Here is a 442,559-nt window from a genome sequence, read left to right on the forward strand (position 1 = left end):
ACGCGGGATGCGGCGGTTTCGGCGCGCCAGCGGCTGAATTCGCTGATCGATATCGTCGGGCAGGTGCCAATCCCGCAGGTGCCGGGCAAGGCGAGCGTCAAGCTGCCGGCCATCGTCGCCGGCGATACGACGCTGCGTGACGTGCAGCTGGAGCTGGAGCCGGCCGGAACAGGCTGGATGATCGACAGCGCCACAGGCACGTTGCCGGGGCGCACGCAGGTGGAAGGCAAGGGCAAGCTCCAGCTTCAGGGCGAAGCCTCCTTCAACGGCCAGATCGTGGTGGCTTCGAGCCAGCCGACGGGACTTGCCTCCTGGCTTGCCGGCTCGGTCGATCCGGCCATCCGGCAATTACGGCAGGCGGGCTTTTCCGCCAATGTCAGCCTGACGCATGAATTGCAGCGTTTCGAAAATCTCGAGATCGCCATCGGACCGGCGACGCTGAAGGGTCGACTGGAGCGCCAGGCGATTTCCGGCCAGACGCCGACGCTGTCTGTGGCGTTGAATGGCGATACGCTCGATCTCGACGCGCTGCAGGCGCTAAGCGGGCTGATGACCGGTCAAGACGCCGGCGACAACGTGCTCGACCACAAGATCGCCGCCCAACTCAAGGCGGACAAGTTCACCGCCTTCGGCGTCAATGCCGAGAATGTTGAGACCACCTTCACGATTGCCGATGGGGAGCTTGCCGTCGACCGGCTGTCGATCAAGAATATCGCAGGCGCCGAGCTGACGGCGACGGGCAGGGCGGAAGGTTCGCTGCTCGATTACAAGGGCGCGGGTGAGATTACCTTCAAATCCGCCGATCCCGGCGGCTTCTTCACTATGCTGCGCGAGCATCTGCCGCATCACCCGGTACTCGACCGGTTGGTGCGCAATGCCGGCTGGTACGGCAATACCGCGCTTCGCGGGGCGCTGACGCTCGGCGGCGACGAGGGCGACGCGCTGACGGTGACGCTTGCCGGCGTCTCGAACGGCAGCCGCGTCAATCTCGATTACCGCATGTCCGACCTCTTGGCGCTGACCGGCAACGGCACGACGAGCCTGGAGGCGACCCTCGAAAACGCCGTGCCGTCCATCCTGTTCGGCCAGGCCGGGCTCGACCCGCTGCCGGTCGATGTCGGCGCCAACGGCCGCCTGACGCTGAAGGTGAAGGCATCGGGCAACGATCCCGCCGATGCGGCGCTGACCTTTGCGACCGACCGGACCTCGTTCACGGCCAACGGCAAGGTCGATGTCCGGCCGGAAACCTTCATGAACGGCCGGATCGCCCTTTCGCTCGACAGCGCCGATATCGACCCATATCTGATCATGAACGGCATCGCCCTGCCGCAGACTGGGACGGGGCTGCCGTTCGGCCTGCAGGTCAATGCCGCCGTCGACAGCGACAAGATCGTCTTTTCCGATCTCAAGGGTCATGCGGCCGACAACGAATTTTCAGGCGGGCTGAGCTTCGACCGGAAGGCTACGAAGACGACGGCGAGCGGCGGGCTGACGCTTTCGAAGGCCGATGCCGGCTGGCTCGGCGAGGCAGTGTTCGGCCAGATCGTCGATCCGGCCAACGGTCAGCTGACGACGGCGCCGCTGGGGCTGCCCATCTTCAAGGATCTCGACGTCAACGTGAAGCTGACGGCCAAGGAGTTCTGGCCCGGCCTGCCGGAAACTGCGGTGTCCGACTTTACCAGCAACGTCGCCTACAAGGGCGATGAGCTGCAGCTCAACGACATGGCCGGCAACTGGGACGGCGGAAAACTCTCCGGCAACCTGCTCTTCACCAATGCCAACGGCACCGGTTTCCTGCAGACGAAGCTTGCGCTTGCCGATTCCGATCTTTCCGGCATCGTCTGGCTGCGCGATGGCGCGCCGATCGCCAACGGCAAGTTCGGTTTGTCGCTGTCGATGGAGGCCTCGGGCAAGACGATCGGCGAGATCGCCAGCTCGCTCAATGGTTCGGGCGAATTGAGGCTCGGCGATACCAGCATACGCGGGCTGAACCTCGCCATCCTTCCGCCGCTGCTTGCCGCAACCGACACGATGCAGGAGCAGATCAATGCCGGGAAGGTGCATCCGATCGTCGAGACTTTGCTCAGCAACGGCGAGGCGAAGCTGCCGCCGCTCGGTATTCCCTTCAACATCACCGACGGCACGCTGAGGGTGCAGAATGTCACCGTCGCCAACGATCTCGCCCGCATTACCGCCGATGCGCAGATCGCGCTGCCGGAGGAACGGATCAGCGCGACGCTTGGTGTTGGCCTTAATCCCGGCACGGAAGCGCTTTCCGGCGCCGAGCCGGCGCTCAGGCTGAATTTTTCCGGCATGCTGCCATCGCCCGGCAAGACGATGGATGTGACCGATATCACCAGCTATCTGTCGCTGCGTGCCTTTGAGCGCGAGCGCCGGCGGGTTGAGCGGCTGCAGGCGATCGTGCTCGAAAAGCAGCGGCTGCGCCGCGAGGTGGCGCTCTACCGGTTCAACGACGCGGAGCGAGTCCGGGCAGCCGAGATCGAGCAACAACGTCGGGCGGAAGAAGAGCGGCTGCGCGCATTGGCGCAGGCGGCAGCGGTACAGAAGGCGGCTGCCGAGGCGGAGGCCGCGCGTGCGGCGGAAGCCAAAGCCAAGGCGGATGCGCAGGCAAGGGCTGCTGCCGAGGCGGAAGCGGCGCGCCGTAGCGGGCAGGCGCAGCCCGGTCCGCTCAATTTCGACCAGCTGCCGGGCGTTCAGGCGCAGTGACGGCGCATAGAATTTGATTCATGCAACGCGCCTCAGCTCTTTGTTTTCATTGATGTCGCCGTCACAAAGCGCCATGCGATCTTAAGCAATATGTATCAGGTCCGGCGGTCGCCGCCGGCCTTCGCCCAGGCGAGCACGTGGAGCCGCAGCGCCGAGGACAGGTTGCTGTCGGCAGGACGGTGGTCGTCGATCTCGGAGATCAGCGCGGCAAGCGGCATCGAGCGGCATGCGGCGATGGTCTTCAGCTCGGCCCAGAATTCATCCTCCAGCGAGAAACTGGTGCGATGGCCGTGCAATGTTGCCGAATGCTTGCGGATCATGAAGGCTGTTTCGCGTTTCGATCGGGTTCGAAGATCGATTCAAGGCGGCCGTGCAAGTGGTTGATTGCGGAATCCATTCCGGCTCTTCAAGCCGTTGGTGAAAGCGTCACGCGCCGTCGTCATCCGTTTCGATACGGCCGTCGCGATGGGCCTTGTCGGCCTTGTCGTTCAAGCTGCGGGTCAGCTGCTTTTCGACCTTGGTGCGGCCGAAGGAAATGCGGTTCTGCTCAGCCTGCTTTTCCTTTTCGGAGCGGGCCTGCTTCTTGCGGAACTGGCGCAGATTGATGATTTCGGCGCTCATGCGGTTGCCTGAATTCCCTATGAAAAAGGGAGGCTTGGCCTCCCTTCAAATCACTGCTTCTTGCGGAAGGAGTCGAGCGAGACGACGGAGCCCGGCTTCTTCTCTTCGCCGTCGGCAGGTTTCGCGCCCGCCGCGTCATCGGGCTTTGCAGCCGCATCGACAGGATAAGCGGTGATCTCGCCTGATGGCAGCTCCTCGCCATCGGCCAGCGGCACGTCGAATTCGAGTTCGAAATTGACAGAGGGGTCGTAGAAGCCGCGGATCGCATTGAACGGGATGACCAGCTTTTCCGGAACGTCTGAGAAGGAAAGGCCGATCTCGAAATGCGTCTCGGTGATCTTCAGGTCCCAGAACTGGTGCTGGATGACGATGGTCATCTGCTCGGGATATTTCGACTTCAGGTGCTGGGAGATGCGTACGCCGGCGGCACCCGTGAGGAAGGTGATGAAGAAGTGATGGTCGCCAGGCAGACGGCCGGTCGCGCCGACTTCCGCCAAAACCTTGCGGATGACGCCGCGAAGTGCATCCTGTGCCAGAATGTCGTAGCGGATATGATCCTGCCCCATGCTTTTCCTGTCTTTCGTCGGTTCGGAAGTCTTTTCACAAGGTTATATGCCACGTCCAGGCGCCTTGGGAAAGACCGGAGCCGAGTCACGTTTTGAAGCAGCATACATGATTTCGGCGGCAGGGAGAAGGTGAAGGCTTCTGTTGCCAGGTGCCTTCGGACCCCGCCTAGAGGTGCGAACCACTAGGACTTTGATTGAAGTGTCACACCGCGATTAAGCAGCGAGACGAGCTTCCGCATAGTTGTCGTTTGCAACTACAATTTTAGCCCGATAACGGCGGTACAATGCCGAGCAAAAAGACGATCTTTACACCCTTGTCGATCCTGTTTCGCCCCCATCAAAAGCCGGCCTTCGAGGCCGCCGGTTTTTGGTGGAGGCGCCGGGTACCGCCCCCGGGTCCAATAGGTTTATTACACCGCTCATTTATCGCCATAGCCGACCCGAAAGCCGGCAAGGGTGATATAGTGGTTTCCTCAGCCCAAGGAAAGGGCAAACGTCATAAAAGCGTTATGCGGCCCATCAGAAACATTGGGAAAATGCCCGGTGGCGATTGGTTTCCCGCCGCTGAGGGCTTAAATTGGGGCAAACGGAATCAGCGCGACATGAAGCAATATCTCGATCTCCTGAACCATGTGATGGACAAGGGCTCCGACCGGGGCGACCGCACCGGCACCGGCACGCGCTCGGTCTTCGGCTACCAGATGCGCTTCGACCTCGAAGAGGGCTTTCCTGTCCTCACCACAAAGAAACTGCATCTGCGCTCGATCATCCACGAGCTTCTCTGGTTCCTGAAGGGCGAGACGAATATCCGCTATCTCAAGGAGAATGGCGTTTCTATCTGGGACGAATGGGCCGACGAAAACGGTGATCTCGGGCCTGTCTACGGCGCCCAGTGGCGCTCCTGGCCGGCGCCGGATGGCGGCCATATCGACCAGATCGCCAATCTCGTCAAAGGCATCGTCAACAGCCCGAATTCACGCCGCCATATCGTCTCGGCCTGGAACCCGGCCGAAGTGGATGAAATGGCGCTGCCGCCCTGCCATTGCCTGTTCCAGTTCTATGTGGCCGATGGCAAGCTTTCCTGCCAGCTCTACCAGCGCTCGGCCGATATCTTCCTCGGCGTGCCGTTCAACATCGCTTCCTATGCGCTGCTGACGATGATGGTGGCCCAGGTGACCGGGCTGAAGCCCGGCGATTTCGTCCACACGCTCGGCGACGCCCATCTTTATCACAATCATTTCGACCAGGCGAAGCTGCAGCTGGCGCGCCGGCCGAAGCCGCTGCCCTTCATGCGCATCAATCCTGATGTGAAGGACATTTTCGGCTTCACCTTCGACGATTTCGAGCTGATCGGCTACGAGGCCGATGCCAGCATCAAGGCGCCGATCGCCGTCTGATACTTCATTCGCAGTTTTAATTTTAATTAGCCACATTCGACTTGAATGCGACCTCTCCGTAATATAACCAGACTGCATAAGCGAGTTGCAACCAAAGATTGCAGTCAATGAGAATCAAAAGAAAACGGGTAAAAATGCCGTCGGCAACATCAATAGTTGCTCGCAGTTATCCGGACAATATCATTGGCATTGAGAACCGATTGCCATGGCACCTGCGTACTGATCTTCAGATTTTCAAGAGAAGAACGTCTGGCCATGCCATTATTATGGGCCGAAAGACCTTTGAATCACTTGGAAGTCGGCCTCTGCCAAATCGAGCAAATATTGTACTGTCGCGATCTGAAGTCCTTTCTAACTCACCTGACGTTAGATGGGCGAGAGATGTTGAGACGGCTTTGTTATTCGCTGATGTAAGCTCAATAATAGCTGGCAAGCTTGAGTTTTTTGTTATTGGCGGAGAGCAGATATACAAGATATTTGAACGTTATATAAATCAGGTTTTTCTGACTGAAGTCTTCTGTGGTCCTATCAATGGGGATGCTAAATTTGAAACTGACTTCGAGAAGGATGCGGTTGGATCAAAGTCCGAATGGAAGCGTGGATTTGAGGACGAATACCCCAAGAGTGAACACGACCAATTTCCGTTTCGCATAACCCGTTACGAGAGGCGAAAGCCAGAACATAGATTCAAATCTAAAGAAGAGTTTATGGGGCGGGAGCCGGATTTCGATAAATACTTTGAGTTGTATGAGAAGAAAGTCGTCGCTTCCGACAGTGAAGGCGTGCAGTACGAGTTCTTCCCAGAGGATACGCGTTCCACTAGATCTTGAACGCCGACACGCCTGAAAATGAACTATTTTCCAATTAAATTGACCAAGTTTCCCACGTTGCGTTGAAAGCCGATGCGGCGATACCTATAACGGTCACCAACGCATCCGCCGGTCAGCCCCCACGGTTCCGGATGTGTGGAAGACTTAACGAACAACGAGGTTTTGATGCCCTGGAGCAATCAGAATGGCGGCGGCGGCCCTTGGGGCGGCGGCGGCGGTAATAATCAGGGACCATGGGGCCAGGGGCCGAACCGCCCGCGCGGTGGCGGCGGCAAGGGCGGACCGCCCGATCTGGAAGATATCATCCGGCGCGGCCAGGACCAGCTGCGCAACATCGTTCCCGGCGGTTTCAACGGCGGCGTGGCGGTGATCGTCGTGGCGATCCTCGCGGTGTTCTGGCTGATCCAGTGCATCTACGTGGTGCAGCCGGACGAACGCGGCGTCGAGCTGCGGTTCGGCAAGCCGAAGGAAGAGATCTCGATGCCCGGCCTGCATTTCCATTTCTGGCCGATGGAAACCGTCGAGACGGTCAAGGTGACCGTGCAACAGCTGAATATCGGGGCGACCTCGGCCTCGTCTTCGAACGGCCTGATGCTGTCCAGCGACAAGAGCGTCATCAACGTGCAGTTCGCCGTCTTCTACACGGTCAGTGATCCGAAGGCCTATCTCTTCAACGTCGAAAATCCGGCAGAGACCCTGCAGCAGGTTTCCGACAGCGCCATGCGCGAAATCGTCGGCCGGCGTCCGGCCCAGGACGCCTTCCGCAGCAATCGCCAGCCGATCGAAGTGGATGTGCTCAATATTCTGCAGGATACCATGAACCGCTATGGCGCCGGCGTGACCGTCACCGGCGTGACGATCCAGAACGTGGCGCCGCCGCGGGAAGTCGCCGATGCTTTCGAAGAGGTGCAGCGTGCCGGCCGTGACCGCGATAGCACGATCGAGGAGGCCAATCGCTACACCAACCAGAAGCTTGGCCAGGCGCGAGGCGATGCGGCCAGAATCCGTGAAGATGCCGCCGCCTACAAGGACCGCGTCGTGAAAGAGGCGGAAGGTGAAGCGCAGCGTTTCACTGCGATCAACGACGAATATTCGAAGGCGCCTGACGTAACCCGCAAGCGGTTGTACCTCGAAACGATGGAGCAGGTGCTGAAGAACTCGAAGAAGGTCATCATCGATGAGAAGCAGGGCGTGTTGCCCTATCTGCCGCTCAACGAGCTCGGCAAACCGGCGCAGCAGGGAGGTTGAGTCATGACATCGAACAGACTTCCCATCATTCTCCTCATCCTCGCCATCGTGCTGGTCGGGCTCTATTCGTCCATCTTCGTGGTGAATGCGCGCGAGCAGGCCATTGTCGTCCGTTTCGGCCAGATCCAGTCGGTCAAGACCGAGCCTGGCATTTACTTCAAGCTGCCGTTCGGCTTCATGGATGCCGACCGCGTTCAGTTGGTCGAAAAGCAGGCGCTGAGGCTCGATCTCGACAATATCCGGGTTCAGGTCCAGGACGGCCAGACCTTCGACGTCGATGCCTTCGTGATCTACAATATCTCGGATGTCCGTCGTTTCCGCGAGACGGTATCGGGTGATCGTGAGGCCGCGGAAGCGCGGCTGAGGGCGCAGCTCGATTCATCGCTTCGCCGCGTCTACGGTCTGCGTGACTACAATGCCGCACTCTCGGAAGAGCGTGTCGCGATGATGCTGGAAATTCGCGACGACCTGCGCACAGATGCCGAAAATCTCGGCCTGCATATAGACGACGTTCGCATCCGCCGTACCGACCTTTCGCCGGAGGTTGCGCCGAACACCTATAATGCCATGCGTTCGGAACGCCTTGCCGAGGCCGAGCGTATCCGTGCCGAAGGCAATGAGGAAGGCCAGCGGCGCCGGGCCGTCGCCGACCGCCAGGTTGTCGAGCTCACCGCAGGCGCCCAGCGCGATGCTGAAATCCTTCGGGGCCAGGGCGATGCCGAACGCAACCGCGTCTTCGCCGAAGTGTTCAGCAAGGATCAAGCCTTCTTCGAGTTCTATCGCTCGATGGCGGCCTATTCCTCGGCGCTTTCGTCGCAGGACACAACGCTGGTGCTGTCGCCGAATTCGGAATTTTTCCGCTTTTTCGACAATGCCGCCGGCACGATGCAGCCGTCACCGGCAAATCCGGCCGCACCGGCTGCAGCTGTTCCCGCAGCACCCGCCCAGCCGGCGAACTGACGGCAAGGGATGCCGATCGCATCCCGACAATCCTCGAAGGGCCGGCCCGAGTGCCGGCCCTTTTTTTGTGGGATGATTGAGATGATCCGGCATTTGCGAGGCCACGTCACATTGCACGGGGATTTCGCGAAAAGGTGATTTCACCCTCCATCATTCCGCCTTATGCTGGTGCTCAATGTGCGCATTTACCCCTTATGAGGAAGCTTGATGGCCCCCACGAAACGCTCGCCCTTCAGACGAACGCTCGCGCTTATGGCCAGCGCTGCAATTCTTGCGCATGCCGGCATGAACGGGATTGCCTATGCGCAAACCGCACCTGAGACGACCGCTCCCGGGGTTGCCACGCCCGCTCCGGCTGCTCCGGAGGCGGCTGCTCCGGAGGCGGCTGCTCCTACGCCCACGCCGCCCGCACCCGCCGCGCCACAGCAGATCGCCCCGATCCAGGCCGTCACGCCAAACAACGGCCCGGCTTCGGTCGCCGATCTCGCCGAGGGGCTGCTCGATGCCGTGGTCAATATCTCGACCTCGCAGAATGTGAAGGACGACGAGGGGGCCGGCCCGGCGCCGCGTGCGCCCGACGGCTCGCCGTTCCAGGAGTTTTTCAACGATTTCTTCAACAAGCAGCAGGGCAACAAGGGCGGCAACCACAATGTCAGCTCGCTCGGCTCCGGCTTCGTCATCGATCCGGCCGGTTATATCGTCACCAACAATCACGTGATCGAGGGCGCCGACGACATCGAGATCAATTTCGCCAATGGTTCGAAACTCAAGGCGAAGCTGATCGGCACGGATACGAAGACCGATCTTTCCGTGCTGAAGGTCGAGCCGAAGGCGCCGCTGAAATCCGTGAAATTCGGCGATTCCAGCACGATGCGCATCGGCGACTGGGTGATGGCCATCGGCAATCCGTTCGGCTTCGGCGGTTCGGTGACGGTAGGCATCATTTCCGGCCGCGGCCGCAATATCAATGCCGGCCCCTATGACAACTTCATCCAGACGGATGCGGCGATCAACAAGGGCAATTCCGGTGGACCGCTCTTCAACATGAAGGGTGAAGTGATCGGCATCAACACGGCGATCATCTCGCCGAGCGGCGGTTCGATCGGCATCGGCTTCTCGGTGCCGTCGGAGCTTGCGTCCGGCGTCGTCGACCAGTTGCGCGAATATGGCGAGACGCGGCGCGGCTGGCTCGGCGTGCGCATCCAGCCGGTGACCGACGATATCGCCGACAGCCTCGGGCTCGACAGCGCAAAGGGCGCGCTGGTCGCCGGCGTCATCAAGGGCGGACCCGTCGACGATGGCTCGATCAAGGCAGGCGACGTCATCTTGAAATTCGACGGCAAGACCGTCAGCGAAATGCGCGACCTGCCGCGCGTCGTGGCGGAAAGCACGGTCGGCAAGGAAGTCGACGTGGTGGTGCTGCGCGACGGCAAGGAGCAGACCGTCAAGGTGAAGCTTGGCCGGCTCGAAGACAGCGATCAGGCGGCCGCATCCGGCGATGCGGCGCCCGATGGCTCGCAGGACGACGGCGTGATCACGCCGGATCCCGGCGAAAACAATGACATGGACCAGCCTGACAGCGGCGATCAGGTCCAGCCCGAACCCGGCACGCCGGACCAGCATAAGGGTCAGGTGGCGCCGGATGCGGCAACGCCGAAGAACGTGCTCGGCCTGTCGCTGTCGCTTTTGAGCCCCGAGACGCGCAAGGCTTTCGGCATCGCCGAGAGCGTCGACGGCGTCGTCGTGACAGAGGTGACGCCCGGCTCCGCCTCGGCCGAAAAGGGGCTGAAGCCCGGCGATGTGATCGTCGAAGTGGCGCAGGAGTTCATGAAGTCGCCGGATGCGGTCGCCGCCAAGGTGCAGGCGCTGAAACAGGAAGGCCGCCGCAACGCCCAGCTTATGATCGCATCGGCGAATGGCGATCTCCGGTTCGTGGCGGTGCCGATGGAATAAGAAAGTTGCGGCGGTGGTGAATTACCGCCGTCGTCTCCAACTCTCGCCCATTCCTGTGACGAGCATAGGGATGAGGGTGTGCCACGTCGGTCTTCAAGCCGTCACGAAATCCGTCTTCCGGTAGCCCTGGATATAGAGCAGGGCTGTGAGATCACCGTGGTTGATGCGCATCTCAGCTTCCGCGGCGACGGCGGGCTTGGCGTGGAGGGCGACGCCGGCGCCGGCGAGGTGCAGCATGCCGAGGTCGTTGGCGCCGTCGCCGACGGCGATCGCTTCTTCCGGCGAAATGCCGAGGCGAGCCGAAATTTCGTTCAGCGCATCGACTTTCGCCTGCTTGCCGAGGATCGGTTCGGCGACGAAGCCGGAGAGTATGCCGCCGTCTTCGAGCAGCGTGTTGGCGCGGTTCTCATCAAAGCCGAGGGTGGCGGCGATGCGGCTGGTGAAGACCGTGAAGCCGCCGGAGACGAGGGCGGTGTAATGGCCTTTCGATTTCATGGTGGCGATCAGTTCCGGGCCACCAGGGGTAAGTGTGATGCGCTTGGCGATCACTTCGTCGACGACCGACAGCGGCAGGCCCTTGAGCAGGGCGACACGCTCACGCAGGGCAGGTTCGAAGGCGATCTCGCCATTCATGGCGCGGGCGGTGATGGTGGCAACCTTTTCCTTTAGGCCGACTTCGGCGGCGAGTTCGTCGATGCACTCCTGGCCGATCATCGTCGAATCCATGTCGGCAATCAGCAGCTTCTTGCGGCGGGTCTCCTGCTCCTGGATGACGAGGTCGATCGGTGCGCCTGATATGAGCGCAAGGATATTGGCCTCGGCCGCCTGCGCATCCGTGCCGTCGCGCAGCGCGATGTCGCAGGCGATGCCGTCGGCCAGCCAATAGAGGCCGGAAGCCTTCACCACCTCGGCCGCCTGTTCGGCGATTGCGGGTGTCAGCACGGGATTTGACGGATTGGCAACAAGCGTGGCAACGAGGGCCATGATGGAAAACCTTCTGAGCACAGTGAACGCGATCCTGATAACCGGGCCGACCGCCAGCGGCAAGTCCGCGCTCGCCGTCGAATTGGCCAAACGCCATGACGGTGTCGTTGTCAACGCCGACAGCATGCAGGTCTACGATACGCTGCGGGTGCTGACGGCGCGGCCGTCGGAGGGGGAGATGCAAGGCGTGCCACATCATCTCTACGGCCACGTGCCGGCGGGGGCGGCCTATTCCACAGGCGCCTGGCTGCGCGATGTCTCGGCGCTGCTGCCGATGCTCAAGGCCGAAGGACGGCTGCCGGTCTTCGTCGGCGGCACGGGGCTTTATTTCAAGGCGCTGACCGGCGGACTCTCGGATATGCCCGGGATACCGGAGACACTGCGGCAAAGCCTCAGGGCACGGCTGCTGGAGGAGGGGCCGGACGGGTTGTACGCGGAGCTCGCTGACGCCGATCCCGCCACGGCGGCAAGTCTCAACCGCCAGGACGGACAGCGCATCGTCCGGGCGCTGGAAGTGATGAAGGCGACGGGGCGGTCGATCGCCGATTTCCAGGGCCAGTCGGGACCGGTGGTGATCGACGCGGGTGAGGCCCGCAAGATCGTCGTGCTGCCGGACCGGGCGGTGCTGCATCAACGCATCAACGGCCGTTTCGAAAAAATGCTGCAGCAAGGCGCCGAAGACGAGGTGAGGGCGCTGCTTGCGCTCGACCTGCCGGCCGAGGCGCCCGTGATGAAGGCAATCGGCGTGTCGCAGATCGCGGCGATGCTGAGGGGCGAGATGACACGCGACGAGGTGCTGGAGAAGGGTGCTGCGGCGACGCGGCAATATGCCAAGCGGCAGATGACATGGTTCCGCAACCAGATGGACGACAGCTGGGAACGGCTGATCGCTTAAGTGTCAGACCTGACGCGGGCCTTCCGCTCCAGTCATCTGCAGGCTCAGCAGTTTGGCGAGTTCGCCGACCGCCGCCCGCAGCTGGTCCGGAAGAAATCCGCCGAAGCCCAGCATCAGGCCGGGGCGCGCCGGCTCCGCGGCATACATCGGGGAGATCGCCCGCACGGCGAGGCCGGCCGATAGGGCGCGTGCTGCAAGTTGCACGTCGTCGGCCTGCTCGGGCAGCCACAGAAGAATGTGCATGCCCTGGTCGCTCGGCTGAACCTGGCATCCCTCGGGCAAGGCCCGCTCGAGCGCTGCGAGCAGGACAGCGCGGCGGTCGGCATAGAGGCCGCGGATGCGCCGGATATGCGCCTCGAAATAGCCTTCCCGCATGTAAGCCGCCAGAACATGCTGTTCTGCGATCGGCGAATGCCGGTCGAGAATGGCGCGGGCGCCGGCAAAGGCTTCTACGAGCGGAGGAGGGGCGATGACGTAGCCGAGGCGCAGGGAGGGGAAGAGCACCTTGCTGAAGGTTCCGAGATAGATGACGCGTGACGGACGCAATCCTTGCATCGAGGGAAACGGGTGTCCGGCATAACGCAGCTCGCTGTCGTAATCGTCCTCGACGATCCAGGCGCGATTCTGGTCGGCCCAGGCGATCAAGGCATTGCGCCGCGCCATGCTGAGCGGCATGCCGATCGGATATTGGTGCGAAGGGGTGACGAATGCGGCGCGCGCCTGCGGACAGAGTTCGAGGCCGCGTTCCACGTTCATCCCCTGTGCATCGACGGGCAAGCGGTGGGTCCGTACGCCGAGATCGTCGAGCACTGCCGTCAACCCGGGATAGGCGGGGTCTTCGGCCCATACCGGATCGTCACGCGAGAGAAGCACCCGGCCTGCCATATAGAGGCCTTGCTGGGTGCCCGATGTAACGATGACCTGTTCCGGCTCGCAATGAACGGCCCGCGCGCGCCGGATGTGGTCGGCAATGGCAAGCCTGAGCTCGTGCAGACCCATCGGGTCGTGGTAACCCGAGGGTGCGGCCTGTCTCGACGCGCGCACGCGATTGCCAAGGCGGCGCCAGGTGTCGTCGGGCGCAATACCGGACGCCGGGACGGCGATGGCGAAGGGAACCGGTGGGTGCGGGGTGAGCGCACGGGCAACGGCGATCAGCCGGGCAGCCGGGGGAGGCAGATCGACAGCATCAGCGACCGGCGGTGCTGCCGGCGCCGGCATCGCGTCCAGGAGATGAGCGGCAACCCGGGTTCCTGCTCCGACCCGCGCTTCGAGATAGCCTTCGGCGACCAACTGATCGAACACCTCGACGACAGTGCCGCGCGCGATCTTCAGCGAAGCCGCAAGGCTGCGCGTCGAAGGAAGGCGTTCGCCTGGCCTCAGTTCGCCGCTGGCGATTGCGCTGCGCAGGCTCTGGGCAAGCTGGCGGCCGACATTGGCCGTTCGATCGATCGCGTTGAGCGACGGGATTTCGATGGTGCTGCGCCGTTTGGACATCGCAAAATGGTCTAGAGATTTTCTTCAAAAATGGTGCTTCATGGTGGACCAGTTTTCGAGGAAAAGGAAGCGGATTGGCTGCTCCCCGTATTCTTCGTTTCTGGGGGCCGTCCGTGGGCGCAAACTTCTGGAAACACGCAAATGCAGGATCTTCTCGTCGTCTATATCGCCTATGCAATTGCTGCCGGCAGTCCCGGACCAAGCAACATGGCCATCATGAATGTGGCGATGCGGCAGGGGCGTCGACCGGCGTTAGCCTTGGCCGCCGGGGTCATCACGATGTCGACATTCTGGGGGCTGATCGCGGTTACCGGCATTTCGACACTGCTGGTCCGTTATGCCCATGCCCTGCTGTTCCTCAAGGTCGCAGGCGGGCTGTACCTCCTCTGGCTCGCCTGGAAGGCGGCCCGCTCGGCAGCCGCCCCGGACAGGCCGGCAGGTGAGCTCGTCCGGCCTGACGCGCAACTCGGCATGCTCTATCGCCGCGGCGTTCTGATGCATCTCGGCAATCCGAAGGCGGTTCTGGCCTGGGTCGCGATCATGTCGCTCGGCCTTAAGCCCGGCGCTTCGCCAGAGATGGCCGTCACGGCGTTCGGCGGCTGCGTGCTTCTCGGGATCTCGATATTTGCCGGATATGCTGTGCTCTTCTCGACGGCGCCGATGGTGCGCGGCTATGCCCGCGCGCGGCGGTGGATCGAGGGAAGTCTCGCCGTCTTCTTCGCCGGCGCCGGATCGCGCCTGCTGTTTTCACATTGACCGTTTTTCAGGATCGCATCATGTCTGTCGCTTCTCCGTTTCATGGTCTTTCGGCCTTTCCGCCAACGCCCGCCGATCGGGATGGCAGGGTCGACACCGAAGCTCTTAGCCGCCTGCTGGAGCGCCTGTGCGATGCAGGCGTCGCCTCGATAGGTCTTCTCGGCAGCACCGGGATCTATGCCTTTCTTGCACCTGAGGAGCGGCGGCGAGCCGTCGAGGCTGCGGTCGAATGCGTTCACGGCCGTATTCCCCTCGTCGTCGGCGTTGGCGCTTTGAGGACAGACCAGGCCCAAAACCTTGCGAGGGATGCCGAGGCCGCTGGTGCAGATGCGCTTCTGCTGGCGCCTGTATCCTATACGCCGCTGACCCAGGAAGAAGCCTATGGGCATTTCCTTGCGGTCACGGAGGCGGCGAAGCTGCCGCTTTGCATCTACAACAATCCCGGCACGACCCACTTCACCTTCAGCCGCGAGCTTCTGCAACGCCTGTCCGACCTCGAGACGATCCAGGCGGTAAAGATGCCTCTGCCTGTTGACGGGCATCTCGCAGGCGAGCTGGCGGCATTGCGGGAGAAGACCGAGCTTGCGATCGGCTATAGCGGCGACTGGGGGGCGGCCGAAGCGCTGCTTTCAGGCGCCGATGCCTGGTACAGCGTCATCGGCGGCTTGCTTCCGCGCGTCGCCCTTGCGCTCAGCAAGGCCGCGATTGCGGGCGACAGTGGTGAGGCGCGCCGGCTCGATGCTCTCCTCCAGCCGCTCTGGAAAACGTTCAAGGAATTCGGAAGCCTTCGCGTGGTCTATACGCTGGTCGACATTCTCTCACTCGCTCGGGCAGAGCTCCCACGACCTCTGTTGCCGCTCGCATCGATGGACCGGCAACGGGTGCTCGACGCCGTCGGACCTCTAATGACGCTGGAGAGTGAGCTGAAGCGTCAATCCTTGTTGTAGAGGCTGCTCAGCGGTTTTTTCAGGATGCTTTCGCGCAGCGACGTGCCAGGCTCCCGGCGGGTGATCGCTGGCTGATCCGCCGACGGCGCCGGCCGGGGAAAGACCGGCTCCTCGCGGCGCATCTCGCGGCGGAGCGCGTCCAGCCGGGGATCGATCGCCGGCACTGCAGCCGGATCCAGCCGCGGCGTTTGCGGCAGCAGTTCGCGTCGGTAGGATTCGAGCGGCGCGGCCGAAGAGGTGGGTGGCGCGTAAGCCGTGGCGTCGAGATCCTCGTCGGCTGCATCAGCCTCGTCCAAGCTTGCCACGGATGCGGCGTAGTTCTGCTGGAAATTCGAAATGTCGGGTCCGACGGTCACCGCCCGCATACGGGTGACGATCTTGCGCAGGTCGACTGTATCCGGATCTTCCTCGCTTTGCTTGCTGTTGGCGCTGCTCGCCTTCGGCAGCAGGTTCTCCTCGACGCGGGAAAAGCGCATGCGCATCGGCACGCTGATCGCCTCGCCGAAAGCGATTGCCTCACCATTGCCGATCGAGGAGATGAAGCTCGTCGTCGAGATCGACGAATTCGGGATGGCCGAGCGGATGATTTCCTGGTCTCGGTCGTTGGCAAGGCGCATGGCAAAGAGCGTCGAACACTGCGACAGGATCGTCTGGTCGAGCTCGCCCGGCCGCTGGGTGATGATGCCGAGCGAGACGCCGTATTTGCGGCCCTCCTTGGCGATGCGGGCAATCGCCTGGCGCGTCGGCACGAAGCCGAGGCTCGGATCGGAGGGAATGTAGCGATGAGCTTCCTCGCAGACGACGAGCATGTGGATGGCGCCGTCGCTCCACAGCGCCACTTCGAAGGCCATGCGGCAGAGCACCGAGGCGACCGAATTGACGACCTCGGAGGGAATGCCGGCAAGCTGGAAGGTGCAGATCGGCCGATTCTCGCCGGGGATGCGGAAGATCTGCGCGATGGTTTCGGTGATCGTGTCGCTGATCGTGTTGTTGGAGAACATGAAATGATAGCGCGGATCGTTGATCGCGGCGATGAGGCGCATCTTCAGCGACCGCAGGAAGGGCTTTTCCGAGCGGCCTTCCAGGCGGCCGATGCGCTCGTCGATCAGCGCCAGCAGATCGGCCATGCGGTAGGGAACCGGCGTATCGGCGGTGATCGAGCTTTTTTCCGTGGTGCGGCGCACCAGCGAGTTGTCGCTGCCGCGGAAGGCGCGTTTGGCTTCCGGCAGGATATCGCGCAGCATGTCGAGTTCTTCGGGCACCGGCGGACGGCCGCGAAAAACGACCTCGGCGAATTCCTCCAGCCGCATCAGCCAGAAGGGCAGGTCGAGTGTATCGGTATCGATGGTGACTGCGTGCTTGGGGAAGGCGGCGGCAAATTCATTATGCGGATCGAGGATCAGTACACGCAGCTTCGGATCCGCCACGATCGCCTTGTGCAGGAGCAGCGAGACCGCGGTCGACTTGCCGACGCCGGTGGAGCCGACGACGGCGAAATGCTTGGAGAGCATCGAGGGGATGTGGATCGCCGCATCGATGCTTTCGTCCTGCGTCAGCTTGCCGATGACGGCGGTCGTACCCTCGCCGGCATCATAGATGCGCATCAGGTCGGCGGAACGGATGCGGTGGGCGATGGCGCCGAGATAGGGATAACGCGAGATTCCGGTCGAGAACTCCTCGGTGCCGTCCTCATCCACACGGACTTCGCCGAGCAGTTCGGTCTCGATCCGGAACGTGTTGTCTTCGCCTTCATCCCAGGCATGGCTGCCGGTGTTCATCTGATAGACGAGGGCGACGACACGGTTGCGGCCGACGCTGATCGAAATCAGCCGGCCCACGGACCAGAGTTCGGTAAGATCGGTGCCGCCCTGTTCGGCGACGGCGGCAATCGTCGCTCTGGAGCCGCTGCATGCAACGACGCGGCCGAGAAAGCGATTCCCCGGCGCATGGCCATCGCGGCGATCATGCTCGCCTGCCTTGCCAGACGTGCGCAAGTCGTTGTTGAGCAAAGGGCTACTCCATGCGGTAGCGTATAAGAATAAAGTCGATCCTTTAACAAATCCTTCATCCTATCGATTTTCGGGGATACGGGCGTCGGGCAGTTTTTTATTGCGGCATGCGTTGACGCTGCGAAATTTTCTGTCTATCACTTCCGACCATGAAAATCGCAACGGCTCTTATCGTGGTGGGAAAGCGCATGGGCAGGATGGTGTAACCATCCGGCGATAGCCACCCATGCGCTAGATGACAGGCTCCTCCGGGGCCTTTTTTTATGCCCGAAATCAGGGCTTCCGGCCACAAACGCAAATCCCAGCATAAACGGAACAGACAGATGAGCACGGACAATCAGGCGGCAGGCAATCGGATGACGGGAGCGGAGATCGTTCTCAAGGCGCTGAAGGACAATGGCGTCGAACATATCTTCGGCTATCCCGGCGGCGCGGTCCTGCCGATCTACGACGAGATCTTCCAGCAGGAGGAAGTCAAGCACATCCTCGTCCGCCACGAGCAGGGGGCAGGCCATGCGGCCGAAGGTTATGCCCGCTCGACCGGCAAGGTCGGCGTCATGCTGGTAACCTCGGGTCCGGGCGCCACCAATGCGGTCACGCCGCTTCAGGATGCGCTGATGGATTCGGTCCCGCTCGTCTGCCTGACCGGCCAGGTTCCGACCTCGCTGATCGGCTCCGACGCCTTCCAGGAATGCGATACGGTCGGCATCACCCGGCCCTGCACCAAGCACAACTGGCTGGTCAAGGACGTCAACGAACTCGCCGCCGTCATTCACGAGGCCTTCCGCATCGCCCAGTCCGGCCGTCCGGGCCCTGTCGTCGTCGATATTCCGAAGGACGTGCAGTTTGCGACCGGCACCTACACACCGCCGGCCGACTACACGATCCAGAAGAGCTACCAGCCGAAGACCCAGGGCGACCTCAACCAGATCCATGCGGCGATCGAGTTGATGGCGAATGCACGCCGTCCCGTCATCTATTCCGGCGGCGGCGTCGTCAATTCCGGTCCCGAGGCTTCCAAGCTGCTGCGCGAGCTGGTCGAGCTCACCGATTTCCCGATCACCTCGACGCTGATGGGCCTCGGCGCCTATCCCGCTTCCGGCAAGAACTGGCTGAAGATGCTCGGCATGCACGGCTCCTACGAAGCCAACATGGCGATGCACGATTGCGACGTCATGGTCTGCATCGGCGCGCGTTTTGACGACCGCATCACCGGCCGTCTCAATGCCTTTTCGCCGAATTCGAAGAAGATCCATATCGACATCGATCCGTCTTCGATCAACAAGAACGTCCGGGTCGATATCGGCATCCGCGGCGATGTCGGCCACGTCCTCGAAGACATGGTCCGCCTGTGGCGGGCGCTGCCGAAGAAGCCGGAAAAGGGCCGGCTCGACGACTGGTGGACCGATATCACCCGCTGGCGGGCGCGCAACTCCTTCGCCTATACGAAGAGCAACGACGTCATCATGCCGCAATATGCGCTGGAGCGGCTCTACGCCCACACCAAGGACCGCGACACCTACATCACCACCGAGGTCGGTCAGCATCAGATGTGGGCGGCGCAGTTCTTCGGCTTCGAACAGCCGAACCGCTGGATGACCTCGGGCGGCCTCGGCACGATGGGTTACGGCCTGCCGGCCGCACTCGGCGTGCAGATCGCCCATCCCGACAGCCTCGTCATTGACATTGCCGGCGATGCCTCGATCCAGATGTGCATCCAGGAAATGTCGGCGGCGATCCAGCACGATGCGCCGATCAAGATCTTTATCATGAACAACCAGTATATGGGCATGGTGCGCCAGTGGCAGCAGCTGCTGCACGGCAACCGCCTGTCGAACTCCTATACCGAGGCGATGCCCGACTTCGTCAAATTGGCGGAAGCCTATGGCGCCGTCGGCCTGCGCTGCGAAAAGCCGGATGAGCTCGACGACACCATTCTGGAAATGATCGAGGTCAGAAAGCCCGTCATCTTCGACTGCCGCGTCGCCAATCTCGCCAACTGCTTCCCGATGATCCCTTCAGGCAAGGCCCATAACGAGATGCTGCTGCCGGATGAAGCCACCGACGAGGCGGTCGCCAATGCGATCGACGCCAAGGGCCGCGCGCTCGTCTGACATTTTTAATTTGCGCATAATCCTTTCCGGAAATCGTTTCCGATTTTCGGGGTTATGCGGCAGGGAAGAGGAAACTCAGGACCATGAACGCACATCTACAGCCCACGGGCTCCGCCTATTTCATCTCGCCGGAAACGGCGGCCGTCGAAAGCCACACGCTTTCAGTTCTCGTCGACAACGAGCCGGGCGTTCTTGCCCGGGTCATCGGCCTGTTCTCCGGCCGCGGCTACAATATCGAGAGCCTGACGGTCTCCGAGACCGAGCATCAGGCGCATCTTTCCCGCATCACCATCGTCACACGCGGCACGCCGCACGTGCTGGAGCAGATCAAGGCGCAGCTGGAGCGGATCGTGCCGGTGCATCGCGTCGTTGACCTGACGGTGCGCGCCCGCGAACTCGGCCAGGACCGGCCGATCGAGCGCGAGGTGGCGTTGGTCAAGGTGATCGGCGAGGGCGACATGCGCGCCGAGACCCTGCGCCTTGCCGACGCCTTCCACGCCAAGGTAGTGGATGCGACGGTCGGTCACTTCATTCTTGAGATCACCGGCAAGTCGTCGAAGATCGACCAGTTTGTAGCGATCATGAAGCCGCTCGGCCTGATCGAGGTCTGCCGCACCGGCATTGCGGCGATGAACCGCGGTGTCCAGGGCATGTAGAGACTACAGCCCGGGCATGTAAATATTACAGCCCGGGCATGTAGGCCCGCTGCTGCAATAATGGCGAAAGCCGCTGGAGATCAGAGCATCTCTAGCGGCTTTTTCTTTGCCGGCGGCGGGAAGGCGGCGTCCAGCGCCTGCCAGTCCTCGTCGGTGATATCGAGCGAGACGCAGCCGCGGTTTTCGGCAGCGCGTTCGGCATTCGAGGTCTTCGGGATGACGATGACGCCGTCGCGTTCGAGCAGGAAGGCGAGCGCCAGCTGGGCGGGCGTTGCCTGATAGGCCTTGGCGATGCGGATCAGCTCGGGATGATGCAGGATATTTCCCTGCTCGATCGGCGAATAGGCCATGATGGGAATCTTGCGGCTCTGGCACCAGGGCAGCAGGTCGAATTCGATGCCGCGGCGGGAGAGATTATAGAGCACCTGGTTGGCGGCGACATTGGCGCCGTCGGGCACTCCAAGCAATTCCTGCATGTCGTCGGTGTCGAAGTTGGAGACGCCCCAGGCGCCGATCTTGCCGGATTTTTTCAGCATTTCGAAGGCGGCGACGGTTTCGACGAGCGGATAGTTGCCGCGCCAGTGCAAGAGATAGAGATCGATGCGGTCGGTGCCGAGCCGTTCGAGACTGCGCTCGCAGGCTTCGATCGTGCCTTTCAGGCTGGCGTTCCAGGGATAGACCTTGCTGACGACGAAGACCTCGTCGCGCCGTCCCCTGATTGCCTGGCCGACGATCTCCTCGGCGCCGCCGTCGCCGTACATTTCGGCGGTGTCGATCAGCGTCATGCCGAGATCGATGCCGGCCTTCAGGCTTTCGATCTCGGCCCTGGCGTGGCCGGCATCCTCGCCCATGGCCCAGCTTCCCTGGCCGAGCGCCGGCACCTCGGTGCCGTTCGGGAATGTGATCGATGGAATCGGGTCGTCTTGCATAATTTTCTGTCCCTTCGCCAAGAGATTGGGCCGGCTCGCCATCTTTCAAGTAATCCTGTCACCATGACAATGATGTCATGGCATCGGCAGTTTAGGGCAGTTATGCTGACCTAAATAAGCAGGCCGCAAAAAGCTGGCTCGGGAGGTCGGATGCCGCTGGATACGTTTCTCGCCCTCGTTCTCTTTGCCTTTACGACATCGATCACGCCGGGACCGAACAATATGATGCTCTTCGCATCGGGCGTGAATTTCGGCTTCCGCAGGACGATCCCGCATATGTTCGGCATCGGCGCCGGTTTTTTCTCGCTGCTCATCGGCGTCGGCCTCGGGCTCGGCGCGCTTCTGCATACGGTGCCGGCCGTCTATACGGCGCTGAAATTTGCGGGCGGCGCCTATCTCGTCTGGATCGCCTGGAAGATCGCCTCGTCGCGCTCGCTCAGCGAAGGCAGGAGCGGCGTCGAGCCGATGTCCTTCCTGTCGGCTGCCGCCTTCCAATGGGTCAATCCAAAAGCCTGGGTGATGGCGGTCACGGCGATGGCCACCTATACCAATCCGCAACTCTATTTCGTCAGCGTGCTGATCGTCGGTCTCGCTTTCGCGGCGGTCAATGTGCCGAGCGTTTCGACATGGGCAGGTTTCGGCTCGGCGCTCAGGGAATGGCTTTCCGATCCGGTGCGGCTGAAATGGTTCAATATCAGCATGGCGGTGCTGCTGGTGGCGAGCCTCTGGCCGATGTTAAAATAGAGCGATCGACGGCTTCGTCAGCATCAGCCAGAAAATGCCGAGGACGGCTGAGAAGGCTGGAAAGCCGAAAGCAAACCAGATGCGGTAAAGGCTGAAATAGGCTGGCGGCAGGGCTTTTCCCGATGCCGCGGCAGCGCGAGCGAGATTGCGCAGCCGGATCTGTATCCAGACGACCGGCAGCCAGAACAGGCCGGTGACGACATAGAGCAGCAGCGACAGCGCAATCCAGCCCTCCGACAGGTCCCAGCCGATCGATCGCGCCAGCAGAGTGCCGGTCACCGGCTGGAGGATGGCCGCGGTGGCGGTGAAGACCGTATCGGCGATGACGACGGTTGCTGAGACATGGGCGATCAGTGCGGGATCGCGCGTGCGATGCGCCATCACCATGAAGAAGGCGATACCGGCGCCGGTACCGAAGAGCACGGTCGCGCCAATGACATGGGCGAGCAGCAGCCATTCTTCAAACATCAGCGTTCATCCAGGATGGCAAGGGCTACCAGCGTCAACAGGATCGACGGCAGCACCTTGACGAGAACCCCGAGCGGATCGAGCCAGAGCGCGGGTTCGAGCAGGCTGGCGCCGGCGAGATAGGCGAGCGATACACCAAGCATGCCGAGAAGGGCGCGTTTCGCCAGGGGACGGACAAGGACGGCGGCACCGAGGACGATGTCGACGAGGCAGGTCGCCAGCGTCAGCGCCGTTGCGGCAGCGTGAGGCATGAATGGCAGGAAGTGAGCGAATGTCCTGTCGAGCGCCAGCAGCGGGAGCAGACCGGAAAGCAGCCAGAAGACGGACAGGCCCGATATGACAAGCGGCTTCAGGAGATAGAGCCGGGCAAACCAGAGATCCTGGACGCCGGAGGGATTGGCCGAGAGCGTCGCAGCCGCTGATGTCGCGACGAGGCCGCCGTCTACTTTCGAGCTCTGCACACCTTCCGACATGACGGTCATCGCTGTCGAACGCAGCGGCGAACGCCAACCGAGCAGGCCCGATAGATCGGCGAGCCATGTCGCCGGCCGGGCAAGCCAGGGGGCAAGGGCAAACAAGCGGGCGGGAGGGAGGCCGAGCCATTGCCGGTGCAGGCGGACGAGATCGGCGAGCGTCAGGGTCTCGGCCGCGGCAAGATCGACATCGCCGGAGATGTCGCCGGAAACCGCCCGCGACACGGCTTCCGCCACATCATCGACAGAGAGTGTTTCGACGAGGCTTTCGGCATGGACCAGGGGCAGCACCAATGGAAAGGCTGCGAGTGCGCGCAGCAGCGCCGAACCGCCATGGGCATTGCGGCCGAGAACCAGGGCAGGGCGCAGGATGAAATATGGCAGGCCGCTTGCCGCAAGCGCCTCGTCGGCCCGCCGTTTGGTGGTGAGGAAGGGAAGATCGCCGGCCGCTCCCGCCGTCCTTGCCGATATCTGCACGATCAGCGGGCGCGACGAGGCTTTTGCGGCAGAATAGAGCGCCAGCATCGCCTCTGCCTGGGTGGCCGACAGATCGTCCGAAAGGCCGTCCTGCAGGGCGCCGGCGCAATTGATGACGGCATGCTGGTCCTTGAGGATGTCGTCCCAATCCGCCGGTTTCGTCATGCGCGAGAGATCGGCGCGCCGCCAGTCGATCGCCGGCTGTTTCAGGCGGGCACGCGCGGGATTGCGGCCAAGCCCGGTCACGGCGTGGCCATCGGCAACGAGCCGGGCCGCGACCACGGAGCCTATGAAGCCGGTTGCGCCGAGAATCAGAATGTTCATGGCGGGAGATTAGCGGAAAAGCTGAGGGCGCATAGAAGGGCTTGGCGGACCTGCGGCATATGGTAAAAATAGGAGAAAGTTTCGGGAGGACAGTGTCTTGCACGACGATCATGACGCGCATAGCCATGACCACGATCATGCCCACGGACATGATCACGACAATCACTATTCCGACATGCAGGCACGTGTGAAGGCGCTGGAAACGCTGCTGACGGAGAAGGGGCTTATCGATCCGGCGGCGATCGATGCGATCGTCGAGACCTATGAGACGAAGGTGGGGCCGAGAAACGGCGCCCATGTCGTCGCCAAAGCCTGGAGCGATGCCGATTTCGCCGACTGGCTGAAGCGCGATGCGACGGCGGCGATCGCCAGTCTCGGCTACACTGGCCGGCAGGGCGAGCACATGCGTGCCGTCTTCAACACGACGGAGACTCATAACCTTGTCGTCTGCACGCTCTGCTCCTGTTATCCTTGGTCGGTGCTCGGCCTGCCGCCGGTCTGGTACAAGGCGCCGGCCTATCGCTCGCGCGCCGTCATCGATCCGCGCGGCGTGCTTGCGGAATTCGGGCTGACGCTGCCGGAGGACAAGAAGATCCGCGTCTGGGATTCGACGGCAGAGCTGCGTTACCTCGTCATTCCCGAGCGGCCGGAATGCACGGAAGGAATGGACGAACAGGCGCTTGCCGGTCTCGTCAGCCGCGATGCGATGATCGGCACCGCGGTTGCCGCCAGCCCGGAGAGCACACCATGAACGGACCGCACGATCTCGGCGGGCAGATGGGCTTCGGGCCGGTCGCGCCCGAAAAGAATGAGCCCTATTTTCATGCGGCATGGGAAAAGCGGGCGCTCGGCATCACCATCTCCTGCGGCGCTTTCGGCGCGTGGACGATCGATGAAAGCCGGCATGCACGCGAGAATATTCCGCCGGCCGATTACCTCGCCGCCAGCTACTACGAGATCTGGATCCGCGGCATCGACAAGCTGCTGGAGCGGCACGGCTTTGCGACGCGCGAGGAGTTGCTGTCCGGCCATGCATTGCAGGACGGCGCGGTGCCGAAGCGCGTGCTGAAAGCGGACATCGTGCCCGCCGTTTTGGCAAAGGGTGGGCCTTGCGATCGTCCTGTTAAGACCGCGCCGCTCTTTGTGGTCGGCGCGACGGTGAGGACGAAGAACTTCAACCCGCCGACGCATACGCGCCTACCGCGTTACGCGCGCGCCAGGACCGGTGTGGTCGAAGCTGTACAAGGTTCGTTCGTCTTCCCTGACGACAATGCGCATGGCAAGGGCGAAAACCCGCAATGGCTCTATACGGTCGTTTTCGACGGTGCGGAGATCTGGGGCGCGGATGCCGATCCCACGCTGACCGTGTCGATCGATGCCTGGGAGAGCTATCTTGAGCCGGCATGAGATATCGCCGTTGGCGCAATCGCCCAGCCTGCCGAGATCGCCGGAGGGAGAGCCGGTCTTTCCCGAGCCATGGGCGGCCGAAGCCTTTGCCATGACCGTGCACCTGCACGCAAAAGGCCTGTTCAGCTGGAGCCAATGGGCTGAAGCGCTGTCCGCGCAATTGCACAAGCCTGGCCGGGCCGAAGATGGCAGCGACTATTTCGACTGCTGGGTGGCAGCTCTCTCGGATCTGATCGTCGGCAACGGCATCGCCGATGCGAAAACGATCCTGGCACTGCAGCACAGCTGGCAGCGGGCGGCGGAAGCGACGCCGCATGGACGGCCGATCGAGCTCAGCAACGATCCCTCGCGCTGATCCTTACGACGGGAACTGCTTATAGCATTCCTCAGCCACCTTCCGTAGCGTCTCGCGGGAGATTTCGCCGGTGACGGCATAGCCGAGTTCGCCGTCGATCCAGTAAAAGGTCTCGACATTGCCCGACGAGGCGAAGCGGAAGCTCGTCGTGCGGTTGTCCGTGTTGCGGCCGACCAGGACAGTCAGGCGCTCGCCGGCTTGATTCTCGTACATGAACATGGCGCCCGGCCTGCCGTCGACCGGCAGCAGGCGACCGCCGACCAGCTTGAAGCCGAGCGGCTGCAGGTTCGGGATCTTGAGATTCTGGATTGCCAGGCGCTTGCCAAGCCAGGTGGCGAGATGGGTTTCCTCATTAGCGAAGACCTCGACGGGGTGACGAACCTCGGCGGCATAGACCGCGAAGGCGGTTTCAGCCTGTTTCGGCAGAGTTTCGGCGCCGGCAAGCTGCAACTCCGGCTTTTCCAGAAGCGCCGGGCCATAGTGGCCGCTGACGGCGCCGAGCGCGAAGACGACGAGGGCGGCCGCAGCGATCGCCAAGCGTTTCGAGTCTGATGGCGCGGCGCGCGGGGGGACGACCAGCAGGGGGTCGGTATCCTTCGCCTGCTCATAACCTGCAAACATCGAGCGGATCGCCCCATTTTGCGCCTGCCATGCGGCGACCATCGCCGCCTCGTCCGGATTGTCGGCCAGGAAGGCCTCGATGCGGGCACGTGTCGTTTCCGGCAACTGGCCGTCGGCATAGGCGTGGAGATCGGCTTCGGTGACGCTCGGATTGGTGTCGTTCATTTCGGTCTCCGAAGCGTAATGATGTTGTCGGCCTTCAGCCGCTCGGCAATGCGCCGGCGGGCGCGCGACAGGCGGGACATGACGGTGCCGATCGGGATGTCGAGCGCGGCGGCGACCTCGCTATAGGTATATCCCTCGATGACCACGAGCATCAGCACGGCGCGGTGTTCTTCCGAAAGGCTGTTCAGCGCATCGTCGAGCCGGGCGCGCTCCAGCGGATCGGTCGGTGGTTCGGAAGAGGCCATATCCTCAGCCGCGTCGAGTTCGATCAGGCCGTCGCGCGCCTTGCCGCGCCGGCCGTTGCGATAGAGATTGGTCATGATGGTCAGGACCCAGCCGCGCAGGTTGAGGCCGCGCCATTGGCCGCGGCGCGTGAGAACCTTCTCGACGCAATCCTGGAGCAGATCCTCGCCATCGGCATCCGAGCGCGTCAGGCTGCGCGAATAGCGTCTGAGCGAGGGCAGGAGGGCCAGGATCTGGCCCTCGAAGGTTTCGGGTGCGGGTATCTTCACGCCGGCTCTCTGGTGATTTGGGTCTGGGCGATCAGGGCCCCTACAATCAGGGCCCCTACAATCAGGGTTTGGCGAGATCCCAGTTGCCGCCGACGCCATCGCCGGTGATGTCGCCTGCCTTCGTGTCCTTGACCCAGAAATAGAGCGGCATGCCGTCCTTGGCCCATTGTTTCGTGCCATCCTTGCGATCGATGATCGAATATGCACCATCGGCCTTGGCGTCGCCAGCGGCCATCAGCGGCGGCCAGTTCTTGGCACAGTCGTCGTTGCAGTTGGAAACGCCCTTGACGTCCTTCTTGAAGGTGTAGAGCGTCATGCCGTTTTCGCCGGCGAGTACCTTGCCCTTGGCGGAATCGACGGTCTTGACGGGAGCGGCGGCGAAAGCAGCGGTCGCGGCAAGGGCGGCGGCCGCCACGACGGACAGAAATTTCACGGACTTCATGATGTCTCTCCTCAAATTGGGCACGCAATCTTGCGATGCCTGAGATGAGACACGGCACGAGGCAGTTTTATTCCAGGCGCAGGAAAAGTTTTCATGGCGGGCGAGGCGAGCCGAAACCCGCTTCGCCCGCGCAGATCGCATCGGAGCGCCTTGTCGGCTATTGCCTCGTGGCGGACGCCGCCGCCATATCGACCCATACCGCTTCGAATATATGGCCGTCGGGATCTTCGAAGGCGCGGTTATAGAGCCAGCCCATGTCTGTCGGGGCGCGCGGATCGGTCTTGCCGCCGGCGGTTGAGGCCGCCTCGACGATGGCGTCGACGTCTTCGCGACTGTCCATCGTCAGTGCGATCAGCATTTCGCTCGCCTTCTCCGCTTCGGCAACGGGTTTCGGCGTGAAACTCGCGAAGAAATCGCGCGTCAGCAAGTGGAAGATAATCGCCTCGGACCAGACCATATTCGAGGCCTGGTGATCGCTGAACTGTTCGTTCTTGCTGCATCCGATCGCTTCGTAGAAGCGGGTCGCAGCAGCAATGTCTTTTACCGGCAGGTTCACGAAGATCATCTTGGGCATTGCGGTTTCCTCCTCTTTGGGTGTTTTTCGGGGGGACAGTCTCGCCTCACACAAACTCCTGCACGATCGTGTCGCTGGCATGAATGCAGACGATTTCGAGCCGTCCCGTGCCGACATTTTCGAAGCGGTGGGGAATGTTGGCGGCCACGACGACGATATCACCGGGAAAGGCCCGGGTTTTGGCGTCACCAACGGTGAACTCGGCCTCGCCTTTCCGGACGGCCCATGTCTCGGAATAGGGATGGACATGCAGATCGGGGCCTTGGCCGGGCTCGTTGTCGACGAGGAAGAGCGATATCTCGCCGCCGTAATCGTGGCCTTCGAAGCGGACCGTCCTGCTCTGATCCGGCCGTGGTTCCTGGTGTCGAAGAATCCTGAACATCACGTGCCTCCTGCTCGTGTCGTCTGCGAACGCAAACTATCTTTGCGAGAAGATATATTTCTGAAAATTATCTTCCCGTCAAGATATCTTCCGTGAATCGAGTGAAAGGTGTATGTCTCGCCCGTGGTGATATGAGGCAGAGAATGATGGATGGAACTGAAGGGAACGGTGACCGCCCCGAGGATAAGGGCCGCCCGAGCGAGGACCATGTCGACCGGCTGCGCCGGCAATGGACGCTGGAACTGCCCGACCTCGACACGGAGCCGATGGCGATCCTGGGGCGGGCCTTTCGGCTGTCCAACCTGGTGCGCCCCAGCATCGAGGCGACCTTTGCCGATTTTGGCCTCGACCGCGGCGAATTCGACGTGATCGCAACGCTTCGCCGTTCCGGGCCGCCTTACCGGCTGACCCCAACGGACATGTATTCGGCGCTGATGATCTCGTCGGGAGGCCTGACCCACAGGCTAGACCGTCTGGAGAAAGCGGGCTTGATCTGCCGGGAGAAATCGCCACGGGACGGGCGCAGTGTGCTGGTGGCATTGACAGAAGCCGGCGCCGCACTCGCCGAAAAGGCCTTCCGCACCGATATGGCGAGCGAATCCTCGTTTCTGCAGGCTCTTGACGGACAGGAGCGCGAGGCGCTCGCGGCGCTGCTGCGCAAGCTGATTGCCGGGATTGAGAATGATCAGCCGAGGGGAGAGAGCGAGGCCGGCTGAGGTTCAAGGCTCAGGCGGCAACACGCTGCTTATGCAGGTCGTTTACATCATACCGGTTTTCGGATATGATATATCCTTAATTCCAATGGCCGAGCCAGCCATCACAAGAGTTGCCGAATGATCCTGAAAAGCCAGGTCGAGTGGGCGTTGCATTGCTGCGCCATTCTCGCGGGCCTGCCTGAGGGCAGGTACCTTTCCACCAAGGCGCTCGCCGAGCTTCATGGTCTGCCGAAAGAATATCTCTCCAAGGCGCTGCAGAGCCTTTCGCAGGCATCGCTGGTCAACACCACGCTCGGCCCGAGCGGCGGCTACCGGCTTGCGAGAGCCTCGTCCGAGATCAATTTCCTCGATATCGTCGAGGCGGTCGAGGGAAGTGCGCGCAGTTTCACCTGCACGAATATCCGGGAAAACAATCCATGCCGGGCGGAAGGTTATTGTGACAGCAAGCCTTGCGCGGTCGCCCGCATCATGTGGGAAGCCGACGAGGCCTGGCGCAATACGCTGAGGCGCGTCCGGCTCTCCGATCTCGTCAGCATCCTGTCCGAGGAGGTTCCGGCCGAACTCTGGCAGAGTACCTTCGCTTGGGTGCTGAAGCGCGCAGGCTGAGAGGAAAGGCTCTAAGCCCTGAAGATGGTCCTGATGGTTTTCAGAATGGCGCGCGCGCTGTGGGCCTGTTCCGGGGGCAGGGCGGCGCCGTCGCGAAAGCGCTCGGCGCGGCTGGCAAGGTCTTCGGCGATCTCTTCCGCCAGTGCGGGACGTTCGTTCAGCAGCGGTGCAAAGGCCCCCTGATCGATTTCATAGGCGATCACCGGGGTCAGAGCCTCCAGGGTGCAGACTTCCTGCATACCCGCAAGCAGTCCGGTCTCTCCGAAGAAATCACCTGGTGCCAGCCGCCCGCGCTCCTGATCTCCGTGGCGCGCCGCGATGATGCCCGCCCGCACCATCATCAGCGACGGCAGCATTTCGCCCTCCCGCACGATGACATCGCCCTTGCGGAATTCGCGCACGGCCGTGGTCTCGGCGAGTTTCTGCTTTTCATCACGCGTCAGCGTCGCAAAGATCGGAATGGCCTCGATCAATTCGAGCGGCGTCACGCGGGGCGGCCGTGCGCTCTCTTCGGTCGGCAGTTCGCCGGTCAGGACTGAGGCGGTGGCAGGAACGGCCAAAAGCAGGCCGGCCGATTTGCAATGGCGATAAACGAGATCGAGCACCTCGTTTCGCGCCGGCACACGCTGGCTGGGGCTCGTCACCCGAAACTGCAGCTCGACCTCCAGCGCCGTGGCATCCAGCCCCTTCAGCGCCACGACCGGCGGCGGCTCGCGGACGATCGAATTGCAGCTCGCCAGCGCCGTTGCCATCACGTGCCGGACCGAGGCCGGCATCCGCGTCGGGGCGATGCGGATGGTGAGGATCAAGAGATGGGTCTCGTCCGGGCGGCTTACATTCGTCAGGCCGAGCTTTGCCAGAAAACTGTTCGGCAGAACGACGATATTGTTTGCGCTGGTCAGGATATGCGTCGCGCGCCAGTTGCTTTCGACGACACGCCCCTCCGTGCCGTCGCTGAGGAGGATCCAGTCGCCGATGATGTAGGGCCGGCCGAGCGTCAGCGCGATGCCGGAGAAGACGTCGGCGAGGGTGTTCTGGAGCGCCAGGCCGAGAATGATGGCGACGACGCCCGAGGTCGCGACGAGCGTACCGATCGGCACGCCGAAGACGAAGGCCAGGACCGACAGGGCCATGCCGATATAGACGACGCCGATGACGAGATCCTGGAGCAGGCGGGCCTCTCGCGGGCTGCCCTCCAGCACCAGATACAGTCTGATGAAACCGATGACGGCCCATGCCAGATGGATCCACCAGAGCGATTTCGCGACGATGACGAGTAAGGCCTGTGGATCCTCGGACTCATATCCTTGAAACCGGTGAGGTTCGATACCGTTGCCGACGAGGATCAATGTCATCGCCGCAAAGAAGAGAATCTGCACCACCAGTCGCGTCGTCGGCCGATGGCTGGAGAGCAGATGCCAGACGACGATACCGGCGAAACCTATCGCAATGAGGGATATCAGAGGCTTGCCGAAGAGCACGTCGTAGATCATCTCTCTGTCTCCGGGATCGGGCGGGCCGCACATGATTCAGCATCTCGGCCGCCCGCGCAAGCATTGGGCTTGCACGGGCGGTATCGGCGGATGTCACTTCTTGAGCGGGTAGGTGAGTTCTTTCTGATTGGTGTCGACGACGAAAACGGCGAGCAGACGGGCGGGTTTGGTCTCGCTGTCGTTGGCGCTGACGCCGTGACGATCGCCCGGCATTTCGGAGAAACTCTCTCCGGCATGATAGACCTTGACCGGGCCGTCGTTGACCTGGCTGCGGATCGCTCCTTCGAGCACGGTGGCATAGATGAAGGCGGTGTCGGGATGAGTGTGGCCTTCGGAGAAGCCACCCGGACCGTATTCGACCAGCACGCCCTTGATGCTCTTGCCCGGCACGTTGGGTAGCTCGTGCTCATAGACGAGGGTGACCTTCGAGGCCTTGTTTGCGTCGTGCGCGCCGGCGCCGGTGGCTGCAAGGCAGGCGAGGGCGACGGCGAGGAATGATGTTCTGATCATCGGAATCTCCATGGGATCGTGGTGCGCAGGGCGCGCATGGCGCCCTGGCAAGATCACTTCGGCTGCGCGGTCTTTGCGAACCATTGCTCGAAGGTGATCGAGCCGAGCCGCGGGTTGTTGTCGGAAACGAGCGACTGGTCGTTGAGCCTGGCGCCGAAATATTTTGCTTCGACATCAGCCTCGACGGTGCGCGGATCCTTCATGGCCTTCAGATATCTGGCGACGAGCTCGCTCAGGCGCGCCCGTTCCGGACCTGATATCTCGATCGTCGCGTTGGCGGGCGGTGAGAGCGCCACATCCGCCATGACATCGGCGACGTCGTCCGATACGATCGGCTGCACATAGGCCGGCGACAGGCGAACCGTCTGGCCGACAGTGCCCGATTGGGCGATGCCGCCGAGGAATTCCATGAACTGCGTCGAATGCACGATGGTGTAGGGAATCCCTGACGCCTTGATCAGCTTTTCCTGGGCGAGCTTGCCGCGGAAATAGCCGCTTTCCTGCAGACGCTCGGTGCCGACGACGGACAGCGCGATATGGTGCTTCACGCCGGCCACCTTTTCGGCGGCGAGAAGTTTGCGGCCAGAGGTCTCGAAAAATTCGAGCACGGCCTTGTCTTCGAAGGATGGCGAATTGGCGAGATCGAGCACGACTTCGGCGCCTGCGAGCGCGTCGGCCAGTCCTTCTCCCGTGATCGTGTTGACGCCTGAGTTCGGCGATGCGGCTATCACGTCATGTCCCTGCTTGCGCAGGCGTTCGACAGTCTTCGAACCGATGAGGCCGGTTCCGCCGATGACAACGATTTTCATAACAGATCTCCGTTCACTGCCGAGATGCGGCAGCGTTAAAATTGAATCTTCTCAATAAATTGCGAAGCTTAGTTCAGTCCTGCCTTGTCGAGGCCGTAAGCCTTGTCGGCCGAGCCGGGCACGGTCTTGAAGCCGACATTGACCCGGTTCCAGGCATTGATGGCCATGACGACGAAGGTCAGGTCCGAGATTTCCTTCTCCGAAAGCTGGCCGCGAACCCGTTCGTAGATCTCCTCGGGAACGCCGCCTTCCGGCAGCTTGGTCAGGGCTTCGGTCCAGGCAAGGGCGGCGCGCTCGCGGGGAAGGAACAGGTTCGATTCCCGCCAGATGGCAACGTGGTGGATCCGTAATTCGCTCTCGCCATAGATCTTCGCCTGCTTCACATGCATGTCGAGGCAAAAGCCGCATCCATTGATCTGCGAAGCGCGGATCTCGATGAGAGCCTGCAGCTTTTCGTCGATCACGCTGTTCTTCAGCGCCATGCTGAATTCCATGAATTTCTTGAAAAGCTCGGGGGACTGCTGGGCGTAGTTCAATCGCTGGGTCATTTCGTTTCTCCTCTAATTAAGGATACAAAATATCCTTATGGATATAAAATATCCTTAATTGCTGGACTGTAAAGCCATTCTCGCTTAGTCTGGCTGCATAAAGCCTATGCGCAAAAGTATGAGGGGGCGGGGATGGATATCGTATCGGCATTGCGGACCTTTCTGCGCGTCGTGGAGACGGGCTCGTTCTCGGCGGCGGCGCATGATCTTGACGTGACGCAGCCGGCGGTCTCGCGGCAGGTCGCGGCCCTTGAGGGGCATTTCAACACCCGCCTGCTGCATCGCACGACGAGTGGCCTCTCGCTGACGGCGGAGGGTGAACGGATGCTGCCGATGGCGATGAGGATTCTCGAGGCGGTGGAGGAGCTCGGCGATGCCGCCGGACCGGACGGAGCCATGGCCTCCGGAAAGGTCAGGCTCAGCGTTCCAGCGCCACTCGGCCTCTCTCTCAGCGATCGGCTGGGCGATCTTCTTGCAGCCCATCCGAGACTCTCGGTGGAACTGATGTTCCGGGAACAAAGCTCCGACATGATCGAGGAGCGCCTCGACCTCGAGGTGCGTCTGGGCTCCGTCGCCGACAGCAGCCTCGTTTGCCGGCGGATCGGCTGGACGACGGCCTTCCTCGTCGCTTCACCCGCCTATCTCGCCCGCAAGGCGCCGCCGCGGACGCCGAAGGACATCAAGGACCATGAATGCCTGTGCTACAGCAGGGCCGGCGATGCCTGTTCATGGTCGTTTTCGAACGGCTCGGAAGACATATCCGTCAGGATCTCGCCGCGGCTGACCGCGTGCAGCGCCGTCGCTATTCACAGGGCGGCCCTTGCCGGCGCGGGCCTGGCGGTGCTCTCCCACATCATCGCCGTGCCGGATATCGCCGCGGGTCGGCTGATCCCCGTCATGAACGACTTTCAACCGACCCGGCTGCCCATTTATGTCGTCTATCCCTCCCGCAGAAACATACCGCTGCGCGTCAAAACCGTTCTGGACTTTCTGACCGATGCCATCGGGCAGGATCCGTCAATGTGTGCAAGCGGCGCTGTCTCGCGGTGGGAGGGATGACTGTCGGTAAGGCGGCTTATCGTGCACGGCAGAAACCGCAGCGGGTTTGGCGCCCGGGCGGATTTGGCGTCATCGGCCTTGCCGCGTCAGTTTCCACCTTGCCTAACACCCGCGAATCCTGCCAAGTCGTGCGATCATGCAATTTGCGCCGCAACAAGACGAAGCCCTCAAGGCTGTTTCGAAATGGCTGAACGAAGGGCGCTCGCCGCTCTTTCGCCTGTTCGGTTATGCCGGAACGGGGAAGACGACGCTTGCCAAGCATTTCGCCGAGAATGTCGATGGCGACGTACTCTTTGCCGCCTTCACCGGCAAGGCGGCGCAGGTACTGCGCTCGCGCGGCGCCTCCAACGCCCGGACGATCCATTCGCTGATCTACCGGCCGCGCGGCGAGGAGGCAGTGGAAGACGAGGAAACCGGCAAGACGTCGATTGCGCCGATGTTTTCGATCAACCGGCAAAGCCCGGTCGCCAAGGCTGCACTGATCATCGTTGATGAATGCTCGATGGTCGACGAGGCGCTCGGCAAGGATCTGATGAGCTTCGGCACACCGATCCTGGTGCTCGGCGATCCCGGCCAGCTGCCGCCGGTCAGCGGCGGCGGTTACTTCACCAATCAGGACCCGGATTACCTGCTCACCGACATTCACCGCCAGGCGCGTGACAATCCGATCATCAAGCTTGCCATGCAGGTGCGCGAAGGCAATGAGGTGATGTATGGCGATTACGGCACGGCCAAGGTGATCTCGAAGAACGAGGTGACGCAGGATCTGGTGATGAAGGCCGACCAAGTACTCGTCGGCACCAACCGGACGCGCCGCCGCTACAATCAGCGCCTGCGCGAGCTGAAAGGCTTCAATGCCGATTATCCGCAGACCGGCGACAAGCTTGTCTGCCTGCGGAACGATCCGGCCAAGGGCCTGCTCAACGGCTCGCTCTGGCAGGTGATGACCTCGTCGAAGGAAACGACGAAGCCCGGCATCAATCTGCTGGTCCGCCCCGAGGACGACGACATGGACCGCGGCGCTGCCAAGATCAAGCTGCTGAAGCAGGCCTTCGAAGATGTCGAGGGCGAGATCCCCTGGAACACCCGCAAGCGCTACGACGAGTTCGACTATGGCTATGCGCTCACCGTGCACAAGGCGCAGGGTTCGCAATGGAACGATGTCGTGCTGTTCGATGAGAGCTGGGCGTTTCGCGACACGCGGGAGCGCTGGCTCTATACCGCGATTACGCGCGCGGCGGAGACGCTGACGATCGTCCGTTGACGTTTGGCGGGCAGGAGACGGTGGCGGCCGTCGGGGGTATGTTCAAGCCTGCACAATGCCGAGCAGAACCGCCTTGGCGATGGCCTGAAAGCGGTTGTTGGCGCGGAATTTCAGGATGATCCCGGCCTCGAGATCCTTGGTCTCGTCATGTTTCAGGTCGAGCGCCCGGGCGATGCGCTGGGTGGAATAGCCTTCCGCCATCAGTTCGAGGCAACGCCGCTCCTGTGGACTCAGGCTGGCGCTGTCCTGATTGTCGTTCAACGGCGGCTCCTCGATGCTGCCGTCGTAATCCAGGAGGTCGCCGACCTGTTGGAGCTGGCGGTGCAGCGTCGACATCTCGGCGGTCAGCTCGCGCTTGCGTACCTGCAGGGCCTCGCGGAACATTGCCTCGGCCGATTCCTGCGAATCGGCGCTGCGAAGCTCGTCCATCAATTCCTGGATGACGGCGATCGCCATGCCCGTCTCACGGCAAACGGTGATGACGGCCATGCGCATCACGTCGTCCTGCCCGTAGACCCGCATCAGGCCGATGCGATTGGCCGAAATCAAGCCCTTCTCTTCGTAGAAATGCAGTGTCCTGTGTGTCACCCCGAATGCATTGGCCATATCGGCGATGGGCACGGGACCATCAGGTAGATCCGGCGGCAGCGCGGCTGAAGGCAGGAACCGATATTTCGATCGGGCCTCCGAAGCGATACCGGCGGTGGCAAACAGGCGTTTGGAACCGTCTGGCATGAACCCTCCTAGGGCATGTTGTTGCACCTCATGCGGATTTGCCAGTTGCTTCCCATGCGCGGCGAGTGGGGTTTCCTCTAAGCGTTCTTCTCAGTGGGAAAGAAGCAGTACGCGGCGTACTCTACGCGATACGATGTCCACGTTATGCGTGAACGATCTTTTTTATAAGTGCTAAAAATAATCTCTTTTAAATGGGATAGCAACTTTACCGGCATATTTTGCCGGGTTCTTGGGTGTGTCGCACAAAAACATGTGCTGCACTGCGGAATCTCGCGGTCCTCTTCAAGGGTGACGGGATTTACTATCTGCGGTACGCGTGCGGCAAATGCTCAGCGCAATTTCGGTGTCCATCAGCGATTGGCATCGCATCCATTTGTGAATCTCGTTGGCCATCACGGAGCACATGGCTTAAAAGCAGGGCCTCCCATTTTCAGGACCGATGGATTTCGCCATGCCCGCCAAGCTCTCCGTGAACCTCAACGCCATCGCCATGCTGCGCAACCGGCGCGATCTGCCGTGGCCAAGCGTCGAAGCGCTCGGGCGGATCGCACTCGCCTCCGGCGCCAGCGGCCTGACGGTGCATCCGCGCCCCGACCAGCGGCACATCCGCTTTTCCGACCTTCCCGTGATCCGCAACCTGATCGACGACGAATTTCCCAAGGCCGAATTCAATATCGAGGGCTATCCCACCGAGGAATTCTTCGAACTTTGCGCCGGGGCCGCCCCCGAGCAGGTGACGCTGGTGCCCGACGATCCCGCGCAGGCGACCTCCGATCACGGCTGGGATTTCCGCAAGCATCAGGCGTTTTTGACCGATGCCGTCGCGCGGCTGAAGAGAATGGGATGCCGGGTGTCGCTGTTTGCCGATGGCGACGGGGATGTGGAAGCGGTCGAGATCGCCAAGGCGGTCGGCGCCGACCGGATCGAACTCTACACCGGCCCCTATGGCGGCTGTTACGGCGCGCCGGAACGGGCGGCCCCGATCCTCGAAGCACTCGGACGGACGGCGGATGCGGCCCTTGCAATCGGCCTTGCCGTCAATGCCGGCCATGATCTGACAGTTGAAAACCTGCCAGCGCTGGTGAAACGCATTCCCGCGCTTGCTGAAGTCTCGATCGGCCACGGGCTGACCGCCGATGCGCTGGAATACGGCATGGCGGAAACGGTACGGCGCTTTTGCCGGGCCTGCGGGCAGGCAGTTTGATCGGGGCGTTGACTTCAACGCTTTGACTGGAAGCGGGTTATTACGCTTCTGACTGTGAGTCACACAGTGCGTTTTGAAGCAAGAGTCTCCCGCGCCCAAGGACCTGGGCGCGCTGGATTCCTGTGCCTGTCACAGGAATCCAGCCACGGAGCGCCCTGGCCGTACGTGACTCATCTGCCCTGATGAGGGATCCAGAATCGGAGTTCGCTCATCCCTGCGACTAGCGCAGGAACACAGCGAAAGGCTTCAATGGCCTCCGGCATTGCCTGACGCCGTCAGGGCCGCCTTGTGTTCCACGAAGAAATCCTTCAGCGGCTGTGGTTGTTTGCCGGTCAGCTTGGTGAAGTCTTCGGTGACGATCGCGAAGTTGCCGGCGCGGATGTTGGCGTCGGCCGAAACCAGCATGTCGGCGACGAAGCCGGGAAGACCCGCGCCGCGGATGCCCTGGCCGAGCTGTTCGTCATTGACGTCGACGACTTCGAGCGGCTTACCGGCGGCTTCGGAGACGATGGCGGCGATCTGCCGGTTGTTCAGCAATTGCGCGCCGGTTAGCGTATAGGTGGCGCTCTCGGCGGTGCCGGAGGCAAGGGCTGCGGCGATGGCCAGCGCGCAGTCGTCACGCGAGATGGTCGAGATCTTGCCGTCGCCGGTGGCGCTGTACCATTTGCCGCCCTGCAGGTTGTGCGGCATGCCGTGCAGGTAATTGTCGTGATACCAGGCGTCGCGGATGATCGTGTAAGCGATGCCGCTTGCCTTGATGGCGTTCTCGCTGCCGAGATGATCGGGCGCGAAGGAAACGAGCGAATTGTCCGGCGCCGGCATCGAGGTGTAGGCGATGTGCTTGACGCCGGCTTTGACGGCCGCTGCAACGGCGCCCTTGTGCTGGGCGAGACGCTTGCCGGGCGTGTCGAGCGCGTCGGTGCTGATGATCAGCAGGCGGTCGATGCCGGCAAAAGCCTCTTCCAGGCCTGCCACATCGTCGAAATCGGCCTTGCGGGTGAGAACGCCTTTCTTTTCCAGCTCAGCGAGCTTTTGCGGGCTGCGCGTTGCCGCGACGATGCTGCCGGGCGCGACCCTGTAGGTCTCGATGAGGTGATGGATGACACGCTGGCCGAGCTGCCCGGCAGCGCCGGTGACCAGGATGGTTTCGCTCATAGGTCGTTTCCTTCTATGTTTTGGTGGCGGTCTCAAAAAGAGAGTTACACTAGAATAGGAATTGACTTGGCGGTGTAAAGGAGGCAGTTTTTCGGCTCTACGTTACCAAAAAGGAACCAGCAGATGACCGGCGCGGTCCTCAGTCTGAAGAACAGAATGCCGGGGATGCGGCGCGAGATCGATCTCGCCAGTCTCGATTTTTCGAATTGCCCGGTCAGGGACATGATGCAGCAAATCGGCGGCAAATGGTCGACGCTGCTGCTCGAAGTGCTGGCGGCTCGGCCCTGTCGCTTCGGCGAGCTGCGGCGGATGCTCCCCGATATCTCGCAGCGCATGTTGACGCAGACACTACGTGACCTGCAGAGGGACGGGTATATCCATCGCGAAGTGTTCCCGACCAAGCCGCCGAGCGTCGAATATTCGATGACCGAACTCGGACGCTCGCTCTACCAGCCACTGTCGCAGCTGCTGAACTGGGCGGAGGCAAACCACGATGCCGTTCGCGCCGCCCGTTCGCATTTTGATTCCACCGACAAATAGGCTGGCTTCCTACCGGCCGCGCCCTTCCGTCAGGAACAGCAGGAAGGCCAGCGCCGGGAAGCAGAAGCCGATCCAGGCTGTCATCGTCCAGCCGCCGGTCGCATAGGCCCAGCCGCCGAGCGCCGAGCCGAGCGCGCCGCCGGCAAAGAAGGTCGCCATGAACAGGCCGTTGAGCCGGCTGCGGTGTTCCGGGTTCAGGGCATAAATGGCGCGCTGGCCGCAGACCAGATTGGTCGTCACGCCGAAATCGAGAAGGATCGCCGCGGCCGTCAAAAGCAGCAGAGCGGTGAGCGAACCGTCCGTGGCGAAATGGCTGATCAGGAAGGAAGCCATGCCGAGCAGCATGGCAATCGTCGAGGCGATCCTCGTCATGCCGCGGTCGGCAAGCCGGCCGGCGATCGGCGAGGCGATGGCGCCGGCAGCGCCTGCAAGAGCAAAGACAGCGATGCCGTTCTGTGTCAGGCCGAAAACCGGGCTTGCAAGCAGCAGCGGCGTCGTCGTCCAGAACAGGCTGAAGGCGCCGAACATACCGGCCTGGTAGAGTGCCCGGCGCTGCAGCACGCGCGAGGTCAGCGCCAGATGACCCATGGAGGCGAGCAACTCGCCATAGCGCAGCTTCGTCTTCGGCAGCCGAACCGGCAGGTTGAAGCGCAGCCCGACGGCAAGCACGATCATCAGCGCCGCGGTGAGGTAATAGACCACATGCCAGGAGGAAGCTTCGGCGACGAAGCTTGCAAAGGGGCGAGCCAGCATGATGCCGCAGAGCAGGCCGCTCATGACATTGCCGACGACCTGACCGCGCGTTGCATCCGGCGCCATGTTGGCGGCGAAGGGAACCAGGACCTGAACTGCCACCGATGAAAGACCGATGCAGAGCGAGGCGATGAGGAAGGCCGTCGGCGTCGACGACAGCGCCGCGCCGATCAGCGCAACGGCGGAGACGGCGATCAGCAGCAACACCAGACGGCGATTTTCGGTGAGGTCGCCGAGAGGCACGATCAGCAACAGGCCGAGCCCGTAGCCGATCTGCGTCAGCGTGACGATCAGGCCGGTGGCGGCAGGCGTGAAGCCAAGATCGGCGCTGATCGGGCCGGCAAGCGGCTGGCCGTAATAGAGATTGGCGGCCACCAGCCCGCAGGCGGCGGCGAAAAGGAAGGTTAGCCAGGGGGATAGCGCCCTGGGAATGGCCTTATCCGGCGTGGTGGCTGAAATGCTCATCGGGAACTCCGGTATTCAAAGATTGAAAGGAATGATTTCAAATGGTCTTGCCGCCGGCCACCCGCTTCCGGCTGTGCAACAGCTTGCCGCTCCTCCGAGAGAATGGCTTGCCTTTCTCCGGGGGATGTCAGGTCACCAACTTCATCGCGGCTTCGGCGACGGCCGCCATTTCTTCACCGCTGCGCTCCACCTTGCCGATGACGCGCATGCCTTTGGTGAGGCAGAGAAGCGCAAGCGCGGTCGCTGATATATCGAGGTCTGCAGAAATCGAGCCGTCGGACTGGCCGAGGCGGATCAGATCGGCCAGCAGTGTCTCGTCGGTCATGAAGGCGGCGGCGACACGTTCGGCCGCTTCGCTGTCGAAGAGAGCGAGATCGCCGGCGCTGCCGACCACCAGGCAGCCACGCCTGCCGGTTTCGCCGTGGGAGGAGGCCGCAAAGAAGGCGATCAGCGCATGCAGCTTATCCCGGCCGGTCTCTGCCTTGGCGAGTTCGGCATCGAGCATGCCACGGCGCACGGCGCGGTAGCGGTCGAACGTTGCAAGGAAGATGCCACGCTTATCGCCGAACGCCTTGTAGACACTGCCGGCGGCAAGACCCATGGCCTCGGTCAGTTCGCTGATCGAGGCGGCGTGATACCCGCGCTCGGAAAAGACGCGTAGGGCAGCGTCGAGCGCTGCCTCCACGTCGAATTCGCGCGGCCGGCCGCGGCCCCTGGTCTTTTCTTGATGTTCAATGGTCGCCGTATTCATGGCATCTAATTAGGAAATGTTCGTTTCCAAATCAAGCGAAACTTTTGCGACGCAGCAAATCACAGAGCCAGAACCCAGTTCTGGCCGTTCGCCTCGGGGCCGAACATGCGGTGTCTCTCCTCGGAGACAAGCAGGAAGCCGGCCTTGATATAGATGGCGCGGGCGGTCTCCAGCATGTCGTTGGTCCAGAGCGAGAGTTCGCGGTAGCCCTTCTGTCTGGAGAAGCGGATGCATTCGTCGACCAGCATCTTGCCGAGCCCGAGGCCGCGGGCTGATTTGTCGACATAGAGCAGACGGAGCTTGGCGATGCCGTCGCCGCCATTGGTGACGAGGGCCGAGCCGACATTGACGCCGCCGCGCTCGGCGATCCAGCAATATTCCTTGGCCGGATCGAAATTGGCGAGGAATTTCCCGGCAACTTCGGCGACCAGCGCTTCGAAGCGCAGGTCCCAGCCATACTCCTCGGCGTAGAAACGGCCCTGGCTCTGAACGATCCAGCCGATATCGCCGGCGCGATGGGCGCGGATGACGGCCGGTGCGGGTTTGGCCGTAGGGTCGAGGAGGGCGCGGATGGTGTGCATGGCCGAGACTGCCGCCTCCGGCTCGCCGGCCGCGAGATTGTCGAAACGGGCGGCGATCTGCGCATTGGCGCGCCGGCCGAGTTCTTCGAACTGCTCACGTCCCCGGTCGGTGACAATGATGACCTGGCTGCGCAGATCGGCCGGATCCGGACTGGTCTCGATCAGTCCCTCTGCGCGGAAACGCTTGAGGATACGGCTGAGATAGGCCGGGTCGAGATGCAGGTCGCGGACCAGCGCCACGGCGCTGACACCGTCATGCGAGCCGATCTCGAAGAGGATGCGGGCATCCGTCAGCGTGAATGCGGTGTCGAGATAGGCCTTGTTCAGGAGGCCGAGGAAGTTCGTATAGAAGCGGTTGAAATCGCGCGCGGTTTCGATGAGGGCGATATCGGACATGGCAAAGATCTCCAGATGGAAACCTTGTCAGACTGCTGACAAGTCGGCCCACTCATCTTTCGTTTATCCTCGGCACAAGGCCGAGGATAACGCCGAGGAGAGAACGAGCCTTGTCAACAACTCAAGAATCTCCAAATAGAGATCTTGTCCTGTATTTAATGGACTGAGTCAACTAATTTGGCAATCCGAGGCGAGACACTTTCAGGCCGCTTCCTCTTCCGCGATCTCGTCCGCGCCAAGCGCGAAATCGACTGCCGCTCGCGCATGAATCGCCGTGGTGTCGAAGCCGGGCAGCGGCAGATGGTCGGGATCGAGGATCAGGCAGATCTCGGTGCAGCCGAGGATGATGCTGTCGGCGCCGTTGTCGATGGCGCGTGATATGACCGCCATGAGCTTGTCGCGTGAGCTGTCGAGTACCTTGCCGGCGCAGAGTTCATTGAAAATGATGTCGTGCACGGTGGTGCGGTCGCCGGCATCGGGAACCATGATGTCGAGACCGAGGTTTTTCATGCGGTCGCTGTAGAAGCCGTGTTCCATCGTGTAGCGGGTCGCAAGCAGCAACGGGCGCTTCCGGCCGCCGGCATGCAGCGATTTCGCCGTCTCGTCGATGATGTGGATCAGCGGCACGGAGATCTTCTTGGCAACCTCGTCGGCAATCAGATGCATGGTGTTGGTGCAGATGAGGATGCAGCCGGCGCCAGCAATCTGCAGGCGCAAAGCCACGTCGGCAAGGCGACGGGCGGCCATATCCCAGGCGCCGGCCTTCTGAAGGGCGACGATCTCCTCGAAGTTCACCGAATGCAGGATGAGTTCGGCCGAGGCAAGGCCACCCTTGCGGTCTCGCACCATCTCGTTGACGAGACGGTAATAGACCGCCGAACTTTCGAAACTCATGCCGCCGATCAGGCCGATCGTTTCCATGTCTTCACGCTCTCCATGATTCTGAACTTTCGAAAATGATGCCGTAATCCCGGCGCGGTGTGTTTGCGTTATTTGTTTCCATGGTAGGATATGTGCTATAATTTTGCGCCATTTGATGAAATCGTGCAAATATTGGGCGGAGGATACATGCTTGATGATCGCGACAGGCGCATTCTCGACATGCTGCAAAAGGATGCAGGCATATCCGTGACCGATCTTGCGGAGCGCGTGGCGCTTTCGGTGTCGGCCTGTTCGCGGCGTATCCAGCGGCTGGAAGAAAGCGGCCATATCGCCCGGCGCATCTTCGTGCTCGACCGGGAGAAAATGGGCGTGCCGACGACGGTCTTCGCTCTCGTCAAGACGGCTCACCATTCCGACGAATGGACGGAAAGCTTTCGCCGGATCATCGGCGACATTCCCGAGATCGTCGAGGCGCACCGACTGACCGGCAATCACGATTACATTCTGAAGATCGTGCTGCCGCGCGTCGAGCATTACGACGTGATCTACAAGCAGATCGTGCGCAAGCTCGAACTCTTCGACGTCTCGGCGTCGATCTCGATGGAAGAATTGAAACATGGAATGGCAATACCGGTGGGCTACGCCCGGTGAAAAATCATTTGAAGGGGCATGACAGTATGAGCGATAGCGATATTCGTAGCTTTCTCATGCCGGGGGAAAAGCTTCTTTGGTCAGGGCGTCCCGGACAAGGATTTCTTTTGACATCGCGGGATTTCCTCCTCGTTCCGTTCTCGCTTTTGTGGGGCGGCTTTGCGATCTTCTGGGAAATTACTGCCATCAGCACGGAAACGCCGGTATTCACAAAATTATGGGGTATTCCGTTCGTACTCATGGGCCTTTACCTAATGGCCGGACGCTTTTTCGTCGATGCGGCTGCCCGGGCTCGGACGGAATATGTACTGACCAACAGACGTGTGATCATTCGCAGAAGCGGCTCTTTCGACATTTGTCCACCAACCAGCTCGAACTCCTGCCGTCGATCAGTCTTGAAGAGGGCAGCCGCGGCAAGGGTACGATCAAATTCTGCGTGCCGTCCAACAGGAGGATGAGCGGCTGGACGCCAAGTCTGGCCAACGAACCTCAGCTTCTGGGGATCGAGGATGCGCGACACGTTTACAGCCTCCTGGAAACAGCAAGGTCGGATTGCACCAGCAGCCGATAATTCGCAGTGCCATCGATAGGGATTAATGTGTCTCTATAAGGAACGTTTTTGGACATATTGCGTTCACCTTTGGTTCAGGAGGAGGGGAAGATATTTCCCTCACTTGGAGGAGCAGAGGAGAACAGTCATGAGAAAGCTGACCGTCGCCGCGTTGTGCTTGATCATAGGTGCCCCCGGCATCACGCCGGCTCAAGCGTTTCCGGCTATCAACCCACCCAGGATCGAAGCGCAGCAGCAGATAGAGCATGTGCAATGGCGTGGCCGAGGCGGCCACTGGGGTGGCGGCCATTACCGAGGCGGCTATTACAGAGGTTACCACCATAACCATGGAGCGGACTGGGGCTGGGCCTTGGGTGGCCTAGCCGTCGGCACCATCATTGGCGGCGCATTGGCACAGCCCTATTACGGCTCGTATTACGGTTCACCCTACGGCTATTACGGCTCGCCCTACCGCTATTACGGTTCGCCGTATCGCTATTATGGCCGGCCCTATCGGGCCTATGCGTCGTCTGGCTATTATGGACGGGGCGGCAACCACGAGAGTTGGTGCTATGCGCGTTATCGGTCGTACAGGGCGTTCGACAATACCTTCCAGCCCTATCATGGACCCCGTCGCCAGTGCGTCGGTCCCTATTGATTGCTGCGCCGTGAACTGTTCCGGGCCGACTACCCGTTCGAACGCTATGTCTGTGTCGCACCTCGACCGAGGCTCTGGGCAGTTATAATTCTGCCCGACGTCCGCTTCACAAGCGTCGCCGGGTTGGATTGCAGGAGTTGCCGATAATCTCGGCGCTAAAGCGCGCCGCGATCGGACTCGTTTGTCGCGCTTTGGTCTAGGCCTTTCAATTCCAGCATGTCGTTCTCGCAAAACCGCTGCACACTTTTGCGCGACATGCTCTTTCGACTGCGGGTGACGCAGGGGAGACATGCCGAAACGGCGGTTGCAACCTTTGCGGCGAGGGCCACATTGGCTTTCAGCGAAATGGCGCAGAAGGGGCAGGTCATGGGCGATCATCATGTCGTCGTTGTCGGCGGCGGTTTTGGCGGGTTGCAACTCGTCAACGGTTTGAAAGGCGCTGGCGTCAAGACCACGCTCGTTGACCGGCGCAACCATCATCTCTTCCAGCCGCTGCTCTATCAGGTGGCGACGACCATTCTCTCCACCTCGGAAATCGCCTGGCCAATCCGCCGGCTCTATGCCGACCGGCCTGACGTGACGGTTCTGCTCGGCGAGGTCACAGGCGTCGACAGCGGCACAAAGACTGTTTCCCTCCGTAACGGCATGACTCTTGGTTACGATACGCTGGTGCTGGCGACCGGGGCGACGCATGCCTATTTCGGCCATGATGAATGGGAGCCGGTGGCGCCGGGCCTGAAGACGTTGGAGGATGCGACGACGATCCGCCGGCGCGTGCTGCTTGCCTTCGAGAGGGCGGAGATGGAGGCCGATCCAACCGTGCGCGATGCGCTTCTGACCTTCACCATCGTCGGGGCCGGGCCGACCGGTGTCGAGCTGGCCGGCATCATTGCCGAACTCGCGCATTTCACGCTGCCCAAGGAATTCCGCAACATCGATACGCGCAAGACCCGCGTCGTGCTGGTCGAGGCTGGTCCGCGGGTGCTGCCAACCTTCGCCGAAGAGCTTTCGGCCTATGCCCAGAAGGCGCTGGAGAAACTCGGGGTCGAGATCCATCTCGGCAGGCCGGTGACCGAGTGCAATGCCGACGGCGTGAAGATCGGCGACACCTTCGTTGCCAGCCGGACGATCGTCTGGGCAGCCGGCGTCACCGCCTCGCCGGCGGCACGGTGGCTCGGCGTTGCGGCCGACCGGGCAGGGCGCGTCGTGGTCGAGAAGGATCTGAGCGCGCCGGGGCTACCGGACGTCTTCGTCGTCGGCGATACCGCATCGGTGATGCGCGAGGACGGGAAGCCGGTGCCGGGCATCGCGCCTGCCGCCAAGCAGCAGGGCGGCTACGTCGCCAAGGTGATCCGTGCCCGTCTGTCCGGCAAGCCGGCACCGGCGCCCTTCCGCTACTGGCACCAGGGCAGCCTCGCCACGATCGGCAAGAGTGCGGCCATCATCGATTTCGGCCGGATCAAGCTGAAGGGCTGGATCGCCTGGTGGATCTGGGGTCTTGCCCATATCTACTTCCTGATCGGCACCCGCTCGCGCTTCTCCGTCGCCTGGAGTTGGTTGTGGATCTATCTGAGTGGCCAGCACAGCGCCCGGCTGATCACCCAGAAAGAAACGATGCGAGAAGAGGAGTAGGCCTCCTTTGCCCGTGAAAGCTGTCCGGGAATGCGCCGTCTCTCCTGCCTCATTCTGAGGTGCACCCGGAGGGCCTCGAAGGATCGGGGACGGCCACCGGCGCTTCACCCAGCGACATCTGCATGCAGCATGCACCGCTTAGCCACCCGCCCTCGTAGTTCGAGACGGCCCTGCGTTTGTCGCTGCAATCGATCACTGGATCGATTGCTTCGCTCCTCACCCTCACCCTCACCATGAGGGCTGATTGTCGTGCCCTGCGGCACACATGTCGGAGCCTTTAGACAACGCGATACGCCCAAGCTTGACACATCTCCCCGCACACCCTTAGCATTCCATCCGCGTCTCCCAACCACCGGGAGGTGCGCATCCAGCCGTAGCAACGGGTAGAGGTTCCAATGCGCCGATTCACTTCTCACGAAAATCACATTCGAAATTCTGAGAAGTTGGTGGTTCATGCGCACTTTGAATCTGGGCATTCTCGCCCATGTAGATGCAGGCAAGACTAGCCTTACCGAAAGACTGCTTTTTGACGCCGGCGTCATCGACAAGCTCGGCAGCGTCGATACCGGCAATACACAGACGGACACTCTCGAACTCGAACGACTACGCGGCATCACGATCAGGGCGGCGGTGGTGTCGTTTGCGATCGGCGACAGGATCGTCAATCTCATCGACACGCCCGGCCACCCGGATTTCATCGCCGAGGTCGAGCGGGTGCTGGGATTGCTGGATGCCGCGGTCGTCGTCGTTTCGGCGGTCGAAGGCGTGCAGGCCCAGACACGGGTGTTGGTGCGAGCGCTGCGGCGGCTTGGCGTTCCCTTCATCTTCTTCGTCAACAAGGTCGATCGTCTTGGGGCCCGATATCAGGAGGTGGTGGAGGCCCTAGCCGCGCAGCTGGCGGTCCGCCCCATCGCCATGTCGTCGGTCATCGATGCCGGAGCCAAGCTTGCCCGGGTGGAGACGCTCGCGCCGGGAGACGAGCCGCTTTTCACGCCGCTCTGCGAGGCACTGGCAGAAAACGACGAGGCCCTGCTTGCCGATTATATCCTTGCTCCCGGTCGCCTGACCGAGGAAAGGCTTAGGCGCTGCCTGGCCGATCAGGTGGCGAGCGGCCTCGTCCATCCGGTCTTCGCGGGCGCAGCGATGACCGGTGTCGGCATGCCCGCCCTGGCATCGGCCATTGCGACGATCTTGCCCGGCCGGTGCTCCAATCCGGATGGCCCGGTCGCGGGCAAGATCTTCAAGATCGAACGCGGCTGGGGTGGGGAAAAGCTCGCCTATATCTACCTCGCCTCAGGCACGGTGCGGCTTCGGCAATATCTGGACCTGCCCAGAGGCCCGGAACGGGTGACTGCGATCCACCTGTTCGAGGCCGGCCGGATCGAAGGCGCCGAGAGACTTCGCGCAGGGCAGATTGCCCGCGTCGCCGGCCTTGCCGGCGCCCGGATCGGGGATGCGGTGGGCGGAGATCCCGCGGGCGGGCGGGCTCACTTTGCGCCGCCGACGCTCGAAACCCGGGTTCTTGCGCGGCGGCCTTCTGACAAGGCGGCGCTCTGGCTGGCGCTGAACCAGATGGCCGAACAGGATCCCTTGATCAATTTGCGCCGCAACGAGGAGACGGACGAAGTCTTCGTTTCACTTTACGGCGAGGTGCAGAAGGACGTTATCCAATCGACCCTGCTGACGGACTTCGGACTTGAGGCAAAGTTCGAGGAAAGCACCGTCATCCTGGTCGAGAGGCCGGTCGGGACCGGGGCCGGCCTGCAGATCCTCTTCAAGGAGCCCAATCCCTTCCTGGCGACCGTCGGCCTGCGCGTCGAACCGCGCCCTCCCGGGGCAGGCAACAGCTTTGCGCTCGAAGTGGATGTCGGCCAGATGCCCGTAGCCTTTTATCGAGCAGTCGAGGAGACTGTGTTCGAAACGCTGAAACAGGGCATTTTCGGCTGGCAGGTCATCGATTGCCAGGTGGCGATGACGGCGGCCCGGCACAGCTCGCCCGCAAGCACCGCCGCCGATTTCCGGCAGTTGACGCCATGGGTGCTGGCAACGGCCCTATCGGCCGCGCGGACCGTGCTCTGCGAGCCGGTCGACCGCTTTCATCTCGAAACGCCCGCGGAAAATTTGAACGGCGTGGTCACCCTGCTTGCAAAATCGGCAGCAACGACGACGGATTCGATCATTGCCGATGGCGTCGCCCGGCTCGAGGGTACCATGGCGTCTCAGATGGTCCGCGGTGTCCAGCAGCACTTGCCGGGCCTGACGAGCGGGGCGGGGACCATGGAAAGCTGCTTCGATCATTACGCCCCAATAGCTGGCCCGCCGCGCTCGCGCCCGCGATCAGGCCCTGATCCGTTCAACAGCGTCGAATATCTGCTGCGCCTGCATCGACATGCCGGAGGCATATCGTGACATCCCGAGTGTCGCATTTGATCGTGGTGGCAGACGGTGCGGCTGCGCCCAAGGGCGGAGATCTTGACAGCACCGCCACAGTTGAAATCGCCCGACATTGAAAAAGGCGGCCCCCGAAGGCGCCGCCTCTCGTTTTCTTATGCTGCCAGCGAGGCGATGTCGATGACGAAGCGGTAGCGGACGTCGCTCTTCAGGACGCGTTCATAGGCTTCGTTGACCTGCTGGATGTTGATCTTCTCGATCTCGGAGACGATGTTGTGCTTGCCGCAGAAGTCGAGCATTTCCTGGGTTTCCTTGATCGAGCCGATCATCGAGCCGGAAATACTCTTGCGGCCGGGGATGATCGAGAAGGCGTGCACGGGGATCGGATTCTCAGGCGCGCCGACCACCACGAAGGAACCATCCACCTTCAGAAGGCCGAGATAGGCATTCCAGTCGATTTCGGCGCTGACGGTGCAGATGACCAGGTCGAAAGTGCCGGCGAGCTTCTTGAAGGTTTCCGGGTCGTTGGTGGCATAATATTCCTTGGCGCCGAGCTTCAGCCCATCTTCCTTCTTGGAAAGGCTCTGGGAAAGAACGGTGATATCGGCGCCCATGGCCGCACCCAGCTTGACGCCCATATGGCCGAGGCCGCCCATGCCGACGATCGCGACCTTCTTGCCGGGGCCGGCATTCCAGTGGCGCAGCGGCGAATAAAGCGTGATGCCGGCGCAGAGCAGCGGCGCGGAGGCATCGAGCGGAAGGTTGTCCGGGATGGACATGACATAGCCTTCCTTGACGACGATCGAGTCGGAATAGCCACCCTGGGTGCGTGTCTTGCCGTCGGCTTCGAAATCATTGTAGGTGCCGCTGAGACCCGGCATATACTGTTCGCGATCGAGGTCGCGCTCGACGCAGCCGATACAGGAATCGACGAAGCAGCCGACGCCGACGCGGTCGCCGACCTTGAACTTGGTCACGGCGGAACCGACGGCCGAGACGATGCCGGCGATCTCATGGCCCGGCACGATCGGATAGACGGCGTTCTTCCATTCGTTGCGGACAGTGTGGATGTCCGAATGGCAGATGCCGGCAAACTTGATGTCGATCACGACGTCATCGGGGTTGGGGTTGCGGCGTTCGAAGGTGAAAGGGGTCAGCGGTTTAGAAGCGTCGGTTGCGGCGTAGCCTCTTGCAATAGGCATGGGAACCTTCCTTTTCGATTGTGGTGGGGGTTGAACGGGATGGCGGACTATTGCCCGGAACTGCGTGAGAGGGTTAGAGCGATCCTCTCAGCTTTTTGCACGATCCTGCAAAAGTGAGGCGCCGGCCTGTTTGCGAAATGGCGAAGGCACTCTAGATAAGGGCGGTATCACCGGCGTCAGCCAGTTGACAGAAAGAGTTGCCGCATGACTTTGCCCTTCAGCCCCTATCAGGAAATTGTCGACATCGCGATGCGCTTCGCGCCTGGCGACGGCGAGTTCTCAACTGATATCGGCAATCTTCACGTCAGCCGTCGGTCCAAGCCAAGCGATCCGCTTCACAGCAGCTACCGGCCCTGTTTTGCCTTTGTGCTGCAGGGGGCCAAGAGCCTGCGCCTCGGCACCGAACTTATCAGCTACGGGACAGGAGACTATCTGCTGACCTCGCTCGACCTGCCGGTCGCCTGGCAGGTCACCGAGGCAAGCCCTGAAGTGCCGCATCTCTGCCTGGGGCTGGCAATCGATTCCGAAAAGCTGCTTGAGCTTTTGAGCCGTATCGATATTCCGCGTCCGGCGGCCCATACCGACGGGCAGCGCGGGATGGCGGTGAACGTCGCTCCGCCGGAGCTCCTGGATGCCGCCGTCCGCCTGCTGCGCTTGCTCGATCGTCCAGGCGACATTCCTGCCATGGCGCCGCTGATCGAGCAGGAAATCCTCTACCGGGTGCTGACCGGGCCGGATGGCGCGCGGCTGATCAACATCGCCACAGCAGACAGCCACAGCAACAGGATCGCCCGCGCCGTCGCATGGCTGAAGGAGAATTTCGCGCGGCCGCTGCGCATCGAAGATCTTGCCGTCCGCGTCAGCATGAGCGTGTCGTCCTTCCATCATCACTTCAAATCGGTCACGGCGATGACGCCGGTGCAATATCAGAAGCAGCTTCGCCTGCACGAGGCGCGTCGCCTGATGCTGGTGGAGCGCCTCGATGCCGGTACGGCCGGCCACCGCGTGGGCTATCAAAGCCCGTCGCAGTTCAGCCGCGAATACAGTCGCCTCTACGGCGCTTCGCCGGCGCGCGATATCGATGGCGCGCGCGAGGTCATGGCGGCGGAGTAGTCTGTCGCGCATCCCGGGCATCCGATCATTAAAGGATGTTTGACATTTCGTGGCTAGTCTGGCGCCAACCATCCAGCAGGCCCGAAGTCCGTATGACGCAAGAACCATTTCTGTCCATCGTCGCGCCTTGTCATAACGAGGAAGAGGGCCTCCGCGAATTCTGCCGCCGAGCCGTCGCAGCTGCTCGGAGCGTTGCTGGGGATGCCTTCGAGCTCATTCTCGTCGATGACGGCTCGTCCGACCGCACCTGGGAGATCATTTCCGAATTGGCGGCTGATGTGCCGCAAGTGCTCGGCGTTCGTCTTCTTCGCAATCACGGCCACCAATTGGCATCGACGGCGGGTCTCTCCGCGTCGCGGGGCGAGCGTGTGCTACTGATCGACGCTGATCTTCAGGATCCGCCCGAACTGCTTTTGATGATGATGCCGATCATGGAGCGTGGCGCCGACGTCGTTTATGGTCAGCGCACGCGCCGCGAGGGTGAAACCTGGTTCAAGCTTGCCTCGGCTTCGCTTTTCTATCGTGCGCTGTCCAGGCTCGCCTCGGTGACCATTCCGCGCGATACCGGCGATTTCCGGCTGATGAGCCGGCGCGTCGTCGATATCCTGCTGGCGATGCCGGAGCGCGATCGCTTTATCCGTGGCATGGTCAGCTGGATCGGCGGCAGGCAGGTTGCTCTCCCTTACGAGCGTGACGCCCGTTTTGCCGGCGCGACGAAATATCCGCTGCGCAAGATGATCAATTTTGCGCTCGATGCGATCACCAGCTTTTCGACGACGCCGCTGCGTATAGCCACATGGCTTGGCATGATCAGCGCCTGCGTCGCGATCTCGTTGCTCGTCTACACCTTCGTTCGCTGGCTGGAAGGCGAAACGGTTACCGGCTGGTCGTCGATCATGGCCGCCGTCAGCGCCTTCAGCGCCATCCAGCTGATCTGTATCGGCATCATCGGCGAATATCTCGGCCGTCTCGTGCAGGAGAGCAAGAAGCGGCCGATGTTCATGATCGAGACGATCCTGCGCGGCGGCGAACACGCCGAGCTGCCGACTGCTTTTCCGGAGATGAACGCCAGCGATAAGCGCGCCGCACTCGATGTCGCCTTTACATCCGGGGAGTTTCCGCGAGCGCAAAAGAGCAGTCGGATCGGATAATGGACCAGATCGACACGCCTGCTGTGGTCGCAGGCGAGCCTCAGGGATTGGCCGCCAGACAGGATTCCACCATTGCGGTCGCCGCTTTCGTCGCGCTTGCCGCGGCGCTGGTGGTGCTGTTTCGTTTTCCGCCGGTTCTCGATTACCCCAATCACTACGCCCGGATATGGCTCCTTTCGGGCGGCATCGGCGAGCAGCCGTTTCCTGAGATTTATGCGGTCGATTGGAGCCGCACCTTCACCAATGTCGGGATCGACATTCTCGCCACCTGGCTGGGACCGCTTGTCGGCGCCGACAGGCTTGCGCGGACTTTGCTTTTCCTGGCGATCGTGCTGCCGCCGCTCGGCGCGATCGGCTTGCATCGCGCGCTTTTCGGCGGCCGGCACCACTGGCAGACCGCCATGCTGTCGCTCGGCTGGTGCGCCACCATGATCGGCGGCTTCATCAATTTCGAGATCGGCCTCGGCATGGCGCTCTTCTTCGCCTGCGTCGACCTCCGGCTGCAGGGCAAAAATCCCGCGCTGGTTTTTGCCTGGCGGCTCGCCGCTTCGCTGCTGCTGACGGTGATGCACATCTTCTCGCTCGGCTTCTATATGGCGATCGTCTGCGGCCTCGAATTTTCGTGGCGCATCGACATACTGCGATCGAAGGCGGGTCTCACGAGGCTCGTCGGCCGGTTGGCGTTGGCGATTGGCGCCTGCGTCTTGCCACCGCTCGCGCTCTACCTTCACACGGCATCTTTGCCCAACGCCGGTGGCAACGGCCTTGGGCTTGCATGGAACGACGGCGTCGTCCTGATCGTCCTCAATCTGCTCTCCGCCATCACGACCTATGTCCCGGTGGTGGATGTCTTACTGGTTCTGCCGCTGATCCTCATCTGCACACGTGCCGCACGAGCGGGCGACATCCGCATGCATGCGGGGCTTGCCGTCGCCGCTGGCGGTCTGCTGCTGCTCTCCTGTATTTCGCCTCGCCACATGCTCGGCACCGGATGGATCAGTTGGCGCTTTCCGATCATGACGGCGCTCGTCGCCATGGCGATGGTATGCCCCTTCGCCAATCTCCCGCGCCGGCAGGCGCTGTTGCTTTCGCTCGTCATCAATCTTGCGGTCTTCGGCCGTACCGGCTGGATCGGCTGGAACTGGTGGCTGGCGCAAAAGGATGTTGCCGCTGTCGAGAGCGTGCTGAAAATGGTGCCGGCCGGTGCAGCCGTGCTACCACTTGGGCATGAACCTGAGACAGTGAGCTACCTTGCCCACTCCAACCGGCATTTTTTCTGGGGACTGGATACTTTCCGGCATCTGCCGACGCTTGCCGTCCCCGTCTCGCATGCTTTCGTGCCGACGCTCTTCACCGCAAAAGGCAAGCAGCCACTTTCCGTTCTGTCGCCCTGGTCTGAGATCGCGGTTCCAGAGGGCAATCTGCTGTCGGTGGGTGTGCTTTCATGCCCGACAATGTTGCAGCAATATCGAGACTTCACGCCCTATCTGTCGGATTGGCGCAGTCGTTTCGATTTCGTCCTGGTCGCCAATGCCGATATTCTCGATCGCTATGTCGGCACCTTCATGCCGTCGGGCCTGACGGTCATCGAGGATGCCGGTTTCGCGAAGCTTTACGCGATCGATAAGACGATGCCGGCAGAGCCTTTGGCTATCCCGGCGGGTTGCGCCACGGCGTTATAAGCCGCGGCTCATCAGCCGGGGAATTTCAGCGCCTTGTCGGCACGGCATTTGGCGAGCTTGAGCTGGCGGAAGGAGAGGATTTTCGTGATGCGCTCCTTGCCATCCGTCTCCACACTCATGCAGGCGCAGGCATAGCCGTAATTGCCGTTGGTTCTGACATACTCATGTTCGGAGATGTCGGAGATCAGCTCCATGCCTTCCACCTCGCCGGCATCGTCGCCCTGGGTCATGATCGTCCAGGTGTTTTCCGCATCTTCCAGCCACCAGTTGGCGGGCGTCGGATTTTCAATCCAGCCGCAGCGCGTTTCTGCCGCCTGTGCGTTCGCGGCGATGGCGAGAGCTGCGGTGATGACCGCGGCAGCTATCCGGTATTTCATCGGCTTTTCCTCATCGCCAGATTTCAGTTGTTGATCGCGATGATCGCCCAATGGCTTTCCTCGCAGGCGTCGTCATCGCAGACCGCGCCCATCCAGAGGGCGCCACCCGCGAGCATGACGCCGTCGCTATTGACGAAGAGATCCCCGTATTGCTGGCGCCCGACGGCGCGGCGCGTTTCCGGCGTCACCAGATCGTCGAAATTGTCGATGAAATCCTCGGCGCTCTCGACGTCGTAAGTCTCGCCCCTGGCCTTGACCGTCAGCGGGTATTCGGCAAGCCCGGCAATGGTTTCGGCGTCGCCCGAGCGCATCGCCCGAACGAGCTGGCGCAGCGGCCGGTCGAAGCCTGCGGCGTCGCCGTGCAGTTCTTCGATGCGGTTATAGACGTCGCTGTCGGACTGCGCGAGAGCGCTTGAGTCGCCCAGGAAAATTGCTCCGAGCAGGAGAAGAGCTGCAGACAGGCGTGACATCGAAGCCTCCAGGCGCAAACGGGTACCGCGACAATATGCGATCACCAAGGATTCGCGCCTATCCAATTCTGGTGTTTGATCGCGGTTTCCCGTATTAAAAAAATGATCCGGGCTTCTTGACGATCTGATCGGTTTATCGCATAAACCTCGCGAACCGTACCGTACGGTACGTACATGGGAGCTACGACCTTGTCTGTCGATACCGCAGAGCCGAGCGAATTTTCGCCGCGCCAGAACGCTGTTCTGGAGCAGGCGTTGCGGTTGCTCGTCGATGGCGGCGAGAAGGCGCTGACGACCTCGGGTGTGGCGCGTGCCGCCAATTGCTCGAAGGAGAGCCTCTACAAGTGGTTCGGCGACCGCGACGGGCTGTTGTCGGCGATGATCGCCTATCAGGCGAGCAAGGTGCGCACCTTCGAGCGCAACGGCGAGCGACTGACGGCGGCAAGTCTGCACGACCATGTCGTCATTTTCGCGCGTGATCTGCTGGAGGTGCTCGCCGGCGACGTCTCGCTGGCGCTGAACCGGCTGGCGATCGGCCAGTCGAACCGCGACGGCTCGAAGCTCGGCAAGCTGCTGCTCGAGCGCGGCCGCCGCCAGATCGACCGGCGCGCGATGGCGTTGATCGATGCCGGAAAGAGGGCAGGGCTCCTGCGTTTTTCCGATGCCGACGAGGCTTATCACACGCTTTACGGCCTTGTTGTTTCCGATCTGCATGTGCGCATGCTGCTCGGCGAGCCGGGCCTCAAGGATACCGCGCGCCAGGCGGAGAGGGCGGTTATCGCCTTCCTCCGGCTCTACGGCACGGACAAGGTTCTGGTGGAGATGCCGGTTCTCGGTTGATTCCGCTTTAATGACAGTCAACAAGACAAGCAAAGGGAAGGAACTTCAAATGCGCGTCTATTACGATCGTGATGCCGATCTCAACCTCATCAAGGCCAAGAAGGTCGCCATCATCGGCTACGGTTCGCAGGGCCGTGCCCATGCGCTGAACCTCAAGGACAGCGGCGCCCAGAACGTCGTCATCGCGCTCAAGGCCGGTTCGCCGACCGTCAAGAAGGCTGAAGCCGACGGCTTCAAGGTCATGACGGTTGCCGAAGCCGCCGGCTGGGCCGACCTGATGATGATGGCAACGCCCGACGAACTGCAGGCCGACATCTACAAGTCGGAAATCGCTGCAAATATCCGCGACGGCGCGGCGATCGCCTTCGCCCACGGCCTCAACGTGCATTTCGGCCTGATCGAGCCGAAGGCCACGGTCGACGTCGTCATGATCGCGCCGAAGGGCCCGGGCCACACGGTTCGCGGCGAATACCAGAAGGGCGGCGGCGTTCCCTGCCTCGTTGCCGTTCACCAGAACGCTTCCGGCAATGCGCTTGAACTCGCTCTCTCCTACGCCTGCGGCGTCGGCGGCGGCCGCTCGGGCATCATCGAAACCAACTTCCGCGAAGAGTGCGAAACCGACCTCTTCGGCGAACAGGTCGTTCTCTGCGGCGGTCTGGTCGAACTCATCCGCGCCGGTTTCGAAACGCTTGTTGAAGCCGGCTACGCGCCTGAAATGGCCTATTTCGAATGCCTGCACGAAGTGAAGCTGATCGTCGACCTGATCTATGAAGGCGGCATCGCCAACATGAACTACTCGATCTCGAACACGGCCGAGTGGGGCGAATATGTCTCCGGTCCGCGCATCATCACCGCTGAGACCAAGGCCGAGATGAAGCGCGTCCTCAAGGACATCCAGACCGGCAAGTTCACTTCCGACTGGATGCAGGAATACCGCGCTGGCGGCTCGCGCTTCAAGGGCATCCGCCGCCTGAACGACAGCCACCAGATCGAGGAAGTCGGCGCCAAGCTGCGCGGCATGATGCCCTGGATCGGCAAGAACAAGCTGGTCGACAAGAGCGTGAACTAAGCGGTTTTCAGACTGTAGGAATCGAGGGCCGGGGCGAAAGCTCCGGCCTTTATCGTTGTGCGCTGACGGTCAGCCAGCGCGTCGGCTTGCCGTCATATCCGCCGCCGTCGTATTCGCTTAGGGCGATATTCCCCCAACCGCCTTTCGTCAGAAGCTCCGAGAGCCATTCGGCGGAGGGATAGTTGTAATAACGACCGAAGCCGTCATGGCCTTCTGCTTCCCCGGCCTTGAAGCTTGCGTGAAGGAGGCCGCCGGGCCTCAGGGCGCGGCGGATGCGGGCGAAGACGTCGGGCAGTTCGGATCGGGGGACATGAAGAAGGCTCGCATGCGCCCAGACGCCGTCGAAGGCGCTGTCGGCGTCGAGTTCCTGGAACAGCATGACCCTGACCGGCCTGCCGATCAGCGCTTCGGCCTGTGTTGCAAGCTCGGCAGAGCCATCCGTCGGCGTCACGTCGAAACCCTGCGACAGCATGTAGACGCTGTCCTGTCCGCCACCGCAGCCGAGTTCGAGGATTGCCGCACCCCGCGCAAGCCCGGCGAGGAAGGCATCGAGCTGCTGCTTCGGCAGGCTGCGCGCCCGGTTGGCGTAGGTCTCGGCGTTTTGCCTGTAGAAGTCAGAGGTATTGTCACGAGGCATGCGGATCGGCCGTTCGGGAGCGTCGGTTGGATTGAAGGTGCCTTTCGGGGAGCCGATCGGCGCCGATGATGTCGATGACGAGGATGCCGTCCGGTATTTCACGATAGAAGGCGACGTGGCGCATGTGAAGAAGGCGGCGAAGGCCGACGCCAAGCTCTTCGCATTCGTCTCCCATGGAGGGCGCGCGCGAAAGAAGCACGAAAATTCTGTCCCAGTCGAGAAGATAGGCATCCGCCTGTGCCTCGCCGAAGTGCAAGCTGGCATATTCGTCGATGCCCGACAGCACGGCATCTGCGGTTCGGGTCAGCCTATAGGTTGATGTCACGCAGCTTTGCCTTCGTTTCCAACAGGATATCGGCAATGCGCCGGTCGCTGATGCCGCTCTCTTCGGCCAACCTCAGAATCTCACGCAATTCTTCGTCATCGAGCTTGCGATGGTCCTGGTCCCTCAGGACGAGTTCCGCCAGATATGTGCTGGCATTGGCGTATCTGCCGCTTGCGACACGGCGTGCGACGTAATCCGCCAGATTATCCGGAAGAGAGATCGTCATTTTCGCCATTGAATTCGGTGCAGTCCGTCCATGCCGGTTGATGCCAGATTACCATTTCCCACGTTGTGATAGAAGCGTTGCGCTCCGCCGTCGAGCACTTGGGTCACATCCAGGTCAGTCTTTTTTATCGACATAGATGACGCGTTCGAGATCCTTGAAATGGGCGTCGCAGGTCAGGATGTCGGCATCATGGCGCTCCGCGGTCGCATAAATGATCGCATCGGCGGTGGCGAGTTTGTGGATCGTCGAGATTTCGGCAGCACGGCGGGCAAGCGTCGTGTCGAGAGAGACAACCATGCATGTCGCGGTATAAGCGATGAAGCTGTCGACGGCTTCCTCGTCCTTCTCGCGTGCCAGCCATTTGGAGAGCTCGAGCTGCACGATGGTTGGAACGATGCATTGATCGCGCACCGGGATATTGGCCTGCAACCGGGTTCCGGCGGCACTTTTCGTCAGCCATTCTATCCATGCGGAGCTGTCGACCACGCGCATCAGAAACGGTCGTTCCGGTCGCGGTAGTTTTCCTTGTCAGCGCCTTCGGCAATGCCGCGAAGATCGGCAAGCGTCGGGACCGGCATCAGCAGCACGCCTTTCCCTTTGGGGATGAACACGAATTCCTGCCCCGCCGACCAGTGCTGCTGTTCGCGCACTTCCTTGGGAATGGAGATCTGGAATTTTGTGGAGAGGGTTGCGGTTGTCATTCTTACCTTTCCTCCATCGATAGATGAATGGTAAGAATTCATCTGACATCCGTCAATGACGAAGTGTTTTCGGCGTTAGTGCTATTTTGGTCGCCAAAGGAGAAGTAGCGATGATTCTTCCCGCTGACTCGGCCACAAAAGACCGGGCGGCGCGCGGTTTCGAAAGAGATCCGCGGATTGCTTGGTGGCCGTCCGCTCGAAGAGCATCGTAGCGTATCGTGCAACTCGACACGAACTCCGGCGAGGGCGGAATAGGGTCGACAGCCCGGCGGCTTTGCGCGCGAGGCGGAGAGCGGCGCCCACCATGTCGGTGTTGACGCCGCCGTTTGCGTGGAACGTCGGGAATTCAGGCCGGGATAAGGCGGGTCCAGCCGCGCTCATCGTTCGTTACGCCCTTCTGCAGACTGACGAGCTGCTGGCGCAGTTCGCTGGTCAATTTGCCGGTCTGTCCGTCTCCGACCAGAAACTCGCCGCCGGCATGTCGAACCAGGCCAATGCCCGCCAGGACTGCGGCAGTGCCGCAAGCGAAGGCTTCGATGAGCTTGCCGCTGGCAGCGTCGTCTTGCCATTCCCCGAAGGAGTAGGGACGCTGCTCGACGCGCAAGCCTCTTTCTTCGGCGAGTACGATCACGGAGGCCCGGGTGATCCCCGGCAGGATCGTGCCGCCAAGGGGCGGGGTCACCACCGATCCGTCATTCATCACGAAGAAGACGTTCATGCCGCCGAGTTCTTCGACCCAACGATGCTCTGCTGCGTCGAGGAAGACGACCTGATCGCAATTCTTCTTCGCCGCCTCGGCTTGCGCCACGAGGCTGGCTGCGTAGTTTCCGCCGCATTTTGCAGCGCCGGTGCCGCCGGCAGCCGCACGGGTGTATTCGGTCTCGACCCACAGGGAGACGGCCTTCGCGCCGCCCTTGAAGTAGGCGCCGACCGGAGAGGCGATGATGCAGAAGACATATTCCTGAGCCGGACGAACACCGAGAAACGCCTCGTTGGCGAACATGAAGGGGCGAAGGTAGAGGCTGGCGTCGCCGGACGGAATCCAAGCCTTGTCAATGCGGACCAGTTCTTCGACGGCCTTCAGGAAGAGTTCTTCGGGCACAGGAGGCATCGCCATGCGGGCTGCAGACTGCGCGAAGCGGCGGGCATTCTCTTCAGGCCGAAAGAGCAGAATCCGGCCATCGTCTGCCTTGTAGGCTTTCATGCCCTCGAAGATTTCCTGAGCATAGTGCAGCACGGCGCTCGCAGGATCGAGCTCCAGGGGCCGCCTGGGCGTAACCTTCGCATCGTGCCAGCCCTTGTCGGCAGTCCATCGTGCCAGGACCATATGATCGGTGAAGACCTTGCCGAAGCCTGGCGTCTCCAGTGCCTGGATGCGATCGGCGTCGGAGACGGGAGACTGGTGGAGTTCGATTTTGATTTCAGAAGAGGCCGACGTCACGGTCATTGCTGGCACCTTGATAGTAATTTGAATAGTGGCGGCGACACTACTGCCGCCGAGCTGGTCTTGGAAAGGTCTGAATCAGCCGGTTTCGACTTTGATCAGAGGAATAATCGCTTGGAGTGGCTGACGTCGAGCAGCAAATTCGGGATCGAGCGTCTTCGATATCGGATGGCGTCTACGCTTGTCACCATGACAAGAAAATAGGTCAGTATTATTGACATAATTTCCCTGGCGTGGTTTGTCGGCGGTATAGAAAATATGAGGAAACCCCATGCTGAACTGGGACACCATGTTTGCGTCGCGCTCGTCGCGCATGCGCGCATCCGAGATCCGCGAGTTGCTGAAGCTTCTCGACCGGCCCGACATCATCTCCTTTGCCGGCGGCATCCCTGATCCGGCGCTGTTTCCGGATCGGGAATTCAAGCAGGCCTATGCCGATATCTTCGACGGCGCCGCCGTCAACTCGGCGCTGCAATATTCAGTGAGCGAAGGCTACAAGCCGCTGCGCGAATGGCTGGTCAAGCAGATGGCAGCTCTCGGCATCCCCTGCGAACTCGACAACGTCTTCATTGTATCAGGCTCGCAGCAGGGCCTGGATTATCTCGGCAAGCTCTTCCTGTCGCCTGGTGATACCGCGCTGGTGACATGGCCCACCTATCTCGGCGCGCTGCAGGCCTTCAACGCCTATGAACCGGCCTATGACCAGTTGACGCCGAACGGCAACCGGACGCCGGAATCCTATCGGGCGGCCGCAGCGGCTGCCGGCGGCAAGGTGAAGTTCGCCTATCTCTCCGCCGATTTCTCCAACCCGACCGGCGAGACCGTCGATCTCGATGGCCGCAAGAAGGTATTGGCATTGGCCGAAGACCTCGACATCGCCGTCATCGAGGATGCGGCCTACCAGTCGTTGCGTTACGACGGCGATCCGATCCCACCGATCCTGGCGCTCGAGATTGCCGAAAAGGGCCATATCAACGATACGCGCACCATCTATTGCGGCAGCTTCTCGAAGACGCTGGCGCCTGGCCTTCGCGTCGGCTTCATCGTCGCCAATGCGCCTGTCATCCGCAAGCTGGTGCTGATGAAGCAGGCGGCCGACCTGCATTCCTCGACGATCAACCAGATGGCGATATCAGATGTCGCCGAGCGCGGTTTCGACGCGCAGGTCGCCAAGATCAAGGCCGCCTACAGCAAGCGCCGTGACTGCATGCTGACGGCACTCGAGAAATATATGCCCAAAGGCACGAGCTGGACGAAGCCGGAGGGCGGCATGTTTATCTGGATCACGCTGCCGGAGGGGATGGATGGCGCCAAGCTCTTGGCGAAATCGCTGGAGACCGCCAAGGTCGCCTTCGTACCCGGCAAGGCATTCTTCGCCGATGGTTCCGGCGCCAACACCTTCCGCGTCAGCTTTTCCTGCGCCAACGAGCAGATGATCGAGGACGGCATCGGCCGCTTGGGCGCGCTGATCTCGGCCGAAATCGGCGGCTGATCCAGGCTGGCGAGGGCGTCGATCAGAAGATCGTCGTCCAGCCTTCGTTCGCCGTCTCGCTCTTGCCGTAGCCGACCCGGTCGGCCACGGCGCCGTCGGCGTTGCGCAGGATGATGTCGCCGCCCCTGTTGGCAAGCTGCGGGCCGCCGGCCGCGGCATCGAGTGCCACGGTGCGCAGCTCGCCTGCGCCAAGCGACCCCGACAGTGTCTGGGTCCTGCCGTTTTCGTCTTCCAGCTTCCAGCCGTCGAGCGATGCGGTCATGTCGGAGCGGTTGATGATCGTGACCGTTTCGGCCTCGGTGCCGCCTTCGCCGTTCACCGGGTTGATCAGCGCGGCGACGATGCGCAGCGACGAGGCGACGATCGGCTGCGGTCGGCGCGTGCCTTCGCCGCGGCCCTGCCCGCCACGGCTGTCGGAAACCGGATGGCCGGTCGCCGCATCGGTGTTCCAATTCTGCGACTGGAAGCAGAGAAAGATCGCCGCCCATTCGTCGGTATCGTTGAAATGGACGAGAAGGGCGCCGTCCTGGTTGGGGCCGTTGGTCGCCTTGAAGCTGCCGCCGTCGCCCTGGTTCATGTGAATGTCGTGGATGCCGTTGCCCGGCTCGAAACGGAAATATTGGTCCGGCTTGTTGTGCTCAGGACCCCAGGCCTCGCCGAAGGCGTAGAAATGCACGTCGGAATCGGCAATGCCTTCCTGGACGATCGGCTCGATGAAGTCGCGCAGGTCGTTCTTCGGGCCGGATAGCTGGAAGGGTGCGACATTCATATCCTCGCGTTCGATCAGCCCGCCGCGAACATAGTCTATCGCAAGCTCCGGACGGTCCTTGCGGATGTCGATCAGCCCCATCGGCAGCGCTTCGAGCGCCTCCGTCAGCGCTGAGTGCTTGAAATCGACGATATTGGCGTAGAGCAGATCGTGCGGCGTTTCCTTGGAGCGGACATTGAGCGCGATGCGATAACTGACGCCGTTTGCCTCGATGCGGATCTCGATATGAGGATCGTTGTCGTTGTCGAGGGCAAGTGCGCTCGCCGTGCCCTTCAGGACCTTGTAATTCTTCAGCATGGAAAACCTCGCGGGAGTGGCGGGGTCTGACGATAACACGGCGAAAGTGCATCTTTTGTGACGACTAAAGTACGGCGCGATCCTTCAGATTCGCCTGCCACGCTTTAGGTCTTTGATTTACCCATGTCGTGGTCGCAAAACCGCTGCACACTTTTGCGGACTTATGTAGCAATTGCCATAAAGGTCACGCAGTGCAATCAGAGCGGTTGTTAAGCAGATAAACGGCCAGAAATGACCGGCGCACGGATAGCTTGTTCGTGGGCAAGAGGTGCCAATCGCCGTAACGCAGTGATCGCTATTCGTCGGCCCTATTCGGTGCATCGCCGACCCCGAACTGATCGTCAGAGGCCGGCAAGATAGTGAGCCATGGCAGCGATGTCGTCGGCCGAAAAATTGCGCACCAAGGCCGTCATGCTGGGCATGTTCGGGCGCTTGTTATCGCGAAAGTCGGAGAGGGTTTTGATCAGGTAGTCCAGCTTCTGATTTGCGACGCGCGGAGTGTTGGCGTATCCGACGAAACCCTCCCGGTGGCACGAGGTGCACTTCTTCCCGGCGTCGAGCGCTCGGACGCGGGTAATGCTCGCTGCGTCGGCCGGCTCGCGGTAGGCGGGCCAGGGCAGTGCGGAGAAGTAGGCCGCAAGCGCCTTCATGTCGTCGTCGGAAAGATTCTTCGCGATCCGGCCCATGAGGTCGTCGGTGCGCTCTCCATTGCGATATTCCTGCAAAGCTATCAGCAAAGAGGACTCGTGCTGGCCGGCGATGATCGGCGTGTTCTTAACAGTCGGCATACCTTTCATACCGTGACACATCCCGCAAAGCTTGGCCCTGTGGGAGATTGCCGCCGGCGGTGGCGCAGCATTGTTCTGCGCTCTAGCCGGCAGCGGACCGAGGGCCACGAGAGCGGCGATGACGAACGGAGCGAGCGCGCTGCTGCAAGGCATGCGAGGCCTCCAGATCGGGGCTTAATTTAAGCTGAAGTGTGATGCTGAGCTTATCAGGAGATGCAACCATTGGCGAGCGGACCCCCGTCGCCTCCATGCGACTATGGCTGCGTTTTTATGAGTTCACGCCCTAGTTGACTTGGAGTTTTGTGGCGGCCGTGCAGTGCTTGATCCGCTGCCTATTGTTGCAGATGCGGGGCGAAAAGCTCGAGATCGGCCTCGCCAAGCCTGTCGCTGACCGTGTTCAGTTGGTGCCAGTAGGGATAGATCACCGGTGGCAGGCTGACCGCGTCGAGGCGCTTGCGCTCCTCGTCCGTCAGCTTCAGCTCGGCGGCGGCGATGTTGTCGCGGAACTGGGCTTCGGTGCGGCCGCCGATGATGACCGAGGTCACGGCTTTGCGGCCGATCAGCCAGGCGAGCGCCACCTGAGCCGCCGAAACGCCGCGTTCCTGGCCGATCGCGACCAGTGTCTCGACGATGTTCCATAGACGGTTTTCGTCACGGATCGGCGGCTCGGTCCAGCCGGCGAATTGGCGCGTGCCTTCAGGGGCTGCCTGGTTGCGGCGATGCTTGCCGGAGAGCAGGCCGCCGGCGAGCGGGCTCCAGACCAGCACGCCGAGGCCCTGGTCGATCGAGATCGGTAGCAGCTCATATTCGGCATCACGGGCTTCCAGCGTATAGTGGATCTGCTGGCTGACGAAACGCTGGTACCTGTGCTCGTTGGCAATGCCAAGCGCCTTCATGATGTGCCAGCCGGAATAGTTGGAGCAACCGACGTAACGCACCTTGCCCTGTTTGATCAGGGTATCGAGGGCTTCCATCGTCTCTTCGAGCGGCGTCTGGCCGTCCCATTCATGCACCTGGTAGAGGTCGATGACATCGGTCTTCAGGCGCTTGAGGCTCGCCTCGCATTCGCGGACCAGGTGGTAGCGCGACAGGCCTTGGTCGTTCGGGCCGTCGCCCATGCTGAAGCGGGCCTTGGTGGCGAGCAGCACACCCTGCGGCCGCTTGCCGGAAAGCACCTCGCCGATGATGTTTTCGCATTCGCCTGATGAATAGGCATTGGCGGTATCGATCAGGTTGATGCCGGCATCGATGCACATATCGATCATCTTGCGAGCCTCGGAAACGCCGAGGTCCCCGACGGTCTTCGCCCAGCCGACGCCGCCGAAGGTCATCGTGCCCATGGTCAAAGTCGAAATCTTCAGGCCGGAACGGCCGAGCAGACGATATTCCATAGAAATTCCTCCTTCATTGAAACGTGAGTGACGTAGCGCAAAGCCCGGCAATGGCAATCTCCGAGTGTTCACGCCTGGGTGAGATTGCTTGGCGCCAGGATACCAGATGATCGGATGTTTCACAGGGTTGAAGACGACGCCTGCGAGATTGCGCCACAGCTATCGCCCCGATTGTCGGCAAAGCCGGTGGAGGTCAAGGAAGGTTGTGAAGCCTGGGCCTGGCGGCTGCGGCGTGCTGTCACATCGCTGTCAACGACCCCTAATAAGGGAGGGGTATCGAAATCGAGGATCCTTCCCATGAAAACGATCGTTTCTGCCGCAGCACTTGTCGCCGCGAGCCTCTTTGCCATTCCGGCTTCGGCCGCAAACCTCGTTCTCTACACCAGCCAGCCGAACGAAGATGCGCAGGCAACGGTCGATGGGTTCATGGCCGCCAATCCTGATATCAAGGTCGACTGGGTGCGCGACGGCACGCCGAAGATCATGGCGAAGCTCCAGGCCGAGATCCAGGCCGGCAACCCGGTCGCTGACGTTCTGCTGATCGCCGATGTCGTGACGCTGGAGCGCCTCAAGGAAGACGGCAGGCTCCTGGCCTACAAGTCGCCGGAAGCCGCAGGGTACGATGCTGCCCTCTATGATGCCGACGGTTACTACTACTCCACCAAGCTGATCACGACAGGCATCATGTACAACACGTCGGCTTCGATGAAGCCTGCGAGCTGGAAGGATCTGACCAAGCCGGAAGCCAAGGGCCTCGTCACCATGCCGAGCCCGCTTGCTTCGGGTGCGGCACTCATCCACGCCCAGACGCTTGCCGCCGTTCCCGGCCTCGGCTGGGATTTCTACAAGTCGCTCGCGGAAAACGGCGCGATCGCGGCCGGCGGCAACGGCGCCGTGCTGAAGTCGGTCGCCTCGGGCGAGAAGGCCTATGGCGTGGTCGTTGACTATCTGCCGATCCGCGAGAAGGCCAAGGGCGCTCCGGTCGATTTCGTGTTCCCGAGCGAAGGCGTTTCTGTTGTCACCGAGCCGGTCGGCATCCTCGCCAGCACCAAGAACGCCGACGCCGCCAAGAAGTTCGTCGACTATGTGCTCTCCGAAAAGGGCCAGGAAGGCTTTCAGAAGCTCGGCTACATCCCGGCCCGCAACGGCATGAAGGTGCCGGAAGGCTTCCCGGCGCGCGACACCATCAAGGTCCTGCCTATCAAGGCGGCCGAAGCGTTGAAGAATACCGACCAGGACCTGAAGACCTTCTCGGGCATCTACGGTTCGAACTGATCCTTTCATGCACGGATATGTCAAAACAGGAAACAGCCAGCCCGCCTGGCTGTTTCCTTTTGTCGTCATCGTCGTCCTGATCCTCAGCGTGCTGCCGCTCGCTCGTCTTGGCATGGTCGGGATCTCGGCCTTCGCCGATGGTGGCGTGATGACTGTTTTGAGCGAGGCGTCGCTGTGGTCGGCAACCTATTACACGGTTGTCACCGCCATCCTCGGCACGATCATCTCGCTCGTCATCGGCTGCCTCTTCGCCTTTCTGCTGACGCTGACCGATATCCGCGCCAAGGGGCCACTCAGCTTCTTCTTCGTGCTGCCGATGATGATCCCGCCGCAAGTGACGGCATTGGCCTGGGTGCAGATGTCCGGCCCCTCCAGCCCGCTGTTGAAGGCGCTTTCCATTGCCCCGCCGCTCGGCTCGCCGCAGCCGCTCTATTCGGTGGGTGGTATCGCGCTGCTTTACGGCGTCCAGCATGCGCCGCTGGTCTATCTGGCGCTTCGGGCCGGGCTGATGACGCTGCCGCGCGACGGTGTCGAGGCCGCACGGCTTTCCGGCGCCTCCAGCTTGCGGGTGTTCCGCGACATCATCCTGCCCCTGTCGCTGCCCGGCATCATCGCCGGGGGGGCAATTTCCTTCGTCTCCTGCACCGGCAATTTCGGCATTCCCGCCATTCTCGGCATTCCGGCCTCGATCTTCACGCTGCCGACGCTCATCTTCACCAAGTTTTCCGCCTTCACCAGCCGGACCTTCGGCGATGTCGCCGTGCTCTCGGCGATCATCGCCATCATCTCGGTCGTCGGCCTGATGATCCAGGACCGGGCACTGCGTGGCCGCGACTACCGTGTCATCGGTCTATCCGGAGCGAGCGCCGCCTTCGAACTCGGTGCCTGGCGATTTGCCTTGGCGCCACTCGTCTGGGTGATCCTGTTCTTCATGCTGGCGGCGCCCTTCTTCGCGCTCCTTGCCGGCGCGCTGGTGCCGGCCTATGGCGTGCCGCTCACCTTCAAGACCATGTCGCTGCATGCTTTTGAGGAGATCCTGTTCCGGCAGGCGGTGACGCGCACGGCCTTTGTCAATTCGCTGTCGCTTGCCGGCGCCACCGCGCTTGGTCTCCTGGTGGTGACAATGCTTGCAGCCTATGCGCTGACGCGGCGCAAGGATGCGGCTTCCCGCATCGTTTCCGGCCTCATCGAAATACCCTATTCGCTGCCCGGCATCGTCATGGCTGTTTCCTTCATCCTGGTGTTCGCTGCACCCATCCCATTCCTGCGCGTCTCGCTCTACGGCACGATCTGGATCATCCTGATTGCCTATTTCTCCTCCTTCTTCGCCGTCAGCCTGAAACCGGTGGTCAGTGCCTTTCATCAGCTCGATCCGGCGCTCGAAGAGGCGGCACGGCTTTCCGGGGCCGGCTTCTTCCGCCGGCTTGCCGATATCATCATGCCGCTGATCGCGCCGGCCGCTGGCGCCTCCGTCATCCTCGTCTTCCTGATCGCCTGCAACGAGCTGACGATCTCCGCACTTCTCTGGTCGGCCGGCACGCAGACGCTCGGTGTCGCCATTTATAATCTCGATGACAGCGGCAGTTCCGACCTTGCTTCGGCGCTTTCGGTGCTCGTCGTCGTCATGGTCGTCATGCTGATGCTGCTGCTCGAGCTTCTGGCCAAACAGCTGCCGAAAGGAGTGGTCCCATGGGGAGGCTGATCCTCAATCAGCTCGGCAAGGATTTCGGCACCGGGCGGGCTGCCGTCAGCGGGTTTTCGCTCGATGTGCGTGAGGGCGGCTTCCTGGCGCTGCTCGGGCCTTCCGGCTGCGGCAAGACGACGGTGCTGCGCATGATCGCCGGTTTCGAGGCGCCGACCGACGGGTCGATCCATCTCGGCGAGCGGCTGCTTGCCGATGCCGCGCAATCGCTGCCGCCGGAAAAGCGAAACATGGCGATGGTCTTCCAGTCCTATGCGCTCTGGCCGCATATGAGCGTCGCCGACAATGTCGGTTATCCCCTCAAGGTGCGCGGCATTTCGGGTGAGGCCTATCGGACGAAGGTGCGCGATGCGCTCGGCATCGTGCGGCTTGCCGAATATGCCGAACGGCGGCCGGCCGATCTTTCCGGCGGCCAGCGCCAGCGCGTGGCGCTTGCCCGCTGCCTGGTCACATCGCCCGACGTCGTGCTGCTCGACGAGCCGCTCGCCAATCTCGACCGCCACCTGAAACAGGAGATGGAGGAAACCTTCCGCGATTTCCATCAACGCTCGGGCGCGACGATGATCTATGTCACCCACGACCAGAGCGAGGCGATGGCGCTCGCGACCGACGTTGCCGTCATGTCGGAAGGGCGACTGCTGCAGGTGGCGTCACCGGCCGAGATCTACGCCCGGCCGGAAGGCCGCGTCGTCGGCGGGCTGATCGGGCGAGGGGCGATCGTGACGCTGCCGCGGATTGCCGGAAATTGCAGGGCGTTTGACCGGCCTGTGCTGGAGCCGTTGTTTGCCGGTGCTGTCGCCGGGACCGCCAGCGGCGACCGGATGGATGTCCTCGTCCGGCCGGAGGATGTGATGGTCTCCGGCGAGAATACCGCCGCCGGCGAGGGGATCGCGGCGGCGGTCGAATCCGTTCTCTTCGAGGGCGAGCGCTACGCATTGAAGCTCACCCTCGCCGACGGGCAGGCGCTGCGGGCCTATTCCCGCTTTCCAGTCCGGACGGGTGACAGTCTCAGGTTATCGGTGCGCGCGGCATGGCGGCTTTGAGACGCCCGCGCCCTTTCGGGATCACTCGCTGCCGGAACATTGCCAGCGGATGACACGGCAGGTTCCGGTCTGACGTCCACAGTTGCCGATCGCCTGACGCTGGGCCTCACGGTTGTCGTAACCCCAGCCGGAGCCCCAGCCGCCGCGATGGCCGACGGCCACCGCGCTGCAGCCATTGCGGAACCAGATGGCGATCCGGCAGTCATCGGTGCTGCTGTCGCAATTGCGCCGGGCGACGGTTTCGGCGTCGCCGCGATTGTCATTGGCATTGGACCAACCCAGAGCGCCCGTTGATGGCGAATAGGCGATGGCACCGTAGCTGTCTGCAAGTGCCGGGCCGGTGCCGGCGAGGGCAGTCAAAACCGCAATCGATGCAGAAATCCGTTTCATGAAATGCTCCCGCCCCGGAACCGGTGAATGTCGTCCGGGACGAATTATTCGGAACCTGCGGGAGCATGTCAGCGGCCTAAGTCACTGGCAATCGCCTCCGGGGCCGCAAGAGGGGTGGTTGTCCGCATATTTCTTGGCCGGCCATCTTTTCCTGCGGCTTCTGCTGGTTAAGGTACTCCCCGCAACCGGATCCTTCCCATGTCGCTTCGCCTCGCCACCTTCAATGTCGAAAATCTCCTGACCCGTTTCGATTTCACCGGCTTCCGCAATCAGCTGCGCCAGGACCGCGTCATCAAGCTTTTCCAAGTGTCGAGCGAGGGCGTCTACCAGCAACTCGAGCAGTCTCGGGTGATCGCTGCGACCGACGATACGCGGCAGATGACGGCGCTCGCGATCGCCGATGCGGATGCCGACATCCTCTGCCTGCAGGAAATCGACAACATGGCGGCTCTTCAGGCCTTTGAATACGGCTATCTCTTCCGCATGGTCGGAAACGGCTACCGGCAGAAATATCTGGTCGAGGGCAATGACAGCCGCGGCATCGATGTCGCGGTGCTGATGCGCGAGGAAACGCGCGACGGCCAGAAGATCGAGCTCAGGGACATCCGCAGCCATGCAATGACGACCTATCGCGATCTCGATCTGTTCGACGAGGAACTGGGGCTCACCAACCGCATCGACGACAAGATCTTCAAGCGCGATTGCCTGGAGCTCGACCTTCTGATCGGCGGCCGGCCGTTTTCGCTCTATGTCGTGCATTTCAAGTCGATGGGCAATCCGCGCGACGGGCTGGACGGGCGGCAATCGACCATGCCGATCCGCCGTGCCGAGGCGCGCGCGGTGCGCCGCATCATCGAGGATCGTTTCGGTGCCGATCACGCGGGCACCAAGAGCTTCGCCATCTGCGGCGACATGAATGATTATCAGGAGCGCGTCGACGTCATCGGCCGGCGGGGCGCCGGCTATCGTTTCGAGCATCAGGACGAGGCCGAAAGCGCGCTCGACGTTTTCAGCCGCGACGGCTTTGCCGAAAACGTCGTACGCCGCCGCGCGGCGCTGGACCGCTGGACGCTCTATCATGCGCGCGGGCCGCAAGAGCAGTGGCTCTGCCAGCTCGACTATCTCTGGCTTTCACCAGCGCTCGCCGCCCATAATGCCGGTCGCCTGCCCGAAATCATCCGCAGCGGCCAGCCCTACCGCACCATCTTCCCGCCAGGGCAGGAGGTGGAGCGTTATCCGCGCACCGGCTGGGACAGGCCGAAGGCGTCCGATCATTGCCCCGTCGTCATGACACTGGATCTTCCCTGAAAGCGAACATGAAAACGAATTTGAACATGAATTTCACCAACGCCAATTTCTCCGATGATTTCGCCGGCTGGCCGCCGTCGGCGACGGTCTTCCCGATTGCCGGCGTGGATCTGCGCATCCTGCCCGGCCCCCATCCCCTCGTCGCCGCCGAAGAAGCGGCGATTCGAGAGAATTGGGCACGCGAGACCGCTGCCAACCCGGCGCTGTTCGACGGGCGCATGGTGTTCCAGCGACTGATATCGCTCAGCGAAGACGGGATTGTGGGCGAGGGCCATGTCATTCCCTTTTCCGCGTTCATGTGGTGGCGCCGGCAGCCGCAGCGTCAGGGCGGCATTCACGTCTTCGCCTATCCGGTGCTGGAAAGCTCCGACGGCGCGCTGGTGGCGATCCGCATGGGCGCCCATACCGCCAATCCCGGCCAGGTCTATTTCGCCGCCGGTTCGCTCGAACCGGAGGATATCGTCGACAACAGCTGCGACATCGAGGCAAACATGCGCCGCGAGGTCCACGAAGAGACCGGGCTCGATCTTGCCGATGCCGTCGCGGGGCAGGGACTGTTCGCCACCCATAACAAGCGCACGGTAACGCTGCTGCGGCTCTTCCGCTTCGAGATGACGGCGGACGAGATGATCGAGCAGATCGAGCGCCACATGCTGGTCGCCGACGACCAGGAGATCGCGGGCGCCGTGGCCATCCGCTCGGCTGATCCCTCGGCCTATCCCTATAACATCGCCATGCTGCCGGTGATCGACTGGTATTTCGGCAAGGCCGGCGCATAGGCGATCAGTTCGTCCGCGTCACGCCACACCAATCAGCCCTCATCCAGAGGTGCTCCGGAAGGGGCCTCGAAGGAAGAGGGCGGTGGTTCGTGCCTCCCATGAGATTCGAAGCCGATGCCTGGAACCGTATTGGGCGACGCTTCAGGATATTATTTGGGGATCCTGTTATAGAAGGACTGGGGATCGTAGACGCATTCGTAGTCGAGAAGGCAAAGCTTGCCGTTGGCATCCCTTACCCTGGCGGTGTCGTACTTGTCGCCCAGATTGCACCTGGCCGGCGGATAACGGAAGCTGCGGCCGCCAAAGCCCATGCGCACAAAAACAGCCTTGTCCTTCCTGATGATCTGCGCAAGCTCCTCGCAGCTGTGATCGCGGGCATTGACCTCCACCGCCTCGACGGCAAGGGCTGCGGACGGAAACAGCAATGCGACGGCTAGAACAGTGCTTTTCATGGAAACTCCTGCATGTGAGAAAGAGGCGGCTGGCGCAATCAGAGTGTTAGAGCGTCCTTTGTGCGTCCGAAAGGACGAACGGCGCTCTAGGGGAAATTATAGGGCGATGCCGGGTCGAAGACGCAGGCATAGTCGAGAATGCACTGTTTCCCCTTAGCATCGCGAAAACTGGTGGTGGTGCGTTTGTCGCCCATGCTGCATTGGGCGGGCGGATAGCGGAAGCTGCGGCCGCCAAAGCCGACGCGGACAAAGACCTTTTTATTCTGACGGATGATCTGCGCAAGCTCGCCGCAGCTGTGATCGCCCGCTTTGACCTCCGTTGCACCGGCGGCAAAGGCCGGCAAGGGCAGAGACAAGGCGACGGCCAAAATAACGCTTCTCATGCACCCCTCCCGTCTGTGAGAGGGAGATAGGGCGCGCGGATCGCGGCGGCCAGCCTTGAGGGCAAGACGAACCATGCCGCCGGCGTCCAGAACGGTTCCCGGCAGGCCGGAAAATCCGGCCTGAATTCAGAAACATCAATCTTTTCAAGAGATTTGGTGGGTGATGTAGGGCTCGAACCTACGACCCGCTGATTAAGAGTCAGCTGCTCTACCAACTGAGCTAATCACCCGTTCGCGCTTGGCTGCGCGGTGTGACGGGGCGTATAAACAGGATCGGCAGGCTTGTCCAGCGCATAGGCGAAATTTCTTTGGTTAATCGCGAAGATTTTTCGGCATGGCTGAAATGCAGCGCATAACCCCGAAAATCGGAAGCGATTTTCGGAAAGGATTATGCGCCGATTCAAAGTGATAGGGCGCGTCCTGGCGGACGCGCGGCGCTCCGGTGAAATCAGAGGTCGAGCGTGCCGCTGGCCAGCCGCACCGCCTGGCCGCCGATGCGCGCGTTGGAGATCGTCCCGCCGTCGACATCGATATGCAGGTGGATAAAGGATGGCCGGTCCATCTCGACGCCCTGCTCGATCATGATCGGATGATGTCCGTCCGTCAGCCGGTCGAAATGGTGGATCGCTCCGGAGAGCGCCGCCGCTGCCGCCCCGGTAGCCGGGTCTTCGACGATGCCCATGCCGCTTGCAAACATGCGCGCATGGAACTTCGCCACGTGGTTGACGCCGCCGCGACAATAGACATAGGCCGAGGCGAGCGCACCGTCGACGAAAGGCACGATCTTTTCCCAGAGCTGCGGATCGAATTCCACCCGCTGCGCGGCTCCGACATCGTGCACCGGAATGAGCAGGAAGGGGACACCGGCGCTCCAGACCGATGGGACATGATTTTCGAAGCCGATTTCGGTCACCTTCAGCGACAGCGCATCGGCAATGCCGAGCTTGTCGAGCGGCATGATGGCCGGCTGCGACTTACGCGGCAGGTCAAATTCGGCAAAGCTCGCTTCGCCCTCCCTCAGCCGCACCGCACAGCGCACTGGCCCGACATTTTCCTCGAGTACCGAGACGAGATCGCGGGTCGTCGCGCCATGAGCCCGCTCGGCCAGCGCCACCGCCGTGCCGACCGTCGGATGGCCGGCAAAGGGCAGCTCGCGCCCCGGCGTGAATATCCTCAGCCGCGCTGCATAGGCGGGGTTGCTCGAAGGCTGCACGAACACCGTCTCGGAGAGATTAAGCTCCCGGGTGATCGCCTGCATCGCCTCGTCGCTGAGATCGTCTCCGTCGAAGATCACCGCCAGCGGGTTGCCCGCAAGCTTTCGATCGGTGAACACGTCATAGACGCTGTAGCTTCGCGCCACATCAGCCTCCTTGAATCGTCATCGCGCCGCCAACCTGCCCGACCAAGCGGTCGAGTGCAAGGCGCTAGCGCATCGGCCCGAAAATCGGAATCGATTTTCGGAAAGCACGATGCGTAAATTCAAGGTGTTAGAGCGTCCATTGTGCGTTCGAAAGCACGCATGGCGCTTTAGGTCGGCCTGGAGCGCCGCGACAATCGCTTTCGATTTTCGGGTAGCGCTTTGGCAGGAGCAGGCATGACTGCCCCATTCGGCATCGATGACGAGGTCAAGAAAAAGGCCGGGCGAAACTCGCACCGACCTTCCTCGATCAGTCTCGATAACGGCTGCCAGTACATCCGTGGTCAGCCGTTAGAGACAGATATGATATCCCTTAAGTAGGGTTTGCTTAATAATCTTCAAGAGCCCACAGCGGTCAGGAAGCCGGCATCCGGCCGGCTTCCTTTGGCCGAGCAGCGGTTACTGCTGGGCAGGGGCAGCCGGCGGAGTGGCCGGTGCCGGTGCCGGTGCGGGCGTTGCGCTGTTGTCGGTCGGAGCGATCGGCTTGGCCGGCGCCGGCTCGGATTGGGTCGTGGAGGCTGTCGTATCCGGCGATGTGCCGGGGGTGCTCCACTGCGAATAGGCGAATGCAGCGACAGCGATCACGGCCAATGCAGCGACCCAGACAACCCACGTATTATTGTTGCGCGCGCTCGGCGTGGTGCGCAGATCCAAATTTGGGTTCAGGGGGCGGTTGGGGTCGTTGGCATTATTGGGGTCGTACGTCATGGTACTTTCTCCTCTTTCGGTGACAGAAGAATGCCGAAGTGGGCATTTTGTTCCGTTCTGGGCCGAAGCGCCTGTGTTGATTGAGTTTTCGTCCTCTTCATTCTTGTCCCGGAGGACGAGATGCCGGCCGATCGGGTGCCCTGCGGACAGCAGCCGCCGCGACCCAATGCCCTTGACATGGCGGGGGCACTTTTGCATGGTTTTCCCATGGGGTCGCGATCACCCCACGAGGCGTCATGCTGAAGAATCGCGTCCAACAGAACCGATCAACGGAGGGACGCGTCATGCCGTCATTTCTCGAAATTTCTCCCGACAAGCTCAGCCGCCTCATCGGAACTCCCGGTGCGCCTTGCATTATCGACGTTCGCACGAAGGAGGACTTCGGGCTCGATCCGCGCCTGGTGCCGGGCTCGATCCGGCGCGACCATACCGAGGTAGCGTCCTGGGCCGGCAGCGTCGATGCCGATTCCGTCGTCGTGGTCTGCCAGAAGGGCAGCAAGCTCAGCCATGGCGTTGCAGCCTACCTGCGCCATGCCGGTATCGATGCCGAGAGCCTCGAGGGCGGCTTCGAAGCCTGGATCGCAGGCGGACCGGCGGTCCCCTGGGAAAAGCTGCCGCGCCGCGACGCGGAGGGACGGACTGTCTGGGTAACGCGGGCGCGGCCGAAGATCGACCGCATCGCCTGCCCCTGGCTGATCCGGCGCTTCGTCGATCCGAGCGCTGTCTTCCTGTTCGTGCCGGCGCCGGAGGTTGTCGCAGTCGGAGAACGCTTTGGGGCGGCGCCCTTCGATATCGAAGATGTGTTCTGGAGCCACCGTGGCGAATTCTGCACTTTTGACGTCATGGTCGAGGAGTTCGGACTGGCGTCGGAACCGCTTCTGCGTCTGGCGCGGATCGTCAGGGCGGCGGATACCGCAAGGCCCGACCTCGCGCCCGAGGCGCCTGGCCTGCTTGCCGCATCACTCGGCCTCTCCAGGATGTATTCCGACGATCTGGAGCAGTTGGAAGCCGGGATGGTGCTCTACGACGCCTTCTTCCGCTGGTGCCGGGATGCGACCGAGGAAACCCACAACTGGCCAGCGCCGAAGAAGAGGGCATGAGATGGCCGAGATGACGGATGCTGCATCCGGCGGCAAAATGGCGGGGGAGGACGCGAATGGGGCGCATCATCACGGCGTCTCGTTTGGTGACGCCTTCAGGGTGTGGCTGCGCGTCGCCGCCTTGAGCTTCGGCGGTCCCGCCGGCCAGATCGCCGTCATGCACCGGATCATTGTCGACGAGAAGCGATGGATCGGCGAGCATCGTTTTCTGCATGCGCTGAATTATTGCATGCTGCTTCCCGGACCCGAGGCGCAGCAGCTCGCCGTCTATATCGGCTGGCTGATGCACCGGACAGCGGGTGGTCTCGTCGCCGGCTTGCTGTTCGTGCTGCCGGGGTTTCTATCGATCCTCTGTCTCAGCTATATCTATGCGGCTTACGGTAACGTCGCCATCGTCGCCGGTCTGTTTTTCGGGCTGAAGGCGGCGGTGCTCGCCGTCGTCGTGCAGGCGGTCATCCGCATCGGCAGCCGCGCGCTGAGGAATAACGTCATGGTCGCTATTGCGGCCGTGGCCTTTATCGCCATCTTCTTTCTCCATATGCCGTTCCCGCTGATCGTGCTCGCGGCCGGCATCGCCGGCTTTGTCGGCGGCAGGTTCGGGCTTGCGGCCTTCCGGACGGGCGGTGGCCACAAGGCCGGAAGCGGCCCGGTGCTGTCGGATGCCGAGTCGGCGCTCGGCGAGGGCATACCGGCGCATGCGCGCCCTAATCTTGCCTGGTCGCTGCGCATGTCGGCCGCGCTGCTCGCCCTCTGGCTCGCTCCGCTCGCCGTGCTCTACGCAACCTTCGGTGCCGACAGTGTCTTTACCCAAATCGGCCTGTTCTTCAGCAAGATGGCGGTCGTCACCTTCGGCGGCGCCTATGCCGTGTTGGCCTATGTCGCGCAGGAGGCCGTGCAGCATTTCGGCTGGCTGAAACCCGGCGAGATGCTGGATGGTCTCGGCATGGCCGAGACGACCCCGGGGCCGCTGATCATGGTCGTGCAGTTCGTCGGTTTCATGGGCGCCTACCGCGATCCAGGAGCACTGAACCCGATGCTTGCTGCCACGCTTGCGGCGATGCTGACGACGTGGGTCACCTTCGTGCCCTGTTTCCTCTGGATCTTCCTCGGCGCGCCCTTCATCGAGAAACTGCGCGGCAACATCGCGCTTGCCGGCGCGATGTCGGCCATAACGGCGGCGGTCGTCGGGGTCATTCTCAACCTCGCCATCTGGTTTGCCCTGCACACGCTGTTTGCCGAGGTCGCGACCGTCGGCCTTGGCGGCTTGCGGCTCGATATCCCCGTGCTGCAATCGGCTGTGCCGGCGGCTATGGCGCTGTCGGCCGCTGCTGCCGTCGCCATCTTCCGCTTCAAGGCTTCCGTGATCGCGACGCTGCTCGCCTGTGCTGTTGCAGGGATGATCTGGACGCTGGCGGTGAACTAGAGCCGTGCGTCCTTTCGGACGCACAAAGGACGCTCTAATACTTCAGACCTCCGCATCGTGCGGGACGATCCGCTAGACTAGGCTTCCGCCCCATCCGCGGGAATGCGCGTGGCGAGCATCTTGTCGATGCGCATGCCGTCCATGTCGAGCACTTCGAAGCGCCAGCCGTCGAAGAGAAAGGTTTCGCCGGCTTCGGGGATGTGCTGGAGCTGATGCAGCGCGAAGCCCGCAAGCGTATGGAAATCGGCATCCGGACGATCGCGCAGGCCCAGCCGTTCGAAGGCGTCGAAGGCCGGCATCATCGCATCGATCAAGAGCGAGCCGTCTTCCCTGACGACGATGTCGGGCTCTTCATCGGATCCCGGCAGGTCGCCGGCGATGGCTTCGAGCAGATCGGTCTGGGTGACGATGCCTTCGAGGCTGCCATATTCGTCGATGACGATGGCGAGGCGAACGGGCGAGGCCTTGAAACTGTCGAGCACGCGGACGACCGAGGTGCCCTCATGCAGCACCAGCGGCTGCTTGATCACCTCCATCGGCCGGACCTTGCCGCCGTCCAGAACCTGGTCGAGAAGGTCCTTTTTCAACACCATGCCGATCGGTTCGTCGATCGAGCCACGCGCGACCAGCAACTGCTCATGGCCGCATTCGCGGATGGTCTTCAGGATCTCGGCGTCGCTGTCGTCGGCGTCGAACCATTCGATATCGAGACGCGGGGTCATGATGTCGGAGATCGGTCTGTCGCCGATGTTGAACACCCGCTCGACCAGTTGCTGCTGCACCTGGTTGAGAAGGCCGGCCTCCTGGCTCTCGGCGACCAGCAGCTTGAGCTCCTGCGGCGAATGGAACGACGATTCGCCGGTTCCGGCGCGAAGACCCACACCGCGCAGCACGAGGTTGCCCATGCCGTTCAGGGCAAAAATCGCCGGCTTGAACAGCAAGAGGAAGAACCCGAGCGGACGCACCACAGCAAGCGAGGTGGCCTCGCTGCGCTGAAGCGCCAGGCTTTTCGGCGCGAGCTCGCCGAGCACGATGTGCAGCGCCGTGATGATGACGAAGGCAATGACGATGGCGACGGTATGCGCGCCTGTCGCCGCCCATTGCCCGGGCAGCCAGGACAGCAGAGGCTCGATCAGGTGCGCAAGCGCCGGCTCGCCGACCCAGCCAAGGGCGAGCGACGAAATGGTGATGCCGAGCTGAGTGGCTGCGAGGTTGGCATCGAGATTGTCGACGGCGCGCTGAAGTGCGGAGGCATTCATGCGGCCTGCCGCGGCAAGTTCCGTGACACGGCTGCGCCGCACCGACACCAGTGCGAATTCGGCGGCGACGAAGAAGCCATTGGCGGCCACGAGAAGCAACACGGCTAGTATCCCGACATAGTCGAAGAGCCCGCCCGCGGATTCGGACATGTTTCCCTACCTCTGAATTGATGCGAGTCCGAAACTACACGCTCGGACAGAGGTAGCAAGGCGCAGCCGCATTCTTGCTGCACGCGATGTGGATGTCGGGTTGCCGTCATCGGGTGACCGCTGCCGCGTCATCTCTTCGGTGCTTCGAAGAGTTCGATCGGGTTTCCGGCCGGGTCTTCGAGGAGGATTTGCTTGCCGCCCATGCCCTGCACGATCTCGTTGCGAAAACGCGCGCCGGCCTGGCGCAGCGTGGCGACTTCGGCTTCCAGATCCGCGACTTCGATCTGGATGCGATTCCATCCGCCGGGCTCGGGCTTTCGTCCGTCTGGCATCGCCTGAGACGCTCCGCCCGGTCCCGTCACGCCGCTGACGAGCAGACGAAAGCCGTCCCTGGTGAGGATGGCGAAGCTGGGCGCGGGATGAAGCGCGATCGAGAAGCCGAGATGTCTCGTGTAAAATTCCAACGCGACGTCGACGTCGTCGACGATATAGCGCACGCTGATGCCGGGCATGATTTCCTCCACTGTCTCTAGAGCGATCCCGCACGACAGTCCCGACGGCGCCAAGCGCTCGTTCGGAGGCAGGGACACGCTGCATTATTTGAATCTGCGCCCAATTCTTCCGAAAATCGAATCCGATCTTTTGGGGCTATGCAGCGATTGTGCCGTGTCGGGTAAAACGGCTCTTCGTCATAGTGTATAAGACTAACCTAAAATATTAGCCGAAACCCACAGCCATCGGATTCTATTACGAAAATTTAATTTATATTTCAGTTTCGGTTCATCTTTTCAGCCCTAGTTTGTTCCCGTGCCAACACGAGGAACCCGACATGAAAAAGATTTTTGCAGCTCTTCTTTCCGCCTCCTTTCTTCTGTCTCCGATGATTGTCTCCCAGGCCAGTGCTGACGATTATCGCCGTCCGCCTGTCGTGCAGAAGCGGGTGATCGTTGAGAAGAAGGTCATCCGGCCGCATTGGAAAAAGGGATACCGCGTCAATGCCAGCGAGCGTCGCCGGTTCTCCGATGTCAACGACTACCGCCGCTATCGGCTGGCGCCTCCGCCGCGCGGTTATCGCTGGGTCCGCGCTGACAACGACTACCTGCTGATCGGCGTCACCAGCGGCATCATCTCCAGCATCATTACCGTCCGTTGATCGCAGATGGATGAGGAAAGAGGGCGGATTTGGCTGCCCTCTTTCTGACTTTGAGGCGGGCAAGCGACACCGTCTCGATCAGCATCGTTGCTCTTTCTGGTCTCGCCACGAGGCTCCCGTGTTCTGATCGGCTCCGCCCGCTAACCCCACCCTCCGTCCTGCTCGGCCTTGAGCCGAGCATCCACACCGCATCCATCAGCAGTAGTGGTATGGATCCCAGGCTCAAGGCCTGGGATGACGGAGAGTGGGGTTGGCGTTCGCGCCAAACTCGACTTGGTCTACGGAGGATGGGGTGGCGTTCACGCCACATTCGCCGTCGGCTTGAAGGACACAGCGGCGGTCGTCACCGCTTTAGTCCTGCCGGCGCAAAGGCATCACGTGTTCGGCGATGAGGCCGAGCAATCCCCTGGTTTTGCGCGGCGTCTCGTCCGCAGCCTCATGCGTCAGCGGATGCAGCCCCTCGATCGGTGGCAAGGGATCGCATTCCTGGCAGATGCAGCGGTAGGATTTGATCGCCGTCGCTTTCACGCTGCCTGCCGGCTCCAACTGGCGAAGGGATCAGGCAGTTTGCGCCAGCGTTCCGGTGCAAACACCGTGGTGTCGACCAGACAGGCGTCGAGTTCCTTCCTGATCCAGGCTTCGTCCATCGGATCGGCGCCGATGAAAACGATTTCCTGGCGGCGGTCGCCCCAGACCGGGTCGAGATAGGGGCCGATGGCGCGCATGAAGCCTGGCTCTTCGGGCCATTGTTCGCGGGGTACGGCCGCCCACCACAGACCCATTTTGCCGGTACGAACGATCGCGCCCGCCTGGCTGATCTCGCCGACATGATGCGGCCGGGTCGCCAGCCAGAAGAAGCCCTTGGCGCGCACCACGCCCGGCCAGCTTCTGTCGAGGAAGGCTTGCAGCTTTGCCGGATGGAAGGGCCGTTTTTCGCGATAGACGAAGGAGCGGATGCCGTATTCCTCGGTCTCCGGCACGTGATCGCGGAAGCCGTGTAGCTCCTTGTACCAGAGTGGATGGGTCTCGGCCTTGTCGATGTCGAAGCGGCCGGTGCCGAGCATTTCGTTCAGCGCCACCCTGCCGAAATCCGCCTCGATCAGCTTGGCATCGGGGTTGAGGCCGGTGACGATCTTGCGGGCGGCGTCGCGCTTTTCCTCGCTGGCCGTGCCGACCTTGTTCAGCACCACGACATCGGCGAATTCGATCTGCTCGACCAGCAGGTCGACGATGGTCCTGTTGTCGCCGTCACCCGCCGTTTCGCCGCGGTCGGCGAGGAAATCGGCTGAGGCATAATCGGCAAGCAGGTTGGCGGCGTCGACGACGGTCACCATGGTGTCGAGCCTTGCGACGTCGGAAAGGCTTTGGCCGTTCTCATCTCGAAATTCGAAGGTGGTGGCGACGGGCAGGGGCTCGGCAATGCCGGTGGATTCAATCAGGAGGTAATCGAAGCGGCCCTGGTCGGCGAGCTGGCGCACCTCGTTCAACAGGTCGTCGCGCAGTGTGCAGCAGATGCAGCCGTTGGTCATTTCGACAAGCTGCTCCTCGGTGCGGGAGAGATTGGCGCCGCCGTCGCGCACCAGCGCCGCGTCGATATTCACCTCGCTCATGTCGTTGACGATGACGGCGACGCGCAAACCTTCGCGATTGGCGAGCACATGGTTGAGCAGCGTCGTCTTGCCGGCGCCGAGGAAGCCTGAAAGCACGGTGACGGGAAGTCTATTGTCCATGGGAACCTCATCGAATTATATATGTTATATCATTACATGGATTGCGCTGAAAAAAGGCGGAACGGGGGTGTCCGCCTTCTTCCGCTTCAGCTTTCTCCAAAACGTCGCGTGTCCGGCAGGACGCGCAGTGCGGCGCATGACAATCATGCGCCGGAGAGGCAGCCCTTCATGCTGTTGGCGATGCCGCGCATGAGGGTGAAGTAGAGATCGGGACCGGCCTTCAGCGTCGCCGCTTCGGGGTCGAGCACGCCTGATTTGGCGTGCGTGCCTTCGATGACCACATCGACGAGGCGCGGTTCGAACTGCGGCTCGGCAAAGACGCAGGTGGCGCCGAGTTGCCCGACCTTGCTGTGGATTTCCGAAACACGCTCGGCGCCGGGAATGGTTTCCGGGCTGACGGTGATCGAGCCGGCGACCCGGATGCCGTAGCGATGCTCGAAATACTGGTAGGCATCGTGGAAGACGATGAAGGGCTTGTCCTTGACGGGAGCGACAATGCCCTTGATCTCGGTATCCAACGCATCCAGCTTGTCGTCGAGAGCCTTGGCGTTGCCCTGATAGGTCAGCGCATTGGCGGGATCGGCGGCGACCAGCGTCGTGGTGATCATGGCGGCCATCGCCTTGGCATTCATCGGGTCGAGCCAGAGATGGGTGTCGAAGGCGCCGTGGTCGTGGTGATCGTCGGCAGCATGCGCGGCTTCGGCATCGTGATGTTCGTGACCGGAGGCAGTGTCGTGCTCGTCGCCGTCATCGTGCGCTTCAAAAGCGCCGCCCTCGCGGAAGGGGAGTTTGACGAGGCCGGGCGCTTCATCGAGTGCAGCGATGCTGGCATCCCGGCCGAGCGCCTGCAGTGGCTTTTCGAGAAAGGCCTCGAGGCCGGGACCGACCCAGAAAATCACCTTGGCGTCCTGCAAAGCGCGGGCATTCGACGGCTTCAGACTGTAGGTGTGCGGGGAGGCGGCGCCGTCGACGATCAGTTCCGGTTCGCCGACGCCCTGCATGATCGCCGAAACCAGCGAATGGATCGGCTTGATCGAGGTGACGACGACAGGCGCATCGGCGGCCCGCATCGTTCCGGCAAAGAGCAAGGCGGGGATTGCGACGCCCATGATTGCGAGAGCCGGTATTTTGAAGGCCAAGACTTTGAGAAATGGCCCCAGGGCACGTTGCATCAGTGTGCTTCCCTTGAATTACAATTGTTATGTTATTACATCAATTGCGTTATGCTATAACGTGTGCAATAGCAGGACGCAACAGCACTTTCGGAAAATTTGATGCTCTCTCCCGCAAAGACCCTCGGTAGTGTCAGGGCCGAACCGCTGGTTTCGCTTGAAAATGTCGGCGTTCTCCGCAATGGCCGCTGGCTGGTGCGCGGCGTCGATTTTTCCGTCTCGCGCGGCGAGATCGTTACCCTGATCGGGCCGAACGGCTCCGGCAAATCGACGAGCGCCAAAGCGGCAATCGGCGTGCTGAAGCCCGACGAGGGCAGGGTGGAGCGCAAGGCCGACCTCAAGGTCGGCTATGTCCCGCAGAAGCTGTCGATCGACTGGACCCTGCCGCTTTCGGTGCGTCGGCTGATGACGCTGACCGGCCCGCTGCCCGAGCGCGACATGCTCTCGGCGCTCGAATCCGCCGGCATCGCCCATATGCTCGATGCCGAAGTGCAGCATCTTTCCGGCGGCGAATTCCAGCGGGCGCTGATGGCACGCGCCATTGCCCGCAAGCCGGATCTGCTGGTGCTTGACGAGCCGGTGCAGGGGGTCGATTTCTCCGGCGAGATCGCCCTCTACGATCTCATCAAATCGATCCGCAACGCCAGCGGCTGCGGCATTCTGCTGATCTCGCACGATCTCCACGTCGTCATGGCCGAGACCGACACCGTCATCTGCCTCAATGGTCATGTGTGCTGCCGCGGCACGCCCGAATCCGTCAGCCGCAGCCCGGAATATGTGCGCCTGTTCGGCAGCCGGGCGGCGCAGACGCTGGCCGTCTACAGCCATCATCACGATCATACGCATCTGCCGGATGGGCGCGTGCAGCATGCGGACGGCACGGTCACCGATCATTGCCACGCCGATGACGGGCATCACGCGCATGACGGCAGCCATGCGCATACGCATGACCACAGTCATGAGCACGACCACGGGCATGCCGGGCATGACCATGGGCATGCCGGTGATGGCCACACGCATCCGCACGCCCATGAGCATGCGGCGGGAGATCGCCATGCTTGACGATTTCTTCGTGCGCGCCATCCTTGCCGGCGTCGGGCTGGCGCTGACGACGGGGCCGCTCGGCTGCTTCATCATCTGGCGGCGCATGGCCTATTTCGGCGATACGATCGCCCATTCGGCGCTGCTGGGCGTCGCATTGTCGCTGCTCTTCGAACTCAATCTGACACTGGCCGTGTTTGCCGTCGCCGCCCTCGTATCGGTGCTGCTGCTCTTCCTGCAGAAGCGCCAGGCGCTGTCGGCCGATGCGCTGCTCGGCATCCTCTCGCATGCGACCCTTGCGATCGGCCTCGTCATGGTCGCCTTCATGAGCTGGGTGCGGATCGATCTCATCGCTTTCCTGTTCGGCGATATCCTTGCCGTTTCCACGACCGACATCGCGCTGATCTGGGGCGGTGGGCTCTTCGTTCTCGTGGCAATGGCCTGGCTGTGGCGGCCGCTGCTGGCGGCGACCGTCAATGCCGAGCTCGCCGAGGCCGAGGGGCTGAAGCCGGAGCGGGCGCGGCTGTTCTTCATGCTGCTGATGGCCGTCGTCATCGCGATTGCCATGAAGATCGTCGGCATCATGCTGATCACCTCGCTGCTGATCATTCCGGCGGCTGCGGCGCGGCGCTTCTCGTCGACGCCTGAGGTCATGGCGGTGCTCGCCTCGCTGATCGGGGCCATCGCTGTCGTCGGCGGGCTGTTCGGTTCGCTCACCTACGACACGCCCTCCGGCCCCTCGATCGTGGTTGCGGCGCTGATCCTCTTCATGCTCAGCCTGCTTCCCCTCAGGCGCCATCGCGCGGTCATGCAAGGACAAGGCTCATGACGACACCGCAATTGACCAAGAACCAGTCGCTTGTTTTCGATGTGCTCGAAAAGGCCGATGGGCCGCTCAGCGCCTACACCATTCTCGACAAGCTGCGCGATCACGGTTTTCGCGCGCCGCTGCAGGTCTACCGGGCGCTGGAGAAGCTGCTCGAATATGGCGTCGTGCACCGGCTTGAAAGCATCAACTCCTTCGTCGCCTGCGCCCATCCCGGCGACGACTGCCACAGCCATGGCATCGTCGCCTTCGCGATCTGCGAAAGCTGCGGCCAGGTGATGGAGTTCCACGACCACGAAGTCGACCATCGGCTGATGGCCTGGGTGCGCGGCCAGAAGTTCAAGCCGGAAAAGACGACGATCGAGATCCGCGGATTGTGCGAGGCCTGTGCGGCCTGATTGGAGCGGGTAGCGGCCGTTTCCCGATGCGCCACGTCTGCTGAGAACGCCACCCACCTCATTCCTGCAACACAGGAGCAATCGCGTGACGAAAACCGACCTCTCCGACCGCTACCGCGATTACATTGCCTGCCTGAACAGCCAGGACTGGCAGAAGCTAGGGCAATTCGTCGACGACGGCGCGATCCATAACGGCCGGCGGCTTGGGCTGTCGGGTTACGTCGCCATGCTCGAGCGGGATTTCGATGAGATTCCCGATCTCCATTTCAATGTCCTGATGCTGATCGCCGACCCGCCTTACGTCGCTTGCCGGTTGGGCTTCGACTGCACGCCGAAGGGAAAATTCCTCGACCTCGAGGTCAACGGTAGGCGCGTTGCCTTCAGCGAGAACGTGATCTACGAATTTCGCCACGGAAAGATCGTCGAGGTCTGGTCGGTGATCGACAAGGTGGCAATCGAAGCTCAGCTTCGAGGCGAGAGGTGATTGCACGGTCTTGCGGTTTGCCGACCTTGGTGGGTTCTGACGGAACGGTGGCGGAGATGGGTTGATCGCGTCGACCATAAAATTCTTCTGCAGGTGGCAAATTGGCGAAACGAACCGGCCGTTTCCCGGGATGAAAACGGCGCGGTCTTCGGGCCAGTCAGAAAGAGATATCGAGCCCTGACCGAGAAACACCAGGGGACATTGACGTCGCCGCCAGCTCGAGCAAGGGCAAAATCGGTGGCAGGTTGCGGTAAATTCGACGAAGAATTGTGTGCCCGACGGGCAGCTCCGCGAGCGTTTGGTGTAAGAATCGGAAACACTTTGTGACTAAGTGTCTCCAAAAGCAGCGTTTTTCGACTTGCTGCGCGCGACGACATGACGGATATTGTTTAAACGTTGAGGAAGCCGTCATGATCAGAATGATTGAAAACCCTGCCGAGCTGGCGGGCGAAGATATCACCGGCAAATATATTCTCCGGAAGCTGAACTATCATTGGTTCGCTTACGGCAAGGCAGCTATCGTGACCGCTTGCAAGGGAACGATCCTGCATCTCGAACGGGAAGAGACGGTCTATTCCGAGCGCTGGGGTCGCCGCGCCTATACGGGCAGCGGCAAACGTTATCCCGGCGGCATCTGTCCCATTTCGGCGGTCGCTTGCGTCTGCGATACACCTGACGACGTCAATGCCGTCATCCAACTGGATGTCGAAGCGCAGGACGAATTCTATCAATTGATCGCCAAGGCCGAAGCCAGGGTTCAGGCTCTTGCCTCTTCCTCACGGAACAGCCAGTTTCTCGAAGCCGCCGAATAAGGCACTCTTCCGCGAAATCGGGCTGGGCCGTCATTTCGAGGCGTCGGGGATCGATGCGAGGTCTCCACTGGAGTGGCTACGGCAGCTATTGGCCCGGCTGCGATTAGTCGATGCCGGCAATACCCGACCAGACTCTATATAGCACTTCGGAATCCCGAAATTGGTTGCGGCATTGAAATCATTGGCTGTTTCTCTCCGTCCACACCTCACGAAACGCCGCGAATTTCGGAATCCCGAAGCGGCGTTTTTCTTGATTGGATTGCCAATGGCAACAACTCTGTGGCGCGTCACCCGATCTGCTTGAGATCGCGGGCGAAGCGTTGCCAGTTGGCGACGTAGTTTTCCGCCGAGCGGCGGATGGCTCCGATTGCCGCTTCGTCGAGCGTGCGCAGGACGCGGGCGGGTGCTCCGACGATCAGGGAGTTGTCTGGGAATTCCTTGCCTTCGGTGACCAGTGCATTGGCGCCGACGAGGCAGTTGTTGCCGATTTTCGCACCGTTGAGGATGGTGGCGCCCATGCCGACCAGCGCGTTGTCGCCGATGGTGCAGCCGTGGAGAATGGCGTGATGGCCGATGGTGCAGCCTTTGCCGATCGTCAGCGGGAAGCCCATGTCCGTATGGGCCATCACGCCCTCCTGGATGTTGCTGCCTCCGCCGACGGTGATCTTCTCGTTGTCGCCGCGCAGCACTGCGCCGAACCAGATGCCGACATTCTCGCCGAGCTCGATTCGGCCGATGATGTTGGCATCCGGTGCGATCCAATAGAGGCCGGCGGCGGGCAGTTTCGGCGTCGATCCGCCGAGCGCATAGACGGGCATGACTCTCTCCTCAGACGACCTCGACCGATAGGGTGGCGATACCGTCGATGCCGCAATAGATATGATCGCCCCTGGCGACTGCGCCGACGCCGGCGGGCGTGCCGGTCATGATGATATCGCCGGGCGCCAAGGTGAAAAGCTTCGACAATTCGGCGATGATCTCCGGCACCTTCCAGATCATCTGGTTGAGATCACCGTCCTGAACGCGTTTGCCGTTCTGTTCCAGCCAGATCTTTGCCTGCGTGGGGTGGCCGAGGCGACTGGCCGGAACGATCGACGAAACGGGGGCGGAATGTTCGAAAGCCTTGCCGACTTCCCAGGGACGGCCGAGCTTCTTTGCCTCGCCCTGCAGATCGCGGCGGGTGAAATCGATGCCGACGGCATAGCCGTAGATGCAGTCGAGCGCATCCGCGGCCTGAATGTTCGCGCCGCCGGATTTCAGCGCCAGCACACATTCGACCTCGTAATGCACGTCTGATGACAGCGACGGATAGGGAAAGGCGTGGCCCGCCGGCAGCAGGTTGTCGGCATTCTTCTGGAAGAAGAAGGGTGGCTCGCGGCTGGGATCATGGCCCATCTCGATCGCATGGTCGGCATAGTTGCGCCCGACGCAATAGACGCGGCGCACCGGAAAACGCTCGGCGCTGCCTTCCACCGGCAGCAGTACCGGTGCGGGACGCGGAATGACGGTGGCGGGATGGGGCATGGGCGGGCTCTTCCTGTTTTCGACTCTTGCGCCATCTTAGACGGAAAACGTCGCGCCGGGAAAGCATCCCTGGCGCCCGGATCGGGTGCATTGACGCCGTCACGGTCGCGGGTTAACCTTGGCCATGAGCAGGATTTTTGCAGTTTCGACCAAGTCTACGACCACCGCGCCGCGGTGGGTGGTGGACGCGTGAACTGAATTCCGTTCATCGCTGCTGAGACCAACCCGCCGGAAACGAGCGGGTTTTTTGTTCCCGCCCGTGTCCCGCATTCGAGGACGAGATCGTGGACGATATCCAGAAACATATTCTCGCGGAGCGGGCGCTGGCCGCTGCCCGCCGCTGTGTCGCCAGCCGCTTTGCCGGGGCTGCTTTCACCTATGTGGCGGGTTCCATCATGCGCGGCGAAGGGACTGCGTTTTCCGATATCGATCTGGTCGTCGTCTTCCCGTCGCTGGAAAGAGCCTGGCGGGAATCGTTCACTGAGGACGGCTTCCCGGTCGAGGCCTTCGTCCACGATGCGCAGACGCTAGCGCATTATCTTCATCGGGATGCTGACAGCGGCTATCCGATCATGGTCAACATGGTGATGACAGGCTGCATTTTGGGACCGGATATCGACAGCGCCCGCCTCATCCAGGCAAAGGCGGCGGATATTCTGGCGGCAGGGCCCAAGCCTCTTGCCGGGGCAGACTATGACATGCTGCGCTATCAGGTCACCGATCTGGCCGATGACCTGCGCGGCGCCCGCCCGCCCGAAGAGGTCGCCGCTATCGCCGCACTGCTCTACCAGAAGCTCGCCGATCTGATCCTGCTCGGGCGCGGCGCATGGAGCGGCCGCGGCAAGTGGGCGCCGCGTGTCCTGAAGACGCTCGATGCGCAACTGGCGGCCGAATTCGACGCGGCGTTCAGGCTGGCGGGGCAGGGCGACGGCGCCCGGTTGCTGGCCCTTGCCGACCGCGAGCTCGCCCTGCATGGCGGCCGCTATTTCGACGGGTACCGGCAGAACGCGCCGCTGGAAGCGCGCCGCCTGGAATAATTTGGTATCGGTCACGTTGCCGCATTTTGAAAATTGGATGAAAGATGTTTGAGAATGAGTTCAAAGGTGTCTTGCAGTCTGCCGTGAGGCGCACCGCCAGATTGCTTCTCAGACCTCCGGTGGAAGGGGATGCCGATTTCCTGATCCGGCTTTTTTCGCGACCGGAACTGGTCGCACACCGACCGGTGCCCCGGCCTGATACGCCGGAGGAAAGTGCTGCGCGGCTCGCGCGCGATATCGGGCATTGGAAAGATCACGGGTTCGGGCGTTGGGCTGTTGAGTCAGACGGCGCGCTGATAGGGTTCGGCGGCGTCACTGTTTCCACGGAATTCGATGGCCTCAACCTTTCATATCATCTGCAACCTGAAAGCTGGGGCCATGGCTATGCCACGGAATTGGTCAGGGAATCCCTGACATTTGCATTCGACGATCTGCAGGCCGATCGCGTGATCGGATTGGTTCGCACCGCCAACACCGCGTCAAGACGCATTCTCGAAAAATGTGGCTTCGCCTTCGAGTGCGAGGTGATGTTGCACGGCGCGCCGACCAACATGTACGCCTTCGGCAGTTTCCGGACTTAAGCGGCAAGCGCCGATCGCATCCGCACAAGCGTTCACGCTCGCGAGGTCATCCAGACACCCACCATTGTCACCGCCAATCCGACGAACATCGTTGCCGTCAGCGGCTCGGAAAACAGGGCCCAGGCCCATAACATGGTGACGGGTGGGCTGAGGTAGATTGCGGCGCTGACCTGCGCCACCGGGAAAAGTCGAAGACTGGTGTAATAGACCGAATAGGCGGTAAAGGTTGCGATCAGCACGAGCCATGTCATGCCGATGGCGAAATCGATGGTCATCGGCGGGATCATATTGCCCTGCATGAAGGCGCAGAACGAAAACAAGGCCGAGCCGGTCAGGGTCTGGATGCAAAGGCTCTGATGGACAGGCATGTGCTCGTCGCGCCGCCGTCTGTAGAGAACCGAGGCGAGGGCGAAAATCAGCATCGAGCCGGCCGTCAGCCCATAGGCCCAGAGCGGGGCCTGGCCGAAGCTCAGGCTTTCGAGCGAAACGAGCAGAACGCCCACCACGGCGATCGTCGTCCCCAGCCATTGCCGCAATGTCAGCCGTTCGCCCAGGAGCGGTTGCGACAGGCACGCAATCGCCAGCGGCAAGAGGTCGGAAATCAGTGCGACCAGTCCCGTCGGCACGCGCTGCTCGATGGCGAGAGCGAATCCACCGAGATAGAGGAAGACCGACATCACGCCGAACAGCATTTGCCCCAGCACACTGCGCAGATGCATCCTTGGCCCGATCGTCAGCGCGAAGGGCAGCAGTATCAGTCCCGACAGAAGGGTGCGCCAGAACAAGACCAGAATGACGCTTGCCCCCTCGCTGGCGTAGCGGATGCCGACGAAACCGGAACTCCAGCTGATCACCAGAAGTGCCGCCAGCACGGGCCAGAGGAGAGGATGTCGTCGCGGCTCGGGCCGGACGATTGATTGATCTGTCATGGCATACTCATTTCGATAACGCTCTGCTCTGAAATAGGTCAGGAAATGCGCCATCGCACATGACAAATATCGATCGCGACATGACAATGCGCTCGCTTTATCGATGTCGACTTGTCAGGCCGGGCCAGCTCCATGCATAGATTTTGCGACACAGTGAGCAGAGAGCGCCTCCATGACCGAACTCAACAGCCGACGATTGGAAATAGACGCGTTGCGGGTCCTGTGGTCCGTTCGCCGTCATGGTGGAGTCACTCGCGCCGCCGAGGCGCTCGGTCTGTCGCAATCGGCCGTCAGCCATAAGATCAAGCGGCTCGAGGTCAGCCTCGATTGCGATTTGCTCAGCCGCAAATCAGGCTCGGCCATGTTCACCGCCGCCGGAGAGGACTTGCTGGATTATGCCGAACGTATCCTTGGCCTTCATGACGAAGCGCTTCTCAGCCTGACGAAAACGCCGCTCGCCGGGCGCATCGCGCTGGGGCTGACCGAGGACACGACCTGCACGGACCTTGCCCGCATATTGGGCCGGTTTCGTCGTCTCCATCCTGATGTCGCGGTGCGCACCAAGGTCAGAATGAGTCTGGTTCTCAGGGGGATGCTGGAGCGGGGCGAGCTCGATGCTGCGATCGTGCAGATCTTTGCCCACGAGGTTCGCCCGACCGATATCGTCCTTTTCCGGGAGCAGCTCTACTGGGTGAAGCATGCGGACTTGCCTCTGCCGCCGAGTGGTCCCATTCCATTCCTGTCTTTTGACGACGAATGCTTCTATCGCCAATGGGCGCTTGATATCGGGCAGGACGGTGACTCGCTGCTCGAGACGGTGTTCGAATGCGCCAGCGCCGCCGGAATCGTCTCGGCAGTCACATCCGCGCTGGGCGTGGCGCTTCTGAATGGGCGCCATCTGCGCCCCGAGATGAGTATCATCACCAACCGCCTGCCCACACCTCCCGCCCTGGCCTATGTGGTGCGCCGAGCCCGAAAGGCGCGAAACCCGGCGCTCGATACGCTGGTCGCCGAAATCGAGAATGAGGTCAGCCGCTACGGCGGACTGACCCTGGCGAGCTGACGGGCCGGGACATGCCCAGCGCATCGGCCCGAAAATCGGAATCGATTTTCGGAAAGCACGATGCGAGGATTGAAAGTGCTAGAGCGTCCTTTCTGCGTCCGAAAGGGCACGCGGCGCGCTAGCCGAGAGCGCTTTGCGCGGCGCATATCCTGTCGATCAGGGCATCAAGTTCACCTTTTGGCGGACGGCTTTTGGCCAGGCGCTGCTTGAGGTGCATGATCGGCTCAGCCAGGATTTCATCCAGGCTCTCGGCACAGGTGAAGTCACCCGCCACGCGCTTGACCTTCGAATTGTCGAAGATGGCCGTCCAGGCCTTGTCGCCGACCAGCGGGCCTCTCCAATCCGGATTGTACCTGATCAGGGTGTCGGTCGGTACGTGGACGATCTTGGCCTCTACGCCCAGCAATCTTGCAATCGTCTTCTGGATATCGTCCCAGATGTGGGCGCGATCGGAGGTGATGTGGAAAATCTCGCCGAGCGCTGCTTTCTTGCCGAAAAGCCCGACGAAAGGCACTGCGAAATCGACGGAGCGGGTCAGTGTCCAAGGCGTGTGGCCATCGCCCGCCACGATGGTGGGTTCGCCGTCCAGCATGCGTCTCGCCATGACGTCGCTATCGCCCATCATGATCGGCAGGCCGGTGCGAACGGTGTGGCTGGGGCGGATGATCGTCCAGGCCAGATTGCTGGACTTCTTGAGCAATTCCTCACAGGCGATCTTGGCCTGGCTGTAGGGCCAGTAGGGATTGATCGCCGGCGTCTCTTCGGTGATCACGTAGTGACGCGGCGGCTTTTCATAGACCGATGCCGAAGAGATGAAAATATACTGACCGCAATTGCCCGCAAACAGCTCGATGTCGCGCGCCACCTGATCGGGCGTGAAGGCGATGAATTGGCAGACGACATCATAATTGGCCCTGGCGAGATCCGCATAGGCGGTCGACCCAAGTTCACCGACGATCGAGGTCACCCCCGCAGGCAATGGGTCGCTTCTCAAGCCGCGATTAAAGACGCTGACATGATGGCCCTCAGCAACGGCGCGGTCGACGCAGGGATAGGAAATCTGGCCGGTGCCGCCAATGAAAAGAACTTTCAAAGCCATGAGTGACCTCGGGGTCTATGGGCGGGATCTGGTGATCACCCTTCATAGCGCGAAAGAACGTGATCGTCTCCCGCAAATCTCGTGCACCGAAGATTGCGCCGCGAGCGGGGCCGCGTTGAGCCGAAAGCCGTCACTGATCGCCTGCCGTACAAGTGGCCATCATTCCCCACCATCGCCCACCATCGCATCCCGCACGATCGCGTAGTAGGCGGCAAGCTCGGGGATATCAGCGGCCAGCCTGTCGAAGGCGGGGTCGGCTGGCGCAAGTGTGCCGGCATATTTCGTCTCGATGAAAGCCTGGTGGGCGGCAAGCGCTTCAGCATCGGCTTTGTGCACGACGGTATAGACCGGTGAGGGCACGGTGCGGCCCTTGACGATGATGCGGTCGAGTTCGACGACGGTGTAGGTATCCGCGACCAGTCTGGCGGTTTCCTCGCCGAGCAACAGGGCGACGCCATAATTCTTCGAGGCGCCTTCGAGGCGGGAGGCGAGGTTGACGCTGTCGCCGAGGCAGGAGTAGTCGAAGCGGCGGGTCGAGCCCATATTGCCGACGATGCATTCGCCGGTGTTGATGCCGACGCCCATCTTCAGCACATGCGGCTTGTCGCCGCGTATCGCCGCCTCCCGCTCCAGCTGGCTGTTCAGCCTCGATATCGCCGCCTGCATGGCAAGCGAGGCGCGCACCGCATGGAGCGCGTGGTCGGGATCGTCGAGCGGTGCGTTCCAGAAGGCCATGATGCAATCGCCCATATATTTGTCGATCGTGCCGCCGTGATCCATCACCACGTCGGAGAGCGGCGTCAGCAGCCGGTTGATCAGGCCGGTCAGCTGCTCCGGATCGTCCTTCAGGGTCTCGGCAATGGTGGTGAACCCCCGCACATCGGAAAACAGCACCGAGAGCGTACGCCGCTCGCCGCCGAGCTTCAGCTGCGAGGGATCGTTCGACAGGCGTCGGACCAGATCGGGCGAGATATATTGGGCGAAGGCGCGAATGATCTGCCGCTTGTTGCGGCGCTCCTCGGCATAATCGAAGGCCGCCTGGCCGAAGGCGACCGAGACATAAGCGACGACTGGGCCGAGCGGCGAGACGAAGACATGGGCAAAGCGCATGCCGGCAAAACTCGCTACCGCGAAGGCGATGAGTGCGGCGGCGCTGGCGACGATCGTCAGCCATCCCGTCGAACGCCAGACGGTGGCGGCGGCCAGCAGCACCGAGATCAGAATGCAGGCGGCGACCAGCGGCAGACGAGCCTCCGTGATCGACAGGCCACGGCGGATATTGTCGTAGATCGTCGCCTGGATCTCGACGCCGGAGACGAGCTTGCCGGTATGAACGGTATAGGGCGAGGCAAAGGCATCGACGCCGCCCTTGTCGATCTCGGGCGCATTCTGCAGGCTGAGGCCGACGAGCACGACGCGGTCCTTGAAATAACCCGGCGGCAGCAGATTCTCGGGGTCGAGCGCCTGGTAGTAGGAGACCGTCGGATAGGAGCGGGCCGGGCCGAAGGACTGGATGAGCCGGCCGGAGGGCAGGGCTATGTTTGCTGCTCCCGCCGCCTTCATCAGCATGGCGGCAAAACCGTCCCCATAGCCTGGAATGCGCCGGAACGTGCCGTCGCCGCTGAGATCGATGGAGGCGATGCCGGTCACCGCACCCGCTTCGGTCAGCTGCGGCAGCGGCGTGGCGCGGATCAGCTGCGAGGCCTGCGGCGTTTCGATCAGCGTTTCATCGCCGGCGAGCACGACATCGGGGCCGACGGCCCCGGTGATTGCCGCATCATTGTCGGGGTTCGACGGTTCGGCCATGATGATGTCGAGGCCGATGACACGGGCGCCGGCCGCACGCAGCTGCCTGATGAGTTCGGCATGCAGGCTGCGCGGCCAGGGCCACTGCGCATTGATATCGGCAAGCGATGGCTCGTCGATGGCGACGATCACGGGTCCGCCTTGCGGCGGGCGCGGATCGTCGACGGTCGAGAGATAGTCGAAGCTTCTGAGCTCGAGCAGCGACCAGGCGGGCAGGCGCGACAAGAGCGAGATGGCGACCAGCGTCGCAAGCGCCAGCACCAGCAGCCTGAGATGACGGCTTTCGGCTTGCCGGCTGGCGGGTCCGACCTGCCGAGGCTTGTCCTGCGCCTGCATCAGAAGCGGACTTTGAGCGTGCCCTTGAAGGCGCGGCCCCAGCCGGGTACGCCGGGCGTCAGCTCGAAATCCTCGTCGAGCAGGTTATAGGCGGCCGCCTCCAGCGCGATGCGCTTGTCCAGGGGTTCCCAGATCAGGTGGGCGTCGAGGGTCCAATAGTCGTCGAGCTTGGTGCCGAGATCGTCGCCGTCGCGTTCGCCGATATAGTTGGCCGCCACCGTCGCCTTGACCTTGGCCTCATTGACCCAGGTCAGGGCGATCTGGCCGGAATTTTTCGGAATGAATGGAAGCGAGCCGCCGTAATTCGGCTCCAGCGGGTCCTTGTTCTCCGACTCCATGTAAGCATAGGTGGCGGACAGGCCGAAGCCATAGCCGAGGGCGACGTTGGCGGTGACGGCGGCGCGGTCGATGCTGCCGCGCGACAGCGGCAGGCTGTCGGCTGCCGGAAGCGAGATCAACGGAAAATCGATCGAGAAATCATGCAGTTCCTGGTGCTGGTATTCGACCGAGGTGAAGAAGCGGTCGGTCCACTCTGCATCCCATTGCAGCGCCACCGTATCGCTGTAACCTTCGATGCCGACCGAAAACTGGTTCGGCTGCAGGCCGAGGATGCCGACCGGGGCAAGGGTCGGAACGCCGGTGTCGACGCTCTGGCGCATGAAGGCGGCGCGCAGCCAATGGTTCTGGACGGGCGCCCAGGCAAGGCCGAAACGCGGCTCCAGCCGGCTGACATCGACGCCGTCACCCGACATGCGGGTGCCGAACAGCGCATATTCGCCCTTCAGATCGGGCGTGATCTCGTGCAGCACGTCGACATAGCCGCGGGCAATGTCGACGCGGTTGTCGGCCTCCGTGGGGCCGAGCGTCGTGCCGTCGAGGAAGCCCGGAACGATATCCTCGATGTGGAGGAAGCTGCTGTTGTGGGCATCGATCCAGCCGCCCTCGATGCCATAGCGGAAGGTCAGCGGTCCCGCGCCGATATCGTGGTTGAGAGCGGCGACATAGGTCTTCGAGCTCACGTCCTGGGTGGTCTGCCCGAAGGGGCGAATATCGGTGCCGGGACCGCCGAGGAACGGCACGGCCTCCCAATCGAATTCCATCTCAGCGGTGGTCTTCGTCCTGGTCCCCGAATAGAGCAGCGCTGTGTTCAGCACGTTTTCGTAGCCGAATGTATGGCTCCAGCCGATGCCGGCATTGGTCGTCGTGATGATGTCGCGCCGGTTGAGATAGAGCGGTAACTCATCAGGCACCCGCGGGATACCGAAAAAGGGAACGAGGATGGGATCGAACAGACCGTCGTTCAGAATGGTCGACAGCTGGGAATTGCTGCTCAATGTGTCGAGGTCGAAATCGCGTTTGGCGCCATTGAAGTAGGCGACGACGCGGTCATCCGGGGTGATCGTCGCTGTGAGATAACCGTTGCCGCTGAGGATCTTGTTGTCGGTGGAGAAGCCGCCGAAATCCGTATAGTCGCCGTCGCGGGCGATCTCCTCCCAGTTCAGGTTGCCGTAGAAGCTGAGCGGGATGGTTTCGTTGGAGAAGCCCTGGATTTCGGCCTCGCCGATGCGCCTGGTATGGCCGTCGACGCTGTTGATGCCGCCGCCGAGCGAACCTTCGATGAAAGGAGTGCGCAGAAGCGTGGCCGAGCGCGAACGGCCCGACAGCATATGCGGATCGAGCAGCAGGCCCTGGAAGAGCGAGGAGAAGCTCGACGTGTTGAGGCGGTACTGGCTGATATTGTCGTCGCCGAAATCAGTCGCATTGCTGAAGGGAAAGATGCTGCCCTTGATCGACTGGTCGGTATAGCCGCTGCCTTCGAAGGGACTGAAGACCGCATCGCCATAATAGCGGCCCCAAGCGTCCAGGCCCTGCAGGCGGAAGGCGTTGTTCAGGGTCGAGCCGGCGTCCTGGTTGGCGCCGAGCGCGCTGTAATCGCCGCCGCGCGCCCTGGAGCGGCGGAGAAACTCCTGGGCGTTGCGGATCGCGCCGTCGGCGTCGTAATCGTCGATATCGACGGCAGTGCGGAAGGAAGAGATGACGGGATCGTTCTTGTCGAGCCTGTCGGCATTGTCGACCGCTTGCTCGGAGGGGAGACGGTCGCCCTTTTCGTAGTGGGCGGCGGCAAGCATCAGCTGCGACTGCGAATGCGCCGGATTGGCGGTGCTGGCCGCCAGCAAGTCCGCCAGCGCCTTGTCGCGCTCGCCGGTCTGAAGGTAGTAGCGGCCGCGGGCGAGGAGAGCGATGTCGTAGGACGGATCGACGGCGAGCGCTGTGTCGATCTCGCGCTTGGCATCCTTCATCCTGGATTGGTCCAGGTACAGAATGGCAAGATTGCCGTGGGGAACCGGGTCCTGCGGATCGAGCGCGATCGCCTTCAGGAAGGCCGCCTCGGCCTCGCCATTGGCATCGCGGGCACTCTGCAGCAGGCCCATCGAGTTCAACGATCCCGATGCCCCGGGCGCAAGCTCGATGGCGCGGTTCAGATCGGCGAGGGCGCCGTCGATATCGCTTTCATAGCTCGCCTTGTAGGAGGCGCGCGCGGCAAGGGCGATCGGATGGTTGGGATCGAGCGAGAGGGCGCGGTTCACGGCCTCCTGCATCTGGGCGCGGTCATCGATCAGCTGCGCCAGTTGGGCGCGGATTGCGGGTAGGGTGGGATCGTCGGGAAAACGCTTCTCTGCTTGGCTGATCACATCGAGAGCGGCGCGCGGGTTTTCTAGAAAGCCGGCGGTGTAGGCCTTCATGATCGCGCCATAGGGACCGACGGCAGCCGACGGCGGTTTTTCGACATGGGCGGGATCGGCAAGCGAGCGGGCGAAGTAAGCGCCATACTGCGCCATGTTCCGGCGGTTGGCGTCGAGATGCGGCAGTGCCGTCGCAAACAGCCTTGCGGCTTCGTCGTAACGTTTTTCGGAGCCGGCGATGGTGGCATCGATCAGGTCGACGCGCGCCTTCTGGGTGGTCGTCAGCTTGCGGCCCCGAACCTGCTGAAGCGTCTCTGCGGCGACCTGCCGGCCGTCGAAGGCGCTCTGCACTTCGGCAAGCTCCAGCCAGTCCTCGGTTGTGCGACGCTCCGGCGGCAATGCCAGCAGCCGGCGGCGCTCGTCGGCCATGCGGCCTGCCGGCAGCGGCGAGGTCGGCATCAGGCCGAAGCCGTCTCGCAGGTTCAGGTAAAACAGCATCTGCTCGCGATCGTCGGGCGTGACGATAACGAGCTTGCGCGGCGCCTGACCGATGGTGGCGACGGCGCCTTCACCTTCGCTCACTTCGACGCTGCCCTGTGGGTTGCTGAGCGCGACGCGGCCTTCGAGCACGATCATCGAGGTCTTGTCGCCCTCGACCGTCATGGTCCAATCGGTGCCGCGGATGGCGGCTGCGGCCGCCGGCGTTTCCACCGTCAGGCCTTGGCCGCCGCGCTCGGCGCGCGCCCAGATCGTTCCTGATTGCAGCTCCAGCGTCGTGTCGCCGCTTGCGGCCATCTTCTTGACCTGTAGCGAGGAATTGCGGCCGAGGCGAACCTGGGTGTGATCGGAAAAGACGATGGCGAGCTGGCCGTTGGCATTGGTGCGCAGCACGTCGCCAGTCAGCAGATCCTGATGGATGTCGACGACGCGCCAGTTCGACACGTCGATGAAGCGGACCTCCTCGCCGGTCTTGCGGGCGATGACGGATCCGGCGACCGGTGTTGCACGTTGCACCGGGTCGGCCGCCGCCGGGGAAAAGCCCGGCACGACAAGCGCAAGCGCCACCCCGGCGCGACAGATGTTTTTCCAGCGACCCAGCATGACCCCAACCCCAAACCCCACTTCCCCTTTGTCCATGTAGAAAAGAAAAGTCAAGCGCGTTGCACACGTGTTCTTGAATTCGCTGTGAAGTGTAATATCAGGGAAACACTTTTGGGGTGGAGTATTCAGGTGAGCGAATTCGAGAGTGCAACTGAACTTATGCCAAGCGAACCGTCGACAGGTGACATTGGCGCCGGTTATTTCGACCACATCAAGAAAATCAATGATATATTCTATGATCAGATCAAGATCTCCGATCAGAAGGCTGCCTATATCTTTACTTTCATGCTGGCCTTCCTGGTGAGCTCTAGCGAGGTGAGGGCAGTCTTCAGCCCGGCCCGCTACGCGAACGGGGCGCCAGGGAGCATGTTGTTCTCGGGCCTGCTTGCTGCCGCTTCGGTCTTTTCCATCCTGTCAGCGATCCTCGTCGTGCTGCCGCGCCGTTTGGACAGCTCGACCTCGCTGTTCTGGGGCGCATGGCACAACCACCGCGATCTGTTCTTCGAGGCGGCACTGCGGCGAGACGAACGCTATCTTTTCGACCAATATCTCGAAAACGCCAACATCCTCTCGGCCATCGCCCGCAGCAAATACCGCTGCGTTACCTTCGCGTTCCGCGGGCTGATGGTGAGTGTGATCGCCTATGTGCTGCTGTTGGTGGCGGTGTGAGCGCATCAAGTCTGATGCGGACGCTTTGGCCGGGCATGCCGCAACATGCCCGGCTGCTTTCAGCCATCAACTTCGAGGACGAGCTCCAGTTCTATCGGCAGGCCGAGGGGCAGGCTGGCGACACCGAGCACGACGCGGCCTGAGAGCTTTTCCTCGCCGAAGACAGCAAGCAGCATTTCGGATGCTCCGTCGGCCACCTTCGGATGGTCGCGGAAATCACCTTCGGTCGCGATGTAGACGCCGAGCTTGACGACTCTGACGACCCTTTCCAGCGAGCCCAGATAGTCTCTGGCGGCCGCAAGCGCGCTCAGCGTTGCCGTTTCGGCCGCCTTCCTGCCGTCTTCGACCGTCAGGGCACCGCCGACGCGGCCGATATAGCGGGGCTCATGACCGACGACGGGAAGCATCCCGCTGAAGAAGACCAGATTGCCGGTCCTTGTCGCTTCGACATAGGCGCCGAAGGGTGTCGGCGGCGGGGGAAGGGTGATGCCGAGTTCCTGCAGCCGTCGTTCCGCGCCGGCTGCCTGCGCTTTCGCATGGTTTACCATTTGCCCAGATGTGCGCCGCCGTCGACGTGCAGCACCTCCCCGGTTACGCGCGGCGCTTCGGTCAGGAAGATGACAGCGTCGACGATCTCCTCGACGTTGGATATGCCTGTTATCGGCGACAGCGTCTTCAGGAAATCCTTCGGATTGTCCTTGTGCAGCGGCGTGTCCACCACGCCGGGAGCCACAATGTTGAAGCGAATTTTCTCGTTTGCATATTCCATCGCCAGGTTCTTGGAGATGGCGTTGATGCCGCCCTTGGTCATCATCGACACCGAGGCGGAGAAGCCGGCGATCGGATGATCGGTCAATGGCGTGGTGATGCTGACGACGCTGCCGCCGGTTTTCTGCGCGAGCATCTGCCTGACGACCAGTTGGGTCAGGTGGATGAAGCCTTCGAGATTGGTCGAGGACAATTTATTGAAGTCGGCCATGGTGAAATCGACGAACGGCTTGGCTAGGAAAATGCCGGCATTGTTGACGAGGCCGTCGATAGAGCCGAACCGGTCGATTGCGGTTCTTGCTACCCGCGCTGCGGTTTCGGCATCGCCGATGTCGCCGTCAACGAGCGCCAGCTTGTCGGAGGCTTGGAACGCCTCTGAGGCGCTGACCTGGCGCGAGGTGGCAACGACATTGTAACCGCGCAAGATGAAGGCGTTGACGAGCCCGGCTCCGATACCCTGGGAGGCGCCCGTGACGATGACTGTTTTTCCCGTAGTCATGCTGATCTCCATAAACTGGTTCGGGCAACGCGGGCCTTGGCTTTGCGAAGGCGGGGTCGCTCGAGATGGGGCTGCTGCGAATGCGCCTCCATCGGGTTGTGATTGTTTTCGCAGGGTGAATATGGCGAAAACTCCATTACTCGATTAGATGGAAATATCTGGATTCTCTTTTGCACATATGCAAAAATCCCGGCATGGCCGATCTGAACGACATCGCCGTTTTCGTGAAGGTGGCGCAGTATGGCAGCTTCAGCCGTGCGGCCCATTCACTTGGCATGCCGGTGTCGACCGTCAGCAGGAAGGTGACGTCGCTGGAGGAGCAACTCGGCGTGACGCTGCTGCAGCGGACGACCCGCAAGCTGAGCCTCACGGCGCAGGGCAGGGCCTATTTCGATCAGTGCAGTGAACCGCTTGCCCATCTCCTCGACGCCGAGGAGGTGCTGACCGAGACCCAGAAAAAGCCTGAAGGTCTGCTGAAGATCTCCGTGCCCGTCATTTTTGGACAGGAGGCCTTCTACGAATTCGTCTCGGCCTTCCTGAAGACATATCCGAAGATTCAGGTCGATCTCTTCGTCACCAACCTGTTCCTTGATCTGATCGCGGAGAACATTGATCTCGGCATCCGCTTCGGCGATCTCAAGGATTCGACCATCGTTGCGCAGCGGCTCGGGAAGAGCGTACGCTATCTGGTCGCCGCGCCGGACTACCTGAAGGGCAGGGTGCTTCCCTTAAAGCCCGAAGACCTGAAGGACCATCAGTGCGTTCTGCTGAACGGTCGCAACGGCGAAGCGGAATGGCATCTCGTCAGCGGGCGCAAATCGATCGACGTGCATGTATCGGGGCTGGTATCGAGCCGGGATTTCGATGCGGTGAGCGCCTTCACCTATCGCGGACACGGGATCGGGTTGTTGCCTTCGACCTATTGCGACGAGCAGATCAAAAGCGGCGAGCTTATCCGCCTGCTGCCGGACTGGTCGTCCGAAGAAATTTTCGTGCATGCCGTCTATCCCACGCGCCGCTTCCTGCCCTCCCGGTTGCAGGTCTTTCTCGAGGCGCTGAAAACATGGAAGAGCCCCTTGTGGCTTCCCTTGCATTGACGGCTTTCGATTCCATCACCGAAAATTGAAGCTGGGCGCACGGCCGGGCATCCTGCGTCGGCCAAGCTGTGTTAGAGTTCGCTGGCCTGGATGGTGCGGGGATTGGATTGCCAATGCTGACGACACTTGCGGTGCTTATGGGTCTTTCCGGCCTCGTCCCGGCCGCGCAGGCGGGGGGAAGCGAGGTCGACGTGACGCTGGTGCTCGCCGTCGACACCTCGCGGTCGATGGATTTCGAGGAGATCGGCATCCAGCGCGAGGGTTATGTCGAAGCGCTCAAGCACAAGGAATTCATCGACGCGGTGAAGGGCGGGCTGACCGGCCGCATCGCCATCAGCTATTTCGAATGGGCCGGTTATGTCGTCCAGGATTCGGTGATCGACTGGCAGGTGATCGAGACGGAAGAGGATGCGATCGCTTTTGCCGACAAGCTCGAAGCCCGGCCGATTGCCACGCAGCGGCGCACATCGATCTCCACCGCGATCGCCCAGGGCGCCAGCATGATCGTTTCCAGTCCCTTTCAGTCCAGACGACAGGTGATCGATGTCTCCGGCGACGGGCCGAACAATTCGGGCAATCCCGTCAGCCCCGCCCGCGACAAGGCGGTGGAAGCAGGCATGATCATCAACGGCCTGGCCATCATGCTGCGACCTTCCGATGCGCCCAACGGGCTCGACAAATATTATGCGGACTGCGTGATCGGCGGGCCCGGCGCCTTCGTGCTGCCGGTCCGCAAGATCGAGGATTTTGCCGTTGCCGTGCGCCGCAAGCTGGTGCTGGAGATCAGCGGCCTTTCCCCACCGGCGACGGTGCAGAAAACAGCCGGCGGCGAGACGGGTGCCGACTGCCTGATCGGTGAGAAGCAATGGCGGGACATGTTCGACCGCTGATGCCAGAACAGGATGATTTTAGGCCGGGTGGGCCTAAAATCATCCTGTTCTGAATTACATAGTTAGAGCATGATGTCGTCCGAAAACCGCGCCCACTTTTCGGCGTCATGCTCTACCGGATCAGGGCGCCGAAATTATCTCAGTCAGTATTCGGTAAGCGGCAGAGACGCGATCCTCGTTGGGATAGTTTTTGTTGGCCAGGATGACGATGCCAACCCGCTCTTTCGGGATGAAGGCTACATAGGCGCCGAAACCATTCGTCGAGCCGGTTTTGTTGATCCATTGATCGTCGCGCGGCTCCGCTGCAGGCGTCAGTTGCTTGACGGGAATGGTCTTCAGCATCGCGCTGGAATTGTTGTCCATCAACGTCGTCAGCGTGGTGGGATAGGAATACTGCTCCCAAATAAGGTCTTGGGTCATCGCGCCGACATCAAAGTATTCCCGATGCGTATTCGTGATCGCCCGCTGGAACGTCTCGTCCAGCTTGGCCAGGCCCATGTTCGCGTCGACGAACCGGATCATGTCGCTTGCTGTCGATTTGACACCATAGGCTTCCGATGAAAGAGATGCCGACGTCATCCGGGCGGGATCGCCGTTCCGCTTGTAGCCTTGGGCATAGTCCGCCATTCGCGATTTCGGCACATCGATGAACGTGCTTTTCAATCCAAGGGAGGGAAATAACTTGCCTTCCATCAAAGCGACGAAACTCTCATCCATGATTTTCGCCGATATATATCCGAGCATTCCTATGCTTGGATTGGCGTAAGTTCGATGGGTCCCAGCCTCGTATGAGGGGCGCCAGGCTCGAAAATAGTCGATCAGTTGTTTTTCGGTTTTGATGTCATCGGGAACCTGCAGCGGAAACCCACCAGCCGTATGCGTGGCCAAATTCATCAGCACGACTTCGCCGAAAGGCTTTCCCTTCATCGACGGAAGATATTTGCTGACCTGATCCGACAGCGAAAGTCGGCCGATCGCTTCCGCGTAGGATGTCAGGGTCACCGTAAATGTTTTGCTGATCGATCCCAGTTCGAACATCGTGGTCGCAGTGACCGGCCTGCCGGTGTCCTTCGAGACGACACCGTAATTGAAGATGTGGTTCTCGCCGTCGACGGTGATGGCAACGGCCATGCCGGGGATGCCGTATTTGTCCATGACCGGTTTGATCGCAGCGTCCGAGATGGCTTTGAGCTTCATCTCGTCGGCCGCAAAGCCACTTGTAGAAACGCATGTCGAGACCAATGCGGCCGATAGAATTCCTAGCCAGTCACACTTCATTTTTTCATCCTCTGGAAGCAGTTTTCTCAGCGCCAAAGGGCGCATGAGCATGGCATTTAACGGCACTGTTTTGTGGTGGCAAACGATGATATCTCTGAGGAAACACAAGAAAATCTAGGGCTAAAATGGTTTGGCAATTCCTTCCTTTGAATGGCTTGAGGGCCTTTGAAGCTTCGGCGAGACATCTCAGCTTCACCCGCGCCGCGATCGAGCTTTGTGTTACCCAGGCCGCTGTCAGCCAGCAGGTCAAAAGCCTGGAGAAGCGATTGGGCGTTGCCCTTTTCCAGCGCCTTCCAAGGGGCCTGAAAATCACCGCAGAAGGTGAAGCTCTTTTGCCGACGTTGACCACTTCCTTCGATCAAATGGCAATCACGCTGGACAGGATTGAAGCCGGTCAGGTTCGGGAATTGCTGTTTTTGGGCGTCGTCGGAACCTTTGCTGTCGGCTGGTTATTGCCAAGGCTTCCGGATTTTCAACAGCGTCATCCCTTCATCGACGTGCGCATTTCGACAAACAATAATCGCGTCGACATGGCCGCTGAAGGACTGGATCTCGCCATTCGCTTCGGCAGCGGCTCCTGGCACGGCACGGAAGCCTGGCGTCTGTTCGACGCTCCGCTCTCTCCACTATGCACCCCCAAATTGGCGGAGCGTTTAAGGTCGCCCGCAGACCTGCTCGAGGCGACGCTTTTGCGCAGTTACAGGGCCGACGAGTGGAGCACATGGTTCGCGGCAGCGGATGTTCCTCCTGCGGCGCAGGTCAACGCAGGCATCGTTTTCGACTCTTCCGTCGCCATGACGGAGGCGGCGCTGCAAGGACTGGGAATCGCTCTGGCGCCGCCGTCGATGTTTTCCAGGCACCTGTCGTCAGGGGCTCTAAACCAACCCTTTCCCACGACGATATCATTGGGGAGCTATTGGCTGACCCGACTTCAATCAAGGCCGCCAACGGCAGCCATGCTCGCATTTTCCGATTGGATAATGTCGCAGATGTCTTCCACATCTCAATGAGACCTTCTGGCGCGGAGTCGAGGGACCGGACCGCGAAGATCCATGTGCCCGCTCTCAGGGAACGGGCTTCCTAGGCGACGCAGATGCCCGGCACGGCGACCTTCTGGAAGAGGTGCGGGGAGGCAACGGCCGAGGACGGGTAGGAGGAGAGCTTTGCCCTGAACTCCGGATGCGAGAATGCCGCCCTGAAGTCGGCGGTCGATTCCCAGACGGCATAGTTGAGATAGGCAGGACTTTCGCCGATAGCCCGGTGAAGCTGGGTCGAGATGAAGCCCGGCTGGCGTTTCATGAAGGCCGCATCGGCCTGCCAGGCTTCAAGGAAGGCCTGCTCGTCGGCCTTGTCGAGCGTGAAGATATTGATGAGGACGATCGCGGAAGCATCGAGCGCGATTTGACGATCGATCGGGAAGGCGGGGTCCATCGGACGCATGAGTGACATGGTCGACTCCATCTGAATTGGTTACATGATGTCAATCTGGTGATAAGGACACATATTTCCTTTGACACCATAATGTCAATATAGGTACATGGTGACAAATGCGAGAACCTCAGCGAAGCCCGACCGGAACGGCCTTGACCGACCTCATTCTGGATCTCTTCCGGCTCAACAACCGGATGATCAACGCGGGCGACAAGCTCGTCGAGGGGCTCGGTCTGACGAGCGCCCGCTGGCATGTCCTCGGCACTGTGGCCACGGCAGGCCGGCCGCAGCCGGTCGCGTGGCTGGCGCGCGACATGGGGGCCAACCGCCAGAACGTCCAGCGCATCGTCAACGATCTGGACAAGGAAGGGCTTCTGGCGTTCCAGCCCAATCCGCATCACCGGCGGGCACAGCTCGTCGTGCTGACGGACAAGGGAAAACAGGCATATGAAACCGCCATGCACCTGCAGGCGCCGTGGGTCGACATGCTCTCGGAAGGGCTTCAGGTCGAGGATCTCAAAACCACGCATGCCGTCATGAAGGCGCTGCGCAGCAAACTGGAAGGAAATGGAGATGTTGAAGAGCAGGCCTGATCGCTATGGCGCAATAGCGGTGTCGATCCACTGGCTGAGCGCGGTTCTGATCCTGGCGTTGCTCGGCTCCGGCTTCCGGGCCGCCAACGCCGTGGACGCGGCGACCAAGGCTGGGCTGTTGCGCTTCCACATTCCGGTGGCGGTCATCGTCCTGCTTCTCACGGCTCTTCGCCTTGTCTGGTGGTGGCGTTTCGATCGCAAGCCTGCGCCGGTTAAGGCATCGCCTCGCTGGCAGGCGCGCCTCGCGCGCTTTGTCCACGTCGCCTTTTACGTCTTCATTCTCGGCATGGTCGCCAGCGGCATCGGGATGATGATCCTCAGCGGTGCCGCTCCCGCCGTCTTCGGGGCGCCCGGCGCCATGCTGCCTGATTTCACTGCCTATCCGCCGCGTGGCCCGCATGGGTTAGGCGCCTTGCTGCTTGTCGGCCTGCTGGTCTTCCATGCCGGCGCTGCGCTCTATCACCAACTCGTTCGCGGCGATCACCTGCTGCGGCGGATGTGGTATGGCGGCTGAGGTCGGCTGACGAGGCGGCGAGGGTGTCTGAACCGAGAGCCGCTACGAGGAAGGCAAAGACACGATAAAACGTCTCGGCGCGATGCGTGCCGAGACGTTTGTCAAACGATGTTGCCGTCTGCGATGACGCTGGAGCCCGTGCCTATAGCGGCAACTGCTTGCCGGCCTGTTCGCTGACCATGTATTCGGCGTACCAGTCCGGCCAGCCTTCGTCGTGCTTGCCGCCGTTTCGCTTCTCGTGTTCGCCGTGGGCGGTTGCCGCGCGGCGCAGTGCTGCCGCAAGCTCGGTGGAAGTCGTGAATTTCGTTTCGTCGGCGTCGATGCGTCCGGGCAGCCGCGTGGTGACTTCCTGGAACAGCCAGCCGTTGCCGTCCGGATCCTTGAACGAGGCGAAGGAGCGGTAGCTGCGATGTTCGGGATCGCGGCCTGCGATGCGCAGCCGCCCGAACAGATAGGGCTCGTCCTTGCCGGCATAGACGCCGGCAGCGTCATGAAACATGTCGCTGACCTCGACGCCGCGGGCGATCAGATCGCGACGGGCAGCCTCGATATCGGAGACGATCAGGTAGAGTCCCTGGGCGGAACCCGGGGCTGCGGCGGTGACGTTCTTGCCGAAGATGATCGCGCAGCCGGAGCCGGGCGGGGTAAACTGGATCACTCGGAAATCGGCATCATTGGCAAAGTCGGCGTCGAGCCGCCAACCCAAGCCGTCGTAAAAGCGTTTGGCGCGGTCGACGTCGGAAACGGGGATGACGACCACCTCGAGCTTGGTGTCGACAGGCTGTGATTTTGGGGTTTGCATGGGGGTTTCGCTGCGCAGTGCATTGCTCATCTTCAGCTCCATGGGGTTTGGGATGCGTTAAGAATGGCGATACATGTCAGCAGTCAGTGGACCACAGTGCGGTCGGGCCGTCGAATCAATTATTCTGTCGGATTTGGCCGGTATTGGCGGATTCCGCTGCGACGCAGGGCCTGTCGCTCCGATCCGCGGACGTGTCGTTCCCCACCCTTGGGCGTGTCGTTTCCGACCCGCGGGCGTGTCGTTTCCGACCCGCGGGCGTGTCGTTTCCGACCCGCGGGGTGGCAAGGATCAGTCGATCCGGTGAGGCGGCGGGTTTGTTCCCGCCGTCTTCGTCTCTTGTGTTGCGGCTCATCGAGCCGCGTGCGGGAAGATGGATCCTTCTACGCGGCGAGAGCGGCGCGGGTTTTGCCGATCGTCAGGGCCGCCTTTGCTGCCTCGCGCCCTTTTTCGATGAAGTGCGCACGGTAGATCTGCTTGTGGTGTTCGGTTTCCTGATACTGATGCGGCGTCAGCGAAACCGACAGCACCGGCACGCCGGTATCCATGCCGGCGCGCATCAGCCCATCGACGACGGCCTGCGCGACGAATTCGTGGCGGTAAATGCCGCCGTCGACGACGAAGGCGGCGGCAATGACGGCGCCATAGCGCCCGGTTGCGGCGAGATCGCGCGACAGCAGCGGCATCTCGAATGCGCCGGGAACATCGAACACATCGACCTGCTCGGGCGGAACGAGCTGATAGAAGCCATCAAGGGCGCGGTCGACGATGTCGGCGTGCCAGCTGGCTTTGACGAAGGCGTAGCGGGTGGGTGTCATGGTAATCTCCTTTGGCGAACAGACACATCACCCAAGGCGATCACGAACGTTCCCGACAGCCGCAAGGGCGGCAGGAACGCACGTTCTCTTTCATCCGGACTATGACCGTCGGCTCAGGCATCTCACCTGATCTGCTGACCCTTCCTTAAGAAGGCGCTCGCGGGCTCGCAATCGGAACTGCATACCGCCGGTAGGGACTTTCACCCCGCCCTGAGAACGGCGGCGACAATAGGGGGAAGGCGGCGGGCTGGCAATAGGTCGGAAGTGCTTTCGTGATCGATGAATCTGTCGATGCGGATCAAGGCTCGCAAAGTGGCGGTTTCGTTTCTCCGTCGATGGCGAACAGCCGATGCCTCTTGCTGAGGATGGGCTTGCCCCTACATGCTCGGGTGAGGACATCCACGTCGGAACAACATAACGGAACAGGATACGCCGTCTTCGCCCGAGGCGGGGCAGGCGACAGCCACCATGGGAGGGAGTGATGCCAGAATCTTTCGTCGTTCACCGCGAGGCGCATATCGCGGCGCCGCCGGCTGCGGTGTTTGCGCTGATGACCGATCCGGAGAAGATCCTGCGCTGGATGGGAACGGAAGCGCAGGTCGAGCCGCAACCCGGCGGGCTCTATCTCGTCAATGTCACCGGCGCCCGCTTTGCGCGCGGCTCGTTTCGCGAGGTGGTGCCGGTTCATCGCCTTGCCTACAGTTTCGGCTGGGACGGCAGCGAAGTGGTACCGCCGGGATCGAGCCTGGTCGAGATCGACCTGATCGAGCAGGGCGGCGGAACGCTGCTGCGGCTCACTCATAGCGGCCTGCCCAGCGCCGATCAATGCGCCGGCCATGCGGAAGGCTGGGCCCATTATCTCGGGCGGCTGACCGAGGTCGCCGCCGGGCGTGATCCGGGTCCCGATCCTTTTTACGGCAGGACATGAACGGTTTTGCGCCGGCAGCAGGGTGCCCGGAAGCGTTTGCCGCAGCGGGGAATACTGCCGGCCGGCGCTGCGATCGGCTGTCCGAAAGCGCTTCTTTTGCTCCCGAAAACATGAACGCGCAGTTCATCTCCAGTTCAATTTGGCGCTCCTAAAGTGATTGCGGCTGGATTGAAATGGAGTTCTCGATGAAGGCACTTTCTATCGCGGCTGCCTTGCTTGCCGGCAGCCTCTCGATCGGTACAGCTGAGGCGATGCCGATTGGAACAATCAATGTGCAGAGCAATGTGACGAAGGTCGACTATGCCTGCGGTCGCGGCTGGCACCTGACCCGCTGGGGCGAATGCCGGCGAAACTGGCGCCGCCCGCCGCCAGTCGCTTTCTACGGTGGTCCGCCCCGCTGGGGCTGGGAGCGGCGTCACCGGGATTGGGATGGCCCGCGCTGGCGCCATGAGAGGCGCTGGGATCGCGACCGTCGTTGGCGGGATGATGACTAAACGTCTCGCTTAAAGCGCGTCGCGTCAAACCGGAATCATGCGACGCGCTTTAAGTCTTTGATTTATGCATGTTGTTGTCCCAAAACCGCTGCGCACTTTTGGGCGACATGCATGAGATCGAGATGGACGAAGGCCGGAGCGATTTTCGCCCGGCCTTTTCTGATGAAACGGCTTCGCCGACGCTGACAGGCAGCGTTCTCTGCATTTGTCCGATATGGTCAAATACTGCTGACGAGCCAGTACTTGCCGTCGATCAGTTCTTCAAGCTCGACAGGATCCTTGACGCCGAATTCGAACCATTCGACGAGTTCCTTCGCCTTACGGCTGCTCTCCTCCGCCGTCAGCTCGACCTGATATCTTTCGCACCATCGCCGGAGGATCGACGTCAGCAGCGTCATGTCATCCCCATCCAGCGGATCTTTCGGCCAGAATATCGTGCCCATCGTACCCCTCAATCACACGATGACGAACGATCCTATAATGGAATCAAAGTCGCGCAAGTTTAAAGTGTTTATTTTTTGTTTTCCACCGCGCTGGACGGTTTTCGACAGGCGATGCGGACGCCTTTTACAGGCGTCGGACTGGGTCGCTGAAAAACGTCTCCGCGATCACCCCGGCGATATCCTTGCGGACGTCCACGTCGGCATGCGATGTTGAGCGATGGATCTGCCGTCTCCCCTTGCCTGGCTGGTTGACGAGGCCGGGGCCTCGCCTGGTCCCGAACGGTTTCTGGCCGAGCTCGGGCGACGGTTGCTGGCCGATGGCCTGCCGCTTTCCGGCGGGGCGCTGACGCTTTCGGTGCCGCATCCGATCATCGCGCGGCGCACCTGGCTGTGGCGGGCCGAGACCGGCGCCGTCATCGAGGCATTGGCCTTCGCCGCGGCCCCGCAAAGTGAGGCCGGGCGCGAGTGGCTCGCCGGGTTGGGGCCGGTATGGGAGGCAAGGATCGGGCCGCCGCGGGACAAACAGGCATCGGACAGCCCGCTACTCGGCTGGGCAGGGATTGCCGACGGGGCAGGGGGCGGTGCATTCGCTCCGGCCGAAGCCAGCCTGCTCTGCGAGGTCGCGCGTTTTGCCGCAGCGCCGCTCGCCGCTTTGGCGGCGCGGGAGGCGCGGGCCGCGCTGCTCGAAGCCTATCTCGGCCGGCGCAGTGCCGCCCGGGTGCAGGCCGGCGCGCTTGCCCGCGGCACCGGCGAGACCATCCGCGCGGCGCTTCTCTGCGCCGATCTGCGCGACTTCACCGCGCTCTCCGAGGTAACCGAACCTCACGTGATGATATCAGCGCTGGATGCCTGGTTCGACCGCGTCGCCGGCGCAGTGCATGCCTTCGGCGGCGAGGTGCTGAAGTTCATCGGCGACGGCGTGCTGGCGATCTTTCCGGTCACTGTTGCGTCGGGCGAAGGCGATGCAGCCCAAGGGGATCGCGAAGCCTGCGAGGCCGCCCTTCGCGCGGTCGCCGCCAGCCGAGCGGGCATGGCCCATCTCGACCAACTGCGGCTGGCGCAGGGGCTGGCGCCGCTGCCCTTCGGCGCGGCGCTGCATTTCGGCGAGATCCTGTGGGGCAATATCGGCGCGGCCGACCGGCTGGACTTCACCGCCATCGGCCCCGCCGTCAATCTGGTCAGCCGATTGGAAGGGCTGTGCAAGCCGCTCGGCCGAAGCGTGCTGATCTCGGGTGCCGTGGCAGCGAATACGACGACCGCGCTGATGCCGCTGGGAAAGCATACCTTGCGGGGCATTGCCGGCCCTTGTGCGGTGTTCACGCTGCCGACGGATTGAGCCACGCGCAAGACATCTTTGCAAAGAAAGCTTTGCAAAGATGTCTTTGCAATAGTAGGCTTCGCGCATGAAAAAACCGCGCCCACAGCCTGCTCAATCCGTCACCGCACCGCGCACCGTCAGTCGCGTCGTGCCGGATCCGACCGCCTTAAAGGCGCTGGCGCATCCGGTTCGGCTGCGGATGCTCGGCATGCTGCGGATCGACGGGCCTGCCACGGCGACACAGCTTGCAGCGCGGCTTGGGCTGAACAGCGGCGCGACCAGCTATCACCTGCGCCAGCTCGCCCAATACGGCTTCATCGAGGAGGCGCCGCATGCTTCGCGGCGCGACCGCTGGTGGCGCGCCAGCCACGAACTCACCTCGGTGCCGTCAAGCGAGGCCGAGGGCGAAGCGCTCGACCTCGACCTCGCCTTCAACCAGGCGGTACTCTCCCTGCAGGTCGGCCAGATGCAGCAGGCGCTGGAGGAGTATGCCGAACTGCCGGCGGAATGGCGCAAGGCGAGCGCTGCCAACGACGTCATCATCCCGATGACGGCAGAACAGGCCGAGGTCCTGACCAGGCAGCTGACCGACATCATCCTCGAAGCAATGCGGGCGGCTCCGCCTTTGGGCGAGGCGACCGCTCCGGGCATGGTGCCTTTCTCGATCATGCTGCACGCCTTTCCCTATCCGGGCCGGCTCCCGCATCGCGAGGAGGATGACGGGTCATGAGAAGGGGTGGGCCTTTCCTGGCGCTTGCCGCCGCCGAGACGCTTTCGCTGTCCGGCACACGGCTGTCGACCATCGCCATTCCCTGGCTGGTGCTGGTCGCTACGGGCAACCCGGTTCTAACGGGGCTGACGGCGATGATGGAAATGCTGCCCTATGTCGCTGCCAAGGCGCTCAGTGGGCCGCTGATCGACCGCGTCGGCGCGAAGCGCATCGCTGTCGTCTGCGACGCCGCCTCGGTGGCCGTGGTGATGCTGGTGCCGCTGCTCGACCGGCTCGGGCTGCTTGGTATGCCGGTACTGCTACCGATCGTTTTTGCCATGGGTGTGCTACGCGGTCCGTCCGATGCCGCCAAGCAGGCGATGGTGCCCGATATCGCCGAATTGGCGGCCGTACCGCTCGAGCGGGTGACCGGTGTCGTTGGCGCCATCGAGCGGCTGGCCTCGACAGTGGGTGCGGCCGGTGCCGGTGCGGTGATCAGCCTGATCGGCCCGGGCCAGGCGCTGGTCGTCAATGCCGTCACCTTCGCCGCCGCCGCGCTGATTGTGGGGGTAGGCATCCCCGGGCTGAAAAGCATGCCCAGGCTGCAATGCATGCCCGGGCTGCAATGCATGCCCGCGCCGCGCGGCGCGCCCGAGGCTCGGCCGGGCGGAATGTCCTCCTATCTCGGCGATCTCAGGGAAGGCTGGTGCTTTCTGCGCGGCGATGCGGTGCTCGTCAGCATCGTCATCATGGTGGCGACCACCAATCTGCTGGACCAGGCCTATGGGGCGGTGCTGCTGCCCGTCTGGACGCAGAGTTCGGGCCATGGCCCGGAATTGCTGGGGGCGATGTTTGCGGCCTTCACCGGCGCTTCGATCGCCGGCGCGGCGATTGCCGCTGCGATCGGCGAGCGGATGCCGCGCCTGATGATCTATACGGTGGCCTTCCTGCTGACCGGATTTCCGCGTTTTCTCGTTCTTGCGCTGGACGCGCCGCTCCCCATTATTTTTCTCACTTTGGCAATCGCTGGATTTGCCTCGGGCTTCCTCAATCCGATCCTGTCGGCGGTGATCTTCGAGCGCATCCCCAAGCCGCTGATCGGCCGCGTCACCGCAATGAACGCCGCCCTTTGCTTTGCCCTCATCCCGTTCGGCGGCCTCTTCGGCGGCGCCCTGATCAGCATGATCGGCCTTGCCGCAGCGCTCTCGCTCACCGGGTTCGCCTATCTCGCCGCAACCCTCTTTCCTCTGGCGCTGAAAAGTTTCCGCGGCTTCGACAAGCCTCTCACCGAGAGCTAGCGTCATGGTCGCGTACCTGGCCCCCAAGCTCCTCGACCATCAGATCGATGAAGCGGCGGACACGCGGTTCCAGCAGGCGTTTGTCGGGATAGAGCGTAACGATTTTTGCGTCGTCGGTTTCGAGGTCGGGCAGGATCTGCCGGAGGCGACCGGCGGTAAGATCGTCGGCGACGAGAAAATCGGGAAGCAGCGCGATGCCCAGCCCCGCGAGCGCGGCGTCGCGGATCGCCTCTCCGCTGTCGAGCCTCAGGCGACTGCGGCCCTGCGCCTTGACCCAGGAGCCGCCTTCGCCGCGAAAGCGCCAGCCCTGCCTTTGATGGCGGCTGGCGAAGATCAGGCAATCGTGGGCCGCGAGGTCGTCGATATTGCGCGGTTCCCCGCGCTCAGTCAGGTAGGATGGCGACGCGCAGAGCCGCGCCTTATAGGTGGCGATCACACGCGAGACCAGGCGGGTATCCGACGCCGTCGCGTCGATCCGGATCGCCAGATCGGAGCCTTCTTCGACGATGTCGGCCGGGCGATCGGTGAAGCTCACTTCGACCTGGATGTCGGGCCAGGCCCGAAGATATTTTTCAAGCAGGGGCAGCACGACGAGCCGCCCCAGGGCATCGGGAACGGTGAGCCTGAGAACGCCTTGCGGCGTGCCGCTCTGCCCCGCCACGCTCGCCTCCGCCTCGTCGACCGATGCGAGGATCTGCAGCCCGCGCTGGTAAAACATCCGGCCTTCATCGGTCAGGCCCAGCGTTCTCGTCGTACGGTTGAGCAGGCGCGCGCCAAGCCGGTCTTCCAGGCGGATGACGGCCTTTCCTGCCGCCGAACGGGAGAGGCCCATGGCCTGGCCGCCGGCGATAAAGCTTCCGGCATCGACGACTGCCATGAAGATCAGGATATCGTTCAGGTTCGTACGTGGCATCAGGGCACTCGAGCGGTTCGGCTACAGCATACCTCGGTCAGTCATGCGACAGATTCAAGGTTCGCAGCATCAACGTCCGACGCGGCAGTAAGGTCCGGGCGCTTCGCTTCTGTGTCGACGTCCGTTCGTCAATCAACCTGCCATAGCGGCCATCACACCGGATTGCCGGTCAACAACGGCCGCCGCGACCACGCTGACGGGCGTTTTTGGCCTCGCCTTTCCGCAGCAGCGCCGTCGCCTATACCGGATGATGCGCCGGCAGAGCCGGGGCTGTGCCCAATGAGGCCGTCGAACCGCGCTACAGCATGTCGCCGAGACTCCAATGGTTGTTCCATCGGACGTCGATCTCGTCGTCGACATTCTGATATCTTATGTCGGTGGAGAGGCGCAGCCGTCGGCTGCAGTCCTGGTTGGTGGTCGAGGCATGGATCATGTAGGGCGAGTGGAGCACCACATCACCGGCCTCATAATCGGCGGCGAGCCAGCGAGTATCGAAGCGCTCCGCCATATCAGGGAGATCCTTCGAGACCCAGCCGCCTTCGGCCATGTGGCGGTTATAGGCGCTGATCCGCTCTTCCGGAGAAAGATCGCCGCTTGCGGCCTGGAACTCGGCCTCCATCCTGACACCAACCGCGTGCGAGCGCTCGAGGTAGACCAGCCCCCCCATCTCGGCGGGGATATCGCCGATCGGAATCCAGGCCGTCACCAGGCGTCTGGTGCCGCCGCGGAGATAGACGAGATCATAGTGAGCCGGTGTGGCCGTTGGCGATCCCGGCTGAACGAAACGCATGATCTTGCGCTTGTGCAGATAAGAGATGCCCTGCAGGAAATCGTCCATGAAACGGGCAAGCGGCGGCTGCGCGCAGAAGCCTTCATAGGCGGCAGAGCGGACCAGCGACATCAAGCGCCGGTCCGCCAGGCTCCTGTCGAAGCCGGCGGCAGACGCGATGCCCAGCGAAAAATCGCTGCCGGGCTCGACCAGCCCGGTTTCGGCAAGGCGTTCGAAGACCCAGCGGCGAAAATCGAGAACATCGGTCCGCGGCAGAAGGCGTTTCAGCCAGACATAACCATCGTCCTGGTAGCGGCGGCGGATGGCGTCGACGCCGATGGCGGGATCGGTCGGCGCGAGCCAGCCCGTCCGCTCCGCAGGCAAGGTCTTGCCGTGGGCGGCAAGGGGAAATTCCGGCTTTCGGGCTTGCATCGTTTTGGCGGTAATTGACATTTCAGCCTTCCATCGCTTGAGTTGGCTCGCCATTCGTTAGCTGATCTGTTGGGACAACCGACATAGAGGAAAATCATAGCTGGACTTTTCGCTCACCATGAAAGACGTCGAGGCCATCTATCGGTCACCGCTCGGCGCGGCCGGCGGACTTGCGGTCACCGGCAGTGGCCGGCAGCATGCCCATCATGCGGTGAGGGATCGGAAACTGCCGAGTTTCGCCGTCGTGCTGGTGGAGCGCGGGCAGGGCTGGCTGGAAACCGCCGCCAGCGGCCGCTTGAGCTTGGCGGGACCGGCCCTCTTCTGGCTGTTTCCCAACCGCGCCCATTCCTATGGCCCCGATGAAGCAGGCTGGGACGAGCGCTGGGCGCTTTTCGAAGGGTCCTTCACGCGGGACTTCGTGCGGCTGAGGCTCATCGCCGAGCGGCACCCGGTCGTCGCCTTGCATCATCTCGATGACGTCGCGCGGCTCTTCGCCAAGCTTCATACCGATCTGCTTGACGATACCAACCTCGGACAGGCGTCGGCGGCAGTGATGCTGCATCGCATCGTCATCTCAGCCGCCAGACAGGCGGCAAGTGTCGCGGGCGATCGACGACAGGAAAGGCCCGACATGGCCGCAATCGTGGAAACGCTGCGGCAGCGAGCGATGCAGCCGTTGGATCTCGCTGCCTTCGCCGCCGAGCACGGCATCTCGCCGGCCACCCTGCGCCGGCGGTTCACGCTCGAGACGGGGCTGCCTCCCAAGGCATTTCAGCTTCGGGCGCGCATGGATCACGCCAAACAGCTACTGGCAACTACCGACGAGAAGATCGAAACGGTTGCTGCCATGATCGGCCTGGATGACCCGTTTTATTTTTCGCGTGTCTTTCACGAACGCGAGGGCTGCAGTCCTCGTGAATTCCGCACGAGATACAGGCGGGTTTGAACGTCAGCGCCAGCCGAGCGCCGGGGCAACATGGGTGAGGATCGCTTCGATGACATGGGTGTTGTAGGCGACGCCGAGCTGGTTGGGGACGGTCAGCAGCAGCGTGTCGGCTTCGGCGATTGCCTCGTCCTCGGCGAGCTGCTTGATCAGGGCGTCAGGCTCGGCAGCATAGCTGCGGCCGAAGATCGCCCGGGTCTTCTCGTCGATGAAGCCGATCTTGTCACCCTCGTCGTTGCCGTAGCCGAAATAGGCGCGGTCGCGGTCATCGACCAGCGCGAAGATGCTGCGGCTGACCGAGACGCGCGGCTGGCGTGTGTGGCCGGCTTCTTTCCAGGCCGCGCGATAGGCGCGGATCTGGTCGGCCTGCTGGACGTGGAACGGCTCTCCCGTTTCGTCGTCCTTCAGCGTCGAGCTCTGCAGGTTCATGCCGAGCTTGGCTGCCCAGACGGCAGTGGCGTTGGAACTCGCGCCCCACCAGATGCGTTCGCGCAGGCCCTCGGAATGCGGCTCGAGGCGCAGCTGGCCGGGCGGGTTCGGAAACATCGGCCGCGGATTCGGTTTGGCAAAACCTTCGCCGCGCAGCACTTCGAGGAAGACTTCGGCATGGTGCCGGGCCATGTCGGCCTCGCTCTGGCCTTCCGGCGGGGCATAGCCGAAATGGCGCCAGCCATCGATCACCTGCTCGGGCGAACCGCGGCTGATGCCGAGCTGCAGACGGCCGCCGGCAATGAGGTCGGCCGCACCGGCATCTTCGGCCATATAGAGCGGGTTCTCGTAGCGCATGTCGATGACGGCGGTGCCAATCTCGATCCGGTTGGTTCTGGCGCCGACGGCCGATAGCAGCGGGAAGGGCGCGGCCAGCTGGCGGGCGAAATGATGCACGCGAAAATACGCCCCGTCCGCCCCGAGCTCTTCGGCCGCTACGGCAAGATCGATCGACTGCAGCAGCGCGTCGCCTGCCGAGCGCGTCTGCGATTGGGGCGAGGGCGTCCAGTGCCCGAACGAGAGGAAACCGATCTTCTTCATGCCGCGCCTTTTCCGTTGCATCTCATGGTGGATGGGTCATGGCATAGTTTCGGGCCGGAAGACAATCGGAAGCGGGGGGATGTGGCGTATCACTTATCCGGCATTTGACGCGCTATCTTCCGCTATCTCTGGAGAGTGTCGCGTGCCCTTTCCTCCGTCATTCCTGTGGCGAGCACAGGAATGGGGGAGAGGAGATGCTCGTGTGCTAAAATTTCCATTGAATCTCCACAGGCTTTCACACCGCGCCGACATCCTCCAGCTGCGTGTGCACGGCGTTGAACACCTGCGATGGCACGCGCAGGCTGGCATCGTCTTGATAGAGCGCCCGCACTTCGCCGGCAAAGGTCGGGAATCGCCGGATTCGCGAGAGTTTTTCTGGAATCATTCAAATGAAATTAAGGAGATAGTGGTTTTATCAGTTGGTATTTGGGAGATTATATGTTTCGCGCTTTTTCGTTTTTTCTGGTGCTTTTCTTTTTTTCGATAGTGTCCGCGAATGCCGCTGAGGGTGACTGGCAAGTGGCCAAGGCCAGCCAGCAGGTGAATTTCACCGTCGACAAGCGGAACTGGGTAGCGGTTCGAGCGGGAGACATCATCCCCAACACCGCCTGGATCGCGACCGGGCCGAGGGGACGCGTTCAGCTGGTGCGCGGCGTCGAAAGCATTTCGTTTCAACCCAACACCGTCGCCGGCATCTTCACATCGGGCTTTGGCGAGAGGAAGACGGAGGTCGTCGAGCAGGCGGGTGTGCTCGATCTGGAGATCGAGAAACGCAGCAAGCCGCATACAACAGTCCAGACGCCTTTCCTGGCGGCCGTTGTGAAGGGGACGAATTTCCGCGTTTCCGTCTCGAAATCCGCGGCTGAGGTTACGGTCAACCGCGGCCTGGTGCAGGTGACATCGTTTGCGAGCGGTCAAAGGGCGAATGTCGGGCCGGGGCAGGGCGCATCCGTCGACGGTGTGAAAGGGATGACGGTTTCCGGCGACGTTTCGACGCCTGTGGTGACCGCGGTCTCCCCGTCGGTGGCGCGAGTGCCTGCCGTCGGCGCGACGACCCTCAACGGGCAGGCGGAGACAGAGAGTTCGAAGGCATCTGGCGCATCTTCATCCGTTTCCAATAGCGCCGGCTCTGGCGACCGAGATAGCGCTTCCCACTCCTTCGGCAATGAAGGCCGCAATGGCAATCGCTACGGCGCCGATAATGGCTCCAGCAATGGCAATGAGAATGCAGCCGGCAACGATGACGGCCAAGGAAACGCTGTCGGGAATGACAGCGACAACGGCGACAACAATGGAATCGGGAGCGGCAAGGATAAGGACAAGAAAGATAAGAAAGACAAAAGCGACAAAAAGGACAAGAACAAAGGCAAGGGAAACGATGACGACTGAAGTTTCCCCGTCGGCCGGTGTGAGAGGTTTCCATCGTTGATGAAGGGCGGTCGTGGCTTTCGGCTGTCGCGCTTGCGCCCAGTCAGGCTGTTATTCATCCTGATGATGATCGGCCTGCCGCTCTCGGGGCAAGTCCTGCCCTTTGTGAATTATCTCGACAATGCCCTGGTGAGCTGGCGCTTCAGCGCGGCACCACGGGCGGCGTCCGGAAATATTGTTTATGTCGCGATCGATAAGCGCAGCATCGATGCGGTCGGCACCTGGCCGTGGCCCCGCAGCCTCTATGCCGAGCTCATTGACAAGCTGATTGCGGTAGGCGCAGGCGACATCTTTATCGACGTCGATTTCAGCACGCCGTCGAACTCTGCCGAGGATGACCGGCTGGCCAAGGCTCTGACTGAAGCCGGAGGCGGCGTGATCCTGCCGGTCTTCAAGCAATATCTCGGCGCCGAGGCCGGATCGCAGACGGTGGTGACGCGGCCGATTCCGGATCTCGCCGACAATGCCTGGCTTTCCCTCGCCAATGTCGGCCTCGACGGCGACGGCACGGTCAGGCGGTTCGCACTTGGCGATACTCTCGACAATCAGCCGACGCAAAGCGTTGCCGCAGTGCTGGCGAAATTCGACAGGGCGGCAGGCTCCTATCCGATCGACTATTCGATCGCCCCGGCGAGCGTCCCGACATTCTCGCTGTCGGATGTTCTTGCCGGGAAGGTCGGCAGGCCCGATCTGGAAGGGCGTTCGGTGGTTGTCGGCGCCTATGCGACCGAGCTGAAGGATATCTTCCCCGTCCCGGTCTATGGCGCACTGCCCGGCGCAATGCTGCATATTCTCGCTTCCGAAACGATCCTGCAGAAGCGGCTGCTCGAGGACATCGACCAGATGCCGCTGGAGCTTCTCTTTGCCGCAGCCATTATTGCGCTCGCCCTTGGCATGCGCAGCCGGTCCGCAGCCCATGCCGTCGCGTTTGCTCTTGCCATTGCCGCCGCCGGTGAAGTGACGGCCTTCTTTCTCCAGAAGGATCACGCTCTCATCCTTCACACGGTGCGGCCGTGGATCATTCTTCTTGCCGGTCTCGTGCTGTTGTTGAACGAGAAGGTCGATTTCGGCCGGTTTCTGGTCGAGCTTGCCAAGGCCGAGCAGCGCAACACGCGCCGGCTGCTCGAGAGGATCGTGGCTGACAGCGCCGACGCCGTCATCGCCTTCGACGATCAGTTCCGCATTCTGAACGAAAGCGCCTCGGCTGCGGCGATGCTGGCTTTGGAGCCACAGGCGGACAGGCGCAGAACGCTTGATGCGATGATCCCGCCCCCTCTCGTTCATCGCATCATCAAGCTTGCTTCGGATTATATGGCGCAGCCGGGCACGATCCACGCCTGCAACGCGCGTTTTTCGCTTCAAACCGAGAGAGGGACAAAGCATCTCGAGGCAGCGATCACCATTTCGCCTGTCGAACGGCCTGGCGAATCCGGCATCGTCGCCGCGAAATCCTTCATCGGCAGCCTGATCGTCAGGGACATGACGGCCCGCCGGCGGTACGAAGACAAACTTCAGCGCCTGTCCGAATTCGACGAGTTGACCGGTCTGATGAACAGGCGCGAATTCCGCCGTCGCCTCGATCGGCTCGAGGGTGAATGCCATGTGATCGCGCTGGGGCTACACCGTTTCTCCGTCCTGAATACGGCGATGGGACGGGATGTCGGGGATGAGCTTTTGAGGGCCGTCGCCGTGCGGATGGAGGCGGAGGGTGCAATCAGCCTCGTCGGGCGGTTGGGGGGCGATGTCTTCACGGCCGTCATCCCGGCGTCCGAGGAGTGCGGTCAGGAGCGGTGCGCGCAGCTCATCCTTGATCTTTTCAGAGAGCCGTTCGCGCTTGGCGGTTCGATGATCCATGTCGCCGCCCGGCTCGGGATCTGCACCAGCGAGGCGCGCAACGGTGACGCCGACATTTGGATTCAGAATGCCGAGATTGCGCTCGACGACGCCAAGCGGGTGGCTGGCAGCGGATGGCGCGCTCATGATCCGGTGACCGCCCTGCGGCAGCATCAATCGCGATTGCTCGAGCGGCAGATGCGCGCTGCTCTCGATCGTCGCGAATTCTTCCTGTTGTATCAGCCGCAGGTGGACCTCAAGACGGGCAAACTGGTCGGTGCTGAGGCCCTTTTGCGGTGGAAGCATCCGGAGTTCGGGCTGGTTTCGCCGGCAGATTTCATTCCGGTCGCCGAAGCCAGCGGTTTCATCTGCGATCTCGGCTGCTGGGCGCTTGCCGAAGCATGCCGGGCGGCGACCGAATGGCCGGATCGACTCAATCTCGCCGTCAACGTATCGCCGATCCAGTTTTCCCGGCCGGAGCTGGTTGCAGAGGTCAAGGCTGCATTGGCGACAAGCGGCCTGGCGGCCTCGCGCCTGCATCTCGAAATTACCGAATCCGCCTTTGTCGACGGCAGCGAGCAGATCATGTCGGTCATCTCGGAGCTCAGAGCGCTCGGCATTGCCGTCGCGCTCGACGATTTCGGAACCGGCTATTCGTCGCTGAGCTATATGGCCGGCTTTCCCCTCGACAAGCTCAAGATCGACCAGTCCTTCGTCAGGAAGATCGCGGACGATCCCAAGATCCTGGCGATCGTCGCGACGGTCGGCTCGCTTGCCCACGGGCTGGGGCTCAAGGTCGTGGCAGAGGGGATAGAGACCGAGACGGAATGGCAGATGCTGGCGCAGATGGGCTGTGAGGAGGGCCAGGGCTACTTCTTCGGTAAGCCGCAATCGTCCGCCGCTCTGATGACGCTTTCGCGCCAGCCGGGCTGGACGCGTGCTGCATGACCGATCTCGCCGGCCGCTTTCTTCAAGCGGAAGCAGAAGGAATTGCGGTAAGCGGCTGAGAGGGAGTCGGATTTTCTGTCGGCATCGGTGGTGCGGACTTCACCTGGCTCTCGACAGGCGTTAAGAATGCGACATGCGCTACACATTCGCCATAGGCGATATCCATGGCTGCATCGATCCGCTGAACAGGATGATCGATCGGGTCGAAACCTATGCGCCTGAAGGGACAGTCGTCTTCCTTGGCGACTATATCGATCGCGGGTTTGACAGCAAAAACGTCCTCGACCGCATCATTGCCGGCACGGCCGACCCATGGCGATGGATATGCCTGAAAGGCAATCATGAGGACATGATGGTCGCTGCCTATGCCGACAGCGGCAGCCGAGCCGTATGGCTCGGCAATGGCGGGCTCGAGACCGAAATATCCTATGGCGGCAGAGTTCCGCCCCAGCATCTGCAATGGGCGGCTGATCGTCCGCTCATGCATGTCGACCGGCATCGCATCTTCGTCCATGCCGGCGTCGATCCGGCGTTTCCGCTGGAACGGCAGAGCGAGGACGATCTTCTGTGGTTGCGGTTCCCTCCCGGTGAATCCAGCGACTATTGGGGCAAGCACCTGGTCCACGGCCATACGCCGTCACTGTCCAACCCGGTGACGACAGGAAACCGCACCAACATCGACAGCGGCTGTGTCTTCGGCGGCAAGCTTTCCTGCGCGGTCTTCGACGACGAGGTTGCCGGCGGGCCGATCGACTTTATCGAGGTGAGGGCATGAACTTGGGCGCGTCGGTAAGGGTGTAAAGCTGGAGACGGCGGAATGGGAGCCGCGCGGAGCGAGGAAGCCTTTCGCTCCGCCGCGCTCCGTCAGCAGAAGTTTGACGAGGGCGCTACCCCATCTCTCTTTTCCCAGCGGCGAGAAGAGAGATGGGGTGCGGCAGAATCCTCACTTCCGGCCCTGCCGGCCGGCGAAGAGCCGCAGCCAGGGCGCTAGATGGAAACCGCCCATCAGCAGGTACATCGGCACCATTCCCCCGATCGGGAAGGCATCAGGCGTTGTCATACACATCATGTCGGTGCTGCCGGTTGCTGCCGTCAGCAGCGCCATGATCGCGAATGTTGGGGCGGCGGCGAATGCCAGCCAGTCGGCGGCGTGGGCGGCGAGCCGGCCGCCGGCGCTAGCCACACTGCTGCTCGGCTTATCAGTTGATCCGACTGCGGCGGCGGCCAGCGAGAGCCATTCGGCGTTGCCGTCGCCTCTCTCCGGGGTGGGGGTGGAAAGCAGCATCGCAGTCACTCCTTGCCGTAGCGGTCGTGATGGCGCCACCAGATGCCGGTTTCGTTGCGGCCCTTGGGCGCGCGGTCGAGCCATTGGTACATGCCCCAGAGCCCATCCAGCCCGCGGGCATAGCTGGAATAGCTGTGGTAGACCGTGCCATCGATGAGTTCGAAGGCGCTGACACCCGGCCGGTCGCGGGTGTAGGTCGCGACATCGGTGCCGGTCATGGCGGCAATCTGCGCGACCGGGCCCTCGCTGCCGGGCGACTGCCATTCTTGCACGGTCTTGCCGGCGAGCGGTTCGGGAGCGGGGAACTCGCGGCGGTAGTTGTATTCTATGCCGCCCTGGTGCTGCTGCTCGGCAGAGAACCAGACGCTGAAATCGCCGTTGAAATCGCTGCCGAAGGAGGAGGCCCAGGGAAAACTCCAGTCCATGCGTTGCTTGAAGGCCTGAAGTTTGGGCAGTCGCGCACGCGAAACCGCCCAGAAGGCGAGGTCGTGGTTTTCGAGGTGGACGAAGAAGCCGTTGAAACCGTCGGCGATCGAGGAGCAGGAGGGGCATCCCGCGCTATAATCGGGCCCGAACATGAAGTGATAGACGAGAAGCTGCGAGCGGCCGCCGAAGAGGTCCTTCAGTGAGACGTTGCCGTCGTCCGTATCGAAGCGGTATTCCTTATCGATTCTCACACGCGGCAATTGCTGGCGCTTGAGCGCCAGCGCGTCGCTTTGCCGGGTCAGCGCCTTTTCCTCTTCGAGCAGGTCGAGCCTTGCCGCCAGCCATTGCTGCCGTGTTGCGTTCAGCTCTGTCGTCATGGGTCTTCTCCTTTGCCTGTCTGTCGTCGTAGCATCCGGCGCGGATTGGTTGCCGGGTCCAGAGCAGATTACGGCCGGGCGGAAGGAGGCGGGAGTGACAAGTGTGACGGGATTTGAATGGACTCGCTGATCACAGCCGCGGCGCAGGCGCTGGCATCGGGCGATGCGCTCGGCGCACTGAAGCGGGTGGCGCTGCGTGACGACGCGCCGGCGCTGGCGTTGCGCGGCATCGCGATGGCGCAGCTCGGCGATCTCGTCCGCGCCAAGGCGCTGCTGAAGAGTGCTGCGCGCGCCTTCGGCCCGCGCGAGGCGGTGGCGCGGGCGCGTTGCGTGGTTGCCGAGGCCGAGATCGCGCTCGTCTCGCGTGATCTTCTCTGGCCGCCGAAGGCGCTGGAAGCGGCGCGCAAAGTGCTGGAAGCGCATGGCGACAGGGTCAATGCCGCGCATGCGGGCAATGTCGCCATTCGCAGGCTGGTGTTGATCGGGCGTCTCGACGAGGCCGAACGCGCGCTTGCAGCACTCGATCCGACGCCGCTGCCGCCGGCTCTGCGGACTGCCCACGAGCTGGTGGCCGCCGGCATCGCCGTCCGGCGCCTGCAGACGCAGGCGGCGCGTGCGGCGCTCGCCCGGGCAAGGGTTGCGGCGCGCGCGGCCGATATTCAGGCTTTGACGGCGGAGGTCGAAACTGCGGCCCTCGTGCTCGACACGCCAGCGGCGCGGCTGATGTCGCGCGGCCAGGAGCGCTTGCTGCTGCTCGGCGAGGTGGAAGCGCTGCTCGGTTCGGGCACGCTCGTCGTCGATGCCTGCCGCCATGTGGTGTGGAATGCGGGCGCCGCCGTCTCGCTGGCGACGCGGCCGGTGCTGTTTGCGCTTGCCCGTACGCTGGCCGAAGCCTGGCCGGGCGATGTGACACGGGGAGCGCTCATCGCGCGCGCCTTCCGCGGCAAACACGCCGATGAATCGCATCGCGCCAGGCTGCGGGTCGAGATTGGCCGGCTGCGGGCCGAACTGCGAGGACTGGCGGAGGTGTCAGCGACGAAGCGCGGCTTTGCGCTTTCGCCGCGTGGCGCCCGGGATATCGCGGTGCTGGCGCCGCTCGTCGAAGGTCAGCATGGGGCAGTGCTCGCATTCCTCTCCGATGGCGAGGCGTGGTCGAGCTCGGCCTTGGCGATCGCGCTCGCCGCCAGCCCCCGCACCGTGCAGCGGGCGCTGGATTCCCTTGCGGGCGAAGGCAAGGTGCAATCGCTGGGGCGCGGGCGGGCGCGGCGCTGGATGAGCCCGCCGCTGCCGGGTTTCCCGACGATCTTGTTACTCCCCGGACCGCTGCCCAGCGATTAGTGTGGGCTGACTGATTGTGATGCCCGAACCATAGGGATGGAAGAGATGAAGAAATCGGCTGCGAATATCCTGCGTGAATATGGACCTTTTCCCGGCGCTGAGCGCGTCAATGGCGTCACCTTCGACGGCGAGCACGTCTGGTTTGCCTCGGGCGACCGCCTGAACGCGCTCGATCCCGAAAGCGGCGAGGTGGTGCGCTCGATCGAGGTTGCATCCCATGCCGGGACGGCCTTCGACGGCGAGTTCCTCTATCAGATCGCCGAGGATGTCATTCACAAGATCGAGCCGAAGACTGGCCGTATCCTCGCCACCATCCCGGCGCCTGGCAATGGCGGCGATTCCGGCCTTGCCTGGGCCGAGGGCACGCTCTGGGTCGGCCAGCATCGCGGCCGCAGGATCCACCAGATCGATCCCGAGACCGGCAAGATCCTCCGCACCATCGAATCCAACCGCGTCGTGACAGGCGTCACCTGGGTCGACGGCCAGCTCTGGCACGGCACCTGGGAGGGCGACGACAGCGACGTCAGGCGCATCGACCCGGAAACGGGAGAGGTGCTGGAACGGCTCGACATGCCCGAAGGCACCGGCGTCTCCGGCCTCGAATCCGACGGTGCCGACCGCTTCTTCTGTGGCGGAGGCGGCAGTGGCAAGATCCGCGCGGTGCGCCGGCCGGCGTGAAGCCCGGAAGAATTTCGGTCGAGTGAGCGATTGATTTCGTCATGGGACGATCTACTTTCGCGGCAGTGTCGAAGCTTCGGGGGCGGTCGAGGGCTCGACGCAAGCGGCATGACCGCGGGGAGAGACTTTGAAATATCTGCGCACGACACTTGGGCCTAAGAGCAAATCCGAACTTGGGATGATCCTCCCGCACGAGCACGTCTTCGTCGACCTCAGGACGCCGGACCAGCCCGGTTATGCCGAAGCAGACATTGAAGACGTCGTTCGGCTGATGGCCCCCGAAATCGAACGGATCAAGAAACTCGGGGTGACGGCACTGGTCGAATGCTCGACGGGCGGCGTCGGACGCCGTGCGGATATCGATCTTGCCGTGTCGCTCGCGACGGATTTTCCGATTGTCGTTCCCACCGGCAATTACCGTGAACCCTGGATTCCCGAATGGGTCCGCCATGCTTCCGAGAAGGAACTGGAGGTATGGATGCTTCGCGAGCTGACAGAGCAGATCGACGAGACCGGGTTCCAGGCAGGCTGGATCAAGCTCAGTGCCGGCGATGACGGCATGACGGCGCTCGAGACAAAAATCCTGCGGGCGGCCGCGCGCGCCGCGGCGCAGACAGACGCCGTCATCGGCAGTCATACGATCAGGGGACGGGTCGTCATGGATCAACTCGATGTCATCGAGGCGGAGGGCTACAGGGCCGACAGATTCATCTCGATCCATACGCAGGAAGAAAAGGACTTCGCCTATAACGTCGCCGTGGCCGAGCGAGGCGCCTGGATCGAGTATGACCATGTCGGCCGGGCCGAAGATAACGAGGTGGCGGATCTGGTCATCAAGGCGCTGGAGGCCGGCTGCGGCGACCGCCTGTTGTTGAGCCATGACCGGGGCTGGTTCGATCCGGCACTGCCGATGGGCGGGACACCCAAGCCGTACACCCATCTTTCCACGGTCTTGCTGCCCGAGTTGAAACGGCGCGGCATAGACGACGGGACGCTGATGCGCCTGACTCACGACAATCCGTTCGAGGCTTTCGCCCGATAGGGGATGGCTGGGCTCATTGCGTGCAAGGGCATTTGTTCCAAGTTCAGGCCGAAATGATGATCAGCCGGACTCGCCCCGTTCAAAAATCGACGCGATACCAGGATCTATGAGAAGCCGCGCTCGTCGAACAAAAGCGCCATGCTGATCGCATCGATGAACCGGCCGTCGATGCGTGCCGCCCGTCGGACGATGCCTTCGCGGGCAAATCCGACCTTTTCGTAGAGAGCGATCGCACGGGCATTGTCCTCGTAAACATCGAGTTCAACCCTGGCAAAACCGCTTTTCTGTGCGGCGCTCAATGTCGTCTCGATAAGCCTTCGTCCCAGACCCTTGCCCCGATAGGCAGGAAGGATACCCATTCCCAGGTTTCCACGATGGGCATGCGACGGGAAAAAATGACGGCTGATGTCGCACCAACCGATGACTTGGGTTTGAGCGGTGGCAACGAATTGAGGATTGCCTTTTGCAATCATGCCGATCACGAACTCCCGCGTCTGCGGCAGAGGAGTCGCTTCCAGCATAGACAGGTATCTTTTCTCCCGCGCGACCAGGTCGAGTGCGTGATGAAAACTATCGATGTGGGCGGCAGCGATCGGTTCGATCCTGATATCCGACGTTTCCGGCGATGCGGGAGCATCCATACGCTTCTCCTTCGGAGATTGTGAAATGCCTATAGGAGACAAGTTGTGGACCTGCACGGGAGCGCATAATTCACGGTCCGTCAACCTTTGCGTGTCAATTTCTCGGTGGCAGTCGCCATCAAAAGGTTGCAGGTATTGAAGGTCAGACTCACATCCCACATTACGTTTGTCCTGGTAACGCTCACCTGTGCTGCGGCCGTGTTGCTGTGCGGTTTTGCGTGGCTCGCCGCAATCAAGGTCGATGATCTCTATTTGCGCCGACAGGCCGATTTCGTCCGACAGGGACTGGAAGAGCAGATCGCAGCACTTCCCCGTGAGCAGGAAAGCGTCACCAAATGGGACGATGCCTTCCTCTATGCCAAGCAGCGGAACCATGAATGGCTGCTCGACAATGTCGGGCGGTGGACGAGCCAGTATTTCGCGCACGACAGAACCTATATCTTCGACGATGCCAATCGCCTGATGTTTGCGTTCCGTGACGGCGCGGATGCGATGCCGCCGCGGCTCGATGACGACGACGGCAAAGAAATGACCGCTCTTGCCGGAGAGATGCGTGCCGCTCTCGTCGAGCGGGCTGCAGAGCCCGGCGCCGAACCGATTGGTCAACTGGCCACGGTTCGGACGATCATGATCGGCAAAAGGCCGGCGATAGCAAGCGCGCGTCCCATTCTGCCGAGTTCGACCAGGATGCAGATCGAGGCGGGCCAGGAGTTCATCGCCATCTCGGTCAAGTTCATCGATGGAAAAACTGCCGAAAGCATCGCCCATCATGCGCTGCTCGAAGGATTGCATTTCGCGTCTTCGAAAGGTGAGGACGAGCGGGCGCAAGTGCCTGTGTCATCGCATGACGGCGGCACGATCGGCTATTTCGTGTGGCCTCCCATCCGGCCCGGATACATGCTGCTTCAGCAGATCGCGCCGGCGGGGCTCGGTTGTCTGGCGCTGCTGATCACCGTCGTGTTCTGGCTGGGACGAGGTCTGCATCGCACCTCGCTGACCCTGCTGGACAGCCAGGCGCAACTCACCCATCACCGCAACCATCTGGAAGAGATGGTGGCCGATCGAACGGCCGAGATCGAAAGGCAGAGAGAGGAACTGGATCGCCTGCTGGTGCACGAACGCCAGGTGAATGCGCTCCAGCGCCAGTTCGTCGCCATGGCCTCGCACGAGTTTCGCACACCGCTCGCAATCATCGACGCCGCTGCCCAGCGGCTCTGCCGCTCGACGACCAACGTCAGTGGCGATTACGTTCACGAAAAAGCAGGCGTGATCCGCAGCGCGGTGGTGCGCATGGTCGATCTGATGGAGAGCATTCTCGCCAGCGGCCGGCTCGAAACCGGACAGATCACGCTGAAGCGCAGCGAAGGCGATCTGAAAGCCCTGCTCGTCACCTGCTGCGACAGGCAGCGCCATCTCAGCCGCTCGCATGTGTTTCATCTCGATCTCCAGCCGATACCCGATGTATTGACATTCGACCGCAGCGCCATGGAACAGGTCTTCACCAACCTGATTTCGAACGCCGTCAAATATTCGCCCAACGCGCCCGACATTCATGTCCGCGCCCGGGCTGACGAGAAGACGGTGGAGATCGCCATCTCCGACAGCGGCATCGGCATGGATGCGGAGGATCTGCCGAAGCTGTTCCAGCCCTATTACCGCGCCCGCAGCGCCACGGGCATTGCCGGAACCGGCATCGGCCTCAACGTCGTCAAGCAGGTCGTCGAACTGCATGGCGGCACCGTCGAGGTAAGCAGCGAGCTCGGCAAGGGCACAACATTCACCATTCTTCTGCCAATAGCGTTCCTATTGTCGGATCAACAAGTCGCAGCTTAAGGAAGAGCTCATGGTTACAGTCCTGTGCATAGAAGACGAAGTCGAGATCCGGAACCTCCTCGTCGAAGAGTTGAGCGAAGCCGGCTACAAGACGCTCGAGGCTTCGAACGGCGCCGAGGGGCTGGAAATGATCCTGTCGAAATGGCCCGACATCGTCATCAGCGACATTTCGATGCCTGTCATGGATGGGCACCAGCTACTGGCGGAAATTCAGATCAACCACCCCGAGCTCTCCAACATCCCCTTCATCCTGCTGACGGCGCTGACCGACCGGGAAAACACGCTTGCCGGCTTACGCGGCGGAGCGGCGGACTATCTGACGAAGCCGCTCGACTTCGATCTGCTGCTCGCCAAGCTCGAAGGCTGCGTGACGCGTCTTGCCAATGACAAGGCGGTTCACCGGTCGTTTTGATCGTTGCGGGCGGAGACCGAGACAGCCTCACTCAGAGGTGCTGCGCAGGAGGCTCCGCCCTGCGGGCTGCGCGCCTCAATGATGAGGGCGTTGGTGAATGCCACTCCGGAAGCGTTGGGGGTGCCGCCCTCATGAGAGGGCCTGGACGCAGTGAGAAGAAGGCGCTTGAGCCTGTGCCTCCGACCTCCATTGTCCTCGTCCTGCCAGTGCATCGCCCAACACCTCGAACACCCGCGCATCGAGTGTTTGAGACACGTTGAAGCGCATGAAATTGGTCGCCGATTGCGACAGGCTGAATGCGTTTCCGGGAGCCAAAACGATCCTCCTTTCCAGTGCAGCGCGCGCCACATCGGCCGCATCGATGCCCTCGGGCAGCTGGCACCAGAGGAACATCCCGGCCTGTGGCTCCAGCCACGGCGTTATCCCTAAGCCCTTCAGTCTGGCCGAGACCTCGCTCATCGCCCGAGAGAGCCGGTGTCTCAGCGTCTCCATGTGTTTGCGATAGCTGCCGTCGCTCAGGACGTTCAGCACCAGTTCCGCCGTCAGCCGGCCGCCGCCGAAGGAGGTGGCGATCTTGAGATCTGTCAGTCCGTCGATCCATTCCGGTTTTGCCACGACGAAACCGCAGCGGGCCGAGGCCGACAGGGTCTTCGAGAAGCTGCCGATGTGAATGACCCGCTCGAGCCCGTCGAAGGCGGCAAGGCGGGGCGCCGGCGAATATTCGAAATCGGCGAAGATATCGTCCTCGATGATGGTCAGATCGAACTGCTCGGCGAGTTTTAGAAGCCGGTGGGCCGTCACGGGGGAAAGCGTTGCGCCTGTGGGATTGTGGATGGCGGAGTTGGTGATGTAGAGCCGCGGCCGCTTTTCGGCGACGACTTGCGCGAACAGTTCGATATCGGGACCGGACGGGGTATAGGGGACGCCGACGATCTTTGCCCTATGGGCGCGCAGCAGCGCATGGAAGTTGAAATAGCAGGGATCGTCGACCAGCACCGTGTCGCCGGGTTCCAGCAGGAAACGGCAGAGCAGATCGATTGCCTGCGTGCCGGAATCTGCCAGCATGATTTGCTCAGGGGAGGCTTCGATCCCCCGTTCACCCATGCGCCGCGAAATCAGCTGGCGCAGTTGCGGCAAGCCGAGCGGCGAGCCGTAGTCGGCGAGGGCCGGCCCGTCGGCGCGGGCAAGCGTCCTCAGCCCGCGGCGCATCCCTTCCCCCGGCAGCCAGGAGGGTGGCAGCCAGCCGCAGCCGGGCTTCAGGTCTGTTTCATCAGCCTCCAGCGATTGCCGCGATATCCAGAACGGATCGACGGCGCGGTCGAGCTTCGGTCCGCTCTGCGCAAGCGCAAACGGGGCTGCCTGGTTGGCGACATAGAACCCCGAACCCGGTCTTGCCAGGATCGCGCCTTCGGCGACCAACCGCTCATAGGCGTCGACGACCGTCGATGTCGACAGCTTCAACGTCGCCGCCAGCCCCCGGACGGACGGCAGTCTTGCGCCCGGCGTCAGGCTGCGCCCGGCAATGCGTTGCCTGATCGTCGCGACGACCATCTCTACGCGTGTGCGTCCTTCATTCATCTGTATTGCTTTCTGCATCATTACAGTTTCACGAAATCGTATCAGACTGTTACTGTCATGACCATCGCCGTTGGCCGATAAGAGCTGGGAAAAGAAGGAGTGCAGCGCATCATGGACCGCATGGCATCGGGATGGATCAATGGTTTTATCGGGGTGGTGATCTTCAGCGGATCGCTGCCGGCGACGCGCGTGGCGGTGATGCAGTTCGATCCCGTCTTTCTCACCGTGGCGCGCGCGGCGATCGCCGGCATTCTCGCCCTCGGCCTGCTGATCGCTTTCAGAGAGAAACGGCCGAGCGGGCGCGATACCCTCTCCCTTGCTGTCGTCGCGCTCGGCGTCGTGGTCGGCTTTCCCTTGCTGACGGCGCTGGCGCTGCAGCACGTCACATCAGCTCATTCGATCGTTTTCGTCGGCCTGCTGCCGCTGGCGACGGCGATCTTCGGCGTGATCCGCGGCGGAGAACGCCCGAAGCCGGCATTCTGGCTGTTTTCCATCCTGGGCAGCGCGCTGGTGGCGGGCTTCGCGCTGGCGCAAGGGCTGACTGCGTCACCGATCGGTGACCTATTGATGCTGGCGGCGATCATCGTCTGCGGCCTCGGCTATGCCGAAGGCGGCAGGCTTTCGCGCACGCTCGGCGGCTGGCAGGTGATTTCCTGGGCGCTGGTGCTGTCGCTGCCGGTGATGGTCGCGGTCGCGCTTTTGCATCGGCCGGCAAGCTTTTCCGGCATTGAAACGCCGGCGCTGCTGGGTCTTGCCTATGTCTCGCTGTTTTCCATGCTGATCGGCTTCATCTTCTGGTATCGCGGCCTGTCGCAGGGCGGCATTGCCGCCGTCGGCCAGCTGCAGCTGCTCCAGCCGTTTTTCGGCCTGGCGCTTGCTGCCACCCTGCTGCACGAGCCCGTGACCTGGGCCATGCTCGCCGTCACGGTCGCCGTCATTCTGTGCGTGGCCGGCGCCCGCAGGTTTGCGCGGTAGCGGTTGCTCCGGTCACGGCAAGTGGTTGGAAGTGACGGTGCGGTGACCACCAGCCGACATGTCGACGGTCACAAAGCCGCCGCTCAATCGTCAGCAAATCGCCCCGTTGCCGCCGCACCGTGCCCTCTTAAAGGTTCCATCGTCGCGACCTCGCCAGCCCCAACGGCTGAGCGATCGACCGAGCCGGTTCTGCTGCCGCTCAAATCATGCACGTGAAAAGGAACGAATATGATCACTCGTTACACACCCGTCGCAACGATGACCGCTGCGGTCTTCAGCCTGCTTGCTTTCAGCCCGGCATTCGCTGTTGATATGGCCCAGGCGCAACAGCAGCCGCCGGCACAAGGCCAGGCGCCGATGCAGGGACAGACCGGTGGCAACGGCGCGGCCGCACCCGTCAGCGATAAGAAAATCGAGGCCTTTGCCGTTGCTTATCTGCAGGTCGACAAGGTCCGCCAGGAATATTCGGCCAAGATCGGCGCGACGAAGGACGAGGCTGCCAAGCAAAAGCTACAGGATGAAGCCAAGAAGCAGATGGTCGATACCGTCGAAGCCTCCAACGGCATCTCCGTCGAGGAATATTCCTCGATCCTGACCGCCGCGCAGAGCGACCCGGCCCTGGCCAAGAAGGTTCTGGAAAAGATCGGTACGCCGCCGCCGGCAGCGCCAGCGCAACAGCAGCAATAAGCTGCCCGCCCTAAGAAAGCAGTGCCCGCCGTTTGGCCGGGCGCTGCTTCAAGCCCTTGGTGTCTCGTGCCTTCAGAGCCGATCGAAAACCTCGGGCTGCAATTTCCGGATCTTCATCAGATGCTGCAGCGTGTACGATAGCGACAGAGCGTCGTCGAGCCCGTCATGCGCCTGCAAGGCAGGATGGTCGACGTTGTAGTAGTCGGCCAGCTTGTTGCTGGGCGTCTTTGCCAAATCCTCGATCGGCATGCCCGCTGCGATGAGAAGCTTGACGGCGTTGTCGAACCGGCGGGCCGGGATGGAAGGCTGGATGCCTGCGACATAGCAGCTGATGGCCACCATGTTCATCTCATCCTTACCCCAGGACCAGAACCGGGCGCCGCCCGAGAAGCTGTCGACACCGGAAAGCGCATCCTCCAGCGCCACGCCATGGGCGTCGATATCCTCTTCGGTGATGCCGGTCAGATGGGTGAAGTATGGATCGAGCGGATACCGCTTGCCGAAGCGGTCGACGGGCCGGACGTAGGACTTGTACGTGCCAAGGATCGGAAACTCGCCTTCGAGTCCGAGCTTGACGGCTCCGATCTGCGCAATGACAGGATCGGGATCGTGGGCCGCGCACCAAAATCTGCGCTGCGAGCCTTCGAGGCAAAGAAATTCACAGTCGAATATGATGGCGGTCTTCATGGCCGACGTTCCCCTCGTAGTTGGAGCTTCGGACTGAATACCCTCCGTCGTGGCCCGACAAGTTCTCGATAACAGGCATCAGCGATCCGTTCGTCCTATGCGTGTTTCGACAATTTCGCTCACCTGTTTTCGTCCACCGTGGCCGAGGTGGAGGTCGGTGCCATCCTGGCCTGGCTTCCCGTGATTGCCGCTGCCCGCCTGACGGAAGGCGTCGCAGACGAAAATGACGCGCTGCTGCGGCTGGCCGAGGCGAACGGGTATCATTGAAAGGCTTGGCATCCACAGTCTGTGCGGACCGTCGGTCCCCGTTCCTCTCGATAATGCCGGCTTTGCGCAAGAACATCCAAAATCCGCGCGTGTATCCAAAGGGCGTTGAATAATTGTGTTTTATCAAGGGAATTTACTCTTTGCAAACCATGCCGGCCGTCAATTCGCGGTTGTCCGATGGGCGGGGTCTGCACGACAAGCTGCTATGAATACGGGTTTCGGAGACGGATTCCCGCGCCACATCGGTTACCGAAGTTCTGTCTCTAAGAGGTGCCAATGTCGAACTATTCCCATGCCCCCACTGGTCATCAGGCTCATGGGCACCCGACACCCGGACAGGTCGATGCCGGGTCGCAAAACCGGAATATCGAACGTCGCCTCGAATTCATGGGGCTCGACCAGCAAGGGCGTGCCGGGATCCGTTCGCTGAAAGCGCTGATCGAGCGGGAATTGCCGCATGGTCTCGACAAATTCTATGCGCAGTTGCGCAACAGCCCCGAGGTCAAGCGCTTCTTTTCGTCGGATGAGCATATTGCCAGAGCCAAGGGCGCCCAGGTGGGGCATTGGGCGAATATATCCGATGGCAACTTCAATGAGGACTACGTCGCCAAGGTCCGTACCATCGGCACCGTTCACGCGCGTATCGGCTTGGAACCCAGATGGTATATCGGCGGCTACGCCATCCTTGTCGACCACCTGATCAAGAGCGCTGTCGAGGAGATGTTTCCAAAAGGCGGAATGTTTTCCAAGAAAACCATGAAGCCGGCGGACTTCGCAAAGGCGTTGGCAAGTCTGGTCAAGGCCGTGATGCTCGATATGGATCTGGCCATTTCGGTCTATATCGACGAAGCGGAAATCGCCAAGCAGAAGGCTCAGGCGGAAGCGATTGCGAGCGAGCAGAAGCTTGTGAGTGACTGTTTCGGCAAGGCGATGTCCGCCATCGTCGCCAAGGATGTCAGCTATCGCATCACCGATGACCTGCCCGCCGCCTATCACCAACTGCGTGACGATTTCAACCACGCGCTGGATCAATTGACGAGCACGATCAGCGAGATCGATTCCGCCGCGTCGCAGATCCATGCCGGATCGCAGGAGATTCGCTCCGCCGCCGACGCGCTTGCCAAGCGCACCGAGCAACAGGCCGCTTCCATCGAGGAGACTGCGGCTGCGCTCGAAGAGATCACCACGACCGTCAAGGATTCCAGCAGGCGCGCGGAAGAGGCGGGGCAGCTGGTTTCAAAGGCGCGCGCCGGTGCGGAAAAATCCGGCCAGATCGTCCAACGGGCGGTTACCGCGATGGGCGCGATTGACAGTTCATCGCGTGAGATTTCCAGCATCATCGGCGTGATCGACGAGATTGCTTTCCAGACGAACCTGCTGGCGCTGAACGCCGGCGTCGAGGCCGCGCGCGCCGGTGAGGCCGGCAAGGGATTTGCCGTCGTCGCCCAGGAAGTCCGCGAGCTGGCCCAGCGTTCGGCCAAGGCGGCAAAAGAGATCAAGGAATTGATCAATACCTCCGGCGAGCAGGTCAAGACAGGCGTTTCGCTGGTCGGGGAAACGGGAGAAGCGCTGGCTGTCATCGTCGATGAGGTCAAGGAGATCGACCATCATATCGGCTCGATCGTCGAGGCGGCGCGCGAACAGGCGACCGCGCTTGCCGAGATCAACATGGCCGTCAATGCCATGGATCAGGGCACGCAGCAAAATGCCGCCATGGTGGAGGAATCCACGGCCGCAAGCCATGCTCTTGTCCGGGAGATCGGACGGATCGCGGAACTGCTCAGCCAATTCCATATCGGCAAGAGGTCCGCATCTGCCGCTCCCCCAAGGCCGGCGCCGGCGAAGCCGACGGATGCGGGGTCTCCCGCGCGCGAACTCAAGGCCAGGGTCGCCAAGGCGTATCAGACACAGGGCAACGCGGCGCTGGCGAGCGGCCAGTGGGACGAGTTCTGAGATCGTCACCTAGCGGGCGCTCGGACCAAAGGTCCGAGCGTGAGCGCTTTACGTGCCGGCGGTTCAATGCTGATGTGGTCTCACTTCGCAGGCACGACGAGGGTCTCTCCCTTGCGCACGACGTAGGTCGCCAATTCCGACGCCTTGCCGCTGCCGATGTTCTTCGCCGAGTGAACGACGCCTGATGGAATGAACAAGGATTGGCCGGCTTTCAGGGTCACCGGCTCTGCGCCTTCGAGCTGGTATTCCAATGTTCCTTCGATGACGAATGCGATCTCTTCGCCGGGATGCGAGTGCTTGGGGGCGAGAACGCCGGGAGCAAAATCGACGCGGACCTGAATAGCCTCGTGGCCGGGCACGTCAATATCGTTCCTGATGAGATCAGTGCGCTGCAGCGGCTGTTCTGCCTGTGCTGCTGCTGCGCCGCCGAGAACAAGGGCGAGTGCGATAGCCTGGATCATTTTCATCGTTGCATCCTTCTGAATTGACCATTTTCGGCTCATCGGCCGCATCGGTATTTCAGTCGATGATTGAACCAGGGATGTGTCTGGAAACCCCCATTTTTGTAAGACAGTGTATCTGCAGGCCTACGCTCCTGCGAGGACGGGATTTTTCTTACGCGAAGCGGATCGCGGTTCTCGCGCGCGCCTTCGCCGCTACTTCCTCGCGGTCGCGAGGCGGTTGAGACGTCTCCAGTGAATCGAGCAGTTCGCGGGCGCAAGCAGCGATCGAACCGACCGCGCGTTCGAACGCAACCTCGTTGCGCTTCGACGGCTTGGTCGCTCCGCTCAGCTTGCGTACGAACTGCAGCGCGGCATCATGAATCTCCTCGTCCGTCGCTGGCGGATCGAAATTGAACAGTGGTTTTATATTTCGGCACATGGCTTGCTCACGGTCATTTCTCTTTGCCACCGAGGGAGCGTGGCGCGGTATAAAAACTAATCGCGCGAGCGCGAATTGCAACCGACCACGGGAACTTCCCACCCAGTGATCCCTTCGCGGTGCTCGCAAGCTGCCGAAACCACACGTCCGCCAGCAGCAATGAGCTCATCGCTCAAGCCGCCGACGAAGACCCCGGCGCTTTCAACCTAACCCCTCCCAGCGTCGCAATATCAGTCACCCCACCCGACGATTCAAAGTCGAAGATCTTCTGCGTCACCAGGGCGGCGGCACCCCTTGCCCAGGAATTGTCTTCCCAGTCGGGCAAAAGCGGTGGCGCGGTCCTGAAGGTTCGGGCGGCCAGCGCCTCGCGCAGCGGCACCAGGAAAGGATCGCCGAGGGAGACGGCTTCGCCGCCGGCGACGATGACTTCGGGATCGGTGATATTGACGAGATTGGCAAGGGCGGTGCCGATGCCGCGGCCGGAATCGGCGACGAGGGCGAGGGCGGTGGGGTCGCCTGATGTGAGCGCCTTGCAGAGTTCTGGCAGATCGAGCTCGTCTCGGCCAGTTGCTTCCCGCCAGCGCCTTAGCATCGAAGCTTCGGAGTGATAGGCCATCAGGCAGCCGCGCTTGCCGCATTCGCAGAGCCGGCCGTTCTCTTCGAAGAGGGTATGGCCGAACTTGCCGGCCGCTCCATTTGCGCCGCGATAGAGCTTGCCGTCGATGACGAGCGCGCAGCTGATGCCGACGCCGACGGCGAGGACAGCCATGTTGCGATGTTGGCGGCCGAGCCCGAAGAGTTGCTGGGCGATGGCATAGGCGTTGGTATCGTCTTCCAGCCAGACCGGGACATGCACGCGGTTTGCGACCAGCGAGGCGAGGGGGACGTTGTCCCAGCTGAAGCGGTGGCTGCGCACGCAGGCGGTCTGTTCGTGGTTGAAGACGCCCGGCATGGAGATGCCGATGCCGGCGAGCTTGGCGTTGGGACGGCCGGCGAGCTTCACCAGTTCCGGCACGGTACCCGCCAACAGGTCGGCGACCTTCTCGGGCTCATGGCCGTCGAGGTTTACCCGCATGGCGGCGATGGGGTTGGTGGCGAGGTCGGTCGCCACGCATTCCACCGAATCCACCATCAGCTTGAAGCCGACGGCAAGCGCGTGTTCGTAGTTGATATCCACGGGGATCGGTCGGCGGCCGGTGAGGCCGGGCACGGTCTTGCCTTCGACGACGATGCCTTCCTCCAGCAGGTCTGAAACAACGAAGGTCACGGCCGCCGGGCTCAAGCCGATGACGGTGGCGATGTCGGCGCGACTCCTCGGTCCCTCGCGCCTGAGGAGGTTGAGGATGAGGCGTCGGTTCATGGCTCTCGCCGTGGTCTGGTCGCCTTTGAGCTTCACTTTGCATTCCTTAATTTTGTAAATTAATTATTGCGGGCTGCCAAGATCTATGCATAAGTTCGGCCGCGGATCAACTCAGCCAGGCGGATTATCGCTGGAATCGGGGTGGATCGCAGCGTTGAAAGCCTGGTCGGTCGTTTCATGGAGGAGGCGGCGGTCGGGAGATGTCGATCGATCAACTGGGAGGAATTCAATGGCATTTTCGAAGCAATTTCCGTCAGCCACCCGCAGGAGCTTCCTGAAGGGTGCGGGCATCGTGTCTGCCGCTGCGGTCACCGGCAGTTTTCCAATTCCCGCGATCGCGCAGGCCCAAGAGGTCACGATGATCTCGGCCGAAAACAATGGGGCCGCGCTCGATGCGCTGAAGGCAATCGCCGCGGGCTTCAGCAAGGAAGCCGGCGTCAACGTCGTCATCAACAATATGGATCACGAGGCCCACAAAACGGCCATCCGCAACTATCTCGTCGCCGGCGCGCCTGATGTCTGCTCCTGGTTTTCGGGCAACCGCATGCGCGCCTTCGTCAAGCGCGGCCTGTTCGACGACATCTCCGATCTTTTCGAGAAAGAGAAGTACAAGGGCGTGCTCGGCGCGACGGCGGGGGCCGTTACCGAAGACGGCAAGCAGTACGGCCTTCCCACAGGCGGCACGCTCTGGGGCATGTTCTATCGGAAGGATGTGTTCGAGCAGCATGGGCTGACCGTGCCGAAGACCGCCGAGGAATTCATGGCCTATGGCGACAAGTGCAAGGCGGTGGGCATTACGCCGGTTGCGATCGGCACCAAGGAATTGTGGCCGGCTGCCGGCTGGTTCGATCAGATGAACCTGCGCATCAACGGCCTCGACAAGCACATGGCGCTGATGAATGGCGAGATGAGCTATCTCGATCCGTCGCTGACGGCCGTGTTCGACCAGTGGGAAGCGATGATATCAAAGGACTTCTTCACGGCCAACCACACGTCCTTCGGCTGGCAGGAGGCCGCGGCGCTGCTGGCGCAGAAGAAGGCCGGCATGATGAACTTGGGCGCCTTCCTGCGCTCGGCCTTCACCGCCGACGATCTGCCGCAGCTCTCCTATGCGACCTTCCCGGTGCTCGACGCCAAGGTCGGCCACTTCGAAGAGTTTTCGGTCAATTCGATCCATATTCCGGCGAAGGCCAAGAACAAGCAGGGCGCGCGCGAATTCCTCGCCTATTTCTACAAGCCTGAGAATCTGGCGGCCTATCTGGAGCCGGGCGGCAACGTGCCGCCGCGCCACGACCTGCCGCCCAGCAAGGACCCGCTGGTCAACATTGCCGTCGAGACGATGAAAACGGTAGAGGGCACGTCGCAATATTACGACCGCGACAGCGACCCCGACATGGCGCAGGCCGGCCTCGTCGGCTTCCAGGAATTCATGGCCAAACCCGAACGGCGCAAGGCGATCCTGACGCGCCTCGAGGGCACGCGTAAGCGGATTTACAAGATCTGACGTCGGCCGCTCGTCCTGGCGTTCATGGTTGCCCCTCACCCTCTCCCCGTTTTGACGGGGAGGGGGACGTGCCCTGCGAGACGTGTGCGGGCGGAGAGGTTGCGGCTTCGTCTCTTCGCCCCGCGAGCGTGGGTCCGAAGGACGGGTCGAGACCCGTGGCTCGACCCCGGTCGGTGGCGGCAGCCGGATGAGGGGCAGCCCGACCAGCGCAGCCCGATGAGGGGCAGTTCGCCGCTTGCTTTTGTCGTAAACGAGGCTCCTGAAATGCAGACATTATGGCGCCGCCAGCGTTGGTGGCTTACCCCGACCTTGCTCATCGCGCCGGCGATATTGCTGTTTTTCACCGTCATCCTGCTGTCGGCCGTCCGGAGCCTTTGGATCAGCCTGCACGACTGGGACGGCTTCGGCCCGATGGTGTGGATCGGCTTTGGCAATTACGTCGAGCTCTACGACGATCCGCAATTCTACGTGTCGCTGAAGAACAACCTGATCTGGCTTGTCATGTTCATGGCGGCACCGCCGCTCGGCCTCGCCATCGCGCTGCTGGTCAATCAGAAAATCCGCGGCATGCGCTTTCTGAAATCGCTGTTCTTCATCCCGCTGGTGCTCGCCTCGGTCACCGTCGGCGTCGTCTTCACCTGGGTCTATACGCCGGAATTCGGGCTGCTCGCGCTGATCTTCAAGGCCTTTGGAGCGACGGCGCCGGCGGTTCTCTCCGACGAGCATTTCGTCACCTTCGCCATCGTGATTGCAGCACTCTGGCCGCAGATCACCTTCTGCATGGTGCTTTATCTCGCAGGTCTCAACAATCTCAGCGAAGAGCTGATCGGGGCCGGCCGTGTCGACGGGGCGAGGGGCTGGAACATGCTGTGGCACATCGTGCTGCCGCAACTGACCCAGGTCACCTTCATCGCCATTGCCGTCACCGTCGTCGGCGCGCTCAGATCCTTCGACATGGTGTCGGTGATGACAAACGGTGGTCCGTTCGGCTCGTCGTCGGTTCTCGCCTACCAGATGTTCGAGCAGTCGATCTTCTCCTATCGTTTCGGCTACGGCGCCGCGATCGCCTCCGTGCTCTTCGTGATCATGGCCGCCTTCATCGCCTGGTACCTCAGCCGCATCATCCGCACCGAAGAAAGGGGAGGCTGATGTATCCTCGTCCTATTCCCGAAGCCGCCGTCTGGCAGCGACGCCTTTATGTGATCGCCGTCGTCATCGTGCTGCTGCTCTGGCTCTGCCCGCTGTTTGCGATCATCCTGACCTCCTTCCGCACGACCGAGGATGTCATGGGCGGCAATCTGTGGGGATGGCCGACCGGCATCGGCGTGATCGACAATTATACTGATGTCTTCACGCAGACGCCGATGGCCCGCTACTTCCTCAACAGCCTGATCATCACCGTTCCCTCGGTGATCGGCGTGCTGGCGCTCAGCACGCTCGCCGGCTACGTGCTGTCGCGGTACCGCTTTCCCGGCAACATGCTGATCTTTGCGCTGTTCGTCGGCGGCAATTTCCTGCCGCATCAGATCATGATGATCCCGGTGCGCGACCTGATGGTGCAGCTCGATCTGATCGACACGACCGCGGCGCTGATCATCTTCCACGTCGCCTTCCAGACAGGCTTTGCGACACTCTTCATGCGCAATTTCATCGCGGCACTTCCCGACGAACTGTTCCAGGCGGCCCGCGCCGAAGGCGCCTCTCCCTTCCAGACGCTCGTGCACGTGGCGATCCCGCTGGTGCGGCCGGCACTGGCAGCGCTTGCCATCCTGATCTTCACCTTCATCTGGAACGACTATTTCTGGGCCGTGGTGCTGACCGTCAGCGACAGCGTCAAGCCGGTCACGGCAGGCCTTGCCAATCTGCGTGGCGAATGGGTCTCGGCCTGGAACCTGATTTCGGCCGGCACGATCGTCGTCGCCGTGCCGCCGGTCATCATGTTCTTCCTGATGCAGCGGCACTTCATCGCCGGCCTGACCATGGGAGCGGTGAAGGGATGATCCAGCACCTCGATTTTCCAGTTTCAACAGCAGAGAGCCAGGACGCATGACCAGTCTCGAACTCCGTGAGATCAACAAGAATTACGGCGCTTATCATGCGTTGCGCGGCATCGATCTTTCCGTCGCGCAAGGCGAGTTCATCGTCATGGTCGGCCCCTCCGGCTGCGGCAAATCCACGCTTTTGAAATCGATCGCCGGCCTGGAGGCGATTTCCTCCGGCCAGATCCTGATCAACGGCCGCGACGTCACCAAGCAGGAACCGGGCGACCGCGGCATCGCCATGGTCTTCCAGTCCTACGCGCTCTATCCGCACATGACGGTAGCGGAGAACATGGGCTTCGGCCTGCGCATGGCCAAACGGCCGAAGGCCGAGATCGAGGCGGCGGTGGCACGCGCCGCCCAGATCCTGAGGATCACCGACCAGCTGGAGAAGCGGCCGAAGCAGCTTTCCGGCGGACAGCGGCAGCGCGTAGCGATCGGCCGGGCGATCACTCGCTCCCCCGACGTCTTCCTGTTCGACGAACCGCTGTCGAACCTCGATGCGGCGCTCAGAACCCAGATGCGTGTCGAGCTCAGCAGCCTGCATGCGGAACTCGGCGCCACCATGGTCTATGTCACCCACGACCAAGTGGAGGCCATGACCATGGCAAGCCGGATCGTCGTCTTGAACCAGGGGGTGATCGAGCAGGTCGGCTCGCCGCTGCAGCTCTACCGCAACCCCGACAACCTCTTTGTCGCGGGCTTCCTCGGCGCGCCCAGAATGAATTTCCTCGGTGTCACCGTCGACGAGGTGTCCGGCCGCAATATCACGGTTTCGGCGTCCGGCCTTGTGCCGGTGACGGTGGAACTGGCGGAGGCGACAGCGCTGGCGAAAGGCGCCAGCCTGACGCTGGGTGTGCGGCCGGAGAACATCTCGGTGGTCGCCGACGGCAGCCAAGGCGGGGCAATCAACGGTCAGGTCCGGCTCGTAGAGCATCTCGGCCGCGAGACCATTCTCTATATCGACGCCGGCAATCTCAGGACCGTCGCCTCGGAGAGCGGCACCGGCAACATCACGGTGCAGCTCAGCTATGTCGCACCTTTTGCCGCCGACCAGAACGTCGCGCTGAAGCTCGACGCCAGCGAACTCTATCTTTTCTCGCCCGACGGCGGACGCACGATCAGCGCCCGCAAAACCATCCTCGACAGATAATCACAGGAAACCCACCGTGTCCGACAAGACCCTCTCCGCATGGAACCCCGTCAAGACCGACCGCTTCCTCGTCGGTGCGCCGCACTATCCCGAGCATGTCGACGAAAGTTATTGGGAACGCGACGCCGAGCGCATGGCGAAAGCCGGCTTCAACGTGGTCAGAATGGCCGAATTCGCCTGGCACATTCTCGAGCCGAAGCTCGGCACATACAATTTCGATCTCTTCGACCGCGCCATATCAATGCTCGGGCGCTACGGCATCGACACGATCATGTGCACGCCGACGGCGACCCCTCCGCGCTGGCTGACGGCGGCACACCCTGAAATTCTAAGGGTCGACGGCAAGGGCCGGCCGATGAGCCATGGCTCGCGCCAGCACTGCGACACGGCAAGCCCGGTTTTCCGCGAACACAGCAAGCGCATCACCAGGGCGATGGCCGAGCACTATCGCGACAATCCCTTTGTTGTCGGCTGGCAGACCGATAACGAGCTGAACACCAGCATGCCGGAGAGCTTTTCCCAAGCGACGCTCACCGAATTCCAGGCCTTCCTTGCCGGCAAATATGGCGAGATTGCCAAGCTCAATACGGCCTGGGGCGGTGATTTCTGGGCGACGGCCTATGACAGTTTCGACCAGGTGGTGCTGCCGATCGAGTTCGGCCCGACCTTCCCGAGCCCTGGCCACCTGCAGGATTATCACCGCTTCCTCGCCTTCTCGACGGCGCGCTTCCAGCATGACCAGGTGGAGATCCTGCGTGCCGTCAAACCCTCCTGGTTCGTCTTCCACAATCTCGGCGGCTTGCGGGATATCGACTTTCGCGGCCAGTTCTCGACCGATCTCGATTTCGTCGGCTACGACATCTATCCGATGCTCTATGACGAGTTCCAGCGGCTCGGCAATCACGCCAAGGTTCAGGCGCTGCACCTCGATATCTGCCGAGGCTTCTCCGGCAATTACATCGTGCCCGAGCAGCAGTCGGGTTTCGGCAGCCAGCCGGGCTTCTGCACGCTGACGCCGGAGCCGGGCGAGCTTCGCCGCATGGCGCTCTCCTCGGTTGCCCATGGCGCCGATGGCCTAATGTTCTTCCGCTGGCGGCCCGCCCATTTCGGCGCCGAGATCTACTGGATGGGCATCATCGACCATGACGATATCGGCCGCCATCGCTATGAGGAGGCCAAGCGCTTCGCGACCGAGATGACCGCGCTGGCGCCCAAGATCCTCGGCACCTATGTGCGCATGGATGTCGGCATCGCCGGCTCCGATTTCGACAATCAGGAGGCCCACAAGACCTATCCGATCGGCCTGCCGAGCCCGCAGGACGATGCGATCCTGCTGCATCAGCACTGCTATGACAGGGGCATCGCCTGCGGCTTCATCCATCCCGAGGACGATCTTTCCAAGCTGAAGCTCTTCTATGTCCCCCACTGGGTGATGTGGAAGGACGAATGGACGGGCAAGCTCGAAGCCTTCGCTGAAGCAGGCGGCACTGTCGTCATCGGCGCGCGCACGGGCACCCGCAACGAGGACAATCACGTCATCCGCGAGACCGCGCCCGGGACCGCGCTTTCGAAGCTGACCGGCGTGCGCGTGGAAGATTTCGGCCGTCTCGCCGCCCCCGGCGCCAACGGGCTCTTCGACGTGATGGAACGCTCCGGCGGCCTCGTCATTCCGCCGAACAAGCCGGCCGAAAGCAACCGCCGCCAGCGCCGCTTCAAGATCGGCAACCGCGAAATGGCGGCCGGCCATTTCTACGAAAACCTCGCCATCGACCCCGACGTCGAGGTGATCGCCGCCTGGTCCAACCGCTATGCCGAGGGCCAGCCGATGGCGACCTCCCGCAAACTCGGCAAGGGGCAGGTCGTCTATCTCGGCACCTATCTCACGCCCGACCTGACCGAGGCGCTGACCGAACGCTTGTTCGCACCCGCCGGCATCGAACCGCTGGTCGGTGGGCTGCCCGAGGGCGTGGAGGTGACGATGCGGATGAATGACGAGCGGCGGCTGCTGTTTGTGCAGAATTATACGGATCAGGCTGTGACGGTCGGTGGCGTGCCGGCCGGGCGGGATTTGCTGGATGGGGAGAAGAGGGTGACGGGGGCGCTGGAGCTTGAGGGGTATGGGTGTGCGATTGTGGAGTTGGAGGGGTGAGGTTGCGGCATATTGAATGGCGGTGAGGGAAAGTGGACCGCGCGTGTTCAACAGGCGGTGTACCTGACCGCACCTGGGCACAAGTGCAGAATCTCGTTCGAAAGACCAGTTGCCTTGAAAACTAAGGCAACTGACCATCGATCGTGGTCAATCCGCAAAATTACAGGCTATCTATAAAGGCACGTTGGATAGCTACCCATTCGTCAGGATATGGTTCTTGATCTTGCTGATGCTCCGCCTGGTACTCACTTCAGCCCTGAAGTTTCCAGTGTTTCGTCATCACCTCAACCCAGGCGTGCGGGGTTTTGGCAGCTTTACCTCACGATCAATCAGTTGCCCCAGCCAATTTGGAACCGATCAAATCGAACCTCGCTCAACGGCTGGTTGGAGGGGCCCAGCCTTACTGAACGAAGAACGAGATGAAGCTCGGGGGAATAGTATTGTTCGAAAATAATCGGAGGCAATCCCGTCAGTTCCAGACGGCTGTTGGTGGCCCAAACTTTGTAGGAGCAAGATGCAATCGTTTCCTCTCCCAAGCCGTCGAACCTAATAAAAGTAGTGCCCGAAACGGATTTTTTGCCATTGATGAAAAGCGTAGTGTCGGATTGCCAGTTCTTCTTCTGTGGTAGATCGTCCAACGCAACCGCATTCGCGTATTTCAGCTCATGCGTCCCATTGGGACCAACTCTCTTTTCGACGAGCAGGGGGTGTAAATATACGGCCGACACCGGCTGCAGTGAACGGTTACGCTCCACCAGCTTTTGTTCGGTGAGACCTGGACCGTTCGGCTTGTAGAATACGGAAAGGAAAGGCACTTCTCTGGTTAGCAGTACGCCCTGTTTGGTCTGATTGGCGGTTAAGCAATTGCCAAAGGCTGGTGCCGCCAATATTATTCCAACCAGTAGCGACAAACTTCTTAGCAAGATCGACATCCCAGATTCCAACTCATCCAAGTCCGCTACCATGGTGCTTGGGTGAAATTGGGGAGATCGAAGTCGCCGGCCCGGACCTTGCCCACAACCTGACCGAACTTGGCCTGATCGACGAATATCATCTACCTGCACCCGGTCGTGGTGGGGCAGGGCAAGACCAATTTCGCGGGGCCTCGCCCTCCGCGCCAGTCGAAAATCCATTCACCATGCCAAGACACCCGCGATAAACCCTAATGCCACAACCCCACCTCCAACCCGCCCAAACACCCGTCTTTTCCGCCAGCTGCCCCCTCCACTTCAACCTTCCTTAAACGCCCGCCCCATAGCGTAACCCCTCAAATCGAGGGTCCTTTTCCATGTTCACCGTTCTGACGTGCGTCACCGAGCAGCATAATCTCACGCTGGTCGGTCTCGCGGGTTTGATCTGCTTTCTTGCCAGCCTTTGCGCGATGGTTCTGCTCGATCGGGCGATGTCTTCCGATGGCGCTGCCCGGTGGGTGTGGATCGGGACGGCGGGGGCGGCTGGGGGTTTCGGGATCTGGGCGACGCATTTCGTTGCGATGCTGGCCTATGATCCAGGTGTCGTCGTCGGCTATCATGCCGGCTTGACGCTGGTTTCACTGCTGGTCGCGATCGTCGCGACGACGGGCGCGATCGCGGCCAAGATCGCCTATACCAGGTGGACGGCGAATATTCTGGCGGGCGTGCTCTTCGGCGCCGGCATCGGGTCGATGCATTTTTCTGGAATGCTCGCCATCGAATTCCCGGGAGCGATCTCATGGGATAGCGGGTTCGTGACGGCCTCGTTCACCCTCGGCATCGTCTTTTCGGTCGCGGCCTTTCGGTTTGCGGTCAGGGACGAGCGGTCGCTTCTCGGCGGGCTCGCGCCGACGCTTTTGTTGACATCAGGTGTCGTCGCGCTGCATTTCACCGCGATGGCGGGTGTCACCGTCACGCCTGGCATTGTGGCGCTCGATCCCGCGACGCTGCTTTCGCCCGCGATCATGGTGGTGACGATCGCCGCCGTCACCTTTTCGCTGCTGGCGGCGGGTTTTGCGGCGGCCATTTTCGCCGTGCGCTCGGAGGCCAAGACCGCCAAGGCGGAGCGCAATTTCAAGCTGCTGGTGCAGGGCGTCACCGACTACGCCATCTATATGCTCGATCCCGACGGCAAGGTCAGCAACTGGAATGCCGGGGCCGAGCGCGCCAAGGGCTATCGCGCCGAGGAGATCGTCGGCAAGGATTTCTCGCTGTTCTATTCGGCGGAAGATCGCCGGAACGGCCTGCCGCAGCGGGCGCTCGCGACCGCCCGCACCGAGGGCAAGTTCGAGGCGCAGGGCTGGCGCTATCGCAAGGACGGCTCCTCCTTCTGGGCCTATGTCGTCATCGACCCGATCTACGACGAGACCGGAGCGCTGATCGGCTATGCGAAGATCACCAAGGACAACAGCAAGCAGAAGGCGGATGCCGACCGGATCGAGGAGGTCAGCCGCAATCTCGATGTCGCGCTCGAAAACATGGGGCAGGGCATCTGCATGTTCGCCGCGGATGAGCGCCTGGTGCTGTGCAACAAGCGCTATCTCGAAATCTTCAAATTTCCCGAAGGGTCGGTGCGTCCGGGAATGTACTACAGGGAGATCGTCGAGGTCGGCTATGCCGCCCACGCCGAGACCCCGGCGGAAGCGGCGGCGCGGGCCGAGGCCCATTACATCAGGAACATGGCGCTGATCCGGGGCGGGGCCGGCAGTGCGGTTCACAAATATCCAAGCGGCATCTCTATCCAGCAGAATGTCAACATCCTGCCAAACGGCGGCTGGGTCGTGACCTTCGAGGATATCAGCGATCGCGTGAAATCCGAGGAGCAGGTCGCCTTCCTGGCCAAGCACGACGCGCTGACGGGCCTGCCGAACCGGCTGGAGTTCGGCGAGTGCGTCTCCGAGGAAATGATGGTCGCCGACCGGATGAGGGGCAGGGTTGCGGTCATCGGTATCGATCTCGACAAGTTCAAGGAGGTCAACGACCAGCATGGGCACGGCACCGGCGACTTGGTGCTTGTCGAATTGACGCGCCGTCTCGGCGAGGCACGGCAGGAGGGCGAATTCATCGCCCGCTTCGGCGGCGACGAGTTCGCCGCGACCAAGCGCTTCGACGATCTGAGCGCGCTCCACGATTTCATCGGCCGCCTGGAAGGCGCGCTGACCGGAATGGTTTCGGTCGACGGCTTCGAGATCAAGACCGGCGCCAGCCTCGGCGTCGCCATCTATCCCGGCGATGCGGAGAGCGTGGACGGGCTTCTCGCCAATGCCGACCTAGCCATGTACCGGGCCAAGCAATCGCTGCTGCAGAAAGTCTGCTTCTACGAGGCTGCCATGGACGAGACCGCGCGCCGCCGTCGCGCGCTCGCCAACGATCTCTGGGCCTGCATCGACCGCAACGAGCTTCATCTGCATTATCAGGTGCAGAAATCGGTGCGGACGGGAGAGATCACCGGCTATGAAGTGCTGCTGCGCTGGCGCCATCACGAACGCGGCAACATCCCGCCCATGGATTTCATTGGCCTTGCCGAGGAATGCGGCGCGATCCTGCCGATCGGGGAATGGGTGTTGCGGGAAGCCTGCCGGGAGGCCGCAGGCTGGAACAGCGGCCACAAGATCGCCGTCAACCTCTCGCCGATCCAGCTCGGCCATGCCGACATGGCGGCCGTCATCGCCAGCATCCTCCTGGAGACCGGCCTCGATCCGCGACGCCTCGAAATCGAGATCACCGAAAGCTCTATCATCATCGACAAGGACAAGGCCCTGCGCACCATGCGGGAGATCAAGGCGCTCGGCGTCTCGATCGCGATCGACGATTTTGGCACCGGCTACTCGTCGCTGGAGACGCTGCGCGCCTTCCCCTTCGACAAGATCAAGCTCGACAAGAGCTTCATGGCCGAGGTCGAGAGCAACGCACAATCCAAGGCGATCGTCCGGGCCATCCTGGCGCTCGGCCGCAGCCTGGAGGTTCCGGTGCTCGCGGAAGGCGTGGAAACGCAGGCGCAGCTCGATACGCTTTTCGAAGAGCAATGCGACGAGGCGCAGGGTTACCTGCTCGGAAGGCCGCAGGCGATGCGCGAGGCGGTGGCTGAGAAGGCGGCTTGAGGCATCGCCACGGCGTAGTGTTTCATCAAAAAAAAGAGCATCTCCGTACTGAAACAAAACGGAAATGCTCTCTCGTAGTTTAGTGCAGAGCCATACTTGTCAGCTCCACACTGCTCGCACCTGTTTATAGGCTATTCCTCGGATGTCTCCGGCGCGGCGTTCTCCAGCGAGGCGCGGATTTGATCGATCTTCCCGTTCGCCTCGCCAACCCCGAGGATTGACTTGGCTTCGGCCAAAACCGCCGGGCTGACCTGGCCGGTTTTCGTTGCGGAAGCCAATGCGTCCTCCAGCGCCTCGTCCCCCAATAGAGGGTCATCGACGGCGGGCTCGATGCCATTGTCGAGTTCATACTGGGCATAAGCCATGGCATAGGCCGCGATGGCGGTCATGCGCGGGTCCGACGTATGCATCAGCGCCCTGTAATTTCGCTTCAGGGAGTTCAGGCCTGCCATCTGCGCCGACAGGTTCTTTTCTTTCGTGACGGTTTTGGTCCCATCAGCCTTCGTGGATTTGGACTTGCTTCCTGCTTCGGTGGATTTGCCTTTCACGCCTGAGGATTTAGAGCTGCCATGGGTTGAACCGCTACCCTGGTTGCCGTTGCCGTGACTGCCGCTATTTCCGTTGCCGCCGCCATGACCGCCCCCGTTGCCACCACCATTGCCCCCGCCGTTCCCACCGTCTTTTGCCAGCGCGGCAATGTCGATCCCGGCAATCGTAGCCGGGCTTGCTGCAAGAGCCAGCGAGAGCACGGCCAAGGACGCTAAGGTTGCTATCCGCATCATTTTCCTCCGAGTCAGATCATCAAGTGCGGTGCACCTGCACTGCATAGGGAGATGTGAGAGGTTAGACGCTGATTGCGTATCGCACATCGGCACGAGGTCCGACGTCGGTCGGGACTATGGTCCTAAACAAGTTGAAATATTTGATAAATCGACATCGTCAGCCAGGTTGGGCTGATGTGGCGACACGCCGTGAAAAGGGAGTAGGTGCTCGGCGTGGCTGAAGCAGCTGAACACCGGACGATCTTTTACCGGAACCTTGGAGCCGGCGATCCGCCGCCGGTCGATTTTTCGCAGTCGGCCGGAAGCTGAGACATCGCAGATTGTCAGAACCAAGGATTGCGTACGCAGCGTCCTTTGGATGGAGGGTCTTCAAACGTGTCCGCGCCGTCGAAATGATCGACAGGCAGATCCCGAACGAGAGGCGGCGGCGCAATCACCCCAGGCGTAAATCAATAAGCGGATGTAACTTCTTCAGGTTCGGCAGAGACTTAGCTTGCCAGGGATATTGATTGGTGCCTTTGATGACGAGCAGGAGATCGCCCATCTTTCTGGCTTCGATCGTCAGCTTGGCCAACAGATTTATGCCGGAGGAATTGAGGAACTCGAGACCCGTCAGGTTGAACGTCACCTGTTTGTGCCCCTCATGGAGCAGACCCGAAATCAATGAATAAATGGGCGCATAGGCGTCCGGTCCGGCCAGCCGGAATACGCCGTCGAAATATACCTGGTTTCTTTCCGCCCATACGCGGAAGTTTTCGTCGCTGATTTCCATTCTTCGCTCACAGATTGGAGGAGGGCGGCATCGCCACAGCTGCAGTCGTCGTCAGTATGATACGCTGGTCATTGTTCTCTTCGAACGCCCAAGCCATTTTTGCGTCGTAGTCGCTCAGCAGGGTGAGCAATCCCAAGCCCGAACCGCTCGTTGCCGATATGGCGTTGGTTTCGATTTGCTCAAGAAGAAGTTCCCCGGGATCTTTCGATTGGAGGCGATGCAGCAATTGCTGGAAGCGGGACGATGTCACGCCATCGATCGTGTTCTTCACCCTTATCAAAAAGGCTCCGTCGAATATGCCGGCTTCAATGAGGATCTCCCCAGGTTGTCGAAACTTGACGGCATTTTCAATCAGCTCATTGCTGAGATATCCGATGTCATGATGCGCCTGCGTGTAATCTTTCCTTGAACGTGAATAGGGCAGAGCCATGACTTCCGCTATGAAGTCCGCCGTCATTCCCGAGTGCTTCCATCCAAGCTGAAGAGGTCCATCGCTTAACGTGAGGCGAGTGGCCGAACCTAAGCTTATGCCCGCCAGAGATTCCTTGCCGTATACCGTTGGCGTCATTGTCTCACCTATGCCGCACTGCGAGAAGCGTGATGTCGTCGTAAATCTTCTGCGATCCGACAAAGCGCATCAATGCCGCTACAATTCCGGAAACGACTTTCTCAGCACTCTGATCCTTCAAGCGACGTGCTTCGCGGCAGAGACGTTCAATGCCAAAGAGTTCTCCCCCGTCGTTTGCTGCTTCTGTTACGCCGTCCGTATGCAAGAGTATGAGATCCCCCGTCGCGAACGCTATCTCACGGGTTTTGATGAACGCAGAAATATCGGCTTCCAGCCCGATCGGCATGCCCAGATCCATGGTGTCTATGCGCTCGACATCGCCGTTCGCCCGCACAATCACAACTTCCTCGTGTTGTCCTGATAGAATCATCTCTTTACCGTCGTAGTCAAGAAACGCCAGAGTGAGATGCTTGTCGATTTTGGTCCTGACGATATTTTTAAACAGGGCGCTGTTCAGGTCTGTGAGAAATTTGACGGCATCGGTGTTTCCGGCTTCCTGCAGGGCGCGGGCAACGGACTGAACCATCAGCATCAGCACGCCGCTTTCGAGCCCGTGTCCGGTGACGTCGCCGATGCCGATCTTCAACCGATTTCCGTTCTTCAATACGTCGTAATAATCGCCGCCGACTTCTTCGGCCGGCCTCATATAGGCGGCGATCTCGAGGGCTTGAAACTCCTCGAGCTCCTGATGCAGCGGAAGGACCATGAGCTGGATTCTCTCGGCGACGGCGAGCTCGGTTCCAAGACGTCGATTTTCTCGCTCGAGCTGTGCGTTCAGCGTCGAAATCTCTTCCTTTGCATCTTCGATTTGAGCAGTTCGCTCTTCGACGAGTTGCTCGAGATTTTCGGTGTGATAGCTGATTTGCTCAGCCATCCGATTGAATGCTTCGCCAGCCTCGCCGACCTCGTCTTTGCTCGATATGGCCACCCTGACCGAATAGTCTTTCGCCTGAATCCGCTTGGCGGCATCTGCAAGTGCACTGATCCCGCCCGTTATTCGTTTCGAAGCCGCAAATACCGCGATCGTCACAACCAGCAGCGACAGTAAGATCGCGAGAATTTGGTAGAGCACGATCCGGTTCGTAGCCTCTGAAATCTTGGCCTGGGCCGCATAGAGCGAGGCTTCGATTTCTCGTTCGGGCACAACGACTCCAAGAGACATCGCCTCTTGCCGCACCGGGCCGCTGACCCAGAGATTGGTCGCAGGGAGTCTTTTGACGATAACGATATAGGGGACCTCGTTACCGTCCTGCTGCAACATCAAATGTTGGATGCCCTGTTCGCGGTCAAGGGCCAGTTTTGCGATCGCAGGCTGGGCGCTTCCCTTCAGGGAGCGCTCCAGTCCGGTCACTCCGGCTCCGCTCGCATCGCTCGCAGAACGCAGACCGAGAGTTTTTTCGCCCGTGCTGTTGATCGCCACAACATTTCCGTCGGACATTGCGAGAAATCCAAAGCCGGACTGGGCCACTTTCACATTTTCAACAGTCTGCGCGAGCTGGTCGAGTGTGATGTCCGCACCGGCCGTCCCGGCGACATCCTTCCTGTCGGCGGTCCACAGTGGCTGAAAGAAAGAAACGATCAGTTTCCCGGTAATGGCGTCCGTATATGGCGCCGTCTGTGTTATATCGTCCGCGACCGGCCGCGTTTTCATGTCCTTGGCCCAGCCCTGCCAGGACTCGTAAAGTCCGGGAAAAAAGAAGTCCCAGAAATTGGCCTCGTTGTGTCCGGGATAAAGGCGGTCGAAGGTCTGAGCCTGGTCGGTGTAGGGCGCCGTCCTGAAGATTGGGCGTTCTTTCGAGCCGATGAAATACATCTGCAGCTTCGAAGCGCCGCGCTGCAGCAGGCTCGGCGCAACAAGGTCGAGAACCGCGCTGGTCTGGATATCGCTCTGGACGTCGGGCCTTGGCTGATGGTCTTGTCCGAGCAAGTAACCCCAGACGCTCACAACCGAGGCGGAGCCCGGAGCGTTCTGAGACCAGTTCGTCTTCTGATCGTAGGACAGGCTGACGCTGCCGGGAGATGTGCGAGCGATCGCCGCGCCGACGTCGGAATTGCGCGCGGGATCGTCGATCTGCGCCTGGAGCACCCCTGCCAAGGTGCCGACGTCGTTATGAACCTGCCGCAGGAGCAAACTTACCTGCGCCGCGGTCGAATCAGCATATGTGCGAATGTATTCCTGGCTTGCCGCTTCAAGACCTTGGCCGACTTCGAGGGTTGCGTCGCGCGACAGTCTCTGAACGTTCCAAAGCGCCAGTCCACCGCTGACCAGCAAGTCGAAGAGAACGGCTCCACCGACGACCAGGATGAACTTTGCCCGAAATGAGCCCAGTCTTGCCGGTCTTTTCGATGAGCGTGCGTCCATCACAGCGGCTTTCGCCCGGAGGCCGCCCAGATGGGCCACCCCGCATAACCCTTGGGGTGAAGAGCGGCAAAGACATGATCCTTGAATCCCTGCCGGAACCTGCGAATGAAATCTATTGAGTCGCCCCGCCGGACGGCCATCTCACCGGCGTAGACATTTTCCCAAGCTTCGATGACGTCTGCGAAGTCTTGGGGATCGCCGTCGAGGTTCGTCACCATAAAACAATCCACCTTGATGTTGTCGAAGCCTGCATCGGCAAGGAGATGGCGGCTTTTCGGCCCCATCTCGACATCCATGTCGAAGTGGCTGAACAGTTTGGCGACCTCCTCGTAAGTCCATTTTATCGTGTCAGCATGTGGCTCCCCAAGGCAATGAGAATTTTTTTCGTTGGTGATGTAGACGCGGCCGCCAGGCTTGCAGATGCGGTAAAGCTCCCGCAGGAGCATCTCGGGACGGTTGAAAATCTGCAGCGAATGACGGCAGGTCACAAAGTCGAATTGATTGTCTCGCAGCAACATTTGCGAGGCGTCGCCATAGGTGTACTCGATTCCCTGTAGATCGAAGTCGGTAGCGACCCTGCGCGCATATTCGAGGCTGCGCACCGAATGATCCAGCGCGACAAGGCGTGCCGGTTTGAATTCCCGTTGAACCAAGGCCGCGAAATCACCTATTCCACAACAGATATCGGCGATGGCAAGACCGTTACGCAGGCCGTGGCGCGGCAGCAGTTCGCGTTCATGTCGCCATGTCATTTTCGTCTGGGTGCGGAGGATGGGAATGAAAGTCTCATCCTCGACAAAGCTCTGGCCCGGATAGAATGCCGAATCGTAGACCTCGACCGACAAGTTTGGTTGTGACGCCGCAAGCGTTTGGAATAACGAGGTCGACCATGCCACCACGCTTGACGTGATGATGACGATCTTCCGTTCCGGCCTGGCCCGGCAGGTTGCCGCGAGGACATCCGACAGGGCAGAGAAGGCAGTCATGTTGATATGCGTCAGACGTTTGACGTTGAGGTAAACGACCCCGCCGTATTTTTCCAAACTTTGCTGCACCAGTTCGAGAGCATCGCCAATCTCAGCGGCACTTTCGGGCCGCATCTTGCCAGACAGCACCAGCTCCTGATTTGTCGGATCAAAATAAACCGTGAAAGGTCGCAGCAGCAGGTTCATCGGAAGTCCTCGGCCGAGGGGAAATCCGCAATGATTTGAATCCCTTGTCCGCCGTCTTTCTCAATTCGGATAGCGGCGCGGAATATTGTTGCCAAATCGCTGAGCAAAACCGTCCCATCGGATTTCATGACCAAGTATCCAGACTCGGTATCGGGGACAGGCAGATATTCGCCTGATCTCGCACTCGTTTGTTTGCGGCCAAATGCTTCCTCGCCGGGAAACGCAATTCTCAGCCGATTGAATGCTGCGCTCCGATAGAGACTGAAACGTATCCTTCCCAGCTCACCCGTTGAACGGAAAGCGAGTTCAATGAGCTCGTTGGCTGCGACGGAAAGAAAGTTCGAATATCGAGCGGGATCGTTGTGACCCTGGCCGAGAATGTCGGAGAGATATTCCGTGATCCTGTCGCAAAACTGCCATCGCGATTTGAACATGGCGGTATTCATTTCCAGCGATACCATCGGCGCAAATGCATGGTCATCGAAGCGAGATGCTTCCTTTTCCACTACACCCTCCATTCGTTTGTCCGGGGCGTCAGGTTGATTCCGAAAATCGATTGTTCACTATGATAGCGCGTGGCTCAGGGATGTTTCGGCTCTGGCGAGGAACTCGCCAATTGCCTCGATCGGAAGCGGCCTGCTGACCAAGTAGCCTTGAAGCCTGTCGCAGCCCACGCCGCGCAACCATTCCGCCTGACCTGGCGTCTCGACTCCTTCCGCTGTCACCTGCATGTCGAGGTCATGGGCGAGGTTCACGATGCAGCGGACGATTGCCTGGCTTTTCAGATCGCTTTCGAGATCGGTGATGAAGTATTTGTCGATTTTGATCGTGTCGAAAGGGAATGTCTTCAGATAGCTGAGCGAAGAATATTCGGTGCCGAAGTCATCAAGCGAGATTCGTATCCCCAGCACGTTGAGCGTATTCAGGGTGTCGATGTTGTTGACGGTCCGCTCGAGCAGCACGCTTTCGGTTATCTCAAGCTCCAGACGGTCGGGCGGCAAGCCGACCAGGTCGAGCGTCTGGGAGACCCGATCGGTGAGGCCACTGGTCAGGAATTCGGCCGCCGATAAATTGACGGCAACGATGTAGTTCTGCGGCCACTTCATCGCCTCGCGGCATGCCTGCTCTAAAACCCACGCTCCTATTTCCGGCATCATTCCATCGGCCTCGGCCATCGGAATAAATGCCGCCGGTGAAATTTTTCCAAGCAGGGGATGGTGCCATCTCAGCAATGCTTCGAAGCCGACAACGCAGCCGCCCTCTGAGATGGGTTGGTATTCGACAGAGAACTGCTGCTGGGCCAAGGCCATGCGAAGGCTGCGGCGCAGCAGTTCGCGTTGCTCCAGCGATTCAAGCATCGAGGGATCAAATGCTTTTGCCCGGCCGCGCCCGTCTTTCTTCGCGGCATAGAGCGCGAGATCGGACGCCTTCATCAGCTGCTCCGGACTTGCACCGTCCGACGGCGCGGTGGAAATGCCGATGCTGGTACCAACAAATACGGCAATGCCATCTATCGTGAAGGGCTTTTTGAATTCGGCAACCAGAACTTCTGCTAGCCACTGCCCCTTGGCCGGATGTCCCGAGCCCATGGAAATAACGGTGAATTCGTCACCCGCCAGTCGATAGGCTCTGTCATCGCTGGTCAGGCAGCCTTGAATACGCCTTGCCGCAAATTGAAGAACCTTGTCGCCGGCCGGATGCCCAAGCGTGTCGTTCACGGGCTTGAAATCGTCGAGGTCGAGCTGCATCAAAGACAGGGTCTCGTTCGCGCCTGCGGCCTCCTGCAGCAATACTGTGAGGTCCTCGCTGAACTGTCGTCGGTTCGGCAGTCCGGTCAGGGGATCATGGGTCGCCAGGTGCAGAAGGGTTGCACGCTCATCATCGAGACTTTCCTCGGAGCGCACCACGGCAAACAGATCTCCGATCCGATAGATCGTCAGTCCGCGCGATCCCGGCTCGCCAAGATCGCCCGATATTCGCAAAGGCTGTGCACTGTCACCCAGGGAACGTAACGCAAGCGTAATCGCCGACTGGTCCAGTTCCGGAAAATGCTCCCAAAAGGACGCTGCTGGTTTGACAGAAGCAGGCAGCTCATTGCCCAGCAAATTCTCGACGGGATTGAGATCGCGGTCAAAGAACAAAAGTCGGTCGATCGAACTCGAAGCCTCTGCCTCTGTTTTTCCGAGGGCCGAGTGGGCCGCACGAATTTTCCGCATGTCCGAGGCTCTCCCTTGCTGAATGTCCTAACCAGATATTGTAGCAGTTTGACTCCCACACAACTTGTGCACGCTAAGATTTACATTAGGCATTTCTGATTAACAATCCCCAACCGCAGCATTGAGATACACTTATGTCACGGATAAAAAGAAGCAATCGATCACCTGTCTTGCCCGCGCCTGCACTGGGATAGGCAGGACCACAGGAGGCCGTCAGGCGGTGATCCGATTTCGGAGCCTGCCTTCATCGAGCAATATTCTGACCGTCCGCGCTGCGTTTTGGCGCATCTCGACCGCGGCGTGATCGGAGTAAAAGGCATTGTGCGGGGTTATCACCAACCGTCCCGCGAGCCAGTCTTCACGTTTGCGCCAGGCCGAAAGCAGCGGATGGTCGCCCGGCGGTTCCTGCATCAGCGTGTCAATCGCGGCCGCTGCCAGGTGGCCGCTTCTGAGGGACGCTTCAAGCGCATCGAGATCGTCAATAAGTTCGCCGCGCGCCGTATTGACCAAAATGGCTCCGGGTTTCATCCGGGCAAGTCCGTTGGCGTCGAGCATGCCGCGTGTCTCCTCCGTGGCTGGACAGTGGAGCGTGAGGATATCCGAGCGCGCGAAAAGATCGCCCGCATTGTCGACACGCTCGTATCCCACCGCCTTTTCGTGACCAGGCGGTTGGCCGGGATCATAGCCGAGGATGCGAAAGCCGAAGGGCTTCAGGCGGTTGACGACCGCCGTTCCGATCCGTCCGACACCGACGACGCCCACAGTGGCCCGGTTTGAACGGGAAAGCGGCTTGAGGCTGTGGACTTGCCATCCGGACCGATAGCCACGGGCGCGGGCATCATGTTCCCAGAGCCGTCTTTGCAGGGACAGGATCATCGCGACCGCGTGGTCGGCAACTTCCTCGGTGCCATAATCCGGGTTGTTGGCGAAGGGGATGCCGGCGGCCGCCAAGGCCTCGATATCGATCTTCTCGTAACCGACACCGTAACGCACGACGCCCCGGCAGCGGGTCAAATGCGCGATGCTTCGCGGCCCGAGCCGTGCGCCCCAGACCATCAGGGCATCGAGCCGGGCGAGGCGATCGGCAGCGAAAAGCGTTTCATCCGTGGTGGCGAAGAAGTCGATCTCGACATCCTGGCCGAGCATCTCGGCCTCGAGGTCCGGAGAGCCGATCATGTGGTCGGTGATTCCGACCACATATTTTCTCTGTTCTGTCATTCGGAGGAAGAGCCGCCCTCAGTTGTTGATCCCTTGGTCATGCCAACCGTCCCACCTCTTCAATGCTCAGCGAACCCGGCTTGCCTCTATCGCGTGCGAGTTTTGCCGCCGCTCGTTGAAAGGCCGCGTTGAGGGGTGCGGCTACGCCGTGAAGACGTCCGAGCCGCACGATCTCACCGTTCAGGTAGTCAACTTCACTTGACGTGCCGCGCACGAAGCTCTGCCATGTCGATTGCTGGCCGCGTTCGATGCCGCTGTCTTCGGCGACGCGCCAGCCTGATATGTCGATCGCCCGTTCCGAAGGGGCCGCCAGATCGTATCCCGCCGCCTTCAGGACGGTGCGGGCTTCTTCTGCCAATTCGGCGGCGGCTTTTGCGCGCACCTCCGGTGTGCCGGCGAAAAGCTCGACTGCGTTAGTCGCATTGTGCTGCAGTTTGGCGGCCTTCCAGCGGCGGATGTCTGCACGCGCTTCGGCCAGATATCCCGCCTTCGTCAGGTCGGAGACAACAGCCGATGCGGTATCGTCCAATCCGTGCGGATAGCGTCCGAGCGTGACGATGCCGAGATTCGGTTCACCGCCGACGACGACCTCACCGGTCACGGTATAGCGCGCGGGAATGAGAATACTGGCCGCATAAACACGATGGAAGCGTCGCAGCGCGATATCCTCGGCCGCCAGCCCGTTTTGAAGCGTGACCAGCGGCAGATCGGATGCAAGACCTGCGCCATCCACATCGCGCCAAGCCCAGAAATCGGTTGCCGCCTCGACATCCTGCGCCTTGACCGTGAGGATCAGCATATCGTCCGGCTTCAGAACGGGCGGCGTTGCGGTGTCGACCGCATTGAGCTGAACCACCCGGGTTTCCCTCGGGCGGCGATAGGAAAGGCCATGGGCGGCGATATGAGCGATCTGAGCGCCGCGTCCCACCAGAACGTAAGGAATGTCGTGGGTTTCGAACTCGGCGGCAAGGCTTGCGCCGACCGCGCCGGCGCCGATGATGATGTAGCGTGTCATGTTCGTCCACTGCGAGTTGGCCGGAGGGCCGAAGGGGAAGGTCATGAGGTGAGGTCCGTCCCCGTCGCGTCAGGCTGTTTTAAGGACGGGGACGCCTGTCGAATAGCTCGATAGGGCGGTCTCATCCCGGTTCCACCGGTCGAAGGCGGCGCGCCCCAGAATGGAAATCGATACGTCTTCCTGCGGAGCATGGACGAGCACGGACTGGATGTCCCGGAAATGCCGTTCAAGCCCCAGGTCGGCGCTCAGGCCCGGATTGCCGATGCCGCGGACCGCGATCTGGACTGCCTCGCGCAACTGCCGGCCGGCAATGAGCCGGGCTCTTATGAATTTTTCCGCGTCAGTTTGGCCGGCTTCGAGTGCGCCAAAAATGATCTGGCGGGCGCCGGAGACAAGCAGGTCGATTTCGCCCGAAAGCGTCACGAAACGCTCCGTGCGGGCAATGGGATGGCCGAGATTGGTCGGCACCCGCTCATGCGCGAAGCGGATGAAGGCGGCCTGCGCGGCTTCCGCCACGCCGAGATAGAGCGCGGTCAGCGCCAGCGTGAGCGCCGCATGGGCGCGATTGTCCTGTTGGGCAACTGTGGCGTCGGTGAGATCAAGCACGTCCTCTGCCGGGATCTCGACGTCGGTATATTCGACGTCGTGCGAACCTGTGGCGCGCATGCCGAGGCTGCTCCAGTTTTCGATCACGCGAATGCCAGGCAGTCCATTCGGCACGACGAAGGTTCCAACCCGCGTTGGGGTTTCATCGGTATGCGCCCAGACGAGGAAATGCGTGAGACCATGCGCGCCGGTGACGAAGCGCTTGCGACCGGTGATCGACCAGCCGTTGGCCGTGCGGCGGGCGCGCGTTGCCGGCAGACCGCCGCGCGCCGGCGACCCCAGTTCCGGCTCGACGCGGGCGGCGTTGAGCAGCAGCGGACGCTGCTTTCCCTCCGCCAGCAGCCTGATGTAGAGATCCTCCGGCCAATGGTTTTTTCCGGCCTGGCCGAGATGGTTGAAAATTGTCATGGCGCTGATGAGCGCGACCGACGGATCGCCTCGCCCGAGGGCGGCTAGGATGTGAGCCGTGTCGGCAAGGTTGGCACCTCCTCCGCCGTAGCGGACGGCGACAGTGCTTTCCAGAAGGCCGCTTTCATGAACGGCACGAATGCCCGTCCATGGAAACTGACCGGTACGATCCGCTTCCGGAGCGGCCTCGGCTAGAACCCGCGCGGTTGCGTTCAGGACGCTTGTGTCATGGGGCATGTTGTTGAAGCCTTCTGATGGAAGCCTGAGCGATATCCTCCGACGCGATGAAGACAGCGTCGCCTGCTCGTTCTGGGATTGAATGCATGGTCCAACCGTACCGGACCGTGATCATCAGGCGGCCGTCTTCTTTTTGGCCTCTTCCCGCTCGCGGATGCCGTCACGCACCAGCGGCAGGATGTAGCGGCCATAATCGACGACATCGTTGTAATTGTCGTAGCCGCGGATCGAGATCAGGTCGGCACCAAGATCGATATAATCGAGGATGGAATCAGCGATGGTGCGTGGCGAACCCACCAGCGCGGTGGTGGCGCCGCTGGCATTGGTGGCGGTCACGGTCGGATACCACAGGGCGCGGTCCTGCACATGGCCGCGTGCCGCAATGTCCAGCAGCCGCTGAGAGCCAACATTGGCCGGACGCGGAGCCGAAAGCGGCGCACGGCTCAAACCTTTCTCGCGGTTCTCGTTCAGCCGGTCCAGAACCTTATGTGCCTTCGCCCAGGCCAATTCGTCGGTCTCGGCCACGATCGGCCGGAAGGTGACCCAGATGCGCGGGCGATCCGTGCGGCCAGCCTTGGCGGCTTCGTCGTAAATCCGGTCGATCTGCTGCTTGGTTTCGGCAAGCGGCTCACCCCATAGGCCGAAGATGTCGCACAGCGAACCGCCGATCCGGTAAGCCGCATCCGACGAGCCGCCGAGCGAGATGGGGATGAGGCCCCTGGTGGGACGCACGGCGCTGCGAAACTGCTTGAACTGGTAATATTTCCCATCGAAATCAAAGGGCTCGGTCGACGTCCAGGCCAGACGCAAGATGCGAATATATTCCTCCTGCCGCTCGTAACGCTCTTCCTTATTGAGGAAGTCGCCTTCACGCGCCTGCTCCTCGTCGCTGCCGCCGGCAATGAAGTGAACGACGACGCGCCCGCCGCTCAACTGATCGAGCGTCGCCAGCGATTTCGCCGCAACCGTCGGATAGACCGTGTTCGGACGTAGGGCGACGATGATGCTGAGTTTTTTCGTATGTGCGAGGATCGTCGCTCCAAGCGTGAACGGATCGAAGGAAGACGAGGAATAGGGGATCAGCGTGTAGTTGAAGCCGTAATCGTCGAGCGCCCGCGCGTATCGCTCCAGAAAACGCGCATCGACCGGCGCGTCGGGAATAGGGTTGAGGTCATTGGAGGCATTGGCAAAGCTTGCGCTGATGAATTCCGTGGCCATGTGAGCGTTTCTCCCGGGGTTGCCGAACATGCCCTCACGTTATGGCGTGACAAATCCCATAGGAAGACAGGTCTTTCTTTTTCTACTAAAACTGTAGAAAATATTCGCGCGTCGCAGCCTGGTGGGGAAGAGTTGGTCACCTTCTCCATTGAAAACCCTGATGGCTGCTCCAGCCGCAATGGCGACGCCCGCCGCTGGCATCAGTGTGGTTCAAATGGTAGGCGACCAGCCGAGGTTGGGGGCCACCGTGTCTGCCAGGTCCGTCAGCAGCCGCACGTTTTCGGCAAGGTCGAAGGCGGGGGGAAGGAAGAGCACAAGTTCATCGGCGGAGGCAAGGCCTGGGTCGTCAAGCACGGCCTCAAGCACCTGGTCGGGCCTGCCTTGGAAGACCGGGGAGATCTGGATGCCGGGCGGCTGACTGGCTGGCGCGGCCGGCGTCAGCGCCCCCTTGGGACGGGACGCGGCAATTCCCTGGGTGCGGCGCTCGAGGTCGTAGGCTGCGTATTTTTCCCGAAGCTCGGCCGTGGTGCCGACCAGGATCGAGGCGGCAACGGCGACTGGCGGCGGTTCGGTGTTCCACGTCTCGCGCCAGGTCGCACGGAAAGCCGCGATGCAGCGAGCCTGATACTCCCCGAAGGTTTCGCCCTCGTCATGGTCGTGCTGCACTGTGCCTGAGATGAGCCCGATTCCGAGCTTGGCAGCCTGCACCGCCGAATCCAGACTAGCCGAGCCCTGCCTGATCCGCGAGCGCAGGGTCGGGCTGTGCGGCGTCACCCGCAGTTCAGTACCCTCCGGGGCGCCTTGGCCTTGCCCGGCGACGGTGTGGAGAACCTCACCCGAGATCGCGGCGAGGAAGCGCGCCTGACGGCGTTTGGCTTCCGTCCGGGCATCGGTGTCTGCCGTACCGAAGACGGCGTCGAACGCCGCATTGGCGCCGGTGGAGACCGCCAGCTCCAAGCGGCCGCCGATCAGAAGGTCGGTCGTGCCGGCCGCCTCGGCGAGCAGGATGGGGTCCTGGTAGCGCATCGGGATAACAGCCGAGCCGAGCGTGATATGCCTGGTATGCTGGCCGGCCGCGGCGAAGAACGGAAGCGGTGACGACAGGTAGTGGTCGAAGTGCCGTTGGTAGGCCCAGCCCGACTGATAACCCAGCCGCTCGGCGGCCTTGAACAGCTCGATCCCGTCGCGTAGCCCCTGCGCCGGCCCGGCGTCGTCGTTGAAGGACACCCGGGTGTTGAAGCCGAGCCGCTGCTTCGGACGAAACGGTGCGGGCAGGGGGATGGCAGGCGCGGCGATGGTCATGCGATCTTTTCCTCGTTGACGAACCGCTGCGGTCTGGGGTGTGGCGCGCGGGCGATAGCAGCGGCGCCTGATGGGATCGATTCCAGCAGCGAGCGTGTGTACGGCTCCCTGGGGCGTTCGAAGATGTCGGTGACGGTCCCATGCTCGACGATGCGCCCACGCTGCATCACCGAGACGGTGTGGGCGAGCTGGCGCACCAGAGCCAGATCGTGGGAGACGAAAACATAGGTGAGGCCGAGCTTGGCTTGCAGCGAGAGCAGCACCCCGACGATATCGGCCTGGACGCTGACGTCGAGCGCGGAGGTGGGCTCATCGAGCACGATGACGTCAGGCTTGAGCACCAGCGACCGGGCGATGGCCACGCGCTGGCGCTGGCCACCTGACAAGGCTTCCGGCTTGCGGGAAAGCAGGTGTTCGCCGAGCCCGACATTGGCCAGCGCTTCGCGGACCTGCTCGGCCCGCTCCTCGCGGGTGCCGATCTTGAACCGGTCGAGCGGTTCGCGCACCAGCTGCTCGACTTTCCAGGTCGGGTCCAGTGAGGTGAACGGGTTCTGATAAACGAGCTGAAGGTGGCGCCATACCGCGCGCAGTGAGCCGTGCGAGCGACCGGTGAGTTGCTCGCCGGCGACGGCGATATTGCCGATGTCGGGTTGCTCGAGCCCAAGCAGCAGCCGGATTGCCGTCGTCTTGCCCGAACCGGATTCGCCGACCAGCGCGTGTGTGGTGCCAGCCGGGACGACAAACGACACGTCATTGACGGCCGTCAGAACCTTGCCGTCGACCGTGAAGGTCTTCGTGACGCCGCTGACTTCGATCTTCGGTGCCTTGTCGGCTTTGGTTCCGAGGAAACGGAAGCCGGGATCGCGCAGCGCACGGTAGCGATCGGGGTTGAGGGCCGGGACGTCGGCATGCAGTTTCCTGGCGTATGTCGAGGAGGGCGCGGAGAAGACGGAAGCGGTGCTGCCGGCTTCCTGGACGACGCCGTCCTTGAGTACCACCAGCGAGTCCGCCCGCTCGGCGGCGATCGCCAGGTCGTGGGTGATGAGAAGCAGGCTGATCTCAAGCTCGTGCTGCAACTTGGAAAGCAGGTCGAGGATACGCTTCTGGATCGTGACGTCGAGCGCCGACGTCGGCTCGTCCGCAACCAGCAGCGACGGCCGTGGTAGGACCGCAAGGCCGATCAGCACACGCTGCAGCATGCCGCCGGAGAGCTGGTGCGGGTAGGAGTCGTAGACCCGTTGGGGATTGTCGAGCCCGACCTGGGCGAAGGTCTCCAGGATGAGCGCCTTGCGGATTGCCTTATTGGGCTCGTCGACGAGTGCTGCCGCCTCCATCGCCTGGGCGCCGATCGTCCGCACCGGGTTGAGCGAGTTGCCGGGATCCTGCGGGACGAACCCGATCGCCCGTCCTCTGAGCGGCCGGAAACGGCGCTCCGGGAGTCCCAGTATCTCCTGGCCGTCGAACTCGACGCGGCCGGCAGCGCGTCCACCGCTGGGGAGCAGCCGCAACACCGCCCGGGCGATGGTCGACTTGCCCGAGCCCGACTCGCCGATGAGGGCGAGGCTCTTGCCACGGCCGAGTTGAAACCCGATGTTGCTGACGACTTCGTGCGGCCCGTAGGAAACCGACAACCCGTCAACCCGGAGCAGAGGGGCTGATCGCTGGAGCGGCAGCCCGGTGGCGTCGGTGTGGGCGAAAAGCTCAGTCAGTCTGTTTTGCGAAGCCATCGGCTGATCCTGTTCACGGAGAGGACGGTTGCGATCGTGACGAAGGCGGGGGCGTAAACCAGCCACGGCCATTTGAGGTAGTCCTTGCCGATCGAGATCAGCGGGCCCCAGTCGGAGGCCGGCGGGGGGTCGCCGTAGCCGAGGAAAGCGAGACTGGCGATCACCAGGATCGAGTCGCCGAACTGCAGCACGGCGAGCGGCAGCACCGATCGCGAGGCATTCGGCAGCACGTGACGCCACAGGATGTGCCAGCGCGACCCACCGAGCAGAAAGGAAGATTCGACGAATGTGGCCTGCCGGGTCTTGATCACCTCCGAGCGCATCACCCGGGCGAAGAGGGCGACCGCCGAAACGCCGGTTGCGATGGCGGCGTTGGTGGTGTCGAAGCCGATCGCGGTGACGACGATGACGGCCAGCAGGAATTTCGGAATGGCCAGCAGAACGTCGACCAGGCGGGCGAACAGGGTGTCCACCCAGCCGCCGAAGAAGCCGGCCAGGAGGCCGATGAGGCCGCCGGCGACAACGCCGATGACGACGGCGATCAGCGCGCTCGCCACGGAGGAGGCCGTGCCGTAGACGACGCGGGTGTAGAGATCGCGGCCGAGGTGATCGGTGCCGAACCAGTGCGCCGCGCTGGGGCCGAGCAGCTTTTGAGCAGGAACGCCGTTGACCGGGTCATAGATCGTGAACAGGCCAGGGGCGAGAGACCAGGCGATGGCAAGCGCGACGATAGCGAAGGACAGCGCGACGACCGGCGGTACGCGCAGCGCCGTCAGCCGGCTGATCGCCGTGACATACGAGGCAGAGGAGGCGGAGGCGAGGGTCATAGCGTCACCGCCTTGGAAATGCCGGCGGAGCCTTCGTCAGCCGTGGTTGGACGGCGCTCGGGAGCGCCAAGAAGCTTTACGCGCGGGTCGAGCAGTGGGTAGGTCAGATCGGCGATCAGGTTGACGATCACGAAGACCACCGCTGCCAGCGAGACGACCGCCTGCAGGACGGGCAGATCCTGCGTGCTCACCGACCGTTGCACCAGGCTGCCGAGACCGGTGCGCCCGAACACCGTCTCGGTGATCAGCGAGCCGCCGAGCAGTTCGCCGATGGTGAGCGCGATGACGGTGATAACCGGCAGCGACGACGGCTTGAGCAGGTGCTTGGCGAACAGGCGCATTTGCCCGAGGCCGCGGCCCCGTGCGACGGCGGCGTATTCCTGCCCGGACTCATGATCGAGATTGGCGATGAGCACTTCGGCGATTTGTGCCGAGATGGGGATGCCGAGCGCGATGGCCGCGAAAAGCGTCGCCCAGAAGCTGTCGGGCTCGATCACGCGAAAGACGCCGAGCTGGAAACCGAAGAGATGGATCAGCACCAGGCCGATCACGAAGTTCGGCACCGACAGGAACAAGGACGGGAAGCCCCGCAGCAGGCCCTGACCGAGCCGTTTTGGCAGAAACTGCGTGCCATAGGCGATCACTGCCGACAGCAGCAGCGCGACGACGAGACCTGCGGAAGCAAGGACCAAGGTCGACGGAAGCACCTCGGCGATCAGGGTCGAGACGGGCCGGTTGGTCCGCATCGACAGGCCGAGATCCCCGGTCACGAAGCCGGAAAAAGACGTCCACAGCTGGACCGGGATCGGCTTATCCAGGCCCTGGGCGGCGATGATCTCCTTGATCTCATCCGGTGTGAAGCCATTCTGAGGATTGTTCAGGACATTGGTGATCGGGTCGCCGGGCAGGATGCTGACGACGACGAAGGTGAAGACATAAGCCAGCAGGATCACGACGATCGCCTGCACGAGGCGTTTTGCGGCGTAGTTGAGGTAGGCTTTGCTCATGCCGTCACCTTCTTACGTTGCTCGGTTGAATTGCGGATTATTCGCTTTTCGTGGCCGTGTAGTAGCTGGCATAGGCGACGCCGTTGTAGACTTCGCCCTTGAGCTTCGGAGACTGCACGTAGATCCGCTGGACGATCTGTGTGCGCGGGATGAAGTAACCCTGATCGAGGATGTATTTCTGCAGTTCGTCGAGGAGCGGTTTGCGGCTTTCGATGGAACCGGCGCTGGCGATCTTGTCCCGGAGTTCGTTGAGCGTCTTGTCGCTCTCGTCGAGGGCGAACCAGTTCTCGCCGTTGTTGGCATTTGTCAGGATACTGGCGACGGTGCCGGCGTCGATGAAGCTGCGGGTCACCTCATAGGCCGGCACGGCCGGGCTGCCGTATTTGACCTTTTGGCCGTAGGTGACGACATCGTAGGAACGGATGGCGACTTTCCAGCCGATTTTGCCGAGCTGCTGGGCGATAAGCTCATCGACTGATTTCGAGGTTGCGAGGTAGGGGTTGGAATGCAGCGTCAGCACCAGCGGCTGGCCGTTCTTGGTGCGGATGCCGTCCGCGCCCTTTGTCCAACCCGCTTCGTCCAGGAGCTTCTCGGCCTTTTCGGGGTTGTAGACCAGCAGGGCGCTTTGGTCGGTCGCTCCCGGCACGTTGCTCTGGATGAAGGAGGTCGCCAGTTTCCAGTCGGGTGTATAGACGGTGTCGATGATCTCCTGGCGATTGATGCCGGCCTGGAGGGCCTGGCGTACTTTCACGTCATCGTATGGCGCAAGCTTGGTGTTGACAGCCCAGCCGTTCACGAAGCCGAGATAACGTGGTGTCGCGGTGGTGAAGCCCTCTGTCTTGAGAGATTCCAGCTCCTGCGGCGAGGCGTTGTAGGCGACGTCGGCCTGACCGGACTGAACCGCGGCCACGCGCAGCGACGGCTCGGACACCAGCTTGTAGGTGATCGTGTCGAGATAGGCCGGGCCGGTATGGCCGACCGCGGCGGGACCCCAATTGTAGTCCTTGCGCTTGACCAGCTTGACGAAGTCGCCTTCCTTCCAGGAATCGACCACATAGGGGCCGCTGCCGGCGGTCTTGCTGAGGTCGGCCTGCTGGGCGGCAGGCTGCGCGAGGGTCTTGGGGGAGATCAGGATCGAGCCGTGGTAGCCGAGGGTCGGGATGAAGCCGAGTGTCGGCGCCTTGAAGAAGACCTTCACGGTAGCCGCGTCCACTGCCTCGGCGTGGTCGTAAGTCTTCGGGAAGAGACCGATCGGGTTGATGCCCTCGCTCTTGCGGCCGGCGTACCAGATGTCGAGGTTGGCGACGACGGCCGACGCATCGAGCGGGGTGCCGTCGGAGAAGGTTACGCCGCTCTTCAGGTGCAGGGTGAACTCGGTGGCTTTGTCGTTCTGCTCCCAGCGCTCGGCGATCCAGGGGCTGACCTTGCCGTCGGCGTCGACGTAAAGGAGCTTATCGGTCACATGGCCCCAGATGTGGCCCTGGAAGCTGGAGATGGCGCTGTTGTTCGGGATCCAGGTATCGCCCAACGAGTCGATGAGGAAGGTGATGTCACCGCCGTTGTGTGGGCTATCGGCACTCAGAGCCGGATTGAACTCCGCCGTTACCACCAAGGCGGCGATTGCCAGTGCAGAGGTGGCGATCAGCAGACGACGCCGGGGAAGGGAGAACGGGGAAAAGCGTTCGATCATAATGCGGTCCTGTATTGTTTGCCAAGGAGATCACGACGCATAGCCTAAGCAGGGCAACAGGAGGGAGAAAGACCAGTTGTTCTTTTTCTACTAAATTTATGGATTATTTTGTTCGGTTTCTGCGTGTGTGTGGATCAGCTTTTCCGGGCTTGTCGCGATAAGTCTGCGAACTTCATTCCCTCGAAGATCCGCACCGGCGGCGGTTCGCCGGCGAACCGCTCCGCCTCCACCCTGGTAAGCTGTCCGGTCGAGCCCTGGGCCAATTGCGAGGTTCCGACGTCGCGGGTGAGGATATTCGGGTTGCCGTGGATGCACATGGACTTCTCGGCGGTCGGGTCGTTCGGTTCGAACCACGCACCCGTCGCAAGCTGCATCACGCCCTGTCGCACGTCCTCGCTTATCACCGCTGCCGCTAGGCAGCTGCCGCGGGCATTGAACAGCCTCAGAATGTCGCCATCCGAAATGCCGCGTTCGGCCGCGTCGGCCGGGTTGATGCGGACCGGTTCCCGGCCTTTGATCTTGGTGGAACGACTGAAATCGCCATAGTCCAACTGGCTGTGCAGCCGCTGATGCGGCTGATTGCAGACCAGATGGAGCGGGTAGCTGCTTGCATCGCCCTCTGCATCCATCTTGGGGGGATGCCATCGCGGATGGCCGCGGCAATCGTGGTAACCGAAGCTCTCGATCGTCTCGGAAAAGATCTCGATCTTTCCGGAAGGCGTCTGCAGCGGAGATCCGGACGGATCATCTCGGAAGGCGCGCGCCGGTCCGCCGTCGTCGGGCTTCAGCGGCAGGCGCATCTCTCCGCGCTCCCAGAACGTCTCGAAGGCGGGGGCCTCGTGTCCGGCGGTAGCAAGCGCCTTTTGCGTCGTCTCGAAAAGAAAGGCGAGCCATTCCTTGCTGGTGCGGTTTTCGGTGAACTCTTCGGCTCTGCCGAGGCGGCGGGCTATCTCGGAGAAGATGTCATAGTCGTCCCGCGCTTCGCCGACCGGCTCGATCAACTTTTTCATGGCGATCATCAGCGGGTCGCGGTCCGCCGCGCCGATATCGTCCCGCTCGAGCGTGGTGGTCGCCGGCAGCACGATGTCGGCGTGACGGGCCGACGACGTCCAGGCCGTCTCATGCACGATGATGGTCTCCGGCCTCCTGAACGCCGCCCGCAGCCTGTTGAGATCCTGATGGTGATGGAACGGGTTGCCGCCCGCCCAATAGACGAGGCGGATGTCGGGATAACGCATCGCCTGACCATTATAGTTGAACGCGCTGCCCGGATTGAGGAGCATGTCGGCGATGCGCGCGACGGGAATGAAATCCGGCACGGCGTTCTTGAATTGGCTGAGCGTGGGCAGTGGGACGGCAAGCTGGTGTTTGCCGATATTGCCCAATGCGCCAAGCGAATAGGAATAGCCGCCGCCATCCAGTCCGATCTGCCCGAGCATTGCGGCGAGCACGATGCCCATCCAGACCGGCTGCTCGCCATGCTCGGCACGCTGCAGGGAATGGCTGACGGTGATCAGCGTTCTGGCGCGCGCCATGGAAAGCGCCAGCTTCCTGATGGTGTCTTTGCCGATGCCGCAGATATGGGACGCCCATTCCGGGCTCTTGTCGACACCATCGGTCCGGCCAAGCAGGTAGTCCTCGAAGCGCTCGTAGCCGACCGTATAGCGGTCGAGAAATTCGCGGTCGTGCAATCCCTCGCTGGCAAGCACATGCGCGAGGCCGAGCATCAGCGCGATGTCGGTGCCGGGCAAGATGGGCAGCCATTCGGCGTTCACCTCAGCAGGAAAATCGTCTTTCAGCGGGCTGATGAGGACAAAACGCGCACCGCGCGCGTGCGCGCCATTCAGCGTCCGGGGCACGATATGCGCACTGATGCCGCCGCCATGCACATCCGTGTTCTTGATCGCCATTCCGCCGAAGGCGACGACCAGTTCGCTGCTTCGTTCGATGGCATCCCAGGTCACGCTCTTGCGGTCGAAATGGTCGTATGGCCCCAAGACATGCGGGATGATGACCATGGCCGCACCGGAGCTGTAGGTGTTGACGGATCTGATATATCCGCCCAGCACATTCAGAAAGCGGTGGATCTGGCTCTGCGCATGATGGAAGCGTCCGGCGCTCGACCAGCCATAGGATCCGCCGAACACGGCTCGCGGGCCGAAGTCTGCGTAGACGCGCCGAAGCTCCTTCGAAACGAGGTCCAGCGCCTGCGGCCAGCTGACTTCCACATAATCGTCCGCCCCGCGATTTTGCGCGTTGCCGGTGTTGCCATCCAGCCAGCCCCGCCGGACGGCCGGGCGCCTGATGCGCGCGGGGCTATGGGCGATCGCGGCGAGGTTGCCCAGCAAAGGCGATGGATGTGGGTCGGCCGGATGGGGCCGAATTTCGAGCTTTCCATCGTCGTAGCGGCCGGAAAAGGCGCCCCAATGGGAGCTATGGGTCTGAAACGAACGCATTTATAAAGCTCCGGGCAACAAGGGTTTATCAACGAGCTGCCGGCGTCTATCCGGGCAAGATTTTGCCCGGGTTCATGATGCCTGTCGGATCGATGGCATTCTTGATGACGGCCATCAGATCCACGGCATCGCCATATTCCCCGCGCAGATAGCCGATCTTGCCGGTGCCGACACCGTGTTCGCCGGTGGAGGTGCCGCCCACCGAGATTGCATGTTGCACCATCTCCTTGTTGATGGCTGCAACCTCACCGAGTTCCGCCTGATTTCCCGGGTCGACAGCGAAGACGACGTGATAGTTGCCGTCGCCGATATGGCCAAGAATGGCGGCGGGAACGCTGCAGCCGCGCAGAAGCTCACGTGTCTTCAGAATGCAGCCGCTGAGCTGTGAGACAGGCACGCAGACATCGGATGACCAGCCTTTGGCGTTCGGCCGCTGGGAGACGACCGCGTAGAACGCGTTATGCCGCGCCTTCCACAGCCGGTTGCGCTCTTCAGGTGCGTTTGCCCATTCGAAATCCTTCCCGCCATTCTCCTCGACGATCGCCTTGACCATGTCGACCTGTTCCTGAACCCCGGCCGGAAAGCCATGGAACTCGAAGGCGAGCGTGTCCTCGATCTTGAGCGACAGATTGGAATAGGCATTGACGGCCGCGATCAGGCCGCGGTCCATCAACTCCATGCGGGCAACCGGAATGCCGAGCTGCACGACCGCAATCGCCGCATTGACCGCCTGCTCGACGCTTTCGAACGAGCAAAGTGCTGCGGAAATCGTCTCCGGGATGCCGTAGAGCCTGAGTGTCACCTCGGTGATGATGCCGAGCGTACCTTCGGAACCGACGAACAGCCGCGTCAGGTCGTAGCCGGCTGACGATTTGCGCGCCCGGCCGCCGGTGCGGATGATCTGGCCGCTCGGCAGGACGACGGTCAGCGACAGGACGTTTTCACGCATGGTGCCGTAGCGCACCGCGTTCGTCCCCGATGCCCGCGTTGCGGCCATGCCGCCGATCGAAGCGTTGGCGCCGGGATCGATCGGGAAGAACAGGCCCATATCGCGCAAATGCGTGTTCAGTTGCTCGCGGCTCACACCGGCCTCGACGGTGCAATCGAGGTCTTCGGCGCTGACGCGGGTGATCTGCGACATGCGCGAAAGATCGATCGAGACGCCGCCGCGCACCGCCGTCAGATGGCCTTCGAGCGAGGTGCCCGCGCCAAACGCGATCACCGGCACGTCTTCCGCCGCGCAAAGCCGGACGATCTCGGCCACGTCCTCGGTGCTTTCCGCAAACACGACGGCATCCGGGATGGCGGGCGTGTGGTGGGATTCACCGCGGCCGTGCTGTTCACGCAAGGCCTGCGAGCTGGAGAAACGATCGCCGAAACGGATGCGAAGCGTTTGCGAAAGAGCGGGAGAAAGAACACATTTGCCGCCTCGACGCTCTTCAGGAATGACGCGGCTAGGGTTATCCGGATGCGCCGCCAGCCATTCGGTGGGGGTGATGGACATGGAGTGCTCCGGATGATGCTCTGGCGGGGGACGAACGGGCCGATGCTGTTGGCGCCGGCCTGCTCGATGATCCATCAGGCGGCGATCTTGTCGCCGTTGAGATGGCGCTCGAGGAATGGCAGGCTGTCCTGTCCCCAGTACAACTCGTCTTCGTATCGGAAGGTTGGAAGCCCGAAGACACCGGCAGCCTTGGCGGTCTCGGCGTTCGATTTCCAGATCGCCTGCACGACCTCGGCCTGAGCGCGCTGCTCCAGAACTGCACCGTCGAACCCTGCCTTATCCGCAATTGCGCGACGAACCTCGGCTCGGCCGATGTCCTCGCCACATGTCCAGAAGGCCTCCTGAAGCGCCTTTGTCAGTCTGAGCCAGTCTTGCCCCGCATCGATGGCGGCAATGACCATGAAACCGGCGGGGGTCGGGTCAGAAAGGGCGGCGCGGTTTTCGAAGTTCAGCGTTTTACCCCGCAGCGCGGCCCAACGTTTCAGGTCCTTGACCCAATAGGCGCGGCGCGCTTCCGGCCGGTTGCGGGAATAGATCGCGCCATTGTCCTCGATCAACGGGATCACATAGGGGCGGATCGATGCCCCATGCTCGGAGGCGAGCGCCGCAAATGGCTCGAGGCCGATAAAAGCCCAGGGAGAGCCAATGCCGAAGAAGTAATCGATGGTCTTTGTCATGTTCCGTTCTTCTCAAGAGATGTGGTCGAGTAGATTGCCGCGTCGAATACCGATAGCGCGCAGTCCCGGGCGACGAGAACGGCCTGGGGATCGCGTCCGACCGCCACCGTGGCAAGGGCGCCTTCATAGAGAAGGGAAAGGTGAGCAGCCGCCTGGTCGGGCTTGACATCGGCCCTCGACAGGATGGTGCGAAATATGTCCCTCACGACCTTCTTGTGCGTTCGCGCGACGGTGAGGACACGTTCTGAATCGCCGTGCTCGGCGACGGCAAGTGCAAAGGCGCAGCCCCGAAACTCCGGGCTGTCGGCCTTTTCGTACAAGCGCTCGAAAATCAGTTTGATCTGATCCCTCGGCATGCTTGCCGCATCCAAAACCTCCTGTAGCGAACGAATGACGCGGTCGTGGCGATCCTGGAGATAGGCTGCCACGAGGTGGTCCTTGGATGGGAAGTGTCGATAGAGGGTCGCCTTGGCAACGTTTGCTTCTTCGATGATTCGATCTATGCCGACGGCGCGAATACCTTCGCTATAAAAAAGCGCGCTGGCGGCGGTAAGGATCTGATCTGATATAGGCTCTTTCATTGGATCGCTTCGGGTTGGGAATGTATCATGGGATCAGCAAGCCCATATCATCAGGTCATTGCAAGGGTTCTGCCGAGGTTGGCTGCATTGTTTCGCGATCGGTGGTGTCGAGCGGACCAGAAACCGAGGGGGCGAAGGCTTGGCCATGCTGCGTCCGACCGGTAGGCTCCTAAGTGCAAGCCATTTTTGTTTTTCGTCTTCCTTTCAAGCGGGACTCCCCATCGACCGTCGACAGATGATTCCGCTGGATTTGCAATGTGGAAGCTAGAGGATTGAGGGATTATGAGAAAGACAGGTCGTTCTTTTTCTACTGAGTTTGTGGAAAATGTTTCGTCCACGGCTCTCGCAGACAGCTGACTTTTTCGTGGCGATAGGTGGTAACCTCATGTGTCCATCTATCTCTCAGGTCGGACAGTTTGGGCGTGGCCGCAGCTGCAATCTTGTCTGACCTCTGCTATGGGGAATAGGCTGACGGGATGATCAAACAGGTTCTCTTTGTCCAAGGCGCCGGCGAAGGCGTTCATGACCACTGGGACAACAAGCTTGTGGCGAGCCTCGAGCGCGAGCTCGGCGGAAATTATGTTGTCCGCTATCCCCGAATGCCCGGCGAAGACAATCCCAGCTTCTCTGCGTGGAAGGCTGCGCTGATCGGGGAATTCGCCTTGTTGGAAGATGGCGCAATGCTCGTCGGCCATTCGTTCGGCGGCACCATCTTGATGCATGCGCTTGCCGAGCAGCCGCTGACACCGAGGTTGGGCGGGCTATTTCTCATCGCCGCACCCTTCATCGGCGAAGGCGGATGGCCGAGCGATGACATCGGCGGTGCCGAGGATTTCTCGGGGTCCCTTCCGCCCGGCCTTCCCGTCCATCTCTATCATGGGATTGATGACGACGAGGTGCCGACGGCTCACGTCCATCTCTACGCGAAAGCGATTCCGCACGCCGTGGTGCGCACGCTCGAGGGCAGGGATCACCAGTTCAATGATGACATGAGCGAGGTCGCCCGGGACATCCGTTCGTTGGGTTAGGCTTCTGCTCAGACAATTCTAGCAAACACCACGCGGGAAAGCTTGTTTCCCAGCGCAGCCGCTCTATGTCCTCTCCCGTTTCAGCATGAGATCTGCAGGCAGTATTCACCGTAAAACCGGGCGCCGACGGCGTTGTCCGCCGGCCGGCTTTGAAGGAGCTGAGCAATGAAAATTCTCATGGTTCTCACATCGCATGATCAACTGGGAAACACCGGCAGGAAGACGGGCTTCTGGCTCGAGGAGCTCGCCGCCCCTTACTTTGTTTTCCGTGGCGCCGGAGCCGACATCACGCTCGCTTCGCCGAAGGGCGGCCAGCCTCCACTCGATCCGAAGAGCAACGAGCCGGCCTTCCAGACGGAAGACACGCGACGGTTCGAGCGAGACCAGGCGGCAACGGCTGCGCTCGCCAACACCTTGAGATTGTCCGACATCAACCAGGCGGACTATGACAGCGTGTTCTTCCCCGGCGGGCACGGTCCGCTTTGGGATCTGACGAACGACCGCAACGCTCTGTCGCTCATCGAGGATATGCTCGCGGCGGGAAAACCCGTGGCGCTCGTTTGCCACGCACCAGGTATCCTGACGAATGTGAAGACGCCGGATGGAAAGCCCATCGCCGAGGGCCGGACGGTCACGGGTTTCACCGATTCCGAAGAAGAGGCGATGCATCTGGTCGAGGTCGTTCCCTACCTGCTCGAGGATGTATTGAAGGAGCAGGGCGCAAAGTTTTCGAAGACGGCGGATTGGGGCGTGCATGTCGTCCAGGACGGCCTGCTGATCACCGGTCAAAACCCGGCTTCGTCAAAACAGGGCGCCCGGAGGCTTCTTGAGGCCTTGAGAAAGCAGGACGCGGCTTAAGGGCTTAAGCCCTGGGCACGACGGCTGCCCTGGAGGTCGAGATCTCCTCATTCGGCTTGTGCCGACGCCGGCCGCAGGTGCGTCTCGACGACGTCTGCAGCACGGCGGCGGCGAGCCAATGTTCAAACACGGATGAAAGGCGCCTGACATGACGGGGAAATATACGGGACAATGCGCTTGCGGCGCGGTGAGATTTGCCTTCGACACCGACCCGAACTTTGTCGCCAACTGCCATTGCCTGGACTGCAAGAGGGCAACGGGCGGCGAGGCCGCCACGTTCTTCGCCGTACCGCAGGATGATTTCAACGTGATCAGCGGTAGCCCGAAGGCGTTTCACTATGTCGCCAATTCAGGCAAAGGGCTCGACCGCAATTTTTGCCCGGATTGCGGCGCCAGATTGTTCAGCAGCAACCTGGAGAGCTTTCCTGGCCTCGTCTTCGTGACGCTCGGCAGTCTGGATCAGCCCGAGCTCATCAAGCCGGGAGTCGAAATGTTCACCAAGCGGCGGCTCGCCTGGGCAAGGCCGCTCGATCTTCCGCAGTTCGACGGCATGCCCGGCTGAGCCGCGACGCAAACCGCTGCACAGTTTTGCGCGATATGCTTTGAGCAATTTTTCTTGAAGAAAAGTTCCATCCGGTGTCGGATCGGTCAGCCCACGCCCGTCCTAGGTTCGTCCATTCCGTCCATTCAAAAAGGATCACGACCATGCCGAGTACCATACGCCTGCACCGCGTTCTGGCGACCAGCCCGGAGAAAGTCTACCGCGCATTCCTGGAGGCGGACGCGCTTGCCAAGTGGCTTCCGCCGAACGGCTTCCTCTGCACCGTGCATCATTCGGAGCCGGTTGTCGGCGGCACGTTCAGAATGTCTTTCCGTAACTTCACGACGGGCAACAGCCACGCCTTCGGCGGCGAATATCTGGAGCTCGTCCCAGGTGAACGCCTGCGTTACACCGACAGGTTCGACGACCCCAACCTGCCTGGCGAAATGGAAGTCACCGTGACACTGAAAAAGGTCTCGGTCGGCACCGAGGTGGACATCGTGCAGGCCGGCGTGCCTGACGTCATTCCGCCCGAGGCTTGTTATCTCGGCTGGCAGGAGTCGCTGCGAAACCTCGCCAGGGTCGTCGAGCCCGACATCCAGGAATAGTCCAAGATCGCACTGGCCGGGCGGCAACCGCCCGGCACCAGCCGACATCAATGACTGCCGATGCCGCGTTTCGCGAGCGCGTTGCGGGCGGCCGCAGCGCCCCAGTCGTCGGAAAGATCCTGCCCTTCGATCTCGGCTTCGGCGATCGGCGTTGCCCGGATCAGTGGCACGGAGCCGAAAGGCAGGCCGTCGATCCGCCCGGGGGCCTGGCTCAGCATGATCCGGCTCATCGGGCTATAATCCTCGGTCAGCCGGCAGAACAGGATGGCGCCGTGTTTCTCGACATCGCGGGCGACGCGATAGCCGTCTGCCACGAGGTCGCCGATGTTGATCAGCAGGTTTGCCCAGTTTTTGATCCCCTCCGCATTCAGGGTCGCGGGGCCGAATTCCATGAAGAGTTCGCATTCCACGCCGTTCTCCGGCTCGGATATGCCGGCCCAAGGGGTCGACAGCCCGTCGGTGGCAAGCGTCAGCCTTTCCGGCGCCTGGATCGCGAGGATGCGGCGATGCGGGCCGAACCATTTCGTCTGGGCGTGAATGTTGGCCGTTCCGCGCTCGGCCGCAAAGTTCTGAAGCACTGTACCGCGGCTCTGCCAGAAGACGCGCCGCGCAGCGGCTGCGGTTTCGTAGATCGGGTCGTCGGGGGCGCGCGGCACGATCGTCCGATCATAACTGGTTTGGAGCGTGATCTCTCCCCGCATGAAGGGAAACTTCGGCTTCTTCCAGCGTATTAGCACCTTGTTGAAGCGAGGCACCCCTGATGCACCGAGCTTTTCGACGACTTCGGAGATGATATCGAGCGGATGCCTGGAGGCCTCCGGGACATAGTTTCCTTCGGCATCGCGGTAACCGCCCGTCCGGGACGAGTGCCCCGCCTGCATCGTGGTGGCAGTCCATTCGCCACTGACCGCGCCCGCCGGCGCCTTGCCGAGAGCCGGCGCAAGTTCCCGGATCGCATCGTCAATCGAATAGGATGCCACGTCGCCCCTCAGCCTTCGCCCAAAGATTGTATCCCTCGCGGCCGCTCTGCCCGCGAGCAGAAGCTAGAGCGGAGGCGTCGCCGATCAATAGCGAGGTGGAGTGGCGCGAGCAGAGGAGGCGCCCAGGTCCCTGGGCGCAGGAGAAATTCTTTTACTAGGTGAGGTAGGGTCCGCGGCGCCTATTTGCTTCCGTCGTTCGGCCGCGCCTTGGCGCTGTCGTTGCTGGTCGACGAGGCGGTCTTTCCATCCGGTTGCTGCCCGAAATATGTGCCGCCGAGATGGCCGCCGGCGCTGGTGTTCTTTACCTGCCGTTCGGCGCGTTTCTGGAGTTCACGAACGTTGGTCTTGCTCATTTTCGGCTCCATGTTTGACGTAGACCTCTGGTCAACCAATGGCGGACAACACGGTTCCATATTTTTTGCGGAGGGCGGGGCCGGGTAGCGGGTTGGGCCTGCTCACCTCTGCTGCGCCAAGCTTGCTTTCGAACGACAGGGCGGCTCACCGGGGAAGAATTCCCGCGGGAACACTTCCTGATCTTTTCGGTTTCCCCTGTTCAACAAGGAGAAACGAAGATGGGCATGACGACACCGAAAGACGGCGCCCCCGGCACCACCGATCAGTCTCCCCGCTGGGAAGGGCCGAAGGGAAATAAACCTCGCGGCTATATGAAGGCCAAGGACGATCCGGATCGCGATCGCGACGCGCATGGCGAAAACAACCGCGATCCCGAGACGAAGACTCTCAGCGATGCGCTGAAGCAGAAGGGCCAATGACATGGCTGATCCCAAAAAAGACGCAGCCGGCCAGTTCGCCAGATCCCAGGCCGACCGGAAAAGCAGCGGTGTGGCCAGCGCCAAACCGACCGTGATCACCGGCTCGGAAGATGCCACGGTGAACAAGAACCCGCCCGGCAAGAAGAAGTCCGGGAAGGATTGGGATATCAACTACGATCCGGCCGCTAGGAACGAGAGCCGGTCGCACTAGCTCCGGCTGTCGCTGCTTCTCCTCACGAGCCAAGCCGCGAGGCATTTCCGTTTTCTCCAGTCAGGGAAATGCTCCAGTTTCATATGTGGACACTGTTCCTACCCACCGAAATAGGCCGGATGGTCGATATCGGCGAGGAGGCCGGGCTGCTTTGGCTCCCAGCTGAGCAGCGCGTGGGTATGCTCGCTCGATGTCGGGACGTCGAAGCCGGCGAACATGCCAAACCAGCCAAAATGCTCGGCCGCTTCTTCCCGTGAGAGCGAGACAGCGGGCACATCGAGCCGCCGGCCGATGACCTCGGCAATCTGCCTGAAGGGAACGCCCTCTTCTGCGACTGACAGGAACGGGCCACCGACAGCGCCGCGCTCCAGCGCCAGCCGATAGAGCCGGGCGGCATCGAGCCGGTGCACGGCGGGCCAGCGGTTCTGCCCTTCGCCGATATAGGCCGAGACTCCCGTCCGCCGGGCCAAATCGATCAGGATCGGCACGAAACCATGATCGCCATGGCCATGTACTGACGGCGGCAGCCGGACGGTGGCGGCCCGCACGCCACGCGCGACAAGCGATATCGCGGTGATTTCGGAGGCGCGAGGGTAGGTCTGCGACGTTGGCATGGGCGGGTCCTTCTCGGTGCCGGTGCGCCCCGGCGCATGGCCGAGGCCCGCCGTCACCAGCAGCGGCCGGCCGGAACCTTGGAGGGCTTCGCCCAGCGCCTCGATGGCGCGCCGGTCGGCGGCGCAGTTCTCGGCAAATTTCGAGAAATCATGATTGAAGGCCGTGTGGACGACGCCATCCACCTCTGTCGCGCCGCTCTTCAGGCTGTCCAGGTCGTCGAGCGTGCCGCGATGGACCTCGGCACCGGCGGCGGCCAGTTGATCCGCTCCCTTGTCCGAGCGGGTGAGGCCCAGCACCTGATGGCCAGCGGCGATCAGTTCATCGACGACGGCCGAGCCGACCCAGCCGGTGGCTCCAGTGACGAATACGCGCATGTGATATCTCCAGTTTTTGCCGGAGACACATATCGGCCCTGCCTGTATCATGGTAAAGTAGTGACATTATCATGGTATAAAGGCTAACAGGATGGGCGAATTCGTCACCTCGGACAATCGGCTCGGTGCCTATTTGAAGGGGCGCCGCGTCAGGCTCGATCCCGCTGCCTTCGGCTTTGCGGGGGAGCGGCGGCGCACGCCGGGTCTGCGGCGCGAGGAGGTCGCGAGCCGCGCCAATATCAGCCCGACCTGGTACACCTGGCTGGAGCAGGGGCGTGGCGGGGCGCCGTCTGCCGACGTGCTCGACCGGATCTCTCGCGCGCTGATGCTGACTGATGTCGAGCGCGAGCATCTCTTCCTCATCGGCCTCGGTCGACCGCCCGAGGTGCGTTACCACAGACAAGAGGGCGTGACGCCGAGGTTGCAGGGCGTGCTTGATGCGCTGGACCCGAGCCCGGCGCTGATCCGCAACGCCATCTGGGACGTGATTGCCTGGAACAGGGCGGCGACTGTGCTTCTAACCGATTACGGCGCGCTGCCGCGGGAAGAGCGCAACGTGCTGCGCTTCATCTTCCTCGATCCGCGCGTACGCGCCGCTCAATACGACTGGGAAAGTGTCGCCCGCTTCGTCGTCGCCGCTTTCCGCGTGGATGCGGCCCGCGCGGGTGCCGCGGCCGAGGTCGAGCCCCTCGTCGACGAACTCTGCCGCAAGAGCCCCGAATTCCTGGCGATGTGGCGCGACAACGACGTGCGCAGCCACGGCGAGGGCGCCAAGCATATCCGCCACCCCATCCTCGGCCCGCTCGCCTTCGAATATTCCGCCTTCCAGGTGGACGGGCGGCCGGATCTCAGCATGGTCGTGTACAACCCGGCGACGGCGGAGGATGCGGCGAAGATCAAGGGATTGGTGGGGTGAGGCTAGGGCAATTCCGTGACGCCTTTAGGCGCGGCATCTTCCGTCGTCCCTAGTGGTTTGGTGTGCAACCCATAAAGCGAAGCATTCATGGCAAAGCTGTGAAAATCTAAAATACTACCTTTGCTGGAAAATTCGTTGACCGTCCCAGTCTCTGCTGCTTTCTTTCCGATAGGCCAAGGCGAATGGGTCTTGAAGGAGATATCCATGACAGAGCTTGCAAAACCTGTGACGGTCGACGATGTCAGCAGCGCTTCCGAGAATGACGTGATCTCAGGCAATCTGCTGGAGAATGATCTGGCCGGGGGCTCCGGCAACATGTTTCTCAACTTCTTCGACGGCGAGAGAGTTCTTGCCAAGAGGGACGGGCAGGTCACCGATATCGAGGGTGAATACGGCACGTTCCACGTCAAGGCCGACGGCTCTTACACCTATACGCTGAACGAGACCGCCAAGGCGGGTTTCCTCCAGGGAATGACGCTGACGGAGACGATCGGCTACAAGATCTCCGACGGTGCCGGCAACACCGATGTCGGCCATTTCACGCTCGACATTCACGGGGTCACGAGCCCGCCGGTCGCGGTCGACGACGCCTTTTCCTTCCGCGAAGGAAGCGAGATGGCCGGCAACGTGCTCGCCAATGATCACGCGGGAGAGGCCGGCACGCTCTTTCTGCGCTCGGTCGAGGGCACCAGCATTCCTGCCGGTCAGGGGCAGGGGCAGACGACCGACGTGGCGGGTGAATTCGGTATCTTCCATTTCGCGGGCGATGGAAGCTTCACCTACGATCTCAATCCGGCCGTCAAGGCGGGCCTCGACGATGGCGAGCATGTCACGGAGAAACTCCAATATTACAAGGTCTCCGACGGCGCCGGTCACGCGGATGCCGGCGTGATCACCCTGACCGTCGACGGCGCGACGGACGGGAAGTCGTTGAACACCAATCATGTCGAGGTCCAGGCGGATGTGGTGCGCCCCTTCCTGGATCATTACGAACTCCAGGGAGTCGCGGTCGATCCGCTAACGGGCAAGTATTACGTCAGTTCCGGCCACGGTTTCCCGGATGATTCCATGGTGAGCGTTTACGACAACGCCTCGGCATTTGAAGCCGGCAACGCCGGCGGCGCCATCTCCCTCGGCGACTATGACAAGGGCGAATATGACATCGGCGGAACCTATTTTTCGGTCCGTGGAGGCGAGATCATCGGAAGAACCAACGAGGCGAGAGGCGAGGAGGACCCTCTCCCCGATCAGACCTATCTCGCAAAGTGGGATGCCGCCGACGGATCTCTCGATCTGAAGGGTGCTTCGATTCCCGGCCTTATCGGCAAGAATGGCGCGGGTACGTTCGACTGGGGTGGATTCACGGCCGTCAATACGATGCAGGATTCGACCGGCATTTACGTCGTCGGCCGCCTCAACGATACCACCTGGCAGGTCTCGAAGATCGACCCCGAAACGTTGAGCCCGATCGAATCCAAGACCTTCGCGGCGGGCGGGCTCGGATACGGCTTTGCCGTCGACGGCACGTTCTTCTTCGGCGATTCCTCCAGCAGCGAGCATATCGGCACGGCCTTCGACTTCGAAACCGGGGTCAAGACAACGGTTGACGTCAACATCGCCATACCGGGAGACGACTTGATCACCAACGTGGTCTATGACTCAGCGGCGGATAATCTCTACCTCACCAACACCGGGACCGACGAAATCGCCGTGATGCACAATATCTCGGAGGTTCTGTTCGCCTAGCGCATCGGCCCGAAAATCGGAATCGATTTTCGGAAAGCACAATGCGAGGATTGAAAGTGTTAGAGCGTCCTTTGTGCGTCCGGAAGGACGCACGGCGCTCTAATGGGGCCTTACCGCTCGAATGCCGACGCCGCCCCGCGCGTTCTCTTGACGGCGGGGCGTTTAACCGGCCGGAGCCTTCGTAAACACAAATCAATAGAATTGCAGCCACGCTACTGCAGCGTGCGCGTCTGGATCTGCTCGGCGGCGTGAGGCGCGGATGCGGGCAGAGGGCTGCCTTCGAGGCCGGTCGCTACCACTGAAACGCGGAACTTGCCGTCGAGGCTGCGGTCGGAAATCGCCCCGACGTATGCAGTCTTGCCGTTCCGGACAAGGCCGCTTTCCAGCAAGTACGAGGCGTCTCCGGCTGTCCTGGCAGCAAGAGCGGCGGGGCGTGCGGAACATGGATGGCGGCCGACGCCTTCAGCCGGCCGCGTGGACCGGTTTCGGCCGATGATTTGGAACCTTGATCCCGCAGTACTGTTTAACTGGAAGGCGCGGAAGCGCCGATAACGGGGATGCCGATTGCCGGCCAACCCGGTAATGACGATCGGCCTTTCGGTTCGCCTATGGAGGAATACAACATGCAAACGACCCGATCGAAAGAACTGGCGGACGAATACCTGCGGCTTGGCGGCAAACGGCTGGCCAAGATCGATGACAATATCGTTAAAATCCGCCACTGGGAGGATGACACGCCGGAGGCCGAGGCCTTCTGGCAGGAGCACATCGAGCCGCTGGATGACAAGCGCCGCGTAGAGGTCGAAACGCACCTTCCCACGATCAACGACAGGTGATCGCGAATCAACGATCGGTGATCGCAGCGATTTCCCCGGAGCGCATGACATTGAAGCGCGACAGCGCCGCGCGTCTGAAAAGACGTGGCAGGCTGTCGTGCTCGGATATGTCGCGCCGCTGCGCTTACTGCAGCGTGCGCGTCTGGATCTGCTCGGCGGCGTGAGGCGCGGATGCGGGCAGGGGGCTGCCTTCGAGGCCGGTCGCTACCACCGAAACGCGGAACTTGCCGTCGAGGCTGCGGTCGAAGATCGCCCCGACGACGATATCGGCGTCTTCCTGCACTTCGTCACGAATGCGGCTTGCCGCCTCGTCCACTTCGAACAGCGTCATATCCGAACCGCCGGAGATCGAGATCAGCACGCCCCTGGCGCCCCGCATCGAGATATCGTCGAGAAGCGGATTGGCAATTGCCGCTTCCGCCGCCTTCATCGCGCGGCTCTCACCGGAGGCTTCGCCGGTACCCATCATCGCACGGCCCATGCCTGACATGACCGACTTCACGTCGGCAAAATCGAGGTTGATCAGGCCTTCCTTGACGATCAGATCGGTAATGCAGCCAACGCCCGCATAGAGCACGCGGTCGGCCGTCATAAAGGCATCGGCGAAGGTCGTTTTCGCATCGGCGATGCGGAAGAGGTTCTGATTGGGAATGACGATGACCGTATCGGCCGCCTGGCGAAGCGCCTCGATGCCGATTTCCGCCATCCGCATGCGGCGGTTGCCTTCGAAGGTAAAGGGCTTGGTGACGACGCCGACCGTCAGGATGCCGGCGGCACGCGCAGCGCGGGCGATGACGGGTGCAGCACCCGTGCCGGTGCCGCCGCCCATGCCGGCGGTGACGAAGCACATGTGCGAGCCGGCCAGGTGATCCATGATCTCATCGAGCGACTCTTCGGCAGCCGCATGGCCGACCTCGGGCAGCGAACCGGCGCCGAGACCCTCCGTCACATTCGCGCCAAGCTGGATGCGGCGCGTCGCCTTGGAGGTGGCCAGCACCTGGGCATCCGTGTTTGCGGCGACGAATTCGACACCTGCCAGCTTTTCCGCGATCATATTGTTGATCGCATTGCCACCGCCGCCGCCGACGCCGATGACTGTAATATGCGGCCGTAGTCCAGAAATGCCGCTCTTGGCGTCCGACATCGCGCTCTCCTTTGATGTTTCGTTCATGCCCACCCTCGTTTGCGGACGGCGAATCGTGCCTCACGATACGCGAGCAACAAGGCAGAGGCGAGGCGAAAGACGTCTCGGATGGAGCGGAGATGGTCGGGAAAGGCCCCCGGCCGGTGCCTTTCAGGGAGGGAGCATCATGCCGAGAGCTGACAATTATGCTTCAAGGACAGGCCGTGAAGGTAGCTTGCGGCGATATTGTTGAAAAAATCGCCGCGTAGGGTTTTGTTTTACGCCTCTCGGAATGAAATTGCGCTGTGACTCCATTTCTGCATCGACGCAGAAGAAACCTACAGCCTCGATCCCACAGTCACCGGCAAACACAATACACACCGCAACCCCGCCGCCCCATTCGCATCCAGCATCAGCGAGCCGCCGTAAAGCCCCGCGAGTTCATTGACGATGCTGAGTCCGAACCCGTTGCCCGGGACATGTTCGTCCTCGCGCACACCCGGCAGCAGCACAGCGGCGAGGCGGTCCGGGGGGATGCCGGGGCCGTCGTCTTCGATGGTGATGCGGGCGGTCGGGCCGTCGCGGCGGGCGTGGACGATGACGCGCGAGGCGGCCCATTTGAAGGCGTTGTCGATCAGGTTTCCGAGCATTTCCTCGACATCGCTTTCGTCGCAGGCGACCCGAAGGCCCTCTGATATATCGGTGTCGAAGGCGATCTTGCGCTCGGCGTGGATCTGACCGATCGCCCGATGCAGATCGGCGACCGATGCCGCCACGTCGGTGCTGGCGACATTGTCCGAGGAGGCCATCACCCGGCGGGCGGCGGCGAGATGATGTTTGATCCTGTTGTCAATCCGGGCTGCGAGGCTGCGTAATGCGCCTTTGGGGTCGTTTTGCTCGTCGAGCGCCAGCAGCAGGCTCGCCACCGGAGTCTTGAGGCCGTGGGCGAGGTTGGCAAACTGCATGCGCGTTGCCGCAAGCCTCTCTTCGTTGGCCTCCAGCAGCGCATTGGTTTTCAGTGAGAGCGGCGCAAGTTCGACTGTCGCCTCATCGGGCAGGCGGCCGCGTTCTCCCCGGTTGATGGCATCGATATTGGCCGCCATGGATATCAGCGGGCGCAGGCCGAAGCGGATCTGCCAGAGCGTGCCGGCCATCAGCACGAGGCCGAGCAGCAGCATGCAGGGCACCAGCCAGAAGAGGGCGCGCAGTGCCGGGCCGACGAGGGCGATCATCGGCGCCGTCGCGGTGATCGTCAGCGTCATTCCGTCGATGCTGCGGATGGCCTGCCGAAGATAGAGCGGTCCTCTTCCGCGATCACCGCCCTTGCCTGATGTCGGCATGCCCATCAGCACATGGCGCAGATCCTGCCGGGGTGGCGGCGCGTCTATCGTGCCGTTCATCAGGGAGCGCGAGGTCAGGCGCTGCTGTCCGTCATCGATCTGCCAGTACCAGCCGGATGAGAGGCGATCAAAGGGGGGCGCATCGAGCGGTGCGGAGAGGGAGAGCCTTCCCCCAGCGTCACGCGTCACCGCGCCGGCGAGGGCGCTGATCTGAATGTCCAAACGCTGGTCGACCTGCTCGCGCACCACAGTCTTCAGCGCCAGCCAGAGTACGATGGCGGCGACGACAAGCGCTAGCGTCACGAAGATGCCGGAAAACATCAGCAGCCGGCCGGCGATCGATCTCGGCTTGACGGACGGGGCCTTCATGATGCCGCTGCTGCCGTCAGCATATAGCCGCGGCCGCGCACCGTTTCGATGCTGTTGGCCCCGAGCTTCTTGCGCAAGCGGGCGATGATGACCTCGATGGAATTGGAGTCGACTTCGGCATCGCCGTCATAGACGCGCTCGGTGAGTTCGCGCCGGTCGACGATCATCTCCTTGCGCAGCATCAAGCAGGAGAGCACCCGCCATTCCAGCGCCGTCAGCTTCAGCGGCAGGCCGTCGAGCTCGAAGGTGCCGAGCTGGGCATCGAAGACCAGCGCGCCGCAGACAAGGCGCGAGGCGGCGTGACCGGACGCCCGGCGCACCAGGGCGCGCAGACGCAGCACCAGTTCCTCCACCTTGAAAGGTTTGGCAAGGAAATCGTCTGCGCCGGCCTTGAAGCTCGAGACCTTGTCCGGCCAACCGTCGCGCGCCGTCAGCACCAGAACCGGCAGGTTGCGATCACCCTCGCGCCATCCCTTCAGCACGCTGACGCCATCGATCTTCGGCAGGCCGAGATCGAGGATTGCGACATCAAAGAGTTCGGTCAGTCCCGCATGGAGAGCGTCCTCGCCGTTGCGCGCAATATCGACGACGAAGTTTTCCGATCGGAGCACGGCGGCGATCCGGCCGCTCAGGTCTTCGTCATCTTCGACGAGCAGTACGCGCATGGGCAGGGCTTTCATAGGGCATCGCCGGGGACGGACCAAAACTATCGGGCCGAGCTTAACTCAATCTGAACGGAGAGGTTCAGGCAGGCGAGGGGGTGTGGCGGTTAGATTGCGGCCATTACTGAAGCAAGGAGCAGATATATGCCTGATGAAAACCAGGACAACGGACATCCCGAAGGTGCCGCCGCGCCGATGCCGCCAGGACACCGCCGGCGCCGGCTGGCGATCCCTGTCATATCAGCCGCAGTGGCGCTTGTTATCGGTGCTGCTGGTGGTGCCGGCGCCGTGAAGATGATGCGTCCCACGCCCGAAATGGCGCCGATGACGCCGGTGGCGATTTCGACCATGCCGGTATCGAGCCTCGTCACCATCAAGGGCAAGGTCGCCGAGATCTACGGCAACAAGTTCGTGCTGCAGGACGACAGCGGCAAGGCGCTTGTTGAGACCGGTCGGGCCGGCGAGGGTGGCGCACTCGTCACCCAGGATGAGGCCGTCACCGTCCAGGGCCGCTTCGACGACGGCTTTGTGCATGCGAGTTACCTCGTTCGCCAGGACGGACGAACCGAAGCGCTGCGTCCGCCGAAAGGTCCTCCGCACAGACGGTTTGCAGATTTCGATCACAGGCCGTGACGGGCGTGAACCAAAGCCGCGCTGCGGTGTTAACAGACACGCCTCATAACTCCGAAAGGAACGTTTCCATGCAACGACTTCTGCTATCAGGCCTTGCCCTTGCCGCACTGGCCGGCACCGCCTTCGCCCAGCAGCCGCCGGCTCCGCCATCCGCCGCGACTCCGCCCGCAGCGGCTGAACCCGGCTCGCCGCCTCCGCCGCCGTCTCCGTCCGCTCCTGATGACGATGAGCAGATGACGGACCGGCCGGACGCGAGGCCGGGAGATCGCCCGGATTTCCGCTGGCATGGTCGGAGAGGCGATATGGGCTTCCGTGGCTTCCGCGGTCATCGCCCGCCACCGCTACCGCCATCGAAGGCAGCGCATTTCCGGATCGAGGATGGAAACACCCGGATCGATCTGAAATGCGCCGAGGACGAACCGATGAAGGCCTGCGCGGATCTGCTGCTGCAGGTGATGGACCGCCTGCAGGGGCAGGACTGATCATCCGCACTTGAGGCGGATGCCGCACGATAATGCAACCGTCCGCGTTTTCTCGCGGGCGGTTTAGGTTTGACGCGAACGCCGCCCCGCTCTTCGTCATGTCAGGCCTTGTGCCGAGGATCTGCGGCGCCGGATGCAGATGCTCGGGACAAGCCCAAGCATGACGGAAGAGCGGTTGGCGCGTCCTCTCGCAGGTGGTTTTGTGACTTTCTCGGAGGTGATGGCTCGATGTGGCAGACCGCCACCCCCATCTCAACAGCCTGCTATTGCATGACGCTCACGTTCAACACCATCTCCTTGATCTCCCCGTCTCCAACAGGGAACCTAACAACGAACCTGTCACTGCCGATGTAGCCTGGCTTTGATGTATAATAACCAGCAACGCCTCCCACCTTGACCGTCCGGCATTTTGCCAGTTTTCCCTTTGCTTCGTGGGGAAATATCGGTTCATGGACAATCTGGAGACGCCCATGCTTGGGCTGCTCGATGATATGCGTAGGCGGGTAATCGGCGAGGCTGCAATCGCTGTGGATACGCCAGACTTGGCCCGCTCTCGTCCTTTCACCACTGCGTACCGTTAATGATGCGGACTCGCGTCTGAAGCTGTCGGAGGTTGTCGTGCAGCTCGAAAGCGAAATCACCGCCGCTGCCAATATCGAATATGCAAAGATGCTTTTCACTTATAAACCCTCAACTTTTGCTTGAATGAATATTGGATTTTTCTTGAGAGTCAATCAGAGTGCAAAGCTTTGATTTGGCAGTTGTTCTGCTTGTAGACATTGGCGAGGTGCAATCTTGAAAAGACGGGTCGTGGCGTGGGTCTTCTTACTCGCGGGCGGCGCTGGGGTGCTTCCGGCCGGCACCAGTGATGCCGGCGGCGTCCCATTTTCCGCCAGCGGAAATGTTCCGGACTACAGGGCGTCGATGACCGTTCGAGAGGCCTATCATGAGCCGAAGGAATATTGGCGTTCGGTCGTCCATCACGACGGCTGGACCCGGGTCGAGGAGGTCATAAGCAATAGGACACGCATTGCCTATGGAAGCGCCCGCGATAACGTTTTGTTGTGGGCAACAAAGACCGGTGACGAGGACTTTACGGGGATCTTCATCGACAAGACCACGCCGCGGGAAGCGAGGGACACCGGGGACGCGGACAATCAGGCTGGTGAAGCTTGCAAATGGTCGGAGATCACCCGCAAGGCCTCGCAAAGTAGCACGTCCGAACCGCTCTGGCTCAGTTGCCTGTCAGGTGACGGCATTGAAATTGGCACAAGGGTATTGCTCAGTAGCAAGGAGCTCAAGGAGCCTATGACCGAAACGCAATTGGTCAAGCTCGAGCGAACACCTGTTGCCGATTCCGAAGTCCTGCCCCCGAAGAGGCTTTTCGACCCCGGGTTCTGGCTGAAGCCGCTCAGGTACTATCCGGACAGACCCGCCGCGCTCGTCGATTTTGAAGCCAGATGGCGGGGATAGACTCAGACCTCAGAATATTCAGACATTATCCCTGGCAAGCTGAAGAGCGTCGCGGCAAGGACGGATCGGTGCGGTTCAAGGTTTGGAACGACCTCGAAAATCAGGGAATCAATGTCATTTACTCCAAGCGCGAATATAGTCTTCAAGCCTTCCGTTCACCGCTTGATCCCGCACGACCGTTCAATCAATTCGACGCTGAAACAGGCCATGCGGACATGAAACGTAGGGATAATCACCTTGGTGAATCCTGCGCCTGGTTCAACATGAAGCCCGACGCGGCAGACGCGATCAAAATGGAATGTTTGACGCCGGATGGCGTGCCCCTGAAAGTGGAACTGCATTTCGGTATGGGGGACGGTGAATTCTACACCGCCGTCGAGGTCAAACGCCGTCCCGTCGACATCAACGAAATGCTCCCGCCGCGCGAATTGATAGAGCCGTCGGCATGGGGATTTACGGTTGACGACTGAAGGCGCCACTCCCTGCATCCATCGGACGCCGGCGCACTGAGGGACAAGGATGTTCGTGCTGTCGCATCGAACTCGGTGTCGTCGGCTCACCGCGTGACGCGGGCTGTCGACGTTGCGGAGTAGCGGTCGCCGTGGATCTCGATGCCTGAGAACACCGCGTCGATCTCAGCCAGTTCTTCCGATGTGAAGGTGATGTCGGCGGCGGCGATATTTTCTTCCAGCCGGTGCAGCTTGGTGGTGCCGGGAATAGGGACGATCCAGGGTTTGCGGGCCATCAGCCAGGCAATGGCGACCTGGGCTGCGGTCACCTTCCTGCGGCCGGCAATTGCCTCGATTGCATCGACCACCGGCTGGTTTGCCTTGCGGTTTTCGGCCGAAAGGCGCGGATTGGTCTTGCGGTGGTCGTTGCCGCCTTCGAAACTGGTGTTCTCATCCATCTTGCCGGTGAGGAAGCCACGGCCGAGCGGGCTATAGGGCACGAAGCCGATTCCGAGTTCTTCGAGGACGGGCAGGATTTCCGCTTCGGGGTTGCGCCACCATAACGAATATTCGCTTTGCAACACGGAGACCGGCTGCACGGCATGGGCGCGGCGGATAGAGCCGGCATCGGCTTCGGATAGGCCGAAATGCAGCACTTTACCGGCGCCGATCAGATCCTTCACCGTGCCTGCCACCTCTTCGATCGGTACTGCAGGGTCGACCCGATGCTGGTAGAAGATATCGATGCGATCGGTGCGAAGCCGCTTGAGGGCTTCTTCTGCGACCACACGGATGCGTTCCGGCCGGCTATCCAGGCCGACTTCCGGCCGGCCATCCTTGAAGCCGAATTTCGTCGCGATCACCACCTCATCACGGATCGGCGCCAGCGCCTCGCCGACAAGATCCTCGTTGGTGAACGGCCCGTAGGCCTCTGCCGTGTCGAAGAAACTCACGCCCCGCTCGTGCGCCGCCCGCAAGAGCGCAATGGCATCGCCGCGCTCCACCGCCGGCCCGCGATGGTAGTTCAGCCCCATGCAGCCGAAACCGATCGCCGATACATCAGGGCCTCTTTGGCCGAGCCTACGTTTGATCATGCGGATGTCCTCCTCAGGTTCGGTCGTAAGCTAAGGGCAAAGGCTGGTATCGATTAGCCGGTGATATCGGCATGGGCTTATGAGTTGGGTTCATAAATGCATCTCCGTTGGATCAGAGACGATCCTCGGAGGACGGCGCTACGCCGGCAGTCCCGCCATCCTGAGAGCCTCGATATAGCGTGCACGATCGTCGGGCCGCCGGAACGGTGGGAGCACGTCGGCGAGGTTGGAAAGCCGGAGCGCGGGATCCATCAGGCACAGGCGAGCGACCGTTTCCTGGGCTTGGCCAATCCGCCCGGCCATGGCCTGGCCCGCCGCCATCACGCGCATGGCGCTCGGGTAGTTCGGCTGGTGGCGTAGCGATTTTCCTGCCCAGGCTGTAGCGTCGTCATAGCGGCCGGCGCAAAAATGCGCGAGCCCGGTGTTGAACTGCCAGGCAAACAGGCGTGGATCCAAAGGGCTCAAGCGCATGGCAAGGGCGGCGTGTTCGACGGCCATATCAGGCTCGCCCAGGCACGCCTTCACCCAGCTGCTGACGCCGAGTGCTGCGGCGAGGTTCGGGTTGAGAAAGACCGCGCGATCGATACAGGCCGCGCTGCCGTCGAGGTCCCCGCCGACATAACCGATGACATATCCACCGTAGGAGAGCGTAACTGCATCGTCCCAACCGAGTTCGACAGCTCTCCTCGCCAGTCGGGTGGCTTCGGCAGTTTCCTCTGCGGGATTGACCATCCAGCCGTTGCTCTTTCGTGTGGCGTAACACCGCGCCGCCCGGGCATGGGCTATGGCGAATTCCGGGTCGCGCTCGACCGCCTTCATGAACAGCCGCAAGGCTTCGTCGACGACCGATCTGCTGGTGATGGTCCGGTCGAAGGCCGCCAGGCCGCGGAGATAGTAGTCGTAGGCGTCGAGGCTCTCGGTTGGCTTGCGTTTGGCACGCTCGATCTCAGCCTCCTCCACTTTCGGCGTTATGGCGCCGACGATGCTCGAGGCGACCTGATCCTGAAGATCGAAGACATTCGCCAGGGTTCCATCAAAACGATCGGCCCAAAGGTGCGCACCGGTCGAGGTGTCGATGAGCTGGCCTGCGATGCGCAGGCGGTCACCCGTCCGGCGCACGCTTCCTTCGACCACGTACCGTACGTCCAACTCGCGCCCGACCTGCTTTATGTCGACCGCCTGACCTTTGTAGGTGAAGCTCGAATTCCGCGCGATGACGTAGAGGTGGCGGAATTGAGCAAGCGCGATGGTGATGTCCTCGACGATGCCGTCGGCGAAATATTCCTGCTCCGCGTCGCCGCTCAGATTCTGAAACGGCAATACGGCAACCGATGGCCGATCGTGATGTTTCGCCGGCGCTGAGATGGCCTGCGGCTGCGGTACGAGGTCGGGGCCAGGTGCGCTCCGCTGATATTCGGATCCCTGCCGCGATTGCAGCGAAGCAGCCAAGGAGGAGGTTTCTGCCTCGGGTTCTGCCTGAAGATGCTTCCTCAAAAATGCCCGGCAGGCTTCGAACTGGCGCAGGGCGGCGTTTTCGTGACCCCTGAGAGTGTGTATCCGTATCAGTGCCCGATGGGCGCCCTCGATGGTCGGGTCCGCAGCCAATAGCCTTTCGGCGAGCCTTTCGCAGGCCGATTCTTCCCCGGAACCCGGCTCGGAGAATGCGAGGCTCAGTCGCTCCACGAGCTGCAGCGCCTTCCGTTGATATGTGCTCCGGTAGGGTCGAAACCACTCATCCAGCCCGTCCGGAATGGCTTCGCCTGCCAACACCTCGCCGCGATAGAGATCGGCGGCGAAGGCGAGATCGGCCGTCCGGCCCGCCTCGAGTTTACGGTCGAAGATCGAAATGTCGGTCTCTTCAGGACCTGTTATCAGCGCGATGGTCTCTTGATCCCCATCGATGTAGATGGTGGCATCCCCGCCGGCTGGAAACGATCGCCTGATATCGACGAGCGCTTGCCGGAGACTATTGCGAGCTTGATCACTGCCTCGTCCCGGCCAAAAGGCTTCGGAAAGCGGTTCCCTGCGATGACCGCGGTGGCCGGCGAGCACCAGGGCAGCAAAGAGAAGCGACGTTTTGCGCGTGGTGAAGCGGACCTGCCGGTGCTCCCGGGACGTCACTTCGAGGCCACCCAGCAACCTGATGCGCACAGACCGTCTCCCAGATTTCGACCGCCACCGCAGATTAACATCTCGGCAGACAGATTTAACACCGATTTAGCGGCGGCTTGTCGAAGTTTTCCCGCCCGTTCACGCTCAGCCGAACGGCGCGAAAACACCGGCGTGGCAGGCTCCCACTTGCAAATCTGAAAAATGGGAGACGGAAAAATGGCTCACATGGAAACGCATGCCGGCATCAGCGCGCCGAAAGGACAGTTGTTCGGGGCCAAGCCGAACGCCGTAGCAATCATCGTCGCCGCCCTGAGGACGTGGCGGCTGAGCGTCGTAAGACGGAAGGCAATGGCGGACCTGACGCCGGATCAACTGAGGGACATCGGCTATCCCCGGGATAAACTCGGCCATCCCCAGATCAATCGCCCTGTGATCGAGATCAAGGCAGGGCTGATGACGAAGTTGATGTCGATGCGCTAGTCGGAAAATTCCGCTGCGCGGATGCGTCGGCTGCAGGTCGATGGCATAAGGATCCAAAACGCAAGCGCGGATTCGATTTGCAGAAGGCGATCATTGATTCTTCCCAGGATGTAATGCAGGCCGATTTTCAACATGCACAGCCCCGTCAATGATTGGCGGGGCTTTTGCTGTCCGGCGGGCAGGTGGCAGACGAGGTATGGGCGAGCCCGCGCCGTTGGGGCAAGGGCCGCTGATCTGGCATCCATCCTTCGCCAGCAGTCGTCTGTTTTTCCGCCGCGGCGATTTCGCCTATGATGGGATGATGGAACGATAGGGATGCACGGCATGATTGATCATATCACCATCGCAGTGAGTGACCTCGAGAAGAGCAAGCTGTTTTATGAACGTGCTCTCGCCCCCCTCGGCTATCGCCGTACCTTCGGGAAGGAGGGCGTGTTCTGGGCCTTCGATGTCGGCGGCAGTCTGTTCGAGATCCAGCACACCGACGACAAGCCGCCTCTGACGCGTGTGCACGTTGCCTTCCGGGTCCAAAGCAGGGCGGAGGTCGAGGCGTTTTATCGAGCCGCGCTTGAAGCCGGTGCGAGGGACAACGGCGCGCCCGGTCCGCGGCCGGAATATGAAGAGAACTATTATGCCTGCTTCGTTCTCGATCCCGACGGATACAATATCGAAGCGATGCTCAATCAGCCGGCGTCGCAAGGGTGAGGGGCAGGCTCCGCCCAAAGATTGCAATCGAGGGGAGGTGGGTATGTCAAGTTTCAGGAACGCCGTCGTCTCTTTACCCGGCAAGGAGCGCCTGGCGAGGACGCCCTTTGGCGCGAGGATCATCATTCATGCGACGGCCGCCGAGACCGGCGGCGCGTTCGGCATGTGGGAAACCTTCACACCGCCGGGTCATGGTCCGGCTCCCCACACGCATACGCGGGAGACGGAAGTCTTTCGGGTCATCCGGGGGCTCTATCGATTCCAATGCGGCGACGAAGCGTTCGACGCGCCTGTGGGAACCGTCGTCGTTCTGCCGCCACATGTCCCGCACAGCTGGCGAAACATAGGCGACGAACCCGGCCAGATGTTCGGCACGGTGACGCCAGGCGGCTGCGAGCAAATGTTCATCGATATCGAGGCTTGCAGTGCCGATACGCCTGAGAAAATCGCGGTGATCGAAGCGCGACTGGGGATCATCAACGACATTACGCTGGCGCTCGGATTGACAGGCCCGCAACCGCGCTGATCGATCATCTGGGTGTCGATCGAATCCAGTTCGGCCCTCGCCATCGCCCGCCACAACATGTCTCATTGGGGCGGCTCTTGGACTTGGGCGTCGGCCCTCTTGGGTCTCAGCTGACGGTTTCGATGACGGCGGCGAGATCGGCTGATGTGAATGGCTTGGTCAGCACCGGCCGGCCGGCAAAGGCGGGATCGATACCCGCTGGCCCATATCCGGTTGCGAAGGCGAAGGGGATACCGCGCTGCTGAAGGACCGCCGCCACCGGAAATGACTTATGGCCGGCGAGGTTTACATCGAGAACGACGAAATCGAGATTGCCATCGGCGGCAACCTCCAGCGCCGAGGGCAAACGCGCGGCGGTCGCCACGACCTCGTGACCGAGGTCCATCAGCATGTCCTCGATCATCATGGCGATGGTCATTTCATCTTCAACGACAAGTACACGCTTGGCCATGTCATTCGTTCCGGAGACGGTCTGCCGGAGCGTCGAGACGGAAGGAAAAACCCCGTTCGGCAAACGAAATCTCCACATTGCCTCCCGTCTCCGCGGCAAGGCCGCGCTGGATGAGGACCGTGCCGAACCCCTTCCGCTTCGGTTGTTCGACCGGCGGTCCGCCATGTTCGTCCCAGTCTATGCGGTAGCGTTGCGTTCCGTCGTCGATGATTTGAAGGGAGCATCTGACGCGGACGGCGCCGCCATCACTCGACCATGCGCCGTGGCGCACGGCATTTGTGCCGAGTTCATGAAAGGCCATGGTCAGCGCCAGCGCCGTCTTTGCGGAAACCCGGATATCGTCTCCGGTGAGCTCCCATCGCCCGCCATCCGGCCGATGCGGAACTGTCGCCTGGTCGAGCGTCTGTTTCAGGGACGCGCTGCTCCACAGTTCTCCCGTCAGCAGATCATTGGCACGGCCGAGCGACACCAGCCGCGCCGTGAAACTGTCCAGTGCACGCGGGATGTCGTCGGCATCCCGGAAGGTGCGGTACGCAAAAGCCTGCACCATCGCCAGATTGTTCTTAACGCGATGATTGAGCTCATGAACGACAAGTTCCAGCTGCTGCTGCTTGCGTCGCCGCTCGGTGATATCGGTCGCGGCCCCAAACCATTCGACGATGGCGCCTGCGTCGTTCAGGAGTGGAACAGCCCGTGACAACACCCACCCGGTGCTGCCGTCGGCCCGCCGGACGCGATGCTCGCATTCGAAAACACCCTTGCTTGATATCGCCTCGTCGATCACCGCCTGGATCGCCGGAATGTCCTCGGGAAACAAATAGGCCTCCTGCCAGGCGACAGTCGGATTGGCGGTGTCGGCAAGAACGTTGCGACCGTCGAGCTGCTGCATCTCCTTCCAGTCGGCGCTCATGCGATAGACGATATCGGTCGTGGCCGTAGTGAACGCCCTGAACCGCTCTTCGCTCTCGCGCAGCCGCCGCTGGGCAAGGACGCTTTTCGTCGTTTCGACGACGATCGCGATGACGCCCGCGGGTTTGCCACTTTCGTCGAGGACGGGCGAATAGTCGAGGTTCATCCAGGCAGGAGCCGGGCTGCCGTGGCGCAACAGCGTCAGTTCCTGGTTTTCGTAGGCGAGCGTTTTACCGGACAGCCCAACTTTCATGACATTGTCGTTGAAGTCGGCAATTTCGCTCCAGCCCTCGCGGACCTTGGAACCGAGAAGATCCGGATGGCGGCTGCCGGCGAAGACGGAATAGGCGTCGTTATAGATCATCACGCCGTCCTCGCCCCAGAGAAGAACGATCGGCACGGGTGAGAGCAGGAGCATGTTGGTGGCCGTCTTCAGACTTTGCGGCCAGAGATCGAGAGGACCGAGCGGCGTCTTGCTCCAGTCGCGGGTCTGGATCAGTCGGCCAATTTCCCCGCCACCGACAGGAAAGCGAGTTGTGAGTGGCTGAGGGGATTCGGAATCCAAGGCGCGCTCCCGATTTTGATGGTGCTTCTAATTAGCGCATCCTTTGATTTTTTCCACCCATGAGTGTTGCGGCTTCCTCATGCCAACCTTGTCCGAGCCGATCACACTCTAGGCCCGCGCCATCGCCCGCCACGTCGCCGGCGGGGTGGCGAAGGCGCGAGAGAAGGCGCGATTGAAGGCGGCTTCGGTGGCGTAGCCGGCGTCGTAGGCGATTGTTGCGATAGGCTGACCTGAGGTGGCGAGGGCGACACTTGCGAGGTAGAGCCGCCAGTCCCTGATATAGCGGATGGGCGAGGTCGAGAGCATCGCCTGGAAGCGGTCGGCGAGGGCGCTGCGCGACAGGCCGGAGGCTGAGGCGAGGTCCTCCAGCGACCAGTCGTGTCTGGGATCGTCGTGAATGAGGGAGAGACAGCGCGACAGCGCGGGGTCGGCAAGGGCTGCCAGCCAGCCGACCGAGCGCGGTTCGGCCATCATGATCTGATGGCGCAGGATCTCGATGAACACGATTTCAGTCAGCCGCGGCAGCATGGAAACTCCGCCGGCGCGCGGCCTGTCGACCTCCTCGATCATCTGGCGGATGGTGGCGCGCAACCAGTCGCCGTCATTGACGGCCCGTGTCCTGACATGGATCATTTTCGGCAGCGCCTGGCGCAGCGGCGCAAAGCTCAAGCCGTCCCATTGCAGATAGCCGCAGAGCAGCCGCACCCTTTGCGCCGCCTCGCCATAGCGCAGCACGGGAATCTCACGCCAGGGCTTCTGCGGCAGGTCGCGCGTCGGCAGCACCAGCATGCCGTCCCTTCCCGCGCCGAGCTGATGTCCGGTGCCGAAGGGGAAGACCAGCACGTCTCCGGCCTCCAGATCGGTCTCTTCCCCTTCCGTCTTCAGCCAGCAGCTGCCGGCCACGACGATGTGAAAAGGCATCGTGCCCGAAGCCTTGGCCGAGAGGTTTGCTAAGGCCGGCGCGGCATCCGTCTGCCAGTCGCCCGTCGGCATGAAGCAGAACTGCAGCGATCCCGACAGGCGGATCGTCGAAAGCAGCGCCGACAACACGTCGTCGCGCACGACACCCGCAACGCCTGGATTTTCGGACAAGGCTTCACGCATCCCGGCCAAATACGCGCCCCGCGCACCCTCCTATGGTGTTCTCGCTCACTCGTGGTGAGCGTTCATTTCAATTCACTGGGAGAATACTATGCAAACTCAAAGCGACAAACTGGTCGTGCTCATCACCAAGGGCATCGAATCCGAACTGTCCTCCGTCGCCTTCACCATTGCCAATGGCGGCATCACCGCCGGGCTGAAGGTCTCGGTGTTCCTCACCAGCACCGGGATCGATCTGGTGCGCAAGGGTGGCCAGCGCATGACACATGTGCCGCCGCTTGATCCGCTGTCGATGCTGATCGAGAATTTCCAGCAGCGCGGCGGCACGATCTGGGCCTGCCCGCCCTGCGTGACCTCGCGCGGTTACACGCAGGAGGACATGCTCGACGGTGTCGTCATCGTCGGCGCCAGCGCCATGCATGCCGAGATCAAGGAGGGCGCTGCGACGCTGTCGTTTTGACCGGAGGAGCCGGGCCGGGCGGAAGTATGAGGAGCCTCTCCCGCCGGTTTCGTCAGGCTTTGCGGGCCGGCGGCAAGCTCGGGGATGCGACAAGTGGTCTATTCTTGCGCTCGGCAATATACTTGTGAGATTGTGTCGATATACATGCGATAATGCCTGATGAGGGCAGCGCGGGGGCTTCGATGACATCCGTGAGGGTCAATGAGCTGATATCGGTGACGGGGCAGCCCGGCGCCGCGGACTTTGGTGCTTTCGCGGCAGACGGCTTTGCCGCCGTCATCAATGCCCGGCCGGATGGCGAGGAGCCGGGGCAACCCGGTAATGCAGCGGAGAAGGCTTCAGCCGCCGCCGCCGGGCTCGCCTACAGCTTCGTGCCGGTGAAGGGGGCCGAGATTACCGAGGCCGATATCCGCGCCTTTCAGGCGGCGATAGCTGAGGCGAAGGGGCCGGTCGTCGCCCATTGCAAGAGCGGCACACGGGCGCTGACGCTTTATGCGCTGGGCGAGGCGCTGGACGGGCGGATGAAGTCCGGGGATGTCGAGGCCTTTGGTCAAGGCCTCGGCTTCGATCTTGCCGGCGCGCGGCGCTGGCTGGAGAAGCGGGCAGGGCAGGTACCTCATGTGAAGGCCTTCTTCGAGCCCCGCACCTGCAGTGTGCAATATGTCGTTTCCGACCCGGCGACGAAACGCTGCGCCATCATTGACCCGGTGCTCGATTTCGACGAGATGTCGGGGGCGACGGGCACGGCCAATGCCGACGCCATCCTCGCCCATATCGAGAGCGAAGGGCTGACGGTCGAGTGGATCCTCGACACGCATCCGCATGCCGATCATTTCTCCGCTGCGTATTACCTCAAGGGAAAGACCGGTGCGCCGACGGCGATCGGCGCCCATGTCACCGACGTGCAGGCGCTCTGGAAGGAGATCTACAATTGGCCGGCGCTCGCGACCGACGGCTCGCAATGGGACCGGCTGTGTGCCGATGGCGAGACGTTCGAGATCGGCACGCTCAAGGCCCGCGTGATGTTTTCGCCCGGGCACACCCTCGCCTCGATCACCTATGTAATCGGCGACGCCGCCTTCGTGCACGATACGGTGTTCACGCCGGATTCCGGCACCGCCCGCACGGATTTCCCGGGCGGCAGCGCCAGCGCCCTCTGGCACACGATCCAGGCGATCCTGTCGCTGCCCGAGGAGACCCGGCTGTTTTCCGGTCACGACTATCAGCCGGGTGGCCGCCACCCGCGCTGGGAAAGCACGGTTGCCGCCCAGAAGCGCGCCAATCCGCATATATCGGGCATCGACGAGGCCGGCTTTGTGGCGCTGCGCCAGGCGCGCGACCGCACGCTGCCGAAGCCGAAGCTGATGCTGCACGCGCTGCAGGTCAACATCCGCGGCGGGCGGCTGCCCGAGCCGGAGGAGAACGGCCGGCGATATCTTAAGATCCCGCTGGATGCGTTGTGAGGGGCGGCCGGCGCCGGCAACAGCCGCATCGTTCAAAGCGCGTTTTCTATATCGGTCCTGGTAAAATCATGCCCCACGAATAGCAGCCGGCAGCCATGTTCCTTCGCTACTTCATAGGCAAAGCAGTCGCCGAAGTTCAGGCTTGCGGGGTGGGCGCCTTTGCCCCAGGTGCGGTAGGCTTCGGCGATGCGTCGGGCTGAGGCGGGGGTAACGGCGACAATTTCGAAGCCGAGACCGTCGATCAGCTGTTCCATCTCATCACCGACGTTGCGGCGGGCCGAGACGATCAAGGCTTCGGCGACCGTGCCGGCGGAGATCAGGAGATTTTCTTCGGCTTCGAGGACGCCAATCAGGGCATCGGCTTGCGGTTCGCCAAGCACGATCGCCATCAAGGCGGAGGTGTCGACGACGATCATTCGGGCAGGCCGTCATCGCCATAGAGGAAATCCTGGCTGCGTGCGGCCGGCGGCCCGTCGGCGGCCTTGGCATTGGCGGAGGCCCGCACCGCTTCCATGAGCATCCGGCGGGATTTCCGATCGGGCGCAGCCCTCACTGGAACCAGTTTCACGGCGGCATGACCGTGCCGGGTGAGGATGACCTCGTCCCCGGCTTCGGCACGTCGGACCAACTCGGTCAACTGCCCCTTGGCATCCGTGACAGACACTCGCATCGTTCGCGCTCCCAACCAGTACAACTCGGCTTCATCTGGAAAATTAGACCATTCACTGGACCGTATCAACGGATAATTTTCGGAGGTCACGGACAGCGCGGAGACTTGCCTATCGCGAGGAAGCGCTTTTCGCCGTGATATCCAAGACCGACCGCCACCGGTAGTTCGCGCACCGAACGGCGGCGTGGAGCGTGCGATATATTTATCCGCTGGTGGCGCGGCGCCTTCGCAATAACCATTGACGTCGTGCAGGCAGGCGACGTAACTGGGGGCGACGGTTCCCTGAAGATGACTCCAAGGGGATTAATAGGGAACACGGTGAGGACGACCCAGTAGGGACCGAGACCGTGGCTGCCCCCGCAACTGTAAGCGGATTGTCGATCATCCCAGGGTGAGCGCGTCAGCGTTCATCCCCAGGGGCCTTTGGCCCAGCCACTGCGCATAGCGCGGGAAGGCGGTTGAAACGGCGCATATCCGCAAGCCAGGAGACCTGCCGTCAATCACGATCCAATCAACCGGGCGGGGATGCCCGGACAAGGAACAGATATGATTGACCTGCTGAACCTTCGCCGAATTTTGGCATGCATCCGTCTCGATTGGGCCTCCTGCGGCTAGTCTACGCGCAAGCGTGATTTCTGCCCCGCGTTTTTCCCTTCATCGAGGTTTTCCATGCGCCAAATTCTCGCCACCATGACATTTGCCTTCGGGCTCGCAGGCCTTGCGGCACCAAGCCTTGCCGCGACTCAATATCCGCTGACCATCACCAATTGCGGCCAGCCGGTGACCTTCCAGAGGGCGCCGGCAAAGATCGTCTCGATCGGCCAGGGCATGACCGAAGTCCTCTTCTCGCTCGGCCTTGCCGACAAGATCACGGGTACGGCCGTCTGGGTCGGTCCCGTCCTGCCGCAATATGCCGAGGCCAACAGCAAGATCAAGCGGCTCGCCGACAACGATCCGAGCTTCGAATCCGTCGTCGGGCAGGAGCCTGATCTGGTGACGGCCGAATTCGAATGGCATGTCGGCGCGCAGGGCTCCATCGGCAAACGTGAACAGTTCGCCGACCTCGGGATCAATACCTATCTTGCGCCGGCCGATTGCGTCGCCAAGGTCAACACCGACGGCGGTGACGGCGTGCGCAGGGAGCTGTTCACGATGGACCTGATCTACCAGGAAATCGCCGAACTCTCCGAGATCTTCGACGTCAAGGAGCGCGGCGACGCATTGATCATGCAGCTGAAGAAGCGCGAGGCCGATGCCGTGGCGTCGATTTCAGGCGCATCGGGCAAGAACCTTCCGGTGGTCTTCTGGTTCTCCAGCAAAGAAGTCAACGGCGACGCCTTTATCGCCGGCAAGAACAGCGCACCGGCCTATATCCTGAAGACGATCGGTGCCAGGAACGTCGTGGCGACGGAAGAGGAATGGCCGCTGGTCGGCTGGGAAACCATCGCCCAGGCGAACCCGGCGGTGATCGTGCTGGCGACGATGGATCGCCGCCGTTATGCGGCCGACGATCCCAAGGTCAAGCTCGACTTTCTCGAGAACGACCCTGTGACCAGGGAACTCGATGCCGTCAGGAACAGGCACTTCGTGATGATGGATGCGCAATCGATGAATCCAACGATCCGTACAATCGACGGCGTCGAGACATTGGCGAAGGGCATCAAGTCCTTCGGCCTGGCACAGTGAAGACAGTATCGCTCAGGCGGCAGGGATGGTGGGCGCTCGCCGCGCTCACCATTGCCGCGCTTCTCCTTCTTGGACTGATGATCAGTCTCGCCGTTTCCATCGGCGAGATTGCCATCCCGCTTGCGACGACGGCTGAGGCGGTTTCGAACCGCCTGTTCGGAACCGATTTCGAGCTCAGCCGCATCCACCAGGGCATCGTCTGGGATTATCGGCTGAGCCGCGCCCTCGTCGCGGCCAGCGCCGGCGCGTCGCTCTCGCTCTGCGGCGCCATCCTGCAGGCGCTGCTGCGCAATCCGCTGGCCGAACCCTATGTGCTCGGCATCTCCGCCGGCGCCTCGACGGGAGCGGTCTGCGTGATGATTCTCGGCTTCGGCTACGGTATTCTCGGCCTGTCGAGCGGGGCCTTCATCGGCGCAGTCATGGCCTTTTTGCTGGTCGGCTTCCTGGCGACGGGTGCGGGGGGAACCGGCGAACGCATCATACTGTGTGGCGTCGCCGGTTCGCAGCTCTTCAACGCGCTCACCTCCTACATCGTGACGACATCGGCGAATGCCGAGCAGGCGCGCGGCATCCTGTTCTGGCTTCTGGGGTCGCTCAGCGGCGTACGCTGGCCGGATGTCTACCTTTCGGTGCCGATCGCGCTTGCCGGCTTCATCGTCTGCATGGCCCATGTGCGGGCGCTCGATGCCTTTGCGTTCGGCACGGACGCCGCCGCCTCGCTCGGCATTGCCGTGCGCCGCGTCCAGATCGTGCTGTTCGCCCTGACGGCGGCGATGACGGCAAGCGTCGTCAGCATGGTGGGCTCGATCGGTTTCGTCGGCCTCGTCATACCTCATGCCGCCCGCTTTCTCGTCGGGCCGGCCCATGGGCGCCTGCTGCCGGCGACGGCGCTCGGCGGCGCCATCTACATGGTCGGCGCCGATATCCTTTCGCGCATCATCATACCACAGCAGATCCTGCCGATCGGTGTCGTCACCGCGCTCTTCGGCGCGCCGGCCTTCGCCGTCATCCTCTATCGCGTACGAGGGAATGCATGAGCATCAGCGTCGACGAGGTGAGCTTTGCCGCCGGCGATACCGTCGTCGTCAACGGCGTCAGCCTGACGGTGAAAAAGGGCAAGGTGCTCGGGTTGCTCGGGCCGAACGGTTCCGGCAAGTCGAGCCTTCTCAGATTGATCTGCCGGCTGCGCAAGGTTCGCAGCGGTGTCATCAGGCTCGGCGAGGACGACATTGCCTCGCTGTCGCGCGCAGCCCTTGCGCGTCGCGTCGCCTTCGTCGAGCAGCAGTCGACGACCGATACGCAGTTGACAGTGCGCGATGTGGTACGGCTCGGCCGCACCCCGCATCGCGGGCTGCTGACGTCCTGGGGCGCCGAAGACGATGCTGCCGTCGACCAGGCGCTGTCGCGGACGGGCATGCGGGAGAGGGCAGGCCAGCTCTGGCAGACACTGTCGGGCGGCGAGCGCCAGCGCGTCCATATTGCGAGATCGCTGGCGCAGGCGCCGAGCGAACTGCTGCTCGACGAGCCGACCAACCATCTCGATATCCAGCACCAGCTCGACATTCTCTCGCTGATCTCGAAGCTCGGTATCACCTGTATCGTCGCGCTGCACGATCTCAACCTGGCGGCAATGTTCTGCGACAGCCTGGCGGTACTTCAAAAGGGCGAAGTCATCGCCTCGGGCGCGCCGGAGTATGTGCTGACGGAGGAGATGATCGGCCGGGTCTTCGGCGTTCGCGCCCATGTCCAGAAATCGGCCGTGCATGGCCGGCATCATATCCAATACGTCATGGATTGAGGAACGGCGGGGAATTTCGATCTCAAGGAGGGGTATGACCTCACTGGCCCTCTTCCGGGCCTGGCGCCGTGCGCTCGTCGCAAGACAGCCGGGACCGGCGCTGTCTTAGGCTTCAGGCGCCGAAAACCGCATTGCCTCCCGCAACAGCTTGATGACCTCTGAGACCGATGGCCCGCTGATGGGCGGCGGCTCTGTGCGTTCGCAGAATTCGCGCCAGACAAACAGCGTCAGTTCCGCGCCATCCGTGGCGGTTTCCCCCGGACCCTCTGCAAAACTCTCGAGCAGGCGATATCGAGCGTCCTTCCAGAACAACTCCTCCACCCAGTCATATATCGGGATCACATGGAAATGGATCGGATAACCGGGCGTGTGCCCGTATCGGCCGATATAGACGCGCTGGGCATTCAATTTCCGTTTCAGGGCGCTCTGAGCCCTTGCGAGCAAGGGGCCGAATTCGGCCAAAGCGTCTTCAGACAAATCCGACAGATCGTTGGTATCGGTCTTGGAACTGAGCATGAGGTAGCCGGGAAGGGCGGAGTTCATGCGGTGGTTCACAAGCCATCCGGCCGTCTCGACAACATGAAAATGCTGAGGAATGTCCAAGCGCTGCCTCTTTCCGCTTTCGCAAATGTCGCCATTCGCTCCAAAGGCCGCAGAATAGGCCGCTTTGCGGTGGCTGCAACGGCGATCCGGGAGATCGACCAGAGCCTGCTCTCGGTTTGACGGCGGTTGATATCTCTATGCCGAGGTGCGCAGTGAGTGAAATGCGTTAAGGACGGGTTGAGATAGCAGCCGGCACCGGCTATCTGGTGCCGACCGGCAAGCGCATCCTCCGCGAACGACAAGGCGTATAGCTCCCATGATCCCCGATTTCCTCGTCACCCATTCCGGTGGCTTCCATGCCGACGAACTGCTGTCGAGTGTCATTCTGACCCGGCTTTTCCCGAAGGCGCGTATCATCCGCAGCCGGGCACCGGAATGGATCACGCCGGGCAAGGATCGCATCATCTACGATGTCGGCGGCGCCTATGATCCTGCTGCCGGGATATTCGATCATCACCAGCGCGGCGCGCCGTTGCGCGAAGATGGCCAGCCTTTCAGTTCGTTCGGCCTGATCTGGAAGCATTACGGCCGCGATTATCTCGCAGCCTCCGGCCTTCCCGAAGCACATGTCGAGACGCTGCATGGCTCTTTCGACGCCAGTTTCGTGCTGCCGGTCGATCTGACGGACAATGGCGCGCTCAGCCCCTCCGGGCCGCTGGCCGGGTTGACGCTGCCGGCTCTGCTGGAAACGCTGAAACCGGTCTTCGACGATGCCGACCCCGCTGCCGACGACCGTGCCTTCCACGCGGCCCTTGCCATCGCCCGCAGTTTCGTCGAGGCCAGGATTGCGCAGAGTGCTGCGAAATTGCGGGCCGAGGCGGTCGTGCATCAGGCAATCGAGGCTACCGGGCAGGGGCGTGTTTTGGAATTGCCGAGGGGAATGCCCTTCCGGCCTGCTATCGTGAAAGCAGGCGCCGATCATCTGCTGTTCGTCGTCCACCCGCGCGAAAAGGACTGGTGCGTGACCGGCATCCGCCGCGCCGAGGATGGTTTCGAGCTCAGGGCCGATCTGCCGGCGGCCTGGGCCGGGCTCACCAATGGCGCATTGGAGGCGGCGTGCGGCATAGAGGGCGCGAGCTTCTGCCACAACGGCCGATTCATCGCCGCCGCCAGGACCCGAGAGGCGGCGCTTGCCATGGCCGAACTGGCGGTAGAGGAGGCGCTTTCGATCGGGCAATAGGTCACATAGCGGCAGCTCAGGCAGCTTATCCGCGCCGGGTTCACCTCGTATCAGATTACGTTCAGATGGCTCCAATTGTAGGGCCGATTGACTTGCTGCCGCGAAGGACTAAGCTTTAAGCCATACAACCACTACCCATACGCGAGAGATTGCTGAGGGTGCAAGTGGCTGGCAACCTTGAGGAGGATGAGGTTTGCCATGGACTATCGTGTTATTCTGCTGATTGCCACATCCGTGATTGCCCTTTCCCCCGGTCGCGCCGGGGCGCAGGAGGGCGATGCGACCGCGGGTGCCGCCGTTTTCAAGAAATGCGCAACCTGTCATGTCGCCGATTCCGATACGAACAAGGTCGGTCCGTCGCTGAACAAGTTGTTCGGCCGACAGGCCGGCACGCATCCTGATTTCGCCTATTCGGCCGGAATGAAGGCGGCCGGCGAAGGCGGTCTGGTCTGGGACGAGACAGTGCTGCGCGACTATCTGCATAATCCGAAAGCGAAGGTGAAGGGCACGAAGATGGCCTTCGTCGGCGTGAAGGACGATCAGGAGATCACCGATCTCATCGCCTATCTCAAGCAATATTCCAAATGATGGGCCATACTCCAAAATGACGGGTGGAAACGGCGCGGCAGGTGCCTAAATTGCCGTAATTGCCGATATTTTCTATCTGTGCGATAATAAAGACGGACTTTTTGCGGAATGCGGTTTCACGGGTCAACCTGCTCGAGGAGGAGCGGAAATGGCTGTCGTGCTGATCCTCGTCCTGATTGTCGTCGGCTCCGTGCTGTTCCATGTGCTGAGCCCGTGGTGGTGGACGCCGATCGCGTCCAACTGGACCTATATCGACAGCACCCTCGTCATCACCTTCTGGATCACCGGCATCGTCTTCGTGGCAGTGGTCTTGTTCATGGCCTATTGCGTCTTTCGCTTCCGGCATAAGCCGGGCAACAAGGCGCATTACGAGCCTGAAAACCGCAGGCTGGAGGTGATGCTCGCCTCGGGAACGGCGGTCGGCGTCGCCGCCATGCTGGCGCCCGGCCTCATCGTCTGGAACCAGTTCATCACGGTGCCCGCCGATGCCGCATCGGTGGAGGTCGTCAGCCAGCAGTGGCTGTGGAGCTTCCGCCTGCCGGGGGCGGACGGAAAGCTCGGCCGCGCCGAAACGCGCGACGTTACGCCCGAAAACCCGCTCGGCCTCGACAAGAACGATGCAAGCGGCCTCGATGACATCATCATCGAAGGCGGCGAACTGCATCTGCCGATCGGCAAGCCGGTGCACATGTTGCTGCGCTCGGTCGATGTGCTCCATGATTTCTACGTGCCTGAGTTTCGCGCCAAGATGGACATGATCCCCGGCATGGTCACCTACTTCTGGCTCACGCCGACGCGGACGGGGACCTTCGAGATCCTCTGCGCCGAACTCTGCGGCGTCGGTCATCCGCAAATGCGCGGCACCGTCGTCGTCGACAACGACGCGGACTATCAGACCTGGCTCGGGCAGCAGCAGACATTCACCCAGTTGACGGCGTCATCGGGAGAGCTGCCGCCGGCAAACTGAACCGTGCAGTGGTCGCAGACCGCAGGCCGGTTCGGTGAACCGGCGGGGGAAGGAAGAGAGATCATGGTCGAGATTCCATCCGGCAGCATCCCATCCGCCGAAGTCGAGGATGTGGAGCTTTATCATCCACACAGCTGGTGGACGAAATATGTGTTCAGCCAGGATGCCAAGATCATCGCCGTGCAATATTCGATTACCGCCATCGCGATCGGCCTGGTGGCGCTGGTACTCTCCTGGCTGATGCGGATTCAGCTCGCTTTCCCCGGCTATTTCACCTTCATCGATGCCGATCACTATTACCAGTTCATCACCATGCACGGGATGATCATGGTGATCTATCTCCTGACTGCGCTCTTCCTCGGCGGCTTCGGCAATTACCTCATTCCGCTGATGGTCGGCGCCCGCGACATGGTTTTCCCTTACGCCAACATGCTGAGCTACTGGATCTACCTGCTCGCGGTGCTGATCCTCGCCGCCGGCTTCTTCGCCCCCGGCGGCCCGACGGGGGCCGGCTGGACGCTTTATCCGCCGCAATCCGTTCTGTCAGGCACACCAGGCGGCAAGGACTGGGGCATCCTGCTGATGTTGACCTCGCTGATCGTCTTCATCATCGGCTTCACGATGGGCGGGCTGAACTATGTGGTAACCGTGCTGCAGGGTCGGGCGCGCGGGATGACGCTGATGCGGATGCCGCTCACCGTCTGGGGCATTTTCACCGCAACCGTGATGGCGCTGCTCGCTTTTCCCGCACTCTTCGTCGCCTGCGTCATGATGCTCTTCGACCGCGTGCTCGGCACCAGCTTCTTCATGCCCGCCATCGTCGAGATGGGCACGCAGCTCCAGCATGGCGGCGGCAGCCCGATCCTGTTCCAGCACCTCTTCTGGTTCTTCGGCCATCCCGAGGTCTATATCGTGGCGCTGCCGGCCTTCGGCATCGTCTCGGACCTGATCAGCACGCATGCGCGCAAGAATATCTTCGGCTACCGCATGATGGTCTGGGCGATCGTCATCATCGGGGCGTTGAGCTTCGTCGTCTGGGCGCACCACATGTATGTCAGCGGCATGCACCCGGCCTTCGGCTTCTTCTTCGCCACGACGACGCTGATCATCGCCATCCCGACGGCGATCAAGGTCTACAACTGGGTGCTGACGCTGTGGCGCGGCGATATCCACCTGACGCTGCCGATGCTCTTTGCGCTCGCCTTCATCGTCACCTTCGTCAATGGCGGCCTGACCGGCCTGTTCCTCGGCAATGTCGTCGTCGACGTGCCGCTGTCGGATACGATGTTCGTCGTGGCCCACTTCCACATGGTCATGGGAGTGGCGCCGATCCTCGTCATCTTCGGGGCGATCTACCACTGGTATCCGAAGGTGACGGGGCGCATGCTGAACGACCTGCTCGGCCATATCCACTTCTGGATCACCTTCCTCGGCACCTATGCGATCTTCTTTCCGATGCACTATCTCGGCCTGCTCGGCGTGCCGCGCCGCTATTTCGAGATGGGGGAGACGGCCTTCGTTCCGCCTTCGGCCCACACGCTGAACATCTTCATCACAGTCATGGCGCTGGTCGTGGGCGCCGGGCAGATGGTCTTCCTGTTCAATCTCGCCTGGAGCCTCTTCCGGGGCAGGGAGGCCGGCGGCAATCCCTGGCGGGCAACGACGCTGGAATGGCAGACGCCTGAGACGCCGCCGGCGCACGGCAACTGGGGCAAAGACCTGCCTGTGGTCTATCGCTGGGCCTATGATTACAGCGTGCCGGGGGCGGCCGAGGATTTCATTCCGCAGAATGTGCCGGCAACGGCTGGCGTCACCCGGGAGACGCCGGCATGAGCGTCGTGCTGATCTTTCTGGCCGCCATCGCCGCCATCATGATCTGGTGGCTCTCCGGGCAGCGGCTGACCTCGAAGCCCTGGCTGGAGACCGGCTCCGTGCAGATGCCGGTTCATGACGGCACCGACCGGCCGCCGGTGCCGGCGGTGAAGATCGGTCTCTTCGTCTTTCTCGGCGTCGTCGGCGCGCTCTTCAGCCTTGCCGTCAGCGCCTATTTCATGCGCGCGGCCTCGGCCGACTGGTGGGGGATGCCGGTTCCGCGCCTGCTCTGGGTGAACACCGCGGCGCTGGCCTTGAGCAGTGCGGCGCTGCAATGGGCTAAGCGCGAAGTGCGGCATGGCCGCATGGAAAGCCTGCGGCCTGCGCTCGTTACGGCACTTCTGCTTGCGGTCTTCTTCCTCGCCGGGCAGATCCAGGTATGGCGGGAGTTGGTCGCGGCAGGCTACGTGCTTGATGATAACCCCGCCAACAGCTTCTTCTACATGCTGACCGGGCTGCATGGCCTGCATATTCTCGGCGGGCTGGCGGTGCTGGCGCACACGACGGTCAAGGCCTTCGCAGCCGATATCGCGGCGGAGAGGCTGAGCCTCAGCGTCGATCTCTCAGCTATCTATTCGCATTTCATGCTTGCGGTCTGGCTGCTGCTCTTCGCGCTTTTTGCCGGCTGGGCCAGCGATTTCGTCGATCTCTGCCGCACGTTGATTAGCTAGGGGGTGCAGATGGCACAGACTATCGAGACACATGGTGGGGCTGACCTCAGGCCATCAGGCCTTCGCGGTGTCGCCGCCGATTTCAGCTCGGATCAGCGCGCCTTCAAGACCGCCTCCTGGGGCAAGGCGATGATGTGGATCTTTCTCTTGAGCGACACCTTCGTCTTCGGTTGTTTCCTGATCGCCTATATGACCGCCCGCATATCGACGCCCGTACCATGGCCCAATCCGAGCGAGGTCTTCGCGCTGCATATCGGCGGCCAGGATGTGCCGTTGATCCTGATCGCGATCATGACCTTCGTGCTGATCTCGAGCAGCGGCACCATGGCGATGGCGGTCAATTTCGGCTATCGCCGCGACCGCCGCACGACGGCGGTGCTGATGCTGCTGACAGCACTTCTCGGCGCATGCTTCGTCGGCATGCAGGCCTTCGAATGGACGAAGCTGATCACCGAGGGCGTGCGCCCCTGGGAAAACCCGTGGGGGGCGGCGCAGTTCGGCTCGACCTTCTTCATGATAACAGGCTTTCACGGCACCCATGTCACGATCGGCGTCATCTTCCTCCTCATCGTCGCCCGCAAGGTCTGGCGCGGCGATTTCGACGCGGAACGGCGTGGCTTCTTCACCAGCCGGAAAGGCCGCTACGAGGCCGTTGAGATCATGGGCCTCTACTGGCACTTCGTCGACCTGGTCTGGGTCTTCATCTTTGCATTCTTTTATCTGTGGTGAGGTCGTCATGAGCGAGACAACGGCGCATGCACAAGTCCAAACGGCGCATGCACAGGCACACAGCGGACAGCAGCACCCGATCGGGCTCTATTTCTTCGTCTGGGGCCTGCTCTTCGTGCTCAGCGCGGCGTCCTACATGGTCGATTATCTTGGCGTCCAGAGCTACCTCAGGTGGACCCTGATCCTGGTGTTCATGATGCTGAAGGCCGGATTGATCGTCGCCGTCTTCATGCACATGGCCTGGGAACGGCTGGCGCTGGTCTACGCCATCCTGCTGCCGCCGCTGCTGGTGCTGGTTTTTGTCGCGTTGATGGTTTCGGAAGCGGACTATACGATCTTCACGCGGCTGGCGTTTTTTGGGGCGGGGCCGTAGGGTCTGCTGGACAAGATCGTTAGATCAGAGGCGGAGTTCTGATATGACTCGGGAAGTCCGTCTTTTTGGCGCTATTGCGGTTCGACCCGCCGTCCTTGCTCTCATATCCCGGTACGAAACAGCCACAGCGCACAGAGTTGCGCTCAAGTGGGAGCTCAATCCTGTCGTCAAGAAGCAGATCGAAGCTGGCGAACCCTTCGACCTCGTCATCACCAATCCGAATCTGGTTCAGGAACTGACAGCCCTAGGGAAAGTCAGGGCGGGGAGTGAGGTCGCGTTCGGCCGGATCGCAATGGGGGTGGCTGCCAAGGTCGGCAGCCCGCCGCTCGACATAGGGTCCGTGGAAGCATTCAAACAAACGTTGAAGAGCGCCGGATCGATCGCCTACGCCAGTGACGGAACCAGCGGCGGCTATTTCTCCGGTCTGTTGGAGCGCCTGGGAATAGCCGATGAGGTGAAGCCCAAGCTGGCGACCATATCCGGAGGGCAGACGGCGGCGGCCGTCGGTCGTGGGGAAGCCGAGCTGGGCGTCGTTCCCGTGACGTCGATCCTCGCCGCCGCTCCCGAGGTCATGCTTGTCGGCCCGTTTCCGGCAGAACTCCAAAGTTATATCGACTTCGCCATCGGCATCAGCGCCGATGCAACGGACGCGGAAGCCACGAGGCAATTGTCGGAATTTCTGACGTCGACAGCCGTTGACGACCTCCTGGCGGCAAAGGGCGTTGAGCGCTGCTGAAAACTCCTTGATAAGCAGCGGTGAGGCGAACAGGCAATCTCCGTTGCCGTACATCCTCGTTTAACCGATCGAAGGTGGGTGGTTCCCTTTCTTCTCCCAGGACCGCAGCGCACGCCAGAGCACCGTATTGTCTGCATAACCCAGCACACGCGCCACCTCGGACATCGGCGCGGCATGTCGGTCGCCGAGATAATGGGCGGCGAGTGTCTGGCGGTGTTGGCGAACGAGATCGCGAAGCGACACGCCTTCCTCCGACAGCCGACGCTGCAGGCTTCGCGGCGACATCTTCAGTTCGGCGGCGAGGATTGCGACCGTGATCGGTTTGCGGCCAAGATAGATGCCGATCAGGGCCTGGACCTTTTCCTTGACGGCTTCGCCGGCCGCCGGCTCGTTGACCAGATCGCCGATGTGCCGCTCCAGGATTTCGATCAGGCTTTTGTCTTCCGAGCGGTGGACACGATCGGCATCCGCCTTGTTCATGACGATCCGGTTGCCGGATTGGCCGAACAGGATGGGCGCGCCATAGATGCGTTCCAGCACGCCGGCATCGCGTGGGGCGTGATGTTCGAGCTGGATTTCGATCGGTCGCCAGCCTCGGCGGAAGCACGAACGGACGAGCTGACAGGAGGCGGCAATCGTGAATTCGCTGTCCTGCCGGCGCGGCCACATGCTGGGGTCGACGATCCGGTAGCTCCAGACAAAATCACCATTCTCCTCGAATACGCCGGAACTGGTCGCGCCCTGCAACGCGTTCACATATTTCGACAGCCGTTCGAAAGCGCTGCGAATGTTCGGCGAGAGCGCGAAGAGCATGCCGATGGGGCCGAGATCGGCGGGCCTGAAACCGGTGCCCATGCGGGCTCCGAGTGCCGGTTCGCCTGTTATCGTCGCGGCATCCTCGAACAGCGCGACATAACGCGCCATGGGCAGGACAGCGTAGGGATCTTCCAGTTGCGAGCGCAGAATGCCGTGCGAAGCCAGAAGAAGGTCGGTTTTCCCGGATCTTTTATCGATTTGTTGCACCAGCGGGATCAAGACAGAGGCTCGAATTGAAGCAACTGCGGGCATCCGGCTGATCAAATGCGGTGCAACTGCCATTTTCAGCGTCTCCGGTGACCGTCGTGGCGCGAATTATCGATTCATTGGCATAAACTGCAATTTCGAGGCCAGATCGCCGCGCTTACCCTCTTGGCAACAAACAAGCAAAGAGGGGTTTCTCCATGACATTGGAAGCAAGCATGCCCGCACCATCATCGCCGGAGCGTTGCCTGGCCAAGGACTCGGTGGGGCTTGCCCATATCGTGTTCTTCGTCGTTGCCGCAGCCGCGCCGCTCACGGCCGTCGTCGGCGCTTCACCGGCCGCCTTTGCCTTTGGCAATGGCGCAGGCGTTCCCGGCGCTTTCGTGCTCGCCGGCCTGCTCTACCTGCTCTTCTCGGTCGGCTTCACCGCCATGAGCCGGCATGTGGGCGGGGCGGGGGCCTTCTACACCTATATCACCCATGGCATCGGCAAGCCGGCCGGCGTGGGTGGCGCCTTCATGGCGCTGGTCACCTATAGCGCGGTTCAGATCGCCATCTATGGCCTGTTCGGCTTCTTCGTGGCCAACGCCATGGCGCCGCTTGGGCTGGTTCTGCCGTGGTGGGCCTGGGCCTTCGCGGCACTCGTCGTCGTGCTGGTCTGCGGTCAGCGCAACATCGCCTTCTCAGGCGCGATCCTTGGCGTCTGCATGATTGCCGAAATCGCCATATTGCTGGTTCTCGATCTTGCCATCGTCTTTTCAGGCGGCGGACCGGAAGGCATCACCTTCTCCTCCTTCGCTCCATCGCAGGTCTTTACGCCAGGTCTTGGTGTGGCGCTGGTTTTCGTCATCGGTTCCTTCATCGGCTTCGAAGCCACGGCCATTTTCGGCGAGGAAGCCGAAAATCCGGAAAAGACCATCCCCCGCGCCACCTATGTTGCCGTGCTGCTCATCACCCTCTTCTATGCCTTCTCCACCTGGGCCATCGTGCAATTCTACGGTCCGGGCAATGTGCAGGCCTCTGCTGCTGCCGGCCTCGACAGCTTCTACTTCGCTGCCGCCAATTCCGTGCTCGGCGCATGGTCGAGCCAGGTGATGAACGTGCTGCTAATCACCAGCCTGTTTGCCTGCATCCTGTCCTTCCACAATACGCTCAACCGCTATTTCTTCGCCCTCGGCCGGGAAGGCCTGGCCGCCAAGGTGCTTGGCAAAGTTCACGCCAAGCATGGCTCACCCTATGCTGCGGGTCTGCTGCAAAGTCTGATCGCGGCCGTCGTCCTTGCCCTGTTCGTCATCTTCGGCGCCGATCCCTACACCGTCGTGTTCTCGTGGATGGCAGCGCTTGCAGGGATCGGTATCCTGCTGGTGCAGGTGCTGGTCTCCGTCGCGATCATCATGTTCTTCCGCAAGACGCCGAACAGCTACAGCGCCTGGACCACGATGATCGCTCCGGCGCTGGCGCTGCTCGGCCTGATGGGTTCGCTGGTGCTGGTCAGTTCCAATCTTTCCCTGCTTTCCGGCAGCGAAAGCCCGATCGTCAAGGCTTTCCCCTATGTCATGGTACTGGTGGGCATTCTCGGTGCGCTGTTTGCGATCCAAGTCAAGAAGTCCAAGCCCGCTCTCTACGCCTCACTCGGAAAGGTCTTCGAATGAGTGCCATTGCCGAACTTGCACCCGTCGATCGCTTTCTGGCTCTCGCGAGCGCGATCCTTACCGGCGCGACTTTGCTGGTTGCCGTTGAGGCGCATGTCTTCTGCTCGGTGTTTTGCATTCACGCAGAGGCAATGACGATCGAGACGCAGATCTGCTCCGGTCGATCCTGATCACCGCACAGCTTGCGACGCGCGATGGTGCGTCGTCTTTCCGGAAGCCAAGAGGCCCAAAATCAAAGAGGCCCAAATCAAAGAGGTATGTCCATGGACGCCGTTGTCGCAGTCACCCATCCGCTCGATCCCCTGAGCCTGGCCGAGATCGCTTCTGCCGTTGCCATCCTCAAGGATACGCAGAAACTCGCGGCCACCTTCCGCTTTCCGATAACCCGGCTGGAGGAGCCGACCAAGACGGATCTTGCCACTTATCGCTTGGGCAACAGTCTGCCGCGTCTCGCCTTCATTCTGGCCATGGATATCAGCAACGGCGAGACCTTCGAGGGCATCGTCGATCTGACCGCCGGCAAAGTGTCCTCCTATTCAAGACTGCCCCTTGACGAACTGCCCTATGGCCAGCCGCCGGTCATGTTGTGCGAATTCGAAACCGTTGAGGGCACCGTCAAATCCGATCCGCGTTGGATCGCTGCCGTCAAGAAGCGCGGCATTACCGACGAGGATATTCCGCTCATCCAGATCGATCCTTTTTCCTCGGGTTATTTTGGCCGCGAATTCGAGAAGGGAAAGCGCATCGTCCGCGCCGTGTCCTATTGGCGCGAGGATATCCGCGACAACGGCTATGCGCATCCGATCGAGGGTGTGGTGGCGGTGGTCGACCTGATCACCAACCGAGTGGTCGATCTCGTCGACGATGAAAAGATCATTCCGGTTCCACGGAAGAAGCGCAATTATGGCCGCGAAACCTTCCCGGAACTCCGACCCGATCTCAAGCCGCTGCATATCGTTCAGCCGCAAGGGCCGAGCTTTGCTGTCGACGGCTGGAAAGTCGAATGGCAGAACTGGAGTTTCCGTGTCGGTTTCACCCCGCGCGAAGGCCTCGTTCTGCATGAACTCGGCATCAGGGATCAGGGCAGGCTGCGGCCTGTCGTCTTTCGCGCCAGCGTCACCGAAATGGTCGTTCCCTATGCCGATCCGACTGCGAACCATTATTGGAAGAGCGCTTTCGATGCCGGCGAATATGGCCTCGGGCGCCTGGCCAATTGCCTCGAACTCGGCTGCGACTGCCTCGGCCATATTCACTATTTCGACGTGCCGGCGGCCGATGATTTCGGCCAACCTTTCATCATGAAGAACGCTATCTGCATGCATGAGGAGGATTACGGAATCCTCTGGAAGCATTACGAATTTCGCAACGGTATTTTCGAAGTGCGCCGCTCCCGCCGCCTCGTCATCTCCTTCTTCGCAACCGTCGGCAATTATGATTACGGCTTCTACTGGTATCTCTACCAGGACGGCACGATCCAGCTCGAAGCCAAGCTCACCGGCATCATCCAGACGGCGGCAGTCGCGACCGGCGAAACCTATCCGTGGGGCGGCATGGTCGATGACAATCTCGGCGGTCCGACCCACCAGCATTTCTTCAATGCGCGCCTGCATATGGATGTCGATGGCGGTGGTAACACTGTGACCGAGCATGAGTTCGTGCCGCGTCCCTGGGGTGAGGACAATCCCTATGGCAATGTCTTCGATACCAGGACTCGCGTGTTGAAGCGCGAACTCGATTCGCCTGCACTCGCCAATGGCGAGACCGGCCGCTACTGGAAAGTCTCCAACCCCAACATGCAGAACAGCGTCGGCAAAACGCCGGGCTACAAGATCATCGTCATGCCGTCACCGGTCATGCTTGCCCAGCCGGATTCGACCGTTGCCCAGCGCGGCGGCTTCGCCAAGAAACACATCTGGGTCACGGCCTTCGATGCCAGGGAGAAATATGCGAGCGGCGATTATCCGAACGTGCATGCCGGCGGCGACGGCCTGCCGGGTTATGTCAAGCAGAACCGCGAAATCGAGAATGCCGATATCGTGCTCTGGCATTGCTTCGGCCATACCCATGTCTGCAAGCCCGAGGATTTTCCGATCATGCCGGTGGAATATGCAGGCTTCACACTGAAACCGAACGGCTTTTTCGCATCCAACATCGCCATGGACCTGCCGCCTGGTGGAAACGAGGAGAGTGTCGACAATCGCCTGCAGCCTTCACCCGATGACAGCGGGCACGATTCCTGCTGCCACACCTAGAGTATGGCACTGGCCTGCGACTGACGTCTTCCCGACGAGGCGATGACCCGGTAGAGTTGCCGAATGTGCGCCCGATCATCCCATCCGGAGGCTTCGTATGGCTGAGGTCTTGTTATTCCACCACGCACAGGGGCTGACCCCGGGTGTGCATGCGTTCGCCGACGCTTTGAGGGCAGCCGGCCACATCGTGCATACGCCTGATCTGTTCGACGGGCGTACATTCCCCAGCATCGAAGAAGGCCTCGCCTATATCGGTGAAATCGGATTCGACGCTGTCAGGGAGCGTGGCGTCCGCCTCGCCGACGAACTGCCGGTCGAGCTCGTCTATGGCGGGTTCTCATTCGGTGTGCTGCCGGCGCAGAAGCTGGCGCAAACGCGGCCTGGGGCCTGTGGGGCGCTCCTCTTCTACTCCTGCCTGCCGATCAGCGGCGAGTGGGCCTTCGGACCATGGCCGGACGGCGTCGCGGTGCAGATCCACGGTATGGACAACGACCCGATTTTCGCAGGCGAGGGCGATATCGACGCCGCCCGCGAGATTGTGGAAAAGGTCGAGAAGGCGGAGCTTTTCCTCTACCCCGGCGATCAGCACTACTTCGCCGACAGCTCGCTTCCATCCTATGACGCGGATGCGACCGCGCTCCTCACCAGCCGAGTGCTCGCGTTCCTGGACTCCTTGGACGACACGTCTGGATGAGGCTGGAGGGCAGGGATGCGGCTGAGCGCAGCAGTTCGGCACAGCCATCGTCGCCACTTGCCATCGAAGCAAAATCTGCCTTATAAAAATTCCGTCGAAAGAGTGCTGGTCGGATGGTAGCCCGGCCGTCGCCCATCGGGCGGCAACTCCTCCTTTCAGGGTAACCGCGACACCGCAGCCGGCTTGCCGGTCTCGCAGGTGTGTCCGTCGGGAACTCTGAAACCTTTGTCGGCGCACCTTCATGTCAACATAGAAGGACGTTCGACTTGAAACTGACGGACAACACCATTCTCATCACCGGCGGCGCAAGCGGCATCGGGCTGGCGCTTGCCAAGCAACTTTCCGAACGGAAAAATCGCGTCATCATCTGCGGCAGGAGCAGGGAGGCGCTGGACAGGGCGCAGGCGGCCGTGCCTGCTCTGATAACGCGGGTCTGCGACGTCACCGATCTCGACAATCGTGACAGCCTGTCGGGCTGGCTGGAAAACAACCATCCCGACCTCAACATGCTGATCAACAATGCCGGGGTGCAGTACGTCAGGCATTTCGACGATGATCAGGCCGTGGCCGATCTCGACCAGGAGATAGCCATCAACCTTGCCGCGCCGATCCAACTGATCGGCGAGCTGCTGCCGATGCTGAAGCGGCAACCCAGCGCCGTCATCGTCAACGTCACCTCGGGACTGGCGTTTACGCCGAAGGCCGACATTCCCGTCTATTGTGCGACCAAGGCCGCCCTCCATTCCTTCACGCTGTCGCTTCGCCACCAGTTGAAGGCGACGGGCGTGCGGGTGGTCGAGATGATCCCGCCGATGGTCGACACGAACCTTGGCGGCGGCGTCCGCGCCGGGGGTGCCGAGCGGCAATACATGATGTCGCCGGAGGAATTCGCCACGGACGCACTTGCCCAGTTGGAGAATGACCAGGACGAACTGCTGGTCGGCACCGCCGTCCACACGCGCAAGCATGGCGAAGCGATGTTCGAGCGGTTGAACGGCGGCTGGTAGGCTGAATGTCGGGGCCGATCCTCTGGTCGGCCCCGCGCCGGCCATCAAAAATCCCAGCCTAAAACGCGTCCTAAAACACGATGGAGGTCGCGCCGAGTGAGGATCTCGGCAATGATGGCATCTATTCGTCACTCCGATCCCACCAGGCCATGCTGTTCATTCCGCTTCCCTTCGTCGTTGCTCTTCTGCTGCTGGTCCTTTTCGTTACCGTGCTCAAGCGCGACGAGGAGGCGGCGCCGAACCGGCCATTTCTGGCACTGATCCTCCTGAGCGTCTTGCTGTCCATCCTCTCCGGCTTGCGCTGGGGCTACGGAGTGAAGGCGGTGGGTATGATCGCGCCTGTCATCGCGGCGATGGTGCCGCCGCTTGCCTATGCCGGAGTATCCAGGCTGGTGCGGACGAGCCGCCGGTCGCTGTCGCAGCGGATTGCGCTGCATGCAGCGCCGGCCGTCGTCATCCTCTTATTGATCACCTTCCGGCGGGAGGCGATCGATATCGCGCTGGTGCTTGTTTTCATCGGGTATGCCTTGGCCATCCTGCTTCTGATGCGGCCGGGCGCGGATGCGCTTCGGCTTGCGCCCTTTGAGGGGGCGGTGCCGGCCTATCGGGCGATCATCTTCGCGGCGGTGGCGCTGTGCCTGTCGGCGGCAGTCGATATTTTCGTGTTTCTCGACTTCACTTGGGCACATGGCGAGCATGCGGTGACGCTAATCAGCGTCAGCAATCTCGCCGTCCTCGTCATCCTCGGCATTGCGGCGGCGGCGGCCAGCCGAAGCCGGGCGCCGGCCGAGACGGTAGAGATGGGGTTGAAGTCCGAAACGACCGAGGACAAGGAGACCATCGCCACGGTCGATGCGCTGATGGAAGCAAGAAAACTCTATCGCGACGCCAATCTCAATCTCGACCGGCTGGCTCGCAAGGCGGGCATTCCCGCGCGCCAGATCTCGGCGGCGATCAACCGGGCGATGGACAAGAACGTTTCGCAATATGTCAATGATTACAGGATCGGCGATGCCTGCCGGCTGCTTGCCGGCACCGAAAAATCGGTGACCGAGGTGATGTTCGAGGTGGGCTTCCAGACGAAATCCAACTTCAACCGCGAATTCCGCCGGGTTACGGATATGACACCGCTTGCCTGGCGGCAGAGGAAGGGTGGGGTGGGAGGCTCTCCGGCCTCGTCCTGAGATACGCCACGTACACAATCGCGATCGAGGACTGCCGGAAACGTGTTCGAGGTCGCGGTTTTGCAGCCGGCGACCATTCTGTCGGCATGAACACGACATCAGAACATGACCGAAACCTTGCCGCCAAGCTGAGATCGCTTTCGATCGAACCCGCGGCCTTCAAGACAGAGCCGCCGGAGCGTGAAGCCCGGCGGCGCGTGATGCCACTTGCTATGCTTGCGCTTGCCGCGACGGCATCGCTCGCGGTGGTTCTTTTCTCTCGGCCCGAGATGCTGCAGCGCATCGAAACGGTGCTTGCAGGCCTCGCGGTTCAGCGCGGGGCGACGACACCAATAGGCGGAACGCAAGGGCCTGCCGAGGGTGCCGCTGCCGAGCGGATGCGGGCTGTTGCTGACGCACCGGCGGTTCGGGCCTTGCCGGCCCGGGAGGTCACCGGCTCCGGCTATGTCGTGGCGCCCGATGCCGCGACCGTCTTTTCCAAATATGAAGGCCGGATCGTCGCCGTCGAGGTCGAGGCGGGTGACAGGGTCGCGGCGGGGCAGGTGCTGGTGCGGCTCGACGATGCAGGCGCCCGCTTTGCGCTTCGGGGGGCCGAGATCGCCCGGCAGGCGGCGGCACTGGCGCTTGATGCAAAGAATATCGATCTCGCGCAGGCGCGGTCTTCCCTGACGCGCATCGAGCGGCTGGCCGGGCGCGATGCCATGTCGGCGCAGACGCTGGAGGAGGCAAGGACGGCTTTCGACACTGCCGAGAATGCTGCCCTGCAGGCACGGCAGAATGTGGCCAAGGCGGATCTCGATATCGACAGGGCGCGCGAGCAGGTGGAGGCGCTGACCGTCCGGGCGCCGATATCGGGCACCGTCACGCGGCTTACCGCGCATGCCGGCGACACCGTGCTGTCGCGCGAGGGCGTGCGGGAGAATGAAAGCCTGCTTGTGATTACCGACACGGCAAACATGGCCATTGATGCCGATGTGGCGGAGACCAACATCGCGCAGATGCGGCCAGGCCTATCCGGTGAGGCGGTCCTCGACGGCTTTCCGGATCGGCCCTTTGCGGTCGTAGTGTCGAAGATCGAGCCCATGATTTCGCGGGAGAAGGGAACGGTGACGCTTCGCCTGTCGCTGTCTTCGTCGCCGCCGGGCATGCGCCCTGCGATGGCCGCGCGCATCCGCCTTGTGGTGGATGAGTCAACAGCTTCCGGTCCGCAGGCGGGCGGAGCTGCGACCGTTCGGCCGCAGGCCGCGGATATCACAGATCATCAGCAAGGAGCAGAGCGATGAACGATAAGCAAGAACCCTATATCGCGCTTCGCGGCGTCCAGAAGGCATTCAGGATCGGTGCGGAGACGATCCCGATCTTTTCCGGGCTCGACCTTTCCATTGCGCGCGGCGATTTCGTCGCCGTCATGGGACCATCGGGCTCGGGGAAATCGACGCTGCTCAACATGTTGGGCGGCCTCGACAGCCCTGATGCCGGGGAGATCAGGATCGGCCGCAGTCATCTCGAACAGATGGGTGAGGGCGCCAGAGCCGCATGGCGGGCGCATGGCATGGGCATCGTCTTCCAGTTCTACAATCTGCTGCCGATGCTGAATGCGAGCGAGAATATCGAGCTGCCGCTGCTTTTGAAGCCGCTCGGGCGAAAGGAGCGGCGCGCCCGCGTCGAGACCGTCATGGATCTCGTCGGGCTTGCGGGCCGGCAGCGGCAGTTTCCGTCGAGCATGTCCGGCGGGCAGCAGCAGCGCGTCGGCATTGCGCGCGCCATCGTCGGTGATCCCGACCTTCTGCTCTGCGATGAACCGACCGGCGATCTCGACCGGAAATCGGCCAACGATATCCTGGAGATGCTGGGCTTTCTCAATCGTGAGCTTCAGAAGACGATCATCATGGTCACGCATGATCCCGAGGCCGCCGCCTTTGCCCGGCGCACATTGCATCTCAACAAGGGCGAATTCGTCGAGCAGCAAGGGAGGGGCCAATGACTTTCTTCCAGCTCATGCGGCGCAATGCCTGGCGCAAGCGGCTGAGGGCGACACTGCTGATGTTCTCGGTCGGCGTCGCCTTCCTGATTTACGCCCTGACCGCCAGCTTCCTCGGCGGCAGCCAAGGGGCGGCGGGCGCCAGCGACAACCTGCTCGGCGTCTTCAACAAGTCGGGCCGTGGGTTGCCGCTGCCGCTCGCCTATCTCAACCGGATCGCTGCGGACGCTGATGTCGCCGCCGTTGCCTATACCGCGCGGATGCGTGGGTTCGTCGAGGTCGAGAAGAATATCGTGATGACCAGCGCGGTCGATCCGCGCGCGATCGCCGCTGCCAATGGCGATGAGCTTGGACTGACGCCTGATCTGATCGCAGCACTCGAAGAGGGCCGTGACCGGGTGCTCGTCGGCAAAGCGTTGGCGGAGGCTCAGGGTTGGTCGGTCGGCCAGCGCATCGGCGTCACCAGCCAGTTGATGAGGGCCGACGGCAGCCGCGACTGGCGCTTCGTGATATCAGGCATCTTCGAGGGAGCTAATGCCAGCACCGACACCTATTTCATGCTGGCCCGTTACGACACGATCAATGAGGCCCGGGCGCGAGACAAGGATACGGTCGACACCTTCGTGGTGCGCCCGCGCGAGGGAGTATCATCCGGCGTGCTGGCGGCGCGGATCGATGCGCTGTTTACCAATTCGGCGGCACAGACGCGGACGCAATCGGAAAAGCAGTTCCTCGAAGGCTTCCTGCGGCAGTTCGCCGATGTCGGCCTGATTGTCGGCCTCGTCGTCGGCGCGGCTTTCGTGACCATCCTGATGATCACGGTGAACACCATGCTCTTTGCCGTGAGGGAACGCAGCTTCGAGATCGGCGTGATGAAGGTGTTGGGCTTTTCCCAAGACCGGATCATGACGCTGGTGCTCGGCGAGACGCTGTTCATCTTTGCCGCCGGTGGGGCGGCCGGGCTCTTTCTTGCCAAGCTTGCGACACTGTTGATCGGGCCTGAATTCGGCCTCGTCTTCAGTCTGTCGGTGCTGTCGAAATCCCTCGCCATCATTGCGGGTCTCGGCCTCCTGACTGGGCTGCTGCCCGCCTGGAACGCCATGCGCCTGCCCATCGTCAATGCCATCAGATCGAGATAGTCCAATGTCATCAGTGCTCAAGCAGACCTTTCTCATGATCAGAATCAACCTCGGCAGCCTGCCGCGGCGGCTCTGGATCTCGCTGTCGATGGTGCTCTCGGTCGCTCTCGTGGTGGCGGTGCTCGCAGGATTTCTCGCCATGGCGCGGGGATTTGAAGCCGCGCTTGCCGGCGCCGGCTCGCCTGGCATCGCCGTCATTCTCGGCGGCGGGACCAACCAGGAGATCGGCTCTGACGTACCTGCCGAGGCGATCCGCAGCCTTGCCGCCATGACCGGTGATATCGGCGTGGTGCGGGATGGCGCGGGCGGGCTGGCGCTGTCGCGCGAGATCGTCGTTCCCGTCGATGTCGTCAGGCAAGGTGACGGCGCGGAGCAGACGCTGTCGCTGAGAGGCATGGACCCGCTGGGGCCCGGCTTGCGCGATCGTGCGGCGCTTTCGCAGGGGCGGCTGTTTTCCCAGGGCGCCCGCGAAATCGTCGTCGGCGCCCGTATCGCCGACGAATTCTCCGGCTTTGCGGTCGGCGACAGGGTGCGGCTCGGCCCGGTCGAATGGACTGTCGTGGGGCATTTCACCTCCGGCGGCAGCGCCTTCGAATCCGAGATCTGGGCGGATCTGGAGGCGGTGCAATCGGCTTTCGACCGGCAGGGGCAGGTGCAGAGCCTGCGCGTGCGCCTCGACGGGCGAGGCGATCCCGCTCTTCCGCTGACGACGTTGCGCGCGCGCCTTTCTGCGGTTCCCGGCGCCCCACTTACCTCAGTCTCCGAAGCCGATCTCTATGCCGGGCAGGCGGAGCGTACCGAGAGCCTCATTCGCCTGTTCGGCTGGCCGATTGCGCTATTAATGGCGGTCGGTGCCACGGCTGGGGCGCTGAACACGATGATGAGTTCGGTTTCCGACCGCACCGTCGAGATCGCCACGCTGCGCATGATCGGCTTCGCCCGCGTGCCGGCCTTCGCTGCGACCTGGGTCGAGGCGGTGCTGCTGTCGTCGGTGGGCGCGGTCGTCGGCATCCTCGCCTCGCGGCTCGCCTTCGACGGCTGGCGGGCAAGCACAATGGGCGCCAACAATACCAAGATGGCCTTCCAGCTCGACGTCACCAGCGACGTCGTCCTCACCGCGGGCCTGCTGGGACTTGCGATCGGGATTGTCGGCGGAGCCTTGCCGGCGCTGGCGGCGACGCGGCTGCCGTTGAGGGCGGCTTTGCAGGCGAGGGGGTGAGGAGCGAATACGCTGCGCGTAAGCGAAGCCACGAATCGCATGTTAAACAGCTTGAGCTAACATAAGTCCCGCGCAGCAGGTCCCCGATTTATTCGCCTCGAAGTCGTTGTTTTCCAGGCCGAAGTTGCAGCTTTCGGCCATCTATGCGGCGCCCAGGCCATTGCCTGTGGAATACGGCCCGTGAACCGGCCAGTTGCCCCATTGACAACATCTTATCGCCTTCTTGCCGTGGACGGTTGCCCCCCGCCGCGCTCGATCGGCCGATCCCGGTCGATCTTCGTGGCGACTTAGCGATCCGACGAACAGGGCAACATTGGCGATATGACAATCTACTATGTGAACTCAGCGACTGGCTCCGACCGCAACAACGGAACGGGCCAGAACTCGGCTTTTGCGACTTTGTCCAAAGTGGAATCCTTGAAACTGAAACCGGGCGACAGCGTGCTTCTTGCCAAGGGGAGCGTGTTCAACGAGCAGTTTGATATCAAATATTCCGGCACCGAAAGCGCGCCGATCAAGATCGGCAGTTACGGGACGGGGGCAGCGCCCGTCATCCACAGCGGCGGCGACGGCATTCACAGTCTCTATGCCTCGAACATCGTCATCGAGAACCTCAAAATATCGAATACCGGGACCGCCGGCATTTATGGCGGCAGTGTCACGAACTGGACGGTCCGCAATGTCGAGATCGCCAAGACAGGCATGTCGGAAAATGCCGGCGCCGTCACCTTCCGGAGCAGCACGAACGTCACGGTCGAAGACAGCAAGATAACGGCCGTCAAGGGCGACGGCTTCTGGATCGAAAAGGTCGCCGGCGTCAAGCTTCTCGACAACACCGTGACCAGCGCGAACGGCTCGACCGCCGATGCCGTGCAGGTGAACGACAGCAGCAATATTCTGATCAAGGGCAACCATCTTGATCAGACGAACGCCGATAGCCCCAAGGGCGTGATCGCGCTGGTGCGGGCCACCGATGCCGTGATCGAGGACAATGTTCTCACCGGCGGCGGCTTCGGCATCAGCGCGCCGGCCGGCAAGAATGTCGCCATTCGCGACAACGACATATCGGGATTTCACGGTTACAGTTGGTCCTTCGGCGTCGGCCTCGGCGATCAGGGCAATGCGCGGGATTATGATATTTCAGGCAACCACATTCATGACGGCGCATGGGGCGTTGCCATCAGCGACGCCAGCGGCACCAGCTATACCCGCACGAATATCAAGGTGCACGACAATGTCTTCGACGACCTCTCGCAGGCGGCGCTGAAGGTCGACAGGCCGGCTTCCGGCTCCTTCACCAACAATACGATCGAGACCGGCACCACGGCCACCGCCATATCGCCGTCCATCGTCGACGCGCACACCTTCACCGTCAGCAACAACCATACGGTCGCCAATGTCGAAACGGTGCTGGCGAGCCCGGTTGCCAAGACTGCCGCAGTCACGGAGGCGTCCGCGGATCCGGCGGTTGCCGCCGTCCATGACAATTTGAAGATCTTCAGCGATACGGGCGAGGCCCATCGCGGCAATCTTCTCGAAAACGACAGCTCTGACAACGACACCTTGGTTCTGCGCCGCTTCGGCGACGAAAGCGTCGGCAAACACGGCCTCACGCTGACCGGCGACTACGGCGTCATCCACGTGGACCGGGAAGGCAACTATGCCTACACGCTCGATGAAACGAAGCTTCCCGACCATGACGGCCATGTGAGCGAGTCCTTCAGCTACGGGATCAACGACGGAAACTCGCACCATACCGACGGCGATACGCTGACCGTCTACATCCATATGGATAACTTGCTGGGCTGAGGGTGCGAGGCTGCAATGACACAAGGAGAAATCCCGGAAAGTTTCCGGGATTTCATAAGCAGCCGTCAGCCCCCGTGCGGGGCGCGGACGCGTTTTTTCAAGCTCAACCGTAAGTTTTTGCCGGCTGTTCGTTGCCACGGGATCGGATTCAGGCAACGACGGAACGGGCACAACCTTCGCCGCAGCTGCAACCCGGTCGTGCATCGGCGGAGGCAGCGCCTTCCAGGATGCGGACCTCGTCCTTGCCCGCGGAACGTCGCGGTGTCTCATAATGAACCGCAGCTGCATTCAAATGCACCGGAAAGCCTGCAAAAGGGTGTTCACTGTCAGCGCCGGTGACCATTGGTCGCGAGCTGCGATACGGTTCATTCACCTTTCGGTCGTTGTTCTGTAGATTATTTTCTTATAAGTTGTAGTCTTTAATATACCGCCACCGCCAGGCGTTTCTCGGGACCAAGGCAGGCCGCCCACAGGGTCTGCCAACCGCCGTGAAGGCAATATGAAGGCCCTCTTGATGGCCTTTAACCCCGACCGCATCCGATCCACGCGTTGCAGCCGATGCAGACGGCTGCGCGGCAATTCGAGAACAAGGCGATATGGCAATCTATTATGTGAATCCAGCGATAGGCTCCAACGGCAACAATGGAACGAGCGTGGACACGCCGTTTGCATCGTTCTGGGCGGTGGAAAACTTGAAGCTGCAGCCGGGCGACAGCGTGCTGCTCGCCGCCGGAAGCGTGTTCAACGACCAACTCGACCTGAAATATTCCGGCACCGCTAGCGCCCCGATCACCATCGGCAGCTATGGGGTCGGCGACGCGCCGGTTATCCATAGCCCCGGCGACGGCATTCACAGCCTCTATGCGTCGAATATCGTCATCGAGAACCTCAAGATCTCCGAGACAGCAGGCGCGGCCATCTATGGCGGCTATGTTTCGAACTGGACCGTCCGCAATGTCGAGGTGGAAAATACCGGAAGCTCCACCAAGTCCGGCTCCGTCACGTTCAGGACCGGCTCGAACATCACCATCGAAAACAGCACGATCACCGGCGTGAACGGTGACGGCGTCTGGATCGAGAAGGTCAACGGCGTCAATTTTCTCAACAACACCGTCACCAACGCCCACGGCACCGCGGCAGATGCCGTACAGATGAACGACAGCAGCAATATCGTGATCAGCGGCAATTACCTCGACCAGACGGGCGCCGCGACGCCGAAGGGCGTCATTGCGCTCATCCGGCCGGTGAATGCCGTGGTCGAGGATAATACGCTGATTGGTGGCGGCTTCGGGATCAGCGCCCAAGCGGGCACGAATATCGCCATCCACGACAATGATATTTCAGGCTATGGCGGGTACAGCTGGTCCTATGCCATCGGTCTCGGGGACCAGGGCAATACGCGGGACTACGATATCTCAGGCAACTATATCCATGACGGCGTATGGGGCGTGGCGGTCAGCTCTGCCGGCACCACCAGTTACGTTCGCGAAGGTATCGAGATCTACGGCAATGTCTTCGACGACCTGTCGCAGGCGGCGCTGAAGGTCGACAGGCCTGCATCCGGCTCTTTTCATGACAATGTCATCGCCAGCGATGTCACGCCCTACAGCATATCCCCGGCCATCATCGCCGCGAACACCTTTCCGGTCAGCAACAACACGACGCTCGAAGAGGCCCAGCTTGCGATTCTTGATAGTCACGTTGCGGGAGATGCAACGCATGCGGACGCAACCCCGACGATCGTCGCAACCCATGACAGCCTGAAAATCTCGGCCGACGCGGACGCCCATCATGGCAATCTCCTCGAAAATGACAGCTCGGCCAATGGGATCCTGCTGCTTCGCCGCTTTGACGGCGAGTTGGTCAACAAGAACGGTCTGACGCTGACCGGCCAATACGGCACCATCCATGTCGACGATCATGGTGACTATAGCTACACGGTCGACGCGACGAAGCTTGCCGGGCTTAGCGGTGAGGTGAGCGAGACTTTTTACTATAAGATCTCCGACGGGGCCGCGCACCATTTCGACACGGATACGCTGAGCATCTCCATCCATGTGGATGACTTGCTGAGCTGAGAGGAATGTGGGCAGCAAACGGCGCCTTGCCCGGTCCGTGGCGCGGCGATGGAGGAGGAGAGCGCATGTCTCAGCGGTCGCTGAACAGGATCCTGGTGACGTCGATTTCGATTTCCGCGCAGATGATCTCGTATTCGGTGACGATTGCGGGATCGGCGGAGATTTCCCTGCGCATGCGGTCAAGGACGGCGCAGGCCTCGCCATAGGCGCCGCACAATTCATAAAGATGGGGGCGGCTCGCCGCGGCTGCTCTGATGGTTGCCCGCGTCGCGGGCAGCCTCATCATCAGCCTGGCCAGCCCTTGTTCGGCGGCTTGCCGGGGAATGTGTGCTATGCCTTCTTTCCTGACCATGCCATCACCCCTCGCTGCCTTCGTTTGCCTGTCCTGAGGGGTAGTACGCAGGAATGCTGCATCTGGTTTCATGCCGGATGCAGGATTAGTGCGCGCCGCTCCGATTCCTTCACGGAAAAATTGGTTATTGCATCGTGGTATCGGGGCGCAAGAATCCGACAGCCGGTCCTACCAGCGCAGAAGGCGACGACTGAAGAGGGCGCCGATTGCGCCTGTTAACAGGATGCCGAGCGAATACCAGAGGACGACGAAGGGCAGGCCGTTTTCGGTGCAGAACCAGGAATAGACCCAGGCGCCGGATGCGCCTGCTGCAATGCCGGCGACGAAGCCTGTCATCCCAAGCTTGCTTGGTGCGGCGCCGCGTAGCACCCATGTATTGGCGATCAGGATGGGCATGGCAAAGGCAAGGATCAGCAGCGGGCAATGCAGGGCGGAGGAGCCGAGCACCAGCACGGGATAGCTTGATGCCGGCGACAAAGCGAGCTGGATGACCGCCATGGCGGCCAGAGCCAGCACGATTGCAGCGCCAATGCCGAAAAAGCGGCCTTCCGAGCCATCCGGCCGGGAGAGGCGGTAAACGGCGGCGAAGGCGGCGATTGCGAGCAGGGCATTATAGCCGGATTTGATCCAGAAAACCGGCAGCGTCAGCGCCTGCGTCATGTCTGTGCGAAGGCCGGCGACAACAAGCATCAGCAGCAGCGAGACTGCCAAAGCAGGCAGGACGGCGAGCACGAAACGGCGTTCCAGCGCATGTCTCGGTACCGGCTTCAGATCTCTGACAAGGATGTCGATCACGTCCTCAGTTTCTCTCACGTCCCACCTCGCAATCTTGCCGCCAGCGCCTTGATGCCTCTGTGAACACCGACCTTGACCGCCGATTCCGACTGTCCGGTGCGGCTTGCCGTATCGGCCACCGACTGCCCTTCGAGCTTGACCTGACGGATCAGTTCCTGCTGGTGCTGCGGCAGGCCGTTCAACAGCCGCTCGACATCCATGCGCGCTGCAATCGCATCCTCCCTGAAGTCGCCTTCGATCTCCTCGTTAAGCTCCATTTCCGACTTGTAGCGACCGCCATGTTTTCGGTGATGGTCGATCAGCTTGTAGCGGGCAATCGAGAAGAACCACGCGGTAAACGGCCGCTCCCTGTCATAGGTCGCCCGGCGCGCATGCAGCGCCAGCAACGTCTCCTGCACGAGATCTTCCGTGTCGGACTTCGCCGCGGTGCCAATACGCCCGCCGTAGTAGCCGACGAGCAGGGGTCGCAACGTGCCGAGCAGACGCCGATAGGCAGCCTCGTCCCCGTCGAGGGACAGAAGCATCAGCATCTTCAGGGCTTGTTCCGAATGGGCGTTCGTCATGTCGTCTGCAATGTCATTCGCGTGGATGACGCTTTGGTTACAGGCGGATTCGAAAATCTCCTGACGGGCCAGCGCTATCACATAAGCGTGAGGCTGTAACTGCCTTCGCAAGAAGATCGAATTCAGCACTGTGAGCCGTCGGCGGGTGCCGCGGACACATCAATCGATCCGAGGAGACCCTCATGACCAAGATCCTTTCCACCCTTGCCGCCTGCACCTTCGTTATCGGCCTGTCGCTTGCCGGCGCCGCCAGCGCTCAAAGCAGCGATGCCATGAAGAAAGACAGCATGAAGACCGACGCGATGTCTAAGGACGCCATGTCGAAGGATACGATGTCGAAGGACGCGATGAAGCAGGACAACATGGCGACCGGCAGCACCAAGGCCGACTGCATGCACAATGCCGGCATGGAGAAGGACTCTATGAAGAAGGACACGATGATGAAGGCCTGCGACGCGATGAAGTAATAGTGGATCGCGGCCGCTGAAACTATTTTGCCCGCGGCCGCGTCTTTTCGAGAAGACCTTTCAAGTCGATCCGGAGGACCTACGATGGCTACGACCGATGCCGGCATGGCGAGCGGAGGAACGCTCTTCTACCGCCATGGCCTGCTGGTGCGCCTGTCGCACTGGGTAAACGTGCTGTGCATGACGGTGCTGCTGTTCAGCGGCCTGCAGATATTCAACGCCCACCCGGCGCTCTATTGGGGCCAGTATGGCGCTGATGACGATCCGTCCTTCATTTCCATGGAAGCGGAGCAGGAAGGCGATGCGTTGAAAGGGGTGACACGCCTGGGCGGATTGACCTTCGACACGACGGGCGTTCTCGGGGTTTCGAATGTCGACGGCGAGGCTTCTGTGCAAGGTTTTCCGAGCTGGCTGACCATGCCGAGCTACCGGGACCTGGCGACGGGCCGGCGCTGGCATTTCTTTTTTGCCTGGCTGTTCGTCATCAACGGCTTCATCTACCTCGCCTATGGCTTTATCAGCCGGCATTTCCGCCGCGATTTGTTGCCGGCGCCCCAGGAGCTGAAGCCTTCGCATCTCGGCCATGAGATCGTCAATCACGCCCGGCTGCGCTTTCCCAAGGGGCCTGAGGCACGCCACTACAACACGCTGCAGAAACTCGCCTATATCGCGGTGATCTTCGTGCTGCTGCCGCTGATGGTTGCAACCGGTCTAACCATGTCGCCGGGCTTCAATGCGGTCGCGCCCTGGCTGCTCGACCTGTTCGGTGGCCGGCAATCGGCGCGGACGCTGCATTTTCTGACTGCTTTCTCGCTTGTCGCCTTCGTCGCGGTGCATGTGGCGATGGTGCTGGTCTCGGGCGTGTTCAACAATCTGCGCTCGATGATCACCGGTTATTACGACATCGGCCAGGGAGGGAAATCATGAGCCGCATCATTACCAGACGCCGCTTCCTGATCGGCGCGACCATGACGGCGTCGGCGCTGGGGCTTGCCGGCTGCGATGCACTCGGCGAAAGCGATCGGACGAAATCGGTGCTCAAGATCGCCGAAGGCCTCAGCATGAAGACCCAGCGCTTCCTGCTTGGCGACGACGCGCTCGCCCGCGAGTTCACGGAAACCGATATCTCGCCGACCTTTCGCGCCAACGGCACGAGCATGCCCGACAATGCTCGCTATATCGAGTGGATGAACCAGCGGTTTTCAAGCTGGCGGCTCGAGGTCGGCGGGCTGGTCGACAAGCCGATGCAACTGTCGCTGGCGGAGTTGAAAGCCCTGCCGGCCCGTACACAGATCACCCGGCACGACTGCGTCGAGGGTTGGAGCGCCATCGGCAAATGGACCGGCGTGCCGCTCGGCGCGCTGCTACAGGCAGCCGGTCTGAAACCCGAAGCCCGCTACATTGTGTTCCACTGCGCCGACGAATACGAAAAGACGCTCGACGGCAGCGGCTGGTATTACGAAAGCATCGATCTCGTCGACGCGTTTCATCCCCAGACCATCCTCGCCCACACCATGAACGGCCGCGATCTCGAAGTCGCCCACGGCGCGCCGCTCCGGCTCCGGGTCGAGCGCCAGCTCGGCTACAAGCAGGCAAAATACCTGACCGGCATCGAAGCCGTCGCCGATCTCGGCCAGCTTTACGGCGGCAATGGCGGCTTTTGGGAAGATCGCGGTTATGAATGGTATGCGGGTATATAGGTGGCGGTCATAACGCCCGTCCCAGTTCTATCAGATTAAGAGCGAAAGCGTCTGCCTCGCGCCGCCAGTGCTCGAAATGGCAGCCGACGCGCACGACGGCGGCATTGACGTTGCCGCCATCCAGGGGGATCTCGGGTTCCAGCAAGGTCGTCATCCCCTCAAAAGATTCATTTGGACCCTGAGTTCAATATCTGCCGAACAATATCTGCATCACTGTTGGTGCTTTCGAAAAAGAACGGAGCGGAACACGGCGCCCGCAGGACAGACAGGGAAGCCGGATCCGGGTCCGGAAGAATAGTGGCGGTGGCACCTCGAAGTGGCGGTAGCGGTGAGCCTGAACTGCGCAAGGCTATAAGGTAGGAGGTAGGCGGCATAGTCTCGCTGAATGCAGTGTTATCCCAGGTGACGGTGAGGGTATGAGGCGCCGTGCCACGCAGAACTTCCTCGACCGCTATCTCCAAGCGCGCATAGTCAGTCATAAAACTGTTCGCCTTCCCGAGAAGCTCCCGGACTTTGCCACTACTGTGGGCAAGGAATTCCTGATGTCGTTTCCTCGCCTCGGGGTCGAGAACCAACGTGTATTTCGTCACGCGACCAACGACCACGACGTCTGCATATGAAACATCGTGAAGGTCCATGGGGGCAATATCGATACAGGCACTGGTCGGCCCGGCTGCCAGCATGGCTCCGAGATTGAAGAGCGCAACAAACCCAAAGCCTCGCATCCTCATCCTCCATCGCTCAACACGCTGGTCTGAACCGGGGAAGCACAGATATCCCGATTGACGCGAAGATTTTGTATCTTGTCTTAGTGAAGTTGCAATACAGGCCCTCGCGGATGGCAATCTACAGCTCCGGCCATGCATTTCCGGCGTTACCTGCGTTCAGGCAGAGAGGCCGATCGTGATGGTGGCGGAGAGCACGCCGCCATCGAGCTTCTCGAAATCGAATATGTGATCGGCGGCGTCCTCAGGGATGATGCCGTCGTCGTCATTGCGCGTATCGCGGGCCGGGCGTCCAATATAGTCCGGATGCTCGCCATAGATGATGTCGCTCAGCGCATCGTCGAAATAGATCTGGCTGACGAGAAGCTCCTTGCCGTCGACGAGGATTCGGCAATGAACATGGGGTGTGCGGCCCTGGTACCATCCGGGATAGGCCGTCAGGAAGCCTGCCTGCCCCTGTGCATCCGTCAGCTGGCGACCGCGAAAGGCGAGCCCGCTGATCGCCTCGGCATCGCCAAGTGTACACATCTTCGCAGCCTCGCGGCCGGAATAGATGCCGCGGTGATCCGTATGCCAGATTTCGATATCGGCATTCTCGACCGGCCGGCAATCGGCTGCATGGACGATCCGGACGGCCAACCGCAAGGGCAGTCCAGCCTTTCCTTCCGAGACGTCCTGACGGACGGGAATATTGTTGACGTGGCAGGGGCCAAGAGTCTGAGCGACGGTGACGACGCAATTCGGACGGCTGCGGAAGAGCGGGAAGGGCAGCTTTTCCAAGGCGACCGATTTGGTGCCGCCGCTCAGGAAATCCGTCCCCTTCCAGTCGAATGTCCTGGCGGCGACCGTGATATGCCGCCGGGGCCAGATCGCTACCGCCGCGACGGACGATGCAACGATCGCCGCACCTCCAAGCACAAGGGTCCGTCTCTTCATATATCGTCCTTTGCCTCAAGACTCAGGGTGTAAGGAGGATGCGCAGGAAATTCCAATTAAATCCCGGCAATGATCGACGGCAAGCGATCATCGACATCAAATGCCTGCCGTGCAGGGCAAACCTTGCCAATGTGGCCGTCAACTCCGGTGACGCCAGGGGTCACGTCTATGTCTCGATCGCGTGGTTGACCGGCTCGGGCTATGCCGACAAGCCTTATGGCAGTACCGACTCCAACCAGCTATGGCACAAGGCGGACATTATCGCCGGTCGCCTCTGGGGCGAAGCGGTTTTCCCGGTTCGGCGGCTTTACAGCGCGGTGCGTCTTTTCAGACGCGCGAGGTCGCTGTAACTCTTTGCGTCAGGCATCCGACATCCGTTGCTGAGCAGGGGCAGAGGCAGATGGAACCAACCCACTTATTCGAGCTCGTTATCGTGATGTTTCTCGCGATCATCGCGCTGCACTATGTCGCCCACAGGCTCGGGCTGCCGCCGTCCGTCGCGCTGTTGACCGGTGGCGCCTTGCTGGCCTTTGCGCCGGGACTGCCGGCGATATCAGTCGACCCCGGACTGGTTCTGGTCATCTTCCTGCCGCCGCTGTTGATGGACGGCGCCTGGTCGATCGCGCTCGCGCGGTTGCGGCGTCATGTGATCGGCATCGCTTCACTTGCCGTCGGTGCGGTGCTCTTCACCTGTGCCGTCGTCGCCGTTGTCGCCCATCTCCTCTTTCCCTCACTTCCCTGGGCTGCCTGCGCGGCACTCGGCGCGATCGTCGCGCCGCCGGACGCGGTTTCGGCGCGCGCCGTACTGGAGCGCGTCAGGCTGCCGCGGCGGCTTCAGATTCTGCTCGAAGGCGAGAGCTTGCTCAACGATGCGAGTGGCCTGGTTCTTTTCCGTTTTGCCGTTGCCGCCGCTGCAACCGGAGCCTTCAGCACGGGGGAGGTGATCGGCAATTTCTTCGTGCTGGCGCTCGGCGGCGCCATCGTCGGCATCGTTGTGGGAACGGCGTGGTTCAAACTCGTCCGGCGTCTCGGCGACGAATATCTCATCATTGCAGCCTCGGTGCTGCTCGGCTGGATTGCCTATCTGCTCGGAGAGCAGCTGCATGTTTCCGGCGTCATCGCCACCGTTACGGCGGGGCTGATCATGAGCTGGCACCAGCACACAGTGCTTTCAGCCGCAATGCGCATGCGCGGCACCTCGTTCTGGACGGTGATGATCTTCCTGATGGAAGCTGCGGTGTTCATCTTGATCGGGCTGTCGCTCAGGGATGTCGTCGAACGCGGCGGCGGTTTTACCACTGTGATCGCGACAATGGGACTGCCGATGCTGGCGATCCTCGTCACGCTCGTGATCGCGCGTTTTGCCTGGGTCTTCGCCTCCGATTTCGTTCTCAGGTTCTGTGCTGTCCTGGGGTTCACGCGCGCCCGACCGCTCGGCGCCGGTGGTGCGACGGTTCTGAGCTGGGCGGGCGTGCGCGGGGTGGTCACGCTTGCCCTGGCGCTGAGCCTGCCCGAAGGGTTCGCAGGTCGTGACTTCATCCTCGTCACATCGTTCGCCGTCATTCTCGGAACCGTGCTCATACAGGGCACGACATTGGGGCGAGTGATCGCCTGGGCGCGGCTGGTGGAGCCGGATTCGGAAAGAGCGCGCCTGACGATGAGCCAGGCCGAAGCCGCCATGGCCCAGGCGCAGTTCGGGACCGTCCAGAGCCTGGCATATGACGCCGAGGGGAAACTCATCCATCCGCAATTGCTGGAGCGCTACCAGCGCCGGGCGACGTCGATCGTCGACTATGCCGAGAGAACCGAGCATTACATACCGGTGCTGCATGCGCATTTCGACGTCATTCTCGAAGCGGTTGCAACGGGACGCCGGGAACTCATCCGCCTCCATCGCGCCGGCGAAATCGATGACGAGACGTTGCGGGAGCTGGAACGGGATCTCGATCTGGAGGAATTGAGCGCGATCTCGGCCAAGGCATGATTTCGCGCCTCATGCCGTGACGCTTGCGACGGGAGCCACTCTTGCCTCGCTTCCATCTCTCCGGTCCCAGTCGCGACTCCCCGGCCTTCGGCATCATGTTCTAAATGGCAATCTGCTCACCGAGTTCGACGACGCGGTTTGACGGCAGGTTGAAATAGTCGGAGGGGTCGATCGCCAAGCCCTCCAGCGCCATGAATATGCGCTCCTGCCAAGCGGGCAGCCCGGTGTTCGGCGTTCTGACGAGGTTCCTGCGGCCGAGATAGAAGGAGGTCTTCATGATTTCGAACTTGAAGCCGCCCTCGCGGCAGAGCGCCAGTGCCCGGGTAACGTCGGGGTCGTCCATGAAGCCGAAGGTGATATCGAGACGTACGAAGCGTGGCGAGAGCTGGCTGAGCTTGATGCGCCTGCTGTCGGGGACGTAAGGTTCGTCTTCGGTCCAGACGGTCAGGATAACGTTCTGTTCATGGAGCACGTGGTTGTGCTTGAGATTGTGGAGCAGAACATTCGGCGTGCGATCCGGGACGCTGGTCAGGAAGACGGCCGTTCCTGGAACGGTGACCGGCGAATGGTCCGACTTTCGCTCGATCGACCGGATGAAGGAATCGAGCGGGATCTCGTTGTTGGCCCGCAGTCGCTTCAGATAGGCCTGTCCTCGGGTCCATGTCCACATCAGGATCATGATCGCCAGCGCAAGGGCGACCGGAACCCAGCCGCCATCATGGATCTTCAGCAGGTTGGCCGCCAGGAACATGACTTCGATGAAGAAGAGCGGCAGCAGCAGGAGGGCGGCAACCACGAGGGAGTAGCCCCAGACGGCCCGAAGGAACTGGAAGACCAGCATGGTCGAGATGACCATGGTTCCGGTCACCGAGATGCCATAGGCCGTCGCCAGCGACTCGGAATCGCCGAAGGAAAAGATCAGCATCAAGACGCCGACCAGCAGGAGAAGATTGACGCTCGGCACGTAGATCTGGCCGGTGTTGGTCTCCGATGTGAACTTGATGCGCAGCCTCGGCAGGAAGCCGAGGTGAACCGCCGAGCGGGCCAGTGAAAATGCGCCCGTTATCACCGCTTGGCTGGCGATGATCGTTGCCATCGTTGCCAGCAGAACCACCGGCAGCAAGGCCCAATCGGGATACATCAGAAAGAACGGATTGGTGGCTGCGTGGGGATGGGCGAGAACCAGCGCGCCCTGGCCGAGATAGTTCAAGAGCAATGCCGGAAAGACGAGCACGAACCACGCCATCTGGATCGGGCGGCGCCCGAAATGCCCGAGATCAGCATAGAGCGCCTCGGCGCCCGTCACCGTCAGAAAGACGGCGCCAAGCACAATGAGGCCGACGGTGCCGGCATGGGCGAGGAACGACAGCGCGTTGATCGGATTGAGCGCTTCGAGAATCCTCCAGTCGTCGCCGATATGGATCAGGCCGCCCGCTGCCATGGCCAGAAACCACAAGACCGTGATCGGCCCGAAAAACATCGAGACGGCGGCCGTTCCCCGGGACTGGACGGCAAAGAGAACGATCATGATCGCAGCCGACGCGAGCGGGACGTATTCGGCAAAGGCCGGCGTGACCAGCTTCAGGCCTTCGAGCGCCGACATGACGGACAGGGCCGGCGTGATCATCGCATCGCCGATGAAGAGCGCCGCTCCGATCAGGCCTGCGAAGAAGAGCACCGGCACGTTTCGCCCCATCTTCTTCATCAGCAGGGCGAGAAGCGAAAGCGTGCCGCCTTCACCGTCATTGTCCGCCCTGAGAAGGAAGAGCACATATTTGAAGGTCACGATGACCGTCAGCGTCCAGATCATCAGCGAAATGAGACCGATGACCTCGGCCTCGTGTACGCCATCGGCGGCAAAAGGCCTCAGCGCCTCACGAAGGGCATAGAGCGGGCTGGTACCGATATCGCCATAGACGACGCCGATCGCGCCGACGACCAGTCCGGCAAAGCCCTTCCGGCCGGCACCTTCACCCGTATTGTCTATATGCGTCGACGCCATGGTTCCCCGCTTATGCCCCTTGCCTATGAACACAAACATATGCCGCATTGCAGAACGGCAAGTAAATTGATGCGTGTGCGAATTTTTTGTGAGGGGCGGCGGCGTGAGCGGGAGAGGGGTGGGGGCGCACGATCGGCTTGGACTTCGGCGGTCGCCTCTTGCGATTGCGCAGTCGCATGGTAATAAGGATCCATGACCTGCACCCTGAACCTTTCGAGCTTCTATTATACGCTGCTCCCATAGAGAGCGGCGGCGCAAGGTCATATTCCTGACACCCGAGACGCCGCATGGTCGGCGGCACGCGTGTCAACAGAAGGTCTCCGGCCTCATCGGCCCCAATGGAGACCCCCGTGACACGATCCTCTCAGCCCACCGGACCCAGATCCGACTTTCTCCGCACCCTGACCGAGCGCGGTTTCCTGCATCAATGTACCGACTTGGAAGCACTCGACCGCTGGCTTTGTTCGGGAGCCGGCACAGCCTATAACGGCTTCGATCTCACCGCCGACAGCCTGCATGTCGGGCATCTCATTCCGATCATGATGCTCCGCTGGTTCCAGAAGACTGGTAACAAACCCATCGCGTTGCTGGGTGGTGCGACAAGCCGTCTGGGCGATCCGAGCTTGCGCGACACCTCACGCCCCTTTCTCAGCGAAGAGCAGATCATGAAGAACCTGATCGGCATCCGCAGTGTTTTCGAGCGCTTCCTCGGTTTCGGGGATGGCCCGGCCGATGCGGTGATGGTCAACAATGCCGATTGGTTGGGCGGGCTCAACTACCTCGATTTCCTGCGCGATGTCGGACCGCATTTTTCAGTCAACCGGATGCTGACATCGGAGAGCGTGCGCCAACGGTTGGAGCGGGAGCAATCGCTGTCATTGCTGGAATTCAACTACATGGTCATGCAGGCCTACGACTTCCATGTGCTCGCAGAAAGCCGCGGCTGCCTGCTTCAGCTTGGTGGCTCCGATCAATGGGGCAACATCGTCAGCGGCGTTGAATTTGGGCGGCGGATCGGTGGACGCGCCTTGTTTGGATTGACCGCTCCGCTGCTGACGACATCGTCGGGCGCGAAGATGGGCAAAAGCCTTTCGGGGGCGGTCTGGCTGAACGCCGACCGGTTGTCGCCCTATGAATTCTGGCAATTCTGGAGAAACACCGGAGATGCCGATGTGGGGCGTTTTCTGAGGCTGTTCACCGAGTTGCCGTTAAGTGAAATTGCCCGCCTTGACGTGCTTCGGGATTCCGAGATCAACGAAGAGAAAAAGATACTTGCCGACGAGATCACCAGCCTGTGCCACGGGACGGATGCGGCAGCGCAAGCTTCCGAAACCTCCCGGCGTACCTTCGAAGAAGGTGAGGTGCCGGTCGGCCTCCCGATCGTCAGGTTCCCGGATAGCCTTCGCAGCACCTTTCCGCTCGCTGATGCGATGGTCATTGCCGGGCTCGCCAAGTCGAAAAGCGAAGCACGTCGATTGATCGCCGGCGGCGGTGTGCGGGTGAACGGCGGCAGCGTAAACGACGAGGCAATGCAGCTTGGTCACTCCGATGTCCAGGACGGCGTCATCCGGCTGTCCGTCGGCAAGAAGCGACACGTCCTCCTTCAATCGGCGGTGGCGCCGCCATGCTGACAGGGGCTGTCAGCATGGTGGTCGACAATGCTGAAGCCGCGGGTTTCCGAGCCAGTCGCCATTTCGTCGGAATGTCCAGCTATCCCACGGGGGATAGTTGGACTTCAATCCCGCCAATCGGAGCAGAGCCCCGAGATGAAGCCGCACCATCGTATTTTCTTCATTCAGTTTGCCGTGGCCCTTTCCGTGGGGGCGTTTCTTTCGCGGCTGCCCGACATTCAGCTCAAGTTTAGCCTGAGCGAAGGAGAGCTGGGCCTTTTGCTCGCCATCATGTCCCTCGGGGTTCTCTGCGGGTTGACGTTCTCGGCGAGGCTCATCGAGAGGCTTGGTGCGCGCACAACGGCCTTCGTCACCGTCTTCGGTGTGACGTTGTTTTATGCGCTGATCCCCTGGATGCCTTCAGTTTCCCTGGCGATGCCATTATTCTTTGTTGCCGGCATTTTCGCCGGCGCATTCGAGATCAACGCCAATATCGAAACCGATCGCCATGAGGCGCTGCTCGGCTACCGCATCATGAGCCGGGCTCACGGCATGTGGAGCCTCGGATTCTGCATCACCGCCCTTGTTGCCGCCGGTATGCGGCAGGCCGCCGTCTCCATCGAACTGCATAGCTTCATCGTCCTCGTGACGGTCTTGATTGCCGGGTCGATCGTTTTCTCCGGGATCGAGAATGCGCCCCGACGGCATGACGCTCACCCCGGCGATGTTCCGCTCGTCGCTTTTCCCACGATCGGGCTGCTTCCCCTTTGCCTCATAGGCGCCGCTCCGCTTCTCGCCGAGGGCGCGAGCGTCGATTGGTCGGCGATCTATATGCGCGACGTATTTGCGGTCGAACCATTTGTCGGCGGGCTCAGCGTGGCCATTTTCTCCTCATTCATCGCCATCGGACGGCTCGGCATGGACTCTGTGATCGACCGCTTCAATCCACGCCCCGTCGCAATAACCCTCCTCGGGATCGCGGCCATCGGCCTTGTCTTGGTTGCGACGGCGGCACAGCCTGTCGTCGCCCTCGCGGGCTTTGGCCTGACGGGGATCGGCTGCTCATCGGTCTATCCGCTTGCCATCTCGGCTGCGGCCCGGCGCACGGACCGACCCGCATCGGTCAGCGTTGCAGCGCTCGGGCAGACGACGTTTCTCGTGTTTTTCGCTGGGCCGCCATTGCTCGGTTTCGTTGCCGAACACTTCGGTATCCGCTTTTCGTACTGGGTGGTCGTCCCTGTGATCGCCGCTGCGCTCCTCGTCACCAAGGCGCTCATCGCTGCTCCTGCCCCGATCGCAGGGCAGCCCGAACCGGTACAACCACACGGTTGATACGCCGCGCCGCCGGTCCGTTATCCCAAGGTCGCGCATGTTCGCAATCGGCGGGGGCTGACCACCGATTTTCGCTGTTGAATAGGGCGGGCGCAATGTATTGCCGGTGACGTCTAAGTATTACTGATGGCCGTCTCAAATATAGCTCGTATAGGTGATGGTCCAAGGCCGTGCAGGATTGTCAACTCTTGGTGAATGGTCTTGCCGCTCAAGCACTTGCGGGCGCGGTCCACCTTCTCTGCATACACCTGGCCCGGACGGCCTATGTCAGCCTTTCGAGCCTGCAAAATAAGGGTTCTACGAGTTCTTCGATCGTTGCGTTCGGCCGCAACGAGAGGCTGGTCAGCGCCGATCCGTGCCTCTCTTCGGACAAATTCCCGCCGCCAAAATGCCAGTATTAGTTGTTTCTAATTCACGCCATAATTCGCATCTACGTTGCCGCGCCTGTTTTATTCTTCGCCACATTTTGGAATTTCAGCATAATACAAACAATGGTGGGTAACTATGAAGGTTATTCTCGTCATCGTCCTCACGGCGCTTGCCGTGCCCTGTGAGGCGGATATGCTCGGCACGGCGTCCAAGTACAAAAGCATGCATGAACGCTCCATCTCCTTCCTTAGCATCAATCCGCGCAGGGTATCGTGGTGCGGGGCGTTCCTGGCCTTTGTCGCCAAACGATCTTCAAGGGAGCCGCCGCCCAACCCCAACATGGCGGCGTCCTGGAAGAAGTTCGGCAAGCCGGTCGGCGTCCGCTCCGCCAGGCGTGGGGATGTCGTGGTGATCCGCACCGGCCGGCGCTTTCATGTCAGCCTGTTCGATCACATCGACCAGCGCCGGCAATATGTCTATCTCTTCGGCGGCAACCAATCCAACCGGGTGCAGCTGTCGCGCTATCGCGCCAGTTCGGTGGTTGCCGTGCGACGATAAAGCGGTTCCAAACCTCAATGGCGGCGGGAAAACAGGTCCTATGCCTTGCGTGCTCTGATATGCAGGAAGATCGGCGCGACGCGGGTGTCGGCGACGACGGGTAAGGCCTGCGCCACTACGGCTGAGGCCATCGGCTCGCCGAAGGCCTCGATCGTAAGCCCCGCTTCGACGATTCATCGACACCCAGGTCGACAGCGTGCGGTGAAAGCGCGGAACGGAAAACGGCGTCAGCGCCGCCCGTTCCGCTTGCGGTATCGAGGAAAAGATCCAACGGTCGATCCGGCCGTCGCTCTCGTCGAAATAGTCGGCGATCTCTACCGCGACGGGCTCGCCGGCCTCATTGCGGATATTACGGCGCGTCGGCGGCACGAAGCAGGGATGCAGGATCGAAAACTGCAGGAAGCCGCCGGGCTTCAGAATGCGGTGGATGCCCTTCAGCACCTCGCGCTGATCAGCCATGTCCATCATCGACATGAAGGCGGTGACGAAATCGAAGCTCGCTTCCCGGAAATCGATGCTCTGGCCGTCGCCGAGCACATAGTCGATGCCGAGCGGCGCGTCTGCCTCGCTCTCGCGGGCATAACGAATGAAGGTCGGGGCGATGTCGAGGCCGGTCACGCGGGCGCCGAGCCGGGCGACCGCGCGGGTATTGGAGCCTTCGCCGCAGCCGAGGTCGAGACCTCTCAGGCCGCCGACCGACGGCAGCATCTCCAGAAAGGTCGGCGTGTTCAGCGCATCGCGATACTTGTCGTAGCCCGCCCTGGAATAGATCGTCCAGGTCTCGGCATTGCTCTCCCAATGCGCGGCGACATCATTGGCTTTCATGGCTCTTCCTCCTTGCGCGATCGGAACGGGCGGGGAGCTATAAGCGCAGCCTGTGACAATGAGAAGACGAGCTGTCGCACCTCAACCTGGAAGAGAAGAAGTGTGCCATTAACTGACGCTCGGTAGCATCAGTGCGTCAGGGATTGGATCCTGTCGTAGCGGACCGTGTACTCGTCGGCCGTGCCCTCGTCATAGACCTTCGCCAACGTGGCCTGGAGGTCAGGCGAATAGAGCACGCTCAAGATGTCGACCTGCTCGTCGCCTCTCTTGGTCACTTGCTTGATCCTGAACACCTTGTATTTGCATTCGCCGAGACTGAAGCTCTCCTGTCCGGCGACGGTCAATTCCAGGCTCCAGCGCGTATCCGCCCGCTCGTCCGGGCCAAGCGGTAAGAAAGTGACGTTGGTTCGAGCGCCTTTCTTCAGCGGAGCTGATGCGGCTCAGATCGGAGAGCGGGTGCATCGCATATTGTTCGTTTTTGCTGAAGCGGGCCAGATCGAAGAGACCTGCAAAGGAAAACACCGTCTGCTGCTGTGAGCCGCCGAAATGATTGACAGTCTTGACGATCTGCCCTTCCGCCTTGTGGAATTCGCTCCGTGCGCCGGTATTTTCCAGCACAAAACCCTTGGCGGCGGTGTCAGCAGACGGACAATCGGCTGCATGAACCGAAACAGGCAGAAGGGCGGCAATGAATAATGAAGCAAGGCGATTCTTAAACATGGTTCTCGTTTCCGATAAGACTGGACCGATCTCGTTTGATCGCCTGGAAATACTGGAACCCGCGGGGCCTGTCATGAGCTTCATTCTTGCGACAGGAACTATTCCACATTTGCGTTAATGGCCGGGGCTTCTCGCGGAAAGTTTCATTTGGGATGCGCGGCCGGCGACAGCACCATTCTGTGCGCGGGCGAACCAGGGGAGCTGATGCATCATTCTCAGCTGACACTCTTGAAGGCGGCGATGATGCTTTCTGCGGCGAGTTGCGCCTGATCTGATGTCGTCTGGAAATTGGTGACGGAGAGACGCAGGATGTCGCGGCCGCGCCATTTGGCGCCGCCTGCGAAGATCATGCCGTCCGCCTTGATCTTTTCGATGGTCTTTCGCGTCAGCGCGTCGCCTTCTTCGGAGGGCAGGTCGGTACCGAAGCGGATGACGAGCTGGTTCAGGGCCACCTCGTTCAGAATGGCGATGCCGGGCTCGCGTGCGAGCCGATCGGCGATCAGCTGCGCCGAGGCGCAGCACTGGTCGATGAGGGCGGTTACACCCTCGCGGCCGAGATGTTTCAGCATCGCCCAAGTGGCAAAGCCGCGCGCCCTTCGCGAAAGCTCGGGCACGTAATGGGAAGGATCGCGCTCGCCTTCGCCAGCGAGCGGCAGATAGCTTGCGGCGATCGTCATGGCGCGGCGATGGGCGAGTTCGTCGCGGACGATCGCATAGCCGCAATCATAGGGCGTCTGCAGCCATTTGTGGCCGTCGGTCGCCCAGCTGTCGGCCGCTTCGATGCCGCGGCTGAGGTGGCTGGTTTTCACCGACGTCTGCGCCCAGAGGCCGAAGGCGCCGTCGACATGCACCCAGGCGCCTTTCGCCTTCAACAGCGGGATGATGGCGGCGAAATCGTCGAAGGCGCCAGTATTGATCTGCCCCGCCTGGAGAATGGCGATGAGGGGACCGGAGACGGTATCGAGTGTGCCGGTCAGCGCGACCGGGTCTATCCGGCCTACTGGATCGGTGCGCACGCGCAACACGCGATCGTGCCCGAGGCCGAGAAATTGCAGTGCGGAGAAGACCGTCGTATGGGCGTCGTCGCCGATCAGCACGGTGATCTCAGGCGCGCCGAACAGGCCGCTCGCATCGGCATCCCAGCCCGTCCGGCGCAGCACCTCGCCGCGGGCGGCGGCAAGGCAGGTGAAGTTCGCCACTGTCGCCCCGGTGACAAAGCCGACCGAGCTTTCGGCCGGCAGCTTCAGGAGATCGAGGAGCCATCTCGCCGCGATGGTCTCGACTGCGGCTGCGGCCGGCGCGGCGGCATGGTTTCCGGCGTTCTGGCCCCAGGCGCTGGTGAGGAAATCGGCCGCGACGCCGACCGGATGGGAGCCGCCGATGACCCAGCCGAAGAAGCGCGGGCCCGTGGTTGCGTGCAGCCCGGGTTCGGCGTCACTCGCCAACTGCCTGATGACATTGAGCATATCGCAACCGGCTGCCGGCAGCGGTTCGTCGAAGCAGGCAAGCGAGGCTGCGTAATCGTGGGCAGGCACATGGCGGGCGGGCCCTGCCTGCCGGAACCCCGCAGCAAGCCGGGCGGCTTCCTGAAACAGAGATGCAATTGCCGACATAAGTTCCCCCCGCCGCCGCCGATCCTGGAGGGACCGCCCCCGAAGGCAGGCTGCCGGCGCTATGCAATTTAGCCCATATCGCCAGCTCTGTCTTCGCCCGGGAGACCCGGGCTTGGGATCCAGAGTACTTTCTCCTCCTTGCCGAGGCTCAAGATAAATTGAGCATCCAGAGAGAGCTTCCTAAATATCTACAATACTTACTCTATTCCGTTCTGTCCATTTTTGAAATTTCATGGCTATGCTTGAAAATGATTGCCTTCGTCTCAAGTATCGTTCAATAATGCGGAAATATCGTTTGCACCATTGTCAAGTTGGTGCTGCCAACTAGCGAGGGATATGCACTGAAATATTTCCTTCTCTACGCGCTGACATGCACGTTGGTCGGGATAGTTCTTCTCGTCATCATCCATGAAGTTGTATCGTTCAAGATCGACAAGCCAACTGATGAACCAGCGGGCGAACCAACCGAACAATCGGCCGCCGGGCCAACCGGGGAACCGGTGAACGGGCCGACAACCGATCAATCCGCCGTCCAGCCAGCCGATCCGTTGATCGTCCGGTCGACGAGGCAGCCTGTCGACGGGCCAACCGATAAACCAGCGGTCGGCCCAACCGGCGAACCGGCCGCGCCCCCAACCGATCAAACAGTCGTCGACCCACCCCGTGAACCGGCCGTCCGGAAGGGCGGCCGGCTGAGGAGTCCGGCGCAGTGATCGGCGCTTGAGACGATCGCCATAGGCTGGGGCATGAAGCTTTCAACGCCGGTTGCATCGGCTGAGCCCATCTGTATTGACTGTACCTCTCATCTCGAAGGAGGTTCCGATGGATGGAAGCGGTACGGCGATCAGGCATATCAGGGCAGACGAGGTGGAGGCTTTCCGGCGCATCCGTCTGGAAGCGCTTCGCACCGAACCGTCCCTCTTTGCAAGCCGCTACGAAGACTGGGAGGTTCTTTCTCTCGAGGAGTGGCGCAATCGCCTGAACGAGCCGGTTTTCATCGCGTTTCAGGGCGATGAACCCGTCGGCATAACCGGCCTGCTTCGCCAGCGGTCGAGCAAGATGGCCCATCGCGCAACGATCATCATGGTCTATGTCAGAAGGAGCCTGCGCGGAACGGGCCTTGCCAGCAGGCTGCTCAGTGCGGTTGCCGATCACGCCCGCGATATCGGCATCCTGCAGCTGGAACTCTTCGTCAGCGCTGAGAACCCGGCGGCAATACGGTTCTACCAGCGGGAAGGCTTCTCCGAAATCGGCAGGATTCCCGGCGGGGTTCTGGAGGAGGGCAGGGAGATCGACGACGTCATGATGGCGCGCGCGCCGTCTGGTCGATTAAGTCTCCCGAGCATATCGGTTTGCTGACCTATTGACCTCAAGCGGGGTTGGGGTTGCAGGGTGCCGGCATGAACCGGAGGTTTGGGGATGGCGAAAGTCCTGAGAGACGAAGATCTGGTCGATGGCGCGTTGATGACGGTCGCGATCGATGCGCTCGAGACCGCTTTTCTCGCGAGAGCCGGCAATCGGCTGATCTCTCCGCCCCGGCATCATGTCTCGTTTGCCGATCGCGGCGATCTCGTCTTCACCGTCGGCGGCATCCTCGGCGACAAACCGCTCGCGGGCTTTCGGGCCTATGAAACATTCGAGGGGGTGGAGCATTCGCAGATCGTGGCGGTATGGTCGGCCGACGACGCCAGGCTCAAAGGTATCGTTCTCGGAGAGCGTCTCGGCAATCTCAGGACCGGTGCGATCGGAGGTCTCGCCATCCGTCACCTCAGCGCGCCGGATGCCAGGACCGTGGGGATACTCGGCAGCGGAGCGCAAGCGCGAACCCAGCTTGCCGCAGCCGCCGCGGTTCGAAAACTGGATCGCGCCCGCGTCTATAGCCGCGACGAGGAAAAGCGTACGGCTTTCGCAAGCGAGATGCAGCACGCCTTGGATATTGAGGTGGAGGTTGCCGGCAGCGCCATCGAAGCCGTCGATGATGCCGATATCGTCATCTGCGCGACAACGAGCCAAACGCCTGTCGTTCATGCTGGAGATTTGAAGCCCGGTGCGCACGTCAACACCGTCGGCCCGAAAACGTATCGGGGATACGAACTCGGCCTGGATATCGCCGATGCGGCAGCCGTGATCGCGACGGATTCTCCGGAGCAGACGCGCGCCTATGCGTCGCCGTTTTTCCTTGCCGGCTCGGGCAACGACAGTCGCATGGTCGACCTTGCCGATATCATTGCCGGGAAAGCGACGGGGCGGAGATCACCTGAGGATACGACGCTGTTTTGCTCAGTGGGACTGGCCGGAACCGAAGTGGTCGTCGCTTCGGCAATCCTCGATATGCTGTGAGCTTGTTTCCCTTATTCACGCCAGCCCCAGCGCATCCCTCATGCCGTATTCGCCGGGTGCGCGTCCCGCGATCCAGCGGGCGGCGGCAAGCGCGCCGCGGGCGAACATGCCGCGATCGAGAGCCGAATGCGAGAGCGTCACGACTTCCTCGGCGGCGGCAAACATCACGCTGTGTTCTCCGACGATCCCGCCGGCGCGCAACACGGCGAAACCGATCTCGCCGGGCGGCCGCTCGCCGGTGATGCCGTCACGGCCGCGCCGCTCGACGGATGCGAGAGAAACGCCGCGGCCCTCGGCGGCTGCTTCACCAAGCATCAGCGCCGTGCCGGAGGGCGCGTCGATCTTCCTGTTGTGATGGGCTTCGAGGATTTCGATATCCCACTCATGCGCAGGAAGGGCGCGGGCGGTTTGGGCGACCAGACCGATCAGCATGTTGACGCCGATGGAGAAATTGCCGGAGCGCAGGATCGGAATCGTGCGGGCGGCCTCGGCGATCCGTTCCAGTTCATCTGGCTCGAAACCTGTCGCCCCGATTACCAAGGCCGGTCCACCGGCCGAAGCACACAAGCCGGCAAGTTCGGCCGCAGCGCTTCCCGTCGTGAAATCCAGGATCACGTCGGCCGCTCCGATCGCGGCCGAACGATCGATCAGCCCGGCACCCATAGAGCCCTCACGGCCAATGCCGCCGACGAACGCAAAAGCCGGATCGGCCGCCAGCAGTGGCAGGATGGCACGACCCATGCGGCCCCTCGCGCCGGCGACGGCTATTTTGATTGGTGAGATCACGGTCTTTCCTTGGCTCTCGATATTCCGGCCGAACGGCTATTTACAGCCAGCATTCGCGCCGGAGAAGGGGACCCGCAACTACCGCACTTGCGCTCGCGGCGCAAAGCCGGATCTCTGGCAGGTCATGTGATGCTTACCAATTGCCTGGGTCGGCGGTGTGATCGATGCTGGCGAATTCATCGGCCTTTTCGCGGTCCAGCTTCACCTCCGTGGTGGCGTTCGTCTCGTCGGTGACCGCGTAGCGATCGGGGACCGGTCCCCTCGACAGTTCCTGATAGAGGAGCAGGGCGGCCTCCTCGGCGGTGTCAGCCTCGATCTCCCGCGTAATAGTGACAGTGAACTTGTGCATGGCTTCGAGCCTTCGATCGTCGTGCAGGCGTATGCGTAGATAGCCCAGTCTGACACGAGTTTTGTGTCGAAGACAGAAAAAGCGCATCGTTTAGAATTTGATTCATGCGACGGTCGCAGGTCTTTGTTTTTATGAATGTCGTGGTGCTAAGTATCGGCCGACGCGCTTACCAGACTGAACTCACCGTCGCAAAGACGATAAAACCCATCTTGGGGAACGGGCAATTCCAGCATTTCCCGCTTCGAAAGGCCGGAATATACGCCACGTACCAATCGGCCAAACAGCCCGTGAGAAATCGCAATTGTCGGTTCATATATGCCTGAGATCCAGTTCTTTGCTCGCGCACAGGCGGCATCGAAGCTCTCCCCGTCTGGAGATCTGAAATACCAATCAAAAGCGTCGGACCTGTCCAGCATTCCTGGAAACTCGTTGTCGATCTCGAACTTGGTCATGCCGTCCCAAGAACCGACGGTCACCTCCATGAGCCGCGATTCCGGACGAGCGGCCAGCGGCAATACCCGTTCGATGCGAGCCGCGGTCTCCTGCGTTCTGCCGAGAGGGCTGACGTGAAGCTGGAACGATCGCTCACTGCCTGCAATTTCCTTCTTCAAAAGCTTCGCCATTTGTTCGGCCTGTTCGATACCGCGCGCTGTAAGTGGTGAATCTTTTTGGCCCTGGAACCGACCCAAGGTGTTCCAAATGGTCTCGCCGTGGCGAAGCAGGTAAATCACTTGTGTTGTCCTAAAAGAATGCCAAAAGGCTGGTTCAGCGGCCAAGTGATGCGACAGATCAATAATGACCGCAACTGCTCCGATCCATATGTGCCACGTCTTCTGCTGTCGGCCGAAGCGGGTACTTCGACCATTTTAGCAGCGCTCGGCAGTTGCCCGCGGGAAATCGCTGCCGTGGGCTGGAGAAAGACGGCTTGCCTCTTATTTCAGTTGGAAATGCGAAACGAGGAGCGAGAGAGCACACAATGGCAAAGAACACGATCTGCGTATGGTACGACAAGGATGCTGAGGCTGCCGCCCGCTTCTATGCTGCGACTTTTCCCGACAGTACCGTGGACGCCGTTATTCGTGCACCGGGAGATTATCCCGAGGGTAAGCAGGGAGATGTGCTGGTTGTCGAGTTCACCGTTGCGGGGATTCCCTGCATCGGGTTGAACGGCGGTCCCGCGATCAAACACAACGAGGCCTTCTCCTTTCAGATCGCGACCGACGATCAGGAGGAAACCGATCGCTACTGGAACGCCATCGTCGGCAATGGCGGCCAGGAAAGTGCGTGCGGCTGGTGCAAAGACAAATGGGGGGTGTCCTGGCAGATCACGCCGCGCGTCCTCTCCGAAGCGCTCTCGGCAGGCGGTGGCCAGGCAAAGCGTGCTTTTGACGCGATGATGACCATGAGGAAGATCGACATCGCAGCGATCGAGGCGGCGCGGCGCGGCTGAGAAGCCTATCGCGGAACGATCTTTCGTCAGAGCGCTGCGTCTGGTGCGACCCGGCCGGGTAGCGATTTTCGCAATCGGCCGGTCGACACGAGACAGGCTGTCAGAACCAGAGGTCGCGCACGCAGCGCCCTTTGGAAGGAAGGTCTTCAAACGTATCAAGGCCGTCGAAATGATCGATCGGCAGGTCCTGAACGAGATCGGCCGGCGCAAGCCGCATGTTGACGGCCATGCGCCGGCGGCCATCCTTTCGAAGCCGCAGGCCGCGCCAGCTCAAGACACAGGCGCAGGATGGGCAGAATAATATTTCTAGAGACGGCTCGTCCCTGTCGGCGCGGGTGTAGGAGGCGGTCTCTCCAGTGAGAGCGATACGCTCTCCTTCGTAATCATAGGCCCACAACGTGCCGTAGCGCCGGCAGAGCGTACAGTTGCACGCGGTGATCGAGCCGGGATCACCTTCGAGTGTCCAGCTCGCCTTGCCGCAATGACATGAGCCCGTCAGCATGATCGCCGGTTCAATCCTGCTCCCTGTTTACGGACGACATCCTGCCGCAATTACGCGATGACCGCAATTGGCGCTTTCAGGCGCCACGTGCTCCTGAAACGGCTTTCACGACACCTTTTGTATCGGGCGTTTTCTGAAATTTCTAATTGAGATCGCGGCCGGAAGATGATTTTCTGCGACCCAGCGTAGCTGAGTCCACGCCTCCTCCCGATTTTTTGATCCGAGTGGCCCATGTCGATTTCAGATGCGATCTATCGTCCCTTCGAAACCTTGATCCGGCCGCTCGATATCCCCTACCGGCCGCTGCCCACGAAGGGACCTGTGGCGGTTCTTTTGCACTTCATCGCGATGTTTCGAGGCGTCATCATCGCTATGGCGGCGAGCTCGATGGCCATCGAAGCAATCAATCTTACGATCATCTGGGGGCTTTCGGTCATTGTCGACGGAGTGACGACGCAGGGTGTCGAACTCTTCGTCGACAGCAAGTTCGGGCTGCTGGCAGTCCTTGCCTTTCTGCTTTTTCCGGTGATGCCCGTTCTTTTCTATATCACCAATATTCTCAACTCGCACACGATCGGCATCAGCCTGCCCGTTGCAATTCAATGGCAGGGGCACAAGGCCGTCGAGCGGCAGGATCTCGCCTTCTTCCATGATCTTTTCGCCGGTCAGGTCGCATCAAGGCTCGGTCAGGTCGCCAATGCCGTTCAGCAACAGATCGTGATCGCGTTCCAGACGGCCCCCCGCTTTCTGCTTCAGATCATCGGGTCGGTGGTTCTTCTGCTCGCGCTCTCCTGGCAACTTGCGCTGCCGGTCGTCGTCTGGGTTGCCTTCAACGTGCTCTTCACGATCAAGGTCGTTCCGGACTTTACGGAGCGCGCCCGCCGCTCGGCAAAGCAGAACAGCCTCATCTCCGGTGCCCTGACGGACATCTACGGCAACATCCAGATGGTCAAGCAGTTCGCAGCAGAAGATAGCGAGGCGGGTGCGCTGAGAAAGACCATGTCCAAGGGGGTCGACACGCTTCACCACGAACAGCGCATCTACCGGACAACGGAACTCGTCGTCATCAGCCTCAACATGGTGCTCTGGCTCGTCATGCTCAGCATTGGTTTCTGGGGTCTGTTTGACCGGTTCCTGACCGTGGGCGATTTCGTTGCAACGGTGTACATCCTCCAGCGCCTTTCGGCCGGGTCTTTCACCTTCCTGCAAATGGGACAGCAGATCTTCCGCGCGCTTGGCACGATCAAGGATGCCATGCCGGTCATGACGACACCACCCACCATCACCGACCGGCCGGATGCGACCGAATTGACGGTCAGCCGTGGGGAGATCTGTTTCGAGCATATCCGTTTCGCCTACACCTCCGGCAAGCCTGTTATCGATGACCTGTCGCTGACGGTTCGTGCCGGCGAAAAGGTGGGGCTCGTCGGCCTCTCCGGGGCCGGCAAGACGACGCTGGTGAGCCTGCTCTTACGCTTCTACGACATCGCCGACGGCGCGACCCTGATCGACGGGCAGGACATCCGCACGGTCACGCAGGCAAGCCTTCGCCGCGCCATCGGCGTCATCGCGCAGGACGTCGCGCTGCTGCATCGTTCGGTCGGCGACAATATCCGTTACGGCCGGCCGGAGGCGACGACGGACGAGATCGAGAGGGTGGCGAAGATGGCCAGCGCCGATGCCTTCATAGCCGATCTTTCCGATGGCGAAGGCCGCAGGGGCTATGATGCCTTCGTCGGCGACCGCGGCATCAAACTTTCCGGCGGCCAGCGCCAGCGCGTGGCCATCGCCCGCGTTCTCCTGAAGGACGCGCCGATCCTGGTGCTCGACGAGGCGACTTCCGCCCTCGACAGCGAATCCGAAGCCGCCATCCAAGAAAGGCTGAATCTCGTCATGGAGGGAAAGACGGTGATCGCCATCGCCCATCGACTGTCGACCATTGCCAGGATGGACCGGATCGTCGTGCTCGATCACGGGCGCATCGTGGAGGAGGGCAGGCCGGATGAACTGGTCGAACGGGACGGCCTGTTTGCCCGCCTATGGAAACGCCAGACCGGCGGCTTCATTCCCGAAGAGATCGACGAACCCTTGGCGGCCTCGCCTGCTGCCTGACCGAGTGGCCGGCCCTCCCGCATGCCGGAATGAGGTCAGCGAGCCCAGAGCAGGCGGCCGCCGATCAGGATGAGGGCGGCGCCCATCACACGCTCGATGCCGGCCTTGAACCGCAGGAAGCTGGCGGAAACGCGCGGGTTCGAGAAGAAAAAGGCCAGGCCGCAATACCAGAGAGCCGAGAGCAGGAAGCAGGTCAGGGCGATGACGCAATAGAGCCAGACAGGCGCATGTGCCGGGATGACAAGCGCAAAGATGCTTCCGAAGAAAGCCACTGATTTCGGATTGGTCATGCTGACGACGTAAGCACGGCGCATGGCGGAGCGCCATGTGACCTCAGTCGGTCCGGTCGTCTTCAAGGGCTTGGCCGCGCCGCGGATCATCTTCAGGCCCAGCCAGATCAGATACAGCGCGCCGACCACCTGCAACGTCATATGCAGCCAATCGAAATGGGTCAGCAGAAAGCCGAGGCCAGCCATCGCCATGACGGCCCAGGTCAGGGATGCGATCGCAAGCCCGAGACCGGCAAAGAGGCCGGCCGCGCGCGATACCGTCATGCTGGTGTTGGTGACGATGATGAAATTCGGTCCGGGGCTGACGAGGGAGACGACATAGACGCTGATGAGCAATGCGAGTGAATCGATATATTCCATCCGGCCCTTCCAATTTTGAAGTTCGGGAGCCTATGCGAAGCAGGCGGTTTTTGAAAGGCGCGTCATCCTGGACATCGTGCAACAGGCATCGGACCGGCAGTGAACGATCGACTGACAGGATCCTCGGCCAGCCAGGTAGAAGCCGGCTTTTCCTTGCGTTACTCGACAAGCCCGAAGATAGGGCCGTAGCCGCCGTGCCAGGACCAGTCGTTGTAGCCCATGTCCGGATTGTAAAGTCCGACCCCTCGTCCGCCATCGAGAAACAAGGCGTCCGGGCATTTCAGATGGTCGCGGAAGAGCCGTGCGAAATCGTGGAAATTCACCCCGTCTTTGCTGATCGCGAAACGAACCGTGCCGCGCTCGCAGGCTCCGACACCGCTGCGGCGGGTTCGGTCCGTCGAGCCGACGATGAAGATCGGGTTCAGCTTGTCGGCGATAACAAGCATCGGGCCGGACTGGGTGGCGAACCGCACCTTGGGCCGACGCTTCAGAAATTCAGCGGTCGGGAGTATCCCGGCGCCTGCTTCACTCAGAAAGAACACGCCGTTCGGCTTCTTGTAGAAATTCGGCACCTGACCGGCGGAGCTTTCGGCTGGCGTCGTATTGGCGGAGTTCAATTCCCTGCTGTTCTCGACATAAAGTCCCATCGGCGAAAAATCGGCCCGATACATCCCGGCATTGACGGCGAAAACCAGGGTTCGCCCCTCGGCGCGAACAGCTTCGGCAAGGCTTGAAAAAGCGCGGTATGGCGCGCCATCGTCATTCTTCCAGAACAATCGCAGATCGGCTTTGCCCGGTTCCAGCGTGCAGACGACATATTTTGCTTCTTCGAAGGTTTGCTGCTCGCATGGTTGCGCATACGCCTGATGGAGGGATGTCATCGTTGCCGCCAGCGTCACGACCGCGGCGAGCACGCCATGTTTGAAGTAGGTCATCGGTGCTAACGTCCTCGAGCTGCTTACCATGTGCCTGAAAACGCCGTGCAGGCGAGCAGCACTCCCGTCAGGATATTCGCCAGGAACAAGCGATAATTCACGTCCGGGCGGGCAAGGTCGATCCGCCGGGTCTGCCAGCCAAGATGGACAGCGATCACCAGCATTCCGATCGCATAAGGCGGTGACATTTCCAACAGCCAGCCCCCGAGCGACCACGCGCCGGCCGCCAAGGCATAGAACAGGCCGATCAAGATCTTGCCATGCCGGCCGAACAGGATTGCCGTCGATTTCAGGCCGAGACGGGTGTCGTCCTTCAGATCGACATAGGCATAGACGGTATCATAGCCGATCTGCCAGGCGATGGCGCCGGCCCACATGAGCATGGCACCAACCGGGATGTGGCCCGCAGCCTCGGCCCATGCCATTAGCATCCCCCAATTGAACGCTGCGCCCAGGACGGCCTGCGGCCAGTGGGTGAAGCGCTTGCAGAGCGGATAGACGAAGACGAGCGGCAGTACACATATCGCAATGAGGCGTGTGTAGGGCGTCAGGAAGAACAGAAGCAAAGCCGCCAGTGCGAGTTCAACGGCCAGGAAGACAAAGGCCGGCAGCGTGGAAATCTCTCCGCTTGCCAAGGGCCGAAAGCGGGTCCGTTCCACATGGCCGTCAAACTTCCGGTCGGCGATGTCGTTGATTGTGGAACCGGCGCTTCTCATCAGAAGAGCGCCGAGGGAAAAGATCGCCAATTGCCTGAGGTCCGGGAGGCCGTTCGATGCCTGAATAAGGGCGGCCCAGCATGGGAAAAGCGTCAGCCATATCCCGACCGGGCGATCCAGCCGCGCCAACCGCGTATAGGGCCGCCATGTGGCCGGCAAACGGCGATCCACCCAGTCGTCACGGTGGATATCGCTGAGATCACGGCGTTCCAAAGTCATCATGATGTGATCCAAATTTCCCGTCGCAGTCATGGGGGTACACCGAGGTTTCATCGCCATCGGCGAAGTGCAGAATAGGAGTTTTTGCGGACACGGCAATCACCGTCTGCCGCGATGATTTTTCGCAAGACTGCCCGTAGTTGTTCTTGTTATGTTCGTGTATGCGCGATATGAAACCTGCATGATCCTGCAACAGGGAAGGGAAGGTGATGAGCGTTTATGCAACCCTCGGCGCAATCGATTTCGACAAATCGAACGCCTTTTACGATGCCGCTCTGGCAACGATCGGATGGAGCAAACATAAGGAATTTCCCGGATGGCGAGCCTATTCCGAAGGCGGGAAAGGCGAAGGTTTTATTCTGTGGGTCTGCAAGCCCTTCAATGGGGAGCAGGCAAGCGCCGGAAACGGCTCGATGGTTGGTTTCATGGCCCAGTCCCGCGCCGAAGTAGACGCTTTCTACGAAGCTGCGATGAGCAATGGGGGAACGGATGAGGGCACACCTGGTCTACGTCCGCATTACGGGCCGAACTGGTATTCCGCTTACATGCGTGACCCGGCTGGGAACAAGATTGCTGTCGTCTACGACGGCTGAGGTCATCCCGATTTCCGCTCTCCGATGTCTCGGAGAATGTTCATATTTCCCCTAACATGGGGATCGGTACCGCAGGCGTCCGACAGGCAAGAAGCGGCGTTGCGTGTGTTCTTCGAGGCGATCCTACGGATCGCCCCTCAGGATGAGGGAGTTGGAGAATGCCGCCCCGATCCCTACCAGGCGGTACGGGCGGTGCCGAGCGCGGTCGTATGAGAGGATGAGACGTGGGCGACGTTGGCTTTGAGCGACACGACGCAATTTCCCGGAACGCTTAGCTTGTGCAACATCAAGTGTTTCAGCAATGTCTCCGGGTCGCGCTTTTCGGTCAGCGGAAATGTCACAGTCATGCGAGTTCTCCAACGAATAAACTGAGCATCCACAAAAATTAATGTCTAAATTCTTTTGCGATGCAACAAGAAAATTTTAACGATAAAATTAAAATCGATTAATTTTCGAGCTGCTGTTTTTAGATCGTTTGAAATTTGGTTCCTCGCTTCTCCGTGGTTTTGACTGCTTCGGCCCGCCGCGGGGGAAGGTGCCGTCAATGTGGGCATTGAACTATCGGCCCATCAGGCTGACGTAAGATCGAGCGGTCATCTGCCGTTGCGGGCTGCCCAGCTCTTGAGCCGCAAGCCATTGAGCCTGATGAAGCCTTCGGCATTATGGTGATCGTAAGCGACGGCGCTTTCCTCGAAGGTGACGAGGTCGGAGGAATAGAGTGAGCAAGGGGAGGTGCGAGAGATAACCGAGGCGCTTCCCTTGTAAAGCCTTACCGCCACTTCGCCGCTGACGAAGGCCTGGCTCCGGTCGATCAGGGCCTGCAGCATTTCCCGCTCGGGCGCGAACCAGAAGCCGTTATAGATCAGCTCGGCGTAGCGGGGCATGATCTCATCCTTCAGATGCGCGGCGGCGCGATCGAGCGTGATCGATTCAATGCCGCGATGCGCCGAAAGCAGGATCGTGCCTCCCGGCGTCTCGTATATTCCTCTCGACTTCATGCCGATGAAGCGGTTTTCGACCAGATCGAGCCGCCCGACGCCATGCCGGCCGCCCAGTCCGTTGAGTTCGGTCAGCAATGCGGCCGGTGTCATCGCCGTGCCGTTCAGGGAAACCGGATCCCCTGCCTCGAAACCGATGGTGATGATCTCGGGGGCATCGGGAGCATCGACGGGGTCGACCGTGCGCTGATAGATATAATCGGGCGCGACTTGCGCCGGATCTTCGAGAATCTTGCCTTCGGTCGAGGTGTGCAGCAGATTGGCATCGGTCGAGAATGGCGCCTCGCCGCGTTTGTCGCTTGGCACCGGGATCTGATGATTCTCGGCATATTCGAGAAGCTGGGTGCGGGAGCGGATGTTCCATTGGCGCCAGGGAGCAATGACCTTAAGCGACGGATCGAGCGCATTGACGGCCAGTTCGAACCGGATCTGGTCGTTGCCCTTGCCTGTTGCACCGTGGGCAACGGCATCCGCGCCGACTTCCCGGGCTATGCCGACCAGATGCTTGGCGATCAGTGGCCGGGCGATGGAACTGCCGAGCAGATACTGCCCCTCATAGAGCGTGTTGGCCCGCAGCATCGGAAAGACGAAATCGCGGACGAACTCTTCACGCAGATCGAGGATGCGGATGTCCTTGACCCCCGACATCGCAGCCTTGGCTCGCGCCGGCTCGAGCTCCTCGCCCTGGCCGAGATCGGCCGTGAACGTCACGACCTCGCACTCATAGACCTCCTGCAACCATTTGAGAATGATCGATGTATCCAGCCCGCCCGAATAAGCGAGCACGATTTTCTCTATCTTTTTCACCATCAGTCCATCTCCGATTTAATGAGAAGAACGATAGGCCAGTTCGCACGCAATGAGCTTTCAAAGCTTCTTCAAAATTGCAAAAGTTTGGCATATTCTGCCATTCAGAGAATAGCTGGAGCTATGAAATGCCAGGAACGTTGGACCCGATCGATCGCCATATCCTGCGCGTGCTTCAGCGTGACGGGCGTATTTCGAACGTCGATCTGGCGAGGGAGGTCGGGCTGTCGCCTTCGCCGTGCCTGCGACGGGTGCGGCTGCTGGAAGAGGCCGGGATCATCGATCGCTACGTCGCCGTGCTGGACCCTGCCAAGATCGGGGCTGGGCTGACGGTTTTTGCCCGCGTGTGGTTCAAGACCCAGGACGCCGAGGTGACGCTCCGCTTCGGAGAAGCCGTGAGGCGCTTTCCCGAGGTGATGGAATGCTACCTGACCACAGGGGAATGCGATGCCGTGCTTCGGATCGTCACCGCCGATCTGCACAGCTACTGGCGTTTTCAGGCCGACCACCTGACTCGTATTCCGAGCGTGCTCAGCGTCAAGACCGACGTGCCGATGGAAACGCTGAAGCGGAGCTACGAACTGCCGTTGCGATAGGCGTCGTGGCTCGATCCTTATCCCGGGGCGTTCCGCTTCCTTGTCAGCCAGATGAGGCCTGTGACCAGGAGCAGGATCATTACGGCATGGGTGACGTAATCGAGCCTGGTTTGCGGGCCGACGCCGACGGCGATGGTGAAGGCGCCGACGAGAGTGCCGAGGAGGGCGAAGGACTGGGCCGAGATCGCAGCCGCGCGGCTCCACGGTCGGTCAAGGCTGAGCGCGGTCAGGCCGAGAAGGAGGACGGCTGATATCACTGCTTCGGCAATCATCGCCTGCCGGTGTTCATGGCCTTCGAGGACGAGCCCGGCGTGGGTGAGCGAGGCAACGGCATAAAGACAGGTTTCAACCAGGAAGAGGATCGCGATGGCTGGACGCATGGCATGGCTCCCTGGGGAATGTCGTCTGGGGCGGCTGCAGCGGCGATTGCCGGACTTCCTTTTATCATTGCATGGAGGGCAGACGGCGGACACCGCCGTCTGCGACTTTGTTTGCACTTATGCCTTCAGTGCCGCGGCATAATCTGCCGCGTAAGTCTTCAGCGAACGCGGCGCCTTGCCCGTCAGCGTCTCGACATCGCCGGTCACGGCGGCGGTCCAGCCCTGGCGAACCGGATAGAAGATCGAAGCGAGGAAGCTCGCATAGTCGGCCGGCACGCCAGCGCCGGTGAGAATGCCGACGAAGGCTTCGTCCGTGATGGCGTTGTAAGCAACGGGCTTGCCGATGACGTCGGAAAGGATGACGGCGGCCTCAGCGTAGGACAGGGCTTCCGGCCCAGTCAGGTTGAACGCCCTGTCGTCGAAGGCTGAGGAGGTGAGGGCGGCCACGGCGCTTGCCGCGATGTCGCGGGCGTCGATGAAGCTCGACTTGCCCTCGGCCGCCGGAAGCGCGATCTGGCCATGGTCGATGCCGGCCTTCCAGAAGGTATGAAAATTGTCGGCGAACCAGTTCGGACGCAGGATGACGTAGGGTGTTCCTGATTTCTCCAGGGCGATCTCGACTTGGCGATAGGGGATGGAGTCGTCGGCGTCGACGCCGAAAACGCTCTGGAACACGACCTTTACCTTGCGGCTGGCCGCCGCTTCGATGATGGGCAGCAGCAGACCCTTGGCATCGACATAGCCGGAAGGCAGAAGCACATGGGCGCGGTCGACGCCCTCGAAGGCCGGGCCATGGGTTTCCGGCTTGCCATGGTCGAAGACGACGCCCTCGGCGCCCGCCACGGGCTTGCCCGTGCGGGAAGCGGCCTTGACAGCCTCGCCCTTCGCCAGAAGCCCATCCACCACATGCTTGCCGACGGTACCCGTCGCGCCGAGAACGAGAATCTTGTTGCTCATGTCACTCTCCTTGGTATCTATTGGAAACTATCTTACTATTGGATAGATGCAGGTAAATACGGATTGGAAAAGAGAGCACTTTTTTGTCACCTGGTTTCCTCCGGGAAACCGCTTCGGGAAGGGAAAAGCAGATGACGGCGATGCAACAGGCCTACAACGTCTATGAGGACCGCTGCCCGACGCGGCTGGTGCTGGACCGGCTGGCGGACAAATGGGCGCTGCTCATTCTCGACCGGCTGGAAGGCGGGCCGGTGCGTTTCAACCACATCCGCCGCGATATCAAGGGTATATCGCAGAAGGTTCTGGCCCAGACGCTGCGGAAGCTGGAGCGCAACGGGCTGATCTCTCGCACCATCTTTCCGACCGTGCCGGTGACCGTCGAATATGCGCTGACGCCGCTGGGGCACACCCTGACGGATACCGTTTCCGCTCTTGCCCACTGGGCCGAGAAGAATATGGATGCCATTTTTGCGGCACAACGTACCTATGACGATACCCACCCCGTTTGATAGCCTGGCTGCCGCATAATTCAAAGGACGCTGTAGATGGAGTCCGCGATGGAAACGGTAAAGCTCGACCGTCGGTTTGGCCGCGAAGCGTTTGGGAATGATCCTGCCAATTATCACCGCGGGCGGCCGCCTTATCCGCAAGCGACATGGACGGCCTTGCGCGAGCGCGCCGGTCTCAAGGCCGGCATCGACATATTGGAGATCGGCGCCGGTTCAGGCTTGGCGACGAGGACGTTGCTCGGCCACCGGCCGCGCAGGCTCGTTGCCGTCGAGCCTGATGGCCGGTTTGCGGACTACCTTCGCGCCTCGATCGACGACTCTCGTCTTGATATCGTGACGGCTCCTTTGGAGGCCGCGGATCTCGAGCCTGCCTCCTTCGATCTCGTCGCCGCTGCGACGGCCTTCCATTGGCTTGACCCGATCAATTCGCTGAAAAAGATCCATGATCTGCTTCGGCCGGGCGGAGCCATCGCCCTGTGGTGGAATGTCTTTGGCGATGCCGGCCGGCCGGATGCCTTCCACGACGAAACCCTTCATCTCTTCGCGAATAGCCCGTCCAGCCCGTCGAGCGGCGATGCCGAACGGCTGCCTCACGGGCTGGACGCCGAGGCCCGTGTCGGGGAACTGGCCGCCACTGGCTTCACTGCCGACGCGCCGCAATTTCTCCTGTGGACGCTGACGCTTGATCCGCCAGCCGTTCGCAGGCTTTACGCGACTTTTTCCAACGTGACTGCACTGCCGCCGGTGGAGCGCGGCGCACTGCTCGATGCCCTGGAAGACATCGCCGCATCCAGGTTCGGCGGACACGTCGAACGCAATATGACGACGGCGATCTATACGGCGCGCCGGCATTCTTGACGGGTCGGCGAGAGGATCATTCGACCTGGATGTGAATATGGTCGTCGTGGCGGGCGGCGCGGCAGCCTTGAAAGCGGATATGGCTGTCGGTGAACCCAAGCGTGTTCTTGAGATGCGGCTCGATGAAGATCTTCTGCAGGCCGAAGCGCGCCACGCCTTCGCTGGTCAGCCAGGCGATCGCGTCCGATGTGCGCTGTTCCTCGATGCGATAGGCCGGAAACAGAGGCTGCAGCGCATTGAAGTCCCAACGGGTGGTGAGCCAGTCATGACGCCCTTCGCATGGCAGTTCGTCACCGGGATTCGGTTGCTCGAAGGCGAAATAGCCGATCGGCGAGCGGGTGACGCCATTCAGGAAGGCGCCGTCCGCATCCTTGTAATAATAGGCGAAGTCGAGTTTTTTCCCGTCGGAATGCGATAGATGCGGAAGCAGCGGAAAGCCATTCATGAAGGGAAAATTCGCATCCAGCGCGACGGTGACGGTGCCTGGGAATTGCTTGTCCATATGGACGGCAAGCGCCTTTGCCAGATCGCGCACGTCTGGGGTGACGTAGTTGCGGTTCAGCAGACAATAGATCGGAGAGCGGACCACGAGCCGGTCCGCGGCACTGGCGACACAGGAGAGGGGAACCCGTCCGAACATCGGCGCGGCAAGGTTCGCGGCGAATGTCGCGCCGGCATAACAAATCAGGAAAATCGCAACCTTCGCCGGAAATCGCCGTATGTCGAAGATGCGCGATGCGGCGAGAGCGATAAGATAGGCGATGCCGCCGATCTCAGTCAGCAACGTCAGGATGAGGGCGATCAGGAGATGAAGGGCAAAACGGAACACTGAGAGGCCTTGCGGAATGTTGCATTTCCATAGGTGAGGCGATGGTGTTGCGCAAGGTGGCCGTCAGCCGGCGACCGGCCGGAAAATCTGCTCTTTGAGTGCGCAGAATTGACATGATCAATTACCTGACCTAAGTCAGATAATATGGCTTTCGATCCTGTCTCTCGTGTCCGTCGCTTCAACCGTGCCGTCACCTCGGAAGTCGGCGCTCTCGATACCTCTTTCCTCGGACGTGGCCGCCCTTTGGGCGCAGCTCGCGTTCTCAATGCGATCGGCAAGGGCCAATCGGACGTTGCGATGATCCGCGATTATCTCGGTCTCGACTCGGGTCTGATGAGCCGACTGCTGCGCAGTCTGGAAGAGGAGGGGCTCATCGAGACGGTCGCGAACTCAGAGGATGCGCGCCGCCGTATTGTCCGGCTGACCGAAAGCGGCCGTTCCGAGTTTCGGGCTTATGAAGCGCTTTCCAACACGCAGGCTCAGTCTTTTCTGGCACGCCATCGCCGCCCGGAAGAGCTCCTGTGCGCCATGGATATCGTCGCTTCCTCGCTCAGGCGTGACCACATCATTCTCGAGGAGCAAGATCCTCGACACGAGGACGCCAGATATTGTCTGAGTGAATATTACGGCGAACTTGCACGCCGCTTCGAGAAGGGTTTCGATGTCTCGCTTTCTCGCGATCCCGACGCCAAGGATATGATCCGCCCGCACGGCGCGTTCCTGGTGGCCATCTCAGATGGCCTGCCGATCGGCTGTGTCGGATTGAAGGGCAGTGGCGGCGAAGTCGCGGAGATCAAAAGACTCTGGGTCGCCCCCTCCGCGCGTGGCCTCGGGCTGGCAAAACACCTGATGACGGCTGCCGAGACCATCGCCCGCGAGCTGTCCGTCAAGATCCTGCGTCTGGATACGAATAGTGCGCTGCCTGAGGCAACACAGCTTTATCGCGGAACCGGCTGGAACGAGATCGACCGTTTCAACGACGACCCGTACCCTGACACGTTCTTTGAAAAACGTCTTTAGCTAAGCAAATTCGATCGAGCTGTGCGCCCGCCTCGCGCTTCGAGACCCGTCGCAGCGTTGCTCCTTGCATCTCTCCGGGACGGGTTCGATGGATCGATAATCCTACCGGTGATCCAGCTGCTTCGACAGCTCGGTAAAAAGCCTGTTGCGGTCGCTGTTCATCTGGATGAGATCGACGGCGACGGTGATGGCGCGGTGTCCTTCGATGCTGTCGATGTCTAGTTTCCTCTCGCAGCACCATTGCCGAACAGCATCGGTGACAGTGATGATTTCATCATCGTTAAGGGAAATGAGTGACAGGAGCATTTCCGTGCCCTCCATGAAATGGCAAGAGCACGTATGATCTCTCAAGCGGTCTCGCCGATGTCCGATGGGCCGATGCCCTTTATTTTACGCTCATTCGGGAGCAATGCCACAGCTTTCTTAACACGGTTTGGTCTCGGACCTGGGAACGATTCAGGCAGGCGACCGTCAGAGCGGCGCCTGCCAGGATGGTTTCGGCTCGTTTATTTTGCCATCACGATATGGGTGGCGTGTTCGGTCGTCACATGCTCGACGACGCGGAAGCCCAGCGCCGGGAGGTCGATGCCGGTGAACATCGCTTCGCCCTTGCCGAGCACGACCGGCGAGATGGCGAAATGCAATTCGTCGATCAGGCCGGCCTGCAGATATTGGCGGACTGTGCTGACGCCGCCGCCGATTTTCACATCCTTGCCGCCAGCCGCGGCCTTCGCCTTGGCAAGCGCTTCCTCGATGCCGCCGGTGACGAAGTGAAACGTCGTCCCGCCTTCCATGACGATGGGTTCGCGGGGGTGATGTGTCAGGATAAAGGTCGGTGCGTGATAAGGCGGGTTCGGCCCCCACCAGCCTTTCCAGGCGTCATCCGGCCAATCGCCGCGGATGGGGCCGAACATGTTGCGCCCGAGAATGAAGGCGCCGAAATCGGCCATGCCGCGGGCGGCATAATTTTCATCGACGCCTTCAGAACCGCCGTCCTTTCCGATCATCGCGCGGAAGGTGCGGGTGCGGAAAAACCATTCAAACAGTTCCGTTCCCCGCTTGCCCAGCGGATCGCTCAGGCTCTGCTCCGGCCCGGCGCCGAAACCATCCACGGAAAGGGAAAACGCTGCGACACGCACTTTGGTCATGCTTTCCTCCATCTGATTGCTGTTTGAAACTGGTTGCTTTGTTGCATAAGTGATCCTATATTGCAACCAGTTTTTCGAAGGAGAGAATTGGTGGATATCGAACTGCGGTCGGGCTGCCCGATCAACCTGACGATGGAAGTGCTGGGCGATCGGTGGAGCCTCATCATCATCAGGGACATCATGTTTGGCAACCGCCGTCATTTCCGCGAGCTTCTGACCCATTCGGAGGAGGGGATCGCCTCCAACATACTGGCCGCCAGGTTGAAGCGTCTGCTCTCGCTAGGATTCATCAGCAAGCGGGACGATCCGAGCCACAGCCAGAAAGCAATCTACAGCCTGACGGAGCCGGCGATCCAGCTCGTGCCCGTCTTCGCGATGATCGGCGCCTGGGGACGCCGCCATCTGCCGGTGAGCGAGGAACTGAGCATCCGCGCGCAGCTTCTTGAAGAAGGCGGACCGCCGCTTTGGGACGCGTTCATGGAGGATCTCCGGCAGATCCATATCGTCGATCCGATCGGCGGCGCCAATGGCACCTGCACCTCACCGGTGCTGGCGAAGCTGACCGCGGCATTCCTCGAGGTCCGCGCGAGATCGTCGGCGCAGGCGTCCTGACGCCGGCTGGCCCGATCAGCCGCCGGCACCCTGATATTTGCCGGTGGCGTACCGCCAGTGAGCGATTGCCATCAAGACCCAGATCGGCCCGGCCACAAGCGACACCGGCTCGGCCCAGCCCCCGAGGATCGGGATGGGCTTGCCGAGCAGGGCGCCGACGGGAACGGAACTGGTGAGGGCCAGCGGGACTGCGGTTATGAGGATGAGCTGTATGCCGCCAGGAAAAATATTGAGCGGGTAGCGGGTCAACTCCCAAAAGCCGAAGAAGATCGAGAACAAATGGTTGGACCGCACCCAGATCAGCGCGGTGGCGCCGATCATGGTGATGAGCGCACCCGTCAGCAGCGTTGCGCTGACAAGCGCAGCAATGAAGAATGACGCGGACCAGACCGACCAAACGAAGTCGACCGACAGAACTGCCCAGGCCATCAGCGCCGCTGCGAGGATGATGTGACCGGCGTAGCCGATATTGAGGCCGGAAAAGACCAGATAGGCCCAAGGGCTGAAAGGTTTTACCAGCAGCGTGTCGTAAGTGCCGAGCCGCACCAGTTCTTCGAGCTCGCGCAACTGCACGAAGCTCATCGCAGCGCCGAGCGAATAGGCCAGCAGTTGGAAGCTGAACAACAGTGCAAGCTCCGGCCAGGTCCAGCCGCCGAGCGTGTCGAAGCGGGCAAGCAGGATTCCGATGGTGGCGAAGACGCTGCCATAGGAGAGTATCTGCGCAAGACGGTCGAGCCAGAAAGCGCCGCGATATTCCATCTTGGAGCGGACGTGCATCCGCACCAGCAGCGGCAGGACGCGCAGGTGATGCATCAGCATGATCAACCTCCCTGCACGGTGATACGGCTGGAGGCGCGGCGCCACAGCCAAAGGACGCCGGCGAGGAACAAGGCGGCCCAGCCGAGCCCCAGGCCGAGATGAAGCCAGATCTCGGGCGTGGAAAGCCTGCCGAGATAGACGGCATTGGGGTAATAGACGATCCAGGCAAAGGGCAGGTGGCGGGCAATCATGGCCAGAGGTTCGGGGAAGAACCAGAAGGGCACCAGCACGCCTGAGAACAGTTGCAGCAGGGCGCCCAGGATCCAGTCCAGCGAGAAGCTGGTCATCAGCCAGAAAGCGACGAGGCCGAAAAGCGCTGATATCAGGAACAGCAGCGCAAAGGACAGCGCCCAGAAGGCGATGAACATCACGGCATGGAACGGGCTTACGGGCGGCAGCATGCCGTAAAACAAGGCGGTGAAGGCGACGGTCGGGATGACCTGCGTTGCCAGGCGGTAGAGAAAGCTGCCGCATTCGTTGGCGAAGAGATAGAGAGGATAGGACAAGGGCTTGAGTAACCAGATCGCGACATCGCCTGTTTTGAGCGACCGGCCGATCTCGCCGATGATCCTTTCTGGGCGGGTTGCGCCCATCACGGCGCCGCCGAGCAGGGCATAGGTCACCATCTGCTGCAGGGAGACCCCCTCGACCACGATTGCGCCGACGCCGGCATAGGCCGCCTGCCAGATGGCGACACGAGCAAAGACCTGCACGAGTTTGCCGAAGATGTTGGCCCATACTTCGTTGCGGTAGGCGAGTTGCGAATGGAACGAACTGCGCGCAAAGGCGAAATAGGCGCTCATGATGCCCGGGCCTTGGCATTGCTACGCTGGTCGGCGTTGCGGCGCTGGTAGAAGGTGCGGATGACCTCTTCGATGTCGGGCTCGTGCAGCGCCACGTCCTTGAGACCGCGCCCGCTGCCGACCTCCGACAGGATTGCGACCAGCGAGATGTCTTCATGCTCGATGAGATAGTTCTTGCGCAAGCCCTCGTCGCTGACGAGGGCCGCGGTGCGCAACGGCAGCGGTCCAGGGTCGCTGGCAAATTCAAGCGTCAGCCGCCGGGCAGAGCCCAATGCCGCACGCAGGCTCCTCAACTCGCCGTCGAAGATGAGCCTGCTATGATCGACCATGATCAGCCGCGGGCAGATGGTTTCGATGTCCTGAAGGTCATGGGTGGTGAGAATGATGGTGACGCCGCGCTCGCGGTTGATCTCGGCGAGGAAGCGCCGCACCGCATCCTTGGCGACCACATCAAGCCCGATTGTGGGTTCGTCGAGAAAGAGGATCTTGGGATCATGCAGCAGCGACATCACGATCTCGGCGCGCATGCGCTGGCCGAGGCTGAGCTGGCGCACCGCGCGGTCGAGAAAGGGAGTGAGATCGAGCAATTCGCTGAATCGCCGGAGATTGTCCGCGTAGCGGGCGGCTGGGATATCATAGATGCGCTGGTGCAAGGTAAAACTGTCGACCAGCGGCAGATCCCACCACAGCTGGCTGCGCTGGCCAAAAACAACTCCGATCTCGCGCGCATTGTCCATCCGCTTGAGATGCGGCGTGCGTCCGAGCACCGAGAGCGTGCCGGCACTCGGCACCAGAATGCCGGTCATCATTTTGATCATCGTGGATTTGCCGGCACCATTGGGGCCGAGATAACCAACGGCCTCGCCTGCCGTGATGTCGAAACCAATGTCGGAAACGGCCAGAACTTCGGTATATTCGTTGGTCACCAACGTCTTCAGGGCGCCCAGCAGGCCCGGAAATCTCTTGTGCTGCCGGAAGCGTTTGCTGACGCCCCGTGCCTCGATCAAAGCCGTCATGTGTATTTCCTCGAGGGTAATTCCCGCCGATTCGGCAGCGGTACTCAGGCTAACGCGAGGCTTGGCTAGTTCAAGCAAAAGTCGCTTTTTTGGCGTTACTCAATCGATCCTAGCCTTTTGCGTTGACAGCCATGATCGATCGATTCCTGTTAGGGGCCATGAAGATTCTCGCCATATCCGGCAGCGCCCGGCGCAATTCCACCAATACATCAATGCTGCGGGCGGTGCGCGCCGTTGCGCCAGATGAGATCGAAATTGCGATCTTCGATGGCGTGGGAGGTTTGCCGGTATTTTCGCCCGATCTCGAGGGGGAATTTCTGCCGGTGGCGGTGCGGGATTTCATCGAGGCGATCGCTCAGAGCGACGGGGTGATCATTGCCAGCCCGGAATATGTGCGATCCATCCCCGGCGGGCTGAAGAATGCGATCGACTGGCTGGTATCGGGAGATGAGATCGTCCATAAGCCGATCGCGCTGCTGCACGCATCGCATCGCGGCGACGACATGCTGGCCGGTCTTCGCACGATCCTTGCGACCATCACCGACCGGTTCGCCGGCGATATTTTCCTCCGGCTTCCTCTGATGAAACTGGAGCCGGCCGATGTGCTCAGGACCGTCGAAACCGCGGAGAACCGTTCCAGGGTGCAAGCCTATCTTCAGGCGTTCTCGGCCTATTGCATGGCAGGCAGCGAGACCGCCTGAGGTTCGCTCGCTCGCACGCTCATCGCACCTCCATCAGGAGACCGCTCTCGAAGGCTGCCTTTTCGTGAAGCGTGTGCAGTATCACGAGGGGCGCTGCGAGCAGCGCGGCGAGGAGGAAGGCGGAAAGGAAGTGTCTCGTCAGGAGACGTAGGATAGGTCGGATCATCTTGATCTCCAGCTGCCGCGAATATTCTTTGTGCTGGACTTCAACAATTGCAGCAGCATGACCGGCTGCCTTGCAAGCTCCGCAATGCTGCCGCAACCCTTGTGGCGGAGAGAGGGGTGAGCGAGACAATGGACGAGCGATGCGGATACTGTTGATAGAAGACGAGAGGGAGCTGGCCGAGGCGCTGTCGGCGGCGCTCGGCAAACACGGGATCGTCACCGACCACACGATGCATCTGGCCGACGCGGTCGAGCTGACGCGGCAGAACCTCTACGATGCGATCCTGCTCGACCGGCGCCTGCCGGATGGCGAAGGGTTGCGCTTCATTCCGGAGTTGAGGCGGACGGGGAAGGAGACGCCGATCATCGTGCTGACGGCGCTGAACGAGCCGAAGGAACGGGTGGAAGGCCTCGATCTCGGTGCCGACGACTACCTCGGCAAGCCGTTTCTGGTCGAGGAGCTGATGGCGCGGCTGCGCGCCGTGCTGCGCCGGCCGCCGAACCTGTCCGATCTCAAGATCGCGGCTGGGCGCATGGTGATCGATCCGCTGCATCTGAGCGTCACGGTCGGCGATACGCCGCTCGATCTGCCCCGGCGAGAACTTCTGGTGCTGGCCGCACTCGCAAGGCGTAAGGAGAAGACCGTGCTCCGCTCGACGCTGGAGGCGGCGGTCTACAATTATGAAGAGGAAATTCAGTCGAACGCCCTCGATGCCCACATATCGCGGCTTCGCAAACGGCTTTCCGACGCAGGAGCCGAGGTTTCGATCCACAATATCCGCGGTGTCGGATATCTGATGAAGGAAGAATGATGGGAGGGGCGGGAAACACCAATCCGTCGCTCTGGTGGCGGCTCAGCTGGCAGCTCAGCCTCGTCTTCGTCGGCGTAGTGACGGCTGTGGTTATCGGGCTCTGCTTCTACGGCGCGACGATCCTTTCTCCGAACGTTGCGCTGGAGGACCATATCACCGCCGCGTTGGCCCCGGCCGTTGCGCTCGATGCCGAAGGGCGGCTTGAAATAAGAGATACACCGGAGTTGGACGCGCTCAAGCAGCAGTATGACGGGCTTTGGTATGTTGCGGCGACGACGAACGGTTCTTTCGTGTCCTACGGAACCATCCCTGCAGCCTACGGTGAGCTTGCGCACCTGACCTATCTGTTCGAAGGGGCTGATATCAGGGGGTCGGCCGGCACGGACGAGATCGCCTCGGTCGAAAGCGTGGGGACCGCGATCGGCGAGCTACGGGTGCTGTTTGGCGGCGTCGCCGACAAGGGCTGGCCCGTTCTTACCCTTATGGGCGCTGTTTATCCGATCTACGTGCCGTTATTCGCCGTCGCCTTGCCCGCGGTTTTTCTCGCCGTTCCCAGAATCGTCAGGCGCGGCCTGGCCAGTGTCAGCGAGGTTGCCCGCAAGGCGTCGGAGATCGAGCCTCGCCGCTACGATGCTCGCCTGCCTCTGGACGGCATCCCGAGGGAGGTCGCTCCGTTGGTGATCGCCTTCAACGAGGCGCTCGACCGACTGGAAAACGAGTTCCGCAAACGGCAACACTTCCTGATCGATGCGGCGCATGAACTGAGGACGCCGATCGCGATCATGCAGACCCGGATCGATGGAACGGCCGAGGGGCAGGACCGCAGGCGGTTGCTCGACGACGTCGCGCGTTTGGCCGAGACGGCGGAACAGTTACTCGATTTCGAGCGCAACGACCAGGCGACCGATCTCCATGAGATCGTCGATCTGGTCGAAATCAGCCGCGGCGTCGTGGCCGATCTTGCGCCGCTGGCGATCGGCGCTGGCTATCAGATATCGTTTCAGAGCGAGGTCGAGAGCCTGAAATGCAAAGGGAGTCCCTCGGCGCTGCCGCGGGCCGTCAGCAACCTCGTGCGCAACGCCATCGACCATGGCGGCGGGAGCGGCATGATCACCGTTTCGGTCTCGGCTGCCGGCCGTGGACGGATCAGCGTCGCCGACGAGGGGCCCGGCATCCCGGCCGAGCACCGCGAGCTGGTGTTCGAACCTTTCTACCGCGTCACCCCGAAGAGCAGGGGGGCAGGGCTCGGCCTCAGCCTCGTCAAGCAGATCTGCTTGAACCATGGCGGCGAGGTCAGCATCGAAAGCAGTTCCGCCGGCACCGAGGTGACGATCCAGCTCGGATAGACCGGCTCTTCCGGCAGCCCATGTTGCCGGAGACGATGTAATGTTGCGGCAATTCTTGGACGCCACTTTCCCCTGAGTTCATCGGTGACGGAGGCCAGGCAGCGTGCGCAGCAATCCATTCCTATTTTTCTTCCCGCAGGCCTCGAGAGGCTTGTCCCTCGCTCTGCCGATGGCGCTCGTCATGGCCGCGACCGGGTGCAGCTCGGTGCCACTGAAAGAGGCAGGCACGCTCTCCTCCTACGGCAATCTCGGCGCGCCGAAGGGCAAGCTGTCGAAATCGCGCGTCTATGTCGATGGAACGCGCCTTGCCCCGGCAAAGACGGTGAGCATCGTGCCGACGACCTTCGCCTTCAGCGCTGCGACCCGCGTCAAATCGGACGCCGACCGGACGATGGTGGCGAATGCGCTGGACCGGGCGCTCTGCATTTCGCTCAGCGACAAATATCAGCTGGTCTCTGCCGGCCAGCCGGCGGATCTGACGATCCGCTCCGTCGTCACCGACATCGTGCCGACCAACAAGGCGATGGCGGGTGTTTCGACGGTCGTGACCGTCGGCACCGGTTTCGTGCTGCCCGTCGGCGTGCCGCGGCTGCCGGCGGGCCTCGGCGGACTGGCGGTAGAGGCGGAAGCTGTCGACAGCGGTGGCGTGCAGCGGGCCGCGATCGTCTGGTCGCGCGGGGCAAACTCGCTGCAGAACAACCCTCGCGTTTCCGAGGTCGGCGACGCCTATAGCCTGGCTTCGAAATTCAGCGGCGAGTTTTCCCGGATGCTGATCAAAGGCAAGGAGCCGAAGGGATTGGATATCTCGCTGCCATCGGGGCAACGGATGAAATCCTGGCTCGGCGGCAAACCGAAATACGCCGCCTGCGACGCCTTCGGCCGGCCGCCCGGATTGATGGGGGCGGTCGCCGCCAAATACGGCGCGCCGCCGCAATGGACCGAGAAGAAGCCGAAACCGGCCGCGACCTACTGAGACAATGCGCGGCGGCGCCGACAGCCGCGCCGCGACCAGCACTCAGCCCGCCCCAGGCTGATGGGACGGACGGAGCATAGGCGGGCAAGGCTTGTGCTCCGTCCGTCTGGAAATCCGTTGCGCATTTCATGTCAGCTGGCGGTTCCGGGCTTCAGCCAGAAATATAGTTTGATCTGATCGGCCCTGTCGGAGGAATGGGGGCCGCGCGTGAACAATTCGCCGCCATTGCGCTCGATCACGCGCCGCGAGGCGTCATTGTCCTCGTTGCAGAGGATGGTGAGGCGGTCGAGGCCTTCCTTTGCTGCGACGGCCAGCAGAAGGGTGAGGGCGGTCGTCGCGTGGCCGTTGCGCTGTTTCCACGGCACGACGGAATATCCGACATGGCCCGATACGTCGGGTGGCAGTTCCTCGGTGCCGGCTTGAAAGCGCAGGCTGATGCTGCCGCAGAATTCGCCATCCCAGATCCAGAACAGACGGGTGATCAGCGGCCGCGGTCCGGATTCGGCGCGCCGGCTGCCATCAGCAATGAGATCGTCGAGAAAGCTTGATCTGTCGTGGCGCAGCCGCTGGAGCTCGCCGCGAACATAGGCTTCGTCGCCCGCGCGGCGCGGATGGGGAGACCAACCGGCGGCGAGCGCCGCTTCGAAGCCCGACAGGTTTTCCAGATCCGGCCGTAGCAGGACGACGGCGTGCTTCGCTGTATCTCCAGATGGCATGTCGCACCTAAAGCGCGTCGCGATCTTTCAGATTCGCTCCTGACGCTTTAGCCTTTTAATCCGACGCATGTCGTTGTCGCAAAACCACACTTTTGCGCGACATGCTTTAGGTTCCTATCGCCTAACCAATCAAGCTTGGCCGCGCAGGCAAGCACGACCGACCGGCAATTGGAAGCCGTACAACGGGATTTCGGCCATCAAAAAAGCCCCGCATCTTCATGCGAGGCTTGTTCTGATGGATAGACCGGACTAGCGGCACTGGCGGCGCGGGCCGTAATTCGGCTGGTAGGTATTGTCATAGGCGCGGTAGGACCGGTAGCGGCTATAGCAATACTCGGCATGCGAACTATAGCCGCTCGTGCGCGGCTGCGAAGCGATGATGCCGCCGAGGAGGGCGCCGGCTGCCAGGCCGCCGATGATGGCGCCGCTGTTGTCGTGGCGGCGATACCGCCGATCATAGCGGCGATCCCAGCGATCATCGCGGCGATTCCAGCCATAACGGTCATCACGGTCGTAGCGGCGGTCGCGGTAGCTGCGCCGGTCCCGGTCGCCATCGTTATCGCGGTCACGGTTGCGGTAGGATCTGCGGTTATCGCCGTCGCCCGAGCAGACGATGGAGTATGGGTTGCAGGCGACGGTCATGATCCGGGCATCGGTATTTTGAGGCGCCGGCTGCGCCGATTGCACCAAGCTCGGCACAAAAGCCGGGCCTGCCGAGGCCGGCATTCCGGAGAAAGCCGTCGCTATCGACAGAGCAATGATGCCGAATTTGTTCATTTCACTCACCTTGGGTCAATGGATGTATCGAGGGGATAACGCAGGGGAAGGGATTAAGTTTCATTTTGGCATGAGGAGGGATTATGTATGTGCGTATCTGCTAACCTATCGTGCTTTTCACATATATATAGAGTGTGGGCGATAGGGAGCAAGGCGATTTGCTGGCCGGCGTGAGGTGAGAGTGGAGAGGGCAGCGAGGGAGTCGGTGTTGGAGGACCGTTGCGCTGGACATTGCCATTAGACTGCGACGATTATCAGAACAGCCTAACGATGTCCCTGGCAAGCCGCGCAACGGGCTTTCGGCCATCAATAAAGCCCCGCATCTTCATTGCGAGGCTTGTTCTGATAGATGGACCGGACTAGCGGCACTGGCGGCGCGGGCCGTAATTCGGCTGGTAGGTGTTGTCATAGGCGCGGTAGGACCGGTAGCGGCTATAGCAATAGTCGGCATGCGAACTATAGCCACTCGTGCGCGGCTGCGAAGCGATGATGCCGCCGAGGAGGGCGCCGGCTGCCAGGCCGCCGATGATGGCGCCGGTATTGTCATATCGATTGTCATATCGGCGATACCGGCGATCGTAGCGGCGATCCCAGCCATAGCGGTCGTCGCGGTAGTAGCGCCCGTCGCGATAGTGGTGGCGGTTGCGATACCACTTGCGACCATTGTTGAACTGACCCGGGCAGTTCGTGAAGTTGTTACAGCCGATGGTCATGACGCGGGCGTCAGTGTTTTGAGGCGCTGACTGCACCGACTGCACCGGGCTCGGCACGAAAACCGGACCTGCTGAGGCCGGCGTTCCGGAGAAGGCCGTCGCTATCGACAGGGCAATGATGGCGAATCTGTTCATTTCACTCACCTTGGGTCAACGGATGTATCGAAGGGATAACGTGGGGGAAGGGATTAAGTTTCATTTGGGGATGGACGGGAGGACATGTGTGCGTCGGCGCTAACGCAGCAGGGCTGTTCGGCCAAGGCCCGACAGGCGGGTAGGTTCTGGAGCGGTTCAGCTTTCCATGGAACGCAGAACTGTTCTAACATCTTATTTTTGCACAATTCCTGACAACCGCTTCGCGCTTTGCCCGAGAAAACCGCTTCGCACTTTTCCTGGAATTGCTCTAAGCCGCCTTGTGGCGCTCCTGAGCAGCCGGAGGCCGAGCGCGCCCTCGATCCAGATTTTCATGCCGATTGAGAATGCCCGGATAGGATCCGACCTGAACAGCATCGCGCGCTGTCAGGCTCCCCTTCCGCCGGCCAGCAATCGAAGCTGGCTTTCGTCATGCACCCCTTGGCGATAGAGTTCGATGATGAGCGCGCCAAGACGGTCGGCTGCCTCGCCTGATCTGTCGATATTGAGCCCGCTACAGAGGGCTTCGTGGACACGCCTGCACACATCCAGATCTTCGGAGGCGAGCGGTTCGTCACGCGTGCTGAACAGCTTGTCTGACATCGCAATCTGCCCTTTTTGGATGCCGTGAATCGCTATCGAGTAAAAAAAAGATAATTTCGCGATCTTTGCTCCGCAAGATGGGCGAAGGTCCGAAATTCAAAACAATTCGGGGCGCACGCCGTAAGACGCAGGCGAGGGCGTCAGGGCATGGAGACGGACCGATCGGCGCGTCGGCTCAACGGATGGTGCGAGCGCGAGATCTACTCGGTTGCGGGTGCCTTGCCGCTTTGCTGCGACAGGCGCAGCTCTTTCAGCCGCTTGGTTTTCTCCCGGCGAGCCCGCTGCTCCGCCTCGATGGTTTCCTTGGCGGCTCGCTCGGTGTTTTCGAAACGATCCTGCCGGTAAGCCTTTGATGAGGGTTCGCGTTCTCTTTTCATGGCCGCTAAACGCAAATCGGCGAAAACGGTTTCATGGGAAAATGCGTAACTGGCCGTCAATCGATCGGCGTGGCCCGGCGTGAAAGCCATCATGGCAGCCGGGCGCCCTCATGGGCGCCCGGCACCATCAGAGATCAGCCTTTGATGAAGGCCAGGATGTCGGGATTGATGATGTCGGCATGGGTGGTGCACATGCCGTGCGGGAATTTCTCGTAGACCTTCAACGTGGCATTCTGCAGCAGCTTGGCCGAGAGCAGGGCGGAGTCGGCGATCGGCACGATCTGGTCGTCGTCGCCGTGCATGACGAAGGTCGGCACGGTGATGATCTTCAGGTCTTCGGTGAAGTCGGTTTCCGAAAAGGCCTTGATGCCGTCGTAATGCGCCTTGGCGCCGCCGATCATGCCCTGGCGCCACCAATTGTTGATGACCGGCTCCGACACTTTCGCACCCGGCCGGTTGAAGCTGTAGAACGGGCCGGCCGGCAGGTCGTGATAGAATTGCGAACGATTGGCGGCGAGCTGCCTGCGCAGATCGTCGAAGACCTCGATCGGCAAGCCGCCGGGATTGGCATCCGTTTTCACCATGATGGGCGGCACGGCGCCGATGATGACGAGCTTGGCGACGCGGCCCTGAGGCTGGCCATGGCGGGCGACATAATGGGTCGCTTCGCCGCCGCCGGTAGAGTGGCCGATATGGACGGCATTCCTGAGATCGAGATGTTCGACGACGGCTGCGGCATCGGCGGCGTAGTGATCCATGTCATGACCGTCGCCGACCTGGGTGGAGCGGCCGTGGCCTCGACGGTCATGGGCAACGACGCGATAGCCCTTCTCAAGGAAGAACAGCATCTGGGAATCCCAATCGTCGGAGCACAGCGGCCAGCCATGATGGAACATGATCGGCTGGGCGGCCTTCGGCCCCCAATCCTTGTAGAAGATCTCGACGCCGTCCTTGGTGGTGACTGTGCTCATCTTTGGCTCCGTTGGTTGGGTTGGATTGGATGAATGCGGGCAGAAATTTGCGCCGTTGCCGGCGGAATTGACAAGGCCATAGGCAAGACTACCCGGGACCAGGTTGGAATATGTTGATCTCGTCATCAAGCTGTTCTTTGTATTCAATTGACATAACAGAATTTTATATTGGAGGAGGCTTCTTCGCGCCGCGGCCTGCGCGTCCCAGGATGAGGACCTTGGAGGATGCCGTAGCCCCCGACGATGAGGGCACACCGGTCGCCCGACGATAAGGGCACACCGGTCGCACGACGGCACGTCCCCCGACGCCCGCATGGCTGCCCCGCGGGCTGGGGCTCACTTGAACGCGGATCGAGGCCCAACCATCTAATCCTCATACAACAGCACAATGGCGAACCGTCGCAACCGCGACCGCATCGCCGGCGGCGGGACGATCGTTACCGCCGCTTGAGGATCACATCATGGGTTATATGGACAAGAACATAGCGCCTCAGAATGACGGGGCGCTGATCGATGCCTATTCGCAATCGATCGCAGCAGCAGTCGACATCGTCGGGCCAGCCGTCAGCCGGATCGAGAGGGTGGGTGGCCGGCAGGGGCACGGGTCGGGCTTCGCCGTCTCGCCCGACGGCCTGATCATCACCAACAGTCATGTCGTTGACGATGCCAAGGTCGTTCGCATCACCACGCCCGATGGCTTCGTCACCGAGGGCCGGGTGCTCGGCCGCGATGTCGATACGGATATCGCCCTCATTCGTGCCAATACGAGTACCGGCGCCTGGGCGAAGCTCGGAGATTCCCAGCGCCTGCGCCGGGGCCACATCGCCATCGCGATCGGAAACCCGCTCGGCTTCGAATGGACGGTTACTGCCGGTATCGTCTCGGCGCTCGGGCGGTCGATGCGGGCAGCCAGCGGCCGGCTGATGGAAGACGTCATCCAGACCGATGCGGCCCTCAATCCCGGCAACTCCGGCGGGCCGCTGGTGTCTTCGGGCGGGGAGGTCATCGGCGTCAATACCGCGGTGATACAGGGCGCGCAGAGCATCGCCTTTGCCGTGGCATCGAATACGGCCAATTTCGTCGTTTCGGAGATTCTCCGCTACGGCCAGGTCAGGCGTGCCTTCATCGGCATTTCAGGTGACACGATCGTGCTGCCGCGCCGGGTGGCGCTTGCGGCGGGCACGGTGCAGACGACCTCGGTTCGCATCCGCCGCGTCGAGCCGGAGGGCCCGGCGGCAAAAGGCGGACTGCAGGAGGGCGATTATATCCTCGCCATCGACGGCAGCCCGGTCGGCGGTGTCGATGATATCGTCCGATTGATGGATGGCAGCAGGATCGGCAGGGAAACTTACATCCTGGTGTTTTCGGTGGCGGGACGGATCGAAAAGAAGATGCTGCTGCCGATCGCCCGATCGTGACACCACTTGGCGTCAGGCGCTGACCGCCTCGTGATCCGTCCCCGAAAAATCCACCGCCGCAAAGGCGGCCGCCAGCACCTCCGGCCCGGCGCCGCTTTTGGCCGCGTCGGTGGACAGGATCTGGCGGTAGCGCCTTGCGCCGGGCAGGCCGGTAAAGAGGCCGACCATGTGGCGGGCCACGTGCTGCAGCCGGCCGCCGCTGGCGATGTGGCGTTCGGCATAGGCCATCATCCGGCCGCAAAGCGCCTCCCAGTCCGGCTCGACCGCCGGCGCGCCGAAGAAGCGCTGGTCGATATCGGCAAGGATCGCGGCATTCTGATAGGCGGCGCGGCCGAGCATGACGCCGTCGACATGTTCAAGATGTGCGGCGGCTTCATCAAGCGTGCGGATGCCGCCATTGATGCCGATGAAGACATCGGGCCAGCGCTGTTTCATCCGGTAGACGATCTCATAATCGAGCGGCGGGATCTCGCGATTTTCCTTCGGGCTCAGGCCCTTCAGCCAGGCCTTGCGGGCATGGATCCAGATCGCGTCGGCGCCGGCATCAAGGACGCGGGTGATCAGCTCCGGCAGCGCCTGTTCCGGCTCCTGCTCGTCGACGCCGATCCGGCATTTCACCGTCACCGGCACGGTCGCAACCCTCTTCATCGCCGCGATGCATTCGGCCACCGTTTCCGGCGTCAGCATCAGGCAGGCGCCGAAGGTGCCGGACTGCACGCGGTCGGAGGGGCAGCCGACATTGAGGTTGATCTCGTCATAGCCATAGGGTTCGGCGATCTTCACCGCGTCGGCAAGCTTGACCGGGTCCGATCCGCCAAGCTGCAGCGCCAGCGGATGCTCGGCGGCGTCATGACCGAGCAGCCGGTCGCGCGGGCCGTGGATGATCGCATCGGCCACCACCATCTCGGTATAGAGCAGCGCTTCGCGACTGATCTGGCGGTGGAAATAACGGCAATGCCGATCCGTCCAGTCGATCATCGGGGCGACCGCAAAAATGGGCCTCTTCTGCGTCATCGACGTTCCATTGTTCGTTGTTCTCTGGGTGCCGCAATGCGGCATCGCACCGCCGCAGGGGCGGGATCATCCATAAGCGCGCATATAACACTTGCCGATGCGATCGACAAACGGCGGCCGCGCTGCAAACAAAAACGGCGCCCCCTGCGGAGCGCCGTTCATCCCGCGTGAGCGGAAGTCTGACTTACGAAGCCGAGATGTTGACAGCCTTCGGGCCCTTGCCCATGCGGTCCGGCTCGGTGTCGAAGGTAACCTGCTGGCCTTCGCGCAGCGACTGAATGCCAGAAGCCTGCAGCGCAGAGATATGGACGAAAACGTCCTTAGCGCCGCCGTCCGGCGTGATGAAACCAAAACCCTTGTCCTGGTTGAAGAATTTTACGGTGCCCTTGGTGGCCATTGGGATCGTCCTTTTCCCTTAGTCTGTGTAGTATCCGCGCCCCCGAGAGGAAGCGGACGGCTTTAGCTTTCGCCCCGATCGATTGGGACGAAGGGTCAGTCGGAGAAGTCACGTACGGGGAAAGAACGTCTACGTAGGCGGGTAGTCCCGCGCCGCCTTCCATAACGGAAGGGATTACCACATCAGTCCAGTCACCGGCATGCAAATGCCCGAGTAGGTGAATTGGTGCCAGCTTTTCGGGCAAAAAGCAAGCGGGATTATTGTGGCATGTCCCTTATCGTGACGGGAAATGCCGAAGATTCAGATACTTGACCGTGGGTTAACGGATCCTTGCACGGCTGTGCCATATCGGGATTCTGTGCCGAAACGGGATGAGCGGCGGATTCGATAGCCGGGCATGGATTTTGTCAGCAAATTGTTCTGGGCGGCTAGGCATGGCGGCGAACAGGATCTGGCGGATGCGAAGGTGATATGGTGGCCTGATGCTGGTGGCGGTGGAGCCGAATTTGGTGGAGCCGGCGGTCCCAACTCACCTTCACCATGAGGGCTCTCTTTGGCGCCTGCCGCCTTCCACTGCCGTTGGTGCCGTCGACCTCCCTCGTCTCCTTCATTCCTGTGCTCGTCACATGAATCCAGTGCGCCCACGTCCTTGGGCGCGGGCGAATGACTTCATCGCATGAGAGTCATTCACGGTGCCGAGGCACCGTGGCTGGATTCCTGTGACGAGCACAGGAATGAAGGAGAGGCTGGGATTGCCGGCGTGCGCCTCGTTGGCTTTATCCTGCCCGCCTACTGCGCCTCCCTCAGCAACGCACCGAGACTCCACGGATTATCCCCCTTCTGGTTGGCGATGTCGTCGACCTTCCAGCCGCCGTGTTCGCGTACCAGGGTGTAGAAAAGCGTCACCTCTTCGCCGTTTTCGAATTGCACCTCCACCTCGGCCTTATCATCCAGCAGGATCGGTTGGCCGATCCTGACGTCGCTGGCTGCGCCATCCTGACCTGATATGACGGGATCGAAGTCGACCGCGCCGACATCGCCTTCCGGCGTATTGTCGAGATCAGCCTGGAGGAGCTCGTTCAGATGGTCGGAGAAGAAGGCGGAATAGGGCGAGGGCGCTTCGGCGTCGCTCTTGTCGGTGTCATAGCTGTAAAGCGCCTTGAGCAGCGCCTTCGGCGTCTTGTAGGTCTGCGCTAACGCCGGCAAAGCTGCGAGCGCCGAGAAGGTGAGGGCGAGGATCAATGTGGGCAGACGCATGCGGCTCTCCTCGGATCGGCAGGAATTATAGCCGAATCGGACGCGAAGGGGAGCGGCAATTTGGACCGGGCGGCCAACCCGAACTCGCTCTTCTTCCCAGCGGGGAGAAGAGATTGGGCGGGGCGTCCTGTTCCGCCTGATCGACACTAAGGGGCTTGCTGGCCGCAAGCCCCTCTATTTTGAAAACCATCGGCGACGCATCGCTGCGTCGCCTGCAATCCAGTCGCAACTAAATCAACGCCTCATGCGACAAGATCGAAAACGACGACTCGAAGACGTCCTTCACGGCCACCGTGAAATCGTGGCTGGTGACGTTTCCAGCCGCGTCGTAGGCTTCGGCGGTAAAGGTCAGGCTGTGTGTGCTTTCGTAGTCGATCGCCGCTTTCGTCTGGATCTTGTTGCCAACGAGCTTCAAGACGCCGTCGGCATCATCCGTCAGCCGCCACTTCACCGTGCCGCCCTCCGGATCGACCGCCGAGAGAAGGCCGACCGAAGTGCCAATCGCGACGTTCTCGGAGATCGAGTTGCGCGAGAAGGAAAGCTTGATCGGCGCCTGGTTAACCGGGGCTTCGTTGACGTCGAGGACGTTGATCGTGATGTCCTTTTCGACCGTGACCTTGCCATCGGAGACGGCGACCTTGATCGTGTGGGACTTGGCCGTCTCGTAGTCCAGAGCCTTGGAGGTGACGATGCGGTTGCCGTTGATCCGGAAATGGTCGTTCGCCCCGTCAAGCAGCTTGTAGGTGAGGACGTCACCGTCGGCGTCCTTGGCGCTGAGCAGGCCGACCGTGGTCCAGATCGGGGTGTCCTCGGAGAGGGCGGCCTTGGAGAGCTGGATATTGGTCGGAGCGCTATTGCTGCCGTCAAGCGTGAATTTTTCCGTGGCGAAATCGTAGACGCCATCGGCAAAGCGCGCGAATTCGACGTCATGCAGCGTATCCGTCCCCTCCGCGGCGCTCGTCAGGATGTGATCGCCGTTGTTCAATGCGAAGGAATAATTGGCGAAATTACCTGAGAAGATCGCTGTATCGATGCCGTCGCCGCCATTGATAGTGTCGTTGCCGGCACCTCCGGTCAATTTGTCATTGCCGGCCTTGCCGTTGATGATGTCATTGCCGCCGCTGCCGTCGAAAATGTCGTTGCCGTTGGTGCCGGTAAACTCGTCGCTACCACCGCCGGTCTTGACGTCAACGCCGGAGACATAGCCGGTAATGAAAGCCCCGCGATCTCCGAGTTCATCGGAAAGATCGAGGTGGGCGCTGTCCGTCACTGCCAATGCGGGGTTGAAATCGTGGGAAGGATCGGTCGACCAGACGATCTTATCAAAGCTTTCGAACTGTGCGCTGGAACCGGCAACCCAATATCCCGCCGTTTCAAGGACTTCGATGTTCTTGATCGTCAGGCCTCTTAGCTCATAGGCTTGGAGAGTATCGATCCCGGCGCCGCCGTCGATCGTTCCGGAGCCCTGACCGTTCACGCTTATGGCATCGTCGCCGTCGCCTGCATTGATGTCGAAGATCTCAGGGTTACGGCCGCCGGCGTCACCATCGGAGATCGTATCGTTGCCCGCGCCGCCTCTGATGACGTCATTTCCGACGTTGTCTATAAGCTGGTCATTGCCGTCACCGCCATTCAGAATATCATTGCCATCTCTGCCTGCGAGCAAGTCATCGCCATCACCGCCGTTAAGCGTGTCATTGCCATCGCCGCCACGAAGCAGATCGTTTCCGGCGCCCCCATTCAGCGTGTCTGCGCCGTCGCCGCCATCGATGGTATCGTTGCCTGAGCCCGTCGTGATCGCATTGTCGCCGCTTGAGCCCGTCACATTTGCAGAGCCCGAGCCCAGTTCGTCGGCAAGGTTTACCGTCCCGGAATCCGAGATGACCAGGTTCACAGGGACGAGAGGATTGAAAGCTGAGTTGCGGATCACGTCGTAAGCTTCGAACTCAGCGCCGGTCTTGGTGATCGTGGCGCCGTTCGTCTCCAGGATATTCAGCGGAGTACCCGGCCCGGGGCTGTTGACGGCGAAAGTCTGTGTGCCGAAATCGTAGGTACCATCGGCAAATCGCGCGAATTCGACGTCTGTCAGCTTGTCCGTACCCTCAAGCGCGCTCGTCACGACACGGCTGCCATTATCGATCGCGAGGGAATAATTGGCAAAGTTGCCGGAGAAGACCGCCGTGTCGGTGCCGTCGCCGCCATTGATGATGTCGTTGCCGGTGCCGCCGGTCAATTTGTCATTGCCGGCATTGCCATCGATGGTGTCGTTGCCGCCGCTGCCGTCGAAAATGTCGTTGACGTCGGTGCCCCAAAACTCGTCGTCGCCGCTGCCGGTCTTGGCGTCAACGCCCTCATAGCCGGTAATGAAAGCCCCGCGGGCTCCCAATTCGTCGGAAAGGTCGAGATGGGCGCTGTCCGTCACCGTCAATGAGGGGCGAGAGTCGAATGGAAAGGTCGATCCCAGAATCTTATCAAAGCTTTCGAACTGGGCGCTCGAACCGCTAACCTGTGAGAACCCCGTTTCAAGGATTTCGACATTCTTGATCGTCAGGCCCTGTAGTGACGAGGCTTGCAGCGTGTCGATCCCGGTACCGCCATCGATTGTTCCTGAAATCTGTGACGCGAGTCTGTCTATGGTTATGGAATCGTCGCCAGCGCCGGCGTCAATGTCGATGAGCTCCGGCTGCGGGCCGCCAGGTCCCGGCAGAAAGACGGGAAAGCCACCATCAGTGATCCTATCGTTGCCGTCGCCGCCGATCAATTTGTCATTACCGGCATTACCAATGATCGTGTCGTTTCCCGCGCCGCCGTTCAGCGTGTCCGCGCCGTCACCACCCAATAGCGTGTCGTTGCCTGCGCCAGTCGTGATCGTGCTGCCGTTGCTCGAGCCAGTCACCTGCGCGGAGACCGAACCCAACTCGGCGGCCAGGTCGGCCACGCCGGAATCCGAGACAACCAGAGTGACAGGTGAGGAAGGATTTGCGGCGGAGTCCCGGATAACGTCGTAAGCTTCGAATGCGGCGCCTGTCTTGGTAATCGTTGCGCCGTTCGTGTCCAAAATATTCAAGGCCATATTGAAACTTTCCAAAAAGATGCGTTGCATTCTATGAAAATGAGACATCCTCAGTAGAACTGTTCTTGCAGCTTCAACGGACGACAACCCCCTGGGGATCTATGCCAATCCCCGATAAAGTTTTCAATGCAAAATTGTGTCTTTTCATTGCTTTTTTAATGAAAAACTAAGGATAAAATACTGAGAGAACGAATTTTAATTTGAGAACTCAAAGCCATACTTTGGTTTGCATAATAGTATTATGTTTCATTTTCAGCCGGGATGCGCTCGGGAAAATTGTGTTTTCAGCGGGTTCTTCGGTGGTGTCGCGCCGTGCGACGGTCCTCCTGACTATCGCAGGTTGGTGCTGGCTTTGACTTGTTCCGGTTTCCCACGCGGGAGGCCTCACGCGAGCTTGATCAGTCCTGCCTTCGTCGGCCTGAAACCGCAGGCGCGGTAGAAGCCGGTCAGGTGCGGTTCGAAATCGACATGCAGCCATTCGGCGCCGCGCTCGCGGGCGAGGCTCGTCGCTTGCCGAACCATGCACGTCGCGATGCCCTGCCTTTGCATGTCGGGATGGACCGATGTGTCGAGGATGAAGGCATGGATGCCGCCGTCCCAGGCGACGTTGACGAAGCCGACGAGCCTGTCGTCGCGGTAGGCGCCGATATGGGCGAGGCTGCGGGACAGGATGGGAGTGAAGTCGCGGCTTTCAGAGGTGCCCCAGACGGCTGACCAGAGGGCGTTCAGTTCGGCGGCGGAGGGGAACGGGTCGATGCGCAGTTCTGGCATTGGCGGTTCCCTTCATTCAGCGGGCATGTAGGGTCTTCCCGATCAAAGGCAGGGGCGGGCCTGACTCATTTTGTGACGGCGAAGAGCACCTGTGGTGGCCACGTACCTAATTTCGCTTTCAAGACACGTAGAATTCGTTGATCACCGTCCCGGTCGCCCCGTCTTCCCCTTTGTCCGCCCCTTGCGCTTCTGCTCGCCCGGGTCCTCATAACTCCCAACACCGGTCTTCCCGCGCACGACCGGCCGCACGTCATCGCGCTCCGGCTGGCCTTCCAGCAACGGCGAAAACCGCTTGGTGCCCTTGGCGGCTTCCGGCTTTTCCGGAACCTGGCCGATGACCGGCTTTTCCGTTCGGCCGACGGTCATTTCGTCGAGGTCGTTCTTGCGGAACAGGCTCTTCTTTGCGGGTTCGGCGATGTCCCGGCCCATCTCATCCAGATCCGGTTTCCGGAAGAGCGGGGTGGTCATGTCGGTGCCCGGGCCCATGTCGTCGAGGCTGGGCCTGGTGAAGTAGGAGGCGGTGGCTGCCTCATCCGCTCTGCCGGGCACCGACCCGGGTCGAGCCGCTTGTCTCGACCCGTCCTCCGGACCCCCCGCGGGGAGAAGGGATTCGCGGGTCGCTTTGGCGTTCCGTCTGACGCCTTCCATCGCCTTTGACTCCTCGCGTGCCATCGGATCGTCCATGACGGCCAGTTCGGCAGCCTTGAGGCGTTTGATTTCGTCGCGGAGGCGGGCGGCTTTTTCGAAGTCGAGGTCGGCGGCGGCGTCGCGCATGCTCTTTTCGAGCGCGTTGAGATGGGTCTGCAGGTTGTTGCCGACGAGGTTGCCGCCATCGGCGAAGCCTTTGCCCGAGACGCCCGAGATATCGGCGCGGACGTGGTCGCGTTCGTAGACGCTGTCGAGGATGTCGGAGATCCTGGCCTTGACCGATTCCGGCGTGATGCCGTGTTCGGCGTTATAGGCCATCTGCTTTTCGCGGCGGCGACCGGTTTCTTCCATCGCCCGCTTCATCGAACCGGTGACCTGGTCGGCATAGAGGATGACCTTTCCGTCGACGTTACGCGCCGCACGGCCAATGGTCTGGATCAGCGATGTCTCCGAGCGCAGGAAGCCTTCCTTGTCTGCGTCGAGAATGGCGACGAAGCCGCATTCGGGAATGTCGAGGCCTTCGCGCAACAGGTTGATGCCGACGAGCACGTCGAAGGCGCCGAGGCGGAGATCGCGGAGAATCTCGATACGCTCCAGTGTGTCGATGTCGGAGTGCATGTAGCGCACGCGCACGCCCTGCTCATGCAGATATTCGGTCAGGTCCTCGGCCATGCGCTTGGTCAGCACGGTGCAGAGCGTGCGGTAACCCTTGGCGGATGTTTCGCGGATCTCGCCGAGCACGTCGTCGACCTGGCTGCGGGCCGAGCGGACCTCGACCGGCGGGTCGATCAGGCCGGTCGGGCGGATCACCTGTTCGGCGAAGACGCCGCCCGACTGCTCCATCTCCCAACTGCCCGGCGTGGCAGAGACGGCGATGGTGTCGGGGCGCATGGCGTCCCATTCCTCAAAACGCAGCGGTCGGTTGTCCATGCAGGAGGGCAGGCGGAAGCCGTATTCGGCCAGCGTCGCCTTGCGCCTGAAGTCGCCCCGATACATGCCGCCGATCTGCGGCACGGTAACATGGCTTTCGTCGATGAAGACGAGGGCGTTGTCGGGAATGTATTCGAAGAGGGTGGGCGGCGGATCGCCGGGGTCGCGGCCGGTGAGATAACGTGAATAGTTCTCGATGCCCTGGCAGGAGCCTGTGGCTTCGAGCATTTCGATATCGTAGCGCGTGCGCTGCTCCAGGCGCTGGGCTTCCAGCAGGCGGCCGGCCTTTTCCAGTTCGGCCAGGCGAAGCCTCAGCTCTTCCTTGATCGACTTAATGGCGCCGTTCAGCGTCGGGCGCGGGGTGACATAGTGCGAATTGGCGTAGATCTTCACCGATTTCAGGTCGCCGACCTTCTGGCCGGTGAGCGGGTCGAACTCGGTGATGGCGTCGATCTCGTCGCCGAACATCGAAATGCGCCAGGCGGCATCTTCCAAGTGGGCGGGGAAGAGTTCGATCGTATCGCCGCGCACCCGGAAGGAGCCACGGGTGAAATCCATGTCGCGGCGCTTATATTGCTGGGCGACGAGGTCGGCCAATAGCTGACGCTGGTCGAGCCGGTCGCCGACCGACATCTGGAAGGTCATCGCCGTATAGGTCTCGACTGAGCCGATACCGTAGATGCAGGAGACCGAGGCGACGATGATGCAGTCGTCGCGTTCGAGCAGCGAGCGCGTCGCCGAGTGGCGCATGCGGTCGATCTGCTCGTTGATCGAGGATTCCTTCTCGATATAGGTGTCGGAGCGCGGCACATAGGCTTCCGGCTGGTAATAATCATAGTAGGAAACGAAATATTCCACCGCATTGTCGGGGAAGAAGTTCTTGAATTCGGAATAGAGCTGGGCGGCCAGCGTCTTGTTCGGCGCCAGGATGACGGCCGGGCGCTGCGTCGCCTCGATCACCTTGGCCATGGTGAAGGTCTTGCCGGAGCCGGTGACGCCGAGCAGCACCTGGCTGCGGTCGCCATTCTCCAGGCCTTCGACGAGATCGCGGATGGCCGTGGGCTGGTCGCCGGCCGGCTCGTAATCCGACTGCATGCGGATGGCGATGCCGCCTTCAGATTTGTCGGGCCGGGCAGGGCGGTGCGGCGTCCAGATCTTACCGTTCTTGTGCAGCGGATTGCCGCTCTCGATCAGCGCCGACAGCGCTTCGACCGTGGCGGTGACGCCACCCGGCGAGATGTTGCCGGCATCCTCCAACGAAATGTCGAGACCCGCCACAGGGTTCAGGCCGGCGGCGGCGCGCGTCTTCGGGTCGGTCGAACCGCCGATCGAGACGCCCCGGGCAGTCTTGCTCGCCGTCGCCTTCTTGTTGACGCTGACGGTCTCCGAATATTTGCGCGCCGCGTTTTCCACCGTCTTGCGATGCTTGCCCGCCTTGGAGGCGATGTCACGCTGTGACTCGACCCCCGATGCCTCGGCATCGGCTTCGAGCTGCTTCACCCAGTCGGCGACAGAGCCGGAAAGCGGGGCTCCCTCAAAGGACGATTGCGCGGCTTCCTCGAAGCCATTCGGGGCGGGGGATTTCTTCGGAGATTTGGCCATGGCCGGAATATGGAGAGAGTCAGCGCGAAAGGGAAGAGGGAAAGAGTACAAAAGGGAAACGAATGAATCGTTCAGATTCCGCCAACAGTGCGGTGGCTCAAGGGTGGAAGCGCGCGACGGGACTCCCTTACGCGAACCGCATCTCCGTTCTCGCACGTGCCTTCGCCGCTTCGTCGTCGCGATCGCGAGGCGGTTGAGACGTCTCGAGCGAATCGAGCAGCTCGCGGGCGCATGCCGCGATCGAAGGGACCGCGCGCTCGAAGGCGGCCTCGTTGCGTTTCGACGGTTTGGTCGTTCCGCTCACCTTGCGCACGAATTGCAGCGCGGCATCATGGATTTCTTCGTCCATCGCTGGCGGATCGAAATTGAACAGGGGTTTTATATTTCGGCACATGCCTTGCTCCCGGTCATTTTTTCTCCACGCATGAGCGGAGGGTCGCCAACATGAAAAATAGTCGCGTCAGCGCTGATTGCAACCGGCTCCAGCCAGCCCGTGGCGGAAAGCTGCGCACCGCAATGCCGCCTCCCGCACAGCGCGCGGCAATGTTACAGCTGGCAAGCCGCGGCATCACTTCGCCGCGAGCTTGCTCAGTTCGCCACGTGCTCCATGATACTCGATGAATGTGGCCGGGCAGGACGCCAAGGCCGTCTCGAACCTGCGGCGTGCCTCCTGCGTGGCTCCAGCAAAGAGATACCATTCGCCAACGTAGAAGGTGGCCTCGCAAATCTGGTTGCTGCCGGCCGCCTTCGCTGTCAACTCCTCCGGCTTCAGCTCGTGGAGGAAAAGACGATAGATGGGATAGGGCCACGCCGCTTGGTCGATCTCGCCGGCTGCAGCCCTGAGATCGGCGGGCGCATTTAGATCGCCGTCCCGGGTCTGAGCCATGAAATGCCAAAGACGATAATAGGGGGCGGTGCGTGGATCCTGGCTTGCCAAGGCGGTAAATCCCGTCGCGGCCTGCTCATACCTTCCCCCGAAATAGTTGGTCATCGGGTCGTTGACATAGAATTGGCGCATATTGGTAATGGGCCAAAGCGACCCGGTCGCGATGAGGACGAATGCAGCGCTGAAGGCGATCGCGGCCGCGCCGAAACGCGGCGTCGGCCGTTCCCGCGGCCAGAGGGCCAACAGCAGGAGCGAGAGCGCCGCGCCGGTCACCGCGCCGCCGAAATGGCCGGCATAGTCGATGGCCTGCCCATCCTTCGCCGCAGAGAGGAACGGCAGCAGCGAGGGAACCAGAATCTGGATGGCGCCCATCTGCAGGGAAGGTGCGATCGGCGTCGACCGGAAGCGAATGCTGCCGGCGATCACGGCCGCGAAAAGCCCGACGATGCCGCCGGAAGCGCCGACGCCAACCGCAGTGATGTCATTGATCCAAATTGACGCAATGGAGCCGCCAAGGGCGCTTGCGAAGAAGATTGCCGCAAACCATCGCCAGCCGATTAGCCGTTCGAACAGCATTCCCGCCATCCACAAGCAGAAGCAATTGGAGGTGAGATGGACGATGCCTCCGTGCATGAAGGGTGCGGTGAACAGCCGCCACCACTCGCCGCTCTCGACGATACTCGGGCGAAACGTGCCGCCGAGTACCAGCAATGTCCGAATACTGGGGGAGCCGGCCTTGGACGCTTCGACGCCGAAGGCAAGTTCGCCCGTATAGACGGCGACGAGAACGGTAAGAAGAGCGTAAGTGAAGACTGGATAACGGGCGCCATCGAAACCCGGCTCGGGCACTTCGTCTTCTTCCTCCTCGGCGATCGAACCGGCTTCCTGCAAGGCTTGCCATTGGGCTTCGAACGCTTCGGTCGCCACTCCCGCGAATTCGTTGAATATGGCGTTCGAACGGCCTCGCAACATATGCAGAGGGATGCCAACCTTGAGGCGCGAACCAACGAACCATTCCGGCAGCCTGGCTGCAAGCCCCCGTCTGATCAACGCCTTGGCGGCGGCGGGATCAAGGTGGAGGACTATGGAATCTGCGCCTTTGCTCTGGAATCTTTCGAAGCTCCGGATGTCTGACCAGCGTATAATCTGGTCGGGGAAATTCGGCAGCCGGACGCCGGCCGTCGATATCACCAATCCGGGCTTCCTGGAAAAGAGCTTTGGCACGAGCAGTAGCGCGAGGGGGCCAAAGAACACTGCGCCCAGCACCGAGAAGAACCAGACGGCATGAGGGTCCTTGTTCTTCGGCGGATGGAAGCCCAACAGGATGGCCCCGGCCGCGATGGCGATCAAAATCAGGATGATGAGCAGCAATTTGTATTTATTGTAGGCGTATTCCGATCTGCGCAATTCTTCCGGCTTCATTCAAAATTCTCACTGAAAAGGCATAATGGCACCGCGCTTACCCGAGATCGCAAGCGAGTGGTTTCCGTATCAAGAAGATTTCTCCGAGAGAGACTATCTACTTGCAATAGAATTTTGCAAGCCGGCTTCGAAGATCTCGAACGCGGATGCGGATGACGGCCGGCCTGTGGACGCGCAGCGTCAGCATTGCTTGATTTCATGTATTGCAAATATTATTCCCGCTGTGTTTGTAAGAATACGCAGCGTTTATCACGCTCCGATTCTTTGGAGATTTAATGGAATGAGAATAAAAATTCTTGCCTGCGCTGCCCTGCTGATGCTGGCCGGCTGCAACGCCCCCGTGTCGCAATCCGTTGCGGATTCGCAGCGTCCTCCCTCGAATGACGTCCGGCAGAACTTCGTCAACATCGTGTTCAAGAGAACCTACAGGCACGAAGCGGGAGAAGTCGTATGGGCTCGCATTTCCAGCGTGGTTCTGCTCGATCCTGAAAAAAAGATCTATGCTTACTGTGTGCGGGTGGTGCCCAAGCGCAGTTGGGGAGACTGGGCCTATCTCGGCGTCTCCTTCACGGACGGCAAAATATTAGGCGCGACGGTGAATGACGATCGCTGCCGCGACAAGCGGCTGCGCTACTACCCGTTTCCTGAGATGAACGGCATGAAAACCTGATGAAGGAGCGAGGGGCGCGCCACCGTTCGAGGCTTTGATGAGCGGCAGCGCGGCATGCCCGTCATGGGCGCGCGGCATCCTCCAACCTTCCTCATGCTGAGGTGCGTAGCCCGCAGGCGGAGCCTCGAAGCACAGGGTGCGGCGCTGCTGCTTGCAGCCTCGGGAAACCCGATCCATCAATTTTGATTGAGAGAGCTTCAACGGAATGAAAATCAAGTTCCTTGCTTACGCTGCCCTGCTGGTATTGGCCGGCTGCCAAACCGCGGTGCCGCAATCCGTTACAGACTCCCAACGGCCGCCTTCCAGCGCAGTGCGACACGAGTACGTCGACGCTCTGCGGGGAACCATTAAACCGGGGAACTTCGTAAAGGCGGAGATTTCCAGCGTGGTTCTGCTTAATCCGGAAAAGCAGATATATGCTTATTGCACGCGCACGACGGAGCGCGGCAACCCAAACTGGTCCTATATCGGCCTGGGCTTGCAACACAACATGATATTGTACCTGAAAAGGAACGACTATCGCTGCCACGACGAACGGCTGCGTTACCATGATTTTCCGGAACTCCGGAACATGAAGTACTGAGCCAGAGGCGGGGTCTTTCCCAGCCTCGCCGGCACCCCTTTCGGACGCCATCAAAACCAGAGATCTCGTCACTCAGCGCTTGACCAGCACGCTTGCCTGCACCGGCTGCTCGATACCCTTCAGGGCAAGCATGCGCGTTTCGGCGTCTGCGGTGAGAGCGGGCGCCTTCGCAGTCGTTTCGGCAGAGATCAGGATCTCGCCGGCGGCGGCCTGGGATTCGAGCCTTGCGGCCTGATTGACGACTCCGCCGATCGCGGTGAAATCGCTGCGGAAGCTTGAGAATTCGCCGATCTGGACCTCGCCGGAGTGGATGCCGACGCCGACGCCGAGGGTGCGGCCGGGTAATGCCTCGAGCGTCAGGCCGTTCAGCGCTGTGGCGCAATTTCGCTGTATTTCTAGGGCGGCCAGGATCGCAGCGCCGGCGTGATCATTCCGAACGATTGGGAAATTGAAGATCGCCATCAGTCCGTCGCCCATCTGTTTGTTGACGATGCCGTCATGCGCCCAGATCGCCTGCGCGCAGCGATCCTGGAACAGGCTGACGATCTCGCTCAGTTGCACCGCCTCGATACGCTCCGACAGATCCGTGAAACCCCGGATATCGGCAAACAGGATGGTGGCGTCGACGGTGATCTGGCGCTGCTTCTTGACATATTGGAAGGAGCGCTCGCAGATCGTGCAGATATCGGGGTTCATCTTGCTGCGAGTGATGCCGAAGGCGCGGAAGGGCAAAGCGAGGGGGCCGCCGATCGGGATCGGCATATGCATCTGGTCCCAGCAGCCGCGGCAGATCCTGGCGCTGCCGTGCCTGGCCGGCTCCATGGAAGAGGTTGTCGTCATGTTTCCAAATCCGTCGCCTGATAGTCAAAAAAACAAGCTTCCAATACTTGGTTGCTTTTGACAACTCTCCCAATCATCGAAGACAATGATGGCTTGAAGTATTTCGTTCGGCGCCATCCTGATCAGACACATCGCCGCCAAGTCGAATATCGTGTGGTGCGGCGATAGCATCGCGATAGGACCTCCTGTAGGATATTGTTCATAATACATTCGCTCTCCAGGAAAGACCGGGGATGGAGCGCCGTCTTGCAGCAATCCTGATCGCTGATGTCGTCGGTTACAGTCGATTGAGCCAGATCGACGAAGAGGGCACGCGTGCGCGTTTCCAGGCGGATCAGGACAATGTCTTCGAGCCGGCGATCGAGCGTCATCACGGCCGGCTTGTCAAAACCATGGGCGATGGTCTGCTGGTCGAATTCCAGAGTGTCGTCGATGCCTTGCGCTGCGCGGTGGAGGTTCAACAGCTGAAAGCCACGCATAATGCCGCTGTTGTCCCGGAGCATCGGCTCGAGTTCCGGATCGGCATCAATCTCGGCGATATTATCGTCGAGGGCGAGGACATCCAAGGCGACGGCGTCAATATCGCCGATCGAATGCAGGCGCTGGGGGAGCCGGGCGGCATCGCCATATCGGGCACGACATACGACCAGGTGAAATCGAAAGTCCCGGTCGGTTTCGCGTCGCTCGGCGAGCAGCGGCTGAAGAGCATCACCGAACCGGTCCGGGTCTATCGCGTCCTGCTCGACCCGACTGCTGCCGGCAAAACCGTCAAGACCCGCAGGCGCCCGCCGATGCGCCGCCTCATTGCGGGCATCGCAGCCGCCGTCATCCTCGCTCTTGCCGGTGCGGCGCTCTGGTGGTGGCAGCCGTGGATGCCGGCAAAACCCCCGGGGCTCGGCGAACGTTTTGCCTATCCGCTGCCGGACAGGCCCTCGGTTGCAGTTCTGCCCTTCATCAATGTCAGCGGCGATACCGAGCACGACCATCTCGCGGAGGGGTTGACCGACGACCTGATCACCGAACTGTCGAAAGTATCGGGTCTCTTCGTCATCGCCCGCCATTCGGTCTTCGCCATCCAGGACTCCGCCGGCAAGATCCAGGACGTGGCTGCCGAACTCGGTGTTCACTATGTGCTCGAAGGCACCTTGCAGCGCGCCGGGCCGCGGCTGCGGATCAATGTCAAACTGATCGACGCGGTCACCGGCCTGTCGCTCTGGGCCGAGCGCTACGACCGCCAGTATACCGATCTCTTCGCGGTTCAGGACGATGTGATCGGCAAGATCATTGCGGCCCTGTCGGTCAAGCTCAGCGCGCGCGAGCGCGACCAACTGGCCCGAATCCCGACCGAAAATCTCGAAGCCTATGATTATTACATGAGAGCCGAGCAGGAGGGCTTCATCTTCAGGGATGTCGATACCTACCGCCGGACGCTCTCCTTCTACCAGAAAGCGATCGATCTCGATCCGGGCTTTGCCAATGCCCATGCGGGCATTGCGCGCGTCGCCGTCGATGTCTGGCGCAACGACTACAATTATCTCTGGTCGGCTGCCGTTGCCCGCAAGATCGCCTATGACGCCGCCGGGCAGGCGCTCAAGCTCGATCCCAACAATGCCAGGGCGCACACCGTCCTTGCCCTGCTGCAATGGGTGGACGGGCGCGAGACGGAGGCCAGGAATTCCGCCAATATGGCCGTCGCGATGCAGCCGAACGATGCGGAGGCCGCCGCCAATCTCGCGCTCATCCTCGTTCACACCGGAAGCGCGGGCCAGGCCGTCGCCGAGATGGAGAAGGCCTTGCGGCTCGACCCATCGCCGGCGCCGAGCTTTCAACTGCTGGCGGGGATCGTCTTTTATACCGCCGGCGACGACCAGCGGGCGATCTCGCTGATAGAGCCGACGCTCGACAGCCTGCCGAAGGTCGAGCCGGCGCGCGAATATCTGGCGGCTGCCTATGCGGATCAGGGCAATCAAACCAGGGCCGCAGCGGAGACGGCAAAGCTGCTGGAGCTCTTCCCGGAGAGCAATCTGACCTATTACGGCTATCTCTATGATTATTGGCAGGACGGTGATCTGCAGCGCCATCTGGCCGGATTGCGAAAGGCCGGCATTCCCGAATGGCCCTTCGGTTTTACAGGCAATCAAGGCGACAGGCTCGGCGAGGCAGAGCTGCGCAATCTCGTCGACGGCAAAAGCTGGAGCGGCAAGCACAAGAACGGCACGGATTTCATGCAGTATTTCGACAAGGCCGGAAATACGGCCTATCGCAGCGCCAATACCAACATCACCGGCACGGTCGAGGTGCGAGGCGACAGAATCTGCGAAAAATTCGCCGGCTACTTCCTCGACCGGATGGTATGCGGATATGTCTACCGCAACACCACAGGCGAGCAGGGCGACCGGCCATATGTACACGTGACGCCGCGCGCCCTGACGTTCTTTTCACTTACGCCCTGACGTGCCGGCGATGGGCTTCATTTTGTCGCCGGTTGCTGCCAGACGGTGTGCATCTTCTCCGAAATCAGTGTCTGCTGAACTTCGGACCAATGCTTCTTGGAGTCGGTCACCTTGGTCGGATTCTTCTCCATGCCTTCCGCCGCCCCGGGATCATAGCTGAGATACAGTTTGCCATCGATGATCCGCCAGGCTTTCGGATCGATATTGGTCGTCACCGTCCCGAAAGACACGCCATCGGCGCAATAGCCGCCATATTGCGGCGCATATCTGGACGGATCGCCCTTGAAGAGGTCGCGATTTTCAGCGCTGGAAAAATACCAGGTCGCGCCAAGCCAGTGATAGGAATATGTCTCGGATCCTTCGATGGCCTGATTTTCCGTGAAATAGGCGACCGGGTCGTAACCCTTGATCGCAACATTTCCGAAATAGCCGGTATTGACGAGTTCCTCGGCCCCCGCAGGCTGAAGGAAGGAGAGCAGCATGACCGTAGCGCCAACGGTTACGCCCACCCGCTTTCCGCATTTTTGCACATGATAAGACATAACAAGCTCCGTTCCCGGACGCGGTCTGTTACCTCAAGCGAAATGCTATTGCCGTTTGGTGCATTCCTTGTAGAGCGGTTCGCCTACAAGCTCGGCTTTCTGGCAAACAGCACCGGCTTCTATGAGTAATTTGGCCGTATCCCAATGCGCCCGCCACCCGGCTTGAGTGAGAGGCGTGTACCCATTTCTTTCCGTCGCTTCGACATCCGCATTCTTCGTCAACAGAAAAGCGACCACCTCAGTGCGGCCCTCTTCGGCGGCGCCGTGCAGCGGCGACATCTGATAGAAATTCTTCCTGTCGTTGACGACAGCTCCCTCTGCGACAAGCAGTTTCACCACCTCCAGATTTCCTCCATAGGCTGCCGCATGCAGTGCCGTCAGCCCACCCTTGTTGCGAATTTCGATGTCGGCGCCGCGATCCAGCAAAAGAGCGACGACATCGGCATGGCCCGCCAATGACGCGATAATCAGCGCCGGCTCGCCCGCCTCATCGACCTCCGACAGATCGGAGCCCTGATCCAGCAACTGTTTGACGCGTGCGACATCGCCATCCCCAGCCGCCTGGTGCAAAGGACCAGCCCATGATGGCAGCACGCCCATGGCAAGCGCAGCAACAGTCGCGATAAAAACATTCACGGGCACGATCTCGGCTTGATTGGGGTTCGCATGCGCCGTTTTGTCGCGTTTTAGCACGCGTGCCGGCCGTAAACAAGATTACGCTAATGGACGCGCTCGTGGTCAACACCACGCATGCGCTGCGGCTGCGACCAACGGTTCCGGGGAATACGGTCACACTTGTTACTCCCCCTGTCCGATTTCCGATGCGAAACTATCTCAGACCAATGCGCGATGAACCGGGCTTCCAAACCAGGGAATTCGCCCTGATGAGGAGATTGAACCATGACTGCTTCAGCCGAGAATGGAAAAAGCGGACAAGCCATGCACAAGCCGCCAGTCGTGTCGCCGCAGGCCTGGGAGGCGGCCCGCGAACAGCTGCTGGTCAAGGAAAAGGCCGAGACCCGGGCTCGCGATGCGCTCGCCGCCGAGCGCCGGCGCATGCCATGGGTGGCGGTCGAGAAGGCCTATGCGTTCGAAGGTCCCGGGGGCAAAGTCAGCTTGCTCGATCTGTTCGAAGGCAGACACCAACTCATCCTCTATCGCGCCTTTTACGAACCCGGCGTGTTCGGCTGGCCCGAGCATGCCTGCCGCGGCTGCTCGATGGTGGCCGATCAGGTCGCCCATGTCGCCCATCTCAACGCCCGCGACACGACGCTGGTCTTTGCCTCGCGGGCGCCGCAGGCCGACATCACGCGGCTGAAGGCGCGCATGGGCTGGACGATGCCGTGGGTTACCATCACCGACAGCTTCGACAAGGATTTCGGCGTCGACGAGTGGCACGGCACCAACGTGTTCTACCGCGACGGCGAGCGCATCTTCCGCACCTATTTCATCAACAACCGTGGCGACGAGCAGATGGGCGGCACCTGGAACTACCTCGACATCACCCCGCTCGGCCGCCAGGAAGTCTGGGAAGACTCGCCCAAGGGCTACCCCCAGACCCCGACCTACAAGTGGTGGAACTGGCACGACAGTTATGTGCCGGACGCCGAGCCCGACAAGAAGTGGGTCGAGGTGTCTGATGCAGGGGAGGCGGCGTTTCGGGCCGAGAGCGCAAACGAGAAACCGTGAGGGAGGCAGGCGGCTGCGGATCAGCGGCCTGCAGGCGCCGGTCCGTCGGGCCGCGCCGGCGAATCTTGGCCGCCTGCCATAGAGCCGTTGCCTTGCCGGCCGCGGCCCATGCTTTCCCGATGCCGGAGCGACCGCGCCATCGGCCGGTTTCCCCACAGGACCAGTGGCGGGCCGGTAACGCGACGCTGCCCGCTGATCGCCAACTTATTCTTCTCAAAGTGGAAACTTTTCGGGGACGGTTGCGTTGTAGTCGCTACCGGCAGTGCGCCTGACAGGCCGTCTATGGGGAGGCTTATGCATGAAGGTCATGATCGTTGAAGACGAGAATTTTATCGCTCTGGAACTCGAGCGCATCGCGCAAGAGGCCGGACACCAGACCATTGGGCCGGTCTCGACGGTGGAGCAGGCTCTCGCCCACGCTCAAAGAAGCGATGTCGCGCTCGTCGATCTCAGTCTCTCCGACGGGCTGAGCGGCGCCCAGCTCGCGCGCCGGCTGATCGATCGCCATAGAGTTGACGTCATCTTCGTGACCGGCAGTCCCGAGAGCGTCGGTCACGGTATCGACGGTGCACTTGATGTGATCGCCAAGCCCTTTACCGACGAGAGGGTCGCCAGCGCGCTCTCGCGGGCGGCGGCGCGACGCAAAGACTTCGACAGCAGCAAGGCTGCGTTCTGAACAGCAAGGCTATGTTGTGATAAGAAGAAGATCGGCGTCATTCAGACCGTTGGCGCCTTCCTGAGGAGATAGTCCGGATGAAGCACGCGCTCATTGCCGTTCTCTTCATTCTCAGCGCTTGCGCCAGCGCAGGGGATCCGCAGCCTCTTCCGGGCAGCCTCACCTATGGCGGAAAGGTCCTCCATTCGCCCTATCGTCCGGGAACGGTGGTCAAGAATACCTTTCTCGGCGATTTCGGTTACCGCGTCTTCGAAACCTATGTCGTTCAACCGGATGGGACGCTCAAGCTGACGTCCCAAAGCACAGGGCCGGACTTCCTCTGGCAGTGAAGGCTCCTCCCAGAGGGCGCAAGGTGCGCGCACCTCGAGCATTTGAGGCTGCTCGTTGACTTTTACATTTTTCATTTCAGTTCAGTTGAATGTTGCGCTGCGGTAAAAATTTCGTCTATACCGCAGGCATTCACAACGGACCCGGTGAGACCCCGGGTGGCTCTTCTGGCCGCCGATCCGCCAGACAACGCAAAACCTGCATGCCGTCACGCGAACGCTCGCCAGAGCGGGTCTGGCCATGCTTTGCGAGAATCTATCCCATGCTGCTTTCCTCCATCCGTCGTGATTGGTCCGCCAATCCTATGCGCGAAATGCTCGCCGGAGCGGTGGCGACCTTCGCCCTGATCCCCGAGGTGATCGCCTTTTCCTTCGTGGCGGGAGTCGATCCCGAAGTCGGTCTGTTTGCCTCTTTCGTGATCAGCATCGTCATTGCCTTTACCGGTGGACGCCCGGCGATGATTTCGGCCGCCGCCGGGTCGGTGGCGCTGGTCGCAGCGCCGCTGGTGCATGCCCATGGCTTGCCCTATCTCTTCGCGGCCGGGCTGCTGGCGGGGTTAATCCAGATCGGCTTCGGCCTGCTGCGCCTTGGCGTGTTGATGCGCTTCGTGTCGAAATCCGTCCGCACCGGCTTCGTCAATGCGCTAGCTATTCTGATCTTTGCCGCGCAAATGCCGCATATTGTCGGTGCCGGCTGGATGGAATATGCCGTGCTGATCGCCGGGCTTGTTATCATTTACCTGACGCCGCGGATCACCACCGCGATCCCGTCGCCGCTGATCTGCATCCTGATCCTAACCGTCGCGTCGATGGTGCTCGGGCTTCCCGTGCTGACCGTCGCTGACCTTGGCAAGCTGCCGGAATCGCTTCCGGTGTTCGGCTGGCCGGCTGTGCCGCTGACGCTGGAAACGCTTAGGATCATCGCCGGACCAGCACTTGCCATCGCCATGGTCGGGCTGTTGGAATCGATGATGACAGCGAGTGTCGTCGACGATCTCACGGATACGCCGAGTTCGAAGAACCGCGAATGTACCGGTCTCGGTCTCGCCAATGCGGCCGCGAGCCTGTTCGGCGGCATTGCCGGCTGCGGCATGATCGGCCAGACAGTCAGCAACGTGAAATATGGCGGGCGCGGCCGGCTTTCCACGCTATTTGCCGGCGCGTTCCTGCTGATCCTGATGGTGCTCCTGAAGCCGTGGGTGTCCGAGGTTCCCGTCGCCGCACTGGTGGCGATCATGGTCATGGTATCGATCGACACGTTCGATTGGTCGTCGCTCCGAGCCGTGGTGGTCCATCCCAGGATGTCGAGCGCCGTGATGGTGGCGACCGTCATCGTCACCGTCTTCACCGCGAACCTGGCGCTCGGGGTGACGGTCGGGGTGCTGCTCAGCGGCGTGTTCTTTACCTTCAAGGTTGCTAGCCTGCTGCAGGTGGACGTCGCGCCCGACGCAACGACCGGGCGGCTGACCTACCGCGTGTCCGGCCAGGTGTTTTTTGCCTCCGCCGATGTCTTCGTCGAGGCTTTCGACGTTCAGGACGCGATCGGCAAGACCGTGCTGATCGACGTGTCCGAAGCGCATTTCTGGGACATCACGGCCGTTGCTGCGCTCGACAAGGTCGTCCATCGTTTTAGGGCGCACGACATCGCCGTGGAGGTCGCGGGCCTTAACCAAGCCAGCGCGACTTTGATCGGAAGTCTCGACGGCAAGGTGGAGTTGAAGGAGGTCTAACGGCGAAGGTCGGATTTCATCCTAAGGCGATATGATGGCGAATTCCTCGCTCCCGCCAGTTCCTGTGGCGTTCAGCCGTGTGACGGCCAGTTCAATGAATGCTTTGACCAAAGGCGGCAGGTGTCGGCTGCTGGGATAGACGACATGGAAGCCGCCGGCCGGGGTCGTATAGCCGTCGAGAACGCGGCGAAGCCGCCCATCCTTGATGCAGGCTTCGGCAAATCGGTGTGGCAATTGGGCGATTCCGTGGCCGGCGATCGCGGCGGCCATCACCGCCTGCATCTCGTTGGCGGCGAAGCGGCCCGAAACCGCGATCGTTTCCTGACCGCGCGGACCTTCCAGCAACCATTGCGCATGGACGGACTGGCCGGCGATGACGCAGTCGTGGCGGACGAGATCTTCAGGCGCAGCGGGCGGGCCGCAGCGGGCGAGATAATCCGGGCTTGCGCAGAGAAGGCGGTGCATCGAGCCGAGTTTGCGGGCGACCAAGGTAGAATCCTCGAGGACACCGGTGCGGAAGGCCAAGTCTATGCCGTTTTCGACGAGGTTCAGCCTGTCGTCGGTCAGGCGCAGTTCGACCCTCGTCTTCGGGTAGGTCGAAAGAAATCCAAAGATCGCATCCTGGAGGAAATGGCCACCGAAGCCGACCGGCGCCGATATGCGGATCGTGCCGGCAGGCTCCGCACGCGCTTCCGCAAGCCGCAGGTTGGCGCCTTCGATGGTGCGTAGCGCCTGGCTGCTTTCTTCGTAGTAGAGACGCCCTGAAGCCGTCAGGTTGAGGCTGCGGGTCGTGCGCTGCAGCAGCCGCACGCCGAGTTCGCGTTCCAGCTCGGCGATGCGGCGGCTGACCGTCGTCTTCGGCATGCCGAGCAAGCGCGCGGCGGCGGTGAAGCTGCCCGCTTCGACGACGCGGGCGAAGATCATGATATCGTTTAGATCGAGCATTGTAGCTCCACATGGTACGATGTTTCTCAATTATGGGCCATTATGGTTCAATGCGACAGACCCTAACTTTGCTGTATCCGTCACAACAAGGAGTAGACAGATGAGCAACACACGAAGCGTTCTGGTCACAGGCGCCACCGGCCAGCAGGGCGGCGCGGTCGTGCGCGCCCTGATCGCGCGGGGACATCGCGTCAAGGCGATTAGCCGCCGGCCGGACAGCGAAGGCGCAAAACGGCTGACCGCGGCGGGAGTCGAGGTCGTCGCCGGCGATCTTGACGACGCGGCATCCGTGGCGACGGCGGCAAAGGGCGTCGACACGATGTTTCTGATGGGCAACAGCTACGAGGCCGGAACGGACGCGGAAACCCGTCAGGGCATTGCCGTCGCCAATGCGGCAAAGGCCGCCGGCGTCGGCCACCTGATCTATTCCTCCGTCGCCGATGCCGACAAGAAGACCGGCATTCCGCATTTCGACAGCAAGTATCTGGTCGAGAAGCATATCGCCGGTCTCGGCATACCCTATACGATCAGCGCGCCCGTCGCCTTCATGGAAAACACAGTGGCACCCTGGGCGATCGACGGCCTGCGCCAGGGCGTCTACGCCGCCGCGCTGCCGCCGACGCGCGTGCTGCAACAGATCACCATTGATGACATTGGTGCTTTTGTCGCGGCATTGGCGGAGCGGCGCGAACAGGTATTCGGCAAGCGTTACGATATTGCCGGCGACGAGTTGTCGGGCGAGCAGCAGGTGAAGATCTTGTCCGAGGTGCTCGGCCGCCCGATCACTTACCGGGAATTGCCGATCGCGGCGATACGGCAGCAGAGCGAGGATACGGCGCTGATGTTCGAATGGTTCGACCGCACCGGCTACGACGCCGGTATCGCCGCCCTGCGCCGCGATTTTCCTGAGGTCGGCTGGCACAGCTACGCCGACTGGGCGCGGGGCTTCGATTGGAGTGTGCTCGGTAGGGCGGGCGGCTGAGTTGATGCGGTATCACCGGGCGGTGATATCGCCGGCTGATGACATCTGACGGAGGTGGATCGGCCGGCAATCGCCTTACGGCCACCTCGAAAGAGGGGCAACGATAGCCCGACTTCTCGGCATCCTCGGCCTCGAGCCGAGGATGCAGGCGATCGTGCCCGCTTGCACAGTCGCCGGTGAATCCTAGTATTCAATCGAAGACTTATGTCCTTGAGGAGGAGGCTTCGATGCCGTCGAGTTTCAACGTCGAAAGTGCCGATGGTTATGAACGGCTGATGGGGCGCTGGAGCAGGAGGCTGGCGCCGATGCTGATCGATTTCACCGGTCTCGCGAATGGTGATCGCGTGCTCGATGTCGGTTGCGGGACCGGCAGCCTGGCGTTCACTTTGGCGGAAACGCCAGGCCTGCGGGAGATCGTCGCCGTCGACTATTCGCCGGTCTTCGTCGAGGCCGCAACGCGGCGGAACACCGATCCGCGAATAACGATCCAGCAAGCCGATGCCTGCGCTCTTCCTTTCGAGGACAACCGCTTCGACCGGGCGATGTCGCTGCTCGTCCTGCATTTCGTGCCGGAGGCGGGAAAGGCGGTGTCCGAGATGCGCCGCGTCGTACGCCCGGGCGGCGTGGTCGCGGCCGCCGTCTGGGACCATTATGGCGGCATGTCCGGCATGCGAATGATGTGGGATACGGTGGTGATGCTCGACGAGAATGCGCTGCCCTTGCGGCGCAGATATTGTTTCCAGCCGATGACGCGGCCGGGGGAGATGAGGGGGAGCTTCATCGCGCAGGGCCTTGTCAATGTCGAGGAGACGTCGCTGTTGATCCGGATGGAGTATTCTTCCTTCAAGGACTACTGGGATCCAATCGCTGCCGGTGAGGGGCCGCTCGGCAAATATGTCGCAGGGCTGGATCCGGCGAAGCGACGGGCCGTCGATGCCGCCGTCAGGGCGGCATACGAGGCGGGCGAGCCCGATGGGCCGCGGTCTTTCACGTCGGTGGCGTGGGCGTGCCGGGGGCAGGTGCCGGCGGAAGGCTAGGCACAGCTTGCTGCGTATGGCGCAAGTCCAAGAGAGCCTCCTCCTGAGGCACCGCGCAGAGATCTCCAACGAAGGGGCGGATACGGGGCGGCATCAAATGGACGCAGGGAGCGGCGTTGCGGCGTGTTCTTCGAGGCTTCGCCCTTCGGGCTCGGCGCATCAGGATGAGGGACGTTGGAGAATGCCGCGCCCAAAGGGCAGGGCGCTTGCCGGTCGCATGCCTGCGACAAGGAGCCGCGTGTGACCCGATCACGCCAATCGTGATGGAACAGCGGCAGGATTGCTGACGTTATTGCCCGCTGTCGCCGACGGCGAACGCCATTGTCGACAGCATCACCCGCCCGTTTCGGGCACCCCTTCCGACGGCATCCGGAATTGCCCGCCTCGCCGCCGCTTTCGGACGGAGGAATTCATATGTCCGCTTTGGAAAGCCTGCGCCGGCTGACGCCGCAGCAGCGCAACACCGTCATAGCCAGCTATCTCGGCTGGACGCTCGACGCCTTCGATTTCTTCATTCTCGTCTTCGTTCTCAAATATATCGCCGAGGAATTCCACACTGACGTCCCCACCGTCTCGGTGGCGATCTTCCTGACGCTCGCCATGCGAGCGGTCGGCGCGCTGATCTTCGGCCTTGCGGCCGACCGCTACGGTCGGCGCATCACCCTGATGGCCGACGTGCTGCTCTATTCGCTGTTCGAATTCCTGACCGGCTTCTCCACGGGGCTCACCATGTTTCTGGTCCTCAGGGCGCTCTATGGGATCGCCATGGGCGGCGAATGGGGCGTCGGCGCTTCGCTTGTCATGGAGACGGTGCCGGAGGAGAGCCGCGGCATCGTTTCGGGCATTCTGCAGGCAGGTTATCCCTCGGGCTATCTGATTGCCTCGATCGTATTCTTCCTGCTCTTTCCGGTCATCGGCTGGCGCGGCATGTTCTTCGTCGGCGCGGTGCCGGCGCTGCTGGTGCTCTACATCAGGCGCAATGTCGAAGAGAGCCCGGCCTTCCTGAAGCGGCAGGCCGCGGGGCGGCGGCCATTCCTGACGGTCTTGCGCGAAAACATTCCGCTGTTCATCTGGGCGGTGCTTTTGATGACGGCGTTCAACTTCTTCAGCCATGGCACGCAGGACATCTACCCGACCTTCCTCGAGACTCAACGCAACTATTCGAGCTACACGGTCGGCGCGATCGCCATCGTCTACAATATCGGGGCGATCTGCGGCGGGCTGTTCTTCGGGGCGCTGTCGCAGCGGATCGGGCGCAGGCGCGCAATCGTCATCGCCGCGCTGATCGCCGTGCCTGTGGCACCGCTCTGGGCCTATGCGCCGGGGCCGGTGCTGCTCGCCATCGGCGCCTTCCTGATGCAGTTTTTCGTCCAGGGCGCCTGGGGCATCGTGCCGGTGCATCTGAACGAGCTGTCGCCGGATGAGGTGCGCGGCACCTTTCCAGGCTTTGCCTACCAGCTCGGCAACCTGCTCGCCTCAGGCAATGCGACGCTGCAGGCGGGGTTGGCTGTCCGCTGGGACGGCGACTATGCCTACGCGCTATTAATCGTCGCGGCGGTAGTGGCGCTGGTCGTCGCGGCTCTCGCCGGCTTCGGTTACGAGAAGAAGGATGTCCGCTTCGGCACGGAGGAGGCCGAGGAGCCGCATGGCGCGATGCGAATCTAGCGCTGCCTGCGGTACGAGGGCCGGCGGCTGATGTCGCCGGCCTTTAACTCGGCGATCCGCATCGCCTCGATGGCGTGAGACGATCGGTCCATGCCCTGGGACTTGCGGCGGAACGCCAGCATGCTAGGTAGGGCCCGCCGGTATCTCGCCGGTCAACTTTCCCTTAACAGCCCCCCGAGTTTCTTCATGTCCTTTTCTCCCGCCGCCATCTGGCCCGTCGTCATGCTGTTTGCCTCGAATATCTTCATGACCTTTGCCTGGTACGGGCATCTCAAGCACAAGAGCAGCGCGATCTTCCTCGCCATCATCGTCAGCTGGGGGATCGCCTTCTTCGAATATTGCCTGGCGGTACCGGCGAACCGTATCGGCTCGGCGGTCTATACGACGGCGCAGTTGAAGACGATGCAGGAGGTGATCACGCTGATCGTCTTTTCCGGCTTCTCGATCTTCTGGCTCGGCGAGAACCTGACCTGGAACCATGCGATCGGCTTCGCCCTGATCGCAATTGGTGCATCCTTCATCTTCCGTGCATAAACTTTAGCCTTTTCAACAGATTACAAATCGTCCATGTCTCGATATCGCCGCATTTCCTACAGATTGCGGTCGCATTCGGCTGGCAGCCTGTCACCTCAAGCTTTTTGTTTTGCGCAATTCCGGGCGCAAACCGCTGTGCATTTTTGCTGGAATCGCTTCAGCATTGATCAGGAGGTGATCTGCCATGAGCCTGTCTTTCCCGACGATGGCGGCGATCCGGTTCGGCTATGGCTTGCGGCCGGGCGAGGCGTCACCTGACAGCAAGGACGAGCTCATCGGCCAGCTGCGCAATGGGGCGGCGGCGATGCCGGATTTTCCCATGGGCGGCCCGGACATGCGCCACCGGGCGATTCTCAGCCTGCAGTCGCAGCTGACGCAAATTCGGCAGGACGCCAAGACGGTGACTGACGATACGGTGCAGCGCGAGATGCGCAAGGGGGTGCAGCGCCAGGCGCAGCAGCAGTTCCAGCACGATTCGAACCTGCGGCTGATGCAGGCGGTGCTGTCGCCCTACGGTTTCTACGAGCGGCTGGCGACCTTCTGGACCGATCATTTCTCCACCAGCGCCAACAAGAGCCTGCCGATGCGCCTCATCGTGCCGCTCTACGAGGCCGAGGCGATCCGGCCGTTCATATCGGGCAGGTTCGGCGATCTGCTGCGCAGCGCCACCGCCCATCCGGCCATGCTGATCTATCTCGACCAGGCGGATTCGCTCGGGCCGGACTCGGCCGGCGGCATCAAGCGCAACAAGGGGCTGAACGAGAATCTCGGCCGCGAACTGCTGGAGCTGCACACACTCGGCGCCGGCAGCGGCTATAGTCAGGCGGATGTCACGGCGGCAGCCATGGTGCTGACGGGGCTCACCGTCGACCGCAAGGAGATGGATATCGTCTTCCGGCCGAATATATCGGAGCCCGGCGCGCATCAGGTGCTCGGCGTCAGCTATGGTGGTAACAGGCGCTCGCGCGACGATTATCTCGATTTGCTCGATGATCTCGCTGTCCATCCGAAGACGGCGGCGCATATCAGCCGCAAACTCGCAGTGCATTTCGTCTCCGACCAGCCCGACGAGGGCATGGTGTCCGACATGGTTGAAGCCTGGAAGAAGACGGATGGCGATCTGACGGCCGTCTATACCGCCATGCTCGACCATCCCGCCGCCTGGCGCGACGAGGGCACCAAGGCGCGCCAGCCCTTCGATTATGTCGTTGCGGGTCTCAGGGCGTTGAATGCGGGGCCGGTCAACGGCGTCGTCGGCAGCTTCCTGGCGGCCAACCAGCAGGGCACTGAAGAGGGCGACATGGCCGCCAATACGCCTGGCATGGCGGGATCACCGGTGACGACGGATCCCGCCGGCGAGGCAAGAGACAAGCGTCTCAAGGCCTTCCGGACGGCGCGGGCACTGGGGCAGGGCGCGTTGAAGCGCATGGGCCAGCCGATCTGGCTGCCGCCAAGCCCGGCCGGTTTCGAAGAAGGCTTCTCCGCCTGGATCACCGGCAGCCAGATTGCCGAACGGCTGGCCTGGGCAAGACGGGCCGCAGCGCAGTTCGGCCGAGACGAGGATCCGCGCGAATTCCTGAAATCGACGCTTGCCGATGCAGCCCGCGACGAGACGATCCGCGTGGTCTCCCAAGCGCCGAACAAGATCAGCGGGTTGACGTTGGTGCTGGCTTCCCCCGAATTCAATCGCCGATAGGAGCGTCTGCCCATGAGCCAGATCCTGCTTTCCCGCCGTGGCTTTCTGACGTCGGCCTGCTGTCTCGCCGCCGCCCCCGCCTTCACCCCGGTCACCTTCGCGGCGATGCCGGGTGACAACCGTTTCATCACCATCGTGCTGCGCGGCGCGATGGACGGGCTGGACCTGGTGCAGCCCTATGGCGATGCCGGTTTTGCGGCGCTCAGGCCGACCCTGGCGCTGACGCCCGACACCGGGCTTCTCGATCTCGATGGGCATTTCGGCCTCCATCCTGCCGCCGCCGAACTGATGCCGCTCTGGAGGAGCCGGGAGCTCGCCTTCGTGCATGCGGTGTCGACGCCCTATCGCGACCAGCGCAGCCATTTCGACGGGCAGGATATGCTGGAATCCGGCGGCGAGCACGTCGCCGAGGAAAAGACCGGTTGGTTGAACCGGGCGCTCGCCGTCATCCCGCGCTCGGATGCGCGCAGGGCGATCGACGTCAACACCTCGACGGAACTGATCCTCTCCGGGCCGAACAACGTCGATGTCTGGGCGTCGGACTCCAATCTGTCGCCGGCGAGTGACGAGATGCAGTTCCTGGCGCGGCTCTATGCCGGCGATCCGCCGTTTGCCGCAGCACTCGCCGAGGCGACGCGGGCCGACACCGCCGCGATGATGGTCGAGCCGGATGGCCAGCGCGGTGAAAAGACCGCCGATGTGGCCGCGCTCGCGGCCAATATGCTGAAGGGCGATTACCGCATCGCCAGCTTCTCCATCACCGGCTGGGACACGCATATCGGCCAGGCCGGCCAGTTCAAGCGGCCGGTGCAGGACCTTTCGCAGGCGATCAACACGCTGAAGACCACGCTCGGGCCTGAGATCTGGGCAAAGACGGTGGTGCTCGCCATGACCGAATTCGGCCGCACCGTCCGCCAAAACGGCTCGGCCGGCACCGACCACGGCACCGGCGGCTGCGCGGTGCTATCAGGCGGCGCCATCAACGGCGGCCGCATCCTCGGCCGCTGGCCCGGTGTCAGCGACGGCCAACTGCTCGACGACCGCGACCTGATGCCGACCGCGGACGTGCGCGAACTGGCCGCAGCGATGCTCTACCGGCAGTTCGATGTGAGTGCGGATGATCTGACGGGGAAGATCTTTCCGGGGCTGGGGTTTGATAAGGGGTCGCAGTTTCTCAAGGCGTAAGGCCTGGCGACCAGCCTTATCCTGAGGTGCCCGCAGGGGTCTCGAAGGACGAGGCTGGAGAGAGGGCCTTTAGTGACCGGTCATCTTCAGTGCTGCTTCGGGAAGCCGCTCGCCTTGAACCTGGATGCCGGAGAGTGCCGCGTCGATTTCGGCGAGATCGTCGGCCAGAAGGTCGATGTCGACAGCCCCGAGATTCTCTTCCAGTCGATGCTGCTTCGTCGTTCCCGGGATCGGGACAATCCAGGGCCTTTGGGCGAGCAACCAGGAGAGGGCGATCTGTGCGGGTGTTGCGCCCTTGCGGTCGCCGATCCGCCTGATCAGGTCGACGAGCGCAAAATTGGCCTTGCGCGCCTCAGGTGAAAAGCGCGGCACGCTGTTGCGGAAATCACTCGGATCGAATTTGGTGTTCTCGTCGATCTTGCCTGTGAGGAAACCGGCGCCGAGCGGGCTGAAGGGCACGAAACCGATGCCGAGTTCCTGAAGGGCGGGCAGCAGTTCCGCCTCGGGGCCGCGCCAGAAGAGCGAATATTCGCTCTGGACGGCAGTCACCTTCTGGACGGCATGGGCGCGGCGGATCGTCTGAACGCCGGCTTCGGAAAGGCCGAAATGTTTGACCTTGCCGGCTGCGATCAGCTCCTTGACGGCGCCGGCCACATCTTCGATCGGCACGGCGGGATCGACGCGGTGCTGGTAGAACAGGTCGATGCGGTCGGTCTTCAGACGGCGCAGACAAGCATCGGCAACCGCCTTGACATGTTCGGGGCGGCTGTTGGTGCCGCCGCGGCGTTCACCGGTCTGCTGGTCGATATCGAAGCCGAATTTGGTGGCGATGACCACCTGGTCGCGGATAGGTGCGAGCGCCTTGCCGACAAGCTCTTCATTGACGAAAGGGCCATAGGCTTCGGCCGTGTCGAACAAGGTTACGCCCTGCTGATGGGCGGTGCGCATCAATCTGATCATCTCGCCTTCGTCGGCGGGCGGGCCGTAAGCAGCGCTCATGCTCATGCAGCCGAGACCGAGTGCGGAGACTTCGAGATCGCCGATATTGCGTGTTTTCATGGTCGTATCCGTTCGTGGCTTTGTGTGGGCTTGAGGGTGAAGGCGACGATTCAGTGCCGCCGGTCTCGCAGTTGAGTTGACGTGAACTTAGTCCTCGTGCCAGCTTTCGATTAGATGCTGTAATGCGCATGAACCTATAAGACGGACTAATGAATGCCTCAGGACAACAACTTCAACGAACTCGTGGCCTTTCTCACCGTCGCCAGGGAACGCAGCTTCACCCGGGCCGCCGCCAAGCTTGGCGTGTCGCAATCGGCGTTGAGCCAGACGGTGCGCGGTCTCGAAGAGAAGCTCGGGCTTCGCCTTTTGACTCGCACGACCAGAAGCGTGTCGCCGACACAGGCAGGTGAACGCCTGCTGGAACGGGTCGGGCCGCGATTTGAAGAAATCCAGTTCGAGATCGCCGCCTTGAGCGAAATGCGCGAGCGGCCGGCCGGCACCATTCGCATCACGGCAGGCGAGCACTCCGCGATTTCCATTCTTGCCCCTGTATTGGCGCGCTTTCTTCCAGATCATCCCGATATCAACGTCGAGGTGATCGTCGACTACGGCCTGACCGATATCGTCGCCGAGCGCTACGACGCCGGCATCCGGCTCGGCGAGCAATTGGCGAAAGACATGATCGCCGTCCGGATCGGCCCCGAGATGCGCATGGCGGTCGTTGGCGCGCCCTGCTATTTCGAGCAGCATCCGCGCCCTGGTGTTCCTCAGGACCTGACGGCGCACAACTGCATCAATATGCGGCTGCCGACGCACGGGACGATATATCCCTGGGAGTTCGAGCAGGACGGGCGCGAACTGCGCGTCCGTGTCGAGGGGCAGACGGTCTTCAACAACATCGCCATGCGGATCGACGCTGTGCTGAACGGGCTGGGACTGGCCTACATGCCCGAGGACCAGGTTCAGTCCTATATCGAAGACGGGCGGCTGATCCGGGTTCTCGAGGACTGGTGCCTGCCTTTCCCAGGATATCATCTCTACTATCCGAACAGGCGGCATGCGTCTCCGGCGTTCACCCTGTTCGTCGATGCGCTCCGCTATAGAGGAAAGTAAATCCGATTTTATTCCATCACGGCTTATCAACAGCTTGTGATTAATTAGTGGTGCTAATAGACCCTAGCTGTCCGAGCCGTCTAATCCTTTCTCTGCAATGCCTCTACCTTCTCGCCATCTGAAACGGGAGAAGCCGACATGCGATATGGATTGCCCAACACTCTCGCGGCATTGCTGCTTGCCTCGGCGCAGTTTGCCGCGCCATTGGCGACGGCTACCGATGCGGCAAAGTCCGAGCCATTGGTCATCCAGGAGCAGGGCAGCTTTGCCGTCGGGGGAACCAGCACGACGGCGCCCGGACCCTTCGATCCGCTGAGACCTCTCGATCCCGCAGGCCAGACCTATCACGGCGATCATGCCTTTGCCTTTTACCAGGTGCCGGTGAACCCGCGTCAGTACCCGATCGTGATGTGGCACGGTGCCGGACAATTCTCCAAGACCTGGGAGACGACGCCCGACGGCCGCGAAGGCTTCCAGAACATCTTCCTGCGTCGAGGCTTCTCCACCTATCTCGTCGACCAGCCGCGCCGGGGCGGGGCCGGGCGGACCATGGTCGAGACAACAGTGAAGCCGACGCCGGATGAGCAGCTCTGGTTCAATCAGTTTCGCGTCGGCATCTGGCCGAACTATTTCGACGGCGTGCAATTCTCCCGTGATCCGGAAGCGCTGAACCAGTATTTTCGCGCGATGACGCCGAACACGGGCCCGTTCGACATGGAGGTCGTGTCGAATGCGGTGGCAAAGCTGTTCGAGAAAATCGGTCCTGGCATTCTTTTTACTCATTCGCAGGGCGGCGGACCCGGCTGGCTGACGGCCATCAAGAGCGACAAGGTCAAAGCCATCGTCGCCTTCGAACCCGGCAGCAGCTTCGTGTTTCCGGCAGGCGAGATCCCCGCTGATATGCCGAGCGCCTTCGACACGCTGAAGGGCGTGCCGGTGCCGATGGACGACTTTCTCAAGCTGACGAAGATTCCGATCGTCATCTATTACGGCGACAATATTCCCGACCAGCCGACGACGATGCCGGCGCAGGATAGCTGGCGGGTGCGCCTGGCAATGGCTCGCCTGTGGCGGGACACGGTGAACAGGCATGGCGGCGATGTCACCGTCGTGCATCTTCCGGAGATCGGCATCCGCGGCAACACTCACTTTCCGTTCTCCGACCTGAATAATGTTGAGATCGCCGACCTGGTCTCGACATTCCTTCGCGAGAAAAAGCTCGACTGATCGTGCTCGCGGGGAAGTTGAGACATCTTCGCGCAGCTTCTCGCCTGATCCTGGAAACAGAGGTGAAACTCATGAAACAATTGTTGGGAAACCTGATGCTGTCGGCCAGCATGATGCTGGCCGTTCTGCCGGGCGTCGTCAGCGCTCAAACGCCAACCGAAGGCGACGACAAGTCCCGGCGGTCGCGCGCCCAGCAACTGATGGGCGCGACCGCGCCGAAGCTGGCTGAACTGACCGACGACGTCCTCTATGGCGACATATGGGAACGCCCGCAGCTGTCGAAGCGGGATCGCAGCCTCATCACCATTGCGGCGCTGATCGCCATGAATCGGCCCGACCAGCTGAGATCCCATCTGGCCAGGGCCCGCCAGAACGGCGTGACCGAGGACGAGCTGATCGAGACGATCACCCACCTTGCCTTCTATGCCGGCTGGCCGAGTGCTGTCTCGGCCGTTGCCATCGCGAAAGACGTCTTCGGGCGTGAATGAGGCGAGCGGCCTTCCGCTTTTGCCGGAGCCGGTCGCCCAAACGCCTTCCGCACAAAACCAGGAAAGACATCCATGCGTCATTTCATCAAACGCATTGCAATTCTCTTTGCCGTGGCCGGCGCCGTCACTCTCGTCGGCTGGAAGGTCGACGCTGAGCCGAACCGGACGACGATGCCCGAATTGGCCGGTCTCGTCCACTACACCACCGTCAGACGCGGCAACGTGACCGAGCACATCATGACGACGAAGGAAGCCATCCAGGCGGTGAAGAACGGGCAGCCTATTCCGCCGGGCACGCATTTCGTGCTGGTCGATTACCGCGACGGGCAAGTCTATCGCACTTTCGTTATGGAAAAGGGCTCCGGCTGGGGCGGCGACTATGACGAAGACCGTCGCACCGGCGACTGGCAGTTCCAATGGTTCAAGCCTGACGGCAGCGTCAACATGGCCGAGAACACGGCGCGGTGCCAATCCTGCCATTCCTCCAGGGCCGACGAAGACTTCCTCTACACGCTTGATGATCTCAAGGCTTTCGACGGAGCTGTCATTGACTAGAGGAGATCGAAGCCGCTGCGAGAGCGCCGCGTCATGAGCCCGCTATTCCTGATACGCTTGGTGCTGGACTTCACGGCCGCCGGGCTGCTTCTGGTCGCGCTCGCCTATTGGTGGCTCGACAACACGTCACATGAACTGATCGGAACCGGTATGTTCGTCCTTCTCCTATCGCACAATGTCTTCAACAGGCGGTGGTGGGCGAGGCTTCCAAGGGCGGCGCGCGGCAGGCCTGGGCTCGTGACAATCGCCTCGAATATCTCGATTGCCCTGGTAATGGCCGCATTGCTGGTGACCAGTCTGCTGATGTCGCGCAGTGTGTTTGCTTTCCTTCCCGTCAGCGGTGGACCGACGGCGCGTGAAATTCACATCCTTGCTGCCTACTGGGCGTTCATCCTCGCAGCTGTCCATCTCGGCCTTCACTGGTCGATGATCACGGCGGTCGCGGGCAGGCTATTGCGGGTCGGGTCGCCAAACGCGATCCGGACCGCAGCCCTTCGTGCCGTTGCGGGCGCAATTGCGGCTTACGGCATTCACAGCATGGTCGTCATGGGCATCGGAGACAGGCTCTTGGCCAGGCCATCGATCGATTTCTGGGACTTTCAGGAGTCGACCGCGGGCTTCTTTTTGCATCACGTCGCGATCCTGGGGGCGTGTGTATGTGCTGCGCATTATGCGGCAGGATGGTTTCGACGGCCGAGTGGGGTGCGGCGGGTGACGGATGCTGGGGAGTGATGTGTGGTTTTGTGGGTGGATGGAACTTGCGGCTGCCCGACCCTTCGCTTGGGCTCAGGGCGTTCGACGTTGCATCGATTCACTGGATCGATTGCTCCCGCTTCGCGGGACCACGTCTCACCCCAGCACATCATAGAGCCGGAAGATGAAGCTGATCTGGTAGAGCAGGTTGGCGGTGATGAAGGCGGTGTGGAAGCGGCGGTTGGGGGTCCAGGCGGCGATGGCGCAGAGGATGATGTAAATGATGTTGCGGGCGGGATATTCCCAGCCGAGCGAGAGGATGCGCTCGTGGCCTTTGATCGCCGTGTCGAGGATATCGATGGCGTAGGTGAGGCCGAGAATGCCGAAGAACCATTTCCGCCGGGAAATAAAATATTCCTCGTAGCCGCCATATTCGTCGAGTGAAGCAGGAAAGAGCAAGGCGCAAAGCAGGAAGAACAGGCTGCAGAAGCAGACGAGGAAGAGATAGATGCCGAAGCCGATCGCAGGCACGGCCTGCAGGCGATACTCCCACCACCAGATGTGGATGATGAACAGGAACATCGACAGCGCCCAGCCGAGATGGATGGGATAGACTTTGGCCTTACCAGGATGCTGGACGATGCCGGCAACGCCGGTCAGCACCCTGGCGAGCGACAGGCTGATGACCATGCCCATCACCACCTTGATGTGAAGGAAGACCTCCGGCGAGCTGACCGTTTCCATGCTTTCGATCCCGGCCTGTCACTCCACAGGGACTTGCTTCGGTTTGCCCTCTTCGTCGAGCGCGACCATGATGAAGGTGCCGGCCGTGACCTTTTCCTGCTGGTTGTAACGCGAACGATGCGCCCAGGCTTCGACGATCAGTGTGATCGAGGTACGCCCGACACGCTCGATATCGGTATAGACCGACAGCGTGTCGCCGATCTTGACCGGCAGTTCGAAGGCCATCTCCTTGACCGCGGCGGTAACGACGCGGCCTTTGGCGCGCTCGGCCGCACGGATGCCGGATGCAAGGTCCATCTGCGCCATGACCCAGCCGCCGAAGATATCGCCGGCCGGATTGGCATCGCCGGGCATGGCAAGCGTCCTGAGCGTCAGTTCGCCTCTCGGCTTGGCGGCATCGGTCATCACGTCTTCTCCATCTGGTATGGGCCATGGGCCGGCGATTCACTGCGGATCACCCTAGTGCAAAGGCCGTGGGCTGTAAAAGACGGCACGGCCGGGCGCTGAAGGCAGCCGACGGGAAAAATGTTGCAGCCTTCGCAGATCGAAATCTCATTCGATTTCAAATGGTTGATTTCGGGCGTTTCGGCCTGACCTTACGTTATTTAATCATCTTCTAATTAAGCTTTACGCTCCAGTAATTCCGGCAATTCAGAATGCGATCGATCTCACCTAAAAGAATCGCCGGGAACCTCATGCGCAACGTCAAGATTTCCACCCGCCTTTACTGCCTCGTCGGCTTCACGCTTGCCGTGCTTGCAGCGGCGATGATCTTCTTTCTGAACTACTCCTATTCCGAGCTGCAAGCGGAGCGGAAGGCGGGGCTGGAGAAGATGGAGGCGACGGCGCTCGGTATCTTCGACAAATATTACAAGATGGAACAGGCGGGCACGATGACCCGCGAACAGGCGCAAGCGGCGGCCAAGGAGGTGATCGGCGCGATGCGCTACGGCGCCGACGGTTATTTCTGGATCAACGACATGCGTCCCGCCATGGTGATGCACCCGATCAAGCCGCAGCTTGACGGTACCGATATCTCGCAGATGAAGGATCCCACGGGCAAGTTCCTCTTCGTTGAATTCGTCAACAAGGTGAAGAAGGACGGCAAGGGCTTCGTCGATTATTACTGGCCGAAGCCGGGCGCCGAAGAGCCGGTGCTGAAATATTCCTATGTCGCCGGTTTCGAGCCCTGGGGCTGGATCGTCGGCACTGGTGTTTATGCGGATGACCTTGCCGCGCTTTATCGCCAGAACGCGATCTGGGCGGCGGTGCTCTGCCTGCTCGGGGCTGCCGCCACGATGGCCATCGCCTATGCCATCGTGCGCAGCGTGACAGTGCCGATCGCCCGGCTGAAGGCGGCGATGAACGCGATCGCAGCCGAAGAGGCATCGGTGGAGATTGCCGGCAGCGACCGCCGCGACGAGATCGGTCAGATGGCCAAGGTGCTGCTGGTGCTGCGTGATTCCGTTGACGAGCGTAGCGCGCTGCGCGGCCGGGAAGACGAAAGGCAGCGGCAGATCGAGGAAGAGCGCCGCGGCAACGAGGCAAGCCTGCGTTCGGCCTCCGAACGACAGACCCAAGCGATGCAGGCGCTCGGCGTTGGCCTGGAGAAGCTCGCCGGCGGCGACCTGACGGTTTCGATCGGTGACATCGGCGAGGATTACGCCAAGCTCAGGAGCGATTTCAACGCTGCCGTCGATGCGCTGAACGGCGTCATCCATGCGATCGCCGAATCGAGCCGCGTCGTCAACGACAGCGCCTCCGACATCAGCGAGGCGACCGGCAACCTGTCGAAGCGTACCGAACAGCAGGCAGCCGCGCTCGAAGAGACGGCGGCAGCGCTCGACGAGATCACCGCGACCGTGAAGACGGCATCCGAGCGCGCGAACGAGGCGCGCGAGATGGTGGCCGAGACCAAGGCAAGCGCCGGACGCTCCGGCGATATCGTTCGCAATGCAGTGACGGCGATGGGCCGGATCGAGGAATCGTCGAGCCGTATCAACCAGATCATCTCGGTCATCGACGAAATCGCCTTCCAGACGAACCTTCTGGCATTGAATGCCGGTGTGGAAGCCGCGCGGGCAGGCGAGGCGGGTCGCGGCTTTGCCGTCGTCGCGCAGGAAGTGCGCGAGCTCGCCCAGCGTTCTGCCAATGCAGCCAAGGAAATCAAGGAACTGATCAGCCGGTCGGCAACGGAAGTCGAGGGCGGTGTGGCGCTGGTGCGCTCGACGGGCGAGGCGCTGCTGGAGATCGAGGCGCTGGTCAACCAGGTCAACGATCATGTCGCCTCGATCGCGACGGCGGCGCGCGAGCAGTCGACCGGGCTGAACGAGATCAACGGTTCCGTCAACCATATGGACCAGATGACCCAGCAGAATGCCGCGATGGTCGAGGAGACGACGGCAGCAAGCCGTACGCTCGCTGACGAGAGCACCCAGTTGAAGACGCTGCTCGCGAATTTCCGCCTGCGTGCGGAGCCATCGGCGGTGGCCCGATACACACGGGCAGCGTGAGGAAGCGGAGAGATTAAAGGCCGGGAAACCGGCCTTTTTCAATTGCGTCGCGTTCAGATTGTGCCGGTAAGTTTTCATTCACCGTTTTTAACTAAAATTGAAGTGAGTTTTTTCGGTCACTGCCCAGCCAGCCTGCGGAAGCGATAAGAGTATGGCGTTTGTTTCCTTTCCTCGGCGAACCCTTTTGCCCGTTATCCTCTCGGCGGCGCTGACGACCTGTTCGATCAGTGACGGGCTAGTGCCGCCGGCCAATGTCGACAACGGCACCAGGGTCAGCTCAATCTCGCCGTCGAGAGGGGCAGCGCGCATGGCGCCTGCCGTGCGCATGGCGCCGGTGGAGAGCCAGTCCTCCTATCCGGTTTCCAGCGCGGCCGTCGGCAATACGCAAGGCTCCCTCGATTATCTTGATACGCCAAACCTCGCCGGCACCGGCCAAGCGGCACGAGCCGCACCGGCGCAGACCGCACCGGGGTCCCGGCGGCTGCCAATGATCGACAGCGACGAGGCGCTGGCGGCGGGCCAGCCGAGCGGCAATTGGGGCGGCACGCAGAACCTTGCGATCCCTTCCGGCGGCGTCAACATGGATGATGAGCTCGGGGCCCAGCCGGTCGTCGGGCTGGCGCAGGAACAACAGCAGCAGATTGCCGAAGGCAATGCTACCGAGCCGGTTGTCGACGGCATCGGCACCGACAATCCGACGCTGCTTAACCAGCCGATGCGCCAGCCCCCGCAGCAGCCAATGCCGCAGCCGGCGGCCGAGGCACAGATGAGCCGGGCGCCCGCTTGGAGCGACGGCAGCGCTGTCGTGGCGCCGACCCGCGTTCCTGAAGAGGACGAGAGCGAAGAGGTCGCGATGCTGCGGCCGAACAATCCGATGATGAGCGAACCGGCGGCCCCCGTCGATCCCAGCGTCATGCCGTCCTCTGAGCTTGCCTGCCGGCGCGAGCTGAAGCGCATGGGTGTGCTCTTCGATGAAAAGCCGCCAATCTCGAACGGGCCGGCCTGTCAGGTGCCTTATCCGGTATCGCTGAAGGGGCTTTCCGGCAATATCGGCGTGAAGCCGGCCGTGACGTTGAACTGCCAGGTGACGCTCGCCTTCGCCAAATGGGTGAAGAACGAGCTGGCGCCGTCGGCGCGCTTCCGCTACTGGACCGGCATCAAGACGATCCAGCCGCTCGGCGGCTATTCCTGCCGCCGCATGAACAACAGCCGGCAGAGATACAATCCGATGTCGGAACACGCCCGCGGCAACGCCATCGACGTCGGCAAGTTCGTGCTGAAGAACGGCCACGAGATCGACGTGCGCAAGAAGGGCTTGTTCTCGTTGCGCGAGGGCCGGCTGCTGAAGGCGGTGCGCACCGATAGCTGCCGCTATTTCAACACCGTGCTCGGGCCGGGCAGCAACCCGGAACACTGGAACCATTTCCACTTCGACCTGCGCTCCCGCAAGAGCGGCAAGGCCTATTGCGATTGATGTATGTCGCCTTAAAGCGTGCGGCGCGGGTGGAATTGATATCGTAGCGATCGGTCCGGGTGGCAGAAAACGGTTCATCCCCGCCGCGACGCGCGCTATAGATCGGTCAGGCGGATTGCCTTTCGAGAGTTTGATCCATGAGCTATGATTTCCATGTCGGCCAGAAGGTCGTCTGCATCAACGATACTTTCAAGCATGTCAGCATCGACCAACTCATCCGCAAGGGCGAGATCTATACGATCCGCTGGGTGGGTGAATATACCCATTATGTCGACGGCACGTTCATCGGGGTGAAGCTCGCGGAAATCCATCGCGGCAATGATGACGGGCCGGAAGGTTATGGTGCGGCCGACATGCCTTACCGCGCAACGCGTTTCCGGCCGCTGGTCAAGGATAAGATCGCATCGCTGCGCAAGCTTCTGGCGCCGACACCGGATGCGCCGGTGGAGCCAAAGGAAAAGATCAAGAAGAAAGAGAAGGTCTGAGCGCCCCCCGGTGACATCAGCATTTTCCTGACTTCATGGGCGCGGGGGCAGGCCACTTTCTTCCTGTGAACATACGATCTAGTTTGCCTGTGCGACAGTCCGAGAGGGGCAGGTTTGAGGGCGCTCTATGAGGCTGATTTCGAGAATCCTGGCGGTCTGCGCCGTCATCGCCATCACGATCGCGGCAACGGGAACGGCGGCCGCCGATCCGCTGGTTTTCACCTATCGCGGATGGCAGGTGGATCTCAGCAATGCCAGGGGCGCGGAGCCCGACCGGGAGATGGTCGCGGCCGTCAAACGGCAGCTCGATATTGTCGAGCATGTCGATCTAAAACCCGATGTCCTCACCTTTATGCGGTCGATCAGGATCTGGGCCAATCCGGCCGCCGCAAAGGCCGGGCCTGGCCACTACAGCAGCAAGACCGGCATCGACCTGCGCGTCAAGGGTCTTGCGTCCGACAAGCCGATCATCCTGCATGAACTTCTGCATGCTTATCACGACCGGATGCTTCCGGGCGGATTCGGCAATGCCGATGTCAAGCAATTCTTCGATATCGGCCGGCGGGTCTGGCCGGGCGATTCCTATATGATGAGCAATGATCACGAATTTTTCGCGGTCACGGCCAGCGTCTACCTGTTCGGCGACATCGACCGGCCGCCTTATTCACGCAGCCAGCTGCGGGAGAAACAGCCGCGATACTACCAGTGGCTGGCCACGCTGTTCGATGACGGCCGGCCGCCGCGGTCGTAGGGCCAGCAGCCCGCGATCCTGATCAGGCCGTCTTCCTGCTCAGGAACAGCGCGGTCTCTTTACGAACCTCAAGGACGCCGTCGGATTGCCTGAACGCATCGGCAATGGCTTGACGGAGCTTGGTGAGCTCGAGTTCGTCGGCGCTGTCGCCGGGCGGGTAGGAGGTCAGCGCCAGGAATACATCCTCGGGCTCGGTGATCCGCAGCTTTGCCGGATGCTGCGACATGGAGACGTTTCCAAACTGTGACCGCATCGATTGCTCGGCAGTGTCATATCCGAAGGCTTCGGCAGCCGGATCGGATGGCGCGCTTCCGAAGATGGTCGTCAGCGCGTAGATCTCGCCCATATTGCCGGCGCCGTTGGTTGTGACCGCAAGAGACCCGCCCGGCCTCAGCACTCTTGACATGTCGGCGATGCCGGCGTCCGGGTCGGGCAGGTGATAGAGCATATGCATCGCGACCACGGCATCGAAGGCGTCGTCTTCGAAGGGAAGCGCGGCGGCATCGGCTTGGCGGCCTCGAACGGAGCCAAATGGCAATGCGCCGCAGCGCGCCACCGCCTCGTCGACCATGCCAGGCGAAAGGTCGGCGAGCGTCAGGTCAAGATTCTCCGGCAGCAGACCTGCCGTTGCCGCCCAGAACCAGGCCGGCCCGCAGCCGATGTCGAGGATACGATCGCCCGGCTTCACCGGCAGCTGCGCCGCAACCCATGGAAACCATGCCGTCTCGGCGATGGTGTATTGGCTATGTAGTCGAGCCCGCGCGGCGAGCTTCCGGCTGTCGCCGTATTGGCCTGCATTGTCTTCTGTTATGGAGGACATCCCATCTCTCTGGCTCTTCACGGGGGCATCGCCTCGAGCTTGTGAGCAGAGCGTATAGAGGGCTCGGTCGCCCAACAAGACATGACTTGCAGGTCGGGCCTCTCGCATATCGCTGTTGAGGATTGTCCGGGTACGGCGAGTTTGATTATCAAAATAATCGTATCCGATTAAATCGTAATGGTGTTGACATCGATTTTGGTGAAGCGTATTAGAACGCATCCGATTTAATCGGATGCGTACAAACCCCAAACCGAAAGGATATCATCATGACCGAGAAGCTTCTCTTTACCGGCAAGACCCACATCTCCGGCGGCCGCAACGGCTCTGCGCGCAGTAGCGACGGCACGATCGACATCAAGCTGCCGCAACCGCATCCAGCTGCCGAAAACCTGTTCGGCATCGCCTGGTCGGCCTGCTATATCGGCGCCATCGAGCTTGCCGCATCACAGCGGAGGATTACCCTGCCGGCCGGTCCCGAGGTCGATGCGGAGATCGATCTGAACGGCGATAACGGCTCCTTCTTCCTCAGGGCGCGCCTCAATGTCAGCCTGCCCGGGATCGATCGCGAGGTTGCGCAGGAATTGATCGAGGCAGCCCATGGCATCTGCCCTTATTCCAAGGCGACACACGGCAATATCGACGTCGAGACCACGCTTCTCTGAGCGGGGGAAGGGAGGACCTCACTGTCAGAGGATTTGATGCGAAGGGCCCGCCGATCGGCCGGCAGACCCCTTCCTGATGTAGCAGCACCGGAAATCTTACCGATCTGGAGAACATGCCATGATCAATAGCCGCGCCCGGCCGCACAAGGCCTATGACGAGTTTTCACGCGTGCTCGATCCTGATGTCTACGAGCCGTTGCCCGATGATTGGCTGATCGGCATCACCGACGTCGTCAACTCGACCTCGGCGATCCGCTCGGGGCGCTATGAAGACGTAAACTTCGCGGGCGCATCTGTGATCGCTGCGCTCGGCAATGCCTGGGGATCGTTCGATTTTCCCTTCGTATTTCGCGGAGACGGGGCGGCTTTCGCTCTGCCGCCGCAGGGCATTATGGCCGCGACATCGGCATTGCGGCAGGTGGCAGGCTTTGCCGCAACCGATCTCGGTCTTACCCTGCGTATCGGGCTCGTCACCGTGCGGGAAATCCGTACCAGTGGGCGCGACGTGCGCGTTGCGCGCTACGCGGCTTCGGAAAGTGCGACCTATGCGATGTTTGCAGGGGGCGGCCTCAAATGGGCGGAGCAGCAGATCAAGAACGGCCGGTATCTGGTCAAGCCGGGACGCTATGCGACGAAGCCTGATCTGACCGGCCTCAGCTGTGACTGGACCCCGTTTCCGAGTCGGCAGGGCGAGATCCTGTCGCTACTGGTCGAGCCGAATGACCATACCAGTCCCGAGGCCTTTGCAGCGCTGGCAAAACGGGTGCTTGCGGTTTTCGATACCGCGCGGCGCCGGTCTCATCCGCTGTCGGAGGATATGGCTATTCCCAAGGACAGTGGGCGACAGGTCGATGCGAAAGGCTGGTCTGAGGTCGCCGCCAATTCGGATTTCCGCAAGTTCGACGACGGTTTGCGCCTGACGTTGGATTGTACGCCCGAACAGATCGACAGGGTCGAAGCCATACTCGTTGCGGCGAGGACGCGCGGCGAGATCAACTTCGGACTGCATCGGCAGTCGCATGCGCTGATGACCTGTCTCGTGCCATCGGACAGGCCGGATTCCCATCTACATTTCCTCGACGGAATGGGCGGCGGTTATGCCAGGGCGGCCGAGATGATGGAGCAAGGAGCGCTTGGCGACGCTCAGCATCATGCTCGCTGAAGACCGGTTCAGCCGGCGAGACGTCGTGACCGCCAAGAAACCTAAGCGGGCGGGCGTGTTTCCCGGCCAGCCAGGTTCGCCAGCATTTCAGTGAGCTGAGGCAACGCCAATTCGGCTTCTGTTTCTATCGCGGCGGCGGTGAACCATCTGAGTTCGGTATGTTCATCACCGATCAGTCGCGGCTGGCCGTGCCATTTATCGACGTGATAGACATGGAAAGTGGTGAATGCTTCGGGCGGGCCTTCCGATGCGAACCGTCCTGCAAACCGCCAGCGCTCCGGCGCCACGCCTATTTCTTCGATCAATTCCCGGCACATTGCCGTCTCGGCGTCTTCGCCCTCTTCGATATGGCCGCCCGGAAGGCTCCAGCGATCCGGGTGCACCTTGCGCTTTGAACTGCGTCTTGCCAGAAGAACGGTTCCGTTCCGGCTCAAAACGCCCATCGCGATGTCGGGCATGCATTCTCCTCTCCCCAATCGATCTCGCACATGCTGCCCGCAGCTACGGCTTCTTGCAATGACCGGTCGTTCATCGAGACAGTCGAGACATAGCCTGACAGGGTAAGTTGACCCCTCTATTGCCCGGGAGCATAGTCCCCGGACAGACGCGAATGACCTGCTGCTGCGAACGAGGTCGGTCAGTCGATCTTCGTCCGTTTCCTGACAGACCAAACGGAGAGGAAAGCGTCATGCCACCCACATCTCTATCAACGCCCACGCGGCGCGAGCTGCTTGCCGCCACGGCCGCCGCCGGAGCCATGAGCATGCTTGCCGGGACGCGCAGCGCTGAGGCGAACGGCGACGGGCTTAGCCCCTTCAACGTCAACTTCCCCGAGGAGGCGCTGGATGATCTGCGCCGGCGCGTGGCAGCGACCCGCTGGCCTGATAAGGAGACCGTCACGGGCGATACGCAGGGCGTGCGGCTCGCGACGATCCAGAAACTCGCGAACCATTGGGCGACGGATTACGACTGGCGCAAGATGGAGGCTCGGCTCAATGCTTTGCCGCAGTTCATCACCGAGATCGACGGGTTGGATATCCACTTCATTCATGTCCGCTCCCAGCATAAAAATGCGTTGCCGTTGATCGTCACACATGGATGGCCTGGCTCCATCATTGAGCAGTTGAAGATTATCGAACCGCTCACCGATCCGACAGCGCATGGCGGGAGCGCAGAGGACGCATTTGATGTGGTGATCCCGTCTTTGCCGGGCTACGGCTTTTCCGGGAAACCGACGGGGTCGGGGAGCTGGAACCCGCCGCGCATCGCGCACGCCTGGGCGGCGCTGATGCAGCGTCTCGGCTACACCAAGTTCGTGGCGCAGGGCGGAGACTGGGGCAATGCGGTCACCGAACTGATGGCGATACAGGAACCGCCGGGATTGCTCGGCATCCACACCAACATGGCCGCCACGGTTCCGGCTGACATCGCTAAGGCTCTGGCTGCCGGCGGTCCGCCACCCGCCGACCTGCAGCCGGAGGAAAGACAGGCCTGGGGGCAGCTCGACGATTTCTACAAGAATGGGCTGGGCTATGCCATCGAGATGAACAACCGGCCGCAGACGCTCTACGCGATCGTCGACTCGCCGGTCGGCCTCGCGGCGTGGATGCTCGACCACGACATCCGCAGTTACCGGATGATCGCGCGCGTTTTCGACGGAGAGCCCGAGGGGCTGACGAAGGACGATATTCTCGACAACGTCACGCTCTACTGGCTGACGAATACCGCAATCTCCTCGGCACGCCTCTATTGGGAAAACGCGCACCATCCCACAGGAGGATTCTTCGACCCCAGGGGTATCAAGATCCCGGTTGCCGTGAGTGTGTTTCCCGACGAGATCTATGCCGCGCCGCGGAGCTGGGCAGAGCGGGCCTACCCGAAGCTGATCCACTACAACAGGCTGGAAAAGGGCGGCCACTTCGCCGCCTGGGAGCAGCCGACGGCTTTCACTGCCGAGCTCAGGACTGCGTTCCGGCCGCTGCGGCAGTAGACCCAGGCGGAATCAGGCGACTGATTCAAGATTTCCCCGGTTCGCCCTGCATTGATCGCAGCAGGTTGTCGCGCAGCGTCGTCACCGATTTCTGAACGACGGGAAAGTCGTCGCCGAGGCCGGTGGCGCCAAGCAGCGCGTTGGCGGGATCAGATTCGACGAGTTGGCGTCCCGCCGGCGTCAGGCTGACCCGCACCTGCCGTTCGTCGGCGGGATCGCGGTGACGGGTGATATAACCATTCGATTCCAGCTTCTTGAGGATGGGCGTCAACGTGTTGGATTCGAGGAACATCTTTTCCCCCAACACGCCGACGGTTTGGTCGTCCTGTTCGGAGAGAGCCACCATGGCGATATATTGGGTGTAGGTCAGGCCAAGCTCATCCAGGATCGGCTTATAGGCGCGGCCGAAGGCGAGATTTGCCGAATAGACCGCGAAACACAGGAAATTCGAAAGTTTCCTGCCATCTGCGCCTGCCTGAGGCGAGGTGGGCGCAAGCATATCCGGCCCCTTAGCTGCTTTAGACGTCGGCATCGGTTCATCCTGTCCAGGCTTTCTAACGATGAGACCTATATAAATCGTATCCGATTAAATCGCAATGGTGTTGAAGTCGGTTTTCAATCCTGCCGCTTGTGGTCACTCGACAAAGATCAGCGGAAACTCCTGGGAGGCTTCCCATACTTCTTGCGAAAAGCGGTCGCGAAATGGGCGGAGTCGGAGAATCCGATTTCAAAGGCGATGGCAGTCATCGGAAGCGTGCTATTTTCGACCAGAAAACGGCCATAGCGCAATCTCGTCTCGACGATAAAGCGCTTCGGGGCCATGCCGATATTGTCCTGGAAGAGACGCGCGAATTGGCGTGGTGACAGACCGACGAGAGAGGCCACCTGTTCCGGTGAGACGTCGCGGCCTTTCCGACTCTCGATGAGAACGACGGCTCGCTGTATGCGCGAATCTTCTGTGCGGCGAAATGTTGAGGCGCGGCCGTGATCGAAGGCGCTCATGTGCTTCTGCTCGGTGAGCGAAAGCTGGTGCACGGCCTTGGCCGCCCGATCCGGTCCGCAATGCGTTCGGATCAGCTCCGTCATCAGCGACAGGATCGATACGCCGCCAGGCACGGTAATGCGGCCGTTTTCGATCAGGAAGTCGTCGCGCGTGGAGAAGGCAAGACGCGGGAAGGCAATCCGGAAATCCTCTGCGTGAAAGGGGTGGACGCACGCCTTGCGTCCGGTAAGCAGTCCCTCCTGAGCCAATACGAAGGCGCCCGTGCAAACACCAATTACCGGCACACCCGCCGATGCCGCCACCCTGAGATAGTCGCGATGCTTGCCGGGTGCGGCGCGCAGATGTGGCAGCAGGCCGCCGATGACCACGACGTAGTCGAAGTCGGTCGGGTTGATGTAGGGCGCGTCGGCGTGAACCCGGATGCCGCAGCTGGCCACCGCTGCATGGCCCGGAGCCCCCATGATCGACCAGCGACAATGTAATGGACGGGAATTGTCGGCAAAGTCCGCCGCATGCCTCAGAGGCTCGACGATACCCGTCAGCGACATCATCGGGAAGGTCGGCCAGAGGAGAATGCCGATGGAAAGATCGGCCTTTCGGTCGCGTGCGGCCAGAAGCCGCTCGGCCCAAAGATCGTCGAGCCAGCGCACATAGTCCGGCTCGTTGGCTGATACTTCGGAAGGTTTCTCGGATGTGATCATGGCGCATGGCAATGATAGGGAAGTCATGTCCTTTTTTCAAAGAAAATGTCCGATTTGTAAAATTCAAGGGCGACCTTCGGTGTCAAGTTTGCTCTCGTCGAACGCGACATCCGGGGAACGGAAACCACCGGACAGGGGAACCAACAAATCAAGGATCAGAACAATGGCACTTTCTCTTTCGAGAAGGATGGTGACGTGCGCTCTGCTGGCAGGGAGCTTCATGTCCCTTTCATCTATCGCCAGTGCTTTCGAGCTTGCCGAGCAGGGTAAGCTGACGGTTGCCTTTACCGGCGACATGCCCGGCTCCGGCTGGCAGGACGGGAAGCTGGTCGGCTATGACGGTGAAATCATGCAACGCATTGCCGACAAGCTCGGCCTCAAGATCCAGCCTGCGCTCATGGAATGGTCGGGTACGATCGCGTCGGTTCAGTCAGGCCGGGTCGACGTCATGCTCGGCACCATGGGCTGGACTGAAAAGCGTACGAAGATCATGACCCTGTCCGAACCGATCCACTACTTCAAGAACGGCATCATGCAATCGACGAAGACCAGCTGGGACAAGCTTTCCGATCTGGAAGGCAAGAAGATCGGCACGATCACCGGCTTTTCGTTCATTCCGGAATTGAAGAGCATCAAAGATCTCCAGCTCTCGCTCTACGACACTTCCGATGCGGCCGTCCGCGATCTTATCGCCGGGCGCATCGACGCTGTCATCGGCGATCCGCCGGTGATCTCCTACGCCATCAAGCAGAACCCTGATTGGAATATGCACTTCCTTGCCTTCACCGATAACAGTCCGGATTTCCCGCTGCTGACCGGTCTCGGTCAGGTCGTCTATGGCCTCAATCAGAAGAACGACGATCTGCGCCAGAAGATGGACGCCATCATCGCCGACATGTGGAAGACCTGCGAGATGAAGGAAATCGGCGCCCGCTACGGATTGTCGTCGGATGTCTGGTTCAAGCCTGTGGGCCAAAACTTCCGCGCCGGCGTCGATCGCCCCGCAGATTACAAGCTGCCGTCCTGCGCAGCTGGCGGCTGAACGGCCGTGCGGACGGAAGCTGCAATCGGCGGCTTTCGTCCCTTTCCGCCTACTGAATAATTCCTGAAATCGGAATCGATTTCAGGAGAAAATTATGCAGCAATTCAAAGTGCTACAGCGTCCTTGGCGTGTCTGAAAAGACGCGCGGCGCTGTCGATATGATCGCATAAGGAAACGGCGATGAATGCGCTTCTCAGCGTTGCAGGCCTGCGCAAGAGCTATGGTCCTATCGAAGTTCTCAAAGGCATCGATTTCGATGTCGCGCCAGGTGAGAAGATTGCCCTGATCGGTCCGTCCGGTTCCGGGAAATCCACCTGTCTGCGCTGCATGAATTTTCTGGAAAAGCCCAGTGCCGGCGAGATCCGCCTCGATGGCGAGCGGATCGGTGTGCGCAACGGCCATGTCATGAGTGATCGGCAACTGGCACCGCAGCGCGCCGAGATGGGCATGGTCTTCCAGCTCTTCAATCTCTGGCCGCATCTGTCGGTGATTGAAAACGTGGCGATCGCAGCGCGCAAGGTGCGCGGTCTGCCTGCTGCCGAGGCACGCGAACTGGCTTTGGAGATGTTGGCCAAAGTCCATATGACACACCGCGCCGACGCCTCACCGCTCGAACTGTCCGGCGGCCAGCAGCAGCGTGTCGCGATCGCGCGGGCGCTTGCTCAGAAGCCGAAGCTGATGCTGTTCGACGAGCCGACATCCGCACTCGATCCCGAACTGGTCCAGGAGGTTCTGAAAGTAATGGAGGAACTGGCGGCCGAGGGGCGCACGATGCTGATCGTCACGCACGAGATCGCGTTTGCGCGCGACATTGCCGATCGCGTCCTGTTTCTTGACGGCGGCACCATCGTCGAAGCCGGGCCGGCACGCCAGGTCATCACCGCTCCCCGCGAAGCGCGCACGCAAGCGTTTCTCAACAAGATCCGGCATTAGGCGCGCCATGACCGGATTTTCCATATTCTTCTCGGTCGTCGAAGGGCTCGTTGCCGGGCTTGGCGTAACCGCTTTCGTCACGATCGCCTCACTGGCGCTCGCAACCGCCTTCGGGTTTTTTCTCGCCCTGCTCAGGCAATTTGCCGGGATCAAGCTTATCAATCTGGCGATCGATGCCTGCTGCGAGATCCTCTGCAATGTGCCGGCCTTGACGCATCTGTTCATCCTCTATTTCGGGCTTGCCAGCATCGGCGTGAAATTGACGTCGATCACGGCGGCCGTCCTGGGCCTCGGGCTCATCGGAGCGGCGATTACCTGCGCAATCTTTCGCGCCGGTTTCGCCGCGTTGCCGGGCGGGCAGGCGGAGGCGGCGCTTGCCGCAGGGCTGACCCCGCTCCAGACGATCTTTGAGATCCTGACGCCGCAGGCCATGCGGATAGCGCTTCCAGGGCTCGGGAACTACGCGGTGCAGCTTCTCAAGGATACGTCCGTCGTCTCGGCCATCGCGGCGCCGGAAATCATGTTCTTTGCCCGTTCCATGGTGACGTCGTCCTTCCAGACAACAATGATCTACGCGACGGCGGCGGCACTCTACCTGTTGCTGAGCTTGCCGCTGATGCAGGCAACGCGGTTCCTCGAAAGACGTTACGGGAGATTGAAAGGATGAGCGGCTTCTTCGCGCCCTATGGCGATTATGGTGTCGAATGGCTGCCTCTGCTGTTGCCGGCGATGGTGAATACGGCCTTGCTTTCCGTTTGTGCCTTTGCCCTGGCATTCGTTTTTGGTTTGCTGCTGTCGCTCTGCCAGAAATCCAGTTTTGCAGCGCTAAGGTATTTTGCGGCCCTTTATGTGACGATCGTGCGTGGCGTGCCGCTGCTGGCGGTTTTGTTTCTGCTTTATTTCGGCTTGCCGGGTATCGGGATCGTCTTCGATGCTTTCGGCGCGGCGATTGCGGGCCTGGCATTGTGTTTCGCGGCCCAGGTCGCAGAGCTTTTCCGCGCCGGCCTGAAGGCTATACCGGCCGGCCAGAGCGAGGCAGCGCTGGCTGCGGGCTTCACCCCGGCCCAGAGTTTTGTCCTGATCATCCTGCCGCAGGTCGCGCGTGTCATTCTGGCGCCGATGATCATCACCTTCGTTTCGCTGCTCAAGGATTCTTCGCTCGCTTCGCTGATTACCGTCAACGAACTGGTCCTCACCGGGCGGTCGATGGCGACGGAGTATTTCCTGCCCTTGCAGATCTACATTGCCGTCGGCCTCTGCTATTTCGCGATAGCGTGGCCGTTCTCGGTCCTCTCGCGCCGGCTAGCCCTTCCGGCCGCCCGCTAACTCGTCATCACAAGGCCAAGACCATGACCATTGAAACGACCGTTGCCACGGGCGACGACCGTCGGCATGCAACGCAATCGCATGAACCTCGTTCGCCGGTGATCCTCATGACGCCCGACATCAGCGAGGCGCCTGGTGTACCGACCGAGACGGAGTATGTGGTGCGCGCCAACTATGCGGACGCCATAGCCGAGGCTGGGGGAATTCCGTTGATCCTGCCTTACAATACCGAGAACCTGACATCGGCGTTGGCTCTTGCGGATGGAATCGTCCTTACCGGTGCGCGGCCGGGGACCGAGGTGACAGGCGCACGCAGGCGGTTCGAAATTCAGCTGATCGAGCAGGCCTTGAAAACGGGCAAGCCGCTTCTCGGCATCTGCCACGGCATGCAACTGATCGGGGAATGCCTTGGAGGCAAATTTCGTACCGAGCTGCCGGCCGCCGCGATTTCCCACATCCCGCAAGGGATTCCCGATGTGTTGGCGCACGAGATCACGGTCGAGCCGGACAGCGTGCTCACCAATTGGGTCGGGAAAGGTCCAGCGCGCGTCAATAGCCTGCACCGCCATGCTTTGGCCGGCCACGGACGCTTCCGTGTCGCTGCGCGGGCGCCGGACGGCACCATCGAAGCGTTCGAAGGAGAAACGGACGGCTTTTGTCTGGGCATCCAATGGCACCCAGAATACCGGCTGACTGAACTCGACAGGAATATCATGAGAGCCTTCGTCGGCCGCAGCGCAGATGCGGCAGCCCGCAAGGCGCGCAATGTTTCATCGGCTGGAAGCAATCGCGTGCGCGAACGGCTGGCACAGCTCGAGCTTGCTCTGCCGGAAGCATCCTCGCCGCCAGGCGCGTTTTCCGGGGCTGTGCGGACCGGCAATATCATCACCGTTTCCGGTCAGGTGCCGCTGAAGGATGGCACCGTGCTGCAGACGGGACATCTCGGAGGGGAGGTCTCCATCGAAAAGGGGCGGGAATGCGCGCGCTGGGCGCTTCTCAATGGGCTTGCGCAGCTGGAGGCGGCTGCTGGCGGCTTCGGCAACATCCTGGGCTTCGTCCGGCTGGCGGGCTATGTCGCGGCAGATGCTGCTTTCGAGCGCCACGGCGCCGTCGTCGATGGGGCTTCGGAACTGCTCCGAGAGCTTTTCCCGGATCGATGGGCGCATGCCCGCATCGCGATCGGCGTAACATCCCTGCCGCGCGGGGTTCCTGTTGAAGTCGAGCTGACAGCCGTCGTCGGCGATGAGGCTTGAGATGGCGCGCGTTGCGGTGATCGGCGCCGGCGTCATCGGCGTATCGTCGGCCTATCTGATGGCCCGGGCGGGGCATGATGTGACACTTATCGATGCGGCAAGCGAGCCGGGCATGGGGGCGAGTGCCGGCAACGCCGCGCAGCTGTCCTGGGCCTATGGTGACGCAATGGCGTCGCCAGCCTTGCTGAAGCATCTGCCAGCCATTGCAATGAGCCGCGATCCGGCCTTTCGGATCCAGTGGCAACTCGATCGGGACTTTCTGTGCTGGGGTTTGAAATTTCTTGCCAATACATCGCTCAGGCGTTGGTGGAACAATACGCAGGACATCCTGCGCCTTGCCGAGCAATCCCGTCACGAACTCGCCATCCTGCTTAAGGAAACCGATGTCGAATTCGATTACCGTGTCGCCGGAAAGCTGCATCTCTATGCCGATCGGCAAAGTTTTGCTGCCGCCGACTCCAGTGTGGCGCGCAAGAATGCCCTTGGCTTCGAACAGTGCCTGCTGACGCGGGTGGAGGCGGAAAACATCGAACCTGCACTCGCCGCGTATCAGGGAGAGATTGCCGGCGCCGTTTACACTCCCGGTGATGCCCTCGGCGATGCGGCTGGATTTTGCCGCCAGCTCACCATCTGGATGATCGAGCGCGGGCAGGTGTCGGCGCTTTTCGGCAGGAGGGTCTCGAGCTTCGTCCAAACGGGAGGCGTGCTGACAGGCTTGAGGTTCGAGGACCGCGACGAGCTTCGCGTCGATGCGGCCATCGTTGCGGCAGGACCGCAGATCGGTTCCCTCATATCTGATTTGCCTGAGGCCCGGGACATACGCCCCGTCAGAGGCTATTCGCTCACCATTCCAAGAACTAGCCTTGCACCCAGTATCAGCCTGACAGACGTCAAGCGAAAGCTTGCCTTTGCTGCCATCGGCGACCGTTTTCGTGTCGCCGGACTGGCAGACATCGAGCGTCCCGGGGCCGGTTTTGATGCCAGACGTTTCGACACGCTCAAGCTGGCCGCGTCGGCGGTGCTGCCCGACCTTTTCGAGCGATCGGATGAACTGATGAGATGGTCGGGCGAGCGGCCTATGACTCCGACCTCCAAGCCCATTATCGCCGCCTCCCGACGCATCAAAGGTCTTTACATCAATGCCGGTCACGGCATGTTGGGATGGACGCTTGCATTAGGTTCTGCCCGCCGCGTGGTTGATCTCTTTCAATAAGTCGGTGGCTGGCACCCGGTGCGTTCGGGCAGAGGCTGCCGAGACTTCGCTCAATTCATAGCTCTTCACATCCATCGGATCGTTCCGGATCATAAAATCCGGAACGAAGGGAGTGAGAACTCATCACCAAATGGAATCCGGAATGCGGGGTTGGTCCTAGCCGAATTTCTCGGTCGTATCGGCCTTGCCGAACACCCAGTAGCCGGATGCCTTGATCCAGCCGAGCGGGCAACCCCGCTCCAGCAGGTAGGCGCGGATATCGCGTGTTACCGAGGCTTCCGCTGCGACCCAGATGAAGGTCTCCGGCTGGATGTCGACCGTGCTCAGGAGCTTCAGCAGGGCGGTGGCATCGGTTGCCTGTGAGAGAGGCCGATGCGCCCAGCGGACATGCAGTTCGGCTGATGTCTCGAAGGCCTGTTCTTCCAGCGGGCCGGTGACGGCTGCGACTGCGGTGATAACGGTTCCGGCGCCGCTCTCCTCGATCCGGCGACCGATCGCCGGCAGTGCCGTTTCGTCGCCGATCAACAGCCATCGTTTTACCATCTTGGAGACCACGGCGGAGCCCCTTGGTCCGCCGATCTCGAGCCTGTCGCCGACGCGCGCGTCGATTGCCCATCGGGTCACCGGGCCTGCCTCATGCAAGGCGAAGTCGATGGTCAGTGTCCGCTCAGCATTGTCGTAACGGCGCGGCGTGTAGTCCCGGCGTTCTTCGCCGCCATCGGCGGCCGGTACGAAAATCTTGATGTGGTCGTCGGGAGCAAGACTGATGAAATCGGCAAGATCATCGCCGGTCAATGTGATGCGACGCATACCGCGGGTGATATCGATGACGCTTTCGACGGTGAGGGTGCGCCGCCGCGTGTCGTGGCGGACCCGTTCGATGGCGGGGGCAGGTGAAAGATGATCTTTGAGTTGATTGTTGTCCATGTGTCCTCAGGAGCTTTTGAGCTCGATCCGCAGGACACAGTCGCGCAGATCGAAACCGCAAAGCCGTTCGATCATACGCGTTGAGTGACGTTAACGCTTACGTGGCCGGGTGACCCGACCATTGACGGCATGATGTAGCCGACGACGGCGGCATGTGCAACCGCAAGGGAGCCGACAACGGCGATGATTGCCAAAGTTTAACTTTCCGGTGCCGTTCCGGGCCGGGCAATGATTGGTCGATCAGCGGGCAGGAATTCCGTCCGATGGAGGAGGGATTTGGCGCCCAGCCACGATAACCTCCCAAGCGCCATCTGCCCTGGTTGCTACTTTTGAATGCAGAATAAAAGATGACACGTTTGAAGCTAATTTCCGACACTTTCCCGATCGAAGCTCTGCGCTATTGCGAGCTTTGGAGATACGATGTCGGGCATTCTTATCGCCACCCTTTTGGCAACGGTTTCAGCAAAGATTCCCGCCGGATTTGCCAGCGGTGATCTCCTTTATTCTGATTGCGGCGGCTCACGGCAGTTTGTCGTCGGATATGTCGCGGGTTGGTTGGACAAGTGGAGCCGGGACGAGTATCTGGCCCGCCGTATTTTCACCGAAGCCGTTCCTGCACCGAAGGCGATGGTGAACTCGGCTTATTTTGCCAATTCCGTCGGCGTAAACCTGTGCGTCCCGGTTGGAACCACCGCTGAGGCGATCGGCAATACGTTGTGTAGATTCCTGGATGAGAACCCCGGCATACGCGAGGCCACCGGCGACGAGCTGATGACGACCTTGATGGCCTATAAATACCGTTGCCCCGTGCCGTAGGACGTCAAGCTCATATCAGCTTGCCGGCCTTGATAAACCGGCTGAGCGAGGTGGCGGCGTTAAGCATGTGGGCGCGCATGCGCCGTGATGCCATCTCGCCGTCGGCGATCGCCTGCATGATAGCCTCATGTTTGTCCTGAGATCGGCGCAGCCGTTCGCCCTGGCGCAGTGTGTGCGCCGGAAGGGGCATGCGGTTGCGCATGGCGACGCCTGCCGGCAAGGACGCCATTGTGCGCGGTGGGATGGATGGCTTCATGGACCGGATGGGAATACATAAGTCTCCAGCAAGCAGGCTTCTGCATAGATGAAGCCGCTTCAAATGCCGAGTTTGAATATGCGGGTGCGCAACGGGGCGAAGGTTGACGCCTTGCGCCGGGCAGGGCGAACCATCCCGACATCGCATTGTAGATCAGCCGATTTCGACTGGGCTTCGGTTCTTCAGGCTTGAGCCGACATGCTTTCGATCTTTCAATTTCTTGACCCACAAGGAACCAGATCATGATGATGAACAGACGGACTTTCTCGGCCGCCCTTGTTGCCGGCGCCGCCGCTTCTCTGCTCGCCACCCGCGGCATGGCCGCGACATCCGCTCCGGTGAAGGCGCGCAACGTCGTGCTGGCGCACGGGCTGTTTGCCGACGGCTCCTGCTGGACCGAGGTGATCGCGCGCCTGCAGGCGGCCGGGCTCAATGCCACCGCTGTGCAGAACCCGCTGACGACGCTGCCCGAGGCCGTCGCTGCCGTGAAGCGAGTGCTCGACCGGCAGGACGGCCCGACAGTTCTGGTCGGGCATTCGTTTTCCGGCATGCTCGTGACCGAGGCCGGCGTGCACCCTGATGTTTCGGCGCTCGTTTATGTCGCAGCCCGGGCGCCGGATGCGGGCGAGGATTATACCGCTCTCGCCAAGACCTTCCCGACTCCACCGGCTTCGGCCGGCATCGTCTTCGACGGCGATGAGGGCCGGCTCAGCGAGGAAGCCTTCCTGCGCGATTTTGCCGGCGACCTGCCGGAGGCGAAGGCGAAAGTGCTCTATGCCGTGCAGCAGCCGTTCCAGAAAGAGCTGCTGACCGGCAAGACGACGCAGGCCGCCTGGCATTCGAAGCCGAGCTGGTATGCCGTCTCGACCGAGGACCGGACGATCAATCCCGATCTCGAACGCTTCATGGCCAAGCGCATGGGCGCGAAGACGATCGAGCTGAAGGCCAGCCACCTTTCACTGATCTCCCATCCCGACGAGATCACCCGGCTGATCCTCGAGGCGGCGGGGCAGAATGCGGACTGAGCCAGGCCCGCGGCTGGTGGAGGCGGGCGTGGATCCCAGGCTTGCGCAGCCCGCTGTTTCACGGGACAAAGCCCGGATGAGCATTCCGAAGACACACCCCTTTGATTTCGATCCCACCTACGGCATGCGGCTGGAAGAGCTTCTCGCGGTTAAGCCGCCGGAGCCGCCCGAGGGTTTCGACGATTTCTGGGAGGCGCGGTATCACAAGGCGCTGGCGGTCGATCCGCAGCCGGTGCTTTCCCGGAGTGAAATCAGCCATCCCGACTGGCACGTGCTCGACCTTGTCTATGTCTCCACGGACGCGTTCCGGATGGGCGGCTGGCTCATCCTGCCGCGTGAAGGGGAGGTGCGGCGCGGTCTGGTCGTCGGGCATGGTTACGGCGGGCGGGATCGTCCTGATTTCGATCTGCCGGTCAGGGAAACGGCGCTCCTCTTTCCCTGCTGCCGCGGGCTGTCGCTCAGCGCCCATCCGCCGATCTCCGAAAACCCGTCCTGGCACGTGCTGCACGATATCGACAAGCCGGAGGCCTATATCATCGGCGGCTGCGTCGAGGATATCTGGCTTGCCGTCTCGACGCTTGTCGCACTCTACCCCTGGCTCTCCGGCCATATCGGCTAGAGCGGCATCAGCTTCGGCGGCGGGGTCGGAGCGATGGCGATCGCCTATGACCAGCGCATCGATCGCGGCCATCTGGCACTGCCGAGCTTCGGGCACCAGCCGCTACGGCTGAAGCTTCCAACTGTCGGCAGCGCCCAGTCGGTGCAGGAATATCAGGCAGAACATGGGAATGCGCTCGAGACGCTGCGCCTCTATGATGCGGCGACCGCCGCCAGACGGATCAAGGTGCCGATGCTGACGGCCGTCGCCCTTTTCGATCCGGCGGTCGCGCCGCCCTGCCAGTTCGCTGTCGCAAATGCGATACCGAAATTTAATGAAATCTTCATCCTGGACGCCGGGCACTTCGACTATCCTGGCAGTGCTAAGCAAGAGGCAGTTCTCCGCGACAAGATCGGACAGTTTTTCAGGGTGCCATGAACCGCGAATATCTCCGCTGGTACAGTCAGCGGCTGCATCGAGACATGGAGATGCTGGTGTTCGGCCATGCCGGCGCCAAGGTTTTGGTGTTTCCGACGCGGGAGGGGCGGTTCTTCGAGTATGAACAGCTCGGTCTGGTCGGAAGTCTTGCCGACAAGCTGCAGGCCGGCCATCTCCTGCTCTATTGCATCGAGGGCCTGGCGGCCGAGAGCCTCTACTGCTTCCACCGCCATCCGGCCGAGCGCATTGGCCGGCATGCCGCCCTCGAAGAATATATCCTCAACGAGGTGCTGCCGCTGATGGCGGCGAAGAACCCGCATGATTGCACCATCGTGCATGGATGTAGCCTCGGTGCCTTCCAGGCGACGAGCCTCGTCTTCCGCCATCCGCATCTCTTCCGCAAGCTCGTCGCCTTTTCCGGCCGCTACGACTTGACGATGAAGGTGGAATCCTTTGGCGACCTGTTTGACGGCTATTACGACGACAGCGTCTATTTCCACACGCCGACGCATTTCCTGCCTGGTCTCGGTGGTGACTGGCGGCTCGACAGGCTGCGTCAGCTGGAGATTGTTCTCACCATCGGCGATGCCGATCCTTTCCTCGACAACAACCGCTATCTCAGCCGGCTGCTCGGCGAAAAGAACATCGGTCATCAGCTGCATGTCTGGGATGGTCGCGCCCACCGCGCCGGCACCTGGCGGAAGATGGCGGCACTTTACATCTGAAGGGATGCGGTTACGGCCAATGCAGCGCCGCCGTTGCCACCGGCGCGTCCCAGAGCGAGAGTTCCTCGTCGGTCAGCAAGGCGAGGGTGACGGACAGTCCCTGCATGTCGAGCGAGGTGACATAGGTTCCAACAAGCGAGCGCTCGATCGGCATGGATTTCTCCTCGATGAAACGGCGAGCACTGTTATAGGCGAGGTAGAGTTCGGCCGGCGGCGTGCCGCCGAGGCCGTTGACGAAGAGCAGGGCGCTGGTGCCCGGCGCCACCGTGATATCGTCGGCGATGGTCTCGCAGAGATGGTTGATGATGGTGTCGGCGGTGGTGAAGGGCTGCCTGGCATGGCCAGGTTCGCCATGGATGCCGACGCCCATTTCCATTTCGCCGGGTCCGAGCGAAAACGTGGTGCGTTCGGTCTGCGGCACCGTCACGCCGTTCAGGGCCACACCCATCGAGCGGATCCGCGTGTTCAATCCCTCGCCAAGCTGTTTCAGCCCGGCAAGCGGCATGCCGCGTTCGGCCGCGGCACCGAGGATCTTTTCGACGATCAGCGTGCCGGCGACGCCGCGCCGGCCGCGGCCTTCGCCTGTTCTCGACGTTTCGATATCGTCGCTGACGACGACCATGTCGAGGCCGTGGCGGTCGCCGGCCATCTCGATCGCCATTTCGAAATTCATCAGGTCGCCGTCGTAATTCTTGACCACGAGCAGGCAGCCGGCGCCGGTATCGGTCTCTTCGATGGCGGCGATGATCTGGCTTGGCGTCGGCGAGGTGAAGATATGGCCGACGCAGGCGGCATCCAGCATGCCCTGGCCGACGAAGCCGATATGCATCGGTTCATGGCCGGCGCCGCCGCCTGAAATCAGCGCCACCTTGCCTGACGTGAGATGGCGGCGGCGGATGCATTTGCGCTCAGCCCCGAACACCACGAAAGCCTCATGGGCGCGCACGAAGCCTTCGACGCTTTCGGCGACCATGGTTTCCGCAGTGTTCATGAACTTCTTCATCAAGCCTCTCCCAAGGCTAAAGACATTACGTTACGTCAATCAGCTCACTCGTCATTCCGCACCCGATATCGCGACGATTTTCTGCACCAGATCCGAGATCGCCTCTTCCAGCAGGCGGTTTTTCCTGTCGTCACCGAAATCTGGCACCATCAGCGACAGGTGCCGCAACTTCTCGGAATGGCCGAGATCCGGCAGCTTGCCGGGATGGGCGGCCTGATAGGCTTCGAGAAAACGCTCCTGTTCGGCACCGCTGAAATGGCAGACGCGAACGATGGTCGCGAGATGGCGCGCCGGCAGCGGCGTCGCATAGGTCGGGCTGGTGATCTGGGTGACGAAGCTTCGATGTTTTCCAAGCGCCGTCGCCAGGCGCTGGCGTGTGCCCGATGGCCTGTTGTCGATGATCTGCGCCAGAATGGACTTGTAGGCGATAATGGCGTCTTCGGTGTCTTCGCGCGCCATCCTATTCTCCGGCTGCCCTTGTGCCATCGGCGTTGAGGCCGATGATCGCCGATCTTATCGCGGGACGCCGGGCCGGCGCCACGGAAAAATGCCGGAGGCCGGCGGCGAGCAGCCCGGGCAGATAGTGCGGATTGCCGGCCATGTCGCCGCAGATGCTGACGGGCTTGCCGGCGGCAAGCTTGACCGCTTGGGCAATCAGCCGGAGCACGGCGGGTGCGGCCTTGCCGGTATCGGCTTCGCTGCTGTCGCGGGTCGAGGCGGCGAGATATTGGGTGAGATCGTTGGTGCCGAACGAGAAGAATGCTGCCGAGCCGAAGGTGTCGAGCATCAATGCGGCTGATGGTACCTCGACCATCATGCCAATCGGCGGCATCCCGTGGGGCACGGCGCGGCGGCCGAGCTTTTCGGCTTCTTCGCGAAATATGTCCCGTATCCTGTCGATTTCGTCGGGAAATGTCACCATCGGCAGCATCACCGACAGCCTGCCGAAGACGGCAGCGCGCAGCAGGGCGCGGGTCTGCACGCGGGCGATTTCCGGCTGAGCGAGCAACAGCCGAATGCCACGCAAGCCCGAGGCGAGAGCCGGCAGGTCTTCGAGGCCGGCGAGCGGCTTGTCGCCGCCGATATCGAGCATTCTTATGATCACCGGCTTATCGCCCGCCCGCTCCAGCACCTGGCGATAGATCGCCAGCTGGCGTTCCTCATTGGCGGCATCGGCGACCGAGGCAACTGAAAATTCCGAGCGCATCAGGCCGACGCCTACCGTTGCCGGATCGAGTGCATCGATCTCGGCGGGATCGTTGATGTTGATGGACAGCTGGATCGGCACACCGTCGGCGGTGCGCAGCTCGCCGCTTTCAGTCTGGGTGTCGGTAGCAGGTGCTTGTGCCGGTGTCGGGATCAGCATGCCGCCCGCCTGCAGGATGACCGCGCCGGCGTCGCCGTCCACTCTGACGGGATCTCCGTCGGCGGCCGAAAAGCGACCCGTGCCGACCACCATCGGCACCGATTTCGCCCGGGCGAGCAAGGCGACGTGGCCGGCGGCGCTGCCGGCAAACAGCGCAATGCCGCCGCCCTTCGACCAATCATGGGCGAGAAAGCGGCTGGGCTCCATGTCCTTGCCGACGAAGACCGAGCCGGGCGGAAAATCGGCGATCGGGGTGCCGGCGAGCGCGCCGAGCACGCGGTTCTTGATGTCGAGAATGTCGACGGCGCGCGCGCGCATCTGCTCCTCGTCGGCCGCTTCGAGTTCGCCGATATAGGCGTCGAGCGTGGTGACCCAGGCAAAGACGACGTTCTCATCGGCTTGCATGCGCGCGCCGGTCGCTTCCGCAATCGTCGGATCGCGCAGCACCTCGATCTGGAAATCGATGATATCGCGGCTTTCGGCGTCAGTGCCCTCGGCAAGGCGCTCGAGTTCGCCGATCGAGATGTCGATCGCCTTCTCCAGCGCGCCGTATCCGCCGGCCGCGTTGGGCACAGGGGGGACGTCCGGCCGCTCCGCGGAAGGAGCCTTCGGCTCTTCCGCGAGAAAGGCCGGGCCGGATGCGATGCCCGGGGATGCGCTCTTCGCTTTCAATCTAAGCGGTTCGGCCATGTTTCTTTTCCTCATCGAAGTTGCGCTCGATGAGTTCCTTGAGGGCGCGGATCGCCTCCTCGGCGAGGATACCGTCGGCGCGGATCCTGAGGATCGACCCCTTGCGAATTCTCGCGCCCATGATCTTGATGATGCTCTTGCCGTTCAGCCAGACATCGCTGCCGTTGACGGCGACCTCGATCGAGCAGGGGAAGGACTTGGCAAGCCGCGTGAAGGTGACGGAGGGACGGGCATGCAGCCCGACGCCGTGCTTGACTTCCACTTCCGTCTGGCAGTTCAGGTGCAATGGCTCGGGCTCCTGCTTTTCACTACGCAATCCGCTCGTCATCAAGGGGACAGTTCCTCGGCTGTGGCGACGACCTTGGCCAGCGATGCGCCCCCCGACGCCTCGGCAGCGGCGATGACGGCGCCTTCGACCAAAGGCGCGTTGCAGATGGAGACGAGCGCCGCGCGGGGAAGCCCCAGCATTTCGATCGCCATCTCGCTGTTGGTCTCGGCGCCGCCGAGATCGACGAAGACGGCGACGCCGGCATCGGACCAGGCCGTCTCGATCGCCTTGAGGATGCCGCCGGCATCGGTGCCGAGCTCGCCGTGGACGTTGCCGCCCGACCAGGCGAGCGGCACGCAGTCGCCGACCATCTGCCGCACCATGTCGGCGATGCCCCTTGCCACCAGCGGCGAGTGGGAGACGATCACGATGCCTACGTTTGTGGTCTTTCCATTCATTGCTGACAGTGCTCCCCGAGATAGCGGCAGATCGCCGTGGTCAGCAGCGCGCAGCTCGACGCGCCGGGGTCGACATGGCCGATCGAACGGTCGCCGAGATAGGCGGCGCGCCCGCGCATCGCCTTCATCGCTGCCGTCCTGTCGGCGGAGCGCTCGGCTTTGCGGGCGATGTCACCGAGCGGGGACCGATTCGCCAGCGCGGCATGCACGGGATAGAGCACGTCGAGCAGGGTCTTGTCGCCGGCATGCGCCCGCCCGCGTCTGGCGACGGCGTCGATCGCCTGTTTCAGCACCTGCGAAAAATCGGCCTTTTCCTCGCTTTTGCGAAGCTCGCGGCCGATCTCCATCAGCAGCGTGCCGTAGAGCGGCCCGGCCGCGCCGCCGACATTCATTACCAGCGTCAGTCCGATTTTTTCCACGGCTTCGGGAAAGGGCAGGCTGGACAGGCTTTCGCCTTCGGCGCTCACCGCCTCGCAGCCGCGCCGCATATTGGTTCCGTGATCGCCATCGCCGATGGCGCGGTCGAGCGCGCAGAGGTGATCTGTATTATCAGCGATCGTCGCGCGGCACACCTCGATCAATCCCGCCACAAGCACCGGTTCCGCCTGCACTGCCATCCTCCCTGTCGCCGCGCCTCCCGCGGGCTTTCAAACGTCTCTTTGGTCAGGCGAGGCTTGCCGCCACGCCGAAGGCGCCGGCAACCGCGACGGCGCCGGGATCGGCGACGCCCGCCAGATCTCTTTCGCCGACATAGGAGGCGCGTCCGGCTCTCGCCTTCATCATCGTCTTTGTCGACTCCGCACCCGCTGCCGCTGCCCTTGCCGCCGCGGTGATATCGCCGGATTCGAGCGCCTGCAGGGCGGGCGACAGCGCATCGACCATCGTCCGGTCGCCGACTCCGGCTCCGCCATAGAACGTCATCCTGTCGAGCCCGGCAAGCAGGGCGGCTGATATATCGGCTTTATCGGCCATCGCCTTTGCCGCCGCGGTGAAGAAGATCGACAGCAGCACGCCGCTCGACCCGCCCATGCTGGTGCCAAGGATGTCGCCGAGCGAGGCAAGCGTTGCGGCCGGTCGGTCGAGCGGCAGCATGTCCAAGCGGGCAAGCACGCTGCGGGCGCCTGAGGCCACCGTCGAGCCGGTATCGCCGTCGCCGACGCGGCTGTCCAGCCGGTTGAGCTCGCTTTCCTGCGAGATCAGATGCTCGCAGAGCGCCGTGATCAAGCGCCGGTTGCGGGTGTTTTCCCCGGCCACGGCCGCGCCGTTCAAGCCGGCTGATGTTCTCGGTGCGGCGATGATCCGGATCTCATGGCGCTCGACGGCCGGCATCCAGGCATGCGGCTCGACCGCCGCCGTCAGCGCCACCTCGCGAACGGCGTCCAGCCGGATCAGCGACAGCGAGAAGCCGTTCATGTTGAGCGCGGTCATCATCGGCGCCGGGCCTATGATCAGCCGGACACGGCGGCCAAGCGGCGAGGACAATACCGCATTGGCGATGACGGTCATTTCGAGCGGCGGCACGGCGCCGAGATTGTTGATGAGGAGGGCATGGCTTGCCCCTTCGCGCAGCGTAGGCGAAAGGCGCGCCACCATGGTGGCGACGATATCGGCGACCGGCTGCAGGGTAATGCGCTCGACACCGGGCTCGCCATGGATGCCGAGGCCGAGTTCACCTTCGTCCGCGCCGAGACGATCCTCATGGACCTGGCCAGGCACGCTGCAGGTGGACAGCGACATGCCGAGCGAAACGATGTCGCAAGCGGCGGCTGCGGCATGGGCGGCGACCGTCGTCAGATCGTCGCCTTTTTCGGCGTGATAACCTGCGATCTTGTGGACGAACAGCGTGCCGGCGACGCCGCGCGGCTGGTTGATGCCGGGGATGGCGATATCATCGGCGACGATGACCATCTCGACGTCGAAGCCTTCGGCGCGCGCTTTTTCGGCGGCGAGGCCGAAATTCAGGCGGTCGCCGGTATAGTTCTTGACGATCAGCAGGGAGCCCTTCGGGCCGGTCACGGCACGGATTGCCGTCAGCACGGCATCGACGCTCGGCGAGGCGAAGATTTCGCCGGAGACGGCTGCCGTCAGCATGCCCTTGCCGACGAAGCCGGCATGGGAGGGTTCGTGGCCAGCGCCGCCGCCGGAGATGATCGCCACCTTCGATTTGTCCCAGTCGGCGCGCAGGATCACCTTGATGTCGGGAAAGCTGTCGAGGCGGGCGAGACGACCGTTGCTGCTCGTCAGAAGCAGACCGTCCAAGGCTTCGGTGACGATGTTTTCCCTGCGGTTGAAGAAATGTTTCATCGATTGAGACCCGTCTGTTTGTTTTTCATGCCGTCGTCATGTCTGTTTGCCGGTCAGGAAAGGCGCTGTCCAGCCGCATCGAAATAAAGCGGATCGCGCAGCGTCAGGCTGATCCGGTCACCCGGTGCGATCGCCAGATAAGGATCCGCAAGTGTGACGAGCTTGTGATCCCGCGCCGGCTGCTTGGGATCGGCAACCCTGATGTGCAGATGGTTCTGGTCGCCGAGATGCTCGATCCAGTCGATCTCCGCATTGGCGTCCTTGCCGACGATGATATCGAGATGTTCGGTGCGGGCGCCGACGGTCTTCGTACCGGCCGGCGGCTGGCCGCCCGGCAGCAGGTCGGCCGGTAGAAGGTTGATATGCGGCTGGCCGAGGCGGGCGGCGACGTGCAGGTTGGCGGGATTGCCGTAGATCTCGCGCGGCGTTCCCACCTGCATCAGCCTTCCCTCGGCGACGATGCCGATGCGGTCCGCCATGGTCATGGCTTCCACCTGGTCATGGGTGACATAGAGCAGCGTCGAGCCCAGTTCTTTCTGGATACGCTTCAGTTCCAGGCGCAGTTCGGCGCGCAGCTTGGCGTCGAGCGAGGACAGCGGCTCGTCCATCAGATAGATCGCCGGCCGGCGCACCAGCGCCCGGCCGATCGCGACACGCTGCATCTCGCCGCCGGAAAGCCTGGTCGAGCGGTTCTCCAGCTTGTGGTCGATCCTGACCATACGTGCGACTTCGCGCACGCGACGGTCTATCTCCTCCGCACTCAGCTTGCGCACAGGCGCCTTCAGCGGGAAGGCGAGATTCTCGTAGACCGTCATGTGCGGATAGAGCGAATATTGCTGGAAGACGAAGGCGACGTCGCGTTCGGCGGGGGCCTCAGCGGCGACATTGCGGCCGCCGATCTCGATGCGGCCGCTATCTGGCTTTTCCAAGCCGGCGATCAGCCGCAGCGTCGTGGTCTTGCCGGCGCCTGTGGGACCGAGCAGCACGACGAATTCGCCATCGCGGATCGAAAGATCGAGATCGGCGAGAGCCTGGGTATCACCGAAGCGCTTGGCAAGGTTCCTGAGGACGACATCAGCCATGCCGGGTCTCCTGATAGAGTGAGGATGGCACTGCGCGGCCCGACCTGCAGTCGAAGAGTGCGAGTTTCGCCGGATTGAATTCCAGGCCGACCCTCTCGCCGATCTGGAAGCTGCGATTGGCGGGAACGCGGGCCCTGATCAAGCCGCCCGGGGTTTCCACGGCGACGACCTGGTTGGTGCCGAGATATTCGCTGCCATAGACGGCGCCGCGGAGCGCCGAGGCATCGCTGAAGCGGATATGCTCCGGCCGGACGCCGAGCGCCAGCTCGCTCTCGGCCATGTCCTGGTGGATCTCGGGAACGGCGACATCGACGCCGTCGAGCAGGATGGAGCGGTCGCCGCTTTTCAGACCCGAGGTGAAGCGCATGAAGTTCATCGGCGGCGAGCCGATGAAATCGGCCACATACATGGTCGCCGGCTTGGCATAGATCTCCTGCGGCGTGCCGAACTGCTCGATGACGCCATGGTTCATCACGGCGATCTTGTCGGCCATCGCCATCGCTTCGTGCTGGTCATGGGTGACGTAGACGGTGGTGGCGTGGATGCGGTTGTGCAGTTCGCGCAGCTCATGAACCATGACCTCGCGGAATTCGGCATCGAGCGTGCCGAGCGGCTCGTCCATCAGGAAACATTTCGGGCGCCGGACGATGGCGCGGCCGAGCGCCACGCGCTGGCGGTCGCCGCCGGCAAGGCCGGAGACCGAGCGGTCGAGAATATGGTCGATCTGCAGCAGGCGCGCCGTCTCCTCGACGCGGGCTCGGATTTCGGCCTTGGCCATGCCCTGCGACAGCAGCGGGAAGCCGATATTCTTACGCACGTTCATATGCGGGTAGAGCGCGAAGAGCTGGAAGACGAAGGCGATGTCGCGGGCGCTGGCGCGGTTGAAGGTGACGTCCTCGCCGTCGAGATAAATCTTGCCGCTGCTGGGCAGCTCGAGGCCGGCGATCATGCGCAGCGTCGTCGTCTTGCCGCAGCCGGAAGGTCCGAGAAGCGCCAGGAACTCGCCGTCATGGACGGTGAAGCTCGAATCCTGAACGGCGACGAAACTTCCGAATTCCTTGCGGAGATTTTCGATCCGGATATCCGCCATGGTTCACTCCGGGAATTTCGAAACGATGATGAACATGACGGTGCCTGCAAGCAGGGTGACCAGCGAATAGGTATAGAGCACCAGCAGGAAGGGCTGGAACAGCATCAGGAAACCGAGCCCGATCAGCACGGTGGCGATGGTCTCCATCGGGCCACGACGCAGGAAGAACGGTCGCTTCGGACGCGCGGGAGTGCGTGTTTCGATCAGATGGCTCATTTGCGGACGGCTCCGAAGGTGATGCCGCGCAGCAACTGCTTGCGCAGAAGAATGGTGAAGACGAGGATGGGGATCAGGAAGATCGTCGTGCCGGCGGCGACCGCCGGCCAGTCCTGTCCGCCTTCGCCGATGATCGTCGGGATGAAGGGCGGCGCGGTCTGGGCCTCGCCCGAGGTCAGAAGGGCGGCGAAGGCATATTCGTTCCAGGCGAAGATCAGGCAGAAGATCGCCGTCGCGGCAATGCCGGTGGTCGCCTGCGGCAGCACGACCTTTCGGAAGGCCTGCAGCCTGGTATAGCCGTCGATCATCGCTGCTTCCTCGTATTCGCGCGGGATCTCGTCGATGAAGCCCTTGAGCAGCCAGACGGCAAGCGAGACGTTGACGGCGGTGTAGAGCAGGATCATGCCGAGCGCCGTGTCCGACAGGCCGAGCTCGCGGTACATCAGGTAGATCGGGATGGCGACGGCGATCGGCGGCATCATGCGTGTCGACAGGATGAAGAACAGCAGGTCGTCGGCGAGCGGCACCTTGAAGCGTGAGAAGCCATAGGCGGCAAGCGTGCCGAGGAAGACCGCCAGGAAAGTGGAGCCGAAGGCGATGACAAGCGAATTGACGAAGCGCGGCAGGAAGTTCGACGGGCCGGCGATCACCATGTTGCGCTTGCGCGTCACCTCATCGCAGGCTCCGACCGGCGCCGGCAGCGAGGCGATATAATCAGGCGTTTGCCGGGTGCGCGTCGTGAACAGGTTGCAATAGCCTTCGAGCGACGGCGTGAAGACGATCTTCGGGGGATAGCTGATCGAATCCGGCGGCGACTTGATGCTGGTCAGGAAGATCCAGACGAGTGGGATGAGGGTGATCAGCGCATATAGGACGACGATGGTGCCGGCGATGCGCTTGCTGGAAAGGCTCGGTTCGACGACCGAATGGGCGGAGTTGGCGGCGCTCATCGTTGCTTCACCTTGTTCAATGCCTTGACGTAGATGTTGGCGAGGCCAAACACCGCGACGAAGAGGATGATGGCGAAGGCCGAGGCCCGGCCGGTCGCCCAGCTTTCGAAGGCCGCGCGTTTCAGCGTGATCGAAGCGACTTCGGTGACCGAGCCGGGCCCGCCGCCGGTGAGCAGCGTCACCATGTCGAACATCTTGAAATTCTCGATGCCGCGGAAGAGCACGGCGAGCATGATGAAGGGCAGGGCCATCGGCACGGTGATCGACCAGAACTGGCGCCAGGGCGAAGCGCGGTCGACCTCGGCCGCCTCATAGATATAATCGGGGATGGAGCGCAGGCCGGCGAGGCAGATCAGCATCACATAGGGCGTCCACATCCAGGTATCGACGATGATGATCGCCCAGGGCGCCAGAGTGACGTTGCCGAGCATCTGGATCTCCGATGTCGGAATGCCTGATATCAGCGACACGGCATAGGCAAAGAGGCCGATCTGCGGCTCGTAGAGAAAGCGCCAGAAATTGCCGACGACGGCAGGCGACAGCATCATCGGAATCAGGATGATCGTCGTCCAGAAGGCATGGCCGCGAAACTTGCGGTCGATCAGATAGGCCAGCGTGAAACCGATCACCGTCTGCAGCACGATCGTCCAGAAGACGAAATGCGCGGTGGTCCGCATCGCAAACCAGATGTCGGGATCGTTGAGGACGCGCTGGTAATTTCCAAGGCCGACGCCCTGGACCGGCGCATTCGGCCGGTTGGCGCGGTAATTGGTGAAGGAGAGATAGACCGCCCAAAGCAGCGGGAAGATGTTGATCGCCAGCAGCAAGGTGATGGCCGGTGCAATGAACAGCCAGGCGATCGCCCTGTCGGAGAGCCCGCGGACGCGCCGGGCGACTGAGACCGGCGTTGCCCTTGCTGTTGCGTCGGCTGCCTTCTCGACGATGGAGGAATGGGACATAGTCAAGTTTTCACCTGGTCTTATTGGGGTACGGGGTCTTTTGGCATATGGCAGATCTGGCGGCCCGGCTCGTCTGCCGATCCGGGCCGCCATCCTGGCGAGGATGACACGCAACAGTGATGCCACGCGCTAGATCTTGCCGTCGTCCTTGAAGACGTCGCCCCAATCCTTCACCAGACCGTCCAGCGCTTCCTTGGCGGTGCCGTTGCCGGCGACCACGTAGTTGTGGACGCGTTTCTGCATGGCCTGCAGCAGTGAGGCGTAGCTCGGCTCAGCCCAGAAGTCCTTGACGATCGCCATCGAGTCCAGGAAGGCCTGGGCATAGGGCTGGCTCTTGGCAAAGCTTGGCGCGTTGACGACGGAGTTCAGGCAGGAAAAGCCGCCGAGTTCCCACCATTTGGCCTGCACATCAGGCTGGGCGAACCACTTGATATACTGCAGGGCGGCGTCGCGCTTGTCGGAGTAGGAGACCACCGAGATGCCCTGGCCGCCGAGCTGGGCGAAATGCTCCTTTTCAGCTGGATTTGGGAAGAAGCCGATCCTGTCGCCGCCGACCTTTTCGTCCTTATAGAGGCCGGGCCAGGTGAAGGCGAAGTTCATCTGCATGGCGACCTGGCCGGATTTGAAGGCATCGGCGGATTCGACCATGTAGACGTTCGAGCTGCCGGGCGGGGTGCAGCAATCATAGAGGGACTTGTAGAATTCGAGGCCCTTGACCGCGTCGTCCGAGTTGACGAAGCCTTCCATGTCATAGGGTTTCTTCGGATTGTCGTACTGGAAGCCCCAGTCATAGAGGACGTTGGTCACGCCCATGGTAATGCCTTCGGAGCCGCGTTCGGTATAAATCGAGGCGCCATAGACGGTCTTGCCGTCGATTTCACGCTTCTGGAAGAATTCGGCGATCTGCTTCAGCTGATCGTAGGTCTTCGGCGCTGCGAGATCCCAACCGTATTTTGCCTTGAATTCCTTCTGCAGTTCCGGCTTCTCGAACCAGTCCTTGCGGTAGGTCCAACCGACGACGTCGCCCATGGCGGGCAGTGCCCAGTAGTTCGGGGTGTTCTTCGGCCATTCCGAGTAGCCGACGACCGTCGCCGGCACGAAGTCATCCATCTTGATGCCTTCCTTGTCGAAGAAGTCGTTGAGCTTGACGTAGTGGCCGTTCTCGGCCGATCCGCCGATCCACTGGCTGTCACCGATGATGAGATCGCAGAGCTTGCCATGGGAGTTCAGTTCGTTGAGGAAGCGGTCGGCATAACTCGTCCACGGAACGAATTCGAACTTCATCTGCGTGCCGGTTTTGGCGGTGAAATCCTTCGACAGCTCGACGAGCGCATTGGCGGGGTCCCAGGCGGCCCAGCACAGCGTCAGTTCATCGGCTTTGGCGAGATTGGGCAATGCCGACGACATGCCGAATGCCGTGGCCAGCCCCAAAAGGGCTTTCGATGTTTTCTGCATAAGTTCCTCCCAGAACCAAGGGCCGGCTCCCCGCCGGCGTCGCATGTTCACCCGTTTCAGAAAATGCTCACATGAACTCCTCAATCATCATGTTTAGCAATATGTTTAGTGAAAACTATTTTTATAAACATTGCAAGCGGCAATCGTTGCTGCAGTGCACAGCTGTCGCGCCCACCCGACAGCGACTTTCTGGGCGCAATCTTTTCCGCGAAATCGGGAAATTTCTCCGCAAGCGTACCAAAGCAGCGACATCTGGCCTCGCTGCGACATCGATCGCCCGATATGGATTGTGCGCCGCTCCTGTTTTTCCCCGGAGCGGATCAGGCTTGGCCTCGCTTCGGCGGGGCCTTTTTCTTGAATCCTTTCTGGGGATCGATGTCGGCCGCCGTCCGGCCCTATCGGGAATATTCCTGCGCAGTGCGAGATTTAGCCTTTCCGGCCGGCTGCAACGGGCGTATTCAGCCAGTGCGCGGCTTTCCATGTCCGCGCGCCTCCGCGCGACAGCTCTCCGATCGGCTTCCTTCCCGTTTCCCTGCCGCGTCATCCGGAATTTTCATTGGCAGATCGATGACCACGGCAGAGACGAGCGAGAACGGGCAAGAGGCGGCGAGCAGCCGCCAGGCGAAAATCGTGGCGCTGGTCGTTGCCGTTTCCTTCTTCATGCAGATCCTCGACGGCACGATCGTCACCACCTCGCTGCCGCAGATGGCGGCAAGCTTCGGCGTGCAGCCGGTGTCGATGAGCATCGGCATCACCGTCTACATGCTGACGATGGCCGCTTTCATTCCGCTGTCGGGCTGGCTCGGCGATCGGTTCGGCGCGCGCCGTATCTTCCTGATGTCGATTGCCGTTTTTACCGGCGCCTCGCTGTTCTGCGGGCTCTCCGGCAGCCTTGCGGAATTCGTGCTGTGGCGCGCCGTCCAGGGGGCGGGCAGTGCGCTGATGACGCCGGTCGGGCGCATCATCGTGCTCAAGAATGCCCGCAAGTCGGAACTGGTGCAGGCGATCGCGCTGATCACCTGGCCGGCGCTGACGGCGCCGGTGATCGGCCCGGTGCTCGGCGGCTTCATCACCACCTATGCCAGCTGGCACTGGAACTTCCTCATCAACATCCCGATCGGCATTCTCGGCATGGTGCTGGTGCTACGCTTCGTGCCGGAGCAGCGCGAGAGCAATCCCGGCCGGCTGGATCTGGTGGGCTTCGTCCTCAGCGCTGCGGGACTGACCTTCCTGCTTGCCGCGTTGGAGCTTTCGGTCAAACGGGACGGCGGTCTCTTGCCGATCATTTCAATGCTGGCGGCGGGCATCGTGCTTTCGGTCATGGCGACTCGGCATTTTCTCGCCGTCGACAATCCACTGCTCGACCTTTCGGCCTTCCGCATCCAGACCTTTTCGATGTCGACGCTGTCGGCGGGCACGGCCTGCCGGATGGCCATCAACGCGACGCCGTTCCTACTGCCTCTGCTGTTCCAGCTCGGCTTCGGACTGAGCTCGATTGCCGCCGGCACCTATCTGCTCGTCTATTTCCTCGGCAATTTCAGCATGAAGGCGGTGACGACGCCGCTGCTGCGGTTCTTCGGCTTCCGCACCGTGCTCGGGGTCAATGGGTTGATCGCGGCGCTTTCGATTGTCGGCTGCGGCTTCCTTTCGCCGGCGACGCCGCCGTTTTTCATCCATGCGCTACTTTTTCTCGCCGGCCTGTCGCGGTCGATGGAATTCACCGCGCTGAACACGCTGGCTTTTGCCGATATCGGCCCGGCGCAGCGAACCTCGGCCTCGACGCTGTCGAGCATGCTGCAGCAGGTGTCGATGCTGCTCGGCGTGGCGGTGGCGGCGGCCGTGCTCAATATCGCCTCGGCGCTCAGGGGCGCCGACAATCCCGTTCTTGCCGATTTTCGCTGGGCTTTCGTCGTGGTCGGCGCGATCGGCATCGTCTCGTCGCTACGCTTCCTGCAATTGCCGGTGGAGGCGGGGGCCGAAGTATCCGGCCATCGGAAATTCCAGAAAAATTAGCTTGGCCTGCGGAACCAATCGGGCCACTCGGCGTTTATGGATCTTACTTCAGGGTTCTCGTTTCCCAACCTCTTTCATCGGCTTCCATGGGATCTTCCCCAGGCCAGGGTCATGATCTGAAAATGCCGGCTGCCCGACATCCTTCTTCCGCGTCGCCTGCGACAAGAGCGAGGGATAACCGCTGTTTACCCCAGGCGGTCAATGCAATACGACATTGCCATGCGGACGACTCGGACGCTTGCGGGCGTTCGTCGCTCAGAGAGAACGCCGGGAGACGGAATGAGCAATTCTAGCGGCGATGCGGATGCCCTGATCCACATCCTCTATATCGACGACGACGAGGAGCTTGCCCTGCTGATGCAGAAGAACCTGCTCCGGCGCGGCTTTTCGGTGGAGTGGGCTGAGAATGGCGCTGCCGGCCTTGTGAGACTCGGCGAAGGCGGCATCGATGCCGTCGTGCTCGATCATGTCCTGGCTGACGAGACCGGCCTCGACATTTTGCCCTGCATTGCGGCGATGCCGGATCATCCTCCGGTCATCTATGCGACGGGTTCGGACGATACCAGCATCGCGGTTGCGGCGCTGAAGGCGGGCGCCGATGACTACATGCTCAAGGAGATCTCAGCCGATTATTTCGACCTGCTGGCCGCTGCCCTCGAACAGGCGCTGGAGCGGGCTCGTTTTCGCCGCGAAACGGCGCAGGCGCAGGAGGTGATCCGCCAGCAGCGCGACCTTGCCGAGATGCTGCTTACCGAAGTCAACCACCGGATCGCCAACAGCCTCGGCCTGGTCGGCGCGCTGATCCGCATGCAGTCTTCGATGACCAAGGACCAGGTGGCGATCGATGCGCTGCATGAAACGCAGATGCGCATCAACGCCATCGCCAGCGTGCACCGCCGGCTCTACACCAACCGGCAGGTCGGCTCGGTGCAGGTCGACGAATATCTGAACAGCCTGCTCACCGAACTCGAAGCCTCGATGCGCGACGACAAGCGGCCACACCGCATCGTGCTCACTGCTGAGCCGGTCAACCTGGCGACCGACAAGGTGATCACGCTCGGGCTGATCGTCAGCGAGCTTGTCACCAATGCCTTCAAATATGCCTATCCGGATAGCGTGCCGGGCGAGATCCGCGTCCTCGTCGATCAAACGGACGAGACATTGCGCGTCATCGTCGAGGATGACGGCGCCGGTTTCGACCCGTCGAGCCCGGCCAGAGGAACCGGCCTCGGCACGCGCATTCTGACGGCCATGGCCGCCAGCCTGAAATCGGATTTCGCCTATGACCCCGGCCACGTCGGAACCAAGGCGATGCTGGTGTTTTCGTTGCATGAGGGGAAGTAGGGGTAGGAGCGATAGGGCGTGGCAGGCGGATGAGATGGGCTAAGCGGCACATCATTTGTCAATTTCGCCAATAGTTTACTGACACTGCATCAATACGCCTAACGCTAGGGAAGGAAACATGACGACGATCCGCAGGCCTGGGGAAGTCTATGATTTCTGGTTCGTCAATTGCGGCCGGGAGCTGTGGTTCCGTGCGACGCCGGAGCTTGACGCCGAGATCCGCGAAGGCTTCCGCGATACCCATCTGGCGCTTGCCGCGGGCGTCCGGGACGAATGGCGGGCCGACCCGGCAAGCCGGCTGGCGGCCGTCATCGTGCTCGACCAGTTTCCCCGCAATATCTATCGCGGCACCCCGCTTGCCGTCGCGACCGACGGGCTGGCGCTTCGGGAAGCCAAGCTCGCGCTCGCAGCAGGCGCCGACCAGGCGGTTGAAGCGGCATGCCGCACCTTTTTCTACATGCCCTTCGAACATGCCGAAGACCTTGACGAGCAGGAACGTTCGGTGGCGTTGTTCACCGCGCTTGGCGATGAGGAATATCGCGATTATGCGATCCGCCACCGCGACGTGATCGCCGCCTATGGCCGTTTTCCGCACCGCAATGCCATGCTCGGGCGGGAGTCGACGGCGGCGGAGCGCGACTATCTCTCCAGGCCCGATGCCGGTTTCTGAGGCTTTCCGGGGATATTCCGCCTTTCTGTCGCCTTTCTTTGCTATGACAAGCAGGCATTCTATCCTGACGACAACCCTTCCGGAGGCGCTTTTGCGGCTGAGACCGATCCTGCTTCGCACCATTCTTCTGCTGACGCTGGCGGTCGCGGGCGCGCATTTCAATGGTGCTGCGGCCTTCGCCCAGGAGCCGCAGGCACCGGCTGCCGCGCAGGAGGCACCGCTTACCGATACGCCACTCGATCAGGCGGCGAAGGAGATCGACAAGGCGAAGGTCCAACTGACGGCGCTTCAAGACGGCGCCAAGCAGAGTGCCGACAATGACGATGCCCTGGTCGGGCTCGCCACCAAGGCTGACGAGCTCAGCCGCGCCGTCATCACCATATCGGTCAATCTCCGGCCGCGGTTCGACCAGATCAAGAACCGGCTTGCCGAGATCGGCGATCCGCCGAAGGACGGGCAGCCGCCCGAGGCCAAGATTGTCACGGACGAGCGCAATGCGCTGACTGCCGAGCGTGCGCAGATCAACGCGGTGACCGGTGACGCCGAAAACCTGTCGATCGCGGTGACGAAGCTCCTCAACGAAATCATCGAAATGCGGCGGCGGCTTTTCGCCGACACGCTTTTCAGGCGCACCGAGATCTCCGTCTCGGTGCTCGACGATGCCGTGAGCGCCTTCGTGCACGAGGCCAGCGAATTCTCGCAGGCTTTGTCGAGCTGGGCCTCTTTCGTCTGGAAGTTCAAGCGGTTCCCGCTGTTTGCCGCGATCTTCCTGTCGCTTGCTTCGGCGCTCATTCTGCTATCCGGCAGCTATCGGCTGTTTGGCTCGTATCTGCGCCGGGACGAGGCGATCGAGAACCCGTCCTATATCGGCCGGCTGTCGATCGCCTTCTGGTCGACGCTGATCCGCACCCTGGCGCTTTCGGTACTGCTCGTCACCTCGTTCTTCTTCCTCAATAGTTTCAATGTTCTGCGGCCCGACATCGCACCTGTCATCGGCGCCCTGTTTGCGGCGATCGGGCTCGTCTATTTCGTCGGCCGTTTCGTCAACGCCATCTTCGCACCGGACGAACCTCGCTGGCGGCTCGTCCGGCTTTCCAATCTCGGCGCACGCTCGATCGGCTATTGCCTGCTGGCGATGGCGATCGTCAACGCGCTCGATTATCTGTTCGGGACGATCGGCGAGGCGATGGGCTCGCCGCTGGTGCTGACCGTGGTCAGGAGCCTGATTGCCGCGCTGATCATCGGGCTGATCCTGATTGCGGCCTCGTTCGGCAAACCGATGCTGGCGAAGAACGGCGATCCCGATGCGCCGGGCCGGCATTGGCCGCGCGGCATGGGGATCATCCTGCGCGTCGTTGGCGCCGGTCTCATCCTCACCGCGCTGACCGGTTATGTCGGGCTGGCGCGCTTCGTCGCCACGCAGCTCATCATCACCGGCGCGGTCGTTGCCACCATGTATGTCGGCCTGCTCTCCGGCAAGGCGATATCAAAGCAGGAAAGCTTCGGCGACACCTTCTTTGCAAGCTTCCTGACGCGCCGCTTCAAGCTTGGGCCGGTTGCGATCGACCAGGCCGGCTTGCTCGTCGGCCTTGCCATCTATGCGGTGGCGCTTCTCGTCGGCATCCCGCTGATCCTGCTGCTCTGGGGCTTCCATGTGCAGGATCTGCAGTTGATCGCCTATCGGCTGTTCACCGAGGTCAGGCTCGGCGGCATCAGCATCTCGCTGCTCGGCATCTGCACCGGCATTCTGCTGTTTGCCGGCGTCTATCTGCTGACACGCTGGCTGCAGCGCTGGCTCGACGGCAATGTGATGGCAAGAAGCCATGTCGATCTCGGCGTGCGCAATTCGGTCAAAACAGGCATCGGCTATCTCGGCGTCGGCATCGCGGCGATCATCGGCGTTTCGGCGGCCGGCATCGATCTTTCGAGCTTCGCGCTCGTCGCCTCAGCACTTTCGGTCGGCATCGGTTTCGGCTTGCAGAACATCGTTTCCAACTTCGTCTCCGGCTTGATCCTGCTCGTCGAGCGGCCGTTCAAGGTCGGAGACCATGTTGTATCAGGCACGGCCGAAGGCATTGTCAAGCGTATCTCGGTGCGCGCCACCGAGATCGAGACCTTCCGCAAGCAGTCGATCATTGTGCCGAATTCGGAGCTGATCAACGGGCTCGTCGGCAACTGGACGCATCGCAACAAGATCGGCCGTTCGGAAATCCCCGTATCCGTCAGCTACAACGCCGATCCGCAGAAGGTGATGGATATCCTGCTGGAACTGACCGCCAAGATTCCGCTCGTCATGCGCAATCCCGAGCCGCATGTCGAATTTTTGCGTTTCGGTCCCTATTCGCTGGATTTCGAGCTGCGCTTCTTCCTCGCCGACATGGGCGACGGCATGACGGTGCGCAACAATTTGAGGATCGAGATCCTCCAGCGCTTCAAGGCCGAGGGGATCGAGATCCCGTTGCCGCAGAGCGATCTCACCATCCATCGAGAGGCTCCTCCCGTCCTTGTCGATGCGGGCAGGGATCGGAAGGGCGACCAAGAAAATCCGGGGGATAAGCCCATGGAGGAGGAAGAGCGGCCGGTGCGGCAATTGCGCAGCCGGACGGCGGACGGCAATCTCAAGAGCTGAACGGGTCATTCAGCCATCATTCACGGGTGTGCGTGCATGATCCCTTCCATCGGGATCGCTGCCGGGGGCAGCACCGATCGTTCGAGGGGAGGGCGCGCCAGCGCCGCCGCACATGATGGCAAGATTTGCCGCCGTTCTGCTTGTCCCGCTGCTTGCCGCGCCCGCGGCTTATGCGGCATCCGTTACCAACACCGATCCGGCGGCCGTCGTGCTCGTCATCACCGAGAGCGGCCAGCGCGTCGAGGTTGTGGTCGATGCCGGCGCTTCGGAAAGCCTCTGCCCCTCCGGTTGCTTCATGACGACGCCCGACGGCGACCGCATCGGACTCGACGGCGGCGAGACGATCGACATCGTCAAGGGCTCGGCCGTCGTCAAGTAGCGGCTGCACTGATTGATGCGCTCAAGCTTCTCCGGGATTGGGAACCGCTTCCGACCGGGCAATCGGGCGCGTCAGCCGCAGAATGGCGAAGAATGCGGCGACGGCGACGGTGCTGAGCAATGCTGCGATCGACAGTGACCATGATACGCCGAGACTGCCCATCAGGAAGGCGAGTGCGAACGGCGCCATCGAGGCGACGACGAGACGGACCGACATGATTTGTCCTTGCCGCCGGCCGTAGCCATCGCTTCCGAAGAGCGCGAGCGGCAAGGTTCCGTAGACGATGCTGTTAAGGCCCGAACCGAGGCCGAAGACGACTGCAAAGACCAGCGCGCCGGGCACCGAGGGTGCGGTGGCGATGAGGATGACAAGGGCTGCCGGCAGCAGGACGGCGCAGATGATCGCCAGCATCACTTGCGACAAGCTCTCACCAAAGACCATGTTGATGAGGCGACTGAGCACCTGTGACGGGCCGAAGAGCGTTCCGACCACCACTGCCATGGCGCCGAGGCCAAGTGCCGACATCACAGGCACCATGTGAACCAGAAGTGCCGCGTTCACGAAGCTCTCCAAAGCAAAGCCCGTCACCATCAGGATAAAGGCCGGCCGGCGCACCGACGGCTGAAGGCTCGGCTCGACGTGTTTTGCGGCCGCCTCTCCGGTCCGTTTCCTGGTCTCGCTGACGCCACGGGAGAGCCAGGCGTGAAGGGGAAGGCAGATGGCGAGATGAAGCGCGGCGAAGATCAGATAGACATTCTGCCATGACAGATGCGCGTGTAGCGCCGTGGTGATCGGCCAGAAGATGGTCGAGGCAAAGCCGGCGATCAGCGTCAGGTAGGTGATGCTGCGCTGAGCAACCCGTGGCCTGATCTGCACGAGCAAGGCGAAGGCGGCGCCATATTGCACCAGGTTCGAGGCGACCTCGATGCCGATCAATGCCGCGATAAAAGCGATCTTTCCCGGTGCGAAGGCGCAGGCGATAAGGGCGGCTGCGGCAATCGCCGAGCCCGATGTCATGATCCTGCCCGCGCCGAAGCGATCGATCCATGTGCCCATGAGCGGTGCGGCCAGGCCGCCGATCAGAAGCGCCGCGGAGAGGGCGCCGAAGATCCATTCCGATGACCAGTTGAGATCACGGGCCATGTCAGGGGCGAGGATGCTGAAGCTGTAATAGAGGCTGCCATAGCCGATGATCTGCGTGAGCCCGAGTGCGGCGATGGCGGCTAACGGCGGTCGTTCGGCGCTGATTGTCATAGGGACCTGAGGCTGACGCGCTGTTCGAGCTTTTCGGCTTCCTCTTTCCGTTCGCTGTAGCGGTCGGTCAGATAGTTCGAGGCATCACGGGTCAGCAGTGTGAACTTCACCAGTTCCTCGCAGACGTCGACGACGCGGTCGTAATAGGATGAGGGTTTCATACGGCCGTTCGCGTCGAATTCCTGGAAAGCCTTGGCGACGGAGGACTGATTGGGGATCGTGATCATCCGCATCCAGCGGCCAAGGATGCGCAGTTGGCCGACCGCGTTGAACGACTGGGAACCGCCGGAGACCTGCATCACCGCAAGCGTCTTGCCTTGTGTCGGCCGCACCGAGCCAACCGACAACGGAATCCAGTCGATCTGCGCTTTCATGATACCGCTCATTGCGCCATGACGTTCAGGACTGACCCAGACCTGGCCTTCCGACCATGCCGACAATTCGCGCAGTTCCTGAACTTTTGGGTGGCTCGCCGGTTCCTCTTCAGGCAGCGGCAGACCTTCGGGATTGAAGATCCGTACCTCGCAGCCGAAATATTCGAGCAGCCGTGCGGCCTCCTGTGCGAGGAGGCGGCTGTAGGACACTGTTCGCAGGGAGCCATAAAGGATCAGGATGCGAGGCTTGTGCGTCGAGGACGTCGGCCTGAGTGCATCCATATTCGGCTGATGCAGATGCATCGGAGATGCTGCGGGCAGATCAGACAATGCGCTTGCCTTCGGCATCGAGCACCTTCTCGCCGTCCTCTTTGGTGAAGGCGCCCTTATGCGTTTCCGGGAGGATTTCGAGGACAAGTTCCGACGGCCGCGACAGGCGTGTGCCGAGCGGCGTGACGACGAAGGGGCGGTTAATCAGGATCGGATCTTTCAGCATGGCGTCGAGAAGCTTGTCGTCGGTAAGGTCGGGGTTGTCGAGGCCGAGCTCCGCAAAGGGCGTGCCCTTTTCGCGGATCGCCTCGCGAACACTCAATCCTGCATCCGCAATCATCTTGATCAGTTGTTCGCGCGACGGCGGGTTTTTCAGATATTCGATCACATTGGGCTCAATGCCGGTGTTCTGGATCATCGCGAGCGTGTTGCGCGAGGTGCCGCATTCCGGGTTGTGATAGATCGTCACATCGATAGTCATCAGGCAGATTCCGTCTTGGTCAGGGTTTCAGGATTGCGGGATTCCATCAACAGCCATCCCGCGAACATCAGCGCCAGCAATGCGCCGAGGATTTCAGCAACGAGAAAACCCGGTAGATCGATCGGGCGGATGCCGGAAAATGTGTGCGTCAGTGATCGGGCAATTGCGACCGCGGGATTGGCAAACGACGTGGAAGCGGTAAACCAGTAGGCGGCGGTGATATAAAGGCCAACCAGCCATGCCACGGCATCGGCGCGAAAGCGAACACCGGCGAAGATGACGAAGACGAGGCCGAAGGTTGCCGTCAATTCGGAGAGCCATTGTGCGCCGCCGGTGCGCATGGTTTCCGAGGCCTGCAGCAGGGGAAGAGCGAACATGGCATGGGCGAGCATCGTTCCGGCAATGCCGCCGACGATCTGCGCGGCGATGTAGGCCGGAAGGGTAGAGGCGGGCAGCTCGCGCCGGAGCGCAAAAACCAGCGACACCACCGGATTGAAATGTGCACCGGAAATCGGGCCCAAGATGGTGACGAGGACGACAAGCACCGCCCCTGTCGCCAGCGTGTTGCCGAGCAGCGCAAGCGCCGTATCGTTCGTCAGGCTGTCCGCCATGATTCCCGATCCGACGACGGTTGCCACCAGCAACAGCGTGCCCAGGGCTTCGGCGGCAAGTCGTCGAGACAGCGGAAACACTGGCGCGCTCATGCCGGCAGGCTCCGGACCATCAAGGCGGCGGATGCCGGGCACAGGCTTGCGGCCTGCCGCGTCGTCAGGATGGCGCCGGGCGCATCATCGCGGGCGATCGGAGGAAAACCGAGCGATTGAAAGAAGGGGGCGGCCGTTTCAGTCAGCACATAGGCAGCAGCCGCACCTTTCTTATGGGCCTGATCGAGCAAGGCAAGGGTAATAGCATGGCCGAAGCCAAAGCCTTGCTGATCGGGCTGCACGACAATGGAACGCAGGAGTGCGGCCTCGCCATAGAGTTCCAGCCCGCCGAAGCCGACCGTCTGGCCGCCACGCGAAAACCGGTAGAAGCTTCGGCCGGGGTCTGTGAGGTCATCGACCGGAAGCCCGGCGGCTGCGAGCACGGCACGAAGTTTGTCATCGGGCCCTTCCAAGGCCTGCTGGTTCAAATCGAAACCCATCAGCCGGCCTTGGACGGTTTTGCTGTCGTGCCTTCCATGGCGCCGATCTGATGCAGGTGCGATTGAAGCGCGAGCTTGTCGATCGAGGAAAGAGGCTGCAGGATCGATTCCGCCAGGATCGAGCGGGCAGAATTGCCCGTGCAGAGAAAGAGCACATTGTAAACGCGATCAGTGGTCATTGCAGTATCTCCTTCCCTTTTGGCGCACAGCAGGCCGCGACCTCCGCGGCAGGGGCACAGATTTCCGGATGCCCGGAGCAGCAATCTTCCATCAAGAAGCGAACCAGGCCACCTAGCGCCTCGTAGTTCGCGGTATAAATGATCGACCGGGATTCACGCTGCTGCGCGATCAGCCCGGATCGTTCCAGTTCCTTCAGATGGAAGGAGATATTGGACGGCGAGACCTCCGCCTTCTCCGCGATCGCGCCCGCCGCCATACCGCCGGGACCCGAAACCACGAGCATACGGACGATGTGCAGGCGGGTTTCCTGCGACAGTGCGCCGAACGCTATGAGGGCTTGACGTTGATCCATATTTCAATAATCCTTGAACTGTTGAAGCAAGGATTAACTGATATGAAGATCATCGACAACAGCAAAATTCAAGAGAACGACATCGATCTCGGCCTGCTGCTCGAGATGCTTGGCGGCGCCAAGGATTCTCCGCTGATTTTTTATTACGACGGCAAGCCGGTAAAGCCCGGCTATCATGTCACCGAGGTCAAGGCGGGCCAATTCTCAGGCCTCGACTGCGGCGCCAATCCGGAGGCATGGGCGGAGATCTTCATCCAGCTCTGGGACATCGAGGAAGGCGACCGCACACATATGCCGGCCGGCAAGTTCTATTCCATCATCCGCAAGGTGACGGAGCATGTGCAGCTCGACGGTTCGGCCAAGCTCACCTTCGAGGTCAGTGACGGCGTGCGGCCGATGCAGCTCTATTGCGCGGCGAGGCCGATTCTCGGCGCCGGCGCCGTGCATGTCGAGCTATCGCCGCGGCCGGCAAGCTGCAAGCCGCGCGATCGCTGGCTGGCGGAGGAAAGCAGCAGGGCAGCCGCCTGCTGCGGTCCGGCCGCGGCAAAGAGCGGCTGCTGCGCGTAAAACTCATGAGATCGCGGTAGAGCAGAGGTAGCAGTGAAATCGGCATCGAATTGACTGACCACCAGTCAGTCGTGTAGATAAAGGTTGCCGGTTGAGGCCGGCGCCGCCATTTCACACCCGGAGATCGCAATGAGTGCGCAGACCCTGTTGAACTCTCTGTTCCAATACAAGGCCAGCGTCGACGATGAGCTTCTCGATGCTTTGAACGCGCTCGAGGCTGACGCGCCGTCCGACGCGTTTCGGTCGGCGCTTCGCGTGCTCAACCACGCTCATCTCGTCGATCGCATCTTCGTTGCCAATCTTCAGGGGCTGGGTCATACCTACGCGGCGAGCTGGAGCAGCGAAACGCCGCCTTTGGCGCAGCTGTCGGCCGATATCCGGGATACCGACCGTTGGTATATCGATTATACCTCGCGGATCAGCCTTCAGGAAATGGAGGGGGTCGTCGACTTCACCTTCACCGATGGCGGACGCGGGCGCATGTCCCGCGAAGAGATGCTCGCCCATGTGGTGACGCATGGCGGTTATCATCGCGGTGAAGTCGGTCGCCTGCTGCCTGATATCGAGAGCACCGCAATGCGCGACGTGTTTACCAGCTACCTGCACAGGACCGATCCCGCGCGCCGTCAATGAGAGTGGAGCAGTCCCGTCGATGCCGGCCGATCCTGTTTCAAAACCGAGAACCAAGCCCGCCGAAGAGCGGCGCGACGAGTTGATGATCGCGGCCGAGCGGCTTTTTCTGGAAAAGGGCCTGGAGCAGACGACGATCGAGGAGATCACGACGGGGGCCGGGGTCGCCAAGGGCACGTTCTACCTGCACTTCTCCTCGAAGGCCGATGTTCTCCAGGCGCTGCGCGCCCGTTTCGTGCAAAGCGTGCTGGATGGCATCGTCGCGGCGATCGAAGGACGAGGGCAGGAGGATTGGCACGGCAAGCTGGCAGCCTGGTCAACGGCATGCGCCACCGGTTATCTCGATGCGGCCGAGCTGCATCATCTCGCCTTCGTGGCCGCCCCCCCCGCAACGAAGGAAGGACTTTCGCGCAACATCCTGATCGACCATCTGAACGAACTGCTTGCCGCTGGCGCTGGCGAGAATGCCTGGTCGGTCGACGATCCCGGCTTCACGGCGGTGTTCCTATTCAATGCCCTGCACGGTGTGGTCAATCAGCCCGGCATCGGCGAGACGCCGGCTGCCCGCGCCCAATTGCTGCCCGCGATCGAGGCGCATTTCCTGCGCTCGCTGGGCTTGCCGTCAGGTATGGATTAAGCGCTGGGCATCCAGGTATGGCCCCGGAGGGCACTTGCCACATCCGGCGTCCACCCGGTCAGGTCGTGTTGAATAGCCTGGGCTCCATTGCTGAGATCTGCACGAGGCAACGAAGACGCTTTGGAAAGCAAGGCGGAAATCCTGTCGCAAGTCCGTCCAGCTCCTCTAATGGCTATATTATGAGGGGAACAAGCTGCGGCATGGCGATCCTCGTAATGTGACGTTGTCGGCGAAAGCCCGTTCGATGCCGAGGGTGCGGTGCTTCGCGCCTGATTTCTTAAGCATATCTGCAGGAAATCGGGCGCGGTCCCATAGGGCCGCTTCTTCGCGTCATATCCCGGCGCGCTGATTAATAATTATTCAAATCAATTGATGTATCGATTTGATCCGGGGACAGATTTTACATCAAAGGTTTGCTATGGCGTTTCTAGGTATTTCGGGGATGCAATATTCCGGGGAAATGTTTGCTGGCGCGCGCATTATTGTCGCGGAAGATTCCAACGTATTCACCTCGATGATCAGCAAACGCCTCAAGGAGCTGTTCGACATTGATGTCGAGATTTGCCGCAGCTTCGAGGATCTGCAGTTTTCCTACGACAAGTCTTCCGATCCGATCACGCTGGCGATCTCGAACATCAATCTACCCGGCGCCGAAAACGGCGAAGCGCTCGAGTATCTGGTCGATCTTTCCATCCCGACCATCGTCTTTACCGGCACCTTCCACGAAGGCATGCGCGACAAGCTGATGGCCAAGGACATCGTCGATTATATCCTCAAGGACAATATCTTCGCCGTCGACCTTCTGGCGGAATCGATCTGCCGGTTCCTGACCAATCATCGCCACCATGTGCTGATCGTCGACGATAGTGCGACGGCGCGCGCCCTGCTGTCGAGCCGGCTGAAGCGTTACAATTTCCGTGTGAGCGTCGCCGAGAACGGCGGCAAGGCGTTGGAGATCCTGAAGGCCAATCGCGATATCGGCCTGATGATTACCGATTACAACATGCCCGACATCGACGGCTTCGAGCTGACGCGGCGCATCCGCTCCAATATCGGCTCGCATGAGTTGCGCATCATCGGCGTTTCCTCTTCGTCGAACCGGCTGCTTTCGGCACGATTCCTGAAGGCCGGCGGCAATGATTTCATGTTGCGTCCCTTCATCGACGAGGAGTTCTACTGCCGCGTCAACCAGAACCTCGATACGCTGCTGCAAATTCAATCGATGCGCAAGGAGCGGGCGGTTGCCTGACGGCTCTTCCGGCATCGGTATCGGCAGGGGGCCGGAGGCGACTGTCGGGGACAGTCGTCGAATTTTTGCAATTAGAGGTAATGTCGCTTTCATTTGTCCCCTTCACGCGCATAAGCCTCTCGGCTATCGTCCGCCCCGGGGAGAGGGCCGAGTCGAGCCCGTCGGACGTATGGGGGAATAGCGGCTGTGGCGTTTCAAGCGGATTTTCAGCGAGATGGCATTGGGCTCCGCTCCGGCGGGCTAAAAATACTTCTGGTTGAAGATTCCCGGATGTTTTCTGCCGTGCTCTGTCACCGGTTCCAGACCGAGCTCGGCCTTGCCGTCAAATCCTGCCCGTCACTGAAGGCTCTTCGCAAAGAACTTGCCGAGGACGGTCACGGCTACACCATGGCCGTCGTCGATCTCAACCTGCCGGATTCGCCCTATGGCGAGGCGCTCGACTGCACGATCGAGCACGATATCCCGGCGATCGTCTTTACCGCGACATTCGATCTCAACACGCGCAACAAGATCATGGAGCGCAATGTCATCGATTACGTGCTGAAGGACAATGAATTCGCGCTCGACAATCTGGTCGCCACCGTCCGGCGGGCGATCTCCAACCGCAAGACGCGGGTCCTCGTCGTCGACGATGTCGTCTCGGCGCGCCAGGTGCTCGTCGACCTCCTGAAGGCACAACAATATCTCGTCGTCGAGGCAAATTCGGGGCTCGAGGCGCTGGCAGCACTCGAGGCCTACAGCGATATCGAGCTCGTCGTCACCGACCACCATATGCCTGATATGAGCGGCTACGAGCTGACGCGGCGCATCCGCCATCGTTTCGGTTCGGACAGGCTACGCGTCATCGGCGTTTCCTCCTCCAACGACCGAATGCTTTCGGCGAGTTTCCTCAAGGCCGGCGCCAGCGATTTCGTCTACCGGCCCTTCGTCGCCGAGGAGCTGCAATGCCGCATCGCCAACAATGCCGAAACGCTGGCGCAGATGCGGCAGCTGAGGGCGGCGGCGGCCTGCGACTATCTCACAGGCCTCTATAACCGCCGCTATTTCTACGACAACGGCCCGAAGCTGGTGAACGAGTGCCTGCGGCTGAAGGTGCCGAGCTCCGTCGCCATTCTTGATATCGACCATTTCAAGCGGCTGAACGATACCTATGGTCACGAGATCGGCGACAAGGTGCTGAAGGCTGTCGCAAACAGGCTGTTCACGATCTTCGAGGGCAGCGACAATCTTCTCTCGCGCCTTGGGGGCGAGGAATTTGCCATCCTCTTCCCGCAGATGGATTCGGCAGCCGCGACCAAGCTCTGCGACGAGATCCGCTCGGACATTTCACGGCTGAAGGTCACGGCCGACGACGAGGAACTCGGCGTCACGATTTCGATCGGCATCGCCGAGATCGGCGGTTACGAGACCTTCGAGAATTACCTCAACGCCGCCGACCAGTTTCTCTACATGGCCAAACACCGGGGCCGCAACCAGGTCTTTTCCGACGCCAGGATGACGGAAGAGGCGGCGCAGTAGCGCCTCCGGGGCGGGCCAAGCCGCCGCCCTTAATTTCAGGTGGCGACGATCTTTTCGCGTCAGGCGAGATTAGCTTTTTAATGTCTCAAGCGGCGACGGCTGTCTTATTGTCTCAAGCGGCGACGGCCGTCTTATTGTCTCAAGCGGCGACGGCCTGGCGAGCGGTCGCCATGGTCATCTTACGCTCGGCGCGCTCCTGCTGCGGCGAGCGGTGGTAGAGTTCGCGATAACACTTGGAGAAATGCGAGGCTGAGACGAAGCCGCAGGCGACGGCAACCTCGACGACCGGCATCGAGGACTGCACCAGGAGGTGGCGCGCACGGTCGAGCCGGATTTCCAGATAGTAGCGGGCCGGCGAGCGGCCCATCTCCTGGCGGAACAGCCGTTCGATCTGGCGGCGCGAGAGGCCGGCGCCATCGGCGATCTCGATCAGCGACAGCGGCTCGGCGAGATTGCCTTCCATCAGTTCGATGATCGATAGCACCTTGGCGTTCTGCACCCCGAGACGGGCGCGCAGCGGCAGGCGCTGGCGGTCGTGTGGGTTGCGCACACGGTCGGTCAGGTGCTGCTCGCAGATGCGGTTGACAAGGCTTTCGCCAAAGTCCTCGCCGACGAGGTTCAGCATCATGTCGAGCGAGGCGGTGCCGCCGGCGCAGGTATAGAGATTGCCGTCGATCTCGTAGAGATCGGCATAGACCTCTGCCTGCGGGAAGGCTTCCGAAAAGCCCGGCAGGTTTTCCCAGTGGATGGCGCAGCGCTTGCCGTTCAGGAGGCCGGCCTGGGCAAGCACATGCGCGCCCGTACAGAGGCTGCCGACGGCGACGCCGCGATTGTAGCATTCACGCAGCCAGGCATTGACCGACTTGTTGTTGAACTGCTCGACATCGATGCCGGAACAGACGAGCACCATGCCCGGCCGGTTTTCGCCGCCGAGATGACGGCGCTCCTCGGCAAGCGAGGAATTGGCCTCGACGCCGATGCCGCAGGAGGAATAGACCTTTTCTCCATCGACGGAGGTCAGCCGCCAGGTATAGGCCTGATAGCCGAGCATGCGATTGGCGATGCGCAAGGTGTCCACGGCTGCCGAAAAGGGCAGCATAGTGAATTGCGGTACCATAAAGAAGACTACCGAACGCTTCTTGATCTGCATCCTGTTCATAGCGAAATCCATGCTCGAGGGGCGATGACACATTCGTTGCTCGGAATGCGTCGCGCCGATGTCCTGAAAGCGACACTGGCATGGAAAAATGCGGCCGGGAAGAGCAAATATGCGAAATCGCCGACGATTTGACCGATCAAACCGTCGGAATGGCCCCGGGCAAGCAGAAGACAGGCTGATAGGCGGCTGAAATTCAATGTTGAAAATGGCTTAGGAATGGATGGTCAGATCACGAAAAAGGCGGCGTTGCGTGGTGCGGACGCCGCCCTCATCTTGGGAGGAATGTCGCATTCATTACATGGTCCGGTGTTTGTTGTCGTCCGTGCTCGGCCAGCCGATGTCCTTGCGGATGTCGAACGGCATCGCTTCAATTTCGCGAGCCGTCTGCCAGCGGGTCCAGGCGAGGGTGAGCTTGCGGGCATAATGTGCCAGATCGAAGCGGCCTTGGCCGGAGGTGAGGGACTTACCACCACCGCGATAGGTGAGCGTGGTCATTTTCCGGTTCCTTTCTAGGGTCAGGGGCATGGTCGTCATTGGGAGGTTCGTCCATGTCCATGATCACAATATGGGCCCTAGGAACTCATCATTCAAACGAATAGAACTTATGGATAACATCAGAGATATTGAATGATGGCGGCGAGCCGGCGGTCGATGGCGACAGTCCCGACACCGACCTTAATCTCCAGGCTTTCCGCTCAGGGAGGATAGAAAATTCGCAGCTAAGCATGACGCCGAAAACCGAGCGGCTTTCGGCTCTATTCTCTTGATTTAAATCCGGGTCAATTTTAGGCCAGCCCGGTCCAAAATCATCCGCATCTAATGCGCGGCGGTCGGGGTGATGATGCCAAGATTTCCCAGCCCGGCGACGATCAGCTGGACTGCGACTGCCGTCAGCAGAATGCCGAAGACGACCTCCGAGACGATCATAGTGACTGGCTTCATGCGCTTGGCGAGCTTGTCGATGTTGGTGAACACCAGATAGTCGAATGCGCCGACGATCAGAATCAGAGCGGTGACGAGTATCGCGCTGGCGATCGAGACGACTTCGCCGGAGGAGATGATGATGACCGTGATGCCGACAGGATTGAGCAGGTAAGGGACGGCAAGCGGAAATACAGCCAGCTTGTCTGGATCGACGGGAGCCGCAATGTCGTCATGCGGCTTCTCTGTCGGTCCTGATGCCATCTTGATGGCGATCAGCGCGAGGATGATGCCGCCGGCGACGGCGACCGCGCCACCCGTGATGTGGAGAAGCCGCATCAGCAGAGCGCCGGTGGCGAAAAGGATCAGCGCCGTGACGACGGCGATGAGAACCATCTTGCGGCCGATGCGCGCCTTAGTTTCAGTATCGAAGGCGTGGGTCTTTTCCAGAAACGGCACCAGAGCGATCTTCGGCCCGAGGCCGATCAGAAGCAGCAGCAGAAGTTTTCCGACGAGTGCGGCATCGATAACTGTGAAATCCATGGAACGTACCCTCTAGAATTTGTGACGCGAAAATCGAGGCCTCCCCACTTTGGGGAGGGTGGTGAAGAAGAGAACCGAACGGACTCGCCAGTCTTTCCGCGAGCCGCTCAGTGCGGGCATACCTCCCAGAAACCCGTCGTCTTGGCGGGCGAGGTGTAGTACCAGCATTGACCAGACTGAGGCGGCGTACCTGCCAACGAAACGGCAGCAGCTCCGGCAACGAAGCCGATGGCAGCACCCGCGGCGATGGCAGTACCCGGACGCCAGTAGCGGCGAGGGGCGACGACCACGACGCCGCGCCGGACGGGCGGGCGAACGGCAGGGCGGTATGCCGGACGGGCGCGTCCGACTGCAGCGCATCCGCGCGGCCCGCAGGCCGCAGCACCGCAGCCTCTCGGGCCGCAGGCCGCCACGCCTCGGCCTGCGGCTTCGGCCGTCGCCGGAACGAGAAGGGGTGCGCAGACCATCATCAGCACGGCAAGTGTCGAAAGCATGTGCGATAGGATGACCAGGATCTTCATTTCATTTCCTCCCATTGCTCGTGTCTTGTTTATGGCTTGGAGAGTTTCGCCTTCAGGCCGGGTTCGCGGCGGTCGCCGCACTCTGCGCTGCGAGCGTCTGCTGGGCAGCGGCTGCAACAGCGTCGTCCTTTCCGCCTGAGACCTGGACGGTCGGCACGGCGAGCTTGATGCCATTTTCGTTGAACGCCTGATGGATCATCCGCAAGGCCCGCCGCTTCAGCGTGAACTGCTCACCCGGAAGCGTCATGACCTTCATCCGCAGAAGCAGGCCGGAGTCGCCCAGGCTGTCGATCCCCTGCATTTTCAGCGGCTCGATCGTGGTCGGCTTGAACTCCGGATCCTCGAACAGCTCCAGGCCGATCTTCTTGATGATCTTGCGGGCCTTCTCGATGTCGGAATCGTAGGTGATGGTGATCGTCATCTTCTCGATCACCCAGTCGCGGCTCATGTTCTGGACGGCTCCGAGTTCACTGAACGGGACGATGTAGACCGCGCCGCGGTGGTGCCTGAGCTTGATGGACCGCAAGCTGAAGGATTCGACTGTGCCCTTATAGCTGCCGCTCTGGATATATTCGCCCACCCGGAAGGCGTCGTCGAGCAGGTAGAACATCCCGCTGATGACGTCCTTGACCACGGTCTGTGCCCCGAAGCCGATGGCGACGCCGACCACGCCGGCGCCGGCGATCAACGGGCCGATTTCGACGCCGAGCGACGACAATGCCATCATGATCGCGATGGCAACGAAGAGGATCATGAGGAAATTGCGAAGGATCGGCAGCAGGGTTCTGAGACGCGTGCGCCGCCGCTCCCGTTCACTGCCGATTTCGAGGACGGCTTCGGTGTCGCCCAGCTTGCGATCGATCAGCACTTTCACAACACTCCAGGCGAGATCGACGATCAGGAGAATGATCCCAGCGCTGAGGAGGCCGCGCACGAGGCGTAGAAACGGCGAATCCTGCATCGTCATCTGCGTGAGCCTGATATCCAGGGCGTCCGCAAGCAGAACGATCGCTCCGACGATCAGCGCTGCCCTGATACCGCGCTCGACGATCACCGAGATAACGGTGCCTTTCTTGTGGCCGTCCTCTTCCTCAGCGGAAGAGCGCAGAATATTGTTGACCGACGCCTTGGTGAGGGCGATGGCCCCGGGCAGGGCGGCACAGACCACCGCGATCCAGAACAGCTTCATGGCGCCGACCACCCATAGCAGCCAGACGGCGACGAAGTAGACCGTCCAGAGCCAGTTCCGCGCGCGCAGGCCGATCCGGCTGGCTTGGCCGGCAGTCAATCGGGACGGACGTCTCCAGACGGCTTCGATGCCGATGACGAGGAGCACGAGGCCGAGGGAATAGGCGACGAGTTGCCGCGCCGGAACGGAAAAGCCGAGGGTGCCAAGCAGGCGGATGGTCACCCAGCCAAAGGCATACCACCCGACGAGATAACCCAGGCGTTTCGCCCAGTGGCCGGCGGCATCCTTGGTGATCGGAACGACACGGAACCGACCCTCTTCCTCCGCCCGTGGCGCCAGAATCACGTCGAAAAACGCGCTTGCCAGACGGAAGACGACGATTGCGAAGAGATAGCCGACGACGATCTCCCTGATGACAGGCGGCCATTGGAACAGCAGGAAGAAGCCGATGCTGCCGAGGCCGAAGGAAAGGACGTAACATGCCGCCCACAGAAGCCTCGCGGCCAGCACGATCACCCTCTCGCGAACCGTGGCAAAGGGCGCGCGCGCCATCCATGAGCGCCAGCCGGCGCTGATCCACCAGAATAGCCATTGTGCGGCCAGCCCGACGGCGACAAAGGCGGCGACCAGGAAGATCGGCCGTGTCCCGCCGTTCGCCTGGATGTCACGTTCGAGCACTGCCGCGCCGCGCATCGTCTCCAGGGGAAAGGACTGGATGGCGCCGAGAAGACCGGAGGCGTGGGCACGGAAGCGCATCGCGAATTCCGAGAATGAAGGGTCCGCGTTCGGGGTTTCCGAGGGCGGCTCCACCGCGGTCTTGGCTGCTTGCGACTGCTGCTGCAGGAAGCGCTGGACATCAGGATCCGAGAACATCCCGATAAAGCGCTGGACGCTTTCTGGTTGCGGGCTTGCAGGCGTCACGCCCTGCGCCACGGCAATAGAGGCACAAAGGAGAACGGAAGCCACGGCGGCCCCCGTGAAAAGCGGTCTAAATATGCGGATCTTGGAAAGTAGTGACATCGTCTATCCTGATCTTAAGAACCTGTCAGTTTGCCGGGTGCTGAACCGTCATTGCCTGCACGACTCCTTCGATCGGCCTCTGGCCGTGCAGTCGGGCGCTCGCGGCTGCGTACCCACAGGACCCGTGAGGCCGCTCACCTGGCCGGCGTAGTTATCTCTGGTGTCCGCATCGACGACGGCGACCGGGGCGGCAAGGATCAGGCCGGCTGCGCTGCCTGCCGCCGCCGCTGTACTCGTCGTCGCGGCGAGGATCTTATCCCCGAGCCCGACTTTGCTGTCGGTGAGCGTCTGACCGTCAGAAATCCGCGCCCCGATCAACTGAACGACCTCGGGCGATTCCGCGAACTTTCCGTGGTTCAGGCTGTCGCCGGCCTTGACCTTGGTGAGGTCGATCACCGTGATCTGGCTGTCGGCCAGTTCCTTCTTAAAGGGCGCCTGCTCGGGATCGATGGCGCCGAGTCTGGCGACGTCGCCCCATACTCTGCGGGATACCGCGAGCGCGCGGTCGTCTCGCGAAACGAACAGGGTGAACTTCGGGTGCTGCTTGCCCATGTCGATGATCTGCTGGCGGAAGACATCGACATCCACGTCGGGCGAGGCCAGCATGACATTCTCGAACTTGGCAGGGAGGCGGCCGTTGCGGATCGCCATCTGGCGAAGCGCTTCCAGCGCCAGCCAGTTCCCCATGGAATGCGCCAGGATCGAGACTTCCTTCACCTCTGGGTCTTTGGCGAGATACTGGAAGAGAGTCTCCAAGGCGTTGCGCGTATAGTTCGTGCTCTCCCTGTCATAGCCATATGCGAGCAGGCTGCCGCGCGACGGCCATGTCACCAGCACGGGCGCACTATGGACACCGGAATCCTTGACGATCTGGGCGAAGCGATAGACGGAATCTTCGAAACGGTTGTTGAAGCCATGGATGAATACCAGCACGCTGCGGTCGCGGCTTTTCCTGACCGAGGCGCTCAGCCATTTCTTGGCGTCGTCGCGCGTGATCTCGTCAGCTTTCAAGGTGGCGAAGTCAGTTGCCGGGTTGGATGGAAGCCGCTTCGGCCACGCGACTTCGCCGATCTTGCGGACGTTCGCAGGCGGGATGGACACGGTGATGTCGGCAAAGGCGGGGGCGAGTGCGCGCTCGCCCGTGAACATCTCGCCTTGAATCGTGGAGCGGCTGCGCGTCGTGGTTACGAGCATGTCGACCTTGGTGGTGTTCGGCGCGCTATCGGCAACGGGGATGAGTACGTTCTTCGGGTGGCCTCCGCATCCGGCCAATGTGGAGAGCAGCAGCAGAGCCGAGATGCATTTCAAACCGGGGCAAAGGCTTGGTTGAATTCGGCTGTCACGACATTTTGCTGTGCTCACTGGCGTTCCTCATAGCCCTGTCAAGTTCGTACGGGCCTCGACGCCACGCGCCGCGGCGGTCGAAGTCGGCACTGAGCGAGACTATGCGAAGACGAGATGGCTTACCCGTATGATCGGGTATGTTACGGTCGGGGAGACAGTATCAGCGGGGTTGCAGATCCGAGGTGGAGGCGGTCGACGCAATTGCATCGGGATCGGGCACCGTCATTCCCGCCTTGCGAAGTCCTTCGATCAGGCGGTCCCGATCTTCAGGCCGCATGTTGCGCATCGCGAGTTCCGTTACAATGTTCGGCAGGAAGTCAGGTCGCATGCTGACGAACACCTGTCCTTCCCGACGGGCGTCGCCCATCATGCCAGCCTCCGCATAGATAATGGCGGCGACAACATGGAAGAGAGGGAACTTCTGCATGTTCGCCTGCCTGATCTCCAGCACGGCGGTCTGGTTGTCGTGGAGCATGTAGGCAGCCAGTGCTCGCGTTCCGTGATAGAAGCCGCCGCTGCCCGGATTGAGGGCGATGGCCTGGTCCAGCAGGGTTGCTCCGCGCCGCCACTGGCCGCCGATCGCAAGCCGGGTCCCGAACTCGCCCATCAGTTCGGTGTCGTTGGGGTTCGTGGCCAGCGCCTGCTCGCCCACACGAAGTGATTCAGCGAGCTGCCTGTCGAAGAACAGCGCCGTCATCAGCGCTTGAAGTCCGCGCGTATTGCTTGGATCGATCTGGGTTGCGCGCCTAGCGGCATCGAGCGCCCGCTGTATGGCTGAATCCTGGCCTGGTGTCGGATTGAACTTGTACCGGTCCTCATCGAGATAGACGATCGACAGCATTGCCCAGGCGGTCGCGTAGCTCGGAAACCGCGCGACTGCAGCCTCGAGGCAATCCCGGACGCGCGCATGCGCTTCGGCGCTCAGTTCCGAACGATAGGCATAGAAGCGCAATGTGCACTCATACGCGCCGAGGTCGTCCGGCGGCGGACCGGCGGAGTCGATCTGTGCCATGACCCCGTAGGGCTGGGCGATGGCGGTCGCGACCTTTCTGGCGACATCCGTCTGGATCGCAAACAGGTCTCCCGATGCGAGATCATTGTCATAGTTCTCCGACCAGAGGATTTCGCCGTCCGACGTATCGAGCAGCCTGGCCGTCACACGAAGGCGCTTGCCCGACGTGCGTACCCCACCTGCAAGGAGATAGCGTGCGCCGAATTCGGCCCGGATCTCCGATGCACCCACATCCGCGGGGAGGGACTTGGACGTTTCGCGGCCGAAGACTTTGATCTCCTTGAACCGTGGCAGGATGGTCATCAGTTCCTCGGTCAGGCCGGCCGTGTAGAGCTGCGCTTCCGGCCCTTCGCCGAGGTTGGCAAACGGGGCTACCACGAGGGCTGGACGATCGGGCGAAAGGCTCGAAACGCGTTCGAGCGACGGAGCGGGAGACCGTGTCCCGATCCAATATAGCGAAATAGCCACCGCAGCGAGGGCAGCGGCACCCGGCAACAACACCCGCCGTGCGCGCCGCCAGCGTCCGGGACGGACCTCGGGGGGCGATGTTTCGCCAGCGTCTTCGTCTCCAATGTCGACTGACGCCGGACAGGACCAGGCGAAGGTTGGAACATAGCCGCCTTTGGGAATGTCGATCCTGACCGGATCATGCTGCCCGGCGACGAGATAATAGCGCTCGAGCGACCGCCGCAGCCGTCCGGCCTCGATCCTGACCACCGGATCGTCCTGGGTGAAGCCCGGATCCCGGCCGAACACCTCGATCGCGATCGAATAGGCTTTGATGCGGTTGCCCCGACCCTCGAGGGTTTCCGAGACGACATAGCGGAGAAACGCTGCCGCGCGACCGACCCCTGGAAATTCAGGGCTGGAGACGACACGTTCCAGTTGCTCGCTTATATCGTCGGCTTGAGGCGCCGGCCGTGAAGAAATGGGTGCGGCAGACCCCTCTGCCGGTATCGATGTCTGCATGTCTGTCCCCAATCCCCCGTGGAGTCACGTCACTGCCAGACCGTATGTTACGGTAACATACTCCACGAACCGATCGTCGTCCATGAAGATCGGGATCTGGCACACGTTGCAGTGGCGACGTCTCGAATGCCGGTAAGGAGTGGATTATGGACGAAGGCGTGACCGCAGTCCGTCGGCAGTTTCCAGCCAGGATCACGGCGATCGACGATCTCTCTGCCCGCAGTGAGGACTTTCGGGAAATCTGCAGGGACTTTGCCGACGCCCAATCGGCGCTGCAGAAATGGAACGTCTCAACCGATCCGAAACGCAAAGAGCGCGTCGTCGAATACCAGGAGCTGATCGCCGAACTCTCCAAGGAGATAGAGGGCGCGCTTGACGCCTCGGTACCGCCAACCGCTCGCTGATACGTATGACAAGGCCGGTGGCAAGCCATCGCGAGGCGTATGTTACGGTTACCTACTTGCGTTCCATCGCCCGGCAACGACCATCGCCACAAACGTCCGGCGCTGAAACTTTGCGCTTCCACGAAACGAAACGCCTCCGAAGGATATTGCCGTGGTTTCCGAAAACTTGGACGAGCCTGCCATTTCCCCAACGCCCCGGAATCCCCTCCGCAGGATAGCGCTGATCGTCGTCCTGCTGGCGCTCGTCCTGTTCATCCTCTCCATCTTCATGGAGCGGCGGACGCCATCGACCTCGCAGGCTCAGGTCCAAGCCTATATCGTCGGCATCGCGCCCGAAGTCACCGGCCGGGTGGTTGAAGTGGGCGTCGTCGACAACTCGAGGGTCGAGGCCGATCAGGTCCTCTTTCGCATCGATCCCGAGCGCTACGAGCTCGCGGTCAGTGAGGCCGAGGCGAGCCTTGCAAGTGTCGGCCAGTCGATGGGCGCGTCAACGGCTGCTGTCGATGCGGCGCAGGCAAAGCTCGTAACGGCCCAGGTCGATCGGGACAATCTTCGTGAACAATCTGCGCGCGCCGAAGAGCTGCAAAAGAGGGGCGTGTATTCCAAAGCGCGGGCTGATTCAACCAAATCGGCTTTCGGTCAGTCAGAGGCGGCCGTCACCGGTGCTGAGGCCGAACTGGCCAAGGCCAAGGAGCAGCTCGGGCCGAGCGGAAATGACAATCCGCAGCTGCGGGCGGCTCTGGCAGCGCTCGAAAAGGCACGACTCGATCTGGTGCGGGCCACCGTTCAGGCACCCTCGGCCGGGGTCGTGACCAACCTCCAACTTACAACCGGTAAGGTCGTGTCGGCTGGACAGGCAGCCATGACCTTCATCGATACTGGCACGATCTGGATCACCGCCGCCTTCAAGGAGAACAGCCTCGAGAATGTAGCAGTCGGCAATCGGGCGGAAGTCCTTTTCGACGCGCTTCCCGGTCGGGTGTTTCCGGCGCAAGTCGAGAGCGTTGGTTTCGGCGTATCGCAGGGCAGCACGGACCCGAACACCGGATTGCCGACGATCCGTAGCGATAGCGGCTGGGTCCAGGAGCCGCAGCGGTTTCCAGTCCGGCTCATCATCGAGGAGGCGCAGCGGCCCAAGGGCGGCGTGCGCTACGGCTCGCAGGCGACCGTCGTCATCTACACGGGCGACAACCCGGTCACCAATGCCTGGGGATCGCTCTGGATCCGCATCATGTCGGTGCTGACCTATGTCCGCTGAGAGGAGCCCCGCGGTCGAGCAGCAGAAACGCAAGGGGCTTCGGGTTGCGTTCGCGGTCTCCATCGGCTTCACGTTGGCAGTCTATGCCGGGGCCATCGTGCCGTTCCTCGGTCCGCTCTTTGCCGCCCAGTTTCTGCTCGGCAATTCGCGGCCCATGCCGCTCGGCAAGACCGTCGGCGCGGCGATGGTCATCCTGATCGCCGGGATGGCGATGATGGTACTGACCAACGTGCTCGGCGACCGTCCGGCGCCGTTCCTTCTGATCCTGGGGCTAACTTATTTTGCGTGCTTCGCCGCACAGTCGACGGGAAAGGGAGGACCGGCCGTCTTTCTCGTGCTCGTCGTTTCGATCATCGTGCCTCTGCTCGGCATCCTGAACAAGGAGCTCGCCAATTCCATCCTGTCCATCCTGGTCGCCGGGGTGTTGTCGGGCGCGGTTCTGATGTGGCTGGCCCATGCGGTCTTTCCCGAGCCGTTCTCCCAGGAGGTCGAGGCGGCGCCGATCGACGAGCGGCCGCCGGCCTTGCTTCGGGCGCTGGCAAACACGGTCATCCTCTTGGGCTCCGTTGTGATCTGCCTGACGAGCGACAACCTGACGGCTGCGGCGGTCATTCCGATAACAGTGGCGTCGCTGCTCGGACAGCTCGACGTTGGCGCGAGCGGGCGGGCAGCGATGGGGCTCGTGCTCGTCAATCTGTTCGGTGGCGTGCTCGCCTCCGTCGCCTATGCCGCGCTGTCGCTGCGCCCTAATCTGCTCTCGATCTTCCTCATCGTTCTCGTCGTCGTCCTCCTGCTCGGAGGGCGCGCAGCCGCCCGGTCAAAGGACGCGCCGGTATTTGCCGGCGCTCTGACGACCTTCCTGATCCTGTTCGGCCTCGGGGTCTCGCCTCTGCCGGGGAGTGCTGCAGAATCCTTCGCCACCCGCATCGTCTATGTCGCGGCGGCCTTGCTCTACGCGCTGCTGTTTGCCGCCATCCTGTGGCCGCGAACGAGCAACGCGAAAAGGATATCGGCATGACACACTTCGCTTCGGCAGCGCCTTGAAACGTTAAAGCGCGTCGCGTCAAATCGGATTCATGCGACGCGCTTTAAGTCTTTGATTATGCAGTTCGTTATCCCAAAACCGCTGCGCACTTTTGGGCGACATGCATTAGCCGCCGGTCTCAAAACCGGGGTAGAGCGTCATTCCGCCGTCGACGTAGATCGTCGATCCGACGATGTAATCGGTGAAATCAGACGCAAGCCACACCGCCGTCCGGCCGATCTCTTCCGCCTCGCCGATGCGCTTGTACGGGATGAGCTTCATCAGCTCAGAGTAGGCTTCCGAGGTTTGCCAGGCGCTGGTATTGATTGGCGTGCGAATGGCGCCGGGGGCGATGCTGTTGACGCGGATGCGCTTTTCGGCGACCTCCTGGGCCAGGCTTTTCATAAGGAGCATCAGTCCGCCTTTCGACGCCGCATAGTTCACGTGTCCAGCCCAGGGAATGACTTCGTGGACCGAGCTGATGAATACGATCTTGCCGGCTGCCACGGAAACATCAGGCCGTACGCCCCGCCGGAGAAACTCCCGTACGGCCGCGCGCGAACATAAAAACGCGCCCTTGAGGTTGACGTTCATGACCATGTCCCATTGGGTGCTCGTCATCTCATGAAAAGGGGCATCCCTCTGAAGTCCGGCGTTGTTGACGAATGCGTCGACCGTGCCGAACTCCTCGACGGCGGTCGCGAACATCGCCTCGACCTGCGCCTCGTCAGAGACGTCGGCCGCGACCGCAAGCGCGCGTACGCCACCCTGCTGGATCTCGTCGACGACCCGCGCGGCGTCCTCTGGTGCGGTGACGTAGTTGACGACCACGTTCGCTCCGGCCTTGCCGAGAGCGAGGGCGATCCCGCGACCGATCCCGGAATTGGCCCCGGTGACGAGGGCAGTCTGCCCCTTCAGCAGATGGACCGGTGGCAGGGTTGGAATCACCGGCTGAGGCAACTGCTGGTTCTCGTAGTAGCTTTCCATGATGACCACTCCTCATTTGCCGGAGCCGAGCCGTCCGGCGTGAATTCGATCGGCGTCGCCGAGCATTTGCGCCTAGAGCATTTCCGTTTTTCTTCGAACCGCTGCGCATTTTGCTGAAATTGCTCTAGGAGGTCCTGGCGCGTTCAAGCCACGCCTCGGCGGAACCCGAGGCGAACAGATGCATCGCCCGAGCGATGAACCCGGTCCAGCCCGTCTGGTGGTTCGCGCCAAGACCGGCGCCGTTGTCGCCGTGAAAATATTCGTAGAACTGCAGGCAGTCGCGCCAGTACTGATCGTCCTGGAACCTAGCTTGCCCGCCGAACACGGGTCGTTTGCCGTCGCTTCCTCGCAGGAAGATGGCCGACAAGCGCTGGGTCAGTTCCTCGGCGACCTGATAGAGGTTCATGCGACGGCCGGAACCCGTGGGACATTCAACGGTGAAATCGTTGCCGTAGTAGCTGTAGTATTGCAGCAGCGCCCGGATGATCAGACCGTTCATCGGTATCCATATCGGGCCGCGCCAATTCGAGTTTCCGCCAAACATGCCGCTGTCCGATTCCGCCGGGAGATAGGCTACGCGGTGCTCGTGATCGCCGACCTGGAAGATGTAGGGGTGCTCATCGTGGTAACGCGACAGTGCCCTGATGCCGTAGGGGCTGAGGAATTCGTTTTCGTCGAGCATCGTCGACAACACGCAACGAAGCTTGCTCTCGTCCAGTATCGAAGCGAGCCGGCGATCGGCGTGGCCGGGCTTGCGCGGGTCATGGATGAAGGCGATCAATTCGGGGCGCGCATCGAAAAAATGTTTCATCTGCCTGACGACCTCGGGATACCGTTGGTAGAGGTCGCCCTCGAATGCGGTGGCGGCGCAAAGCGGCAGCAGGCCGACCATCGAGCGCACCTTGAGACGCTGGGCCTGCCCGTCCGGCAGGCGGAGGACGTCGTAGAAGAAGCCGTCTTCCTCGTCCCACATTCCGACTTCGTCGCCTGCGTGGATCATCGCCGACGCTATCCATAGGAAATGCTGCGTGAACTTCAGCACCATCTCTTCGCCGCCGGCACCCTTGAGAGCCAGTTCGGTCGCTATCTCCATCATGTTCTGACAGTAGAGAGCCATCCATGCGGTGCCGTCTGCCTGCTCGAGGTAACCTCCGGTCGGCAACGGCGCGCTGCGGTCGAACACCCCGATGTTGTCCAACCCGAGGAAGCCGCCTTCGAAGACATTCTTGCCGGATCGGTCCTTGCGGTTGACCCACCAGGTGAAGTTCAAAAGCAGTTTCTGGAAGGATCTCTGAAGCCAGGCGACGTCGCCTTCGCCTGACCGCGCCTGCTCCAGACGGTAGGTGAAAATCGTCGCCCAGGCGTGAACAGGCGGGTTGACGTCGCCGAAGTTCCACTCGTAGGCCGGTATCTGCCCGTTCGGATGCATATAGGCTTCGCGCAGCATCAGATCGATCTGATCCTTGCCGAAGTCGGGATCGACCATCGTCAGCGCGATCACCTGGAATGCCAAATCCCAGGCCGCATACCAGGGGTATTCCCACTTGTCCGGCATAGAGATGATGTCGGCATTGTACATATGATGCCAGCCGACGTTGCGCTGTTCGACCCGGCGCTTCGGATTGAACGGATCGACGCCGTGTTCGTCCAGCCATTTGTTCACGTCATACAGATAGAACTGCTTGCCCCACATCATGCCTGCCAGAGCCTGACGCATGACATTGGCGGCGTCGGCCGTCATCGATGGCGGCGTGATCGAAGCGTAGAACTCGTCGGCTTCGCACCGACGCGCCTGCATCGCGTCGTCGAACGAACGATCGAACATTGGCCGGACATTCTTGGATCCTGCACCCGGCGGCACGTCGCAGAGCCGCAGCCGCAACGTCCGGGATTGCCCTGCATCCACGATGACGACGTAATGGGCCGAGGCCTTGGTTCCGATCTGCCGCGGGTTCACGGCGTCCGCGCGAGCGTGCAGGACGAAGCTGTCGATCCCGTCCTTGACGAAGGGGGTAGCGCTCGGAACGCCAAACAGACGTTGCGTGTTCGTCTCATTCTCGGTGAACAGCAGTGCCGGCGAGCCGTCGCAATAGAGATATCGTGTCTCATCCGCTTCTGCCGGCTGCCCAGGGGCGGCTTTGGCCGCGATCACAGCCGGAGCGTCATCCCGCTCCACACGTTCCAGCGTTGGCTTGTCATCCTCTCCACCCCAGGACCATTTATTCCTGAACCATAGTGTCGGCAGCACGTGCAGGGTGGCTGCTTCCGGCCCGCGATTGGCAATGGTGATCTCGACAAGAATGTCCTCTGGCGCTGCCTTGGCATATTCGACGAAGACGTCGAAGTAGCGATCAGCGTCGAACACGCCGGTGTCGATCAGCTCGTATTCGAGTTCGTCTTTCCCACGCCGGCTATTGGTCTTCACCAGGTCGTCGTAGGGGTAGGCGGCTTGAGGATATTTATAGAGATACTTCATGTACGAGTGGGTCGGCGTTGAATCCAGGTAGAAGTAGTACTCCTTCACATCCTCGCCGTGATTGCCCTCACTGTTGGTAAGGCCAAACAGCCGCTCCTTCAGAATGGGATCCTGTCCGTTCCAGAGGGCAAGCGCAAAACACAGCCGCTGCTTGCTGTCGCTGATACCCGCCAGACCGTCCTCGCCCCAGCGATAGGCGCGCGACCGGGCCTGGTCGTGGCTGAAGTAGTCCCATGCATCGCCACCCTCGCTGTAGTCCTCGCGAACGGTTCCCCACTGCCGTTCGGACAGGTAGGGGCCCCATTTCTTCCAGTCGGCTTTTCCGTCTCGCGCCTCGCGGAGGCGCTGGGATTCAGCATTCATCACGCGTCCTCACGGTCACTGATAATTGGCATGCCATATCGCCTGCAAAGGAGGCAGTGGTCCGTGACCATGACTTCGTGATCAATCGGCTGAACTGAAGGAGAGGCAGGTATGGCGGCCCATCTACACTCCCGCAAAAGGCAGAGGGGAGATCCTGTACGCGGTCGAGTTAGCCTGCGCGCTGAACTCCGCTTTTGTAAGTGTGTTACTGTAACATACGTCCGAGATCAGTCCCGCGACTACGCCTGGAGCTGTTTTTGCTATAAATTTGAAGCAAAAGACGGCTTGGCCGATGTTTAGCTATCAATCCTCCCCCACTCGGAGGAGTATGCGGCGCGAGCGAAGATACAATAGTCGACAGCCTACACACCATGTCTGACCGCAAGGAGGATTTGAGATGGCTAGACCTCACGCATTGTTACTCGCCACGGGCCTATTCCTGCCTTTTGCAGGGTTCCCGTTTTCGCCACATCTGACTCTGACCGCTGCCGCTCAGGAGCCGGCCGCTTCCAGTCCCGTCGCGGCGGAAGACGACGCGCCGGCGCCGCTGAGCGAGGACGAACTGGAAATCCTGGTGGCGCGGATCGCGCTCTATCCGGACGAACTGGTTGCGCTCGTCACGTCGGCCTCGCTCTATCCACTCCAGGTCGTGGAAGCAGCCCGGTTCCTCGAAACCTTGAAGAAGCAGCCCAAGCTCAAGCCGAAGACGACCTGGGATGGCAGCATCGTATCGCTGCTGAACTACCCCCAGATCGTCACGATGATGAGCGAGGATCTGGACTGGACGCAGTCTCTCGGAGAGGCGCTCTCCTACCAGCAGAAAGACGTTCTGATCGCCATACAGCAACTGCGCGACAAAGCGGTCGCCGATGGCATCATCAAGACCGACGACAAGATCAAGGTCAGCCAGGAGAACGATAACGTGGTGATCGTCTCCGCCAGTCCTGAGAAGATCTACGTTCCGCAATACGCGCCGGAGATGCTGTATGAACCGAACTATGTGGCCGAGCCTATCGGCTACTATTCCGAGCCGTATCCGAACTACTACTATCCGACCGCCACCTTTTTCGCGGGCGTGGTGACGGGAGCGGTGTGGGCCGCCGCCGTCGACTGGAACCGCTGGGGCGTATGGGGCGGGCGCTGGAACGGCAACGTCGATATCGACTGCAACAACTGTTTGAACAACATCAACGGCAAGGTGAATATCAACGACGTCGACTGGAAGAATGTCGACCGCAGCAAGATCGGTTTCGATGGCGCGCAGTTCAACAAGATCGACCGTAGCTCTTTCCGGACCAGTATCGGGGCGAACACCAACAACAGGGTCGGAGCAAGAGGCAACGACCGTGCGAACACGGTCCGCGACAAGCCAGGCAAAGTCAGTGTCAACGATGTCCGCAAGAGCAAGATCGATGCGGACAGGGTAAATGCCGGCCGCAACAAGGCAGGCAATACCGGAGCGGCTCTTGGGGGCGGGAAGGGAGCGCAGGCTGCGCAAAACCGCAGGCCTGAGGCAAGGACGCCGAACAGGGCTGCCGAAAACGCCAGACCAGCGCCCAACGCCAAACGCCCGGTCGCAAAGCCGAAGCCTGCGGCCCGGGTCGACAGCCGGCCCAGAAAGCCGTCGGCCCTCGGTCAGGTCGACAGTGGCAGGCGCGCCCAGATGCAGTCCAACCGCGGCAGACAGGCCATGGCCGGTGGCAATCGTGGCGGCGGTAGAGCAATGCACGGCGGTGGCCGCGGCGGCGGTCGTCGGTGACCGAAAGAAGGAGGAAAGTCATGACAAAGTCAGTCAGAAACATGCTTCTGGGTTCTGTGTTCGCTCTTGCGGCTCTCGCCACCAATCCGGTCCCGACATCTGCAGCAGAGCCATCCGATGCGAGTGTCATCTCGAGCTTCGCTTCGCAGAGCGATCCGCCGGTATTCGAGACGCCGGAACAGGCCGTCGACGCTTTCAAGGCGGTCTTGGCGGCCGACGATTTCGACAAGTTCGCGGCGCTGCTGGGTATCGATGCAGCGAAAGCGAAGGCAGGCGAAGGGGTGATGGACACCTATGCCCAAATCCGGGACGGCACGAAGAAGAAGATCGTCGTGAACGACGTCGATGACCGCAAGATCATCGAGATCGGCGACAAGTTATGGCCTTTGCCATTTCCGATCGTGAAGGGCGACGATGGCAAATGGGGCTTCGACACCTATGCCGGGTTCGAGGAGATCATCAATCGTCGCGTCGGCGAGAACGAACTGCAGACCATCGACACGATGCAGGCCTATGTCGACGCCCAAAAGGAATATTCTTCAGCCGACCACGACGACGACGGCGTTCTCGAATATGCCCAGAAACTGATCAGCAGCGACGGCAAAACCGACGGTCTTTATTGGTCGCCTGATCTGGGCGAGGGGGATAGCCCGGCGGGCAACGCTCTCGAAGACAATGCCGCACTTGATAAGGCCAAGGCCGGCGAAGGTTATTACGGCTATCGCTACAGGATCATCGACAGCCAGGGACCGAACATCGCGGGCGGAGAGTTCGACTATGTGATCAACGGCAACATGATCGCAGGATTCGCCCTTATCGCCTGGCCGATCCGATATGGCGAAACCGGCGTGCACACATTCGTCGTGAACGCGAACGGCACGGTCTACCAGGCCGATCTCGGCCGGGAGACCGAAAAAATAGCTGCTGGCGTCAGGACCTTCAACCCGGGTGACAATTGGGACGTGACTTCTGATTGAACGACGGTCCCGCGTGTTGGGAACCAAGTTTGCTCCACCTCGTTGCCGCTTCGTACCTGACAATGATGCAAAGGAGGAAACGATGATTTCCGCAGATCAGATCCGTGAGCATATGGAAGTGCGGGCTGCCGACGGCACCCATGTCGGCACAGTCGATCACCTCGACGGCCCGACACGCATCAAGCTGACGAAGCTCGATTCGGAAGACGGCAAGCACCACCTGATCCCGATCGATTGGGTCGATCACGTCGATGCACACGTCCATCTGTCGAAGAACGCCAGGGATGTCCGGATGCAATGGGCCACCATCAACTGAGAGCCCATCGGCTGCGGCTTGCGGGCCGCAGCCTCTTTGAAACAGGAGCCGCCATGCCGAAGCAATTGAAGAAGGGCGACGAGGTAAGCTGGAATACCAGCCAGGGAAAGACCGAGGGCAGGGTGGTCAAAAAGCAGAGCGGTCCGACGAAGATCAAAGGCCACAGGGTGAAGGCATCGAAGGCCGAACCGCAATATATCGTCGAGAGCGACAAGTCGGGAAAACGCGCCGCACACAAGCCTGAAGAACTCCGGAAGCTTTGAACCGGCGGTCGCTCGTTTGAGCAAGAGGAGATCGATATGCCAGCCAAATCCAAGGCCCAGCAGAAGGCGGCAGGCGCCGCACTCTCGGCCAAGCGTGGCGAGACGCCGAAGAGCGAACTCAAAGGCGCCTCGAAACAGATGGTCGAATCCATGACCGAAAAACAGCTGGAGGAGTTCGCCTCAACCAAGAGGAAGGGCAAACCCGAGCACGTCTCCAAATGAGGGAATGCGAGGTTTAGTTCGTCGTCGACTGCATCGAGAAATCCGCGACGTCGTGCGCCTTTGACAGGGCATTCACGATCTCTCGGGCGGATGCGTCATGGTCTTTCGCCATCCATCGCAGCTCGAACGTCACGCCGGTGCGGCCATCGCTCGTCCGGCCAAACGAAACGAACAGAGCACGGCACCCCCAAGCTAGTGGCGGCTGATGAGCCAAGATTGGCGGTTCGTCTGCAGTCGGTGTATGTAGGGTGCCGACAAACAGATGGGGCATTCGCCCCGCCAGCGATAAAGCGCGCGCACTGCGCCTAAAACGGAGTTCGAGATTGGCCGTCGCCTTCACCAAGGAAGAGAGTTTCGAAACCGCTTCGGAAACCCTGCTGCCCGACCGTCCGATTTCGCCGCACCCCAACCTTGTCACGGAGGCGGGGCTGAAGGCTTTGGAGCTGCAATTCCAGCAGGCCCGCGAAGCTTATGATGCTGCGAGCACGATCGAAGACGTGAACGAGCGGCGGCGGCAGACGGCCAATCCCTTGCGTGATCTTCGCTACTTAGCGGCAAGACTTCGCACCGCCCAGATCATGCCTAACCCTACGTCAATCGACGCCGTCGCCTTCGGCACCACGGTAACTTTCCGCCGTGATGACGGGCGCGTGCAGACCTATCGGATCGTCGGGGAGGATGAAGCCGATCCCAAGGCCGGATCGATTTCCTACGTCTCGCCGGTGGCGCGGCTTTTGATGGGCAAGGCTGTCGGCGATGCGGCGGAGGCGGGCGGCCAGGAATTGGAGATCATCGCCATCGCATAAGAGCGCGATATTTATTTTGGTACTATTCGGTACTTTATTTATCGAACCTTTACTCTCCCTGGCTAGAACGGTGACATTCCATCATCGAAGGTCATGCTCATGGTCAGCGCAATTTCCAGTTCCGCATCCACAATTTTGAGTTCCGTCGCTTCAACCTCGACTTCGAGTTCGTCGGATCAGCTTGCCACTCTCGAGGCCCAGCTTGCCGAAAAGAAGGCAGACCTGGAGCAGACGCAGGACGAGCAAGAGAAGGCCACGATCCAAAAATCCATAGATACGCTGGAAGCCAAGATCGCCAAGCTCGAAGCGAGCGAAAGCAGCCAATCTCAGTCGTCTGCCGCATCGAAGCCCACCGATGAACCTTCTGGAGAATTCTCCGGCGAAAGCGAGCGCATCGGCACGAAGAATTTTGACGAGACCAGCGAGTTCGGCAGCCGCACGGCTTACCTCTGACAAAGCGCACTCGGTCCTGCTGTATCTTTAAGTGATGCATCAAAGACGGCGCTTGGCCACCGTGACGACTTCACGCGTCAGATCCGCCAAGCGGTCGGCGGCGAGGCGGTTTATCTGCCAGTAGAGCGGGACATCGAGGGGCGTGTCGGGCACCAGTTCGACCAGCCGTCCGGATGCGAGATGCTCGTGGGTCAGCTGGGTCGGGTTCATTCCCCAGCACATGCCCGAAAGACTCGCCTCGACGAAGCTCTGCGGCGACGGCAGCCAGTGGGTGGGATAATCGAGATCGCGTCCGAACGTTCGCCTGATCCAGCTGCTTTGGAGCCTGTCCTTCTGATTGAAGGTCAGCGCCGGAGCGTTGCGTATCGCCTCCGATGTCACGCCCTGCGGAAAGTGGCGCGCGACGAATTCGGGGGTTGCCGTGGCGTGGTAGCGCAGAAACCCAAGGGCAAAACGCCGGCATCCGCGAACCGGCTTTTCCAGGCTGGTGACGGCGGCGATCACCCGCCCGCGCTGCAGCCATTCGGCGGTATGATCCTGATCGTCGACGGCGATGTTCAGCAGATAGGAAGAGCTTTTGGCGAAATTCGACATGGCCTCGACGAACCATGTCCCGAGGCTGTCAGCATTCGTGGCGATTTGAAGCGTGACCCTTTGGCTGGGCTCGTCGGGATCGACGAGAGCCGGCAGCTGCCCGAAGAGTTCGGCTTCGAGCATGCCGACATTCTCCACATGGCGACAGAGCCATTCCCCCTTTTCCGTCGCCGTGCACGGCGTGCCTCTGACGATGAGAACGGCGCCGAGACGCTCTTCCAGCTGTTTCACGCGCTGAGAAACGGCCGAAGGCGTCACGTTCAGGACCGCCGCCGCTCTTTCGAAGCTGCCTGTCTGGACAATGGTTGCGACGGCGCGCAGCGCGGGATAGTCGAGCATGGATTAGTTTCGCTTAATCGGAGTTAGTTGGATTAATTAGCCTAATTCTCGTAATCGCGGTAGCGCAACCCTAGCGAATTAAGGGGCGTTGGCCGAAGCGATGAATTTTTCGATCTATATAACCGGCCTGATGATGGGCCTCAGCCTGATTGTCGCCATCGGCGCGCAGAACGCCTTCATCCTCCGCCAGGGCTTGCGCAACGAACATGTCTTTGCCGTCTGCCTCGCATGCGCTGTCTCAGATGCGGCGCTGATCGTGCTTGGGGTGACCAGCCTGCAGCAAATCGCCAGGTTCATGCCCTGGCTCGATCCCGTCATGCGCTACGGCGGAGCCGCATTTCTGGTTTGGTACGGGGCGAGAAGCCTCTATTCGGCCTTGCGGTCGTCCGCTACCCTCACGGCGGCGGAGGCCAGAACGGCGAGTTTCCGGCAGACGCTCATGACCTGCCTCGCGCTCACCTGGCTCAATCCGCATGTCTATCTCGATACGGTCGTGCTGCTCGGCACGATATCGACACGTTACCCCGGGCAGCAGACTTCGTTTGCTGCCGGCGCGGTGACGGGTTCCTTCCTGTTCTTCTTTTCGCTCGGATATGGCGCAACATGGTTGCGGCCGATCTTCTCGAAACCCTCGTCCTGGCGGATGCTGGAAACGCTCGTCGCTTTCACGATGTGGGCGATCGCCTTCAAGCTGCTGGGCGGCATGTGACCGCCGTTCGATCGTCGATCATCCACTTCGGCGGCCGAGGCAAGGGTGCTCAATTCCATTTCGCGCTGACAATCCGCCAGCAGATGCGACGGAAAACGCTTTAACTGCCGGATCGCATATTCATGGTTTGCATCCCTGCGCCTCTGCGACTTGAATGCGGAAAGGGCCTGTACGATATTCCAGGTGCTTGATTGCGTCATGTCCGGCCTCCTTTGCTGGCATCATTGCTGCCGACACTGAAGATATCCGGTCGATTGACATTCAATCAAACAAAATGATATGCGGTTATAAATCAGAAAAATTGAAAGATGTGACGATGAGCATTCCCTTTCGCCGTCCCATTCCGCTGCTTGACAACGATGTGCTGCGGACCTTCGTGGCCATCGCCGAGACAGGCAATTTTTCGACCGCCGCGGAAGCGGTCTTCCGCACGCCATCGGCAGTGTCGATGCAAATCAAGAAGCTCGAGGAACAGCTTGGTGCGACGCTATTTTTGCGCGACGCCCGCTCGGTATCCCTGACGCGCCACGGCGAGATGTTGCTGTCCTACGCCCGCAACATCCTGGCGCTGTCGAACGAGGCGGTGTCGCGCTTCATCATGCCGGAGCTCAGCGGCGTCGTGCGGCTCGGCGCGCCGGAAGATATCGGCGAACGGCTGCTGCCGAGCATCCTGAAGAGTTTCGCCGAGAGCTATCCCGGCATCATGGTCGACGTGACGATCGACATGAGCATCGGGCTGAAGAAGCGCATGGAGGAGCAACGGCTCGACCTGGCGTTGATCAACTGTGCGACGCGGCCGTTCCCGACCGGTGGCGAGGTGGTCTACCGCGAGAGGCTGGTCTGGGCCGGCGCCAGGTGTGGTTCGGCCCATCGCCGCGATCCCCTGCCGATCTCGATCTGGGAGGACGGTTGCATCTGGCGCCAGGAGGCACTGACCCAGCTCGAACGCAACAAGCGGCCCTATCGCGTCGCCTATCTCAGCGGCCATACCATGGCGCAGCGCGCCGCCGTGCTCTCCGATCTTGCCATCGCGCCGCTGCCGCTTTCCTATGTCAACGAGGACATGGCGCTCCTCGGCCCGAATGAAGGTCTGCCGGAACTTGGCGCCTTCGATATCCGTCTGCTGACCGCCTCACAGATGTCGGGGCCGATCGAGACGGTGGCCGACAGCATTCGCAGCGCCTTTGCCGAACGGGCAAAGGCAGTCGCCGCCTGAGGGGCCTTTCAGCCAGTGAACCTTTTGGTTTGTCGCGCGTTATTGGCGCGGACGGCATTTTGTCGCCGTTCGGGGTTGATTTCAAACAAGGATATCCGAGATGACGACAACGGCCAAAATTGCCGCAGCTTTTATGGTTCTTCTTGCCCTTTCCTCCTGCGGCAACACGATCCGCGGCATAGGGAAAGATACGGCAAACACCGTGAACGCCACCCAGGATGCCGGCCGCTCGGTCGACCGCGCCGCGAAGAAGTAACGACTATTCAGATTGCTGCTGGGATCGCCAGATCAGGTGCTGACCGGGGAATCAAGTGTTGACCGGGGGATAAACCTTTTCCAGCCCGCCGGATCGGCTAAGGCCGGTCCGGAACGCCTGGTAGGCGGGATGCTGGCTGGAGCGGGCGGTTTCCGTCAGCCGGATCTGCAACCGGCCGGGCGCCTGAGTCCCGAGCCACATCCCAAGACTTTCGAGTTTCAAAGAGTTCAGGAAACGCGATCCGGCGGCAAGATCGAGATGGCGGCGCAGCCCGTCGAGCAGATTGTCGTCCTGGGCAGCGTTTTCCATGAGCAGCGCCAGGTATGACTTGTCGGCCTCCGACAGGGCGGCGAGCTTTTCCGCAACGGTATCGCGGTCGGGAAAGGGAATCATCGAATCGCCCGTGGTAATGGTGTTATTACCGTTATAAACTTGCCTTGACCTTCTCGGCTACATCGGCCGGCACCCATTTCGTCCACAGACCCTCGTAATTGCGAAGGAAATAGATCGCGGCATCCTCGTTGCTTTCGCGGTTTTCGTCCTGCCAGGCAAGCACCTGATTGATCGTCTCATTGTCCCATTTGCGGGTCTTGAGATAGGTCGCGACGGGCCCCGCCCGGCTGGCGAAGGACCTGGTCATCAGCGTGAAGGCGCGTGAGACCGGGTAGGAATTGACTTCAGGTCTGGCGCAGCCGGCAACGGCGGTGCAGCGGTCCCATTCGTTTTTGTTGTGGCCGACACCGAAGCTCAGGCGCGTCATGTCGTATTTGCCGAGGATGGCAGTCGGCGCCCAGTAATAGCCTAGCCAGCCGACCTTGTTTTCGAAGGCATGCGCAATCGAGGCGTCGAGCCTCTCGGGGCTGCCGGTTTCGACGAGCTCGAAACCCTTCTTATCGGCGGCAAGCGCCTTAAACAGGTTGGCGGTGGATATCTGGCAACTCCAGTCGGCGGGGCAGTTGTAGACTGCGCCCTTCGACGGATCGTCCTCGGCGGGAAACAGTTCAGGATGTTTCAGCGCGTCCTCGACCGAGCGGATGTCGGGGTGGGCGTCGGCGATGAATTTCGGGATCCACCAGCCCTCGACGGCACCGTCGGCCAGGATCTCGGCTCCCTGCACCAGCCGGCCGCTGTTGACCGCCTGATCGAGCAGGGACCTCACCGAATTGATCCAGTATTCCGAGGCAATGTCGGGGGTGCCTTTTTCATTCATCGAGGCGAAGGTCGGCAGGGTGTCGCCGTCGACGATGGTGACGGAGCAGCCATATCCGTTTTCCAGGATGATCTTGTCGAAGCTTGCGGCAATGCCTGCCGAAGCCCATTTCATTTCGGCGATCGAAACGCTGCCGCATTCGGCGGCTTCGGCCGGCGCAACGGTGGAAAGAGCCGCGGCAAAGACGGCCGGAATCAGAAACGTCTTCATCGTCATTCCCCGAATTCTTCTCAGGCGGACGCGCAGCAGGCTCTGAAATCCACCGAAAAATCTCTCCGGCACCCGAAGCGAAAATGTCTGCCGGGCGATGCCGTGCAGGCTTTTCCGGTTCATCGGCACCGTCCGTCCTTGCGGCTCCGGCAGCTCGTCGCAGGCCATGTTCAACAATGGCGTATTTGGATGAAGCCTACGCGTTCGCTCGGAGAAATCAACCGTCTTCTGCTCATGGTTGCGTGACTAAATGATTGAATTCGAAGAATTTATGACATCATCCCGAAAATGGCGCCCTCGGGCGAAATGCACGCTGTTCGCGATCGGCGGCGGATCTCCGGCAGAAATTTCGACGAGGATGTCAAAAAAGATCAAAATTAACATTTGCGTAAGCCTTCAATAACTCTCCGGTAAGAATGTGCCGTTATCAGTTGGGTCGTGGCGGCAATGACCGCCACTTCTCTGGTTCAGGTAGTGCGTACCGGAGAAAGCGAGCTTCGCCGTGTAAGGGTGAAGACGCCTGAGTTTTCGGCAAACCGCGCAGAGCCAAGGCCATGCGCGGTTTTCGCGTTTGCGGGCGGAGCTTGACCCGGGCCAAATCTTGACCCGGGATTGCTGTCCATTGTAGGCCTCGCTGAACAGAAGACGGATGCGAGCCACCATGGCAAGAGCAATCATGCTGCAGGGAACCGGCTCGGATGTCGGCAAGACGGTGCTGGTCGCTGGCCTTTGCCGGCTGGCGGCCAATCGCGGTCTGGCCGTCCGGCCGTTCAAGCCGCAGAACATGTCGAACAATGCAGCAGTCGCCGATGATGGCGGCGAGATCGGCCGGGCGCAGTGGCTGCAATCGCTGGCGGCGCGCACGCCATCCTCGGTGCACATGAACCCGGTGCTGCTCAAGCCGCAATCGGAAAACGGCAGCCAGATCATCGTGCAGGGCAGGGTGTTCGGACAGGCGAAGGGGCGCGATTACCAGCGACTGAAGCCGCAGCTGCTCGGCGCCGTGCTCGAGAGTTTCGAAAAAGTGGCTGCGGGCGCCGACCTCGTTATCGTCGAGGGAGCGGGGTCGCCGGCTGAGATCAATCTCAGGTCCGGTGATATCGCCAATATGGGCTTTGCGACACGGGCCGGCGTGCCTGTCGTGCTCGTCGGCGATATCGACCGCGGCGGCGTCATCGCCTCGCTGGTCGGTACGCATGCGATCCTCGACGATGGCGACCGGGCGATGATTGCGGGCTATATCATCAACAAGTTCCGCGGCGACGTCTCGCTGTTTGACGACGGCATTCGCGCCATCGAAGGCTTCACCGGCTGGCCGTGTTTCGGCGTGGTGCCGTGGCTGCCGGGCGCGGCGCGCCTGCCGGCCGAGGATTCGGTCGTGCTCGAACGTCTGGCGCGGGGCGAGGCTGGTGCGCTGAAGATCGCCGTGCCGGTGCTGCCGCGCATCGCCAATTTCGACGATCTCGACCCGCTGAGAACCGAGCCGGATGTCGAACTGGTCTTCGTGCGATCAGGCGAACGGCTGCCTGCCGATGCAGGCCTGGTCGTCCTTCCCGGCTCGAAATCGACGATATCGGATCTCGCCGACTTCAGGGCTCAAGGCTGGGACCGCGATCTCCAGGCGCATGTCAGGCGCGGTGGCCGGGTGATCGGCATTTGCGGCGGCTACCAGATGCTCGGCCGGACGGTGTGCGATCCGCTTGGGCTCGAGGGCGGGAGGCTGGAGACACCGGGGCTTGGGCTTCTCGACGTCGAGACCGAGATGGCGCCGGAGAAAACCGTGCGCAACAGCCATGCCCGCTCGACCGAATACGACGCGCCGCTGGCCGGCTACCAGATCCATCTCGGCATCACCCGCGGCCCGGATTGCGACCGGCCTTCGGCGATTATCGACGGCACGCCTGACGGGGCGCTTTCGGCCGACGGCCGGATCATGGGCACCTATCTGCACGGGCTGTTCGGCAGCGACGCCTACCGCGCCCGGCTGCTTCAAAGCTTTGGGCTCTCGGGCGAGCGGCGGAACTACCACGAGAGTGTCGACCAGGCGCTCGACGAGGTCGCCGGAGATTTGGAACGTCACCTCGATCCGCGTTGGCTGGCCGGGCTGCTCGGTTAGGCCAGGATGCGTCACGGATGTCGCCGTTCTGCTCTTGCCAAATTAGTTGACTGAGTCCATTAATTGTCGCGGCGGACCCTTTGAGAGCGACGAAAACCATGAGCATATTGGATAGATTTTCATTGGCAGGTCAGGTGGCGCTGGTGACCGGCGGCGGCCGCGGTCTGGGCTTCGAGATGGCGCGCGCCCTTGCTGAGGCCGGGGCGCATGTCATCGTCAACGGACGCACGGCGGCGACGTTGGAAGAGGCCGTCAGGACCATCCGGGCTGCGGGTGGCACGGCGGAGGCCGTCGCATTCGATATCGCCGACCGCGAGGCACAGCGTGCTGTGATCGCCGATATTGACAAGATCCATGGCCGTCTCGACATTTTGATCAACAATGTCGGCGCCCGCGACAGGCGGCCTCTGGCTGAATTCGACGATGATGCCATCATCGAGCTGCTTCGCACCGACCTGGCGGCGGCCATGACGCTTTCGCGCGACGCCGCCGTATTGATGAAGCGACGCAATCACGGCCGCCTGATCGCGGTGACCTCGATCAGCGGCCATGTCGTCATGCCCGGTGACTGCGTCTATCCGGCAGCCAAGCAGGGATTGACCGGCCTGATGCGCGGCATGGCGGTCGAATTCGGCCCGCACGGCATCACCAGCAACGCAATTGCGCCCGGTTGGTTTGCCACCGAGACGAACGCGGCGATGGCTGCGAACGAGGAATTGATGCCCTTTGTGCGCCAGCGTATACCGGTTCAGCGCTGGGGACGGCCGGACGAGATCGCCGGCGCGGCGCTTTTTCTGGCAAGCGCCGCCGCTTCCTTCGTCAACGGCCACGTACTGACGGTGGACGGCGGCATGACAGTCAGGATGTGAGATATCGGTAGGCGCTGCGGCACCATCTTTCACTTCTGCGGCACTCTCACAGCTCCTCGTCGGCAGGCGAATGACTGATTGTCGTTGCCGGAGACCACGGCTAGAAATATCTGCCTGACTCGACTATTGGTTGATGTGGCAACCCCGGTGGTCATCGCCGTCCATTTGCCCGATTTCCGACCATAATCTGCGTCGGTCATTTGGAGGTTCGGAAATTAACAATCATATTCAGCGGCTTATAGAACATGGAATCACAGCTGAGCATATTGGCGAGCTGATAGCCGGATTGTGCGATCGGCTGATCGCGGATGGCTTTCCGATCTGGCGGGGAAGCATCTCGATGCCGTCTATTCATCCCATGTATGGCGGCGTCTCGGCCAATTTCGTGCGCGGCGGTGCGACCACTATCGAGAATGCCGAATATGGCAGTGCGGCAGTGCTGAATTTCGAGAAGACGCCGATCTATTTTCTTTTGGGCCGCGGCGAAACATCAGGTCGATGGAACATCGCCAAGGGTGAGGGTGTCAATGACTACCCGCAGCTTGCAGAATTCGCGCATGCCGGCGGCACGGATCACCTGGTCAGCCTGCTGGAATTCCCGAAGGAGGCTGCGCTGCGTGGCGTCAGTCTGTCTCTCACAAGCGATAGGCCGGGCGGATTTTCGGATGATCAACTGGCGATCGTCGCGAAGCTCTTCCCAGCGCTGGGGCTGGCTTGTTATCGCATTGCGGCATCGAAAACCGCATCGGATATCCTTGCCGTCTATACAGGCGCCAAGACAAGTGCACGCATCCTTGCAGGCGATATTCAGAGGGGAAAGGGAGGGGCGATCAATGCTGCAATCCTGCTTGCTGACCTGAGAAACTTCACGGCGCTGACCGAGATCTATCAGCCGGGCGAAATCGCCGGGTTTCTGAATGAACATTTCGAGCTGATCGGCTGGCATGTCGAGGAAAATTCGGGCGAGATCCTCAAGTTCATGGGCGATAGCGTGCTGGCGATCTTTCCGACCGATGCTGAAGACCCGCAAAAGGCCTGCATGGCCGCACTGGCTTCCGCAAGGAATATTCTAGAAGCCAACAAGGTGCTGAATGGTCAGCGGAGGAATGATGGAGGTCCTGACATCGGCGTCGATGTCGTGCTGCATCTCGGCGAGGTCTTCTACGGAAATATCGGCGCACGCGGCAGGCTTGATTTCACGGTTATCGGCAGCGCCGTCAACGAGGCTTCGCGGCTTGAAAAACTCTGCGGCGCGCTCGGACATCACCTTCTGATGTCGGAAAGCTTCGCCGTCACCTGTGCCGTCGCCAACGACTGTCTGGGATCTTTCGAATTGCGCGGGGTTTCGAAAGCGGTAAACGTGTTCAAGCTCGCCGACATGGTATCCTGAAACGACGATCCGGTCGGCGCGACGACGCTTAAATCTCGCCTGAGACCTCGCGGCGGCGGCGGTCGAGTTCCTCGCTGTAGCGGCGCAGCGTATAGCTTTCGCTGAGCTGGCCGATCACCTTGCGTTCGATCAGATTGTTGACGACGGCGAGCGCTTCGCTTTCGCTCTTGTCGAAGATAGCCGCCGCCTGCCTGGCATTCATCTGCGGCTGCAGGAAATCGTTGCGGTAGTGGATGAAATCGGCAAGCGTCTTGCCCTCGTCCTGTGCGTCGGTCGGATTGGCGTAAATCTCCGGCACCAGCACGAGGCCCGCATATTTGTCGCTCTCCTCGACGAGGACGACGCGCTGGACCGAGCCGATCGGGAAGACTTGCTTGAATTCTTCCAGGGTGATGCTCGCTTTTGCCGTCTTGACGTCGGCGCGCATCAGCTTGTCCACCGTCAGGTTGCGAATCCAGCCGACATCGTGGGCGCTGCGGATGCTTTCGCCGCGCAGGTGGAAACGCCATGTGGCGAAGGAATAGCCGAAGGTCGAGCGTACGACGAGGGACGAGGTGATGACGGCGGCGAGCACCAGCGCGGTGATCGGGAAATCGCCGGTGATTTCGAGCGCCAGGAACGTCATGGTCAGCGGTCCGCCGATAACGGCGACGGCAAGCGAGCTCATGCCGACCACGGCATAGATGACGGGGGTCAGCGTCGCATCGGCGAAATAGGGTCCGCAATAGGCAAAGAGCTTGCCGAGCAGGGCGCCCATGAACAACGAGGCGAAGAACAGGCCGCCCCGGAAGCCGGAGCCGATCGAGATCGCCGAGGCCAGGGATTTCAACAGGAAGAGACCGATCAGTGTCGGGATCGCCACCTCGCGGGAGAGGTTGAGATGCAGCGCGCCGTGGCCGGCCGAGAGCACCTGCGGCGAGATCATCGCCAAGAGCCCGACGATGACGCCACCGAGCGCCGGGCGGAAGGGTGGGGCGATCGAACTCTTGCGCGCCAGTTCCTCGACGAAGGAGACGCCCTGCATGATCAGGATACCGATGCCGGCGCAGAAGGCGCCGAGCAGCAGCGCCGGGATATAGTCGGCCGGCACGACCGAGCCGAAGCTGCCGATATCGAGGGTGAAATCACCATCGGCAAGCAGCCTTGCGACAAGGGTGGAAATGAGTGCTGAGACGACGACGGGTGTCAGCGACACGATCGTATAGGTGCCGATGATCAGCTCGAAGGCATAGAAGGCGCCGGTCAGCGGCGCGTTGAAGGCGGCGGCGATGGCGCCCGCCGCGCCGCAGCCGACGAGGATGCGCAGGTCGGAGCGGCGAAGCTGCAGCTTCAGGCCGAATTTCGAGGCAAGGCCGGCGGCAAGCTGGGTATAGCCGGCCTCCAGTCCGACCGAGGCGCCGAACCCGTTGGAGATCAGGTTCTGGACGGCAACGATGATGCTGTCAGTCAAGGATAGACGGCCGCCATGCAGCGCATTGGCTTCGATCGGGTCGACCATCGGCTTCTTGCGCCGTTTCGCCAGCACCAGGAGCAACAGGCCGAGCAGGGCGCCGCCGATGACGGGTGCGGTGAGCAGCAGCATCTTGTTCTCGATCTCGGATGAGCTCAGCCGCTCGCTATCGGCGATGCCGAAGATCAGCTGATGCAGCTCGCTCGAGACGTAGCTCATACCGGTGACGGCGAGACCCGAGATGATGCCGACGACGGCGCCCGCCAGTGACAGGCCGACCTCGCTGCGGCGGGTCAGCGCCCGCAGGCGGCCCGAATCGAAGAAAACACGCAGCGCCCGGAAACGGCGCCGATCCAATTTCATAAGCATGGCTAGACAACTAGGCGGGGAGAGGCCCGGTCAAGGGCGGAGATGGTCGCGCAGTCCGCTTGCGACGCAATTGCGGCGAAAAGCCGGCGCCCGGGACAAATATTTATGACGTAAGCCTCTGATAAATGACGATATTTTAGGTAGAGTAAGTCGTGTTGATAGGGTTGCGCCATCTGCTCGGGAGCTGCCCGGCCGCCAAGGCCGGTTGACTTCACACCCCGGCTTGCCTAACCATCCCTCAACGGATGGTCGCCCGACCATCCTGACATAACGGATGGTTCCGGATCGGTGTTGCGCCCTTCTGGATGAAAAGGGAATGTGAAGGGGCGGACCCAAACCGGGCGCCTTCATCACAGCCGACCCCGCGACTGTAGAGCGGTCAAGGTCTTCCATCCGGCACCGAGCCCCTCCGGCCGGCGGCTTGCAATCATGCAAGCGGGCGGGATGGGCGATATGCCGGAAAAGCCACTGGAGATGCATGGTGATCAACCGGGGTCGGACGCCTCTAAATCTACGAATCGTCCACCTTTTCACCAATGCAGCCGGGAAGGCGAGGATGATCCGCCGGCACGATCAGGGCGACCGGTTTCCGGTCTGCCCCGATCGCGGCCGATAACCGCGAGCCAGGAGACCTGCCATTACGTGCCGGGCCAGAAGCCCACACCTGGGCACTACGCCCGTTGCCAGCACGGAGGTTGTCTTGGCTGAACGATTGAATTCAGCGCGGCCTGGTGCGGCGCTCGCGACGCCTCCAAGCAGCCCTGCAAGAGGAGTGCTTTCGGCCGGTTATGTCGAATACTCGGTCCCCCCAGCAGTCGAAAAAGGTGCACTCGGAACAAGCCACGGCTACGCACCCTCCCTGAGGAGCGTCTGAGCATGACCACCATCTTCATCCTCGGCGGCGCGCGCTCCGGCAAATCCCGCTTCGCCGAAGCTCTCGTCACCGCGACCGGCCTCGACCGCCACTACCTTGCCACCGGCCGGGCCTGGGACGAGGAGATGCAGGCGCGTATCACTCAGCACAAGGCCGACCGCGGTCCGTCCTGGACGACGCATGAGGAGCCGCTCGATCTCGTCGGCAAGCTTGGCGCCATCGACGGCGAGGGACGCATCGTGCTGATCGACTGCCTGACGCTCTGGGTCACCAATCTGATGATGGAGGAGCGCGACATGGCGGCGGAATTTGCAGCGCTCGCCGATTTCCTGGCCGCCGCGAAGGCGCGGCTCGTTTTCGTTTCCAACGAGGTCGGCCTCGGCATCGTGCCTGACAATCGCATGGCGCGGGATTTCCGCGATCATGCCGGCCGGCTGCACCAATCGATCGCGGCGAAGGCCGCCGAAGTCTATTTCATCGCGGCAGGCCTGCCGCTGAAAATGAAGGGTTAAGTTCATGAACCAGCAGAAAATTCCTGCAACCGTCATCACCGGCTTCCTCGGCGCCGGCAAGACCACGATGATCCGCAACCTGCTCACCAATGCCGGCGGCAAGAAGATCGCGCTCATCATCAACGAATTCGGCGATCTCGGTGTCGACGGTGACGTGCTGAAGGGCTGCGGCGCGGAGAATTGCACCGAGGACGACATCATCGAACTCACCAATGGTTGCATCTGCTGCACTGTCGCCGACGATTTCATTCCGACGATGACGAAGCTGCTCGAGCGCGAACAGCGGCCCGACCACATCGTCATCGAAACCTCGGGCCTCGCCCTGCCGCAGCCGCTGGTCGCCGCTTTCAACTGGCCCGATATCCGCACGCAAGTGACCGTCGACGGCGTCATCACGGTGGTCGATAGCGCCGCCGTTGCCGCCGGCCGGTTCGCCGACGACCATGATGCCGTCGATGCGCGCCGCGCCGAGGATGAATCGCTCGATCACGAAAGCCCGATCGAGGAGCTGTTCGAGGATCAGCTCACCTGCGCCGATCTCATCGTGCTCAACAAGACCGACCTGATCGACGCGGCAGGTCTTATCAGGGTGCGCGACGAGGTTGCCTCCCGCACGGTGCGCAAACCCGCGATCATCGAGGCGAAGAACGGCGAAGTCTCGGCCGGCATCCTGCTCGGCCTTGGTATCGGCACCGAGGACGATGTCGCCAATCGCAAGTCGCATCATGAGCTGGAGCATGAAGACGGCGCGCCGCACGACCACGACGAGTTCGACAGCTTCGTCGTCGATCTCGGACCCGTTGCCGATCCCGCCGGCTTCGTCGAGAAGCTGAAGGCGATCATATCAACCCATGACGTGCTGCGCCTCAAGGGCTTCGTCGATATCGCCGGCAAGCCGATGCGCCTGCAGCTCCAGGCCGTCGGCAGCCGCATCGATCATTATTTCGACCGCGCCTGGGCTCCAGGCGAAAAGCGCACGACGCGCCTCGTCGTCATCGGCCTGCACGAGATGGATCAGGACGCGGTGAGGACGGCAATCGAAGAGCTGGCATAAACCAATGCATCTGCTTCTGGCCCAGCAGGGAACGATCAGCGACGGCGAGGAGGCGATCGACCTCGGGCAGACGCCGGGCGAGATCCTGTTCCTGTCGGCCGCCGACAGCGAACTCGCCGCGATCGCAGCCGCCCACCGCGACCGCAAGGGGCAGCATTCGCTGCGGCTCGCCAGCCTGATGAGCCTCAAGCATCCGATGTCGGTCGATACCTATGTCGAGCGCACGGCGCGGCATGCCAAGCTGATTATCGTGCGGGCGCTCGGCGGTGCCAGCTATTTTCACTATGCGCTGGAAGCGCTGCATGCCGCAGCGTCCCGCGCCGGTGCATTGATCGCGGTGCTTCCGGGTGATGCGAAGCCGGATGCCGGGCTCGTCCCTTTCTCCAATGTTGATCTCGACGATCTTAATGCGCTGTGGGCCTATCTGATCGAGGGTGGCGATGCCAATGCGCGGGCCTTCCTCGACTATGCCGGGGCGATGCTGGCAGGCATGGAGAAGCCGGCGCCGGCGGTGCCACTGATGAAGGCCGGCATCTGGTGGCCGGGGCGAGGGTTGATCGGGGTTGAGGAGTGGCGGCAGGTTGTTGCGGAGGAGTCTTGGCGCGTGGCTGCCTCTTTGTCCGGCAGGACAGAGGGGGGTACCTCAAACTCGACGGAGAAGATGGGAATCGAACCCGCACCTTCCCCCGTCGTCGCTATCAGCTTCTACCGCGCCCTCGTCCAAAGCGGCGAGATCGGGCCGATCGAGGCGCTGGTCGAGGCGCTGGTCGCACTTGGCCTCCGGCCGTTGCCGGTCTTTGCTTATAGCCTCAAGGATCCCGTTTCGACAGGCATTCTCGAAAGCGTGTTTTCGGCACTGAAGCCCGATGTCGTCATCAACACGACTGGCTTTGCCGTCTCGGCACCGGGTGCGGATCGGCAGTCAACGGTGCTGGAGGCGAATGAGGCGATCGTACTGCAGGCTATCCTGTCGGCTTCTTCGAGGGAGGCGTGGGCGGCTTCCTCGCAAGGCCTGTCGGCGCGCGATCTCGGCATGAATGTGGCGCTCCCAGAGGTGGACGGCCGGGTGCTGGCGCGGGCTGTCTCCTTCAAGACGGCGGCGCGTTACGATGCGGCTGTCGAGACGAATATCGTCGCCAGCGAACCGGATGCCGGCCGGGTGCGCTATACGGCGGAGCTTGCCGCCAACTGGGCGCGGCTGCGGAGGGCCTGCGCCGGCGACCGGCGCATCGCGCTCGTCATGGCGAATTATCCGAATCGCGATGGCCGGCTCGGCAACGGCGTCGGCCTCGATACGCCGGCCGGCACCATCGAAGTGCTGAAGGCTATGCGGGCGGTGGGTTATCCGGTCGCCGACATTCCGGCCGACGGCGATGCGCTGATCCGCCATCTGATGGAAGGACCGACCAATTCCGGTCATGACGGCAAGATCATCCGAGAGACGCTTTCCCTGAGTCTCTACAACGGCTTCCTGGAATCTCTTCCCAATCAGATTCAGGATGAGGTGAGAGCCCGTTGGGGCGATCCCGAAGACGATCCGTATTTTCGCGGGGGCGCTTTCGCTCTGCCGTTTGCCCGGTTCGGCGGTGTGCTCGTCGGTATCCAGCCGGCGCGCGGCTACAATATCGATCCGAAGGAGAGCTATCATTCGCCGGATCTCGTGCCGCCGCACGGCTACCTCGCCTTCTACGCTTTCCTGCGCTGCGAATTCGCTGCCCATGCCGTCATCCACATGGGCAAACACGGCAATCTCGAGTGGTTGCCGGGCAAGGCGCTGGCACTGTCGGAAAGCTGCTATCCCGAGGCGATCCTCGGGCCGCTGCCGCATCTCTATCCCTTCATCGTCAACGATCCCGGCGAGGGTACGCAGGCCAAGCGCCGCAGCGCTGCCGTCATCATCGATCATCTGACGCCGCCTTTGACGCGGGCCGAGAGTTACGGGCCGCTGAAAGACCTGGAAGCGCTGGTCGACGAATATTATGAGGCCTCCGGCGGCGATCCCCGCCGCATCCGCCTGCTCAGCCGGCAGATTCTCGATCTCGTCGCCGATATCGGCCTCGACCGCGACGCCGGCATAACGAAGGGCGAAAGCGAGGGCGAGGCGCTGAAGAAGCTCGACGCCTATCTCTGCGACCTCAAGGAAATGCAGATCCGCGACGGGCTGCATGTGTTCGGTGTGTCGCCCGGGGGGCGGCTCCTGACCGATCTGACCGTGGCGCTGGTGCGGGTCCCGCGCGGGCTGGGTGAGGGCGGGGATGCGAGCCTGCAGCGGGCGATCGCGGCGGATGCTGGATTGAGCGGCGTCGTGCGGGGTGCCCCTATCTTCGACCCTCTCGATTGCGACATGGCCACTGCCTGGACCCGCCCGAAGCCCGCAATCGTCGCCGATATTCTCGACGCCCCCTGGCGGACCAATGGAGACACCGTCGAGCGCATCGAACTGCTGGCCGCAAAATTCGTCTCCGGCGAGATGGACTGCCCGTCCCTCTGGTCTCAAACCAGATCGGTGCTCTCCGAAATCGACACCCGCCTCAAGCCCTCCATCCTTGCCTGCGGCCCCGCCGAGATCGACGGGCTGTTCAAAGGGCTCGACGGCCGGTTCGTCGCGCCCGGGCCTTCCGGCGCGCCGACGCGCGGGCGGCCCGACGTGCTGCCGACCGGCCGCAATTTCTATTCGGTCGACAGTCGCGCCGTGCCGACGCCGGCGGCCTACGAGCTCGGCAAAAAGTCCGCAGAACTGCTGGTGCGCCGCTATGTGCAGGATCACGGCGAATGGCCTGTCTCCTTCGGGCTGACGGCCTGGGGCACGTCGAACATGCGCACCGGCGGTGACGACATCGCCCAGGCTTTGGCGCTGATCGGCGTCAGGCCGCTCTGGGACATGAGCTCGCGCCGTGTCACCGGCTATGAGATCATCCCGCCGGCGATGCTCGGACGGCCGCGTGTGGATGTGACGCTCCGCATCTCCGGCTTTTTCCGCGATGCCTTCCCCGAGCAGATCGCGCTGTTCGACAAGGCGATCCGCGCCGTCGGCGCGCTTGGCGAGGACGAGGCCGACAATCCGATCGCAGCGCGCATGCGCGGCGAGGCCGCAAGGCTTGCCGCCGCCGGTCTGGACGAGGTCTCGGCAAGGCGCCGGGCGGGCTACAGGGTCTTCGGTTCGAAGCCTGGTGCCTATGGCGCCGGCCTGCAGGCGCTGATCGACGAAAAGGGCTGGGAGCGGCGCGCCGATCTCGCCGAAGCCTATCTCGTCTGGGGCAGCTATGCCTATGGCGCCGGCGAGGAAGGCAAGGCCGAACGCGGCCTGTTCGAGGAGCGGCTGCGCTCGGTGCAGGCCGTCATTCAGAACCAGGACAATCGCGAGCACGACCTGCTCGACAGCGACGATTACTACCAGTTCGAGGGCGGCATGGCGGCGGCGGCCGAACAGCTCGCCGGCGCGCGTCCTTCGATCTATCATAACGACCATTCCAGGCCGGAAAAGCCGGTGATCCGTTCGCTCGAGGAGGAGATCGGCCGCGTCGTGCGCGGACGTGTCGTCAATCCGAAATGGATCGCAGGCGTCATGCGCCACGGCTATAAGGGGGCGGCCGAGATTGCCGCCACCGTCGATTATCTCTTCGCCTTTTCGGCGACGACGGGGGCGGTCGGCGCTCATCATTTCGAGGCGGTCTACCAGGCCTTCGTCGCCGATCCCGCCGTGCGCGATTTCATGATCGAGAAGAACCCGGCTGCATTCGACGAGATGAGGGAGCGGCTGCGCGAAGCCGTCGACCGCAGTCTTTGGACGCCGCGCAGCAATTCGGCCCAGTTCGACCTGGCCGCCAGACAACAGAATGAGGTGAACCAATGAGTGACGAGACTCCTGACAGCGAGATCGCAGAAGCCGGGACCGGCAAGGACGATGCGCGCCACGCCGAGAAGATGGCGAAGAAGAAGGCGGCGCGCGACAAGATCATGGCGACTAAGACCGACGGCAAGGGCCTGATCATCGTCCATACCGGCAAGGGCAAGGGAAAATCGTCGGCCGCCTTTGGCATGATCTTCCGCCACATCGCCCACGGTAAGCCCTCGGCCGTTGTGCAGTTCATCAAGGGTGCGATGTGGACCGGCGAGCGCGACCTGATCGAGAAGCATTTCTCCGATCTCTGCCAGTTCCACACGATGGGCGAGGGTTTCACTTGGGAAACGCAGGACCGCGCCCGCGATGTCGCGGCCGCCTCGGCCGCCTGGGAAAAGGCCAAGGAACTGATCCGCGACGAAAACAATTCCATGGTGCTGCTCGACGAGATCAACATCGCGCTGCGCTACGACTATCTCGACATCAACGACGTCGTCGCCTTTCTGAAGACCGAGAAGCCCGCGATGACGCATGTCGTGCTGACGGGGCGCAACGCCAAGGAGGAACTGATCGAGATCGCCGATCTGGTGACCGAGATGGAACTCGTCAAACATCCCTTCCGCTCCGGCATCAAGGGCCAGCCCGGCGTGGAGTTCTGAGACGGTCAGCTGAGCGCGAGGCTGCGCAGGATGGCCGCCGTTTCCTCATCCACCGGAAAGAAAGATTCGACCGCGAGTTCCGACAACGTGATGTCGACGGGTGTGCCGAAGACCGTCGTTGTCGAAATCAGGGAAAGCAGGCCGGCCTTGGTCGAAAGTTGAAGGGGAACGGCGATGCCGGCATAGTCGGTATGGACCTCGCCGGCAGTTTTAGGCGCTGGATAGGATAGCAACTCCTTCAAAAGCTTGTCCAACATTAGATCGCCCGAAGCCGAGAACTGTTGGCGCAGCCTGCTGATAAGGTGGGCGCGCCATTCGGAGAGGTTTTTGACATGGGGCGCCAATCCCTGTGGATGCAGGCTGAGGCGCAGTACGTTGACGGGTGGCGAGAGCAAGGACTGGTCGGCAACGCCTGAGAGCAACGGCGCAATGGCCGCATTGGCTGCGATGAGTGTCCAGTGGCGGTCGATGGCGATTGCTGGGAAGGGCTCGTGCCCTTTCAGCACCATGTCGATGGCGCGACGGGCCGGTTCCAGTGCGGGATCATCCAGCTTGCGTTCGGCAAAAACAGGAGCGAAACCCGCCGCGAGCAGCAGCGGGTTTCGATCGCGAAGGGGCACGTCGAGCCGTTCGGCAAGATGCAGCAGCATGTCGCGGCTTGGTGTCGAGCGCCCGCTCTCGATGAAGCTCAGATGCCGCTGCGAGATCTCCGCCTCCAGCGCGAGGTCGAGCTGACTCATGCGGCGGCGCTGGCGCCATTCGCGCAGATGGTCTCCAAGCGAGCGGGCGGTCGGCGACATCAGGCGGCTTCCGGCAGCAAATCTATGAAACCGCGCACGGATTTCAGCTTGCCGCCTTCGAGCTCGGCGAAATCTGTGCCCTTGATCAGCGCTTCGCCATTTTCCGGGCCGAGCCCCCAGGAGAAGCGCAGGTTATCGCCGTAGCCGTCGGCCGCGCCGATCAGGGCGAAGCGGAAACCGGGGAAGCGGCTTTGCACCGCCTCGACCAGCGAATTGATCTGCTCATGGCCTTCACCGCGCATCAGTGGGTCGATATAGGTCGCGGCTTCGCTCCAGCTCTCGGCGATGAGGGCGCGGCGGCGAGCGGCATCCGTCTCATTCCAGACGGCGAGATAGCGCTCTGCGTTGTTGTTTGCGTCATTCATCAGGTCATCTCCTCTTGATCGCCCGTCAATTCCAGGCAGCCCGATCATGCGGGAAGGCGATGTACCGTATCAATTACGCCAGAGGTAATGAAGATGGTCGAGGGTTCGTGTCAGGCGCCGAGCCAGATGCGCAGCGGATTTGCCGGGTTGGCGAGCAGCTTCACCGCAAGGGCGATGCAGACGAAGACGAGCAGCGGCTTGATGAGCTTTGCGCCGATGCGCATGGCCAGCCGGGAACCCAGCTGCGCGCCGAGGAACTGGCAGATGCCCATCAACAGGCCGATCTTCCAGAGGATCGCGCCGAAGCTTGCGAAGACGATGAGCGCGCCGAAATTCGATCCGAGATTGAGAAGCTTGGTGTGGGCCGTCGCCTTCAGCACGCCGAAGCCGGCGAGTGTGACGAAGGCCAGCATGAAGAAGGAACCGGTGCCGGGGCCGAAGACGCCGTCATAGAGGCCGATGACCGGGACAAGCGTCAAGCCAAAGGCGAAGGGTGTGATCAGACGGTGTTTGTCGAGGTCGTTGAGATTAGGCTTGACGGCAAAGAAGATCGCGATCGCCACCAGCAGCACCGGCATGATCGCCTCCAGCACCTCACCGGGCACGATCGTGGCGAGTGCGGCGCCGAGTGCGCCGCCCATGATGGCCATCAGCGCCATCGGCAATTGCTCACGCAGCTCCACATGGCCCTTGCGAGCATAAGCGATCGTGGCCGAGGCGGCGCCGAAGAGGGACTGCACCTTGTTGGTACCGAGGGTCTGGAGCGGCGGAATGCCGGCGATCAGCATGACGGGAACGGTGACGAGGCCGCCGCCGCCGGCAATGGAATCGACGAAACCGGCAAAAAAGGCAGCGATGCAGAGCAGCAGAAGCAGATGGAAGGCGATATCGGGCAAGGTGGTATTCCAGGCAGGGATTTCGGACGGCCTTGTTGCATTTGCCGCACCAAGCTGCAATGGCTGCGAGGACACGGGCAGGGCGCATTCGGCGGTTTTCCATGAGCGATATCTCTTTCGATAGGGCGAGGCGCCACGTGCTCGGCCTCGGTTGCGAGCGGGGGACGCTACCTGCCGAGATGCTGGCGCTTGCGATCGCAGCGCTCGACGCAGCCGGTATTGCTGCTGCGGAACTCGCAGCCATTGCCTCGATCGACAGCCGGAGACATGAGCCGGCAATCCTTGCCGTTGCCGCGCATTTTTCCGTGCCCGCCGTGTTTTTCGACGCGCCGCGGCTGGAAGAGGAGACGCCGCGGCTCAAGAATCCCTCCGCGAAGGTCTTTGCCCGCGTCGGCTGCCATGGGGTTGCCGAGGCAGCTGCGCTGGCGGCTGCGGGGCCGGATGCCGAGCTTGCCGTCGCCAAAATCAAATCTGCGCATGCGACGGCGGCAGTTGCCCGCAGCGGGTTGCAGAAAGCCTAGCCGACGTTATGGTGGCGCCAATTCGCGGCGCCGTCCGGCAGCTTCACGGGTTCACATCTAGAGGATATCTCATGCACAAGGTCATCTATGACACCGACCCTGGCGTCGACGACGCCATGGCGCTTCTTTTTCTGCACCGTCATGCCGAGATCGACCTTCTCGGCATTACCACGGTCTTCGGCAACGCTTCAGTCGAGACGACGACGCGCAATGCGCTCTTCCTCAAGCGCGAATGGAATATTGCGGCACCGGTTGCCAAGGGCGCCAGCGTCACCATCGATTCCTCGCGTGCGGAGCGGCCGTGGCCGGCCATGGTGCATGGCGACAACGGTCTCGGCGATATCGACGTGCCGGAAACGATCGACCTGCCGCTCGATGCGCGCCCGGCGCACCGCTTCATCATCGACACGGTGCGCGCCAACCCGGGTGAGGTCCGCCTCGTCGCCGTCGGCCGGATGACCAACCTGGCGCTGGCGCTGAAGGAAGACCCCGAGATTGCGACGCTGGTCAAGGACGTCGTTATCATGGGCGGCAATTTCTATGTGCCGGGCAATGTCTCGCCGGTCGCCGAGGCCAATATTCACGGTGATCCCGAGGCTGCCGACATCGTCATGACCGCGCCGTGGAAAGTGGCCGTCATCGGCCTCGACGTCACCGCGATCACCACGATGAGCCGCAGCTATCTCGGCGAGATGGCGGCGAGGGGTGATAAGGCTCTCAAGCAGCTCGACGCGCTCTCGCAGTCCTATATCGATTTTTATAAGCACGCGGTCGAAGACGGCATGATGGTGCATGACAGCTGCGCCGGCGTCTATGTCGTGGCGCCCGAGCTGTTCTCGTCGATATCGGGTGCTGTGCGCGTCGTCTGTGGCGGCATCGCCGATGGCCAGACGATCGTCAAGCGGGACGGCCGGCATTTTCCGCCTAATGGAGACTGGGACGGCCTGCCGAGCCAGATCGTCTGCACCGGCATCGAATCGGAGAAGGTCATCGACCTCATCCGCAACACGCTGCTTGCCGCCTGACGGTCGGGAAGGCCGGCTGCGCCGCGGCTGGCCTTCTTGATGATATTATAATCTATTCATATTGTTGAGCGGGTTTGTTGTGAAATCGAATCCGCCTCTTTGCGAAGTGAGTCATAGCAATCTCAGCAACTTCCAGTGAGGTGACGGGCGCGGCGTTGACCTTGCCCTTTGCGGGGCCTAGATCAACATGATGATCGATGCCGCATTCTCCCATCTTCCGGCGCTGGAGCCGGGCAGCGTCTGGCTCGTCGGCGCCGGTCCCGGCGATCCCGGGCTTTTGACGCTGCTTGCCGCCAAGGGGCTTTTCGAGGCCGACGTCATCGTGCACGACGCGCTGGTGAACGAGGAATGCCTGGCACTGGCGCGGCCGGAAACGCTGGTGGAATATGCCGGCAAACGCGGCGGCAAGCCTTCGGCGAAACAGCGCGACATTTCGCTGCGGCTGGTGGATCTGGCGCGCGCCGGCAAGCGCGTGCTGCGGCTGAAGGGCGGCGATCCCTTCGTCTTCGGCCGCGGCGGCGAGGAGGCATTGACGCTGGTCGAGCACAATATTCCCTTCCGCATCGTGCCCGGCGTCACCGCCGGTATCGGCGGGCTTGCCTATGCCGGCATTCCGGTGACACATCGCGATATCAACCATGCCGTGACCTTCCTCACCGGCCATGATTCCTCCGGTATCGTGCCTGACAGGATCGACTGGGAGGCGATCGGCCGGGGCTCGCCCGTCATCGTCATGTATATGGCGATGAAGCATATAGCCGAGATCAGCGCCAATCTCATCGCCGCCGGCCGGCTGCCGTCGGAACCCGTCGCCTTCGTCTGTAATGCCGCCACCGGCCGGCAGCAGGTGCTGGAAACGACGCTCGGAGAGGCGACCGAGGCCGTTGCCGCCTCCGGGCTGGAGCCGCCGGCGGTGGTCGTCGTCGGCGAGGTGGTGCGGCTCAGAGCCTCGCTCGATTGGCTCGGCGCGCTCGGCGGACGGCGCCTGCAACCCGATCCGTTCCGCCGGTCCGGCAAGGTGCAGGCATGAGCGGCCTCCTGATCGCAGCCCCTTCCTCCGGCGCCGGCAAGACGACGGTGACGCTCGGGCTGCTCAGAGCGCTTCGCCGCCGCGGCATCGCGGTCGCGCCGGGCAAGGCAGGTCCTGACTATATCGACCCCGCCTTCCATGCGGCGGCAAGCGGCACGCTCTGCCTGAATTTCGATCCCTGGGCGATGCGCCCTGAACTGATCTCGGCCAATGCGGCCCTGCATCGCTCCGGCGACCGCATCCTCGTCATCGAGGCAATGATGGGGCTTTTCGACGGAGCGGCCGACGGAAAGGGCACGGCGGCCGATCTTGCCGCCCAGCTCGGTCTTTCGGTGGTGCTCGTCGTCGATGCCTCGCGCATGTCGCAGTCGGTGGCGCCGCTGGTCGCCGGTTTTGCCGGTTTCCGCGCCGATGTCCGCGTTGCCGGCGTCATCCTCAACAAGGTCGGCAGCGAACGGCACGAGGCGATGCTGCGCCAGGCGCTTGAGGCTATCCGCATGCCCGTCATCGCCGTGATCGGCAGCGACAAGGCGCTTTCGCTGCCGGAGCGCCATCTCGGCCTCGTCCAGGCCGGCGAACATGCGAGCCTCGAAGATTTCATCGATCACGCGGCGGATGCGGTCTCCGAGGAATGCAATTTTGAATTCCTGCTGCGCATCGCCAGGCAGGGGCTCAACCGGCCGTCGGCCGCCAATATCGAGCGGCTGATGCCGCTGGGCGCCCGTATCGCGGTGGCACGCGATGTCGCCTTTGCCTTTTCTTATGAGCACATGCTGCTCGGCTGGCGGCGCCGGGGTGCTGCGATCTCCTTCTTCTCGCCGCTTGCCGACGAGGCGCCGGCTGGCGATGCCGATGCGATTTATCTGCCGGGCGGTTATCCCGAGCTGCATGCCGGGCGGCTGGCCGCGGCGCAGAATTTTCGCGCCGGCATGCTCGATGCGGCGGCACGAGACATCAGGATCTACGGCGAGTGCGGCGGCTACATGGTGCTCGGCGACGGGCTGATTGACGCGGAAGGGCGCCGCCACGAAATGCTCGGCCTGCTGCCCGTCGTCACCAGCTATGCCAAGCGGCAACGCCATCTCGGCTATCGCCGCGTCATGCCGCTCGACGGCGCCTTTTTCGCGCGGACGATGACGGCGCATGAATTCCACTATTCCACCGTCGTCTCCGAGGGCGAGGGGAATCGGCTGTTTGCAACGCAGGATGCCCTCGGAACCGATCTGGGTGCTGCCGGCCTCCGGCGCGACCAGGTGGCGGGCTCCTACATGCATCTGATCGATCTGGCCGGAGCTGCCGCATGAGCGCACCGATCACCCATGGCGGCGGCATCACCGCCGTTGCCGCCACCTTCGGCGGCAGGCCGGAAGACTGGCTCGATCTTTCCACCGGCATCAATCCATGCCCTGTCGCCTTGCCCGACATTCCGGCAAGGGCCTGGCATCGGCTGCCGGACCGGCATCTCGTCGATGAGGCAAGGCGCGCGGCGCGCGATCATTATGGCAGCGGCGAGATCCTGCCGCTGCCGGTGCCCGGCACGCAATCGGTGATCCAGTTGCTGCCGCGCCTCATCGCGGCGGGTAAGCCGGTTGGCGCCATGGACGACACGGTTGCCGTGGTATCGCCGACCTATGGGGAATATGCGCGCGCCTTCGCTTCGGCCGGCTTTGCCGTCGACGCGGTCGATAATGTTGCCGCAATCGGGATCGAGCATCGGCTCGCGGTTGTGGTCAATCCGAACAATCCGGATGGGCGCATATGGTCGACGGAAACGCTGGTCGCACTGCACGACAGGATGAAAGCGGCAAATGGGCTGCTCGTCGTCGATGAGGCTTTCGGGGATACCGATCCGGCGCTGAGCCTGGCGGCTCGCGTGCAAGAACTTTCCAACCTCATCATCTTCCGCTCTTTTGGCAAGTTCTTCGGACTTGCCGGCCTGCGGCTCGGCTTTGCGATTGCGCGTAGCGATATTCTCGCGCGCTTCGAGGATTGGCTCGGCCCCTGGGCGGTTTCCGGCCCGGCGCTTTCGATTGCAGCGTCGCTGCTGCGCTCGGATGTTACTTCGATCCGTAGCCGTATCGATGAACGTTGCGCCGGTCTGCATGCGGCGCTGATGGGAGCGGGATTACGGACGGCGGGGGGAACGGCGCTGTTTACCCTTGTCGCCGATGCGAGAGCCGGCGACATTTACACGCATCTCTGCCGCCATCATATTCTCGTCCGCAAGTTCGATTATGCGCCGGAGTGGCTGCGTTTCGGGCTGACGCCCGATGGGGCGGCGGACAGGCGGCTTATCGAAGCCCTTCAGAGATTTGAGCGATGACGATCGACGAAAACCTTCTCGTGCTGCTTCTGGCGCTGCTGCTCGACCGGATCCTCGGCGATCCGCAATGGCTGTGGTCGCGGGTGCCGCATCCCGTCGCCATCTTCGGCGCGGTGATTTCCTATGCCGACCAGCAGCTCAACCCATCAAGCCTGACAGGCTCGCAACGCCGGATGAACGGCGTCGCCGCCATCCTGGCGCTGCTTCTTCTGGCAGTGGCCGCAGGCTTGGTGTTCGACCGGTTCTTCGCGCTGTTCGGCCTTGCCGGCATCCTGCTGGAGACCGGGCTGGTGGCGATCTTCCTGGCGCAGAAGAGCCTTGCCGATCACGTCGCGGCCGTCGCTATTGCGCTGCGCGACGAAGGGCTTGCCGGTGGACGGGCCGCCGTTTCCCGCATCGTCGGGCGCGATCCCGAGACTTTGGACGAGCCGGCCGTCTGCCGCGCGGCGATCGAAAGCCTTGCCGAGAATTTCTCCGATGGCGTGGTGGCGCCGGCGCTCTGGTATGCCGTCTTCGGCCTGCCGGGACTGCTTGCCTACAAGATGCTGAACACGGCGGATTCGATGATCGGCCACAGGTCGGAAAAATACATCGATTTCGGCTGGGCGGCCGCCCGGCTCGACGATGTCGCCAACTGGCCGGCCGCCCGCCTCTCGATCCTGCTGATCGCCGCCGGCGCCTGGATCAGGCGCGGCACCAGTGCCAGCCGAGAAGCGGTTCGGGTGGCGATGCGCGACGGCGGCCTGCACCGCTCGCCGAATTCCGGCCGGCCGGAAGCGGCAATGGCAGGTGCGCTCAATGTCCAACTCGCCGGCCCTCGGGTCTATGGCGGCGTCATCGTGGCCGAGCCGATGATCAACAATCCCGGGCGCGATATGGCCACTGCGGCCGATGTCGAGGACGGCGTTTCGGTGTTCTATGCCAGCTGCATGGTGCTGACGGGTATCATCTTCGGGCTGTTCTTGTGTTTTCTCTAGGGTAGATCACGCCCGGTGGACATGGCCGCCGCAAAGGTTTATTCGAACCGCCTCATATTTTATCAGACCGGAAGCAGAGCGATGACAGTTCAGGTTGAGTTACCGTGCCCGAAGTGCAAGAGCACGAAGATGAAGTTCGAACGTCCCGAGATCCGGGAGACCGACATCATCACCTGTGCGGCCTGTGGGCATAATCTCGGCACAATGGCCTCGATCCGCGAGAAGATGAACAAGGCCTACCAACAGCTCAAGCAGCCTTCGGCGGCGCGCAAGCTCCAGTGAAGCAGAGGCCGGTGTCTTACTCCGGTAACTCCCGCCTTGGCTCGTTAGAGTTGTGATTACCATTCGGATTAAAGCAATATAATAAGTATTGCCGTAGTCTCTCTTCCGTGAGGGCGCAATGAAGTTGCGCGGGCCGAAGAGGGGTTATCATGAAGACGATTTTGGCGGCTGCGGCCGCAAGTTTATTGCTGCAGTTTTCTCCGGTTGCCGCTCAGGCCGCAACGCTGGTCGCCAATATCAGCATCGGCAAGCAGACGATGACCGTTACCGAGAACGGCTTCGTCAAATATCGCTGGAAGGTTTCGACCGCGCGCAACGGCTATGTCACGCCGACCGGTTCGTGGAGCGCCAAATGGCTGTCGCGCGATCACCGCTCCAGGAAATACGACAATGCGCCGATGCCCTTCGCCGTGTTTTTCAACGGCGGTTACGCCGTTCACGCCACCTTCGACCTGAAGCGGCTGGGCCGGCCGGCCTCGCATGGTTGCGTTCGCTTACATCCGGACAATGCTGCCCAGTTCTTCTCGCTGGCACGACAGGCCGGCCTTGCCAATACCCGTGTCATAATCACGCGCTGATCCCGGACCGGAAAGCCGAATGCGGCATTTGATCCCTTTTTTACGCGCTGGTCATGCTCTGCAGCTCATCCATATCGGGGACGACGATATGTCGAAAGTTCTCGATGTGAATGACGCCCCGCTTGCGCAGCTTGGTCATCTGGCGGCTGACGGTTTCGATCGTCATCCCGAGGAAATCGGCGATCTCGGCGCGCGATAGCGGCAGATCGAAGGCGGTGCTCGTGGCGGTCTGCGGTTCGGCATGTGTGGCGATAAGGTAAAGCAGGCTTGCGACTTTCTCGCCTGCGGTGCGCCGGCCGAGCGTCAGCATCCACTCGCGCGCGGCATCGAGCTCCTTCAGCGCCTGATCGTGCAAGCTGCGCTGCAGCTCTGGTGTCTCGGATATCATGCGGTCGAGCAGGTTACGGGGAAAGACGCAGATTTCGGCGTCGGTCGCAGCCTCAGCCGATAGCGTGCTTTCACGCACGAAAGGTCTGCCGACAAAATCGGGGGCGAATTGCAGCCCGACGATCTGCTGGCGCCCGTCCTGCATCACCTTGCAGAGCTTCACCACCCCGCGCATGATGTTCGAATAGAAAGAGCTTTCCGCCCCTTGGGCGATGATTTCGCAGCCGGCCTCGATCTTGCGGCGCAGAGAGTGGCGGTTGAGCTCTCTCAATTGACCACTCGACAGGGCGCCGCAGACGACGCCGTGCCGCGCCTGGCAGGAAGCGCAAGCGACAGGAGTGCTGGTCTCGAAAAGCTCACTGCGTGCAACATCCATGTCCTGATCCCTTTTGAAATCTTCGTATGGCCGGCAGGATTGGCGCGTCCGGCATGGCCCATGCCCGCGCATGCCCCCAGCGCGCCTTGAGGATTATCAATTTCGCCGGGATCGCTGTTTGATTTAGATCAAAGCATCCCCGCCCGCCGGTTTTGCCGGAAGTTGCGTTTGCCGCGATGCGAGGGCCGTTCGCGGGTTTGATTCGGACGGCTTTTTCGCCTTCCGGCTGGGCGGGCTTTCGGGTGCGGCATCGCCGCGCGCCTCGGCGCCCGTCCCGGGGACGGCAAAGACCGGCATTCCATTGCTGTTTAGGCAACACCCAACCGGCAAATTGCCGCAACGCCGGGACGAAAGCATTGGCTTTTGAAATGGATTTGCCTATGAGGAGGTTTAAATCGTCATTTCATGAGGTACAGCGCGTGACCGCTACATTCGATAAAGTTGCCGACATTATTGCAGAAACCAGCGAGATCGACCGCGCGACGATCACGCCGGAGAGCCATACGATCGACGACCTCGGTATCGACAGCCTCGATTTCCTCGACATCGTCTTTGCGATCGACAAGGAATTCGGCATCAAGATTCCGCTCGAAAAGTGGACGCAGGAAGTCAACGAAGGCAAGGTTTCCACCGAAGAATATTTCGTGCTGAAGAACCTCTGCGCCAAGATCGACGAGCTCAAAGCAGCCAAGGCCTGAGCGACATAAAAGTCTTTTTTGAACGCCCTGCCGCCGTGAATATGGCGGCCGGGCGGTTTCGTTCCTAACTAGTGCATGTCGCCCAAAAGCGTGCAGCGGTTTTGGGGCGACGACGTGCACAAAACAAAGACCTAAAGTGCGACCAGCTTCTATGCGACGCGCTTCAGGCGTCACCGGCGGGCGGATCTGGCCTGTCGGGCCGGAGGATCCGAATGCTGCTGGAATATTTCCAGATGATTGACCGCGTCGAAGCGGTGGACCTGAAGAAGGGCACGCTTAAGGCGCGATCCGTCGTGCCGGCCAAGAGCCCCGTTTTCGAAGGCCATTTTCCCGGAATGCCGCTGGTCCCCGGCGTGCTTCTGATCGAGACCATGGCGCAGGCCTCCGGCATGCTGGTGCTTGCCGTCACCGATTTTGCCGCCATGCCTTTCCTGATGACTGTCGACGGCGCCAAGATGCGCACCTTCGTCGAGCCGGAAGCGGTGCTCGACATCGAGGCGGTTCTGGAGCATGACGGTTCGGGTTTTGCGGTCGCCAAGGCTAAAATCACCAGCGCCGGCAAGAAGGTCTGCGATGCGCAGCTGAAGCTTCGCACCATGCCGTTTTCCGAGGTGCCGCTCGGCGATATCGTGAAGAAACGTGCCGGCGAGATCGGGCTTCTCGAAGCGATCGCGGCGCAGGGAGTGATTGGATGAGCAAGGCTGCAAACGACGTCGTCATCACAGGCATCGGCATCGTCACCTGTCAGGGCGTCGGCAAGGATGCGCATATCGCGCTGCTTTCGGCCGGCACTACCCCGAAGGCGATCGTCGAGACCGAGAAGTTCAAGCCCTATCCGGTGCATCCGCTGCCCGAGATCGACTGGTCGCAGCAGATCGCCAAGCGCGGCGACCAGCGCCAGATGGAGAACTGGCAGCGCATCGGCGTTTTCGCTGCCGGCCTTGCGCTCGACGATGCCGGCTTCAAGGATGATATCGAGGCCTGCGGCGCCATGGACATGATCGTGGCGGCCGGCGGCGGCGAGCGTGACATCAATGTCGATACGCTGATCGTCGACGAAGCGCTGAAGCGCAACGACCGTGAGCTGCTGCTCAACGAAAAGCTGACGACGGAGCTCCGGCCGACGCTGTTCCTTGCCCAGCTTTCCAACCTGCTCGCCGGCAATATCTCGATCGTGCACAAGGTCACCGGCTCCTCGCGCACCTTCATGGGCGAGGAAGCGGCCGGCATATCAGCCGTCGAGACCGCCTTCTACCGCATCAAGTCAGGCGAATCCTCGCATGCGCTGGTTGGCGGCGCCTTCGCGGCCGAACGGCCCGATATGATCCTGCTCACCGAAGCGATCGGCGCGCATGCGCGCGGCGACTGGGTGCCGCTCTGGTCGCGGAGACCCAGCGACGGCGGCGGCATGATCACCGGTTCGGCCGGCGCCTTCCTGGTGCTCGAATCGCGCAAGCATGCCGAAGCCCGCGGTGCCCATATCTACGCCGTCATCGACGCGGTCGAGGGTGACCGCGGCAACCGCAATGCCGGCAATCTCGAGGTCCGGCTGGAGCGGCTCCTGGCACCGGCCGTCGGACTTGCCGCCGAGAGCACGGCGGTCTTTTCCGGCTCGACCGGTATGCACGATCTTGCCGCCCGTGAACGGGCGGTGCTCGAACATCATTTGCCCGACGTTGCGATCCGCGGCTTCGGCGGCGTCACCGGCCATACGATCGAGACGCAGTTCACGCTGGGGCTGGCGCTTGCAGCCCTTGCCGTCGATGGCAAGGCCAAGGTTCCGCCCTTCGATGCCGCTCATGAGGCGCCGATGCGGGCAGGCGCCACCGCCGCCGTCGTAACCACGGTCGGACATCAGCGCGGCGAAGGTGTTGCCGTTCTTTCCGCAGATGCGTGAGGAGTAAGGACATGACAGCTTCCGCTTACAGGGATCATCTCGGCCGTCCGATCGTGGCGGTGACCGGCATGGGCATCATCACCTCGCTTGGTCAGGGCCTCAGCGACAACTGGGCAGCGCTCTCGTCTGGCACGTCGGGTATCCACGAGATCAACCGTTTCCCGACCGAGGGCCTGTCGACGCGGATCGCCGGCACTGTCGATTTCATCGGCATCCCAGTGCCGAATGCTGTCGAGCGCTCCTATGCCTTTGCCCGCGAAACGACGATCGAGGCGCTTGCTAATGCCGGCCTTTCCGGCGATTTCAACGGCCCGCTGTTCCTCGCCGCCCCGCCGATCGAGCCGGAATGGAGCGCGCGTTTCGAGCTTGCCGACCGTTCGCCGGCCTCCGACCATCCGGGCGATGCCTATGAGCGCTTCCTGACGGCGCTGCGCCAGCGCCCGGACCCGGCCTTCCACGAGGCGGCACTGTTCGGCGCGATTTCCGAACGCCTTGCAGACCGGTTCGGCACGCGCGGCCTTCCCGTGACGCTGTCGACCGCATGCGCTTCCGGCGTCACCGCCATCCAACTCGGCATCGAAGCGATCCGCCAGGGCCGCACGACGCGGGCGCTGACGGTTGCGACCGACGGATCGCTGAGCGCCGAAGCGCTGATCCGCTTCTCGCTGCTGTCTGCCCTTTCGACGCAGAACGATCCGCCGACCAAGGCCTCCAAGCCATTCAGCAAGGATCGCGACGGCTTCGTCATCGCCGAAGGTGCCGCGACGCTGGTGCTGGAATCGCTGGAAGCGGCGGTCGCCCGCGGCGCCAAGGTGCTCGGTATCATGAAGGGCGCCGGCGACAAGGCCGACAGCTTTCATCGCACCCGGTCGTCGCCGGATGGCGGCCCGGCAATCGCGACGATCCGCGCGGCGCTTGCCGATGCCGGCATCGACGAGAGCGACATCGGCTACATCAATGCCCACGGCACCTCGACGCCGGAGAACGACAAGATGGAATATGGGGCGATGTCGGCCGTCTTCGGCGAGCGGCTCGTCGGCATCCCGGTCTCGTCGAACAAGTCGATGATCGGCCATACGCTGACGGCAGCGGGTGCCGTCGAGGCGGTGTTCTCGTTGCAGACGATGCTGACCGGGACGCTGCCGCCGACGATCAACTACACCAACCCCGATCCGTCGATCGTTCTCGATGTCGTGCCGAACAAGAAGCGGGAAGCCCAGGTTTCAGCCGTGCTTTCCAACTCCTTCGGCTTCGGCGGGCAGAATGCCAGCCTTGTCATGGCGCTCGAACCGGCTTAAGCGGTTCCCGACAAATTTTGAGAGAGATGACGCCTTCAGGCGAGGGATTTTGCCATGCGCGCTTTGCAACTGATCGACGACCGCAAGCTTGAGATCACCGATCTGCCGGAACCGGACGCACCTGGCGCCGGAGAGGTGACGTTGCGGGTCAAGGCGGTGGCGCTCAATCACATCGACGTCTGGGGCTGGCGCGGCATGGCCTTCGCCAAGCGCAAGATGCCGCTGGTCATCGGTGCGGAAGCTTCGGGCGTCGTGGAATCGATCGGGCCGGGCGTCGCCAACGTGCTGCCGGGCCAGCTCGTCTCGATCTACGGCGCGCGCACCTGCGGTCTCTGCCGCCCCTGCCGCGAGGGCCGCGACAATCTCTGCGAACATGTCTCGGGCGTGCACGGCTTCCATCTCGACGGCTTTGCGCAGGAGAAGGTCAACCTGCCGGCGCGCCTGCTGGTGCCGGCTCCTCCCGGTGTCGATGCGATCGGTGCAGCACTTGCGCCCGTGACCTTCGGCACGGTCGAGCACATGCTGTTCGACAATGCCAAGCTCGAGCCGGGCGAGACGATTCTCGTCCATGCCGGCGGTTCCGGCATCGGCACGGCGGCGATCCAGCTTGCCAAGAAGATCGGCTGCACCGTCATCACCACGGTCGGTTCCGACGACAAGATCGAGAAGGCCAAGGCGCTCGGCGCCGATCACGTTATCAACTATCGCACCGACCGCTTCGAGGGCGTGGTGCGCAAGCTCACCAAGAAGAAGGGCGTCGACGTCGTCTTCGAACATGTCGGCAAGGACACCTGGGCGGGCTCGATGCTCTGCATGAAGCGCGGCGGGCGGCTCGTCACCTGCGGCTCGACCTCGGGTGTTTCCACAGAGATGAACCTGATGATGCTGTTCCAGCAGCAGCTGAAGCTTCTCGGCTCCTTCGGCTGCCGCATGGAGAACATGGCGGATGCGATGCAGAAGATGGGCCGCGGGCTCGTGCATCCCGTCATCGACACCGAAGTCAGCTTCAGCGATATCGACCGGGCGCTGGAGCGGATGGAATCGCGCCAGATCTTCGGCAAGATCATCCTGAAGATGGATTGACCGCGTGAAGCTCTTCATCACCCGGATCGTGCTGGCGCTCAGAAATTTCCAGCAATGGCTGGTGGCGCAGGTGATGTTCGGCTTCCTGAATTTCCTGAAGCTGTTTCCGGCCGATGGCGCGATCCGCTTCGCCGACAGGATGATGCGTCGCCTCGGCCGGCGCACCCGCCGCCACCGGCTGATGCTGACCAATCTGCGCAACGCCTTCCCCGAGAAGAGCGAGGCCGAGATCGAGGAGATCGCGCTCGACAGCTGGGGCAATATGGGCCGGCTGGCGGCTGAATACGTCTTCCTCGACCAACTGTTCGACTACGATCCCGAAAAGTCGGAGCCGGGCAGGGTAGAGGTGTCTGGCGTCCCGATCTTCCTCGACCTGCGCGACAATCCACGCCCCTTCATCGTCTTTACCGGCCATACCGCCAACTTTGAACTGCTGCCGGTAGCAGGGGCCGCCTTCGGGCTCACCGTGACCGTGCTTTTTCGGCCGCCGAACAATCCCTATGTCGCCAAGAAGGTGTTCGACTTCAGGAGTGCGCGCATGGGCAAGCTGGTGCCTTCGCATGCCGGTTCCTCCTTTGCGCTCGCCCGCCAGCTGGAAGCAGGCCAGGGGGTCGGCGTGCTCGTCGACCAGAAATTCCGTAAGGGGCTGAAAGGCACCTTCTTCGGGCGCGAGGTCAAGACCAATCCGCTGCTGCCGAAGCTGGTGCGCCAGTTCGACTGCGAGGTCTATCCGGCGCGCTGCATCCGGCTGCCGGGAAATCGCTACCGGCTGGAGATCGAACCGCGGCTGGACATGCCGCGCGACGCCAAGGGCAATCTCGACCTGCCGGCAGCCGCCCAGCTGCTCAACGACAAGGTGGAAAGCTGGGTACGGGAATACCCGGAACAGTGGCTCTGGTATCACGACCGCTGGCAGATCAAGCAGACGCTCGCGCCTTAAGACAGATTGATTTTAGGTGAGCCGGTCTAAAAAACGCTCACACTTTCGGCATCATGCTGCAAAAAGGTCCACCCTCAATTATCAGCGGTGAAAAGCGGCAGGTGCCCTCGGATTGAAACTGAGGGCACTTCATGTTACCCGTCACCACCAAGACGCGAATAAAGTCTACTGCAGGGCGCATTTGGGGAAGATGCAGCCTTAGCCGGTTTCGGACTCGTTCTTGGGACAATGGGAGTTGGAGCGTCTTGCTGGAGCTTTTTCGGGCCTTTTCCTTGCGTTGCGTTCAAATCGAGGAAGCCATCCGCTTGGGCGACGATCAGCGCGTCACGGCGCTCGACCGCCATGTCGAGCCGCTTGTTGAAGCGATTCTCGCCCACAAGGCGGTGAACCTGCTCGAAGTCTACATGCAACTGCAGTTTGTGACTCATCTGATCGGCCAGGACGCCGACGACAGCGCCAGTGTCACCGAGCACACGACGGTGCTTTCCTACCTGCTCGACCGTTATTTCGGGGCGCATGGGCCGGACTGGCGCACGCCTTCGCCGCGGGATGTGCGCATCGAACCGCCGGCGGCCTATGTGCCGGATACCGACAACGGCCAGTTCCTCAATGCCGCGATCTTGGATAGCCTGCCGGACCGCGTGGCTGTCCTGACGAGGGATTATCGCTACCTCTATTCCAATCCGGCCAACAGCGCCCATCTCGATAGAAAGCCGATGGAACTCATTGGCCGCCACCTTTCCGAATTCATCGGTGAGGAGCGGTTTGCCGAATGCGCCAAGCACAAGCTCGACGCCTGTTTTGCCGGGGACCAGATCGACTATACCTATGAGCGCCCGGCCGGCAGTGTCGGATCGCGGCAGGTGCGCTGTCGCATGTCACCGCTGCGCGATGCCGGCGGCACGGTCATCGGTGCGCTGATCGTCATGGAAGATCACGATCGGCGGCGGCAGGCTGCCTGACCCCGGCCGGCTGATTCAGGCGCGCCCTGGCCAATCAAGTTACCGTCAGGCAGTCGCCCAGACGGCGAGTTCGTAACCGTCGCGGTCGAGGAAGTGGAAGCGGCGGCCGCCGGGAAAATCGGTGATCGGGCGGCAGATCGTGCCGCCGGCCCTTTCCACTGAGGTCAGCACTTCTTCCAGGTCATTGGCATAGACGACAACAAGCGGGCCGCCCGGCCGCACGGGGCCGAAATCGGTGAAGCCGCCCTTCAGCCGGCCATCGTCGAACTCGCAGTAGTTCGGGCCGTAATCGGTGAAACGCCAGCCGAAGGCCGAGCCGTAAAAGGCTTTGGCGGCGGCGATGTCGGCGACGTTGAATTCGACATAATCGATGCGGCGGTCGTGGTTCTCTGACTTATCGGCCATCTATCTCTCCATCAGGGCTTTCAGCATGGCGAGATCCTTCTCGACATGGGCGGCATCGGCGGAAAACTGCGCGTCGGTCATGCCGGGCAGGCGCAGCACCGTGAACATGACCTCGCAGCCATCGCCGTTCGGCACGATGCGCAGGGCATTATAAACCCTGAGGCCGGATTCAATCGTCACCGTATGGTCGATCACGCCGAATTCATTGGCAGGTACGAAGCTCACCTTGACGGTGCCGAGAGGACCGTGGGCGATCCAGTCGGCGCCGTCGGGCTCGAAGCCGGTCGCAAGGCCGGAGGCCCAGAGCGGCATGTTCTCCGGCTTACCGGCAAAGTCGTAGACGTCGCGCCAGTCGCGCTCGATCGACTGGTGAATGATTTTCGCTGGCATTGTCGACATGGCTTGCAGGTCCTTGGCATTTGGTTTCGGCAGAATAACAAACCGGCCGGCAGCGTCTTGAACAAAACGGTCAGTCAGCTCTTTTGCGCATGCTGAGCTGGTCGACAATGACGGCGGGCGTCAGAGTCGAGAGCTCGCCGACCTCGCGCGTCATGTGGGGCTGGTCGGCAAAGCCCGCTTCGAGCGCCAGGCGGGCAAGCGGGATCGTGCCCGACCTGCGGCAGAGGTCAAGGAAACGCTGGAACCGGCGGATCCGTTCCAGCGTTTTTGCGCCGTAGCCGAAATGATGGTGGCAACGGCCGCGCAGCTGCCTTTCGCTCATGCCGAGCCGGTCGAGCAGGCCGGATACCGGGCGAGCACCGTCGGCGGCGGCGAAGATCACGGCGGCGTCCCGGGCGGGCTCTTCCTCATGGCGCGTGGCCTCTTCGAGCAGGCGGCTGAAGAGCGCCATAGCGGCCGAGGGATTGGGACAATCCCCAAGCCGCGCCTCGAATTCGGCCGTGTCCTCCCGGCCAATGTCACTCAGGGGTAGCGAGCAGCCGACCAGGGCCGAGAGCGGTGTCCTCAGCCAGGGTGCCGCTGCGCCCGGTGCAAAACGTGCGCCGATGACGGTTGCGCCCGGCCGGATGATGGGAAAGGCTGCCGTCCTGTCGGGGCCGGCGACGATCAGCCGGCCGTCGATCCAGAGAAGGTCGCAATAGCCGTCCGGCACGATTGCCACCATTGCCGGCGGTCCGTCATCCAGCGCATGCGACCAGAGGCGGCTGAAATGGCGCCGCAGCGCCGGCGGCGAGGCATGTTCGCGGTAGCGGCCGGCGCGGGCCGCCAGGAGAGCCGTATCTTTTCGTCTTCCCGATGCCAATGCGATATCTCCCGAGGCAATGATGATAACATGAGATAGGGCATTACGGGCAGGCCGCGCGAAAACTCGTCGCTTGCCGATCGGCCGGCCGCCGTCTGGGGTTGTCGGACAAGTCAGCAGTGCAAGCTTCATTTCATTGGCTTTTGCGAACCGATTAGACCCTTGCGAGACTTGCCGTTTGGTTGAGACAGTGCCACAACACCGGTCCAAATGACACATCGGAGGTTTGTCGTGGAAAAGGCAGAAATCGGACTGATCGGCCTTGCGGTCATGGGCTCCAACCTGGCGCTCAACATCGCGGAGAAAGGCAATAAAATCGCGGTCTTCAACCGCACGCCGGAGAAAACCGACGAATTCTACGAGAGCGCCGGCGATCTGAAGAAGCAGATCATTCCCTGCAAGACCATCGAAGAATTCGTCGAGGCGATCCGGCCGCCGCGCCCGATCATCATCATGATCAAGGCGGGTGATGCCGTCGACCAGCAGATGGAAGCGCTGCGCCCGCATCTTTCCAAGGGCGACATCATGATCGATGCCGGCAACGCCAATTTCCGCGACACCGTCGCCCGCTTCGACCGCCTCAAGGATACCGATCTCACCTTCATCGGCATGGGTGTATCCGGCGGTGAAGAAGGTGCGCGTCACGGCCCGTCGATCATGGTCGGCGGCACCGAGGAATCCTGGAAGCGTGTCGAGAAGGTGCTGACCTCGATCGCCGCCCGCTACAATGACGAGCCCTGCGTCGCCTGGCTCGGCAATGACGGTGCGGGCCATTTCGTCAAGACCATCCATAACGGCATCGAATATGCCGACATGCAGATGATCGCCGAAATCTACGGCATCCTGCGCGACGGTCTCGGCAAGAGCGCCTCTGATATCTCCGGCATCTTCGGCGAATGGAACAAGGGCCGGCTGAACTCCTACCTGATCGAGATCTCCGAGAAGGTGCTTGCCGCCACCGATCCCGTCTCCGGCGGACCGATGGTCGACATGATCCTCGACAAGGCCGGCCAGAAGGGCACCGGCAAATGGTCGGCGATCGAGGCGCAGAACATGGGAATTCCGGCAACGGCGATCGAAGCGGCAGTCGCTGCCCGCAGCCTCTCTTCGATGAAGTCGCAGCGCGAAGCCGCCGAAAAGATCTTCGGCACCCAGGCCGTGTCCTTCCCGATCGCCTACGGCCCCGAGCTCAACAAGGATCTGGAACTGGCGCTCTTTGCCGCCAAGATCGGCGCCTATGCGCAGGGCTTCGCGGTGATGGCGGAAGCCTCGCGCGAGTTCAACTGGTCGCTGCCGATGCCGACGATCGCCCGTATTTGGCGCGCCGGCTGCATCATCCGCTCGCAGTTCCTCGACGAGATCACCTCGGCCTTCACCAAGGCGCCGGATGCCGCCAACCTCATCGTCACGCCGGCCTTCTCGGACATGGTCAAGGAATCGATCCCGGCGCTGCGTCGCGTCGTCGCCGCCGCCATTTCGGCCGGGCTGCCGGTGCCGGCGCTGACCTCGGCACTCACCTATTTCGATGCTTACCGCCAGGGCAGGGGAACGGCGAACCTCATCCAGGCCCAGCGCGACTTCTTCGGCGCCCACGGTTTCGACCGCCTCGACGGCAAGGATTTCCACCACGGCCCCTGGGGCAGCGGTGCGTCGACCTTCTAAGGTCTGCCGAGAAGAGTTCGAGGAAAAGCCCGGCCGTCGCGCCGGGCTTTTTTGTGATTGCCGCCCCGTGCTACCACCGGCAATCCGCTGTCTTGGCGCACCCGCACAAGCCTGACCGGGTAGGCTGCAAGACGTCCAAACGCGGAGATCAAGGTGAAGAGCATTCGGATAGCTGCCGCGCAGACGCCGGAATTTCGGGAGAATCTCGAGGCGGCACTGGATTATGCCTGCGGGGTCGCCGCTCGTGCCGAGGCTGAGGGTGTTGCCCTGCTGGTCTTTCCCGAAGGTTTTTTGCAGGGCTACCTGACCGATGAGGCATCGGCGCGGCGGGTTGCCCTCGATCTCGCGTCGCCCGAGTTTGCAGCGGTCCTGGATCGGCTGCCGAAGTCGGGACCGGTGCTAGTCACAGGGCTGATCGAGATCGATGACGAGCGATTGTTCAACACTGCCGTCGTCGTCGAGCGCGGCGTTCTCCTCGGCCGCTACCGGAAAACCCATTTGCTGCAGGGCGAACGGGCTTTCGAGGCTGGAAAGGACAGTCCGCTCTTTGTGATCGGAGACCTGCGCTTCGGGATAAACATCTGCTGCGACACCAATTTTCCGGAAGCAGCCGGAACGATCGCCGCGTCCGGCGCATCCCTGATCCTATGCCAGGTTCGCGGTGAAAGATGCCGTGAAACCGGCCTGTGGCTGATCTCGTCCGACGTGACGGGCGAGCGCGACGGGCGCATCGCCTGGGGGCCGACGGCGGTGCTGAACCCGGAAGGGCAGGTCGTAGCGCAGCTGCCGCTGGAGGAGCCCGGGTTGCTGGTCTTCGACTTTCCTTGCATAGAACCTTTGAGCTATCGCGATTGAGGATTGATAGAGATGCTTATCCGAGACGAAACGCCGGAGGATTTCGACGCGATCCATGATCTGACCTGGACCGCCTTCAAGCCGATGCCTTACAGCGACGGGACAGAAGCGGAGATTGTCCGAAGACTTCGCGAAAGCGGCGATCTAACGATATCGCTGGTCGCTGAAGAGGACGGTGATATCCTGGGGCATGTCGCATTTTCGCCGGTGACGATCGACGGCGCGCATGATGGCTGGTTCGGGTTGGGACCGATATCGGTCAAGCCGGAGAGACAGCGGCAGGGTATCGGCAAGGCGCTGATTACCAAGGGGCTCGAACTGCTGAACGCGATGGGTGCCAGCGGATGCGCGTTGATCGGCAATCCCGACATCTATGGCCGTGTCGGTTTCAGCAGCGATGGGCAACTGAAATATCTCGACCTCGATACGCGGCTCGTGCAGCGAATTGTTTTTCGCGAATCCCCGCCAAGCGGTACGTTGCAATTCGCCCCGGCATTTGAAGGCTAGAATAGTCCGTTCAACGGCCAAAACTCCAAAGCCAATCTGACAAAGAAAGCGACGTCCGAAACGGACGCGCTGACCATTCGAACCGAGCGTCTTAGGCTCCGCATGCCCGAGATCGACGATTTCGCCGCCTATGCGCAGCTGATGGCGTCGCCGCGATCGGTCGGAATGGGCGGGCCGTTCGGTCTGCGAGCGGCCTGGGGGATGTTCTGTCACGACGTCGCCCTGTGGCAGCTTTTCGGGCATGGAGCGCTGATGATCGAGCTTGGCGAAACCGGCGAATGCGTCGGTCAGGTGGGGATCAATCACGGACCGCTCTTTCCCGAGAAGGAACTCGGCTGGTTCGTCTATGAGGAATATGAGGGCAAGGGCTATGCCACCGAAGCAGCCTCGGCGCTGCGCGACTGGGCCTTTGCGGCACTCAAGCTACTGTCGCTCGTCAGTTATATCGCTCCCGGCAATGCTGCTTCCGCTGCCGTTGCGGAGCGGCTGGGCGCGCGCCTCGATCTCACAGCACCCCGAGATGACCCTAAGGATCTGGTCTATCGTCACTTGGCGCCCTGAACGGAGAACATTGAGGCGCACTGCGACTGGTTGCCGACGTCTCAGTCCCTACATGTCGATCAGTTAGGATGTCGGGCTCCGCAAGAGATGGGGATATCGGATGACAAGCGCGAAACGGGAACACTGGGACGAGGTCTACCGCACGAAATCTGCCGACAGTGTCAGCTGGTATCAGTCGACGCCCGGGCCTTCCTTGCAGGCGCTTGACGAGCTGCAACTGCCGGTCACGGCCTCGCTGATCGATGTGGGCGGTGGCGCATCAAATCTTGTCGACCGTCTTATTGAGCGCGGCTGGTCTGATCTCACCGTTCTCGACATCGCCGCCCCGGCGCTCGAAGTCGCCAAGGTGCGGCTGCAGGATAAAGCCGCCCGGATCGCCTGGGTGGTTGCCGACGTTACGGCATGGCAACCCGACCGCCATTACGCTGTGTGGCATGACCGCGCCGTCTTTCACTTCCTGAGCGAGCCCGAGCAGCGGCTGGCCTATCGACGCGCGCTCGAAACCGGGACGGCGCCGGACAGTATCGTGATCATAGCGACCTTTGCGCCGGACGGGCCCGAACGATGCAGCGGCCTGCCGGTCCAGCGTTACGACGCGGAAGCGCTTGCGACCGAATTCTCGTCCGCGTTTGCGCTTCAGCGCGAGTGGCGCGAGGAGCACGCAACACCCGCTGGTGGCCGGCAGTCGTTCCAGTGGTGCGTCTTTCGCAGGCGCTCAGGGCTCTCCGAGAAGGCGGCCGAGAGACACCCGACGACCTCTTCTACTGCTGCGAGAGGCAGTCAAGGATGAAATCCGCTCGGTGGGCGACCGCGATTTTCGGCAGTATGACGACCGCATAGCCGAGTGCCGGATAGATCGCGGCAAGCCGGTCATATTCGGCGACCGCCTCATGGAAGCTGTGGCGCCGCTCGGGGTCGGTCGTGTAAATTTCCGGCCATGGCGGCGTCAGAAAAACCGAGTCGTGGTAGCGGTGTACGGCACTCAATTTTTCCAGGACCGGGTCTCCGGTCAGATGCTGAAGCGCTGCCGCCGCATCGAGCAGCCCACGGTCGAAAAACGTCCAGCCGGCCTGCTCCTGCGCCGCCGTGTGGTCGGCGATCGCCATTGCGATGGCGCGGTGGGCGAAGGCCACCATGTCGACCCATGGCAGGGCCGCACCGCCGCCTTCTAGCTCCTGCTTCACGATCCGCCGGCCGGGCTCTTCGACGACGGCATGGCCGCGAGCGGCAAGTTTCGCAAGCAGCGTCGATTTTCCGCCGCCGGAACAGCCCGAAATCAGGACCGACCTGTTCACGCTCAAGCTCCAGTCTCAAATTGCTGTATCAGGCGGCCCGGCCGGCGCGCGCCAGTCCATGATCCACCAGCCGGTCGATGATCTCGGCATAGCCGACGCCGCTTGCCGCCATCGCCTTGGAATACATGCTGATATCGGTGAAGCCGGGGATGGTGTTGATTTCATTGACGAGGAACCGCATGTCATCAATCAGGAAGAAGTCGACGCGGGCCATGCCGTCGCAGCCGACGGCCCGGAAGGCGCGGGCAGCCACGTCGCGCATGGCGGCCTCGACCTCTTGCGGCAGCTCGGCCGGAACTTTCAGCGCCGCGCCCTTCTCGTCGATATATTTGGCATCATAACTGTAGAAGCCGTGGCTTTCCGCCGGCACGATCTCTCCCGGCCGTGAGACGAAGAGTTCTCCTGCCGTATCCTCGAGCACGCTGAATTCGATCTCGCGGCCGCGCACGAATTCTTCGGCAAGCAGCGTACGATCATGACGGAAGCCTTCGGCAAGGGCGGGCGCGAATTCCTGGCTGGCATGGACCTTGGCGACGCCGACCGACGATCCTTGCCGCGCCGGCTTGATGAAGAGCGGCAGGCCGAGCTCGCCTTCGAGGGCTGCCAGCGACGGTGCAGCGCCCTCATGGATCGTCACCGCGCGCGCCACCGGCAGGCCCGCGGCCCTCAGCAGACGTTTGGCGATGTCCTTGTCGAGCGCCGCGGCGGAGCCGAGGATGCCGCAGCCGACAAGCGGAACGCGGGCCACCTCCGCTACGCCCTGGACTGAGCCGTCTTCGCCATGCGGGCCGTGCAGCACCGGAAACAGGATATCGATCCTTGCCAACTCATGCGGCGCGCCATGGGCCGGCATTGCCAGCATCCGGCCCCGTCCGCCCGGCACGAGGCAGATTTCCGTTCCTGACGAAGGTGTCGCCAGCGTGTCGCCCTCAAAACTGCTCAGCAGCCATTGTCCATCGCGGGTGATGAAGATCGGCACGGCGTCGTATTTCTCGGGCTTGAGCGCCCCCATGACATTGGTTGCCGACAGCACGGAAACCTCATGCTCGGCCGAGCGGCCGCCGAAGAGCACGGCAATGCGCAGCCTGTTTGGGGAAGGGGTCATCAAACCTCCGAAACGATCTGGTGTTGAAAAGGGTCAGGCACTGACCGAGATGCCACGATTGGCGAAGAAGTGGTCGAAGATGGGGAGCGGCAAGGTGACATCGGCCTGGCTTGCCGCGTCGTGGCCGGACGGGTTGTGGAATCGGATCGTCTCCTCGCTGGCTGCCGTCACCAGCACCAGATGCCCGCCCTTCGACGGTGGCTCGCGTTCCGGCCAGCGGATGCCCGAGTTCACCGATGCGATGAAAAAGCGCCGCTTCGACAGAAGCTCCGGAAGGGCCGATGTCTCGACGCCGGTCACCGTCTCCGCGCCAAGCCCGAAGTGTTCGGCGACGAATCGAACGAAGGGCGCGTAGATCAGCCCCTTGATCGAGGCATCGATCTCGTCGACGACATAACCGCCGTGGCGAGTGCAGACGCGAGCAAGCTCGAGGGTCGGGTGGATCTCGCCGCGCGCGGCAAGAATCATCTTCAGGCAGGCCATGCCGCAGACATTGACTGCCCAGCGCGCATATTCCTCGATCGTCGCGGCCCCCGATTGATGCCAGAGCGGGTCGCCGAGCAGGGCCTGTGGTCCCTCGGCAAGCACCGGCAGCGTCATGCCGGGGTGTTTCCCATTGGCTGAAATAGGGCACGCCACTCTCCTGCATCCGGTCGATATCCCCCGTGATTCGTCTCATGAGATGGCTGGCAATCTTGGCTTTTTTTTTGCCGATGCCCGCCTCCGAATCCGAGGGTAGGGTGCGTTTTTCTGCAGGTCTACTTAATTAAAATAAGTATATAGATTAGAAAATATGGCTGATTGATACGATTGAAGGGAGCCGGATTTGGATTTTTTCCGATTGCGCACGCTTCGCGAGCTCTCACGCCGTGAGACGATGGCCGCGGTTGCCGATGTGCTCGGCATTTCGTCCTCGGCCGTTTCCCAGCAGATCGCCCAGTTGGAGGATGAAGTCGGCATTGCGCTGGTCGAGCGGCGTGGGCGAGGGGTGACGCTGACACCGGCCGGCCGGCGGCTGGTTGTGCATGCCGACCGGATATTCGCCGTTGTCGAGGAGGCCAGGACCGATATTGCCGAGCTGCAGAATATCGTCGCGGGGGATCTCAGGATCGCCGCTCAACCCTCGGCGGCGTCCTCCTTCATTCCGGCTGCGATGCGCCAACTGGCAAACGATCACCCGCATCTTGGCATGGTCATGACGACGACGGGACCTGCCGATGGGGTTGCAGCACTCAGATCCTGGCAGGCCGATATCGTCGTTGCCGACGACATATCCTTCGATCCCCATACCTTGCAAGGCCCGTTCGATACGCTGTTCCTGTGCCACGATCAGCTCTTCGTGCTGCTGCCCGCCGGCCACAGGCTGGAGAGCGAGCCCGTCATCGAACTCGGACAGTTGAGGGATGAACATTGGGCGCTCGACGTCGCCTCCAGCGCCTATTCCATGGCCATCCGCCAGGCCTGCCGCGATATCGGTTTCGAGCCTGTCATCAACGGCTTCAGCGACAGTTTCGAAGTGGTCTTCGCGCTTGTCGAGGCCGGCTGTTCGATTTCGGTGATGCCTGGACTGGCGCTTCGGGATTTCGGTGGATCGCTGGTCGTGAAGCCACTGTCGCCAGCCGTCTACCGCGGCATCCATGCGATTACACGGCGCGGCGAGGGGCGCAATCCGAAGATTGCGGCGGTGCTCGATGCGTTGGTGACGGCCGTCGCGTGACGCCGCGTCGCGGGGTGTCTTTCGAAGCGCCGGCCTTTGGCTTGCGCGTACAAGGATGCCGAGTGTCGGAGGATGCCGCGCTCCATCCGCTGCCCCACCTACCTCCCGCTCTCCGGCCAGGTCGGCTGACTGATGCTCTGCAGCAGCTCCGGTTCGACGCCGTCGATGCGGGCGATGACGGCTTTGGCCATTTCGCGGCCGGCTTGACGCACGTCTTCCTGGGCAGTGATGATCTCGGGGCGGATCCAGTTGAGGATCGGCACCGATTGCTTGGAGACCATATCGAGGTCGCGGCCGAGCGCCTTGCCGGCGGCTTCGATGCCGGCATTGACGGCGATGGCTGCACTGCCGGCCGAACAGACGATGCCGTCCGGCGCATTGGCCGAGCGCATCATCACTTCGACGACGTCGCGGATGTCGGCGAGCGGGGCGTCGGTGTTGATGCGCAGCGGCACTTCCTCGGCGCCGTAATCGTGCAGGCCGGTCTGGAAGCCGATACGGATATGGGCGTAGTAGGTGAGCTTGCTCGGCGGCTGCAGCAGGGCGATGCGGCGCCGGCCGCGCTTGACGAGCTTTTCCACCGCCTGATGGGCGAAGGCCTCGTTGTCGAAATCGTGGAAAGGGTGCGCGAGACCCGCATCGGTGCGCCCATGCGTGGCAAAGGGCATGCCGCGTTCGCTTAGCAGCCTGACGCGCGGATCATCCGGTTCGATGCGCGAGATGATGACCCCGTCGGCCGAGCCGGTATCGAGGATATAACGCACCGGCAGCATCGGGTCCTTGCTGTGGGAATGCGGCGTGATGACGATATGATAGGGCGTGCCGGACAATACCTCGGAGATGCCGAAGACCATCTGGCTCGAGAAGCCCATGATCTCCTCGTCGATGCTGAGGACGAGGGCGATGACATTGGTCTTGCCGGTGCGTAGGCGCACACCCGCCCTGTTCGGCTGGTAACCCAGCTGGCGGGCGACCATGCGCACCCGCTCCTTGGTTTCCGCCCCAATGTCAGGCGCATCTTTCAGCGCGCGCGACACGGTGGTCACGCCAAGGCCGGTCATGAAGGCGATCGTCTTCAGCGTCGGGCGCTCACGCGCTGCGGGCGTCGATGCTGTTTGGCCGAAATTTCCCTTGTTTTCCATCCCTTAGGCCTGCCTCGCGCGAATTGGTGTCGCTTATAAAGGCTTTTTCCAGCGCCGTAAGCCCGCCGCCTGCCAAAATCGCACCTCCCCAAGGAATGCAATCTGTAACGATACAGTAGAAATGTCGAGTGCTTTTTCTTGTGTGCGCAGCAGCATTATAGCCACAGGTTGAATCGACGGTTTGTGGCTTGGTTTTCTGCAGTTGCGAAGGATGTAATGCGAGAGGTGAGAATGTGTGGTAAAATTTAGTGTTTTTTATCAATGGTATAAATCAACGACGCATATGCGAGAAAGCTTTGCTACAGATCGATCCATGGAATGCATCGGTTCGGTGGGAAACAGGCAGAAGTAGCAATTTGGATGTTCGCGGAAAAATTTGCAGGCGGGCAGTTGCGTGAGGAAATCGATTGATCTAAGTTTTTCCGGCAACGTTTCAGTGAGGGAGGAGAACTCATGAAAATCCGTATTATGGCAAGCCTGCTTGCCGCTTCGGTCGCGCTTCCGTACGGCGCCGCCAACGCCACCGATCTCGAAGTCACGCATTGGTGGACTTCGGGTGGTGAATCCGCTGCCGTCGCCGAACTGGCCAAGGCATTCGACGCCACCGGCAACCACTGGGTCGACGGCGCTATCGCCGGTTCCGGCGGCACGGCCCGTCCGATCATGATCAGCCGCATCACCGGCGGCGACCCGATGGGCGCCACCCAGTTCAACCATGGCCGCCAAGCCGAGGAACTCGTTCAGGCCGGTCTGATGCGCGATCTGACCGACGTGGCGACCGCCGAGCACTGGAAGGACATCGTTCGTCCGTCGAGCCTGCTCGATTCCTGCACCATCGACGGCAAGATCTACTGCGCTCCGGTCAACATCCATTCCTGGCAGTGGCTGTGGCTTTCGAACGCCGCCTTCAAGAAGGCCGGCGTCGAAGTTCCGAAGAACTGGGACGAGTTCGTTGCCGCCGCTCCGGCGCTCGAAAAGGCCGGCATCATTCCGCTCGCCGTCGGCGGTCAGCCGTGGCAGGCGACCGGCGCCTTCGATGTGCTGATGGTTGCGGTCGCGGGCAAGGATACCTTCAACAAGGTCTTCAAGGACAAGGATGCGGAAGTTGCCGCCGGTCCTGAAATCGCCAAGGTGTTCAAGGCAGCAGACGATGCACGGCGCATGGCCAAAGGCAGCAACGTCCAGGACTGGAACCAGGCGACCAACCTCGTCATCACCGGCAAGGCCGGCGGCCAGATCATGGGTGACTGGGCGCAGGGTGAATTCGCGCTCGCCGGTCAGAAGGCCGGTACCGACTATACCTGCCTGCCGGGCCTCGGCGTGAACGAGATCATCTCGACCGGTGGCGACGCCTTCTACTTCCCGCTGCTGAAGGATGAGGAAAAGTCCAAGGCTCAGGCTGTGCTTGCCAAGACCCTGCTCGATCCCAAGACCCAGGTTGCCTTCAACCTGAAGAAGGGCTCGCTGCCGGTTCGTGGCGACGTCGATCTCGCCGCCGCCAACGACTGCATGAAGAAGGGTCTCGACATCCTGGCCAAGGGCAACGTGATCCAAGGCACCGACCAGCTGCTTTCGGCAGACAGCCAGAAGCAGAAGGAAGACCTCTTCTCCGAATTCTTCGCCAACCCATCGATGACGCCGGAAGACGCTCAGAAGCGTTTCGCCGGGATCATCGCTTCTGCTGACTGATCAGCAGATTCGCTGCCTTGCGATCCGGCTCTTTGGGAGCCGGATCGTTTCGGGCGATCGGTGATGGTCCGGTCCGCAGCGAGGTTTCTCCGGTATCTTCAGCAGGTTTCGGAGGTGGGGGACGACAGGCGGCGCTTTGCCGTTCTGTCACGGGTCGCAGTCGCGATTTGAGGAGAAGTGTTCATGACGGGTCAAGCGAAAGCAGGCCGGCCAAACAAGTTACTGCGCAATCTGAATGCAAAGATTGCGTCCATCCCGATGATCCTGACAGCGCTGGTGATCTTTGTCGGCGGCACGTTCTGGACGGTGTTTTATTCCTTCACCAATTCCAAGCTCCTTCCGCGGTTGAGCTTTGTCGGCATCGACCAGTACGAGCGCCTCTGGGCGGCACCCCGCTGGGTGACGGCGATCCAGAATCTGGCTGTCTATGGCATCCTCTCGCTGATCTTCAGCCTGGTCATCGGTTTCATGCTCGCCGCGCTGATGGACCAGAAGATCCGTTTCGAAAACACCTTCCGCACCATCTTCCTCTATCCCTTTGCGCTGTCCTTCATCGTGACGGGCCTCGTCTGGCAATGGGTTCTGAATCCCGATTTCGGCATTCAGGCGGTGGTGCGCTCGATCGGCTGGACGAGTTTCACCTTCAATCCGCTCTATACGCCTGAAATCGTCATCTACGGCATTCTGATCGCGGCGCTGTGGCAGGGAACGGGTCTTGTCATGTGCCTGATGCTTGCCGGCCTGCGTGGGATCGACGAGGACATCTGGAAAGCGGCGCGCGTGGACGGTATTCCGATGTGGAAGACCTATCTCTTCATCGTCATCCCGATGATGCGGCCGGTGTTCATCACGACGATCGTCATCATCGCCTCCGGCATCGTCAAGGTCTACGACCTTGTGGTCGCTCAGACGTCCGGCGGACCGGGTATTTCTTCGGAAGTGCCGGCGAAATATGTCTACGACTACATGTTCCAGGCGCAGAACCTGGGGCAGGGCTTTGCCGCCTCGACCATGATGCTCGTCACTGTCGCGATCATCATCGTTCCGTGGGCCTATCTGGAATTTGGTGGAGGGCGCAAGCGTGGCTAATATAGAAGCTCTCAACACCGTTGCTGCCGGCATCGACGCCGTTGCCCCGAAGCTTGGCGACGGCCCCAGCGGCCCGAGGCCGCGCCCGGCGCTGTCGGCGCGCAACATCATGCTCTACGGTACGCTGATCGTCGCAGCACTTTATTATCTGCTGCCGCTCTACGTGATGGTCGTGACGTCGCTGAAGGGCATGCCGGAAATCCGTCTCGGCAATATCTTCTCGCCGCCGATGGAGATCACCTTCGAGCCCTGGGTGAAGGCCTGGGCGCAGGCCTGCACCGGGCTCAACTGCGATGGCCTGTCGCGCGGCTTCTGGAATTCGGTGCGCATCACGGTGCCGTCGGTCATCATCTCGATCGCGATTGCCTCGGTGAACGGCTATGCGCTGGCCAACTGGCGCTTCCGGGGATCCGAGCTCTTCTTTTCGATCCTCATCATCGGGGCATTTATTCCCTATCAGGTGATGATCTATCCGATCGTCATTATCCTACGCGAAATCGGCATTTACGGCACGCTGAGCGGCCTCGTCATCGTGCATTCGATTTTCGGCATGCCGATTTTGACGCTGCTCTTCCGAAACTACTTCGTGTCGTTGCCGGAGGAACTGTTCAAGGCGGCGCGCGTCGACGGGGCCGGTTTCTGGCAAATCTTCCTGAAGATCATGCTGCCGATGTCGCTGCCGATCTTCGTCGTCGCGATGATCCTGCAGGTGACCGGCATCTGGAACGACTTCCTGTTCGGCGTGGTCTTCACCCGTCCGGATACTTATCCGATGACCGTGCAGCTCAACAACATCGTCAATTCCGTCCAAGGCGTGAAGGAATACAACGTCAACATGGCGGCAACGATCCTCACGGGTCTCGTGCCGCTCATCGTCTACTTCGTGTCCGGACGGCTTTTCGTCCGCGGCATCGCCGCCGGCGCAGTGAAGGGTTGATCTCATGAATATGAATGCAAGCGTCTCCATCAAGGATCTGTCCCTGAACTTCGGTGCGGTGAGCGTGCTGAAGGATCTCAACCTCGATATCAACGACGGCGAATTCCTCGTGCTGCTCGGCTCGTCCGGTTGCGGCAAGTCGACCTTGCTGAATTGCATCGCCGGCCTGCTCGACGCCTCGGAAGGGCAGATCTTCATCAAGGGCAAGAACGTTACCTGGGAAGAGCCGAAGGATCGCGGCATCGGCATGGTGTTCCAGTCCTATGCGCTCTATCCGCAGATGACCGTCGAGAAGAACCTGTCCTTCGGTCTTCGTGTCGCCAAGGTGCCACAGGCCGAGATCGACAAGCGCGTGGCGCGAGCCTCCGAAATCCTGCAGATCCAGCCGCTTTTGAAACGCAAGCCGGCCGAGCTTTCCGGCGGCCAGCGCCAGCGCGTGGCGATCGGCCGGGCGCTGGTGCGCGATGTCGACGTCTTCCTGTTCGACGAGCCGCTGTCCAACCTTGACGCCAAGCTCCGCTCGGAGCTGCGTGTCGAGATCAAGCGCCTGCACCAGTCGCTGAAGAACACGATGATCTACGTCACCCACGACCAGATCGAGGCGCTGACGCTTGCCGATCGCATCGCCATCATGAAGAGCGGCATCATCCAGCAGCTCGACGATCCGACGACGATCTACAACAGGCCGCGCAATCTCTTCGTCGCCGGCTTCATCGGCTCGCCTTCGATGAATTTCCTGCACGGCGAGCTGGTCAAGTCAGGCGACGGCATTGCCTTTTCTGCCAACGGCGTCATTTTCTCGCTCGCGGCTTACGACGCCAACGAGACGCTGCAGCCCGGCCGTAAGGTGGTGCTCGGCGTCCGTCCCGAACACATCAAGGTCAACGAGAATGCCGGCGGCGAAGAACATGACGCCACCGTCGATATCGAGGAGCCGATGGGCGCGGACAATCTGCTGTGGCTGAAACATGCCGGTCACACGATGTCGGTACGCGTCAACGGCGCGCGCCGCTTCAATGTCGGCGCCAAGGTGAAGCTCAGTTTCGACATGACGGTCGCCTCGGTCTTCGATGCGGAAACCGAGTTGCGTCTCTAGAGAACAATGCGGGCGGGGCCGAAATGGCGCCGCCCTATCTCCAATCGGCCGTCAGGCCAGCCAAATTCGGCCGCGGTCCGGCTTGTCCGGCGATCCCCAGGAGCGGTCCGATCGGGATACTACTAATGACATCCTTGCCGAAGAACGGTTTCAACATCGACCTTTCCGGTTCGTGGCAGCTTGCCTCCGTCGATGGCGAGATCCGCACTGCGATCATTCTGCCGGGCGACGTGCACACCGCGCTCCATCGCGCAAGCCTGATCCCCGATCCCTATTTCGGCCGCAACGAGGAAAAGGTGCAATGGGTCGCCGAGCGCGAATGGGCGGTCGAGCGCAGCTTCACGCTTCAGGAGGTCGAGGGCGACTGGTATCTCGATATCGATTATCTCGACACGGTCGCCAGTGTTCACGTCAACGGCTTCCTGGCGCTTGAGGCCGACAACAGTTTCCGCCGCTACCGGCCTGATGTCTCCAGCATGCTGAAAGCAGGCGACAACAGCATCCGCATCGTCTTTGCCTCCAGCGTCGCCGTCGCTGCCGCGCGGCAGAAGCAGCAGCCCTTCTACATTCCCTACAGCACCGGCAATTCGCCGATCCCCGACGGCAACATGCTGCGCAAGCCGCAATGCCATTTCGGCTGGGACTGGAACATCGCCATTGCGCCGCTCGGCCTTTACGGCACGATCGCGCTGAAAAAGCTCGAGACCGCGCGCATCGAGCATGTGGTCACCCGTCAGACCCACAACAATGACGGCTCGGTCGATCTCAAAGTGACGGCGACGTTGTTTTCCAAGGGGCCGAGCATTGCCCAGGTCTATTTCGAACTCGACGGCGAGCGCGTGCGCCTGGATGTCGGCGTCAACGGCGAGAGTCATGTCAACCACCTCTTCCATATCGACAATCCGCGCCTCTGGTGGCCTTCCGGCAGCGGCGAGCAGGCGCTCTACAGGCTGTCGGTCGAAACGTCGACGGATGAGGTGATCAAGCAGATCGGCCTTCGCACCGTCGAGCTGATCACCACGCCGGATGCATCAGGCAGTCGCTTCGCCTTCAAGGTCAACGGTCATGAAGTCTTCTGCCGCGGCGCCAACTGGATCCCGGCCGACGCGCTGTTTTCGCTGTCTTCGCCTGAGAAGACCGAGGATCTGCTGCAATCGGCCAAAGCCGCCAACATGAACATGATCCGCGTCTGGGGCGGCGGCTTCTACGAGCAGGATCATTTCTATGATCTCTGCGACCGGCTGGGTCTCATGGTCTGGCAGGACTTCATGTTCGCCTGCAACCTCTATCCCTCGACCGAGGACTTCCTCGACAATGTGACGATCGAGGTCGATTACCAGGTGCGCCGGCTCTCCTCGCATCCGTCGGTCGTGCTCTGGTGCGGTGATAACGAGCTGGTGGGCGCACTCACCTGGTTCGAGGAATCCCGCAAGGATCGCGACCGCTATCTCGTCTCCTACGATCGCCTCAACCGCACCATCGAGCAAGCGGTGAAGAAGGCGCTGCCCGGCGCGCTCTGGTGGCCGTCAAGCCCGGCCTCCGGTTATCTCGATTTCGGCGACGCCTGGCATGCCGACGGATCCGGCGACATGCATTACTGGTCGGTCTGGCACGAGAACAAGTCGTTCGACAATTACCGTTCGGTGCGTCCGCGCTTCTGCTCGGAATTCGGCTTCCAGTCCTATACCTCGCTGCCCGTGATCAAGAGCTATGCCGAGGAGAAGGACATGAACGTCGCTTCTCCCGTGATGGAGCTGCACCAGAAGAATGCCGGCGGCAATGAGCGCATCGCCGGCACGATGTTCCGCTATTTCCGCTTTCCCAAGGATTTTCCGAACTTCGTCTATCTCTCCCAGATCCAGCAGGGACTCGCCATCAAGACGGCAGTGGAATACTGGCGGTCGCTCAAACCCCATTGCATGGGTACGATCTACTGGCAGCTCAATGACACCTGGCCGGTCGCCTCCTGGTCGAGCCTCGATTATGGCGGCCGCTGGAAGGCGATGCACTATCTCGTCAAGCGTTTCTTCCAGCCTGTCGCGGTCGCCGCCATTCCTTCCGACGACGGAAAGACGATCCGCTTCTCGCTGGTCAACGACACGCTTGCCGATGTCAGCATCGACCTTACGATCTCGCTGCTGACGTTGAAGGGCGAACGGCGGCACCTCAAGGACGTGCAGGCCATGTGCTCGCCGGATGCGGCGGTAACGGCCACGAGCATCGACGTCTCCGACATTCCCCAGGGAACGCTGCTGGCCTGGCATTTCACCGCGTCGAACGGCACGGGCGGCGAGGGGCACTATGTCAACGGCACCTACAAGGCGCTGGAGCTGGAGCCCGCGGGGCTTACCGTCACCCACGAATATGTCGAGGGGAATGGTTCGGTCGACATCAACGTCACCGCTGGAGGACTTGCGCTCTTCGTGATGATCGAGACCGAGACGGACGGCAAATATTCCGACAACGCCTTCGACCTTGCGGCCGGCGAGAGCCGCCGCATCACCTTTACCCCGGCACGGCCGCTTGATCGCGGCGCGCTTCCGGCGTTCCGGTTCTACGACCTGCATTCCTGCCAGTCGGCGGATTGATCTTGCAAGAATGGGCACGAGGCCCAAGGAGAACATGATGACGAAACTCAGCTATCAGCTTTATAGCGCCCGCAACTTCCAGCCCTATTCTGTGATTTTCGAAAAGCTCGGCAAGGCGGGCTATGCCGAAGTCGAAGGCTTCGGCGGCATTTACGCCGATCTCGACGATGCCGGGCTGAACAGCCTTCGCGCCGACCTCGACAAGAATGGCCTGGTCATGGCGACCGGCCATTTCAGCCCAGACTTCCTGGAGAAGGACGTTCAGAAGTCGCTGAACATTGCCAAGATCCTCGGCATGGATTCGATCTATGCGCCGCATCTGGCAGCTGACCAGCGGCCGTCAGACGCCGCCGGCTGGGTCGCCTTCGGCAAGCGCCTGCAGGAAATGAGCAAACCCTACAAGGATGCCGGTTACGAATTCGGCTGGCACAATCATGACTTCGAGTTCTTCAAGCTGCAGGACGGTTCGCGGCCGATCGAGCGCATCTTCGAAGGCGCACCCGATATTTCCTGGGAGGCCGATATCGCCTGGGTCATCCGCGGCGGTGCCGATCCCTTCGCCTGGGTCGAAAAGCTCGGACCTCGCATCACCGCCGTGCACGTCAAGGACATCGCGCCGGCGGGCGAAGCGACGGATGAGGACGGCTGGGCCGATGTCGGGCATGGCAAGGTCGAGTGGGCGAAGCTGATCACGGCGCTGCGTGCCACAAGGGCGAAACACTTCGTCGTAGAACATGACAACCCCAAGGATATCGACCGCAACATCAGCCGCTCGATTGCATCCTTTCAGACTTATTGAGGCACATCATGACCAGGGAACTTGGCGTCGGCATCATTGGATGCGGCAACATCTCCACCACCTACTTTTCACTGGCACCGCTCTTCAAGGGGCTGAAGGTGCTGGCCTGCGCCGATATCAACGTGCAGGCCGCCGAGGCGCGCGCCAAGGAATACGGCGTCAAGGCGCAGACGATCGACGCGCTTCTTGCCAATGACGAGATCGACGTCGTCGTCAACCTGACGATCCCGGATGCGCATTTCCGGGTGTCGAAGGCGATCCTCGAGGCTGGGAAACACGTCTACTCGGAAAAGCCGCTGGTGCTTTCGCTCGAAGAGGGCGAGGAGCTTCGCCGCATCGCCAAGGAGAAGAAGCTTGCCGTCGGCTGCGCGCCCGACACCTTCCTCGGCGGCGCCCACCAACTCGCCCGCAAGTTCATCGACGACGGCGGCATCGGCCGGGTGACTTCGGGCGCCTGTTACGTCATGAGCCCCGGCATGGAGATGTGGCATCCGAACCCGGATTTCTTCTTCCTGCCGGGCGGTGGCCCGATCCTCGATCTCGGCCCTTATTACATCGCCAATCTGATCAATCTGATCGGCCCGGTGAAACGCGTCGGCGGCATGACCTCGATGGCGTCGCCGACCCGCACGATCACCAGCGAGCCGCGCAACGGCGAGATCATCCCCGTCAAGACGCCGACGACGATCCAGGCGCTGCTCGAATTCGTCAACGGCGCCACGGTGACGCTGACCGCGAGCTGGGACGTGTGGTCTCACCGCCATGCCAATATGGAGCTCTACGGCACCGATGGCTCGCTCTACGTACCGGACCCGAACTTCTTCGGCGGCGTCGTCGAGGCCAGCGGCCGCGACAAGGACATCAAGCCGCTGGAGGCTTGGGAGCATCCGTTCGGCAAGATCAACCAGGAAAACCCGAACGGCGCGCGCGCCAACTACCGCACCGCCGGCCTTGCCGACATGGTGTCGGCGCTGATCGAAGGGCGCGATGCGCGCTGCTCGCTCGACCGCACGCTGCACGGCGTCGACGTCATGACCTCGATCCTGAAATCGGGCGAGGAGGGCCGTTTCATCGACCTGACGACAACCTGCACGCAGCCGGCCGCCCTCGGTATCGAAGAAGCGCAGGCGCTCTTGAAGTAGGTCTGCGAAGCTCTATTGTCGGCGCGGGCGATGAGCCCGCGCCTTTTTACTTCGGTCGTTTGTTACGCGCGATTCCTGGGAAAAAGGCTGCATGCTTTTCCAGGAATTGCTTTTAAAGGATTGGGATCATGAGCTGGCAACCAGCCGCAGACCGCTATTCGAAAATGAAATATAACCGCACGGGCCGTTCCGGCCTGAAGCTGCCGGCCGTCTCGCTCGGCCTCTGGCACAATTTCGGCGGCGACACGTCGCACGACCGCAAGATCGATATGTGCCGCACGGCCTTCGACCTCGGCATCACCCATTTCGACCTCGCCAACAATTACGGCCCGCCGCCCGGCAGCGCCGAGACCGCCTTCGGCGAGATCCTGCGCACCGAATTTGCCGGGCTTCGTGACGAGCTGATCATTTCGTCGAAGGCCGGCTATGACATGTGGCCCGGACCCTATGGCGAATGGGGCAGCCGAAAGTACCTGATCGCCTCCTGCGACCAGAGCCTGAAGCGCATGGGCCTCGACTATGTAGACATCTTCTATTCGCATCGCTTCGATCCGGAGACGCCGCTGGAAGAGACCTGCGGCGCGCTCGACCATATCGTCCGCTCCGGCCGGGCGCTCTATGTCGGCATTTCCTCCTATAATTCGCAGCGCTCGCGCGAAGCCGCAAAGATTCTGCAGGAGCTCGGCACGCCGTGCCTGATCCACCAGCCGAGCTATTCGATGCTCAATCGCTGGGTCGAGGACGACAAGCTGCTCGATACGCTGGATGAGGTCGGCATGGGTTCGATCGTCTTCTCGCCGCTTGCCCAGGGCATGCTGTCGACGAAATATCTCGGCGGCATTCCGGAAGACAGCCGCGCGGCGCAGAACCACTTCCTCAAGCGCGATTTCATCCGCCCTTCGATCATCGACAATATCCGCAAGCTCAACGGGATCGCCGAAAAGCGCGGCCAGACGCTGGCGCAGATGGCGATCGCCTGGGTGCTGCGCGGCGGCCGCGTGACCTCGGCGCTGATCGGCGCCAGCCGCTCCTCGCAGATCGTCGATTGCGTCAAGGCGCTCGACAATCTCGAATTCGCCGTAGAGGAACTTGCCGAGATCGACGTCTACGCCCGCGAGGCCGACATCAACCTCTGGGCCAAGTCGGCCGAACGCGCATAAATCAAGCCGGGCCCGGGGAGGAAACTCTTCCGGGCTCTTTTCTGCTATGATCTGATGTACGTGCAGCAAATAGCACCGATGCTCGGAGGAGACCGTCCATGATCCGCAATCCCATCCTGCCGGGGTTCAACCCCGATCCGTCGATCTGCCGCGTCGGCGCGGATTATTACATCGCCACCTCGACCTTCGAATGGTATCCCGGCGTGCAGATCCACCATTCGCGCGACCTGGTAAACTGGACGCTGGTGCGCCGGCCGTTGGAACGCAGGTCGCAGCTCGACATGCGCGGCAATCCCGATAGCTGCGGCATCTGGGCGCCGTGTCTTTCCTATGCCGACGGGCAGTTCTGGCTTGTTTATACCGACGTTAAGCGCTTCGACGGCAGCTTCAAGGACGCGCCGAACTACATCGTCACCGCACCTTCGATCGAGGCCGAATGGTCCGACCCCGTCTATGTCAATTCCTCAGGCTTCGATCCCTCGCTGTTTCACGACGATGACGGCCGCAAGTGGTTCGTCAACATGCAATGGAACCATCGCACCGAAAGCTACGGCGGCTCGCCGAAATCGCCGGCCTTCGACGGTATCCTGCTGCAGGAATGGGATCCGGCGACAAAGGCGTTGAAGGGGCCGATCAAGAACATCTTCGCCGGCAGCCCGCTCGGCCTCGTCGAAGGCCCGCATCTCTTCAAACGCAACGGCTGGTATTATCTGACGACCGCCGAGGGCGGCACCGGCTACGACCACGCCGTCACCATGGCGCGGTCGCGCGATATTGACGGACCCTATGAGATGCATCCGAACATGCATCTGATCACCTCCAAGGACCACCCGGGCGCGGTGCTGCAGCGGGCAGGGCACGGGCAGTATGTCGAGACGCCCGATGGCGAAGCCTACCACACCCATCTCTGCGGCCGGCCGTTGCCGCCGAAGCGGCGCTGCACACTGGGGCGAGAGACAAGCCTGCAGAAATGCGTCTGGCGCGACGATGACTGGCTTTATCTCGAAAATGGCACCAGCGTACCTGATGTCGATGTACCCGGTCTCTTCGGCGCGACGCCTGTGGAAAAGCCGATGCGCAGCGAATACAGCTTCGACGGCGGCACGCTGCCTGCCGATTTTCAGTGGCTGCGCACGCCCCAGCCCGAGCGCATCTTCAACCTGACGGATCGTCCCGGCCATTTGCGCCTGGTTGCGCGCGAAAGCATCGGTTCCTGGTTCGAACAGTCGCTGATCGCCCGCCGGCAGGAACACCACAGTTTCCGCGCCGAGACCGTGATCGAGTTCTCGCCCGACACCTATCAGCAGGTGGCGGGGCTGACGCATTACTACAACCGGCACAAGTTCCACGCCGTTGCCGTGACGCTGCACGAAACACTCGGCCGCTGCGTGACGATCCTCTCCTGCAACGGCGACTACCCGAACGGACGGCTGAGTTTTCCCGCCGAAAGCGGCGTTTCGATTGCCGCCGAGGGCCGCGTCCAGCTCGCCATGGAAATCCGCGAGAACGACCTGCAGTTCTTCTGGCAGACCGAAGGCAAGGGCGCATGGCAGCCGATCGGCCCGGTCCTCGACGCCGGTGTGATTTCCGACGAGGGCGGACGCGGCGAACATGGCTCCTTCACCGGTGCATTCGCCGGCGTATTTGCCTTCGATACGTCAGGCCGGGCGAAGACTGCTGATTTCGACTGGTTTGTTTATGACGAGTTGTAAGGGCGAGCGACGATAGGACCGAATGCGCCGATCGCCAGCGAGGGGCAACAACGGATAACCCACAAAAAGAAAGCCGGCGCAGGGCCGGCTTAAGACGAACACGGCTGGACAGGGGATACGGGCCGGTTCCAAGCACTTCGTAACTGAACAATAACTTTCACTACATGCCGAGGCAGCCAAAAAGGGGCGCAACGAGAACGCCCGGAGACGGCTCCGCAAAGGGATGGGCGGCGGGGGCGGATGCCGGTGCTGGCCTCGGCTCTCTTATCGGGCATGAATATCACCGGATGATGACATCTGAGCCCGGCCGCTGCCTTTCTTTTCGCAAGAGGCGGTTCGTCGCGAAGCCCGATGCCGAGACCCCCCCACCAGCGGGCTGTCCGCGCCAGCGGATTGACAATGTCAGCGGGCGCCCTGTGTTAGTGGGCGCCGACGCTAGCGAGCCAGCTATGTTAGCAGTGCGCGAATGCAGTGTTCACCGCTTAAGGATGTTAAAGCGTTACAAAGGGACTATATAGCGGCCGAGTAACTTCCGAGAATCCTCAAGAGTTCCGCATGGCCCCCATCATTTCCGTTCAGAACCTCACCAAGACCTACGCCAATGGGTTCGAGGCCCTGAAGGGCATCAATCTCGACGTCGAAAAGGGTGAGATCCTGGCGCTGCTCGGGCCAAACGGCGCGGGCAAGACGACGCTGATCTCGATTATCTGCGGCATCGCCAATCCGAGCGGCGGCCGGGTGTTGGTCGCCGGCCACGATGTCGTGAAGGATTTTCGCGCCACCCGCGGAATGATCGGGCTGGTGCCGCAGGAACTGACCACCGATCAGTTCGAGACGGTGTTCAATACCGTCAGCTTTTCGCGCGGTCTGCACGGCAAGAAAGCCAATCCTGCTCATATCGAGAGGGTACTGCGCGCACTCTCGCTCTGGGACAAGAAGGACAATATGCTGCGCCAGCTCTCCGGCGGCATGAAGCGGCGAGTGCTGATCGCCAAGGCTCTCTCGCATGAGCCGGATATTCTTTTCCTCGACGAGCCGACCGCCGGCGTCGACGTGACGCTGCGCAAGGACATGTGGCATGTCGTCGAAGAGCTTCGGGCCTCCGGCGTCACCATCATCCTGACCACGCATTATATCGAAGAGGCCGAGGAAATTGCCGACCGCGTCGGCGTCATCAACGGCGGCGAACTGCTGCTCGTCGAGGACAAGGCGGCGCTGATGGCCAAGCTCGGTCGTAAGCAGCTCATCCTCGATCTCACTGAACGGCTCGACCGGCTGCCGGATTGTTTTGCCGGCAATGGATTGACGCTGGAGGCTGACGGCAACCGGCTGACTTATGATTTCGACACTGACAACGAGCAGGAAAGTATTGCGGCACTGCTGACCCGGCTCGGCGAGAACAATATCCATTTCAAGGATCTCTCGACGCGGCAAAGCTCGCTTGAGGACATCTTCGTGGCGCTGGTGGGAGCGGACAAATGAACGTCGAAGCCGTCAAATCGATCTATTTCTTCGAGATGGCGCGCACGCGCCGCACCCTGTTGCAGAGCGTCATCTCCCCCGTGATCTCGACATCTCTTTATTTCATCGTCTTCGGCGCCGCGGTCGGCTCGCGCATCCAGGAGGTGGAGGGCGTGTCCTACGGCGCCTTCATCACCCCCGGCCTGATCATGCTGACGTTGCTCGGCCAGTGCATCAGCAACGGCTCCTTCGGCATCTATTTCCCGAAATTCACCGGCACGATCTACGAGGTGCTTTCGGCGCCGGTGGCGATGACCGAGATTCTGCTCGGTTATGTCGGGGCGGCGGCGACCAAGGGAATGATTATCGGCTTCATTATCCTCCTGACCGCCAATCTTTTCGTCGACGTCAGGATCGAGCATCCCTTCATGATGATCCTGTTCTTCCTGCTGACGGCGATCACCTTCAGCCTGTTCGGCTTCATGATCGGCATCTGGGCCGGCAATTTCGAACAGCTGAACCTTATTCCCATGCTGGTCGTGCCGCCGCTCACCTTCCTCGGCGGCAGCTTCTATTCGGTCAGCATGCTGCCGCCTTTCTGGCAGGCGGTCAGCCACCTCAACCCGGTGCTCTATCTCGTCAGCGGTTTCCGCTGGAGCTTTTACGGGATCGCCGACGTCAATCCGGCGATCAGCCTGGCGATGATCACGGTCTTCCTGGGCATCTGCCTGGGAACGCTCGCCTGGATATTCAAGACGGGGTATCGGCTGCGCAACTGACCGTTTTCCTGAATGACATCACCGGATTTTCCGATGATGTTATCGATTTCTTCCGTTTTTCTTCCGCTTTGGCCTGGGGCATCTGCTGGTCAGCCAAGAAGGAGACGGCAGATGACGGATATCAGGATCGAAGGCGCGAATATCATTATTGTTGGCGGCAGTTCCGGCATGGGACTGGCGCTTGCTGCACGCCTACTTGAGGAGGGAGCGTCGGTGACGATCGCGGGACGTAGCGCCGACAGGCTTGCGGCGGCGCGGCGCGATCTCGGCGATCACCCTGGATTGGCGACGCTTGCCGTCGATATATCGCGGGAGGAAGAGGTCGCGGCGCTTTTCCGCAATAGCGATCCCGTTGACCATATCGTCAGCACGGCTGCTGACATCGAAGGCGCCTACCAGTTGCTGCCGTCGATCGAACTTGCGGCGGCACAACGTGTGGTCGAGAGCAAGTTCTATGGGCCGTTGCTGCTGGCGAAATACGGTGCGCGCCTCCTGCCGCCATCAGGATCGATTACTTATACATCGGGCGTTGCGGCCTATCGGCCGGCGGCGCGGGGATCGGTCGTCGCTGCCGTTAACGCTGCGCTCGAAGGCCTGGTCAGGGCGTTGGCGATCGAGCTGGCGCCGATCCGCATCAACGCCGTGTCGCCGGGATGGGTGGACACGCCGATTTGGAGCTTGGTTGCCGGCGACGCCAAGCAGGCGACGCTTGAGGCCATGGCACAACGCCTGCCAGCCGGGCGTGTCGGCAGGCCTGGGGATATTGCCGATGCGATCCGCTTCCTGATCGGCAACGGCTTCACCACAGGCACTATCCTGCACGTCGAAGGCGGGCATCGGCTGGTTTGACGGGCTGAAGGTTTTCGGACGCTGATGCCAGCAAGAGAGAAAGCGCCGGCGGCTGAACGCGCCGGCGGCGCCACATCATGATCAGCGAAGCGGCAGTTGGATTTCCCGGCCATGGCAGTTCGACGACGTCGTCCCGTGTTGCCGCCTGACCGAGCGCAAGGCGTGGCACAAGGCCGTAACCGGCGCCGGATGCAACGAGTCGGATGATCGTCGCGATGCTGTCGGCCTCAGTGACGACCGGTGGCGTGGCGATGCCGGCGTCGGCAAAAGCGGTCTCGAACAGGTGACGGTAGACGCAGCCGATTTCGGTGGCGACGAAAGGCACTGCGCTCAGTGCCGCGAGGCTTTCCGGTGGCCCTGCTTGCGAAGCGCGGCCGGCAATCAACACCAGCGGTTCGCTGCAGATGCGGCGCGTCAAGAAGCGTTCATCCTGATGCCCGCGATCGAAGGTGAAGGCGACGTCAATCGTGCCCTGCTGCAATTGCGCAACCAATTCGCCGCTGCCGCCGACCTTGAGCTTGAGGCCGACGTCTGGGTTCTTCTTGCGAAAGAGTGACAGCCACGGTGCCAGCCTTTCGGCGGCGATGGTTTCGAGCGTACCCAAGGTGATGGACTGTCCAGTGCTGCCGGCTGCAGCGCTGACGGCGGTCTTCGCCGCGTCGTTCAGCGTCAATATCTCTTCGGCATAGGCCTTGAGGACCGCGCCCGCCGGTGTCGGGACGACGCCCTGCCGGGAGCGGTGAAAGAGCTCTGCGCCCAATTCCTCTTCCAGCGCCTGTATCTGGTCGCTGAGGCTCGACTGAGCGAGACTGACCTCGGCGGCGGCGCGCGTGAGATTTTCGTGCCGGATCACCGCAAGGAATGTCTTCAATTGTCGCGGGTTCATGTTGGCTCCGTATGGCGCGTGGAGGCGCCTTGAAGCAGGATATCAACAAAGCAGAACGCGCTGCAATGCAGGAGCATTTGGCGGACGACGGGCTTGTTTTTCCTGCTGCGTGTTGCGCCCGCTTCATCTCAGGCGCTGCTGACGAGCAGAGCGCCTGAGATGATCAGGAGGGTACCGGCGGCGAGCCTGATTATGCTGACCTCGGAGGTTTCGCCGAGAAAGACGGCGCCGATTGCCAGCGTCACCAGGACGTTGCAGCTCCAGATCGGGGCGAGTTTCGAAACCGGGACGCCATAAGCGAAAAGCGCAAAGCTGATGAGGCCGGTGCCGACGGCGAAGCAGGCGCCCGCGATGGCGGCAAAACCGAGACCCTCGGCGGTCCAGGGGGCAGGGCGCCAGATCAGCGCGGCGAGCAGGCCGGCGAGCGCGCAGACAGCGCCGAAGGCGATCAGATAGACGGCGGAGCCGGTGGCTGATGTGGCGCTCTGTTTCTGGAAGATGGCAGTGATGCCCCAGAAGAAAGCGGGCAGAACGCCGCCGATGACGATCGGCCAAAGTGAATTCATCGCGAAACTCCTGTCGCACCCATGGATCAAAGCCTTGCCCAAGGCAAAGGCCGGTCGAACATGCGGTGCCACCAGACTAGAAGTTTCTTTTTGCTCTTTGTGGTCTTGTTGTTGCGCTTGAAGCTGACAGATCCGACCGCTGCCGTAAAGCCGCATCGCACAGTCATCCTCAGCCTGCGTAGCGCTTCTTTTCAGACGCGCAAAGAACGCTGCAACACTTTGAATGGCTCAATCGCGCATACGCAGTTCGTCGGTCTGCATCTGCAGCGAGCCCAGCGTTTCCAGGAAGCTCATGCCGAGCAGGCTCTGGTCGAGCCGGCCGTCCTCGGCGACGCTGGCCGCGACATTGTTGCGGACGATCGGGCCGATCGCCACCTGGTCGAGCGTGACGGGTGCTGCGCGGCCGCGGCCGTTGGCGGTCATGACGGTCATGGAATAGGTGAGGCCGGAGAGGTCGATGCCGATCCGCTCGGCATCTTCGCGCGACAGCGCTACCATGCTGGCGCCGGTATCGACGAGCATCTGGATCGTCTGGCCGTTGACAGCGACATCGGCTTCGAAATGGCCGTTCAGCAGCTTGTGCAGGATGATCTCCTGGCCGCCCTCGCTTGTCGTGACGACGACGGCGTGGCCGGGAACGAGGCCGGCGAGCAGCCTGTTGCCGACGCCGAGCGCCTCCTGACGATAGAGATAGACGGTCGCGAGCGCCAGGATGATGACCAGCCAGATCATCATTTGGCGCATCGTCTCGCCGACGCTGCGCCGGCTCGCCCAGATGCCGGCCGACAGCATCAGCGCGATCGGCAGCAGATAGACGACGCGGCCGAAGTCATCGCTCTGCAGGCCGAGGATATGGCCGCTGTCGTTGTTGACGATCAGCACGGCAAGGCCGATGCCGATCGCGACGAGGAAGACGGTCAAACGGATCATAAAGGCCGCTCCGGCCGACTGGCGAGGCTTGTTTCCATATCGTTCGGCACCGCGGCGATGCCTGCAAGCCTTGCCGGCAGCAGCGCCATGATCCGCTTTCGCTCGGCGTCGGAGTAGTTCATCCAGCTGCCGATCTCCTGAAGAGTCCGGCCGCAGCCGGCGCAAAATCCGGCAAAGGGGTCCATGGAGCAGACGTGAATGCAGGGTGTTTGCATGAGCGATATATCGGAGTTTCAAAGAGCGGTGGCAAGAGCGCAAAGGGTGGCGATCTCGCAAATTTGCTGGGTTGCGCCGAGCGTATCGCCGGTGTGGCCGGCAAGCTTGCGGCGGATGAAAACGGTGAAGGAAAGCCCTGCGATCCCGGTGGCGAGCAGGCTTGCGACCAGCGGCCTCAGGCCGAAGGCAGGCCAGATCAGAAGCGCTGCGATAAGGCCGGCTGCGGCGAGCGCAAACTGCATCGCTGCCTCGTCCGGCTGGCCGGTCGAGGCGGCCACGCCGTCGGCCTTTGCCGGTGCCAGCCGCTGCCAGTGCCAGGCGATGGCGCCACGGCTCAGCGCCGCGACGGCCGGAATGGCAAGGGCGGCAGCGAGCGGCGAGGAATGTCGGGCGATGGCGGCAAGCGCGGCTGCGCGGATGGCGAAAGACAGGATCAATGCTATCGCGCCATAGGTGCCGATCCGGCTGTCCTTCATGATGAGGAGGCTCTGTTCGCGGCTCTTGCCGCCGCCGATGCCATCGGCGGTATCGGCCAGGCCGTCCTCGTGCAGCGCACCGGTGACGAGGGCCTGGACGGAAAGCGCGATCAGGGCCGCGATCAACGGATCGGCGCTGAGCCCCAAAAGCAGGAGGAGGGCGAGCCCGGGGACGAAGCCGATAACCAGGCCGGCGAAGGGAAAGGCGCGCACCAGCCGGCCGAGCCTGCCGTCATAGCCTTTGAACAGCGACTGCGGCATCGGAATGCGGCTGAGGAAGGCGACGGCGCGGGCGGTATCGACCGCATGGTCCTTGATCTTCATTCTGCTTCGTTCTGCCAGAGGTTTCGGCTTATGGTCGCGGCAGCGCTTTTGGAGTTGTTCGCCTCGTCCGCCCGCTTTAAGAGAGTTGCCACCCGCAAGGAAGCTGATTTGCGTGGAAAAGACAAGAATACCGGATTCATAGGAAAACC

General features: G+C 61.7%; 449 protein-coding genes, 1 tRNA gene, 1 other RNA gene, 9 pseudogenes, 3 riboswitches and 1 other annotated feature (1 of these 464 cut by a window edge). Of the genes and pseudogenes, 242 read left to right on the forward strand and 218 right to left on the reverse strand.

What is annotated here, in order from left to right; translation table 11 throughout:
• On the forward strand, positions 1-2,727 hold the 3' portion of the coding sequence (locus tag FHT69_RS03160; protein WP_097542166.1) for an AsmA-like C-terminal region-containing protein. 984 nt of this gene lie to the left of the window's left edge; 2,727 of the gene's 3,711 nt are visible here — the last part of the coding sequence; the start codon falls outside the window, past its left edge; it ends in the stop codon at positions 2,725-2,727.
• Positions 2,728-2,822: 95 nt separating this feature from the next.
• On the opposite strand, the gene FHT69_RS03165 is transcribed toward FHT69_RS03160, so the two are convergent.
• From FHT69_RS03165 to ssrA, 4 genes are all read right to left on the reverse strand, one after another.
• On the reverse strand, positions 2,823-3,047 hold the full coding sequence (locus tag FHT69_RS03165) for a ribbon-helix-helix domain-containing protein (RefSeq protein WP_047610860.1): 225 nt from the start codon (positions 3,045-3,047) through the stop codon (positions 2,823-2,825).
• A gap of 106 nt (positions 3,048-3,153) precedes the next feature.
• Positions 3,154-3,348 carry a DUF4169 family protein gene (locus FHT69_RS03170; protein WP_047610858.1) on the reverse strand — a complete coding sequence of 65 codons (195 nt, stop codon included), beginning with the start codon at positions 3,346-3,348 and terminating at the stop codon, positions 3,154-3,156.
• Between the two features lie 50 nt (positions 3,349-3,398).
• Positions 3,399-3,914, reverse strand: a complete 516-nt coding sequence (locus FHT69_RS03175) for an SspB family protein (protein ID WP_047610856.1) — start codon at positions 3,912-3,914, stop codon at positions 3,399-3,401.
• 128 nt (positions 3,915-4,042) lie between these two features.
• Positions 4,043-4,405: a transfer-messenger RNA gene (gene ssrA, locus FHT69_RS03180) on the reverse strand.
• A gap of 111 nt (positions 4,406-4,516) precedes the next feature.
• Between ssrA and FHT69_RS03185 the strand changes: the two genes are divergently transcribed.
• The 5 genes from FHT69_RS03185 (at position 4,517) to FHT69_RS03205 (ending at position 10,302) form a co-directional block, all read left to right on the forward strand.
• Positions 4,517-5,311 (forward strand): thymidylate synthase, encoded by a 795-nt coding sequence (locus FHT69_RS03185; protein WP_183903137.1) that lies wholly within the window; start codon positions 4,517-4,519, stop codon positions 5,309-5,311.
• A 107-nt stretch (positions 5,312-5,418) separates the two neighbouring features.
• A complete protein-coding gene (locus FHT69_RS03190; RefSeq protein ID WP_183903136.1) occupies positions 5,419-6,141 on the forward strand; it encodes a dihydrofolate reductase in 723 nt (240 codons plus the stop codon).
• A gap of 165 nt (positions 6,142-6,306) precedes the next feature.
• Positions 6,307-7,389 (forward strand): FtsH protease activity modulator HflK, encoded by a 1,083-nt coding sequence (gene hflK / locus FHT69_RS03195; RefSeq protein ID WP_047610852.1) that lies wholly within the window; start codon positions 6,307-6,309, stop codon positions 7,387-7,389.
• Positions 7,390-7,392: 3 nt separating this feature from the next.
• The gene (gene hflC / locus FHT69_RS03200; protein ID WP_183903135.1) at positions 7,393-8,349 is read left to right on the forward strand and encodes a protease modulator HflC; all 957 of its coding nucleotides are present in this window, start codon (positions 7,393-7,395) and stop codon (positions 8,347-8,349) included.
• Positions 8,350-8,556: 207 nt separating this feature from the next.
• Complete coding sequence (locus FHT69_RS03205; protein WP_183904901.1) at positions 8,557-10,302, forward strand: Do family serine endopeptidase; 1,746 nt, start codon at positions 8,557-8,559, stop codon at positions 10,300-10,302.
• Between the two features lie 93 nt (positions 10,303-10,395).
• Here FHT69_RS03205 and serB read toward each other — a convergent pair whose 3' ends face one another.
• Positions 10,396-11,286, reverse strand: a complete 891-nt coding sequence (gene serB, locus FHT69_RS03210; protein ID WP_047610846.1) for a phosphoserine phosphatase SerB — start codon at positions 11,284-11,286, stop codon at positions 10,396-10,398.
• Here serB and miaA point away from each other — a divergent pair.
• Positions 11,285-12,181, forward strand: coding sequence for a tRNA (adenosine(37)-N6)-dimethylallyltransferase MiaA (gene miaA, locus FHT69_RS03215; protein ID WP_047610844.1), 897 nt, complete (start codon positions 11,285-11,287; stop codon positions 12,179-12,181). The two genes, serB and miaA, sit on opposite strands and share 2 nt — an antisense overlap.
• A 3-nt stretch (positions 12,182-12,184) precedes the next feature.
• On the opposite strand, the gene FHT69_RS03220 is transcribed toward miaA, so the two are convergent.
• The gene (locus FHT69_RS03220) at positions 12,185-13,675 is read right to left on the reverse strand and encodes a PLP-dependent aminotransferase family protein (RefSeq protein WP_132572538.1); all 1,491 of its coding nucleotides are present in this window, start codon (positions 13,673-13,675) and stop codon (positions 12,185-12,187) included.
• 141 nt (positions 13,676-13,816) lie between these two features.
• On the opposite strand from FHT69_RS03220, the gene FHT69_RS03225 reads away from it, so the two are divergent.
• Complete coding sequence (locus FHT69_RS03225) at positions 13,817-14,431, forward strand: LysE family translocator (RefSeq protein WP_063474620.1); 615 nt, start codon at positions 13,817-13,819, stop codon at positions 14,429-14,431.
• Between the two features lie 20 nt (positions 14,432-14,451).
• Positions 14,452-15,378 carry a dihydrodipicolinate synthase family protein gene (locus tag FHT69_RS03230; protein ID WP_047610837.1) on the forward strand — a complete coding sequence of 309 codons (927 nt, stop codon included), beginning with the start codon at positions 14,452-14,454 and terminating at the stop codon, positions 15,376-15,378.
• Here the strand turns inward: FHT69_RS03230 and FHT69_RS03235 are convergent.
• Positions 15,363-17,387, reverse strand: coding sequence for an ATP-binding protein (locus FHT69_RS03235; protein ID WP_047610835.1), 2,025 nt, complete (start codon positions 17,385-17,387; stop codon positions 15,363-15,365). The genes FHT69_RS03230 and FHT69_RS03235 overlap by 16 nt on opposite strands.
• A 323-nt stretch (positions 17,388-17,710) precedes the next feature.
• Here FHT69_RS03235 and FHT69_RS03240 point away from each other — a divergent pair, with 323 nt between their 5' ends.
• Together FHT69_RS03240 and ilvN are read left to right on the forward strand one after the other, a co-directional pair.
• Entirely contained in the window at positions 17,711-19,501 is a 1,791-nt protein-coding gene (locus FHT69_RS03240) for an acetolactate synthase 3 large subunit (protein WP_047611753.1), read from the forward strand.
• Positions 19,502-19,584: 83 nt separating this feature from the next.
• Complete coding sequence (gene ilvN, locus FHT69_RS03245) at positions 19,585-20,157, forward strand: acetolactate synthase small subunit (protein WP_047610833.1); 573 nt, start codon at positions 19,585-19,587, stop codon at positions 20,155-20,157.
• An 80-nt stretch (positions 20,158-20,237) separates the two neighbouring features.
• Here ilvN and FHT69_RS03250 read toward each other — a convergent pair whose 3' ends face one another.
• The gene (locus FHT69_RS03250; RefSeq protein ID WP_183904902.1) at positions 20,238-21,086 is read right to left on the reverse strand and encodes an aldo/keto reductase; all 849 of its coding nucleotides are present in this window, start codon (positions 21,084-21,086) and stop codon (positions 20,238-20,240) included.
• 150 nt (positions 21,087-21,236) lie between these two features.
• On the opposite strand from FHT69_RS03250, the gene FHT69_RS03255 reads away from it, so the two are divergent.
• Positions 21,237-21,830: a LysE family translocator gene (locus FHT69_RS03255; RefSeq protein ID WP_183904903.1), complete on the forward strand. Its 594-nt coding sequence runs from the start codon at positions 21,237-21,239 to the stop codon at positions 21,828-21,830.
• Here the strand turns inward: FHT69_RS03255 and FHT69_RS03260 are convergent.
• Positions 21,822-22,298 carry a DUF2269 domain-containing protein gene (locus tag FHT69_RS03260; protein WP_183904904.1) on the reverse strand — a complete coding sequence of 159 codons (477 nt, stop codon included), beginning with the start codon at positions 22,296-22,298 and terminating at the stop codon, positions 21,822-21,824. The two genes, FHT69_RS03255 and FHT69_RS03260, sit on opposite strands and share 9 nt — an antisense overlap.
• Positions 22,298-23,572 carry an SDR family oxidoreductase gene (locus FHT69_RS03265; protein WP_183904905.1) on the reverse strand — a complete coding sequence of 425 codons (1,275 nt, stop codon included), beginning with the start codon at positions 23,570-23,572 and terminating at the stop codon, positions 22,298-22,300. The genes FHT69_RS03260 and FHT69_RS03265 overlap by 1 nt, the downstream gene beginning before the upstream one ends.
• Before the next feature lie 97 nt (positions 23,573-23,669).
• On the opposite strand from FHT69_RS03265, the gene nthA reads away from it, so the two are divergent.
• The 3 genes from nthA to FHT69_RS03280 are packed head-to-tail and all read left to right on the forward strand — an operon-like array spanning position 23,670 to position 25,334.
• Complete coding sequence (nthA, locus tag FHT69_RS03270; RefSeq protein ID WP_047610824.1) at positions 23,670-24,323, forward strand: nitrile hydratase subunit alpha; 654 nt, start codon at positions 23,670-23,672, stop codon at positions 24,321-24,323.
• A complete protein-coding gene (gene nthB / locus FHT69_RS03275) occupies positions 24,320-24,979 on the forward strand; it encodes a nitrile hydratase subunit beta (RefSeq protein ID WP_047610822.1) in 660 nt (219 codons plus the stop codon). Before nthA ends, nthB begins: the two co-directional genes overlap by 4 nt.
• Complete coding sequence (locus tag FHT69_RS03280) at positions 24,966-25,334, forward strand: nitrile hydratase accessory protein (protein ID WP_047610820.1); 369 nt, start codon at positions 24,966-24,968, stop codon at positions 25,332-25,334. Before nthB ends, FHT69_RS03280 begins: the two co-directional genes overlap by 14 nt.
• A gap of 3 nt (positions 25,335-25,337) precedes the next feature.
• Here the strand turns inward: FHT69_RS03280 and FHT69_RS03285 are convergent, their stop codons facing one another.
• The 5 genes from FHT69_RS03285 to FHT69_RS03305 form a co-directional block, all read right to left on the reverse strand.
• Positions 25,338-26,120, reverse strand: a complete 783-nt coding sequence (locus tag FHT69_RS03285) for an anti-sigma factor family protein (protein ID WP_127430229.1) — start codon at positions 26,118-26,120, stop codon at positions 25,338-25,340.
• Positions 26,117-26,632 (reverse strand): RNA polymerase sigma factor, encoded by a 516-nt coding sequence (locus tag FHT69_RS03290; RefSeq protein ID WP_047610817.1) that lies wholly within the window; start codon positions 26,630-26,632, stop codon positions 26,117-26,119. Before FHT69_RS03290 ends, FHT69_RS03285 begins: the two co-directional genes overlap by 4 nt.
• Positions 26,633-26,693: 61 nt before the next feature.
• A complete protein-coding gene (locus FHT69_RS03295; protein WP_047610815.1) occupies positions 26,694-27,074 on the reverse strand; it encodes a lipoprotein in 381 nt (126 codons plus the stop codon).
• Positions 27,075-27,231: 157 nt separating this feature from the next.
• Positions 27,232-27,648, reverse strand: coding sequence for a VOC family protein (locus FHT69_RS03300; protein WP_047610813.1), 417 nt, complete (start codon positions 27,646-27,648; stop codon positions 27,232-27,234).
• Positions 27,649-27,694: 46 nt separating this feature from the next.
• On the reverse strand, positions 27,695-28,030 hold the full coding sequence (locus FHT69_RS03305; RefSeq protein WP_047610811.1) for a cupin domain-containing protein: 336 nt from the start codon (positions 28,028-28,030) through the stop codon (positions 27,695-27,697).
• Between the two features lie 143 nt (positions 28,031-28,173).
• Here FHT69_RS03305 and FHT69_RS03310 point away from each other — a divergent pair, with 143 nt between their 5' ends.
• Together FHT69_RS03310 and FHT69_RS03315 are read left to right on the forward strand one after the other, a co-directional pair.
• A complete protein-coding gene (locus FHT69_RS03310; RefSeq protein WP_047610809.1) occupies positions 28,174-28,746 on the forward strand; it encodes a MarR family winged helix-turn-helix transcriptional regulator in 573 nt (190 codons plus the stop codon).
• 117 nt (positions 28,747-28,863) lie between these two features.
• The gene (locus FHT69_RS03315) at positions 28,864-29,352 is read left to right on the forward strand and encodes an RrF2 family transcriptional regulator (RefSeq protein ID WP_047610807.1); all 489 of its coding nucleotides are present in this window, start codon (positions 28,864-28,866) and stop codon (positions 29,350-29,352) included.
• Between the two features lie 11 nt (positions 29,353-29,363).
• Here the strand turns inward: FHT69_RS03315 and FHT69_RS03320 are convergent, their stop codons facing one another.
• The 4 genes from FHT69_RS03320 to FHT69_RS03335 form a co-directional block, all read right to left on the reverse strand.
• Positions 29,364-30,845: a mechanosensitive ion channel family protein gene (locus FHT69_RS03320; RefSeq protein ID WP_183904906.1), complete on the reverse strand. Its 1,482-nt coding sequence runs from the start codon at positions 30,843-30,845 to the stop codon at positions 29,364-29,366.
• Positions 30,846-30,938: 93 nt separating this feature from the next.
• Positions 30,939-31,355 carry a cupin domain-containing protein gene (locus tag FHT69_RS03325; RefSeq protein WP_097542182.1) on the reverse strand — a complete coding sequence of 139 codons (417 nt, stop codon included), beginning with the start codon at positions 31,353-31,355 and terminating at the stop codon, positions 30,939-30,941.
• A gap of 53 nt (positions 31,356-31,408) precedes the next feature.
• Positions 31,409-32,164, reverse strand: coding sequence for an SDR family oxidoreductase (locus FHT69_RS03330; RefSeq protein WP_183904907.1), 756 nt, complete (start codon positions 32,162-32,164; stop codon positions 31,409-31,411).
• 68 nt (positions 32,165-32,232) lie between these two features.
• On the reverse strand, positions 32,233-32,712 hold the full coding sequence (locus tag FHT69_RS03335) for a carboxymuconolactone decarboxylase family protein (protein WP_047610801.1): 480 nt from the start codon (positions 32,710-32,712) through the stop codon (positions 32,233-32,235).
• 132 nt (positions 32,713-32,844) lie between these two features.
• Between FHT69_RS03335 and FHT69_RS03340 the strand changes: the two genes are divergently transcribed.
• Both FHT69_RS03340 and FHT69_RS03345 read left to right on the forward strand, forming a co-directional pair.
• Positions 32,845-33,771 (forward strand): LysR family transcriptional regulator, encoded by a 927-nt coding sequence (locus FHT69_RS03340; protein ID WP_183904908.1) that lies wholly within the window; start codon positions 32,845-32,847, stop codon positions 33,769-33,771.
• 136 nt (positions 33,772-33,907) lie between these two features.
• A complete protein-coding gene (locus FHT69_RS03345; RefSeq protein ID WP_047610798.1) occupies positions 33,908-35,035 on the forward strand; it encodes an ATP-dependent RecD-like DNA helicase in 1,128 nt (375 codons plus the stop codon).
• Between the two features lie 42 nt (positions 35,036-35,077).
• Here the strand turns inward: FHT69_RS03345 and FHT69_RS03350 are convergent, their stop codons facing one another.
• Complete coding sequence (locus FHT69_RS03350) at positions 35,078-35,770, reverse strand: MerR family transcriptional regulator (RefSeq protein WP_047610796.1); 693 nt, start codon at positions 35,768-35,770, stop codon at positions 35,078-35,080.
• A 451-nt stretch (positions 35,771-36,221) separates the two neighbouring features.
• Between FHT69_RS03350 and FHT69_RS03355 the strand changes: the two genes are divergently transcribed.
• Positions 36,222-36,974, forward strand: a complete 753-nt coding sequence (locus FHT69_RS03355; RefSeq protein WP_132572502.1) for a pyridoxine 5'-phosphate synthase — start codon at positions 36,222-36,224, stop codon at positions 36,972-36,974.
• Between the two features lie 246 nt (positions 36,975-37,220).
• Here the strand turns inward: FHT69_RS03355 and FHT69_RS03360 are convergent, their stop codons facing one another.
• A complete protein-coding gene (locus FHT69_RS03360) occupies positions 37,221-38,129 on the reverse strand; it encodes an SDR family oxidoreductase (RefSeq protein ID WP_168334186.1) in 909 nt (302 codons plus the stop codon).
• 123 nt (positions 38,130-38,252) lie between these two features.
• Between FHT69_RS03360 and FHT69_RS03365 the strand changes: the two genes are divergently transcribed.
• Positions 38,253-38,669: a winged helix-turn-helix transcriptional regulator gene (locus FHT69_RS03365; RefSeq protein WP_028757540.1), complete on the forward strand. Its 417-nt coding sequence runs from the start codon at positions 38,253-38,255 to the stop codon at positions 38,667-38,669.
• Positions 38,670-38,678: 9 nt separating this feature from the next.
• On the opposite strand, the gene FHT69_RS03370 is transcribed toward FHT69_RS03365, so the two are convergent.
• The 4 genes from FHT69_RS03370 to FHT69_RS03385 all read right to left on the reverse strand — a co-directional run bounded on the left by FHT69_RS03370 (position 38,679) and on the right by FHT69_RS03385 (position 42,536).
• A complete protein-coding gene (locus FHT69_RS03370; RefSeq protein WP_183904909.1) occupies positions 38,679-39,887 on the reverse strand; it encodes an MFS transporter in 1,209 nt (402 codons plus the stop codon).
• Between the two features lie 127 nt (positions 39,888-40,014).
• Positions 40,015-40,638 (reverse strand): TetR/AcrR family transcriptional regulator, encoded by a 624-nt coding sequence (locus FHT69_RS03375; RefSeq protein ID WP_028757542.1) that lies wholly within the window; start codon positions 40,636-40,638, stop codon positions 40,015-40,017.
• A gap of 59 nt (positions 40,639-40,697) precedes the next feature.
• Positions 40,698-41,615 (reverse strand): helix-turn-helix domain-containing GNAT family N-acetyltransferase, encoded by a 918-nt coding sequence (locus tag FHT69_RS03380; RefSeq protein ID WP_028757543.1) that lies wholly within the window; start codon positions 41,613-41,615, stop codon positions 40,698-40,700.
• A 201-nt stretch (positions 41,616-41,816) separates the two neighbouring features.
• Complete coding sequence (locus FHT69_RS03385; RefSeq protein ID WP_028757544.1) at positions 41,817-42,536, reverse strand: aspartate/glutamate racemase family protein; 720 nt, start codon at positions 42,534-42,536, stop codon at positions 41,817-41,819.
• Positions 42,537-42,683: 147 nt separating this feature from the next.
• Here FHT69_RS03385 and FHT69_RS03390 point away from each other — a divergent pair, with 147 nt between their 5' ends.
• The 5 genes from FHT69_RS03390 (at position 42,684) to FHT69_RS03405 (ending at position 48,397) form a co-directional block, all read left to right on the forward strand.
• Positions 42,684-43,148 carry an Lrp/AsnC family transcriptional regulator gene (locus FHT69_RS03390; RefSeq protein WP_047610791.1) on the forward strand — a complete coding sequence of 155 codons (465 nt, stop codon included), beginning with the start codon at positions 42,684-42,686 and terminating at the stop codon, positions 43,146-43,148.
• A gap of 26 nt (positions 43,149-43,174) precedes the next feature.
• Complete coding sequence (locus FHT69_RS33950) at positions 43,175-43,606, forward strand: hypothetical protein (protein ID WP_246780688.1); 432 nt, start codon at positions 43,175-43,177, stop codon at positions 43,604-43,606.
• Between the two features lie 240 nt (positions 43,607-43,846).
• Positions 43,847-44,356: a BA14K family protein gene (locus FHT69_RS03395; RefSeq protein WP_080759837.1), complete on the forward strand. Its 510-nt coding sequence runs from the start codon at positions 43,847-43,849 to the stop codon at positions 44,354-44,356.
• A 366-nt stretch (positions 44,357-44,722) separates the two neighbouring features.
• The gene (locus tag FHT69_RS03400; RefSeq protein ID WP_183905367.1) at positions 44,723-45,988 is read left to right on the forward strand and encodes an NAD(P)/FAD-dependent oxidoreductase; all 1,266 of its coding nucleotides are present in this window, start codon (positions 44,723-44,725) and stop codon (positions 45,986-45,988) included.
• 453 nt (positions 45,989-46,441) lie between these two features.
• On the forward strand, positions 46,442-48,397 hold the full coding sequence (locus FHT69_RS03405) for a translation factor GTPase family protein (RefSeq protein ID WP_183904910.1): 1,956 nt from the start codon (positions 46,442-46,444) through the stop codon (positions 48,395-48,397).
• A 137-nt stretch (positions 48,398-48,534) separates the two neighbouring features.
• Here FHT69_RS03405 and FHT69_RS03410 read toward each other — a convergent pair whose 3' ends face one another.
• Positions 48,535-49,581 carry an NAD(P)-dependent alcohol dehydrogenase gene (locus FHT69_RS03410; protein WP_183904911.1) on the reverse strand — a complete coding sequence of 349 codons (1,047 nt, stop codon included), beginning with the start codon at positions 49,579-49,581 and terminating at the stop codon, positions 48,535-48,537.
• A gap of 204 nt (positions 49,582-49,785) precedes the next feature.
• On the opposite strand from FHT69_RS03410, the gene FHT69_RS03415 reads away from it, so the two are divergent.
• The 3 genes from FHT69_RS03415 to FHT69_RS03425 all read left to right on the forward strand — a co-directional run bounded on the left by FHT69_RS03415 (position 49,786) and on the right by FHT69_RS03425 (position 53,527).
• Positions 49,786-50,694, forward strand: a complete 909-nt coding sequence (locus tag FHT69_RS03415) for an AraC family transcriptional regulator (protein WP_028757486.1) — start codon at positions 49,786-49,788, stop codon at positions 50,692-50,694.
• A 92-nt stretch (positions 50,695-50,786) separates the two neighbouring features.
• On the forward strand, positions 50,787-51,845 hold the full coding sequence (locus FHT69_RS03420; RefSeq protein ID WP_097542188.1) for a glycosyltransferase family 2 protein: 1,059 nt from the start codon (positions 50,787-50,789) through the stop codon (positions 51,843-51,845).
• Positions 51,845-53,527, forward strand: a complete 1,683-nt coding sequence (locus FHT69_RS03425; protein WP_183904912.1) for a hypothetical protein — start codon at positions 51,845-51,847, stop codon at positions 53,525-53,527. Before FHT69_RS03420 ends, FHT69_RS03425 begins: the two co-directional genes overlap by 1 nt.
• 11 nt (positions 53,528-53,538) lie before the next feature.
• Here FHT69_RS03425 and FHT69_RS03430 read toward each other — a convergent pair whose 3' ends face one another.
• Positions 53,539-53,904, reverse strand: a complete 366-nt coding sequence (locus tag FHT69_RS03430) for a DUF4087 domain-containing protein (RefSeq protein WP_047610782.1) — start codon at positions 53,902-53,904, stop codon at positions 53,539-53,541.
• 23 nt (positions 53,905-53,927) lie between these two features.
• Positions 53,928-54,374 (reverse strand): hypothetical protein, encoded by a 447-nt coding sequence (locus FHT69_RS03435; protein ID WP_183904913.1) that lies wholly within the window; start codon positions 54,372-54,374, stop codon positions 53,928-53,930.
• A gap of 174 nt (positions 54,375-54,548) precedes the next feature.
• On the opposite strand from FHT69_RS03435, the gene FHT69_RS03440 reads away from it, so the two are divergent.
• Entirely contained in the window at positions 54,549-55,214 is a 666-nt protein-coding gene (locus FHT69_RS03440) for a TetR/AcrR family transcriptional regulator (protein ID WP_183904914.1), read from the forward strand.
• 49 nt (positions 55,215-55,263) lie between these two features.
• Positions 55,264-56,283 carry a ketol-acid reductoisomerase gene (gene ilvC / locus FHT69_RS03445; RefSeq protein WP_047611747.1) on the forward strand — a complete coding sequence of 340 codons (1,020 nt, stop codon included), beginning with the start codon at positions 55,264-55,266 and terminating at the stop codon, positions 56,281-56,283.
• Positions 56,284-56,332: 49 nt separating this feature from the next.
• On the opposite strand, the gene FHT69_RS03450 is transcribed toward ilvC, so the two are convergent.
• The 6 genes from FHT69_RS03450 to FHT69_RS03475 form a co-directional block, all read right to left on the reverse strand.
• Positions 56,333-56,920, reverse strand: coding sequence for a class I SAM-dependent methyltransferase (locus FHT69_RS03450; RefSeq protein WP_183904915.1), 588 nt, complete (start codon positions 56,918-56,920; stop codon positions 56,333-56,335).
• On the reverse strand, positions 56,910-57,245 hold the full coding sequence (locus FHT69_RS03455; RefSeq protein WP_047610777.1) for a type II toxin-antitoxin system RelE/ParE family toxin: 336 nt from the start codon (positions 57,243-57,245) through the stop codon (positions 56,910-56,912). The genes FHT69_RS03450 and FHT69_RS03455 overlap by 11 nt, the downstream gene beginning before the upstream one ends.
• Positions 57,229-57,480 (reverse strand): type II toxin-antitoxin system ParD family antitoxin, encoded by a 252-nt coding sequence (locus FHT69_RS03460; RefSeq protein ID WP_047610776.1) that lies wholly within the window; start codon positions 57,478-57,480, stop codon positions 57,229-57,231. Before FHT69_RS03460 ends, FHT69_RS03455 begins: the two co-directional genes overlap by 17 nt.
• 105 nt (positions 57,481-57,585) lie before the next feature.
• Entirely contained in the window at positions 57,586-57,963 is a 378-nt protein-coding gene (locus tag FHT69_RS03465; RefSeq protein ID WP_047610774.1) for a type II toxin-antitoxin system VapC family toxin, read from the reverse strand.
• Positions 57,963-58,172 (reverse strand): AbrB/MazE/SpoVT family DNA-binding domain-containing protein, encoded by a 210-nt coding sequence (locus tag FHT69_RS03470; protein ID WP_047610772.1) that lies wholly within the window; start codon positions 58,170-58,172, stop codon positions 57,963-57,965. Before FHT69_RS03470 ends, FHT69_RS03465 begins: the two co-directional genes overlap by 1 nt.
• Before the next feature lie 346 nt (positions 58,173-58,518).
• Complete coding sequence (locus FHT69_RS03475; protein ID WP_183904916.1) at positions 58,519-59,619, reverse strand: branched-chain amino acid aminotransferase; 1,101 nt, start codon at positions 59,617-59,619, stop codon at positions 58,519-58,521.
• A 268-nt stretch (positions 59,620-59,887) separates the two neighbouring features.
• On the opposite strand from FHT69_RS03475, the gene FHT69_RS03480 reads away from it, so the two are divergent.
• A complete protein-coding gene (locus FHT69_RS03480) occupies positions 59,888-61,108 on the forward strand; it encodes a PLP-dependent aminotransferase family protein (protein WP_047610768.1) in 1,221 nt (406 codons plus the stop codon).
• 22 nt (positions 61,109-61,130) lie between these two features.
• Here the strand turns inward: FHT69_RS03480 and FHT69_RS03485 are convergent, their stop codons facing one another.
• The 3 genes from FHT69_RS03485 to FHT69_RS03495 form a co-directional block, all read right to left on the reverse strand.
• Positions 61,131-62,174, reverse strand: a complete 1,044-nt coding sequence (locus FHT69_RS03485; protein WP_183904917.1) for a DUF2278 family protein — start codon at positions 62,172-62,174, stop codon at positions 61,131-61,133.
• 341 nt (positions 62,175-62,515) lie between these two features.
• Positions 62,516-63,115: a c-type cytochrome gene (locus tag FHT69_RS03490; protein WP_063474648.1), complete on the reverse strand. Its 600-nt coding sequence runs from the start codon at positions 63,113-63,115 to the stop codon at positions 62,516-62,518.
• A gap of 179 nt (positions 63,116-63,294) precedes the next feature.
• A complete protein-coding gene (locus FHT69_RS03495; RefSeq protein WP_097542196.1) occupies positions 63,295-64,353 on the reverse strand; it encodes an aldo/keto reductase in 1,059 nt (352 codons plus the stop codon).
• A 297-nt stretch (positions 64,354-64,650) separates the two neighbouring features.
• On the opposite strand from FHT69_RS03495, the gene FHT69_RS03500 reads away from it, so the two are divergent.
• Genes FHT69_RS03500 through FHT69_RS03510 form a run of 3 tightly spaced genes read left to right on the forward strand, consistent with a single transcriptional unit; the run spans position 64,651 to position 68,373 of the window.
• A complete protein-coding gene (locus tag FHT69_RS03500) occupies positions 64,651-65,628 on the forward strand; it encodes an ABC transporter substrate-binding protein (RefSeq protein ID WP_168334069.1) in 978 nt (325 codons plus the stop codon).
• A 7-nt stretch (positions 65,629-65,635) separates the two neighbouring features.
• The gene (locus tag FHT69_RS03505) at positions 65,636-67,330 is read left to right on the forward strand and encodes an ABC transporter permease (RefSeq protein ID WP_183904918.1); all 1,695 of its coding nucleotides are present in this window, start codon (positions 65,636-65,638) and stop codon (positions 67,328-67,330) included.
• A complete protein-coding gene (locus FHT69_RS03510; RefSeq protein WP_183904919.1) occupies positions 67,318-68,373 on the forward strand; it encodes an ABC transporter ATP-binding protein in 1,056 nt (351 codons plus the stop codon). Before FHT69_RS03505 ends, FHT69_RS03510 begins: the two co-directional genes overlap by 13 nt.
• A 21-nt stretch (positions 68,374-68,394) precedes the next feature.
• Here the strand turns inward: FHT69_RS03510 and FHT69_RS03515 are convergent, their stop codons facing one another.
• Complete coding sequence (locus tag FHT69_RS03515) at positions 68,395-68,763, reverse strand: DUF4189 domain-containing protein (RefSeq protein WP_183904920.1); 369 nt, start codon at positions 68,761-68,763, stop codon at positions 68,395-68,397.
• 198 nt (positions 68,764-68,961) lie between these two features.
• On the opposite strand from FHT69_RS03515, the gene FHT69_RS03520 reads away from it, so the two are divergent.
• Both FHT69_RS03520 and FHT69_RS03525 read left to right on the forward strand, forming a co-directional pair.
• Positions 68,962-70,071 (forward strand): endonuclease/exonuclease/phosphatase family protein, encoded by a 1,110-nt coding sequence (locus tag FHT69_RS03520; RefSeq protein ID WP_183904921.1) that lies wholly within the window; start codon positions 68,962-68,964, stop codon positions 70,069-70,071.
• An 8-nt stretch (positions 70,072-70,079) separates the two neighbouring features.
• The gene (locus tag FHT69_RS03525; RefSeq protein ID WP_047610751.1) at positions 70,080-70,850 is read left to right on the forward strand and encodes an NUDIX hydrolase; all 771 of its coding nucleotides are present in this window, start codon (positions 70,080-70,082) and stop codon (positions 70,848-70,850) included.
• Between the two features lie 149 nt (positions 70,851-70,999).
• Here FHT69_RS03525 and FHT69_RS03530 read toward each other — a convergent pair whose 3' ends face one another.
• The 5 genes from FHT69_RS03530 to FHT69_RS03550 all read right to left on the reverse strand — a co-directional run bounded on the left by FHT69_RS03530 (position 71,000) and on the right by FHT69_RS03550 (position 73,810).
• A complete protein-coding gene (locus FHT69_RS03530; protein WP_097594224.1) occupies positions 71,000-71,302 on the reverse strand; it encodes a hypothetical protein in 303 nt (100 codons plus the stop codon).
• A gap of 86 nt (positions 71,303-71,388) precedes the next feature.
• A complete protein-coding gene (locus tag FHT69_RS03535; protein ID WP_183904922.1) occupies positions 71,389-71,685 on the reverse strand; it encodes a hypothetical protein in 297 nt (98 codons plus the stop codon).
• Positions 71,686-71,839: 154 nt separating this feature from the next.
• Positions 71,840-71,915 (reverse strand) — tRNA-Lys (locus tag FHT69_RS03540).
• 218 nt (positions 71,916-72,133) lie between these two features.
• Positions 72,134-73,045, reverse strand: coding sequence for a PhzF family phenazine biosynthesis protein (locus tag FHT69_RS03545; protein ID WP_047610746.1), 912 nt, complete (start codon positions 73,043-73,045; stop codon positions 72,134-72,136).
• A gap of 456 nt (positions 73,046-73,501) precedes the next feature.
• Complete coding sequence (locus tag FHT69_RS03550) at positions 73,502-73,810, reverse strand: hypothetical protein (protein WP_047610744.1); 309 nt, start codon at positions 73,808-73,810, stop codon at positions 73,502-73,504.
• A gap of 284 nt (positions 73,811-74,094) precedes the next feature.
• Here FHT69_RS03550 and FHT69_RS03555 point away from each other — a divergent pair, with 284 nt between their 5' ends.
• Both FHT69_RS03555 and chrA read left to right on the forward strand, forming a co-directional pair.
• Positions 74,095-74,910 (forward strand): chromate resistance protein ChrB domain-containing protein, encoded by an 816-nt coding sequence (locus FHT69_RS03555; RefSeq protein WP_183904923.1) that lies wholly within the window; start codon positions 74,095-74,097, stop codon positions 74,908-74,910.
• Between the two features lies 1 nt (position 74,911).
• Complete coding sequence (gene chrA / locus FHT69_RS03560; RefSeq protein WP_183904924.1) at positions 74,912-76,333, forward strand: chromate efflux transporter; 1,422 nt, start codon at positions 74,912-74,914, stop codon at positions 76,331-76,333.
• A gap of 77 nt (positions 76,334-76,410) precedes the next feature.
• Here chrA and FHT69_RS03565 read toward each other — a convergent pair whose 3' ends face one another.
• Both FHT69_RS03565 and FHT69_RS03570 read right to left on the reverse strand, forming a co-directional pair.
• Positions 76,411-77,742 (reverse strand): hemolysin family protein, encoded by a 1,332-nt coding sequence (locus FHT69_RS03565; protein WP_063474657.1) that lies wholly within the window; start codon positions 77,740-77,742, stop codon positions 76,411-76,413.
• Positions 77,743-77,870: 128 nt separating this feature from the next.
• Positions 77,871-78,254, reverse strand: a complete 384-nt coding sequence (locus tag FHT69_RS03570; RefSeq protein WP_047611743.1) for a VOC family protein — start codon at positions 78,252-78,254, stop codon at positions 77,871-77,873.
• A gap of 317 nt (positions 78,255-78,571) precedes the next feature.
• Between FHT69_RS03570 and FHT69_RS03575 the strand changes: the two genes are divergently transcribed.
• Entirely contained in the window at positions 78,572-78,895 is a 324-nt protein-coding gene (locus FHT69_RS03575) for an RcnB family protein (RefSeq protein ID WP_168334073.1), read from the forward strand.
• Positions 78,896-79,246: 351 nt separating this feature from the next.
• On the opposite strand, the gene FHT69_RS03580 is transcribed toward FHT69_RS03575, so the two are convergent.
• The 3 genes from FHT69_RS03580 to FHT69_RS03590 all read right to left on the reverse strand — a co-directional run bounded on the left by FHT69_RS03580 (position 79,247) and on the right by FHT69_RS03590 (position 81,797).
• Positions 79,247-79,423, reverse strand: a complete 177-nt coding sequence (locus FHT69_RS03580; protein ID WP_168334074.1) for a hypothetical protein — start codon at positions 79,421-79,423, stop codon at positions 79,247-79,249.
• Positions 79,420-80,625, reverse strand: a complete 1,206-nt coding sequence (gene zigA / locus FHT69_RS03585) for a zinc metallochaperone GTPase ZigA (protein WP_183904925.1) — start codon at positions 80,623-80,625, stop codon at positions 79,420-79,422. The genes FHT69_RS03580 and zigA overlap by 4 nt, the downstream gene beginning before the upstream one ends.
• A gap of 143 nt (positions 80,626-80,768) precedes the next feature.
• Entirely contained in the window at positions 80,769-81,797 is a 1,029-nt protein-coding gene (locus FHT69_RS03590) for a zinc ABC transporter substrate-binding protein (protein WP_097542203.1), read from the reverse strand.
• A 102-nt stretch (positions 81,798-81,899) separates the two neighbouring features.
• Between FHT69_RS03590 and FHT69_RS03595 the strand changes: the two genes are divergently transcribed.
• The 5 genes from FHT69_RS03595 (at position 81,900) to FHT69_RS03615 (ending at position 85,358) form a co-directional block, all read left to right on the forward strand.
• A complete protein-coding gene (locus tag FHT69_RS03595; RefSeq protein ID WP_183904926.1) occupies positions 81,900-82,859 on the forward strand; it encodes a metal ABC transporter ATP-binding protein in 960 nt (319 codons plus the stop codon).
• Entirely contained in the window at positions 82,852-83,667 is an 816-nt protein-coding gene (gene znuB, locus FHT69_RS03600) for a zinc ABC transporter permease subunit ZnuB (RefSeq protein ID WP_063474663.1), read from the forward strand. Before FHT69_RS03595 ends, znuB begins: the two co-directional genes overlap by 8 nt.
• Complete coding sequence (locus FHT69_RS03605) at positions 83,664-84,062, forward strand: Fur family transcriptional regulator (RefSeq protein ID WP_047610731.1); 399 nt, start codon at positions 83,664-83,666, stop codon at positions 84,060-84,062. Before znuB ends, FHT69_RS03605 begins: the two co-directional genes overlap by 4 nt.
• Before the next feature lie 85 nt (positions 84,063-84,147).
• On the forward strand, positions 84,148-84,546 hold the full coding sequence (locus FHT69_RS03610) for an ester cyclase (protein ID WP_047610729.1): 399 nt from the start codon (positions 84,148-84,150) through the stop codon (positions 84,544-84,546).
• 410 nt (positions 84,547-84,956) lie between these two features.
• Entirely contained in the window at positions 84,957-85,358 is a 402-nt protein-coding gene (locus FHT69_RS03615) for a hypothetical protein (protein WP_047610727.1), read from the forward strand.
• Positions 85,359-85,645: 287 nt separating this feature from the next.
• Here FHT69_RS03615 and FHT69_RS03620 read toward each other — a convergent pair whose 3' ends face one another.
• A complete protein-coding gene (locus FHT69_RS03620) occupies positions 85,646-86,176 on the reverse strand; it encodes a gamma carbonic anhydrase family protein (RefSeq protein ID WP_063474664.1) in 531 nt (176 codons plus the stop codon).
• A 10-nt stretch (positions 86,177-86,186) separates the two neighbouring features.
• Positions 86,187-86,882, reverse strand: a complete 696-nt coding sequence (locus FHT69_RS03625; RefSeq protein WP_063474665.1) for a fumarylacetoacetate hydrolase family protein — start codon at positions 86,880-86,882, stop codon at positions 86,187-86,189.
• Between the two features lie 284 nt (positions 86,883-87,166).
• Between FHT69_RS03625 and FHT69_RS03630 the strand changes: the two genes are divergently transcribed.
• Complete coding sequence (locus FHT69_RS03630) at positions 87,167-87,919, forward strand: nucleotidyltransferase domain-containing protein (RefSeq protein WP_063474666.1); 753 nt, start codon at positions 87,167-87,169, stop codon at positions 87,917-87,919.
• A 44-nt stretch (positions 87,920-87,963) separates the two neighbouring features.
• Positions 87,964-88,500 (forward strand): GNAT family N-acetyltransferase, encoded by a 537-nt coding sequence (locus FHT69_RS03635; protein ID WP_063474667.1) that lies wholly within the window; start codon positions 87,964-87,966, stop codon positions 88,498-88,500.
• A 32-nt stretch (positions 88,501-88,532) separates the two neighbouring features.
• On the opposite strand, the gene FHT69_RS03640 is transcribed toward FHT69_RS03635, so the two are convergent.
• Positions 88,533-89,429, reverse strand: coding sequence for a DMT family transporter (locus FHT69_RS03640; protein WP_063474668.1), 897 nt, complete (start codon positions 89,427-89,429; stop codon positions 88,533-88,535).
• Positions 89,430-89,601: 172 nt separating this feature from the next.
• On the opposite strand from FHT69_RS03640, the gene FHT69_RS03645 reads away from it, so the two are divergent.
• The gene (locus tag FHT69_RS03645) at positions 89,602-90,492 is read left to right on the forward strand and encodes a LysR family transcriptional regulator (protein WP_183903092.1); all 891 of its coding nucleotides are present in this window, start codon (positions 89,602-89,604) and stop codon (positions 90,490-90,492) included.
• A gap of 118 nt (positions 90,493-90,610) precedes the next feature.
• On the opposite strand, the gene FHT69_RS03650 is transcribed toward FHT69_RS03645, so the two are convergent.
• The 3 genes from FHT69_RS03650 to FHT69_RS03660 form a co-directional block, all read right to left on the reverse strand.
• On the reverse strand, positions 90,611-91,591 hold the full coding sequence (locus FHT69_RS03650) for an SDR family oxidoreductase (RefSeq protein ID WP_097542210.1): 981 nt from the start codon (positions 91,589-91,591) through the stop codon (positions 90,611-90,613).
• Between the two features lie 159 nt (positions 91,592-91,750).
• The gene (locus FHT69_RS03655) at positions 91,751-93,733 is read right to left on the reverse strand and encodes a CHASE2 domain-containing protein (protein ID WP_183904927.1); all 1,983 of its coding nucleotides are present in this window, start codon (positions 93,731-93,733) and stop codon (positions 91,751-91,753) included.
• On the reverse strand, positions 93,733-97,518 hold the full coding sequence (locus FHT69_RS03660; protein ID WP_183904928.1) for a FecR domain-containing protein: 3,786 nt from the start codon (positions 97,516-97,518) through the stop codon (positions 93,733-93,735). Before FHT69_RS03660 ends, FHT69_RS03655 begins: the two co-directional genes overlap by 1 nt.
• A gap of 129 nt (positions 97,519-97,647) precedes the next feature.
• Here FHT69_RS03660 and FHT69_RS03665 point away from each other — a divergent pair, with 129 nt between their 5' ends.
• Positions 97,648-98,187 carry a Pycsar system effector family protein gene (locus tag FHT69_RS03665; protein WP_047610710.1) on the forward strand — a complete coding sequence of 180 codons (540 nt, stop codon included), beginning with the start codon at positions 97,648-97,650 and terminating at the stop codon, positions 98,185-98,187.
• A gap of 59 nt (positions 98,188-98,246) precedes the next feature.
• On the opposite strand, the gene FHT69_RS03670 is transcribed toward FHT69_RS03665, so the two are convergent.
• Positions 98,247-98,735, reverse strand: coding sequence for a RidA family protein (locus tag FHT69_RS03670; protein WP_183903088.1), 489 nt, complete (start codon positions 98,733-98,735; stop codon positions 98,247-98,249).
• Positions 98,729-99,454 (reverse strand): SDR family NAD(P)-dependent oxidoreductase, encoded by a 726-nt coding sequence (locus tag FHT69_RS03675; RefSeq protein ID WP_132572451.1) that lies wholly within the window; start codon positions 99,452-99,454, stop codon positions 98,729-98,731. Before FHT69_RS03675 ends, FHT69_RS03670 begins: the two co-directional genes overlap by 7 nt.
• A 194-nt stretch (positions 99,455-99,648) precedes the next feature.
• Between FHT69_RS03675 and FHT69_RS03680 the strand changes: the two genes are divergently transcribed.
• Together FHT69_RS03680 and FHT69_RS03685 are read left to right on the forward strand one after the other, a co-directional pair.
• Positions 99,649-100,551 carry a LysR family transcriptional regulator gene (locus tag FHT69_RS03680; protein WP_047610706.1) on the forward strand — a complete coding sequence of 301 codons (903 nt, stop codon included), beginning with the start codon at positions 99,649-99,651 and terminating at the stop codon, positions 100,549-100,551.
• A gap of 113 nt (positions 100,552-100,664) precedes the next feature.
• Positions 100,665-101,441: a DUF1194 domain-containing protein gene (locus FHT69_RS03685; protein WP_063474675.1), complete on the forward strand. Its 777-nt coding sequence runs from the start codon at positions 100,665-100,667 to the stop codon at positions 101,439-101,441.
• Between the two features lie 120 nt (positions 101,442-101,561).
• Here the strand turns inward: FHT69_RS03685 and ampC are convergent, their stop codons facing one another.
• The gene (ampC, locus tag FHT69_RS03690) at positions 101,562-102,719 is read right to left on the reverse strand and encodes a class C beta-lactamase (protein ID WP_183905368.1); all 1,158 of its coding nucleotides are present in this window, start codon (positions 102,717-102,719) and stop codon (positions 101,562-101,564) included.
• 125 nt (positions 102,720-102,844) lie between these two features.
• On the opposite strand from ampC, the gene FHT69_RS03695 reads away from it, so the two are divergent.
• Positions 102,845-103,729, forward strand: a complete 885-nt coding sequence (locus FHT69_RS03695; RefSeq protein ID WP_183904929.1) for a LysR family transcriptional regulator — start codon at positions 102,845-102,847, stop codon at positions 103,727-103,729.
• Positions 103,730-103,799: 70 nt separating this feature from the next.
• Here FHT69_RS03695 and FHT69_RS03700 read toward each other — a convergent pair whose 3' ends face one another.
• A complete protein-coding gene (locus tag FHT69_RS03700) occupies positions 103,800-104,168 on the reverse strand; it encodes an antibiotic biosynthesis monooxygenase (RefSeq protein WP_183903087.1) in 369 nt (122 codons plus the stop codon).
• Between the two features lie 98 nt (positions 104,169-104,266).
• On the opposite strand from FHT69_RS03700, the gene FHT69_RS03705 reads away from it, so the two are divergent.
• Both FHT69_RS03705 and FHT69_RS03710 read left to right on the forward strand, forming a co-directional pair.
• Positions 104,267-104,743, forward strand: coding sequence for a MarR family winged helix-turn-helix transcriptional regulator (locus FHT69_RS03705; protein WP_047610698.1), 477 nt, complete (start codon positions 104,267-104,269; stop codon positions 104,741-104,743).
• Complete coding sequence (locus FHT69_RS03710) at positions 104,724-105,257, forward strand: cytochrome b (RefSeq protein ID WP_183904930.1); 534 nt, start codon at positions 104,724-104,726, stop codon at positions 105,255-105,257. Before FHT69_RS03705 ends, FHT69_RS03710 begins: the two co-directional genes overlap by 20 nt.
• 142 nt (positions 105,258-105,399) lie before the next feature.
• Here FHT69_RS03710 and FHT69_RS03715 read toward each other — a convergent pair whose 3' ends face one another.
• Together FHT69_RS03715 and FHT69_RS03720 are read right to left on the reverse strand one after the other, a co-directional pair.
• Positions 105,400-106,089, reverse strand: a complete 690-nt coding sequence (locus tag FHT69_RS03715; RefSeq protein ID WP_183904931.1) for a VOC family protein — start codon at positions 106,087-106,089, stop codon at positions 105,400-105,402.
• Between the two features lie 350 nt (positions 106,090-106,439).
• Positions 106,440-106,874, reverse strand: coding sequence for a 6,7-dimethyl-8-ribityllumazine synthase (locus FHT69_RS03720; protein ID WP_047610695.1), 435 nt, complete (start codon positions 106,872-106,874; stop codon positions 106,440-106,442).
• Between the two features lie 78 nt (positions 106,875-106,952).
• Positions 106,953-107,096: riboswitch (FMN riboswitch) on the reverse strand.
• 259 nt (positions 107,097-107,355) lie between these two features.
• Between FHT69_RS03720 and FHT69_RS03725 the strand changes: the two genes are divergently transcribed.
• A complete protein-coding gene (locus FHT69_RS03725; protein WP_018242718.1) occupies positions 107,356-107,802 on the forward strand; it encodes an SRPBCC domain-containing protein in 447 nt (148 codons plus the stop codon).
• Positions 107,803-107,987: 185 nt separating this feature from the next.
• The gene (locus FHT69_RS03730; RefSeq protein WP_018485640.1) at positions 107,988-108,296 is read left to right on the forward strand and encodes a GCG_CRPN prefix-to-repeats domain-containing protein; all 309 of its coding nucleotides are present in this window, start codon (positions 107,988-107,990) and stop codon (positions 108,294-108,296) included.
• A 218-nt stretch (positions 108,297-108,514) separates the two neighbouring features.
• Here FHT69_RS03730 and FHT69_RS03735 read toward each other — a convergent pair whose 3' ends face one another.
• Positions 108,515-108,739 (reverse strand): hypothetical protein, encoded by a 225-nt coding sequence (locus FHT69_RS03735; RefSeq protein ID WP_047610691.1) that lies wholly within the window; start codon positions 108,737-108,739, stop codon positions 108,515-108,517.
• Between the two features lie 217 nt (positions 108,740-108,956).
• On the opposite strand from FHT69_RS03735, the gene FHT69_RS03740 reads away from it, so the two are divergent.
• The 3 genes from FHT69_RS03740 (at position 108,957) to FHT69_RS03750 (ending at position 112,064) form a co-directional block, all read left to right on the forward strand.
• Entirely contained in the window at positions 108,957-110,075 is a 1,119-nt protein-coding gene (locus FHT69_RS03740) for an adenylate/guanylate cyclase domain-containing protein (RefSeq protein WP_183904932.1), read from the forward strand.
• 67 nt (positions 110,076-110,142) lie between these two features.
• The gene (locus tag FHT69_RS03745; protein WP_168334048.1) at positions 110,143-110,787 is read left to right on the forward strand and encodes a winged helix-turn-helix domain-containing protein; all 645 of its coding nucleotides are present in this window, start codon (positions 110,143-110,145) and stop codon (positions 110,785-110,787) included.
• Positions 110,784-112,064: an MFS transporter gene (locus FHT69_RS03750; protein ID WP_168334049.1), complete on the forward strand. Its 1,281-nt coding sequence runs from the start codon at positions 110,784-110,786 to the stop codon at positions 112,062-112,064. Before FHT69_RS03745 ends, FHT69_RS03750 begins: the two co-directional genes overlap by 4 nt.
• On the opposite strand, the gene FHT69_RS03755 is transcribed toward FHT69_RS03750, so the two are convergent.
• Positions 112,051-112,977: a LysR family transcriptional regulator gene (locus FHT69_RS03755; protein WP_132572432.1), complete on the reverse strand. Its 927-nt coding sequence runs from the start codon at positions 112,975-112,977 to the stop codon at positions 112,051-112,053. The genes FHT69_RS03750 and FHT69_RS03755 overlap by 14 nt on opposite strands.
• A 298-nt stretch (positions 112,978-113,275) precedes the next feature.
• Complete coding sequence (locus FHT69_RS03760; protein WP_063473339.1) at positions 113,276-114,199, reverse strand: phytanoyl-CoA dioxygenase family protein; 924 nt, start codon at positions 114,197-114,199, stop codon at positions 113,276-113,278.
• A 97-nt stretch (positions 114,200-114,296) separates the two neighbouring features.
• Here FHT69_RS03760 and FHT69_RS03765 point away from each other — a divergent pair, with 97 nt between their 5' ends.
• Entirely contained in the window at positions 114,297-115,124 is an 828-nt protein-coding gene (locus FHT69_RS03765; RefSeq protein WP_047610678.1) for a helix-turn-helix transcriptional regulator, read from the forward strand.
• A gap of 3 nt (positions 115,125-115,127) precedes the next feature.
• Here the strand turns inward: FHT69_RS03765 and FHT69_RS03770 are convergent, their stop codons facing one another.
• Both FHT69_RS03770 and FHT69_RS03775 read right to left on the reverse strand, forming a co-directional pair.
• On the reverse strand, positions 115,128-116,150 hold the full coding sequence (locus FHT69_RS03770; RefSeq protein WP_063473338.1) for an LLM class flavin-dependent oxidoreductase: 1,023 nt from the start codon (positions 116,148-116,150) through the stop codon (positions 115,128-115,130).
• Positions 116,151-116,385: 235 nt separating this feature from the next.
• Positions 116,386-116,535, reverse strand: a complete 150-nt coding sequence (locus tag FHT69_RS03775; RefSeq protein ID WP_245294514.1) for a hypothetical protein — start codon at positions 116,533-116,535, stop codon at positions 116,386-116,388.
• A 134-nt stretch (positions 116,536-116,669) separates the two neighbouring features.
• On the opposite strand from FHT69_RS03775, the gene FHT69_RS03780 reads away from it, so the two are divergent.
• The 3 genes from FHT69_RS03780 (at position 116,670) to FHT69_RS03790 (ending at position 121,134) form a co-directional block, all read left to right on the forward strand.
• Positions 116,670-117,539, forward strand: a complete 870-nt coding sequence (locus FHT69_RS03780; protein ID WP_245294513.1) for a FecR domain-containing protein — start codon at positions 116,670-116,672, stop codon at positions 117,537-117,539.
• Positions 117,540-117,611: 72 nt separating this feature from the next.
• Positions 117,612-120,359 carry an EAL domain-containing protein gene (locus tag FHT69_RS03785; protein ID WP_245294512.1) on the forward strand — a complete coding sequence of 916 codons (2,748 nt, stop codon included), beginning with the start codon at positions 117,612-117,614 and terminating at the stop codon, positions 120,357-120,359.
• A 133-nt stretch (positions 120,360-120,492) separates the two neighbouring features.
• Entirely contained in the window at positions 120,493-121,134 is a 642-nt protein-coding gene (locus FHT69_RS03790; RefSeq protein WP_063473335.1) for a metallophosphoesterase family protein, read from the forward strand.
• Positions 121,135-121,302: 168 nt separating this feature from the next.
• Here the strand turns inward: FHT69_RS03790 and FHT69_RS03795 are convergent, their stop codons facing one another.
• Positions 121,303-121,644, reverse strand: a complete 342-nt coding sequence (locus FHT69_RS03795) for a hypothetical protein (RefSeq protein ID WP_063473334.1) — start codon at positions 121,642-121,644, stop codon at positions 121,303-121,305.
• 5 nt (positions 121,645-121,649) lie between these two features.
• Complete coding sequence (locus FHT69_RS03800) at positions 121,650-122,447, reverse strand: DUF899 domain-containing protein (protein ID WP_063473333.1); 798 nt, start codon at positions 122,445-122,447, stop codon at positions 121,650-121,652.
• A gap of 117 nt (positions 122,448-122,564) precedes the next feature.
• Here FHT69_RS03800 and FHT69_RS03805 point away from each other — a divergent pair, with 117 nt between their 5' ends.
• From FHT69_RS03805 to FHT69_RS03815, 3 genes are all read left to right on the forward strand, one after another.
• Entirely contained in the window at positions 122,565-123,785 is a 1,221-nt protein-coding gene (locus tag FHT69_RS03805; RefSeq protein ID WP_097622366.1) for a helix-turn-helix domain-containing protein, read from the forward strand.
• A gap of 45 nt (positions 123,786-123,830) precedes the next feature.
• Positions 123,831-124,463: a PQQ-binding-like beta-propeller repeat protein gene (locus FHT69_RS03810; RefSeq protein WP_028758212.1), complete on the forward strand. Its 633-nt coding sequence runs from the start codon at positions 123,831-123,833 to the stop codon at positions 124,461-124,463.
• A gap of 127 nt (positions 124,464-124,590) precedes the next feature.
• Positions 124,591-125,505 (forward strand): phosphotriesterase, encoded by a 915-nt coding sequence (locus FHT69_RS03815; RefSeq protein ID WP_063475196.1) that lies wholly within the window; start codon positions 124,591-124,593, stop codon positions 125,503-125,505.
• Positions 125,506-125,609: 104 nt separating this feature from the next.
• On the opposite strand, the gene FHT69_RS03820 is transcribed toward FHT69_RS03815, so the two are convergent.
• Positions 125,610-126,146: a GNAT family N-acetyltransferase gene (locus FHT69_RS03820; protein ID WP_063475195.1), complete on the reverse strand. Its 537-nt coding sequence runs from the start codon at positions 126,144-126,146 to the stop codon at positions 125,610-125,612.
• Positions 126,147-126,233: 87 nt separating this feature from the next.
• Between FHT69_RS03820 and FHT69_RS03825 the strand changes: the two genes are divergently transcribed.
• Together FHT69_RS03825 and FHT69_RS03830 are read left to right on the forward strand one after the other, a co-directional pair.
• On the forward strand, positions 126,234-127,979 hold the full coding sequence (locus FHT69_RS03825) for a sensor histidine kinase (RefSeq protein ID WP_063475194.1): 1,746 nt from the start codon (positions 126,234-126,236) through the stop codon (positions 127,977-127,979).
• Positions 127,980-127,989: 10 nt separating this feature from the next.
• Entirely contained in the window at positions 127,990-128,391 is a 402-nt protein-coding gene (locus tag FHT69_RS03830; RefSeq protein ID WP_003560657.1) for a PleD family two-component system response regulator, read from the forward strand.
• A 129-nt stretch (positions 128,392-128,520) separates the two neighbouring features.
• Here FHT69_RS03830 and FHT69_RS03835 read toward each other — a convergent pair whose 3' ends face one another.
• Entirely contained in the window at positions 128,521-129,990 is a 1,470-nt protein-coding gene (locus FHT69_RS03835) for a PLP-dependent aminotransferase family protein (RefSeq protein WP_245294582.1), read from the reverse strand.
• Between the two features lie 90 nt (positions 129,991-130,080).
• On the opposite strand from FHT69_RS03835, the gene FHT69_RS03840 reads away from it, so the two are divergent.
• Entirely contained in the window at positions 130,081-130,944 is an 864-nt protein-coding gene (locus FHT69_RS03840; RefSeq protein ID WP_028758216.1) for a DMT family transporter, read from the forward strand.
• 228 nt (positions 130,945-131,172) lie between these two features.
• Entirely contained in the window at positions 131,173-131,631 is a 459-nt protein-coding gene (locus FHT69_RS03845; RefSeq protein ID WP_063475193.1) for a DUF4168 domain-containing protein, read from the forward strand.
• A 72-nt stretch (positions 131,632-131,703) separates the two neighbouring features.
• Here the strand turns inward: FHT69_RS03845 and FHT69_RS03850 are convergent, their stop codons facing one another.
• Positions 131,704-132,318 (reverse strand): 3'-5' exonuclease, encoded by a 615-nt coding sequence (locus FHT69_RS03850; RefSeq protein ID WP_028756802.1) that lies wholly within the window; start codon positions 132,316-132,318, stop codon positions 131,704-131,706.
• 543 nt (positions 132,319-132,861) lie between these two features.
• Between FHT69_RS03850 and FHT69_RS03855 the strand changes: the two genes are divergently transcribed.
• Positions 132,862-134,538: a globin-coupled sensor protein gene (locus tag FHT69_RS03855; RefSeq protein ID WP_183904933.1), complete on the forward strand. Its 1,677-nt coding sequence runs from the start codon at positions 132,862-132,864 to the stop codon at positions 134,536-134,538.
• 80 nt (positions 134,539-134,618) lie between these two features.
• On the opposite strand, the gene FHT69_RS03860 is transcribed toward FHT69_RS03855, so the two are convergent.
• From FHT69_RS03860 to FHT69_RS03870, 3 genes are all read right to left on the reverse strand, one after another.
• The gene (locus FHT69_RS03860; RefSeq protein WP_063475218.1) at positions 134,619-135,005 is read right to left on the reverse strand and encodes a cupin domain-containing protein; all 387 of its coding nucleotides are present in this window, start codon (positions 135,003-135,005) and stop codon (positions 134,619-134,621) included.
• 148 nt (positions 135,006-135,153) lie between these two features.
• On the reverse strand, positions 135,154-135,420 hold the full coding sequence (locus tag FHT69_RS03865; protein WP_028756799.1) for a DUF2277 domain-containing protein: 267 nt from the start codon (positions 135,418-135,420) through the stop codon (positions 135,154-135,156).
• A gap of 172 nt (positions 135,421-135,592) precedes the next feature.
• Positions 135,593-136,816, reverse strand: coding sequence for an ROK family transcriptional regulator (locus FHT69_RS03870; RefSeq protein WP_028758222.1), 1,224 nt, complete (start codon positions 136,814-136,816; stop codon positions 135,593-135,595).
• A gap of 193 nt (positions 136,817-137,009) precedes the next feature.
• Between FHT69_RS03870 and FHT69_RS03875 the strand changes: the two genes are divergently transcribed.
• The 5 genes from FHT69_RS03875 to FHT69_RS03895 all read left to right on the forward strand — a co-directional run bounded on the left by FHT69_RS03875 (position 137,010) and on the right by FHT69_RS03895 (position 143,625).
• On the forward strand, positions 137,010-138,284 hold the full coding sequence (locus tag FHT69_RS03875) for an ABC transporter substrate-binding protein (protein WP_063475191.1): 1,275 nt from the start codon (positions 137,010-137,012) through the stop codon (positions 138,282-138,284).
• A gap of 264 nt (positions 138,285-138,548) precedes the next feature.
• Complete coding sequence (locus tag FHT69_RS03880; RefSeq protein WP_028756796.1) at positions 138,549-139,433, forward strand: carbohydrate ABC transporter permease; 885 nt, start codon at positions 138,549-138,551, stop codon at positions 139,431-139,433.
• Positions 139,433-140,284 carry a carbohydrate ABC transporter permease gene (locus FHT69_RS03885; protein WP_063475190.1) on the forward strand — a complete coding sequence of 284 codons (852 nt, stop codon included), beginning with the start codon at positions 139,433-139,435 and terminating at the stop codon, positions 140,282-140,284. The genes FHT69_RS03880 and FHT69_RS03885 overlap by 1 nt, the downstream gene beginning before the upstream one ends.
• Before the next feature lie 46 nt (positions 140,285-140,330).
• The gene (locus FHT69_RS03890) at positions 140,331-141,476 is read left to right on the forward strand and encodes an ABC transporter ATP-binding protein (RefSeq protein ID WP_097622368.1); all 1,146 of its coding nucleotides are present in this window, start codon (positions 140,331-140,333) and stop codon (positions 141,474-141,476) included.
• A 16-nt stretch (positions 141,477-141,492) separates the two neighbouring features.
• Positions 141,493-143,625: a beta-galactosidase gene (locus FHT69_RS03895; protein ID WP_063475188.1), complete on the forward strand. Its 2,133-nt coding sequence runs from the start codon at positions 141,493-141,495 to the stop codon at positions 143,623-143,625.
• 329 nt (positions 143,626-143,954) lie between these two features.
• On the opposite strand, the gene FHT69_RS03900 is transcribed toward FHT69_RS03895, so the two are convergent.
• Complete coding sequence (locus tag FHT69_RS03900; protein ID WP_063475217.1) at positions 143,955-144,557, reverse strand: hypothetical protein; 603 nt, start codon at positions 144,555-144,557, stop codon at positions 143,955-143,957.
• A 50-nt stretch (positions 144,558-144,607) separates the two neighbouring features.
• Here FHT69_RS03900 and FHT69_RS03905 point away from each other — a divergent pair.
• Positions 144,608-144,791, forward strand: a pseudogene (locus FHT69_RS03905) (dihydrofolate reductase family protein); the annotation flags it as partial.
• A gap of 122 nt (positions 144,792-144,913) precedes the next feature.
• Positions 144,914-147,697, forward strand: coding sequence for an EAL domain-containing protein (locus FHT69_RS03910; protein ID WP_063475187.1), 2,784 nt, complete (start codon positions 144,914-144,916; stop codon positions 147,695-147,697).
• A 131-nt stretch (positions 147,698-147,828) separates the two neighbouring features.
• Here the strand turns inward: FHT69_RS03910 and FHT69_RS03915 are convergent, their stop codons facing one another.
• From FHT69_RS03915 to FHT69_RS04015, 21 genes and pseudogenes are all read right to left on the reverse strand, one after another.
• Positions 147,829-148,476 carry a hypothetical protein gene (locus FHT69_RS03915; RefSeq protein WP_063475216.1) on the reverse strand — a complete coding sequence of 216 codons (648 nt, stop codon included), beginning with the start codon at positions 148,474-148,476 and terminating at the stop codon, positions 147,829-147,831.
• Positions 148,477-148,802: 326 nt separating this feature from the next.
• A pseudogene (locus tag FHT69_RS03920) lies at positions 148,803-148,913 on the reverse strand (GFA family protein); the annotation flags it as partial.
• Positions 148,913-149,251, reverse strand: a complete 339-nt coding sequence (locus FHT69_RS03925) for a slr1659 superfamily regulator (protein WP_028756789.1) — start codon at positions 149,249-149,251, stop codon at positions 148,913-148,915. The pseudogene FHT69_RS03920 and the gene FHT69_RS03925, both read right to left, overlap by 1 nt.
• 7 nt (positions 149,252-149,258) lie before the next feature.
• Entirely contained in the window at positions 149,259-149,819 is a 561-nt protein-coding gene (locus FHT69_RS03930) for a slr1658 superfamily regulator (RefSeq protein WP_028758184.1), read from the reverse strand.
• Between the two features lie 4 nt (positions 149,820-149,823).
• Positions 149,824-152,181: a SpoIIE family protein phosphatase gene (locus tag FHT69_RS03935; RefSeq protein ID WP_049816516.1), complete on the reverse strand. Its 2,358-nt coding sequence runs from the start codon at positions 152,179-152,181 to the stop codon at positions 149,824-149,826.
• On the reverse strand, positions 152,181-153,353 hold the full coding sequence (locus tag FHT69_RS03940) for a class I SAM-dependent methyltransferase (RefSeq protein WP_047610642.1): 1,173 nt from the start codon (positions 153,351-153,353) through the stop codon (positions 152,181-152,183). Before FHT69_RS03940 ends, FHT69_RS03935 begins: the two co-directional genes overlap by 1 nt.
• The gene (locus FHT69_RS03945; RefSeq protein WP_028758187.1) at positions 153,350-153,859 is read right to left on the reverse strand and encodes a hypothetical protein; all 510 of its coding nucleotides are present in this window, start codon (positions 153,857-153,859) and stop codon (positions 153,350-153,352) included. The genes FHT69_RS03940 and FHT69_RS03945 overlap by 4 nt, the downstream gene beginning before the upstream one ends.
• 57 nt (positions 153,860-153,916) lie before the next feature.
• Entirely contained in the window at positions 153,917-155,569 is a 1,653-nt protein-coding gene (locus tag FHT69_RS03950; RefSeq protein ID WP_047610640.1) for a putative bifunctional diguanylate cyclase/phosphodiesterase, read from the reverse strand.
• A 213-nt stretch (positions 155,570-155,782) separates the two neighbouring features.
• A complete protein-coding gene (locus FHT69_RS03955; RefSeq protein ID WP_047610638.1) occupies positions 155,783-156,787 on the reverse strand; it encodes a C-terminal binding protein in 1,005 nt (334 codons plus the stop codon).
• Positions 156,788-156,824: 37 nt separating this feature from the next.
• Positions 156,825-157,802: a ketopantoate reductase family protein gene (locus FHT69_RS03960; RefSeq protein WP_183905369.1), complete on the reverse strand. Its 978-nt coding sequence runs from the start codon at positions 157,800-157,802 to the stop codon at positions 156,825-156,827.
• 69 nt (positions 157,803-157,871) lie between these two features.
• Positions 157,872-159,053, reverse strand: coding sequence for an acyl-CoA dehydrogenase family protein (locus tag FHT69_RS03965; RefSeq protein ID WP_097630438.1), 1,182 nt, complete (start codon positions 159,051-159,053; stop codon positions 157,872-157,874).
• A 114-nt stretch (positions 159,054-159,167) separates the two neighbouring features.
• The gene (locus FHT69_RS03970; protein WP_183904934.1) at positions 159,168-160,271 is read right to left on the reverse strand and encodes an LLM class flavin-dependent oxidoreductase; all 1,104 of its coding nucleotides are present in this window, start codon (positions 160,269-160,271) and stop codon (positions 159,168-159,170) included.
• A gap of 210 nt (positions 160,272-160,481) precedes the next feature.
• Entirely contained in the window at positions 160,482-161,573 is a 1,092-nt protein-coding gene (locus FHT69_RS03975) for an LLM class flavin-dependent oxidoreductase (RefSeq protein WP_183904935.1), read from the reverse strand.
• The gene (locus tag FHT69_RS03980; protein ID WP_183904938.1) at positions 161,570-163,300 is read right to left on the reverse strand and encodes an ABC transporter ATP-binding protein; all 1,731 of its coding nucleotides are present in this window, start codon (positions 163,298-163,300) and stop codon (positions 161,570-161,572) included. The genes FHT69_RS03975 and FHT69_RS03980 overlap by 4 nt, the downstream gene beginning before the upstream one ends.
• Positions 163,279-164,127 (reverse strand): ABC transporter permease, encoded by an 849-nt coding sequence (locus FHT69_RS03985; RefSeq protein WP_183904940.1) that lies wholly within the window; start codon positions 164,125-164,127, stop codon positions 163,279-163,281. Before FHT69_RS03985 ends, FHT69_RS03980 begins: the two co-directional genes overlap by 22 nt.
• Positions 164,124-165,134 (reverse strand): ABC transporter permease, encoded by a 1,011-nt coding sequence (locus FHT69_RS03990; protein WP_028758196.1) that lies wholly within the window; start codon positions 165,132-165,134, stop codon positions 164,124-164,126. The genes FHT69_RS03985 and FHT69_RS03990 overlap by 4 nt, the downstream gene beginning before the upstream one ends.
• Positions 165,135-165,171: 37 nt before the next feature.
• Entirely contained in the window at positions 165,172-166,824 is a 1,653-nt protein-coding gene (locus FHT69_RS03995; protein WP_063475180.1) for an ABC transporter substrate-binding protein, read from the reverse strand.
• A 134-nt stretch (positions 166,825-166,958) separates the two neighbouring features.
• A complete protein-coding gene (locus FHT69_RS04000; protein WP_183904941.1) occupies positions 166,959-169,280 on the reverse strand; it encodes a molybdopterin guanine dinucleotide-containing S/N-oxide reductase in 2,322 nt (773 codons plus the stop codon).
• Positions 169,281-169,326: 46 nt separating this feature from the next.
• Positions 169,327-170,784, reverse strand: a complete 1,458-nt coding sequence (locus FHT69_RS04005; RefSeq protein WP_246780689.1) for an FAD-binding oxidoreductase — start codon at positions 170,782-170,784, stop codon at positions 169,327-169,329.
• Positions 170,785-170,858: 74 nt separating this feature from the next.
• Positions 170,859-171,461, reverse strand: coding sequence for a 2-hydroxychromene-2-carboxylate isomerase (locus FHT69_RS04010; RefSeq protein ID WP_183904942.1), 603 nt, complete (start codon positions 171,459-171,461; stop codon positions 170,859-170,861).
• Entirely contained in the window at positions 171,458-172,042 is a 585-nt protein-coding gene (locus tag FHT69_RS04015) for a TetR/AcrR family transcriptional regulator (RefSeq protein ID WP_063475177.1), read from the reverse strand. Before FHT69_RS04015 ends, FHT69_RS04010 begins: the two co-directional genes overlap by 4 nt.
• Positions 172,043-172,518: 476 nt before the next feature.
• Between FHT69_RS04015 and FHT69_RS04020 the strand changes: the two genes are divergently transcribed.
• The 4 genes from FHT69_RS04020 (at position 172,519) to FHT69_RS04035 (ending at position 175,077) form a co-directional block, all read left to right on the forward strand.
• Positions 172,519-173,070 (forward strand): alpha/beta fold hydrolase, encoded by a 552-nt coding sequence (locus tag FHT69_RS04020; protein WP_183904943.1) that lies wholly within the window; start codon positions 172,519-172,521, stop codon positions 173,068-173,070.
• 165 nt (positions 173,071-173,235) lie between these two features.
• Entirely contained in the window at positions 173,236-173,928 is a 693-nt protein-coding gene (locus FHT69_RS04025; RefSeq protein ID WP_183904944.1) for a type 1 glutamine amidotransferase domain-containing protein, read from the forward strand.
• A 148-nt stretch (positions 173,929-174,076) separates the two neighbouring features.
• Positions 174,077-174,490 carry a GFA family protein gene (locus tag FHT69_RS04030; RefSeq protein ID WP_028757269.1) on the forward strand — a complete coding sequence of 138 codons (414 nt, stop codon included), beginning with the start codon at positions 174,077-174,079 and terminating at the stop codon, positions 174,488-174,490.
• A gap of 143 nt (positions 174,491-174,633) precedes the next feature.
• Complete coding sequence (locus FHT69_RS04035) at positions 174,634-175,077, forward strand: SRPBCC family protein (RefSeq protein ID WP_003560606.1); 444 nt, start codon at positions 174,634-174,636, stop codon at positions 175,075-175,077.
• 47 nt (positions 175,078-175,124) lie between these two features.
• Here the strand turns inward: FHT69_RS04035 and FHT69_RS04040 are convergent, their stop codons facing one another.
• Positions 175,125-176,057, reverse strand: a complete 933-nt coding sequence (locus FHT69_RS04040) for a hypothetical protein (protein WP_047610611.1) — start codon at positions 176,055-176,057, stop codon at positions 175,125-175,127.
• Positions 176,058-176,236: 179 nt separating this feature from the next.
• Positions 176,237-176,410 carry a hypothetical protein gene (locus FHT69_RS04045; RefSeq protein ID WP_088930348.1) on the reverse strand — a complete coding sequence of 58 codons (174 nt, stop codon included), beginning with the start codon at positions 176,408-176,410 and terminating at the stop codon, positions 176,237-176,239.
• A gap of 219 nt (positions 176,411-176,629) precedes the next feature.
• Between FHT69_RS04045 and FHT69_RS04050 the strand changes: the two genes are divergently transcribed.
• Together FHT69_RS04050 and FHT69_RS04055 are read left to right on the forward strand one after the other, a co-directional pair.
• Entirely contained in the window at positions 176,630-176,830 is a 201-nt protein-coding gene (locus FHT69_RS04050; RefSeq protein ID WP_028757271.1) for a hypothetical protein, read from the forward strand.
• A gap of 1 nt (position 176,831) precedes the next feature.
• Positions 176,832-177,041, forward strand: a complete 210-nt coding sequence (locus FHT69_RS04055; protein ID WP_028757272.1) for a hypothetical protein — start codon at positions 176,832-176,834, stop codon at positions 177,039-177,041.
• Between the two features lie 98 nt (positions 177,042-177,139).
• Here the strand turns inward: FHT69_RS04055 and FHT69_RS04060 are convergent, their stop codons facing one another.
• Positions 177,140-178,030, reverse strand: coding sequence for an SDR family oxidoreductase (locus tag FHT69_RS04060; RefSeq protein ID WP_183904945.1), 891 nt, complete (start codon positions 178,028-178,030; stop codon positions 177,140-177,142).
• A 91-nt stretch (positions 178,031-178,121) separates the two neighbouring features.
• On the opposite strand from FHT69_RS04060, the gene FHT69_RS04065 reads away from it, so the two are divergent.
• Entirely contained in the window at positions 178,122-178,946 is an 825-nt protein-coding gene (locus tag FHT69_RS04065) for a helix-turn-helix transcriptional regulator (protein WP_183904946.1), read from the forward strand.
• A 2-nt stretch (positions 178,947-178,948) separates the two neighbouring features.
• Here FHT69_RS04065 and FHT69_RS04070 read toward each other — a convergent pair whose 3' ends face one another.
• Positions 178,949-179,152, reverse strand: coding sequence for a hypothetical protein (locus tag FHT69_RS04070; protein ID WP_125853736.1), 204 nt, complete (start codon positions 179,150-179,152; stop codon positions 178,949-178,951).
• On the opposite strand from FHT69_RS04070, the gene FHT69_RS04075 reads away from it, so the two are divergent.
• Positions 179,151-180,692, forward strand: a complete 1,542-nt coding sequence (locus FHT69_RS04075; protein ID WP_183904947.1) for an Ig-like domain-containing protein — start codon at positions 179,151-179,153, stop codon at positions 180,690-180,692. The genes FHT69_RS04070 and FHT69_RS04075 overlap by 2 nt on opposite strands.
• 212 nt (positions 180,693-180,904) lie before the next feature.
• Here FHT69_RS04075 and FHT69_RS04080 read toward each other — a convergent pair.
• Positions 180,905-181,039 (reverse strand): annotated as a pseudogene (locus FHT69_RS04080) (cell division protein FtsZ); the annotation flags it as partial.
• Positions 181,040-181,315: 276 nt separating this feature from the next.
• Here FHT69_RS04080 and FHT69_RS04085 point away from each other — a divergent pair.
• On the forward strand, positions 181,316-181,528 hold the full coding sequence (locus FHT69_RS04085) for a hypothetical protein (protein ID WP_047611710.1): 213 nt from the start codon (positions 181,316-181,318) through the stop codon (positions 181,526-181,528).
• 124 nt (positions 181,529-181,652) lie between these two features.
• Here FHT69_RS04085 and ftsZ read toward each other — a convergent pair whose 3' ends face one another.
• The 3 genes from ftsZ to FHT69_RS04100 all read right to left on the reverse strand — a co-directional run bounded on the left by ftsZ (position 181,653) and on the right by FHT69_RS04100 (position 185,025).
• Positions 181,653-182,672, reverse strand: coding sequence for a cell division protein FtsZ (gene ftsZ, locus FHT69_RS04090; protein ID WP_017964879.1), 1,020 nt, complete (start codon positions 182,670-182,672; stop codon positions 181,653-181,655).
• Between the two features lie 317 nt (positions 182,673-182,989).
• Positions 182,990-184,360 carry a sensor histidine kinase gene (locus FHT69_RS04095; protein WP_183904948.1) on the reverse strand — a complete coding sequence of 457 codons (1,371 nt, stop codon included), beginning with the start codon at positions 184,358-184,360 and terminating at the stop codon, positions 182,990-182,992.
• Positions 184,357-185,025, reverse strand: coding sequence for a response regulator transcription factor (locus FHT69_RS04100; RefSeq protein ID WP_047611705.1), 669 nt, complete (start codon positions 185,023-185,025; stop codon positions 184,357-184,359). Before FHT69_RS04100 ends, FHT69_RS04095 begins: the two co-directional genes overlap by 4 nt.
• Before the next feature lie 141 nt (positions 185,026-185,166).
• Here FHT69_RS04100 and FHT69_RS04105 point away from each other — a divergent pair, with 141 nt between their 5' ends.
• From FHT69_RS04105 to FHT69_RS34060, 4 genes are all read left to right on the forward strand, one after another.
• Positions 185,167-185,655, forward strand: coding sequence for a hypothetical protein (locus FHT69_RS04105; protein WP_097542254.1), 489 nt, complete (start codon positions 185,167-185,169; stop codon positions 185,653-185,655).
• Between the two features lie 68 nt (positions 185,656-185,723).
• On the forward strand, positions 185,724-186,137 hold the full coding sequence (locus tag FHT69_RS04110; protein WP_047610598.1) for a hypothetical protein: 414 nt from the start codon (positions 185,724-185,726) through the stop codon (positions 186,135-186,137).
• Between the two features lie 795 nt (positions 186,138-186,932).
• Complete coding sequence (locus FHT69_RS34055; RefSeq protein ID WP_246780690.1) at positions 186,933-187,610, forward strand: hypothetical protein; 678 nt, start codon at positions 186,933-186,935, stop codon at positions 187,608-187,610.
• The gene (locus tag FHT69_RS34060) at positions 187,598-188,080 is read left to right on the forward strand and encodes a hypothetical protein (protein ID WP_246780691.1); all 483 of its coding nucleotides are present in this window, start codon (positions 187,598-187,600) and stop codon (positions 188,078-188,080) included. The genes FHT69_RS34055 and FHT69_RS34060 overlap by 13 nt, the downstream gene beginning before the upstream one ends.
• Before the next feature lie 86 nt (positions 188,081-188,166).
• Here the strand turns inward: FHT69_RS34060 and FHT69_RS04120 are convergent, their stop codons facing one another.
• Together FHT69_RS04120 and FHT69_RS04125 are read right to left on the reverse strand one after the other, a co-directional pair.
• A complete protein-coding gene (locus FHT69_RS04120) occupies positions 188,167-189,153 on the reverse strand; it encodes an aldo/keto reductase (protein ID WP_183904949.1) in 987 nt (328 codons plus the stop codon).
• Positions 189,154-189,291: 138 nt separating this feature from the next.
• A complete protein-coding gene (locus FHT69_RS04125; RefSeq protein ID WP_183904950.1) occupies positions 189,292-191,304 on the reverse strand; it encodes a BTAD domain-containing putative transcriptional regulator in 2,013 nt (670 codons plus the stop codon).
• A 177-nt stretch (positions 191,305-191,481) separates the two neighbouring features.
• Here FHT69_RS04125 and FHT69_RS04130 point away from each other — a divergent pair, with 177 nt between their 5' ends.
• From FHT69_RS04130 to FHT69_RS04140, 3 genes are all read left to right on the forward strand, one after another.
• Positions 191,482-191,745 carry a hypothetical protein gene (locus FHT69_RS04130; RefSeq protein ID WP_047610594.1) on the forward strand — a complete coding sequence of 88 codons (264 nt, stop codon included), beginning with the start codon at positions 191,482-191,484 and terminating at the stop codon, positions 191,743-191,745.
• A 324-nt stretch (positions 191,746-192,069) separates the two neighbouring features.
• Positions 192,070-192,450 (forward strand): VOC family protein, encoded by a 381-nt coding sequence (locus FHT69_RS04135; protein ID WP_047611701.1) that lies wholly within the window; start codon positions 192,070-192,072, stop codon positions 192,448-192,450.
• 43 nt (positions 192,451-192,493) lie between these two features.
• Complete coding sequence (locus FHT69_RS04140) at positions 192,494-192,976, forward strand: cupin domain-containing protein (protein WP_063475166.1); 483 nt, start codon at positions 192,494-192,496, stop codon at positions 192,974-192,976.
• Positions 192,977-193,082: 106 nt separating this feature from the next.
• Here FHT69_RS04140 and FHT69_RS04145 read toward each other — a convergent pair whose 3' ends face one another.
• The 3 genes from FHT69_RS04145 to FHT69_RS04155 form a co-directional block, all read right to left on the reverse strand.
• Positions 193,083-193,427: a response regulator gene (locus FHT69_RS04145; protein WP_047610589.1), complete on the reverse strand. Its 345-nt coding sequence runs from the start codon at positions 193,425-193,427 to the stop codon at positions 193,083-193,085.
• Position 193,428: 1 nt separating this feature from the next.
• Positions 193,429-194,901 (reverse strand): sensor histidine kinase, encoded by a 1,473-nt coding sequence (locus tag FHT69_RS04150; RefSeq protein WP_063475165.1) that lies wholly within the window; start codon positions 194,899-194,901, stop codon positions 193,429-193,431.
• Positions 194,902-195,009: 108 nt separating this feature from the next.
• Positions 195,010-196,005: an AraC family transcriptional regulator gene (locus FHT69_RS04155; protein ID WP_127430363.1), complete on the reverse strand. Its 996-nt coding sequence runs from the start codon at positions 196,003-196,005 to the stop codon at positions 195,010-195,012.
• An 88-nt stretch (positions 196,006-196,093) separates the two neighbouring features.
• Between FHT69_RS04155 and FHT69_RS04160 the strand changes: the two genes are divergently transcribed.
• Positions 196,094-196,462, forward strand: coding sequence for a DsrE family protein (locus FHT69_RS04160; protein WP_063475164.1), 369 nt, complete (start codon positions 196,094-196,096; stop codon positions 196,460-196,462).
• Between the two features lie 182 nt (positions 196,463-196,644).
• On the forward strand, positions 196,645-197,925 hold the full coding sequence (gene blh / locus FHT69_RS04165) for a bifunctional sulfur transferase/dioxygenase Blh (protein WP_183904951.1): 1,281 nt from the start codon (positions 196,645-196,647) through the stop codon (positions 197,923-197,925).
• 32 nt (positions 197,926-197,957) lie between these two features.
• Here blh and FHT69_RS04170 read toward each other — a convergent pair whose 3' ends face one another.
• Both FHT69_RS04170 and FHT69_RS04175 read right to left on the reverse strand, forming a co-directional pair.
• Entirely contained in the window at positions 197,958-198,341 is a 384-nt protein-coding gene (locus FHT69_RS04170; protein WP_132572355.1) for a type II toxin-antitoxin system VapC family toxin, read from the reverse strand.
• Positions 198,338-198,595 carry a type II toxin-antitoxin system Phd/YefM family antitoxin gene (locus tag FHT69_RS04175; RefSeq protein WP_132572352.1) on the reverse strand — a complete coding sequence of 86 codons (258 nt, stop codon included), beginning with the start codon at positions 198,593-198,595 and terminating at the stop codon, positions 198,338-198,340. Before FHT69_RS04175 ends, FHT69_RS04170 begins: the two co-directional genes overlap by 4 nt.
• A gap of 258 nt (positions 198,596-198,853) precedes the next feature.
• A riboswitch (cobalamin riboswitch) is annotated at positions 198,854-199,108 on the forward strand.
• Positions 199,109-199,264: 156 nt separating this feature from the next.
• Here FHT69_RS04175 and FHT69_RS04180 point away from each other — a divergent pair.
• From FHT69_RS04180 to FHT69_RS04190, 3 genes are read left to right on the forward strand one after another with little or no spacing between them, the layout of a single operon-like run.
• Positions 199,265-200,281 carry an ABC transporter substrate-binding protein gene (locus FHT69_RS04180; RefSeq protein WP_183904952.1) on the forward strand — a complete coding sequence of 339 codons (1,017 nt, stop codon included), beginning with the start codon at positions 199,265-199,267 and terminating at the stop codon, positions 200,279-200,281.
• Positions 200,278-201,318 carry a FecCD family ABC transporter permease gene (locus FHT69_RS04185; RefSeq protein WP_047610579.1) on the forward strand — a complete coding sequence of 347 codons (1,041 nt, stop codon included), beginning with the start codon at positions 200,278-200,280 and terminating at the stop codon, positions 201,316-201,318. The genes FHT69_RS04180 and FHT69_RS04185 overlap by 4 nt, the downstream gene beginning before the upstream one ends.
• Positions 201,315-202,079 carry an ABC transporter ATP-binding protein gene (locus FHT69_RS04190; RefSeq protein ID WP_183904953.1) on the forward strand — a complete coding sequence of 255 codons (765 nt, stop codon included), beginning with the start codon at positions 201,315-201,317 and terminating at the stop codon, positions 202,077-202,079. The genes FHT69_RS04185 and FHT69_RS04190 overlap by 4 nt, the downstream gene beginning before the upstream one ends.
• 105 nt (positions 202,080-202,184) lie before the next feature.
• Here the strand turns inward: FHT69_RS04190 and FHT69_RS04195 are convergent, their stop codons facing one another.
• Complete coding sequence (locus tag FHT69_RS04195) at positions 202,185-202,682, reverse strand: HIT family protein (protein ID WP_183904954.1); 498 nt, start codon at positions 202,680-202,682, stop codon at positions 202,185-202,187.
• Between FHT69_RS04195 and FHT69_RS04200 the strand changes: the two genes are divergently transcribed.
• The 9 genes from FHT69_RS04200 to FHT69_RS04240 all read left to right on the forward strand — a co-directional run bounded on the left by FHT69_RS04200 (position 202,626) and on the right by FHT69_RS04240 (position 209,798).
• Positions 202,626-202,802 carry a hypothetical protein gene (locus FHT69_RS04200; RefSeq protein WP_183905393.1) on the forward strand — a complete coding sequence of 59 codons (177 nt, stop codon included), beginning with the start codon at positions 202,626-202,628 and terminating at the stop codon, positions 202,800-202,802. The genes FHT69_RS04195 and FHT69_RS04200 overlap by 57 nt on opposite strands.
• A gap of 136 nt (positions 202,803-202,938) precedes the next feature.
• The gene (locus FHT69_RS04205) at positions 202,939-203,862 is read left to right on the forward strand and encodes an MYG1 family protein (protein WP_097542265.1); all 924 of its coding nucleotides are present in this window, start codon (positions 202,939-202,941) and stop codon (positions 203,860-203,862) included.
• Between the two features lie 198 nt (positions 203,863-204,060).
• Entirely contained in the window at positions 204,061-204,450 is a 390-nt protein-coding gene (locus FHT69_RS04210; protein ID WP_097542266.1) for a c-type cytochrome, read from the forward strand.
• A gap of 148 nt (positions 204,451-204,598) precedes the next feature.
• Complete coding sequence (locus FHT69_RS04215) at positions 204,599-205,417, forward strand: cytochrome c oxidase subunit II (RefSeq protein ID WP_063475156.1); 819 nt, start codon at positions 204,599-204,601, stop codon at positions 205,415-205,417.
• A 63-nt stretch (positions 205,418-205,480) separates the two neighbouring features.
• Positions 205,481-207,250, forward strand: a complete 1,770-nt coding sequence (gene ctaD, locus FHT69_RS04220) for a cytochrome c oxidase subunit I (RefSeq protein WP_097542267.1) — start codon at positions 205,481-205,483, stop codon at positions 207,248-207,250.
• The gene (locus tag FHT69_RS04225; protein WP_183904955.1) at positions 207,247-207,960 is read left to right on the forward strand and encodes a cytochrome c oxidase subunit 3; all 714 of its coding nucleotides are present in this window, start codon (positions 207,247-207,249) and stop codon (positions 207,958-207,960) included. The genes ctaD and FHT69_RS04225 overlap by 4 nt, the downstream gene beginning before the upstream one ends.
• A 9-nt stretch (positions 207,961-207,969) precedes the next feature.
• A complete protein-coding gene (locus FHT69_RS04230; RefSeq protein ID WP_132572334.1) occupies positions 207,970-208,689 on the forward strand; it encodes a heme-copper oxidase subunit III family protein in 720 nt (239 codons plus the stop codon).
• Positions 208,690-208,696: 7 nt separating this feature from the next.
• Positions 208,697-209,062: a cytochrome C oxidase subunit IV family protein gene (locus tag FHT69_RS04235; protein ID WP_063475152.1), complete on the forward strand. Its 366-nt coding sequence runs from the start codon at positions 208,697-208,699 to the stop codon at positions 209,060-209,062.
• Positions 209,063-209,105: 43 nt separating this feature from the next.
• Positions 209,106-209,798, forward strand: coding sequence for a substrate-binding domain-containing protein (locus FHT69_RS04240; RefSeq protein ID WP_183904956.1), 693 nt, complete (start codon positions 209,106-209,108; stop codon positions 209,796-209,798).
• Between the two features lie 60 nt (positions 209,799-209,858).
• Here FHT69_RS04240 and FHT69_RS04245 read toward each other — a convergent pair whose 3' ends face one another.
• Positions 209,859-210,896, reverse strand: coding sequence for an AraC family transcriptional regulator (locus FHT69_RS04245; protein WP_183904957.1), 1,038 nt, complete (start codon positions 210,894-210,896; stop codon positions 209,859-209,861).
• Positions 210,897-211,018: 122 nt separating this feature from the next.
• On the opposite strand from FHT69_RS04245, the gene FHT69_RS04250 reads away from it, so the two are divergent.
• From FHT69_RS04250 to FHT69_RS04305, 12 genes are all read left to right on the forward strand, one after another.
• A complete protein-coding gene (locus tag FHT69_RS04250) occupies positions 211,019-212,470 on the forward strand; it encodes an APC family permease (RefSeq protein ID WP_183904958.1) in 1,452 nt (483 codons plus the stop codon).
• Positions 212,467-212,640 carry a hypothetical protein gene (locus tag FHT69_RS04255; protein WP_164735912.1) on the forward strand — a complete coding sequence of 58 codons (174 nt, stop codon included), beginning with the start codon at positions 212,467-212,469 and terminating at the stop codon, positions 212,638-212,640. The genes FHT69_RS04250 and FHT69_RS04255 overlap by 4 nt, the downstream gene beginning before the upstream one ends.
• Before the next feature lie 93 nt (positions 212,641-212,733).
• Complete coding sequence (locus FHT69_RS04260; RefSeq protein ID WP_183904959.1) at positions 212,734-214,722, forward strand: primary-amine oxidase; 1,989 nt, start codon at positions 212,734-212,736, stop codon at positions 214,720-214,722.
• 97 nt (positions 214,723-214,819) lie between these two features.
• Positions 214,820-215,416 (forward strand): dienelactone hydrolase family protein, encoded by a 597-nt coding sequence (locus FHT69_RS04265; RefSeq protein WP_063475148.1) that lies wholly within the window; start codon positions 214,820-214,822, stop codon positions 215,414-215,416.
• 266 nt (positions 215,417-215,682) lie between these two features.
• Positions 215,683-216,423, forward strand: a complete 741-nt coding sequence (locus tag FHT69_RS04270; RefSeq protein WP_183904960.1) for an SDR family oxidoreductase — start codon at positions 215,683-215,685, stop codon at positions 216,421-216,423.
• An 80-nt stretch (positions 216,424-216,503) separates the two neighbouring features.
• On the forward strand, positions 216,504-217,607 hold the full coding sequence (locus FHT69_RS04275; protein WP_183904961.1) for an AraC family transcriptional regulator: 1,104 nt from the start codon (positions 216,504-216,506) through the stop codon (positions 217,605-217,607).
• Positions 217,608-217,693: 86 nt separating this feature from the next.
• Complete coding sequence (locus FHT69_RS04280; protein WP_246780692.1) at positions 217,694-218,890, forward strand: efflux RND transporter periplasmic adaptor subunit; 1,197 nt, start codon at positions 217,694-217,696, stop codon at positions 218,888-218,890.
• The gene (locus FHT69_RS04285) at positions 218,887-219,591 is read left to right on the forward strand and encodes an ABC transporter ATP-binding protein (protein WP_168333158.1); all 705 of its coding nucleotides are present in this window, start codon (positions 218,887-218,889) and stop codon (positions 219,589-219,591) included. Before FHT69_RS04280 ends, FHT69_RS04285 begins: the two co-directional genes overlap by 4 nt.
• Entirely contained in the window at positions 219,588-220,727 is a 1,140-nt protein-coding gene (locus FHT69_RS04290; RefSeq protein ID WP_168333157.1) for an ABC transporter permease, read from the forward strand. The genes FHT69_RS04285 and FHT69_RS04290 overlap by 4 nt, the downstream gene beginning before the upstream one ends.
• Positions 220,728-220,731: 4 nt before the next feature.
• Positions 220,732-221,946 carry an ABC transporter permease gene (locus tag FHT69_RS04295; protein ID WP_168333156.1) on the forward strand — a complete coding sequence of 405 codons (1,215 nt, stop codon included), beginning with the start codon at positions 220,732-220,734 and terminating at the stop codon, positions 221,944-221,946.
• A gap of 321 nt (positions 221,947-222,267) precedes the next feature.
• Entirely contained in the window at positions 222,268-223,755 is a 1,488-nt protein-coding gene (locus FHT69_RS04300; RefSeq protein WP_168333155.1) for a right-handed parallel beta-helix repeat-containing protein, read from the forward strand.
• Positions 223,756-224,351: 596 nt separating this feature from the next.
• The gene (locus tag FHT69_RS04305) at positions 224,352-225,833 is read left to right on the forward strand and encodes a right-handed parallel beta-helix repeat-containing protein (RefSeq protein WP_047610545.1); all 1,482 of its coding nucleotides are present in this window, start codon (positions 224,352-224,354) and stop codon (positions 225,831-225,833) included.
• A gap of 70 nt (positions 225,834-225,903) precedes the next feature.
• Here FHT69_RS04305 and FHT69_RS04310 read toward each other — a convergent pair whose 3' ends face one another.
• The 3 genes from FHT69_RS04310 to FHT69_RS04320 all read right to left on the reverse strand — a co-directional run bounded on the left by FHT69_RS04310 (position 225,904) and on the right by FHT69_RS04320 (position 227,543).
• Complete coding sequence (locus FHT69_RS04310; protein WP_047610543.1) at positions 225,904-226,185, reverse strand: hypothetical protein; 282 nt, start codon at positions 226,183-226,185, stop codon at positions 225,904-225,906.
• Positions 226,186-226,353: 168 nt separating this feature from the next.
• Complete coding sequence (locus FHT69_RS04315) at positions 226,354-226,998, reverse strand: NrsF family protein (protein WP_183904962.1); 645 nt, start codon at positions 226,996-226,998, stop codon at positions 226,354-226,356.
• Complete coding sequence (locus tag FHT69_RS04320; protein WP_047610540.1) at positions 226,995-227,543, reverse strand: sigma-70 family RNA polymerase sigma factor; 549 nt, start codon at positions 227,541-227,543, stop codon at positions 226,995-226,997. Before FHT69_RS04320 ends, FHT69_RS04315 begins: the two co-directional genes overlap by 4 nt.
• 182 nt (positions 227,544-227,725) lie before the next feature.
• Between FHT69_RS04320 and FHT69_RS04325 the strand changes: the two genes are divergently transcribed.
• The 3 genes from FHT69_RS04325 to FHT69_RS04335 all read left to right on the forward strand — a co-directional run bounded on the left by FHT69_RS04325 (position 227,726) and on the right by FHT69_RS04335 (position 229,710).
• Positions 227,726-228,010, forward strand: a complete 285-nt coding sequence (locus tag FHT69_RS04325; RefSeq protein ID WP_047610538.1) for a pentapeptide MXKDX repeat protein — start codon at positions 227,726-227,728, stop codon at positions 228,008-228,010.
• A gap of 84 nt (positions 228,011-228,094) precedes the next feature.
• Positions 228,095-228,937, forward strand: a complete 843-nt coding sequence (locus FHT69_RS04330) for a cytochrome b/b6 domain-containing protein (protein WP_047614046.1) — start codon at positions 228,095-228,097, stop codon at positions 228,935-228,937.
• Complete coding sequence (locus tag FHT69_RS04335) at positions 228,934-229,710, forward strand: molybdopterin-binding protein (protein ID WP_183904963.1); 777 nt, start codon at positions 228,934-228,936, stop codon at positions 229,708-229,710. Before FHT69_RS04330 ends, FHT69_RS04335 begins: the two co-directional genes overlap by 4 nt.
• A gap of 7 nt (positions 229,711-229,717) precedes the next feature.
• On the opposite strand, the gene FHT69_RS04340 is transcribed toward FHT69_RS04335, so the two are convergent.
• The 3 genes from FHT69_RS04340 to FHT69_RS04350 form a co-directional block, all read right to left on the reverse strand.
• Entirely contained in the window at positions 229,718-229,855 is a 138-nt protein-coding gene (locus FHT69_RS04340) for a hypothetical protein (protein ID WP_155295699.1), read from the reverse strand.
• A 22-nt stretch (positions 229,856-229,877) separates the two neighbouring features.
• Positions 229,878-230,435 carry a hypothetical protein gene (locus FHT69_RS04345; RefSeq protein WP_063475134.1) on the reverse strand — a complete coding sequence of 186 codons (558 nt, stop codon included), beginning with the start codon at positions 230,433-230,435 and terminating at the stop codon, positions 229,878-229,880.
• A gap of 159 nt (positions 230,436-230,594) precedes the next feature.
• On the reverse strand, positions 230,595-231,371 hold the full coding sequence (locus FHT69_RS04350; protein ID WP_183904964.1) for a protocatechuate 3,4-dioxygenase: 777 nt from the start codon (positions 231,369-231,371) through the stop codon (positions 230,595-230,597).
• Positions 231,372-231,409: 38 nt separating this feature from the next.
• Between FHT69_RS04350 and FHT69_RS04355 the strand changes: the two genes are divergently transcribed.
• On the forward strand, positions 231,410-231,721 hold the full coding sequence (locus FHT69_RS04355) for a hypothetical protein (RefSeq protein WP_028759190.1): 312 nt from the start codon (positions 231,410-231,412) through the stop codon (positions 231,719-231,721).
• 50 nt (positions 231,722-231,771) lie between these two features.
• Entirely contained in the window at positions 231,772-233,355 is a 1,584-nt protein-coding gene (locus FHT69_RS04360) for a Na+/H+ antiporter (RefSeq protein ID WP_183904965.1), read from the forward strand.
• 100 nt (positions 233,356-233,455) lie between these two features.
• On the opposite strand, the gene FHT69_RS04365 is transcribed toward FHT69_RS04360, so the two are convergent.
• Positions 233,456-235,357 carry a potassium transporter Kup gene (locus FHT69_RS04365; RefSeq protein WP_047611690.1) on the reverse strand — a complete coding sequence of 634 codons (1,902 nt, stop codon included), beginning with the start codon at positions 235,355-235,357 and terminating at the stop codon, positions 233,456-233,458.
• Between the two features lie 338 nt (positions 235,358-235,695).
• Here FHT69_RS04365 and tyrS point away from each other — a divergent pair, with 338 nt between their 5' ends.
• The 3 genes from tyrS (at position 235,696) to FHT69_RS04380 (ending at position 239,226) form a co-directional block, all read left to right on the forward strand.
• Positions 235,696-236,988 carry a tyrosine--tRNA ligase gene (gene tyrS / locus FHT69_RS04370; RefSeq protein ID WP_210304203.1) on the forward strand — a complete coding sequence of 431 codons (1,293 nt, stop codon included), beginning with the start codon at positions 235,696-235,698 and terminating at the stop codon, positions 236,986-236,988.
• A 135-nt stretch (positions 236,989-237,123) separates the two neighbouring features.
• The gene (locus FHT69_RS04375; RefSeq protein WP_063475131.1) at positions 237,124-238,299 is read left to right on the forward strand and encodes an MFS transporter; all 1,176 of its coding nucleotides are present in this window, start codon (positions 237,124-237,126) and stop codon (positions 238,297-238,299) included.
• 504 nt (positions 238,300-238,803) lie between these two features.
• Positions 238,804-239,226, forward strand: coding sequence for a TIGR02594 family protein (locus FHT69_RS04380; protein WP_028758913.1), 423 nt, complete (start codon positions 238,804-238,806; stop codon positions 239,224-239,226).
• A gap of 38 nt (positions 239,227-239,264) precedes the next feature.
• On the opposite strand, the pseudogene FHT69_RS04385 reads toward FHT69_RS04380, so the two are convergent.
• From FHT69_RS04385 to FHT69_RS04395, 3 genes and pseudogenes are all read right to left on the reverse strand, one after another.
• Positions 239,265-240,051 (reverse strand): annotated as a pseudogene (locus FHT69_RS04385) (class I SAM-dependent methyltransferase).
• A gap of 219 nt (positions 240,052-240,270) precedes the next feature.
• Positions 240,271-240,771, reverse strand: coding sequence for a hypothetical protein (locus FHT69_RS04390; RefSeq protein ID WP_246780693.1), 501 nt, complete (start codon positions 240,769-240,771; stop codon positions 240,271-240,273).
• 215 nt (positions 240,772-240,986) lie between these two features.
• Positions 240,987-242,384: a pyridoxal phosphate-dependent decarboxylase family protein gene (locus tag FHT69_RS04395; RefSeq protein WP_063475130.1), complete on the reverse strand. Its 1,398-nt coding sequence runs from the start codon at positions 242,382-242,384 to the stop codon at positions 240,987-240,989.
• Between the two features lie 311 nt (positions 242,385-242,695).
• On the opposite strand from FHT69_RS04395, the gene FHT69_RS34065 reads away from it, so the two are divergent.
• The 3 genes from FHT69_RS34065 (at position 242,696) to FHT69_RS04410 (ending at position 244,724) form a co-directional block, all read left to right on the forward strand.
• Positions 242,696-243,097 carry a hypothetical protein gene (locus tag FHT69_RS34065; protein WP_063475129.1) on the forward strand — a complete coding sequence of 134 codons (402 nt, stop codon included), beginning with the start codon at positions 242,696-242,698 and terminating at the stop codon, positions 243,095-243,097.
• 109 nt (positions 243,098-243,206) lie between these two features.
• Positions 243,207-243,743, forward strand: coding sequence for a GNAT family N-acetyltransferase (locus tag FHT69_RS04405; RefSeq protein ID WP_183904966.1), 537 nt, complete (start codon positions 243,207-243,209; stop codon positions 243,741-243,743).
• A 60-nt stretch (positions 243,744-243,803) separates the two neighbouring features.
• Positions 243,804-244,724: an ornithine cyclodeaminase family protein gene (locus tag FHT69_RS04410; protein WP_063475127.1), complete on the forward strand. Its 921-nt coding sequence runs from the start codon at positions 243,804-243,806 to the stop codon at positions 244,722-244,724.
• A 15-nt stretch (positions 244,725-244,739) separates the two neighbouring features.
• Here the strand turns inward: FHT69_RS04410 and dapB are convergent, their stop codons facing one another.
• The 3 genes from dapB to FHT69_RS04425 all read right to left on the reverse strand — a co-directional run bounded on the left by dapB (position 244,740) and on the right by FHT69_RS04425 (position 246,590).
• Positions 244,740-245,510 (reverse strand): 4-hydroxy-tetrahydrodipicolinate reductase, encoded by a 771-nt coding sequence (gene dapB, locus FHT69_RS04415; RefSeq protein WP_028758920.1) that lies wholly within the window; start codon positions 245,508-245,510, stop codon positions 244,740-244,742.
• Between the two features lie 133 nt (positions 245,511-245,643).
• On the reverse strand, positions 245,644-245,859 hold the full coding sequence (locus FHT69_RS04420) for a hypothetical protein (protein ID WP_047611689.1): 216 nt from the start codon (positions 245,857-245,859) through the stop codon (positions 245,644-245,646).
• 146 nt (positions 245,860-246,005) lie between these two features.
• On the reverse strand, positions 246,006-246,590 hold the full coding sequence (locus FHT69_RS04425; RefSeq protein ID WP_028758918.1) for a histidine phosphatase family protein: 585 nt from the start codon (positions 246,588-246,590) through the stop codon (positions 246,006-246,008).
• Positions 246,591-246,835: 245 nt separating this feature from the next.
• Here FHT69_RS04425 and FHT69_RS04430 point away from each other — a divergent pair, with 245 nt between their 5' ends.
• A complete protein-coding gene (locus FHT69_RS04430) occupies positions 246,836-247,309 on the forward strand; it encodes a VOC family protein (protein WP_018242578.1) in 474 nt (157 codons plus the stop codon).
• Between the two features lie 100 nt (positions 247,310-247,409).
• Here the strand turns inward: FHT69_RS04430 and FHT69_RS04435 are convergent, their stop codons facing one another.
• Positions 247,410-247,811 carry a GFA family protein gene (locus tag FHT69_RS04435; RefSeq protein ID WP_028827839.1) on the reverse strand — a complete coding sequence of 134 codons (402 nt, stop codon included), beginning with the start codon at positions 247,809-247,811 and terminating at the stop codon, positions 247,410-247,412.
• A gap of 231 nt (positions 247,812-248,042) precedes the next feature.
• Here FHT69_RS04435 and FHT69_RS04440 point away from each other — a divergent pair, with 231 nt between their 5' ends.
• Entirely contained in the window at positions 248,043-249,923 is a 1,881-nt protein-coding gene (locus tag FHT69_RS04440; protein ID WP_028827838.1) for an ABC transporter ATP-binding protein, read from the forward strand.
• Between the two features lie 35 nt (positions 249,924-249,958).
• Here FHT69_RS04440 and FHT69_RS04445 read toward each other — a convergent pair whose 3' ends face one another.
• The 3 genes from FHT69_RS04445 to ubiA form a co-directional block, all read right to left on the reverse strand.
• Positions 249,959-250,573, reverse strand: a complete 615-nt coding sequence (locus tag FHT69_RS04445) for a LysE family translocator (protein ID WP_028758944.1) — start codon at positions 250,571-250,573, stop codon at positions 249,959-249,961.
• 158 nt (positions 250,574-250,731) lie between these two features.
• Positions 250,732-251,508 carry a phosphodiester glycosidase family protein gene (locus tag FHT69_RS04450; protein WP_028758943.1) on the reverse strand — a complete coding sequence of 259 codons (777 nt, stop codon included), beginning with the start codon at positions 251,506-251,508 and terminating at the stop codon, positions 250,732-250,734.
• 23 nt (positions 251,509-251,531) lie between these two features.
• Positions 251,532-252,446 carry a 4-hydroxybenzoate octaprenyltransferase gene (ubiA, locus tag FHT69_RS04455; protein ID WP_183904967.1) on the reverse strand — a complete coding sequence of 305 codons (915 nt, stop codon included), beginning with the start codon at positions 252,444-252,446 and terminating at the stop codon, positions 251,532-251,534.
• A 206-nt stretch (positions 252,447-252,652) separates the two neighbouring features.
• On the opposite strand from ubiA, the gene FHT69_RS04460 reads away from it, so the two are divergent.
• Positions 252,653-253,036, forward strand: coding sequence for a VOC family protein (locus FHT69_RS04460; RefSeq protein WP_028758941.1), 384 nt, complete (start codon positions 252,653-252,655; stop codon positions 253,034-253,036).
• Positions 253,037-253,209: 173 nt separating this feature from the next.
• Here FHT69_RS04460 and FHT69_RS04465 read toward each other — a convergent pair whose 3' ends face one another.
• The gene (locus FHT69_RS04465) at positions 253,210-253,383 is read right to left on the reverse strand and encodes a hypothetical protein (RefSeq protein WP_168333141.1); all 174 of its coding nucleotides are present in this window, start codon (positions 253,381-253,383) and stop codon (positions 253,210-253,212) included.
• Positions 253,384-253,629: 246 nt separating this feature from the next.
• Positions 253,630-254,841 (reverse strand): argininosuccinate synthase, encoded by a 1,212-nt coding sequence (locus FHT69_RS04470; RefSeq protein WP_183905373.1) that lies wholly within the window; start codon positions 254,839-254,841, stop codon positions 253,630-253,632.
• A gap of 128 nt (positions 254,842-254,969) precedes the next feature.
• Between FHT69_RS04470 and FHT69_RS04475 the strand changes: the two genes are divergently transcribed.
• A complete protein-coding gene (locus FHT69_RS04475) occupies positions 254,970-255,437 on the forward strand; it encodes an Lrp/AsnC family transcriptional regulator (RefSeq protein ID WP_028757501.1) in 468 nt (155 codons plus the stop codon).
• 17 nt (positions 255,438-255,454) lie between these two features.
• Here FHT69_RS04475 and FHT69_RS04480 read toward each other — a convergent pair whose 3' ends face one another.
• Both FHT69_RS04480 and FHT69_RS04485 read right to left on the reverse strand, forming a co-directional pair.
• The gene (locus FHT69_RS04480) at positions 255,455-255,817 is read right to left on the reverse strand and encodes a hypothetical protein (protein WP_028757500.1); all 363 of its coding nucleotides are present in this window, start codon (positions 255,815-255,817) and stop codon (positions 255,455-255,457) included.
• Between the two features lie 117 nt (positions 255,818-255,934).
• Positions 255,935-256,774, reverse strand: coding sequence for an SDR family oxidoreductase (locus FHT69_RS04485; RefSeq protein WP_028757499.1), 840 nt, complete (start codon positions 256,772-256,774; stop codon positions 255,935-255,937).
• A 131-nt stretch (positions 256,775-256,905) separates the two neighbouring features.
• On the opposite strand from FHT69_RS04485, the gene FHT69_RS04490 reads away from it, so the two are divergent.
• Together FHT69_RS04490 and FHT69_RS04495 are read left to right on the forward strand one after the other, a co-directional pair.
• On the forward strand, positions 256,906-257,283 hold the full coding sequence (locus FHT69_RS04490) for a winged helix-turn-helix transcriptional regulator (RefSeq protein ID WP_183904968.1): 378 nt from the start codon (positions 256,906-256,908) through the stop codon (positions 257,281-257,283).
• A gap of 48 nt (positions 257,284-257,331) precedes the next feature.
• Positions 257,332-258,141, forward strand: a complete 810-nt coding sequence (locus FHT69_RS04495) for a class I SAM-dependent methyltransferase (RefSeq protein ID WP_246780694.1) — start codon at positions 257,332-257,334, stop codon at positions 258,139-258,141.
• A gap of 16 nt (positions 258,142-258,157) precedes the next feature.
• Here FHT69_RS04495 and FHT69_RS04500 read toward each other — a convergent pair whose 3' ends face one another.
• Positions 258,158-258,970 carry a hypothetical protein gene (locus FHT69_RS04500; RefSeq protein WP_183904970.1) on the reverse strand — a complete coding sequence of 271 codons (813 nt, stop codon included), beginning with the start codon at positions 258,968-258,970 and terminating at the stop codon, positions 258,158-258,160.
• 144 nt (positions 258,971-259,114) lie between these two features.
• On the opposite strand from FHT69_RS04500, the gene FHT69_RS04505 reads away from it, so the two are divergent.
• Positions 259,115-259,990 carry a helix-turn-helix domain-containing GNAT family N-acetyltransferase gene (locus FHT69_RS04505; protein ID WP_183904971.1) on the forward strand — a complete coding sequence of 292 codons (876 nt, stop codon included), beginning with the start codon at positions 259,115-259,117 and terminating at the stop codon, positions 259,988-259,990.
• Positions 259,991-260,092: 102 nt separating this feature from the next.
• Here the strand turns inward: FHT69_RS04505 and FHT69_RS04510 are convergent, their stop codons facing one another.
• Together FHT69_RS04510 and FHT69_RS04515 are read right to left on the reverse strand one after the other, a co-directional pair.
• Positions 260,093-260,296, reverse strand: coding sequence for a hypothetical protein (locus tag FHT69_RS04510; RefSeq protein WP_029868413.1), 204 nt, complete (start codon positions 260,294-260,296; stop codon positions 260,093-260,095).
• Positions 260,297-260,496: 200 nt separating this feature from the next.
• On the reverse strand, positions 260,497-261,138 hold the full coding sequence (locus FHT69_RS04515; protein WP_029868414.1) for a dihydrofolate reductase family protein: 642 nt from the start codon (positions 261,136-261,138) through the stop codon (positions 260,497-260,499).
• A 90-nt stretch (positions 261,139-261,228) separates the two neighbouring features.
• Here FHT69_RS04515 and FHT69_RS04520 point away from each other — a divergent pair, with 90 nt between their 5' ends.
• Positions 261,229-261,750 (forward strand): winged helix-turn-helix transcriptional regulator, encoded by a 522-nt coding sequence (locus FHT69_RS04520; protein WP_028827836.1) that lies wholly within the window; start codon positions 261,229-261,231, stop codon positions 261,748-261,750.
• A gap of 15 nt (positions 261,751-261,765) precedes the next feature.
• Here FHT69_RS04520 and FHT69_RS04525 read toward each other — a convergent pair whose 3' ends face one another.
• The 3 genes from FHT69_RS04525 to FHT69_RS04535 are packed head-to-tail and all read right to left on the reverse strand — an operon-like array spanning position 261,766 to position 264,388.
• Entirely contained in the window at positions 261,766-262,569 is an 804-nt protein-coding gene (locus FHT69_RS04525; protein ID WP_028757566.1) for an ABC transporter permease, read from the reverse strand.
• Positions 262,570-262,571: 2 nt separating this feature from the next.
• A complete protein-coding gene (locus tag FHT69_RS04530) occupies positions 262,572-263,372 on the reverse strand; it encodes an ABC transporter permease (RefSeq protein WP_028757567.1) in 801 nt (266 codons plus the stop codon).
• Positions 263,369-264,388, reverse strand: coding sequence for an ATP-binding cassette domain-containing protein (locus FHT69_RS04535; RefSeq protein WP_047610489.1), 1,020 nt, complete (start codon positions 264,386-264,388; stop codon positions 263,369-263,371). Before FHT69_RS04535 ends, FHT69_RS04530 begins: the two co-directional genes overlap by 4 nt.
• Positions 264,389-264,546: 158 nt before the next feature.
• Between FHT69_RS04535 and FHT69_RS04540 the strand changes: the two genes are divergently transcribed.
• Entirely contained in the window at positions 264,547-265,089 is a 543-nt protein-coding gene (locus FHT69_RS04540; RefSeq protein ID WP_029733203.1) for an NADPH-dependent FMN reductase, read from the forward strand.
• A gap of 19 nt (positions 265,090-265,108) precedes the next feature.
• On the opposite strand, the gene FHT69_RS04545 is transcribed toward FHT69_RS04540, so the two are convergent.
• Positions 265,109-265,255, reverse strand: a complete 147-nt coding sequence (locus tag FHT69_RS04545) for a hypothetical protein (protein WP_164735916.1) — start codon at positions 265,253-265,255, stop codon at positions 265,109-265,111.
• A gap of 139 nt (positions 265,256-265,394) precedes the next feature.
• Between FHT69_RS04545 and FHT69_RS04550 the strand changes: the two genes are divergently transcribed.
• The 3 genes from FHT69_RS04550 (at position 265,395) to FHT69_RS04560 (ending at position 268,385) form a co-directional block, all read left to right on the forward strand.
• Positions 265,395-266,066, forward strand: coding sequence for a response regulator transcription factor (locus FHT69_RS04550; protein ID WP_028756072.1), 672 nt, complete (start codon positions 265,395-265,397; stop codon positions 266,064-266,066).
• Entirely contained in the window at positions 266,063-267,412 is a 1,350-nt protein-coding gene (locus tag FHT69_RS04555; RefSeq protein WP_409527523.1) for a sensor histidine kinase, read from the forward strand. Before FHT69_RS04550 ends, FHT69_RS04555 begins: the two co-directional genes overlap by 4 nt.
• Positions 267,413-267,515: 103 nt before the next feature.
• On the forward strand, positions 267,516-268,385 hold the full coding sequence (locus FHT69_RS04560) for a DUF3313 domain-containing protein (protein ID WP_028757553.1): 870 nt from the start codon (positions 267,516-267,518) through the stop codon (positions 268,383-268,385).
• Between the two features lie 131 nt (positions 268,386-268,516).
• On the opposite strand, the gene FHT69_RS04565 is transcribed toward FHT69_RS04560, so the two are convergent.
• The 6 genes from FHT69_RS04565 to FHT69_RS04590 all read right to left on the reverse strand — a co-directional run bounded on the left by FHT69_RS04565 (position 268,517) and on the right by FHT69_RS04590 (position 272,674).
• Positions 268,517-269,101 carry a GNAT family N-acetyltransferase gene (locus FHT69_RS04565; RefSeq protein ID WP_047610477.1) on the reverse strand — a complete coding sequence of 195 codons (585 nt, stop codon included), beginning with the start codon at positions 269,099-269,101 and terminating at the stop codon, positions 268,517-268,519.
• A gap of 249 nt (positions 269,102-269,350) precedes the next feature.
• Positions 269,351-269,878, reverse strand: a complete 528-nt coding sequence (locus FHT69_RS04570) for a BA14K family protein (protein WP_028756080.1) — start codon at positions 269,876-269,878, stop codon at positions 269,351-269,353.
• Positions 269,879-270,237: 359 nt separating this feature from the next.
• On the reverse strand, positions 270,238-270,726 hold the full coding sequence (locus FHT69_RS04575; RefSeq protein WP_183904973.1) for a BA14K family protein: 489 nt from the start codon (positions 270,724-270,726) through the stop codon (positions 270,238-270,240).
• A gap of 384 nt (positions 270,727-271,110) precedes the next feature.
• Positions 271,111-271,326, reverse strand: coding sequence for a hypothetical protein (locus FHT69_RS04580; protein ID WP_029733165.1), 216 nt, complete (start codon positions 271,324-271,326; stop codon positions 271,111-271,113).
• 200 nt (positions 271,327-271,526) lie between these two features.
• Entirely contained in the window at positions 271,527-271,796 is a 270-nt protein-coding gene (locus FHT69_RS04585; RefSeq protein ID WP_088930345.1) for a hypothetical protein, read from the reverse strand.
• 41 nt (positions 271,797-271,837) lie between these two features.
• Entirely contained in the window at positions 271,838-272,674 is an 837-nt protein-coding gene (locus tag FHT69_RS04590; protein WP_047614023.1) for an alpha/beta fold hydrolase, read from the reverse strand.
• 461 nt (positions 272,675-273,135) lie between these two features.
• Between FHT69_RS04590 and FHT69_RS04595 the strand changes: the two genes are divergently transcribed.
• Complete coding sequence (locus tag FHT69_RS04595) at positions 273,136-274,092, forward strand: S1C family serine protease (RefSeq protein WP_183904974.1); 957 nt, start codon at positions 273,136-273,138, stop codon at positions 274,090-274,092.
• Between the two features lie 12 nt (positions 274,093-274,104).
• On the opposite strand, the gene dusA is transcribed toward FHT69_RS04595, so the two are convergent.
• The 8 genes from dusA to FHT69_RS04635 form a co-directional block, all read right to left on the reverse strand.
• Positions 274,105-275,106 carry a tRNA dihydrouridine(20/20a) synthase DusA gene (gene dusA / locus FHT69_RS04600; protein ID WP_183904975.1) on the reverse strand — a complete coding sequence of 334 codons (1,002 nt, stop codon included), beginning with the start codon at positions 275,104-275,106 and terminating at the stop codon, positions 274,105-274,107.
• A 184-nt stretch (positions 275,107-275,290) separates the two neighbouring features.
• Positions 275,291-275,503: a cold-shock protein gene (locus FHT69_RS04605; RefSeq protein WP_003540801.1), complete on the reverse strand. Its 213-nt coding sequence runs from the start codon at positions 275,501-275,503 to the stop codon at positions 275,291-275,293.
• Positions 275,504-276,292: 789 nt separating this feature from the next.
• Entirely contained in the window at positions 276,293-276,760 is a 468-nt protein-coding gene (locus FHT69_RS04610) for a DUF3828 domain-containing protein (RefSeq protein WP_183904976.1), read from the reverse strand.
• Positions 276,761-276,989: 229 nt separating this feature from the next.
• Positions 276,990-279,833, reverse strand: coding sequence for a cadherin domain-containing protein (locus FHT69_RS04615; protein ID WP_183904977.1), 2,844 nt, complete (start codon positions 279,831-279,833; stop codon positions 276,990-276,992).
• 384 nt (positions 279,834-280,217) lie between these two features.
• Positions 280,218-280,604, reverse strand: coding sequence for a GNAT family N-acetyltransferase (locus FHT69_RS04620; RefSeq protein ID WP_183904978.1), 387 nt, complete (start codon positions 280,602-280,604; stop codon positions 280,218-280,220).
• Between the two features lie 141 nt (positions 280,605-280,745).
• A complete protein-coding gene (uvrB, locus tag FHT69_RS04625; protein ID WP_183904979.1) occupies positions 280,746-283,784 on the reverse strand; it encodes an excinuclease ABC subunit UvrB in 3,039 nt (1,012 codons plus the stop codon).
• A 127-nt stretch (positions 283,785-283,911) separates the two neighbouring features.
• Complete coding sequence (locus FHT69_RS04630; protein ID WP_183904980.1) at positions 283,912-284,178, reverse strand: DUF2277 domain-containing protein; 267 nt, start codon at positions 284,176-284,178, stop codon at positions 283,912-283,914.
• 174 nt (positions 284,179-284,352) lie between these two features.
• Complete coding sequence (locus FHT69_RS04635) at positions 284,353-286,092, reverse strand: rhomboid family intramembrane serine protease (protein ID WP_183904981.1); 1,740 nt, start codon at positions 286,090-286,092, stop codon at positions 284,353-284,355.
• Positions 286,093-286,372: 280 nt separating this feature from the next.
• On the opposite strand from FHT69_RS04635, the gene FHT69_RS04640 reads away from it, so the two are divergent.
• Both FHT69_RS04640 and FHT69_RS04645 read left to right on the forward strand, forming a co-directional pair.
• Entirely contained in the window at positions 286,373-286,762 is a 390-nt protein-coding gene (locus FHT69_RS04640) for a hypothetical protein (RefSeq protein WP_047610454.1), read from the forward strand.
• A gap of 205 nt (positions 286,763-286,967) precedes the next feature.
• Positions 286,968-287,345 (forward strand): hypothetical protein, encoded by a 378-nt coding sequence (locus tag FHT69_RS04645; RefSeq protein WP_025554511.1) that lies wholly within the window; start codon positions 286,968-286,970, stop codon positions 287,343-287,345.
• Between the two features lie 72 nt (positions 287,346-287,417).
• Here the strand turns inward: FHT69_RS04645 and FHT69_RS04650 are convergent, their stop codons facing one another.
• On the reverse strand, positions 287,418-288,185 hold the full coding sequence (locus FHT69_RS04650) for an adenylate/guanylate cyclase domain-containing protein (RefSeq protein ID WP_025554513.1): 768 nt from the start codon (positions 288,183-288,185) through the stop codon (positions 287,418-287,420).
• Positions 288,186-288,418: 233 nt separating this feature from the next.
• On the opposite strand from FHT69_RS04650, the gene FHT69_RS04655 reads away from it, so the two are divergent.
• The gene (locus FHT69_RS04655) at positions 288,419-290,638 is read left to right on the forward strand and encodes an adenylate/guanylate cyclase domain-containing protein (protein ID WP_047610452.1); all 2,220 of its coding nucleotides are present in this window, start codon (positions 288,419-288,421) and stop codon (positions 290,636-290,638) included.
• 17 nt (positions 290,639-290,655) lie between these two features.
• Here FHT69_RS04655 and FHT69_RS04660 read toward each other — a convergent pair whose 3' ends face one another.
• Both FHT69_RS04660 and FHT69_RS04665 read right to left on the reverse strand, forming a co-directional pair.
• Entirely contained in the window at positions 290,656-291,180 is a 525-nt protein-coding gene (locus FHT69_RS04660; RefSeq protein ID WP_097542310.1) for a YHS domain-containing (seleno)protein, read from the reverse strand.
• Between the two features lie 45 nt (positions 291,181-291,225).
• Entirely contained in the window at positions 291,226-291,873 is a 648-nt protein-coding gene (locus FHT69_RS04665; RefSeq protein WP_025554517.1) for an ankyrin repeat domain-containing protein, read from the reverse strand.
• A gap of 207 nt (positions 291,874-292,080) precedes the next feature.
• Here FHT69_RS04665 and FHT69_RS04670 point away from each other — a divergent pair, with 207 nt between their 5' ends.
• The 4 genes from FHT69_RS04670 to FHT69_RS04685 all read left to right on the forward strand — a co-directional run bounded on the left by FHT69_RS04670 (position 292,081) and on the right by FHT69_RS04685 (position 295,601).
• The gene (locus tag FHT69_RS04670; RefSeq protein WP_025554519.1) at positions 292,081-292,869 is read left to right on the forward strand and encodes a DUF899 domain-containing protein; all 789 of its coding nucleotides are present in this window, start codon (positions 292,081-292,083) and stop codon (positions 292,867-292,869) included.
• A gap of 298 nt (positions 292,870-293,167) precedes the next feature.
• On the forward strand, positions 293,168-293,545 hold the full coding sequence (locus FHT69_RS04675; RefSeq protein WP_025554521.1) for a response regulator: 378 nt from the start codon (positions 293,168-293,170) through the stop codon (positions 293,543-293,545).
• 77 nt (positions 293,546-293,622) lie between these two features.
• The gene (locus FHT69_RS04680; RefSeq protein WP_025554522.1) at positions 293,623-293,874 is read left to right on the forward strand and encodes a hypothetical protein; all 252 of its coding nucleotides are present in this window, start codon (positions 293,623-293,625) and stop codon (positions 293,872-293,874) included.
• Between the two features lie 134 nt (positions 293,875-294,008).
• Positions 294,009-294,064 (forward strand) — a sequence feature (sul1 is cis-regulatory element that is thought to sense ions involved in sulfur or methionine metabolism; They are found in Alphaproteobacteria).
• 70 nt (positions 294,065-294,134) lie between these two features.
• A complete protein-coding gene (locus tag FHT69_RS04685) occupies positions 294,135-295,601 on the forward strand; it encodes a SulP family inorganic anion transporter (RefSeq protein WP_183904982.1) in 1,467 nt (488 codons plus the stop codon).
• Positions 295,602-295,622: 21 nt separating this feature from the next.
• Here FHT69_RS04685 and FHT69_RS04690 read toward each other — a convergent pair whose 3' ends face one another.
• Positions 295,623-296,546: a LysR family transcriptional regulator gene (locus tag FHT69_RS04690; protein WP_028758743.1), complete on the reverse strand. Its 924-nt coding sequence runs from the start codon at positions 296,544-296,546 to the stop codon at positions 295,623-295,625.
• A 100-nt stretch (positions 296,547-296,646) separates the two neighbouring features.
• Between FHT69_RS04690 and FHT69_RS04695 the strand changes: the two genes are divergently transcribed.
• The 6 genes from FHT69_RS04695 to FHT69_RS04720 all read left to right on the forward strand — a co-directional run bounded on the left by FHT69_RS04695 (position 296,647) and on the right by FHT69_RS04720 (position 303,645).
• The gene (locus FHT69_RS04695; RefSeq protein ID WP_183904983.1) at positions 296,647-297,528 is read left to right on the forward strand and encodes an NmrA/HSCARG family protein; all 882 of its coding nucleotides are present in this window, start codon (positions 296,647-296,649) and stop codon (positions 297,526-297,528) included.
• Between the two features lie 227 nt (positions 297,529-297,755).
• Complete coding sequence (locus FHT69_RS04700; RefSeq protein ID WP_183904984.1) at positions 297,756-298,565, forward strand: class I SAM-dependent methyltransferase; 810 nt, start codon at positions 297,756-297,758, stop codon at positions 298,563-298,565.
• 414 nt (positions 298,566-298,979) lie between these two features.
• A complete protein-coding gene (locus tag FHT69_RS04705) occupies positions 298,980-300,230 on the forward strand; it encodes an MFS transporter (RefSeq protein WP_183904985.1) in 1,251 nt (416 codons plus the stop codon).
• A gap of 186 nt (positions 300,231-300,416) precedes the next feature.
• Entirely contained in the window at positions 300,417-300,764 is a 348-nt protein-coding gene (locus FHT69_RS04710; protein ID WP_029868240.1) for a DMT family protein, read from the forward strand.
• Positions 300,765-300,948: 184 nt separating this feature from the next.
• The gene (locus FHT69_RS04715) at positions 300,949-302,460 is read left to right on the forward strand and encodes a DUF1800 family protein (protein ID WP_183904986.1); all 1,512 of its coding nucleotides are present in this window, start codon (positions 300,949-300,951) and stop codon (positions 302,458-302,460) included.
• 12 nt (positions 302,461-302,472) lie between these two features.
• Positions 302,473-303,645 carry a DUF1501 domain-containing protein gene (locus FHT69_RS04720; RefSeq protein WP_183904987.1) on the forward strand — a complete coding sequence of 391 codons (1,173 nt, stop codon included), beginning with the start codon at positions 302,473-302,475 and terminating at the stop codon, positions 303,643-303,645.
• Between the two features lie 69 nt (positions 303,646-303,714).
• On the opposite strand, the gene FHT69_RS04725 is transcribed toward FHT69_RS04720, so the two are convergent.
• Positions 303,715-304,704, reverse strand: a complete 990-nt coding sequence (locus tag FHT69_RS04725; protein ID WP_183904988.1) for an aldo/keto reductase — start codon at positions 304,702-304,704, stop codon at positions 303,715-303,717.
• Between the two features lie 153 nt (positions 304,705-304,857).
• On the opposite strand from FHT69_RS04725, the gene FHT69_RS04730 reads away from it, so the two are divergent.
• From FHT69_RS04730 to FHT69_RS04750, 5 genes are all read left to right on the forward strand, one after another.
• Positions 304,858-305,757, forward strand: a complete 900-nt coding sequence (locus FHT69_RS04730) for a LysR family transcriptional regulator (protein ID WP_097542317.1) — start codon at positions 304,858-304,860, stop codon at positions 305,755-305,757.
• 138 nt (positions 305,758-305,895) lie between these two features.
• Entirely contained in the window at positions 305,896-306,984 is a 1,089-nt protein-coding gene (locus FHT69_RS04735) for an alpha/beta fold hydrolase (protein WP_183904989.1), read from the forward strand.
• A 71-nt stretch (positions 306,985-307,055) separates the two neighbouring features.
• Positions 307,056-307,472, forward strand: a complete 417-nt coding sequence (locus FHT69_RS04740) for a carboxymuconolactone decarboxylase family protein (RefSeq protein WP_183904990.1) — start codon at positions 307,056-307,058, stop codon at positions 307,470-307,472.
• Between the two features lie 72 nt (positions 307,473-307,544).
• Positions 307,545-308,027: a cytochrome P460 family protein gene (locus FHT69_RS04745; protein WP_097542319.1), complete on the forward strand. Its 483-nt coding sequence runs from the start codon at positions 307,545-307,547 to the stop codon at positions 308,025-308,027.
• A gap of 33 nt (positions 308,028-308,060) precedes the next feature.
• Entirely contained in the window at positions 308,061-308,759 is a 699-nt protein-coding gene (locus FHT69_RS04750) for a DUF4405 domain-containing protein (RefSeq protein ID WP_183904991.1), read from the forward strand.
• A 117-nt stretch (positions 308,760-308,876) separates the two neighbouring features.
• Here FHT69_RS04750 and FHT69_RS04755 read toward each other — a convergent pair whose 3' ends face one another.
• Together FHT69_RS04755 and FHT69_RS04760 are read right to left on the reverse strand one after the other, a co-directional pair.
• On the reverse strand, positions 308,877-309,464 hold the full coding sequence (locus tag FHT69_RS04755) for a hypothetical protein (protein ID WP_047610421.1): 588 nt from the start codon (positions 309,462-309,464) through the stop codon (positions 308,877-308,879).
• 18 nt (positions 309,465-309,482) lie between these two features.
• Complete coding sequence (locus tag FHT69_RS04760) at positions 309,483-309,869, reverse strand: acyl-CoA thioesterase (protein WP_049813453.1); 387 nt, start codon at positions 309,867-309,869, stop codon at positions 309,483-309,485.
• Between the two features lie 290 nt (positions 309,870-310,159).
• On the opposite strand from FHT69_RS04760, the gene FHT69_RS04765 reads away from it, so the two are divergent.
• The 4 genes from FHT69_RS04765 (at position 310,160) to FHT69_RS04780 (ending at position 314,687) form a co-directional block, all read left to right on the forward strand.
• Positions 310,160-311,977 carry a methyl-accepting chemotaxis protein gene (locus FHT69_RS04765; RefSeq protein WP_028757226.1) on the forward strand — a complete coding sequence of 606 codons (1,818 nt, stop codon included), beginning with the start codon at positions 310,160-310,162 and terminating at the stop codon, positions 311,975-311,977.
• 151 nt (positions 311,978-312,128) lie between these two features.
• Positions 312,129-313,451 carry an extensin family protein gene (locus FHT69_RS04770; protein WP_183904992.1) on the forward strand — a complete coding sequence of 441 codons (1,323 nt, stop codon included), beginning with the start codon at positions 312,129-312,131 and terminating at the stop codon, positions 313,449-313,451.
• Positions 313,452-313,588: 137 nt separating this feature from the next.
• A complete protein-coding gene (locus FHT69_RS04775) occupies positions 313,589-313,936 on the forward strand; it encodes a hypothetical protein (protein ID WP_028757224.1) in 348 nt (115 codons plus the stop codon).
• Between the two features lie 127 nt (positions 313,937-314,063).
• The gene (locus tag FHT69_RS04780) at positions 314,064-314,687 is read left to right on the forward strand and encodes a hypothetical protein (protein ID WP_183904993.1); all 624 of its coding nucleotides are present in this window, start codon (positions 314,064-314,066) and stop codon (positions 314,685-314,687) included.
• 22 nt (positions 314,688-314,709) lie between these two features.
• Here the strand turns inward: FHT69_RS04780 and FHT69_RS04785 are convergent, their stop codons facing one another.
• Positions 314,710-315,507: a class I SAM-dependent methyltransferase gene (locus FHT69_RS04785; RefSeq protein WP_183904994.1), complete on the reverse strand. Its 798-nt coding sequence runs from the start codon at positions 315,505-315,507 to the stop codon at positions 314,710-314,712.
• A gap of 266 nt (positions 315,508-315,773) precedes the next feature.
• Here FHT69_RS04785 and FHT69_RS04790 point away from each other — a divergent pair, with 266 nt between their 5' ends.
• A complete protein-coding gene (locus tag FHT69_RS04790; RefSeq protein WP_028757221.1) occupies positions 315,774-316,169 on the forward strand; it encodes an Ohr family peroxiredoxin in 396 nt (131 codons plus the stop codon).
• Positions 316,170-316,287: 118 nt separating this feature from the next.
• Positions 316,288-317,331 carry a DUF3095 family protein gene (locus tag FHT69_RS04795; RefSeq protein ID WP_028757220.1) on the forward strand — a complete coding sequence of 348 codons (1,044 nt, stop codon included), beginning with the start codon at positions 316,288-316,290 and terminating at the stop codon, positions 317,329-317,331.
• Positions 317,332-317,372: 41 nt separating this feature from the next.
• On the opposite strand, the gene FHT69_RS04800 is transcribed toward FHT69_RS04795, so the two are convergent.
• Positions 317,373-317,789, reverse strand: coding sequence for an NUDIX hydrolase (locus FHT69_RS04800; RefSeq protein ID WP_028757219.1), 417 nt, complete (start codon positions 317,787-317,789; stop codon positions 317,373-317,375).
• Between the two features lie 230 nt (positions 317,790-318,019).
• Here FHT69_RS04800 and FHT69_RS04805 point away from each other — a divergent pair, with 230 nt between their 5' ends.
• Positions 318,020-319,321 carry an epoxide hydrolase family protein gene (locus FHT69_RS04805; protein ID WP_063475118.1) on the forward strand — a complete coding sequence of 434 codons (1,302 nt, stop codon included), beginning with the start codon at positions 318,020-318,022 and terminating at the stop codon, positions 319,319-319,321.
• Positions 319,322-319,346: 25 nt separating this feature from the next.
• On the opposite strand, the gene FHT69_RS04810 is transcribed toward FHT69_RS04805, so the two are convergent.
• The 3 genes from FHT69_RS04810 to FHT69_RS04820 form a co-directional block, all read right to left on the reverse strand.
• On the reverse strand, positions 319,347-319,820 hold the full coding sequence (locus FHT69_RS04810; protein WP_082849719.1) for a MarR family winged helix-turn-helix transcriptional regulator: 474 nt from the start codon (positions 319,818-319,820) through the stop codon (positions 319,347-319,349).
• Between the two features lie 149 nt (positions 319,821-319,969).
• On the reverse strand, positions 319,970-321,025 hold the full coding sequence (locus FHT69_RS04815; protein ID WP_028757216.1) for a GlxA family transcriptional regulator: 1,056 nt from the start codon (positions 321,023-321,025) through the stop codon (positions 319,970-319,972).
• A gap of 63 nt (positions 321,026-321,088) precedes the next feature.
• Positions 321,089-321,247: a hypothetical protein gene (locus tag FHT69_RS04820; protein ID WP_164735909.1), complete on the reverse strand. Its 159-nt coding sequence runs from the start codon at positions 321,245-321,247 to the stop codon at positions 321,089-321,091.
• Here FHT69_RS04820 and FHT69_RS04825 point away from each other — a divergent pair.
• The 6 genes from FHT69_RS04825 (at position 321,189) to FHT69_RS04850 (ending at position 326,792) form a co-directional block, all read left to right on the forward strand.
• Positions 321,189-322,067, forward strand: a complete 879-nt coding sequence (locus FHT69_RS04825) for an ABC transporter substrate-binding protein (protein WP_028757808.1) — start codon at positions 321,189-321,191, stop codon at positions 322,065-322,067. The genes FHT69_RS04820 and FHT69_RS04825 overlap by 59 nt on opposite strands.
• 180 nt (positions 322,068-322,247) lie before the next feature.
• Complete coding sequence (locus tag FHT69_RS04830; protein WP_063475116.1) at positions 322,248-323,000, forward strand: amino acid ABC transporter ATP-binding protein; 753 nt, start codon at positions 322,248-322,250, stop codon at positions 322,998-323,000.
• A gap of 7 nt (positions 323,001-323,007) precedes the next feature.
• Positions 323,008-323,667: an amino acid ABC transporter permease gene (locus tag FHT69_RS04835; RefSeq protein WP_132572172.1), complete on the forward strand. Its 660-nt coding sequence runs from the start codon at positions 323,008-323,010 to the stop codon at positions 323,665-323,667.
• Positions 323,664-324,326: an amino acid ABC transporter permease gene (locus tag FHT69_RS04840; RefSeq protein ID WP_132572169.1), complete on the forward strand. Its 663-nt coding sequence runs from the start codon at positions 323,664-323,666 to the stop codon at positions 324,324-324,326. Before FHT69_RS04835 ends, FHT69_RS04840 begins: the two co-directional genes overlap by 4 nt.
• 23 nt (positions 324,327-324,349) lie before the next feature.
• The gene (locus FHT69_RS04845) at positions 324,350-325,579 is read left to right on the forward strand and encodes an Atu1372/SO_1960 family protein (protein ID WP_183904995.1); all 1,230 of its coding nucleotides are present in this window, start codon (positions 324,350-324,352) and stop codon (positions 325,577-325,579) included.
• Between the two features lies 1 nt (position 325,580).
• Positions 325,581-326,792: an FAD-dependent oxidoreductase gene (locus FHT69_RS04850; protein ID WP_132572163.1), complete on the forward strand. Its 1,212-nt coding sequence runs from the start codon at positions 325,581-325,583 to the stop codon at positions 326,790-326,792.
• Between the two features lie 156 nt (positions 326,793-326,948).
• Here FHT69_RS04850 and FHT69_RS04855 read toward each other — a convergent pair whose 3' ends face one another.
• Complete coding sequence (locus tag FHT69_RS04855) at positions 326,949-327,719, reverse strand: siderophore-interacting protein (protein WP_183904996.1); 771 nt, start codon at positions 327,717-327,719, stop codon at positions 326,949-326,951.
• A 420-nt stretch (positions 327,720-328,139) separates the two neighbouring features.
• Between FHT69_RS04855 and FHT69_RS04860 the strand changes: the two genes are divergently transcribed.
• Positions 328,140-328,535, forward strand: coding sequence for a hypothetical protein (locus tag FHT69_RS04860; protein ID WP_028757815.1), 396 nt, complete (start codon positions 328,140-328,142; stop codon positions 328,533-328,535).
• Between the two features lie 10 nt (positions 328,536-328,545).
• On the opposite strand, the pseudogene FHT69_RS04865 reads toward FHT69_RS04860, so the two are convergent.
• A pseudogene (locus tag FHT69_RS04865) lies at positions 328,546-328,807 on the reverse strand (FCD domain-containing protein); the annotation flags it as partial.
• A 226-nt stretch (positions 328,808-329,033) separates the two neighbouring features.
• Between FHT69_RS04865 and FHT69_RS04870 the strand changes: the two are divergent.
• The 3 genes and pseudogenes from FHT69_RS04870 to FHT69_RS04880 all read left to right on the forward strand — a co-directional run bounded on the left by FHT69_RS04870 (position 329,034) and on the right by FHT69_RS04880 (position 331,577).
• The gene (locus FHT69_RS04870) at positions 329,034-329,816 is read left to right on the forward strand and encodes an alpha/beta fold hydrolase (RefSeq protein WP_127430334.1); all 783 of its coding nucleotides are present in this window, start codon (positions 329,034-329,036) and stop codon (positions 329,814-329,816) included.
• A gap of 76 nt (positions 329,817-329,892) precedes the next feature.
• Positions 329,893-330,852, forward strand: a pseudogene (locus FHT69_RS04875) (acetylxylan esterase).
• Entirely contained in the window at positions 330,849-331,577 is a 729-nt protein-coding gene (locus FHT69_RS04880) for an esterase family protein (RefSeq protein WP_183904997.1), read from the forward strand. The pseudogene FHT69_RS04875 and the gene FHT69_RS04880 overlap by 4 nt, the downstream one beginning before the upstream one ends.
• Positions 331,578-331,587: 10 nt before the next feature.
• Here the strand turns inward: FHT69_RS04880 and FHT69_RS04885 are convergent, their stop codons facing one another.
• The 13 genes from FHT69_RS04885 to FHT69_RS04945 form a co-directional block, all read right to left on the reverse strand.
• Complete coding sequence (locus tag FHT69_RS04885; protein WP_183904998.1) at positions 331,588-332,580, reverse strand: dihydroxyacetone kinase subunit DhaK; 993 nt, start codon at positions 332,578-332,580, stop codon at positions 331,588-331,590.
• Positions 332,581-332,631: 51 nt separating this feature from the next.
• Complete coding sequence (locus FHT69_RS04890) at positions 332,632-333,039, reverse strand: hypothetical protein (RefSeq protein ID WP_028757820.1); 408 nt, start codon at positions 333,037-333,039, stop codon at positions 332,632-332,634.
• Between the two features lies 1 nt (position 333,040).
• Positions 333,041-334,636 (reverse strand): putative PEP-binding protein, encoded by a 1,596-nt coding sequence (locus tag FHT69_RS04895; protein ID WP_132572152.1) that lies wholly within the window; start codon positions 334,634-334,636, stop codon positions 333,041-333,043.
• Positions 334,620-334,964: an HPr family phosphocarrier protein gene (locus FHT69_RS04900; protein ID WP_028757822.1), complete on the reverse strand. Its 345-nt coding sequence runs from the start codon at positions 334,962-334,964 to the stop codon at positions 334,620-334,622. The genes FHT69_RS04895 and FHT69_RS04900 overlap by 17 nt, the downstream gene beginning before the upstream one ends.
• The gene (gene dhaM, locus FHT69_RS04905; protein ID WP_097542335.1) at positions 334,964-335,362 is read right to left on the reverse strand and encodes a dihydroxyacetone kinase phosphoryl donor subunit DhaM; all 399 of its coding nucleotides are present in this window, start codon (positions 335,360-335,362) and stop codon (positions 334,964-334,966) included. The genes FHT69_RS04900 and dhaM overlap by 1 nt, the downstream gene beginning before the upstream one ends.
• The gene (gene dhaL, locus FHT69_RS04910; RefSeq protein WP_183904999.1) at positions 335,359-335,979 is read right to left on the reverse strand and encodes a dihydroxyacetone kinase subunit DhaL; all 621 of its coding nucleotides are present in this window, start codon (positions 335,977-335,979) and stop codon (positions 335,359-335,361) included. The genes dhaM and dhaL overlap by 4 nt, the downstream gene beginning before the upstream one ends.
• Positions 335,980-336,025: 46 nt before the next feature.
• Complete coding sequence (locus tag FHT69_RS04915; RefSeq protein ID WP_183905000.1) at positions 336,026-337,666, reverse strand: dihydroxyacetone kinase subunit DhaK; 1,641 nt, start codon at positions 337,664-337,666, stop codon at positions 336,026-336,028.
• A 53-nt stretch (positions 337,667-337,719) separates the two neighbouring features.
• Positions 337,720-338,748: an ABC transporter ATP-binding protein gene (locus FHT69_RS04920; protein ID WP_132572143.1), complete on the reverse strand. Its 1,029-nt coding sequence runs from the start codon at positions 338,746-338,748 to the stop codon at positions 337,720-337,722.
• Positions 338,741-339,838 carry an ABC transporter ATP-binding protein gene (locus FHT69_RS04925; protein ID WP_132572140.1) on the reverse strand — a complete coding sequence of 366 codons (1,098 nt, stop codon included), beginning with the start codon at positions 339,836-339,838 and terminating at the stop codon, positions 338,741-338,743. The genes FHT69_RS04920 and FHT69_RS04925 overlap by 8 nt, the downstream gene beginning before the upstream one ends.
• Before the next feature lie 3 nt (positions 339,839-339,841).
• Positions 339,842-340,054, reverse strand: a complete 213-nt coding sequence (locus FHT69_RS04930; RefSeq protein ID WP_003560267.1) for a hypothetical protein — start codon at positions 340,052-340,054, stop codon at positions 339,842-339,844.
• On the reverse strand, positions 340,051-341,004 hold the full coding sequence (locus tag FHT69_RS04935; RefSeq protein ID WP_028757828.1) for a carbohydrate ABC transporter permease: 954 nt from the start codon (positions 341,002-341,004) through the stop codon (positions 340,051-340,053). Before FHT69_RS04935 ends, FHT69_RS04930 begins: the two co-directional genes overlap by 4 nt.
• Positions 341,001-341,969 (reverse strand): carbohydrate ABC transporter permease, encoded by a 969-nt coding sequence (locus FHT69_RS04940; RefSeq protein ID WP_183905001.1) that lies wholly within the window; start codon positions 341,967-341,969, stop codon positions 341,001-341,003. The genes FHT69_RS04935 and FHT69_RS04940 overlap by 4 nt, the downstream gene beginning before the upstream one ends.
• 123 nt (positions 341,970-342,092) lie before the next feature.
• Entirely contained in the window at positions 342,093-343,418 is a 1,326-nt protein-coding gene (locus tag FHT69_RS04945; RefSeq protein ID WP_183905002.1) for an ABC transporter substrate-binding protein, read from the reverse strand.
• A gap of 567 nt (positions 343,419-343,985) precedes the next feature.
• On the opposite strand from FHT69_RS04945, the gene FHT69_RS04950 reads away from it, so the two are divergent.
• From FHT69_RS04950 to FHT69_RS04970, 5 genes are all read left to right on the forward strand, one after another.
• Entirely contained in the window at positions 343,986-345,431 is a 1,446-nt protein-coding gene (locus FHT69_RS04950) for an MFS transporter (protein ID WP_183905003.1), read from the forward strand.
• A gap of 279 nt (positions 345,432-345,710) precedes the next feature.
• Positions 345,711-346,775 (forward strand): sensor histidine kinase, encoded by a 1,065-nt coding sequence (locus tag FHT69_RS04955; RefSeq protein WP_183905004.1) that lies wholly within the window; start codon positions 345,711-345,713, stop codon positions 346,773-346,775.
• 118 nt (positions 346,776-346,893) lie between these two features.
• Entirely contained in the window at positions 346,894-347,445 is a 552-nt protein-coding gene (locus tag FHT69_RS04960) for a DUF924 family protein (RefSeq protein ID WP_183905005.1), read from the forward strand.
• A 91-nt stretch (positions 347,446-347,536) separates the two neighbouring features.
• Complete coding sequence (locus FHT69_RS04965) at positions 347,537-350,074, forward strand: mechanosensitive ion channel family protein (RefSeq protein ID WP_183905006.1); 2,538 nt, start codon at positions 347,537-347,539, stop codon at positions 350,072-350,074.
• Between the two features lie 112 nt (positions 350,075-350,186).
• The gene (locus FHT69_RS04970; protein WP_028758639.1) at positions 350,187-350,453 is read left to right on the forward strand and encodes a hypothetical protein; all 267 of its coding nucleotides are present in this window, start codon (positions 350,187-350,189) and stop codon (positions 350,451-350,453) included.
• A gap of 21 nt (positions 350,454-350,474) precedes the next feature.
• Here the strand turns inward: FHT69_RS04970 and arsK are convergent, their stop codons facing one another.
• The 7 genes and pseudogenes from arsK to FHT69_RS05005 all read right to left on the reverse strand — a co-directional run bounded on the left by arsK (position 350,475) and on the right by FHT69_RS05005 (position 354,508).
• Positions 350,475-351,707 (reverse strand): arsenite efflux MFS transporter ArsK, encoded by a 1,233-nt coding sequence (arsK, locus tag FHT69_RS04975; RefSeq protein WP_047610330.1) that lies wholly within the window; start codon positions 351,705-351,707, stop codon positions 350,475-350,477.
• Positions 351,704-352,429 (reverse strand): arsenical resistance protein ArsH, encoded by a 726-nt coding sequence (gene arsH, locus FHT69_RS04980; RefSeq protein ID WP_183905007.1) that lies wholly within the window; start codon positions 352,427-352,429, stop codon positions 351,704-351,706. Before arsH ends, arsK begins: the two co-directional genes overlap by 4 nt.
• Complete coding sequence (arsC, locus tag FHT69_RS04985; RefSeq protein WP_183905008.1) at positions 352,404-352,832, reverse strand: arsenate reductase (glutaredoxin); 429 nt, start codon at positions 352,830-352,832, stop codon at positions 352,404-352,406. Before arsC ends, arsH begins: the two co-directional genes overlap by 26 nt.
• Complete coding sequence (locus tag FHT69_RS04990; protein WP_183905009.1) at positions 352,832-353,536, reverse strand: MIP/aquaporin family protein; 705 nt, start codon at positions 353,534-353,536, stop codon at positions 352,832-352,834. Before FHT69_RS04990 ends, arsC begins: the two co-directional genes overlap by 1 nt.
• Positions 353,533-353,976 (reverse strand): arsenic resistance N-acetyltransferase ArsN2, encoded by a 444-nt coding sequence (arsN2, locus tag FHT69_RS04995; protein WP_183905010.1) that lies wholly within the window; start codon positions 353,974-353,976, stop codon positions 353,533-353,535. Before arsN2 ends, FHT69_RS04990 begins: the two co-directional genes overlap by 4 nt.
• A 95-nt stretch (positions 353,977-354,071) precedes the next feature.
• A pseudogene (locus tag FHT69_RS34765) lies at positions 354,072-354,155 on the reverse strand (arsenate reductase ArsC); the annotation flags it as partial.
• Positions 354,152-354,508, reverse strand: coding sequence for a helix-turn-helix transcriptional regulator (locus FHT69_RS05005; protein WP_183905012.1), 357 nt, complete (start codon positions 354,506-354,508; stop codon positions 354,152-354,154). The gene FHT69_RS05005 and the pseudogene FHT69_RS34765, both read right to left, overlap by 4 nt.
• Positions 354,509-354,550: 42 nt before the next feature.
• Here FHT69_RS05005 and FHT69_RS05010 point away from each other — a divergent pair, with 42 nt between their 5' ends.
• The 5 genes from FHT69_RS05010 (at position 354,551) to FHT69_RS05030 (ending at position 359,109) form a co-directional block, all read left to right on the forward strand.
• Entirely contained in the window at positions 354,551-355,075 is a 525-nt protein-coding gene (locus tag FHT69_RS05010) for a DUF6428 family protein (RefSeq protein WP_183905013.1), read from the forward strand.
• A 129-nt stretch (positions 355,076-355,204) separates the two neighbouring features.
• A complete protein-coding gene (locus tag FHT69_RS05015; protein WP_183905014.1) occupies positions 355,205-355,708 on the forward strand; it encodes a DinB family protein in 504 nt (167 codons plus the stop codon).
• 19 nt (positions 355,709-355,727) lie between these two features.
• On the forward strand, positions 355,728-356,342 hold the full coding sequence (locus FHT69_RS05020; RefSeq protein WP_183905015.1) for a TetR/AcrR family transcriptional regulator: 615 nt from the start codon (positions 355,728-355,730) through the stop codon (positions 356,340-356,342).
• A gap of 418 nt (positions 356,343-356,760) precedes the next feature.
• Positions 356,761-357,591 (forward strand): response regulator, encoded by an 831-nt coding sequence (locus FHT69_RS05025; protein WP_047610313.1) that lies wholly within the window; start codon positions 356,761-356,763, stop codon positions 357,589-357,591.
• 186 nt (positions 357,592-357,777) lie between these two features.
• A complete protein-coding gene (locus FHT69_RS05030; RefSeq protein WP_183905016.1) occupies positions 357,778-359,109 on the forward strand; it encodes a diguanylate cyclase in 1,332 nt (443 codons plus the stop codon).
• A gap of 139 nt (positions 359,110-359,248) precedes the next feature.
• Here the strand turns inward: FHT69_RS05030 and FHT69_RS34770 are convergent, their stop codons facing one another.
• The 7 genes from FHT69_RS34770 to FHT69_RS05065 all read right to left on the reverse strand — a co-directional run bounded on the left by FHT69_RS34770 (position 359,249) and on the right by FHT69_RS05065 (position 367,787).
• Entirely contained in the window at positions 359,249-360,268 is a 1,020-nt protein-coding gene (locus FHT69_RS34770) for a GlxA family transcriptional regulator (RefSeq protein WP_003540607.1), read from the reverse strand.
• A 294-nt stretch (positions 360,269-360,562) separates the two neighbouring features.
• Positions 360,563-360,763 (reverse strand): hypothetical protein, encoded by a 201-nt coding sequence (locus tag FHT69_RS05040; RefSeq protein WP_064653046.1) that lies wholly within the window; start codon positions 360,761-360,763, stop codon positions 360,563-360,565.
• Between the two features lie 321 nt (positions 360,764-361,084).
• Positions 361,085-361,732, reverse strand: coding sequence for a MarC family protein (locus FHT69_RS05045; RefSeq protein ID WP_183905017.1), 648 nt, complete (start codon positions 361,730-361,732; stop codon positions 361,085-361,087).
• Positions 361,733-361,839: 107 nt separating this feature from the next.
• Positions 361,840-362,253 carry a hypothetical protein gene (locus FHT69_RS05050; RefSeq protein ID WP_183905018.1) on the reverse strand — a complete coding sequence of 138 codons (414 nt, stop codon included), beginning with the start codon at positions 362,251-362,253 and terminating at the stop codon, positions 361,840-361,842.
• Positions 362,254-362,305: 52 nt separating this feature from the next.
• Complete coding sequence (locus FHT69_RS05055) at positions 362,306-364,462, reverse strand: mechanosensitive ion channel family protein (RefSeq protein WP_183905019.1); 2,157 nt, start codon at positions 364,460-364,462, stop codon at positions 362,306-362,308.
• 48 nt (positions 364,463-364,510) lie between these two features.
• Entirely contained in the window at positions 364,511-365,824 is a 1,314-nt protein-coding gene (locus FHT69_RS05060) for an alpha/beta hydrolase (RefSeq protein ID WP_183905020.1), read from the reverse strand.
• A gap of 142 nt (positions 365,825-365,966) precedes the next feature.
• A complete protein-coding gene (locus FHT69_RS05065) occupies positions 365,967-367,787 on the reverse strand; it encodes an adenylate cyclase (RefSeq protein WP_183905021.1) in 1,821 nt (606 codons plus the stop codon).
• 146 nt (positions 367,788-367,933) lie between these two features.
• Here FHT69_RS05065 and FHT69_RS05070 point away from each other — a divergent pair, with 146 nt between their 5' ends.
• The 3 genes from FHT69_RS05070 to FHT69_RS05080 all read left to right on the forward strand — a co-directional run bounded on the left by FHT69_RS05070 (position 367,934) and on the right by FHT69_RS05080 (position 370,467).
• Positions 367,934-368,191 carry a hypothetical protein gene (locus tag FHT69_RS05070; RefSeq protein ID WP_183905022.1) on the forward strand — a complete coding sequence of 86 codons (258 nt, stop codon included), beginning with the start codon at positions 367,934-367,936 and terminating at the stop codon, positions 368,189-368,191.
• Between the two features lie 151 nt (positions 368,192-368,342).
• Positions 368,343-369,449, forward strand: coding sequence for an HlyD family secretion protein (locus FHT69_RS05075; RefSeq protein ID WP_183905023.1), 1,107 nt, complete (start codon positions 368,343-368,345; stop codon positions 369,447-369,449).
• The gene (locus FHT69_RS05080; RefSeq protein WP_183905024.1) at positions 369,439-370,467 is read left to right on the forward strand and encodes a DUF2955 domain-containing protein; all 1,029 of its coding nucleotides are present in this window, start codon (positions 369,439-369,441) and stop codon (positions 370,465-370,467) included. Before FHT69_RS05075 ends, FHT69_RS05080 begins: the two co-directional genes overlap by 11 nt.
• Before the next feature lie 132 nt (positions 370,468-370,599).
• Here the strand turns inward: FHT69_RS05080 and FHT69_RS05085 are convergent, their stop codons facing one another.
• Together FHT69_RS05085 and FHT69_RS05090 are read right to left on the reverse strand one after the other, a co-directional pair.
• Positions 370,600-371,460, reverse strand: coding sequence for an SDR family oxidoreductase (locus tag FHT69_RS05085; protein WP_183905025.1), 861 nt, complete (start codon positions 371,458-371,460; stop codon positions 370,600-370,602).
• A gap of 124 nt (positions 371,461-371,584) precedes the next feature.
• Complete coding sequence (locus tag FHT69_RS05090; protein WP_183905026.1) at positions 371,585-374,299, reverse strand: MGH1-like glycoside hydrolase domain-containing protein; 2,715 nt, start codon at positions 374,297-374,299, stop codon at positions 371,585-371,587.
• Between the two features lie 397 nt (positions 374,300-374,696).
• Here FHT69_RS05090 and FHT69_RS05095 point away from each other — a divergent pair, with 397 nt between their 5' ends.
• The 5 genes from FHT69_RS05095 (at position 374,697) to FHT69_RS05115 (ending at position 377,836) form a co-directional block, all read left to right on the forward strand.
• The gene (locus tag FHT69_RS05095) at positions 374,697-376,058 is read left to right on the forward strand and encodes a DUF3300 domain-containing protein (protein WP_183905027.1); all 1,362 of its coding nucleotides are present in this window, start codon (positions 374,697-374,699) and stop codon (positions 376,056-376,058) included.
• A 20-nt stretch (positions 376,059-376,078) separates the two neighbouring features.
• Complete coding sequence (locus tag FHT69_RS05100; RefSeq protein ID WP_183905028.1) at positions 376,079-377,035, forward strand: DUF2950 domain-containing protein; 957 nt, start codon at positions 376,079-376,081, stop codon at positions 377,033-377,035.
• Between the two features lie 82 nt (positions 377,036-377,117).
• Positions 377,118-377,351, forward strand: coding sequence for a DUF2171 domain-containing protein (locus tag FHT69_RS05105; protein ID WP_183905029.1), 234 nt, complete (start codon positions 377,118-377,120; stop codon positions 377,349-377,351).
• Positions 377,352-377,404: 53 nt separating this feature from the next.
• Complete coding sequence (locus FHT69_RS05110; RefSeq protein WP_183905030.1) at positions 377,405-377,614, forward strand: DUF2945 domain-containing protein; 210 nt, start codon at positions 377,405-377,407, stop codon at positions 377,612-377,614.
• Positions 377,615-377,650: 36 nt separating this feature from the next.
• Complete coding sequence (locus tag FHT69_RS05115) at positions 377,651-377,836, forward strand: DUF3008 family protein (RefSeq protein ID WP_183905031.1); 186 nt, start codon at positions 377,651-377,653, stop codon at positions 377,834-377,836.
• Positions 377,837-377,849: 13 nt separating this feature from the next.
• On the opposite strand, the pseudogene FHT69_RS34085 reads toward FHT69_RS05115, so the two are convergent.
• Positions 377,850-378,020: pseudogene (locus FHT69_RS34085) on the reverse strand (MgtC/SapB family protein); the annotation flags it as partial.
• A 139-nt stretch (positions 378,021-378,159) separates the two neighbouring features.
• Here FHT69_RS34085 and greA point away from each other — a divergent pair.
• Together greA and FHT69_RS05125 are read left to right on the forward strand one after the other, a co-directional pair.
• Entirely contained in the window at positions 378,160-378,642 is a 483-nt protein-coding gene (gene greA / locus FHT69_RS05120; protein WP_028756547.1) for a transcription elongation factor GreA, read from the forward strand.
• 93 nt (positions 378,643-378,735) lie between these two features.
• The gene (locus FHT69_RS05125; protein WP_183905032.1) at positions 378,736-379,095 is read left to right on the forward strand and encodes a FlxA-like family protein; all 360 of its coding nucleotides are present in this window, start codon (positions 378,736-378,738) and stop codon (positions 379,093-379,095) included.
• Between the two features lie 39 nt (positions 379,096-379,134).
• On the opposite strand, the gene FHT69_RS05130 is transcribed toward FHT69_RS05125, so the two are convergent.
• Positions 379,135-380,028, reverse strand: a complete 894-nt coding sequence (locus tag FHT69_RS05130) for a LysR family transcriptional regulator ArgP (RefSeq protein ID WP_028756549.1) — start codon at positions 380,026-380,028, stop codon at positions 379,135-379,137.
• Positions 380,029-380,128: 100 nt separating this feature from the next.
• Between FHT69_RS05130 and FHT69_RS05135 the strand changes: the two genes are divergently transcribed.
• The 3 genes from FHT69_RS05135 (at position 380,129) to FHT69_RS05145 (ending at position 382,209) form a co-directional block, all read left to right on the forward strand.
• On the forward strand, positions 380,129-380,737 hold the full coding sequence (locus FHT69_RS05135) for a LysE/ArgO family amino acid transporter (protein ID WP_132572077.1): 609 nt from the start codon (positions 380,129-380,131) through the stop codon (positions 380,735-380,737).
• Positions 380,738-381,011: 274 nt separating this feature from the next.
• Entirely contained in the window at positions 381,012-381,953 is a 942-nt protein-coding gene (locus FHT69_RS05140) for a LysR family transcriptional regulator (protein ID WP_028756551.1), read from the forward strand.
• Positions 381,954-382,053: 100 nt separating this feature from the next.
• The gene (locus FHT69_RS05145; RefSeq protein WP_003560194.1) at positions 382,054-382,209 is read left to right on the forward strand and encodes a hypothetical protein; all 156 of its coding nucleotides are present in this window, start codon (positions 382,054-382,056) and stop codon (positions 382,207-382,209) included.
• A 51-nt stretch (positions 382,210-382,260) separates the two neighbouring features.
• Here the strand turns inward: FHT69_RS05145 and FHT69_RS05150 are convergent, their stop codons facing one another.
• Positions 382,261-382,602, reverse strand: coding sequence for a hypothetical protein (locus FHT69_RS05150; RefSeq protein ID WP_063475079.1), 342 nt, complete (start codon positions 382,600-382,602; stop codon positions 382,261-382,263).
• Positions 382,603-382,633: 31 nt separating this feature from the next.
• Positions 382,634-383,635, reverse strand: a complete 1,002-nt coding sequence (locus FHT69_RS05155; RefSeq protein ID WP_174824477.1) for a glycine betaine ABC transporter substrate-binding protein — start codon at positions 383,633-383,635, stop codon at positions 382,634-382,636.
• A 655-nt stretch (positions 383,636-384,290) separates the two neighbouring features.
• On the opposite strand from FHT69_RS05155, the gene FHT69_RS05160 reads away from it, so the two are divergent.
• From FHT69_RS05160 to FHT69_RS05170, 3 genes are all read left to right on the forward strand, one after another.
• Complete coding sequence (locus FHT69_RS05160) at positions 384,291-385,745, forward strand: cobyric acid synthase (protein ID WP_183905033.1); 1,455 nt, start codon at positions 384,291-384,293, stop codon at positions 385,743-385,745.
• A gap of 98 nt (positions 385,746-385,843) precedes the next feature.
• Positions 385,844-386,614 carry an SDR family oxidoreductase gene (locus FHT69_RS05165; RefSeq protein ID WP_183905034.1) on the forward strand — a complete coding sequence of 257 codons (771 nt, stop codon included), beginning with the start codon at positions 385,844-385,846 and terminating at the stop codon, positions 386,612-386,614.
• Between the two features lie 133 nt (positions 386,615-386,747).
• Complete coding sequence (locus tag FHT69_RS05170; RefSeq protein ID WP_183905035.1) at positions 386,748-388,004, forward strand: adenylate/guanylate cyclase domain-containing protein; 1,257 nt, start codon at positions 386,748-386,750, stop codon at positions 388,002-388,004.
• Between the two features lie 28 nt (positions 388,005-388,032).
• Here the strand turns inward: FHT69_RS05170 and FHT69_RS05175 are convergent, their stop codons facing one another.
• The gene (locus tag FHT69_RS05175) at positions 388,033-389,823 is read right to left on the reverse strand and encodes a chloride channel protein (protein WP_183905036.1); all 1,791 of its coding nucleotides are present in this window, start codon (positions 389,821-389,823) and stop codon (positions 388,033-388,035) included.
• A 258-nt stretch (positions 389,824-390,081) separates the two neighbouring features.
• Positions 390,082-390,478: riboswitch (cobalamin riboswitch) on the forward strand.
• 221 nt (positions 390,479-390,699) lie between these two features.
• Here FHT69_RS05175 and cobU point away from each other — a divergent pair.
• From cobU to cobO, 4 genes are read left to right on the forward strand one after another with little or no spacing between them, the layout of a single operon-like run.
• Positions 390,700-391,209, forward strand: a complete 510-nt coding sequence (gene cobU / locus FHT69_RS05180; protein ID WP_028756558.1) for a bifunctional adenosylcobinamide kinase/adenosylcobinamide-phosphate guanylyltransferase — start codon at positions 390,700-390,702, stop codon at positions 391,207-391,209.
• 4 nt (positions 391,210-391,213) lie between these two features.
• On the forward strand, positions 391,214-392,263 hold the full coding sequence (gene cobW / locus FHT69_RS05185) for a cobalamin biosynthesis protein CobW (RefSeq protein ID WP_183905037.1): 1,050 nt from the start codon (positions 391,214-391,216) through the stop codon (positions 392,261-392,263).
• 4 nt (positions 392,264-392,267) lie between these two features.
• Positions 392,268-396,116, forward strand: coding sequence for a cobaltochelatase subunit CobN (gene cobN, locus FHT69_RS05190; RefSeq protein ID WP_183905038.1), 3,849 nt, complete (start codon positions 392,268-392,270; stop codon positions 396,114-396,116).
• A complete protein-coding gene (gene cobO / locus FHT69_RS05195; RefSeq protein WP_028756561.1) occupies positions 396,113-396,763 on the forward strand; it encodes a cob(I)yrinic acid a,c-diamide adenosyltransferase in 651 nt (216 codons plus the stop codon). Before cobN ends, cobO begins: the two co-directional genes overlap by 4 nt.
• A 5-nt stretch (positions 396,764-396,768) precedes the next feature.
• Here the strand turns inward: cobO and FHT69_RS05200 are convergent, their stop codons facing one another.
• The 3 genes from FHT69_RS05200 to FHT69_RS05210 form a co-directional block, all read right to left on the reverse strand.
• Positions 396,769-397,563, reverse strand: coding sequence for a helix-turn-helix domain-containing protein (locus FHT69_RS05200; protein WP_183905039.1), 795 nt, complete (start codon positions 397,561-397,563; stop codon positions 396,769-396,771).
• Positions 397,563-397,928 carry a nuclear transport factor 2 family protein gene (locus tag FHT69_RS05205; protein WP_028756563.1) on the reverse strand — a complete coding sequence of 122 codons (366 nt, stop codon included), beginning with the start codon at positions 397,926-397,928 and terminating at the stop codon, positions 397,563-397,565. The genes FHT69_RS05200 and FHT69_RS05205 overlap by 1 nt, the downstream gene beginning before the upstream one ends.
• Positions 397,929-398,038: 110 nt before the next feature.
• Positions 398,039-398,824 (reverse strand): TSUP family transporter, encoded by a 786-nt coding sequence (locus FHT69_RS05210; RefSeq protein ID WP_047611645.1) that lies wholly within the window; start codon positions 398,822-398,824, stop codon positions 398,039-398,041.
• 101 nt (positions 398,825-398,925) lie between these two features.
• Between FHT69_RS05210 and FHT69_RS05215 the strand changes: the two genes are divergently transcribed.
• From FHT69_RS05215 to FHT69_RS05250, 8 genes are all read left to right on the forward strand, one after another.
• Positions 398,926-399,345, forward strand: a complete 420-nt coding sequence (locus FHT69_RS05215) for a cobalamin biosynthesis protein (RefSeq protein WP_028756565.1) — start codon at positions 398,926-398,928, stop codon at positions 399,343-399,345.
• A gap of 71 nt (positions 399,346-399,416) precedes the next feature.
• Entirely contained in the window at positions 399,417-400,370 is a 954-nt protein-coding gene (locus FHT69_RS05220; protein WP_028756566.1) for a nucleoside hydrolase, read from the forward strand.
• 190 nt (positions 400,371-400,560) lie between these two features.
• On the forward strand, positions 400,561-401,400 hold the full coding sequence (gene cobA / locus FHT69_RS05225; RefSeq protein ID WP_028756567.1) for a uroporphyrinogen-III C-methyltransferase: 840 nt from the start codon (positions 400,561-400,563) through the stop codon (positions 401,398-401,400).
• Entirely contained in the window at positions 401,397-402,704 is a 1,308-nt protein-coding gene (locus FHT69_RS05230; protein WP_028756568.1) for a cobyrinate a,c-diamide synthase, read from the forward strand. Before cobA ends, FHT69_RS05230 begins: the two co-directional genes overlap by 4 nt.
• The gene (gene cobD, locus FHT69_RS05235) at positions 402,701-403,723 is read left to right on the forward strand and encodes a threonine-phosphate decarboxylase CobD (protein WP_183905040.1); all 1,023 of its coding nucleotides are present in this window, start codon (positions 402,701-402,703) and stop codon (positions 403,721-403,723) included. Before FHT69_RS05230 ends, cobD begins: the two co-directional genes overlap by 4 nt.
• Positions 403,720-404,700 (forward strand): adenosylcobinamide-phosphate synthase CbiB, encoded by a 981-nt coding sequence (cbiB, locus tag FHT69_RS05240; RefSeq protein ID WP_097594281.1) that lies wholly within the window; start codon positions 403,720-403,722, stop codon positions 404,698-404,700. The genes cobD and cbiB overlap by 4 nt, the downstream gene beginning before the upstream one ends.
• Positions 404,701-404,781: 81 nt before the next feature.
• Positions 404,782-404,982 (forward strand): hypothetical protein, encoded by a 201-nt coding sequence (locus FHT69_RS05245; RefSeq protein ID WP_028756576.1) that lies wholly within the window; start codon positions 404,782-404,784, stop codon positions 404,980-404,982.
• A 149-nt stretch (positions 404,983-405,131) separates the two neighbouring features.
• Positions 405,132-405,560, forward strand: a complete 429-nt coding sequence (locus FHT69_RS05250) for a L,D-transpeptidase (RefSeq protein ID WP_028756575.1) — start codon at positions 405,132-405,134, stop codon at positions 405,558-405,560.
• A 40-nt stretch (positions 405,561-405,600) separates the two neighbouring features.
• On the opposite strand, the gene FHT69_RS05255 is transcribed toward FHT69_RS05250, so the two are convergent.
• On the reverse strand, positions 405,601-406,323 hold the full coding sequence (locus tag FHT69_RS05255; RefSeq protein WP_028756574.1) for a Crp/Fnr family transcriptional regulator: 723 nt from the start codon (positions 406,321-406,323) through the stop codon (positions 405,601-405,603).
• 419 nt (positions 406,324-406,742) lie between these two features.
• Here FHT69_RS05255 and FHT69_RS05260 point away from each other — a divergent pair, with 419 nt between their 5' ends.
• The 7 genes from FHT69_RS05260 (at position 406,743) to FHT69_RS05290 (ending at position 413,201) form a co-directional block, all read left to right on the forward strand.
• Positions 406,743-407,021 (forward strand): acyl carrier protein, encoded by a 279-nt coding sequence (locus tag FHT69_RS05260; protein WP_003540486.1) that lies wholly within the window; start codon positions 406,743-406,745, stop codon positions 407,019-407,021.
• Between the two features lie 212 nt (positions 407,022-407,233).
• Positions 407,234-407,716 carry a 3-hydroxyacyl-ACP dehydratase FabZ family protein gene (locus FHT69_RS05265; RefSeq protein WP_183905041.1) on the forward strand — a complete coding sequence of 161 codons (483 nt, stop codon included), beginning with the start codon at positions 407,234-407,236 and terminating at the stop codon, positions 407,714-407,716.
• Positions 407,713-408,918 (forward strand): beta-ketoacyl-ACP synthase, encoded by a 1,206-nt coding sequence (locus FHT69_RS05270; RefSeq protein ID WP_028756573.1) that lies wholly within the window; start codon positions 407,713-407,715, stop codon positions 408,916-408,918. Before FHT69_RS05265 ends, FHT69_RS05270 begins: the two co-directional genes overlap by 4 nt.
• 11 nt (positions 408,919-408,929) lie before the next feature.
• Complete coding sequence (locus tag FHT69_RS05275; RefSeq protein WP_063475073.1) at positions 408,930-410,216, forward strand: beta-ketoacyl-ACP synthase; 1,287 nt, start codon at positions 408,930-408,932, stop codon at positions 410,214-410,216.
• Positions 410,217-410,270: 54 nt separating this feature from the next.
• Entirely contained in the window at positions 410,271-411,299 is a 1,029-nt protein-coding gene (locus tag FHT69_RS05280; protein WP_063475072.1) for a zinc-binding dehydrogenase, read from the forward strand.
• 4 nt (positions 411,300-411,303) lie between these two features.
• The gene (locus FHT69_RS05285; protein ID WP_097594284.1) at positions 411,304-412,239 is read left to right on the forward strand and encodes a lipid A biosynthesis lauroyl acyltransferase; all 936 of its coding nucleotides are present in this window, start codon (positions 411,304-411,306) and stop codon (positions 412,237-412,239) included.
• 245 nt (positions 412,240-412,484) lie between these two features.
• Positions 412,485-413,201, forward strand: a complete 717-nt coding sequence (locus FHT69_RS05290; protein ID WP_183905042.1) for a PAS domain-containing protein — start codon at positions 412,485-412,487, stop codon at positions 413,199-413,201.
• Positions 413,202-413,246: 45 nt separating this feature from the next.
• On the opposite strand, the gene FHT69_RS05295 is transcribed toward FHT69_RS05290, so the two are convergent.
• From FHT69_RS05295 to FHT69_RS05305, 3 genes are all read right to left on the reverse strand, one after another.
• Positions 413,247-413,606, reverse strand: coding sequence for a VOC family protein (locus FHT69_RS05295; protein WP_004669769.1), 360 nt, complete (start codon positions 413,604-413,606; stop codon positions 413,247-413,249).
• On the reverse strand, positions 413,607-414,005 hold the full coding sequence (locus FHT69_RS05300; protein ID WP_097594287.1) for a polyketide cyclase: 399 nt from the start codon (positions 414,003-414,005) through the stop codon (positions 413,607-413,609).
• A gap of 70 nt (positions 414,006-414,075) precedes the next feature.
• Positions 414,076-414,867: a helix-turn-helix domain-containing protein gene (locus FHT69_RS05305; protein WP_183905043.1), complete on the reverse strand. Its 792-nt coding sequence runs from the start codon at positions 414,865-414,867 to the stop codon at positions 414,076-414,078.
• Positions 414,868-415,077: 210 nt separating this feature from the next.
• On the opposite strand from FHT69_RS05305, the gene gndA reads away from it, so the two are divergent.
• From gndA to FHT69_RS05330, 5 genes are all read left to right on the forward strand, one after another.
• Positions 415,078-416,529 (forward strand): NADP-dependent phosphogluconate dehydrogenase, encoded by a 1,452-nt coding sequence (gene gndA, locus FHT69_RS05310; protein ID WP_179874656.1) that lies wholly within the window; start codon positions 415,078-415,080, stop codon positions 416,527-416,529.
• 153 nt (positions 416,530-416,682) lie between these two features.
• Complete coding sequence (locus FHT69_RS05315) at positions 416,683-417,384, forward strand: carbon-nitrogen hydrolase family protein (RefSeq protein ID WP_183905044.1); 702 nt, start codon at positions 416,683-416,685, stop codon at positions 417,382-417,384.
• Positions 417,385-417,396: 12 nt separating this feature from the next.
• On the forward strand, positions 417,397-417,891 hold the full coding sequence (locus tag FHT69_RS05320) for a GNAT family N-acetyltransferase (protein WP_097594290.1): 495 nt from the start codon (positions 417,397-417,399) through the stop codon (positions 417,889-417,891).
• A 36-nt stretch (positions 417,892-417,927) separates the two neighbouring features.
• Positions 417,928-418,452, forward strand: coding sequence for a GNAT family N-acetyltransferase (locus FHT69_RS05325; RefSeq protein WP_281414270.1), 525 nt, complete (start codon positions 417,928-417,930; stop codon positions 418,450-418,452).
• Between the two features lie 100 nt (positions 418,453-418,552).
• A complete protein-coding gene (locus FHT69_RS05330) occupies positions 418,553-419,242 on the forward strand; it encodes a class I SAM-dependent methyltransferase (protein ID WP_409527524.1) in 690 nt (229 codons plus the stop codon).
• Here the strand turns inward: FHT69_RS05330 and FHT69_RS05335 are convergent.
• From FHT69_RS05335 to FHT69_RS05345, 3 genes and pseudogenes are all read right to left on the reverse strand, one after another.
• A complete protein-coding gene (locus FHT69_RS05335; protein WP_183905046.1) occupies positions 419,214-419,747 on the reverse strand; it encodes an AAA family ATPase in 534 nt (177 codons plus the stop codon). The two genes, FHT69_RS05330 and FHT69_RS05335, sit on opposite strands and share 29 nt — an antisense overlap.
• A 28-nt stretch (positions 419,748-419,775) precedes the next feature.
• Positions 419,776-420,852, reverse strand: coding sequence for a D-alanine--D-alanine ligase family protein (locus tag FHT69_RS05340; RefSeq protein ID WP_047610249.1), 1,077 nt, complete (start codon positions 420,850-420,852; stop codon positions 419,776-419,778).
• Positions 420,853-420,885: 33 nt separating this feature from the next.
• Positions 420,886-421,501: pseudogene (locus FHT69_RS05345) on the reverse strand (C39 family peptidase).
• Positions 421,502-421,678: 177 nt separating this feature from the next.
• On the opposite strand from FHT69_RS05345, the gene FHT69_RS05350 reads away from it, so the two are divergent.
• Complete coding sequence (locus tag FHT69_RS05350; RefSeq protein WP_097594292.1) at positions 421,679-422,569, forward strand: LysR family transcriptional regulator; 891 nt, start codon at positions 421,679-421,681, stop codon at positions 422,567-422,569.
• 98 nt (positions 422,570-422,667) lie between these two features.
• Here the strand turns inward: FHT69_RS05350 and FHT69_RS05355 are convergent, their stop codons facing one another.
• On the reverse strand, positions 422,668-423,711 hold the full coding sequence (locus FHT69_RS05355; protein WP_097594293.1) for a LacI family transcriptional regulator: 1,044 nt from the start codon (positions 423,709-423,711) through the stop codon (positions 422,668-422,670).
• 453 nt (positions 423,712-424,164) lie between these two features.
• Between FHT69_RS05355 and FHT69_RS05360 the strand changes: the two genes are divergently transcribed.
• The 12 genes from FHT69_RS05360 to FHT69_RS05415 all read left to right on the forward strand — a co-directional run bounded on the left by FHT69_RS05360 (position 424,165) and on the right by FHT69_RS05415 (position 439,012).
• Positions 424,165-425,400 (forward strand): ABC transporter substrate-binding protein, encoded by a 1,236-nt coding sequence (locus FHT69_RS05360; protein WP_047610243.1) that lies wholly within the window; start codon positions 424,165-424,167, stop codon positions 425,398-425,400.
• Between the two features lie 183 nt (positions 425,401-425,583).
• Positions 425,584-426,489: a carbohydrate ABC transporter permease gene (locus FHT69_RS05365; RefSeq protein WP_047610242.1), complete on the forward strand. Its 906-nt coding sequence runs from the start codon at positions 425,584-425,586 to the stop codon at positions 426,487-426,489.
• Complete coding sequence (locus FHT69_RS05370; protein WP_047611637.1) at positions 426,482-427,426, forward strand: carbohydrate ABC transporter permease; 945 nt, start codon at positions 426,482-426,484, stop codon at positions 427,424-427,426. Before FHT69_RS05365 ends, FHT69_RS05370 begins: the two co-directional genes overlap by 8 nt.
• A gap of 4 nt (positions 427,427-427,430) precedes the next feature.
• Complete coding sequence (locus tag FHT69_RS05375) at positions 427,431-428,522, forward strand: ABC transporter ATP-binding protein (protein ID WP_174824474.1); 1,092 nt, start codon at positions 427,431-427,433, stop codon at positions 428,520-428,522.
• A 125-nt stretch (positions 428,523-428,647) separates the two neighbouring features.
• Entirely contained in the window at positions 428,648-431,110 is a 2,463-nt protein-coding gene (locus tag FHT69_RS05380; protein WP_183905048.1) for a glycosyl hydrolase 2 galactose-binding domain-containing protein, read from the forward strand.
• Between the two features lie 37 nt (positions 431,111-431,147).
• Entirely contained in the window at positions 431,148-431,909 is a 762-nt protein-coding gene (locus tag FHT69_RS05385) for a sugar phosphate isomerase/epimerase family protein (protein ID WP_063475051.1), read from the forward strand.
• Positions 431,910-431,917: 8 nt separating this feature from the next.
• The gene (locus tag FHT69_RS05390; RefSeq protein WP_063475050.1) at positions 431,918-433,051 is read left to right on the forward strand and encodes a Gfo/Idh/MocA family protein; all 1,134 of its coding nucleotides are present in this window, start codon (positions 431,918-431,920) and stop codon (positions 433,049-433,051) included.
• A 128-nt stretch (positions 433,052-433,179) separates the two neighbouring features.
• Positions 433,180-434,211: an L-glyceraldehyde 3-phosphate reductase gene (gene mgrA, locus FHT69_RS05395; RefSeq protein WP_183905049.1), complete on the forward strand. Its 1,032-nt coding sequence runs from the start codon at positions 433,180-433,182 to the stop codon at positions 434,209-434,211.
• A 98-nt stretch (positions 434,212-434,309) separates the two neighbouring features.
• Entirely contained in the window at positions 434,310-435,923 is a 1,614-nt protein-coding gene (locus tag FHT69_RS05400; protein ID WP_183905050.1) for a glycoside hydrolase family 43 protein, read from the forward strand.
• A 555-nt stretch (positions 435,924-436,478) separates the two neighbouring features.
• Complete coding sequence (locus tag FHT69_RS05405; protein WP_063475047.1) at positions 436,479-437,405, forward strand: ABC transporter ATP-binding protein; 927 nt, start codon at positions 436,479-436,481, stop codon at positions 437,403-437,405.
• Entirely contained in the window at positions 437,402-438,163 is a 762-nt protein-coding gene (locus tag FHT69_RS05410; protein ID WP_047610230.1) for an ABC transporter permease, read from the forward strand. Before FHT69_RS05405 ends, FHT69_RS05410 begins: the two co-directional genes overlap by 4 nt.
• A 111-nt stretch (positions 438,164-438,274) precedes the next feature.
• The gene (locus FHT69_RS05415) at positions 438,275-439,012 is read left to right on the forward strand and encodes an SDR family oxidoreductase (protein WP_183905051.1); all 738 of its coding nucleotides are present in this window, start codon (positions 438,275-438,277) and stop codon (positions 439,010-439,012) included.
• Here the strand turns inward: FHT69_RS05415 and FHT69_RS05420 are convergent.
• From FHT69_RS05420 to FHT69_RS05440, 5 genes are all read right to left on the reverse strand, one after another.
• Positions 438,975-439,898, reverse strand: coding sequence for a LysR family transcriptional regulator (locus tag FHT69_RS05420; RefSeq protein ID WP_183905052.1), 924 nt, complete (start codon positions 439,896-439,898; stop codon positions 438,975-438,977). The two genes, FHT69_RS05415 and FHT69_RS05420, sit on opposite strands and share 38 nt — an antisense overlap.
• A 128-nt stretch (positions 439,899-440,026) precedes the next feature.
• Positions 440,027-440,464 (reverse strand): EamA family transporter, encoded by a 438-nt coding sequence (locus FHT69_RS05425; protein ID WP_183905053.1) that lies wholly within the window; start codon positions 440,462-440,464, stop codon positions 440,027-440,029.
• Positions 440,465-440,692: 228 nt separating this feature from the next.
• Positions 440,693-441,394: a TIGR02281 family clan AA aspartic protease gene (locus FHT69_RS05430; protein WP_183905054.1), complete on the reverse strand. Its 702-nt coding sequence runs from the start codon at positions 441,392-441,394 to the stop codon at positions 440,693-440,695.
• Entirely contained in the window at positions 441,391-441,609 is a 219-nt protein-coding gene (locus FHT69_RS05435; protein ID WP_183905055.1) for a DUF1289 domain-containing protein, read from the reverse strand. The genes FHT69_RS05430 and FHT69_RS05435 overlap by 4 nt, the downstream gene beginning before the upstream one ends.
• A gap of 18 nt (positions 441,610-441,627) precedes the next feature.
• On the reverse strand, positions 441,628-442,410 hold the full coding sequence (locus FHT69_RS05440; RefSeq protein WP_183905056.1) for an adenosylcobinamide-GDP ribazoletransferase: 783 nt from the start codon (positions 442,408-442,410) through the stop codon (positions 441,628-441,630).
• Positions 442,411-442,559 lie beyond the last annotated feature (149 nt).

Source organism: Rhizobium sp. BK008, from assembly GCF_014197345.1.
Taxonomy (GTDB): domain Bacteria; phylum Pseudomonadota; class Alphaproteobacteria; order Rhizobiales; family Rhizobiaceae; genus Rhizobium; species Rhizobium anhuiense.

What these genes read in the sequence shown, in the direction of transcription:
- FHT69_RS03165 (WP_047610860.1), bottom strand. Translation starts at nt 3,047, where the DNA reads ATGATCCGCAAGCATTCGGCAACATTGCACGGCCATCGCACCAGTTTC.
- FHT69_RS03170 (WP_047610858.1), bottom strand. Translation starts at nt 3,348, where the DNA reads ATGAGCGCCGAAATCATCAATCTGCGCCAGTTCCGCAAGAAGCAGGCC.
- FHT69_RS03175 (WP_047610856.1), bottom strand. Translation starts at nt 3,914, where the DNA reads ATGGGGCAGGATCATATCCGCTACGACATTCTGGCACAGGATGCACTT.
- FHT69_RS03185 (WP_183903137.1), top strand. Translation starts at nt 4,517, where the DNA reads ATGAAGCAATATCTCGATCTCCTGAACCATGTGATGGACAAGGGCTCC.
- FHT69_RS03190 (WP_183903136.1), top strand. Translation starts at nt 5,419, where the DNA reads ATGAGAATCAAAAGAAAACGGGTAAAAATGCCGTCGGCAACATCAATA.
- hflK (WP_047610852.1), top strand. Translation starts at nt 6,307, where the DNA reads ATGCCCTGGAGCAATCAGAATGGCGGCGGCGGCCCTTGGGGCGGCGGC.
- hflC (WP_183903135.1), top strand. Translation starts at nt 7,393, where the DNA reads ATGACATCGAACAGACTTCCCATCATTCTCCTCATCCTCGCCATCGTG.
- FHT69_RS03205 (WP_183904901.1), top strand. Translation starts at nt 8,557, where the DNA reads ATGGCCCCCACGAAACGCTCGCCCTTCAGACGAACGCTCGCGCTTATG.
- miaA (WP_047610844.1), top strand. Translation starts at nt 11,285, where the DNA reads ATGATGGAAAACCTTCTGAGCACAGTGAACGCGATCCTGATAACCGGG.
- serB (WP_047610846.1), bottom strand. Translation starts at nt 11,286, where the DNA reads ATGGCCCTCGTTGCCACGCTTGTTGCCAATCCGTCAAATCCCGTGCTG.
- FHT69_RS03220 (WP_132572538.1), bottom strand. Translation starts at nt 13,675, where the DNA reads ATGTCCAAACGGCGCAGCACCATCGAAATCCCGTCGCTCAACGCGATC.
- FHT69_RS03225 (WP_063474620.1), top strand. Translation starts at nt 13,817, where the DNA reads ATGCAGGATCTTCTCGTCGTCTATATCGCCTATGCAATTGCTGCCGGC.
- FHT69_RS03230 (WP_047610837.1), top strand. Translation starts at nt 14,452, where the DNA reads ATGTCTGTCGCTTCTCCGTTTCATGGTCTTTCGGCCTTTCCGCCAACG.
- FHT69_RS03240 (WP_047611753.1), top strand. Translation starts at nt 17,711, where the DNA reads ATGAGCACGGACAATCAGGCGGCAGGCAATCGGATGACGGGAGCGGAG.
- ilvN (WP_047610833.1), top strand. Translation starts at nt 19,585, where the DNA reads ATGAACGCACATCTACAGCCCACGGGCTCCGCCTATTTCATCTCGCCG.
- FHT69_RS03250 (WP_183904902.1), bottom strand. Translation starts at nt 21,086, where the DNA reads ATGCAAGACGACCCGATTCCATCGATCACATTCCCGAACGGCACCGAG.
- FHT69_RS03255 (WP_183904903.1), top strand. Translation starts at nt 21,237, where the DNA reads ATGCCGCTGGATACGTTTCTCGCCCTCGTTCTCTTTGCCTTTACGACA.
- FHT69_RS03260 (WP_183904904.1), bottom strand. Translation starts at nt 22,298, where the DNA reads ATGTTTGAAGAATGGCTGCTGCTCGCCCATGTCATTGGCGCGACCGTG.
- FHT69_RS03265 (WP_183904905.1), bottom strand. Translation starts at nt 23,572, where the DNA reads ATGAACATTCTGATTCTCGGCGCAACCGGCTTCATAGGCTCCGTGGTC.
- nthB (WP_047610822.1), top strand. Translation starts at nt 24,320, where the DNA reads ATGAACGGACCGCACGATCTCGGCGGGCAGATGGGCTTCGGGCCGGTC.
- FHT69_RS03285 (WP_127430229.1), bottom strand. Translation starts at nt 26,120, where the DNA reads ATGAACGACACCAATCCGAGCGTCACCGAAGCCGATCTCCACGCCTAT.
- FHT69_RS03295 (WP_047610815.1), bottom strand. Translation starts at nt 27,074, where the DNA reads ATGAAGTCCGTGAAATTTCTGTCCGTCGTGGCGGCCGCCGCCCTTGCC.
- FHT69_RS03300 (WP_047610813.1), bottom strand. Translation starts at nt 27,648, where the DNA reads ATGCCCAAGATGATCTTCGTGAACCTGCCGGTAAAAGACATTGCTGCT.
- FHT69_RS03305 (WP_047610811.1), bottom strand. Translation starts at nt 28,030, where the DNA reads ATGTTCAGGATTCTTCGACACCAGGAACCACGGCCGGATCAGAGCAGG.
- FHT69_RS03310 (WP_047610809.1), top strand. Translation starts at nt 28,174, where the DNA reads ATGATGGATGGAACTGAAGGGAACGGTGACCGCCCCGAGGATAAGGGC.
- FHT69_RS03315 (WP_047610807.1), top strand. Translation starts at nt 28,864, where the DNA reads ATGATCCTGAAAAGCCAGGTCGAGTGGGCGTTGCATTGCTGCGCCATT.
- FHT69_RS03320 (WP_183904906.1), bottom strand. Translation starts at nt 30,845, where the DNA reads ATGATCTACGACGTGCTCTTCGGCAAGCCTCTGATATCCCTCATTGCG.
- FHT69_RS03325 (WP_097542182.1), bottom strand. Translation starts at nt 31,355, where the DNA reads ATGATCAGAACATCATTCCTCGCCGTCGCCCTCGCCTGCCTTGCAGCC.
- FHT69_RS03330 (WP_183904907.1), bottom strand. Translation starts at nt 32,164, where the DNA reads ATGAAAATCGTTGTCATCGGCGGAACCGGCCTCATCGGTTCGAAGACT.
- FHT69_RS03335 (WP_047610801.1), bottom strand. Translation starts at nt 32,712, where the DNA reads ATGACCCAGCGATTGAACTACGCCCAGCAGTCCCCCGAGCTTTTCAAG.
- FHT69_RS03340 (WP_183904908.1), top strand. Translation starts at nt 32,845, where the DNA reads ATGGATATCGTATCGGCATTGCGGACCTTTCTGCGCGTCGTGGAGACG.
- FHT69_RS03345 (WP_047610798.1), top strand. Translation starts at nt 33,908, where the DNA reads ATGCAATTTGCGCCGCAACAAGACGAAGCCCTCAAGGCTGTTTCGAAA.
- FHT69_RS03350 (WP_047610796.1), bottom strand. Translation starts at nt 35,770, where the DNA reads ATGCCAGACGGTTCCAAACGCCTGTTTGCCACCGCCGGTATCGCTTCG.
- FHT69_RS03355 (WP_132572502.1), top strand. Translation starts at nt 36,222, where the DNA reads ATGCCCGCCAAGCTCTCCGTGAACCTCAACGCCATCGCCATGCTGCGC.
- FHT69_RS03360 (WP_168334186.1), bottom strand. Translation starts at nt 38,129, where the DNA reads ATGAGCGAAACCATCCTGGTCACCGGCGCTGCCGGGCAGCTCGGCCAG.
- FHT69_RS03365 (WP_028757540.1), top strand. Translation starts at nt 38,253, where the DNA reads ATGACCGGCGCGGTCCTCAGTCTGAAGAACAGAATGCCGGGGATGCGG.
- FHT69_RS03370 (WP_183904909.1), bottom strand. Translation starts at nt 39,887, where the DNA reads ATGAGCATTTCAGCCACCACGCCGGATAAGGCCATTCCCAGGGCGCTA.
- FHT69_RS03375 (WP_028757542.1), bottom strand. Translation starts at nt 40,638, where the DNA reads ATGAATACGGCGACCATTGAACATCAAGAAAAGACCAGGGGCCGCGGC.
- FHT69_RS03380 (WP_028757543.1), bottom strand. Translation starts at nt 41,615, where the DNA reads ATGTCCGATATCGCCCTCATCGAAACCGCGCGCGATTTCAACCGCTTC.
- FHT69_RS03385 (WP_028757544.1), bottom strand. Translation starts at nt 42,536, where the DNA reads ATGGAAACGATCGGCCTGATCGGCGGCATGAGTTTCGAAAGTTCGGCG.
- FHT69_RS03390 (WP_047610791.1), top strand. Translation starts at nt 42,684, where the DNA reads ATGCTTGATGATCGCGACAGGCGCATTCTCGACATGCTGCAAAAGGAT.
- FHT69_RS33950 (WP_246780688.1), top strand. Translation starts at nt 43,175, where the DNA reads ATGAGCGATAGCGATATTCGTAGCTTTCTCATGCCGGGGGAAAAGCTT.
- FHT69_RS03395 (WP_080759837.1), top strand. Translation starts at nt 43,847, where the DNA reads ATGAGAAAGCTGACCGTCGCCGCGTTGTGCTTGATCATAGGTGCCCCC.
- FHT69_RS03400 (WP_183905367.1), top strand. Translation starts at nt 44,723, where the DNA reads ATGGGCGATCATCATGTCGTCGTTGTCGGCGGCGGTTTTGGCGGGTTG.
- FHT69_RS03405 (WP_183904910.1), top strand. Translation starts at nt 46,442, where the DNA reads ATGCGCACTTTGAATCTGGGCATTCTCGCCCATGTAGATGCAGGCAAG.
- FHT69_RS03410 (WP_183904911.1), bottom strand. Translation starts at nt 49,581, where the DNA reads ATGCCTATTGCAAGAGGCTACGCCGCAACCGACGCTTCTAAACCGCTG.
- FHT69_RS03415 (WP_028757486.1), top strand. Translation starts at nt 49,786, where the DNA reads ATGACTTTGCCCTTCAGCCCCTATCAGGAAATTGTCGACATCGCGATG.
- FHT69_RS03420 (WP_097542188.1), top strand. Translation starts at nt 50,787, where the DNA reads ATGACGCAAGAACCATTTCTGTCCATCGTCGCGCCTTGTCATAACGAG.
- FHT69_RS03425 (WP_183904912.1), top strand. Translation starts at nt 51,845, where the DNA reads ATGGACCAGATCGACACGCCTGCTGTGGTCGCAGGCGAGCCTCAGGGA.
- FHT69_RS03430 (WP_047610782.1), bottom strand. Translation starts at nt 53,904, where the DNA reads ATGAAATACCGGATAGCTGCCGCGGTCATCACCGCAGCTCTCGCCATC.
- FHT69_RS03435 (WP_183904913.1), bottom strand. Translation starts at nt 54,374, where the DNA reads ATGTCACGCCTGTCTGCAGCTCTTCTCCTGCTCGGAGCAATTTTCCTG.
- FHT69_RS03440 (WP_183904914.1), top strand. Translation starts at nt 54,549, where the DNA reads ATGGGAGCTACGACCTTGTCTGTCGATACCGCAGAGCCGAGCGAATTT.
- ilvC (WP_047611747.1), top strand. Translation starts at nt 55,264, where the DNA reads ATGCGCGTCTATTACGATCGTGATGCCGATCTCAACCTCATCAAGGCC.
- FHT69_RS03450 (WP_183904915.1), bottom strand. Translation starts at nt 56,920, where the DNA reads ATGCCTCGTGACAATACCTCTGACTTCTACAGGCAAAACGCCGAGACC.
- FHT69_RS03460 (WP_047610776.1), bottom strand. Translation starts at nt 57,480, where the DNA reads ATGGCGAAAATGACGATCTCTCTTCCGGATAATCTGGCGGATTACGTC.
- FHT69_RS03465 (WP_047610774.1), bottom strand. Translation starts at nt 57,963, where the DNA reads ATGCGCGTGGTCGACAGCTCCGCATGGATAGAATGGCTGACGAAAAGT.
- FHT69_RS03470 (WP_047610772.1), bottom strand. Translation starts at nt 58,172, where the DNA reads ATGACAACCGCAACCCTCTCCACAAAATTCCAGATCTCCATTCCCAAG.
- FHT69_RS03475 (WP_183904916.1), bottom strand. Translation starts at nt 59,619, where the DNA reads ATGACCGTGACGTCGGCCTCTTCTGAAATCAAAATCGAACTCCACCAG.
- FHT69_RS03480 (WP_047610768.1), top strand. Translation starts at nt 59,888, where the DNA reads ATGCTGAACTGGGACACCATGTTTGCGTCGCGCTCGTCGCGCATGCGC.
- FHT69_RS03485 (WP_183904917.1), bottom strand. Translation starts at nt 62,174, where the DNA reads ATGCTGAAGAATTACAAGGTCCTGAAGGGCACGGCGAGCGCACTTGCC.
- FHT69_RS03490 (WP_063474648.1), bottom strand. Translation starts at nt 63,115, where the DNA reads ATGCCTTGCAGCAGCGCGCTCGCTCCGTTCGTCATCGCCGCTCTCGTG.
- FHT69_RS03495 (WP_097542196.1), bottom strand. Translation starts at nt 64,353, where the DNA reads ATGGAATATCGTCTGCTCGGCCGTTCCGGCCTGAAGATTTCGACTTTG.
- FHT69_RS03500 (WP_168334069.1), top strand. Translation starts at nt 64,651, where the DNA reads ATGAAAACGATCGTTTCTGCCGCAGCACTTGTCGCCGCGAGCCTCTTT.
- FHT69_RS03505 (WP_183904918.1), top strand. Translation starts at nt 65,636, where the DNA reads ATGCACGGATATGTCAAAACAGGAAACAGCCAGCCCGCCTGGCTGTTT.
- FHT69_RS03510 (WP_183904919.1), top strand. Translation starts at nt 67,318, where the DNA reads ATGGGGAGGCTGATCCTCAATCAGCTCGGCAAGGATTTCGGCACCGGG.
- FHT69_RS03515 (WP_183904920.1), bottom strand. Translation starts at nt 68,763, where the DNA reads ATGAAACGGATTTCTGCATCGATTGCGGTTTTGACTGCCCTCGCCGGC.
- FHT69_RS03520 (WP_183904921.1), top strand. Translation starts at nt 68,962, where the DNA reads ATGTCGCTTCGCCTCGCCACCTTCAATGTCGAAAATCTCCTGACCCGT.
- FHT69_RS03525 (WP_047610751.1), top strand. Translation starts at nt 70,080, where the DNA reads ATGAAAACGAATTTGAACATGAATTTCACCAACGCCAATTTCTCCGAT.
- FHT69_RS03530 (WP_097594224.1), bottom strand. Translation starts at nt 71,302, where the DNA reads ATGAAAAGCACTGTTCTAGCCGTCGCATTGCTGTTTCCGTCCGCAGCC.
- FHT69_RS03535 (WP_183904922.1), bottom strand. Translation starts at nt 71,685, where the DNA reads ATGAGAAGCGTTATTTTGGCCGTCGCCTTGTCTCTGCCCTTGCCGGCC.
- FHT69_RS03550 (WP_047610744.1), bottom strand. Translation starts at nt 73,810, where the DNA reads ATGACGTACGACCCCAATAATGCCAACGACCCCAACCGCCCCCTGAAC.
- FHT69_RS03555 (WP_183904923.1), top strand. Translation starts at nt 74,095, where the DNA reads ATGCCGTCATTTCTCGAAATTTCTCCCGACAAGCTCAGCCGCCTCATC.
- chrA (WP_183904924.1), top strand. Translation starts at nt 74,912, where the DNA reads ATGGCCGAGATGACGGATGCTGCATCCGGCGGCAAAATGGCGGGGGAG.
- FHT69_RS03565 (WP_063474657.1), bottom strand. Translation starts at nt 77,742, where the DNA reads ATGTCCGAATCCGCGGGCGGGCTCTTCGACTATGTCGGGATACTAGCC.
- FHT69_RS03570 (WP_047611743.1), bottom strand. Translation starts at nt 78,254, where the DNA reads ATGCCCGGCATCAGCGTGCGCTATATCGTCGACGACGTCGACGTCGCG.
- FHT69_RS03575 (WP_168334073.1), top strand. Translation starts at nt 78,572, where the DNA reads ATGAAAAAGATTTTTGCAGCTCTTCTTTCCGCCTCCTTTCTTCTGTCT.
- zigA (WP_183904925.1), bottom strand. Translation starts at nt 80,625, where the DNA reads ATGGACAATAGACTTCCCGTCACCGTGCTTTCAGGCTTCCTCGGCGCC.
- FHT69_RS03590 (WP_097542203.1), bottom strand. Translation starts at nt 81,797, where the DNA reads ATGCAACGTGCCCTGGGGCCATTTCTCAAAGTCTTGGCCTTCAAAATA.
- FHT69_RS03595 (WP_183904926.1), top strand. Translation starts at nt 81,900, where the DNA reads ATGCTCTCTCCCGCAAAGACCCTCGGTAGTGTCAGGGCCGAACCGCTG.
- znuB (WP_063474663.1), top strand. Translation starts at nt 82,852, where the DNA reads ATGCTTGACGATTTCTTCGTGCGCGCCATCCTTGCCGGCGTCGGGCTG.
- FHT69_RS03605 (WP_047610731.1), top strand. Translation starts at nt 83,664, where the DNA reads ATGACGACACCGCAATTGACCAAGAACCAGTCGCTTGTTTTCGATGTG.
- FHT69_RS03615 (WP_047610727.1), top strand. Translation starts at nt 84,957, where the DNA reads ATGATCAGAATGATTGAAAACCCTGCCGAGCTGGCGGGCGAAGATATC.
- FHT69_RS03620 (WP_063474664.1), bottom strand. Translation starts at nt 86,176, where the DNA reads ATGCCCGTCTATGCGCTCGGCGGATCGACGCCGAAACTGCCCGCCGCC.
- FHT69_RS03625 (WP_063474665.1), bottom strand. Translation starts at nt 86,882, where the DNA reads ATGCCCCATCCCGCCACCGTCATTCCGCGTCCCGCACCGGTACTGCTG.
- FHT69_RS03635 (WP_063474667.1), top strand. Translation starts at nt 87,964, where the DNA reads ATGTTTGAGAATGAGTTCAAAGGTGTCTTGCAGTCTGCCGTGAGGCGC.
- FHT69_RS03640 (WP_063474668.1), bottom strand. Translation starts at nt 89,429, where the DNA reads ATGACAGATCAATCAATCGTCCGGCCCGAGCCGCGACGACATCCTCTC.
- FHT69_RS03645 (WP_183903092.1), top strand. Translation starts at nt 89,602, where the DNA reads ATGACCGAACTCAACAGCCGACGATTGGAAATAGACGCGTTGCGGGTC.
- FHT69_RS03650 (WP_097542210.1), bottom strand. Translation starts at nt 91,591, where the DNA reads ATGGCTTTGAAAGTTCTTTTCATTGGCGGCACCGGCCAGATTTCCTAT.
- FHT69_RS03655 (WP_183904927.1), bottom strand. Translation starts at nt 93,733, where the DNA reads ATGCAGGCGCAGGACAAGCCTCGGCAGGTCGGACCCGCCAGCCGGCAA.
- FHT69_RS03660 (WP_183904928.1), bottom strand. Translation starts at nt 97,518, where the DNA reads ATGCTGGGTCGCTGGAAAAACATCTGTCGCGCCGGGGTGGCGCTTGCG.
- FHT69_RS03670 (WP_183903088.1), bottom strand. Translation starts at nt 98,735, where the DNA reads ATGGTAAACCATGCGAAAGCGCAGGCAGCCGGCGCGGAACGACGGCTG.
- FHT69_RS03675 (WP_132572451.1), bottom strand. Translation starts at nt 99,454, where the DNA reads ATGACTACGGGAAAAACAGTCATCGTCACGGGCGCCTCCCAGGGTATC.
- FHT69_RS03680 (WP_047610706.1), top strand. Translation starts at nt 99,649, where the DNA reads ATGGCCGATCTGAACGACATCGCCGTTTTCGTGAAGGTGGCGCAGTAT.
- FHT69_RS03685 (WP_063474675.1), top strand. Translation starts at nt 100,665, where the DNA reads ATGCTGACGACACTTGCGGTGCTTATGGGTCTTTCCGGCCTCGTCCCG.
- ampC (WP_183905368.1), bottom strand. Translation starts at nt 102,719, where the DNA reads ATGAAGTGTGACTGGCTAGGAATTCTATCGGCCGCATTGGTCTCGACA.
- FHT69_RS03695 (WP_183904929.1), top strand. Translation starts at nt 102,845, where the DNA reads ATGGTTTGGCAATTCCTTCCTTTGAATGGCTTGAGGGCCTTTGAAGCT.
- FHT69_RS03700 (WP_183903087.1), bottom strand. Translation starts at nt 104,168, where the DNA reads ATGTCACTCATGCGTCCGATGGACCCCGCCTTCCCGATCGATCGTCAA.
- FHT69_RS03705 (WP_047610698.1), top strand. Translation starts at nt 104,267, where the DNA reads ATGCGAGAACCTCAGCGAAGCCCGACCGGAACGGCCTTGACCGACCTC.
- FHT69_RS03710 (WP_183904930.1), top strand. Translation starts at nt 104,724, where the DNA reads ATGTTGAAGAGCAGGCCTGATCGCTATGGCGCAATAGCGGTGTCGATC.
- FHT69_RS03715 (WP_183904931.1), bottom strand. Translation starts at nt 106,089, where the DNA reads ATGAGCAATGCACTGCGCAGCGAAACCCCCATGCAAACCCCAAAATCA.
- FHT69_RS03720 (WP_047610695.1), bottom strand. Translation starts at nt 106,874, where the DNA reads ATGACACCCACCCGCTACGCCTTCGTCAAAGCCAGCTGGCACGCCGAC.
- FHT69_RS03725 (WP_018242718.1), top strand. Translation starts at nt 107,356, where the DNA reads ATGCCAGAATCTTTCGTCGTTCACCGCGAGGCGCATATCGCGGCGCCG.
- FHT69_RS03730 (WP_018485640.1), top strand. Translation starts at nt 107,988, where the DNA reads ATGAAGGCACTTTCTATCGCGGCTGCCTTGCTTGCCGGCAGCCTCTCG.
- FHT69_RS03735 (WP_047610691.1), bottom strand. Translation starts at nt 108,739, where the DNA reads ATGGGCACGATATTCTGGCCGAAAGATCCGCTGGATGGGGATGACATG.
- FHT69_RS03740 (WP_183904932.1), top strand. Translation starts at nt 108,957, where the DNA reads ATGGATCTGCCGTCTCCCCTTGCCTGGCTGGTTGACGAGGCCGGGGCC.
- FHT69_RS03745 (WP_168334048.1), top strand. Translation starts at nt 110,143, where the DNA reads ATGAAAAAACCGCGCCCACAGCCTGCTCAATCCGTCACCGCACCGCGC.
- FHT69_RS03750 (WP_168334049.1), top strand. Translation starts at nt 110,784, where the DNA reads ATGAGAAGGGGTGGGCCTTTCCTGGCGCTTGCCGCCGCCGAGACGCTT.
- FHT69_RS03755 (WP_132572432.1), bottom strand. Translation starts at nt 112,977, where the DNA reads ATGCCACGTACGAACCTGAACGATATCCTGATCTTCATGGCAGTCGTC.
- FHT69_RS03760 (WP_063473339.1), bottom strand. Translation starts at nt 114,199, where the DNA reads ATGTCAATTACCGCCAAAACGATGCAAGCCCGAAAGCCGGAATTTCCC.
- FHT69_RS03765 (WP_047610678.1), top strand. Translation starts at nt 114,297, where the DNA reads ATGAAAGACGTCGAGGCCATCTATCGGTCACCGCTCGGCGCGGCCGGC.
- FHT69_RS03770 (WP_063473338.1), bottom strand. Translation starts at nt 116,150, where the DNA reads ATGAAGAAGATCGGTTTCCTCTCGTTCGGGCACTGGACGCCCTCGCCC.
- FHT69_RS03775 (WP_245294514.1), bottom strand. Translation starts at nt 116,535, where the DNA reads ATGATTCCAGAAAAACTCTCGCGAATCCGGCGATTCCCGACCTTTGCC.
- FHT69_RS03790 (WP_063473335.1), top strand. Translation starts at nt 120,493, where the DNA reads ATGCGCTACACATTCGCCATAGGCGATATCCATGGCTGCATCGATCCG.
- FHT69_RS03795 (WP_063473334.1), bottom strand. Translation starts at nt 121,644, where the DNA reads ATGCTGCTTTCCACCCCCACCCCGGAGAGAGGCGACGGCAACGCCGAA.
- FHT69_RS03800 (WP_063473333.1), bottom strand. Translation starts at nt 122,447, where the DNA reads ATGACGACAGAGCTGAACGCAACACGGCAGCAATGGCTGGCGGCAAGG.
- FHT69_RS03805 (WP_097622366.1), top strand. Translation starts at nt 122,565, where the DNA reads ATGGACTCGCTGATCACAGCCGCGGCGCAGGCGCTGGCATCGGGCGAT.
- FHT69_RS03810 (WP_028758212.1), top strand. Translation starts at nt 123,831, where the DNA reads ATGAAGAAATCGGCTGCGAATATCCTGCGTGAATATGGACCTTTTCCC.
- FHT69_RS03820 (WP_063475195.1), bottom strand. Translation starts at nt 126,146, where the DNA reads ATGGATGCTCCCGCATCGCCGGAAACGTCGGATATCAGGATCGAACCG.
- FHT69_RS03830 (WP_003560657.1), top strand. Translation starts at nt 127,990, where the DNA reads ATGGTTACAGTCCTGTGCATAGAAGACGAAGTCGAGATCCGGAACCTC.
- FHT69_RS03835 (WP_245294582.1), bottom strand. Translation starts at nt 129,990, where the DNA reads ATGATGCAGAAAGCAATACAGATGAATGAAGGACGCACACGCGTAGAG.
- FHT69_RS03840 (WP_028758216.1), top strand. Translation starts at nt 130,081, where the DNA reads ATGGACCGCATGGCATCGGGATGGATCAATGGTTTTATCGGGGTGGTG.
- FHT69_RS03845 (WP_063475193.1), top strand. Translation starts at nt 131,173, where the DNA reads ATGATCACTCGTTACACACCCGTCGCAACGATGACCGCTGCGGTCTTC.
- FHT69_RS03850 (WP_028756802.1), bottom strand. Translation starts at nt 132,318, where the DNA reads ATGAAGACCGCCATCATATTCGACTGTGAATTTCTTTGCCTCGAAGGC.
- FHT69_RS03855 (WP_183904933.1), top strand. Translation starts at nt 132,862, where the DNA reads ATGTCGAACTATTCCCATGCCCCCACTGGTCATCAGGCTCATGGGCAC.
- FHT69_RS03860 (WP_063475218.1), bottom strand. Translation starts at nt 135,005, where the DNA reads ATGAAAATGATCCAGGCTATCGCACTCGCCCTTGTTCTCGGCGGCGCA.
- FHT69_RS03865 (WP_028756799.1), bottom strand. Translation starts at nt 135,420, where the DNA reads ATGTGCCGAAATATAAAACCACTGTTCAATTTCGATCCGCCAGCGACG.
- FHT69_RS03875 (WP_063475191.1), top strand. Translation starts at nt 137,010, where the DNA reads ATGGCATTTTCGAAGCAATTTCCGTCAGCCACCCGCAGGAGCTTCCTG.
- FHT69_RS03880 (WP_028756796.1), top strand. Translation starts at nt 138,549, where the DNA reads ATGCAGACATTATGGCGCCGCCAGCGTTGGTGGCTTACCCCGACCTTG.
- FHT69_RS03885 (WP_063475190.1), top strand. Translation starts at nt 139,433, where the DNA reads ATGTATCCTCGTCCTATTCCCGAAGCCGCCGTCTGGCAGCGACGCCTT.
- FHT69_RS03890 (WP_097622368.1), top strand. Translation starts at nt 140,331, where the DNA reads ATGACCAGTCTCGAACTCCGTGAGATCAACAAGAATTACGGCGCTTAT.
- FHT69_RS03900 (WP_063475217.1), bottom strand. Translation starts at nt 144,557, where the DNA reads ATGTCGATCTTGCTAAGAAGTTTGTCGCTACTGGTTGGAATAATATTG.
- FHT69_RS03910 (WP_063475187.1), top strand. Translation starts at nt 144,914, where the DNA reads ATGTTCACCGTTCTGACGTGCGTCACCGAGCAGCATAATCTCACGCTG.
- FHT69_RS03915 (WP_063475216.1), bottom strand. Translation starts at nt 148,476, where the DNA reads ATGCGGATAGCAACCTTAGCGTCCTTGGCCGTGCTCTCGCTGGCTCTT.
- FHT69_RS03925 (WP_028756789.1), bottom strand. Translation starts at nt 149,251, where the DNA reads ATGGAAATCAGCGACGAAAACTTCCGCGTATGGGCGGAAAGAAACCAG.
- FHT69_RS03930 (WP_028758184.1), bottom strand. Translation starts at nt 149,819, where the DNA reads ATGACGCCAACGGTATACGGCAAGGAATCTCTGGCGGGCATAAGCTTA.
- FHT69_RS03935 (WP_049816516.1), bottom strand. Translation starts at nt 152,181, where the DNA reads ATGGACGCACGCTCATCGAAAAGACCGGCAAGACTGGGCTCATTTCGG.
- FHT69_RS03940 (WP_047610642.1), bottom strand. Translation starts at nt 153,353, where the DNA reads ATGAACCTGCTGCTGCGACCTTTCACGGTTTATTTTGATCCGACAAAT.
- FHT69_RS03950 (WP_047610640.1), bottom strand. Translation starts at nt 155,569, where the DNA reads ATGCGGAAAATTCGTGCGGCCCACTCGGCCCTCGGAAAAACAGAGGCA.
- FHT69_RS03955 (WP_047610638.1), bottom strand. Translation starts at nt 156,787, where the DNA reads ATGACAGAACAGAGAAAATATGTGGTCGGAATCACCGACCACATGATC.
- FHT69_RS03960 (WP_183905369.1), bottom strand. Translation starts at nt 157,802, where the DNA reads ATGACACGCTACATCATCATCGGCGCCGGCGCGGTCGGCGCAAGCCTT.
- FHT69_RS03965 (WP_097630438.1), bottom strand. Translation starts at nt 159,053, where the DNA reads ATGCCCCATGACACAAGCGTCCTGAACGCAACCGCGCGGGTTCTAGCC.
- FHT69_RS03970 (WP_183904934.1), bottom strand. Translation starts at nt 160,271, where the DNA reads ATGGCCACGGAATTCATCAGCGCAAGCTTTGCCAATGCCTCCAATGAC.
- FHT69_RS03975 (WP_183904935.1), bottom strand. Translation starts at nt 161,573, where the DNA reads ATGACCATCGCCGCGCCTGCCATCCCCCTGCCCGCACCGTTTCGTCCG.
- FHT69_RS03980 (WP_183904938.1), bottom strand. Translation starts at nt 163,300, where the DNA reads ATGGCTTCGCAAAACAGACTGACTGAGCTTTTCGCCCACACCGACGCC.
- FHT69_RS03985 (WP_183904940.1), bottom strand. Translation starts at nt 164,127, where the DNA reads ATGACCCTCGCCTCCGCCTCCTCTGCCTCGTATGTCACGGCGATCAGC.
- FHT69_RS03990 (WP_028758196.1), bottom strand. Translation starts at nt 165,134, where the DNA reads ATGAGCAAAGCCTACCTCAACTACGCCGCAAAACGCCTCGTGCAGGCG.
- FHT69_RS03995 (WP_063475180.1), bottom strand. Translation starts at nt 166,824, where the DNA reads ATGATCGAACGCTTTTCCCCGTTCTCCCTTCCCCGGCGTCGTCTGCTG.
- FHT69_RS04000 (WP_183904941.1), bottom strand. Translation starts at nt 169,280, where the DNA reads ATGCGTTCGTTTCAGACCCATAGCTCCCATTGGGGCGCCTTTTCCGGC.
- FHT69_RS04005 (WP_246780689.1), bottom strand. Translation starts at nt 170,784, where the DNA reads ATGTCCATCACCCCCACCGAATGGCTGGCGGCGCATCCGGATAACCCT.
- FHT69_RS04010 (WP_183904942.1), bottom strand. Translation starts at nt 171,461, where the DNA reads ATGACAAAGACCATCGATTACTTCTTCGGCATTGGCTCTCCCTGGGCT.
- FHT69_RS04015 (WP_063475177.1), bottom strand. Translation starts at nt 172,042, where the DNA reads ATGAAAGAGCCTATATCAGATCAGATCCTTACCGCCGCCAGCGCGCTT.
- FHT69_RS04020 (WP_183904943.1), top strand. Translation starts at nt 172,519, where the DNA reads ATGATCAAACAGGTTCTCTTTGTCCAAGGCGCCGGCGAAGGCGTTCAT.
- FHT69_RS04025 (WP_183904944.1), top strand. Translation starts at nt 173,236, where the DNA reads ATGAAAATTCTCATGGTTCTCACATCGCATGATCAACTGGGAAACACC.
- FHT69_RS04030 (WP_028757269.1), top strand. Translation starts at nt 174,077, where the DNA reads ATGACGGGGAAATATACGGGACAATGCGCTTGCGGCGCGGTGAGATTT.
- FHT69_RS04035 (WP_003560606.1), top strand. Translation starts at nt 174,634, where the DNA reads ATGCCGAGTACCATACGCCTGCACCGCGTTCTGGCGACCAGCCCGGAG.
- FHT69_RS04045 (WP_088930348.1), bottom strand. Translation starts at nt 176,410, where the DNA reads ATGAGCAAGACCAACGTTCGTGAACTCCAGAAACGCGCCGAACGGCAG.
- FHT69_RS04050 (WP_028757271.1), top strand. Translation starts at nt 176,630, where the DNA reads ATGGGCATGACGACACCGAAAGACGGCGCCCCCGGCACCACCGATCAG.
- FHT69_RS04055 (WP_028757272.1), top strand. Translation starts at nt 176,832, where the DNA reads ATGGCTGATCCCAAAAAAGACGCAGCCGGCCAGTTCGCCAGATCCCAG.
- FHT69_RS04060 (WP_183904945.1), bottom strand. Translation starts at nt 178,030, where the DNA reads ATGCGCGTATTCGTCACTGGAGCCACCGGCTGGGTCGGCTCGGCCGTC.
- FHT69_RS04065 (WP_183904946.1), top strand. Translation starts at nt 178,122, where the DNA reads ATGGGCGAATTCGTCACCTCGGACAATCGGCTCGGTGCCTATTTGAAG.
- FHT69_RS04075 (WP_183904947.1), top strand. Translation starts at nt 179,151, where the DNA reads ATGACAGAGCTTGCAAAACCTGTGACGGTCGACGATGTCAGCAGCGCT.
- FHT69_RS04070 (WP_125853736.1), bottom strand. Translation starts at nt 179,152, where the DNA reads ATGGATATCTCCTTCAAGACCCATTCGCCTTGGCCTATCGGAAAGAAA.
- FHT69_RS04085 (WP_047611710.1), top strand. Translation starts at nt 181,316, where the DNA reads ATGCAAACGACCCGATCGAAAGAACTGGCGGACGAATACCTGCGGCTT.
- ftsZ (WP_017964879.1), bottom strand. Translation starts at nt 182,672, where the DNA reads ATGTCGGACGCCAAGAGCGGCATTTCTGGACTACGGCCGCATATTACA.
- FHT69_RS04095 (WP_183904948.1), bottom strand. Translation starts at nt 184,360, where the DNA reads ATGAAGGCCCCGTCCGTCAAGCCGAGATCGATCGCCGGCCGGCTGCTG.
- FHT69_RS04100 (WP_047611705.1), bottom strand. Translation starts at nt 185,025, where the DNA reads ATGCGCGTACTGCTCGTCGAAGATGACGAAGACCTGAGCGGCCGGATC.
- FHT69_RS04105 (WP_097542254.1), top strand. Translation starts at nt 185,167, where the DNA reads ATGCCTGATGAAAACCAGGACAACGGACATCCCGAAGGTGCCGCCGCG.
- FHT69_RS04110 (WP_047610598.1), top strand. Translation starts at nt 185,724, where the DNA reads ATGCAACGACTTCTGCTATCAGGCCTTGCCCTTGCCGCACTGGCCGGC.
- FHT69_RS34060 (WP_246780691.1), top strand. Translation starts at nt 187,598, where the DNA reads ATGGCGGGGATAGACTCAGACCTCAGAATATTCAGACATTATCCCTGG.
- FHT69_RS04120 (WP_183904949.1), bottom strand. Translation starts at nt 189,153, where the DNA reads ATGATCAAACGTAGGCTCGGCCAAAGAGGCCCTGATGTATCGGCGATC.
- FHT69_RS04130 (WP_047610594.1), top strand. Translation starts at nt 191,482, where the DNA reads ATGGCTCACATGGAAACGCATGCCGGCATCAGCGCGCCGAAAGGACAG.
- FHT69_RS04135 (WP_047611701.1), top strand. Translation starts at nt 192,070, where the DNA reads ATGATTGATCATATCACCATCGCAGTGAGTGACCTCGAGAAGAGCAAG.
- FHT69_RS04140 (WP_063475166.1), top strand. Translation starts at nt 192,494, where the DNA reads ATGTCAAGTTTCAGGAACGCCGTCGTCTCTTTACCCGGCAAGGAGCGC.
- FHT69_RS04145 (WP_047610589.1), bottom strand. Translation starts at nt 193,427, where the DNA reads ATGGCCAAGCGTGTACTTGTCGTTGAAGATGAAATGACCATCGCCATG.
- FHT69_RS04155 (WP_127430363.1), bottom strand. Translation starts at nt 196,005, where the DNA reads ATGCGTGAAGCCTTGTCCGAAAATCCAGGCGTTGCGGGTGTCGTGCGC.
- FHT69_RS04160 (WP_063475164.1), top strand. Translation starts at nt 196,094, where the DNA reads ATGCAAACTCAAAGCGACAAACTGGTCGTGCTCATCACCAAGGGCATC.
- blh (WP_183904951.1), top strand. Translation starts at nt 196,645, where the DNA reads ATGACATCCGTGAGGGTCAATGAGCTGATATCGGTGACGGGGCAGCCC.
- FHT69_RS04170 (WP_132572355.1), bottom strand. Translation starts at nt 198,341, where the DNA reads ATGATCGTCGTCGACACCTCCGCCTTGATGGCGATCGTGCTTGGCGAA.
- FHT69_RS04175 (WP_132572352.1), bottom strand. Translation starts at nt 198,595, where the DNA reads ATGCGAGTGTCTGTCACGGATGCCAAGGGGCAGTTGACCGAGTTGGTC.
- FHT69_RS04180 (WP_183904952.1), top strand. Translation starts at nt 199,265, where the DNA reads ATGCGCCAAATTCTCGCCACCATGACATTTGCCTTCGGGCTCGCAGGC.
- FHT69_RS04190 (WP_183904953.1), top strand. Translation starts at nt 201,315, where the DNA reads ATGAGCATCAGCGTCGACGAGGTGAGCTTTGCCGCCGGCGATACCGTC.
- FHT69_RS04205 (WP_097542265.1), top strand. Translation starts at nt 202,939, where the DNA reads ATGATCCCCGATTTCCTCGTCACCCATTCCGGTGGCTTCCATGCCGAC.
- FHT69_RS04210 (WP_097542266.1), top strand. Translation starts at nt 204,061, where the DNA reads ATGGACTATCGTGTTATTCTGCTGATTGCCACATCCGTGATTGCCCTT.
- FHT69_RS04215 (WP_063475156.1), top strand. Translation starts at nt 204,599, where the DNA reads ATGGCTGTCGTGCTGATCCTCGTCCTGATTGTCGTCGGCTCCGTGCTG.
- ctaD (WP_097542267.1), top strand. Translation starts at nt 205,481, where the DNA reads ATGGTCGAGATTCCATCCGGCAGCATCCCATCCGCCGAAGTCGAGGAT.
- FHT69_RS04225 (WP_183904955.1), top strand. Translation starts at nt 207,247, where the DNA reads ATGAGCGTCGTGCTGATCTTTCTGGCCGCCATCGCCGCCATCATGATC.
- FHT69_RS04230 (WP_132572334.1), top strand. Translation starts at nt 207,970, where the DNA reads ATGGCACAGACTATCGAGACACATGGTGGGGCTGACCTCAGGCCATCA.
- FHT69_RS04235 (WP_063475152.1), top strand. Translation starts at nt 208,697, where the DNA reads ATGAGCGAGACAACGGCGCATGCACAAGTCCAAACGGCGCATGCACAG.
- FHT69_RS04240 (WP_183904956.1), top strand. Translation starts at nt 209,106, where the DNA reads ATGACTCGGGAAGTCCGTCTTTTTGGCGCTATTGCGGTTCGACCCGCC.
- FHT69_RS04245 (WP_183904957.1), bottom strand. Translation starts at nt 210,896, where the DNA reads ATGGCAGTTGCACCGCATTTGATCAGCCGGATGCCCGCAGTTGCTTCA.
- FHT69_RS04250 (WP_183904958.1), top strand. Translation starts at nt 211,019, where the DNA reads ATGACATTGGAAGCAAGCATGCCCGCACCATCATCGCCGGAGCGTTGC.
- FHT69_RS04255 (WP_164735912.1), top strand. Translation starts at nt 212,467, where the DNA reads ATGAGTGCCATTGCCGAACTTGCACCCGTCGATCGCTTTCTGGCTCTC.
- FHT69_RS04260 (WP_183904959.1), top strand. Translation starts at nt 212,734, where the DNA reads ATGGACGCCGTTGTCGCAGTCACCCATCCGCTCGATCCCCTGAGCCTG.
- FHT69_RS04265 (WP_063475148.1), top strand. Translation starts at nt 214,820, where the DNA reads ATGGCTGAGGTCTTGTTATTCCACCACGCACAGGGGCTGACCCCGGGT.
- FHT69_RS04275 (WP_183904961.1), top strand. Translation starts at nt 216,504, where the DNA reads ATGGAGGTCGCGCCGAGTGAGGATCTCGGCAATGATGGCATCTATTCG.
- FHT69_RS04280 (WP_246780692.1), top strand. Translation starts at nt 217,694, where the DNA reads ATGAACACGACATCAGAACATGACCGAAACCTTGCCGCCAAGCTGAGA.
- FHT69_RS04285 (WP_168333158.1), top strand. Translation starts at nt 218,887, where the DNA reads ATGAACGATAAGCAAGAACCCTATATCGCGCTTCGCGGCGTCCAGAAG.
- FHT69_RS04290 (WP_168333157.1), top strand. Translation starts at nt 219,588, where the DNA reads ATGACTTTCTTCCAGCTCATGCGGCGCAATGCCTGGCGCAAGCGGCTG.
- FHT69_RS04295 (WP_168333156.1), top strand. Translation starts at nt 220,732, where the DNA reads ATGTCATCAGTGCTCAAGCAGACCTTTCTCATGATCAGAATCAACCTC.
- FHT69_RS04300 (WP_168333155.1), top strand. Translation starts at nt 222,268, where the DNA reads ATGACAATCTACTATGTGAACTCAGCGACTGGCTCCGACCGCAACAAC.
- FHT69_RS04305 (WP_047610545.1), top strand. Translation starts at nt 224,352, where the DNA reads ATGGCAATCTATTATGTGAATCCAGCGATAGGCTCCAACGGCAACAAT.
- FHT69_RS04310 (WP_047610543.1), bottom strand. Translation starts at nt 226,185, where the DNA reads ATGGTCAGGAAAGAAGGCATAGCACACATTCCCCGGCAAGCCGCCGAA.
- FHT69_RS04320 (WP_047610540.1), bottom strand. Translation starts at nt 227,543, where the DNA reads ATGACGAACGCCCATTCGGAACAAGCCCTGAAGATGCTGATGCTTCTG.
- FHT69_RS04325 (WP_047610538.1), top strand. Translation starts at nt 227,726, where the DNA reads ATGACCAAGATCCTTTCCACCCTTGCCGCCTGCACCTTCGTTATCGGC.
- FHT69_RS04330 (WP_047614046.1), top strand. Translation starts at nt 228,095, where the DNA reads ATGGCTACGACCGATGCCGGCATGGCGAGCGGAGGAACGCTCTTCTAC.
- FHT69_RS04335 (WP_183904963.1), top strand. Translation starts at nt 228,934, where the DNA reads ATGAGCCGCATCATTACCAGACGCCGCTTCCTGATCGGCGCGACCATG.
- FHT69_RS04345 (WP_063475134.1), bottom strand. Translation starts at nt 230,435, where the DNA reads ATGCGAGGCTTTGGGTTTGTTGCGCTCTTCAATCTCGGAGCCATGCTG.
- FHT69_RS04350 (WP_183904964.1), bottom strand. Translation starts at nt 231,371, where the DNA reads ATGAAGAGACGGACCCTTGTGCTTGGAGGTGCGGCGATCGTTGCATCG.
- FHT69_RS04355 (WP_028759190.1), top strand. Translation starts at nt 231,410, where the DNA reads ATGCGCAGGAAATTCCAATTAAATCCCGGCAATGATCGACGGCAAGCG.
- FHT69_RS04360 (WP_183904965.1), top strand. Translation starts at nt 231,772, where the DNA reads ATGGAACCAACCCACTTATTCGAGCTCGTTATCGTGATGTTTCTCGCG.
- FHT69_RS04365 (WP_047611690.1), bottom strand. Translation starts at nt 235,357, where the DNA reads ATGGCGTCGACGCATATAGACAATACGGGTGAAGGTGCCGGCCGGAAG.
- tyrS (WP_210304203.1), top strand. Translation starts at nt 235,696, where the DNA reads ATGGAGACCCCCGTGACACGATCCTCTCAGCCCACCGGACCCAGATCC.
- FHT69_RS04375 (WP_063475131.1), top strand. Translation starts at nt 237,124, where the DNA reads ATGAAGCCGCACCATCGTATTTTCTTCATTCAGTTTGCCGTGGCCCTT.
- FHT69_RS04380 (WP_028758913.1), top strand. Translation starts at nt 238,804, where the DNA reads ATGAAGGTTATTCTCGTCATCGTCCTCACGGCGCTTGCCGTGCCCTGT.
- FHT69_RS04390 (WP_246780693.1), bottom strand. Translation starts at nt 240,771, where the DNA reads ATGTTTAAGAATCGCCTTGCTTCATTATTCATTGCCGCCCTTCTGCCT.
- FHT69_RS04395 (WP_063475130.1), bottom strand. Translation starts at nt 242,384, where the DNA reads ATGTCGGCAATTGCATCTCTGTTTCAGGAAGCCGCCCGGCTTGCTGCG.
- FHT69_RS04405 (WP_183904966.1), top strand. Translation starts at nt 243,207, where the DNA reads ATGGATGGAAGCGGTACGGCGATCAGGCATATCAGGGCAGACGAGGTG.
- FHT69_RS04410 (WP_063475127.1), top strand. Translation starts at nt 243,804, where the DNA reads ATGGCGAAAGTCCTGAGAGACGAAGATCTGGTCGATGGCGCGTTGATG.
- FHT69_RS04420 (WP_047611689.1), bottom strand. Translation starts at nt 245,859, where the DNA reads ATGCACAAGTTCACTGTCACTATTACGCGGGAGATCGAGGCTGACACC.
- FHT69_RS04430 (WP_018242578.1), top strand. Translation starts at nt 246,836, where the DNA reads ATGGCAAAGAACACGATCTGCGTATGGTACGACAAGGATGCTGAGGCT.
- FHT69_RS04435 (WP_028827839.1), bottom strand. Translation starts at nt 247,811, where the DNA reads ATGCTGACGGGCTCATGTCATTGCGGCAAGGCGAGCTGGACACTCGAA.
- FHT69_RS04440 (WP_028827838.1), top strand. Translation starts at nt 248,043, where the DNA reads ATGTCGATTTCAGATGCGATCTATCGTCCCTTCGAAACCTTGATCCGG.
- FHT69_RS04445 (WP_028758944.1), bottom strand. Translation starts at nt 250,573, where the DNA reads ATGGAATATATCGATTCACTCGCATTGCTCATCAGCGTCTATGTCGTC.
- FHT69_RS04450 (WP_028758943.1), bottom strand. Translation starts at nt 251,508, where the DNA reads ATGACCTACTTCAAACATGGCGTGCTCGCCGCGGTCGTGACGCTGGCG.
- ubiA (WP_183904967.1), bottom strand. Translation starts at nt 252,446, where the DNA reads ATGATGACTTTGGAACGCCGTGATCTCAGCGATATCCACCGTGACGAC.
- FHT69_RS04460 (WP_028758941.1), top strand. Translation starts at nt 252,653, where the DNA reads ATGAGCGTTTATGCAACCCTCGGCGCAATCGATTTCGACAAATCGAAC.
- FHT69_RS04465 (WP_168333141.1), bottom strand. Translation starts at nt 253,383, where the DNA reads ATGACTGTGACATTTCCGCTGACCGAAAAGCGCGACCCGGAGACATTG.
- FHT69_RS04475 (WP_028757501.1), top strand. Translation starts at nt 254,970, where the DNA reads ATGCCAGGAACGTTGGACCCGATCGATCGCCATATCCTGCGCGTGCTT.
- FHT69_RS04480 (WP_028757500.1), bottom strand. Translation starts at nt 255,817, where the DNA reads ATGCGTCCAGCCATCGCGATCCTCTTCCTGGTTGAAACCTGTCTTTAT.
- FHT69_RS04485 (WP_028757499.1), bottom strand. Translation starts at nt 256,774, where the DNA reads ATGAGCAACAAGATTCTCGTTCTCGGCGCGACGGGTACCGTCGGCAAG.
- FHT69_RS04490 (WP_183904968.1), top strand. Translation starts at nt 256,906, where the DNA reads ATGACGGCGATGCAACAGGCCTACAACGTCTATGAGGACCGCTGCCCG.
- FHT69_RS04495 (WP_246780694.1), top strand. Translation starts at nt 257,332, where the DNA reads ATGGAAACGGTAAAGCTCGACCGTCGGTTTGGCCGCGAAGCGTTTGGG.
- FHT69_RS04505 (WP_183904971.1), top strand. Translation starts at nt 259,115, where the DNA reads ATGGCTTTCGATCCTGTCTCTCGTGTCCGTCGCTTCAACCGTGCCGTC.
- FHT69_RS04510 (WP_029868413.1), bottom strand. Translation starts at nt 260,296, where the DNA reads ATGCTCCTGTCACTCATTTCCCTTAACGATGATGAAATCATCACTGTC.
- FHT69_RS04515 (WP_029868414.1), bottom strand. Translation starts at nt 261,138, where the DNA reads ATGACCAAAGTGCGTGTCGCAGCGTTTTCCCTTTCCGTGGATGGTTTC.
- FHT69_RS04525 (WP_028757566.1), bottom strand. Translation starts at nt 262,569, where the DNA reads ATGCTGATGCATCACCTGCGCGTCCTGCCGCTGCTGGTGCGGATGCAC.
- FHT69_RS04530 (WP_028757567.1), bottom strand. Translation starts at nt 263,372, where the DNA reads ATGAGCGCCTATTTCGCCTTTGCGCGCAGTTCGTTCCATTCGCAACTC.
- FHT69_RS04535 (WP_047610489.1), bottom strand. Translation starts at nt 264,388, where the DNA reads ATGACGGCTTTGATCGAGGCACGGGGCGTCAGCAAACGCTTCCGGCAG.
- FHT69_RS04540 (WP_029733203.1), top strand. Translation starts at nt 264,547, where the DNA reads ATGAAGATTCTCGCCATATCCGGCAGCGCCCGGCGCAATTCCACCAAT.
- FHT69_RS04545 (WP_164735916.1), bottom strand. Translation starts at nt 265,255, where the DNA reads ATGATCCGACCTATCCTACGTCTCCTGACGAGACACTTCCTTTCCGCC.
- FHT69_RS04550 (WP_028756072.1), top strand. Translation starts at nt 265,395, where the DNA reads ATGCGGATACTGTTGATAGAAGACGAGAGGGAGCTGGCCGAGGCGCTG.
- FHT69_RS04555 (WP_409527523.1), top strand. Translation starts at nt 266,063, where the DNA reads ATGATGGGAGGGGCGGGAAACACCAATCCGTCGCTCTGGTGGCGGCTC.
- FHT69_RS04565 (WP_047610477.1), bottom strand. Translation starts at nt 269,101, where the DNA reads ATGCCATCTGGAGATACAGCGAAGCACGCCGTCGTCCTGCTACGGCCG.
- FHT69_RS04570 (WP_028756080.1), bottom strand. Translation starts at nt 269,878, where the DNA reads ATGAACAAATTCGGCATCATTGCTCTGTCGATAGCGACGGCTTTCTCC.
- FHT69_RS04575 (WP_183904973.1), bottom strand. Translation starts at nt 270,726, where the DNA reads ATGAACAGATTCGCCATCATTGCCCTGTCGATAGCGACGGCCTTCTCC.
- FHT69_RS04580 (WP_029733165.1), bottom strand. Translation starts at nt 271,326, where the DNA reads ATGTCAGACAAGCTGTTCAGCACGCGTGACGAACCGCTCGCCTCCGAA.
- FHT69_RS04585 (WP_088930345.1), bottom strand. Translation starts at nt 271,796, where the DNA reads ATGATGGCTTTCACGCCGGGCCACGCCGATCGATTGACGGCCAGTTAC.
- FHT69_RS04590 (WP_047614023.1), bottom strand. Translation starts at nt 272,674, where the DNA reads ATGAGCACAGTCACCACCAAGGACGGCGTCGAGATCTTCTACAAGGAT.
- FHT69_RS04595 (WP_183904974.1), top strand. Translation starts at nt 273,136, where the DNA reads ATGGGTTATATGGACAAGAACATAGCGCCTCAGAATGACGGGGCGCTG.
- dusA (WP_183904975.1), bottom strand. Translation starts at nt 275,106, where the DNA reads ATGACGCAGAAGAGGCCCATTTTTGCGGTCGCCCCGATGATCGACTGG.
- FHT69_RS04605 (WP_003540801.1), bottom strand. Translation starts at nt 275,503, where the DNA reads ATGGCCACCAAGGGCACCGTAAAATTCTTCAACCAGGACAAGGGTTTT.
- FHT69_RS04610 (WP_183904976.1), bottom strand. Translation starts at nt 276,760, where the DNA reads ATGCGTCTGCCCACATTGATCCTCGCCCTCACCTTCTCGGCGCTCGCA.
- FHT69_RS04615 (WP_183904977.1), bottom strand. Translation starts at nt 279,833, where the DNA reads ATGGCCTTGAATATTTTGGACACGAACGGCGCAACGATTACCAAGACA.
- FHT69_RS04620 (WP_183904978.1), bottom strand. Translation starts at nt 280,604, where the DNA reads ATGCCAGAACTGCGCATCGACCCGTTCCCCTCCGCCGCCGAACTGAAC.
- uvrB (WP_183904979.1), bottom strand. Translation starts at nt 283,784, where the DNA reads ATGGCCAAATCTCCGAAGAAATCCCCCGCCCCGAATGGCTTCGAGGAA.
- FHT69_RS04630 (WP_183904980.1), bottom strand. Translation starts at nt 284,178, where the DNA reads ATGTGCCGAAATATAAAACCCCTGTTCAATTTCGATCCGCCAGCGATG.
- FHT69_RS04635 (WP_183904981.1), bottom strand. Translation starts at nt 286,092, where the DNA reads ATGAAGCCGGAAGAATTGCGCAGATCGGAATACGCCTACAATAAATAC.
- FHT69_RS04640 (WP_047610454.1), top strand. Translation starts at nt 286,373, where the DNA reads ATGAGAATAAAAATTCTTGCCTGCGCTGCCCTGCTGATGCTGGCCGGC.
- FHT69_RS04645 (WP_025554511.1), top strand. Translation starts at nt 286,968, where the DNA reads ATGAAAATCAAGTTCCTTGCTTACGCTGCCCTGCTGGTATTGGCCGGC.
- FHT69_RS04650 (WP_025554513.1), bottom strand. Translation starts at nt 288,185, where the DNA reads ATGACGACAACCTCTTCCATGGAGCCGGCCAGGCACGGCAGCGCCAGG.
- FHT69_RS04655 (WP_047610452.1), top strand. Translation starts at nt 288,419, where the DNA reads ATGGAGCGCCGTCTTGCAGCAATCCTGATCGCTGATGTCGTCGGTTAC.
- FHT69_RS04660 (WP_097542310.1), bottom strand. Translation starts at nt 291,180, where the DNA reads ATGTCTTATCATGTGCAAAAATGCGGAAAGCGGGTGGGCGTAACCGTT.
- FHT69_RS04670 (WP_025554519.1), top strand. Translation starts at nt 292,081, where the DNA reads ATGACTGCTTCAGCCGAGAATGGAAAAAGCGGACAAGCCATGCACAAG.
- FHT69_RS04675 (WP_025554521.1), top strand. Translation starts at nt 293,168, where the DNA reads ATGAAGGTCATGATCGTTGAAGACGAGAATTTTATCGCTCTGGAACTC.
- FHT69_RS04680 (WP_025554522.1), top strand. Translation starts at nt 293,623, where the DNA reads ATGAAGCACGCGCTCATTGCCGTTCTCTTCATTCTCAGCGCTTGCGCC.
- FHT69_RS04685 (WP_183904982.1), top strand. Translation starts at nt 294,135, where the DNA reads ATGCTGCTTTCCTCCATCCGTCGTGATTGGTCCGCCAATCCTATGCGC.
- FHT69_RS04690 (WP_028758743.1), bottom strand. Translation starts at nt 296,546, where the DNA reads ATGCTCGATCTAAACGATATCATGATCTTCGCCCGCGTCGTCGAAGCG.
- FHT69_RS04695 (WP_183904983.1), top strand. Translation starts at nt 296,647, where the DNA reads ATGAGCAACACACGAAGCGTTCTGGTCACAGGCGCCACCGGCCAGCAG.
- FHT69_RS04700 (WP_183904984.1), top strand. Translation starts at nt 297,756, where the DNA reads ATGCCGTCGAGTTTCAACGTCGAAAGTGCCGATGGTTATGAACGGCTG.
- FHT69_RS04705 (WP_183904985.1), top strand. Translation starts at nt 298,980, where the DNA reads ATGTCCGCTTTGGAAAGCCTGCGCCGGCTGACGCCGCAGCAGCGCAAC.
- FHT69_RS04710 (WP_029868240.1), top strand. Translation starts at nt 300,417, where the DNA reads ATGTCCTTTTCTCCCGCCGCCATCTGGCCCGTCGTCATGCTGTTTGCC.
- FHT69_RS04715 (WP_183904986.1), top strand. Translation starts at nt 300,949, where the DNA reads ATGAGCCTGTCTTTCCCGACGATGGCGGCGATCCGGTTCGGCTATGGC.
- FHT69_RS04720 (WP_183904987.1), top strand. Translation starts at nt 302,473, where the DNA reads ATGAGCCAGATCCTGCTTTCCCGCCGTGGCTTTCTGACGTCGGCCTGC.
- FHT69_RS04725 (WP_183904988.1), bottom strand. Translation starts at nt 304,704, where the DNA reads ATGAAAACACGCAATATCGGCGATCTCGAAGTCTCCGCACTCGGTCTC.
- FHT69_RS04730 (WP_097542317.1), top strand. Translation starts at nt 304,858, where the DNA reads ATGCCTCAGGACAACAACTTCAACGAACTCGTGGCCTTTCTCACCGTC.
- FHT69_RS04735 (WP_183904989.1), top strand. Translation starts at nt 305,896, where the DNA reads ATGCGATATGGATTGCCCAACACTCTCGCGGCATTGCTGCTTGCCTCG.
- FHT69_RS04740 (WP_183904990.1), top strand. Translation starts at nt 307,056, where the DNA reads ATGAAACAATTGTTGGGAAACCTGATGCTGTCGGCCAGCATGATGCTG.
- FHT69_RS04745 (WP_097542319.1), top strand. Translation starts at nt 307,545, where the DNA reads ATGCGTCATTTCATCAAACGCATTGCAATTCTCTTTGCCGTGGCCGGC.
- FHT69_RS04750 (WP_183904991.1), top strand. Translation starts at nt 308,061, where the DNA reads ATGAGCCCGCTATTCCTGATACGCTTGGTGCTGGACTTCACGGCCGCC.
- FHT69_RS04755 (WP_047610421.1), bottom strand. Translation starts at nt 309,464, where the DNA reads ATGGAAACGGTCAGCTCGCCGGAGGTCTTCCTTCACATCAAGGTGGTG.
- FHT69_RS04760 (WP_049813453.1), bottom strand. Translation starts at nt 309,869, where the DNA reads ATGACCGATGCCGCCAAGCCGAGAGGCGAACTGACGCTCAGGACGCTT.
- FHT69_RS04765 (WP_028757226.1), top strand. Translation starts at nt 310,160, where the DNA reads ATGCGCAACGTCAAGATTTCCACCCGCCTTTACTGCCTCGTCGGCTTC.
- FHT69_RS04770 (WP_183904992.1), top strand. Translation starts at nt 312,129, where the DNA reads ATGGCGTTTGTTTCCTTTCCTCGGCGAACCCTTTTGCCCGTTATCCTC.
- FHT69_RS04775 (WP_028757224.1), top strand. Translation starts at nt 313,589, where the DNA reads ATGAGCTATGATTTCCATGTCGGCCAGAAGGTCGTCTGCATCAACGAT.
- FHT69_RS04780 (WP_183904993.1), top strand. Translation starts at nt 314,064, where the DNA reads ATGAGGCTGATTTCGAGAATCCTGGCGGTCTGCGCCGTCATCGCCATC.
- FHT69_RS04785 (WP_183904994.1), bottom strand. Translation starts at nt 315,507, where the DNA reads ATGTCCTCCATAACAGAAGACAATGCAGGCCAATACGGCGACAGCCGG.
- FHT69_RS04790 (WP_028757221.1), top strand. Translation starts at nt 315,774, where the DNA reads ATGACCGAGAAGCTTCTCTTTACCGGCAAGACCCACATCTCCGGCGGC.
- FHT69_RS04795 (WP_028757220.1), top strand. Translation starts at nt 316,288, where the DNA reads ATGATCAATAGCCGCGCCCGGCCGCACAAGGCCTATGACGAGTTTTCA.
- FHT69_RS04800 (WP_028757219.1), bottom strand. Translation starts at nt 317,789, where the DNA reads ATGCCCGACATCGCGATGGGCGTTTTGAGCCGGAACGGAACCGTTCTT.
- FHT69_RS04805 (WP_063475118.1), top strand. Translation starts at nt 318,020, where the DNA reads ATGCCACCCACATCTCTATCAACGCCCACGCGGCGCGAGCTGCTTGCC.
- FHT69_RS04810 (WP_082849719.1), bottom strand. Translation starts at nt 319,820, where the DNA reads ATGCTTGCGCCCACCTCGCCTCAGGCAGGCGCAGATGGCAGGAAACTT.
- FHT69_RS04815 (WP_028757216.1), bottom strand. Translation starts at nt 321,025, where the DNA reads ATGATCACATCCGAGAAACCTTCCGAAGTATCAGCCAACGAGCCGGAC.
- FHT69_RS04825 (WP_028757808.1), top strand. Translation starts at nt 321,189, where the DNA reads ATGGCACTTTCTCTTTCGAGAAGGATGGTGACGTGCGCTCTGCTGGCA.
- FHT69_RS04820 (WP_164735909.1), bottom strand. Translation starts at nt 321,247, where the DNA reads ATGAAGCTCCCTGCCAGCAGAGCGCACGTCACCATCCTTCTCGAAAGA.
- FHT69_RS04830 (WP_063475116.1), top strand. Translation starts at nt 322,248, where the DNA reads ATGAATGCGCTTCTCAGCGTTGCAGGCCTGCGCAAGAGCTATGGTCCT.
- FHT69_RS04835 (WP_132572172.1), top strand. Translation starts at nt 323,008, where the DNA reads ATGACCGGATTTTCCATATTCTTCTCGGTCGTCGAAGGGCTCGTTGCC.
- FHT69_RS04840 (WP_132572169.1), top strand. Translation starts at nt 323,664, where the DNA reads ATGAGCGGCTTCTTCGCGCCCTATGGCGATTATGGTGTCGAATGGCTG.
- FHT69_RS04845 (WP_183904995.1), top strand. Translation starts at nt 324,350, where the DNA reads ATGACCATTGAAACGACCGTTGCCACGGGCGACGACCGTCGGCATGCA.
- FHT69_RS04850 (WP_132572163.1), top strand. Translation starts at nt 325,581, where the DNA reads ATGGCGCGCGTTGCGGTGATCGGCGCCGGCGTCATCGGCGTATCGTCG.
- FHT69_RS04855 (WP_183904996.1), bottom strand. Translation starts at nt 327,719, where the DNA reads ATGGACAACAATCAACTCAAAGATCATCTTTCACCTGCCCCCGCCATC.
- FHT69_RS04860 (WP_028757815.1), top strand. Translation starts at nt 328,140, where the DNA reads ATGTCGGGCATTCTTATCGCCACCCTTTTGGCAACGGTTTCAGCAAAG.
- FHT69_RS04870 (WP_127430334.1), top strand. Translation starts at nt 329,034, where the DNA reads ATGATGATGAACAGACGGACTTTCTCGGCCGCCCTTGTTGCCGGCGCC.
- FHT69_RS04880 (WP_183904997.1), top strand. Translation starts at nt 330,849, where the DNA reads ATGAACCGCGAATATCTCCGCTGGTACAGTCAGCGGCTGCATCGAGAC.
- FHT69_RS04885 (WP_183904998.1), bottom strand. Translation starts at nt 332,580, where the DNA reads ATGAAGAAGTTCATGAACACTGCGGAAACCATGGTCGCCGAAAGCGTC.
- FHT69_RS04890 (WP_028757820.1), bottom strand. Translation starts at nt 333,039, where the DNA reads ATGGCGCGCGAAGACACCGAAGACGCCATTATCGCCTACAAGTCCATT.
- FHT69_RS04895 (WP_132572152.1), bottom strand. Translation starts at nt 334,636, where the DNA reads ATGGCCGAACCGCTTAGATTGAAAGCGAAGAGCGCATCCCCGGGCATC.
- FHT69_RS04900 (WP_028757822.1), bottom strand. Translation starts at nt 334,964, where the DNA reads ATGACGAGCGGATTGCGTAGTGAAAAGCAGGAGCCCGAGCCATTGCAC.
- dhaM (WP_097542335.1), bottom strand. Translation starts at nt 335,362, where the DNA reads ATGAATGGAAAGACCACAAACGTAGGCATCGTGATCGTCTCCCACTCG.
- dhaL (WP_183904999.1), bottom strand. Translation starts at nt 335,979, where the DNA reads ATGGCAGTGCAGGCGGAACCGGTGCTTGTGGCGGGATTGATCGAGGTG.
- FHT69_RS04915 (WP_183905000.1), bottom strand. Translation starts at nt 337,666, where the DNA reads ATGAAACATTTCTTCAACCGCAGGGAAAACATCGTCACCGAAGCCTTG.
- FHT69_RS04920 (WP_132572143.1), bottom strand. Translation starts at nt 338,748, where the DNA reads ATGGCTGATGTCGTCCTCAGGAACCTTGCCAAGCGCTTCGGTGATACC.
- FHT69_RS04925 (WP_132572140.1), bottom strand. Translation starts at nt 339,838, where the DNA reads ATGGCGGATATCCGGATCGAAAATCTCCGCAAGGAATTCGGAAGTTTC.
- FHT69_RS04930 (WP_003560267.1), bottom strand. Translation starts at nt 340,054, where the DNA reads ATGAGCCATCTGATCGAAACACGCACTCCCGCGCGTCCGAAGCGACCG.
- FHT69_RS04935 (WP_028757828.1), bottom strand. Translation starts at nt 341,004, where the DNA reads ATGAGCGCCGCCAACTCCGCCCATTCGGTCGTCGAACCGAGCCTTTCC.
- FHT69_RS04945 (WP_183905002.1), bottom strand. Translation starts at nt 343,418, where the DNA reads ATGCAGAAAACATCGAAAGCCCTTTTGGGGCTGGCCACGGCATTCGGC.
- FHT69_RS04950 (WP_183905003.1), top strand. Translation starts at nt 343,986, where the DNA reads ATGACCACGGCAGAGACGAGCGAGAACGGGCAAGAGGCGGCGAGCAGC.
- FHT69_RS04955 (WP_183905004.1), top strand. Translation starts at nt 345,711, where the DNA reads ATGAGCAATTCTAGCGGCGATGCGGATGCCCTGATCCACATCCTCTAT.
- FHT69_RS04960 (WP_183905005.1), top strand. Translation starts at nt 346,894, where the DNA reads ATGACGACGATCCGCAGGCCTGGGGAAGTCTATGATTTCTGGTTCGTC.
- FHT69_RS04970 (WP_028758639.1), top strand. Translation starts at nt 350,187, where the DNA reads ATGATGGCAAGATTTGCCGCCGTTCTGCTTGTCCCGCTGCTTGCCGCG.
- arsK (WP_047610330.1), bottom strand. Translation starts at nt 351,707, where the DNA reads ATGACAATCAGCGCCGAACGACCGCCGTTAGCCGCCATCGCCGCACTC.
- arsH (WP_183905007.1), bottom strand. Translation starts at nt 352,429, where the DNA reads ATGCCGAAGGCAAGCGCATTGTCTGATCTGCCCGCAGCATCTCCGATG.
- arsC (WP_183905008.1), bottom strand. Translation starts at nt 352,832, where the DNA reads ATGACTATCGATGTGACGATCTATCACAACCCGGAATGCGGCACCTCG.
- FHT69_RS04990 (WP_183905009.1), bottom strand. Translation starts at nt 353,536, where the DNA reads ATGAGCGCGCCAGTGTTTCCGCTGTCTCGACGACTTGCCGCCGAAGCC.
- arsN2 (WP_183905010.1), bottom strand. Translation starts at nt 353,976, where the DNA reads ATGGGTTTCGATTTGAACCAGCAGGCCTTGGAAGGGCCCGATGACAAA.
- FHT69_RS05005 (WP_183905012.1), bottom strand. Translation starts at nt 354,508, where the DNA reads ATGGATCAACGTCAAGCCCTCATAGCGTTCGGCGCACTGTCGCAGGAA.
- FHT69_RS05010 (WP_183905013.1), top strand. Translation starts at nt 354,551, where the DNA reads ATGAAGATCATCGACAACAGCAAAATTCAAGAGAACGACATCGATCTC.
- FHT69_RS05015 (WP_183905014.1), top strand. Translation starts at nt 355,205, where the DNA reads ATGAGTGCGCAGACCCTGTTGAACTCTCTGTTCCAATACAAGGCCAGC.
- FHT69_RS05020 (WP_183905015.1), top strand. Translation starts at nt 355,728, where the DNA reads ATGCCGGCCGATCCTGTTTCAAAACCGAGAACCAAGCCCGCCGAAGAG.
- FHT69_RS05025 (WP_047610313.1), top strand. Translation starts at nt 356,761, where the DNA reads ATGGCGTTTCTAGGTATTTCGGGGATGCAATATTCCGGGGAAATGTTT.
- FHT69_RS34770 (WP_003540607.1), bottom strand. Translation starts at nt 360,268, where the DNA reads ATGAACAGGATGCAGATCAAGAAGCGTTCGGTAGTCTTCTTTATGGTA.
- FHT69_RS05040 (WP_064653046.1), bottom strand. Translation starts at nt 360,763, where the DNA reads ATGACCACGCTCACCTATCGCGGTGGTGGTAAGTCCCTCACCTCCGGC.
- FHT69_RS05045 (WP_183905017.1), bottom strand. Translation starts at nt 361,732, where the DNA reads ATGGATTTCACAGTTATCGATGCCGCACTCGTCGGAAAACTTCTGCTG.
- FHT69_RS05050 (WP_183905018.1), bottom strand. Translation starts at nt 362,253, where the DNA reads ATGAAGATCCTGGTCATCCTATCGCACATGCTTTCGACACTTGCCGTG.
- FHT69_RS05055 (WP_183905019.1), bottom strand. Translation starts at nt 364,462, where the DNA reads ATGTCACTACTTTCCAAGATCCGCATATTTAGACCGCTTTTCACGGGG.
- FHT69_RS05065 (WP_183905021.1), bottom strand. Translation starts at nt 367,787, where the DNA reads ATGCAGACATCGATACCGGCAGAGGGGTCTGCCGCACCCATTTCTTCA.
- FHT69_RS05070 (WP_183905022.1), top strand. Translation starts at nt 367,934, where the DNA reads ATGGACGAAGGCGTGACCGCAGTCCGTCGGCAGTTTCCAGCCAGGATC.
- FHT69_RS05080 (WP_183905024.1), top strand. Translation starts at nt 369,439, where the DNA reads ATGTCCGCTGAGAGGAGCCCCGCGGTCGAGCAGCAGAAACGCAAGGGG.
- FHT69_RS05085 (WP_183905025.1), bottom strand. Translation starts at nt 371,460, where the DNA reads ATGGAAAGCTACTACGAGAACCAGCAGTTGCCTCAGCCGGTGATTCCA.
- FHT69_RS05090 (WP_183905026.1), bottom strand. Translation starts at nt 374,299, where the DNA reads ATGAATGCTGAATCCCAGCGCCTCCGCGAGGCGCGAGACGGAAAAGCC.
- FHT69_RS05095 (WP_183905027.1), top strand. Translation starts at nt 374,697, where the DNA reads ATGGCTAGACCTCACGCATTGTTACTCGCCACGGGCCTATTCCTGCCT.
- FHT69_RS05100 (WP_183905028.1), top strand. Translation starts at nt 376,079, where the DNA reads ATGACAAAGTCAGTCAGAAACATGCTTCTGGGTTCTGTGTTCGCTCTT.
- FHT69_RS05105 (WP_183905029.1), top strand. Translation starts at nt 377,118, where the DNA reads ATGATTTCCGCAGATCAGATCCGTGAGCATATGGAAGTGCGGGCTGCC.
- FHT69_RS05110 (WP_183905030.1), top strand. Translation starts at nt 377,405, where the DNA reads ATGCCGAAGCAATTGAAGAAGGGCGACGAGGTAAGCTGGAATACCAGC.
- FHT69_RS05115 (WP_183905031.1), top strand. Translation starts at nt 377,651, where the DNA reads ATGCCAGCCAAATCCAAGGCCCAGCAGAAGGCGGCAGGCGCCGCACTC.
- FHT69_RS05125 (WP_183905032.1), top strand. Translation starts at nt 378,736, where the DNA reads ATGCTCATGGTCAGCGCAATTTCCAGTTCCGCATCCACAATTTTGAGT.
- FHT69_RS05130 (WP_028756549.1), bottom strand. Translation starts at nt 380,028, where the DNA reads ATGCTCGACTATCCCGCGCTGCGCGCCGTCGCAACCATTGTCCAGACA.
- FHT69_RS05135 (WP_132572077.1), top strand. Translation starts at nt 380,129, where the DNA reads ATGAATTTTTCGATCTATATAACCGGCCTGATGATGGGCCTCAGCCTG.
- FHT69_RS05140 (WP_028756551.1), top strand. Translation starts at nt 381,012, where the DNA reads ATGATATGCGGTTATAAATCAGAAAAATTGAAAGATGTGACGATGAGC.
- FHT69_RS05145 (WP_003560194.1), top strand. Translation starts at nt 382,054, where the DNA reads ATGACGACAACGGCCAAAATTGCCGCAGCTTTTATGGTTCTTCTTGCC.
- FHT69_RS05150 (WP_063475079.1), bottom strand. Translation starts at nt 382,602, where the DNA reads ATGATTCCCTTTCCCGACCGCGATACCGTTGCGGAAAAGCTCGCCGCC.
- FHT69_RS05155 (WP_174824477.1), bottom strand. Translation starts at nt 383,635, where the DNA reads ATGACGATGAAGACGTTTCTGATTCCGGCCGTCTTTGCCGCGGCTCTT.
- FHT69_RS05160 (WP_183905033.1), top strand. Translation starts at nt 384,291, where the DNA reads ATGGCAAGAGCAATCATGCTGCAGGGAACCGGCTCGGATGTCGGCAAG.
- FHT69_RS05165 (WP_183905034.1), top strand. Translation starts at nt 385,844, where the DNA reads ATGAGCATATTGGATAGATTTTCATTGGCAGGTCAGGTGGCGCTGGTG.
- FHT69_RS05170 (WP_183905035.1), top strand. Translation starts at nt 386,748, where the DNA reads ATGTGGCAACCCCGGTGGTCATCGCCGTCCATTTGCCCGATTTCCGAC.
- FHT69_RS05175 (WP_183905036.1), bottom strand. Translation starts at nt 389,823, where the DNA reads ATGCTTATGAAATTGGATCGGCGCCGTTTCCGGGCGCTGCGTGTTTTC.
- cobU (WP_028756558.1), top strand. Translation starts at nt 390,700, where the DNA reads ATGACCACCATCTTCATCCTCGGCGGCGCGCGCTCCGGCAAATCCCGC.
- cobW (WP_183905037.1), top strand. Translation starts at nt 391,214, where the DNA reads ATGAACCAGCAGAAAATTCCTGCAACCGTCATCACCGGCTTCCTCGGC.
- cobN (WP_183905038.1), top strand. Translation starts at nt 392,268, where the DNA reads ATGCATCTGCTTCTGGCCCAGCAGGGAACGATCAGCGACGGCGAGGAG.
- cobO (WP_028756561.1), top strand. Translation starts at nt 396,113, where the DNA reads ATGAGTGACGAGACTCCTGACAGCGAGATCGCAGAAGCCGGGACCGGC.
- FHT69_RS05200 (WP_183905039.1), bottom strand. Translation starts at nt 397,563, where the DNA reads ATGTCGCCGACCGCCCGCTCGCTTGGAGACCATCTGCGCGAATGGCGC.
- FHT69_RS05205 (WP_028756563.1), bottom strand. Translation starts at nt 397,928, where the DNA reads ATGAATGACGCAAACAACAACGCAGAGCGCTATCTCGCCGTCTGGAAT.
- FHT69_RS05215 (WP_028756565.1), top strand. Translation starts at nt 398,926, where the DNA reads ATGAGCGATATCTCTTTCGATAGGGCGAGGCGCCACGTGCTCGGCCTC.
- FHT69_RS05220 (WP_028756566.1), top strand. Translation starts at nt 399,417, where the DNA reads ATGCACAAGGTCATCTATGACACCGACCCTGGCGTCGACGACGCCATG.
- cobA (WP_028756567.1), top strand. Translation starts at nt 400,561, where the DNA reads ATGATCGATGCCGCATTCTCCCATCTTCCGGCGCTGGAGCCGGGCAGC.
- FHT69_RS05230 (WP_028756568.1), top strand. Translation starts at nt 401,397, where the DNA reads ATGAGCGGCCTCCTGATCGCAGCCCCTTCCTCCGGCGCCGGCAAGACG.
- cobD (WP_183905040.1), top strand. Translation starts at nt 402,701, where the DNA reads ATGAGCGCACCGATCACCCATGGCGGCGGCATCACCGCCGTTGCCGCC.
- cbiB (WP_097594281.1), top strand. Translation starts at nt 403,720, where the DNA reads ATGACGATCGACGAAAACCTTCTCGTGCTGCTTCTGGCGCTGCTGCTC.
- FHT69_RS05245 (WP_028756576.1), top strand. Translation starts at nt 404,782, where the DNA reads ATGACAGTTCAGGTTGAGTTACCGTGCCCGAAGTGCAAGAGCACGAAG.
- FHT69_RS05250 (WP_028756575.1), top strand. Translation starts at nt 405,132, where the DNA reads ATGAAGACGATTTTGGCGGCTGCGGCCGCAAGTTTATTGCTGCAGTTT.
- FHT69_RS05255 (WP_028756574.1), bottom strand. Translation starts at nt 406,323, where the DNA reads ATGGATGTTGCACGCAGTGAGCTTTTCGAGACCAGCACTCCTGTCGCT.
- FHT69_RS05265 (WP_183905041.1), top strand. Translation starts at nt 407,234, where the DNA reads ATGCTGCTGGAATATTTCCAGATGATTGACCGCGTCGAAGCGGTGGAC.
- FHT69_RS05270 (WP_028756573.1), top strand. Translation starts at nt 407,713, where the DNA reads ATGAGCAAGGCTGCAAACGACGTCGTCATCACAGGCATCGGCATCGTC.
- FHT69_RS05275 (WP_063475073.1), top strand. Translation starts at nt 408,930, where the DNA reads ATGACAGCTTCCGCTTACAGGGATCATCTCGGCCGTCCGATCGTGGCG.
- FHT69_RS05280 (WP_063475072.1), top strand. Translation starts at nt 410,271, where the DNA reads ATGCGCGCTTTGCAACTGATCGACGACCGCAAGCTTGAGATCACCGAT.
- FHT69_RS05295 (WP_004669769.1), bottom strand. Translation starts at nt 413,606, where the DNA reads ATGGCCGATAAGTCAGAGAACCACGACCGCCGCATCGATTATGTCGAA.
- FHT69_RS05300 (WP_097594287.1), bottom strand. Translation starts at nt 414,005, where the DNA reads ATGTCGACAATGCCAGCGAAAATCATTCACCAGTCGATCGAGCGCGAC.
- gndA (WP_179874656.1), top strand. Translation starts at nt 415,078, where the DNA reads ATGACACATCGGAGGTTTGTCGTGGAAAAGGCAGAAATCGGACTGATC.
- FHT69_RS05320 (WP_097594290.1), top strand. Translation starts at nt 417,397, where the DNA reads ATGCTTATCCGAGACGAAACGCCGGAGGATTTCGACGCGATCCATGAT.
- FHT69_RS05330 (WP_409527524.1), top strand. Translation starts at nt 418,553, where the DNA reads ATGACAAGCGCGAAACGGGAACACTGGGACGAGGTCTACCGCACGAAA.
- FHT69_RS05340 (WP_047610249.1), bottom strand. Translation starts at nt 420,852, where the DNA reads ATGACCCCTTCCCCAAACAGGCTGCGCATTGCCGTGCTCTTCGGCGGC.
- FHT69_RS05355 (WP_097594293.1), bottom strand. Translation starts at nt 423,711, where the DNA reads ATGGAAAACAAGGGAAATTTCGGCCAAACAGCATCGACGCCCGCAGCG.
- FHT69_RS05360 (WP_047610243.1), top strand. Translation starts at nt 424,165, where the DNA reads ATGAAAATCCGTATTATGGCAAGCCTGCTTGCCGCTTCGGTCGCGCTT.
- FHT69_RS05365 (WP_047610242.1), top strand. Translation starts at nt 425,584, where the DNA reads ATGACGGGTCAAGCGAAAGCAGGCCGGCCAAACAAGTTACTGCGCAAT.
- FHT69_RS05375 (WP_174824474.1), top strand. Translation starts at nt 427,431, where the DNA reads ATGAATATGAATGCAAGCGTCTCCATCAAGGATCTGTCCCTGAACTTC.
- FHT69_RS05380 (WP_183905048.1), top strand. Translation starts at nt 428,648, where the DNA reads ATGACATCCTTGCCGAAGAACGGTTTCAACATCGACCTTTCCGGTTCG.
- FHT69_RS05385 (WP_063475051.1), top strand. Translation starts at nt 431,148, where the DNA reads ATGACGAAACTCAGCTATCAGCTTTATAGCGCCCGCAACTTCCAGCCC.
- FHT69_RS05390 (WP_063475050.1), top strand. Translation starts at nt 431,918, where the DNA reads ATGACCAGGGAACTTGGCGTCGGCATCATTGGATGCGGCAACATCTCC.
- mgrA (WP_183905049.1), top strand. Translation starts at nt 433,180, where the DNA reads ATGAGCTGGCAACCAGCCGCAGACCGCTATTCGAAAATGAAATATAAC.
- FHT69_RS05400 (WP_183905050.1), top strand. Translation starts at nt 434,310, where the DNA reads ATGATCCGCAATCCCATCCTGCCGGGGTTCAACCCCGATCCGTCGATC.
- FHT69_RS05405 (WP_063475047.1), top strand. Translation starts at nt 436,479, where the DNA reads ATGGCCCCCATCATTTCCGTTCAGAACCTCACCAAGACCTACGCCAAT.
- FHT69_RS05410 (WP_047610230.1), top strand. Translation starts at nt 437,402, where the DNA reads ATGAACGTCGAAGCCGTCAAATCGATCTATTTCTTCGAGATGGCGCGC.
- FHT69_RS05415 (WP_183905051.1), top strand. Translation starts at nt 438,275, where the DNA reads ATGACGGATATCAGGATCGAAGGCGCGAATATCATTATTGTTGGCGGC.
- FHT69_RS05420 (WP_183905052.1), bottom strand. Translation starts at nt 439,898, where the DNA reads ATGAACCCGCGACAATTGAAGACATTCCTTGCGGTGATCCGGCACGAA.
- FHT69_RS05425 (WP_183905053.1), bottom strand. Translation starts at nt 440,464, where the DNA reads ATGAATTCACTTTGGCCGATCGTCATCGGCGGCGTTCTGCCCGCTTTC.
- FHT69_RS05430 (WP_183905054.1), bottom strand. Translation starts at nt 441,394, where the DNA reads ATGATCCGTTTGACCGTCTTCCTCGTCGCGATCGGCATCGGCCTTGCC.
- FHT69_RS05435 (WP_183905055.1), bottom strand. Translation starts at nt 441,609, where the DNA reads ATGCAAACACCCTGCATTCACGTCTGCTCCATGGACCCCTTTGCCGGA.
- FHT69_RS05440 (WP_183905056.1), bottom strand. Translation starts at nt 442,410, where the DNA reads ATGAAGATCAAGGACCATGCGGTCGATACCGCCCGCGCCGTCGCCTTC.